Source organism: Nocardioides sp. JCM 18998 (genome assembly GCF_055391535.1).
Genome location: NZ_AP043886.1, coordinates 1,405,500 through 1,864,813 on the forward strand (window position 1 = coordinate 1,405,500; position 459,314 = coordinate 1,864,813).

394 protein-coding genes, 9 tRNA genes and 1 pseudogene (2 of these 404 cut by a window edge) are annotated in these 459,314 nt (G+C 71.0%); 232 read left to right on the plus strand and 172 right to left on the minus strand.

Annotated features, from left to right (window positions below; all coding sequences use genetic code 11):
- On the minus strand, positions 1–1,410 hold the 5' portion of the coding sequence (locus tag ACZ5L9_RS06710) for a transglycosylase domain-containing protein (RefSeq protein WP_464535359.1). The gene continues 855 nt to the left of window position 1, outside the view; 1,410 of the gene's 2,265 nt are visible here — the first part of the coding sequence; its start codon is at positions 1,408–1,410; its stop codon lies beyond the left edge, outside the window.
- A 155-nt stretch (positions 1,411–1,565) separates the two neighbouring features.
- Here ACZ5L9_RS06710 and ACZ5L9_RS06715 point away from each other — a divergent pair, with 155 nt between their 5' ends.
- Positions 1,566–2,162: a PadR family transcriptional regulator gene (locus ACZ5L9_RS06715; protein ID WP_464535363.1), complete on the plus strand. Its 597-nt coding sequence runs from the start codon at positions 1,566–1,568 to the stop codon at positions 2,160–2,162.
- The gene (locus ACZ5L9_RS06720; protein ID WP_464535366.1) at positions 2,162–3,244 is read left to right on the plus strand and encodes an inositol-3-phosphate synthase; all 1,083 of its coding nucleotides are present in this window, start codon (positions 2,162–2,164) and stop codon (positions 3,242–3,244) included. Before ACZ5L9_RS06715 ends, ACZ5L9_RS06720 begins: the two co-directional genes overlap by 1 nt.
- Positions 3,245–3,511: 267 nt before the next feature.
- Here the strand turns inward: ACZ5L9_RS06720 and ACZ5L9_RS06725 are convergent, their stop codons facing one another.
- Positions 3,512–4,495: a LacI family DNA-binding transcriptional regulator gene (locus ACZ5L9_RS06725; RefSeq protein WP_464535368.1), complete on the minus strand. Its 984-nt coding sequence runs from the start codon at positions 4,493–4,495 to the stop codon at positions 3,512–3,514.
- A 298-nt stretch (positions 4,496–4,793) separates the two neighbouring features.
- Positions 4,794–4,877 (minus strand) — tRNA-Leu (locus ACZ5L9_RS06730).
- 177 nt (positions 4,878–5,054) lie between these two features.
- Here ACZ5L9_RS06730 and ACZ5L9_RS06735 point away from each other — a divergent pair.
- From ACZ5L9_RS06735 to pknB, 7 genes are read left to right on the plus strand one after another with little or no spacing between them, the layout of a single operon-like run.
- Positions 5,055–5,744, plus strand: a complete 690-nt coding sequence (locus ACZ5L9_RS06735; RefSeq protein ID WP_464535372.1) for an FhaA domain-containing protein — start codon at positions 5,055–5,057, stop codon at positions 5,742–5,744.
- 9 nt (positions 5,745–5,753) lie between these two features.
- Positions 5,754–6,230: an FHA domain-containing protein FhaB/FipA gene (locus tag ACZ5L9_RS06740; protein ID WP_464535376.1), complete on the plus strand. Its 477-nt coding sequence runs from the start codon at positions 5,754–5,756 to the stop codon at positions 6,228–6,230.
- On the plus strand, positions 6,227–7,576 hold the full coding sequence (locus ACZ5L9_RS06745) for a PP2C family protein-serine/threonine phosphatase (protein WP_464535380.1): 1,350 nt from the start codon (positions 6,227–6,229) through the stop codon (positions 7,574–7,576). The genes ACZ5L9_RS06740 and ACZ5L9_RS06745 overlap by 4 nt, the downstream gene beginning before the upstream one ends.
- Positions 7,573–8,967 (plus strand): FtsW/RodA/SpoVE family cell cycle protein, encoded by a 1,395-nt coding sequence (locus ACZ5L9_RS06750; protein WP_464535384.1) that lies wholly within the window; start codon positions 7,573–7,575, stop codon positions 8,965–8,967. The genes ACZ5L9_RS06745 and ACZ5L9_RS06750 overlap by 4 nt, the downstream gene beginning before the upstream one ends.
- A gap of 8 nt (positions 8,968–8,975) precedes the next feature.
- On the plus strand, positions 8,976–10,436 hold the full coding sequence (locus ACZ5L9_RS06755) for a peptidoglycan D,D-transpeptidase FtsI family protein (RefSeq protein ID WP_464535387.1): 1,461 nt from the start codon (positions 8,976–8,978) through the stop codon (positions 10,434–10,436).
- Complete coding sequence (locus ACZ5L9_RS06760) at positions 10,433–11,974, plus strand: serine/threonine-protein kinase (protein WP_464535389.1); 1,542 nt, start codon at positions 10,433–10,435, stop codon at positions 11,972–11,974. Before ACZ5L9_RS06755 ends, ACZ5L9_RS06760 begins: the two co-directional genes overlap by 4 nt.
- Before the next feature lie 2 nt (positions 11,975–11,976).
- Positions 11,977–13,761 (plus strand): Stk1 family PASTA domain-containing Ser/Thr kinase, encoded by a 1,785-nt coding sequence (gene pknB, locus ACZ5L9_RS06765; protein WP_464535392.1) that lies wholly within the window; start codon positions 11,977–11,979, stop codon positions 13,759–13,761.
- Positions 13,762–13,843: 82 nt separating this feature from the next.
- Here pknB and ACZ5L9_RS06770 read toward each other — a convergent pair whose 3' ends face one another.
- Positions 13,844–14,656 (minus strand): DUF881 domain-containing protein, encoded by an 813-nt coding sequence (locus tag ACZ5L9_RS06770; RefSeq protein WP_464535394.1) that lies wholly within the window; start codon positions 14,654–14,656, stop codon positions 13,844–13,846.
- 69 nt (positions 14,657–14,725) lie between these two features.
- On the opposite strand from ACZ5L9_RS06770, the gene ACZ5L9_RS06775 reads away from it, so the two are divergent.
- Positions 14,726–15,178, plus strand: a complete 453-nt coding sequence (locus ACZ5L9_RS06775; RefSeq protein ID WP_464535397.1) for a cell division protein CrgA — start codon at positions 14,726–14,728, stop codon at positions 15,176–15,178.
- A 262-nt stretch (positions 15,179–15,440) separates the two neighbouring features.
- Here ACZ5L9_RS06775 and ACZ5L9_RS06780 read toward each other — a convergent pair whose 3' ends face one another.
- The 6 genes from ACZ5L9_RS06780 to ACZ5L9_RS06805 form a co-directional block, all read right to left on the minus strand.
- Complete coding sequence (locus ACZ5L9_RS06780) at positions 15,441–16,241, minus strand: rhomboid family intramembrane serine protease (RefSeq protein WP_464535401.1); 801 nt, start codon at positions 16,239–16,241, stop codon at positions 15,441–15,443.
- Positions 16,242–16,353: 112 nt separating this feature from the next.
- Positions 16,354–16,854: a peptidylprolyl isomerase gene (locus ACZ5L9_RS06785; RefSeq protein WP_464535404.1), complete on the minus strand. Its 501-nt coding sequence runs from the start codon at positions 16,852–16,854 to the stop codon at positions 16,354–16,356.
- 65 nt (positions 16,855–16,919) lie between these two features.
- Positions 16,920–17,279 carry a DUF3817 domain-containing protein gene (locus ACZ5L9_RS06790; RefSeq protein WP_464535406.1) on the minus strand — a complete coding sequence of 120 codons (360 nt, stop codon included), beginning with the start codon at positions 17,277–17,279 and terminating at the stop codon, positions 16,920–16,922.
- A complete protein-coding gene (locus ACZ5L9_RS06795; protein WP_464535410.1) occupies positions 17,276–18,097 on the minus strand; it encodes an SURF1 family protein in 822 nt (273 codons plus the stop codon). Before ACZ5L9_RS06795 ends, ACZ5L9_RS06790 begins: the two co-directional genes overlap by 4 nt.
- A gap of 54 nt (positions 18,098–18,151) precedes the next feature.
- Positions 18,152–19,030: a hypothetical protein gene (locus tag ACZ5L9_RS06800; protein WP_464535414.1), complete on the minus strand. Its 879-nt coding sequence runs from the start codon at positions 19,028–19,030 to the stop codon at positions 18,152–18,154.
- Between the two features lie 120 nt (positions 19,031–19,150).
- A complete protein-coding gene (locus tag ACZ5L9_RS06805; RefSeq protein WP_464535417.1) occupies positions 19,151–21,295 on the minus strand; it encodes a hypothetical protein in 2,145 nt (714 codons plus the stop codon).
- A 133-nt stretch (positions 21,296–21,428) separates the two neighbouring features.
- Between ACZ5L9_RS06805 and ACZ5L9_RS06810 the strand changes: the two genes are divergently transcribed.
- The 3 genes from ACZ5L9_RS06810 to ACZ5L9_RS06820 all read left to right on the plus strand — a co-directional run bounded on the left by ACZ5L9_RS06810 (position 21,429) and on the right by ACZ5L9_RS06820 (position 24,468).
- Entirely contained in the window at positions 21,429–23,867 is a 2,439-nt protein-coding gene (locus tag ACZ5L9_RS06810; RefSeq protein ID WP_464535421.1) for a bifunctional diguanylate cyclase/phosphodiesterase, read from the plus strand.
- Between the two features lie 111 nt (positions 23,868–23,978).
- Positions 23,979–24,113, plus strand: coding sequence for a hypothetical protein (locus tag ACZ5L9_RS06815; RefSeq protein ID WP_464535425.1), 135 nt, complete (start codon positions 23,979–23,981; stop codon positions 24,111–24,113).
- Between the two features lie 16 nt (positions 24,114–24,129).
- The gene (locus tag ACZ5L9_RS06820; RefSeq protein WP_464535428.1) at positions 24,130–24,468 is read left to right on the plus strand and encodes an antibiotic biosynthesis monooxygenase family protein; all 339 of its coding nucleotides are present in this window, start codon (positions 24,130–24,132) and stop codon (positions 24,466–24,468) included.
- Positions 24,469–24,483: 15 nt separating this feature from the next.
- Here ACZ5L9_RS06820 and ACZ5L9_RS06825 read toward each other — a convergent pair whose 3' ends face one another.
- Positions 24,484–24,903: a GNAT family N-acetyltransferase gene (locus tag ACZ5L9_RS06825; RefSeq protein ID WP_464535432.1), complete on the minus strand. Its 420-nt coding sequence runs from the start codon at positions 24,901–24,903 to the stop codon at positions 24,484–24,486.
- Positions 24,904–25,006: 103 nt separating this feature from the next.
- Here ACZ5L9_RS06825 and ACZ5L9_RS06830 point away from each other — a divergent pair, with 103 nt between their 5' ends.
- Positions 25,007–25,366, plus strand: a complete 360-nt coding sequence (locus tag ACZ5L9_RS06830) for a VOC family protein (RefSeq protein WP_464535434.1) — start codon at positions 25,007–25,009, stop codon at positions 25,364–25,366.
- Here the strand turns inward: ACZ5L9_RS06830 and ACZ5L9_RS06835 are convergent.
- The 3 genes from ACZ5L9_RS06835 to ACZ5L9_RS06845 form a co-directional block, all read right to left on the minus strand.
- Entirely contained in the window at positions 25,314–26,534 is a 1,221-nt protein-coding gene (locus ACZ5L9_RS06835) for an MFS transporter (protein WP_464535436.1), read from the minus strand. The two genes, ACZ5L9_RS06830 and ACZ5L9_RS06835, sit on opposite strands and share 53 nt — an antisense overlap.
- A gap of 92 nt (positions 26,535–26,626) precedes the next feature.
- On the minus strand, positions 26,627–26,950 hold the full coding sequence (locus ACZ5L9_RS06840; RefSeq protein ID WP_464535438.1) for a cupin domain-containing protein: 324 nt from the start codon (positions 26,948–26,950) through the stop codon (positions 26,627–26,629).
- Positions 26,951–27,001: 51 nt separating this feature from the next.
- Positions 27,002–28,618 carry a PucR family transcriptional regulator gene (locus ACZ5L9_RS06845; RefSeq protein WP_464535441.1) on the minus strand — a complete coding sequence of 539 codons (1,617 nt, stop codon included), beginning with the start codon at positions 28,616–28,618 and terminating at the stop codon, positions 27,002–27,004.
- Positions 28,619–28,723: 105 nt separating this feature from the next.
- On the opposite strand from ACZ5L9_RS06845, the gene ACZ5L9_RS06850 reads away from it, so the two are divergent.
- Positions 28,724–30,178: an NAD(P)/FAD-dependent oxidoreductase gene (locus ACZ5L9_RS06850; protein ID WP_464535443.1), complete on the plus strand. Its 1,455-nt coding sequence runs from the start codon at positions 28,724–28,726 to the stop codon at positions 30,176–30,178.
- 41 nt (positions 30,179–30,219) lie between these two features.
- Positions 30,220–31,665: an APC family permease gene (locus tag ACZ5L9_RS06855; RefSeq protein ID WP_464535445.1), complete on the plus strand. Its 1,446-nt coding sequence runs from the start codon at positions 30,220–30,222 to the stop codon at positions 31,663–31,665.
- A gap of 63 nt (positions 31,666–31,728) precedes the next feature.
- On the opposite strand, the gene ACZ5L9_RS06860 is transcribed toward ACZ5L9_RS06855, so the two are convergent.
- From ACZ5L9_RS06860 to ACZ5L9_RS06870, 3 genes are read right to left on the minus strand one after another with little or no spacing between them, the layout of a single operon-like run.
- Positions 31,729–33,099, minus strand: a complete 1,371-nt coding sequence (locus ACZ5L9_RS06860) for an NAD-dependent succinate-semialdehyde dehydrogenase (protein ID WP_464535448.1) — start codon at positions 33,097–33,099, stop codon at positions 31,729–31,731.
- 15 nt (positions 33,100–33,114) lie between these two features.
- Positions 33,115–34,530 (minus strand): aminotransferase class III-fold pyridoxal phosphate-dependent enzyme, encoded by a 1,416-nt coding sequence (locus ACZ5L9_RS06865; RefSeq protein WP_464535450.1) that lies wholly within the window; start codon positions 34,528–34,530, stop codon positions 33,115–33,117.
- Positions 34,523–36,046 carry a CoA-acylating methylmalonate-semialdehyde dehydrogenase gene (locus ACZ5L9_RS06870; protein ID WP_464535452.1) on the minus strand — a complete coding sequence of 508 codons (1,524 nt, stop codon included), beginning with the start codon at positions 36,044–36,046 and terminating at the stop codon, positions 34,523–34,525. The genes ACZ5L9_RS06865 and ACZ5L9_RS06870 overlap by 8 nt, the downstream gene beginning before the upstream one ends.
- A 251-nt stretch (positions 36,047–36,297) precedes the next feature.
- Here ACZ5L9_RS06870 and ACZ5L9_RS06875 point away from each other — a divergent pair, with 251 nt between their 5' ends.
- Positions 36,298–37,185 (plus strand): homocysteine S-methyltransferase family protein, encoded by an 888-nt coding sequence (locus tag ACZ5L9_RS06875; RefSeq protein WP_464535454.1) that lies wholly within the window; start codon positions 36,298–36,300, stop codon positions 37,183–37,185.
- A gap of 103 nt (positions 37,186–37,288) precedes the next feature.
- Here the strand turns inward: ACZ5L9_RS06875 and ACZ5L9_RS06880 are convergent.
- Positions 37,289–37,361 (minus strand) — tRNA-Ala (locus tag ACZ5L9_RS06880).
- A gap of 125 nt (positions 37,362–37,486) precedes the next feature.
- On the opposite strand from ACZ5L9_RS06880, the gene ACZ5L9_RS06885 reads away from it, so the two are divergent.
- The 7 genes from ACZ5L9_RS06885 (at position 37,487) to ACZ5L9_RS06915 (ending at position 48,550) form a co-directional block, all read left to right on the plus strand.
- Positions 37,487–38,686 (plus strand): tyrosine-type recombinase/integrase, encoded by a 1,200-nt coding sequence (locus ACZ5L9_RS06885; protein ID WP_464535457.1) that lies wholly within the window; start codon positions 37,487–37,489, stop codon positions 38,684–38,686.
- 103 nt (positions 38,687–38,789) lie between these two features.
- On the plus strand, positions 38,790–42,290 hold the full coding sequence (locus tag ACZ5L9_RS06890; protein WP_464535459.1) for an AAA domain-containing protein: 3,501 nt from the start codon (positions 38,790–38,792) through the stop codon (positions 42,288–42,290).
- Complete coding sequence (locus ACZ5L9_RS06895; RefSeq protein WP_464535461.1) at positions 42,290–43,753, plus strand: phospholipase D-like domain-containing protein; 1,464 nt, start codon at positions 42,290–42,292, stop codon at positions 43,751–43,753. Before ACZ5L9_RS06890 ends, ACZ5L9_RS06895 begins: the two co-directional genes overlap by 1 nt.
- 109 nt (positions 43,754–43,862) lie before the next feature.
- Positions 43,863–45,043, plus strand: a protein-coding gene (locus tag ACZ5L9_RS06900; RefSeq protein ID WP_464535463.1) for an IS3 family transposase whose coding sequence is annotated in 2 segments (ribosomal slippage) — positions 43,863–44,147 and positions 44,150–45,043 — 1,179 coding nt in all. Because the reading frame shifts where the segments join, the coding sequence is not laid out codon by codon here.
- A 238-nt stretch (positions 45,044–45,281) separates the two neighbouring features.
- The gene (locus ACZ5L9_RS06905) at positions 45,282–45,716 is read left to right on the plus strand and encodes a very short patch repair endonuclease (RefSeq protein WP_464535465.1); all 435 of its coding nucleotides are present in this window, start codon (positions 45,282–45,284) and stop codon (positions 45,714–45,716) included.
- A 186-nt stretch (positions 45,717–45,902) separates the two neighbouring features.
- Entirely contained in the window at positions 45,903–47,327 is a 1,425-nt protein-coding gene (locus tag ACZ5L9_RS06910; protein ID WP_464535467.1) for an AAA family ATPase, read from the plus strand.
- A gap of 323 nt (positions 47,328–47,650) precedes the next feature.
- Positions 47,651–48,550 (plus strand): hypothetical protein, encoded by a 900-nt coding sequence (locus tag ACZ5L9_RS06915; RefSeq protein WP_464535471.1) that lies wholly within the window; start codon positions 47,651–47,653, stop codon positions 48,548–48,550.
- On the opposite strand, the gene ACZ5L9_RS06920 is transcribed toward ACZ5L9_RS06915, so the two are convergent.
- From ACZ5L9_RS06920 to ACZ5L9_RS06980, 13 genes are all read right to left on the minus strand, one after another.
- Positions 48,531–49,706, minus strand: coding sequence for a DNA cytosine methyltransferase (locus ACZ5L9_RS06920; protein WP_464535475.1), 1,176 nt, complete (start codon positions 49,704–49,706; stop codon positions 48,531–48,533). The two genes, ACZ5L9_RS06915 and ACZ5L9_RS06920, sit on opposite strands and share 20 nt — an antisense overlap.
- A complete protein-coding gene (locus ACZ5L9_RS06925; protein WP_464535477.1) occupies positions 49,703–50,977 on the minus strand; it encodes a DNA cytosine methyltransferase in 1,275 nt (424 codons plus the stop codon). The genes ACZ5L9_RS06920 and ACZ5L9_RS06925 overlap by 4 nt, the downstream gene beginning before the upstream one ends.
- Before the next feature lie 188 nt (positions 50,978–51,165).
- Positions 51,166–51,238, minus strand: a tRNA-Ala gene (locus ACZ5L9_RS06930).
- Positions 51,239–51,245: 7 nt separating this feature from the next.
- Positions 51,246–51,374 carry a DLW-39 family protein gene (locus ACZ5L9_RS06935; protein ID WP_464535479.1) on the minus strand — a complete coding sequence of 43 codons (129 nt, stop codon included), beginning with the start codon at positions 51,372–51,374 and terminating at the stop codon, positions 51,246–51,248.
- Between the two features lie 52 nt (positions 51,375–51,426).
- Positions 51,427–51,500 (minus strand) — tRNA-Ile (locus tag ACZ5L9_RS06940).
- An 88-nt stretch (positions 51,501–51,588) separates the two neighbouring features.
- Positions 51,589–52,110, minus strand: coding sequence for a DUF3566 domain-containing protein (locus ACZ5L9_RS06945; protein ID WP_464535481.1), 522 nt, complete (start codon positions 52,108–52,110; stop codon positions 51,589–51,591).
- A complete protein-coding gene (gene gyrA / locus ACZ5L9_RS06950; RefSeq protein ID WP_464535483.1) occupies positions 52,110–54,752 on the minus strand; it encodes a DNA gyrase subunit A in 2,643 nt (880 codons plus the stop codon). Before gyrA ends, ACZ5L9_RS06945 begins: the two co-directional genes overlap by 1 nt.
- The gene (gene gyrB / locus ACZ5L9_RS06955; protein ID WP_464535485.1) at positions 54,752–56,851 is read right to left on the minus strand and encodes a DNA topoisomerase (ATP-hydrolyzing) subunit B; all 2,100 of its coding nucleotides are present in this window, start codon (positions 56,849–56,851) and stop codon (positions 54,752–54,754) included. The genes gyrA and gyrB overlap by 1 nt, the downstream gene beginning before the upstream one ends.
- 224 nt (positions 56,852–57,075) lie before the next feature.
- Positions 57,076–57,720 (minus strand): DciA family protein, encoded by a 645-nt coding sequence (locus tag ACZ5L9_RS06960; protein ID WP_464535487.1) that lies wholly within the window; start codon positions 57,718–57,720, stop codon positions 57,076–57,078.
- Entirely contained in the window at positions 57,710–58,888 is a 1,179-nt protein-coding gene (gene recF / locus ACZ5L9_RS06965) for a DNA replication/repair protein RecF (RefSeq protein WP_464535489.1), read from the minus strand. Before recF ends, ACZ5L9_RS06960 begins: the two co-directional genes overlap by 11 nt.
- 121 nt (positions 58,889–59,009) lie before the next feature.
- Positions 59,010–59,900, minus strand: coding sequence for a phosphogluconate dehydrogenase (NAD(+)-dependent, decarboxylating) (gene gnd, locus ACZ5L9_RS06970; RefSeq protein ID WP_464535491.1), 891 nt, complete (start codon positions 59,898–59,900; stop codon positions 59,010–59,012).
- A gap of 81 nt (positions 59,901–59,981) precedes the next feature.
- Positions 59,982–61,121 (minus strand): DNA polymerase III subunit beta, encoded by a 1,140-nt coding sequence (dnaN, locus tag ACZ5L9_RS06975; RefSeq protein WP_464535493.1) that lies wholly within the window; start codon positions 61,119–61,121, stop codon positions 59,982–59,984.
- 425 nt (positions 61,122–61,546) lie between these two features.
- Positions 61,547–61,966 (minus strand): organic hydroperoxide resistance protein, encoded by a 420-nt coding sequence (locus tag ACZ5L9_RS06980; RefSeq protein WP_464535495.1) that lies wholly within the window; start codon positions 61,964–61,966, stop codon positions 61,547–61,549.
- 56 nt (positions 61,967–62,022) lie between these two features.
- Here ACZ5L9_RS06980 and ACZ5L9_RS06985 point away from each other — a divergent pair, with 56 nt between their 5' ends.
- A complete protein-coding gene (locus tag ACZ5L9_RS06985; RefSeq protein ID WP_464535497.1) occupies positions 62,023–62,469 on the plus strand; it encodes a MarR family winged helix-turn-helix transcriptional regulator in 447 nt (148 codons plus the stop codon).
- Between the two features lie 18 nt (positions 62,470–62,487).
- Here ACZ5L9_RS06985 and dnaA read toward each other — a convergent pair whose 3' ends face one another.
- Positions 62,488–63,954: a chromosomal replication initiator protein DnaA gene (gene dnaA, locus ACZ5L9_RS06990; protein ID WP_464535499.1), complete on the minus strand. Its 1,467-nt coding sequence runs from the start codon at positions 63,952–63,954 to the stop codon at positions 62,488–62,490.
- Positions 63,955–64,387: 433 nt separating this feature from the next.
- Here dnaA and rpmH point away from each other — a divergent pair, with 433 nt between their 5' ends.
- The 8 genes from rpmH to ACZ5L9_RS07030 all read left to right on the plus strand — a co-directional run bounded on the left by rpmH (position 64,388) and on the right by ACZ5L9_RS07030 (position 69,530).
- Positions 64,388–64,525 carry a 50S ribosomal protein L34 gene (gene rpmH / locus ACZ5L9_RS06995; protein WP_225286692.1) on the plus strand — a complete coding sequence of 46 codons (138 nt, stop codon included), beginning with the start codon at positions 64,388–64,390 and terminating at the stop codon, positions 64,523–64,525.
- A 21-nt stretch (positions 64,526–64,546) separates the two neighbouring features.
- On the plus strand, positions 64,547–64,882 hold the full coding sequence (gene rnpA / locus ACZ5L9_RS07000; protein WP_464535502.1) for a ribonuclease P protein component: 336 nt from the start codon (positions 64,547–64,549) through the stop codon (positions 64,880–64,882).
- A complete protein-coding gene (gene yidD / locus ACZ5L9_RS07005; RefSeq protein WP_464535504.1) occupies positions 64,879–65,124 on the plus strand; it encodes a membrane protein insertion efficiency factor YidD in 246 nt (81 codons plus the stop codon). Before rnpA ends, yidD begins: the two co-directional genes overlap by 4 nt.
- A gap of 22 nt (positions 65,125–65,146) precedes the next feature.
- The gene (gene yidC, locus ACZ5L9_RS07010; protein WP_464535506.1) at positions 65,147–66,103 is read left to right on the plus strand and encodes a membrane protein insertase YidC; all 957 of its coding nucleotides are present in this window, start codon (positions 65,147–65,149) and stop codon (positions 66,101–66,103) included.
- 23 nt (positions 66,104–66,126) lie between these two features.
- Complete coding sequence (locus tag ACZ5L9_RS07015) at positions 66,127–66,633, plus strand: Jag family protein (protein ID WP_464535508.1); 507 nt, start codon at positions 66,127–66,129, stop codon at positions 66,631–66,633.
- Positions 66,634–66,637: 4 nt separating this feature from the next.
- Complete coding sequence (gene rsmG / locus ACZ5L9_RS07020) at positions 66,638–67,390, plus strand: 16S rRNA (guanine(527)-N(7))-methyltransferase RsmG (protein WP_464535510.1); 753 nt, start codon at positions 66,638–66,640, stop codon at positions 67,388–67,390.
- Positions 67,391–67,590: 200 nt separating this feature from the next.
- A complete protein-coding gene (locus ACZ5L9_RS07025) occupies positions 67,591–68,490 on the plus strand; it encodes a ParA family protein (protein WP_464535513.1) in 900 nt (299 codons plus the stop codon).
- On the plus strand, positions 68,487–69,530 hold the full coding sequence (locus tag ACZ5L9_RS07030; protein ID WP_464535515.1) for a ParB/RepB/Spo0J family partition protein: 1,044 nt from the start codon (positions 68,487–68,489) through the stop codon (positions 69,528–69,530). Before ACZ5L9_RS07025 ends, ACZ5L9_RS07030 begins: the two co-directional genes overlap by 4 nt.
- A 426-nt stretch (positions 69,531–69,956) precedes the next feature.
- On the opposite strand, the gene ACZ5L9_RS07035 is transcribed toward ACZ5L9_RS07030, so the two are convergent.
- Positions 69,957–71,276 (minus strand): aminotransferase-like domain-containing protein, encoded by a 1,320-nt coding sequence (locus tag ACZ5L9_RS07035; RefSeq protein WP_464535517.1) that lies wholly within the window; start codon positions 71,274–71,276, stop codon positions 69,957–69,959.
- An 86-nt stretch (positions 71,277–71,362) separates the two neighbouring features.
- On the opposite strand from ACZ5L9_RS07035, the gene ACZ5L9_RS07040 reads away from it, so the two are divergent.
- Positions 71,363–71,875, plus strand: a complete 513-nt coding sequence (locus ACZ5L9_RS07040; protein WP_464535519.1) for a hypothetical protein — start codon at positions 71,363–71,365, stop codon at positions 71,873–71,875.
- Between the two features lie 310 nt (positions 71,876–72,185).
- On the opposite strand, the gene trxA is transcribed toward ACZ5L9_RS07040, so the two are convergent.
- From trxA to ACZ5L9_RS07065, 5 genes are all read right to left on the minus strand, one after another.
- Entirely contained in the window at positions 72,186–72,515 is a 330-nt protein-coding gene (trxA, locus tag ACZ5L9_RS07045; protein WP_464535521.1) for a thioredoxin, read from the minus strand.
- Positions 72,516–72,596: 81 nt separating this feature from the next.
- Complete coding sequence (gene trxB, locus ACZ5L9_RS07050) at positions 72,597–73,595, minus strand: thioredoxin-disulfide reductase (RefSeq protein ID WP_464535524.1); 999 nt, start codon at positions 73,593–73,595, stop codon at positions 72,597–72,599.
- 72 nt (positions 73,596–73,667) lie between these two features.
- Positions 73,668–75,623 (minus strand): hypothetical protein, encoded by a 1,956-nt coding sequence (locus ACZ5L9_RS07055; protein WP_464535526.1) that lies wholly within the window; start codon positions 75,621–75,623, stop codon positions 73,668–73,670.
- Between the two features lie 36 nt (positions 75,624–75,659).
- Positions 75,660–77,312 carry a murein biosynthesis integral membrane protein MurJ gene (gene murJ / locus ACZ5L9_RS07060; protein WP_464535528.1) on the minus strand — a complete coding sequence of 551 codons (1,653 nt, stop codon included), beginning with the start codon at positions 77,310–77,312 and terminating at the stop codon, positions 75,660–75,662.
- Complete coding sequence (locus ACZ5L9_RS07065; protein WP_464535531.1) at positions 77,309–79,567, minus strand: DUF6049 family protein; 2,259 nt, start codon at positions 79,565–79,567, stop codon at positions 77,309–77,311. Before ACZ5L9_RS07065 ends, murJ begins: the two co-directional genes overlap by 4 nt.
- Positions 79,568–79,617: 50 nt before the next feature.
- Between ACZ5L9_RS07065 and ACZ5L9_RS07070 the strand changes: the two genes are divergently transcribed.
- The gene (locus ACZ5L9_RS07070) at positions 79,618–81,105 is read left to right on the plus strand and encodes a CCA tRNA nucleotidyltransferase (protein ID WP_464535533.1); all 1,488 of its coding nucleotides are present in this window, start codon (positions 79,618–79,620) and stop codon (positions 81,103–81,105) included.
- 3 nt (positions 81,106–81,108) lie between these two features.
- Here the strand turns inward: ACZ5L9_RS07070 and ACZ5L9_RS07075 are convergent, their stop codons facing one another.
- The gene (locus ACZ5L9_RS07075) at positions 81,109–82,086 is read right to left on the minus strand and encodes a hypothetical protein (protein WP_464535536.1); all 978 of its coding nucleotides are present in this window, start codon (positions 82,084–82,086) and stop codon (positions 81,109–81,111) included.
- A gap of 62 nt (positions 82,087–82,148) precedes the next feature.
- Between ACZ5L9_RS07075 and ACZ5L9_RS07080 the strand changes: the two genes are divergently transcribed.
- Positions 82,149–82,619: an SRPBCC family protein gene (locus tag ACZ5L9_RS07080; protein ID WP_464535538.1), complete on the plus strand. Its 471-nt coding sequence runs from the start codon at positions 82,149–82,151 to the stop codon at positions 82,617–82,619.
- A gap of 61 nt (positions 82,620–82,680) precedes the next feature.
- Positions 82,681–85,644: a DEAD/DEAH box helicase gene (locus tag ACZ5L9_RS07085; protein ID WP_464535541.1), complete on the plus strand. Its 2,964-nt coding sequence runs from the start codon at positions 82,681–82,683 to the stop codon at positions 85,642–85,644.
- A gap of 164 nt (positions 85,645–85,808) precedes the next feature.
- Here ACZ5L9_RS07085 and ACZ5L9_RS07090 read toward each other — a convergent pair whose 3' ends face one another.
- Entirely contained in the window at positions 85,809–87,566 is a 1,758-nt protein-coding gene (locus ACZ5L9_RS07090; RefSeq protein ID WP_464535543.1) for a phosphatidylglycerol lysyltransferase domain-containing protein, read from the minus strand.
- A gap of 399 nt (positions 87,567–87,965) precedes the next feature.
- Here ACZ5L9_RS07090 and ACZ5L9_RS07095 point away from each other — a divergent pair, with 399 nt between their 5' ends.
- Entirely contained in the window at positions 87,966–90,479 is a 2,514-nt protein-coding gene (locus ACZ5L9_RS07095; RefSeq protein WP_464535545.1) for a beta strand repeat-containing protein, read from the plus strand.
- A 342-nt stretch (positions 90,480–90,821) separates the two neighbouring features.
- On the opposite strand, the gene ACZ5L9_RS07100 is transcribed toward ACZ5L9_RS07095, so the two are convergent.
- From ACZ5L9_RS07100 to ppgK, 3 genes are all read right to left on the minus strand, one after another.
- Entirely contained in the window at positions 90,822–92,360 is a 1,539-nt protein-coding gene (locus ACZ5L9_RS07100; protein WP_464535549.1) for a hypothetical protein, read from the minus strand.
- Positions 92,361–92,374: 14 nt separating this feature from the next.
- Entirely contained in the window at positions 92,375–93,919 is a 1,545-nt protein-coding gene (locus ACZ5L9_RS07105; RefSeq protein WP_464535551.1) for a helix-turn-helix domain-containing protein, read from the minus strand.
- 182 nt (positions 93,920–94,101) lie between these two features.
- On the minus strand, positions 94,102–94,854 hold the full coding sequence (gene ppgK / locus ACZ5L9_RS07110; RefSeq protein WP_464535553.1) for a polyphosphate--glucose phosphotransferase: 753 nt from the start codon (positions 94,852–94,854) through the stop codon (positions 94,102–94,104).
- A 58-nt stretch (positions 94,855–94,912) separates the two neighbouring features.
- On the opposite strand from ppgK, the gene ACZ5L9_RS07115 reads away from it, so the two are divergent.
- Entirely contained in the window at positions 94,913–96,148 is a 1,236-nt protein-coding gene (locus ACZ5L9_RS07115) for a M15 family metallopeptidase (RefSeq protein ID WP_464535555.1), read from the plus strand.
- A 67-nt stretch (positions 96,149–96,215) separates the two neighbouring features.
- On the opposite strand, the gene ACZ5L9_RS07120 is transcribed toward ACZ5L9_RS07115, so the two are convergent.
- Positions 96,216–97,298 (minus strand): hypothetical protein, encoded by a 1,083-nt coding sequence (locus tag ACZ5L9_RS07120; RefSeq protein ID WP_464535557.1) that lies wholly within the window; start codon positions 97,296–97,298, stop codon positions 96,216–96,218.
- A 187-nt stretch (positions 97,299–97,485) separates the two neighbouring features.
- Here ACZ5L9_RS07120 and ACZ5L9_RS07125 point away from each other — a divergent pair, with 187 nt between their 5' ends.
- Complete coding sequence (locus tag ACZ5L9_RS07125) at positions 97,486–99,402, plus strand: M13 family metallopeptidase (RefSeq protein WP_464536818.1); 1,917 nt, start codon at positions 97,486–97,488, stop codon at positions 99,400–99,402.
- An 86-nt stretch (positions 99,403–99,488) separates the two neighbouring features.
- On the opposite strand, the gene ACZ5L9_RS07130 is transcribed toward ACZ5L9_RS07125, so the two are convergent.
- The 5 genes from ACZ5L9_RS07130 to ACZ5L9_RS07150 form a co-directional block, all read right to left on the minus strand.
- Positions 99,489–101,591 carry a RecQ family ATP-dependent DNA helicase gene (locus tag ACZ5L9_RS07130; protein ID WP_464535559.1) on the minus strand — a complete coding sequence of 701 codons (2,103 nt, stop codon included), beginning with the start codon at positions 101,589–101,591 and terminating at the stop codon, positions 99,489–99,491.
- A gap of 123 nt (positions 101,592–101,714) precedes the next feature.
- Entirely contained in the window at positions 101,715–103,307 is a 1,593-nt protein-coding gene (locus ACZ5L9_RS07135) for a DHA2 family efflux MFS transporter permease subunit (protein WP_464535561.1), read from the minus strand.
- 191 nt (positions 103,308–103,498) lie between these two features.
- On the minus strand, positions 103,499–105,502 hold the full coding sequence (locus ACZ5L9_RS07140) for an Ig-like domain-containing protein (RefSeq protein ID WP_464535563.1): 2,004 nt from the start codon (positions 105,500–105,502) through the stop codon (positions 103,499–103,501).
- Positions 105,503–105,632: 130 nt separating this feature from the next.
- Positions 105,633–107,279, minus strand: a complete 1,647-nt coding sequence (locus ACZ5L9_RS07145; RefSeq protein WP_464535565.1) for a S53 family peptidase — start codon at positions 107,277–107,279, stop codon at positions 105,633–105,635.
- Positions 107,280–107,312: 33 nt separating this feature from the next.
- Positions 107,313–107,798 (minus strand): glutathione peroxidase, encoded by a 486-nt coding sequence (locus ACZ5L9_RS07150; protein WP_464535567.1) that lies wholly within the window; start codon positions 107,796–107,798, stop codon positions 107,313–107,315.
- A gap of 58 nt (positions 107,799–107,856) precedes the next feature.
- Between ACZ5L9_RS07150 and ACZ5L9_RS07155 the strand changes: the two genes are divergently transcribed.
- Together ACZ5L9_RS07155 and ACZ5L9_RS07160 are read left to right on the plus strand one after the other, a co-directional pair.
- Entirely contained in the window at positions 107,857–110,601 is a 2,745-nt protein-coding gene (locus ACZ5L9_RS07155) for a DEAD/DEAH box helicase (RefSeq protein ID WP_464535569.1), read from the plus strand.
- Positions 110,598–111,275: an SWIM zinc finger family protein gene (locus tag ACZ5L9_RS07160; RefSeq protein WP_464535571.1), complete on the plus strand. Its 678-nt coding sequence runs from the start codon at positions 110,598–110,600 to the stop codon at positions 111,273–111,275. Before ACZ5L9_RS07155 ends, ACZ5L9_RS07160 begins: the two co-directional genes overlap by 4 nt.
- A gap of 15 nt (positions 111,276–111,290) precedes the next feature.
- Here ACZ5L9_RS07160 and ACZ5L9_RS07165 read toward each other — a convergent pair whose 3' ends face one another.
- Together ACZ5L9_RS07165 and ACZ5L9_RS07170 are read right to left on the minus strand one after the other, a co-directional pair.
- Positions 111,291–111,851 (minus strand): hypothetical protein, encoded by a 561-nt coding sequence (locus ACZ5L9_RS07165; protein ID WP_464535573.1) that lies wholly within the window; start codon positions 111,849–111,851, stop codon positions 111,291–111,293.
- A 17-nt stretch (positions 111,852–111,868) separates the two neighbouring features.
- On the minus strand, positions 111,869–112,666 hold the full coding sequence (locus tag ACZ5L9_RS07170) for an HAD family hydrolase (protein ID WP_464535575.1): 798 nt from the start codon (positions 112,664–112,666) through the stop codon (positions 111,869–111,871).
- Between the two features lie 19 nt (positions 112,667–112,685).
- Between ACZ5L9_RS07170 and ACZ5L9_RS07175 the strand changes: the two genes are divergently transcribed.
- Positions 112,686–113,672, plus strand: a complete 987-nt coding sequence (locus ACZ5L9_RS07175; RefSeq protein ID WP_464535578.1) for a GGDEF domain-containing protein — start codon at positions 112,686–112,688, stop codon at positions 113,670–113,672.
- 317 nt (positions 113,673–113,989) lie between these two features.
- On the opposite strand, the gene ACZ5L9_RS07180 is transcribed toward ACZ5L9_RS07175, so the two are convergent.
- The 3 genes from ACZ5L9_RS07180 to serS are packed head-to-tail and all read right to left on the minus strand — an operon-like array spanning position 113,990 to position 116,633.
- Entirely contained in the window at positions 113,990–114,478 is a 489-nt protein-coding gene (locus tag ACZ5L9_RS07180; protein ID WP_464535580.1) for a GNAT family N-acetyltransferase, read from the minus strand.
- A gap of 4 nt (positions 114,479–114,482) precedes the next feature.
- Positions 114,483–115,331, minus strand: coding sequence for an HAD family hydrolase (locus tag ACZ5L9_RS07185; RefSeq protein WP_464535582.1), 849 nt, complete (start codon positions 115,329–115,331; stop codon positions 114,483–114,485).
- Between the two features lie 12 nt (positions 115,332–115,343).
- A complete protein-coding gene (gene serS, locus ACZ5L9_RS07190) occupies positions 115,344–116,633 on the minus strand; it encodes a serine--tRNA ligase (RefSeq protein WP_464535584.1) in 1,290 nt (429 codons plus the stop codon).
- A 40-nt stretch (positions 116,634–116,673) separates the two neighbouring features.
- Between serS and ACZ5L9_RS07195 the strand changes: the two genes are divergently transcribed.
- Positions 116,674–118,242 carry a bifunctional phosphatase PAP2/diacylglycerol kinase family protein gene (locus ACZ5L9_RS07195; protein ID WP_464535586.1) on the plus strand — a complete coding sequence of 523 codons (1,569 nt, stop codon included), beginning with the start codon at positions 116,674–116,676 and terminating at the stop codon, positions 118,240–118,242.
- A gap of 87 nt (positions 118,243–118,329) precedes the next feature.
- Here the strand turns inward: ACZ5L9_RS07195 and ACZ5L9_RS07200 are convergent, their stop codons facing one another.
- Positions 118,330–118,716: a DUF4446 family protein gene (locus tag ACZ5L9_RS07200; RefSeq protein ID WP_464535588.1), complete on the minus strand. Its 387-nt coding sequence runs from the start codon at positions 118,714–118,716 to the stop codon at positions 118,330–118,332.
- A 36-nt stretch (positions 118,717–118,752) separates the two neighbouring features.
- Between ACZ5L9_RS07200 and ACZ5L9_RS07205 the strand changes: the two genes are divergently transcribed.
- Positions 118,753–119,607, plus strand: a complete 855-nt coding sequence (locus ACZ5L9_RS07205; protein WP_464535590.1) for a prephenate dehydratase — start codon at positions 118,753–118,755, stop codon at positions 119,605–119,607.
- Between the two features lie 34 nt (positions 119,608–119,641).
- On the opposite strand, the gene ACZ5L9_RS07210 is transcribed toward ACZ5L9_RS07205, so the two are convergent.
- Positions 119,642–120,436, minus strand: a complete 795-nt coding sequence (locus tag ACZ5L9_RS07210; RefSeq protein ID WP_464535592.1) for a VOC family protein — start codon at positions 120,434–120,436, stop codon at positions 119,642–119,644.
- A gap of 72 nt (positions 120,437–120,508) precedes the next feature.
- On the opposite strand from ACZ5L9_RS07210, the gene ACZ5L9_RS07215 reads away from it, so the two are divergent.
- From ACZ5L9_RS07215 to ACZ5L9_RS07230, 4 genes are all read left to right on the plus strand, one after another.
- Positions 120,509–121,105, plus strand: a complete 597-nt coding sequence (locus ACZ5L9_RS07215; RefSeq protein ID WP_464535594.1) for a TMEM165/GDT1 family protein — start codon at positions 120,509–120,511, stop codon at positions 121,103–121,105.
- Between the two features lie 73 nt (positions 121,106–121,178).
- Positions 121,179–121,556 carry a Crp/Fnr family transcriptional regulator gene (locus ACZ5L9_RS07220; RefSeq protein ID WP_464535596.1) on the plus strand — a complete coding sequence of 126 codons (378 nt, stop codon included), beginning with the start codon at positions 121,179–121,181 and terminating at the stop codon, positions 121,554–121,556.
- A 242-nt stretch (positions 121,557–121,798) separates the two neighbouring features.
- Positions 121,799–122,533, plus strand: a complete 735-nt coding sequence (locus tag ACZ5L9_RS07225; protein ID WP_464535598.1) for an adenylate/guanylate cyclase domain-containing protein — start codon at positions 121,799–121,801, stop codon at positions 122,531–122,533.
- A gap of 130 nt (positions 122,534–122,663) precedes the next feature.
- Positions 122,664–123,719, plus strand: coding sequence for a hypothetical protein (locus ACZ5L9_RS07230; protein WP_464535600.1), 1,056 nt, complete (start codon positions 122,664–122,666; stop codon positions 123,717–123,719).
- A 62-nt stretch (positions 123,720–123,781) separates the two neighbouring features.
- Here ACZ5L9_RS07230 and ACZ5L9_RS07235 read toward each other — a convergent pair whose 3' ends face one another.
- Positions 123,782–124,714 (minus strand): DUF5926 family protein, encoded by a 933-nt coding sequence (locus ACZ5L9_RS07235; protein ID WP_464535602.1) that lies wholly within the window; start codon positions 124,712–124,714, stop codon positions 123,782–123,784.
- A gap of 92 nt (positions 124,715–124,806) precedes the next feature.
- Between ACZ5L9_RS07235 and ACZ5L9_RS07240 the strand changes: the two genes are divergently transcribed.
- On the plus strand, positions 124,807–125,745 hold the full coding sequence (locus ACZ5L9_RS07240) for a TIGR03619 family F420-dependent LLM class oxidoreductase (RefSeq protein WP_464535604.1): 939 nt from the start codon (positions 124,807–124,809) through the stop codon (positions 125,743–125,745).
- 18 nt (positions 125,746–125,763) lie between these two features.
- Here ACZ5L9_RS07240 and ACZ5L9_RS07245 read toward each other — a convergent pair whose 3' ends face one another.
- Both ACZ5L9_RS07245 and ACZ5L9_RS07250 read right to left on the minus strand, forming a co-directional pair.
- Positions 125,764–126,543: a glycerophosphodiester phosphodiesterase gene (locus tag ACZ5L9_RS07245; protein ID WP_464535606.1), complete on the minus strand. Its 780-nt coding sequence runs from the start codon at positions 126,541–126,543 to the stop codon at positions 125,764–125,766.
- 32 nt (positions 126,544–126,575) lie between these two features.
- Positions 126,576–126,827, minus strand: a complete 252-nt coding sequence (locus ACZ5L9_RS07250) for a hypothetical protein (RefSeq protein WP_464535608.1) — start codon at positions 126,825–126,827, stop codon at positions 126,576–126,578.
- 24 nt (positions 126,828–126,851) lie between these two features.
- Between ACZ5L9_RS07250 and ACZ5L9_RS07255 the strand changes: the two genes are divergently transcribed.
- Positions 126,852–127,718: an Fpg/Nei family DNA glycosylase gene (locus ACZ5L9_RS07255; protein WP_464535610.1), complete on the plus strand. Its 867-nt coding sequence runs from the start codon at positions 126,852–126,854 to the stop codon at positions 127,716–127,718.
- Positions 127,719–127,727: 9 nt separating this feature from the next.
- A complete protein-coding gene (locus tag ACZ5L9_RS07260; protein WP_464535612.1) occupies positions 127,728–128,054 on the plus strand; it encodes a rhodanese-like domain-containing protein in 327 nt (108 codons plus the stop codon).
- Between the two features lie 113 nt (positions 128,055–128,167).
- On the opposite strand, the gene aat is transcribed toward ACZ5L9_RS07260, so the two are convergent.
- The gene (aat, locus tag ACZ5L9_RS07265; RefSeq protein ID WP_464535614.1) at positions 128,168–128,842 is read right to left on the minus strand and encodes a leucyl/phenylalanyl-tRNA--protein transferase; all 675 of its coding nucleotides are present in this window, start codon (positions 128,840–128,842) and stop codon (positions 128,168–128,170) included.
- 95 nt (positions 128,843–128,937) lie between these two features.
- Here aat and ACZ5L9_RS07270 point away from each other — a divergent pair, with 95 nt between their 5' ends.
- A complete protein-coding gene (locus tag ACZ5L9_RS07270; protein ID WP_464535616.1) occupies positions 128,938–129,627 on the plus strand; it encodes a hypothetical protein in 690 nt (229 codons plus the stop codon).
- Here ACZ5L9_RS07270 and ACZ5L9_RS07275 read toward each other — a convergent pair.
- Genes ACZ5L9_RS07275 through ACZ5L9_RS07290 form a run of 4 tightly spaced genes read right to left on the minus strand, consistent with a single transcriptional unit; the run spans position 129,591 to position 133,940 of the window.
- Positions 129,591–130,817, minus strand: a complete 1,227-nt coding sequence (locus ACZ5L9_RS07275) for a hypothetical protein (protein ID WP_464535618.1) — start codon at positions 130,815–130,817, stop codon at positions 129,591–129,593. The two genes, ACZ5L9_RS07270 and ACZ5L9_RS07275, sit on opposite strands and share 37 nt — an antisense overlap.
- A 1-nt stretch (position 130,818) precedes the next feature.
- Entirely contained in the window at positions 130,819–131,934 is a 1,116-nt protein-coding gene (locus ACZ5L9_RS07280; protein WP_464535620.1) for a hypothetical protein, read from the minus strand.
- Positions 131,931–133,034 carry a hypothetical protein gene (locus ACZ5L9_RS07285; RefSeq protein WP_464535622.1) on the minus strand — a complete coding sequence of 368 codons (1,104 nt, stop codon included), beginning with the start codon at positions 133,032–133,034 and terminating at the stop codon, positions 131,931–131,933. Before ACZ5L9_RS07285 ends, ACZ5L9_RS07280 begins: the two co-directional genes overlap by 4 nt.
- Before the next feature lie 12 nt (positions 133,035–133,046).
- The gene (locus tag ACZ5L9_RS07290) at positions 133,047–133,940 is read right to left on the minus strand and encodes a sterol desaturase family protein (RefSeq protein WP_464535624.1); all 894 of its coding nucleotides are present in this window, start codon (positions 133,938–133,940) and stop codon (positions 133,047–133,049) included.
- 74 nt (positions 133,941–134,014) lie between these two features.
- Between ACZ5L9_RS07290 and ACZ5L9_RS07295 the strand changes: the two genes are divergently transcribed.
- The 3 genes from ACZ5L9_RS07295 to ACZ5L9_RS07305 all read left to right on the plus strand — a co-directional run bounded on the left by ACZ5L9_RS07295 (position 134,015) and on the right by ACZ5L9_RS07305 (position 136,976).
- Positions 134,015–134,644, plus strand: a complete 630-nt coding sequence (locus ACZ5L9_RS07295; RefSeq protein ID WP_464535626.1) for a TetR/AcrR family transcriptional regulator — start codon at positions 134,015–134,017, stop codon at positions 134,642–134,644.
- A 49-nt stretch (positions 134,645–134,693) separates the two neighbouring features.
- Positions 134,694–135,959, plus strand: a complete 1,266-nt coding sequence (locus ACZ5L9_RS07300; RefSeq protein WP_464535628.1) for an alpha-hydroxy-acid oxidizing protein — start codon at positions 134,694–134,696, stop codon at positions 135,957–135,959.
- An 87-nt stretch (positions 135,960–136,046) separates the two neighbouring features.
- Entirely contained in the window at positions 136,047–136,976 is a 930-nt protein-coding gene (locus tag ACZ5L9_RS07305; protein WP_464535630.1) for a carbohydrate kinase family protein, read from the plus strand.
- A 100-nt stretch (positions 136,977–137,076) separates the two neighbouring features.
- Here the strand turns inward: ACZ5L9_RS07305 and ACZ5L9_RS07310 are convergent, their stop codons facing one another.
- Complete coding sequence (locus ACZ5L9_RS07310; RefSeq protein ID WP_464535632.1) at positions 137,077–138,492, minus strand: MFS transporter; 1,416 nt, start codon at positions 138,490–138,492, stop codon at positions 137,077–137,079.
- Between the two features lie 70 nt (positions 138,493–138,562).
- Between ACZ5L9_RS07310 and ACZ5L9_RS07315 the strand changes: the two genes are divergently transcribed.
- Positions 138,563–139,174, plus strand: a complete 612-nt coding sequence (locus ACZ5L9_RS07315) for a TetR/AcrR family transcriptional regulator (RefSeq protein ID WP_464535634.1) — start codon at positions 138,563–138,565, stop codon at positions 139,172–139,174.
- A 128-nt stretch (positions 139,175–139,302) separates the two neighbouring features.
- Here the strand turns inward: ACZ5L9_RS07315 and ACZ5L9_RS07320 are convergent, their stop codons facing one another.
- The 3 genes from ACZ5L9_RS07320 to ACZ5L9_RS07330 form a co-directional block, all read right to left on the minus strand.
- On the minus strand, positions 139,303–140,148 hold the full coding sequence (locus ACZ5L9_RS07320) for a sigma-70 family RNA polymerase sigma factor (protein ID WP_464535636.1): 846 nt from the start codon (positions 140,146–140,148) through the stop codon (positions 139,303–139,305).
- 81 nt (positions 140,149–140,229) lie between these two features.
- Positions 140,230–140,607: a DsrE family protein gene (locus tag ACZ5L9_RS07325; RefSeq protein ID WP_464535639.1), complete on the minus strand. Its 378-nt coding sequence runs from the start codon at positions 140,605–140,607 to the stop codon at positions 140,230–140,232.
- 112 nt (positions 140,608–140,719) lie between these two features.
- Complete coding sequence (locus ACZ5L9_RS07330; protein ID WP_464535641.1) at positions 140,720–141,709, minus strand: TIGR03557 family F420-dependent LLM class oxidoreductase; 990 nt, start codon at positions 141,707–141,709, stop codon at positions 140,720–140,722.
- 53 nt (positions 141,710–141,762) lie between these two features.
- Between ACZ5L9_RS07330 and ACZ5L9_RS07335 the strand changes: the two genes are divergently transcribed.
- The gene (locus ACZ5L9_RS07335) at positions 141,763–142,269 is read left to right on the plus strand and encodes a mycothiol transferase (RefSeq protein WP_464535643.1); all 507 of its coding nucleotides are present in this window, start codon (positions 141,763–141,765) and stop codon (positions 142,267–142,269) included.
- A 1-nt stretch (position 142,270) separates the two neighbouring features.
- Here ACZ5L9_RS07335 and ACZ5L9_RS07340 read toward each other — a convergent pair whose 3' ends face one another.
- A complete protein-coding gene (locus ACZ5L9_RS07340) occupies positions 142,271–143,563 on the minus strand; it encodes an MFS transporter (RefSeq protein ID WP_464535645.1) in 1,293 nt (430 codons plus the stop codon).
- A 137-nt stretch (positions 143,564–143,700) separates the two neighbouring features.
- Here ACZ5L9_RS07340 and ACZ5L9_RS07345 point away from each other — a divergent pair, with 137 nt between their 5' ends.
- Genes ACZ5L9_RS07345 through ACZ5L9_RS07355 form a run of 3 tightly spaced genes read left to right on the plus strand, consistent with a single transcriptional unit; the run spans position 143,701 to position 145,647 of the window.
- Complete coding sequence (locus ACZ5L9_RS07345; protein WP_464535647.1) at positions 143,701–144,072, plus strand: YciI family protein; 372 nt, start codon at positions 143,701–143,703, stop codon at positions 144,070–144,072.
- Positions 144,069–144,398: a YciI family protein gene (locus ACZ5L9_RS07350; RefSeq protein WP_464535649.1), complete on the plus strand. Its 330-nt coding sequence runs from the start codon at positions 144,069–144,071 to the stop codon at positions 144,396–144,398. Before ACZ5L9_RS07345 ends, ACZ5L9_RS07350 begins: the two co-directional genes overlap by 4 nt.
- Position 144,399: 1 nt before the next feature.
- A complete protein-coding gene (locus ACZ5L9_RS07355) occupies positions 144,400–145,647 on the plus strand; it encodes an RNA polymerase sigma factor (RefSeq protein WP_464535652.1) in 1,248 nt (415 codons plus the stop codon).
- Here ACZ5L9_RS07355 and ACZ5L9_RS07360 read toward each other — a convergent pair.
- From ACZ5L9_RS07360 to ACZ5L9_RS07380, 5 genes are all read right to left on the minus strand, one after another.
- Positions 145,610–147,523 (minus strand): M3 family metallopeptidase, encoded by a 1,914-nt coding sequence (locus ACZ5L9_RS07360; protein WP_464535654.1) that lies wholly within the window; start codon positions 147,521–147,523, stop codon positions 145,610–145,612. The two genes, ACZ5L9_RS07355 and ACZ5L9_RS07360, sit on opposite strands and share 38 nt — an antisense overlap.
- A 74-nt stretch (positions 147,524–147,597) precedes the next feature.
- Positions 147,598–149,211: a monocarboxylate uptake permease MctP gene (gene mctP / locus ACZ5L9_RS07365; RefSeq protein WP_464535656.1), complete on the minus strand. Its 1,614-nt coding sequence runs from the start codon at positions 149,209–149,211 to the stop codon at positions 147,598–147,600.
- Positions 149,208–149,459, minus strand: coding sequence for a DUF3311 domain-containing protein (locus ACZ5L9_RS07370; RefSeq protein WP_464535658.1), 252 nt, complete (start codon positions 149,457–149,459; stop codon positions 149,208–149,210). Before ACZ5L9_RS07370 ends, mctP begins: the two co-directional genes overlap by 4 nt.
- A 100-nt stretch (positions 149,460–149,559) precedes the next feature.
- On the minus strand, positions 149,560–150,156 hold the full coding sequence (locus tag ACZ5L9_RS07375) for a YceI family protein (RefSeq protein WP_464535660.1): 597 nt from the start codon (positions 150,154–150,156) through the stop codon (positions 149,560–149,562).
- Between the two features lie 191 nt (positions 150,157–150,347).
- Positions 150,348–150,476, minus strand: coding sequence for a hypothetical protein (locus ACZ5L9_RS07380; protein ID WP_464535662.1), 129 nt, complete (start codon positions 150,474–150,476; stop codon positions 150,348–150,350).
- A 129-nt stretch (positions 150,477–150,605) separates the two neighbouring features.
- Between ACZ5L9_RS07380 and ACZ5L9_RS07385 the strand changes: the two genes are divergently transcribed.
- The 3 genes from ACZ5L9_RS07385 to ACZ5L9_RS07395 all read left to right on the plus strand — a co-directional run bounded on the left by ACZ5L9_RS07385 (position 150,606) and on the right by ACZ5L9_RS07395 (position 156,000).
- Positions 150,606–152,435 (plus strand): DEAD/DEAH box helicase, encoded by a 1,830-nt coding sequence (locus ACZ5L9_RS07385; RefSeq protein WP_464535664.1) that lies wholly within the window; start codon positions 150,606–150,608, stop codon positions 152,433–152,435.
- Between the two features lie 80 nt (positions 152,436–152,515).
- The gene (locus tag ACZ5L9_RS07390; protein ID WP_464535666.1) at positions 152,516–154,387 is read left to right on the plus strand and encodes a penicillin-binding transpeptidase domain-containing protein; all 1,872 of its coding nucleotides are present in this window, start codon (positions 152,516–152,518) and stop codon (positions 154,385–154,387) included.
- Between the two features lie 155 nt (positions 154,388–154,542).
- Positions 154,543–156,000 (plus strand): NAD-dependent succinate-semialdehyde dehydrogenase, encoded by a 1,458-nt coding sequence (locus ACZ5L9_RS07395; protein WP_464535667.1) that lies wholly within the window; start codon positions 154,543–154,545, stop codon positions 155,998–156,000.
- Positions 156,001–156,023: 23 nt separating this feature from the next.
- Here the strand turns inward: ACZ5L9_RS07395 and ACZ5L9_RS07400 are convergent, their stop codons facing one another.
- Positions 156,024–157,034, minus strand: coding sequence for a helix-turn-helix transcriptional regulator (locus ACZ5L9_RS07400; RefSeq protein WP_464535669.1), 1,011 nt, complete (start codon positions 157,032–157,034; stop codon positions 156,024–156,026).
- Between the two features lie 112 nt (positions 157,035–157,146).
- A complete protein-coding gene (locus ACZ5L9_RS07405) occupies positions 157,147–157,797 on the minus strand; it encodes a pirin family protein (protein ID WP_464535671.1) in 651 nt (216 codons plus the stop codon).
- 52 nt (positions 157,798–157,849) lie between these two features.
- Here ACZ5L9_RS07405 and ACZ5L9_RS07410 point away from each other — a divergent pair, with 52 nt between their 5' ends.
- Complete coding sequence (locus tag ACZ5L9_RS07410; protein ID WP_464535675.1) at positions 157,850–159,226, plus strand: glycoside hydrolase family 1 protein; 1,377 nt, start codon at positions 157,850–157,852, stop codon at positions 159,224–159,226.
- Positions 159,227–159,232: 6 nt separating this feature from the next.
- On the opposite strand, the gene ACZ5L9_RS07415 is transcribed toward ACZ5L9_RS07410, so the two are convergent.
- Positions 159,233–159,643 (minus strand): HIT family protein, encoded by a 411-nt coding sequence (locus ACZ5L9_RS07415; RefSeq protein ID WP_464535677.1) that lies wholly within the window; start codon positions 159,641–159,643, stop codon positions 159,233–159,235.
- Positions 159,644–159,707: 64 nt separating this feature from the next.
- Positions 159,708–161,726 carry an FAD-dependent oxidoreductase gene (locus ACZ5L9_RS07420; protein ID WP_464535679.1) on the minus strand — a complete coding sequence of 673 codons (2,019 nt, stop codon included), beginning with the start codon at positions 161,724–161,726 and terminating at the stop codon, positions 159,708–159,710.
- A 125-nt stretch (positions 161,727–161,851) separates the two neighbouring features.
- Here ACZ5L9_RS07420 and ACZ5L9_RS07425 point away from each other — a divergent pair, with 125 nt between their 5' ends.
- The 3 genes from ACZ5L9_RS07425 to ACZ5L9_RS07435 are packed head-to-tail and all read left to right on the plus strand — an operon-like array spanning position 161,852 to position 164,348.
- A complete protein-coding gene (locus tag ACZ5L9_RS07425; protein WP_464535682.1) occupies positions 161,852–162,739 on the plus strand; it encodes an ABC transporter substrate-binding protein in 888 nt (295 codons plus the stop codon).
- Positions 162,736–163,602 carry an amino acid ABC transporter permease gene (locus ACZ5L9_RS07430; protein WP_464535686.1) on the plus strand — a complete coding sequence of 289 codons (867 nt, stop codon included), beginning with the start codon at positions 162,736–162,738 and terminating at the stop codon, positions 163,600–163,602. The genes ACZ5L9_RS07425 and ACZ5L9_RS07430 overlap by 4 nt, the downstream gene beginning before the upstream one ends.
- The gene (locus ACZ5L9_RS07435; protein ID WP_464535688.1) at positions 163,599–164,348 is read left to right on the plus strand and encodes an amino acid ABC transporter ATP-binding protein; all 750 of its coding nucleotides are present in this window, start codon (positions 163,599–163,601) and stop codon (positions 164,346–164,348) included. Before ACZ5L9_RS07430 ends, ACZ5L9_RS07435 begins: the two co-directional genes overlap by 4 nt.
- Positions 164,349–164,640: 292 nt before the next feature.
- Here the strand turns inward: ACZ5L9_RS07435 and ACZ5L9_RS07440 are convergent, their stop codons facing one another.
- Genes ACZ5L9_RS07440 through ACZ5L9_RS07450 form a run of 3 tightly spaced genes read right to left on the minus strand, consistent with a single transcriptional unit; the run spans position 164,641 to position 168,672 of the window.
- A complete protein-coding gene (locus tag ACZ5L9_RS07440; RefSeq protein ID WP_464535691.1) occupies positions 164,641–166,806 on the minus strand; it encodes a 3-hydroxyacyl-CoA dehydrogenase NAD-binding domain-containing protein in 2,166 nt (721 codons plus the stop codon).
- Positions 166,807–166,817: 11 nt separating this feature from the next.
- Complete coding sequence (locus tag ACZ5L9_RS07445; RefSeq protein WP_464535693.1) at positions 166,818–168,029, minus strand: acetyl-CoA C-acetyltransferase; 1,212 nt, start codon at positions 168,027–168,029, stop codon at positions 166,818–166,820.
- Positions 168,030–168,060: 31 nt separating this feature from the next.
- Positions 168,061–168,672 (minus strand): MerR family transcriptional regulator, encoded by a 612-nt coding sequence (locus tag ACZ5L9_RS07450; protein WP_464535695.1) that lies wholly within the window; start codon positions 168,670–168,672, stop codon positions 168,061–168,063.
- Positions 168,673–168,777: 105 nt separating this feature from the next.
- Between ACZ5L9_RS07450 and ACZ5L9_RS07455 the strand changes: the two genes are divergently transcribed.
- Positions 168,778–169,926, plus strand: coding sequence for an acyl-CoA dehydrogenase family protein (locus tag ACZ5L9_RS07455; protein WP_464535698.1), 1,149 nt, complete (start codon positions 168,778–168,780; stop codon positions 169,924–169,926).
- 17 nt (positions 169,927–169,943) lie between these two features.
- Here the strand turns inward: ACZ5L9_RS07455 and ACZ5L9_RS07460 are convergent, their stop codons facing one another.
- From ACZ5L9_RS07460 to ACZ5L9_RS07470, 3 genes are all read right to left on the minus strand, one after another.
- The gene (locus ACZ5L9_RS07460; RefSeq protein ID WP_464535700.1) at positions 169,944–170,594 is read right to left on the minus strand and encodes a TetR/AcrR family transcriptional regulator; all 651 of its coding nucleotides are present in this window, start codon (positions 170,592–170,594) and stop codon (positions 169,944–169,946) included.
- 95 nt (positions 170,595–170,689) lie between these two features.
- Positions 170,690–171,721 (minus strand): AurF N-oxygenase family protein, encoded by a 1,032-nt coding sequence (locus tag ACZ5L9_RS07465; protein ID WP_464535703.1) that lies wholly within the window; start codon positions 171,719–171,721, stop codon positions 170,690–170,692.
- Positions 171,722–171,760: 39 nt separating this feature from the next.
- Positions 171,761–173,284, minus strand: coding sequence for a flavin-containing monooxygenase (locus ACZ5L9_RS07470; RefSeq protein ID WP_464535705.1), 1,524 nt, complete (start codon positions 173,282–173,284; stop codon positions 171,761–171,763).
- Between the two features lie 117 nt (positions 173,285–173,401).
- On the opposite strand from ACZ5L9_RS07470, the gene ACZ5L9_RS07475 reads away from it, so the two are divergent.
- The 3 genes from ACZ5L9_RS07475 (at position 173,402) to ACZ5L9_RS07485 (ending at position 177,463) form a co-directional block, all read left to right on the plus strand.
- Complete coding sequence (locus tag ACZ5L9_RS07475) at positions 173,402–173,917, plus strand: PadR family transcriptional regulator (protein ID WP_464535707.1); 516 nt, start codon at positions 173,402–173,404, stop codon at positions 173,915–173,917.
- 154 nt (positions 173,918–174,071) lie between these two features.
- Positions 174,072–174,800, plus strand: coding sequence for an ABC transporter ATP-binding protein (locus ACZ5L9_RS07480; protein ID WP_464535709.1), 729 nt, complete (start codon positions 174,072–174,074; stop codon positions 174,798–174,800).
- The gene (locus ACZ5L9_RS07485) at positions 174,797–177,463 is read left to right on the plus strand and encodes an ABC transporter permease (protein WP_464535712.1); all 2,667 of its coding nucleotides are present in this window, start codon (positions 174,797–174,799) and stop codon (positions 177,461–177,463) included. Before ACZ5L9_RS07480 ends, ACZ5L9_RS07485 begins: the two co-directional genes overlap by 4 nt.
- Before the next feature lie 63 nt (positions 177,464–177,526).
- On the opposite strand, the gene ACZ5L9_RS07490 is transcribed toward ACZ5L9_RS07485, so the two are convergent.
- Positions 177,527–178,465 carry an NAD-dependent epimerase/dehydratase family protein gene (locus ACZ5L9_RS07490; protein WP_464535715.1) on the minus strand — a complete coding sequence of 313 codons (939 nt, stop codon included), beginning with the start codon at positions 178,463–178,465 and terminating at the stop codon, positions 177,527–177,529.
- A gap of 126 nt (positions 178,466–178,591) precedes the next feature.
- On the opposite strand from ACZ5L9_RS07490, the gene ACZ5L9_RS07495 reads away from it, so the two are divergent.
- The 9 genes from ACZ5L9_RS07495 (at position 178,592) to ACZ5L9_RS07535 (ending at position 189,042) form a co-directional block, all read left to right on the plus strand.
- Positions 178,592–179,296, plus strand: coding sequence for a TetR/AcrR family transcriptional regulator (locus tag ACZ5L9_RS07495; protein WP_464535718.1), 705 nt, complete (start codon positions 178,592–178,594; stop codon positions 179,294–179,296).
- A 45-nt stretch (positions 179,297–179,341) separates the two neighbouring features.
- Positions 179,342–179,941 carry a TetR/AcrR family transcriptional regulator gene (locus tag ACZ5L9_RS07500; protein ID WP_464535720.1) on the plus strand — a complete coding sequence of 200 codons (600 nt, stop codon included), beginning with the start codon at positions 179,342–179,344 and terminating at the stop codon, positions 179,939–179,941.
- A complete protein-coding gene (locus ACZ5L9_RS07505) occupies positions 179,938–180,741 on the plus strand; it encodes a TIGR03084 family metal-binding protein (RefSeq protein ID WP_464535722.1) in 804 nt (267 codons plus the stop codon). Before ACZ5L9_RS07500 ends, ACZ5L9_RS07505 begins: the two co-directional genes overlap by 4 nt.
- A complete protein-coding gene (locus ACZ5L9_RS07510) occupies positions 180,734–182,080 on the plus strand; it encodes an acyclic terpene utilization AtuA family protein (protein ID WP_464535724.1) in 1,347 nt (448 codons plus the stop codon). Before ACZ5L9_RS07505 ends, ACZ5L9_RS07510 begins: the two co-directional genes overlap by 8 nt.
- Entirely contained in the window at positions 182,077–182,427 is a 351-nt protein-coding gene (locus tag ACZ5L9_RS07515; protein WP_464535726.1) for an AtuA-related protein, read from the plus strand. The genes ACZ5L9_RS07510 and ACZ5L9_RS07515 overlap by 4 nt, the downstream gene beginning before the upstream one ends.
- On the plus strand, positions 182,424–183,611 hold the full coding sequence (locus ACZ5L9_RS07520) for an acyl-CoA dehydrogenase family protein (RefSeq protein WP_464535727.1): 1,188 nt from the start codon (positions 182,424–182,426) through the stop codon (positions 183,609–183,611). The genes ACZ5L9_RS07515 and ACZ5L9_RS07520 overlap by 4 nt, the downstream gene beginning before the upstream one ends.
- Complete coding sequence (locus tag ACZ5L9_RS07525; RefSeq protein ID WP_464535729.1) at positions 183,608–185,314, plus strand: acyl-CoA carboxylase subunit beta; 1,707 nt, start codon at positions 183,608–183,610, stop codon at positions 185,312–185,314. Before ACZ5L9_RS07520 ends, ACZ5L9_RS07525 begins: the two co-directional genes overlap by 4 nt.
- A gap of 337 nt (positions 185,315–185,651) precedes the next feature.
- Positions 185,652–187,796: an ATP-binding protein gene (locus ACZ5L9_RS07530; protein ID WP_464535732.1), complete on the plus strand. Its 2,145-nt coding sequence runs from the start codon at positions 185,652–185,654 to the stop codon at positions 187,794–187,796.
- Positions 187,797–187,872: 76 nt separating this feature from the next.
- Entirely contained in the window at positions 187,873–189,042 is a 1,170-nt protein-coding gene (locus ACZ5L9_RS07535) for an acyl-CoA dehydrogenase family protein (RefSeq protein WP_464535734.1), read from the plus strand.
- 87 nt (positions 189,043–189,129) lie between these two features.
- Here ACZ5L9_RS07535 and ACZ5L9_RS07540 read toward each other — a convergent pair whose 3' ends face one another.
- A complete protein-coding gene (locus tag ACZ5L9_RS07540; protein ID WP_464535737.1) occupies positions 189,130–189,669 on the minus strand; it encodes an RDD family protein in 540 nt (179 codons plus the stop codon).
- A gap of 124 nt (positions 189,670–189,793) precedes the next feature.
- Here ACZ5L9_RS07540 and ACZ5L9_RS07545 point away from each other — a divergent pair, with 124 nt between their 5' ends.
- From ACZ5L9_RS07545 to ACZ5L9_RS07565, 5 genes are all read left to right on the plus strand, one after another.
- Positions 189,794–190,882, plus strand: coding sequence for a YihY/virulence factor BrkB family protein (locus ACZ5L9_RS07545; RefSeq protein ID WP_464535739.1), 1,089 nt, complete (start codon positions 189,794–189,796; stop codon positions 190,880–190,882).
- Positions 190,875–191,636: an enoyl-CoA hydratase family protein gene (locus ACZ5L9_RS07550; RefSeq protein WP_464535742.1), complete on the plus strand. Its 762-nt coding sequence runs from the start codon at positions 190,875–190,877 to the stop codon at positions 191,634–191,636. The genes ACZ5L9_RS07545 and ACZ5L9_RS07550 overlap by 8 nt, the downstream gene beginning before the upstream one ends.
- A gap of 58 nt (positions 191,637–191,694) precedes the next feature.
- Positions 191,695–192,237, plus strand: a complete 543-nt coding sequence (locus ACZ5L9_RS07555; RefSeq protein WP_464535746.1) for a SigE family RNA polymerase sigma factor — start codon at positions 191,695–191,697, stop codon at positions 192,235–192,237.
- 2 nt (positions 192,238–192,239) lie between these two features.
- Positions 192,240–193,547: a hypothetical protein gene (locus ACZ5L9_RS07560; RefSeq protein ID WP_464535748.1), complete on the plus strand. Its 1,308-nt coding sequence runs from the start codon at positions 192,240–192,242 to the stop codon at positions 193,545–193,547.
- A gap of 190 nt (positions 193,548–193,737) precedes the next feature.
- Entirely contained in the window at positions 193,738–195,930 is a 2,193-nt protein-coding gene (locus ACZ5L9_RS07565) for a HelD family protein (RefSeq protein ID WP_464535750.1), read from the plus strand.
- 175 nt (positions 195,931–196,105) lie between these two features.
- Here ACZ5L9_RS07565 and ACZ5L9_RS07570 read toward each other — a convergent pair whose 3' ends face one another.
- Positions 196,106–196,624, minus strand: a complete 519-nt coding sequence (locus tag ACZ5L9_RS07570; protein WP_464535752.1) for a hypothetical protein — start codon at positions 196,622–196,624, stop codon at positions 196,106–196,108.
- A gap of 168 nt (positions 196,625–196,792) precedes the next feature.
- Here ACZ5L9_RS07570 and ACZ5L9_RS07575 point away from each other — a divergent pair, with 168 nt between their 5' ends.
- Genes ACZ5L9_RS07575 through zwf form a run of 4 tightly spaced genes read left to right on the plus strand, consistent with a single transcriptional unit; the run spans position 196,793 to position 200,949 of the window.
- The gene (locus tag ACZ5L9_RS07575; RefSeq protein WP_464535756.1) at positions 196,793–198,736 is read left to right on the plus strand and encodes a chorismate-binding protein; all 1,944 of its coding nucleotides are present in this window, start codon (positions 196,793–196,795) and stop codon (positions 198,734–198,736) included.
- A gap of 50 nt (positions 198,737–198,786) precedes the next feature.
- The gene (locus tag ACZ5L9_RS07580) at positions 198,787–199,266 is read left to right on the plus strand and encodes a DUF2975 domain-containing protein (RefSeq protein ID WP_464535758.1); all 480 of its coding nucleotides are present in this window, start codon (positions 198,787–198,789) and stop codon (positions 199,264–199,266) included.
- Positions 199,266–199,475: a helix-turn-helix domain-containing protein gene (locus ACZ5L9_RS07585; protein ID WP_464535760.1), complete on the plus strand. Its 210-nt coding sequence runs from the start codon at positions 199,266–199,268 to the stop codon at positions 199,473–199,475. The genes ACZ5L9_RS07580 and ACZ5L9_RS07585 overlap by 1 nt, the downstream gene beginning before the upstream one ends.
- A 46-nt stretch (positions 199,476–199,521) precedes the next feature.
- Positions 199,522–200,949 (plus strand): glucose-6-phosphate dehydrogenase, encoded by a 1,428-nt coding sequence (gene zwf, locus ACZ5L9_RS07590; RefSeq protein WP_464535762.1) that lies wholly within the window; start codon positions 199,522–199,524, stop codon positions 200,947–200,949.
- Between the two features lie 24 nt (positions 200,950–200,973).
- Here zwf and ACZ5L9_RS07595 read toward each other — a convergent pair whose 3' ends face one another.
- The 4 genes from ACZ5L9_RS07595 to ACZ5L9_RS07610 are packed head-to-tail and all read right to left on the minus strand — an operon-like array spanning position 200,974 to position 204,149.
- Positions 200,974–201,552, minus strand: a complete 579-nt coding sequence (locus tag ACZ5L9_RS07595) for a DUF3558 family protein (protein WP_464535764.1) — start codon at positions 201,550–201,552, stop codon at positions 200,974–200,976.
- 41 nt (positions 201,553–201,593) lie between these two features.
- Positions 201,594–203,030, minus strand: a complete 1,437-nt coding sequence (locus ACZ5L9_RS07600; protein ID WP_464535767.1) for a HAMP domain-containing sensor histidine kinase — start codon at positions 203,028–203,030, stop codon at positions 201,594–201,596.
- Positions 203,027–203,725 (minus strand): response regulator transcription factor, encoded by a 699-nt coding sequence (locus ACZ5L9_RS07605; protein ID WP_464535769.1) that lies wholly within the window; start codon positions 203,723–203,725, stop codon positions 203,027–203,029. The genes ACZ5L9_RS07600 and ACZ5L9_RS07605 overlap by 4 nt, the downstream gene beginning before the upstream one ends.
- 46 nt (positions 203,726–203,771) lie before the next feature.
- On the minus strand, positions 203,772–204,149 hold the full coding sequence (locus ACZ5L9_RS07610) for a hypothetical protein (RefSeq protein WP_464535772.1): 378 nt from the start codon (positions 204,147–204,149) through the stop codon (positions 203,772–203,774).
- A 24-nt stretch (positions 204,150–204,173) separates the two neighbouring features.
- Here ACZ5L9_RS07610 and ACZ5L9_RS07615 point away from each other — a divergent pair, with 24 nt between their 5' ends.
- The gene (locus tag ACZ5L9_RS07615) at positions 204,174–205,088 is read left to right on the plus strand and encodes an AAA family ATPase (protein ID WP_464535775.1); all 915 of its coding nucleotides are present in this window, start codon (positions 204,174–204,176) and stop codon (positions 205,086–205,088) included.
- Positions 205,089–205,101: 13 nt separating this feature from the next.
- The gene (locus ACZ5L9_RS07620; protein WP_464535777.1) at positions 205,102–206,511 is read left to right on the plus strand and encodes a vWA domain-containing protein; all 1,410 of its coding nucleotides are present in this window, start codon (positions 205,102–205,104) and stop codon (positions 206,509–206,511) included.
- On the opposite strand, the gene ACZ5L9_RS07625 is transcribed toward ACZ5L9_RS07620, so the two are convergent.
- The 4 genes from ACZ5L9_RS07625 to ACZ5L9_RS07640 all read right to left on the minus strand — a co-directional run bounded on the left by ACZ5L9_RS07625 (position 206,495) and on the right by ACZ5L9_RS07640 (position 211,049).
- Positions 206,495–207,994: an ArnT family glycosyltransferase gene (locus tag ACZ5L9_RS07625; RefSeq protein ID WP_464535779.1), complete on the minus strand. Its 1,500-nt coding sequence runs from the start codon at positions 207,992–207,994 to the stop codon at positions 206,495–206,497. The two genes, ACZ5L9_RS07620 and ACZ5L9_RS07625, sit on opposite strands and share 17 nt — an antisense overlap.
- A 116-nt stretch (positions 207,995–208,110) precedes the next feature.
- Complete coding sequence (locus ACZ5L9_RS07630) at positions 208,111–209,364, minus strand: lipase family protein (RefSeq protein ID WP_464535783.1); 1,254 nt, start codon at positions 209,362–209,364, stop codon at positions 208,111–208,113.
- Complete coding sequence (locus ACZ5L9_RS07635; protein ID WP_464535785.1) at positions 209,361–209,663, minus strand: putative T7SS-secreted protein; 303 nt, start codon at positions 209,661–209,663, stop codon at positions 209,361–209,363. Before ACZ5L9_RS07635 ends, ACZ5L9_RS07630 begins: the two co-directional genes overlap by 4 nt.
- Before the next feature lie 201 nt (positions 209,664–209,864).
- A complete protein-coding gene (locus ACZ5L9_RS07640) occupies positions 209,865–211,049 on the minus strand; it encodes an aminotransferase class I/II-fold pyridoxal phosphate-dependent enzyme (RefSeq protein ID WP_464535787.1) in 1,185 nt (394 codons plus the stop codon).
- Between the two features lie 82 nt (positions 211,050–211,131).
- On the opposite strand from ACZ5L9_RS07640, the gene ACZ5L9_RS07645 reads away from it, so the two are divergent.
- Complete coding sequence (locus ACZ5L9_RS07645) at positions 211,132–212,622, plus strand: potassium/proton antiporter (RefSeq protein WP_464535789.1); 1,491 nt, start codon at positions 211,132–211,134, stop codon at positions 212,620–212,622.
- An 18-nt stretch (positions 212,623–212,640) separates the two neighbouring features.
- Here ACZ5L9_RS07645 and ACZ5L9_RS07650 read toward each other — a convergent pair whose 3' ends face one another.
- From ACZ5L9_RS07650 to eccCa, 4 genes are all read right to left on the minus strand, one after another.
- Positions 212,641–213,144, minus strand: a complete 504-nt coding sequence (locus tag ACZ5L9_RS07650) for a LytR C-terminal domain-containing protein (protein ID WP_464535791.1) — start codon at positions 213,142–213,144, stop codon at positions 212,641–212,643.
- Entirely contained in the window at positions 213,145–213,468 is a 324-nt protein-coding gene (locus ACZ5L9_RS07655; RefSeq protein WP_464535794.1) for a type II toxin-antitoxin system VapB family antitoxin, read from the minus strand.
- A gap of 219 nt (positions 213,469–213,687) precedes the next feature.
- A complete protein-coding gene (locus ACZ5L9_RS07660; protein ID WP_464535797.1) occupies positions 213,688–213,864 on the minus strand; it encodes a hypothetical protein in 177 nt (58 codons plus the stop codon).
- Positions 213,865–213,970: 106 nt separating this feature from the next.
- Positions 213,971–217,606 carry a type VII secretion protein EccCa gene (eccCa, locus tag ACZ5L9_RS07665; RefSeq protein WP_464535800.1) on the minus strand — a complete coding sequence of 1,212 codons (3,636 nt, stop codon included), beginning with the start codon at positions 217,604–217,606 and terminating at the stop codon, positions 213,971–213,973.
- A 177-nt stretch (positions 217,607–217,783) separates the two neighbouring features.
- Here eccCa and ACZ5L9_RS07670 point away from each other — a divergent pair, with 177 nt between their 5' ends.
- The 4 genes from ACZ5L9_RS07670 to ACZ5L9_RS07685 are packed head-to-tail and all read left to right on the plus strand — an operon-like array spanning position 217,784 to position 220,101.
- Positions 217,784–218,113, plus strand: a complete 330-nt coding sequence (locus tag ACZ5L9_RS07670; protein WP_464535802.1) for a WXG100 family type VII secretion target — start codon at positions 217,784–217,786, stop codon at positions 218,111–218,113.
- A gap of 27 nt (positions 218,114–218,140) precedes the next feature.
- On the plus strand, positions 218,141–218,440 hold the full coding sequence (locus tag ACZ5L9_RS07675; RefSeq protein WP_464535804.1) for a WXG100 family type VII secretion target: 300 nt from the start codon (positions 218,141–218,143) through the stop codon (positions 218,438–218,440).
- Positions 218,433–219,383 (plus strand): EsaB/YukD family protein, encoded by a 951-nt coding sequence (locus ACZ5L9_RS07680; protein WP_464535806.1) that lies wholly within the window; start codon positions 218,433–218,435, stop codon positions 219,381–219,383. Before ACZ5L9_RS07675 ends, ACZ5L9_RS07680 begins: the two co-directional genes overlap by 8 nt.
- A gap of 7 nt (positions 219,384–219,390) precedes the next feature.
- Positions 219,391–220,101 carry a hypothetical protein gene (locus tag ACZ5L9_RS07685; RefSeq protein ID WP_464535808.1) on the plus strand — a complete coding sequence of 237 codons (711 nt, stop codon included), beginning with the start codon at positions 219,391–219,393 and terminating at the stop codon, positions 220,099–220,101.
- On the opposite strand, the gene ACZ5L9_RS07690 is transcribed toward ACZ5L9_RS07685, so the two are convergent.
- Entirely contained in the window at positions 220,102–221,088 is a 987-nt protein-coding gene (locus ACZ5L9_RS07690; RefSeq protein WP_464535810.1) for a family 43 glycosylhydrolase, read from the minus strand. It lies immediately after the preceding gene.
- Between the two features lie 222 nt (positions 221,089–221,310).
- On the opposite strand from ACZ5L9_RS07690, the gene pdhA reads away from it, so the two are divergent.
- Genes pdhA through ACZ5L9_RS07705 form a run of 3 tightly spaced genes read left to right on the plus strand, consistent with a single transcriptional unit; the run spans position 221,311 to position 224,662 of the window.
- Complete coding sequence (pdhA, locus tag ACZ5L9_RS07695; RefSeq protein ID WP_464535814.1) at positions 221,311–222,429, plus strand: pyruvate dehydrogenase (acetyl-transferring) E1 component subunit alpha; 1,119 nt, start codon at positions 221,311–221,313, stop codon at positions 222,427–222,429.
- Positions 222,426–223,403: an alpha-ketoacid dehydrogenase subunit beta gene (locus ACZ5L9_RS07700; RefSeq protein WP_464535816.1), complete on the plus strand. Its 978-nt coding sequence runs from the start codon at positions 222,426–222,428 to the stop codon at positions 223,401–223,403. Before pdhA ends, ACZ5L9_RS07700 begins: the two co-directional genes overlap by 4 nt.
- Entirely contained in the window at positions 223,397–224,662 is a 1,266-nt protein-coding gene (locus ACZ5L9_RS07705) for a dihydrolipoamide acetyltransferase family protein (protein WP_464535818.1), read from the plus strand. Before ACZ5L9_RS07700 ends, ACZ5L9_RS07705 begins: the two co-directional genes overlap by 7 nt.
- Positions 224,663–224,681: 19 nt before the next feature.
- On the opposite strand, the gene ACZ5L9_RS07710 is transcribed toward ACZ5L9_RS07705, so the two are convergent.
- The gene (locus ACZ5L9_RS07710) at positions 224,682–226,178 is read right to left on the minus strand and encodes a carboxyl transferase domain-containing protein (protein WP_464535820.1); all 1,497 of its coding nucleotides are present in this window, start codon (positions 226,176–226,178) and stop codon (positions 224,682–224,684) included.
- Positions 226,179–226,225: 47 nt separating this feature from the next.
- Here ACZ5L9_RS07710 and ACZ5L9_RS07715 point away from each other — a divergent pair, with 47 nt between their 5' ends.
- The gene (locus ACZ5L9_RS07715; RefSeq protein ID WP_464535823.1) at positions 226,226–227,860 is read left to right on the plus strand and encodes an ABC-F family ATP-binding cassette domain-containing protein; all 1,635 of its coding nucleotides are present in this window, start codon (positions 226,226–226,228) and stop codon (positions 227,858–227,860) included.
- 4 nt (positions 227,861–227,864) lie between these two features.
- Entirely contained in the window at positions 227,865–229,319 is a 1,455-nt protein-coding gene (locus tag ACZ5L9_RS07720; protein WP_464535827.1) for an amidohydrolase, read from the plus strand.
- 13 nt (positions 229,320–229,332) lie between these two features.
- Here the strand turns inward: ACZ5L9_RS07720 and ACZ5L9_RS07725 are convergent, their stop codons facing one another.
- Together ACZ5L9_RS07725 and ACZ5L9_RS07730 are read right to left on the minus strand one after the other, a co-directional pair.
- Positions 229,333–230,184, minus strand: coding sequence for an SGNH/GDSL hydrolase family protein (locus tag ACZ5L9_RS07725; protein ID WP_464535829.1), 852 nt, complete (start codon positions 230,182–230,184; stop codon positions 229,333–229,335).
- Positions 230,185–230,282: 98 nt separating this feature from the next.
- Entirely contained in the window at positions 230,283–231,428 is a 1,146-nt protein-coding gene (locus ACZ5L9_RS07730) for an RsbRD N-terminal domain-containing protein (protein WP_464535831.1), read from the minus strand.
- A gap of 86 nt (positions 231,429–231,514) precedes the next feature.
- On the opposite strand from ACZ5L9_RS07730, the gene ACZ5L9_RS07735 reads away from it, so the two are divergent.
- The 4 genes from ACZ5L9_RS07735 to ACZ5L9_RS07750 are packed head-to-tail and all read left to right on the plus strand — an operon-like array spanning position 231,515 to position 235,210.
- Positions 231,515–232,714, plus strand: coding sequence for a ferredoxin reductase (locus ACZ5L9_RS07735; RefSeq protein WP_464535833.1), 1,200 nt, complete (start codon positions 231,515–231,517; stop codon positions 232,712–232,714).
- On the plus strand, positions 232,711–233,937 hold the full coding sequence (locus ACZ5L9_RS07740; RefSeq protein WP_464535835.1) for a fatty acid desaturase family protein: 1,227 nt from the start codon (positions 232,711–232,713) through the stop codon (positions 233,935–233,937). The genes ACZ5L9_RS07735 and ACZ5L9_RS07740 overlap by 4 nt, the downstream gene beginning before the upstream one ends.
- Positions 233,938–233,974: 37 nt before the next feature.
- Positions 233,975–234,370 carry a hypothetical protein gene (locus ACZ5L9_RS07745; protein WP_464535837.1) on the plus strand — a complete coding sequence of 132 codons (396 nt, stop codon included), beginning with the start codon at positions 233,975–233,977 and terminating at the stop codon, positions 234,368–234,370.
- A gap of 45 nt (positions 234,371–234,415) precedes the next feature.
- Entirely contained in the window at positions 234,416–235,210 is a 795-nt protein-coding gene (locus tag ACZ5L9_RS07750; protein WP_464535839.1) for a crotonase/enoyl-CoA hydratase family protein, read from the plus strand.
- A 7-nt stretch (positions 235,211–235,217) separates the two neighbouring features.
- Here the strand turns inward: ACZ5L9_RS07750 and ACZ5L9_RS07755 are convergent, their stop codons facing one another.
- The 3 genes from ACZ5L9_RS07755 to ACZ5L9_RS07765 all read right to left on the minus strand — a co-directional run bounded on the left by ACZ5L9_RS07755 (position 235,218) and on the right by ACZ5L9_RS07765 (position 239,639).
- A complete protein-coding gene (locus ACZ5L9_RS07755; RefSeq protein WP_464535841.1) occupies positions 235,218–236,141 on the minus strand; it encodes an oxidoreductase in 924 nt (307 codons plus the stop codon).
- Between the two features lie 62 nt (positions 236,142–236,203).
- Positions 236,204–237,640: a family 43 glycosylhydrolase gene (locus tag ACZ5L9_RS07760; protein WP_464535843.1), complete on the minus strand. Its 1,437-nt coding sequence runs from the start codon at positions 237,638–237,640 to the stop codon at positions 236,204–236,206.
- Positions 237,641–237,779: 139 nt separating this feature from the next.
- The gene (locus ACZ5L9_RS07765) at positions 237,780–239,639 is read right to left on the minus strand and encodes an acyl-CoA dehydrogenase (protein WP_464535845.1); all 1,860 of its coding nucleotides are present in this window, start codon (positions 239,637–239,639) and stop codon (positions 237,780–237,782) included.
- 161 nt (positions 239,640–239,800) lie between these two features.
- Between ACZ5L9_RS07765 and ACZ5L9_RS07770 the strand changes: the two genes are divergently transcribed.
- Positions 239,801–240,268 (plus strand): nuclear transport factor 2 family protein, encoded by a 468-nt coding sequence (locus ACZ5L9_RS07770; protein ID WP_464535847.1) that lies wholly within the window; start codon positions 239,801–239,803, stop codon positions 240,266–240,268.
- A gap of 22 nt (positions 240,269–240,290) precedes the next feature.
- Here the strand turns inward: ACZ5L9_RS07770 and ACZ5L9_RS07775 are convergent, their stop codons facing one another.
- The 6 genes from ACZ5L9_RS07775 to ACZ5L9_RS07800 form a co-directional block, all read right to left on the minus strand.
- Positions 240,291–241,271, minus strand: coding sequence for a class I SAM-dependent methyltransferase (locus ACZ5L9_RS07775; protein WP_464535849.1), 981 nt, complete (start codon positions 241,269–241,271; stop codon positions 240,291–240,293).
- A gap of 182 nt (positions 241,272–241,453) precedes the next feature.
- Positions 241,454–242,086 carry a DUF2461 domain-containing protein gene (locus ACZ5L9_RS07780; protein WP_464535851.1) on the minus strand — a complete coding sequence of 211 codons (633 nt, stop codon included), beginning with the start codon at positions 242,084–242,086 and terminating at the stop codon, positions 241,454–241,456.
- 10 nt (positions 242,087–242,096) lie between these two features.
- Positions 242,097–243,263: a hypothetical protein gene (locus ACZ5L9_RS07785; protein ID WP_464535853.1), complete on the minus strand. Its 1,167-nt coding sequence runs from the start codon at positions 243,261–243,263 to the stop codon at positions 242,097–242,099.
- The gene (locus ACZ5L9_RS07790) at positions 243,260–244,660 is read right to left on the minus strand and encodes a C39 family peptidase (protein ID WP_464535855.1); all 1,401 of its coding nucleotides are present in this window, start codon (positions 244,658–244,660) and stop codon (positions 243,260–243,262) included. Before ACZ5L9_RS07790 ends, ACZ5L9_RS07785 begins: the two co-directional genes overlap by 4 nt.
- A 153-nt stretch (positions 244,661–244,813) precedes the next feature.
- Positions 244,814–244,889, minus strand: a tRNA-Gly gene (locus ACZ5L9_RS07795).
- Between the two features lie 31 nt (positions 244,890–244,920).
- The gene (locus tag ACZ5L9_RS07800) at positions 244,921–245,676 is read right to left on the minus strand and encodes an SGNH/GDSL hydrolase family protein (RefSeq protein WP_464535857.1); all 756 of its coding nucleotides are present in this window, start codon (positions 245,674–245,676) and stop codon (positions 244,921–244,923) included.
- A gap of 55 nt (positions 245,677–245,731) precedes the next feature.
- On the opposite strand from ACZ5L9_RS07800, the gene dcd reads away from it, so the two are divergent.
- From dcd to ACZ5L9_RS07840, 8 genes are all read left to right on the plus strand, one after another.
- Positions 245,732–246,307 (plus strand): dCTP deaminase, encoded by a 576-nt coding sequence (gene dcd, locus ACZ5L9_RS07805; protein WP_464535859.1) that lies wholly within the window; start codon positions 245,732–245,734, stop codon positions 246,305–246,307.
- Between the two features lie 115 nt (positions 246,308–246,422).
- Positions 246,423–247,478, plus strand: a complete 1,056-nt coding sequence (locus ACZ5L9_RS07810; protein ID WP_464535862.1) for an iron-siderophore ABC transporter substrate-binding protein — start codon at positions 246,423–246,425, stop codon at positions 247,476–247,478.
- Positions 247,475–248,557 (plus strand): FecCD family ABC transporter permease, encoded by a 1,083-nt coding sequence (locus ACZ5L9_RS07815; protein WP_464535864.1) that lies wholly within the window; start codon positions 247,475–247,477, stop codon positions 248,555–248,557. The genes ACZ5L9_RS07810 and ACZ5L9_RS07815 overlap by 4 nt, the downstream gene beginning before the upstream one ends.
- The gene (locus tag ACZ5L9_RS07820) at positions 248,554–249,612 is read left to right on the plus strand and encodes a FecCD family ABC transporter permease (RefSeq protein ID WP_464535866.1); all 1,059 of its coding nucleotides are present in this window, start codon (positions 248,554–248,556) and stop codon (positions 249,610–249,612) included. Before ACZ5L9_RS07815 ends, ACZ5L9_RS07820 begins: the two co-directional genes overlap by 4 nt.
- Entirely contained in the window at positions 249,609–250,472 is an 864-nt protein-coding gene (locus ACZ5L9_RS07825) for an ABC transporter ATP-binding protein (RefSeq protein ID WP_464535869.1), read from the plus strand. Before ACZ5L9_RS07820 ends, ACZ5L9_RS07825 begins: the two co-directional genes overlap by 4 nt.
- On the plus strand, positions 250,469–251,407 hold the full coding sequence (locus ACZ5L9_RS07830) for a siderophore-interacting protein (protein ID WP_464535871.1): 939 nt from the start codon (positions 250,469–250,471) through the stop codon (positions 251,405–251,407). The genes ACZ5L9_RS07825 and ACZ5L9_RS07830 overlap by 4 nt, the downstream gene beginning before the upstream one ends.
- Before the next feature lie 45 nt (positions 251,408–251,452).
- Positions 251,453–253,180: a sodium:solute symporter family protein gene (locus ACZ5L9_RS07835; protein ID WP_464535873.1), complete on the plus strand. Its 1,728-nt coding sequence runs from the start codon at positions 251,453–251,455 to the stop codon at positions 253,178–253,180.
- A gap of 10 nt (positions 253,181–253,190) precedes the next feature.
- Positions 253,191–253,445, plus strand: coding sequence for a hypothetical protein (locus ACZ5L9_RS07840; protein ID WP_464535875.1), 255 nt, complete (start codon positions 253,191–253,193; stop codon positions 253,443–253,445).
- Between the two features lie 39 nt (positions 253,446–253,484).
- Here ACZ5L9_RS07840 and ACZ5L9_RS07845 read toward each other — a convergent pair whose 3' ends face one another.
- Both ACZ5L9_RS07845 and ACZ5L9_RS07850 read right to left on the minus strand, forming a co-directional pair.
- The gene (locus tag ACZ5L9_RS07845) at positions 253,485–254,153 is read right to left on the minus strand and encodes a PASTA domain-containing protein (RefSeq protein WP_464535877.1); all 669 of its coding nucleotides are present in this window, start codon (positions 254,151–254,153) and stop codon (positions 253,485–253,487) included.
- A gap of 4 nt (positions 254,154–254,157) precedes the next feature.
- Complete coding sequence (locus tag ACZ5L9_RS07850; RefSeq protein ID WP_464535879.1) at positions 254,158–255,333, minus strand: benzoate/H(+) symporter BenE family transporter; 1,176 nt, start codon at positions 255,331–255,333, stop codon at positions 254,158–254,160.
- A gap of 27 nt (positions 255,334–255,360) precedes the next feature.
- Here ACZ5L9_RS07850 and ACZ5L9_RS07855 point away from each other — a divergent pair, with 27 nt between their 5' ends.
- On the plus strand, positions 255,361–255,885 hold the full coding sequence (locus ACZ5L9_RS07855; RefSeq protein ID WP_464535881.1) for a helix-turn-helix domain-containing protein: 525 nt from the start codon (positions 255,361–255,363) through the stop codon (positions 255,883–255,885).
- 89 nt (positions 255,886–255,974) lie between these two features.
- Here ACZ5L9_RS07855 and ACZ5L9_RS07860 read toward each other — a convergent pair whose 3' ends face one another.
- Both ACZ5L9_RS07860 and ACZ5L9_RS07865 read right to left on the minus strand, forming a co-directional pair.
- Positions 255,975–259,694, minus strand: coding sequence for a heterodisulfide reductase-related iron-sulfur binding cluster (locus tag ACZ5L9_RS07860; protein WP_464535883.1), 3,720 nt, complete (start codon positions 259,692–259,694; stop codon positions 255,975–255,977).
- A 127-nt stretch (positions 259,695–259,821) separates the two neighbouring features.
- Complete coding sequence (locus ACZ5L9_RS07865) at positions 259,822–260,769, minus strand: Lrp/AsnC family transcriptional regulator (RefSeq protein ID WP_464535885.1); 948 nt, start codon at positions 260,767–260,769, stop codon at positions 259,822–259,824.
- Positions 260,770–260,985: 216 nt separating this feature from the next.
- Here ACZ5L9_RS07865 and ACZ5L9_RS07870 point away from each other — a divergent pair, with 216 nt between their 5' ends.
- The 3 genes from ACZ5L9_RS07870 to speB are packed head-to-tail and all read left to right on the plus strand — an operon-like array spanning position 260,986 to position 263,926.
- Positions 260,986–261,384, plus strand: a complete 399-nt coding sequence (locus ACZ5L9_RS07870) for a YybH family protein (RefSeq protein ID WP_464535888.1) — start codon at positions 260,986–260,988, stop codon at positions 261,382–261,384.
- A gap of 9 nt (positions 261,385–261,393) precedes the next feature.
- Positions 261,394–262,947, plus strand: coding sequence for a purine-cytosine permease family protein (locus tag ACZ5L9_RS07875; RefSeq protein WP_464535891.1), 1,554 nt, complete (start codon positions 261,394–261,396; stop codon positions 262,945–262,947).
- 7 nt (positions 262,948–262,954) lie between these two features.
- On the plus strand, positions 262,955–263,926 hold the full coding sequence (speB, locus tag ACZ5L9_RS07880; RefSeq protein WP_464535894.1) for an agmatinase: 972 nt from the start codon (positions 262,955–262,957) through the stop codon (positions 263,924–263,926).
- Between the two features lie 206 nt (positions 263,927–264,132).
- On the opposite strand, the gene ACZ5L9_RS07885 is transcribed toward speB, so the two are convergent.
- From ACZ5L9_RS07885 to ACZ5L9_RS07900, 4 genes are all read right to left on the minus strand, one after another.
- The gene (locus ACZ5L9_RS07885; RefSeq protein WP_464535896.1) at positions 264,133–265,341 is read right to left on the minus strand and encodes an MFS transporter; all 1,209 of its coding nucleotides are present in this window, start codon (positions 265,339–265,341) and stop codon (positions 264,133–264,135) included.
- A gap of 70 nt (positions 265,342–265,411) precedes the next feature.
- The gene (locus ACZ5L9_RS07890) at positions 265,412–267,025 is read right to left on the minus strand and encodes a hypothetical protein (RefSeq protein ID WP_464535898.1); all 1,614 of its coding nucleotides are present in this window, start codon (positions 267,023–267,025) and stop codon (positions 265,412–265,414) included.
- Positions 267,026–267,225: 200 nt separating this feature from the next.
- A complete protein-coding gene (locus ACZ5L9_RS07895) occupies positions 267,226–268,104 on the minus strand; it encodes an HpcH/HpaI aldolase/citrate lyase family protein (RefSeq protein ID WP_464535900.1) in 879 nt (292 codons plus the stop codon).
- On the minus strand, positions 268,104–269,189 hold the full coding sequence (locus ACZ5L9_RS07900) for an HpcH/HpaI aldolase/citrate lyase family protein (RefSeq protein WP_464535902.1): 1,086 nt from the start codon (positions 269,187–269,189) through the stop codon (positions 268,104–268,106). The genes ACZ5L9_RS07895 and ACZ5L9_RS07900 overlap by 1 nt, the downstream gene beginning before the upstream one ends.
- A gap of 134 nt (positions 269,190–269,323) precedes the next feature.
- On the opposite strand from ACZ5L9_RS07900, the gene ACZ5L9_RS07905 reads away from it, so the two are divergent.
- Positions 269,324–269,845 (plus strand): DnaJ family domain-containing protein, encoded by a 522-nt coding sequence (locus ACZ5L9_RS07905; RefSeq protein ID WP_464535904.1) that lies wholly within the window; start codon positions 269,324–269,326, stop codon positions 269,843–269,845.
- A 119-nt stretch (positions 269,846–269,964) separates the two neighbouring features.
- Here the strand turns inward: ACZ5L9_RS07905 and ACZ5L9_RS07910 are convergent, their stop codons facing one another.
- Genes ACZ5L9_RS07910 through ACZ5L9_RS07920 form a run of 3 tightly spaced genes read right to left on the minus strand, consistent with a single transcriptional unit; the run spans position 269,965 to position 273,297 of the window.
- A complete protein-coding gene (locus ACZ5L9_RS07910) occupies positions 269,965–271,395 on the minus strand; it encodes an MFS transporter (protein WP_464535906.1) in 1,431 nt (476 codons plus the stop codon).
- On the minus strand, positions 271,392–272,702 hold the full coding sequence (locus ACZ5L9_RS07915) for a M20/M25/M40 family metallo-hydrolase (protein ID WP_464535909.1): 1,311 nt from the start codon (positions 272,700–272,702) through the stop codon (positions 271,392–271,394). Before ACZ5L9_RS07915 ends, ACZ5L9_RS07910 begins: the two co-directional genes overlap by 4 nt.
- Positions 272,689–273,297 (minus strand): nitroreductase family protein, encoded by a 609-nt coding sequence (locus ACZ5L9_RS07920; protein ID WP_464535911.1) that lies wholly within the window; start codon positions 273,295–273,297, stop codon positions 272,689–272,691. The genes ACZ5L9_RS07915 and ACZ5L9_RS07920 overlap by 14 nt, the downstream gene beginning before the upstream one ends.
- A gap of 146 nt (positions 273,298–273,443) precedes the next feature.
- On the opposite strand from ACZ5L9_RS07920, the gene ACZ5L9_RS07925 reads away from it, so the two are divergent.
- From ACZ5L9_RS07925 to ACZ5L9_RS07940, 4 genes are all read left to right on the plus strand, one after another.
- Complete coding sequence (locus ACZ5L9_RS07925; protein WP_464535913.1) at positions 273,444–273,686, plus strand: hypothetical protein; 243 nt, start codon at positions 273,444–273,446, stop codon at positions 273,684–273,686.
- Between the two features lie 296 nt (positions 273,687–273,982).
- Positions 273,983–274,819: a JmjC domain-containing protein gene (locus ACZ5L9_RS07930; RefSeq protein ID WP_464535915.1), complete on the plus strand. Its 837-nt coding sequence runs from the start codon at positions 273,983–273,985 to the stop codon at positions 274,817–274,819.
- 44 nt (positions 274,820–274,863) lie between these two features.
- Entirely contained in the window at positions 274,864–275,727 is an 864-nt protein-coding gene (locus ACZ5L9_RS07935) for a sucrase ferredoxin (protein WP_464536820.1), read from the plus strand.
- 76 nt (positions 275,728–275,803) lie between these two features.
- Positions 275,804–276,388: a hypothetical protein gene (locus tag ACZ5L9_RS07940; protein ID WP_464535917.1), complete on the plus strand. Its 585-nt coding sequence runs from the start codon at positions 275,804–275,806 to the stop codon at positions 276,386–276,388.
- A 66-nt stretch (positions 276,389–276,454) separates the two neighbouring features.
- On the opposite strand, the gene ACZ5L9_RS07945 is transcribed toward ACZ5L9_RS07940, so the two are convergent.
- Complete coding sequence (locus ACZ5L9_RS07945; RefSeq protein ID WP_464535919.1) at positions 276,455–277,300, minus strand: aldo/keto reductase; 846 nt, start codon at positions 277,298–277,300, stop codon at positions 276,455–276,457.
- 35 nt (positions 277,301–277,335) lie between these two features.
- Positions 277,336–277,974 (minus strand): LysE family translocator, encoded by a 639-nt coding sequence (locus tag ACZ5L9_RS07950; protein ID WP_464535921.1) that lies wholly within the window; start codon positions 277,972–277,974, stop codon positions 277,336–277,338.
- Between the two features lie 150 nt (positions 277,975–278,124).
- Here ACZ5L9_RS07950 and dnaK point away from each other — a divergent pair, with 150 nt between their 5' ends.
- From dnaK to ACZ5L9_RS07990, 8 genes are all read left to right on the plus strand, one after another.
- Positions 278,125–279,993 (plus strand): molecular chaperone DnaK, encoded by a 1,869-nt coding sequence (gene dnaK, locus ACZ5L9_RS07955; RefSeq protein ID WP_464535923.1) that lies wholly within the window; start codon positions 278,125–278,127, stop codon positions 279,991–279,993.
- Positions 279,990–280,559 carry a nucleotide exchange factor GrpE gene (gene grpE / locus ACZ5L9_RS07960; protein ID WP_464535925.1) on the plus strand — a complete coding sequence of 190 codons (570 nt, stop codon included), beginning with the start codon at positions 279,990–279,992 and terminating at the stop codon, positions 280,557–280,559. Before dnaK ends, grpE begins: the two co-directional genes overlap by 4 nt.
- Before the next feature lie 155 nt (positions 280,560–280,714).
- Entirely contained in the window at positions 280,715–281,932 is a 1,218-nt protein-coding gene (locus tag ACZ5L9_RS07965; RefSeq protein WP_464535927.1) for a DnaJ C-terminal domain-containing protein, read from the plus strand.
- 14 nt (positions 281,933–281,946) lie between these two features.
- Complete coding sequence (locus ACZ5L9_RS07970) at positions 281,947–282,411, plus strand: heat shock protein transcriptional repressor HspR (protein WP_464535929.1); 465 nt, start codon at positions 281,947–281,949, stop codon at positions 282,409–282,411.
- A 74-nt stretch (positions 282,412–282,485) separates the two neighbouring features.
- Complete coding sequence (locus tag ACZ5L9_RS07975) at positions 282,486–283,850, plus strand: hypothetical protein (protein ID WP_464536822.1); 1,365 nt, start codon at positions 282,486–282,488, stop codon at positions 283,848–283,850.
- Complete coding sequence (locus ACZ5L9_RS07980; RefSeq protein WP_464535931.1) at positions 283,847–284,731, plus strand: Abi-alpha family protein; 885 nt, start codon at positions 283,847–283,849, stop codon at positions 284,729–284,731. The genes ACZ5L9_RS07975 and ACZ5L9_RS07980 overlap by 4 nt, the downstream gene beginning before the upstream one ends.
- Positions 284,732–284,938: 207 nt before the next feature.
- Positions 284,939–285,226 (plus strand): type IV toxin-antitoxin system AbiEi family antitoxin domain-containing protein, encoded by a 288-nt coding sequence (locus tag ACZ5L9_RS07985; protein ID WP_464535933.1) that lies wholly within the window; start codon positions 284,939–284,941, stop codon positions 285,224–285,226.
- Between the two features lie 193 nt (positions 285,227–285,419).
- Positions 285,420–285,878 (plus strand): hypothetical protein, encoded by a 459-nt coding sequence (locus ACZ5L9_RS07990; protein ID WP_464535935.1) that lies wholly within the window; start codon positions 285,420–285,422, stop codon positions 285,876–285,878.
- Between the two features lie 110 nt (positions 285,879–285,988).
- On the opposite strand, the gene ACZ5L9_RS07995 is transcribed toward ACZ5L9_RS07990, so the two are convergent.
- Positions 285,989–286,657: a hypothetical protein gene (locus tag ACZ5L9_RS07995; RefSeq protein ID WP_464535937.1), complete on the minus strand. Its 669-nt coding sequence runs from the start codon at positions 286,655–286,657 to the stop codon at positions 285,989–285,991.
- Positions 286,658–286,865: 208 nt separating this feature from the next.
- On the opposite strand from ACZ5L9_RS07995, the gene clpB reads away from it, so the two are divergent.
- Positions 286,866–289,472: an ATP-dependent chaperone ClpB gene (gene clpB / locus ACZ5L9_RS08000; RefSeq protein WP_464535939.1), complete on the plus strand. Its 2,607-nt coding sequence runs from the start codon at positions 286,866–286,868 to the stop codon at positions 289,470–289,472.
- Positions 289,473–289,581: 109 nt separating this feature from the next.
- Here clpB and ACZ5L9_RS08005 read toward each other — a convergent pair whose 3' ends face one another.
- A complete protein-coding gene (locus tag ACZ5L9_RS08005; protein WP_464535941.1) occupies positions 289,582–290,085 on the minus strand; it encodes a hypothetical protein in 504 nt (167 codons plus the stop codon).
- A gap of 67 nt (positions 290,086–290,152) precedes the next feature.
- Between ACZ5L9_RS08005 and ACZ5L9_RS08010 the strand changes: the two genes are divergently transcribed.
- Complete coding sequence (locus ACZ5L9_RS08010; RefSeq protein WP_464535943.1) at positions 290,153–290,992, plus strand: aldo/keto reductase; 840 nt, start codon at positions 290,153–290,155, stop codon at positions 290,990–290,992.
- A gap of 2 nt (positions 290,993–290,994) precedes the next feature.
- Positions 290,995–292,098, plus strand: a complete 1,104-nt coding sequence (locus tag ACZ5L9_RS08015; RefSeq protein ID WP_464535945.1) for a hypothetical protein — start codon at positions 290,995–290,997, stop codon at positions 292,096–292,098.
- Positions 292,099–292,132: 34 nt separating this feature from the next.
- Here the strand turns inward: ACZ5L9_RS08015 and ACZ5L9_RS08020 are convergent, their stop codons facing one another.
- Positions 292,133–293,305, minus strand: a complete 1,173-nt coding sequence (locus tag ACZ5L9_RS08020) for a pyridoxal phosphate-dependent aminotransferase (protein WP_464535947.1) — start codon at positions 293,303–293,305, stop codon at positions 292,133–292,135.
- 18 nt (positions 293,306–293,323) lie between these two features.
- Here ACZ5L9_RS08020 and pyrE point away from each other — a divergent pair, with 18 nt between their 5' ends.
- Positions 293,324–293,854: an orotate phosphoribosyltransferase gene (gene pyrE, locus ACZ5L9_RS08025; protein ID WP_464535949.1), complete on the plus strand. Its 531-nt coding sequence runs from the start codon at positions 293,324–293,326 to the stop codon at positions 293,852–293,854.
- 67 nt (positions 293,855–293,921) lie between these two features.
- On the opposite strand, the gene ACZ5L9_RS08030 is transcribed toward pyrE, so the two are convergent.
- Positions 293,922–294,635: a DedA family protein gene (locus ACZ5L9_RS08030; protein ID WP_464535951.1), complete on the minus strand. Its 714-nt coding sequence runs from the start codon at positions 294,633–294,635 to the stop codon at positions 293,922–293,924.
- Positions 294,636–294,759: 124 nt separating this feature from the next.
- On the opposite strand from ACZ5L9_RS08030, the gene ACZ5L9_RS08035 reads away from it, so the two are divergent.
- Positions 294,760–295,404, plus strand: coding sequence for a TrmH family RNA methyltransferase (locus ACZ5L9_RS08035; protein ID WP_464536824.1), 645 nt, complete (start codon positions 294,760–294,762; stop codon positions 295,402–295,404).
- 4 nt (positions 295,405–295,408) lie between these two features.
- Here the strand turns inward: ACZ5L9_RS08035 and ACZ5L9_RS08040 are convergent, their stop codons facing one another.
- Positions 295,409–296,308, minus strand: a complete 900-nt coding sequence (locus ACZ5L9_RS08040) for a diacylglycerol/lipid kinase family protein (protein ID WP_464535953.1) — start codon at positions 296,306–296,308, stop codon at positions 295,409–295,411.
- Positions 296,309–296,474: 166 nt separating this feature from the next.
- On the opposite strand from ACZ5L9_RS08040, the gene fbaA reads away from it, so the two are divergent.
- The 7 genes from fbaA (at position 296,475) to ACZ5L9_RS08075 (ending at position 306,056) form a co-directional block, all read left to right on the plus strand.
- Positions 296,475–297,506 carry a class II fructose-bisphosphate aldolase gene (gene fbaA, locus ACZ5L9_RS08045; protein WP_464535955.1) on the plus strand — a complete coding sequence of 344 codons (1,032 nt, stop codon included), beginning with the start codon at positions 296,475–296,477 and terminating at the stop codon, positions 297,504–297,506.
- A 157-nt stretch (positions 297,507–297,663) separates the two neighbouring features.
- Positions 297,664–298,824, plus strand: a complete 1,161-nt coding sequence (locus ACZ5L9_RS08050) for an ROK family protein (protein ID WP_464535957.1) — start codon at positions 297,664–297,666, stop codon at positions 298,822–298,824.
- A gap of 219 nt (positions 298,825–299,043) precedes the next feature.
- On the plus strand, positions 299,044–300,375 hold the full coding sequence (locus ACZ5L9_RS08055; RefSeq protein ID WP_464535959.1) for an ABC transporter substrate-binding protein: 1,332 nt from the start codon (positions 299,044–299,046) through the stop codon (positions 300,373–300,375).
- Between the two features lie 210 nt (positions 300,376–300,585).
- Positions 300,586–301,449 carry a carbohydrate ABC transporter permease gene (locus ACZ5L9_RS08060; protein WP_464535961.1) on the plus strand — a complete coding sequence of 288 codons (864 nt, stop codon included), beginning with the start codon at positions 300,586–300,588 and terminating at the stop codon, positions 301,447–301,449.
- Positions 301,446–302,345 (plus strand): carbohydrate ABC transporter permease, encoded by a 900-nt coding sequence (locus ACZ5L9_RS08065; protein WP_464535964.1) that lies wholly within the window; start codon positions 301,446–301,448, stop codon positions 302,343–302,345. Before ACZ5L9_RS08060 ends, ACZ5L9_RS08065 begins: the two co-directional genes overlap by 4 nt.
- A gap of 28 nt (positions 302,346–302,373) precedes the next feature.
- Positions 302,374–304,656: an alpha-xylosidase gene (yicI, locus tag ACZ5L9_RS08070; RefSeq protein ID WP_464535966.1), complete on the plus strand. Its 2,283-nt coding sequence runs from the start codon at positions 302,374–302,376 to the stop codon at positions 304,654–304,656.
- Positions 304,657–304,664: 8 nt separating this feature from the next.
- Entirely contained in the window at positions 304,665–306,056 is a 1,392-nt protein-coding gene (locus tag ACZ5L9_RS08075; protein ID WP_464535968.1) for a GH1 family beta-glucosidase, read from the plus strand.
- Between the two features lie 98 nt (positions 306,057–306,154).
- On the opposite strand, the gene ACZ5L9_RS08080 is transcribed toward ACZ5L9_RS08075, so the two are convergent.
- A complete protein-coding gene (locus ACZ5L9_RS08080; RefSeq protein ID WP_464535970.1) occupies positions 306,155–307,660 on the minus strand; it encodes a DHA2 family efflux MFS transporter permease subunit in 1,506 nt (501 codons plus the stop codon).
- Positions 307,661–307,697: 37 nt separating this feature from the next.
- Between ACZ5L9_RS08080 and ACZ5L9_RS08085 the strand changes: the two genes are divergently transcribed.
- From ACZ5L9_RS08085 to purB, 7 genes are all read left to right on the plus strand, one after another.
- The gene (locus tag ACZ5L9_RS08085; protein WP_464535972.1) at positions 307,698–308,126 is read left to right on the plus strand and encodes a DUF3151 domain-containing protein; all 429 of its coding nucleotides are present in this window, start codon (positions 307,698–307,700) and stop codon (positions 308,124–308,126) included.
- Between the two features lie 67 nt (positions 308,127–308,193).
- Entirely contained in the window at positions 308,194–309,741 is a 1,548-nt protein-coding gene (gene lysS, locus ACZ5L9_RS08090; RefSeq protein WP_464535974.1) for a lysine--tRNA ligase, read from the plus strand.
- Between the two features lie 28 nt (positions 309,742–309,769).
- Entirely contained in the window at positions 309,770–310,762 is a 993-nt protein-coding gene (locus ACZ5L9_RS08095; RefSeq protein WP_464535976.1) for a helix-turn-helix domain-containing protein, read from the plus strand.
- 150 nt (positions 310,763–310,912) lie between these two features.
- Positions 310,913–312,211, plus strand: a complete 1,299-nt coding sequence (locus tag ACZ5L9_RS08100) for an adenylosuccinate synthase (RefSeq protein WP_464535978.1) — start codon at positions 310,913–310,915, stop codon at positions 312,209–312,211.
- Positions 312,212–312,325: 114 nt separating this feature from the next.
- Positions 312,326–314,317: a PAS domain S-box protein gene (locus tag ACZ5L9_RS08105; protein WP_464535980.1), complete on the plus strand. Its 1,992-nt coding sequence runs from the start codon at positions 312,326–312,328 to the stop codon at positions 314,315–314,317.
- Positions 314,318–314,392: 75 nt separating this feature from the next.
- Complete coding sequence (purD, locus tag ACZ5L9_RS08110; RefSeq protein ID WP_464535982.1) at positions 314,393–315,679, plus strand: phosphoribosylamine--glycine ligase; 1,287 nt, start codon at positions 314,393–314,395, stop codon at positions 315,677–315,679.
- A 90-nt stretch (positions 315,680–315,769) separates the two neighbouring features.
- A complete protein-coding gene (purB, locus tag ACZ5L9_RS08115; RefSeq protein ID WP_464535984.1) occupies positions 315,770–317,212 on the plus strand; it encodes an adenylosuccinate lyase in 1,443 nt (480 codons plus the stop codon).
- Positions 317,213–317,237: 25 nt separating this feature from the next.
- Here the strand turns inward: purB and ACZ5L9_RS08120 are convergent, their stop codons facing one another.
- The gene (locus ACZ5L9_RS08120; protein WP_464535986.1) at positions 317,238–319,982 is read right to left on the minus strand and encodes a putative bifunctional diguanylate cyclase/phosphodiesterase; all 2,745 of its coding nucleotides are present in this window, start codon (positions 319,980–319,982) and stop codon (positions 317,238–317,240) included.
- Between ACZ5L9_RS08120 and ACZ5L9_RS08125 the strand changes: the two genes are divergently transcribed.
- Entirely contained in the window at positions 319,981–320,403 is a 423-nt protein-coding gene (locus ACZ5L9_RS08125; RefSeq protein WP_464536826.1) for a pentapeptide repeat-containing protein, read from the plus strand. The genes ACZ5L9_RS08120 and ACZ5L9_RS08125 overlap by 2 nt on opposite strands.
- Here the strand turns inward: ACZ5L9_RS08125 and ACZ5L9_RS08130 are convergent.
- Positions 320,343–321,395, minus strand: a pseudogene (locus ACZ5L9_RS08130) (S8 family serine peptidase); the annotation flags it as partial. The gene ACZ5L9_RS08125 and the pseudogene ACZ5L9_RS08130 overlap by 61 nt on opposite strands.
- A gap of 220 nt (positions 321,396–321,615) precedes the next feature.
- Here ACZ5L9_RS08130 and ACZ5L9_RS08135 point away from each other — a divergent pair.
- A complete protein-coding gene (locus tag ACZ5L9_RS08135) occupies positions 321,616–322,512 on the plus strand; it encodes a hypothetical protein (protein ID WP_464535988.1) in 897 nt (298 codons plus the stop codon).
- 85 nt (positions 322,513–322,597) lie between these two features.
- Here ACZ5L9_RS08135 and ACZ5L9_RS08140 read toward each other — a convergent pair whose 3' ends face one another.
- Positions 322,598–323,569, minus strand: a complete 972-nt coding sequence (locus ACZ5L9_RS08140; RefSeq protein ID WP_464535990.1) for a sulfotransferase family protein — start codon at positions 323,567–323,569, stop codon at positions 322,598–322,600.
- Positions 323,570–323,657: 88 nt separating this feature from the next.
- On the opposite strand from ACZ5L9_RS08140, the gene ACZ5L9_RS08145 reads away from it, so the two are divergent.
- From ACZ5L9_RS08145 to ACZ5L9_RS08165, 5 genes are all read left to right on the plus strand, one after another.
- Positions 323,658–324,662, plus strand: coding sequence for a phosphoribosylaminoimidazolesuccinocarboxamide synthase (locus tag ACZ5L9_RS08145; RefSeq protein WP_464535992.1), 1,005 nt, complete (start codon positions 323,658–323,660; stop codon positions 324,660–324,662).
- A gap of 103 nt (positions 324,663–324,765) precedes the next feature.
- On the plus strand, positions 324,766–325,869 hold the full coding sequence (locus tag ACZ5L9_RS08150) for an oxygenase MpaB family protein (RefSeq protein WP_464535994.1): 1,104 nt from the start codon (positions 324,766–324,768) through the stop codon (positions 325,867–325,869).
- Positions 325,870–325,900: 31 nt separating this feature from the next.
- Complete coding sequence (locus tag ACZ5L9_RS08155; RefSeq protein ID WP_464535996.1) at positions 325,901–327,607, plus strand: aldehyde dehydrogenase family protein; 1,707 nt, start codon at positions 325,901–325,903, stop codon at positions 327,605–327,607.
- 3 nt (positions 327,608–327,610) lie between these two features.
- A complete protein-coding gene (locus ACZ5L9_RS08160) occupies positions 327,611–328,339 on the plus strand; it encodes a TetR/AcrR family transcriptional regulator (protein ID WP_464535998.1) in 729 nt (242 codons plus the stop codon).
- 46 nt (positions 328,340–328,385) lie between these two features.
- On the plus strand, positions 328,386–329,951 hold the full coding sequence (locus ACZ5L9_RS08165) for a long-chain-fatty-acid--CoA ligase (protein WP_464536000.1): 1,566 nt from the start codon (positions 328,386–328,388) through the stop codon (positions 329,949–329,951).
- 342 nt (positions 329,952–330,293) lie between these two features.
- On the opposite strand, the gene ACZ5L9_RS08170 is transcribed toward ACZ5L9_RS08165, so the two are convergent.
- The gene (locus tag ACZ5L9_RS08170; RefSeq protein ID WP_464536002.1) at positions 330,294–330,806 is read right to left on the minus strand and encodes a YflT domain-containing protein; all 513 of its coding nucleotides are present in this window, start codon (positions 330,804–330,806) and stop codon (positions 330,294–330,296) included.
- Between the two features lie 30 nt (positions 330,807–330,836).
- Between ACZ5L9_RS08170 and purS the strand changes: the two genes are divergently transcribed.
- A complete protein-coding gene (gene purS / locus ACZ5L9_RS08175; RefSeq protein ID WP_464536004.1) occupies positions 330,837–331,079 on the plus strand; it encodes a phosphoribosylformylglycinamidine synthase subunit PurS in 243 nt (80 codons plus the stop codon).
- Positions 331,076–331,744 carry a phosphoribosylformylglycinamidine synthase subunit PurQ gene (purQ, locus tag ACZ5L9_RS08180; protein WP_464536006.1) on the plus strand — a complete coding sequence of 223 codons (669 nt, stop codon included), beginning with the start codon at positions 331,076–331,078 and terminating at the stop codon, positions 331,742–331,744. Before purS ends, purQ begins: the two co-directional genes overlap by 4 nt.
- Positions 331,745–332,049: 305 nt before the next feature.
- Here purQ and ACZ5L9_RS08185 read toward each other — a convergent pair whose 3' ends face one another.
- A complete protein-coding gene (locus tag ACZ5L9_RS08185) occupies positions 332,050–333,519 on the minus strand; it encodes a glycoside hydrolase domain-containing protein (protein ID WP_464536008.1) in 1,470 nt (489 codons plus the stop codon).
- A gap of 222 nt (positions 333,520–333,741) precedes the next feature.
- A complete protein-coding gene (locus ACZ5L9_RS08190; RefSeq protein ID WP_464536010.1) occupies positions 333,742–335,190 on the minus strand; it encodes an MFS transporter in 1,449 nt (482 codons plus the stop codon).
- A gap of 181 nt (positions 335,191–335,371) precedes the next feature.
- Here ACZ5L9_RS08190 and ACZ5L9_RS08195 point away from each other — a divergent pair, with 181 nt between their 5' ends.
- Positions 335,372–335,914: a TetR/AcrR family transcriptional regulator gene (locus ACZ5L9_RS08195; RefSeq protein WP_464536012.1), complete on the plus strand. Its 543-nt coding sequence runs from the start codon at positions 335,372–335,374 to the stop codon at positions 335,912–335,914.
- A 63-nt stretch (positions 335,915–335,977) separates the two neighbouring features.
- Complete coding sequence (gene purL / locus ACZ5L9_RS08200) at positions 335,978–338,248, plus strand: phosphoribosylformylglycinamidine synthase subunit PurL (RefSeq protein ID WP_464536014.1); 2,271 nt, start codon at positions 335,978–335,980, stop codon at positions 338,246–338,248.
- An 86-nt stretch (positions 338,249–338,334) separates the two neighbouring features.
- Here purL and ACZ5L9_RS08205 read toward each other — a convergent pair whose 3' ends face one another.
- The gene (locus ACZ5L9_RS08205; protein ID WP_464536016.1) at positions 338,335–339,606 is read right to left on the minus strand and encodes an MFS transporter; all 1,272 of its coding nucleotides are present in this window, start codon (positions 339,604–339,606) and stop codon (positions 338,335–338,337) included.
- A 67-nt stretch (positions 339,607–339,673) separates the two neighbouring features.
- Here ACZ5L9_RS08205 and ACZ5L9_RS08210 point away from each other — a divergent pair, with 67 nt between their 5' ends.
- From ACZ5L9_RS08210 to ACZ5L9_RS08220, 3 genes are read left to right on the plus strand one after another with little or no spacing between them, the layout of a single operon-like run.
- Positions 339,674–340,315 (plus strand): winged helix-turn-helix domain-containing protein, encoded by a 642-nt coding sequence (locus ACZ5L9_RS08210; protein ID WP_464536018.1) that lies wholly within the window; start codon positions 339,674–339,676, stop codon positions 340,313–340,315.
- Complete coding sequence (locus ACZ5L9_RS08215; protein ID WP_464536020.1) at positions 340,315–340,704, plus strand: sterol carrier family protein; 390 nt, start codon at positions 340,315–340,317, stop codon at positions 340,702–340,704. Before ACZ5L9_RS08210 ends, ACZ5L9_RS08215 begins: the two co-directional genes overlap by 1 nt.
- The gene (locus ACZ5L9_RS08220) at positions 340,701–342,056 is read left to right on the plus strand and encodes a M20/M25/M40 family metallo-hydrolase (protein ID WP_464536022.1); all 1,356 of its coding nucleotides are present in this window, start codon (positions 340,701–340,703) and stop codon (positions 342,054–342,056) included. The genes ACZ5L9_RS08215 and ACZ5L9_RS08220 overlap by 4 nt, the downstream gene beginning before the upstream one ends.
- Positions 342,057–342,347: 291 nt before the next feature.
- Here ACZ5L9_RS08220 and ACZ5L9_RS08225 read toward each other — a convergent pair whose 3' ends face one another.
- Positions 342,348–344,117: a sensor histidine kinase gene (locus ACZ5L9_RS08225; RefSeq protein ID WP_464536024.1), complete on the minus strand. Its 1,770-nt coding sequence runs from the start codon at positions 344,115–344,117 to the stop codon at positions 342,348–342,350.
- Positions 344,114–345,907: a sensor histidine kinase gene (locus tag ACZ5L9_RS08230; RefSeq protein ID WP_464536026.1), complete on the minus strand. Its 1,794-nt coding sequence runs from the start codon at positions 345,905–345,907 to the stop codon at positions 344,114–344,116. Before ACZ5L9_RS08230 ends, ACZ5L9_RS08225 begins: the two co-directional genes overlap by 4 nt.
- Before the next feature lie 224 nt (positions 345,908–346,131).
- On the opposite strand from ACZ5L9_RS08230, the gene purF reads away from it, so the two are divergent.
- The 3 genes from purF (at position 346,132) to ACZ5L9_RS08245 (ending at position 349,061) form a co-directional block, all read left to right on the plus strand.
- Positions 346,132–347,622, plus strand: a complete 1,491-nt coding sequence (gene purF / locus ACZ5L9_RS08235) for an amidophosphoribosyltransferase (protein WP_464536828.1) — start codon at positions 346,132–346,134, stop codon at positions 347,620–347,622.
- Positions 347,623–347,635: 13 nt separating this feature from the next.
- Positions 347,636–348,697, plus strand: a complete 1,062-nt coding sequence (gene purM / locus ACZ5L9_RS08240) for a phosphoribosylformylglycinamidine cyclo-ligase (protein ID WP_464536028.1) — start codon at positions 347,636–347,638, stop codon at positions 348,695–348,697.
- A 178-nt stretch (positions 348,698–348,875) separates the two neighbouring features.
- Entirely contained in the window at positions 348,876–349,061 is a 186-nt protein-coding gene (locus tag ACZ5L9_RS08245) for a DUF3073 domain-containing protein (protein WP_464536030.1), read from the plus strand.
- A gap of 15 nt (positions 349,062–349,076) precedes the next feature.
- Here the strand turns inward: ACZ5L9_RS08245 and ACZ5L9_RS08250 are convergent, their stop codons facing one another.
- Positions 349,077–350,537 carry a hypothetical protein gene (locus ACZ5L9_RS08250; protein ID WP_464536032.1) on the minus strand — a complete coding sequence of 487 codons (1,461 nt, stop codon included), beginning with the start codon at positions 350,535–350,537 and terminating at the stop codon, positions 349,077–349,079.
- 65 nt (positions 350,538–350,602) lie between these two features.
- Positions 350,603–351,382: a lysophospholipid acyltransferase family protein gene (locus ACZ5L9_RS08255; protein WP_464536035.1), complete on the minus strand. Its 780-nt coding sequence runs from the start codon at positions 351,380–351,382 to the stop codon at positions 350,603–350,605.
- A gap of 184 nt (positions 351,383–351,566) precedes the next feature.
- Here ACZ5L9_RS08255 and ACZ5L9_RS08260 point away from each other — a divergent pair, with 184 nt between their 5' ends.
- Entirely contained in the window at positions 351,567–351,944 is a 378-nt protein-coding gene (locus ACZ5L9_RS08260; RefSeq protein WP_464536037.1) for a hypothetical protein, read from the plus strand.
- Between the two features lie 100 nt (positions 351,945–352,044).
- Positions 352,045–352,719 (plus strand): class I SAM-dependent methyltransferase, encoded by a 675-nt coding sequence (locus ACZ5L9_RS08265; RefSeq protein ID WP_464536039.1) that lies wholly within the window; start codon positions 352,045–352,047, stop codon positions 352,717–352,719.
- A gap of 80 nt (positions 352,720–352,799) precedes the next feature.
- Here the strand turns inward: ACZ5L9_RS08265 and ACZ5L9_RS08270 are convergent.
- The 6 genes from ACZ5L9_RS08270 to ACZ5L9_RS08295 form a co-directional block, all read right to left on the minus strand.
- Positions 352,800–352,876 (minus strand) — tRNA-Phe (locus ACZ5L9_RS08270).
- A 119-nt stretch (positions 352,877–352,995) separates the two neighbouring features.
- The gene (locus ACZ5L9_RS08275; protein WP_464536041.1) at positions 352,996–354,069 is read right to left on the minus strand and encodes a heme-dependent oxidative N-demethylase family protein; all 1,074 of its coding nucleotides are present in this window, start codon (positions 354,067–354,069) and stop codon (positions 352,996–352,998) included.
- Between the two features lie 10 nt (positions 354,070–354,079).
- On the minus strand, positions 354,080–355,051 hold the full coding sequence (locus ACZ5L9_RS08280) for a PDR/VanB family oxidoreductase (protein ID WP_464536043.1): 972 nt from the start codon (positions 355,049–355,051) through the stop codon (positions 354,080–354,082).
- Positions 355,048–355,653 carry a dimethylamine monooxygenase subunit DmmA family protein gene (locus ACZ5L9_RS08285; protein WP_464536046.1) on the minus strand — a complete coding sequence of 202 codons (606 nt, stop codon included), beginning with the start codon at positions 355,651–355,653 and terminating at the stop codon, positions 355,048–355,050. Before ACZ5L9_RS08285 ends, ACZ5L9_RS08280 begins: the two co-directional genes overlap by 4 nt.
- 72 nt (positions 355,654–355,725) lie before the next feature.
- The gene (locus tag ACZ5L9_RS08290) at positions 355,726–356,424 is read right to left on the minus strand and encodes a cache domain-containing protein (protein WP_464536048.1); all 699 of its coding nucleotides are present in this window, start codon (positions 356,422–356,424) and stop codon (positions 355,726–355,728) included.
- Positions 356,421–357,191 (minus strand): FadR/GntR family transcriptional regulator, encoded by a 771-nt coding sequence (locus ACZ5L9_RS08295; protein WP_464536830.1) that lies wholly within the window; start codon positions 357,189–357,191, stop codon positions 356,421–356,423. The genes ACZ5L9_RS08290 and ACZ5L9_RS08295 overlap by 4 nt, the downstream gene beginning before the upstream one ends.
- A gap of 114 nt (positions 357,192–357,305) precedes the next feature.
- On the opposite strand from ACZ5L9_RS08295, the gene ACZ5L9_RS08300 reads away from it, so the two are divergent.
- Positions 357,306–358,844: an APC family permease gene (locus ACZ5L9_RS08300; RefSeq protein WP_464536050.1), complete on the plus strand. Its 1,539-nt coding sequence runs from the start codon at positions 357,306–357,308 to the stop codon at positions 358,842–358,844.
- A 58-nt stretch (positions 358,845–358,902) separates the two neighbouring features.
- The gene (locus tag ACZ5L9_RS08305) at positions 358,903–359,661 is read left to right on the plus strand and encodes an alpha/beta hydrolase family protein (RefSeq protein WP_464536052.1); all 759 of its coding nucleotides are present in this window, start codon (positions 358,903–358,905) and stop codon (positions 359,659–359,661) included.
- A gap of 146 nt (positions 359,662–359,807) precedes the next feature.
- On the opposite strand, the gene ACZ5L9_RS08310 is transcribed toward ACZ5L9_RS08305, so the two are convergent.
- The gene (locus tag ACZ5L9_RS08310; protein WP_464536054.1) at positions 359,808–360,503 is read right to left on the minus strand and encodes a substrate-binding domain-containing protein; all 696 of its coding nucleotides are present in this window, start codon (positions 360,501–360,503) and stop codon (positions 359,808–359,810) included.
- Positions 360,504–360,522: 19 nt separating this feature from the next.
- Here ACZ5L9_RS08310 and ACZ5L9_RS08315 point away from each other — a divergent pair, with 19 nt between their 5' ends.
- From ACZ5L9_RS08315 to ACZ5L9_RS08350, 8 genes are all read left to right on the plus strand, one after another.
- Positions 360,523–361,320, plus strand: a complete 798-nt coding sequence (locus ACZ5L9_RS08315) for an IclR family transcriptional regulator (RefSeq protein WP_464536056.1) — start codon at positions 360,523–360,525, stop codon at positions 361,318–361,320.
- A gap of 94 nt (positions 361,321–361,414) precedes the next feature.
- A complete protein-coding gene (locus tag ACZ5L9_RS08320) occupies positions 361,415–362,455 on the plus strand; it encodes an amidohydrolase family protein (protein WP_464536058.1) in 1,041 nt (346 codons plus the stop codon).
- Between the two features lie 3 nt (positions 362,456–362,458).
- Complete coding sequence (gene ligK, locus ACZ5L9_RS08325) at positions 362,459–363,148, plus strand: 4-carboxy-4-hydroxy-2-oxoadipate aldolase/oxaloacetate decarboxylase (protein ID WP_464536060.1); 690 nt, start codon at positions 362,459–362,461, stop codon at positions 363,146–363,148.
- Positions 363,149–363,152: 4 nt separating this feature from the next.
- Positions 363,153–364,133, plus strand: a complete 981-nt coding sequence (locus ACZ5L9_RS08330) for an amidohydrolase family protein (protein WP_464536062.1) — start codon at positions 363,153–363,155, stop codon at positions 364,131–364,133.
- A gap of 99 nt (positions 364,134–364,232) precedes the next feature.
- Positions 364,233–365,216, plus strand: coding sequence for an ABC transporter substrate-binding protein (locus tag ACZ5L9_RS08335; RefSeq protein WP_464536064.1), 984 nt, complete (start codon positions 364,233–364,235; stop codon positions 365,214–365,216).
- On the plus strand, positions 365,213–366,001 hold the full coding sequence (locus ACZ5L9_RS08340) for an ABC transporter permease (RefSeq protein ID WP_464536066.1): 789 nt from the start codon (positions 365,213–365,215) through the stop codon (positions 365,999–366,001). The genes ACZ5L9_RS08335 and ACZ5L9_RS08340 overlap by 4 nt, the downstream gene beginning before the upstream one ends.
- Positions 366,001–366,786, plus strand: a complete 786-nt coding sequence (locus tag ACZ5L9_RS08345) for an ABC transporter permease (protein ID WP_464536068.1) — start codon at positions 366,001–366,003, stop codon at positions 366,784–366,786. The genes ACZ5L9_RS08340 and ACZ5L9_RS08345 overlap by 1 nt, the downstream gene beginning before the upstream one ends.
- Position 366,787: 1 nt before the next feature.
- Positions 366,788–367,648, plus strand: a complete 861-nt coding sequence (locus ACZ5L9_RS08350; protein WP_464536070.1) for an ABC transporter ATP-binding protein — start codon at positions 366,788–366,790, stop codon at positions 367,646–367,648.
- A gap of 14 nt (positions 367,649–367,662) precedes the next feature.
- Here ACZ5L9_RS08350 and ACZ5L9_RS08355 read toward each other — a convergent pair whose 3' ends face one another.
- Positions 367,663–368,319 carry a GntR family transcriptional regulator gene (locus ACZ5L9_RS08355; protein WP_464536072.1) on the minus strand — a complete coding sequence of 219 codons (657 nt, stop codon included), beginning with the start codon at positions 368,317–368,319 and terminating at the stop codon, positions 367,663–367,665.
- A 74-nt stretch (positions 368,320–368,393) separates the two neighbouring features.
- On the opposite strand from ACZ5L9_RS08355, the gene ACZ5L9_RS08360 reads away from it, so the two are divergent.
- On the plus strand, positions 368,394–369,347 hold the full coding sequence (locus ACZ5L9_RS08360; protein ID WP_464536074.1) for a VOC family protein: 954 nt from the start codon (positions 368,394–368,396) through the stop codon (positions 369,345–369,347).
- A 41-nt stretch (positions 369,348–369,388) separates the two neighbouring features.
- On the opposite strand, the gene ACZ5L9_RS08365 is transcribed toward ACZ5L9_RS08360, so the two are convergent.
- Positions 369,389–370,120 carry an IclR family transcriptional regulator gene (locus ACZ5L9_RS08365; RefSeq protein ID WP_464536076.1) on the minus strand — a complete coding sequence of 244 codons (732 nt, stop codon included), beginning with the start codon at positions 370,118–370,120 and terminating at the stop codon, positions 369,389–369,391.
- 67 nt (positions 370,121–370,187) lie between these two features.
- On the opposite strand from ACZ5L9_RS08365, the gene pcaH reads away from it, so the two are divergent.
- The 4 genes from pcaH to pcaDC are packed head-to-tail and all read left to right on the plus strand — an operon-like array spanning position 370,188 to position 373,822.
- On the plus strand, positions 370,188–370,964 hold the full coding sequence (gene pcaH / locus ACZ5L9_RS08370; protein ID WP_464536078.1) for a protocatechuate 3,4-dioxygenase subunit beta: 777 nt from the start codon (positions 370,188–370,190) through the stop codon (positions 370,962–370,964).
- Positions 370,961–371,524, plus strand: coding sequence for a protocatechuate 3,4-dioxygenase subunit alpha (pcaG, locus tag ACZ5L9_RS08375; RefSeq protein WP_464536080.1), 564 nt, complete (start codon positions 370,961–370,963; stop codon positions 371,522–371,524). The genes pcaH and pcaG overlap by 4 nt, the downstream gene beginning before the upstream one ends.
- On the plus strand, positions 371,517–372,695 hold the full coding sequence (locus ACZ5L9_RS08380; protein WP_464536082.1) for a lyase family protein: 1,179 nt from the start codon (positions 371,517–371,519) through the stop codon (positions 372,693–372,695). Before pcaG ends, ACZ5L9_RS08380 begins: the two co-directional genes overlap by 8 nt.
- The gene (gene pcaDC, locus ACZ5L9_RS08385) at positions 372,695–373,822 is read left to right on the plus strand and encodes a bifunctional 3-oxoadipate enol-lactonase/4-carboxymuconolactone decarboxylase PcaDC (protein ID WP_464536084.1); all 1,128 of its coding nucleotides are present in this window, start codon (positions 372,695–372,697) and stop codon (positions 373,820–373,822) included. The genes ACZ5L9_RS08380 and pcaDC overlap by 1 nt, the downstream gene beginning before the upstream one ends.
- A gap of 125 nt (positions 373,823–373,947) precedes the next feature.
- Here pcaDC and ACZ5L9_RS08390 read toward each other — a convergent pair whose 3' ends face one another.
- Positions 373,948–374,835, minus strand: a complete 888-nt coding sequence (locus ACZ5L9_RS08390; RefSeq protein WP_464536086.1) for a LysR substrate-binding domain-containing protein — start codon at positions 374,833–374,835, stop codon at positions 373,948–373,950.
- A gap of 70 nt (positions 374,836–374,905) precedes the next feature.
- On the opposite strand from ACZ5L9_RS08390, the gene ACZ5L9_RS08395 reads away from it, so the two are divergent.
- The 4 genes from ACZ5L9_RS08395 to ACZ5L9_RS08410 all read left to right on the plus strand — a co-directional run bounded on the left by ACZ5L9_RS08395 (position 374,906) and on the right by ACZ5L9_RS08410 (position 377,656).
- A complete protein-coding gene (locus ACZ5L9_RS08395) occupies positions 374,906–376,111 on the plus strand; it encodes a thiolase family protein (RefSeq protein WP_464536088.1) in 1,206 nt (401 codons plus the stop codon).
- Position 376,112: 1 nt separating this feature from the next.
- A complete protein-coding gene (locus ACZ5L9_RS08400; RefSeq protein WP_464536090.1) occupies positions 376,113–376,808 on the plus strand; it encodes a 3-oxoacid CoA-transferase subunit A in 696 nt (231 codons plus the stop codon).
- Positions 376,808–377,506, plus strand: coding sequence for a 3-oxoacid CoA-transferase subunit B (locus ACZ5L9_RS08405; RefSeq protein WP_464536092.1), 699 nt, complete (start codon positions 376,808–376,810; stop codon positions 377,504–377,506). The genes ACZ5L9_RS08400 and ACZ5L9_RS08405 overlap by 1 nt, the downstream gene beginning before the upstream one ends.
- A gap of 77 nt (positions 377,507–377,583) precedes the next feature.
- Positions 377,584–377,656 (plus strand) — tRNA-Glu (locus ACZ5L9_RS08410).
- A gap of 74 nt (positions 377,657–377,730) precedes the next feature.
- Here ACZ5L9_RS08410 and ACZ5L9_RS08415 read toward each other — a convergent pair.
- Positions 377,731–378,474 (minus strand): HAD family hydrolase, encoded by a 744-nt coding sequence (locus tag ACZ5L9_RS08415; protein WP_464536094.1) that lies wholly within the window; start codon positions 378,472–378,474, stop codon positions 377,731–377,733.
- Between the two features lie 122 nt (positions 378,475–378,596).
- Between ACZ5L9_RS08415 and ACZ5L9_RS08420 the strand changes: the two genes are divergently transcribed.
- The 20 genes from ACZ5L9_RS08420 (at position 378,597) to ACZ5L9_RS08515 (ending at position 408,029) form a co-directional block, all read left to right on the plus strand.
- The gene (locus ACZ5L9_RS08420; protein ID WP_464536096.1) at positions 378,597–379,544 is read left to right on the plus strand and encodes a TIGR03557 family F420-dependent LLM class oxidoreductase; all 948 of its coding nucleotides are present in this window, start codon (positions 378,597–378,599) and stop codon (positions 379,542–379,544) included.
- Between the two features lie 112 nt (positions 379,545–379,656).
- Positions 379,657–380,172, plus strand: a complete 516-nt coding sequence (locus ACZ5L9_RS08425) for a hemerythrin domain-containing protein (protein ID WP_464536098.1) — start codon at positions 379,657–379,659, stop codon at positions 380,170–380,172.
- Positions 380,173–380,476: 304 nt separating this feature from the next.
- Positions 380,477–381,838, plus strand: coding sequence for a guanine deaminase (gene guaD / locus ACZ5L9_RS08430; RefSeq protein WP_464536100.1), 1,362 nt, complete (start codon positions 380,477–380,479; stop codon positions 381,836–381,838).
- Entirely contained in the window at positions 381,838–383,193 is a 1,356-nt protein-coding gene (locus ACZ5L9_RS08435) for an MFS transporter (RefSeq protein WP_464536102.1), read from the plus strand. Before guaD ends, ACZ5L9_RS08435 begins: the two co-directional genes overlap by 1 nt.
- A gap of 153 nt (positions 383,194–383,346) precedes the next feature.
- A complete protein-coding gene (locus ACZ5L9_RS08440; RefSeq protein ID WP_464536104.1) occupies positions 383,347–387,153 on the plus strand; it encodes a DUF7507 domain-containing protein in 3,807 nt (1,268 codons plus the stop codon).
- Positions 387,154–387,306: 153 nt separating this feature from the next.
- Entirely contained in the window at positions 387,307–388,050 is a 744-nt protein-coding gene (gene aqpZ, locus ACZ5L9_RS08445) for an aquaporin Z (protein WP_464536106.1), read from the plus strand.
- Between the two features lie 133 nt (positions 388,051–388,183).
- The gene (locus ACZ5L9_RS08450; protein WP_464536108.1) at positions 388,184–395,365 is read left to right on the plus strand and encodes a DUF5979 domain-containing protein; all 7,182 of its coding nucleotides are present in this window, start codon (positions 388,184–388,186) and stop codon (positions 395,363–395,365) included.
- A 1-nt stretch (position 395,366) separates the two neighbouring features.
- Complete coding sequence (locus ACZ5L9_RS08455; protein ID WP_464536110.1) at positions 395,367–395,996, plus strand: hypothetical protein; 630 nt, start codon at positions 395,367–395,369, stop codon at positions 395,994–395,996.
- A 113-nt stretch (positions 395,997–396,109) separates the two neighbouring features.
- Complete coding sequence (locus ACZ5L9_RS08460; protein ID WP_464536112.1) at positions 396,110–397,123, plus strand: DUF389 domain-containing protein; 1,014 nt, start codon at positions 396,110–396,112, stop codon at positions 397,121–397,123.
- Between the two features lie 197 nt (positions 397,124–397,320).
- A complete protein-coding gene (locus ACZ5L9_RS08465) occupies positions 397,321–399,108 on the plus strand; it encodes an EAL domain-containing protein (RefSeq protein WP_464536114.1) in 1,788 nt (595 codons plus the stop codon).
- 42 nt (positions 399,109–399,150) lie between these two features.
- Positions 399,151–400,803, plus strand: a complete 1,653-nt coding sequence (locus ACZ5L9_RS08470; protein WP_464536116.1) for a substrate-binding domain-containing protein — start codon at positions 399,151–399,153, stop codon at positions 400,801–400,803.
- 53 nt (positions 400,804–400,856) lie between these two features.
- Positions 400,857–402,167 (plus strand): PKD domain-containing protein, encoded by a 1,311-nt coding sequence (locus tag ACZ5L9_RS08475; RefSeq protein WP_464536118.1) that lies wholly within the window; start codon positions 400,857–400,859, stop codon positions 402,165–402,167.
- 76 nt (positions 402,168–402,243) lie between these two features.
- Complete coding sequence (locus ACZ5L9_RS08480) at positions 402,244–402,891, plus strand: MotA/TolQ/ExbB proton channel family protein (protein ID WP_464536120.1); 648 nt, start codon at positions 402,244–402,246, stop codon at positions 402,889–402,891.
- Positions 402,888–403,301: a DUF2149 domain-containing protein gene (locus tag ACZ5L9_RS08485; RefSeq protein WP_464536122.1), complete on the plus strand. Its 414-nt coding sequence runs from the start codon at positions 402,888–402,890 to the stop codon at positions 403,299–403,301. Before ACZ5L9_RS08480 ends, ACZ5L9_RS08485 begins: the two co-directional genes overlap by 4 nt.
- Entirely contained in the window at positions 403,298–404,014 is a 717-nt protein-coding gene (locus ACZ5L9_RS08490) for an ABC transporter permease (RefSeq protein ID WP_464536124.1), read from the plus strand. Before ACZ5L9_RS08485 ends, ACZ5L9_RS08490 begins: the two co-directional genes overlap by 4 nt.
- Entirely contained in the window at positions 404,011–404,922 is a 912-nt protein-coding gene (locus tag ACZ5L9_RS08495) for an ABC transporter ATP-binding protein (RefSeq protein ID WP_464536126.1), read from the plus strand. Before ACZ5L9_RS08490 ends, ACZ5L9_RS08495 begins: the two co-directional genes overlap by 4 nt.
- A 29-nt stretch (positions 404,923–404,951) precedes the next feature.
- Complete coding sequence (locus ACZ5L9_RS08500) at positions 404,952–405,332, plus strand: TOBE domain-containing protein (RefSeq protein ID WP_464536128.1); 381 nt, start codon at positions 404,952–404,954, stop codon at positions 405,330–405,332.
- Positions 405,333–405,440: 108 nt separating this feature from the next.
- Positions 405,441–405,514: transfer RNA gene (locus tag ACZ5L9_RS08505), tRNA-Asp, on the plus strand.
- 162 nt (positions 405,515–405,676) lie between these two features.
- On the plus strand, positions 405,677–406,468 hold the full coding sequence (locus tag ACZ5L9_RS08510; RefSeq protein ID WP_464536130.1) for a COG4705 family protein: 792 nt from the start codon (positions 405,677–405,679) through the stop codon (positions 406,466–406,468).
- 13 nt (positions 406,469–406,481) lie between these two features.
- A complete protein-coding gene (locus tag ACZ5L9_RS08515; protein WP_464536132.1) occupies positions 406,482–408,029 on the plus strand; it encodes an ArnT family glycosyltransferase in 1,548 nt (515 codons plus the stop codon).
- Here ACZ5L9_RS08515 and ACZ5L9_RS08520 read toward each other — a convergent pair.
- Complete coding sequence (locus ACZ5L9_RS08520; RefSeq protein WP_464536134.1) at positions 408,014–409,438, minus strand: ATP-binding protein; 1,425 nt, start codon at positions 409,436–409,438, stop codon at positions 408,014–408,016. The genes ACZ5L9_RS08515 and ACZ5L9_RS08520 overlap by 16 nt on opposite strands.
- Positions 409,435–410,094: a response regulator transcription factor gene (locus ACZ5L9_RS08525; RefSeq protein WP_464536136.1), complete on the minus strand. Its 660-nt coding sequence runs from the start codon at positions 410,092–410,094 to the stop codon at positions 409,435–409,437. The genes ACZ5L9_RS08520 and ACZ5L9_RS08525 overlap by 4 nt, the downstream gene beginning before the upstream one ends.
- Before the next feature lie 88 nt (positions 410,095–410,182).
- Here ACZ5L9_RS08525 and ACZ5L9_RS08530 point away from each other — a divergent pair, with 88 nt between their 5' ends.
- Positions 410,183–410,527 (plus strand): metallopeptidase family protein, encoded by a 345-nt coding sequence (locus ACZ5L9_RS08530; protein WP_464536138.1) that lies wholly within the window; start codon positions 410,183–410,185, stop codon positions 410,525–410,527.
- 54 nt (positions 410,528–410,581) lie between these two features.
- On the opposite strand, the gene crcB is transcribed toward ACZ5L9_RS08530, so the two are convergent.
- The 5 genes from crcB to ACZ5L9_RS08555 all read right to left on the minus strand — a co-directional run bounded on the left by crcB (position 410,582) and on the right by ACZ5L9_RS08555 (position 413,927).
- Positions 410,582–410,947 carry a fluoride efflux transporter CrcB gene (gene crcB, locus ACZ5L9_RS08535; RefSeq protein ID WP_464536140.1) on the minus strand — a complete coding sequence of 122 codons (366 nt, stop codon included), beginning with the start codon at positions 410,945–410,947 and terminating at the stop codon, positions 410,582–410,584.
- Positions 410,944–411,453 (minus strand): fluoride efflux transporter FluC, encoded by a 510-nt coding sequence (locus ACZ5L9_RS08540; protein ID WP_464536142.1) that lies wholly within the window; start codon positions 411,451–411,453, stop codon positions 410,944–410,946. Before ACZ5L9_RS08540 ends, crcB begins: the two co-directional genes overlap by 4 nt.
- Before the next feature lie 100 nt (positions 411,454–411,553).
- Positions 411,554–412,075, minus strand: coding sequence for a nuclear transport factor 2 family protein (locus tag ACZ5L9_RS08545; RefSeq protein WP_464536144.1), 522 nt, complete (start codon positions 412,073–412,075; stop codon positions 411,554–411,556).
- A gap of 20 nt (positions 412,076–412,095) precedes the next feature.
- Positions 412,096–413,130 carry a zinc-binding dehydrogenase gene (locus tag ACZ5L9_RS08550; protein ID WP_464536146.1) on the minus strand — a complete coding sequence of 345 codons (1,035 nt, stop codon included), beginning with the start codon at positions 413,128–413,130 and terminating at the stop codon, positions 412,096–412,098.
- Positions 413,127–413,927, minus strand: coding sequence for an SDR family NAD(P)-dependent oxidoreductase (locus tag ACZ5L9_RS08555; RefSeq protein ID WP_464536148.1), 801 nt, complete (start codon positions 413,925–413,927; stop codon positions 413,127–413,129). The genes ACZ5L9_RS08550 and ACZ5L9_RS08555 overlap by 4 nt, the downstream gene beginning before the upstream one ends.
- Before the next feature lie 81 nt (positions 413,928–414,008).
- On the opposite strand from ACZ5L9_RS08555, the gene ACZ5L9_RS08560 reads away from it, so the two are divergent.
- Positions 414,009–414,608 carry a TetR/AcrR family transcriptional regulator gene (locus tag ACZ5L9_RS08560; protein ID WP_464536150.1) on the plus strand — a complete coding sequence of 200 codons (600 nt, stop codon included), beginning with the start codon at positions 414,009–414,011 and terminating at the stop codon, positions 414,606–414,608.
- Between the two features lie 36 nt (positions 414,609–414,644).
- On the opposite strand, the gene ACZ5L9_RS08565 is transcribed toward ACZ5L9_RS08560, so the two are convergent.
- Positions 414,645–415,580 (minus strand): ATP-binding protein, encoded by a 936-nt coding sequence (locus ACZ5L9_RS08565; RefSeq protein ID WP_464536152.1) that lies wholly within the window; start codon positions 415,578–415,580, stop codon positions 414,645–414,647.
- Positions 415,581–415,816: 236 nt separating this feature from the next.
- Between ACZ5L9_RS08565 and ACZ5L9_RS08570 the strand changes: the two genes are divergently transcribed.
- Positions 415,817–417,271 (plus strand): NAD(P)/FAD-dependent oxidoreductase, encoded by a 1,455-nt coding sequence (locus ACZ5L9_RS08570; protein WP_464536154.1) that lies wholly within the window; start codon positions 415,817–415,819, stop codon positions 417,269–417,271.
- 63 nt (positions 417,272–417,334) lie between these two features.
- On the opposite strand, the gene ACZ5L9_RS08575 is transcribed toward ACZ5L9_RS08570, so the two are convergent.
- Both ACZ5L9_RS08575 and ACZ5L9_RS08580 read right to left on the minus strand, forming a co-directional pair.
- A complete protein-coding gene (locus ACZ5L9_RS08575; protein WP_464536156.1) occupies positions 417,335–418,222 on the minus strand; it encodes a hypothetical protein in 888 nt (295 codons plus the stop codon).
- Between the two features lie 50 nt (positions 418,223–418,272).
- Positions 418,273–418,346: transfer RNA gene (locus ACZ5L9_RS08580), tRNA-Lys, on the minus strand.
- A gap of 182 nt (positions 418,347–418,528) precedes the next feature.
- Between ACZ5L9_RS08580 and ACZ5L9_RS08585 the strand changes: the two genes are divergently transcribed.
- The gene (locus ACZ5L9_RS08585; protein ID WP_464536158.1) at positions 418,529–419,182 is read left to right on the plus strand and encodes a hypothetical protein; all 654 of its coding nucleotides are present in this window, start codon (positions 418,529–418,531) and stop codon (positions 419,180–419,182) included.
- 132 nt (positions 419,183–419,314) lie between these two features.
- Here the strand turns inward: ACZ5L9_RS08585 and ACZ5L9_RS08590 are convergent, their stop codons facing one another.
- Both ACZ5L9_RS08590 and ACZ5L9_RS08595 read right to left on the minus strand, forming a co-directional pair.
- On the minus strand, positions 419,315–420,589 hold the full coding sequence (locus ACZ5L9_RS08590; RefSeq protein ID WP_464536160.1) for a Glu/Leu/Phe/Val dehydrogenase dimerization domain-containing protein: 1,275 nt from the start codon (positions 420,587–420,589) through the stop codon (positions 419,315–419,317).
- A gap of 115 nt (positions 420,590–420,704) precedes the next feature.
- Entirely contained in the window at positions 420,705–421,301 is a 597-nt protein-coding gene (locus tag ACZ5L9_RS08595; RefSeq protein WP_464536162.1) for a TetR/AcrR family transcriptional regulator, read from the minus strand.
- 153 nt (positions 421,302–421,454) lie between these two features.
- Here ACZ5L9_RS08595 and ACZ5L9_RS08600 point away from each other — a divergent pair, with 153 nt between their 5' ends.
- From ACZ5L9_RS08600 to ACZ5L9_RS08615, 4 genes are all read left to right on the plus strand, one after another.
- Positions 421,455–423,059 (plus strand): APC family permease, encoded by a 1,605-nt coding sequence (locus tag ACZ5L9_RS08600; protein ID WP_464536164.1) that lies wholly within the window; start codon positions 421,455–421,457, stop codon positions 423,057–423,059.
- 27 nt (positions 423,060–423,086) lie between these two features.
- Complete coding sequence (locus tag ACZ5L9_RS08605; protein ID WP_464536166.1) at positions 423,087–424,685, plus strand: thiamine pyrophosphate-binding protein; 1,599 nt, start codon at positions 423,087–423,089, stop codon at positions 424,683–424,685.
- Complete coding sequence (locus ACZ5L9_RS08610; RefSeq protein ID WP_464536168.1) at positions 424,682–425,641, plus strand: DMT family transporter; 960 nt, start codon at positions 424,682–424,684, stop codon at positions 425,639–425,641. The genes ACZ5L9_RS08605 and ACZ5L9_RS08610 overlap by 4 nt, the downstream gene beginning before the upstream one ends.
- A 64-nt stretch (positions 425,642–425,705) precedes the next feature.
- Entirely contained in the window at positions 425,706–426,689 is a 984-nt protein-coding gene (locus ACZ5L9_RS08615; protein ID WP_464536170.1) for an NAD(P)H-dependent flavin oxidoreductase, read from the plus strand.
- 70 nt (positions 426,690–426,759) lie between these two features.
- Here ACZ5L9_RS08615 and ACZ5L9_RS08620 read toward each other — a convergent pair whose 3' ends face one another.
- On the minus strand, positions 426,760–427,380 hold the full coding sequence (locus ACZ5L9_RS08620; protein ID WP_464536172.1) for a TetR/AcrR family transcriptional regulator: 621 nt from the start codon (positions 427,378–427,380) through the stop codon (positions 426,760–426,762).
- Positions 427,381–427,572: 192 nt separating this feature from the next.
- Here ACZ5L9_RS08620 and ACZ5L9_RS08625 point away from each other — a divergent pair, with 192 nt between their 5' ends.
- From ACZ5L9_RS08625 to ACZ5L9_RS08635, 3 genes are all read left to right on the plus strand, one after another.
- Entirely contained in the window at positions 427,573–429,033 is a 1,461-nt protein-coding gene (locus ACZ5L9_RS08625) for an APC family permease (RefSeq protein WP_464536174.1), read from the plus strand.
- Positions 429,034–429,096: 63 nt separating this feature from the next.
- Positions 429,097–430,275: an acyl-CoA dehydrogenase family protein gene (locus tag ACZ5L9_RS08630; protein WP_464536176.1), complete on the plus strand. Its 1,179-nt coding sequence runs from the start codon at positions 429,097–429,099 to the stop codon at positions 430,273–430,275.
- Entirely contained in the window at positions 430,272–432,359 is a 2,088-nt protein-coding gene (locus ACZ5L9_RS08635; RefSeq protein WP_464536178.1) for an acetate--CoA ligase family protein, read from the plus strand. The genes ACZ5L9_RS08630 and ACZ5L9_RS08635 overlap by 4 nt, the downstream gene beginning before the upstream one ends.
- A gap of 117 nt (positions 432,360–432,476) precedes the next feature.
- Here ACZ5L9_RS08635 and ACZ5L9_RS08640 read toward each other — a convergent pair whose 3' ends face one another.
- Positions 432,477–434,072, minus strand: coding sequence for an APC family permease (locus ACZ5L9_RS08640; RefSeq protein ID WP_464536180.1), 1,596 nt, complete (start codon positions 434,070–434,072; stop codon positions 432,477–432,479).
- A 168-nt stretch (positions 434,073–434,240) separates the two neighbouring features.
- Between ACZ5L9_RS08640 and ACZ5L9_RS08645 the strand changes: the two genes are divergently transcribed.
- The 4 genes from ACZ5L9_RS08645 (at position 434,241) to pntB (ending at position 439,754) form a co-directional block, all read left to right on the plus strand.
- Positions 434,241–435,638, plus strand: a complete 1,398-nt coding sequence (locus tag ACZ5L9_RS08645) for a flavin monoamine oxidase family protein (protein ID WP_464536182.1) — start codon at positions 434,241–434,243, stop codon at positions 435,636–435,638.
- A 63-nt stretch (positions 435,639–435,701) separates the two neighbouring features.
- Positions 435,702–436,574, plus strand: coding sequence for a TetR/AcrR family transcriptional regulator (locus ACZ5L9_RS08650; RefSeq protein ID WP_464536184.1), 873 nt, complete (start codon positions 435,702–435,704; stop codon positions 436,572–436,574).
- Positions 436,575–436,740: 166 nt separating this feature from the next.
- Complete coding sequence (locus ACZ5L9_RS08655) at positions 436,741–438,285, plus strand: Re/Si-specific NAD(P)(+) transhydrogenase subunit alpha (protein ID WP_464536186.1); 1,545 nt, start codon at positions 436,741–436,743, stop codon at positions 438,283–438,285.
- A gap of 2 nt (positions 438,286–438,287) precedes the next feature.
- On the plus strand, positions 438,288–439,754 hold the full coding sequence (gene pntB, locus ACZ5L9_RS08660; RefSeq protein ID WP_464536188.1) for a Re/Si-specific NAD(P)(+) transhydrogenase subunit beta: 1,467 nt from the start codon (positions 438,288–438,290) through the stop codon (positions 439,752–439,754).
- A gap of 176 nt (positions 439,755–439,930) precedes the next feature.
- On the opposite strand, the gene ACZ5L9_RS08665 is transcribed toward pntB, so the two are convergent.
- Both ACZ5L9_RS08665 and ACZ5L9_RS08670 read right to left on the minus strand, forming a co-directional pair.
- Entirely contained in the window at positions 439,931–441,697 is a 1,767-nt protein-coding gene (locus ACZ5L9_RS08665) for an MFS transporter (protein ID WP_464536190.1), read from the minus strand.
- The gene (locus ACZ5L9_RS08670) at positions 441,694–442,740 is read right to left on the minus strand and encodes a phosphatase PAP2 family protein (protein ID WP_464536192.1); all 1,047 of its coding nucleotides are present in this window, start codon (positions 442,738–442,740) and stop codon (positions 441,694–441,696) included. The genes ACZ5L9_RS08665 and ACZ5L9_RS08670 overlap by 4 nt, the downstream gene beginning before the upstream one ends.
- Positions 442,741–442,864: 124 nt before the next feature.
- On the opposite strand from ACZ5L9_RS08670, the gene ACZ5L9_RS08675 reads away from it, so the two are divergent.
- Positions 442,865–443,434 (plus strand): Pvc16 family protein, encoded by a 570-nt coding sequence (locus tag ACZ5L9_RS08675; protein WP_464536194.1) that lies wholly within the window; start codon positions 442,865–442,867, stop codon positions 443,432–443,434.
- A gap of 3 nt (positions 443,435–443,437) precedes the next feature.
- Here ACZ5L9_RS08675 and ACZ5L9_RS08680 read toward each other — a convergent pair whose 3' ends face one another.
- Genes ACZ5L9_RS08680 through ACZ5L9_RS08690 form a run of 3 tightly spaced genes read right to left on the minus strand, consistent with a single transcriptional unit; the run spans position 443,438 to position 454,790 of the window.
- Positions 443,438–449,584, minus strand: coding sequence for a carboxypeptidase regulatory-like domain-containing protein (locus tag ACZ5L9_RS08680; RefSeq protein ID WP_464536196.1), 6,147 nt, complete (start codon positions 449,582–449,584; stop codon positions 443,438–443,440).
- Positions 449,577–452,390, minus strand: a complete 2,814-nt coding sequence (locus ACZ5L9_RS08685; RefSeq protein ID WP_464536198.1) for a carboxypeptidase regulatory-like domain-containing protein — start codon at positions 452,388–452,390, stop codon at positions 449,577–449,579. Before ACZ5L9_RS08685 ends, ACZ5L9_RS08680 begins: the two co-directional genes overlap by 8 nt.
- Positions 452,391–452,393: 3 nt before the next feature.
- Positions 452,394–454,790 (minus strand): carboxypeptidase regulatory-like domain-containing protein, encoded by a 2,397-nt coding sequence (locus ACZ5L9_RS08690; protein ID WP_464536200.1) that lies wholly within the window; start codon positions 454,788–454,790, stop codon positions 452,394–452,396.
- Positions 454,791–454,968: 178 nt separating this feature from the next.
- On the opposite strand from ACZ5L9_RS08690, the gene ACZ5L9_RS08695 reads away from it, so the two are divergent.
- The 7 genes from ACZ5L9_RS08695 to ACZ5L9_RS08725 all read left to right on the plus strand — a co-directional run.
- A complete protein-coding gene (locus tag ACZ5L9_RS08695) occupies positions 454,969–455,484 on the plus strand; it encodes a septum formation family protein (RefSeq protein ID WP_464536202.1) in 516 nt (171 codons plus the stop codon).
- A gap of 31 nt (positions 455,485–455,515) precedes the next feature.
- Positions 455,516–455,908: a DUF4280 domain-containing protein gene (locus ACZ5L9_RS08700; RefSeq protein ID WP_464536204.1), complete on the plus strand. Its 393-nt coding sequence runs from the start codon at positions 455,516–455,518 to the stop codon at positions 455,906–455,908.
- Between the two features lie 119 nt (positions 455,909–456,027).
- Positions 456,028–457,599, plus strand: a complete 1,572-nt coding sequence (locus ACZ5L9_RS08705) for a phage tail sheath family protein (protein ID WP_464536206.1) — start codon at positions 456,028–456,030, stop codon at positions 457,597–457,599.
- Between the two features lie 51 nt (positions 457,600–457,650).
- The gene (locus ACZ5L9_RS08710) at positions 457,651–458,127 is read left to right on the plus strand and encodes a phage tail protein (protein ID WP_464536208.1); all 477 of its coding nucleotides are present in this window, start codon (positions 457,651–457,653) and stop codon (positions 458,125–458,127) included.
- A 7-nt stretch (positions 458,128–458,134) separates the two neighbouring features.
- Positions 458,135–458,623 carry a hypothetical protein gene (locus tag ACZ5L9_RS08715; RefSeq protein ID WP_464536210.1) on the plus strand — a complete coding sequence of 163 codons (489 nt, stop codon included), beginning with the start codon at positions 458,135–458,137 and terminating at the stop codon, positions 458,621–458,623.
- Between the two features lie 3 nt (positions 458,624–458,626).
- Positions 458,627–458,803, plus strand: coding sequence for a DUF6760 family protein (locus tag ACZ5L9_RS08720; RefSeq protein ID WP_464536212.1), 177 nt, complete (start codon positions 458,627–458,629; stop codon positions 458,801–458,803).
- An 89-nt stretch (positions 458,804–458,892) separates the two neighbouring features.
- On the plus strand, positions 458,893–459,314 hold the 5' portion of the coding sequence (locus ACZ5L9_RS08725) for a phage tail protein (RefSeq protein WP_464536214.1). The gene runs 73 nt beyond the window's last position; the window shows 422 of its 495 coding nt (coding positions 1–422); its start codon is at positions 458,893–458,895; the stop codon falls past the right edge of the window.

Here is a 459,314-nt window from a genome sequence, read left to right on the forward strand (position 1 = left end):
CATCTTGAGCGCGTTGTCGTAGATCTTCTTCGGCCCGTTGGGGATCGAGTCCGACATGTCGACGAACGCGGTGTTGATCGACTGCTCGAGCGCGTAGACGGCGTTGACCGAGGAGCCGTACGAGTGACCGTTGGCCTCGCCGGCCTGCTCGCCCTCGTTGTGCACCTCGAGGCCACCGGTGAAGGTGTACGGCGAGTTGCCGTCGAAGGTCGACTTCAGCGAGTAGCCCGCCTCCAGCGCGGTGGCCAGGGTGATCGGCTTCATCGTGGAGCCGGCCATGCCGCCCGAGGCGGCCCAGTTGATCTGCGACTTGAGGAAGTCCTGGCCGCCGTAGAAGCCGAGCAGCGCGCCGGTGCCGGGCTGCACGGTGGCGACGCCGATGTGCAGCTCCTTGTCGCCGAAGCCCTCGGGCTTGGCCTCCGCCACGCCGTCGGCGGCCGCGTTCATCGCCTTCTGGGTCAGCGTGGTGGTGACGCGCAGGCCACCGCCCTGGATCTGCTCGTCGGTGAAGCCGAGCTTGAGCAGCTGGCTCTTGATCAGGGTCAGGGCGTGACCCTTCTGCCCGCCGTAGGCGTTGGAGGTGTGCTGCTTCGGGAAGGCCGGCAGCTTGGAGGCGGCCTTGGTGGCCTCCTCCGGCGTGATCTTCCCCGCCTTGGCCATGCCCGACAGGACGTACGAGTAGCGGCCCTTGAGCGCGTCGCGGTTGTCCTTGCCGTTGGCCGGGTCGAACTGGGTCGGGTTGTTCAGCACGGAGGCGAGGACCGCGGACTGGCGCAGGTCGAGCTTGCTGGCCGGGACGTCGAAGTACGCCTCGGCGGCCGCCTGGATGCCGTACGCGCCGCGACCGAAGTAGATGGTGTTGAGGTAGCCCTCGAGGATCTGCTGCTTGCTCATCTGGCGCTGGATCTTCAGCGACAGGATCGCTTCCTTCGCCTTGCGGGAGTAGGTGCGCTCCTGGTTCAGGTACAGGATCTTCACGTACTGCTGCGTGATGGTGGAGGCGCCCTGGGTGGCGCCGCCCTTCGCGTTGCTGAAGGCGGCGCGCAGGATGCCCTTGGGGTCGATGCCGTGGTTGGTCCAGAACGTCCGGTCCTCGGCGGCGACGACCGCGTTCTTCACGTCCTCGGGCATCTCGTCGTAGGAGATCGAGTCACGGTTCTGCTCGGCGAACTGGCCGATCTTGTTCTTGCCGTCCGCGTAGTAGATGTAGGACGTCTGGGTCTTGAAGTCCGCGTTGGGGTCCGGGATGTCGGTCGTGTTGTAGGCGATCACGGCGAGCCCGGCGACGACCACGACGCCGGCCAGGCAGACCAGCAGGAACCACTTGAGGGCGCGCCGGACCTTCTGCTTGCGGGTCAGCGGTTTCTTGGGTGTCTTCTGCTTCGGCCGGGATGCGCGGGTACCACTCACGAGTCAACGTCTCCAGGATCTGGGGGTCAGGCGTCCCGACGAGGGTACGCAAGGCCTCCCGATATCACAGATTCACGAGCAGCAGGCGACCCGGTCACGACACTCCGATGTACCGGGGATTCGCAACACTCGGATATATCGCTACGATAGGTCGCATGACCCGTCGCGCCGAGACCATCGAGCTGGCAGTCCTCGGACTGCTGCACGAGGGCCCCATGCACGGGTACGAGCTGCGCAAGCGGCTCAATCTGATGCTCGGATGGGGTCGGGTGCTGTCGTACGGCTCGCTCTACCCCACGCTCAAGAAGATGCTCAGGGCACATCTCATCGAAGAGACAGCGACGGCTTTGACTCCCGTCACGCGTCGCCCGCGCATCGTCTACCAGGTGACCGAGGCCGGTCACCGTGAGTTCGAGCACCTCATGACGGAGGTCGGCCCCACCGCTTGGGAGGACGACAACTTCGACATCCGCTTCGCCTTCTTCGGTCGCACCGACATGGAGATCCGCCTACGCGTCCTCGAAGGGCGCCGCAGCCGACTCCAGGAGCGACTCGATCGCATCCAGCGAGAGCTCTCGCTGACGCAGAAGGAGGTCGACCAGTACGCCGGGGAGCTTCAGCGCCACGGTGTCGAGTCGGTCGAGCGCGAGGTTCGATGGCTCTCCGGACTCATCGACGCCGAGCGGAATCCCACCTCACCAGGCTTTGCAGGTGCGGAAGTCACCACCACCACTGAAAGGAAGGACCCCTGATGGGTTCGGTTCGTGTAGCAATTGTGGGTGTCGGCAACTGCGCCAGCTCCCTCGTCCAGGGCGTTGAGTACTACAAGGACGCCGACCCGTCGGGCACCGTCCCCGGTCTGATGCACGTCAAGTTCGGCGAGTACCACGTCGGTGACGTGGAGTTCGTCGCCGCGTTCGACGTCGACGACAAGAAGGTCGGCAAGGACCTCTCCGAGGCCATCAACGCCTCCGAGAACAACACCATCAAGATCACCGACGTCCCGTTCGCGAACGTCGAGGTCCAGCGCGGCCCGACGCTCGACGGTCTGGGCAAGTACTACCGCCAGACGATCGAGGAGTCGGCCGCCGAGGCCGTCGACGTCGTCCAGGTCCTCAAGGACAACCAGGTCGACGTGCTCGTCTCCTACCTCCCGGTGGGCTCGGAGGAGGCTGACAAGTTCTACGCGCAGTGCGCCATCGACGCGAAGGTCGCCTTCGTCAACGCGCTGCCCGTCTTCATCGCCTCCGACCCGGTGTGGGCCAAGAAGTTCGAGGACGCCGGCGTCCCGATCGTCGGCGACGACATCAAGTCGCAGGTCGGCGCGACCATCACCCACCGCGTGATGTCGAAGCTGTTCGAGGACCGCGGCGTCCGGCTGGACCGCACCTACCAGCTCAACGTCGGCGGCAACATGGACTTCAAGAACATGCTCGAGCGCGAGCGTCTCGAGTCCAAGAAGGTCTCCAAGACCCAGGCCGTCACGTCCAACCTGACCGGCCCGCTGGCCGGCCTCAAGGACGACCGCAACGTGCACATCGGTCCGTCGGACTACGTCGCGTGGCTCGACGACCGCAAGTGGGCCTACGTCCGCCTCGAGGGCACCACGTTCGGTGACGTCCCGCTGAACCTCGAGTACAAGCTCGAGGTCTGGGACTCCCCGAACTCCGCCGGCATCATCATCGACGCCTGCCGCGCCGCCAAGATCGCCAAGGACCGCGGCGTCGGCGGCCCGGTCATCGCCGCCTCGGCCTACCTCATGAAGAGCCCGCCGGTTCAGATCGAGGACACCGAGGGTCGCGCCCTGCTCGAGCAGTTCATCTCGGGCGAGTGATCCCCCGTCTCTGACGAGACATCTCGAAGGCCCCTGCTCCGTCCGGAGCGGGGGCCTTCGGCTCTCCGCCGACTCGGCCCTCCCGCACCACCGACTCGGCCCTCCCGCACCACCGACCGACCAGGGTCAGGCCTGATGGACGGTCTCGCCGCCGCCCACCGTGCGCACGCGCCGGGGGCTGGGTGTCGGCGGCCGCGGTGAAGGAGTGCCCGCTGTTGCCGATCGCGTGACCGCAGCGGTCGAGGTAGGGACGGCTCGCCGCGGCGATCAGGCTGTGAGGCGGAGGACCGGTTCGACGGCGAACAACCGTTCGTCGGCACCGCCGCCGGCCAGCAGGCGGGCCAGCGCGGCGGTTGCGATCTCCTCCACCGGGTGGGTGATGGAGGTGAGCCCGGCGTACGTCGCGAGCGGGATGTCGTCGAAGCCGGTGACGGCCACGTCGTCGGGCACGCGGCGACCGTGGCGGTTGAGCGACTCGATGACGCCCATGGCGGTGTCGTCGCAGCTGGCGATCACGGCGTCGGTGTCGGGCCACCTCCGCAGCATCGCCGCGCAGGCCGCGTGGCCACCGTCATGGGTGAACGGAGCCGGAAGGATCCGGAGCGGCAGCCCGGCAGCCTCCATCACCTCCGTGTAGCCCACGCGAGCCCGGGAGGTGCACGCGATGCGGGTCGGCCCGGAGATCAGGGTGATGCGTCGATGGCCGGAATCGAGCAGGCGCTTCGCCAGAGCAGCTGTGCTGGTCCGGTTGTCGACATCGATCAGGGGAACGCCGGGGACGCCGGCGCCGATCGAGACCGCACGTCCGGGTAGCCGCCGCGAGACCTGCTCCAGCAGTCGTGCATGCGCGTTGACGAGTACGACGCCGACGAGGTCGCGGTCGCGGGCGACCTGGTCGAGTGCCTTCTCGTCGTCGAGCGGGAGCGCTCGCAGGACGACGCTCAGCCCTTCCCGGGTGGCGAGCTCGGCGGTGGTGTGCACGACCCGGTCCAGGTACGGGCAGGGCGCGAGCGAGGCCACGCCGTGCGGTGTCACCGAGGCGATCAGGACTCTGCTGCCGCGGCCGGCCGCGAGCGCGCGGGCCGTGGCATGGACGACGTATCCCACCTCGTCGGCCGCGGCCAGCACGAGGTCGCGGGTCGCGGGCCGGACCCGGTCGGCACCTGCGAGCGCGCGTGCCGCGGTGGCTCGCGAGACGCCCGCGCATCGGGCGACGTCATCGACCGTCGGTCCTCGGCTCTCAAGCGGCACCTGCGCATCGTAAGCGCCGGCGTCAGCGCAGCGCGAGCGTGATTCGAACAGTGTCTTCTGGCCCCATCAGCGCGAGCAGCCAACGAGGGATCGGACTGCTTCTCCTCCGTGCCGGCTGCGATGAGCCGGTCGCGCGGCTGCCTGCGCAGCCCTCACTGCCAGCAGCGACTCGCTCGAGGTTCGAGTCCCCAGCAGTTCCCGCCGCATGACGAAGGGCTCCTGGTCCGCGTTTCCGCAGGCCAGGAGCCCTTCTTCATACCTAAACCGACTCAGGCGTCATACCTGAACCGGTCTGCTGTGCGCGCGGGGAGAGTTGAACTCCCACGTCCTTTCGGACACACGGACCTGAACCGTGCGCGTCTGCCTATTCCGCCACGCGCGCTTGAAGCAGACAGAACGTTATCCCACGGCGACCATCAGACCAAACCGGCGGCGCGTGCGGACGACCTCCTACCGCCGCACCGATACGATCGAGCGAACCCGGCGGGCCCGTCGGGCCTGCGTCGCGTGCCGGAGCATGGGGCGATGGACGAGTGATGCATGAGTGAGAGGAGCGCGCGTGGGCGGCTTGCAGCGGTTCGAGCAGCGCCTCGAGTCGGCGATCTCGGGTGCCTTCGCCCGGGCGTTCCGCAGCGCGGTCCAGCCGGTCGAGATCGCGGCCGCGCTCCAGCGCGAGTGCGACAACAACGCGCAGATCCTCAGCCGTGAGCGGCGCCTGGTCCCCAACGTGTTCCACGTCGAGCTCTCCGCGAGCGACATGGCCCGCCTCAGCCCGTACGACAACGCCCTCGCCAGCGAGCTCGGCGAGCAGTTGAACAACCACGCTGAGGCCCAGGCGTACGTCTTCCCGGGCCCCATCCGCGTCGACTTCGAGGAGGCGGCCGACCTCACCACCGGTCGCTTCCGGATCCGCAGCCAGGCCCAGGCGAGCGTCACCGGCAACGCCTCCCCCACCGAGATGCGCCGCGCCACCGCGCTCATCGAGGTCAACGGCTCGCGGCACCCGATCAACCTGGGTGGTCTCGTGGTCGGTCGCGGCACCGACGCCGACCTGCGGATCAACGACCCGGGCGTGAGCCGGCGCCACGTCGAGTTCCGCCAGACCGACCGTCACGTCGAGGTGCACGACCTCGGCTCCACCAACGGCATGCTCGTCAACGGCCAGCGGATGACCAGCTCGCTGCTCGACGACGGCTCCGTGGTGCGGATCGGCAGCACCGACCTGATCGTCCGGATCACGGAGAGCTGATCCTTCTCGATGTCCGAACTCACTCTCTTCCTGATCCGGGTCGCCTTCCTCGCGGTCCTGTGGATCTTCGTCCTCAGCGCCGTCGGCGTGGTCCGCTCCGATCTCTTCGGCGCCCGGGTCGACGCCCCTGCATCGGCCTCCACCGAGGCGCGCGGCAAGCGGAACCGGACGAAGCCGGCCAAGCCGCGCCGCGGAGCCCCGACGCACGTCCTCGTGGTCGAGGGCCGCAGCCAGGGTGAGCGCGCCGAGCTCAGCGAGGCGCCGATCCTGATCGGCCGCGGCGCCGACGCGGCGATCGTGCTCGACGACGACTACGTCTCCACCCGGCATGCCCGGATCGCCTCCAGCGGAGACCAGTGGTTCGTCGAGGACCTCGGCTCCACCAACGGCACCTATATCGGCAGCGTGCGGATCAGCCAGCCCACCGCGATCGCCGTCGGTACCCGCGTCCGGATCGGCAAGACCATCATGGAGCTGCGCAAGTGACGCTCCGACTGCGCTATGCAGCCGTCTCGGACGTGGGACGGGTGCGCAAGGACAACCAGGACTCGGGCTACGCCGGGCCGTGGCTGCTGAGCGTCTGCGACGGCGTCGGCGGCGCCGCCCGTGGCGACATCGCCAGCGCGACGGCGATCGGCCAGCTGCGCCGGCTCGACACGCCTCCGGTCCCCGAGCACACCGAGGAGGAGCAGCTCGGCCTGGTCTCCGGCGCCCTGCACCGCGCGCACGACCGGATCGGCGAGCTGGTCGACCACGACCCCGCCCTGGCCGGCACCAGCACCACCGCCACCCTCGCGCTCTTCGACGGCGAGATGATCGCCGTCGGCCACGTCGGCGACTCCCGCGGCTACCTCTTCCGCGACGGCCACATCAGCCAGATCACGCACGACCACACCTTCGTGCAGACCCTCATCGACGAGGGCCGGATCACCGAGGCCGAGGCGCGGGTCCACCCGCACCGCAACCTGATCCTGCAGGCGATCGACGGGGCCCGTGAGATCGAGCCCGACCTGTTCATCATCCGGCTCCAGGCCGGCGACCGGCTGATGCTCTGCAGCGACGGCATCACCGCATCCCTCGACGACGGCCGCCTCGCCGACATCCTCGCCACCGGCACGCCCGACTACGCCGCGGTCGAGCTCACCCGCGCCAGCCTCGAGGCCGGCACCACCGACAACGTGACCTGCATCGTGGCCGACGCCCTCGACGCCGAGCTGGCCGACGCCGAGGAGAAGGTGCCCACGCCCCTGCTCGTCGGCGCCGCAGCGGAGCTGCGCAAGCGTGCCCCGCTCACCGCCCGGGCCTCGCTCTTCCGCGGCCACCGCAACGGCGACACCGGCGAGCTCGAGCCGGTCACCGCCGACCTCCTCGACGAGTCGGAGCCCGGCGACGACACGGCCGTGGCCGTGGCCGGCGGCGAGGTGCCCGCCGAGGCGATCGCCAACGACCCGCTCGACGCCGAGCGCCGCCGCTACGCGCTGCAGCCGCATCGCGGTGGCGTCCGCTCCTGGATCCGCGGCCTGCTCGCCGTGCTGCTGCTGGCCGGGATCCTCTGGATCGGCGCCGCCGCTGCCTGGTCGTGGACCCAGAAGCAGTGGTACGTCGGCGAGCAGGATGGGAAGGTCACCATCTTCCGCGGCGTGCACACCACCGTGCTCGGCTTCGACCTCTCGACGGCCTACCAGACCAGCGACCTCGAGGTCAGCGACCTTCCCGACACCTACGCCGACCAGATCCGCGACGGCATCCACCGCGACTCCCTCGAGCAGGCCCAGACCAAGGTCCAGGAGCTGCTCTGCACGTCGGCGAGCCCGGGCAGCAGCTGCTCATGAGCGCGCAGACCTGGGCCCGCGAGTTCGTGCACCGGCGACGCCGGGGCGCGGAGCTCTTCCTGCTCCTCCTCAGCCTCGCCGTCGGGATCGGCGGCTACGCCGCCGTCGGGATCGGCGTCGAGCAGAAGGTCCCCGCCGACATCGTGGGCTACGGCGGCTGGCTCGCCGTCCTGATCATCGGTGCCCACGTGGTGGTGCGGTTGGTCGCCCCCTACGCCGATCCCGTGCTGCTGCCGCTGGTGGCGATGCTCAACGGCCTCGGCCTCGCGGTGATCCACCGCCTCGACCTGGCCGCCGGGGCCAGCGACGGCACCGGCTTCGCCCGCCAGCAGCTGATCTGGATGACCCTCGGCGTGATCCTCTTCGCCGCCACGCTGGTCGGCCTGCGCGACCACCGGGTCATGCAGCGCTTCACCTACACCTGCGGTCTGGGCGCGGTCGTGCTGCTGCTCCTCCCGATGCTCCCGGGCATCGGCAAGAGCATCAACGGCGCCCGCATCTGGATCCACGTCGGCCCGATGAGCTTCCAGCCGGGCGAGGTCGCCAAGGTGCTGCTCGTCATCACCTTCGCCGGCTACCTGGTCCTGCACCGCGACGCGCTCGCACTGGCCGGTCGGCGCGTCGCCGGCATCGACCTGCCGCGCGGGCGCGATCTCGGTCCGATCCTGGCGATGTGGCTGATCAGCCTCGCCATCCTGGTGCGCCAGAGCGACCTGGGCTCCAGCCTGCTCTTCTTCGGCCTGTTCGTGATCATGCTCTACGTCGCGACCGAGCGCCGGGGCTGGATCGTGGTCGGCGGCGGCCTGTTCCTCGGCGGCGCGCTCATCGCGGCCCGGTTCATCCCGCACGTCACCGCTCGCGTCGACATCTGGCTGCACCCGTTCGACCACTATCAGACGGCCACCGCCCCGCACTCCGACCAGCTGGTCGAGTCGATGTTCGGCATGGCCTGGGGCGGGCTGCTGGGCCGCGGCTTCGGCAACGGCTCCCCCTACCGGATCTCCTTCGCCAACTCCGACTTCATCATGGGGGCGATCGGCGAGGAGCTCGGCCTGACCGCGGTGCTGGCGATCATCCTCTGCTACGGCCTCATCGTGGAGCGCGGCCTCCGTACGGCCATCATCTGCCGGGACGACTTCGGCAAGCTCCTCAGCGTCGGCCTCGCGGCCTCGTTCGCGCTGCAGGTCTTCGTCGTCGTCGGCGGTGTGACCCGACTGATCCCGCTCACCGGCCTCACCACCCCGTTCCTCTCGTACGGTGGCTCGAGCCTCGTCGCCAACTGGGTGATCGTGGCGTTGCTGCTGCGCGTCTCCGACCACGCCCGGCGCCCGCTGCCGGACTTCTCCTACGACCCGGGCGACGCCGCCACGCAGATGGTGAGGCTCGGATGAACGGCGGCATGAACCGACCCGTCCGCACGCTGAGCGTGTTCTTCCTCGTGCTCTTCCTGGCGCTGATGGCCAACGCGACCTACCTGCAGTTCGTGAAGGCGAAGGGCCTCAACGACGACGCCCGCAACCGGCGCGTCGTCCAGGCGGCGTTCTCGCGGCAGCGCGGCGCGATCCTGGCCGGCAAGATCGCGGTGGCGCACAGCGTGCCGAGCGACGACCAGTTCAAGTTCCAGCGGGTCTACCCCAAGGGCGTCGAGTACGCACCGCTCACCGGCTACTTCTCCTACTACTCCCAGACCGGTCTCGAGCACAGCCAGAACCAGGTGCTCTCCGGGGACGACTCGCGCCTGTTCGTGCGGCGCCTGATCGACCTGGTGAACAACACCGACCCCAAGGGCGGCAACGTCGAGATGACGATCGACCCTGCCGTCCAGGACGCCGCCTACGACGGTTTCAAGAAGCTGGGCGACGACGTCGAGGGTGCGGCCGTCGCGATCGAGCCGAGCACCGGCCGGATCCTGGCGATGGTCTCCACGCCGAGCTTCGACCCCAACGTGCTGGCCGACCACGACGTGACCGCCTCCACCAAGGCGTACGAGCAGCTGCTCAAGGACCCGTCCCAGCCGCTGCTCAACCGGGCCATCCAGACCACGCTGCCGCCGGGCTCGACGTTCAAGCTGGTGACGTCCGCGGCCGCGATCGAGGACCTCGGCATGACCCCGGACAGCATGGTCGACGGCCGGTCCTCGCTGAAGCTGCCGCAGTCGACCCACGTCCTGCACAACGAGAACAACTTCTCCTGCGGCGGCACCAAGGTCACCCTGACCCGGGCGCTGGACCGCTCCTGCAACGTCGCCTTCGCCGGCATCGGCCTCAAGCTCACCGACGCCCAGCTGCGCAAGCAGGCCGAGAAGTTCGGCTTCGGCCAGACCTACCTCACCGACCTGGCCGGCCAGGCCACCAGCCGCTTCCCGGCCACCCTCACGCCGCCGCTGCGCGCCCAGTCCGCGATCGGCCAGTACGAGGTCGCCGCGACGCCGTTGCAGATGGCGATGGTCTCGGCCGGCATCGCCAACCACGGCGTCGTGATGAAGCCGTACGTCGTCGACCGGATCACCTCGAGCGACCTCGACGTCCTCGACCAGACCAGCCCGAGCAAGCTGTCGACGGCGGTCTCGCCGCGGACCGCCGGCCTGCTGACCCAGATGATGACGTCGGTGGTCGACGAGGGCACCGGCACCCCCGCCCAGATCCCCGGGGTCGAGGTCGCCGGCAAGACCGGCACCGCACAGTCCACGGCCGACCGGCCCCCGTACGCCTGGTTCACCGGGTTCGCGCCGGCCGACAACCCGAAGATCGCCGTCGCGGTCCTCGTGGAGTCCAGCAACACCAGCCGCGACGAGATCGCCGGCGGCGCTCTCGGCGGCCCGATCGCCAAGGCGATGATGGAAGCGGTGATCAACCCGTGACGACCAACCAGCCGAGCCCAGGGCGCTATGTCTTCGGCGAGCTGATCGCGACCGGTGGGATGGGCGAGGTCTACCGCGCGACCGACACCGCGCTCGACCGCCCGGTCGCGATCAAGCTGCTGAAGCCGGAGTACGCCGACGACCCGGTCAACCGGGCACGGTTCGACTCCGAGGCCCGGCACGCCGCGGCGCTGCACCACCCGCACGTGGCGGCGGTCTACGACGTCGGCGAGATGCCGACCGCGTCCGGCCTGATGCGGCCCTACCTCGTGATGGAGCTGGTCGACGGCCAGCCGCTCTCGGCGCTGCTGCGCGACGGCCAGCCGATGGACCCGGCCGTGGTACGCGACCTGCTCGGACAGGCGGGTGAGGCGCTCGCCGCCGCTCACCGGGCCGGCATCGTGCACCGCGACGTGAAGCCGGGCAACCTGCTCGTCACGCCGGACCGCGAGGTCAAGGTGACCGACTTCGGCATCGCCCGCGCCGCCTCCACCGCGGCGATCACCGGCACCGGCCAGGTGATGGGCACCCCGCAGTACCTCTCGCCCGAGCAGGCCCGCGGCGAGCAGGCCACCCCGGCCTCGGACGTCTACTCCCTCGGCGTCGTCGCCTTCGAGTGCCTCGCCGGGCACCGCCCGTTCCAGAAGGAGACGCCGGTCGCGACCGCGCTGGCGCACCTGCACGACCCGGTGCCACCGCTGCCCGACTCCGTGCCGCCGGACCTGGCCCGCGTGGTCGTCCAGGCCCTGGCAAAGAACCCGCGCGACCGCTTCCCCGACGCGGCCGCCTTCACCGCCGCTCTCCGCGGCCAGCCCGGCGGCCGTGCGGACACCCCGGCGACCGGCGTGATGGCGGCGGGCGCGATCGGCGCCATGGCCGCCACCGGCGCGATGACCGACGAGACCCAGGTCGCCGGCGCGGTGCCGGCGACGGGCCCGATCGCGACCCCCTACGACGAGGAGCAGGAGCCGGAGCACAACTGGCTCAACATCGCCCTCATGGTCTTCCTGATCCTGGCCCTGGCCGCCGTCGCGCTCGTGGCATGGCTGGTGCTGCGCGGCGGCTCCTCGAACTCCCCGACCGACCTGCCATCGGACACCCCCAGTCCGACCCGGACCAGCGCCACGACCAGTCCGTCGGCGACCCCGTCGGAGATCACGCTCGAGGAGTCGAGCTACGTCGGTCGCAACATCGACGACGTGCTCGCCGACCTGCGCGACCTCGGCCTGAACCCCCACCCGGAGCAGCAGCCCAACGACGGCTCCCACCCGGCCGACTCGGTCATCTCGGTCTCGCCGACGACCGGCCTGGTCGCGGGTGACCGCGTGCGGGTCGACTACTACGGCCCCAAGCCGGAGACGACCCCGACGCCGACCCCCACCCCGACGCTCGGCAAGACCGCGTCGAGCACACCCTCGCCCACCCCGACGCACTCGGCGACCCCCACCCCGACGCCGACACCGACGCCGACCGCGTCCGCCACCACCCCGGCGGCCGACACGTCCGCGCCCGAAACCCTGAACAGCCCGGGAGTCTGACCATGGTCCAGCCTGAGCCCACCATCGTCGGTGGCCGCTACGAGCTCGGCGAGCTCCTCGGCCGCGGCGGGATGGCGGAGGTCCGCAAGGGCACCGACACCCGCCTCGGCCGGATCGTCGCGGTGAAGCGGCTGCGCACCGACCTCGCCAGCGACGCCACGTTCCAGGCCCGCTTCCGGCGTGAGGCGCAGTCCTCGGCCAGCCTCAACCACCCGGCCATCGTCTCGGTCTACGACACCGGCGAGGAGCCGGCCCGCGACGGCAGCGGCGTCGCGCAGCCCTACATCGTGATGGAGTACGTCGCCGGCCGCACCCTGCGCGACATCCTGCGCGAGGGCCGCAAGATCCTTCCCGAGCGCGCGCTCGAGATCACCTCCGACGTGCTCGCCGCCCTCGACTACAGCCACCGCGCCGGGATCATCCACCGCGACATCAAGCCCGGCAACGTCATGCTCACCCCGAGCGGCGACGTGAAGGTGATGGACTTCGGCATCGCCCGCGCCGTCTCCGACGCTCAGTCGACGATGACCCAGACGGCGGCTGTCGTCGGCACCGCGCAGTACCTCTCCCCCGAGCAGGCCCGCGGCGAGACCGTGGACTCGCGCTCGGACGTCTACTCCGCCGGCTGCCTGCTCTACGAGCTGCTGACCGGCCGTCCGCCGTTCGTCGGAGACTCGCCGGTCGCGGTCGCCTACCAGCACGTGCGCGAGCAGGCCTCGCCGCCGTCGAACCACGACACCGCCCTGCCGGCGGCGATCGACGCGATCGTGATGAAGTCGCTGGCCAAGCGGGTCGAGGACCGCTACCAGTCGGCCGCGGCGATGCGCAACGACATCGAGCGCTACCTCGCCGGCCGCCCGGTCGAGGCCGTCGCCCCGGTGATGGCACCTGATCCGGGCCCGGTCACCGCCGCGACCCAGGTCGTCTCCCCCACCAACGTCGTGCCGCTGGCGCAGGTCGAGGACGAGGAGGAGCGCTCCGGCCCCCGTACGGGCCTCCTCATCGGTCTCGCGCTGCTGGTGCTCGCCATCATCGCGGCCGGCGCGTTCTTCCTGCCGCGGATGTTCAGTGACGGCAACGACCAGGTGGCGGTGCCGAACGTGGTCGGCAAGACGCAGGACCAGGCCCGCCAGGCGATCGCCGACGCGGGTCTCCAGGTCAACATCGAGGGCTACGAGCCCTCGGACACCGTCGCTGCGGACACCGTGCTCAAGCAGACGCCCGAGGGCGGTGTGGGGGCGTACGCGGACCCGAACACGACGGTCAGCCTCACCCTCTCCTCCGGCAAGCCGGACGTGACCATCCAGCAGGTCGCCGGCATGACGTTCTCCGACGCCAAGGATCTCCTCGAGAGCGCCGGGCTGACGGTACGCCGCAACGACGTCGAGTCCGACCAGCCGAAGGGCCAGGTCCTCTCCGCCAACCCGGCAGCCGGTACCACCGTCTCCAGCGGCACCACCGTCACCCTCGACGTCTCGCAGGGCCCGAAGGCCGTGCCGAACGTCGTCGGGATGACGCTCGACCAGGCCCAGCAGGCGATCCGGGCGGCGGGCTTCCAGCCGGTCCAGACCGACGACAACACCACCACCGAGGCCGCCGGCACCATCACCCGGCAGTCGCCGCAGCAGGGAACCACCCAGAAGCAGGGCTCGCAGGTCGTCATCTGGGTCTCGACCTACACCCCGACCCCGACCGCCCCGCCCACCCCGACGCTGACCTGCGACGCGCCGGTCACGGGCCCCGACGGGGCCCTGACCTGCCCCGACGACACCGGCCTCATCCCGTAACGACACCAACCCCGCCGCTGGTGGTCTCGATACGCGACCAACGGCGGCGGGGTGCGAGGAGCGCTCGCTTCGTTCGCTCGCGTCAGCCGGCGGCGGGCTTGGCGTACGTGAGGTCGAGCAGACCCTTGTACGCGGGCGCCTTCACGTCGGGCTCGGGACGCAGCGCCCAGCCGATCCCGATCGTCGGATCCGCGGCCTGCTGCTGGTAGGTCTGCAGGTAGCTGCTGTCCTGGATGGCTCCGAGCAGGGCGTTCTGGTCCCCGACCGCCTGGATCACGAACGGCTGCGGGTAGGGCACGCCCTGGAGCAGCACCGTGCTGCCGGAGCACTTGATGCCCGTGGTGGAGACGATCCGCTGACCCGCGACGGTGACAGCGGTCGCGCCGCCGGACCACAGCGCGTTGACGACCGCCTGGATGTCCTGCTGGTGGACCACCATCAGGTTGGGGTTGTGGGTGGTCTTCTCGATCAGCTCGTGCGGGGCGTCGGAGAGGGTGACGCTGACGCCCTCGCCGGTCACCGGGGTGAGGCCTGCGGGCAGTCGTAGCGCGTCGGCCTCGCCGCGCGCCTTACTGACGGTCGCGTCCGGCACGGCGTTGGTGAGGTCGGTGACCTGGCGCTGAAGAGCGGCCACCTGGCCCTCGAGCGCCTGGTAGTCGTGGCGCTCGCTGCCGGCCAGGGAGGCCAGGTCGGTGTAGCGGCCGGGGCGCAGGTCGGTGCCGTGGCTGTTGACCGCGCTGACCACGAACAGGCCGCCGCAGACCAGCACCACCAGCGGCGTGCCGACCCGCCAGAAAGACCAGCGCCGGCCGGATCCCGGGAGAGCGCGCAGCAGCCAGCGTCGAGGGCGCTGAACCGCCTCCGCGTCGGGGCTTGCGTGAGATCCGGGAGTCACGCCGACTAGGCTACGCGGGATCGTCCAGCCCGGACGAAGTGATGAAGCTGTCGAACAGGAGCAGTACCCGTGGCCAAGATCAAGCTGGGGAACCCGCTGGACGAGGATCGACCCAAGGTCTTCACGGTGCGGTTCCTGGTCGCACTCGCGGCGATCGCGCTCGGCATCGCGTGGATCCTCTACTACTACTTCGGTGCGCGGACGGGGCTCGACGGCAAGGAGCACGGCATCGGCTTCATCCGCGACCTGGGCGGCTGGAACTACGTCATCGGCTTCGTGCTGTTCTTCGGCGGCCTGATCATCGCCGCCCACCCGGACACCCCGCTCGGCCGCGGTCGCGGCGTCGTGGTCGGCATGCTCGGCTGCTTCATCGTCGGCCTGGTGTGGATCTGCGTCTACTACATCTGGTCCAACAACGGCATCGAGCACATCTGGGTCTTCAACGACCTCGGCCAGAAGAACCTCCTGGTCGGCATCGGCTTCATGGCGGTCGGCTTCGCCTACGCGACCCGCTGGGAGTGAGCCTCCCCCCTCGTACGACAGAGCCCCCGGCGTCCTGTGGACGCCGGGGGCTCTTCTGTTGACCGTCTATCCACAGCCTCGGATTTCCCCAGCCGGGGATAACCCTGTGGATGAATCACACGCCTGTGATTCCACGAGTTACATGCGTGTATTTCTCCACAGGATCCTCCACACCTGTGGATGTCGAGAGGTCACCTGTTGCGGGTCGAGCGGTCACCTCGAGACGCGACACGTGACCACTCGACCCGCGAGAGGTGACCTCTCAACGCAGCTGCATCGTGCGCACCACGACAGCGATCACGATCAGCACCGCGACGCCGGCGAGGCCGGTCCACTGCAGCCGCTGACGCCGCGGGCTCGAGGTGAGCGTGATGATCCCGCCGATCACGACGCCGCCGACGAATCCGCCGACGTGCGCCTGCCAGGAGATCCCGGAGGTGCTGAAGGTGAGGAAGAAGTTGAGCGCTGCGACGACGATCAGCTGCTGCACCGGCAGTCCACGGTGCAGGAAGAGCACGATGAGCGCCCCGAGCAGGCCGAAGATCGCCCCCGAGGCGCCGAGCGTCGGAGTGATCGGCGAGGCGGCCCAGTAGACCAACGCCGAGCCGGCGAGTCCGGAGAGCAGGTAGGTGGCCAGGTAGCGAGCCTTGCCGAGGCCCTGCTCCAGCAGCGGCCCGATCATCCACAGCGAGAACATGTTGAACCCGATGTGGAGCAGCTGCTGGTGGGTGAACACGCTGGTCAGCAGCAGCCAGTACCCGCCGTCGGCGACGCCGGGGGAGAAGGTGCCGCCGTGCGCGCTGCAGACGGCGTGATCTGCGATCACCGTGCCACCCGGGAACGTGCAGAAGCTCCGGGCGTGCAGCATCAGGTCGTAGAGCACCGCGTCGGAGGCGACCTGGACGAGCAGGAAGACGGCGACGTTGATCCCGATCAGGGTCCAGGTGACCGGGGAGCTACGGAACGTCGAGCGGGCGCCGTAGAACGGCTTCGGCTGTCGTGTCGTACGCCGGCCCTCGGCCACGCACTCGGGGCACTGGAAGCCGACCGAGGCCGGCGTCATGCAATCCGGGCAGATCGGCCGGTCGCAGCGCTGGCACCGGATGTGCGACTCGCGCCCGGGGTGCCGGTAGCAGACCGGCACCCCCGACGGCTCAGTCGCGTGCGACGGTTGTTCAGTCAACGATCTCGACGGTGTTGATCACGACGGCGTCCTTCGGACGGTCCATCGCACCGGTCGGCACCGTGCCGATGGCGTCGACGACGGCCTTCGACTCGTCGTCGGCCACCTCGCCGAAGATGGTGTGCTTGAAGTTCAGCCACGTGGTCGGCGCGGTGGTGATGAAGAACTGCGAGCCGTTGGTGCCCGGGCCGGCGTTGGCCATGGCGAGCAGGTACGGCTTGTCGAAGACCAGCTCGGGGTGCGGCTCGTCCTTGAAGGTGTAGCCCGGGCCGCCGGTGCCGGTGCCCTGCGGGCAGCCGCCCTGGATCATGAAGCCGTCGATGACGCGGTGGAAGACGAGACCGTCGTAGAACGGCTCGCCGGGCGCCTTCGCGGAGTTCGCCTTCTCGCCCTTGGCCAGGCCGACGAAGTTGGCGACCGTCTCCGGCGCGTGGTTCGGGAAGAGCTCGATGCGGATGTCGCCCTTGTTGGTGTGCAGGATCGCGGTAGTCACGCCGCGAGCCTATCCGAGGCGACGCGAGTGACGGCGGGCGTACGCCCGGCCAGGTGCGGGGCGGGCTACGCCGCCAGCGCCTCCGGGTGCTCACGACGGAAGCGCTGGGCCACGACATGCTCGACGAAGAACATCAGCACCGGGATGAGGCCGGCCAGCAGCATCACCAGGAAGTACTGCATCGACCAGCCCGCCCGCCGGCTCAGCAGGAAGGCCGTCACCAGGTAGGCGATGTAGAACCAGCCGTGCAGGATCCAGACCAGGCCCAGCGGGTGTCCGATCTTGTACGCCGTGGAGTCCTCGGAGACGTTGTAGAGCGTCCAGCTCTCGATCGAGCCGGTGAGCAGGACCGAGAGCACACCGATGAGCAGCAGGACACCGACCGTCATCGCGAGGATCCGGTAGGCGTTGAAGAGCTTCGTCACGAGCCCGAGGGTACGGGGTCTTCCTGAGCCTCGGACTCCGCCTCGGCGACGGCCTGCACGGATGTGGCCTCGCGCACGTAGCGCCACCAGATGTAGATCGCGAAGGCGGCGAAGACCCACCACTCGAGCGCGTAGAGCGCGTTGCGCAGCCCCGTGGTGAAGCTGGCCTGCGGCATCGAGTTGAGGGTGGCGGGCTCGAGGCCGGTGGAGCCGTCGTTGACCGCGGCGTCGGCGGCCGGCCAGCCGCCCTCACGGTCGGCCACGACGGCGTACCCGCTGTAGAGGTCCTGCTTCACGTGGCCCATCGCGTCGGCGATGTTGAGCTCGGGCAGCAGGGTGTCGCTCGGGTTGTCGTCGGTCAGCCCGCCGTCCTCGGGCGGTTGCAGCCAGCCGACGAGCCTGGCCTCGCCGGTGGGCGCGGCCGGCACGGAGTCGAGGGAGTCGGTCCAACCCCGGACGACGTAGATCGCGGCACCCTGGCCGGCACCGTCGATCAGGAGCGGCGTCGCGACCCAGTAGCCGTCCTGGTGGCCGCTGACGTAGACGGTGCTCGCCGGCAGCCAGGTCCCCTCGAGGACCGCCGGGCGGCCGGTCTCCTCACCGGGGAAGGCGTCGTTGTGGCCGAAGACGTCGTTGAGTGGGACCGGGGTCGCGTGCGCGAGCGCGGCGCTCTTGTCGTCCTTGTGGCCCTGCGACACGGTCCACTGCCACCAGCCGAGCAGGACGGTGACGACGACGACCAGGGTGCCGAGCGCGTGGAAGCCCCACAGACGGGTGCTCCACCACTTCACGGGCGTGGGCGCGGGGTCGGAGGACACCCCGTCAGGGTACGTCGGTCACGTCGGCTTGCGCGGATCGGCGCCCGCTGCGCGCTACGGGGCGCAGATCGCGAACGGCAGCTTGCTGCGCAGCGCCTGCTGGGCGGCGTCGACGGGGTCGGTCATGGTGAAGCCGATCCGGCCGGTGCCGGGGTCGGCTGCGCCGTGCACGAACGTCGCCTTGAAGGCGGGCACCTCGTCGCCGAGACGCATCCGTACGAACAGGTCGTCTCGGCCCGCGCCGAGGTAGGCGGTGGCCAGGTTCTCGCCGAAGCTCACCGCGTACGCGTCCAGCGGCTGCAGCCGCTGGCCCTCGGCGTCGCCGGACAGGCAGCCACGCGCGACGTAGGTCGACTCCGCCTCGGGACCGGTGACGAGCGTGGCCAGGTCGGTCCAGCGCGGATCGGTCGCGGGGAGGGCCTGGCTGGTCACGATCCGGTCGGTGGGGTCCACGGTGGCACCGGCGAGCGGTCCGATGCCCGCCGAGACCGCCTTCTGCACCGCGCCCATGTCGGTGCCGGCCCGGAAGCCGAGCACCCAGCCGGTCGCACCACCCGGACCGGAGTAGTGCGCCTCCCAGGCCACGTCGTCGGGGCCGAACCCGCTCAGCTGCCCGGCGTACGGGCGCAGCATGTCGGTGCTCAGCAGAGGGGAGCCCTGGGCGGCCTCCTTCCAGAGGCCGGGGTCTCCGGGGGAGGCGCCGTACTGCGCCCTGACCTGGTCGAAGTCGGTGAGGCTGAGCGTGGTGGCGTCGTGCGGGACCAGGGCGAGCACGGCTCGGGCGGGCGCCAGCGCGGGGTTGTAGGCGGCTACCGGGCTGCTCGACGGCGACTCCGACGGGCTCGGCGCCGCGACCGGGTGCCCGCCGCACGCGGCGAGCAAGGGGGTCAGCAGCCCCACCGCGACGAGCCCCACGCCCCACCGCTTGGTCATGCCCGCCACCTTAGGGGACCCGACGCGGCTCAGAGGTCGAGCTTGTCGAGACCGGCGGGGTCTCGACAAGCTCGACCTCCGGGTCAGCTCGACCTCCGGGACCTCCGAGTCACTGCGCGGTCAGAGCCCGTTGAGCCGCCGCACCTGACCGAAGAGATCGCCCTGGTCGTAGTTGTCGACGGCGACGAAGTTCGGCAGCATCCCGCGCTCCTGCTGGCACTCGGTCAGGCGTGCACCCAGCACCGCATCGCTGTTGGCCTGCCGCGAGGCGCTCACCCGCAACGGCCGGTTGAGCCAGTGGTTGACCAGGAAGAGCGGCGCGGTGGTGGAACCGCGGTTGAGCCGGCAGCTGAAGTCCGCCACCGTACGGGCGTCGAACGGGGTGTCCTGCACCTCCTCGAACGCCGGCAGCAGCCACGGGTAGCGGGTGCCGCCGCCCTGGTTCTCGGCCATCACGACGATGCGGTGCCCGGAGTCGATCATCTGCTCCAGCGTCGGCCAGGCACCGTCCGCGCCGGGTGTGTACACCTCGGGCAGCAGCCCGGAGGACGCGAAGACCTGGGCGGTCGTGGTGGGGGAGACCTCGTCCTGGAGGATGAAGGTGATCACCTCGCGCGGGTGCGCGTCGAGCCAGGTGTGGATCCGCGCCATCAGCGGCTCCCACGCCGTCGAGCCGAGGACGCAGAGCGCGTGGCACAGGTAGGCCGAGACGGGGCCTCGTGGCACCAGCCCGGCCGACTGGCGCAGCCGCAGGGCGCTCTCGACCACGGCGTCGCCCCACTCGGCCTTGGCCTGCGCGAGCGCCTTGGCGTAGGTGTCCTCGGTGTTGGCGATCACCCCTTCGCGCGAGGTCGGCTGTCCGTACCAGGTGTCGATGAGGAAGCTCCGGATCCCGGCGTCGAGCTGGTCGATGAGGCCGTTCGGCTGCTCGGCCAGGAACCAGCCGGGCTGATCGGCCGCCGCCATGGAGTTGTGGGTGGCGGGGAACGAGACCTCGTCGTAGCGGCGCGCGCAGAGCTCGGCCGAGCCGTTGCACGCGGTCGCCTTGTCCGCGCCCAGCAGGGTCGAGGCCGTGCTTCCCGTGCTGTTCCACACCACCAGCCCCACCAGCAGCGCCAGCGCCACCCCGATCGCGATGCCCGCGCCGATCCGCCGGGACTGCTCGGTCTCGATCGCCCCGCCGCCGGTCCGCTCGCCGTTCCCCGAGGCCGCCCGCTCTCGCCGCATCCGCATCTGGACGGACCCGGCCGCGACCGCCATCCGGGTCAGCGCCACCGCACCGTGCAGCGCCAGCACCAGTCCGGCGGCGATCGCCAGCACGACGAGCATCGCGCTCGGCTCCAGCACCAGCAGCACGCCCAGCACGGTCGCCGATCCCGCGACGGCGAGCCGCAGCCGCAGCGGCAGGTCGGCCCACCGCGTCGCGGCGAGCCACGTGCGCCACGCGCCCGGGCCTGCGCCGAGACCGGCGAGCACCGGCGTACGGGCGGCGACCGCGAGCAGGTAGCCCGCTCCGGCCGCGACCAGGGCGGCGTTGCGCAGGGGCGGGGCCAGCTGGTGCCAGCCGGCCTCGAGCAGGGCCCCGGTGAGGGTATCGGGCAGCAGGCGCGAGGCCAGGGTGATCACGACGCTGGCCAGGGCGAGCCCGAGCCCGCTGAGACCGATCGTCACGCCGACCTGGCCGAGGGCGATGCGTCGCCGCCCGCGGGAGGGAGCGACGACCCCGGCGAAGCAGAGCAGGCTGATCAGCGGCGCCAGCCAGCTGAGCAGGCGCACCGCCCGCAGCCCGGTGACGGCGTGGCGGCCGACGTCGCCCGAGCCGAGCCGGGCCAGCTGGACCTCGATCCCGGTCGGCACCCGCGCGGCCGCGGCTTGCGGCAGCACCGTCCGGGCCGCGACCACCAGCACGGCGCCGACGTCGGCCATCCGCAGCACCAGGGTCGAGGGCGCAGAGCCGGTGAGGGCCTGGTGCAGCGGCGCGACGGCGGCGCGGAAGATCGCACGGAACGCGGGACCGCGTACGGCCGACTGCAGGGCGCCCTCGAGCAGGGGCCTGAGCGCCACCAGGTCGGGCTGGTCGTGGATCAGTCGGTCGCTCAGCACGACCGCGACGTGCCGGGCGACGGCGGGGTCCTGGCGCACCCGGTCGGCGTGCTCCACGAAGCGGGCGGTGTTGAGCAGCTGCCGGTCGGCGACCCCCGCGAGCAGTCCGACGATCAGCGCTGCCGTACCGACGATGGCCAGGACGCGACGAAGGGCACGCACGTGCACATGATGCACCCCGCGCGGGCCACCACAGGCCGTACGCTGTGACCACCTTCACTCCCGGCCGCGCCCGCCGATAGGAAGTGTCGACCACGACCCGTCGGGCCAGGAGCCCGTGGACCCCGGAGAGCCCATGGTGCACCACGAGCTGTTCGACCCGCTCGTCCACGTCGCGGGCGAGGTCGTGTGGGAGTTCCGCGACGGCGATGTGCGCTGGCACGACTCGCCCTACCGCCGCTCGATGGGTCTCGAGGAGGTGTTCGCGACCAACTCCCTCGACATGTGGGGCTCGCGCCTGCACGCCGACGACGCCGAACGCGTGCTGAGCCGCCTGCGCACCGCGCTGCACACTGTCGGGGTGCCGTGGACCGACGAGTACCGCCTGCGTCGCGATGACGGCGAGTACGCGATCCTCGAGGTGCGCGGCTACACCCTCCCCAGCGATGACGACCACCCGAGCCTGACCGTCGGCACGGTGCGCGACGTGACCCAGGAGCGGGAGAACGAGCGCCGGCTCAAGGATGCCCTGACGTACGCCGACACCCTGATCCAGAGCATCCCCGGCGCGGTCTACCACGTCACCCACGACGATCTGGTGATGTTCCGCTGGAACGAGTGGTTCGCCAAGGTCAGCGGCTACACCGACGAGGAGCTCGCGGTGCTGCCGGCGATGCGGTTGTTCGCCGAGGACGAGCAGGGCAAGGTCGCCGAGGCGATCGCCGGAATCCTCAACCACGACGTCGGCGACGGCCAGATCACCGCCGACTTCGTCAGCAAGGACGGCACCCGCAGGCCGTACCTCTGGACCGGCCGGCGTCTCGTCCACGACGGCCAACTCGGCTTCATCGGCGTCGCGATCGACATGACCGAGCAGGAGGAGCTGCGCGCCAAGCTGCAGAGCGCCGCGGACTACGCCACCGCACTCATCGACTCCATTCCCGGCGCGTTCTACCACGTCACCCGCGACGACCTGCTGATGCAGCGCTGGAACGCCGCCTTCCGGGAGATCACCGGCTACACCGACGAGGAGCTGGCCACCATGACGGCCGGCGAGTTCTTCGGCGAGGACGAGCAGGAGAAGGTCGCCGCCGCCATCGATGACATCTTCACCACCGGGTACGGCCAGGTCTCGGCGGACTTCCTGTGCAAGGACGGCACCCGCAAGCCCTACTTCTTCACCGGCCGGCCGTTCCTGCACGAGGGCAGGCAGAGCTACGTCGGCGTGGCGCTCGCGATGGACGAGCAGGCCGCGCTGCAGGCACAGCTACGGCACGCCGCCACCCACGACGGCCTGACCGGGCTGGCCAACCGCAGCCTGCTGCAGGAGAAGCTCGAGCAGGCGATCGCCGCCGCGGAGTCCGGCCGGCACATGGTCGCCGTCCTCGATCTCGACCTCGACCGGTTCAAGGTGGTCAACGACGGCTTCGGACACCCCTTCGGCGACAAGGTGCTCCAGGCGGTCGCGCAGCGCCTGCGCACCCTGGTCTGCGCGGCGGACACCGTCGTCCGGATGGGTGGCGACGAGTTCGTCATCGTGGTGCCGTACGTCGAGCGCGTCGAGGACATCCACGAGATGGCGCAGCGGCTGGTCGACTCGTTCGCGGAGCCGTTCGTCGTCGAGGGCCGCCAGATCCACCTCACCGGCAGCATCGGCGTCGGCTTCTACCCGCGCGACGGCCAGCACGGCGCCGAGCTGATCGACAACGCCGACATGGCGATGTACTACGCGAAGGCGGCCGGTCGCAGCGCCTTCCGGGTCTTCGCGCCGGTGATGGCCGAGGAGGCCCTGCGGCGTACGGACATGGAGACGCACCTGCGCACCGCGGCGGTCGACGGTCAACTCTGGCTGGCCTTCCAGCCGAAGATCGACGTGGCCTCGGCCACCGTCACCGGCTGCGAGGCGCTGCTGCGCTGGAACCACCCCGAGCGCGGCCCGATCCCGCCGTCCGAGTTCATCCCGGTCGCCGAGGAGTCCGGGATGATCGTGCAGATCGGCGAGTGGGTGCTGGAGGAGGCGTGCCGGCAGGGCCGGGCATGGCTCGACGAGGGCATCGCGCCCATGACGATCGCCGTCAACCTCAGCGCCGCCCAGCTCCTGCAGCCGGATCCGGTGGGCTGGGTCACCTCGACCCTCGAGCGGACCGGCTTCCCGGCCGAGCTGCTCGAGCTCGAGCTGACCGAGTCGCAGCTCGCCCAGGACGTCGACACCACGATCGGGGTGATCCGGCGGCTGCGCGCCCTGGGCGTTCAGGTCGCGATCGACGACTTCGGCACCGGCTACTCCTCGCTGGAGTACCTGCGTCGCTTCGACGTCACCTCCCTCAAGATCGACCGCTCGTTCGTCGACGGGATGCTCACCGAGTCGAGCGATGCCGCGATCGTCCGGGCCGCGATCGCGCTCGGCGGTGCCTTCGGCATCTCCGTCACCGCCGAGGGCGTGGAGACCGAGGCGCAGCAGCGCTTCCTCTCCGAGCTGCGCTGCGACGAGATGCAGGGCTACCTGGTCAGCAAGCCGGTCGCGGCGGACGAGTTCAGCGCGCTGCTCGAACGATGGACGCCGCCCAGCGCCTGATCGGCCGACCGACGGCACCCGGCTGCGCCGGGGGATCCTGCGCGCCCCCGGATCCGTACTAATGCTCACCCCGGACTGAAGTCCGCTTGTGTGATGCCGAAGAATGGAGATGTGATCGAGTTCCTCGTCGGCCTTGTCCTCGTCCTGTTGCTTCTGGTCGTCCAGACCGTGGTGTGGGCCTTCCAGCTCTCGGTCGCGGTGATCCGGATGCCGTTCACGCTGGTGACCCGCGCGCTGCGCGCCTGATCCCTACGCTGATCGCATGACGATCGCCTCCACACCCGAGCCGCCGTACACCGCGGTGATCTTCACGTCGCTGCGCACCGAGGGCGAGAACGGGTACGCCGTGATGTCGGATCGGATGGAGGTGCTCGCGGCCGGGCAGCCGGGCTACCTCGGGATCGAGTCCGCCCGCGAGGGTCTCGGCATCACCGTCTCCTACTGGCGCGACGACGCCGCGGCGGCCGCCTGGAAGCAGGTCGCCGAGCACACCGTCGCCCAGGCCCGCGGCCGGGACGCCTGGTACGCCGACTACGAGGTCCGCGTCGCGACGGTCACCCGCTCGTACGGCCACCCGACCGGCTCGCGCGCCCACGCCTAGCGACGGGGCGAGCGCTCACAGGGCGAGCTCGTAGAAGCAGGAGTGGGGATCCTCGACGTAGCCGGCGAAGGGCCCACGAGCGGAGAAGCCGTTGCGCTCGTAGAGCCGCCGCGCGGGCGCGAAGAAGTCCTGCGAGCCCGTCTCGAGCAGCACGCGCGTGACACCGCGCCGTCGCGCCTCACCCAGGAGATGAGCGAGCATCGCGGACCCGACGCCCCTCCCGCGAGCGGCCGCGGTCGTCCGCATCGACTTCAGCTCGACCGCGTCCTCGGCGAGGGCCTTCAGGGCACCACAGCCGACGGCGGCCTCGCCGTCCCAGGCCGACCAGAACGCCAGTCCGGGCCCGCGCAGCGCGTCAAGGTCGAGCGCGTGGACCGACTCGGCGGGCGAGGTCGCGTGCATGTCGGTCATGTGCTCGACGAGGAGTGTCTGCACCCGCTGATCGTCCAGACCACCTGCTCGGATCGTGACCACGGCCGAACGCTACAACGCGCCGATGCTTGATCTGCACCGGGACTCGGTTCGTAGAGTGCCAGGCATGGCTATCGCACGCTTCCCGGTGGTCGTCCTCGACTGCCCCGACCCCCAGGTCCTCGCCACGTTCTACGGCGCCCTTCTCGACTGGCCGGTGCAGCAGAACGACGACGACTGGTGGTCCATCCGGGCCGAGTACGGCGACTCGATCATGTTCCAGCGCGTGGCGGGCTACACCGCCCCACAGTGGCCCGGCCAGGAGCATCCGCAACAGATGCACCTCGACGTCGATGTCGACGACCTCGACGAGGGGGAGGCGGCGGTGCTCGCGCTCGGGGCCCGCAAGCACGAGCACCAGCCGGGCACGACGTTCAGGGTCTTCCTCGACCCGGCAGGACATCCGTTCTGTCTGTGCTCGGGTTAGCCGGCGCCGGGAAGGCGGACCGGGCCGCCCACGCGAGCACGGCCGAGCACGCCACGATCGCCGCCGACGCGGCCGCGACGGCTGTCAGTCCCCCGTGGGCGATCAGCGTCGCACCCAGCGCCGCACCGCCCGCGATGCCGGCGTTGCTGCTGGCGTTGATCCACGCCCCAGCGGTCTCCGGCGTGCTCGCCGCGGTCCGGATCGAGGCCGATTGGTAGAGCGAGGCGGCCGGACCGAAGGCGGCCAGCCAGACCATGGCTCCCACCACCACGAACAGCAGGCTGGGGTAGGCAACGGCGAGGGCCGCGAGGCTCGCCGCCATCAGAGTCGGGACGAGGATCGCGCTCGAGCGTGGGCGGTGGTCGAGCTGGGCCGCGGCGGCCCGCAGGCCGATCAGTCCGCAGGCGCCGAAGAGCAGGAGGGCCGGGCCGACCCAGCGCTCACTGGCGCCGGAGTCGAGCAGCAGCACGCTGACATAGGTGTAGAGGACGTAGGTGCCGAGATAGGTCAGGCCGTTGGCGAGGACGACCGTCGCCAGATCGCGACGGCGACCCCGATGCCGCACGGCATCGCCGCCCGGACCATCGACCGGCGGCAGCACGACGGCTGCCAGCAGCAGGACCAGCCCGACCAGGACCGCGAGGCACCAGTACGCCGCCCGCCAGCCCACCGCGTTGCCCAGCGCGGTGGAGAGCGGCACGCCGAGGACCAGCCCGCCGGAGACACCGACCGAGGCCAGCGCCATCGCGCGGCCGGTCTGGCTCGGCGGCACCAGCCGCGCGGAGTAGCCGATGCAGACCGAGAAGAAGAGAGCATGCGTGATGCCGCCCACGACCCGGCCGGCGGCGAGCACGCCGAACGTCGGCGCCGCGGCCGCGATGAGGTTGCTGACGACGTACCCGCCGATCGTCACGAGCAGCACCGGCTTGCGCGGCAGGCCCCGCGTCACGTGCGCCAGCGGCACGGAGAGCACGGCGACCATCACGGCGTACGCCGTCACCAACAGCCCGGTCGTGCCGCTGTCCACCCCGAACGCGGCGCTGATCTGTGGGAGCAGCCCGACCGGCAACAGCTCGGTGGTGACGGCACCGAACACCGCGACCGCGAGGACGATCAGGCCCGTTCGGGCAGACCCCAGCCCGGCGTCGGCGGCAGATCCGGAGGTCACGGCGCCCACCCTCTCATCCGGGCGAAGCGCGCTCCGCGGACCCGCTCAGTCCGGCGTCGTGGGGCTGCGCTTCTTCTCCGCCGTCGTCTACGTCAGCTGACGTAGACCTTGCGCAGTGTCTCCGTGATGCGCCAGACGGTGGCCTCACCCGCGCGCAACCGCACCACCACCCCGGGCGTGAGGGCGATCGTCTCGCCGTCGTCGAACGTCACCTCACCTCTCCCGGCGAGCACGACGAAGCACTCGTCGGCCTCGACGTCGGTGGCGATGCCGGGCGTCATCTCCCAGACGCCCACCTCGACGGCATCCAGCACAGCCAAGGTCCGTGCGCCCGCGCGCGGCGCGCCCTCGACGACGGCGCTCGGGTCGATCGGCTCGGACTCGATCGGTCCCGAGGCATCAAGATGACGGTGCACCGTCCCATGATCTCCGGTCCGGTCGGCTCCTGGACCCGACGATCTGTCCTGCTATGCCCGCGGAAGGGGCAATTCGTCGGCCACCAACGCGAGGTGGAGCGACGTCCGGATCTCGGCGTCGTCGAGGCGCACCCCGAGCGTCTGCTCCAGCTTGCCCAGCCGGTCGTAGAAGGCGGCCCGCGAGAGGTGGAGCGAGACGGCGGCGTCGGTCTTGCTGTTCGGGTGCGTCAGCAACGCGCGCAGCACCTGGGTGAGCTCGTTGGCCTCGCGCTCCTCGGCGGTCCTCCCGAGAGGCAGGAGCTCGCGCTGGACGAACAGCTTGACCCGCTCGTCGTCCCCCAGGAGTGCGAGCAGACCGCGCAGGTGAAGGTGGTCGAGCCGGTGCACCACGGCGTCTCCACCATGGAGATGGCTCGGCGAGGCCGCGACGGCATCCATCACCTGGCGCGCCTCGCTCATCGTCTGGTCGATGTCCTCGGCGAGGCGGACCGGACGGCTGGCAGCGATGACGACGTCATACTGCGAGCGCAGCCGCCTCGCCAGTCGGTCGATCACCTGATCGGGATCGCTGGTGGCCGTGCACGAGAGCAGGACGCGGACCTCGCGCTCGACCTCGCAGATCAGCGCCGGGACCCGCGCAGCGTGTGTGGCCGCGACGGTCGCCGCAACCACGTCGTCCAGCACGACGTGATCACCTGCGGACCGACGGGGGAGCTCGCCCCGCCTGATCGTGAGCGCCGCGAAGAGACGTCGCCGGGTCGGGAAGCCGACGACCTCGCACCGCCGAAGCGTCTCCTCGCCGTCCGGATCGGCCCGTAGCCGGCTCATCACCTCCTGATGGGCCCGGCGGGTGACGTTGTCGCGGTTGCGATCGTGCAGCCGGTGCAGGGCCAGGGCCGCACCGGCCCGTTCGGCGATGGCGATCATCCGCTCCGAGGGCTGCGTCGGCGCCGCGATCACCAGGCGGCCCCAGTTCTGCTCGCTGGTGCCCAGCCGGGTCACCAGCCAGCCGCGCTGCTCGTCCCACCCGGTGCGACCGGTGATGCGGAGCTGTCCCGACCTCGCCTGCCAGTTCGCCAGGAAGTCGGTGCCGTCCCGGTCGCCCGCGAGGAAGTCCAGGGGCCGGTGATCGGAGCTCTCCAGCACGACGGGGCCGTGGGTGAGGCGGTGCACGGCATCCAGGATCTGCGCCGGCTCCGCCTGGCTGAAGCTGAGCTCGGTGAAGGTCTCGTGGACCCGCTGCGCTTCGCGGAGGTCCGCGAGCTGGCGGTCCACGATCTGCTCGCCGATGGCTTGGGTGATCGCGGCGAACCGGGTCTCGTGCGTGAGCGCCACCAGCGGCAGATCGAGCAGGTCACAGGATTCCCGTAGCGCCGCGGGGAGCTGGTCGGTCCATCGCCGCCCCAGCTCGACCACGAGTCCGACACAGCCGGCCTCTGCGAGGCTCCGGGCGAAGTCGGCAAGCTCCTGGTGGTCGTCGGAGGGAAGTCCGAGGCCGGTGGTCAGCACGAGATCGCCCGGGCGGAGCAGCTCGGCGATGTCGGGCAGCTCGGTGACATGGATCCATCGCATGGTCCGTTGGAGGCCGCCGGCGCCAGCGACGACGACGGGCTCCGCCTGCCGGAACACGGGGATCTCGAGCGCCTCTTGCAACGACAGACCGCTCACCGGCGCTCCCTCCCGTCGAACGATCTGACACTCTGTCGCAGCCAAGCATGGGATTCGACGATTCGTCAGGCCACTCGACCGGACGCGAAACGCACCATACTCGGCATGAGCACCTCCAGCGCAGCCGGCACGACCCGATCCGCCAGCCCTCGACGCAGGGGGCGGACGGCGTACGAGCGGAACGCCGCCGACCCTGCGCTGGTCCGGGCCTCGCTCGCCGGGAGCCGCAATAGCGTGTTCTGGCAGGAGGACGCCGGGGAGACGCGCACCTACCCCACGCTGACCGGCCACACGACGGCGGACCTGACCGTCGTCGGAGCCGGCTACCTCGGGTTGTGGACCGCCCTGCTGGCGAAGCGGCGCGAGCCGTCGCTGCGGGTCGTCGTCCTCGAGGCGGAGAGCATCGGCTGGGCCGCCTCGAGCCGCAACGGCGGCTTCTGCGACGCCTCGATCACCCACGGCGAGGAGAACGGCCGACAGCGTTGGCCCGGCGAGTACGACACCCTGGCTCGACTGGGAGAGGAGAACCTCGACGGGTTCGAGGACGACGTGCGCCGGTTCGAGCTCGACTGCCAGTGGGAACGTACCGGCTCGCTCGACGTGGCGGTCGAGGAGCACCAGCTGGCCTGGCTCGAGGGCCCCGACGTACTGGACCGGGCGGCGGTTCGTGCCGAGATCGACAGCCCGCTCTTCCTCGGCGGGGTGTGGGACAAGCGCCGCACCGCGCTCGTCCACCCCGCGCGGCTGGCCCACGAGCTCGCGCGGGCGGCGAGCGACCTCGGTGTCGAGATCTTCGAGCACTCCCCGGTCACCGCCCTCGACACCCCCCGTTCGGGACGCGCCACCGTGAGCACGCCCCGTGCTCGGGTCGCCACCGATCGGGTAGCGCTGGCGACCAACGTCTTCAAGCCGCTGCTGCGGCGCAACCACCTGATGACGGTGCCGGTCTACGACTACGTGCTCATGACCGAGCCGCTGAGCGATCAGCAGCTCGCATCCATCGGCTGGCGCAACCGGCAGGGCCTGGGCGACATGGCCAACCAGTTCCACTACTCCCGCCTGACGCAGGACAACCGCATCCTGTACGGCGGCTACGACGCCATCTATCCGCGTCGCGGACGGATGACCTTCGGTCTCGAGGACCGCCCGGAGACGTTCGAGCTGCTCGCGTCCCACTTCCTCGCGACGTTCCCCCAGCTCGAAGGCCTCCGGTTCACCCACCGATGGGCGGGGGCGATCGACACCTGCACGCGCTTCACCGCGTTCTACGGGCTCGCACGCCGCGGGCGGGTCGCCTACGCCAACGGCTTCACGGGCCTGGGCGTGGGCGCGACCCGCTTCGCCGGGGACGTGCTCCTCGACCTTCTCGGCGGCGAACAGACCGAGCGCACGGCCCTGGAGATGGTCCGGCACAAGCCGCTTCCCTTCCCGCCCGCGCCGGTCGCAGGGCTCGGCATCAACCTCGTCCGCCGCTCCCTCGACAGCGCAGACCACCACCGCGGCCGCCGCAACCTGTTCCTTCGCGGCCTCGACGCCGTCGGGCTCGGCTTCGACTCCTGATGCCCGTACGCGCTCCCTCGCCCTCCCACAAAGGCTGACTCTTGAGCAACGTCTCCCAGGCACGCGTCGCGCAGCAGGCTCCCACACCCGGCACGGTGATCCGACGCCAGCTGCGCACGCTGCCCCTGGTCGCGGTCATCTACTTCTCGGTGTCGGGCGGCCCGTACGGGCTGGAGGAGAGCATCTCCAGCTCGGGCCCCGGGATGGCCCTGCTGGCGCTGCTGGTGGTCCCGGTCATCTTCAGCATCCCGTGCGCCCTCATGGCGGCCGAGCTCGGCAGCGCGATCCCGGCCGAGGGCGGCTACTACTACTGGGTCAAGACCGCGATGGGCGGGATGGCGGCGTTCGTCGTCGGCATCTGGCAGTGGTTCAACTCGTTCCTGGACACCGCGTTGTACCCCGTCGTCTTCGCCGACTACTTCGCTCAGTGGGTGCCGTGGGGCGAGCGGGGGAGGCACGTCGGAGTCTCGCTCTTCGGTGGCGGGGTCAGCCTCGACACCCACTGGCTGATCGCCATCGCGTTCATGGTTCCGGTCGCCTACCTCAACGTCCGCGGCTCGCGCCTGGTCGGCGACACCGGTGTGATCCTGATGGCGCTCATCCTGCTTCCGTTCGTGGTGATGTCGGTGCTCGGCCTGGTGCACCTCTTCGCCCACGGAGGCGAGTCGACCCTGCAGCCGTTCACGTTGCCCCACGACAGCGCCTGGTCGGCCTTCGGCGCCGGGCTCGGCGTCATGATCTGGAACTACATCGGCTGGGACTCGCCCAGCACCGTGTTGGGCGAGGTCGCCGAGCCGCAGCGCACGTACACCCGGGCCCTGATGATCTCGGTGCCGCTGATCACGATCTCCTACCTGCTTCCCGTCATCGGCGCGCTGGGTTCCGGCCTGCACGCCGGCGATCCCGGGGCCTGGGAGGACGGCGACTTCGCCAACGTCGGCGCCCTGCTGGGCGGTCACTGGCTCAAGCTCGCCATCACCCTGGGGGCCGTCATCGCCCAGGTCGGCCTGTTCTCCTCCCTGCTGATGTCGGGATCGCGGGTGCCGCGCGTCCTCGCCGGGGACGGCTACCTACCGCGGGCACTGGCCCGGGACGGCCGGTACGGCACCCCCGTCACGGCGATCGTGGCCAGCTGCGCGATCTTCGCGGCCTTCTGCGCACTCGACTTCTCGACCCTGGTGGACGCCGACATCCTGACGAACCTCGCCGCCATCATGCTCGAGTTCGCCGCCTTCCTCGTCCTGCGCCACCGCCGGCGCGACCTGCCGCGACCCTTCCGGGTGCCCGGCGGCTGGCCGATGGCCGTCGGGATCACGCTGGGCCCGGCCGCCCTGACCGTCTACCTGGCGGTGAGCGCGTTGCACGAGGAGCCGGGCGCGTTCTGGATCGGGATCGCGCTGCTCGCCCTGGGGTTGGCGCTCTACCCGGCCTCCCGTCGGTGGATCAAGCGCGGTCGACCCGACGCGCCGATGGTCCTCGGCGGCTAGGACGAACGCATGACGAGCGGCCGGAAGGTCATCCTCCCGGCCGCTCGTCGTGGTGTGCTCGTCTCAGTGCCGCGCGTGGTTCGTACGGATGAGCTTCTTGTTGATGAACTCCTCGATGCCCAGTGCGCCCATCTCCCGGCCGAAGCCGGAGCGCTTGATCCCGCCGAACGGCAGCTCGGCGCCGTCGAGGAGCACGCCGTTGATGAAGACCATGCCGGCGTCGATCCGGTCGGCGACCCGCAGCGCCTGGTCGGGGTCGGTGGTGAAGACGTAGGAGCCCAGCCCGTACGGGGTGTCATTGGCCAGCTCGACCGCCTCCTCCTCCGATCCCACCCGGAAGATCATCGCGACCGGACCGAACAGCTCCTGGTGGAAGACCGCGTTGTCGCGGTCGACCCCGGTCAGCACGCCCACGGGCACGTGGGCACCGTCCCGCTCGCCGGCGCAGATGTACGACGCGCCGTCGGCCACGGCCTGCGCGATCTGGTCCTGCAGCCGGTCGGCGGCGGCGATCGAGGAGAGCGGGGTGAGCCCCTCGGCGTGGGCGAGCGCCGCGGCGGTGAACCGCTCCACGAACGGCTCGTAGAGGTCGTCGGCCACGATGAACCGCTTGGCGGCGTTGCAGGACTGGCCCGTGTTGTCCATCCGGGCGGCCAGCCCGCGCTCGACGGCCGCGTCGAGGTCGTCGGTGGACAGCAGGATGAACGGGTCCGAGCCGCCGAGCTCGAGGACGACCTTCTTCAGGTTGCGTCCCGCGATCTCGGCCACCGCCGCACCGGCCCGCTCCGAGCCGGTCAGCGAGACGCCCGCGATCCGCGGGTCGGCGATCATCGTGGCGACCTGCTCGTTGGTGGCATAGACGTTCACGTACGCACCGGCCGGCAGACCGGCGTCGTCGAAGATCCGCTGGATCGCCTCGGCCGACTCGGGGCACTGCGGGGCGTGCTTGAGCACGATCGTGTTCCCGACGCACAGGTTCGGGCCGGCGAACCGGGCGACCTGGTAGTAGGGGAAGTTCCACGGCATGATCCCCAGCAGCACGCCGAACGGGCTCTTGCGCACGAACGCGGTGCCGTCCCCGGCGAGCAGCTCGATCGGCTCATCGGCGAGCAGCTGTTCGGCGTGGTCGGCGTAGTAGCGGAAGATCGCGGCCGCGAAGTCGACCTCGCCGAGCGCATCCGCCAAGGGCTTGCCCATCTCGCGCACGATGATGGCGGCCAGCTCCGCCCGGCGCTCCTCGTGCAGGTCCGCGACGCGGGCCACCACGGCGGCCCGTTCGCTCACGCTGCTGGTGCGTGCCCAGCCTCGGCTCGCCGCCGCGGCTGCGCCGAGCGCGGCCTCGACGTCGCCCTCGGTGGCGGTCGGGTACCTCTTCACGACCTCGCCCGTCGCGGGGTCGGTCACGGCGTACTCGGTCACGAGTTCCTCGCTCATGTCACTCATCCTCGCTCACGCCCCGGCGCCGGCCGCGACGGCCTCGGCGATCGCCTCACCGACGATCGCCACGGCCTCCTCGACCTGCTCGGCCGTGCTGGTCAGCGGCGGCACGAGGTGGATGCGGTTGTAGTTCACGAAGACCAGCAGCCCGCGGCGACGACAGCCGGCGACGACGCGGGTCATCGCCTCGCTGCCTCCGCCGTAGGGCGCCAACGGCTCGCGGGTGTCCCGGTCCTTCACGAGCTCGATCGCCCAGAAGGCACCCGTGCCGCGGACCTCGCCGACCCACGCGTGTGCTGCGGCGAGCTCGGCCAGGCGGGGAGCGAAGACCTCGTCGCCGAGTGCCGCGGTGCGCTCGACGATGCGCTCGTCCTCCATCGCGCGGATGGTGGCGACGGCTGCGGCCGTGGCCAGCGGGTGCCCCGAGTAGGTCAGCCCACCGGGGTAGACCCGATCGGCGAAGGTCGCGGCGATCGCCTCGTTGATCGCGACGCCGCCCAGCGGCACGTAGCCGGAGTTGACACCCTTGGCGAAGGTGAGGAGATCGGGCACGACGCCCTCGGCGTGCTCGATCGCGAACCACCGGCCCGCGCGGCCGAACCCGGCCATCACCTCGTCGGCGATCAGGACGATGCCGTACGCGTCGCACAACGCCCGGACGCCGGCGAGGTAGCCGGGCGGCGGGATCATGATGCCGGCGGTCCCCGGGATCGACTCGAGCACGATGGCCGCGATCGTCGAGGCGCCCTCCAGGGCGATCACCTGCTCGAGGTGGGCGAGCGCTCGCTCGCACTCCTCCGCCTCGGTGGTGGCGTGGAACGGGCTGCGGTAGAGGAACGGGCCGAAGAAGTGCACGACGCCGGACGAGCCGTTGTCGCTGGGCCAGCGGCGCGGGTCGCCGGTGACGTTGACGGCCAGGTGGGTGCCACCGTGATAGGAGCGGTACGTCGACAGCACCTTGTGCCTGCCGGTGTGCAGCCGCGCCATCCGGATGGCGTGCTCGTTGGCGTCGGCGCCGCCGTTGGTGAAGAACACCTTGTCCAGCCCGGCCGGGGTATGGCTGGCGATCAGCCGCGCGGCCTCCGAGCGGGCCGCGTTCGCGTAGCCCGGCGCGACCGTGCACAGCTCGGCGGCCTGCTCCTGGATCGCACGGACGATCCGCGGGTGCTGGTGGCCCATGTTGGTGAACACCAACTGGGAGGTGAAGTCGAGCAGTCGGTTGCCCTCGCCGTCCCAGACGTACGAGCCCTGCGCGCGGGTGACCACCATCGGCGCGATCTGCGCCTGCGCGGACCACGAGTGGAAGACATGGGCACGGTCGAGCTCGTAGGTGCGCTCGGGCGAGGAGTCGACCAGCTCGCTCAGCGACGCGGTCGCCGAGCCTGTCGAGGGGCTCGTGCCCGTCGGGGCGGCGATCGTGTCAGTCATTGCGCGGGAACCCCAGCTCGAGCCCACCCTCGGGGCGGTTGGCCGGATCGATCCACCTGCTCGTGACCACCTTGCGGCGGGTGAAGAAGTGCACGCCCTCCGCGCCGTAGGCGTGGGTGTCGCCGAACAGCGAGCGCTTCCAGCCGCCGAAGGAGTAGTACGCCACGGGCACCGGGATCGGCACGTTCACCCCGATCATGCCGACCTCGACGTCGGCCTCGAAGCGCCGCGCGGCGCCACCGTCGTTGGTGAAGACGGCCGTGCCGTTGCCGTAGGGGTTCGCGTTGATCAGCTCGACCGCGTCGGCGTAGGTCTCCACCCTGACGACCGCGAGCACCGGGCCGAAGATCTCCTCGCGGTAGATCTCCATGTCGGCGGTGACGTGGTCGAAGAGCGTCGGGCCGAGCCAGAACCCGTCCTCGGCCCCGCGGGCGCGGACGTCGCGGCCGTCGACGACGACCTTCGCCCCGGCGCGCTCGCCGGAGTCGATGAACGACGCGACCTTGTCGCGGTGCGCCCGGGTCACCAGGGGGCCCATGTCGGCCTCGCGCTGGCCGGCGGTGGCCTCGAGCGACCCGTCGCCGATGAGCAGTGTGCGCGTCCGGTCGGCGATCCGGGCGACCAGCTCGTCGGCCACCGCGCCGACCGCGACCAGCACGCTGATCGCCATGCACCGCTCGCCCGCGCTGCCGTACCCGGCGTTGACCGCCGCGTCGGCCGCCAGATCGAGGTCGGCGTCGGGCAGGACCACCATGTGGTTCTTCGCACCGCCCAGGGCCTGCACCCGCTTGCCACTCTTCGAGGCGCGCTCGTAGACGTACTCCGCGATCGGGGTCGAGCCGACGAAGCTGATCGCCTGTACCGCCGGGCTGTCCAGGAGGGCGTCGACCGCGACCTTGTCTCCCTGCAGCACGTTGAAGACGCCGTCCGGGAGCCCGGCCTCGCTCCAGAGCGCGGCCAGCCACAGCGCTGCCGACGGGTCCTTCTCACTCGGCTTGAGCACGACGGTGTTGCCCGCGGCGATCGCGACCGGGAAGAACCACATCGGGACCATCGCGGGGAAGTTGAACGGACTGATGATGCCGACCACACCGAGCGGGTCGAGCTTGGAGTGGACGTCGACCCCGGTCGAGGCCTGCTCCGAGTGCCCGCCGCGCAGGAGGTGCCCGATGCCGCAGGCGAACTCCACGACCTCGAGGCCACGCGCGATCTCACCGAGGGCGTCGGAGTGCACCTTGCCGTGCTCGGCGGTGATGATCGCGGCCAGCTCGTCGCGGCGCGCGTGGAGCAGCTCGCGGAAGGCGAACAGCACCTGCGTACGGCGTGCCAGCGAGGTCCTGCCCCAGGTCGTGGCCGCCGTGGCAGCCACCTCGATCACGTGCTCCGCATCGGCCGGGGAGGCCAGGGCGACCTGTCCGGTCACGGCTCCGGTGGCGGGATTGGTGACCGGCGCGGTGCGTCCACTCCCGCCCTCGTACGTGCTGCCTGCGGCCCAGTGGCCGATCGTGCGCGACATCAGAGTCCTCTCGTTGTTGGGCATGCCAAGTGTCGAGCAGCCGGACGCGTCACGTGGGCGACGTTCCGTCAGATTCTGAGCGTCGATATGACGGAACGTCGGCCATGAGGGGTGTCGTCGCAGCGATGGGGCGTCGGGCTCGATCAGCCGCCATCGAGCGAGGCGCGGATGGAGGGTGAGGCCGATCCCATGGCTCCCTGCCACGTCGTCTGCTAGACCGGAACGTGAGGTCCGACGAGAGGGTGGTTGGCGTGGAGCTCGACGGCACGTTCGTGACCGACGGCGGTCTCGAGACCGACCTGATCTTCAACAAGGGGATCGACCTGCCGGAGTTCGCGACGTTCCCTCTCGTGGAGGACCCCACCGGTCGGCAGGTGCTGCGCGACTACTACGCCGAGTACGCGGAGATCGCCCAGGCCGCCGGCGTCGGCCTGCTGCTGGAGACGCCGACCTGGCGCGCCAATCGGGACTGGGGCCGCGCTGTCGGATACGACGACGGGGAGCTGGCCCGCGCCAACGCCCGGGCGGTCGCACTGGTCAGGGAGTGCATCGACCCCAGCGGACGGGTCTCCGGCGCGGTGGGTCCGCGGGGCGACGGTTACGTGGCGGGGGACGTGACTCCCGACGAGGCGGCGGACTATCACAGCGCGCAGGTACGAGCACTCGCCGAAGCGGGTGCGGACCTGGTCCACGCGATGACGATGACAGGGGCGGCCGAGGCGATCGGCGTGGTGCGGGCCGCTCGCGAGGTCGGCATCCCAGTGGCCGTGTCCTTCACCGTGGAGACCAGTGGGCGACTGCCCGACGGGAGCAGCCTCGCCCACACGCTGACAGCCGTCGCGGAAGCGGCTCCTGCCGACTGGTACGGCCTCAACTGCGCCCACCCCACCCACGTGGCCGCCGGCCTGGATCGCGGCGACTGGCAGCGACGGATCAGCTTCCTGCGACCCAACGCCTCCACCCTCTCCCACGCCGAGCTGGACCGGGCCGAGGCCTTGGACGCCGGCGATCTCGGCCTCCTCACCGCGAGCACGTCATCGCTGCGTGAGGAACTCCCCTGCGTCGCGGTCCTCGGCGGATGCTGCGGCACCGACAGCCGTCACGTCGCCGCGCTCTGGGGCGTCGCCTCGCCACGCTGAGGAGACCGGTCGTCGCTTACCCTCGCGTACCGCAACGGTCACGGTCGAGAGACCCGACCGGCAGGAAAGGGAAGAGACCCAGGCGGACCTGGGTCTCATCGAGTGGAGCGTAGGGGACTCGAACCCCTAACCCCCTGCTTGCAAAGCAGGTGCGCTACCAATTGCGCCAACGCGCCTTCGCTCAGTTCCACGCTCAGGAGCGGTCGTTTCTGGCCTCCGGTGGACATTCATTCCCCCACCAGCCCCCCACGGGAACGTATGCTCAAGTTGTGTGCTGATTCGTACGGGCGGTGGAGGAGCAGTGGCAAAGCGGGGCTTCGGCGAGATCGAGCGGCGCGTGAGCGCTGCCGGCGTCGCCACTCATCGCGCCCGCTACGCGATCGCCGACGGCACCCGCTACTCGCGGACCTTCTCGACGAAGATGGCCGCCGAAGCCTGGCTCACCTCTGAGCGGGCACTCATCGATCGCGATGAGTGGTCGCCACCCGCAGTGCGGGAAGAAGCGAAGCAGCGCCGGCAGAAGGAGGCCGCCGCCAACACCGTCCGGTCGTACGCCGAGCGCTACCTCGCTGATCGGCCGCTGCGGCCGAACACCGAGCACAACTACCGTGCGCTGCTGGCCTCACGGATCAACCCGCACCTGGGCGACCTGCCGTTGAAGTCGGTGACCGTCGCCGAGATCAAGGCCTGGCGCTCGGCGCTCGATCCCTCCACGGCGGCTGCCAACGCCGCCGCCTACCGACTGCTTCGCTCGATCCTCCAGGCAGCCGAGGAGCAGGAGCTGATCGACCGGGCGCCGCCGAAGATCCGAGGCGCCTCCGCGGCACCGGTCTCTCGTGCCGCCGTCCCGGCCACGTTGGACGAGATCGCCACCATCGTCGACGCGATGCCCGAGCGGCTGAAGCTGCCGATCGTGCTGGCGGCGTTCGTCGGTCTCCGCGAAGGCGAGCTCCTCGAGCTGCGCCGCTCCGACGTCGACGCCACGAGCGGTCGGATCAGCGTCAGCCGCAAGGTCGACAAGGACGCAGTCCCGGATGCCGTCGGTGCGTGCCCGGTCTGCGGCCGAGCGATCAGCGCCCCGAAGACCGCGTCGGGCGTGCGGACGGTGCACGTCCCGCCGCCCTTCCTGCCGATGTTGGAGACGCACCTGCGCGAGCACGCCGCGCCTGGGCCGTCGGGACTGCTCTTCCCCGGCGACCGTTCCGACCACATGAGCGTGCGTTACCTGATGGACCGCTACCGCCCGGCGCGGGAGAAGGCCGGCCGCCCGGATCTGACAATCCACCATCTTCGACACACGGCCCTCACGCTGGCCGGCCAGCACGGCGCGACGGCCGCCGAGCTTCAGGCCCGCGCCGGCCACGCGTCCCAGGCGGCCATGGCGATCTACCAGCACGCCACCCTCGACCGCGACGCCGCTCTCGCCGAGAAGATCGGCGAGACATACGAGACCTGGGCCGCGGGGCGCTCCACATCTCCCGCCCAGTACAGCCGGTCCTGACTTGGGCCAATTCCGCCGCATCCATGCAAGTAAAACCATAGGCTCGCCAAGGCCAACAGATCGGCTCACGGGGCCGATCGAGTAACAGCTCGGAGGGTGCCACATGTCGATGATTGGCGACTACCTGCTCTCAGGAGAGCCTCTGATCGGCGGGTACGCGCGCCTCTACCGCGCCGTGCATTCGGCGAACATCGATGAAGTCGTTGCCGTCAAGGTCTTCGATCCGCCCAGCCACGTCGAGAGCCGTGTGTTGAACGCCTCGTGGATGAACGAGTTGGAGACATACCAGCGACTCGGCGACAGTCCCCACCTCGCACGGCTTCTCGACTGGGGCCGGACCGAGGGCGATGCTCCATACCTCGTCTTCGAATGGCTCGAAGGCGACCTCATGGATCAGATCACGAAGAACCCCCCCGAAGGCTGGGATGACTTCTGGCCAATCGCGCGCGACGTTCTGACTGGCCTGGAACTGATTCACACCGCAGGATTCGTGCATCGCGACCTGAAGCCCGAGAACGTACTCCTCGGCAAAGATGGCCGCTTCAAAGTAGCCGACTTCGGAACAACACGGCTCGTGGAAGCCATGCGGGCGGGCATCACAATGGCACCACTGGGAACGCTTCCCTATGCGCCGCCTGAACGCGGAACTCCCGGGCCATCCGCGGCGTACGACCTGTACTCCTTCGCAGTGATGACGACCGTGTGTCTTCTAGGAGAGATCCCGACTGAAGAGGACATCCCACACCGGTTTTCGGCGCTCGACCTGCCATCTGACATCGGCGAGATTCTTGCAACATGCCTTGCCCGATCGGTCGACGACCGCCCGGAGAGTGCGAGCGTTCTACTCGCCCAACTGAGGACGGTCCAAGAGGCGCGCGAGCGGCGCCGCGCTCCGGTGACCGATATTCATCTCACTTGGCCTGCGCAGACTCTGAGGGCTGCGGCCACGTTGCTCCATGTATCGATCACGGAGATCGAGCAGGGACTTCTTGAGGATCTGAATGCCGTCTGCGCGTTCTCGTTCGACATCCGTGGTGAGCGCCCGGTCCTGCAGGCGTGCGGACAGACGCTTGTTTTTCGGCTTGAGCCTGCCCCGCAAAACCCATCCACCGTCCGCGTGGTCAGGGTATCGAAGGCTTCGAGCCAAACCTTAGACATAGCTCACGCCACGTGGCTTCGCGCCAACGTTCGAATTCGAACGACATTGCCCAGCAGCCCGGCCACCGCGCGTGCAGTTCTCGACGACTTCTGTGCACGGGTGTCAGAGCACGACGCGATGCGGGCTGCCGAGCAGGCCGCGAGTGTTGAGTCGACGGAGTTCGCAACATGGCGACAGATCCTGCGAGCCAAGTTCACCGTCGAGGACGAGCGCGGGGTCTCGATCAGGTATCGAGGGTGGACCCGACAAGGAGCGCGAGTGCGATTCGCGGTGGGCGATCTTCCGGACCTGGAGGTCGGAGAGAACAGGCTGGTCTCGAACGGACGGCGACGCGTCCTTTTTGGCGAGGTCGAGCAAGTCGACAACGGTGAACTCGTTCTCTACGTCACCAAGGGCGATCCGTCACAGCTGCCAAAGAGTGGGGCGTTGGACTTCGACGCCGAAGCTAGCAAGTCCAAGCTTCGGCGTGAACAGGCAGCGCTCGACCGCCTGTCCTCAGGAAAGGCCGTCCGCCCACACCTGAGGACCCTGCTGCTCGATCCGCGCAATGCAACTCCTCCGACGCCCGTCAGGGTCGACTCGTTCTTTACTCCGGGTCTGGACGGTCCCAAGCAGGAAGCAATCTCAGCCGCGCTTGGTTCTACTGACGCCCTTGTGGTCGAGGGTCCGCCTGGAACCGGCAAGACCACATTCATTGCCGAGCTGGTGGCACAAGAGCTATCACGCAACCCAGATGCCCGGATCCTGCTGACAGCTCAGACGCACGTTGCGGTCGATCATGCGCTCGCCGGGATTGCCAAGCTCAATCCGGATGCTTCAATCGTTAGGCTCGGCAGGCAGGACCAGATGGCCGAAGGCATCGAGGACCTCAGCCTGCCCGCCAGGCTGGAACAGGCCCGCGACACAGTCGTGGACGCCGGGCGTGCCTTCCTACGAGCTCTGGCAATTGAACTCGGTCTCGATGTCGATAACGCAGAAGTTGAGACGCTTGCGGCAGATCTCGAAGCGCGGCTCGCGCGCTTGGCAAATGTCAGATCTCGCCTTGCGCTTAGGCGTGACGAGCGGAAGGTTCTGTCGGAACAGGTAGCCGAACATCAGGAGCTCGCCTCCAGGGTTCTGGAAGTCGCCGCCTCCATTGAACGGGCCATGAGCGCTGGGTCGACCTCGGAACTGCTCGACGCGGGCAGGTTGTTCCTTGAAAGCGGAGTCGACCTGGCATCGTCGCTGGAGTCGGGCGGTTCCGTTGGCGAGAAATTGCTGGCCGTTGAGCAGGTGCTCAAAGAACTCAGCGGGCAACTCGCGACAGAGACCGAAGGCGAAGGCGCGACGCGAACCCGCCTGGCCGAACTCCTTGGAGCCAACCCGTCAAGCAAGGCTCAGGATCTCCTCGCGGAAGTCGGTGCGCGTTCGTCAACTGTCGACGATCCCAAATACAACAGACTCAGCGAGCTCGCCGCTGAGTGGGCGGAACGCTTCGGCAAGGGCTCGGAATTCAATGCAGTGATCATCGCTGGCGCCAGCGTGATTGGTGCGACTTGCGTTGGCCTGACGGGCGTTCGTGGCGCTGACTCGGTTGACTTCGACCTCTGCATTGTTGATGAAGCGTCAAAGGCGACAGCCACCGAGGCACTGGTACCACTCGTCCAGAGCCGCCGCTGGGTGCTGGTCGGTGACCAGAACCAGCTCCCACCCTTCGTCGAGCAATCGCTCCGTGAGCCGAAGTTCCTCGGCAGATTCGACCTCACAGCCCAGCAGATTGGGCAAACGCTCTTCTCAGAACTGGCCGACGGGTTGCCATCGGCTGCGGTCGTCTCTCTGACGCATCAACACAGAATGCACCCTGCAATCGGCGGGCTCATCAGCGACTGCTTCTACGGATCGCGACTGACCAGCGGAGAGCGCGAAGTAGACGACAGAGTCAAGCTCGCTCTCGGATCCCCAGTCACCTGGCTCGACACGAGCTCAAGGAACGATTGCCGGGAGGTAGTTAGTGGTACCTCCTATCTGAACCAGCGCGAGGTCCGCACGACCGGCGAAGTCCTCCGTCGACTCAACTTCGTGGCCGAGAAGTCCGGCCACATGAAGGTCGCGATCCTGACCGGATACGACCCGCAGCGCCGCGCGTTGCTCGACTTCGTCAACCGGAACGAGGCGGAACTATCAAGCCTTGATGTCCATGTCGCGAACGTGGATGCGTACCAGGGACAGGAAGCTGACGTGGCCATCTTCAATGTCACGCGCTCAAACGAGACCGGACAGTTGGGATTCCTGCAACATGAAGCACGCATCAACGTCGCCCTTTCACGAGCCCGCGACGGCTTGGTCATCATTGGAGACGCCTCATTCATTAGGGCGAGCAAGGCAGTCAGGAATCCCTTACGGGAGGTCCTGGACTATATCGAGTGCCACACCGACTGGTGCGGCCTGAGGGGCGTCGACGACTGATGAACGACATCGAACTGATCATTGACCGGCACTCGCGACGACCTGGCTACATTCTTCTCTCTTACCGCGAAGTCGCGTTGCCCTTCTGGAACGTCCCGCTCCGTTGCAGAGTGCTTAGTCGCAAGCCAATCCCGGCAATCGACGAGTTCGTTCTACGTGCGATCAGCGCCGGCCTCCGGACGGACACCGAAGTCTCAGACTTCCTCGGCCTTCCGGGCCGAGTTGTCGAAAGCACAATGGGCTCGCTTGTTTCGGCAGGTCACCTGTCGCCGACTCCTGTCGAGGCGGACGAATCCCTCGGATTCGCGCTCACGCTGCGCGGAAAGGCAGCGGTCAGCCAGTTGGTGGAACTGGTGCCGGAGGAGCGCACCCTTGAGCTGGCCTTCGACGGTCTGTCGCGAACGTTTGCGATTGTTGAACAGTCCGACCGCTGGCGGCCCCGCGATCTGCAGAAGGCGGGGCTCCTAGAGATTCCAGCCTTCCCGCCTGACCCTCCAGAAGTTGGTCCAGACGAAACCGCGGCCGTCGCCGGCACGATGCGAGATGTGTTGACTCAGTCGAACAGTGAACTTCTGGCGGTCCTGGGCCTAGCGGACAAGCGCGAGAAGTTCTTTGTCCGGGCGCTCGCGATGGTGTTTCAACCCGTGGGCCAGCCAGGCGATGCCACGGTGGCGTTCCTCGTCGATGGTCGTCCAAGCCCCGCTCATGACCAAGCGTTCGCCGCCGCTGAGGGACGTCGAAAGCTTGGCCTACTTACCACCCTTCACGAATCTGGTCTCCCCGCAACGCAGCGTGAGGTCAGCAGCCAGTTGCTTTCCGACCTTCCGAATCCCGAGGAAATCTCCAATCTCCGACGGATCACTTCAGTCCTGCGAGAGCGCCACGCGCGAATCGTGTCGGAAACCAGCGCCGATGGAGACCGCAAGTCTTCTGACCTCACGGAGGCCGAGGACGTCGCCACCCAGTTGGAAGAGGCTGAGACTGTCCTGGACCTTCTTCCTGTTCGAATCCTTGAAGTGCACGAGCACCCCGGGTACCTACGTGACGCGCTCGAGCAGGCCCGCGACCGGATCCTGATCGTGTCCCCGTGGATCCGAGCCAAGGTGGTGGATCGAGGCTTTCGTGCGCGCCTCGAACAGTTGCTCAAGGACGGCGTTCACGTTTGCATCGCCCACGGTATCGACGACGGCGCCAACGCACCCGAGTGGGACAGGAAGGCCGAGGACGCACTCGAACAGTTGGCTGCTGCGTACCCGAACTTAACCTTCAAACGGCTGGGCGACACGCACGCAAAGATCCTCGTTGTCGATGATCGCTTCGTGATCGTCACGAGCTTCAACTGGCTGTCATACAAGGGCGATCCGAATCTGCCGTTCCGTGATGAGCGCGGGACGTTGGTGACGGTCAAATCGGAGATTGATCGGATCTACGACGACTATTTCGGCCGCGCGCGCGGAATGTGAACAGTTCCTGGCTCAAACCTCTAGATGGCGCGCCCAGAACCCGGGGCTGATGAACGGATCTGTGACATCTGAGATCGCTTGACGAGTGTCAGGCTGGAAGGATGTTGCGGTGCCCAAGCCCTATCCCCGCGAGTTCCGTGAGGACGTCGTCCGGGTCGCCCGGAACCGTGGTCCTGGTGTGACGCTCGCGCAGATCGCCACCGACTTCGGGGTCCACGAGATGACCTTGTCGAAGTGGCTGCGTGCCGCTGATGTCGAGGACGGCGTGAAGCCCGGCGTCGCCACCGATGAGGCCCGTGAGATCCGCGAGCTGAAGCGTCGCAATCGGCTCCTGGAGCAGGAGAACGAGGTGCTGCGTCGGGCTGCGGCCTACCTGTCGCAGGCCCAGCTACCGGGAAAAGGCTCTACCCGCTCGTGAGAGAGCTCGCCGCGACCGGTGCCCCGATCCGGGTGCCGGTCGCGGTGGCGTGCCGGGTGCTCAAGCTCCACCGCCAGCACTACTACGCCTGGCTCGCCCAACCGGTCACCGACAGCGAGTACGAGCAGGCCTACCTGGCCAACGCGATCTTCGACGCTCACCGCGAGGACCCCGAGTTCGGCTACCGGCTGCTCTTCGACGAGGTCACCGATGCTGGGCACCTCGTGTCCGAGCGGACGGTGTGGAAGATCTGCTCGGCCAACGAGTGGTGGTGCGTGTTCGGCAAGAAGCGCCGCGGGAAGAAGGGCCTGCCCGGCGCGCCCGCGCACGACGATCTGGTCCGCAGGCAGTTCACCGCGGCCGGCCCGAACAAGCTCTGGCTCACCGACATCTCAGAACATCCGACCGCGGTCGGGAAGCTCTACATCTGCGCGGTCAAGGATGTGTGGTCCAACCGGATCGTCGGCTACTCCATCGACTCCCGGATGACCTCACAGCTTGCGGTCGACGCCCTCGAATCTGCCGTCGCCCGCCGTGGCGGCACCGTGGCCGGCTGCACGCTGCATTCGGACAGGGGCGGACAATTCAGGAGCAGGAAGCTTCAGCAAGCGCTGTGGCGTCACCAGATGGTCGGTTCGATGGGCCAGGTCGGTTCAGCCGGTGACAATGCCGCGATGGAGAGCTTCTTCAGCCTCCTGCAACGCAACGTCTTGGACCGGCGCAAGTGGACCGACCGCGAGGACCTCCGCATCGCGATCGTGACCTGGATCGAGCGGACCTACCACCGCCGCCGACGCCAAGCCCGACTCGGTCGATGGACCCCCATCGAGTACGAAGCCATCATGACGATGCTGGTCGATCAGGCCGCGTAACCGACTGTCACAGATCGGTGCAGCAGCCCCGGTCCCCGACAAGCCGCGATCGGTCGTTTTCGGAGTCGCACGTCCTGGCCGGCAACCTTTCGACGCAACCAAGCTCTATAGCTTCAGCCAGGTCACCCTCGTTCGGACTGTAGACGACCTCCAGTCCCGAGGCAATGAGGTCTACGTCGTCCCGATTGCAGACGCCTTGGACTAGGGCGGGGTTCCCTACGCCCGGCACTATGGAGCCATGGCCGCGTACGAGAGTTGGGCGAGCAGCCCGGAGGCTCGCAAGGTCATGCAGGGCAACAGGTCTCGCGACACCGCTCCGGAGTTAGCCGTACGCCGCCTGCTCCATGCCGCGGGCCTGAGGTACCGCGTTGGCCATCGGCCAGAGCGCTCCCTGAGACGAACAGCCGACATCGTCTTCACCAAGCAGCGCATCGCCGTCTTCATCGACGGCTGCTACTGGCACTCCTGCCCGGAGCACGGCACGACTGCCCGCGCCAACGCAAGCTATTGGTCCGAGAAGCTCGCCCAGAACGTCGCACGAGACGCCGACACCACGAGTCGACTTGAAGCAGTTGGCTGGGTGGTGATGCGGTTCTGGGAGCATGAGGATCCGACGCAGGTCGCGGCGGCGATCAGAGCGGTGCTTCGCAACTCTCCAACCAGTCGATCTTGAGCAGGTCGGCTGAGGCGACTTGTCGTCGTGCGAAATCAGATCCACGATGCGCCCGACACCCCAGCCAAGCCGCCGTTCTCAGGTCACTGCGATAGATCTCGCCGTAGGCTCCTTAACTTTCGCGATCGCGAGCCGACCCATCAGGTATGCCATTAGCGTGGCGCTGACACCCGCGAGAGGAACGAAATGCCGTCAGTGACCGAGGAGATACATCAACTCCTCCCGGTTGGTTTCGACCTGGCCAGCACAAGCACGACGAAGTTCGATCCACTTCGGGACCATCTCGCCACCGCTCTCCGTCTCGACCCGGACAGTGTCTACACGTCGGGCGCAAGCAGCCGCGCATCGAACATCCCGATCCGCCTGAACCAAGGAAAGGCGCAGTACACTCACTTTCGGCTCGGCGTCTTCGTGCTGGGCACCGACGAGTTGGCACTCGCGTCAAAGCACATCCGCGCTCAGGTTGAGAAGAACTTCGACGCAATCCTCCTGATCATGCGTGGGCCCGATGGCGTCTTCGACCCTGCTGCGTACGCCGTCCGCGAGGGCGATGTGCTCGAGAACCAGCTCAAGGAGCTGTTTCCGATGGCCCAAGCACATGTCCAGGTCGTAGACGCCGTTGCTGCTGAGCTGAGCGGGGATCTGACACCACCCGTCGAGGCTGACGCGTCGGTTCAACCTGTGGACCTCATGCAGCTCAGCGCATTGGAGGAAGCCTGCAACGAGGCCGGGCTCGAGGTTCCGCAGGCGGTTGTCATCTCCTGCCTAGCCGCTCTTCGTGCGGGCAAGCACCTGCTGCTGACCGGACCGCCCGGGACGGGCAAGACCAGTCTCGCCGCTGCGCTTGCTGACGCCGCGTACAAGCATGGAGTCAGTCGCGGCGTCGTCATGACAACGGCAACGTCCGACTGGACGTCCGTCGACACGGTCGGCGCATACCGCATGACACGGTCCAGCGCGCTGGAGTTCCAACCTGGACTGATTGTGGAGGCAATCAAGACCGGTAGGTGGGCGATCGTCGACGAGTTCAATCGGGCGGACATCGACAAGGCGATCGGTCAGCTCTTCACCCTGTTGTCCGGCTCTGAAGTGGTCCTTCCGCATGAGGTCGAGGTTGACGGGGACTTCAGGCGGCTGGTGCTCGTCCCTGAAGGCGTCTCCCTACCAGCGGACATGGAATGCGTCGTCGTCAACCGTTCTTGGCGCCTGCTCGCCACTATGAACGACTCTGACCTCGATCTTTTGTTTGATGTGTCGCAAGCACTCAAGCGGCGGTTCGCTGTTGTCAACGTTCCCCCCTTGCCGCCGGAGCGGCTCGCGGATCTCCTAGCGAAATTTCCCACCGGTAGCAGCTCATCGGACACCCTGCTCAAGTCAATGGCGAGAGCCGGCGTGATCCAACTGGGGCCAGCACTCTGGATCGACCTTGCCCGATACGTTGCCCAGCGCCTTGAGATCCATCAAGAGGAAGGGCTCTCCTTCGATGATGAGCTGGCGATTTCTGAGGGCGCGGCGTTGATCTTCGGGCCTCAAGGAGTCGCGGCGGAGGCCGTTGGAGCGGCACTCGTGGCGGCGCGTTCCGCTATCCCGACGGGCGATTCAGCCGAGTGAGCTCTCGGTGGAATCGCAGCGAAGCCATCACCGAGCTGCAGCGCGAACTCCATTGGTTTCTGTCCAGTGCCGCTGTGCATTCGCACTTGCCGACTCTCGTAGACGAGCTGTGGAGCCTGCCGCATGGTTTCCGGCAGCGCCTGCTCGCCGCTCATTTGCTCGCGCACGTGCGCACGAGGACCGCGCTTCGTGACGCGTCCGAGGCGCTACGACGGCTGCCTCCCAGGGCAATCCGCCGCGTTGAGGAAACTCGGGGCTACGTTGCCGGCCCGGTGCTGTGGGAGCGAACGGCCGTGCGCCGTCTCGCAACAGCAGATCCGACCATGTTTGTCAGCCAGCCGACGCGCCGTTCCTGGGATACGCCAGCTACAGCGCTGATCAAGACATGCCTTCTGCGCCTTCAATGGTTGCTCGCGCTCTACCCACCGGAAGGGAAGACCGGGATCTCTGTTGAGATCCGTGAAGTCTCCGCCCTTCTTCAAGCGCTGCAAGCAGACCGGAAACTGCGTGGGGCATCGCAGCATCCGCCGAATGCCGCCGTCCGCGAGGCGATCCTGAAACGTATGCCAGGCGTGACCGCCCTTGCAGAGATCAGCGACGCAGCGCAGGCCATCCTCAGTGGCGGAGAGCCCGACTGTCTTGCTGAGGCATTGATTGGGAATGTATTGGCCCCCGGTCGTGACGACCAGCTATTTGAACTCTGGACCGGACTGACCATCTTGAGTCGCTTGCGCGACCTCGGGGCCACGGTGATCACCGCACCCTGGGACGCGTCAGCGGGCGTGCACCAGTTCGCACGGATCGAGCTCGCAGGTCGGGTCCTCATAATGGAATGGCAGCGCAGCTACTGGTCGACGCCAGTGTTCACCGGCCCTGGCCGCTACGCCGTGTCCCTCGCGGCAGCTAGCCTCGACGCCGCCTCACTGCGTCCGGACTTCCTTATCTACGACCTGGACGGCACCCGAGCAGTCCTCATCGAAGTCAAGTTCTCAGCACGCGAAGAACACACTCCTGACCGTGCAGGCATCGTCGACTGCCTGGCCTACCAACACGACCTTGAGTCCGCGTCTGCGCGGCCTCCGACGGTGGTCGCACTTGTCATCGCAAGCGCCAGCGCAGCCGAGCCGGCGACCGGTGACATCTGCATCGCCGATCCCGGATCGCTTCGCGCCAGCGACGTGGTTCTAGAGCAGCTTCTGGGTGTCAGCTCGGACTCACACTGACCACATACTCACGAAGACTGTCGATGAAGCCATCCGCGAACCTCAGGTTTCCCCGCTCAGCGCGCGACAGGAATCCACTCGCCGCCCGATGCGACAGCGGCTTCAGAGGAAGATTCAAGAACTTCCTGATGTCGAAGGGCTCCGCGAATGGTTGGGTACTAACATTGGCACGCCAAGAGCGGCCAGCATGACCAAATGCGGCAATGGGCCAGCGTGGCCCCCTGAACTCCTCGCCCATCCGTTCCGAGTGGACTTCGCCCGGGTTGAGAAGCCGCCTTCCGACCCATGCGCTCATCGGCACGCATACCGCGTTGCCAACCTGCTTCCAGCGCTGCCCGGAAGCGTTGCCCGTACGCGCCGAACTCGCGGATCCCATGACAGTCCAGTCCGTGGGGAAGCCCTGCATGCGCTCAGCATCCTCGATCTGGGGAGTGCCAAACTCGCCAGTACTCGGGTACCAGATCGCAGGAGGCGACGGGATCCCTAGCCCAGACCCTCCCTTGATCGTCGGCACCGCGCGATGAGCCCATCCCAATCCGCGGAGGCCCTCGGTCCAATAGAACCCGTAGGCGTCGTCCCGGTCCACTGCTCCGACAGAGTCATCGAAGCCAGCTTCGGGACCTGCGTCATCAGCGAATAGCACCGTGCGTGGGTCATGGTTACGGCTCGCCAGGAAAACGATCCGTTGACGACGCTGCGGCAACCCGAATGCGCGAGCGTCGACGATGCGATATGCCCACCGGTACCCGCGGGCCTCCACCGACTCGATGAGGTGTTTGAGCCCGTTGCCGCGGTCGAGGGAGAGCAAGTAGCTCACATTCTCCAGCAGTAGCCACTCAGGGCACGACACAGCGGAATCGAGGAGGCGCCAGATCTCCGCGACTAGCCCGGACTGCTGCCCGTTGATGCCGGTCTTCCGGCCGGCCTGACTGATGTCAGTGCAGGGAAATCCTGCTGCGACTAGGTCTACGGACGGGAGTGAGTCGAGCTCACGGACGTCACCGACGACCTCGACACCAGAGAAGTGCGAACGCAGAACTCTCTGCGCAGCGGGATCCCACTCGCACAGCAGCTCGGCACGGTGACCCGCGTCGTGCAGACCCTTCTCGATGCCGCCAACCCCAGCAAACAGGCCGGCAACGCGGAGACCACTCATCGCAGAAGCCCCGCTACCGCTGCATAGGCGAGGCGCGAGGGAACGGCGTTCCCGATCATCTTCTGGAGCGCGCCACGCTTCGCCACGCTTCTGAAGGTGAACCAGTCGGGAAAGCCTTGGAGACGAGCTGCCTCATGAGGCGTCAGCGTTCGGCGCTCAAGGGGGTGAACGAATCTCCCTTGACCAGTGCTACCGAAGCCTGAGGTGATGGTAGGCGCGGGTCGATCGCCATGCATTCGGCCGTAGACGGAAACGTAGCTGTGAGGCTTCAAGCGGTGACAGTCAGGCCGCTCCTCATTCGGTAGGTCCCACAACTGGTTGTCGAAGAGGAAGTTAATGCGTCGTTCGTTGAGCTCCGAGTGCTGCGCCGCTGTGTCATAGATCCCTCCCCCGGGGCGGACGCCCAAGTCACCGATAGCGTCCATGACGGTGCGGACCGGACTACCGAAGTCGCTCTGCAGCTGAGCGAGAGTGGGGGCGCCAGCAGGCGACAAGGTCGCCAGCAGAAGGTGGCGACGGCGTGACTGAGCTGCACCAAAGTCCGTAGCAGTCAGAATGGCCGTCTCGACCGCGTATCCCGCAGCACGGAGCGATTCCGTAGTCCGTCGGACGACTCCGGTCTTGTCATGCGCTACTCCCGGTACGTTCTCGATCAAGACGTGTTGCGGGCGTACGACTTCGACAAATCGGGCCATGCGGAGATACAGCGCGTTACGCGGGTCGGCTCTCCGCGTGTGGTTGTTCAGGTCGCTGTGGCCCTGGCACGGCGGGCCGCCCATCACGACGTCGAGCCCCGCAAGCTGCTCCGCCAGCCTGCGTTCGTTGCGGGTGTAACTGGACCCGAGTTCGCCATCGACGAGTTCTTCGATGGGACCCGAGTGCAGCTTCGCTTCCGGAAAGTTGTCGCCGAATACGCCCAGCGCGTCTTCGTTGTTGTCCGCGGCAAGAACATGAACTGCTCTGTGACCGGTGGCGCGGGCTGCCTCATGCGCGCCAACTGACAGTCCGCCGCATCCGCTGAACAGGTCAGCAATCGTAAGTGGAGTTCCAGCCGCCTCGATGTTGCGCTTCCTCCTGAGCCACAGGTCGTTGAAGAGCGCCCCGAGATCGGCGCCAACGGGCAGTCGGTCAAGGCCCCGCGCCGGTTCAGCTGTCGTGACGCTAGTGCCCCCGCGCAAGATGAGGGAGCGTCGGACGGACTCCCCCGCGATCGAGAACTGCTCAGCCCGAAGCGGCGCCTCGTCGAGGTATTGAGACGCGACAGATGACATGGGTGTGATTCTAGATCGAACCGGTGACAGTTTCGAGTTGACGCACAACCTCGCTGCCGGCCTTGAGCCTCACGTACCGGCTCCGGTCGCGGACCCGTCCCCCACCAGTCCCCCATAGCCACGGACGACCGACGGCACGCCTGACCGGGAAATGAAAGAAACCCCAGGCTGACCTGGGGTTTCTCTAGTGGAGCGTAGGGGACTCGAACCCCTAACCCCCTGCTTGCAAAGCAGGTGCGCTACCAATTGCGCCAACGCCCCGGGTGGGTCAGGCCCTGCGGACCGGGTCCGTGACCGACGACCAGGCGGCCTGCTCGGCCTTGCTCTGGTCGAGCTTCCGCTTCGCGACGACGATGCCGGCAGCGGCCAGTGCGATCAGGATCAGCTTCTTCATCATCGTCCCTTCATGAAAAACCCCGGTCCGCGTGATCGCGTCCGGGGCCGTTCCGTGCGCCTAGGAGGACTTGAACCTCCGACCCCCACATTATCAGTGTGGTGCTCTAACCGTCTGAGCTATAGGCGCGAGTGGCCGGCCTCAGGGTGGAAGCCCCGTTGGCCGAACCGAGGTGAAACATTACCGGTCCCTCACCCCAACGAAGAAATCGCCGGGGTCAGTTGTCCTCGGCCAGGGTGACCTCGATGCCGCCGATGAGCGCCGCCGCCATGTTGTAGAGGAAAGCCCCCAGCGTGGCGACGGCAGTCAGCAGCACCACGTCGATGACCGAGACCACCATCGTGAAGCCCAGGACCCGCGACGTGCCGAGGTAATCCTTGACGTTGAACGAGCTGGACTCGCTGCCGACGATGTCCTGGACGGTGCGGTTGACCGAGTCCCAGACGCCGGCCGCCGACAGGACGCCCCAGACGATCGTGACGGACACGATCATCACGATGCCGAGCGCCACCGACAGCAGGAACGCCGTCTTCATCACCGACCACGGGTCGATCCGGGTCAGCCGGAGCCGTGCCCGACGCGGACCGCGCAGGGCCGCGTTCGGCGTCGCGGTGGTCGGGGCCGTCGCGCTGCGGCGGGCCTCGTCGGCCGCGGACGCCAGCTTCTCCTGGACGCGCTTGGTCAGCGGCCGTACGGCGGTGTCCTCACGACCCGTGTCGGTTCCGGGACGTTCCGTCATCAGCCGTCAGCTCCCTCGTTAGGCGACTCGTTCGCCTCGATTGTTGCATCCGGCTCAACCACAGCCTCACCGACGACGTCGGCGACGGGGGTCTGGCCGTCCACCTCGTCCTCGAGCTCGTCCTCGTCGCGTGCCTCCACGGAGCGGGCGACCACGGCGACCGCGTCGCCCTTCTTCGGGGCGACGAACTTCACGCCCTGGGTCGAGCGCCCGGTGGGCCGGAAGTCGGCGTTGATGGGCGAACGGACGACCTGTCCGGCCGTGGTGATCGACAGCACCTCGTCGCCGTCCCTGACGATGAAGGCACCGACCAGCCCACCGCGGTCCTCGTTGGCCAGGGCCATCGCCTTGATCCCCAGGCCGCTGCGGGACTGCAGTCGGTACTCGGAGATCCGGGTGCGCTTGGCGAAGCCGCCGTCGGTGATCGTGAAGACGTACTGGACGTCCTCGGCGCGCTCGTCCTCGGCATCCTCGTGGGCGACGTCCTCGGCGCGGATGACCGACATCGAGAGCAGCGAGTCGCCCTCACGGAACTTCATGCCGGTGACGCCGGAGGTGGCGCGGCCCATCGGTCGCAGCTGGTCGTTGCCGGCCGGGAAGCGGATCGCCTGACCCTTGCGGCTGACCAGGAGGATGTGGTCCTCGTCGTTGACCAGCTCGGCGCCGATCAGCTCGTCGTCCTCCTCGCGGAAGTTGATCGCGATGACGCCGGCCTGGCGCGGGCTGTTGTAGTCCGCGAGCCGCGTCTTCTTGACCAGGCCGGAGCGGGTCGCGAGGACGAGGTACGGGGCCTGGTCGTAGTCGCGGATCGCGAGCACCTGGGCGATGTTCTCGTCCGGCTGGAAGCTCAGCAGGCCGGCGACGTGACCACCCTTGGCGTCGCGGGACGCCTCGGGCAGGTTGTACGCCTTGGTCCGGTAGACCCGGCCGGCGGTGGTGAAGAAGAGCAGCCAGTGGTGGTTGGTCGTCGAGATGAAGTGCTCGACCACGTCGTCACCGCGCAGCGAGGCGCCGCGGACGCCCTTGCCGCCGCGCTTCTGCGTCCGGTACTGGTCCGAGCGGGTGCGCTTGGCGTAGCCACCGCGGGTGATCGAGACGACCAGGTCCTCATCGGGGATGAGGTCCTCCATGGAGAGGTCGCCCTCGGCCGCGATGATCTGCGAGCGGCGCTCGTCGCCGTACTTCTCGACGATGCCCTCGAGCTCCTCGATCACGATCGAGCGCTGGCGCTCGGGACGCGCGAGGATGTCGAGGTAGTCGGCGATCTCGAGCTCGATCTCGGCGAGCTGGTCGATGATCTTCTGACGCTCGAGGGCGGCCAGTCGACGCAGCTGCATGTCGAGGATCGCGTTGGCCTGGATCTCGTCGATCTCCAGGAGCGCGATGAGGCCCTGGCGGGCGTCGTCGACCTCGGGGGAGCGGCGGATGAGCGCGATGACCTCATCGAGGGCGTCGAGCGCCTTGACCAGGCCGCGGAAGATGTGGGCCCGCTCCTCGGCCTTGCGCAGTCGGAACTCCGTCCGGCGCCGGATGACGTCGATCTGGTGCGTCACCCAGTTGCTGATGAACTGGTCGATCGAGAGCGTGCGCGGCACCGAGTCGACCAGGGCCAGCATGTTGGCGCTGAAGTTGGTCTGCAGCTCGGTGTGCTTGAGCAGGTTGTTCAGGACGACGCGTGCGACGGCGTCCCTCTTCAGCACGATGACGATGCGCTGCCCGACGCGCGACGAGGTCTCGTTGCGGACCTCGGAGATGCCCTGGACGCGACCGCCGTCGGCGAGCTCGGCGATCTTCACGATCAGATTGTCCGGGTTGACCATGTACGGCAGCTCGGTGATGACGAGCATCGTGCGGCCGGACTTGTCCTCGTCGACCTCGATCACCGCGCGCTGGGTGATGGAGCCGCGGCCCGTACGGTAGGCCTGCTCGATGCCCGAGCGGCCGACGATGAGCGCGCCGTTGGGGAAGTCCGGGCCCTTGATCCGCTCGATGAGCGCGTCCTGGAGCTCCTCGCGGGTGGCGTCGGGGTGCTCCAGCGCCCACTTGGCGCCGTCGGCGACCTCCCGCAGGTTGTGCGGCGGGATGTTGGTCGCCATGCCGACCGCGATGCCCGCGGAGCCGTTGACCAGCAGGTTGGGGAAGCGCGCCGGCAGGATCGTCGGCTCCTGCGTCTTGCCGTCGTAGTTGGGCACCATGTCGACGGTGTCCTCGTCGATGTCGCGCACCATCTCCATGGCCAGCGGCGCCATCCGGCACTCGGTGTAACGCATGGCGGCCGCGGGGTCGTTGCCCGGCGAGCCGAAGTTGCCCTGGCCGGCGACCAGGGGGTTGCGCATCACCCACGGCTGGGCGAGGCGGACGAGGGTGTCGTAGATCGCCGAGTCGCCGTGCGGGTGGTAGTTACCCATCACGTCGCCGACGACGCGGGCGCACTTGTTGAAGCCGCGGTCGGGGCGGTAGCCGCCGTCGTACATCGCGTAGAGGACGCGGCGGTGCACCGGCTTGAGGCCGTCACGCACGTCGGGCAGCGCACGACCGACGATGACCGCCATCGCGTAGTCGATGTACGACTGCTGCATCGACGCCTGCAGCTCGATCGGCTGGATGCGACCGCCCGCGGCGGGAGTAGGAGTCTCAGTCATCAGATATCGAGGAACCTAACGTCCTTGGCGTTGCGCTGGATGAACGATCGGCGGAGGTCGACGTCCTCGCCCATCAGGATGGAGAAGATCTCGTCGGCCTGGGCGGCGTCCTCGAGGGTGACCTGCAGGAGCACCCGCTGGTCGGGGTCGAGGGTGGTCTCCCACAGCTCGTCGGCGTTCATCTCGCCGAGACCCTTGTAGCGCTGGATGGGCGCCTCGCGCGGGAGCTTCTTGCCCTGGGCGAGACCGTCGGCCATCACCGCGTCGCGCTCGGCGTCGGAGAAGACGTAGTCGTGCTCGTGCGGCTTGTTCCACTTGATCCGGTACAGCGGCGGCTGCGCGAGGTAGACGTGGCCCGCCTCGATCAGCGGCTTCATGAAGCGGAACAGCAGCGTCAGCAGCAGCGTGTTGATGTGGTGGCCGTCGACATCGGCGTCGGCCATCAGCACGATCTTGTGGTAGCGCAGCTTGGCGATGTCGAACTCGTCGTGCACGCCGGTGCCGAGCGCCGAGATGATCGCCTGCACCTCCTGGTTGGCCAGGACCTTGTCGATGCGCGCCTTCTCGACGTTGAGGATCTTTCCGCGGATCGGGAGGATCGCCTGGATGCGGTTCTCCCGGCCCATCACGGCCGAGCCGCCGGCGGAGTCACCCTCGACGATGAAGACCTCGCACTCCTCCGGGTTGCGCGAGGAGCAGTCCCGCAGCTTGCCGGGCAGCCCACCGCCGCCGAGCACGCCCTTGCGCGTACGGGCGAGGTCGCGGGCCTTGCGCGCCGCGATCCGGGCCGTGGCCGCGGCCATCGCCTTGCGGATGATCTCCTTGCCCTCGTTCGGGTTCTGCTCGAGCCAGGCACCGAGCTGGTCGTTGACGACCGACTGGGTGAAGCCCTTGGCCTCGGTGTTGCCGAGCTTGGCCTTGGTCTGGCCCTCGAACTGAGGCTCGCTGATCTTGAGGCTGATGATGGCGGTCAGGCCCTCACGGATGTCGTCACCGGTGAGCCTGTCCTCCTTCTTCTTGATCAGGCCCCACTCCTCGCCCCAGCGGTTGATCAGGCTGGTCAGCGCGGCTCGGAAGCCCTCCTCGTGCGTGCCGCCCTCGGGGGTGTTGATCAGGTTGGCGAAGGTGTGGACCGACTCGTTGTAGGAGGAGGCCTGCCACTGCATCGCGAGCTCGAGGCTCATCGCGTTGTTGGCCTCCGGACCGGTCTCGGCCTCGAAGGAGATGATCGGGGAGAGCGGCGTACGGCGCTTGTTGAGGTGATCGACGTAGTCGACCAGCCCGCGCTCGTAGTAGAAGACCTGCTCCAGGCCGGTGCCGCTGGCGTGGATCACGTCCTCGGCCGGGGTGGTCGCGTCGAGGTCGACGTCGAGGTCCGCGTCGACGGCGGCCGCGATCTCCTCGGCCTGCGGCCGGTTGTCTCGCAGCTCGATGCGCAGGCCCTTGTTGAGGAAGGCGCGCTCGCGGAAGCGCGTCGAGATCGTCTCGAGGCTGTAGTCGGTCGTCTCGAAGATGTCGGAGGAGGCCGACCAGGTGACCGTGGTGCCGGTCTGCTCGCCGTCCTCGAGCGGGCGGACCTGCCGCAGCGGGTAGTCCGGGACGCCGAGGCTGAACTCCTGCTCCCACAGGAAGCCGCGGTTCTTGATCTCCAGCTTGAGGTGCGTCGACAGCGCGTTCACCACGCTGGAGCCCACGCCGTGCAGACCGCCGGAGACCTTGTAGCCGCCGCCGCCGAACTTGCCGCCCGCGTGCAGCACGGTCAGGGCCAGCGTGGCTGCCGGCAGCTCCTGACCGGGCGCGGTGTCGGTCGGGATGCCTCGCCCGTTGTCGGAGACGCTGACCGAGTTGTCGGCGTTGAGGGTGACCTTGATGGTGTCGCAGTAGCCCGCGAGCGCCTCGTCGACGGAGTTGTCGACGATCTCCCAGATCAGGTGGTGCAGACCGCGTTCACCGGTGGATCCGATGTACATACCCGGCCGCTTGCGGACCGCCTCCAGGCCCTCGAGGACCTGGATCGCCGACGCGTCGTACTCGACGCCGTTGGGCGGGGTGGGGGCATCTTGGGACACGTTCACCTCTGGTGATGGAGTGCGGGGCATGCAACGGGTCGACCCAGCACCTTTGTCGGTGGTCGACCCAAGTCGTCAGTCTACCCGCCAGGGCCCTCTACGAAACGGTCGAGCAGCAGAGAACCGCCGAAGTGACGCGAAAAATGCCTCTGTACGCCGTTTCTTGGCACTTTCGCGGCCCTATTGGGGCATCGCCTGAGGCCCTATACCTCTCGACGGCCGTCAGATCGCCAGATCCGGACCGCTGACGGCCCTCACCCGTAGGTGTCGCGCGGGCCCCGTCCACCACGGACCGAGCGCGGGCCCTTCTTCCACGTCGGAACGTTCGGACCGAGCACCTCGATGACGGTGACGGTGCCGTGGCCGAGCTCCTCGTTGAGCCGCTTGACGAGGGTCGGGGCGAGCAGCCGCAGCTGCGTGGCCCATGCCGTGGAGTCGGTCCGGACGACCAGCCTGCCGTCCGCGAACGACTCGGGCTGGCAGTGCTGGGCGATCTCATCGCCGACGATCGCGGGCCAGCGCCCGAAGACCCCGTGCACGCGCAGCGACAGGTCCCAGCCGTGGTCGCCGACCAGCCGCTTCAGGGTCGCATCGAGCAGCTGCGGGTCGCGCTCGTCGGGGTGCGCGCCTGAGACCCGGCCCTTGCCGGTGCGCGGGCGCCACTTGCTGTCCGCACCGGTGGAGCGGCGACGGGCGGGCTTGCCGCCGATGCGGGCGACCGCCCGGGTGAAGGCGCGGGCCAGGTCGAGGCCGTCGGGGTCGTGCTCGGGCGCCTCCGGGGTCGGCCCAGAGGTGGGCCCAGAGGTGGGCCCAGAGGTGGACCCAGAGGTGGACCCGGAGGTCGAGCCTGTCGAGACCGGCGCGGCCTCGCGCTCCGGCTCTGCGTCGTCACTGCTCACGGGTCACCTCGCCCCCGGCGACCCGGTAGCGGGCGCCCTCCAGCGCCTTCGGCACGTCCTCGGCCACCGCCGCGGTGACCAGCACCTGCTCGGCGCCGGCGACGAGGGAGGCCAGCTGCTCGCGGCGCTCGGCATCGAGCTCGGCGAACACGTCGTCGAGGATGAGGATCGGGTCGTCGCCGTCGGCGCGCAGCAGGTCGTACGAGGCCAGTCGCATCGCGAGCGCGAACGACCAGGACTCGCCGTGGGAGGCGTACCCCTTGACCGGCAACGGCTCCCCGCCGGCGTGCCCACCACCATGGCTCAGGGTGCAGAGCAGGTCGTCGCGGTGCGGGCCGACCAGCGAGACGCCGCGATCGAGCTCGTCGCGCTGGCGCCGGGCCAGCTCACCGAGCAGCGCCCTCTCCAGTCCCTCGGACGTCACCGCCCGCACTCCGGTCTCCGGGTCGAGGAGCTCGAAGCTCGGGCGGTACTCGATCCGCGCGTCCTCGCGGGTGGCACCGCGTGCGACGGTCTCGTACGCCTTGCCCAGGTAGGGGCGCAGCGCCTCCACCAGAGCCAGCCGTTCGGCGAGGATCTCCGCGCCGGTCCGGGCAAGGTGGTCGTCCCAGACGGCAAGGGTGGAGAGCACGTAGTCGTCGGGGGCGCGGCGTCCGCCCGATCGCCCGGACTTCAGCAGCGAGTTGCGCTGCTTGAGCACCCGGTCGTAGTCGGCGCGCACGCCGGCGAGCCTGGGGGAGCGGAGCACCAGCAGGTCGTCGAGGAAGCGGCGCCGGTCGGACGGATCGCCCTTGACCAGGGACAGGTCGTCGGGGGCGAAAACGACGGTGCGGACGATGCCGACCAGCTCACGCGTACGGGGGAGCGGCGAGCGGTTGATCCGGGCCTTGTTGGCGCGACCGGGGTTGATCTCGATCTCGAGTGTGGCGGTGCGGCCGTCGCGGACCACCGCGGCCCGTACCACCGCCTGATCGGCGCCCGCGCGCACCAGCGGCGCGTCCGAGGCGACTCGGTGCGACTGCAGTCGTGACAGGTAGTCGATCGCCTCGATGAGGTTGGTCTTGCCCTGGCCGTTGCGTCCCACGAACGCGGTCACGCCCGCCTCGAGCGGGACCTCGACGCCCGGGTAGGAGCGGAAGTCGTGCAGGGAGAGGTGCGAGACGTACACCCGGCCCCTCCTCCTCGCCTGTCCCGGCGACCGCCGGCACCAGAGAACCTTATGGTGCCGCGCGGCCGACGTCGTCCCCGCGACCCCGATCAGGCCGGGGTCGCGCGGACGTGGCGGACGATCAGGCCTCGGACTCCGAGATGACGGCGTGGCCGCCGAAGCCGTTGCGCATCGCCGCGATCGCCTTCATCGCCGGGCTGTCGTCCTGGCGGGAGACGAAGCGGGCGAACAGGGACGCAGAGATGGCCGGCATGGGGACGGCGTTGTTGATGGCGGCCTCGACGGTCCAGCGGCCCTCGCCGCTGTCCTCGGCGTAGCCGCGGATCTTGTCCAGGTGCTCGTCGGCGCGGATGCCGTCGACCAGCAGGTCGAGCAGCCACGAGCGGACGACCGTGCCGGTGCGCCACGAGGCGAAGATCTCCGGGACGTTGTCCACGATGTCGACCTTGTCGAGCAGCTCCCAGCCCTCGGCATAGGCCTGCATCATCGCGTACTCGATGCCGTTGTGGACCATCTTGGCGAAGTGGCCCGCGCCGGGCGTCTCGCCGCAGTGGACCAGGCCGTCCTCGGTGCCCTCGGGCTTCAGCGCCTGCAGGGCCGGCATGACCTTCTCGGCGTCGGTGGACTTGCCGCCGTACATCAGGGCGTAGCCGTTCTGCAGGCCCCAGACGCCGCCGGAGACGCCGCAGTCGACGAATCCGATGCCCTTCTCGGCCAGCGAGGCGGCGTTGGCCGCGTCATCGGTGTACTTGGAGTTGCCGCCGTCGACGACGAGGTCGCCCTCGCTGAGGAGCTCCTTGAGCTCGGCGATCGTGGAGTGGGTCGGGTCGCCGGCCGGGACCATCACCCAGACCACCTTGGGCGAGGGCAGCGCCTCGACCATCTCGGCGAGCGAGGCCACGTCGGAGATCTCCTGGTTGCGGTCGTAGCCGACGACCGTGTGGCCGGCGTTGCGCAGGCGGGTGCGCATGTTGCCGCCCATCTTGCCCAGGCCGATGAGTCCGATGTCCATGGAACTTTTCCTCTCGAGAGTCGGGGAGCGCTCTTCCCCCAGCAAACCAGGGAGGCGGGTGGCTGGGGAAACAGCCGCGGGTCAGGAAAGCAGGCGGCGCGGCATCAGCAGGTAGCGGAAGCCGAGTGCGGTGGATTCCTCGTCGCGACCGCTGATCACCACGGGCTTGGAGGCCTGGGTGAACGCGAGCTCGACGGTGTCCTGCTCGAGGGCGGTCAGGCCGTCGAGCAGGAACTGCGGGTTGAAGCCGGTCGTGAGGTCGTCGCCGTTGACGGCGGCCTCGATGGCCTCGGAGGCCTGTGCCTCGTCGCCCGAGCCGGCGTCGAGGGTGAGCTGGCCGTCGGCGAAGGCCATCTGGACGGCGGTGTTGCGCTCGGCGACCAGCGCCACGCGCTTGACGGAGTCGATCAGCTCCTTGCGGTCGACGACCGCCGTGGTGAGGTGCTCGTTCGGGAAGAGGCTGCGCACCTTCGGGAACTCGCCGTCGAGAAGACGCGTGGTCGTACGGCGCACGCCGCCGGCGGCCGCGCCCTCGAAGCCGATGATGCCCTCGCCGGTGCCGGAGGAGGAGAGCGCGATCGAGACCTCGGAGCCGCTGGTCAGCGATTTGGCGGTCTCGGCGAGCACCTTCGCCGGCACCAGGGCCGCGACGGTCTCGTCGGGCGTACGCGGGTTCCAGGACAGCTCGCGCAGCGAGAGTCGGAAGCGGTCCGTGGCCAGGAGCGAGATCGTGGAGCCCTCGATCTCGATCCGGACGCCGGTCAGCACGGGCAGCATGTCGTCCTTGCCGGCGGCGGTGACGGCCTGCGTGACCGCCTTGGCGAACTCGGCGCTGTCGACGGTGCCGGTCGCCGTCGGCATCTCGGGCAGCGTCGGGTACTCGTCGACCGGCATGGTCTGCAGGGTGAAGCGGGCGGAGCCGCACGTCAGCGAGACGCGGGCACCGTCGATGGCGAAGTCGATCTGCTTGCCGGAGGGCAGGGCACGACTGATGTCGGCGAGCATCCGGCCGCTGACGAGCGTCTTGCCGTCCTCGACGACGTCGGCGCTGAGCGTGGCGCGGGCCGAGGTCTCGTAGTCGAAGGTCGAGAGCATGAGCCCCTCGCTGCTCGCCTCGATGAGAAGGCCGGAGAGAACGGGGCTGCTGGGCCGGACCGGAAGGCTGCGGGCAGCCCAGGCGACGGCATCCGCGAACACGTCGCGGTCGACGCGGAACTTCACTTCTGACCAGTCCTTGCGAGGTTGGCTTGCTTGGGAACTGCATCCTGCCATGCCGGGGGTGAGCGCGTCAGGGCCGGGGATCCCGCCCGCTCGCCGGGTGAGGCGTGATCCACAGGTCGGGGCCCAGGAGGGGTTCGACGAGTGATCGGCATGTCTGTAGTTCCGAGTGAGTAATAGCGTCGGTGGAAACTGTGGAGGAACGGCGTTTCCGCAGGTCGCGCGGAGCAATCACAACTCACAGGGGTTGTGCAGTCGGCTGGGGAGACACGAGGTCGGCTGTGGGGGAACACAAGTTGTTGTGGTGCGGCCCGCGGCCGCCCCGCATCTCACCACGGTGTAATTCATTTGTTCGACGGGTGGTTGTCCACAGGCTCCGGGCCGCGGATCCTGTCGTACGCCGGTGCACGGATCCCGTCGAACGCACCTCACGCGAGGGTGAGCGTGACCTCGATGTTGCCGCGGGTCGCGTTGGAGTACGGGCACACCTGGTGGGCCTGCTCGGCCAGCTCCTGGGCGGTCGCGGCGTCCACGTTAGGGAGGCTGATCTCGAGCTGCACGGAGAGGCCGAAGCCACCCTGGCCGTTGTCCCCGATCGAGACGTCGGCGACGACCTCGGAGTCGGTGGTGTCGGCCTGGGCCCGGCCGGCGACCATCTTGAGGGCGGAGTGGAAGCAGGCGGCGTACCCGGCGGCGAAGAGCTGCTCGGGGTTGGTCGCGCCGCCGGCGCCACCCATCTCCTTCGGCATGCGGACGTCGAGGTCCAGGAGTCCGTCGGTGGACTGGACGTGGCCGTTGCGGGCGTCTCCGGTCGAGGCGGCCGATGCGGTGTACATGGGAGTTGTCATGTCCACGACCATATTGCGCGCAATCTAATAACGCAAGAGGTAGGATCGGCGTCGTTATGACCGGCTATCCGCAGCTCAAGCTCGACGCCCAGCTCTGCTTCCCGCTCTACGCCGCCACCAGGGCGGTCACCAGGAGGTATGCCGAGCTGCTCGAGGGCACCGGGCTGACCTATCCCCAGTACCTCGTGGTGCTCGTGCTGATGGAGCGCGAGCAGCCGACGTCGGTGGGCGACCTGGGCGCCGAGTTGCGACTCGACTCCGGAACGCTGACGCCCTTGCTCAAGCGGCTCGAGACGGCCGGTCTCGTACGTCGCGAGCGCGACCCCGAGGACGAGCGCCGCGTGCTGATCGAGCTGAGCGATGCCGGCTGGGCCCTGGAGCAGCGGCTCGCCGAGATCCCGGAGCGGCTCCTGGCCGCGATGAAGGTCAGCGTCCCCGAGGCGATCGGCCTGCGCGATCAGCTCAACGCGCTGATCACCAACCTCGACCAGACCGGCGACTGACGCCACCGGGCGCCTCGCTCAGCCCTGGCGGGCCTGCATCTTCACGCGGTTGGTCAGCTCGGACACCTGGTTGAAGACCGCACGCCGCTCCTTGAGCAGCTGGTTGATCTTGCGCTCGGCGTACATCACCGTGGTGTGGTCGCGACCACCGAAGTGCTTGCCGATCTTCGGCAGCGAGTCGTCGGTCAGCTCACGGCACAGGTACATCGCGATCTGACGCGCCATCACGAGGTGCCGGCCTCGGGACGGGCCGGTGAGCTCGCCGATGTCGAGGCCGAAGTAGGCAGCGGTCTGCCCGATAATGAGGGCCGCGGTGATCTCCGGGTCGCCGCCCTCGGGGATGAGGTCCTTCAGCACGATCTCGGCCAGGGTCATGTCGACCTCCTGGCGATTGAGGTTGGCGAAGGCCGTCACCCGGATCAGCGCGCCCTCGAGCTCGCGGATGTTCGTCTGGATCTTGCTGGCGATGAACTCCAGCACGTCGGCCGGCGCCTTGAGCCGCTCCATCGCCGCCTTCTTGCGGAGGATGGCGATGCGGGTCTCGATGTCCGGCGGCTGCACGTCGGTGATGAGGCCCCACTCGAACCGGTTGCGCAGCCGGTCCTCGAGAGCCTCGAGCCGCTTGGGCGCGCGGTCGGAGGTCAGCACGATCTGCTTGTTCGCGTTGTGCAGCGTGTTGAACGTGTGGAAGAACTCCTCCTGGGTCTGGGTCTTGCCCTCCAGGAACTGGATGTCGTCGATCAGCAGCACGTCGATGTCGCGGTACTTCCGCTTGAACCGGTCCTGCCGGTCATCGCGGATCGCGTTGATGAACTCGTTGGTGAACTCCTCCGAGCTCACGTAGCGGACCTTCGCGCCGTTGTAGAGGCTGCGGACGTAGTGGCCGATCGCATGCAGCAGGTGCGTCTTGCCCAGACCGGATTCGCCGTAGACGAGCAGCGGGTTGTACGCCCGCCCGGGTGCCTCGGCCACGGCGACGGCGGCCGCGTGCGGGAAGCGGTTGGACGATCCGATGACGAACGTCTCGAACGTGTACTTCGGGTTGAGTCGGCTCTCTCCGGTGGCGCGCTCGGGTGCGGACGGCGCCTCGTGCCGCGGCGGCGGGAGCGTCACTCCCCCGCTGTTTGTCGACATATCGATATGTGTATTGATCTGCTTTTCGACGACCACGGGGGTCGGCTCGACCGCCGGCGCTGCCGCCGGCTCGGGGGGAAGGTCCTCGAGTTCCGGCTTCACGATCGCGGCGATCCGCATCTCCTGGGCGAAGGCGTTCGACAGCGCGTCCTCGAGCTCGGGCCGCAATCGGCCCTCGAGCTGGTTGCGGGTGAAGTCGTTCGGCACGGCGACCAGCACGGTGGTGCCGTGCATCGCCTCCGGGACACAGGCCGAGAGCCAGGCGCGCTGGCTCGGCTGCAGATCGGCGACGATGCGCTTCCACGCCAGGTTCAGCTCGTCCTGCTGTCCTGCGTCGGAGGGCGTCTCCACTGCTGTCCACCTTCCGCGTGAGTGCTCTCACTCGTCGTCTGTTGTCGTCCGTCCACAGCTCTATCCACAAGTTGTGAACCGTGGTCTGGTCCTGTGGAAAAAGCCCACCAAGACACGTCGCCGCGACTGTCTTTCGACCTGTTTCAGCAGGTCATGAGAGGTGATTGGCAGAAATCGTCTGCCGCAACCATCCCCCAAGACGTGGTCGCCGGCCGTTGGCGGGGAACCTCGGTAGACGCCGAACCTAACGCCGGGCGTCGCGCAGGGGCAACCCGTCATCCACAGGTCCGGGCTAACCACATCGATGTGGTTTCGGGTAGAAGTCGCGCGGGTTTGACCCTGCTTCTCGCCAACGCGTACCGTTAACCGGTCGCTCGCACAAGCCTTTGTGCTGTGCGAAGGCCCTGATACCTAAGCGAAAGAGACTGAGCTCGTGAGCAAGCGTACGTACCAGCCGAACAACCGTCGTCGCGCCAAGACGCACGGCTTCCGCCTGCGCATGCGCACCCGCGCTGGCCGCGCGATCCTGAACGCGCGTCGCCGCAAGGGCCGCAAGGAACTCGCGGTCTGAGGTCGGCCCGGCTGACCAGCCGTGCTGTCCCGCGCGCACCGATTGACCGACCCGGACTCGTTCCGGGTCGCGGTGCGTCAGGGGCGCCGAGCCGGAACGTCCCGTCTGGTCGTGCACCTGTGGCACGACGGCGGGCCGGATCCGGCTCGTGTCGGTTTCGTGGTCAGCAAGGCCGTCGGCCCGGCTGTGATCCGCAACCGCGTGAAGCGACGCCTCCGGCACATCGCCCGGGAGATCATCACCGACCTCCCGGGCTCTGCTGTGCTCGTCGTACGCGCGAATCCTGCGGCCGCTGAGGCCACCTTCGAGGAACTGAGCGCCGATCTCGGCCGTTGTGTGCAACGGGTGATGTCGTGAAGCTCGTTCTGATCGGTCTGTTGAAGGCCTACCGGCTGCTGATCAGCCCGCTCTACGGGCAGGTGTGCCGGTATCACCCGTCGTGCTCGGCGTACGCGCTGCAGGCGGTCGAGCGCCATGGCGCCCTGCGCGGCTCCTGGCTCGCTGCGCGCCGGCTCGGCCGCTGCCACCCCTGGGCGGCCGGCGGCTACGACCCGGTGCCGGAGCGCACCACCCCTTCTTCCCGCCACTTCGCGGGCTAACTCGATACAAGGAGCCTGATCCGTGGGCGATTTCCTCGGCACCATCGCAACACCGCTGTACTGGGTGATCTCCGCCATCCTGCTGTTCTGGCACCGAGCCATCACCCTGGTCCTCTCCCCCGACAACGGGTGGTCCTGGGTGCTGGCGATCGTCGGCCTCACCGTCACCATCCGCGCGCTGCTGATCCCGCTCTTCGTGAAGCAGATCAAGTCGTCGCGCAACATGCAGCTGATCCAGCCCAAGGTGAAGGAGCTGCAGAAGAAGTACGGGCACGACCGCGAGCGTCTCGCCCAGGAGACGATGAAGCTCTACAAGGACACGGGCACGAACCCGTTCGCGTCCTGCCTGCCGCTGCTCATCCAGATGCCGATCTTCCTGGTGCTCTTCCGGATCGTGAACAAGGCGGCCCACGACGAGGCGAGCGGTGTGCTCTCCGCCTCGGACGTCCACAGCTTCGCCAACGCCAAGATCTTCGGCGCCCGCCTGGCCGACACGTTCAACGGCACCGACGACATCTCCGTCCGCATCCTGGCGGCCGTCCTCGTCATCGCGATGTGTGCGACCACCTTCTTCACGCAGCGCCAGCTGATGGCGAAGAACATGCCCGCCGAGGCGATGCAGGGCCAGTACGCCCAGCAGCAGAAGATCCTGCTCTACGTCCTCCCCTTCGTCTTCGCGATCTCCGGTATCGCCTTCCCGATCGCGGCGATGCTCTACTGGACGACCTCGAACCTGTGGACCATGGGCCAGCAGTTCTACGTGATCCGCAACAGCCCGGCTCCCGGCACGCCGGCGGAGAAGGCGAAGATCGAGCGCGATCGCGAGAAGGCCGCCCGCAAGGCCGCCCGCCACGGTGGCGTGGTGCCCCCTGTCGAGACGACGGAGGCGGCCCCGACGACCGCCCCTGAGGCCGACCGGCGCCCGGCTGCCCGCCAGCAGCCGAAGAAGCAGACCCGCAGCCAGCGCAAGAGCAAGTAGTGCTGACCGACCCCCGAGAAGGGATGCATGGAGTGACCGAGGAGACCAAGGTGGCCCCCAACGAGGCCGACCGGATCAAGCAGCTCGAGCGTGAGGGCGACATCGCCGCCGATTACCTCGAGGAGCTGCTGGACATCGCCGATCTCGACGGCGACCTGGACATGGACGTGGAGGGCGACCGTGCGGCGGTCTCCATCGTCGGTGCCGACCTGGCCCAGCTGGTGGGGCAGCATGGCGAGGTGCTCGACGCTCTGCAGGAGCTGACCCGCCTCGCGGTCTATCGCGAGACCGGCGAGCGCTCTCGGCTGATGCTCGACGTGTCGGGCTTCCGCGCGAACCGTCGCTCGACGCTCGAGGCGCTCGCCGCCGAGACCGTCGCGCAGGTGAAGGAGTCCGGTGCCTCGGTCTCCCTCAAGCCGATGTCGCCGTTCGAGCGGAAGGTCGTCCACGACGCCGTCGCCGCCGCCGGCCTCACCTCGGAGTCCGAGGGCGCCGAGCCCCGGCGCTACGTCGTGGTGCTTCCGGCCTGATTCGATGAACGACGTTTCACGTGAAACACCCTCCGTGCCCGCCGTGGCGCGGAGGGTGTTTCGTTCTGACCGACTCCCCCTCGCCGAGGCGTACGCCGAGCTACTCGCGACGGCTGGCGTCGACCGCGGGCTGATCGGTCCCCGCGAGGCGCCCCGCCTGTGGGATCGCCATCTGCTCAACTGCGCCGTCCTGGGCGACCTGCTCCCCGAGGGCTCGGCCGTCGCCGACATCGGGTCCGGTGCCGGCCTGCCCGGCCTGATGCTGGCGATCCATCGGCCTGACCTGCGGATGACCCTGATCGAGCCGCTGCTGCGCAGGACGACCTTCCTCAGTGAGGTGGTCGCGCAGCTGGATCTCGACAACGTCGAGGTCGTCCGCGGTCGCGCCGATCTCCTGCACGGGAAGCGCACCTTCGATGTCGTCACCTCCCGCGCGGTCGCCCCGTTGGGGCGGTTGCTGCAGTGGTCCATGCCGCTGGTAGATGCACAGGGTGCGTTGGTCGCGATGAAGGGCTCCTCGATCGCCACGGAGATCGATGAGGCGCGCGATGTACTCTCCGAATTCGGCTGCGCCGAGCCCACCGTGAGCACCCTCGGCGAAGGACTGCTCGATGAGACGACGCTGGCCGTGCGAGTGGCGTGGGCTGATCCCACCACGGTAGGTTCGACGTCTCTGCCTGTCGCGGCACGGCGCCGTCAAGGAGCCAGTCAGAGCGGCAGCAAGAAGGCCCGTACGAAGCGGAGGAAGAACACGTGACCGAGGGCATCAGCAACGACGAGTCGGAGCGTGCAGTGTCGGCGTCCCCAGAGTTTTCCACCGGGTCTGACCAGGTGTCTGAGCGTGACAATCCACAGAACGACCCCGGTTCTCCACAGGGCGACAGCGATGTTTCACGTGAAACCGGAGCCGGTGGATATCGCGTCCGAACCGCGGCGGACCTCGCCGATTTCGCCGAGGTGATCGCCGACGACGAGACCCCGCTGGCCCGGGCCACCGAGAACACCATCCTCGCGCGGCAGCAGTCGCAGGCACGGCCGCCGATGCCACGGCCGACGTCGACGCGCGTCATGGTGGTGGCCAATCAGAAGGGCGGCGTCGGCAAGACCACCTCCACGGTCAACCTCGCCGCCGGTCTCGCCCAGCTCGGGCAGCGCGTCCTGGTGGTCGACCTCGACCCGCAGGGCAACGCCTCCACGGCGCTGTCCGTGGACCACTTCCAGGGCACTCCTGGCACGTACGAGCTGTTGGTCGACGACGTCGCGCTCAACGACGTCGTCCGGGCATGCCCGGAGCTCCCAACCGTCGAGGTCGTCCCGGCGACGATCGACCTCGCCGGTGCCGAGATCGAGCTGGTCAGCGTGGTGGCACGTGAGGGTCGGCTGAAGAAGGCGCTGATCGGCAGCGGTCGCGTCGGCGATGCGTCGGTCGGGGAGGAGCGGTGGGACTACGTCCTCATCGACTGCCCGCCGTCGCTGGGTCTGCTCACCCTGAACGCGTTGGTCGCGGGTGCGGAGATGCTGATCCCGATCCAGGCGGAGTACTACGCCCTCGAGGGTCTCGGCCAGCTCCTCAAGACCGTCGACATGGTGCGCGCTCACCTCAACCCCGAGCTCGCCGTCTCCACGATCCTCATCACCATGTACGACGCTCGTACGCGCCTCGCCGCCGGTGTCGCGGACGAGGTCCGCGGACACTTCGGCGACCAGGTGCTGAAGACGTTCATCCCGCGCTCGGTGCGCGTCTCGGAGGCGCCGTCGTACGGCCAGACGGTGATGACCTACGACCCGGGCTCGCCGGGTGCGTTGAGCTACCTCGAGGCGGCTCGTGAGATCGCAGGGAAGGGAATCGAGGCGTGAGCAAGCCGGCACCGAAGCGAGGTCTGGGACGCGGACTGGGCTCGCTGATTCCGACCGCTCCGCCCGTCGCCGTCGCGGATCGGGAAGCGGATGCTCAGCGCAACCCCGATGTCCGGGATGCGGACTTTGCCCCAGGATCGACGAACGGAACGTCGCCGGACCTGGGCCCCGCCGAGGTCGCCCGAGGCGCTCAGATCGAAGATTCGGGTCTGAGGCCGGTCGAGGGCGCCTACTTCGCCGAGCTGCCGCTCACGTCGATCCGGCCCAACCACGTCCAGCCCCGCAGCGTCTTCGACGAGGAGGCGATGGACGAGCTGGTCCATTCCGTGCGGGAGATCGGCGTCCTGCAGCCCGTCGTCGTCCGCCAGGTCGGTGACGAGTTCGAGCTGGTCATGGGTGAGCGGCGCTTCCGCGCCAGCCAGCGCGCCGGACTCTCGACGATCCCCGCGATCGTCCGGGAGACCGAGGACACCGACATGCTCCGGGACGCACTCCTGGAGAACCTGCACCGCTCGCAGCTGAACCCGCTCGAGGAGGCGGCCGCCTACCAGCAGCTGCTGGAGGACTTCGGCTGCACCCATGACGAGCTGGCCACGCGCATCGGCCGCTCCCGCCCGCAGATCAGCAACACCCTGCGCCTGCTCAAGCTGAGCCCGGCCGTCCAGCGTCGTGTCGCCGCCGGCGTGCTGTCGGCCGGTCACGCCCGATCGCTGCTCGGCGTCGGCGACGCCGCGACGCAGGACCAGCTGGCGCAGCGGGTGGTCGCCGAGGGGATCAGCGTGCGCGGCCTGGAGGAGATCGTCGCCCTGCGCGAGATCGACGGCGAGCAGCAGCCCAAGCGTCGCTCCGCCCGCCTCAAGGGCCCGGCCCCTGAGCTCAACGTCTTCGCCGATCGCCTGGCCGATCGCCTGGAGACGAGCGTGAAGGTCGACATGGGCCGCGCGAAGGGCAAGATCACCGTCGAGTTCGCGACTCTCGAGGACCTGCAGCGGATCGTCGAGATCATGGACCCGCGCAATCGGAACGATAAAGTGATCTAGAGATAAAGCGATAAGTCGACAATTGACCGGGTCGCCCGAGGTTCAAGCGCCACGAGCATGGCAGCCCCGCGGGCCGCGAGGCTCGCGGCAAGCCGGTCGCTCGGGCCGGAGGTTGCGAGGGTCCGTCGCCGGCGCTCCTCGCGCTTCAGCCCCGGCGCTGGTTGAGGCGTGAGCAGCGAGTCTCGAAGCCGTTCGGAGCGCGAAGTGCGCAGTGGGTGGTCGCGGGGAAGTCCACACTTCGGCTGGCGCCCGGTGTTTCACGGGAAACGTCGCTTCAGAAGTTCTGTGAGAGCGATTCTGAGCGAGGTGCCGAAATCGCGAAAGGGCCCCGATTCCTCAGAATCGGGGCCCTTTCGGCGCCTTAAGGACCTCGGAACGTCATACGTTCCGCTCCGCCGGTGGGCTCGGAGCGTATGACGTACGGCGTCACTGGGTGTCGGTGCTCGGCGTCTCGTTGCCGCCCATCGGCAGGGTGTCGAGGGGAGTGGTGGCGCCGAACGTGTTGCGCAGCTCCATCTCCTCCTCGATGACACCGGCCAGGCGGCGTACGCCCTCGCGGATCCGCTCGGGCGTCGGGTAGCAGAACGAGAGCCGCATCGAGGAAGAGCCGAAGCCGTCGGCGAAGAATGCCGTGCCCGGGACGTAGGCGACCCGGGCGGTCACGGCGCGCGGCAGCATCGCCTTGGCGTTGACGCCCTGGGGGAGTGTCATCCAGACGTAGAAGCCGCCGGCGGGGACGTTCCAGTGACAGCCCGCGGGCATCATGTCGTTGAGCGCACTGATCATCGCATCGCGGCGCTCGCGGTACATCTCGCGGAAGCTCTTGATCTGGCCCTGCCAGTCGCTCTGCGCGAGATAGGCGGCGATCGCCATCTGGCTGAACTGTGGCGGGCACAGCGTCGCGCTCTCTTGGGCGAGCACCAGCTTCTCGCGGACGGTGTGCGGCGCGAGGGCCCAGCCCACCCGGAAGCCCGGCGCGAAGGTCTTGGAGAACGAGCCCAGGTAGATGATGTTGTCGCTGCTGATCGAGCGCAGCGCCGGCATCGGGTCGCCGTCGAAGCCGAGCAGGCCGTACGGGTTGTCCTCGAGGATGAGGACGCCCTCCTCCTCGCAGATCCGGACGATCTCGTGACGGCGCTCCAGCGACATCGTCACGCCGGCCGGGTTGTGGAAGTTGGGGATCGTGTAGAGGAACTTGATCTTCTTGCCGGCCGCGCGCGTCGCCGCGATCGCGGCACGGAGGGCGTCGGGGATCAGGCCGTCGGCGTCCATCTCGGCGTGCACGACGTCGCACTGGTAGGACTTGAAGACACCGAGAGCACCGACGTACGAGGGCGCCTCGCAGATGATGACGTCGCCCGGGTCGCAGAAGATGCGGGTCACCAGGTCGACGGCCTGCTGCGAGCCGACCGTGACGACGACATCGTCGGGATGGGCCTCGATGCCCTCGAGCCGCATCACGTCGGTGATCTGCTCGCGCAGCTCGATCATGCCCTGGCCCGAGCCGTACTGCATCGCGACGGTGCCATGGTCGCGGACGACGCTGTCGATGGCGCCTCCGACGACGTCGAGGGGCAGGCCGGAGATGTTCGGCATGCCGCCGGCGAGCGACACGACCTCAGGACGGGACGCCACGGCGAAGAGTGCTCGGATCTCGGACTGCGTCATCCCAGCCGTGCGCGCGGCATAGCGGTCGACGTAGGGATCGAGGCGGTTGCTGCTGCGCGTGGTGGGGGAAGTGTCCATGATCGTTCTAGCATGAAGGATGTCACACGCCTTCGCATCACCGGAGTCCGCCCTCGCGGAGTGAGATGTCACGCAAAGTCGTCCCCTTGACACTGGATCGGCTCGCCGAGCTGGCCGCTCCGTGCCGCTCCTGCCTGTTCTGGGAGCTCGATCCGGTCCGTCGTGAGCGGGTCCCGGCGGACGAGCGGACGGCCGTGAAGGAGGCCTGGCTCAGCGAGGTGCTGCGCGAGTGGGGCTCCTGCGGACGGGTCGCGGTGGTCGACGACCGCGTGGTCGGCTACCTGATCTACGTTCCGGAGCGCTTCGTCCCCGGCTCCTCCGCGTTCCCCACCGCCCATCGAGGCCTTCGGCGACGTCGGCCCGCTGAGCGGGCTCACCGGGCCGCGCTGTGCGGCGCCGGCGGAGTTCCTGGCGCGGGTGGGCTTCAAGACGCATCGCGCGCACGCCACCGCGCCGCGGCTGCGGATGGATCTGTCGAGCGCGATCACCTGGCGGGATGTGGCATGGGAGCGGGTGATGGGCGTCGTACGGCCGCGGCGTCCCGAGCCGACGCCTGCTCCGGTGCGGCGTGCTCCCTGAGTCCGCGCCACGAGGGGTAACACGATGTCCACTGAGGTAGCAGCGCGACGCAACAGGCTGCTACCCCCACCGAACATCGTGTTACCCCCCCGGCCGGGGAGGGAGCCGACGCCTGCTCCGGTACGGCGTGCTCCCTGAGTCGCGCCGCGGCGCCGCCCGGACACGAGCACGAATGGGACACGCTCCAGTCGACGTGACGGCTCGTTCCTCACCGCCCCGTCGCCCTGCGGGGAGCCCCACCGCGCTCGCCCCGTTCGGCGTCGCGTCACGCCGAGATGCACGAACGGCCCGCACCGAGGTGCGGGCCGCTCGTTGGTCGAGCTGGGCTGATCAGCCGATGAAGGCGGCGAGCTCGTTGAGCAGGGCGGCCTTCGGCTTCGCGCCGACGATCGACTTCACGACCTCACCGTTCTGGTAGACGTTGATGGTCGGGATGCCGGTCACGCGGTAGTTCGACGGGGTCACCGGGTTCTCGTCGACGTTCATCTTGAGGAAGGTGACCTTGTCACCGTGCTCGCCGGCGATCTCGTCGAGGATCGGGGCGACCTGGCGGCACGGACCGCACCACTCGGCCCAGAAGTCCACCAGGACGGGCTTGTCGGACTTGAGGACCGTGGCGTCGAACTCGGCGTCGGTCACAGCGGAGATGTTGTCAGCCATGGGCTCACCCTTCGTTGAGATGTTGCGATGAAGTCTGAGGGAAGAACAGGGAGCGTGCGGAATCTGTTCCCGCACCGCCCATCAGGCGCCGGCGAGGGCCGCGGCGTGGTGCTCGATGTCGGCCAGGAAGCGCTCGGCGTCGAGGGCGGCGGCGCAGCCGGAGCCCGCGGCGGTGATCGCCTGGCGGTACGTGTGGTCGACCAGGTCGCCGCACGCGAAGACACCCGAGATGTTGGTCGCCGTACCGGCCACAGCGCCGCCGGTGGCCGTGGTCACCTGGTGACCCGTGACGACGTAGCCCTCGGCGTCGAGCTCGACCTGGCCCTTGACGACCTCGGAGCGCGGGTCGTGGCCGATCGCGATGAAGACGCCGGAGGCCTCGAGGTCGCTCTTCTCGCCGGTGACCGTGTCGACGATCGTGAGCGACTCGACCGAGTCGGCCCCGTTGAACGACTCGATCGCGGAGTTCCACTTGATCTCGAGCTTGGGGTCGTTGAAGGCGCGCTCCTGCATGATCTTGGAGGCACGCAGCTCGTCGCGGCGCACCAGCAGGGTCACCTTCGAGCCGAAGCGGGTGAGGAAGGTGGCTTCCTCGACGGCGGAGTCGCCGCCGCCGACGACCACGATCGGCTTCTGGCGGAAGAAGAAGCCGTCGCAGGTGGCGCACCACGAGACGCCGCGCCCCGACAGCTCCTCCTCGCGGGGCAGACCGAGCTTGCGGTAGCCCGAGCCCATCGCGAGGATCACGGCCTTGGCGTAGTGCGTCTCGGTGGCGGTCTTCACGACCTTCACCTCACCGGAGAGGTCGACCTCGACGATGTCGTCGGGGATGAGCTCGGCGCCGAAGCGCTCGGCCTGCGCGCGCATGTTGTCCATCAGCTCCGGACCCATGATGCCGTCGCGGAAGCCAGGGAAGTTCTCCACCTCGGTGGTGTTCATCAGCGCGCCGCCGGCGGTCACCGAGCCCTCGAAGATGAGCGGCTTGAGCTCGGCGCGCGCGGCGTAGACGGCGGCGGTGTAGCCCGCCGGGCCGGAGCCGATGATGATGACGTTGCGGGGCTCGGTCGGCGAGCTGGTCATGGATGGACTCCCTGGATCGGTGACGCTTCGAGAACCGATCGTAGGCGACAAAGATTCCCTGCCCGTACGTCGTCAGCCCACGTGGGCGCCGGTGAGGCCGACCTCCGCCACGGCGCCGCGGTAGCCACCGTCGGTGTGGGGCAGCGAGGTGAGCCAGACGACGACGTAGCGGCCGCGTGCGTTCTTCAGCGAGACCTTCTGCGCGGGCGAGGTGATGGTGGCGCGGGCGACCGGCGTGAGGCCGTTCGGCGATGCAGGCTTCGTGTCGGTGACGTAGAAGGAGACGCCGGTGTCGCCGCCGGCGACCGTGATGGTCGCGGTGTCCACGGCATAGGTGCGCTTGAGGTCGAGGACCAGGCCGACACCGCTCTTGAGCGCCGGCGGCGCGTCGCCGAGCTGAGCGTTGTACGTGTTGGTCTGCCACACCGTGGAGGCCTTGCCGTCGACGGCGTTCTTCGCCTGCTCGGGGTTCTCGGTCTGCGGGTCGCCGAAGGGGTCGTAGTCGGTGGCGGTGACGCCGGTGATCGGGTTGACGGGGGTCGCGGTGCGGGTGGCGCTGCCGGAGGCCGTGGGCTGCTCGGGGTTGTCGCCGGTCGCCTCGTGCACGATCAGCGCTACGGCGACGACGAGCAGCAGTACCACCAGGCCGACGGCGAAGGGGAGCCATCGGCTGGGCGGCGGCCCGTCGTCCTCCGGGGGCGGGACCCGGTGGGCGCCGGTGCGGGGAGCGTCGTCGAGCCACGGCCAGTAGCCGGCGGGGTCGCTCGGTGTCGCGGGCGAGGAGGCCGGAGTGGCGCGCGGGACGCGGTCCTCGTCGGCGAACAGCGGCTTCGGGGCCGGCGGCTCCAGCGGCGGCGGAGGCGGGGCGGGGACGTCACGGGGCCGGTGCCAGCTGTCGTCGTCCTCGAAGGACGGGATGCCGTGCTGGGTCGCGTCCCCATCGTCGGCACCGTCGTCGGCCCCGTCGTCGGCCCCGTCGTCGGCCCCGTCGTCCGTCCCGCTGTCGCCCCGGGGTGCGGCGATCGGTGAGATCTGGGTCTGCTGGCCGGTCGCCAGATCGGTGCCCGGCCGGACCGGGCCGGTGTGGCCCGGAGTCTGGCCCGGAGTCTGGCCCGGCGTGGGACCCGGAGTCTGGCCCGGAGTCTGGCCCGGCGCGGGAGCGATGCTCGTCGCGTCGGGCCCGTTCGGGTAGTCCATGGTCGCCAGGGGGCCGGTGTCGGCCCGGATCCGGCCGCCGTTCTCGTCGGGCAGCTCGCTGAGGTCCGGCGGCTCGCCGACGAACTCCATCAGCCGGTCGTGCAGGTAGCGCGCGTCGACCTCCGGCGAGGAGTGCCGGCCGCGGGCGCCGGCGTTGAGGCCGGCGTCGCAGAGGTCGTCGAGCAGCCGCGGGACGCCCGCCCGGACCTGCCGCGGGCGCATCGGGTGACTGCCGTCGAGCGGCGTCGCGGGTACGGCCGACGGCGTGGCGCCCGGCCAGGTGCCGGTGAGCCCGGCCATCAGGATCCCCGCCAGGGCGGTGTCGTCGTCGGCCGCGGATCCCGGCGCCTCGCCGTAGAGAGCGGCGTCGACGGCGAAGCCGACGATCCGCACCCCACCGCCCTCGTCGATGAGGACGCTCTCCGGGGTGAGTCGCCCGTGGGCGTACCCGTAGCCGTGGGCCCGCGCGAGCGCGGCGGCGACCTGCGCCGTCACCCAGGCGGCGTGGGTGGCGGCGAGCGGGCCGGAGCGGGCGAGCAGGATGTCGAGGGAGGTGCCGCGGCCCCACTCGCTGACGACGTACGAGATGCCCTCGCGGGACTCGGCGTCCAAGACGCGCAGCAGGCGCTGGTCGGCGATGGAGGCCGAGGCGCGGGCGGCGGTCATCAGCCGCGGAGCGCGCGGGTCGTCGGCGTCGAGGACGTGGACAGCGACCGGGCGACCGAGGATGCTGTCGTGCGCGAGCCAGAAGCGGCCGTGGTCGGACTCGCTGAGCAGGTCGGCCAGCCGATAGCGCCCCGCGAGGACGTCACCTGGCCGATGCATACTCATGACCTGAGACTAGCGAGGCCGGGTGTCGCGGGCGTGTCACGAGCGGCGCAGGCGCGCGGCCAGTGCCGACACGAACCCGGTCAGCTCGGTGATCCGCAGCAGCCGGGCGCCGAGGAAGATCAGGCCCAGGTCGAGTCCGCCGACGACGGCGGTCTTGATCGCGGCCATCAGCCACGTCCGGTCGGGCCACACCTGGTCGAAGCCGCGTCCGACCAGCCAGGCCACCGTGGTCGCGACGGCGGTGAGCAGCAGCATCCGGATCAGGAACCGGACCAGCAGATCGGTGCGCAGCGGCCCGATGCGCCGGTTGAGGCGGGTGTAGGCGTTGATCGAGCCGACGAAGTACGCCAGGCCCCAGGCGGCGGCGAGCGCCGGCGCGGTGTGCTCGGGGGAGACGTTCTTGACCAGCAGGATCGCGGCCACGACGTTGACCGCCGCCACCAGGCACTGCATCCAGAAGACGGTCTTGTTGCGCTCGAGGGCGTAGAAGCCGCGCAGCAGGACGTACTGCAAGGTGAAGAAGACCAGGCCGGGCCCGAAGACCGCGATCGTGGGGCCGTACTTCGTGTACTGGTCCACCGAGGCGCCGAAGCCGAAGAGCATGTGGGCCAGGTCGGTGGAGAGCACCGGGAGCAGGGCGGCGAAGGGGAGCACGATCGCGATCGAGGAGCGCAGCGTGCGCGCGACGCCGTACGCGAAGCCTCGCGGGTCGAGCGCGACCACCCGGGCCGACAGCGTCGGCAGGACCGCGGTGGCCAGCGAGACGGTGACGATCGAGTGCGGCACCTGGGTGAGCAGGAAGGCGTTGGAGTAGATCGTGTAGCCGGAGCCGTTGCGGCCGGATCCGGTGGTGGCGAGGCCCGTCACGACGATGTACGCGGCCTGGTTGACGATCACGAACAGGACGGTCCAGATGCCCAGGCTGAGGGTGTGGCTCAGGCCGGTGTTGCGGAAGTCGAAGCGTGGCCGGAACCGGAAGCCGATCGCCCGCAGGTACGGCACCAGCACCAGGAACTGCAGCGCGATGCCGGCCGTCGAGCCGAGGCCGAGCAGCAGCTCCTCGCCGCGGCTGTAGTCGCCCGTGCCGGCGGTGCCGAAGTAGGCGATGTAGAAGACCAGCACGGCGACGGAGACGACGTTGTTGGCGATCGGCGCCCACATCATCGGGCCGAAGCTGCGGTGCGCGTTGAGCACCTGCCCGAGCAGCACGAACATGCCGTAGAAGAAGACCTGCGGCAGGCAGTAGCGCGCGAACGTGATCGCGCTCTGGGTCTCGGCCTCGGTGTGGTGGTGGAAGTAGAGCCGGATCAGCAGCGGCGCCGCGGCCACCAGCACCACCGTGACGGCGGCGAGGAAGATGGTCGCGAGCGTGACGATGCGCTGGGTGTACGCCTGCCCGCCGTCCGGGTCCTGCTTGATCGCGCGGACCAGCTGCGGGACGAGCACGGCGTTGAAGACGCCGCCGGCCAGCAGGATGTAGAGCATGTTGGGGATCGTGTTGGCGACGTTGAAGACGTCGGCCCGGCCGATCGATCCGATCGCGGCGGCGAGCAGTGCCGCGCGCACGAAGCCGCTGAGGCGGGAGAAGAGCGTGCCGACCGCCATCACGGCGCTGGCGCTGGCCAGCGATCCGCTCCGGGAGCGCCGTGCCGCTCGGCGGGCCGGCACGGCCGCGCGCTTGCCGCTCACGGGCCCTCCACCGCCTCCACCGTCTCGGCGCCGACGGCGCGGTTGCGGATCCGGCGGACCAGCCGCACCACGATCGCGGCGAAGAGCAGTCCGAGCCCCCCGCCGATGAAGAGCCAGATGATCCGGCTGACCTCGGCGGTACGGATCGGGAAGGTGACCTCCGAGCCGAGCGGCTTGCCGTCCAGCGTGTTGAGCTGGAGCGCGACGTTGTGGACGCCGTTGGTGTGCGCGTGCGCGGTGAGGAGTACGCCGGTGTGGCCGTTGGCGGGGATCACCAGGCGGTTGGGGCCGGAGATGGTGAGGTCGCCGTCGGAGACCGCCTTGACCCGCACCTGGACGGGCTGGTCGAGGCCGTTGATGACGGTGGCGTTGAACTTGCCCTGATCGCTGGAGAGCGTCACCGACGGCGGGCCCTCGACCGTGATCGAGCGGAGCTGGGCGTCGATCGCGTCACGGCTGCGGTCGGCGGCGGTGCCCGCGGCACCAGCGGCGCCCCGCGCGGTGTAGGAGGCGCTGGTCAGGGCGTCGTCGAGCACGTCGGTGGCCACCTGGTCGTTGTGCGGGAGCACGCTCTGCAGCTTCTCGCCCGAGGCCTGCAGCGCCGTGACCGCCCCGAAGACCTCGGCCGGGAGCTCGGCCTCCTTCTCGGCGTCGGGGTAGTGCAGCCGGCTGGTGTCGACGTCCTGCGCGACCGCGGTGGAGACGGCACCCGACACGGTGGTCAGGTCGAGCCACGGCTGGTCGAGGCCGGTGAAGAAGCCGGCGCCGTCGGTTCCCGACACCCAGTCCGCGGGCAGCACCGCCAGGATCGGCTCGTCGGTCGCGATCCGCATCGAGGCCTGGGCGAGCAGCTCCTGGCGCACCGCGATCGGGCTGCGCTGGTGACCGGGCGGCGGGCCGCCGGCGGCGACGAGCGAGGAGGTCGTGAAGACCGTACGGCCCTCGATGGTGGCGGCCGGCGGGACGGTGCCGCTCAGCGCTCGGTCGCTCAGCAGGAGCGGTGTGGTGGAGGCGCCGAGCCGGAGCGCATCGGGCTGGAGGTAGCCGCTGGTCGGGACGTCGAGCGGCAGCGCGCTGATGCCCAGGGCGGCGAGGACCGCCTGGCCGCGCTCGCGGGCGACGGCGTAGAGGTCGGCGTCGTGGCGAGCGGTCGCGGAGAGGTCGAGGTCGCCGTACGGGAGCGTGTAGACCGCCGGGCTCTGGTTGAGCGTCGGCAGCAGATGCGCCAGCCAGGCCTTCGCCGGCTCGGTCGCCGCGGCCGGGTCGGCGGTCTCGGTGGTGCCGCTCGGCGTGCTGGTCGCGACCCGCTGCGACAGTGCGAGCGCCGGCGCGGTGGCGCTGGTGCCGGAGGCGGCCGGCGACGGGGTCTGCCCGTCGCCGCTGTCGTCACCGTCGGAGCCGGTGCCGTCGGTGGGGGCGATGCTGCGGGCCGGGTTGCCGGCCGCGAGCTGCTCCACCGCATCGATGAGCGCCGGGTCGACCAGCCAGGAGACCTGCCGGCCGCCGGCGAAGTCGAGGAGGTCCCAGAGCCGCCCGCCGGGCGAGAGCTGGCGGGCCCAGCGGGCGACGGCGGCGATGCTGCCATCGGGCTGGCGCAGCACCCGCTGGCGCAGCGGCACCACCAGCGCGGCGGGCACCGGCGTGACGTGCGTGGGCCGGGCGACGAGCGGCAGGAAGGTGCGCGCGCGCCCGTCGGCGTACTCGTCGCGGGCGCCGTCGGCGCTGGTGCCGAGCACCTGTACGCCGAACCAGTAGACGCCGGGCTCGGTGACCGGTCCGAAGCTGTCGCCGTGCAGGTCGGCGCGCGGGATCGCCAGCTCGAAGGAGGCGCTGGCGCCGGGCGCGAGGTCGGGCAGGGTGGCGAACTCGCCGAAGGTGGTGATCCGCTCGCCCACCTGCGCGGTGGGATCGGAGATCGATGCCTCGGTCAGCTCGGTCTCGGTGGTCAGGGGCGTGCTGCCGATGAACGCGTAGACGTTGAGCGCCTGCCAGGCCTGGTCGTCGTCGTTGGTGACGGTGCCCGCCACCCGTACCGTGCCGTGCTCGGTGTCGCTCTTCAGGGTCGAGGGCGTGAGGCTGTCGATCGTGACGCTGAGCGGGTCCGTGTCGCTCGTCGCCTGGGTGTCGCCGGCCCGGTGCATCGTGGCGGAGGCTGGGCTCATCGGGAGCGCGACGAGGGCGCTCAACGCACCCAGGAGAAGGGCCAGTGCGGTCGTCGCCGACGCCCACGCAGGGACGGTACGGCGAGAAGGCATGCGGCTGAGGATATCGGCCGTCCTGTGAGGGACACCTAAACTGTGGCCCCATGTCCGACAGCTCCTTCGTCCCGCTCTCCATCGTCGAGGTGCAGCGCCGGGTCGACGCCGAGCTGGACCGGCTCGCCCCCGTGCTGGTGCCGCTGAGCGAGCTCTTCGCGAGCGCCGGCCACGAGCTGGCCCTGGTCGGCGGCCCGGTGCGCGACGCGATGCTCGGCCGACCGGTCAACGACCTCGACTTCACCACCTCCGCGCGCCCCGACGAGACCGAGCGGCTGCTCAAGACCTGGTCGAGGGCGACGTGGGACATGGGCCGCGAGTTCGGCACGATCGGCGCCCGGGCACCCAAGGACCAGGGTGGCTGGGACGTCGAGATCACCACCTACCGCTCCGAGGCCTACGACCCCGACTCGCGCAAGCCGATCGTCGAGTACGGCGACAACCTCGCCGGCGACCTCGGGCGACGCGACTTCACCGTCAACGCGATGGCCGTACGCCTGGCCGGGCCCGGTGGCGTGGAGCGCCAGGTCGAGGACCCGTACGGCGGTGTCGTCGACCTCGCGCACGGCGTGCTGCGCACACCGGGTGCCCCGGAGATGTCCTTCTCCGACGACCCGCTGCGGATGATGCGGGCCGCGCGGTTCGCCGCCCAGCTCGGCTTCTCGGTCGACCCGACGGTCGTGGCCGCGATGACGGACATGGCCGCGCGGATCTCGATCATCTCCGCCGAGCGGGTGCGCGACGAGCTGGTGAAGCTGGTCTGCGCGCCGTCGCCGCGGCTCGGACTGGTGCTCCTGGTGGAGACCGGGATCGCTGACATCGTGCTGCCCGAGCTGCCCGCGCTGAAGCTGGAGAGCGACGAGCACCACCGGCACAAGGACGTCTTCGAGCACAGCCTCACCGTGCTGGAGCAGGCGATCGACCTGGAGCCGCGGCTGTCCGCCGGTGTCTCCGAGGGCCCGGACTTCGTCAGCCGCTTCGCGGCGCTGATGCACGACGTGGGCAAGCCGCGCACGCGCCGCTTCGTCGAGGGCGGCGTGGTCACGTTCCACCACCACGACGTGGTCGGCGCCAAGATCGCGCGCAAGCGGATGAAGGAGCTGCGCTTCTCCAACGACGAGATCGACGCGGTCTGCCAGCTCATCGAGCTGCACCTGCGGTTCCACGGCTACGGCACCGGTGAGTGGACCGATGCCGCCGTACGCCGCTACGTCCGCGACGCCGGCGACCAGCTCGAGCGGCTGCACATCCTCACCCGCGCGGACTGCACCACCCGCAACCGCAAGAAGGCCGAGCGGCTCGCCCGTACCTACGACGCGCTCGAGGAGCGGATCGCCCGGCTGGCCGAGGAGGAGGAGCTCTCGGCCATGCGCCCGGCGCTCAACGGCGACCAGATCATGGCGCTGCTGGGGCTGAACCCGGGGCGCGAGGTCGGCGAGGCGTACAGGTTCCTGCTCGAGCTGCGGATGGACGAGGGTGTGCTCTCCGAGGAGGACGCGACGACGCGCCTGCGGGCCTGGTGGGCCGCGCGCGGCTGATCCTCATCCGACCGACGGGCGCGGCAGCCGGATCGCTCCCTCGGCTCCCGGGATGCGCTGACAGGTGCCGCTCGGCACCTCGCACGTGATCGGGTTCGCGGCGCGGTGGCCCCGGCCCGCGGGCGACCGCTCCTCGTCGTACGCGTAGCCCAGGACGGTGTCGTCGTCGACCCATCGCTCCAGGGTCCAGGAGGGCGCCTCGACCCTCGGCGTGACGTCGGGGCCGTGGGCGGGGTGCAGGAGGTCGCCGGTCTTCGCGTCGGCATCGATCGCCCAGGTGCGATCGAGGTTCCAGGTGCCGTGCGGCCCGCTGCCGTAGCGGAAGACCCAGGGCCGCCGCTTCGACCACTGGTCGACGCCGTCGTAGACGTCGGTCTGCTCGCCCTCGGGCAGCGCGTAGGTCCGGATCCCGTCCGGGCCGGCCACCCAGACCTGCGTGTCGGTGATGCCCGCGATCGTGGGCGGGGTGGCGTCCTCGTAGAGATCGGCGAGGTCGTCGCTCCCGGTGTCGCCCATCCCGGCGTACGTGTGCACCGCCTCGCGGCCGGTGGTGGTGTCGACGACGATCGCGGCGGCCAGGTGGGTGCCGAACTCGTCGGTGGGTCCGGTGCTGCGGTCGATGTAGGCCAGGTAGCGGCCGCTCGGGGATGCCCGCAGCTCCCCCCACCCGCTGATCTCGACACCGGTGTCCGCGACGCCCTCGGCGGTGGCGTGCCGCAGACGCGGCGTGGCGCTGCTCGGGTGCTCGCGCTCGACGAAGTAGATCCCGTCGCCGGCGACGACGTACTCGTCCATCCGCGGGCTCGTGCGGATGGTGCCCGCGGCTCCGAGGTGGACCACGCCGCGCTGGGCCCACACCGGCCCGTCGGGCTCGATCGGCTGCTCGGCGCGACCCCAGGCGGTCTGTCGCAGGGTGCCGGCATCCGCGCCGCAACCGGTCGCGAGCAGGGCGAGCGTCAGGAGAAGAACCGCCGTCCGCACGCTCGACCTCTACCCGCGGAACACCTACCGCAACCGTGTTACCGATGGGTAGGTTGGCGGCCATGACTGCTTCCAGCTCTCCCGATCTGACCGCCGAGACCACGATCGCCGCGCCGCCGGAGAAGGTCTGGTCCCTGGTCAGCGACCCCGCCCAGATGCCCAAGTGGTCGCCCCAGGTCGTCCGTACGGTCGTCCTGCCGGCACCGGCCCGGCTGGGCAGCCGGATGCTCAACCTCAACAAGCAGGGCCGCAAGCGCTGGCCGACCTCCGGCAAGATCGTGCGCTTCACCTCGGACAAGGAGATCGCCTTCCGGATCACCGAGAACCGGACGGTCTGGTCCTTCCGGCTCGAGCCCACCGCCGACGGCGGCACCCGGGTCACGCACCGCCGCGAGGTGCCGCACGGCATCTCGATGCTGTCGAAGGTCCTGACCAAGGTCGCGCTCGGCGGACAGGAGCCGTTCGTGGCCGAGCTGCGCTCCGGGATGTCGCAGACGCTGTCGCGGATCAAGGCCGAGGCCGAGGCCCGCTGAGGGCCACCCGACCCCGCGCGAAGCGGGTCTCCTGCACCCCGTCGCCTAGGGTTGCCTGGATATGGATCAGGAGCCGGAGGAGACGTGGGCGCGCGATCTGGGCACTCTGCTCGGTGACCTGGAGGAGCGCTCCGCGCGGACAGGGGCCGCGGCGACGCCGCTGGCGCTCGAGATCGAGTACAAGGCCGTGGACAGCCGGTGGTCGACGACCTCCGGCATCCTGCTGATCCGTCCGCTGATGTGGCGCGGCCGGAGCTGGGTGAAGGCCGGCATCGGCTGGAACGACCTGCCGTCCTCGGTGCGTGCCAGCGGACTCGACCTCGACAGCGCGCAGGTCGCCGTCCTGGCCGACCTGGCCTCCACCTTCGTACGCGGGTACGGCCAGCAGAACCCCAACCTGCTCAGCCTGGGCCCCTCGGTGTGGTCGCTGCTGCGCCGGATGCAGGAGACCGGCATCGCGCTGGTCCCCGGCCCCGGGCTGGGCGAGATCGTGGTCAGCGACGAACCGCTGGCGATCCAGGCCGACGTCTCCGTCGAGGACGACGGCGCGGGTGACCTGGCCGTACGCCTCGGGATCTCGTACGACGGCCTGTGGTGGCCGGGCATCGGACGCGAGGTCGCCGCGATCGGCGAGCCCGCCCACGGCGTGGCGCTGCTGCACCGCCCCGACGACGTCGGCCTGGCCACCGGCCGCACGCTCGTCCTCGCCCCGCTGAGCGACGCGCTGCCGCTGTCGATGCAGCGCCGGCTCAACGCCGCACCGGTCACGGTGCCGGCCGGGCAGCGCGCACAGTTCGAGTCCACCTACCTCCCGCGGCTGCGCCGCCAGCTCTCGACCGCGTCCAGCGACGGCTCGTTCGAGCTGCCCGAGGTCACCCCGCCGCGGCTGGTGCTGACGGTCGCCTGGACCGGCACCCGCGCGGACACCTCCTGGGCCTGGGCGTACGGGTCCGGCAGCGGCGAGACCGCCTACGGGATCGACTCCCGCGACGGGCTCGGGTCGGTCCGCGAGGCCGATGCCGAGGCCGACGTGCTGGCCGGCCTGAGCCTGCCCGCCGTCGCCGACGGTCTGCTGCGCGACGAGGGCGGCGCCCTGCTGCCGGTCCGGACCTGGACCGACCGCGACCTGGTCCGCTTCGTCGAGGAGATCCTCCCGCCCCTGCAGGAGGCTGCCTCGGCCGGCGCGTTCGAGCTCGACGAGAGCGGTGAGCGGCTCGACTTCCGGGCGGCGCTGAGCGCGCCCGAGGTGCGCTTCGAGCAGGCCGACGACGAGCACGCCCGCAACGATCGCGACTGGCTCGACCTGACCATCACGATCAGCGTCGACGGGGAGCCGGTCGCGCTCAAGGACGTCCTCACCGCGCTGACCACCGGCGCCGACATGGTCTTCACCGCGTCGGGCCGGCACATGGCCGCGGCTCACCCGGCGTTCGCCCAGCTCGCCGAGCTGGTCGCCGACGCCGGCCAGCTCGTCGACCAGCCCGTGGACGGGCTCCGGGTGGGGCGCTACGACCTGGCGATGTGGGCCGAGCTCGAGACCCTCGGCGTGGTGGACGAGCAGGTCAGCGCCTGGGCGCGGACGGCGCGCGCGCTGCGCGACTTCGAGGGCCTGCCCGAGGTGCCGCTGGACGGGCTCGCTTCGATCCCGCGGCCCTACCAGGCCGACGGCATCCGCTGGCTGGCCTACCTGTGGGAGAGCGGGCTTGGCGGGATCCTGGCCGACGACATGGGCCTGGGCAAGACCCTGCAGACCCTCTCCCTCATCGCGCACACGCGCACGCGAGGCGGCGGTCCGTTCCTGGTGGTCGCGCCGACCAGCGTGCTGAGCACGTGGGTCTCCGAGGCGGCCCGACACACCCCGGGGCTGACCGCCCGGGCGGTGCTCTCCTCCGCGGCCCGCCGCGAGCAGACGCTCGCCGAGATCTACGACGGCGCCGACATCGTCGTCACCTCGTACACGCTCTTCCGGCTCGAGGCGGAGGCCTATCGCGAGCTGTCGTGGGGCGGGCTGGTCCTCGACGAGGCGCACACTGTCAAGAACCACCAGGGCAAGACCTATCAGGAGGTACGCCGCCTCGACGTGCCGTTCCGGCTGGCGCTGACCGGCACGCCGTTCGAGAACCGGCTGATGGAGCTGTGGTCGCTGCTCTCCATCGTCGCGCCGGGACTCTACGCCTCCCCGAAGCGGTTCACCCAGCAGGTGGTGAAGCCGGTCGAGCAGCTGGGCGACGAGCGCTCGCTGGCCAGGTTCCGGCGCCGGATCCGGCCGTTCCTGCTGCGCCGCACCAAGGAGCTGGTGGCCGACGACCTGCCGCCGAAGCAGGAGCAGGTCCTTGAAATCGAACTGGGTCGAGCTCATCGGAAGATCTACGACACCCAGCTCCAGCGCGAGCGCCAGACCGTGCTGGGCCTGGTCGACGACTTCGGGCGCAACCGGATCGCCATCTTCGGGGCGCTCACCCGGCTGCGCCAGCTCAGCCTCGACCCCGCGCTCGTCGACAAGACGCACGAGGACGTGGGCTCGGCCAAGCTGGACGTGCTCGTCGAGCACCTCCAGGAGCTGGCCGACGAGGGCCATCGAGCGCTGGTATTCAGCACCTTCACCACGTACCTGAAGCGGGTCCAGGCGCGGCTGGAGGCCGAGGGGATCGAGACCGCCTACCTGGACGGACGCACCCGCAACCGCCCCGAGGTGATCGACTCGTTCAAGAACGGCACCCAGCCGGCGTTCCTGATCAGCCTCAAGGCCGGCGGCTCCGGCCTCACCCTGACCGAGGCCGACTACGTCTTCGTCCTCGACCCCTGGTGGAACCCGGCCGCCGAGGCCCAGGCGATCGACCGCGCCCACCGGATCGGCCAGAAGAACCACGTGATGGCCTACCGCCTGGTCGCCTCCGGCACGATCGAGGAGAAGGTGATGGCGCTCAAGGAGGCGAAGGCCGAGCTCTTCACCCAGGTCCTCGACGGCGACGGCGCGATGGCCACCGCGATCGACGCCGAGGACGTCCGCGCCCTCTTCGACTGACGCCAGTCGATTCCCGGAGGTCGAGCTTGTCGAGACCGAGCCCCGGAGGTCGAGCTTGTCGAGACCCGAGCCCCGGTGGTCGAGCTTGTCGAGACCCGAGCCCCGGAGGTCGAGCTTGTCGAGACCGAGCCCCGGAGGTCGAGCTTGTCGAGACCCAGGGACGCTCAGCGGCCGACGACCTCGGGCTCCTCCTCGACCGCGACCGCCACACCCGTCGGCGCTTCACCAACGGCCCCCGCGCCGCGGCGCCCCAGGGTCGGCACACACAGGAACGCCTCGGCGCGCAGCGCCGCGGTCGCGACCCGCGGCAGGTCGCCGGCGTTGCGGAAGACGATGAACCGCGGCACCCACTCGGGCTGGTACTTCGCGTTGGCGCGATAGAGCGACTCGATCTGCCAGAACCGCGAGGCCCACAGCAGCACCCCGCGCCACAGCCGCTGGACCGGCCCGGCGCCGAGCCGCTCGCCGCGCGCGAAGACCGTGCGGAAGACGGCGAAGTTGAGCGAGACCCGCTCGACGCCGAGGCCGGGCGCGGCCGCCATCAGGCCGGCGACCATCGTCTCGATGACGCCGTTCTCGGTGCCGCGGCTGCGGCGCATCAGGTCCAGCGAGAGGCCGTCGGTGCCCCAGGGCACGAGGTGCAGGAGCCCGACCACGCCAGTGGGCCCGCTCGCGGTGACCAGGACCGACTCGGCGTCGCTCGGATCGCCGAAGCGGCCCAGCGCCATCGAGAAGCCGCGCTCCACCGCGCCGTCACGCCACGCGTCGGCGAGGGTGCGGAGCTCCTCGACCCGCTCCGGCGACAGGTCGCGCATCCGGTCGACCGTGATCGTCACCCCGGCGCGCTCGCAGCGGGCGACCGCCTGGCGTACGCCCCGCATCGACCGACCGCTCAGGGTGAACCCGTCGGCGCGCACGATCGCCTCGTCGCCGAGCTCGAGGCACTCCAACCCGGCCCGGTGGAAGGCGGTGGCGCCGCGCTCGCTGGAGCCCAGGGCGGCCGGCGTCCAGCCGTACGCCTTGGCCTCGTCGAGCCAGGCGGCGATGGCGTCGCCCCAGGCGGTGGGATCGCCGACCGGGTCGCCGCCGGCGAGGCTGACGCCACCGATCACGCGGTAGCTGATCGCCGCGCGCCCGCGGGGCTCGAAGATAACCGAGCGGTCGTCGCGCAGGGCGAAGTAGCCCAGCGAGTCGAGCCAGCCCCACGAGGCCAGCAGTCCCCGGAGCCGGTCGCCCTCGCCGGTGGAGAGGCGGTGGGGGCCGCCGGCGGGACGGAGCGCGGCCAGGGTGGCGACGAGCAGGACGGACGCGCCGAGCACCAGCAGCGCCACCGCCGCCTGCTCGTACTGGCCGCCGCTGACGAAGCCGACCGGTCCGGGGATGCCGATCAGGCCGAGGAACGACTGGGCGAGGCGGTCGCCGGTGGTCGTACCGGCTGCCTGGCCGCCGTCGCGGACCGTCAGCCAGGCGAAGCCGAGCGCACCGGCCACCAGTGGGCCGAGGGTGAGGACGACGACGACCCGGGTCAGGGAGCGCGGATCGGGGCGCGCGGTGAACTCCGGGCGGGCGCGGACGAGGAGCGCGGTCAGGCCGACGCACATCAGCGCCTCCTCGACGTCGAGCCCCTTGAGCAGGTGCAGCACCGAGGCGAGCGCGGCCAGGACCGTGGCGAGCAGCCAGGCGCGGAACTTGCCGCGACGCAGGCCACCGCTCAGCGCGATCAGGATCGTGCCGATCGCCGCGGCGCCGGTGGTGGCCGCCGCGGGGAAGACGTCGGGGATCATCTCCTGGACCAGGTGCAGACGCCCGTGGAACGCCGGCAGCAGCGCGGAGGCGACGGAGACGGCACCCACGATCAGGACGAGCCTGCTGATCCACAGGCGTGTGCTCAGAGCGGTGAGAAGACGTCGTACCCAGGTCACCGCGAGGACCCTACCGACGCCGTCGCACCACAGCCTGATCACGAACCTGTGCGCACGCTGGCGATCCACGCTCGTGGGACATGTGTGACGCCTGTGAAGGTGAAGATTCATGCGTTTTGGGTACGTCGGCTGCAAAAACTCCTCAGATCCGCGCGTACCGTGCCACCTTCACCCCTACTACCGCCGACACGGCGTAACTCCTGGGTGACGGTCCCGTTAAGTGGCCGCGACCGGAGTCGACTCGGTCTTTTTTGCGTTCTCTCAGGAACGCGTGCAAGAAGGCAACGCGCTTCGTCGCGAGTCCCTAACTTTCGTGGCAATGAGGTTTCCCCTTTGCTTTCGGCCACTGCTGTGTCCGTACGCCGGGGACCCTCTTCACAACCCGGAAGGATTCCAAGCATGACTCGCAGCGGCATCAACAAGGGCCTGGCGGCTTCCGCCGTCGCCGCCCTTGGCATCGTCGGCCTCCCGGCCGCCGCCCACGCGGCGCCGGTCAACTCGACCGACGTCAGCACCATCACGCTCTCCCCGTCGAAGGCTTCGGTCTCGACCAGCGAGGCGACCACCTACACGATCACCGCCAAGAAGGCCGACGGCACGGCCGCGACCGGCAGCGTTCACATCCTCGTGACCGTTCCGGGCACCCCGGTCTCCCCGGCGACCACCGTCGCCGGCAGCAAGATCACGCTCGGCGCTGACACCGACGCCTCCACGGTGGCCGACACCGACACTGCCACGGGCTGGACCCAGGCTGTCGACGTCCCGCTGACCAACGGCGCCGCGACCCTCAAGGTTGCCTCCGACGCGGCCGGCGCCGTCAAGGTTGCCGCCAGCAGCGACGCCGTTGCCGGTGCCGCCGCCAACTCGACCTTCACGGTCGGTGGCGGCCTGTCGGGCAACGCGAACGTCAAGAACGTCGCCCTCGGCGCCTCCTCCGTCAGCGCGTACGTCGGCGAGGCCGCCGGCACGTCTGTCTCCCTGACCGACGCCAGCGGCTTCGGCGTCAGCGGCGCGGACTTCAACTACCAGATCGACGGCACCGGCACGGTGTACTCCGGCAGCATCGCGGGCAACGGCTCCTACAAGACCGACGTGACGCTCCCGGCCCTCGCGGCTGGCGCCCACACCGTCAAGTTCTGGGTCAACCAGACCGGTGGCGCTTCGTCGACGCCGGCGGCTGACGCCGGTGAGCCCACCAGCACCCTGTCGGTGTCGGTCGTCGCCGCTCCCGCCGTGTCCAGCTCGACCCTCGTGGGCGTCGGCGGCATCGTCGACGGCGGTAACAACAACGCTTACCCGTCGTACCAGGGCGCCACCGTTGGCGCGAAGGTCACGCTGAAGGACTCCTCCTCGAAGCCGGTCGCGGGCGTGAAGGTCCGCTTCGACGTCTACGCGGGCGCCGTTGCTCCGAGCCAGTTCCAGGTCTCGCTGTACGGCACCACCGACGCCAACGGCGTTGCGAGCCTCTCCGCTCCGATCTCGGCCGACCAGGCCAAGGCTCTCGCGGGCTCCGGCATCGTCGTCGACTCCTACGTCTCGCAGAGCACGGTTGCGGGCCAGGGCCTCTCGGTGGGTCACTCGACCGCCGCGGTCGCCGAGTTCGAGAACGCTGTCAACACCATCACCCTGGTGGGCAACCCCGACGGTGAGGTCATCACCGCCGCCAAGGGCTCGCAGGTGAGCGTCAACCTGCTCGTCGCGGACCAGTTCGGCAAGCCGGCCGTGGGCCACGTGCTCGAGGTCCAGGACGACATGGTTAACGCCAACCCGGTCGTCACGGCGACCAACCACCTCGCGGCCACCAACGCCCAGGGCCAGACCACCTACACCTACACCGACACCAAGAAGGACGCCACGAAGGACGACGCGTTCGACTTCGTCGACCTGGGTGGTGCGGGCATCGACGCTTCGACGCTCGCGTCGGACGGCTACGCCTACGTCGACTTCGTCAACTCGGTGACCGCCGCTTCGGTCAACATCGACAGTGGCTTCCCGGTCGCGGGCGCGGTTCCCGGCGGCGTTGCTGCTGGCGCCAGCGAGTACTACAGCGTTCGCGTTCTTAACGCCGACGGCGACGCTCTCGCCCACCACAGCGTGACCTTCTCGGTCGACAACGGCTTCGTCGCTGCCAAGTCCGGCGACAAGGGCACCGCGAAGTCGCTGACCGTGACCACCGACGACGGCGGCTACGCTGAGGTCTACGCTGGTTCGAAGCAGGCCGGCAACCAGACCGTCACCGTTACCTCGGACGCCGCTCCGGCGCTCAAGGGCAACGTGCGTTCCTACGCCGCTGACGCCTTCTACAACCTGAGCGTCACGCCGTCGGGCGACATCACCACCGGCTCCACGGGCAAGTTCACCGCCACGGCCAGCGATGAGTTCGGCAACCCGGTTGCCCTCCCGTCCCTGACCGTCGCTCAGAGCGGCGCCGGCGCGCTGCCGAACGGCACGTCGGTCCAGGCGCTGGCCATCCCGGCCTCCGGCAGCATCTCGTTCACCGTCAACGGCGGTGCCACCGCTGGCACCGGCTCGCTGGTGCTCGACGCTGGCGTTGCGGCCCCGACCGCTGACGCGGACGCGACCCTCGCGGCCTACACCGGCGCGCAGACCGTGAAGTACAACGTCGTTGCCCCGGTCAAGCCGCCGGTCGTCACCCCGCCGGTTGTTGTCAAGCACCCGGTCGCGATCAGCAAGGTCGCCGGCAAGAGCCAGGGCAAGAAGGACGTCCTGACCGTCAAGGTTGCCAACGCCAACGGCAAGAAGGCCGTCGTCAAGGTCAACGGCAAGAAGGTCGGCACGGGCGTCGTCAAGAACGGCGTCGTGAAGATCAAGGTCGCCGACAAGAACGGCAACAAGAAGACCGCCTACTCCGTCATCATCGGCGGCGTGAAGAAGGCGCTCAAGCTCAAGTGAGCTCCGTCTGACTGAGTGAGCCCTGGGGCCGCGCCGAGCGCGTGGCCCCAGCGGCTCGCCAGATCAGACAACTTCCCATACACGGGACCACAGACGCGGTCCGGAGCGTGTGTGTGCTGCCGCTGCGGCACACACGCTCCGGACCGCCTGGGCCATTCTGCGGTATGCAGGGTGGTCTCTTTGGCATTTCCGCCGCACCTGAGCGTGCGCGATTGGTGTGCCAAGCCGTCGGGAGGCGGCCGCTGGGCCGGTTTCCTGGGCGCTGTGGGGCTGAGGAGTTCCGGGTCTCGACAGACTCGACCACCGGGCTCGACCACCGGGCCTGGCCTCCGGGGCGCGGGGTCAGGATTCGACGCGGGCGCCGTTGACGCGCCACCAGGAGGCCATCGTCTCCGCGCGCTGGTCGAGGGCCTGCTTGCCCGTCGGGCGCAGGCTGTCGAGCTGGCCGAGCATGCCCAGCGTGTGCACCGCGGCGTCGACCATCTCGGGTGAGTCCTCGAGGGCGCCGAGGCGAGTCAGCTGTGCGCCGAGGAGCGGGTCCGGCTGGCCGGAGAGCGCGGCGGTGAGCTCGGCGCGACGGCGGACGTCGCGCGCCGACTCGGCGAGGTGGAGCATCCGCTCGCCGTCCTCGGCCCGCAGGAAGTGCGCCATCCGGGCGGCTGCGCGACCGGAGGGATCGACCGCGGCGAGGTTGCGGCCCGCGAGGTCCAGCGAGGCGGCCGCGAGCGTGCTCCGGTAGGGCGAGGCGAGCAGGACGCCGTACGCGGCGCGCACCCGCCTCGTGGCCGGGTGGAAGAGCGCGTCGGCGGTGAGCGAGGCGAGCATCGGGTCGGGTTCGCCGTCCCAGCCGCGATGGCCCTGGAGTGCCCCCTGGGCGCCCTGGGCGACACCGGCCGCGACGGTGCGCTCGGCCGTGCTGATCGTCACCGGCTCGGCCGTGCCGAGCGCGGCGACGAGCGCCTTGAACTGCGGGGAAGTCTCCTGCAGCCGCGCTGCGAGCGCCAGCAGCGTGCGGTCGCCGGGCAGCTCCTCGAGCAGCTGGGCGAGCGCCTTCTCCAGGGTCACCAGCTCCTGGGGGGTGCGGGGCTCGTCGCCGGCGTGCCGGATCGCGATCTCGATGGCGCCGAGCCGCACCGGGAGCGCGCCGGTGGTGCACAGCCGCAGCATCAGCGCCCAGGTCCGCTGCCCCGGCACGGCGGCGAGCAGCCGGACGGTGCCCTCCCGGCGGCGTACGCGCTCGTCGAGCACCAGGGCGCCCACCGACCGGACGAAGTGCGGCTGCGCGGCCGGGTGCGCGGCGAGCCGGGTCGCGGCGACGGTGCGCGAGACGTACGCGGTCCCGATCGCCCGCGCCTGCTCCGAGAGCAGCTGTGAGGTGAGCTGTGCCCAATCGGCGGAACGCAGGTAGACGTCGCGACCCGACAGGAGCTCGTCGGTGAGCTCCATCCAGTCCTGGCCGGTGGCGTTGCCGTCGAGCACGTCGGTGATGAGCCGGTCGATCTCCTCGGGCGGGTGCGACCGGGCACGTCGCAGCGGCTCGGGGTCGACCTCGAACCCGATCGCGCCGCGCAACGAGTGCGGGTCGAGGCCGAGGATCTCCTCGTACGCCAGGACGGCGTCGTCCGGCACGGCCACGGCGCCCGACTCCCACCGGGAGAGCTTCGACTCGTCGCAGGAGATGCCCTGCGCGGCGAGCGCGGCGAGGAAGTCACGCCGGTGGGCGTAGGCGCCCTCCTCGCGCAGCATCCGGTTGACGCCGAGCAGCCACGCCAGCCGCGGTCGCTGCTCGGGTACGGAGGAGGCCGGCGCCGTCAGGTCGGTGGGCGCGCGATAGGGCCGCCCGGTCTTGCGCTGGGCGCCCGTGTCCCTCGTCGATGCCATGCCCGGTGGGTCGCTCAGCGCCCGACGCGCGCGCCGGTCCGACGCCACCAGTTGGCGCCGGAGGCGACGTGCGCCGGCACGTCCTCGGTGCGGAGGCGGTCGGTGAGGCCGTGCATGCCGAGCACGTAGAGGGCGGCGTCGGCGTGCTGCTCGTCGGACCACGGGGAGTGCCGCAGCACCTCGTCGACCTGGCTCTCGGACAGCTCCGAGACGTGGCCGAGCGACGAGAGAGCGGCCGCCTGGACCTCCCCGGTACGCGGGACCGGCACGGTCAGCACCTGCTCGACCTCCGCCGGCGTGATCGTGAAGCGGAGCAGGTCGGCTGCACGGCGCGCGATCAGCGGGTCGTCCGCGTTGAGCAGGCCGGCCGTCGCGGCGCCGACGCCGGCGGCGTAGGGGCTGGCGGCCAGGAGCGTCGCGGACCGGTGCCGGCGCTCGGCGTGGGCGTGGAAGAGCGCCTCGCGGACCAGCCGCTCGAGCATCGGGTCGGGGGCGTCGCCCACCATCGGTGCGCTCTCCTGCGCCGACGCCGCGACCTGGGCGGCGATCAGGGTGGCGCTCGCCGGTGAGATCAGGGTGGCGTGGTCGAGCAGGAACTGATGGTGCAGCGGCGAGCCGACGGCACCGATGACGCGCGTACGGGCGTCCGGACCGAAGTAGCGCAGCAGATCCGCGTGGCCGCTGGCCTGGGTCTCGGTCTCCGCGCCGAGCAGCTTGACCACGCCGTCCTCGAGGGAGGCGTCCAGTCCGTCGTTCCAGGTGTGGGTCGCCTGCATGGCGGCGATCGCGCGGGCGGCACCGTCCTGGAGCTCGGGGTCGCCGCTGGCGAGGAGGCCGAGCGCGAGGGAGCGGGCGCTCGCGCTCGGCGCCTGGGCGAGGGCCGCGATGACGTCGTCGACGCGCACGGCGTGCGGGTCGGTGACGTACTGCCCGATCGCAGCGACCACGTCGTGGTGCGCCATCGGGTGCGCGATGAGCTGGTGCAGCGCCGCGAGACGGGCGGTGTAGGCGACGCCGACGGAGCGGGAGAGCTCGCTGACCAGCTGCGTCGCGAGCGCGTGCCACAGCGTCGAGCGCAGGTAGATCGCCGGGTGGGCGGCGAGCTCGCCGGTGAGCCGCACCCAGCAGTCGCCGTCGTACGCATCGCCACCGAGGACGCGCTCGATGAGCCCGTCGAGCGTCCGCTCCCCGCCGGCGGAGTCCTCGGCCGGAGTGGGGGTGGCCGACGAGCCGGTCAGCAGGCTGACGGTCGAGCGGAGCTGCTGCGGGGGCAGGCCGAGGATCTCCTCGTACGCCTGCACCACCTGCGGGGAGATCGGGCCGGTGCCCGACTCCCAGCGTGAGAGCTTGGTGTTGTCGACGCGGATGCCGCGCTCGAGCAGCAGCGGCAGGAGCTCCTGGCGGTTGGCGAAGGCGCCGCCGGCATGCAGCATCCGGGAGGTCCCGAGGAGCCAGGCCGTACGTGCACCGGTGCCACCGGTGACGCTGGCCCACGGCGAGCTGTCGAGGGGTGGACGGTACGGGCGACCACGGCCGCGCGACATCGACGCCCGCTCCACTTGCCCTGCCTTCGCCACAGACTGCACTACCTCTTAACGGTGGCGGGTGCCCGTGGGTCACTCCCCCTTCTTGCAGGAGCACGTGACAATACGCAAAAAAGTTAAGGATGGTGGCGAAACGGTAAAAGTCCGCCGCCATGACTAGACCAGTGGCGGTGGGCGGGTTCAGAAGGCGGGCCGCGTTAGCGGCTGCGCTCCATCGCGTAGAGCGCGGCGCCCACCGCGCCGGCGTTGTTGCGCAGCTCCGCCGGCACGATCTTGGTGCGCAGCCGCAGCAGCGGGAGGAAATCGTTCGCCTGCTTGGAGACGCCGCCCCCGACCACGATGAGGTCCGGGGAGAAGAGCTTCTCGACGGCCGAGTAGTAGCGCTGCAGCCGGTGCGCCCAGTGCTTCCAGGAGAGCTCGTCGCGCTCGCGCGCCGAGTTGGCGGCGCGCGTCTCCGCGTCGTGCCCGTCGATCTCCAGGTGGCCGAGCTCGGAGTTGGGGATGAGGACGCCGTCGTGCACCAGGGCCGAGCCGATGCCGGTGCCGAGGGTGGTGACGATGACCAGCCCCTTGACGCCGCGGGCGGCCCCGTAACGCACCTCGGCCAGGCCGGCGGCGTCCGCGTCGTTGACGGCGTGCACCTCCCGACCGGTGGCCTTGGTGAACAGCGTGTCGGCGTCGGTGCCGATCCAGTCCCGGTCGATGTTGGCGGCGGTCTGGACGACACCGTGGCTGACCACGCCGGGGACGGTGACGCCGATCGGACCGGTCGACTCCGGGAACTGGGCGAGGAGGTCCACGAAGACCTCCGCGACGTTCTTCGGGGTCGACTTGTCGGGGGTCTTGATCCGCACCCTCTCTTGGGCGAAGCGGCCGATCTCGAGGTCCACCGGGGCACCCTTGATGCCCGTGCCGCCGAAGTCGATGCCGAAGCCGTTGGTCGTCGTCATACGCCCATCCTGCCCCGTTTCACCCTCCCGTACCCTGGTCGCCAGGAGGGGTGAGGCGATGACGCGGCGGCTCGGCGGGCTCGGTGCTGCGCTCACGGCTGTCCTCGTCACGGCCGCCGGATGCGGCGCCACCACCTCGTCTGGCACGGCGGGTCCGCCGTCGCCGTCGACGTCCGTCAGCGCCTCCGGTACGGCTTCGGGGACCGCCTCGGGGTCCGCCTCGCCGGTCGTCCCGGTGGCCGATCCGTCCCATGCCGTACCGGCGCCCGGTCCGCGCACCGGCGAGCTGCACTCCGCCGACATCCTGGTCCGCGCGAAGACCTCGCTCACCGCTGCGCAGGTGGACGCCATCCGCGCCGTGCACGGCGTCACCGGCATCGAGCAGCTCTCCATCGGCGAGGTGTCGATCGAGGACCGGCTGCTCAACATCGTCGCGGTCGACCCCGCGACCTACCGCAACTACACGCCGCTGGAGTCGGCGGACGCCGGCCAGGTGTGGGACCGGGTGGCGGGCGGGGAGCTGGCCGTGAACCGCACGCTGAAGCGACAGCTCCCGCCGGATGCCGCGGGCTACTGGCGGATGGGCTCGGCCTCGGATGCCCCCACGATCCACGTCGGCGCCTGGGCGCCGCAGATCCCCGGCCTGGTCGACGCGGTGGTCAACACGTCGTGGGGCGCGGCGCTGGGGATGACGCCCGACAACGCGGTGATCATCTCCACGGCGATCACCTCGCCCGAGCGGGTGGTGAAGCCGCTCAAGGCGCTCCTCGGCAAGGCCGCCTCGATCCAGCGCCTCGATGTGGTGGCGCGCGAGGGCCTCGACCCGGATGCGCCGCAGTTCGCCAACGTGGTCGGCACGGTCGCCGAGGCGGTCGGCCACTACGCCTACCGAGTGCTCGGCGGCGGGATGATCTCGCCCGATCCGTCGTGGGTGTCCTCCCACATCGTCACCGACACGGTGCCGATCCTGGGTCAGGTGACCTGCAACCGGATGCTGTTCCCGCAGCTCAAGGCGGCGCTCGCCGAGGTCCAGGCCCGGGGTCTGGCCGGCACGATCCACTCCACCGCCGGCTGCTACTACCCGCGGTTCATCGCCGGTACGTCATCGCTGTCCAACCACGCCTTCGGCCTCGCGATCGACATCAACGCCCCCGAGAACGCCCGCGGCACCGCCGGGCAGATGGATCGCTCGGTGGTGCAGATCTTCGAGAAGTGGGGATTCACCTGGGGCGGGGTCTGGCACTACACGGACCCGATGCACTTCGAGATGAACCGGATCGTCAACCCGGGCTGACGCCGCCCGCACCTCGACCACCGGGGGCGATGGTCGAGGTGCGAGCGGCGAGCCTAGAAGCCCGGGATCAGCTGAACGACGAGGTCGGGATGCAGACCGCGGTGACGACGAGGCGGGTCTGGTTGCTTCCGTTGTCGTACGTCACGACCCAGCCCGTACGGGTGGTCGGGTCGACGGTCGATCCGGTCACCTTGCCCGCGAACGACTGCCCCACGTAGAAGCCGAGCGGCCCCGACGCCTTGAAGGCGCCGCTGCTGTCGGTGAGGTAGTAGCCGCCGCTGATCGCGGTGTAGTTCGCCGCACATGACACGGTGGCCGTGCCGCCCGAGGACGAAGTGACAGTGGACGCGGAGACGTACTTGGCGCCGACGACACCCGCGGGGCCGGTGGCGCCCGTCGCACCCGTCGCACCGGTCGCGCCGGTCGGGCCCGCGGGGCCGGCAGGACCGGTTGCGCCGTCCTTCCCGTCCGCGCCCGGGGCGCCCGGGGCGCCGTCAGCGCCGTGGAGGGACGCCAGCCATTGGGTGAGGTCGCCGGTGAATCCGTCGTCGGTGGCGAGGTCGAAGGCGGACTCACCGTCGGTTCCGTTGGTGCCGTCAGCGCCGGGCAGGCCGTCCTTGCCGTCGGTGCCGTTCGTACCGTCGGTTCCGTTGGTGCCATCGGCGCCGGGCAGGCCGTCCTTGCCGTCGGTGCCGTTCGTGCCGTCGGCGCCGTCCTTGCCGGGAAGGCCGTTGCTTCCGTTCGAGCCGGCGGCCCCGGTCGCACCGGGAGCTCCGGTGGCGCCCGCCGCGCCGCGCAGCGAGAGCAGCCAGTCGGCGAGGGTGCCGCTGAAGCCGTCGTCGACGGCGAGCTGGTAGGCGGACTCGCCGGACGGACCCTGGGGGCCGGCCTGGGCGAGCGGGCTCGTTGTCGACGAGCCGGACTTCAGCGAGCCGATCGTCTTGGAGCTGAGGTCCTTGAGCTGGATCGTGCCGTCCTTGATGCTGCGGCTCTTGACCGCGCTGTCGGCGAGGTTCTTGCTGGTGATGGAGTGGCTCTTGATGTCGTGGCCGGTGAGCTGGCCGGCGGCGTAGGCGCCGGCGCCGCCGGTGACGAGGGTGGCGGCCGCGACAGCGGCGACCGTGGGCGTGATGCTGCGGATGAATTTCATGATGAGGGCTCCACGGAGGATGAGGATCCCGAGACAGGTCGGGTCTCCAACGAGCCTCTGGGAGCCTGGTCACACGGGCAGGAGCATCGGTCTAGACGCCACCGCGAGAGTTCGGGTGGACGGCTGCGCTGCCCCGTGTTTGTCACGTACCGTCGGAGGCTTTGGCTAATGTCGTCGCGTGAGCACTCTGGATGACGCCCGCGAGGGCATGGACCTGGCGGTCCGACCGCAGGACGACCTCTTCGGCCATGTCAACGGCACCTGGCTGCGCGAGTACGAGATCCCCGCCGACAAGGCCAGCGCCGGCGCCTTCACGGTGCTCGTCGACGAGGCCGAGGCCCAGGTGCGCGAGATCATCGAGGGCGCGCCCGCGGGCTCGCGGATCGGCGATCTCTACGCCTCCTTCATGGACACCGCCGCGGTCGACGTGGCCGGCACCGAGCCGATCAAGCCGCTGGTCGCCGCGGTCGAGGCGCTGCGCGACGTGGCCGACCTGGCCGCGTTCCTGGGCGAGTTCGAGCGGATCGGCGGGCACGGCCTCTTCGGGGGCTACGTCAACACCGACGACAAGGACTCCTCGCGCTACATCTTCAACCTGCTCCAGGGCGGCCTCGGGCTGCCCGACGAGTCCTACTACCGCGATGAGAAGTTCGCCGAGATCCGGACGAAGTACGTCGCCTATCTGACCCGGCTGTTCACCCTCGGCGGTGTCGCCGACGCGGCCGCTGCCGCGGAGACGGTGCTGGCGATCGACACCAAGATCGCGGCCGGCCACTGGCAGCGCGCCGAGACCCGCGACCGGCAGAAGACGTACAACCTGATGACCCTCGCCGAGCTACGCGAGCTGGCGCCGGGCTTCGACTGGGACGCCTACGTCACCAACCTCGCCGGCGCGAAGCTGTCGGGCGATGCGGTGCTGGGCGAGGTCATCGTGCGCCAGCCGTCATTCTTCTCCCACCTCTCCTCGGTGCTGAGCGAGACGTCGGTGGAGGAGTGGCGCTCCTGGCTGCTCGCGCACGTGCTCCGCTGGGCCGCCGCCTACCTCACCGACGACTTCGTCGAGACCAACTTCGACTTCTACGGCCGCACCCTGAACGGCACGCCCGAGCTGCGCGAGCGCTGGAAGCGTGGCGTCGCGCTCGTCGAGGGCGTCGTCGGCGAGGAGGTCGGCGAGGAGTACGTCGCGCGGCACTTCCCGCCCGCCTCCAAGGCGATGATGGACGACCTGGTGGCCAACCTGCTCGCCGCGTACCGCGTCTCGATCGAGGCGCTCGACTGGATGAGCGAGGAGACCAAGCAGCGGGCGTTCACCAAGCTGGAGAAGTTCACCCCCAAGATCGGCTACCCGAAGACCTTCCGCGACTACTCCGCGCTCACCGTGGTGCGCGGCGACCTGCTCGCCAACGTGCAGGCCGCATCGGTCTTCGAGACCGACCGCCAGCTCGACAAGCTCGGCGGCCCGGTCGACCGCGACGAGTGGCACATGCTGCCGCAGACGGTCAACGCCTACTACAACCCCGGCACCAACGAGATCTGCTTCCCCGCGGGCATCCTGCAGAAGCCGTTCTTCAGCCCCGAGGCGACCCTCGCGGAGAACTACGGGGGCATCGGCGCCGTCATCGGCCACGAGATCGGCCACGGCTTCGACGACCAGGGCTCGCAGTACGACGGCGACGGCAACATGGAGAACTGGTGGACCGACGCCGACCGCGCCGCGTTCGAGGTGAAGACCAAGGCCCTGATCGAGCAGTACGACGGCTTCGAGCTGCGCGACCTGCCCGGCGAGAAGGTCAACGGTCAGCTCACCGTCGGCGAGAACATCGGCGACCTCGGTGGCCTGACCATCGCGTACAAGGCCTTCCTCATCGCGCACCCCGAGGCGACCGACGACGAGAAGCGCTCGCTGTTCCTCAACTGGTCCTACGTCTGGCGCGGCAAGCGTCGCCCCGAACAGCTCCAGCAGCTGCTCGCCGTCGACCCGCACTCGCCGGCCGAGTTCCGGGCCAACATCGTGCGCAACCTGCACGAGTTCCACGAGCTCTTCGCCACCTCGGAGAGCGACGCGCTGTGGCTCGCGCCGGAGGCCCGCGTCGGCATCTGGTGACCCCGAGTTTGCACGTATGACCGTCGAGTCTGCACCTGCGGCCGGGCCGCAAGTGCAGACTCGACGGTCGCAGCTGCAAAGTCGGGCTAGGTGGTCGTCGCCAGGGTGAGCGGGAAGACCGCCGCCGCCCCGGCCTGACGCAGGGCGCGGGCGGCCAGCGTCGTGGTCCACCCCGTGGCGACCTGGTCGTCCACCAGCAGCACCTGGGCGCCGGGGGCGATCTCGGCGTGCAGGGCCGAGCGGCGCGAGACCGCCGCGACCCGCTGGGCGGAGTTGGCCGCACCGGCACCCGGCGGGACCGACGGGTCGACGAGCGCGTACGTGCCGACGATCGGCCGCTGCAGGTAGCGGGAGAGGCCGTTGGCCAGGTCGGCCACCAGCGCCCCGCGCGTCGCCGACTCGACCAGCACGATCGCGTCGACCGGCGGGCGCCAGTCGCCGAGGATCTCGATGACGGCGCGGGCCAGGTTGACCGGCACGGTCTCGGGCGCCGGGTCCGAGACCCGGAAGAGCTCGCGCAGCGCCTGCCCGTGACCGAGGTCGGTCAGCCGGGCGATCGCCCGGCCCGGCTCGGCCGCGTCGGCGATCTTGCCGCGCAGGTCGATGCCGAGGTTGGGCAGCGCCTGCGGCCACATCTTGCGCGGCTCGAGGACCACGCCGGGGCGCGCGAGCCGGGCGCCGGCCTCCTCGATCGCCGCCTCGGAGACGCTGGTGTTGAGCTGCAGCCCGCCGCAGTTGTCGCAGCGGCCGCAGTCGACCGCCTCGGGGTCGTCGAGCTGCTCGCGCAGGTAGCGCATCCGGCACTCGTCGGTGGTGAGGTAGGTGAGCATCGCCTGCTGCTCGCTGGCGCGCGCCTCGGCCACCCGGGCGTACCGCTCGGCGTCGTAGGACCACGGCTGGCCGGTCGACTCCCAGCCGCCCTGGACCCGGCGCACAGCTCCGTCGACGTCGAGCACCTTGAGCATCGTCTCGAGCCGGGAGCGGCCCAGCTCGACGTAGGACTCCAGGGTCGGCGTCGACATCGGGCGCCCCGCCTCGGCGAGCACCTCCAAGGTCCGCCGTACGAGCTCCTCGCGCGGGAACGCCAGCGAGGCGAAGTAGGCCCAGATGTCGCGGTCCTCGGCGCCCGGCAGCAGGACCACGGAGGCGTCGGCGATCGTGCCGCGACCGGCACGGCCGACCTGCTGGTAGTACGCCACCGGGGAGGAGGGCGCGCCGAGATTGACCACGAAGCCGAGCGCCGCGTCGAAGCCCATCCCGAGCGCGCTGGTCGCGATCAGGGCCTTGATCCGGCCGGCGGCGAGGTCGGCCTCGAGCGCCTGCCGCTCGGTGGTCTCGGTCTGGCCGGAGTAGGCGGCCACATGGTGGCCGCGCGAGCGCAGGTAGTCGGCGACCTCCTGGGTGGCCGCCACGGTCAGGCAGTAGACGATGCCGGAGCCGGGCTGCTCGTTGAGGTGGTCCGCCAACCACGCGAGCCGCTGCTCGATCGTCGGGAGCCGGACCACGCCGAGTCGCAGCGACTCGCGGTCGAGTGAGCCGCGCAGCACCAGGACTCCGCTGAGCGCATCGGCCGCATCCTGCGTGGCGAGCTGCTCGGCCACGTCGTTGGTGACGCGTGCGTTGGCGGTCGCGGTGGTGGCCAGCACCGGGATGCCGACGGGCAGCTCGTGCAGCAGGGTGCGGATCCGCCGGTAGTCGGGCCGGAAGTCGTGGCCCCAGTCGGAGATGCAGTGCGCCTCGTCGATCACCAGCAGGCCGCAGGTGGCCGCGAGCCGCGGCAGGACCGCATCACGGAAGCCGGGGTTGTTGAGCCGCTCGGGCGAGACCAGGAGGACATCGATCTCGCCCCCGTGGACGGCCTGCTCGATCGCTGACCAGTCCTCGATGTTGGTGGAGTTGATCGTCGCGGCTCGGATGCCGGCCCGCTCCGCGGCCTCGATCTGGTTGCGCATCAGCGCGAGCAGCGGGGAGATGATCACCGTCGGGCCGGCACCCTGCGAGCGCAGCAGCAGGGTGGCCACGAAGTAGACCGCCGACTTGCCCCAGCCGGTCTTCTGCACCACCAGCGCCCGGCGCCGCTCCTCGACGAGCGCCGAGATCGCCGACCACTGGTCCTCGCGCAGGACCGCGTCGTCGCGGCCCACCAGGGCCTTGAGGTGTCCTTCGGCGGCGAGTCGAACAGCAGTCATGGCGCCTGTCTATCAGCCGCCTACGACAGCCGAGCAACGCGCCACCGAATCAGCAGGAAGGACCGCCGAGTTTGCACCTACAGGTGCAAACTCGACGGTCCTACGTGCAAATTCGGCGGTGGGTCAGTGCATGACGACCGGCTTGGTGGTGCCGAGCTCCTCGTCCTTGCTGCGGGGCAGGAAGAACGCGGGGATGAGGCAGCAGCCGACCAGGATCGCGGCGACGAGGTAGACGCCGGCGAAGGCGTCGCCCATGTCGAGGTTGGCCCGGGAGAACAGGTCGCCGAGGCTCGACGGGTCGATGCCGACCTTCTGCGCCGCCGCGGCCAGGATGTTGGGGTCCTGGCTCCCGCCGGCGGCGGCCGTCACCTTGCTGGCGTCGGTGATGGCGTCGCTGCGGTTGAACGCGGCGGTGAGCAGCACCGAGAACAGGGCGGTGCCGGCCGAGGCGGCGACCTGCTGGGTGATGTTCATCAGCGTGGAGCCGCGAGCGATGTTCTGGTCGCTCAGGGTGGCGAGGGCCGCAGAGAAGACCGGCATCATGGTCGCGCCCATGCCGAAGCCCATCACCACGAAGGCGACGAGGAAGACCCAGTACGAGGAGTCGGCCGAGGTGAAGGCGAGCATGCCCATGCCGACCGTGTCGAGGACCAGACCCGTGAGGACGACCTTGCCCGGACCCATCTTGTCGGCCAGCACGCCGGCGATCGGCATGGTGATCATCGCGCCGAAGCCCTGCGGCGCGATCGCCCAGCCGGACTTGACCGGGGAGTAGCCGCGCACCTCCTGGAAGTACAGCGTGAACAGCAGCGAGGCGCCGAAGAACGCCATCGCGAAGAGCGCCATCGTGATGACGGCGATCGTCATGTGGCTGTCCTTGAAGAGGCGCAGCTCGACCAGCGGGTGGATGTTCTTCTTGCGCAGCGCCCACGGGACGAACGCGGCGACCAGGACGATGCCGACGAGCGTGGTCGCGACCACCTGTGCGGTCCAGATCGTGCCGTGCTCCTCCTTGGCGGCCGGGATCGAGGAGATGCCGTAGAGCAGCGAGGCCAGGCCCGGCGAGAGCAGCAGCATGCCGACGAAGTCGAAGCGCTCCGAGGGGGAGACGTCGTCGCGGGGCAGCGCGAACCAGGCGTACGTCAGCGCGGCGATGCCGATCGGCAGATTGATCAGGAAGATCCAGTGCCACGAGGCGATGTCGATCAGCCAGCCGCCGAGGATCGGGCCGAAGATCGGGCCGAGCAGCATCGGGATGCCGAGGACGGCCATCACGCGGCCGACGCGCTCCTGGCCCGCGGCGCGGGTCAGGATGGTCATGCCGAGCGGCATCAGCATGCCGCCGCCGAGACCCTGAAGGACCCGATAGGTCACCAGCAGCTCGAGCGAGCTCGCCGTCGAGCACAGCACCGAGCCGAGGACGAAGAGCAGGATCGCCAGCATGTAGAGCCGCTTGGTGCCGAAGCGGTCGGCCGCCCAGCCGGTCAGCGGGATCACCGCCGCCAGCGCCAGCGTGTAGCCCGTCATCGTCCACGCGACCTGCGCGGTGGTGGCGTCGAACTCCTGCTGGAAGGTCCGCAGCGCGACGCCGACGACGGTGATGTCCAGGATCGACATGATCGATCCGAGGACGACGACACCCGCGATGATGAAGACGCGCGCGTCGAGCTTCTCCGAGGCGCCCGACGGGGCCTCCGGGGCAAGATCTGTGGTCACCGGAAGAGCCTAGGTGCGAGGACCGACAGTCTTCGATTCGTTAAACATCAACCACCGGTGACAGCGCTCACAGAGAACGGTCGGGTCCGTCGACACCGAGTCCGCAGAGGGTCTCGACAGGCTCGACCGCCGAGGGCCGGCCCGGCGGACGCGAGCGTCCGCCGGGCCGGCGGGGTGGGAGCGATCGACCGTCACTCCGGTGCGCTGGTGACGAGGAACGGCACCGTCGCACTGGCGTCGCCGGTGCTCTCGCCGTCGACGGTCTGGGTCGCGGTGACGGTGTGCGGACCGACGGCGAGGGAGTGGTCGAGGGTGATCGTCCACGTGCCTCCGTTCTGGACCACGGCCGTCGGGCTGGCGGACTGGCCGTCGACGATCAGGGTGATCGTGGCGCCCTCCTCACCTGCGCCGCTGAAGGTGGGGTGGACGTCGACGTACGCGCCGGTCGGCTGATCGACGGTCGGCGTCGCGACGGCGTCGATGGTGAGCGGGACCGGGTCGGAGGCGTCGCTGGTGTTGCCGGCGACGTCGGTCTGGGTGGCGGTGAGGGTGTACTCCCCGTTCGCCAGGGCGCTCGCCTCGTCGACCGTGATGCTCCACCCGCCGCTCTGGCCGACCTCGTCCGTGCCCAGCTCGATGGCGTCGGTGTCACGGCCCGCGCCGGCGTCACCGCCCGTGCTGACCGGTGTCGCGAGGAGGGTGACCTTCGCACCCTTCTCCCCGGTGCCGGTCACGGTGGGGGTGCTGTCCGTGGACGTCGGGTCCTGGGGCGGCGTGATCACGGGTGCGTCGGGCACGGTCGCGTCGATGGTGAGGGTCACCGGGTCCGAGGCCTCGCTGGCGTTGCCGGCGGGGTCGGTCTGGGTGGCGGTGAGGGTGTACGCGCCGTCGGTCAGGGCGTGCGTCTCGTCGGGCGTGATGCTCCACGTACCGTCCTCGACGGTGTCCGTGCCGAGCGTGATGGCGCCGCCGTCCGTCGACGTGGTGGCGACGCCGGCTCCGGAGTCCCCGCCCGGGATGGTGTCGCCCGGGATGGTGCTGCCGCCGTCCGTGCTGACCGGCGTCGCGGTGAGCGTGACGGTCGCGCCGTCCTCGCCGGTGCCGGTGACCGTCGGAGTGTTGTCCTTGGCGCTGGTGTCGCTCTCCGGCGAGGTGATCGCGGGCGCCTCCGGCGTGGTGGCGTCGACGGTGAAGGTCACGGGCGCGGACGCGGCGCTCTGGTTGTTGCTGGCGTCGGACTGGACGGCCGTGACCGTGTAGCCGCCCTCCGGCAGGTCGGTCGTCGGCGTGACGCTCCAGCTGCCGTCCACGACGGTGACCGGGCCGAGCGTCGTCGGTGCGTTCGTCGGCGCGGATCCGGCGGCCAGCGGGTTCTCGACGGTCCCGCCGGTGCCGCCACCCGTCCCGGACCCGGCGCTCTCGGTGGCGCTGGCGCTCGCGGTGGGCGACGGTTCCGTGGGCGTGACGGTGACGGTGACCGAGTCGCCGCTCACGCCGGTGCCGCTGATGGTGGGCCGGGCGCGGGTCGCGGCCCCGTCGCTCGGACCCGTGATGACCGGGGTCGCGACGGAGGTGCCGGTGCCGCCCCCGGTGTCGGGCGGCGGGGTCTGGGTGGGCGGGGTCTGGGTGGGCGGCGTCTGGGTCGTCGGTGCCGTCGGATCGGTGCCGGCGGTGACCTCGGCGCCGTCCGGCGTGCCGTCGCCGTCCGTGTCACCCTTCGTCGGGTCGGTCTTGTACTTGTGGACCTCGTCGCCGTCCTTCAGGCCGTCGTGATCGCTGTCCGCCGACCGAGGGTTGGTCTTGAGCCTCACCTCGAGGCCGTCCTTGAGCCCGTCGTGATCGGAGTCGGCGGCCTTCGGGTCGGTGCCCAGCCGTACCTCGCGACCGTCCTTGAGCCCGTCGTGATCGGAGTCGCCGACCTTGGGGTTGAGCCCCAGCCGGAACTCCCGGCGGTTGCTCAGGCCGTCGTGGTCACTGTCGGCCCGCCCGTTGGCACGGTTCGGGTTGAGCCCGTGCCGACGCTCCCAGCGGTTGGGCATTCCGTCGTGGTCGCGATCGGCCCCGGCACGCGGTCGGGCGTGCGCCGGTGGCGTGTCGGCGTGCGCGGCCGCGGCGACCAGCGGTCCGGCCGAGGTGATGGCGAGCGCCGAGACCGAGATCAGGGCGCGCAGCGAGCGTGAAGAAGAGGAGTGCATCGGGTGTCTACCTCCGAGAAGGGTTGACGGACCCGCGTGCGAGCAGGAGACCGTGAATGCCCCCATGGCATGCATCGCGGTTTCTTTACTCGTCTCCCGTACCCGATCGTCGAGCGACTACCCGGGTCGATCAGCGCTTGATCCGGACCACCGGCGAGGTCAGCGACAGCGGCGTGTGGCCGCTCGCGGTGGCCGTGACGACGTACCGGATCCGGTGGTGGCGCCACCCGCGCTTCACCCGCAGCCTCGTGCCCGATGCCACCGGCTTCCCGTTCACGAGCCACGTCACGGTCACCCTCGCGCTCGGTGAGAAGGTCCCGTACGCCGCCCTCAGCGTGCGCCGGGTCCGCGCCTTCCCGCGCACCGCGAGCGTCCCTGCGTGGGTGATCGCGGGGACCTTCGTGGTGGTGCTCATGCGCGGCACGTACGGCTTCAGGCTGGCCAGCCCGAGAGGGGTGCCGAGGCCGGTCGGGCCGTCCCAGCCGGTGCCCGCGCTGCACAGGTGCAGCGTGTCGCTGGCGCTGGTACAGCCGCGGGTGGCGCCGCTGGTCACGTCGGCGAAGGCCGCCGGCTGCGCGGCCGCTCGTGCATAGATGTCGAACGGCTTGGTGTGGTTGCCGGCCTGGGCGTACATCGCGGCGATCAGCGGCGCGGAGAGCGAGGTCCCGCCCATCACCCACCAGTTCTGGCTGGGATCCGCGTGGTAGACCGCGAAGTCGTCGGCGATCGCCGAGATGTCGGTGCTGGCGCGCGCGGTGCCGCAGGCCGCGACCGCGTGCACATTCAGTTTCTGTGCGCTGGGCATGTCCGAGACGTAGGAGCACCCGGAGGAGGCTCCGCCGCCGTTCGGGTCCGTGCTCTCGGTCGGGTGCCAGGTCGACTGTGTCCAGGACCCGGTCGCGGTCGACCACGAAGCGACCGTGCCGCCAGCGGCGACGACGTGAGGGGAGCTCGCCGGGTATTCGACGCAGTTCCTGCTTACGACCCTTCGGCTGATCCGGACGTTGCCTCCACAGACCACGTCGTCGTCGGGGTCGTTGGTCGCATATCCGAAGTCACCGGCCGAAGCGACGAACGTGACCTCCGGGTGATCGGCGAAGATCCCTTCAGGCGTCTCCACGTCGTCATCCGTGAATCCCGCGTCGGGGGAGCCGAAGGACATCGAGACGTACGACGCGTTGCCCGCGGCGATCGCGGTCGCGGCATCCATGTCGTCGGATTCTGTGCTGTCGGCCTGGACCACCACGATCTTGCAGGTGGGGCAGGCCGCCGAGACGGCCTCGGCGTCGAGCGCCGTCTCGAAGTCCCAGCCGTCGATGACGTCCGGCAGGCTGGCGCTGCTGCCGCGCTGGTTGACGATGGTGAGACAGCCGCTCGCCACCGTGCACGCGCCCAGGCCGAACTGCTCGCGGTAGGCGGCCAGGTCGGCCTCGAGGGTCGGCGTGCCGCCCGCGTCGACCACGGCCACCGTCGGCCCGGTCCCGGTGGCGACGGTGGCCGGGATGGTGGGCAGCTGGTAGATCGAGGCGATGTCCTGCGGGGAGAGCCCGGCGGGCGCCGTCGTCGTACTGGTGTCGTCGGCGGCGCTCGCCTCGGGATCGAGCGTGCTGAAGCAGCGCACCTCACCCGGCGCGACATCGAGGTCCGCGCACGTCACCGGCGTGGCGTCGGCGTCGCTGCTGTTGTCGGCGGCGAGCACCGGCGCAGGCGCCAGCAGCGCCACACCGAGCGCGAGCGCGCCGACCCAGAGGACGTGCGTACGAGATGCGGTGCGCATGGTGGGGTCGTCCTCCGGGGGTGCGGTCTGGCGTCAGCCGAGCAGGGCGCTGATCGCCTCGAGGACCCGCGGGTCCTCGGGCTCGGTGCGCGGACCGAACCGCTGCACCACCGTGCCGTCGGCGGAGACGAGGAACTTCTCGAAGTTCCAGGTGATGTCGCCGGACTCGCCACTCTCGGCCTCCGGGGCCTGGGTGAGCTCGGCGTAGATCGGGTGACGGCCCTCGCCGTTGACCTCGATCTTCTCGCTGAGCGGGAAGGTCACGCCGTAGGTCGCGGAGCAGAACTCCGCGATCTCGTCGGCCGTACCGGGCTCCTGGCCCATGAACTGGTTGCACGGGAAGCCGACGACGGCGAGCCCGGGCTGGGACTCGGCGATCCGCTCGAGGCCGGCGTACTGCGGCGTCAGACCGCACTTCGAGGCGACATTGACCAGCAGGGCGGGGCGGCCGCCGGTCAGCTCGCCCAGCGTCGAGGCGGTGCCGTCGAGGCGGGCGATCGGGGCGTCAAGGATGCTCACAACCGGCAGGGTAATCACCAATCCTGAGAGTGTCGGGGCCTGGCGTTAAGTTCTCGGCATGAGCTCGCTCTACTCCCTCACCGACGCCGCGGTCTTCCGACCGGCGACGCCGGCGCGGGAGAGCGTGGTCGAGCTCGGTGGGCGAGCCACTGTCGCGCTGCCGATCACGGCGGCGATCCCGGTGCTCAGCAAGGCCCACCGCCGCGAGGACCTGCATCCCTCGGTGGCGCTCCTCGTCGGTGCGGTGGTGCTCGGGCTGCGACTGGTCGCGGCGGGCCGGATCGAGCCGGGCGACGGCGAGATCCCGGGCTGGCGCGCGGTGGTCGAGGGTGACGACGAGGACCGGGTGGCGATGCTGGCCCGCTCGCGGGCGTACGACGAGGTGGACGCCGACGCTGCCGAGGCGATCGTGCGCGGCGTGCTCGACGCGGTCGCCGACGCGATGCCGCGCGGCGCTCCGGTCGCCCGGCGGGCGCGCGCTGTCGTCACCAAGCCCGCTGTCGCGCTGGAGACCCCGTTCCAGGAGCGGCTCAAGGCCCGCCTCGCCCGGCACGTGACCGCACCGGCCGGCGCGAAGCTGCCGCAGCGGGTGAGCATCTCGCTGCGGGTCGAAGCCGACGAGGAGGAGCTGGTCGGCGGCTCGATCCGGCTGGTTCCCCAGGCGCACGACCTGGCCGATCCACTGCACGTGGTGGACGCGGCCCGGCTGTGGCGGGAGACCTGGGAGGAGCACGGCTTCGGCGACCGGGCGCGCACGCACGCGAACGTCGCGCTGCGGACCGCGGCCGAGGCGTGGCCGGTGCTCTGGCGCCTGGTCGACCTGCCGGTGCCCGACGAGATCACCCTCGACGGCGACGAGCTCGCCGGCCTGCTCGAGGACGGGGTCGCGGCGCTGCGCGAGCACGGCATCGACGTCCTGTGGCCGCGCTCGCTCTCCGCGGAGCTGACCGCGCGGGTCGTCGTGGACCGGTCCACCGGGGCACCGCACGAGGACCTCATGCAGGACAGCCCCTTCGGGGCCGAGCTGATGTGCGCCTTCCAATGGCGGGTCGCGCTCGACGGCTCGGAGCTCACCGAGGACGAGATGGAGGAGCTCGCCGCGGCCGCCGCGCCGGTGCTCAAGCTGCGCGGCGCCTGGACCGTCGTCCACCCCAGCGTGACGAGGAAGGCGCGCAAGCGGCTGCTCAAGAAGGTCACCGGGACCGAAGCGCTGGCCACCGCGCTGACCGGCCTGCTGCCCGAGGCGGTCGCGGCGCGGATCGAGGAGGACGCGCCGGGCGAGGACGTCATCGTCGGTGCCTCCATCGGGCGGCTGCGCGACCGGGTGGAGGGCGTGGTGGACGCGCCGTTGATCGAGGTGCCGCCCGCGCTGCAGGCATCGCTGCGTGACTACCAGCGCCGCGGCCTGACCTGGCTGGCCGCGCTCACCGATCTCGGGCTCGGCGGCTGTCTGGCCGACGACATGGGGCTCGGCAAGACCATCACCCTGATCGCGCTGCACCTGCACCGCGTCTCGACGAGCTCGACGACCGCGGGGCCGACGCTCGTCGTCTGTCCGGCCAGCCTCCTCGGCAACTGGGAGGCCGAGATCGCCCGGTTCGCGCCGGGGACCCCCGTGCGTCGGTTCCACGGTGCCGAGCGTGACCTGGCGGGTCTCGACAGCCTCGACCACCGGGGCGCCGGGTTCGTGCTCACCACGTACGGGACCATGCGCCGCGACGCCGCGACGCTCGCCACGGTGCCGTGGGACCTCGTCGTCGCCGACGAGGCCCAGCACCTCAAGAACGCCGCCTCCGCGACAGCGAAGGCGATCCGTACCATCGGCTCGACCGCGCGGGTGGCACTGACCGGCACCCCGGTCGAGAACAACCTGACCGAGCTCTGGGCGATCCTCGACTGGTGCGTCCCGGGCCTGTTGGGCAGCCGGCTCGCCTTCCGCCGGGCGTGGGCCAGCCAGATCGAGGCGAATGTCGACCCGGCGATGACGGCCCGCTTCGCGGCGCTGATCGCCCCGTTCCTGCTGCGCCGCCGCAAGGCCGACCCGGGGATCGCACCCGAGCTGCCGCCCAAGACCGAGACCGACCACATCCTCGCCCTGACCCGCGAGCAGACCGTCCTCTACGAGGCGTACGTGCGCGACACGATGGAGCGGATCGAGCGCGCCGACCCGATCATGCGCCGGGGCCTGGTGCTGATGCTGCTGACCGGGCTCAAGCAGATCTGCAACCACCCCGCCCAGTTCCTCAAGCAGCAGAGCGGCAAGATCGCGGGGCGCAGCCAGAAGATCGACCTGCTCGACGAGGTGCTGGAGACGGTGATCGCCGAGGACGGTGCCGTCCTGGTCTTCACCCAGTACGTCGCGATGGCCCGCCTCCTGGAGGCGCACTGGACGGCGACCGGGGTGAGCCATCAGTTCCTGCACGGCGGTACGCCCGTACGCGAGCGCGAGCGGATGGTCGCCCGCTTCCAGGCGGGTCCGGAGGCGGGCGGCGTGCCGGTCTTCCTGCTGTCGCTGCAGGCCGGTGGCGTCGGGCTCAACCTCACCCGCGCCGACCACGTCGTCCACGTCGACCGCTGGTGGAACCCCGCGGTCGAGGACCAGGCCACCGACCGCGCCTACCGGATCGGGCAGACCAAGCCCGTCCAGGTGCACCGCCTGGTCACCCGGGGCACGGTCGAGGAGAAGGTCGCCGAGCTGCTCACCCGCAAGCGGGCCCTGGCCGACGCGGTCCTGGGCCAGGGCGAGGCGGCCCTGACCGAGCTGACCGACACGGAGCTGCGCGACCTGGTGAGCCTGCGATGAGCTCCCTGATCTACCCGGCCGAGCCGCACAAGCGGGTGCTCCGCAAGCTCAAGAGCTGGTGGGGCCGCGGCTTCTGGAACGCCGTCGAGGAGCTCGCCGACGACGAGCAGCAGGTCGTCCAGGCGCGCGCCGTGGCCCGTTCGGGGCGGATCGGCGGGCTGGTCGTCGATGCCGGCCGGGTCGCCGCCGGCGTCGCCGAGGAGGCGGGCATCTGGACGGTCACCGTCACCGTGCCGGTCTGGGACGCCGACGAGCGGGCTGCCTTCGTCGTGGTGGCCAGCGGCCGGGTCGCGGCGATCCTCGCCGGCCGGCTCTCCGATGACCTGGTCGAGCACGCCGAGGAGGCGGGCGTCGCCCTCGTACCGGACAGCGGCGAGCTGGTCGCCACCTGCACCTGCCCGCACTGGCAGCGGATGAGTCGCACCGGCCGGATCTGCGAGCACGCGCTCGGCGTCCTGGTGCAGGTCAGCGACCTGCTCGACCACGATCCGCTGGTCCTGCTCCACCTGCGCGGCGTCCCCCGGGAGGACCTCGAGTCGCTGCGCACGCCGGCGGCGCCCGAGCCCGTACGGGAGGCTGTGCTCGATCAAGCGGGGCACGTCGACGAGATCGATCTCGCGCTCGAGGCCGCCGTCCGTGCCGCCCAGCTGCTCGAGGACGCCGAGCTCGACTGAGGGCGCCGGCCGCTCTCAGGCCTGCGAGCGCGGCGAGCGGCGGACGAAGAGCAGGCCGAGCAGCCCGATGATCACCAGCGCGACCCCGGGGGCCGCGACGCGGCGCAGCGGGGCCGGCTCGCCGGCGAGCGGTGCGCTGAAGGTGACGACCGGCGGAGCGACGGCCGCCTCGACCTGCGGCTGCAGCATCGCGACGTTGCTCGAGGAGGGCAGGTTCGCGGGCGCGAACCAGTCGTGCTGGCGCTTGTGCAGGAAGAGCATGTACGTGGTGCCGACGGTGAGCGTGGAGAGGTTGCAGCTGGTCGCCTCGGGGACGACCGGGACGCTGCCGCTCGCGCTGCCCTTGAAGGAGGCCGTCACCTGGGCGAGGTAGTGCACGTGGCCGCCCTGGCCACTCGGCGCGACCCGCTTGGTCACCTTCGCGGTGACGACGGCATCGGCCATGTCGACGGCGTCCGGGACCGACCCCGAGGGCTGCACGCACTGGGCCGCGGACGCCGGGCCCGCGGAGCCGACCGCGAGCAGCGCGAAGGCGCCCAGCAGCACGGCGAGCAGGCTCGGGATCAGGCGACGCATGCCCCCATCGAACCAGATCACAGCGAGAACACCTCGGCGAGCACGCGTGCGACACCATCCTCCTCGTGCGACGGCGCGACGTCCCCGGCGGCCTCGCGCGCCTCCGGATGGGCGTCGGCCATCGCGAAGGAGCGCCCCGCCCACTGCAGCATGGCGATGTCGTTGGGCATGTCGCCGAACGCGATGACGTCCTCGGCGTCGACCCCGAGCGAGCCGGCGACGGAGGCCAGCGTCGAGGCCTTGGTGACGCCGTACGCGCTGATCTCCAGCAGCGCGAACGACGAGGAGTGGGTGACCGTCGCCAGCTCGCCGACCGCCGCGATGGCCTGCTTCCAGTACGCATCGGGGTCGAAGGAGGGGTGCAGCGCGAGCAGCTTCAGCATGGGGGAGCCGACCAGCTCCTCGAGCGGGACCCGGGGCATCTGCTCGCGTCCCGGCGCGTCCGGGAAGGCCGGCTCGATGGCGAAGCCCGACTCACGCTCCGCCCCGAAGACCGATCCCGGCAGGGCCTCGCGCAGCAGCGAGACCACCTCGGCGGACTCGGTGGCGCCGAGCGCCTGCGACATCCGGGACACCTGGGCGGCGACGTCCCACACCATCGCGCCGTTGGAGACGATCGCCAGTCCGTGCGACCCGACGTGCTCGAAGAGCGGCATCGTCCAGCGCAACGGCCGTCCCGTCACGAAGATCACCGGCACGCCGCGCTCCTCGAGCGCGGCCAGCACCGAGCGGGTGTACGGGGAGACGGTGCCGTCCTTGCGGACGAGCGTTCCGTCGAGGTCGGTGGCGACGAGCTTCGGGATCACGGTCTCCATTCTGTCTATCCTGTGCGTGATGATCTCCGGCAACCTGCCCGTGAAGGGTGTCGACCGGCTCCTGGTCGCGGTCCAAGAGCTCTCGATCGCGCGCACCCTGGAGGACGTGATCGAGATCGTGCGGCACGCCGCACGAGACCTCTCCGGCGCCGACGGCGCGACCTTCATCCTGCGTGACGACGGAAAGTGCTACTACGTCGACGAGGATGCGATCGAGCCGCTGTGGAGCGGCCTTCGGTTCCCGATGGAGCGCTGCATCAGCGGCTGGGCGATGCTCAACAAGCAGCCGGCCCTGATCCGCGACATCTATCAGGACAACCGTATCCCGCACGAGGCGTACCGCCCGACGTTCGTGAAGTCGCTGGCGATGGTGCCGATCCGCTCGATGGACCCGATCGGCGCGATCGGCAACTACTGGGCGGAGGAGCACCAGCCGACCGACGAGGAGGTCCGCCTCCTGCAGGCGCTGGCCGACTCGACGTCGGTCGCGATGGAGAACGTCGCGATCTTCACCGAGCTCGCCGCCTCCGAGGCGCGCGCCACCACCGACCCGCTCACCGGCCTGCTCAACCGACGCGGCTTCGACCTCTCCGCCCAGGCCTCGCTCGACGCCGCGCACACGGCGGGCGCGCCCGCGGTCCTGCTCTATCTCGACCTCAACGGCCTCAAGCGGGTCAACGACAGGGAGGGCCACGAGGCTGGCGACGCCTACATCAGGGCGGCGGGAGAGGTGCTCGCGGAGCTGTCGAGCCGGCGCGAGGGCAACCTGGTCGCCCGGCTGGGCGGCGACGAGTTCTGCGCGCTCACGGTCGGCTCACGCCTCTCGGGCCCCGAGATCAAGGAGCGCGTCGAGGAGGCCCTCGCGGAACGCGGCGTCTCGGCCGCCGTCGGCTACGTCGAGGTCGGTCCCACCTCGGAGCTCAGCCTGGTCCAGCTGGTAGCGGTCGCGGACGAGCGGATGTACCTCGCCAAGGCGGGCGCCGACCGGCGCCGCGTCGCCCGCTGACTCCCGGCCGCGTCGGCGACGATACGGGTCTCGATACGGGTCTCGATACGCTCGCTGGCGCTCGCTACTCGACCTCCGAGATCGCTGGCGCTCGCTACTCGACCTCCGAGATCGCTGGCGCTCGCTACTCGACCTCCGAGATCGCTGGCGCTCGCTACTCGACCTCCGAGATCGCCGGCACTCGTACTCGACCTCCGAGATCGCTGGCGCTCGCTACTCGACCTCCGAGATCGCTGGCGCTCGCTACTCGACCCCCGACATCGCTGGTCGAGTAGGCCGAGCCGCTAGGCGAGGCCGTATCGAGACCACGACCGACCTCAACCGGCCGGGCGGACCATCACGAGCTCGCCGTCTGGGGTGGCGCCGCGCAGCTGGGTGAAGCCGCACTTCGCCGCCACCCGCAGCGAGCTCTTGTTCTCGGGTCGGATCGACGCCCGTACGGCCTGCTCCGGGCCGACCTGCGCGAGCAGGCCCTGCAACGCCTCGGTCGCGAACCCCCAGCCCCGGGCATCCGACACCAGGCCGTAGCCGACCTCGAGCTCGCCGTCCTCGTCGGGCGGACCGAAGAAGCCGATCGAGCCGAGCACCGTCACCCCGCGCACGACCGAGCGCGGCCCGTACGGGTCGCCGTCGCGCCACAGCGTGGCGGCGTCCTGGTCGTCGCGGCGCGGGAACTCCGGGTGCCACTCGCCGAGCGCCCCGTCGCCGGGCGTGCGCCGGCCCAGCCGGATCGCCGCCACGTCGGGCGCCGTCCACAGCGGAAGCACCAGGCGCTCGGTGCGGATCGGTGTCGTGCTCAGTGCCACGTGTTCAGTACCACCGGGCGATCTCTGCGGCCGCGCCGTCCTCGTCGACCGAGAGCGTGACCGCGTCGGCCGCCTCCAGCACCTCGGGGATGGCCTGACCCATGGCGACCGAGCGCCCGACCCAGTCGAACATCTCCAGGTCGTTGCGCCCGTCGCCGATCGCGAGGCAGTCCGAGGGCTCCAGGCCGAGCTGGGTCACCACGTGCGAGAGCCCGGACGCCTTCGAGACGCCGATCGGGGTCAGGTCGAGCCAGGCGGTCCACCCGACGACGTACGAGATGCCCTGCAGGCCCAGCCGGCGGCCCATCGCCAGGAACTCCTCGGCGCTCGCCGCGGGGTTGCGGATGATGACACGCGAGACCGGCTCGCGGATCAGGTCCTCCACGGCGGCGAGCGTCATGGTGCCGGTGAGCTCACCGGGCGGGAAGTGGTCGTTGAGCTTGTAGCCGACGCCGCGCTCCTCGACCGCGACCAGCGCGGAGGGCTGCTCGGCCATGATCGCGCGCACCGCGGGACCGGCGTCGAAGAGCTCCTCGTGGACGACGTCCATCGGCGGATAGCGCAGGATCACCGCGCCGTTGGAGGCGACGATCCACAGCCGCTCGTCACCCTCGCGCGGCAGACCGAGCATGTCGGCGATCTTGGTCATGCCGTGCGGGCTGCGCCCGGAGGCCAGGACGATGTGCGCGCCGGCGTCGTACGCGCGGCCCACCGCCTCGATGACCGCCGGCGACATCTCCTCGGAGGACGCGCCCGTGCCCTCGGTCCATCGGAGGAGGGTGCCGTCGATGTCGAGCGCGATCACCTTCGGCATCCACCCGGTGTCGGGCGTGCGCTGAGCGTTGGGGGCCATGCGCTGTGTCTATCAGGCGATGGGGGTGAGGACCTCGCGACCGAGCCACTTCTGCAGCGCCTTCGGGACGCGCACCGAGCCGTCGGCCTGCTGGTGGGTCTCGAGCACCGCGACGATGGCGCGGGTGATCGCGGTCAGCGTCCCGTTGAGGGTCGCGACCGGGCGGTTGGCCTCGCCCTCGGCGCCGCGCTGGCGGATGTTGAGCCGGCGGGCCTGGAAGTCGGTGCAGTTCGAGGCGGAGGTGAGCTCGCGGTACTTGCCCTGGGTCGGGATCCAGGCCTCGCAGTCGAACTTCCGGATCGCCGAGGGGCCGAGGTCGCCGGCGGCGACGTCGATCACCTGGTAGGCCAGCTCGAGCTTGTCGAGGAAGTCCTTCTCCCACTGCAGCAGGCGCTGGTGCTCGGCGGCGGCGTCCTCCAGCGAGGTGTAGACGAACATCTCCACCTTCTCGAACTGGTGGACCCGGATGATGCCGAGCGTGTCCTTGCCCGCCGAGCCGGCCTCCTTGCGGAAGCAGGACGAGTAGCCGGCGTAGCGGCGCGGGAGGATCGAGGCGTCGAGGATCTCGTCGGAGTGGTACGCGGCGAGCGGCACCTCCGAGGTGCCGACGAGGTAGAGGTCGTCGCCCTCGATCTTGTAGACGCCGTCCTCGACCTGGTCGAGGAAGCCCGTACCGGCCATCGCCTCGGGGCGGGCGAGCGCGGGGGCGATCACGGGGATGAAGCCGGCCTCACGGGCCTGCTCCATCGCGAGGTTGATCAGGGCGAACTCCAGCTCGGCGCCGACGCCGGTGAGGAAGTAGAAGCGCGAGCCGGCGACCTTGGCGCCGCGCTCGAGGTCGATCGCGCCGAGCAGCTTGCCGAGCTCGACGTGGTCGCGGGGCTCGAAGCCCTCGGCCACGAAGTCGCGGGGGGTGCCGACGGTCTCGAGGACGACGAAGTCGTCCTCCCCGCCGGCCGGGGTCTCCTCGGCGGTCAGGTTGGCGATCCGCTTCAGGGCGGCGTTCCAGGCCTCCTCGGCCTCGCGCTGCGCGGCCTCGGCCTCCTTCACCTGAGCCGCGACCGCCTTCGTACGGGCAAGAAGCTCAGCCTTCACGGCAGCAGCGTCGGGGCCCTTGGCCTGGGCGACCTGCTTGCCGAGCACCTTCTGCTCCGCACGCAGGTCCTCGAAGGTCTGGATGGACGTCCGGCGGGCCTGGTCGGCGGCCAGCGCGTCATCGACGACGGACTCGCTCGCGCCACGCTTGCGCTGCGAGGCGCGGACTCGGTCGGGTTCGTCACGGAGGATGCGCGGGTCGATCACGAGACGAAGCCTAACGGCCGTCGGCCGTATCCTGTCGCCCGTGCTCGACCGCCGTCTCCACGTCACCAAAGTCCTCACCGCCGGGCTGGTCTGCCTGGCCCTCGGCGTGGTGCTGGCGATCCTGGTTGCCGCCGGGGCGACGGACGGCTTCGACCGTGCCGTCGGCAAGCCCCTGGTCGTGGACAGCGGCTGGCTCTACCACCTCGCGCGCGGGATCGAGCAGGCCTTCGAGTTCTGGCCGTTCGTGGTCTACAACCTCGTCCTGGCGATCGCGCTGTGGGTGAAGGGCTACCGGCGGGCCGCCGGCTGGGCGCTCGGCGTCAACATCGCATCGCTGCTGGTCAACCAGGGGATGAAGCACCTCGTCGACCGGCCGCGGCCGGAGTGGCAGGTCGGCGCGCACCCGTACGTCGGGCTCTCCTACCCCAGCGGCCACGCCCTGCACGCCGCCTCGTTCTTCGGCGTCCTGATCGTGCTGGCGGTCGTCTTCATCCGCAAGGCGCCGCTGCGCCGGCTCGCGATCACCGCGTGCGTCGTGGCGACCGGGGTGATCGCGCTGGACCGGCTGCTGTTGGGTCGCCACCACGTCACCGACGTCCTCGGCGGCCCGCTGTTCGGGGCCGGCCTGGTGCTCGTCGGCTTCGCGCTCTACTCCCCGGTGCCGGTCTCGCACGCGATCCACTTCGTCCCGCTGGTGCAGACGGTCCCGACGGGCCGCAAGCTGCACGTCGTGCTCAACCCGATCAAGGTCGAGTCGGTCGGCCAGTTCCAGGCGATCGTGACCACGATGGCGGTCGAGGCGGGCTGGAACGAGCCGGTCTGGCACATGACCGAGGTCGACGACTCCGGTACGGGCATGGCGGCCGCGGCCTCGGTCGCGGGCGCGGACCTGGTGATGGTCTGCGGCGGCGACGGCACGGTCCGCGAGGTCTGCGCCGAGCTCGCCGGCACCGGTATCCCGGTCGGCATCATCCCGGCCGGCACGGGCAACCTGCTCGCCCGCAACCTGGCGATCCCGCTCTACCTGCGCGCCGCCATCGACGTCGCCCTGACCGGTCAGGACCGCGCCGTGGACCTGGTCGAGGTCTCCGGGGACGGGATGGAGGACACCCACTTCCTGGTGATGGCCGGGATGGGCTTCGACGCGGCGATCATGGACGGCGTCAACGAGGACCTGAAGAAGCGGGTCGGCTGGATCGCGTACGTCCTGTCCGCTCTCAAGGCGCTGATGTTCCCGGCGGTCAAGGTCGCGATCTCGGTCGACGGCGGGGAGTTCACCAAGCACCGGGCCCGGACCATCGTGGTCGGCAACGTCGGCACCCTGACCGCCGGCATGCCGCTCATCCCGGACGCGCAGATCGACGACGGCCTGCTCGACGTGGTGCTGCTCTACCCCCAGCGGTTCTGGTCGTGGCTGCCGCTCGCCTTCCGGGTGCTCACCAAGCGCCCCGAGACCGACGACCTGGTCAACCGGATGCGCGGGCAGGAGATCGTCGTACGCGCCGACCGCGACACCCCGCGCCAGCTCGACGGCGACACCGTCGGCGAGGGCCGCGAGCTGCGGATGACGTGCCTCCACGCCCGGCTGCTGGTCCGCGTCCCCCGCTGACTACGGTCGCCGAGCCCGTCGAGGCGCCTCGACAAGCTCGGCGACCCTGTCGAGGCGCCTCGACAAGCTCGGCGACCCCGGGGGCGGTCACTTCCGCAGCTGGCCGAGCGCCTGCTCCTCCTCCGGCGACAGCTGGGTGTCGCAGCGCCAGGCGGCGATCGTCTTGGCGTACGAGCGTGCGTCGTTGCGCCCGTGGATGCTGGTGAGCAGGACGCCGTCGCCGGCGTCGTCCGCGAGCGCGAGCGACCAGGACAGGTGGCCGCCCATGTCGCCGAAGGCGTCGTAGCGCACGATCGCGAGGTGTCGCAGCGCCTGCGCGCTCTCCAGGCGCAGCGCGGCGACCTCCTGGCGCAGACCGAGCACGTCCTCGGGGAGCGGTGTCGCAGTCGAGGTCAGCCGCACGCGCGTGTCGTGCCGCTCCTTCCACAGCAGGCCCGCGAGAGCGAGGGCGGCGAGGGCGACGACGAGACTCACAGCAGCCAGCACAAGGCCCGACTCTAAACTCAGGCTGTGACCCAGCCTCGACGCATCGCCTATCAGGGCGAGCCCGGTTCCAACTCCCACATGGTCTGCCAGCGGGAGTACCCCGAGCTGGAGTCGGTGCCGTGCGCCTCCTTCGAGGACGTCTTCGCCGCCGTCGAGGGGATCGACGGCGCCGAGCCGACCGCCGACCTGGCGATGATCCCGATCGACAACTCGCTCGCCGGCCGGGTCGCCGACATCCACCACTTCCTGCCGTCCTCGAGCCTGCACATCATCGCCGAGCACTTCCTGCGGATCCGGTTCCACCTGATGGCGCTCCCGGGCGTCTCCCTCGCGGACGTACGGACCGTGCACAGTCACGTCCACGCGCTCGGCCAGTGCCGCAAGGTCATCCGGGAGCACGGCCTCACGCCGGTCATCTCGGGCGACACCGCCGGTGCGGCCCGCGAGATCGCCGAGGCGGGTGACCCCTCGATGGCGGCGATCAGCCCGCCGATGGCCGCCGAGATCTACGGCCTCAACGTGCTCGCCGAGGACGTCGAGGACGAGGACCACAACACCACCCGCTTCGTGGTGCTCTCCCGCGACCTCATCCAGGCACCCGCCGGCAACGGCCCCGTGGTCACGAGCTTCATCTTCAACGTGCGCAACATCCCCGCCGCGCTCTACAAGGCGCTCGGCGGCTTCGCCACCAACGGCGTCAACATGACCAAGCTCGAGTCCTACATGGTCGACGGCCACTTCACCGCGACCCAGTTCCTCGCCGAGGTCGACGGCCACCCCGACGACGTCGGCCTCAAGCACGCGCTCGAGGAGCTGGCCTTCTTCACCACGGACGTGAAGATCCTCGGGGTCTACCCGGCCAGCCCCCAGCGCGCCTGATCCCGATCAGCCGCGCCCGATCAGCCGCACCCGGTCAGGCGGCGTCCGGCGACGGACCCATCAGCCAGAAGACCCCGCCCTGGGGATCGGTGAGCCCGGCGAGACGCCCCACCTCCGGTACGTCGAAGGCCGGGGCAAGCACCTGGCCGCCGAGCGACTCCACCTTCGCGATGCTCGCCGCGACGTCGGAGACGTTGAAGTAGACGTTCCAGTGCGGCGGGATGCCCTCCATCATGGGCGGCATCGCGCCGGCAACGGCCCGGCCCTCGACGTTGAGCGTCTTGTAGGACTGGATGCCGGAGTCCTCCGGCATCGGGGAGTCCTCCCAGGTCACGCCCAGGATCGTCGCGTAGAACGCGGTGGCCGTCGCGAGGTCCGGTGACACCAGCTCGTTCCAGATCGGCGTGCCGGGCTCGTTGGCCCGCTCGGTGCCGACGGCGCTCTTGGCCTGCCACAGGTTGACGCGGGCGCCGCTCGGATCCTGGATCGAGGCCATCCGGCCCAGCTCCATCACGTCGAACGGGCCGGCCTCGACCGTGCCGCCGGCGGCCTCGACCGCTCCGGCCACGGCGTCGACGTCGCCCGCGGCCAGGTACACGCCCCAGAACGCGGGGTGCCCGGCCAGCTCGGGCATCTGGCCGGCCAGGCCGGCGACGACGGCCTCCTCGAGCGAGGCGGTCGCGTAGGTCTCACCGTTCTCGCCGACCGGCATCTCGGCCATCGACCAGCCGAACAGGTCGCGGTAGAAGGCCTGGGCGGCGCCCTGATCGGGCGTCATGAGCTCGACGTAGCAGGGCGTTCCCTGTGCGTAGGAGTCGAAGGTGGGCATGGCCTCAGTCCACACCCCTGCGCGCGCGGCGACAATGGGGCCACGGTGAAGAACACCCCGTACGGTTTGCACGTGGATATCGGTCTGGTCGCGCTCGCGTTCGTCTCGATCTTCGTCGTCGAGCTCCCCGACAAGACCTTCCTGGCGACCCTCGTCCTGGCCACGAAGTACCGACCGCTCTTCGTATGGATCGGCGTCGGTCTCGCCTTCGCGGTCCAGACGATCATCGCCGTCGCCGTCGGACGGGTCGCCACCCTGCTGCCGACCGACCTGGTCCACACCATCGCCGGCCTGATGTTCCTCGCCGGCGCGGTGATCCTCTTCCGCGAGGGCCGCAGCCACCAGAACGCGGACGAGGACGGTGACGAGTTCGCCGAGAAGGCCAAGCCCGCCGCCGGCCTGCGTCAGATCTTCGCGTCCTTCATGGTGCTCTTCGCCGCCGAGTGGGGCGACCTGTCGCAGCTGCTGACCATCTCGCTGGTCGCCAAGAACCACCACCCGGTCTCGATCTTCATCGGTGCGCTCGGCGCCCTGCTCGTGGTCAGCGGCCTCGCCGTCGTCGTCGGCAAGCAGCTGCTGCGCTGGATCTCGCTGCACGTGCTGCACTTCGCCGGAGCCGCGATCTGCCTGGTGCTCGGCATCTTCACCCTGGTCGAGGTCATCGCCTGAGCCTCGTAGCCCGCTGACGGGTGCATCGTTGGAGCAGCTGAAACCGGTTTCTCCCACCCCGAAGGGGCCATTCGTGAGCGACACCTTCTTCTCCATGTTCACCCCGGCGCAGATCGCCAAGATCAGCGGCTCCGGCACGGTGGTCAACCTGCCCGCCGGCTGGGCGCCGATCTCGAAGGACACCCCGCCGGACAAGGCGTACATCATCCTCGACGGCACCGTGAGCGTCCGACGCGACGGCGAGGAGATCGCGCAGGCCGGCCCCGGCGACATCATCGGGGAGGCAGCGATCCTCAACCAGAAGCTGCGCAACGCCTCGATCATCGCGCTCACGCCGCTCGAGCTGATCCACCTCACCCCGGAGGCGCTGCGGCGCCTGGAGGTCGAGATGCCCGCCTTCCACGACGCCCTGGAGAAGGTCGCCGCCGATCGCTTCGGCGGTCGGTCCTGAGCGATCCGGATGCCGCTCGGGAGGCGGAGGCGGAGCTGGTCGAGCTCGTCGAGGGCTACATCCTCGGTGAGGCTCCGAGCCTGACCCAGGGCGCCGTCGCCGAGGCGGCCGGGCTCTCGGTCGAGCACGCCAACGAGCTGTGGCGCCTGCTCGGCTTCCCGCTGCCGGCCGCCGACGACATCGCCTTCACCTCGGCCGACCAGGAGGCCCTGCGCCTGACCCAGGACCTGATCTCGCTCGGGGTGCTCAACGAGGAGCGCCAGGCCGCCCTCGTCCGCACCCTGGGACGCTCCTTCGCCCGCCTCGCCGAATGGCAGACGGCGCTGCTCGCCGATGTCGCGGCCGACCGTGGCGCGGGCCCGGAGGAGGCGGCCACCCTCGCCGCCGAGGTGCTGCCGCGGGTCGAGTACCTCCAGACCTACATCTGGCGTCGCCACCTCGCCTCGGTCATCAGCCGCGGCCTGATGTCCCTCGACGGCGCGACCACGGCGCTGGCGGTCGGCTTCGTCGACATCGTCGGCTACACCTCGCGCAGCAAGTCGCTGAGCCAGGAGGAGCTGGTGGCGTGGCTCGAGGGGTTCGAGGACGTCTGCACCGGGCTGGTCGTCGAGCGCGGCGGACGGGTGATCAAGACCCTGGGCGACGCCGTCCTCTACGTCGCCGAGAGCGCCGAGGGGGCCACCCGGATCGCGCTTGCCATGACGGCCCTCGGCGCGGACGAGGAGAGCTCGTTCCCGCAGGTCCGGGCCGGGATCGCATACGGCGAGGTGGTCAGTCGCCTCGGCGACGTCTTCGGCCCGACCGTCAACATCGCCTCGCGCCTGACCACGATCGCACGCCCCGACGCGGTGCTCGTCGACCAGGGCGCGGCCGACGCGCTGCGCGAGGTGGCGGACCTCACGGTGCGCAGCCTGCGGCGTACGTCGGTGAAGGGCTACGCGCGGCTGCAGCCGTACCTCGTGCGCACGACCGGATAGTCCGGGACGTTCTGGCTGTCTGGCGGGGGTCCGAACCAGCCAGACAGCCAGAACGTCCCGGACTATCGGCGTGAACGGAACCTGTGGAGAGAGCGCGCGAGGAATCCGGGTTCTGCGCGACCCTCGAGACGTGACCTCGGAGACGTACGACCCGCTGCGCGGTCTCGCGCGCCCGGGCGTCGAGAGGCCGGTGCCGATCGATCCGACCGGATCGAACGGGCCGACCCGCGCGCAGGCACGCTCCCCGCGATGGCGGCGCTGCCGTCGTGGCCTGTACGTCCCCGCCCGGGAGTACGACGACCCGGTGGCCCAGCGGATCGTGGAGGCGGCCGCGGTGCTCCCGCCGTTCGCCGGGGTCACCGGCTGGGCTGCTCTTCACTGGGCAGGCGCGGACTACGTCGACGGCTCGGCACCCCGAGGACAGCTGCTCGACGTGCCGCTGGCGGTGTCGAACCACGCCGTGCGCCCGCAGAACGGGCTGAGGATCTCGGCCGAGCGGCTGGCTCCGCGCGACCTGATCTCCCTCGACGGCATGCCGCTCACGAGGCACGTCCGCTCGGTCGGCTTCGAGATCCGCCATGCGCGCGGCTTGGCGGCTGCCGTACGGGTGCTCGACATGGCCGCGGCGGCGGACCTGGTCAGCATCGCCGAGCTGGCGGCCTACGCCGCCGACGAGCTGCGTGGGTGGACCGGCGTCGAGCAGATGCGTCGGGCGATCGGGTGGGCTGACGAGAACAGCTGGTCACCGATGGAGTCCGAGATGAGGCTTCTCTGGACCGCTCACCTCCGGCTGCCGAGGGTGGTGAGCAATCGCCCGGTCTTCGATCGCGACGGACGGTTCGTCGTGACGCCGGATCTGCTCGATGTGGAGGCGGGCCTGTACGGCGAGTACGACGGCGACGTGCACCTGGATCGCGACCGGCGCTCGAGCGACATCGAGCGGGAGGCGGCGCTGCGCAGGCTGGGGCTCGAGGGGGTGACCATGACGGCGACCGATCGCCGCGATCCCGGTCCGTACCTGCAGCGGGTGCGCGAGGCGCGATCGCGCTCCCGGTTCCTGCCGCCGGAGAGGCGGGCATGGACGATCGAGCCGCCGCCGTGGTGGACGCCGACGGTCACCGTCGAGCAGCGGCGCCGGCTCGACGGCTGGCAGAAGGCGCGCCTCCTGCGGCGTAGAGCCGGATAGTCCGGGACGTTCTGGCTGTCCGGGTGAGCCTTCACCCCACCAAACGTCCCGGACTAACCCGATCAGCGGATGGCGACCTGCCGCCCGGCGAGTCCGTTGCGGGCCGAGCGGACCTCGTCGGTGAGGGCCGAGGTGTCCGCGAGCGCGGCGTCGAGCGCCTTCTTGAAGGCGACGGCCGGCTCCTCGAGCGCCTCGGCGCCGGTGCCGATCGGGAGGTCCCAGACCGGGGCGAGCAGGCCGTGGGCGCGGAACATGCCGATGAAGCGCGAGCCGGGGACGATCACGTCGGCACCGGAGACGTGCAGGCGGGCGAGTGCGGTGAGGAGAGCGTCCTCGTTCTCCGGCATCACCCAGCGCAGGTGCTCCTTGGAGCCGGTGGAGGTCCAGTACGCCGCGTCGACCGAGGTCAGACGGGCGGTCGGGAGCGCGGCGGAGTTCGCCTGCTGGAGCGCGCCCTCGAGGCCCTCCTGGTCCTCGACGTCGGCGATCCACCACTCGAAGCCGTCGTGCACGGTGACGGTGAGCGCCGTGTCGGTGATGAGGTCCTGCAGGCGCGGGCCCTCGCCCGGGTTCTCGGTGAGGCCGTGGATCCCGGACTCGTCGGCCTCGAGAGCCTTGAGCAGCGCGGCAGCGACCTCACGGGAGACGTCGCCGAAGTTGTGCTGGACCTGGAGGCCGGCCCAGACCTGGCCGCTGTCGCGACGCATCGCCGGGGCGGCGAGCGGGAGCAGCGTGCCCAGCTGGACGGGAGTGTCCTCGTACCCCTTGATCGTCACCGCGATGGTGGCCGACGGGACCAGCTCGCGCATCGCGACCAGGTCCGCCTCGTTCGGCAGCCCCTGGAACGGGCGGGCGACGAAGACGCCGGCGCCACCGGGCGCACCGTGGCACGCCTTGTAGCGCTTGCCGGAGCCGCAGGGGCAGGGCGCGTTCTTGCTGATGCCGCCCTCGGCCGGAGCGGACGGGACGTTGCGGGAGCGGTTCTTCTTGGACACGAGCAGCAAGCCTATGCGGTCGGGACGGCCGAACGGTTGTGGCCGCGGACATGGCCTCCTATTGTTCGTATCCAAACGATAGGAGGCGTCCGATGCCCGCCACTCCCCGGATGCTGCTGATCCTCAGCGAGAACTGGACCCTCGCCGACGGCCGCGACCTGCCCGCCCTGGTGCGCTGGTCGCGCGAGGCGGAGGACGCCGGCTTCGACTCGGTGATGCTGAGCGAGCACGTCGTGCTCGGCCCCGACGCCGGCGCCCTGGGCGTGATGGCCAATCCGCGGGCGTACGCCGCCCCCGGCAACCAGGACCCGGCGACGCCGTGGCCCAGCTCGCTCCTGCTGCTGAGCGCGATCGCCGCGGCCACCTCGCGGATCCGGCTGGTCGCGAGCGCCGTGCTTGCGCCGCTGCGCCACCCGTTGCTGCTGGCTCGCGAGCTCGGCACCCTCGACCTGCTCTCCGAGGGCCGCCTCGTGGTGCAGCCGGGCGTGAGCTGGAGCCGTGACGAGTACGCCGCCCTCGGGGTGCCGTTCGGGCGACGCGGACGCATCCTCGACGAGCAGCTGGAGATCCTCGACCTGCTGTGGCGCGAGACCCCGGCGAGCTTCCACGGCGAGTTCTTCGACTTCACCGACGTCTACCTCGAGCCGAAGGCGTACCGGCCCGAGGGCCCGCGGCTGTGGTTCGGCGGGCAGCACGTGCATGGCCCGGTCCTCGAGCGGCTGGTCCGCTACGGACACGGCTTCCACCCGTTCGGCACTCCGACCGCGGACGACCTCGCGATGCTCCGCACCGCGATGACCGACGCCGGCCGAGACGCCTCGCAGATCGAGATGGTCGGCGGGACGCGCGCGACCTTCCCCGACGACGACACCTGCGCCGACCTCGGCGCGGCGATGGCGCCGATCGCCGAGCAGATCGAGCAGGGGTTCACCACGTTCTGCGTGAAGCCCTCGCAGTTCATCGACGACCCGGCCGAGCTGCCGTCGTTCCTGCGCGAGGTGATGCGGCGCGCGGAGGGCTTCGCCCGCTGACGCCCGCCGCGAGGCAGCTCAGGAGAGCCGGGTGAGCCGTTCGAGCATGTAGGCCGGCCGGTCGGTGATGACCGCCTCGACGCCGAGATCGAGGCAGAGCTCGAGGTCGTCGTCGGTGTTGACCGTCCACACGTGCAGCCGCTTGTCGTCGAGCAGCAGCCGGCGCGCGAACCGCGGGTGCTCACGCAGCTCGTCGATGCCCGGCCCGATGATCCACTCCGGCGAGACGATCTGGCGCAGCGTCGGCCAGTACTGGGCACGGTCGACCAACTGGACCAGCTGCACCCGGGGCGTCAACCGCTCCATCCGCTGCAGCGCGGCATAGCTGAACGACATCACCCGTACGGGCGCACCGGGCTCGTCCCAGCCGAACGCGCGCAGCATCTCGGCGAGCTTGCGCTCGGTCAGGCCGCCGTACCGGGTGGGGTGCTTGGCCTCGATCGCGATCTCGACCCGGCGGTCGTAGTCGCGGATCGTCTCGAGCAGGCTCCGCAGGGTGAGCACCCGATCGAGCCGCACGTCGCGGTCCGGCTCCTCGGTGCCGCCCTCGGCCTTCTTCCAGGCCGCGAAGTCGAACTGCTCGAGCTCGGCCAACGTCATCTCGGAGACGAGTCCCTGGGCCTGCGCGGTGCGCTTCAGGTGACGGTCGTGGACCAGGACGAGGTGGCCGTCGGCGGTCAGCCGGACGTCGCACTCGAGGGCCTCGGCGCCGACGTCGAGCGCCTCGACGTACGCGCCCAGGGTGTGCTCGGCGAGCTCGTGGCTGGCGCCGCGGTGCGCGACGACCTGGGGCCTCATGACAGCCATGGTGGTCCGTTCGCCCGGCGAAGTCAGCGAACCCCGCCGGTCACGTTGCTGACCAGGAGGAAGAGGGCGAGCAGGACCGCGCCGCCGGCGCAGCCGACGCAGGCGAAGGTGAGCGCCGTCCACTGCCGGCGCCGGGCCCGTACGGCCAACGTCACCAGCGCGGCGACCGCGACCACCGCGACGACCGGCCACAGGAAGACCCCCACGAGGAAGGTCAGGAACGCGATCGGGATCGCCGGCGCCCACTCGACACGGCTCTCGTCCTGCTGATTCACGGTCGTGATCATAAAGTGGGGCGCATGCCGGAGCTGCCCGAGGTGGAAGCGCTCGCCGCCGACCTGCGTGGTCGGCTGAAGGATCGGGCGATCACGAAGGTCCACATCGCGCAGTTCAGCGCGCTCAAGACGTTCGACCCGCCCCTGTCCGCACTCGAGGGGACGCTGGTCGACGACGTCACCCGGCACGGGAAGTTCCTCGACATCGAGGCCTCGGGGATCCACCTCGTCCTGCACCTCGCCCGGGCCGGCTGGGTGCGGTGGCGCGACGAGGTGCCGTCGATCCCGCCGAAGCCCTCGCCGAAGTCGACCCTGGCCGCTCGCGTGGTGCTCGACTCCGAGGAGGGGCTGGACATCACCGAGGCCGGCACCAAGAAGTCGCTGGCGCTCTACGTCGTCCACGACCCGCTCGACGTGCCCGGGATCGCGTCGCTCGGCCCCGAGCCGATGAGCGACGACTTCACCATCGACGTCCTCGCCGCGATCCTGAAGGAGGCGGGGCGCAAGCAGCTCAAGGGGGTGCTGCGTCATCAGGGCACCATCGCCGGGATCGGCAACGCCTACTCCGACGAGATCCTGCACGCGGCGCGGATGTCGCCGTACAAGCCCTCCGACTCGCTCACCGACGACGAGCTCTCGACCCTGTACGCCGCCCTGCGGGACACCCTCGCCGACGCTGTCGCCCGCTCGACGGGGCTGGCGGCGAGCGAGCTGAAGGGCGAGAAGAAATCGCACCTCGCCGTGCACGGGCAGACCGGCAAGCCCTGCCCGGTCTGCGGCGACATCGTCCGTGAGGTGAGCTTCGCGGACTCGTCGTTGCAGTATTGCCCGACCTGCCAGACCGGCGGGAAGCCGCTGGCCGACCGTCGCATGTCCAAGCTGCTGAAGTAGGAGTCACCCATGAGCATCCCCACCGTCGAGGTCGCCGGCGTCCCCGACCCGTGCCCCGTCCCCGTCCTCGACGTCCGGGAGGACTTCGAGTGGCAGGCAGGCCACATCGAGGGCGCGATCCACATCCCGCTCTCGGTGCTGCCGGTCCGGGTCGGCGAGCTGCCCGAGGGCCAGCTGCTGGTGACCTGCAGGGTCGGCGGCCGCTCCGCGCAGGCCGTCGCCTGGCTCAACCAGAACGGCCACGACGCGGTCAACCTCGCCGGCGGGATGCTCGACTGGGAGGCCGCCGGCCGCCCCATGGTCAGCGAGACGGGCGAGACCCCGAGCGTCGCGTGAGGGGGTGCGCGGTCGGCGACCGCGCGGGTAACACGGTGTCGGGGTGGGGTAACACGATGTTCACGGAGGTAGCAGCGCGTTGCAGCACGCTGCTACCCCACCCGAACATCGTGTTACCCCTCCAGCGCCGGCGGGGACGCAAGCGCCTCGTCGAGCAGCTCCAGGTAGTCGGAGCGCGCCACCTCGACCACGCCGAGCGTCGCGAGGTGGTCCGTACGCCACTGCACGTCCAGCACCCGCGCTCCGGGGGCGGCGCGCAGCCGCTCCACGAGTCCCACGAGCGCCACCTTCGAGGCGTCCCGGGCGCGGTGGAACATCGACTCCCCGGCGAAGAGCCCGCCGATCTCGAGGCCGTACAGCCCGCCGACCAGCTCGCCGTCCCGCCAGGCCTCGACCGAGTGCGCCCAGCCGAGCCGGTGCAGCTCCACGTACGCCTCGATGAACTCCGCGTCGATCCAGCCGCCGTCGCGGGCCGGGTCGGCGCAGGCCGTCATCACCTCGCGGAACGCCGTGTCGACCCGGATCTCGAAGTGCTTCATCGACTTGCGCAGCGAGGACGTCACCCGCAGCCCGTCCAGCGGAAGAACGCCGCGGAAGACCGGCGAGAACCACAGGATCTCGCCCGGCTCGTCACCGGGCATCGGGAAGAGCCCGAGCCGGTACGCCGCCAGCAGGGTGCCCGGCGCCAGATCGGCGCCGATCGCCACCATGTCGTCGAGCTGCGCATCGAGCCGGGGCAGGCGGAGGTCGGGCAGCATCCAGGGGGAGGCGGCGGGCTCGATCGGCACGGCCCGAACCTACAGCGGGACGTCGTGGCCCCCTCCGCGGCTCGCTCCGCTCGCACCTCGACGGCCGGTTGTTACTCCTCCGTAGACTTGGTGGCATGCCCGCTGCCAAGAAGGTCGCCCTGAGTGTCGGCACCGCCCTCGCTCCCAAGGTGGTCGAGCTCGCGCCCGGCGTGACCGGCAGCTTCGTCCAGATCGCCCTCACCCGCGCGATCGTCGGCGCGGGCCCGATCCCGGGCGCGGCGGCCGCGGCCGAGAAGCAGCTCGAGGAGCAGGACGGCAGCGTCCCCAAGGCGATCCGCGAGCTGATCGAGAACCATGTCGCCTACGCCGCGGCCGGCGGGTTCGCCACCAACCTCGGCGGCATCGTGACCGCGCCGGTCACCATCCCGGTCAATCTGACCGAGCTGACCATGATCCAGGCGCGCCTCGTGGCCGGCATCGCGCACCTGCGCGGCTACGGCCTGGAGGACCCGCGGGTCCGCAACGCCATCCTGCTCTCGCTGCTCGGCACGGACCGGGTCGACCGGCTGGTCAAGCAGGGGCGCCTCCCGGCCCCGCCGATGGCGACCGCGACGGCCCCGGTGCACGACCCGATGCTGACCAAGCAGATCACCTCGATGGTCGCCACGGAGCTGATCGCCCGGGTCACCGGCAAGCGGCTCGCCCTGGCCGCCGGCCGCAAGGTACCGCTGGTCGGCGGCGTCGTCGCCGGCAGCACCGACGCGTTCTTCACCTGGCAGATCGGCCGTTACGCCAAGCGGGAGCTGCTGCCCCGCGCCCGGTGATAGGCGCCGATCACCTTGCGACCGAGCCAGCTGCGGGTGAGGAGGCGGAAGGTCGCCTCCTTCGCCTTCAGGTACGGGGTGCGGCGGGCCTCGGCCAGCTGACGCTGCAGCTCGTCGATCTCATCGCGCAGGTGCGCCTCGTTGGTGCGCCACCGCCCGACGTCCAGGACCAGCGCCACGATCGAGGTCGCCGCGGCGTCGACGACCTGGGCCAGGTCCGGGGCGTCCGGATCGGAGTACGACGCCGGCTGGGCGCCGGTCAGCTCGTCCAGGGACCCGACCACGTCGTACCCCTGGCGACCCAGCTCCTGCGCCCAGGCCGACGTCAGGGACGCCGCCCACGGATAGACCTCCGGCGGCAGCCCGAGTCGCGGTGAGTCGGTGCGCGCCGACAGCGTGCGGTGGGCGAGCAGCTCGCGCACCAGCCCGCGGTAGTCGGCCGGCTCGACCTGGTCGTTGGCCAGCACGTTGACCTGGCGCAGCAGGTAGGTCTCCGGCACGCCGAGCGAGATGTTGGCACGATCGGTGCCCAGGTCCAGCGGGACCTCGCTCAGCCCGAAGGCGGCCACGAAGCGCTCCCACAGCAGGTCGCGAGGCGAGCCGGGCGGCGGCACGGTCACCAGGTGCACCCGCTCCGGCGGCAGGCCGATCTCACCCGCGCCGGCGCGCCACCGGTCGAGGATGTCGGGCAGCTCCTGCACCGCCCAGAACCACGGCGCGATCGAGCCGTTGCGGCTCGGCTCACCCAGCTCGGCGAGGAAGTCGCCGTAGGAGGTGACGGTGCGGTGCTTGACGTTCTCCTGCCACTCGGCCGGGATCTGGCGGACCAGGTCGCGCGCGGACAGCAGCAGGTGGATCTCGGTCCCGGAGCCGAGGCCGAGCGACTCCAGCGCGCGCTGGGTCTGCGCCGCGGTCGCCCGGGCGAGGATCTCGTGGCTGACGATCGCGGTTCCGTCGAACGCCCGTACCTCCGCGGCGAGCCGGTCCCAGGCACCGACGGCCTGACGCTCGAGGCCGCCCCACGGCAGCCGCATCAGGTCCAGCGCGGCGAGGAAGTGAGCGTCGAAGCGGTCGGCGGGATAGAGGATGCCGTGCTCGCGCAGCAGGTCGCGGTTGCGGAAGCAGACGTCCTGCAGGAACGTCGTTCCGGTCTTGGGCGTGCCGACGTGCAGCAGGACGCGACTGGCCATGTCAGGCTCCTTCCACCCGCGAGTCGGGGTCGTTCTCCAGCAGGGTCCGGAGGGCGAGGGCGAGGACCGCGGACTCCGTGGGTACCCCGCCTGATCGTGCTGGCCCGGTCCCCGTGGTGGCCGAGGGGGCGAGGATCAGGTCGGGATCGCCGAGCACAGCGTAGTGGCCGCCGGTCAGCTCCTGGTGCGCGAGCCGGGCCTGCTCGGCCACCCACCCCTGCCAACGCTCCGGTACGGCCAACGGGGCGCCCGGCGAGGAGGCGAGCCGCGGTGCCAGACCGTGCACGATCAGGTCCGGGCGGGCGTCGCCGGCATCGAGGCTCACCACCGGCGCCACCAGCCGGGCCAGCTCGACCGCGTCCGCGGAGAGCGAGAGCGGCGGCGCGACGTCGTCGACGCGGAAGATCTGCGGCAGCAGGGTGGGATCGGTCACGATCCGTACGTTGTGCCCGCCGACGTGCCTGGCCCACCAGCGAGCCTGGCGGGCGAGGTCGGCCCGGGCGGGCAGGCGCCCGGCCCGCTGGATCTTGTTGAGCCAGACCTCCCAGCCGGGGGTGCCGTTGACCAGCGAGCGCCACGTCCACGCGTCGGCGAGCATCGTCGGCATGTCGCGGCCGACCAGGAACGTGATCGCGCGACCGCCGCCCTGCGGGTAGCCGCGCCGGATCAGGTCCTCACGCGCGGGCACCGCGATGAGCGGGTCGCCGCTGAGGCGGTAGCGGACCCGCCGCAGGCGTGGCCTCCTGGTGGGGCGCGGCGTCGGCACGCCGGCCGCGACGACGTCCTGGGCGATCAGGCCGATCGCGACCCGCAGCAGCTCGCGGTGCGACAGCTCGGCGGGGTCGACCGGAGGGGTCCCAAAGCGGTGCCCCGCGCTGCTGTCGTCCTCGGTCAGCCGCAGCAGGCCGTGGCCACGCCCGGCGAGATCGGCGCGCAGCACCCGCTCGGCGAGAACCGGCGAGACGGTGCCCATCGTGTTGAGCCGGCGCAGCACCTCGAGCTGCTGGGCACCCGTCGGGACCGGGTGCCGGAACGGTGCGTCGCCGCCCTCGTACGCCGCCCAGGGCGTCCGTCCGCCGGCTCGCAGGTGCGCGAGCCAGCTGGCCGAGGACCTCACGGGCGGACCAGCCGGTCACGGGCTCGCTTCACCTTGGCGCCCAGGGTCGCGCCAGGGTCGCCGCGGCGGGCGGCCTCGTCGGTCATCGCGGCGAGGGCGTCGAGGGCGGCGTTGAGCTGGGCACGGGGGCGGACCTTGTCGGGGTCGCGCCAGACCAGGTCGGGGTCGGGGGCGGGCACTCGCAGGTCGTCGAGGGTGCCGATCACGTCGACGCCGCTCTGCTCGGCCCACTCGATCCAGCGCTCGGTGCGCTCGTCGAGCCACGGATGCAGCGCCGGGGGCACCCGGACGCGCTCGCTCTCCCGCTCGACCAGCACCGACTCGGCGAGCATCATCCGGATGAGGCCGTCGTACTCGCCCCCGGGACGCTGGGAGCGCTCGAGCCGCCGGTTGAGCCGGCGGATCAGCTGGGTCTCGGCCATGCCGAGCGAGCGGTTGGAGCGCGGTCCCTCGTGGGTGCCCCACGCCGGGTCGAAGTCGCACGCGGCGGCGAAGCGGCGCCACAGCTCGTCGCTCGGGACGCCGGCGCCCTCGGGCGGAACGGTGACGAGGTGGAGGTTCTCCGGGGGCAGGTCGGCACCCCAGGTGGTCAGCACCGATGGGAAGTCGAAGACCTTGTAGAACCAGAGCCTCTCGGCCTGGAACCGCTCCAGGAAGCTGGCGAAGGTCCAGCGCTGACCCTGCTTGATGCCCTCCTGCCACGCCGCCGGCAGCTGGCGGGCCAGGTCGCGGGCGGTGTAGACGACGTGCAGCTCGGTCCCGCGACCGACCTCGAGGTCGCTCCACAGTCGGGCCACGTGCTTGGGCTTGGCGCCGGCGAGGATCTCGTGGCTGAGGATGACGGTCCCGGAGTGGCGCCGGACCCGCTTCGCCATCGCGTCCCAGGCGCCGTCGGACTTGGCGATCGGGCCCTTCCAGTCGGTGCGGCCGAGCAGGTCGAGCGAGGCGCGGAACTGGAACAGGTTGGGGGTGAGCAGCGGCTTCGTCGCGTAGTGGACGTCGTGCTGCGCGAGGTCGCCGAGGCTGGCGGTCAGCCGGTTCTGGAGGTATGTCGTGCCCGTCTTGGGCGCCCCCACGTGGACATAGACCCGCCGCTTCATGGCGTCAGTCTGTCAGGCGTGGTGTTGCCCCGTGCCCACCGTCACCCGCGCCGCCCGGGGCGTGGGCTCCCAGCCCGGCGGCATGAGGAGATAGCCGAGCCTGACCCGCCACGAGGTGGCGTTGCGGACGTCACGGAAGAGGTCGGCGTAGTGCCCGTACTCGAGCTTGATCAGGTTGTAGGTCTCCACCTTGTAGGTGAGGCCGTACGTGGGGCGGTGCAGCTCGGGCTGGAAGGTGCCGAACATCCGGTCCCAGATGATCAGGATCCCGGCGTAGTTCCGGTCCAGGTAGATCGGGTCCGAGCCGTGGTGGACGCGGTGGTGCGAGGGCGTGTTGAAGACGTACTCGATCGGTCGGGGCAGGCGGTCGATCATCTCGGTGTGCACGAAGAACTGGTAGACGAGGCTGATGCCGAGGCCGAGGTACATCCACCCCGGTGACATGCCCAGCAGCGGGAGCGGCACCAGGAAGAGCACGTCGAACCAGGGGTTCCACTTCTGCCGCAGCGCGGTGGCGAAATTCATGTACTCGCTGGAGTGATGCGCCTGGTGCGCCGCCCAGCCGACCCGTACGCGGTGCACGAAGCGGTGCTGCCAGTAGTACGACAGGTCGACCGCCAGGACGGTGATCAGGAACGCCCACCACGTGTTGGGCAGCCGGTAGGGCGCCGCGTGCTCGTAGAGCACGACGAAGAGCCAGAAGAACGCCAGCTTGAAGAGCGTCGAGGTGACCAGCGAGCCGAGCCCCATGAAGATGGACGTACGTGCGTCCTTGAAGGCGTAGCCGGTGACGTTGTCGTCGTGGTCGAGCCACTTCAGCGCACCAAGCTCGAGTGCGATCGTGAGCAGGAAGAACGGGATCGCGAAGCCCACCGGGTTCTGGGTGGGATCGAAGAAGTCGTGCACGGCGGTCTCCTCCTCGGCGATATGACCTTGGGGTAACTTACCCCCGGGTCACATGCTCTGGCTAGGCTCTCTCCATGCCTCGACCCAATGCCGGCACCAAGGGCGTCCCGCGCGCCGATCGCGAGGAGCAGATCCTGGCCGCGGCCACCCGGATCTTCGGCACCGTCGGCTACGCGGCGACGTCGGTCGCCGCCGTCGCGGAGCAGGCCGGGATCTCCAAGCCCCTGGTCTACTCCTACTTCGGCTCCAAGGAGGGGCTCTTCACCGAGACGCTGCGGCGCACGGGCGAGCAGCTCGCCGGCGAGATGGAGCGGATCGCGCGCACCGGGGTGGTCGGCCTCGAGCGCGGCCTGAGGACGCTGGAGGGTCTCTTCGTGCTGCTCGAGCCGCAGCCCTGGGTCTGGCCGCTGATCTTCGACCCGACCGCGCCCGACACCGGTGAGGTCGCGGCCGTACGCGCCTCCTACACCGCGCGCATCACCGCGCTGGCCGACGAAGGCGTCTCCGAGCTCGCCGTCCTGGTCGGGGTGAGCGACCCGCTCGACGTGTCGGCCGGTGTCGCGGTCTGGATGAGCATGGTCGATGCCATCGTCGGCTGGTGGATCGACCACCCGGACCAGACCGCCGCCGCGATGACCCAGCGCTGCACCCGGATGTTCGCCGCGCTGACCGGCGCCGAGCTCGGCGGTGCCCTGGCTCGGTAGCGGTGGCACCGCGTCACGGCCGGCCGGCCGGTGCGGCAGAGTGGCGCTCGTGAGCATCGGACGCGACATCCAGGGGCGCATCTACCGCGCCGGCCTCTTCGGCGGCAGGCCCGTCGTGCCAACCTCGTGCGACGCGCTCGAGGCCGCCGCCGAGAAGGCGATGCGCCCCGAGGCGTGGTCGTACGTCCATGGCGGCGCGGGCAACCAGGCGACCGTGCGCGCCAACCGGGAGGCGCTCGACCGGGTCCGGCTGGTGCCGCGCTACCTAGTCGACGTCGAGGAGCGCGACCTCTCCGTCGAGCTGCTCGGCCGCACCCTGCCCTCGCCGCTGCTGCTCGCCCCGATCGGCGTCCTCGAGATGGCGCACCCCGAGGCCGAGCACGCGGTCGCCCGGGCCGCGGCCGCCTGCGAGGTGCCGATGGTGATCTCGACGCAGGGCAGCGTGCCGATGGAGGAGACCGCCGTCGCGCTCGGGCGTACGCCGCGGCTCTTCCAGCTCTACTGGAGCCGCGAGGAGCGCGTCGTCGAGTCGTTCGTGAGTCGGGCGGAGTCGATCGGCGCCGATGCCGTCGTGGTCACCCTCGACACCCACGTGCTGGGCTGGCGCACCCACGATCTCGACCTGGGCTACCTACCCTTCGCCCGCGGTCAGGGGATCGCGCAGTACACCTCCGACACAGCCTTCCGGGCACTGGTCGAGGAGCGGGTGGCCGCGCCGGCGGCGGGTGGGACCCCGCGTCCCGGCCTGACCCAGATCCCGGCCGCGATCGCCGCACTGCGCTCGATTCGTCGGCATTGGCCGGATGCGGCCGGGCTCACCGATCCGCGCCCGCGCGCCGCGGTGGAGACCTTCCTCGACGTCTTCTCCCGCTCGGACCTGACCTGGCCCGATCTCGCCCGGCTGCGTGCGATGACGCGGCTGCCGATCCTGGTGAAGGGCATCCAGCACCGCGACGACGCGCGGCTGGCCCTCGAGCACGGCGTCGACGGCATCGTCGTCAGCAACCACGGCGGGCGTCAGGTCGACGGCGCCATCGGCTCGCTCGACGCGCTCCCGGGTGTCGTCGCAGAGGTCGACGGCGCGGTGCCGGTGCTCTTCGACAGCGGCGTACGCGGCGGCGCCGACGTGGTCAAGGCACTCGCGCTCGGTGCCCGCGCGGTCCTGCTCGGCCGGCCCTGGGTCTACGGCCTCGCGCTCGCCGGTGAGGCGGGCGTACGGGCCGTCCTCGAGCACGTCGTCGCCGAGGTCGACCTGACCCTCGGCCTGGTCGGCGCCCGGTCGATCGGCGACCTCGGCCCGGACCTGCTCGCGTAAAAAGTTGTCCGAGATGCGGTGGTCGTTTGCAGCCAAACGGCAGGTGCCCGTCATGCTTGTCGGCGTGAATCTCCTGGGGGTCGGCCGTTGAGTGAGCCGTACGTCGTCGTCATCGGCGCGGCGAACATGGACCTCCATGCCATCGCTGTCTCCACCCCGATCCCCGGCACCAGCAACATCGGCTCCTCCGAGCTGTCCCCCGGCGGTGTCGGTCGTAACATCGCCGAGGTCATCGCCCGCCTCGGCACACGGGTCCACCTCGTCTCCGTCGTCGGCGACGACCCGCTCGGAGCCGAGCTGCTGCACCACACCGCCGAGGCCGGCGTCGACGTCAGCCTGGTGCGCGAGCGCGAGGTCCGCACCGGCACGTACGCGGCGATCGTCGCACCCGACGGCCAGCTGGTGGTCGGCGTCTCGGACATGGCGGCCGCCGACCTGATCTCCCCGCTGATGGTCGAGGCCGCGGCGAGCCTGATCCGCGGTGCGCTCCTGCTCGTCCTCGACGGCAACCTGCTGCCGGCGACGGTCGAGCAGGCGCTCGCCATCGCCGAGAGCTGCGACGTCCGGGTGGTGCTCGCGCCGGTGAGCGTCCCCAAGCTGCAGCGCCTGCGCGGGGTCCTCGGGCCGCGGATCGACCTCATCCATCCGAACGGTGCGGAGCTGGCCGCCGTGACCGGGATGCCGACCGGAACCAAGGAGGAGGTCGAGGCGGCGGTCGACCGGCTCCTCGATACCGGCGTGCAGGCGGTCTGGGTGCGACTCGGGCCGGAGCGCGAGTCGTTCCTGGTCTCGCCGGGTGGCCGCTGGTGGGTCCCGCCGCCGCGGATCGAGGCCGACCACGTCGACATGGCCGGCACCGGCGACACCATGCTCGGGGCCTTCGCGCATGCGCGCATCCACGGTGAGGACACGCTCGCCGCCGTCCACTACGGGCTTGCCGCCGCCGGGCTCACCCTGACCTCGCGCTTCACCATCCGCACAGACCTCAACGACGCGCTGATCCGCTCGGCCCTCTGAGGCGCGCAGCGGAGGAGGCGGCGGGGACGTCGATGCGTCGCCCACCGCCCCGTCCGGGTCGTCGGTCGGGTCGTCGTCCGGATCGTCGTCCGGGGCCCGGCTAGCTGCGCCGAGGAGCGAAGAGCGCGGCGAGGAAGGCGAGCGCGACTGCTCCGGCGCCGGTCAGCAGTGCGGGACCGATCGCTCCGGCGTAGCCGTCGGGGGCGATGTGGCCGCCGTTGCCGAGGAAGACCGCCGTGAGCAGCGCGATGCCGAGGGCGACGCCGAACTCCCGGATCGTCGAGTTGGCCGAGCTGGCGATCGCGAAGTCCGTGTCCGGCAGCCCGTCGAGCACGGACGTCGAGATCGTCGGGAAGACCAGGCCCATGCCGATGCCGGCCATCGCCAGCGCCGGCACGAAGGCGGCGTACGAGGAGCCGTGCTCGGTCAGCCACGCGAACCACGCCAGCGACCCCGCCTGGAGGGCGAGCCCGACCAGCATCAGCGGACGAGCGCCGATCCGCCCGGTCAGGGCCCCGGCGATGGGGGCGACCACCATCGGAGCCGCGGTCCACGGCAGGGTCCGCACACCCGCGCCGAGCGGGGTGTAGCCCTGCACGACCTGGAGGTACTGCGAGAGCAGGAAGACAGCGCCGAACATCCCGACCGTGAAGCCCAGGGAGACCAGGTTGGCGACCGAGAAGCTGCGCGAGCGGTAGAGCCGCAGCGGCAGCACCGCGTCGGTGCGGCGGGCCGCCCACAGGACGTACGCCGGGACGAGCAGCGCGGCGATGATCAGCGGGACGAGGACCTGGGGCGAGCCCCAGCCGTCGTCGTTGCCGTGCACGATGCCCCAGATGCCGCCGAAGACGGAGCCACCCAGCAGCAGGGTGCCGATCGGGTCGAGTCGCTGCCAGGATCCGCGGGACTCGTTGACCGCGGCGATGACCAGCGGCAGTGCGAGGATCGCGACCGGGACGTTGAGCCAGAAGATCGCCTGCCAGCTGATGCCCTGGACGACGGCGCCGCCGACCACCGGGCCGAGCGCGACGCCGAGGCCGGAGACCCCGCCCCAGATGCCGATCGCAGCCGGGCGCAGCCGGTCCGGCACGTTGGCGGCGAGCAGGGTGAGCGAGAGCGGCATGATCGCCGCCGCGCCGAAGCCCTGGACCGCCCGGGCGGCGATCAGCGTGCCCGAGGAGTCGGAGAGGGCCGAGCCGATCGAGGCGAGGGTGAACACGACGATGCCGGCGACCATCACCCGGCGTCGTCCGATCCGGTCCCCGAGGGTCGCGGCCGGGAGCATGAACGTGGCGAACGCGAGGGTGTACGCGTTCATGAACCAGGACAGATCGCTGACGCTGGCGTGGAGGTCCTGCTGGATGACCGGGAGCGCGCTGGTCATGACCAGGTTGTCCAGGGTCGCCATGAACATCGGCAGGCTGACCGCGGCGATCGTCAGCCACAGCGGCGCGCGGCGGGCTGCGCCGGCGAGACGGCCGGAGCCGCCGGCGGGCGCTTCGGTGAGCGTGCTCATCGGTTCTCCTCAGTTGTTGGCATCGGATGATTACTTAGACCTCGACCACCGTAAGTAATCGACTGATAACATGTCAACCATGAACACCCGGATGCCTGCCGAGGAGCGCCGCGCGCTGATCCTGGCCGCCGCGACCAGGGCGTTCGCCGAGAGCGGCTACGCCGGGACCAGCACCGACGCCGTCGCCAAGGAGGCAGGCGTCAGCCAGCCCTACGTCGTGCGGATGTTCGGCACCAAGCTCGAGCTCTTCCTCGCCGTCTACACGCACGCCTGCGACCGGATCCAGGCCGCGTTCCGCGCCGTGCTGGACGAGCGGGCCTTCGACCCGGACAGCGAGGACGACAAGGAGCGGATGGCGCAGGCCTACACCGAGCTGCTCGCCGACAGCGACTTCCTGCACGTCCTGATGCACGGCTTCTCCGCGAGTGCGGTGCCGGAGATCGGGGTCGCCTCCCGTGACGGGATGGGCCGGATCTTCGCGACCCTGCGGGACACGGGCTGGAGCGATGAGCAGGTCCGTGACTTCGTCGCGTACGGGATGCTGCTCAACGTGCTGCTCTCGATCGGCGCGTTCGGCACTGAGCTGGACGGCCCAGCGGGTGCTCAGCTCGGGCCGTTGGCGGATCTGGTGCGGGCGTGCGTTCCGGTGAATGAGTCGGCGGGACCTGAGTCCGCGACCTGAGGTCCGCGACCGCCGCCGGGCACACGCCTTGGGGCAGGCGTCGCCCCGCGCAGCGGACTTCGTCCGGCGCGTTGCTTACGCAGCGCCCCTGCGGCGGCGCCGTTCGTCGGTCGCGGCCGCAGGCTTCTTCAGGGTTGGTGGTGGGGGTTGCTGGTGCCGCTGATCTCCATCAGGGCCAGTGAGGTCTCGTCGGCGACCATGTCGACGTCGGTGATGCGGCCGTCGGCGACGGTGAAGAGGAACGCGACCTTCACGTCGCGGTGATGGATCCAGGCGGCGTTGGCCCAGCCGTCGACGGTGACGTTCATGGCGCCGCGGGCGCCGTTGAACCGGTCGGCGACAGCAGCCGCGCCGGTTCGGGTCTCGGCGCCCATCGCGGCCCCGGCGGGGTCGGCGTGCAACACGGCGTCGGGAGCCAGCAGCTCGACCAGGCGCGGCAGGTCGCCGCCGCGGGCGGCCTCGAGGAACGCATCGACCACGACACGGTGCTCGCTGCGCTCGGCCTCGACGTCCGCGCCCCGGAGACGGCGGCGGGCCCGCGAGGCGAGCTGGCGTACGGCGGCGGGCGATCGGCCGAGGGTGGCCGCGACGTCCTCGAACGGCACCCCGAAGAGGTCATGCAGCACGAACGCCACCCGCTCGATCGGCGACAGGGTGTGGAGCACGACCAGCATCGCCGCATCGACCCGATCGGCGAGGACCGCGTCGGCCTCGGGACCGTCCACGGGATCGACGGTCTCCAGGATCTCGGGCAGCTCGTCGGTGGGGAAGGCATGCCGCCGGGTGCGCAGCTGGTCGAGACACAGCCGGGTGGTCACCGTCGTCAGCCAGGCGGCGACGTTGTCGGGCGCGGGATCCGCCCCGGCGAGCCGCAGCCAGGCCTCCTGAACCACGTCCTCCGCGCCGCTCGGACCGCCCAGGATCCGTGCCGCGATCGCCAGCAGACGCGGCCGCTCGGCCTCGAAGTCACTCACCAGATGATCCACGCTCACATCCTGTCTGACGCGCACGTTGGACGAGTTGTGACATCGGCGCGTCGGCTCAGGAGGTGTCGCTCAGAAGGTGATGACGGTGGCGCCTTCCAGGGTGAATCGGAGGAACTCGTCGCGCGCGACCTGCAGATCGAGCCCGCGCTCGCGGAGCGCCTCCTCGGATCCGTCGGCGCGGGCGGCGTTGACGCAGGCGCTCACGCGCACGCCGGCGGCGATCAGCTCGTCGACCTGCCGGTTGAAGGTGGCGCCGGCATCGGAGGCCGCATCCACCGCGTCGATGCCGGCGGAGCCGAGGCGGCGCTGGGCCGGGCCGAAGCAGAAGAGCTCGACCTCGACCCCCTGCTCGGCGGCGATCTCGAGCATGCGCTGCGCGACCCGGCTGCCGGTGGCGACGGAGTCGTCATCGTCGTGGAAGAGGTGGATGACTGACTTCTTGGGCACGGCAGGTCCTCGGGGCTCGGGGCGACACTGCGGACGCTAGGGCATCGAGCGGATGCCGGCGGGCGCCTGTCCAGCTGACGTCATCTGAGACGGCACGCCCGGTCGCCGCGGCTCAGGACGGGGCGGCGGCACGCAGCTTCTCCAGCAGCGGGCCGGCGGCCTCGGCGAGGAACCGCTCCTGACCCTCGTCACCCACCTGGACCAGTCCGACGTCGGTGAAGCCGGCCTCCCAGAACTTCGAGACCGCCTCCACGATCCGGTCCAGATCGGGCCCGCACGGGATCGACTCGGCGACGTCGTCCGGCCGCACGAACTGGCTCGCCGCCGAGAAGCCGGCCGTGGTGGGCAGGTCGGCGTTGACGTCCCACCCGCCGCCGAACCACTTGAACTCACGGTGCGCCCGCTCGATCGCCGCCTCCTGCGACGGGTCCCAGCAGATCGGGATCTGGCCGATGGCCCGTGCCCCCGCGCCGATCTCGAGAGCGTCCGGCTGGGCGTTCCAGCGCGGCACCAGCGTGTCGTCGGGCGCGACCGCGATGAGGTCGTCGCTGTACGGGGCGAGCGCCTCCAGCGCGCGCTCGCCGGCACACGCCACCGCGATCCGTACGGTTTCCTCGGGCAGGTCCCACAGCCGCGCCGAGTCGACGTCGAAGTACTCACCGCGATAGGTGACCAGGTCGCCGGCGAAGAGCGCGCGGATGATCTCGATCGCCTCGGTCAGCATGTCCTGCCGGGTCTCGAGCGCCGGCCAGCCCTTGCCGACGGTGTGCTCGTTGAGGCTCTCGCCGCTGCCCAGCCCGAGCGTGAAGCGCCCCTCGCTCAGCAGTGCGAGGGTCGCCGCCTTCTGTGCCACCACCGCCGGGTGGTAGCGGATCGTGGGGCAGGTCACATAGGTCATCAGCCCGATCCGGGAGGTCGCCTGGGCGACGGCACCCAGCACCGCCCAGGCGTACGGCGCGTGCCCCTGCGTGGTCAGCCACGGCGAGTAGTGGTCGCTGCTCTGCAGGAAGTCGAAGCCGATCTCCTCGGCCCGCTGGGCGTAGCGGACCAGCTCGCGCGGCCCGCTCTGCTCGGTCATCAGGGTGTAGCCGAAGTTCGTCATGGCGGGCCGGTACCCGCTAGCCAGCCGACCGGTGCACACGTACCGTCGCAGGCATGAGCCCCGCAGCACTGCTCCAGGACGCCTTCGGGCGCATCGTCGAGGGTGGGACCGCCGTCGTGGACGGTCTCACCGATGACCAGCTCACCTCCCGGGTCGCTCCGGAGGCGAACACCATCGCCTGGCTGGTCTGGCATCTCGCCCGTGTGCAGGACGCCCAGGTGGCGGACGTGGCCGGGCACGGGCAGGTCTGGACGGCGCAGGGGTACGCCGAGCGGTTCGGCCTGCCGTTCGACGTGGCCGCGACCGGGTACGGGCAGAGCGCCGAGGAGGTCGGGCAGGTGCGGGTGAGCGCAGAGCTGCTCGCCGACTACCTGCGCGCCACCCACCAGGCCACGCATCGATGGCTGGCACTGGTCACCGCCAGCGAGCTGGAGAAGGTGGTCGACGAGCGCTGGGACCCGCCGGTGACGCTCGGCGCGCGGCTGGTCTCGATCCTCGAGGACGACGCCCAGCACCTCGGCCAGGCCAGATACGCCCGCGGGATCCTCGAGCGCGCCTGAGTCAGACGGTGACCGGCTCGGCGGCCTTGACGCGGTAGCGGACGAACGCCGGGGCGAGCACAGCGCACGCCGCGATGCCGACGATCACCAGGACGCCGCCGCCGGTGGTGGCCGCGGCCGTGCCGACGACCGCGGCTGCCCCGCCGTGCGCCACGTCCGCGATCCGCGGACCACCCGCGACCACGACGGTGAAGACGCCCTGCAGGCGTCCGCGCACGTTGTCGTCGGCCGAGGACTGCAGGATCGCGCTGCGGATCGCCGCCGAGGCGACGTCGGCCGCGCCCGCGACCATCTGGAAGAAGAGACCGAGCACCAGCATCGGCAGCCGCAGGTTCGGGGTCACCCACAGGGTGGCGCCGAAGAGCGCGATGCCGATGCCCCACACCGCGACGCACCACAGCACGATCAGGCCCTGCCGCTCGACGCGCGACATCCAGCCCGACAGGACGCCACCGATGACCGAGCCGGCCGGGATCGCGGCGAAGAGCAGCGCGAAGACGATGCCGCCGTCGGCCGGGCCGAGGAACGACTCGTGCGCGATCTGCGGGTACAGCGCCCGTGGCATGCCGAAGATCATCGCGATCAGGTCGACCACGAAGCTCATCAGGAGCACCGGCTGGGTGCGCAGGTAGACCAGCCCGTCGAGCACCGAGCGCAGCCCCGGTGGCTTGGCACCCGCGCCCTCGACCGGCGCAGCCGGCAACAGCACGACCGCGTACAGGGTGGCGAACAGGGTGATGGTGTCGATCAGGTACAGGTAGGTGTAGCCGGTGATCGGGATCAGCACGCCCGCGACCAGCGGGCCGGCGATCGCACCGGCCTGGAAGACCGTCATCGTCAGCGAGTTCGCGGCCGGCAGCAGCTCCGCGGGGAGCAGCTTCGGCAGCAGCGCCTGCCGGGTGGGCGAGTTGATCGCGAAGAACGCTTGCTGCAGCGAGAACAGGCCGAGCAGCACCCAGACGTTCTCGAGGCCGAGCGCGGCCTGGAGCCAGAACAGGGCGCTGGTGAGGATCAGGCCGGCCGTCGAGACCAGCATCAGCAGGCGCCGGTCGAAGTGGTCGGCGAGCGCTCCGCCGTACAGGCCGAAGATCACCAGCGGGACCAGGCCGAAGAGGCCGGTCAGACCGACGTACGCCGAGGAGCCGGTGTCGGCGTAGATCTGCGCGGGGACGGCGACGACGGTGAGCTGCGCGCCCACCATCGTGACGATCATGGCGATCCAGAGCCGACGGAAGTGCGGGACCTTCAGGGGTCGCGTGTCGGCCAGGATGCTGCGCAGGTTGAAGGACGACACAGTTAGCAAAGGTAATCGTTTGCGTCGTTCTTCCGGGAATCGAGAAATTCTTTCCGCGGGGTGTCGGATCCGCTGGCCCCCGTTCGTGGGATGGGTGGAAGGTGGCCATCGGGGCCCCTCAAGGCAAGGAGAACGACATGGCTCAGTACCTGATGGCGGTCTACGGACCGCTCGAGCGCAACGAGTTCGGCGACTACGGCTCGCGGGAGGAGATGGAGCAGGCGTTCGCCGACACGGGAGCCTTCAACCAGCGGCTCATCGACGAGGGCCACTTCGTCTACGCCAACGGCCTCGCGGAGGCCACCACGGCCACGGTGGTCGACGGGCGGGGCGAGAAGCCGGTCCTCACCGACGGGCCCTACCAGGAGACCAAGGAGTACCTCGGCGGCTTCTGGGTCATCGAGGCCACGGACCTCGACGTGGCGCTCCGGCTCGCGGCGGAGGGCTCGAAGGCGTGCCGCGGTAAGGTCGAGGTGCGGCCCTTCCAGGGCGCGGACGGCCAGTCGTGAAGTACCTGATGCTGGTCGTGCGCGACCCCGCCATCGAGGTGACCCCCGAGGTCCTGGAGAAGGCCGGCCCGATCGAGGACTGGCTCGCCTACGCCGGCGCGCGCCGGGTGACCGGGTCGCCGATCGAGGAGCCGGACGCGGGCCGCACGGCGCGGGTGCGCGACGGCGCGGTCGTGGTCACCGACGGACCGTACGCGGAGACCAAGGAGTACCTCGCCGGCTTCGACCTGCTGGAGTGCGACTCCCTCGAGGACGCGATCGACATCGCCGGGCGTCACCCGGTCGCGCACTTCGGCTCGATCGAGGTCCGCGCCTTCGCGGGTTGAGATGGCCACGCTCGAAGGTGCCTTCCAGGAGGCCTGGCCCGCGATGATCGCCACGCTCGTCCGCCGCTTCGGTGACCTCGATGTCGCCGAGGAGGCGGCGGGCGAGGCGGTCGCCGCGGCCGTCTCCACGTGGGGGGAGGGCACGCCACCCAACCCGGTGGGATGGCTGATGACGACGGCGAACCGCAAGGCGATCGATCGGCTGCGCCGGGAGTCGCAGCGTGACGCGAAGCACGCCGAGGCCGCGCGCCTCTCCGTCCCGCCGGAGCCGACCGGGCCGGTGGCCGACGACCAGCTGCGGCTGATCCTGATGACCTGCCACCCGGCGCTCGCGCCCGAGGCGCGGGTCGCCCTGACGCTGCGGATGGTGGCCGGCCTGACGATGGCCGAGATCGCCCGGGCGTTCCTGGTGCCGGAGACGACGATGGCCCAGCGGCTGACCCGGGCGAAGAAGAAGATCCGGGCGGCCCGGATCCCGTTCCACACCCCCGGGCGCGAGGAGCTGGAAGCGCGCCGCGACACGGTGCTCGCGGTGATCTACCTGGTCTTCAACGAGGGCTATCTCGCCGGCGAGGGCGAGGAGGCGTTCCGCACGGAGCTGACCGGGGAGGCCATCCGGCTCGCGCGACTCCTGCACGAGCTGATGCCGTCCGACGGCGAGGTGGCCGGCATGCTGGCGCTGATGCTGCTCACCGAGTCGCGACGTGCCGCTCGGGTCAGCGCCGACGGCGAGCTGGTGATGCTCGACGAGCAGGACCGCGGTGGTTGGGATCGGGCACTGATCGCGGAGGGGCACGCACTGGTCCGGGAACGGATCGCGACCGGCGAGGCGCCCGGGCGCTATCAGCTGCAGGCGGCGATCGGCGCGGTGCACTGCGCGGCCCCGGAGTTCCGTGCCACCGACTGGAGCCAGATCGTCCAGCTCTACGGCCAGCTCGCGGTACTCGACCCGTCCCCGGTCGTGCTGCTCAACCAGGCAGTCGCCATCGGCGAGATCGACGGCCCCGGCGTGGCGCTCGCCCGGGTGGACCGGCTGCCCCTGGAGGGCTATCACGCGTGGCACGCCACCCGCGCCGAGCTCCTCCGCCGGCTCGGCCGGTCGGCGGACTCGGCGGCGGAGTACGACGCCGCCATCGCGGCGACCCACAACGCCGCCCAGCAGCGGTATCTGCGGCGCCGCCGAAGCCAGCTCTCCGGGGTCGTGCAGCTCGTCAGCGGGCGAGCCAGTCCGCGTACGCGTCGAACGTGAACGGCCGCCCGAGGAAGTCCTCGACCAGGTCGGCGGCGTCCTTCGAGCCGCCGGGCGCGAGGATCCGGTCGCGGTAGCGACCGGCGACCTCGGTGTCGAAGAGATCGTCCCGGTCGAAGGCGCTGAAGAGGTCCTTCGCGATCACCAGCGACCACTGGTACGTGTAGTAGGCCGACGAGTACCCGCCGAGGTGGCCGAAGCTCGCCCAGAAGTGGGTGTCCTCGAGGTAGGGGAACGGGCCGTAGCGCTCCATCAGCTCCACCATCCGACCCGTCAGGTCCGCGGGGCGCTCGTGGTGGAAGACGTAGGAGACGGCGGCGTAGAAGGTCTGCGTCTGGGTGAGATAGCCCTTGCCGAACTCCTCGGCGGCGCGCATCTTCGCGACCAGCTCTGCGGGGATCGGCGCGCCGGCCTCATCGGTGGCGAAGGTCGCCAGCACCGCCGGGTCCCAGGCCCACTCCTCGAGCATCTGCGAAGGCGCCTCGACGAAGTCCCACTCGGTCGCGACGCCCGCGAAGCGGGTCCAGGCGCCCTGGCCGCCGAGCACGTGGTGGACCAGGTGGCCGAACTCGTGGAAGAGGGTCACGACGTGGTCGTGCTCCATCAGGCCGCGGCTGAAGTTGCAGACCAGCACGCCCTCGGCGAGCGACTTGCCGGCGACGCCCGGCGCGAGGTCGAACTGAGCGGCGTGCTTGTACTTCCCCTCGCGCGGGTGCAGATCCAGGTGGATCCGTCCGAGGCGGGCGCCGTCGGAGAGCCGGACCACGTCGTAGGAGGTGACGTCCTCGTGCCATGTCGGCGCCTCGACCTCGTCGTAGCGCACGCCGAAGAGCCGTCCGGTGACGTCGAGCAGCCCGGCGCGCACCTTCGCGAAGTCGAAGTAGGTCCGCACCAGCTGGGTGTCGAGGTCGAACCGCTCCGCGAAGACCAGGTTGCGGTAGTACGCGGCGTCGGCGAGCGCCACCCGCGTCGCGTCCGGGACGTCGCGGCGGTACCGATCGAGCAGGATCGCGAGGTCGCGTGCGCCCGGCTCGCGTGCGGTGTCGGCGATCGTGTCGATGAAGGCCGGGATCGCCTCGCCGGAGCCGATCATCTTCACCTCGGCGTCGTAGGACGCCCAGTCGGCGTAGCCGAGTGTGGTGGCGTACTCGTGGCGCAGGTCGAGCATCTCGTGCAGCACCGGCTCGGCGGCGGGATAGCCGCGGTTGAGCGAGGCCCGGCGCAGCTCGAGCCGCAGCTCGGCGTCGTGGGCGTAGTCGAAGACGGGCACCGAGTCGGGGTAGTCGGTGGTGACGGTGACCAGGCCGTCCTCGCCGACGGGGTGGGACGCGACGAAGTCCGCCGGGAGCCCGTCGAGCCGCTCCGGGGCCACCCGGACCGTACGGACGTCGTCGCGGGCGATCCGGGAGAACTCCTGCCCGAGCTCGAGGAGCCGCTCGTCGATCTCCTGGAGCCGTGCCCGGGTGGCGTCGTCGCGGTCGACGCCGGCCCGCCGGAAGTCGCGCAGGATCTTCGCGTGGAACCGCGCCGCCAGCACGTCGAGGCCCTCGACCGCGAGACCGTCGAAGACCGCGTACAGGGCGGCGTCCTGGGCGAGCTCGGTGGCGAGCCTCTGGGTGGCGAGCTCGGCCGACTCGGCGGCCGTCCGCACTCCCTCGACGGGGTGGACGTTGGCCAGCAGGCTGGCCAGGCCGGAGGTGCCGTGCAGCGCGAGGCTGACGTCGTCCCACACCTGCAGCGTCGCCAGCGCGGTGGCGGGTGCCGCCGTCCTCAGCCCGTCCGCGAGCTCGCGGGCCCGTGACAGCGCGGCGGCGGCGCGCTCGTTGATCCAGGACTCGGCGGAGGCGGCGTCGGGCAGCTCGAGGGGCTCGGTCATGTCCTCCACCCTGTCACGACGCCGTCCGGTCGCCGAGCCCGTCGAGGCGTCTCGACGGGCTCGGCGACCGCGGCTCAGTGCAGTGGGTCGAGCTCCGCCTCGACGCCGGCGTCGCCGAGGTCGGCGACGTAGTCGCCGGAGACCGTGCTGTCGACCCCGGCGGGCGCCTTGATCGCGCGCAGCACGACCGTCCCCACCACGGCCACGACCACGTTGAGCAGGAACGCAGTCACCGCGATGTAGATGCCGGTCTGGGTCCCGGGGAAGTTGTGCACCGAGCCGCCGAAGTGCTTCGAGGCGGCGCCCGGTGTCCGGTACGCCACGATCGTCCCGTAGATCATGCCGGCGGCCCAGCCGAGCAGCAGCGCCCATCGGTGGAACCACCTCGTGTAGAGGCCGGCCACGATCGCCGGAAACGTCTGCAGGATCCAGACGCCGCCGAGCAGCTGCAGGTTGATCGCGAAGGTCTTGTCCATCGCCAGCACGAAGACCAGCGCACCGACCTTGACCACCAGCGAGACGAGCTTGGCGACCTTCGCCTCCTCCGCCGCGTCGGCCGCCGGGCGGATGAACGCCTTGTAGACGTTGCGGGTGAACAGGTTGGCCGCGGCGATCGACATGATCGCGGCCGGCACCAGCGCGCCGATCACGATCGCCGCATACGCGACACCCGCGAACCACGGCGGGAACTCGTTCTCCATCAGCTGCGGGATCGCGAGCTGGGCGTTGCCGCCGAGCTGGTCCATCTTGATGCCGGCCGCCACGGCGACGAAGCCGAGCAGGGCGAGCAGACCCAGGAGGAAGGAGTACGCCGGCAGCAGCGCCGCGTTGCGCCGGATGACGCTGCGGTCCTTGCTGGCCAGCACGCCGGTGATCGAGTGCGGGTACATGAACAGCGCCAGTGCGGAGCCGAGCGCGAGCGACGCGTACGCCCACTGGCTGACCCCGGTGGACGGGTAGATGCCCTTGGGTGGGACCGCGCCGGCCGTGTTGGCGTCGTCGAAGCTCTGCTTGGTCACCTGGAAGACGTGCCCCCAGCCGCCGAGGTGATGGGGGATGTAGATGACCGCGACGATGATGACGAGGTAGATCAGCGTGTCCTTGACGAACGCGATCAGCGCCGGCGCCCGCAGGCCCGAGGAGTAGGTGTAGGCGGCGAGGACCACGAAGGCCACGAAGAGCGGCAGGTCCTTGAGGAACCAGTTGTCGCTGTCCGGCTTCAGGCCCATCACGTCGAGCACGACCTGCATGCCGACCAGCTGGAGCGCGATGTACGGCATGGTGGCGACGATGCCGGTCAGCGCGATCGCCAGGCTGAGTCCCTTGGAGCCGTACCGGCCCTCGACGAAGTCGGCGGGTGTGACGTACCCGTGCCGGTGGGAGACCGACCAGAGCCGCGGCAGGAAGACGAAGATCAGCGGGTAGATCACGATCGTGTACGGCACGGCGAAGAAGCCGGTGACCGAGCCGGCGAACAGCGTCGCAGGCACCGCGATGAACGTGTACGCGGTGTAGATGTCGCCGCCGATGAGGAACCAGGAGACGAACGTGCCGAAGCCGCGTCCGCCGAGACCCCACTCGTCGAGGTTGGCCATCGACTTCGCCTTGCGCCAACGGGCGGCTGCGAAGCCCAGTACCGTGACGACGAGGAACAGGAACAGGAAGACGCTGAACGCGACACCGCTCATCGCTGGCCGCCCCTCGCCTCGGCGCGGGCGGCGCGGTCACGCCGCAACGCCTCCTTCGCGATGAGGTAGGCGATGCTGGTCATGATCGCCGCCCAGATCACCAGCAGGAACTGGAACCAGAAGAAGAACGGGAAGCCCCACAGCTCCGGCGTCAGCCGGGCGTATGCCGGCACCACCAGCGGCGGGACCGCCGCGAGCACCACCAGGATCCCCACACCGACCCACAGGGCCGTGCTCCGAGAAGACATGCTCACCTCCGAGTTAAGAGCAATGACGGGTGTGACCGTAGTCACACCCGCCATCGTCTGTCACGGGGGTCGCCGGGATCTCTCCCGGTCGCGGGACCGATCAGGCGGTCTTGATCGCCGAGATGTCGAAGTCGAGCTTGATCTTCTCGGAGACCAGGACGCCACCGGTCTCGAGCGCGGCGTTGAAGGTCAGGCCCCAGTCGGAGCGGGCGATCGTGGTCGCGCCCTCGAAGCCGACGCGGGTGTTGCCGAACGGGTCCTGGGCCGAGCCGGTGATCTCGAACGGGATGGTGACCGAGTGCGAGACGCCCTTGATCGTGAGGTCGCCGGTGACGTCCCACGTCTCGCCGTCGAAGGCGACAGCGGTGGACTCGAAGGTGATGTAGGGGTGGGCGGCCGTCTCGAAGAAGTCGCCGGAGAGCAGGTGGCCGTCGCGGTCGGCGCTGCCGGTGGAGACCGTGGACGCGTCGATCTTGACCGAGACCTTGGAGTTGGCCGGGTTCGCGGTGTCGACGTGGGCGGTGCCCTCGAAGCCGGTGAACGAGCCGCGGACGGTGGTCACCATCGCGTGGCGGGCGCTGAAGCCGAGGTGGGTGTGGGAGGCGTCGAGCGCGTAGTCGCCCGAGATGTCGGCGACGGCGGAGGTCGGCGCGTCGAAGACCTCGGTGGTCGCGCTCTTCTTGCTGAAGATGCCCATTGTCTGCTCCTAGAGTCTGTTTGTTGAAACTTTGACTACCTTAGCGGCCTCGGGCCACGTTTCATTCCCGGTGCCCGGAAATTCTTCGTGAAATCAGCAGAGCCGCGACTCCGATGGGAGTCGCGGCTCTGGGAAACGCGTGCGGACGGGTTCCCGCGCTCAGGCCCGGGGGACCCGGGCTCGATGCACGGTCAGGCGGCGTGAGCGGTGTGCACCACGGCGTCGGTCGTCCAGACCGCCTCCATGTGCGTACGCCCCTGAGCATCCACGACCGGGACCCAGTGCAGGGTGAGCTTCTTCGACACCTTGGATTCCTTCATGAGACACCTCCTGTTCACCGTCTGTTCACCTAAGGTAGCGCCTCGTGTTTCGAAAACGCAAGCCGCTGTGACCCGGCGCACCGCGCTCAGGAATGACACCCCCCTTCCCCCACGCTCTACCGTGGTGTGGTGAGCAACACCGACGAGACCACCGCGCCCGCACCTACGTTTGCTGAGCTCGGCCTCGCCGACGCCGTTCTCGACGCCGTCACGACCGCCGGCTACGAGACCCCTTCGGCCATCCAGGCCGCCACCATCCCGGTCCTGCTGGCGGGCCGCGACGTGGTCGGCCTCGCCCAGACCGGCACCGGCAAGACCGCGGCCTTCGCGCTGCCGGTCCTGTCCAACCTCGACCCCAAGGACGTCTCGGCGCCGCAGGCGCTCGTCCTCGCCCCCACCCGTGAGCTCGCGCTCCAGGTGTGCGAGGCGTTCGAGCGCTACGCGTCCAAGATGCCCAGCATCCGCGTCCTCCCGGTCTACGGCGGCCAGGGCTACGGCCCGCAGCTGACCGCCCTGCGCCGCGGCGTCCACGTCGTCGTCGGTACGCCCGGCCGCATCATGGACCACCTCGACAAGGGCACGCTCGACCTGTCGAAGCTGCGCTTCCTGGTCCTCGACGAGGCCGACGAGATGCTCAACATGGGCTTCGCGGAGGACGTCGAGACGATCCTCGCGGACACGCCGGAGACCAAGCAGGTCGCGCTCTTCTCCGCGACGATGCCGCCGCAGATCCGCCGGCTGTCGAAGAAGTACCTCAATGATCCGGAAGAGATCCAGATCAAGTCGGCGACGAAGACGAACGTCAACATCACCCAGCGCTACCTGATGGTGTCGTACCCGCAGAAGGTCGACGCGCTGACCCGCATCCTCGAGGTCGAGAACTTCGAGGCCATGATCGTGTTCACCCGCACCAAGGGCGAGACCGAGACCCTGGCCGAGAAGCTCCGCGCCCGCGGCTTCAACGCCGCCGCGATCAACGGCGACGTCACGCAGAACGTCCGCGAGCGGCTCGTCAGCCAGCTCAAGGACGGCTCGCTCGACATCCTGGTCGCCACCGACGTCGCCGCTCGCGGTCTCGACGTCGAGCGGATCAGCCACGTCGTCAACTACGACCTCCCGACCGACCTCGAGGCGTACGTCCACCGCATCGGTCGCACCGGCCGCGCCGGCCGCAAGGGCGACGCGATCTCGTTCGTCACCCCGCGCGAGCGCTACCTGCTCAAGGCGATCGAGAAGCACACCAAGGCCACGCCGACCGAGATGAAGATGCCGAGCGCGGACGAGGTCAACGCGACCCGCCTCTCGCGCTTCGACGACCAGATCACCGCCGCGCTCAACGAGGCGGAGAAGGTCGAGTTCTTCCGTGACGTCGTGCGGCACTACGTCGAGGAGTTCAACGTGCCCGAGGTCGACGTCGCCGCCGCCCTCGCCGTGGTCCTCCAGGGGGACGTGCCGCTGCTCCTCGAGGACCAGCCCGAGCCCGTACGCCGCGAGCGCCCGGACCGCGGTGACCGCCCGGACCGCGACCGTGGTGACCGTCCGGGTCGTGGTGACCGCAACGACCGTGGTCCCCGGGAGAGCTCGCGCTCACGCGGCAACGGCCAGCCGCTGGCCGTCTACCGGATCAACGTCGGCAAGCGTCACCGTGTCGAGCCCCGCCAGATCGTCGGCGCCATCGCCAACGAGGGCGGCCTGCGCCGTGGCGACTTCGGCAACATCACGATCCGCCCGGACTTCTCGCTCGTCGAGCTGCCCGCCGACCTCGCGCCGGAGACCTACCGCGCGCTGGAGAGCACCCGGATCAGCGGCAAGCTGATCGAGCTGCGTCCCGACGAGGCCGGCTCCGCGGGCGCTCGCTCGTACGGCGGCTCGAAGGGTGGCCGGGGCTCCTCGGAGCACCAGGACGTCGACGGCGGCTGGTCGGACCAGGCGCGCAAGAAGCCGCGGCGCAAGGACTGAGCGTCAGCATGATCGGAAGGGTCGGGGCCACGGGTCCCGGCCCTTCCGTCGTTGTCGGCCCCGACTGGTAGAACCGTCCCATGCGACGGATCAGTCTCGGGGTCGTGGCCCTCGCTCTCGGCTTCGCGCTCACCGGCTGCGGCGGCGGAGGCGGCGACGCCGACGTGAAGCATCCGGACGAGCCGGACGCGGCCAGCAACGTCGCGCTCCTCGCGGGTGCGCTGAGCGGGCGCAACTCGTTCGACGAGGTCACGTTCAGCGGCGGCACCGCGGCGGCGGCGAAGGCCGACTTCGAGCGCATCACCTCCGGCATGAGCGACACCGAGCCGAAGGTGACTGCGAGCGGCACCACGCTGACCTGGCGGTGGCCGCTGCGCGGCGGCGCCTGGACCTACAGCACCACCGCCACGGCGAAGGGCAGCGACGGCCCGATCGCGTGGAGCCCGGCGATCGTGTACGACGCGCTGAGCGACCCGAAGGCCACCCTCGAGACGGTGGCCGTGCAGCCGCAGCGCGGCCAGATCATGGGTGCCGGCGGCCGCGTCCTCGTCACCGAGCGCCCGGTCGTCGTCTACGGCCTCGACAAGTCGCGGGTGGCCTCGCCGGCGCAGGCGGCGCGCGCCGCTGAGCGGCTCGCGCAGCGGGTCGGGGTCGACGCCGCCGACTTCGTGAAGCAGGTGAAGGCCGCCGGGTCGCAGCAGTTCGTCGCCGCGATCACCTACCGCGCCGACGAGGCGCCGCTGACCCAGGCCCAGCTCGACGCGATCCCCGGCGCCGTCGCCCAGCACACCAGCGCCTCACTGGCGCCGACCAAGGAGTTCGCGGCGCCGATCCTGGGCCGGGTCGGCGAGGTGACCGCCGAGATGGTGCAGAAGGATCCGCAGACCTACCGGGCCGGCGACACCGCGGGCACCAGCGGCCTCGAGGCCCGCTACGACTCCCAGCTGCGCGGCACGCCCGGCACCGTCGTCGACCTGACGGCCGGTGACGGCACCGTGACCCAGGTTTTCAACGCGCCGGCGGTCGACGGGAAGCCGCTGGTCACCACCCTCGACGAGCGGCTGCAGACCCTCGCCGAGAGCCTGCTGGCGGACGTGAAGCCGGCGAGTGCCCTGGTCGCGCTGCGCCCCAGCACCGGCGCGATCCTCGCCGCGGCCAACGGGCCCGGCAACGGCGGGCTCAACCTCGCCACGTACGGCCAGATGCCGCCGGGTTCGACCTTCAAGACCGTCGGCTCGCTCGCCCTGCTGCGCGAGGGCCGCACCCCCGACTCGACCGTTTCCTGCACCCCGTCGATCACGGTGGACGGCAAGACGTTCACCAACGACTCCGACTACCCGGCCAGCGGGCTCGGCCAGGTCTCCCTGACCACCGCCGTCGCCGACTCCTGCAACACCGCGATGATCAGCCAGCGCGACGTGGTCAGCCACACCGACCTGGCCGGGGCGGCCGCCTCGCTCGGCTTCGGCGTCGACCACGACACCGGCTTCCCCGCCTACTTCGGCCAGGTCCCCGCCCCCGCCAGCGAGACCGAGCGGGCCGCCGACATGATCGGGCAGGGCAAGGTGCTCGCCTCCCCGATGGTGATGGCGAGCGTGATCGGCGCGATCCAGACCGGCCGCTCGACGGTCCCGATGCTGATCGCCGGCACCCCGGTCGCGGCATCCGGCGACCCGATCAGCGCGCAGGAGAAGACCCAGTTGCACGAGATCTTCCGGGCCGTGGTCCAGCGGGGCACCGGTGCTGGGTTGGCCGACATCCCGGGCCAGCCCGTCATCGCCAAGACCGGCACCGCAGAGTTCGACCGCGACGGCAAGCGACTCACCCACGCCTGGATGATCGCCGCCCAGGGCGACCTGGCCGTCGCCGTCTACGTCGACGAGGGCGTCACCGGCGCGCAGACCGCGGGCCCGATCGTCGAGGGGTTCCTCCGCGGCGCGGCCCACCACTGATCCGGCGCGGAAAGGCGAAGAGGCCCTCAACTGCATGGGGTCAGGAGGGCCTCTTCTTCGAATACCGGAGTGCTCCCTCCTCATTCGATGAACCCATGATGCATCGCGGTGCGTCGCCCTGTCGAATGGTTGGGTGGAGATGTCAGTCTGGGCTCATGACGGCAAGGGAGCTGGTTCCGGAGCAGCAGCGCGGCCTTCTCATCGGTGGGTCCTGGCGGGAGGCCGAGGGTGGTGAGGACTTCGCCGTCCACGATCCCGCGGACGGGTCCGTGCTGGCCCGCGTCGCGGACGCCTCGGTCAACGACGCGATCGAGGCGCTCGACGCCGCGGTCGCCGTCCAGGAGGAGTGGGCCCGTACCGCTCCTCGTACGCGCGGTGAGATCCTCCGTGGCGCCTTCGAGCTGATCAACCAGCGCGCCGACGACTTCGCCGAGCTGATGAGCCTCGAGATGGGCAAGACCGTCGCCGAGGCGAAGGGCGAGGTCGCCTACGGCAACGAGTTCTTCCGCTGGTTCTCGGAGGAGGCCGTCCGGATCCACGGCCGCTGGATGCAGGCCCCGGCCGGCGGCAGCCGGCTGCTGACGATCAAGAAGCCGGTCGGCCCGTGCCTCTTCGTCACGCCGTGGAACTTCCCGCTCGCGATGGGCACCCGCAAGATCGGCCCGGCGATCGCCGCCGGCTGCACGATGGTGGTCAAGCCCGCCGAGCTCACCCCCCTCACCATGCTGGCGCTCGGGTCGGTGCTGCAGGAGGCCGGCCTGCCCGACGGCGTCCTCAACATCATCCCGTCCACCCGCGCCGCCGACATCAGCAGCGCCCTGATGGACGACGACAGGCTGCGCAAGGTCTCCTTCACCGGCTCCACCCCCGTCGGCAAGATCCTGGTCCGCCAGTCGGCCGACAACCTCCAGCGGATCTCGATGGAGCTGGGTGGCAACGCGCCGTTCCTGGTCTTCGAGGACGCCGACCTCGACGCGGCCGTCGACGGCGCGATGATCGCCAAGATGCGCAACATGGGCGAGGCCTGCACCGCCGCCAACCGGTTCCTGGTCCACCAGGACGTGGCCCAGGAGTTCGCGGAGAAGCTCGCCGCACGGATGAGCGGGCTCACCGTCGGTCGCGGTCAGGACAAGGGGGTCGACGTCGGTCCGCTCATCGAGGAGAAGGCCGTGGAGTCGGTGCACCAGCTCGTCACGGATGCCATCCACGATGGCGCCACCCTCGTCACCGGCGGCTCCGCGCCCGAGGGGCCGGGCTACTTCTACAGCCCCACGGTGCTGGTCGACGTCCACCCCGAGTCGGAGATCAACAGCAACGAGATCTTCGGCCCGGTCGCGCCGATCACCACGTTCGCCACCGAGGAGGAGGCGCTCGCGCGGGCCAACGGCACCGAGTACGGCCTCGCGTCCTACGCGTACACCCGCGACCTGGCCCGGACCATCCGGCTGGCGGAGTCGCTCGACTACGGAATGGTCGGCATCAACAGCGGCCTCATCTCCAACCCGGCCGCTCCGTTCGGTGGGGTGAAGTCGTCGGGGTTCGGCCGTGAGGGTGGGTTCGAGGGGATCGAGGAGTATCTCGACACGACCTACGTGGCGTTGCCTGCGGGCTGATCCGTGACCGATGGTGTGGTGCGTCAGCCGGCGGGCGGCGGGTCGAGGAGCTGGATCAGGCTCTGGCGTGAGGTGATGTCGAGCTTGCGGTAGATCCGGGAGAGGTGCCACTCGATCGCCTTGATGCTCACGCCGAGCTCGGTGGCGATCTCGCGGTTGCTCATCGACCGCCCGGCCAGGCGCGCGACCCGCTGCTCGGCCTCGGTGAGCGCATCCAGTGCCAGGCCGACCAGCGGCTGGGCCTGCTCGCCGGCCCGGGCCAGCAGTCCGACGACCCGGTTGTGCAGCGGCCACAGACCCTCCTCGGCGGCGTATGCCTCGGCCGCCCGCAGGGTCGCCGCCACCTCCGGGCCCGGGTGGCCCGGTGCGAGGATGCTCATCGCGGCGATGTCGGTGTCGAGCTGGACCGCGAGCCGCCTGCTGCCAGCCACCACAGCGAGGTCGCGTGCCCGGGTGAGCAGGGCGAGCGGACCGTGACCGGTGTCGGAGGTGGCCAGGGCGCGCAGCCCGTTCGCGAGGGCGTACGGATCGCCCGCGGTCTCAGCGGCCGCCACCTGCGCCCGGGCGAGCGCGGCCCCGTCGCTGCGGCGTCCGGTGCGGACGAGGGCGAGCACCGCGCCGACCCACCAGGGCCGGACCAGCACCTCGTCGGCCCCGGGCAGCTCGCCGGCGGCGAGGAAGTGGTCGCGGGCCGCGGCATGGTCGCCGTACGCCGCCGCGGTCTCGCCGCCGGCGAGCGCCCCGGCGAGCGCTGCCACCGGGCCGTCGAGCTCGGCGATCCGGCCGGCATGACCGGTCGCGTGGCCGAGCTCGCCGCCGGCCAGGTCGACCTCGACCTGGAGGAGCAGGGCGAGTGCGTGCTGGTCCGCGGAGAGCGTCGTGGCGCTCTCAGGGCGCAGCAGGCGGGTGAGCTCGTTGTCCGCCGACCGGATCCGCCCGGCTCGCACGGACGTCCAGGCCACGGCGACGGGTCCGGCGAACGAGGGGGCCATGACCGGGGACGGGGTCGCCGACGGTGCGGGCGGCTCGGTCATGGGCACACTCTCAAGGTTCCCACGTGGGCTGGCGCCCGCGCCGGAGATTGCGCCGATCGACCGCTCGCCGTGCTCGACGCCGTCGGGGGCCGGGAGGGGCGCATCGCCGGGCTCAGCCGAGCTGCCAGACGAGTAGCTCGGTGTCGACCGCCGCGGTCAGCGTGATCTCGTGGCCGTCGACGGCACCGTTGCCCTCGTCCGCGGTGAGGACGAACGCATCGCCCTGGGTCAGGGGCTCGGCCAGCGAGGAGCGCAGCAGCGCGCCGGCGGCGACGTACACGTGCCGCAGCGGCGCCGCCGGGACGGTGACGCTCGCGCCGGCAACGACGCGCGCGACCGAGAAGACGGAGGTCGCGGTGGGGCGGAGCACCTCGACCAGTCCGCCTCCCGTGAGATCGACCTCCCGGGAGGAGTAGACCGGCGTCAGGCCGGGCTCGTCCGGCGCGATCCAGACCTGGACGAAGCGGGTCTGCGGTGCCGCCGCGATCTCGCTGTGGGTGACGCCGTCGCCCGCGCGGAGGTGGCCGACGCTGCCCGGGGTGAGGGTCGCCTCGGAGCCGAGCGAGTCGACATGCGTGACCGCTCCGCTGACCACCCAGCTGACGATCTCGAGCTCGTCGTGACGATGGGTCTCGAAGCCCCTGCCCTCCCCGAGCAGGTGCTCGTCGTGGCAGAGCATCGGCCCGATCCGCAGCCGGTCGGGGTCGTAGTGCTCACCGAACGAGAGGCTGTGCCACGTCGCTCGGCCAGGACCTCGGTCCATGAATCGGGTGGTTCCTCGGCGGATCTCGACCGTCACGAGGAAGATTGTGCCTGTGCTTGATCCCCGGCTCCCACCTGGCTTCCGTTTCGGGACCGTCACGGCCGCCTACCAGGTCGAGGGCGCGACCGAGGAGGACGGGCGCGGGGCGAGCATCTGGGAGCGCTTCGTCCGGCGTCCGGGCGCGATCCACGACGGCAGCGACGCCTCGATCGCGTGCGACAGCTACCACCGTTACCCCGAGGACATCGAGCTGCTGCGCCGCCTCGGCGTGGACGGCCACCGGTTCTCGTTCGCGTGGCCGCGGCTGCAGCCGACCGGCCGGGGTCCGCTCAACCCGAAGGCGGTCGACCACTACGACCGCTACGTCGACGCCCTGCTCGAGGCCGGGATCGATCCGACGGCCACGCTCTACTGCTTCGACCTGCCGCTGGCGCTGGAGGCGGACGGCGGCTGGCTGAACCGCGCCACCGTCGAGGCGTTCGCCGAGTACGCGCGGCTGGTCGCCGAGCGCTTCGCCGACCGGATCTCATCCTGGGTGCCGATCCAGGACCCCAACGTCCAGGCCTTCCTCGGCTACGGCATCGGCCGGTGGGCTCCGGGACGCGACCTGATCTTCGGCTCCCTCCCGGCCGCGCACCACATGCTCCTCGCGCACGGGCGTGCGGTGATCGAGCTGCGCAACGCCGGCGTCACCACCGTCGGCTGTGCCAACAACCACTCGCCGATGTGGCCGGCGACCGAGGATCCCGCGGACGTCGGCGCCACCAAGCTCTTCGACTCGCTGTGGAACGGGCTCTTCCTCGAGACGATGCTGCTCGGCCGCTACCCGGTCGACCTGCTGCCGCTGGCCGAGGAGGTCATGCTGGAGGGCGACCTGGCCACCATCCGCCAGCCGCTCGACTTCTACGGCGTGAACTTCTACCACCCGCGCCGGATCGCGGCGACGCCCGAGCCGCTCGAGGGCGAGGACGACGACGGGGACCTCCCGTTCGTGATGGCTCCCCTGCTCGGCTATCCCGTCACCGACATGGAGTGGCCGGTCGTGCCGTCCTCGCTGCGCGAGTGGCTGATCCTGACCCGCGCCCGGTTCCGGGCAGCCCTGCCGCCGTTCGTGATCACCGAGAACGGCGCCGCGTACGGGATGGTGCCGGACGCCTCCGGCGTGGTCGACGACCAGCCGCGCATCGACTACCTCGCCGGTCACCTGGGTGCGATCGCCGAGGCGTGCGAGCGGGGCGTGGACGTGCAGGGCTACTACGTCGGCCACCTGCTCGACGGCTGGGACTGGGACAAGGGCTTCAGCCAGCGCTTCGGGCTGGTCCACGTCGACCACGCCACCGGCTCGCGCACCCCGAAGCGATCCTTCGACTGGTATGCGGGCTTCATCGCCGCCCAGCAGGGCGAGCGGCCCGAGTCGCTGCGCGGCTGAGGTCGACTAGAGCGCCAGCCGGTCGCCGGTCGCCCGGATCGCGTCGAGGTCGCCGGGGGTCGGGACCCAAGGCAGCTGCAGGGAGTCGCGGGACTTGTCCGCGTACCGCGGGATGACGTGCAGGTGGAAGTGGAACACCGTCTGCCAGGCGTGCTCGCCGCGGTTGTTGAGCAGGTTGACCCCGTCCGCGCCGAGCACCTCGGTCACCCGGGCGGCCATCCGCTGACCGGTCCGCGCGACGGCGGCCAGATCCTCCGGCGCGATCTCGAGGATGTCCCGCGAGTGCTGCTTCGGCACCACGATCAGGTGGCCCTCGGAGGCAGGTGAGATGTCCATGAAGGCGTAGGTGAGGTCGTCCTCGTACACCTTCGTCGAGGGGATGTCGCCGGCCACGATCGCGCAGAAGAGGCAGTCCACGACTCCGAGGGTAGCCATCACGTCGGCCGACCCCGTCGAGGCGTCTCGTCGGGCTCGGCGAGCGTCAGAGCGCGGCGGCGACCTCCGTGCCCTGCCGGATCGCGCGCTTGGCGTCCAGCTCGGCGGCGACGTCGGCGCCTCCGATGAGGTGCCAGCCCGATCCATGCTCCGACCCGTCCTGCGGCCACAGGTCGCGGACCGACTCCTGGCCCGCGCACACGACGACGGTGTCGACCGCCACCGAGGCGGGAGCGCCGGCGACCGTGTAGCGCAGCACCAGCCCGCCGTCGGGGTCGCTCTCGATGGCGTCGTACGTGACGCCGCTGACCAGCGTGACGCCCTCCTGCTTGAGCCGGGCGCGGTGGGCCCAGCCCGACGTCTTCCCCAGCCCCGCGCCGATCGGGGTGCTCTTGCGCTGCAGCAGGGTGACCTGGCGCGTCGGCACCCGCGGCGTCGGCTCGGCAAGCCCGCCACGGTGATCGGCGGGGTCGCCGACGCCCCAGTGCGCCCGCCACTCGGCCAGCGTCTCGGGAGCGTGGGTGAGCGCTGTGGAGACGTCGACGCCGATCCCGCCGGCGCCGATCACCGCCACCCGGCGGCCGGCCTCGGCACGGCCGGAGAGCAGGTCGGCGTACGAGACGACGCCGGGCAGCTCCGCGCCCGGCAGCGAGAGCACGCGCGGCACGACGCCGGTGGCGACGACCACGTCGTCGAAGGTCTGGAGGTCCGTGAGGGTCGCCTCGGTCTTGAGCCGTACGTCGACGCCGAGCACCTCCAGCCGGCGGCCGAAGTAGCGCAGCGTGTCGGCGAAGTCCTCCTTCCCGGGGACCGCCATCGCCAGCCGGAACTGGCCGCCGATCTCCTCGCCGCGCTCGAAGAGCGTGACGCCGAGGCCGCGCTCGGCGGCGGAGACGGCGGCCGAGAGCCCGGCCGGGCCGGCGCCGACGACCGCGACCGTCCGGGTCCGGCGCGTCGGGGTGAGGACCAGCTCGGTCTCGCGGGCGGCGCGCGGGTTGACCAGGCAGGAGGCCCGCTTGTTCTCGAAGGCGTGATCGAGGCAGGCCTGGTTGCAGGCGATGCAGGTGTTGATCTCGTCGGCCCGTCCGGCAGCCGCCTTGTTGGCGAACTCCGGATCGGCGAGCAGCGGTCGCGCCATCGAGACCAGGTCGGCCTGGCCGGCCGCGATCGCCTGCTCGGCGAGCTCGGGGGTGTTGATCCGGTTGGACGCGCAGACCGGGATCGCGACCTCGGCCCTGAGCCGTCCGGTGTACTCCAGCCAGGCACCGCGCGGGACCTGCGTGATGATCGTGGGCACGCGCGCCTCGTGCCAGCCGATGCCGGTGTTGAGGACGGAGGCGCCCGCGTCCTGGAGGGCGTACGCCAGGTCGATCGTCTCCTCCCACGTCTGGCCACCCTCGACCAGGTCGATCAGGGAGATCCGGAAGATGATCGGGAAGCCGTCGCCGAGCAGCTCGCGGGTGCGGCGGACGATCTCGACCGGGAAGCGGTGCCGGTTGGCGACGGAGCCGCCCCACCGGTCGGTGCGCTGGTTGGTGCGCTCGGCGAGGAACTGGTTGATCAGGTAGCCCTCGGAGCCCATGATCTCGACCGCGTCGTAGCCCGCCTTCCGGGCCAGCGCCGCGCTCCGGGCGAAGTCGCTCGCGGTCTCCTCGACCTGCCTGCTCGACATCGCGGAGGGCTTGAACGGGTTGATCGGAGCCTTGATCGCACTCGCCGACTGCGACCACGGGACGTAGGCGTACCGGCCGGCGTGGAGCACCTGCAACGCGATCGCGCCACCGTGCTCGTGCACCGCTCCGGTCACCTCGCGATGGCGCATCGCCTGCAGGCGCGAGGTCATGTCGGCGGCGAACGGCTTGAGCCAGCCGCGCCGGTTCGGGGCGTAGCCGCCGGTGACGATCAGCCCGGTGCCGCCACGGGCCCGCTCCCCGAAGTACGCGGCCAGCTTGGGGATGTCCCAGACGTGGTCCTCCAGACCCGTGTGCATCGAGCCCATCACGATCCGGTTGCGCAGCGTCAGGTCGCCGATGGTCAGCGGCGAGAGCAGGTGGTCGTACGGCATGGGCCGAAGGCTACTCACTGGTAACCACTGCCGCCAGCCGATGTGACAGGGGTGTAGCAAGGCCGGATGGCGCCGGATGGCGCATCGATCGGGTGTCGGAAAGTTCGTCCCCGTACGATGCGGCCATGCGTTTGCGTACCCCTGCCGTCGCCGCCGTCGTGTTGATGACCGCCGCGAGCCTCGCTGCCTGCTCCGCGAAGAACGACTCCGCGAACGACACCGCGAACGACGCCGGGGGAGCCGCCTCCACGAGCACCAGCGGCGCGGCAGCGTCCTGCGCACCCGCCGACCTGCATCTCTACAGCGCCGGCAAGCTGACGGTCGCGACCGATTCGCCCGCCTACGCGCCGTGGTTCAAGAAGAACGACCCGAGCAACGGCCAGGGCTTCGAGTCGGCCGTCGCCTACGCGGTGGCCAAGCAGCTCGGCTTCACCGCCGACCAGGTGACCTGGGTGAAGCAGGCGTTCAACACGTCCTACACGCCCGGCGACAAGAAGTTCGACTTCGACATCAACCAGATCTCGATCACCCCCGAGCGGGCCAAGGTCGCCACCTTCTCCGACGGCTACTACAGCGCCAACCAGGCCGTCATCACGCTGGACGCGAACAAGGACAAGGCCTCGACGCTGGCCGGCCTCAAAGACCTGAAGCTCGGTGCCGAGACGGCGACCACCAGCCTCACCGCCATCCGTGACGACGTGCAGCCCAGCAGCCAGCCGCTGGTCTTCGACACCGACGACCAGGCCAAGCAGGCGCTCCTGCACGGCCAGATCGACGGCCTGGTCACCGACCTGCCGAGCGCCGGCTACATCTCCAGCGAGATCAAGGGCAGCGTCGTCGCCGGCCAGTTCGCGAACAGCGAGCCCGAGGAGTTCGGCCTGCTCTTCCAGCAGGGCAACCCGCTGGTGACCTGCGTGAACACCGCGCTGGCCACGCTCAAGAGCGACGGCACCCTCGATCAGCTCCAGCAGCAGTGGCTCTCCGGCATGGAGAACGTGCCGGTGCTGCAGTGAGCGACGCCGCCACCGGCACCGCCCAGGACTGGGCGCCCAGCCCGCACCAGGTCGAGCGGGCGCGCGTCGCGCGCGCGATGGGCGTACGCCGTGCCGTGATCGCGACGGTCGTCACGGTCGTCGTGCTCGGCGCGGTGCTGGCCGTGTTCCTGACGTCACCCGGCTGGCCGGCGTTCCGCAGCTACTTCCTGTCCTGGTCGGACTTCACCGGCGCCTTCCCCTCGGTCAGCCGGGGCTTCTGGCTCAACATCCGGGTCTTCCTCGTCGCCGAGCCCTGCGTGCTGGTGCTGGGGGCGCTGGTCGCGGTCTGTCGGCAGTCACGCTCGCCGTGGCTGGCCCCGTTGCGGATCGTGTCGGTGGTCTACACCGACCTGTTCCGTGGCGTGCCGAGCATCCTGGTGATCTATCTGATCGGCGTCGGGCTCCCGGCGCTGGAGCTCAACGGCGTGCCCACCTCGCTCTTCTGGCTGGGCACGAGCGCGCTGGTGCTGTGCTACGGCGCCTATGTGGGCGAGGTGCTGCGAGCGGGGATCCTCTCGGTCCACCCCACCCAATGGTCCTCGGCTGAGGCGCTGGGCCTCTCGCGTACCCAGGCGATGTGGCGCGTCGTCTTCCCGCAGGCGGTGCGGCGGGCCGTCCCGCCGCTGATGAACGACCTCGTCTCGCTGCAGAAGGACACCGCATTGCTCTCGGTGCTCGGCGTGTGGGATGCGATGCGCGCCGCCAACGACTGGCAGGGCTATCACTTCAACGGCACCGCGCTGTTGGTCGCCGGTCTGTACTTCCTCGTCATCGCCGTGCCGCTGACCCGGCTCACCGACTGGCTGATGCTGCGCCAGATCCGACGGGAGCAGGGCCGATGAGCGAGCTGGAGCACAAGCCGGTGCTGCTGGAGGTCGACGGCCTACGCAAGGCCTATGGCGAGCGGGTCGTGCTGCAGGAGATCTCGCTCACCGTCGCACCGCACGACGTGGTCTGCCTGATCGGCGCGTCCGGCTCGGGCAAGTCGACGCTGCTGCGCTGCCTCAACCTGCTCGAGGACATCCAGGACGGCGTCATCAGGTTCGACGGCAGGGAGATCTCCGACCCGCGCGTCGACCCCCGCAGCGTGCGGCGCGACGTCGGGATGGTCTTCCAGGCCTACAACCTGTTCCCGCACCTGAGCGTGCTCGACAACTGCACCCTCGCGCAGTCGCTCGTGCACAGGGTGTCGAAGGCCGAGGCGCGATCGCGCGCGGTGGAGCTGCTGGAGCGCTTCGGGCTGGCGGACAAGGCGTCGGCCTACCCCGACGCCCTCTCCGGCGGTCAGCAGCAGCGCGTCGCGCTCGTCCGGGCGCTGTGCACCCGGCCGCGGCTGCTGCTGCTCGACGAGATCACCGCCGCCCTCGACCCGGAGCTGGTCGGTGAGGTGCTGGAGATCGTGCGCGCCGAGGCGGCCGCCGGGATGACGATGATCCTGGCGACCCACGAGATGGCGTTCGCCCGCGAGGTCGCGACCAGCGTCTGCTTCCTCGACCAGGGCCGGATCCTCGAGCAGGGCACGCCGGACCAGATCTTCGGCGACCCGCGCCAGGAGCGCACGCGGGAGTTCCTGGCCCGAGTGCTCTAGGGGCGAGGCGAGCGCCAGGCGGGTTGGTCTCGATACGCCCTCGCCTAGCGGCTCGGGCTACTCGACCAGCGACACAGCGGCTCGGGTACTCGACCAGCGACGCAGCGGCTCGGGCTACTCGACCAGCGACGCAGCGGCTCGGGCTACTCGACCAGCGACACAGCGGCTCGGGTACTCGACCAACGGTGCAGCGGCTCGACCAGCGACGGGCCTGGACGATGCTGGCCCCGCGACCGAGGTCGCGGGGCCAGCATCGAGCGACGACAACGCCGCGGACGTTCCGCCCGGGGCGTCAGGCGGGGAAGGACTCGCCGTTCTTCGCCATCTCCCGCAGATACGGCGTCGGCTGGAACCGCTCGCCGTACTTCGCGGCCAGCTCGTCGGCGCGCGCGAGGAACGCGTCGATGCCGATCGAGCCGTCGGCCGCCTCGTACCCGGTGATGAACTGGGCCGCACCGCCGGTCGCCGGCGGGAAGCCGATGCCGAAGATGGAGCCGATGTTCGCGTGCGCGGCCGAGGTGACCACGCCCTCCTCGAAGCACTTGGCCGTCTCGAGGGCCTCGGCGAAGAGCATCCGGTCCTTGATGTCGGCCAGCGGGATCTGCTCCTCGGCGACGGGGAACAGGTCGGCGAGGCCGGCCCAGATCGAGCCGCGCTTGCCGTCCTCGTAGTCGTAGAAGCCGGCACCGCGCAGCTTGCCCGCGCGGCCCGCCGCCAGCATCCGCGTGACGACCTGACCGCCCGGGTGCGGCACGAACGTGGTATCGCCCTCGGCCGACTTGGCGATCTTGGCCATCAGCTCGAGGTTGAGCTCGTCGGAGAGCTGGAGCACCGGAGCCGGGTAGCCGGCCTGGGTGGTGGCCCGCTCGATCGAGTACGGCGCGACGCCCTCGGCGAGCATCTGCATGCCCTCGTTGACCATGTAGCCGATGACGCGCGAGGTGTAGAAGCCACGCGAGTCGTGCGCGATCATCGGCGTCTTCTTGATGCCGAGGGTGATGTCGTACGCCTGGGCGAGGGTCTCGTCGGACGTCTCAGCGCCCTTGATGATCTCGACCAGCGGCATCTTGTCGACCGGGCTGAAGAAGTGCAGGCCGATGAAGCGCGAGGCGTCTGCGTCGATGCCCTTGGCCAGTTCGGTGATCGGCAGGGTGGAGGTGTTCGAGCAGAGCAGCGCGCCCTCGGCGAGGAACGGGAGGACCTCGTTGAAGACCTTCTGCTTGAGCTCGACGTTCTCGAAGACGGCCTCGACGACGCAGTCGGCGCCCTGGGCGTCGGCCGGGTCGATCGTCGGGGTGATCCGGGCGAGCAGCTCGTCGGACTTCTCCTGCGTGAGCTTGCCGCGGGAGACGGCCTTCTCGTTGATGCCGGCGGAGTAGGCCTTGCCCTTCTCGGCGGCCTCGATCGTGACGTCCTTCAGGACGACCTCGACGCCCGCCCGGGCCAGGACGTACGCGATGCCGGCGCCCATCATGCCGGCGCCGAGGACGACGGCCTTGGTGGGCATGTATTTCTCGACGCCCTGCGGGCGCAGCGCGCCGGAGTTGATCGAGCCGAGGTCGAAGAAGAACGCCTGGATCATGTTCTTCGCCTGCTGGCTGGTGACCAGCGAGGTGAAGTAGCGCGACTCGATCCGCGAGGCGGTGTCGAAGTCGACCTGGGCGCCCTCGACGGCGGCCGAGAGGATCGCCTTCGGGGCGCGCATGTCGCTCTGCTTGAGCTGGCGACGCAGGATCGGCGCGAGCGCCGGGAGGAAACCGGCCAGCGACGGGCTCGACGGCGTGCCGCCGGGGAGCTTGAAGCCGGGCTGGTCCCACGGCTGGGCGCCCGCCTCGGGGTTGGCCTTGATCCACGCCTTCGCGGCCGGGATCAGCTCCTCCTGGGTCGCGACCAGGTCGTTGACCAGGCCCTTGCCCTGAGCGGCGGCCGGCTTGAAGCGGGCGCCGGTGCCGAGGATCTCGGTGAGCGCGGTGATGATGCCGAACATCCGGACCGTACGGGTGACGCCGCCGCCGCCCGGGAGCAGGCCGAGGGAGACCTCCGGCAGGCCGATCTCGTAGCGGCCGTCCACGGCGATGCGGTGGTTGGTGGCCAGCGCGATCTCGAGACCGCCGCCGAGGGCGGCGCCGTTGATCGCGGCGACGACCGGCTTGGGCAGGAGCTCGAGCTTGCGCAGGGTCGCCTTGACGCTCTCCACCTCCTCGAAGACGAGGTGGGCGTCCTCGCGACGGATCTGCATCATGTTCTTCAGGTCGCCACCGGCGAAGAACGTCTTCTTCGCCGATGCGATCACGACGCCGGAGATGCTCTCCTGCTCGGCGTAGAGACGATCGACGGCGGCCTCCATGGAGCTCTTGTAGAGCTCGTTCATGGTGTTGGCCGACTGGTTCGGATCGTCCAGGGTCAGGGTGACGATGCCGTCGGCATCGACGTCGTACTTCACGGCGGACTCGGTCATGTCTTTTCCTCTCAGACCATCTCGACGATGGTGGCGATGCCCATGCCGCCGCCGACGCAGAGCGTGGCGAGGCCGCGCTTCTTGCCGCGGGCCTGGAGCTCGTCGACGAGCGTGCCGAGGATGATCGCGCCGGTGGCACCCAGCGGGTGCCCCATCGCGATGGCGCCGCCGTTGACGTTGGTGATGTCGTGGCTGATCCCCATGTCGCGCATGAAGCGCATGGCGACGGCGGCGAACGCCTCGTTGATCTCCCACAGGTCGATGTCGTCGACGGTCAGGCCGGCCCTCGCCAGCGCCTTGCGCGCCGCCGGCGCGGGGCCGGTGAGCATGATCGTCGGGTCGGCGCCGGAGACGGCTGCCGAGATGATCTTCGCGCGCGGGGTGAGGCCGAGCTCCTTGCCGATCTCCTCCGTGCCGACGAGCAGCAGGGCCGAGCCGTCGACGATGCCGGAGCTGTTGCCGGCGTGGTGGACGTGGTCGACCTTCTCCAGCCAGTGGTACTTCGAGAGCGCGACGTCGTCGAAGCCGGCCTCCTGGCCGTGCTGGAGGAAGGACGGCTTGAGGCCGGCCAGGCTCTCCGGGGTGGTGTCGGGACGGACCAGCTCGTCGTGGTCGAGCACGATCTGGCCGTTGCGGTCGACGACCGGGATGACGGCGTCCTTGAACTTGCCGGCCTCCCAGGCGGCCGCGGCGCGCTTGTGCGACTCGGCGGCGTACGCGTCGACGTCGGCGCGGCTCCAGCCCTCGACCGTGGCGATCAGGTCGGCGCCGATGCCCTGCGGGATGAAGTCGGTGGCGAGCGCGGTGTCGGGGTCCATCGCCCAGGCACCGCCGTCGGAGCCCATCGGCACCCGGCTCATCGCCTCGACGCCGCCGGCGATGAACAGGTCCTCGAAGCCGCCGCGGACGCGGGACGCGGCCTGGTTGACCGCCTCGAGGCCGGAGGCGCAGAAGCGATTGAGCTGGACGCCGGCGGTGGTCTCGGGGAGACCCGCCTTGAGCGCGGCGGTCTTGGCGATGTCGCCACCTTGATCGCCGAGGGGGCTGACGACTCCGAGCACGACGTCGTCGATGCGCTCGGTGTCCAGCGTGGGGTTGCGCTTGCGCAGCTCGTCGATGAGGCCGACCACGAGGTCGACCGGCTTGACCTCGTGCAGGGCGCCGGTCTTCTTGCCGCGACCACGGGGCGTGCGCACGTGGTCGTAGATGAATGCTTCTGCCATGGTGTCGATTCTGACACCAAAACTGTCAGGGTCAAGCGTCCCGGCGAAGGCTCTTGCCGATCACCCGGTTGATGGCGCTCTGGAACGAGATCATCACCGACTGGACGACCAGGCCCCGCAGGCGCGGCAGCGCCCCCTCGAGCGCGGCCAGCTCGTCGGCCGAGTGGTGCGTACGGCGCCACGGGTCGAGCAGGGTGTCGTCGAGCAGGTCGCGCAGATCGGTCGCGAGCGCGTCGAGATGCGTCTCGACCAGCTCGTGCGCTGCGCTGAGCGCGTCGCGGGACAGGCCCAGGTCGCGCAGCTCGCGGACGATGCGGCGCTGGACCTCCTCGGCGTCGGGAGTGGTCCAGGAGGTGATCATCGCCCGCTGCATGGCGATGTCCTCGATGGTGATCTCCTCGGGCATGCGCGCGAGGTAGCGCTCGATCGCCTGCAGGGTGAAGCCGTGCTCCTGGAGCGCGGTCGTCAGGTCGAGGAGCGCGCGGTGCCGTACGCCGTAGTACGCCACCCGGCCGCGCCGCTCCGGGGCCGGAAGGAGGCCGAGGGTGGCGTAGTAGCGGATGTTGCGCACCGTGACGCCGGTGACCTCGGCCAGCTCGTCGACGGTCAGGGCGCTCGCCTGTGCATCCGGGGCCTGCGTCATGGCGCGGGACATTACCGCGATCTCTTGAAACATGACAGTTCTGCTGTAACGATTCTCGATGTTCCCGGGACGTCATGTCCGCCGTACTCCCTGCAGGAGAGCCCGATGCCGACCAAGCCGACGATCTACGAGGCCGAGCACGAGGACTTCCGCGCCACCGCGCGCGCCTTCATGGAGAGGGAGGTCGCCCCGCACCACGCGCAGTGGGAGAAGGACGGCATCGTGCCGCGCGAGCTGTGGACCAAGGCCGGGGATGCAGGGCTGCTCTGCTTCGACGTGCCGGAGGAGTTCGGCGGGCCGGGCATCGACGACTTCCGGTTCAACGCCGTGCTCATCGAGGAGCTGGCCCGGGTCGGCGCCAGCGGCCCCGGCTTCACGCTGCACAACGACATCGTGGTGCCGTACCTGCTCCACCTCGGCACCGACGAGCAGAAGCGTCGCTGGCTGCCCGGCTGCGTCAGCGGCGAGCTCATCACGGCGATCGCGATGACCGAGCCCGGAGCCGGCTCCGACCTCCAGGGCATCCGGACCAGCGCGGTGGACAAGGGCGACCACTTCGTCCTCAACGGCTCCAAGATCTTCATCACCAACGGCATCAACGCCGACCTGGTCGTCGTGGTCGCCAAGACCGACGCCGAGAAGGGCGCCCACGGCATCTCGCTGCTCGTCGTCGAGCGCGGCATGGAGGGCTTCGGCCGCGGCCGCAACCTCGACAAGATGGGGATGAAGGCCCAGGACACCGCCGAGCTGGTCTTCGACAACGTGATCGTGCCGAAGGAGAACCTCCTCGGTGAGGTCGATCAGGGCTTCATCCACCTCATGACCGAGCTGCCGCGCGAGCGGGTCTCGGTCGCCACGATCGCCGTCGCCGCGGTCGAGCGGGTGCTGGAGCTGTGCCTCGACTACGCCACCACCCGCGAGGCGTTCGGCCGGCCGATCGGCACGTTCCAGAACACCCGCTTCGTGCTGGCCGAGATGGCCACGGAGGCGCACATCGCCCGGGTCTTCATCAACGACTGCATCACCCGGCTGAACGCGGGTGAGGTCGACACCTCGCTCGCCTCGATGGCCAAGTGGTGGACCACCGAGCTGCAGAAGCGGGTGGTGGACGCGGGCGTCCAGATCCACGGCGGGTACGGCTACATGAACGAGTACCCGATCGCGAAGGCGTACGTCGACAGCCGCATCCAGACGATCTACGGCGGCACGACCGAGATCCAGAAGGAGATCATCGGGCGCTTCCTGGGGGTCTGACCCGGCGCTCCGCTGGATCAGCCGACGGGCGCGTCCGGGTCCGCGGCGATGCCGTAGGACCGGGCGCGCGCGTCGATCATCGCCCAGACCATCTCGGTCATCAGGTCGACCAGGAGGCCCGCCTTCGGCACGCCGCAGCCCTGGTCGACCCAGCGGCGCACGGTCGCGTGCACCATGCCGATCACGCCGTGGGTCAGGGGATCGGTGGCGGCCACGTCGGCCTCGGAGACCTCGGCACCCAGGGCGCGGAACCAGGTGACCGTGAGCTCGCCGACGGCCGTCGAGATCTGGTCCAGGCCGTGCTGGAGCGGGCCGGTCTCGTCGAGGTCGAGGTCGACCAGGTGATGCAGACGAGGGTGCGACGCCGCCCAGTCGACGTACACCTCGAGACCCGCGCGCAGGGTGGCGCGCGGCGTCCCTGCGAAGGTGATGTGCGGGGCGAGCATCGCCCAGAGCTGGGCGAGCACCTCGCTGCGCACGGCCCGGTCGAGGTCGCGGCGGTCCTCGAACTGGCGGTAGATGACCGAGCGGGCCAGACCGGCCTGCGCACCGACCTCCTGCAGGGACGGCGCGGCGTAGCCGGCGTCGTACAGGGCGATGGCGGCCGCCACGATGCGCTCACGCTGGGCGTCGTTGTGGGCTGCCCACCGGGTCGCGCGTCCGTCCATGACCGCTGAGGTTAGCGGAGCAGGTCTCGACGGGCCCGACCTCCGGGCGGCGGTCCGCCGGAAGGGTCTCGACAGGCTCGACCGCCGGGCATCGGTCAGGCGGCGGCGCTGGCGGGCTCGGAGCGGAAGCGCGAGGGCCGGCCGTCGACGCCCCAGAGCTTCCACGCCCAGCGGGTCCAGGGCGTGCGTACGCCCAGGTCGTCGGCGAGCATCCGGATGTCGGAGAACAGGTCGCGGCGGAACTTGCGCGCCTGCGCGGTGTCACCCCACACCTCGCGTGCGACCTCGTCGGGGATGCCCATGAGGTCGCGATCGGCCCTGCTGGGCACCAGGATCGCATCGGCGCCCAGGCGCAGGGACATCGGCCACATGATGCCGAGCCACGTCCGGGCCAGGGGGCCGCGGTTCGGCACGTGCTGGCTCAACCAGGCGTGGGCGAAGCCGATGTGGCGGGCCTCCTCGGCGATGTGGATCTGCATGATCCGGTTGATCAGCGGGTGCCCGCCGCCGCGGCGCATGAGGTCCTTCTGCACGTGGTCGATCGGCTCCTCGCCGGCGAGGATGATCGTGAAGAACATGGTGGGACTCATCCACCCCAGCTGCGCCACCGCGGGGATCGCGTTGAGCAGCCATCGCGGCGCTCCGGTCACCTCCGGGCACACCCGGTTGGTGAACTCCTGGAACATCTGGATGTGGTGGGTCTCCTCGGTGAGCTCGTGCATGAAGTAGCGGAACTCGGGATTGCCGTTGGGCGTGCGCAGCAGGAACCCGGAGCCGCCCTGGAGGAGGAGCTGCTCGAACTGGGAGCCGATCTTGGTGACCAGCGCCAGCCGGTGCCGGCCGATCTCGATCTGCCGCGCCCGCGGCAGATCCCGGTACCACCGGTGCGCGCCGAGCGGATCCACGGCGGGCAGGATCCAGCGCTCGTCGTCCTCGACGAGGGCGAGCTCCGCGTCGTCCCAGTCGATGTCCTTGAACGCGTTGAAGCACTGCTCGACCGATGCCTCGGAGAGGGTCCGCAGCGTCTCCGCGTACGGCTGCCTCCCCTGGGTCCGGAACGGGACGGCGCCGGCGGCGGTGCGTGCGCCACCACCGACGATGCGCTTGGCGAGGGTCACGGGAGCCATGCCCGGCACACTACCCGAGACACGGTGTCGCTGATAGATCTAGGTGAAGCTGATGACGCCGTCCTCGATGTCGCCGCGCATCACCTTCATGTCGACCAGGTAGTTCTGCTTGAGCATCCACGGTGCCCGATCGCCCTGGCGCGGCATCGACGCGGCGGCGCGCTGGATGTAGCCCGAGGCGAGGTCCATCAGCGGACGCGCGCCGATCGCGGGGTCGCGCTCGACCCGTGCCTCGGTGAAGCGGTGATCGCGCATGTGGCGCAGCAGGTTGACCACGAAGTCGCTGACCAGGTCGGCCTTGAGGGTCCAGGAGGCGTTCGTGTAGCCGATCGTGAACGCGAAGTTCGGCAGCCCGCTCAGCATCGCGGCCTTGTAGGACATCGTCTCGGCCAGGTCGACCGCCTCGCCGTCGACGGTCATCCGCACGCCGCCGAACAGCTTGATCCTGAGCCCGGTCGCGCTGATCACGATGTCGGCCTCGAGGGTCTCGCCGGACTCCAGCTCGATCCCCTTGGCGGTGAACGTCTTGATCCGGTCGGTGGCGATGTCGGCCCTGCCGGAGCGGATCGCGCGGAACAGGTCGCCGTTCGGCACGACGCACAGGCGCTGGTCCCACGGGTCGTACGGCGGCGTGAAGTGCTTCTGCGCGTATGCCTCCGCCTCGGCGGGGGTCATGCCCGGCTGCCCGGGGCGCGCGGTGAGGTGCTCGACGACGCCCTTGAGCACCATCCGCTTCACCATCTCGGGCCTGCGGCGGGAGAGCTGGTAGGAGCCGATCAGGATGGCGATGTTGGCCCAGCGGATCGCCTCGTAGCCGAGCTTCTCCCGGGTCCTGCGGAACGGCACCGCGCCCGGGACCTTCCCCAGCACGCCGTTGAGGCCGCGCGCGAGCGGGTCCTTCGCCGGCCGGGACATGATGTAGGTCGGGGTGCGCTGCAGCATCGTGATCTTCTCGACCACCTCGCCGGGATCGCCGAGCGACATGGCCGGGACGAGCGTGACGGCGGTGGCGCCGGAGCCGATCACGACGACCTTCTTGCCGGCGTGGTCGAGGTCGGCCGGCCAGTGCTGCGGGTGGATGAAGGCGCCCTCGAAGTCCTGGACGCCGGGGAACTCCGGCTGGTGACCCTCGGCGTAGTCGTAGTAGCCCGAGCAGGCCCACAGGAAGTTGGCCGTGAACCCCTTCTCGCCGTCGGGCGTGGAGGTGGTGACGCTCCACTGCCGGGCGGTGGAGTCCCAATCGGCCGCAGTGACCGTGTGCTGGTAGCGGATGAGCTCGTCGACGCCGTACTCGCGCTGGATGGTGCGCAGGTAGTCGAGGATCATGTGGCCGTCGGCCAGCGACTGGTTGCTGGGCCACGGATGCCACTTGAACCCGAAGGTGAACATGTCGGAGTCCGAGCGGATGCCGGGGTAGCGGAACAGGTCCCAGGTGCCGCCACTGGCCTCGCGGCTCTCCAGAACGGCGACGCTCAGGTCGGGCAGGTGCTGGCGCAGCTGCGCGGCAGCGCCGATGCCCGACAGGCCGGCTCCGACGACGAGGACGTCCACGTGCTCACTCATGTCTCGACGGTAGATCCGTTATTGAACGTTCGTCAATAGGGGATCGATCGGTGTCGCGCTTGCGGTGCATACCGAGTATGTGCATACTCGGTATGCACGGACTGGAAAGGGTGACGGATGTCGGTCAAGCACGCGCTGCTCGCGCTCCTGGAGCCGGGGCCGATGTACGGCTACCAGCTCCGGTCCGCCTTCGAGGAGCGCACGGCCGAGCTCTGGCCGCTCAACATCGGGCAGGTCTACACGACCCTCTCCCGGCTCGAGCGCGACGGCCTGGTCGAGGGCGGCGAGAGCAACGCGGAGGGCCAGCAGCTGTATCGGCTGACCCCGGCGGGCGCCGCCGAGCTGACGGACTGGTTCACCTCGGCGGTGCCCCGCACCCAGCCGCCCCGCGAGGAGCTCGCGATCAAGATCGCGCTCGCGGTCGGCACCTCCGGGCTGGACGTCGCCGCCGTCATCCAGCGGCAGCGCAGCGCCACCATGACGGCGCTGCAGGGCTACACCAAGGCCAAGCGGGCCAGCACGGAGCTCGCCCACGGCCTCGTCCTGGACTCTCTCATCTTCGACGCCGAGGCCGAGATCCGCTGGCTCGACCACTGCGACGCCCGGTTGAGGCAGCAGGTGGGAGCCCGATGAGCATCCACCTCGACCCGCGCGAGGCCGATCGCCTGCGCCGCGCCGAGAGCCGATGGCTCGAACAGGCCCGCGAGCGCCTCCGTCATCCGGCCGGGCGCCATCCCCAGACCCCTTCTCCCCTTCCCCAGGCAGACCGATCCGAGGAGACCGACCGATGACTGCTGCTCCGTCCCAGACCCCCGTGCTGCGGCTCGACCGCGTGACCCGCGTCCACGGGACCGGCGAGCTGGCGGTGCACGCGCTGCGGGAGGTCTCCTTCGAGGCCTACGCCGGAGAGCTGGTCGCCGTGATGGGTCCGTCCGGCTCGGGGAAGTCGACGCTGCTGACGATCGCCGGCGGGCTCGACGAGCCCAACGCGGGCGGGGTGCTGGTCGAGGGCTCCGACCTGATGGCCGCCGGTCAGGTCGGCCGCGCCAAGCTGCGCCGCACCTCGATCGGGTACGTCTTCCAGGACTTCAACCTCATCCCGGCGCTGACCGCGGCCGAGAACGTCAGCCTGCCGCTGGAGCTCGACGGTGCGCCGGCCAGGACGGCCCGCGCAGCGGCCGTGGCCGCCCTGGAGGAGGTCGGCGTCGCCGATCTCGCCGACCGGTTCCCCGACGAGATGTCCGGCGGCCAGCAGCAGCGGGTCGCGATCGCGCGTGCCGTGGTCGGTGAACGACGGCTGATCCTGGCCGACGAGCCGACGGGTGCGCTCGACTCGGTGACCGGCGAGGAGATCCTGCGCCTGCTGCGGGCGCGCTGCGACGCCGGCGCCGCCGGCGTGCTCGTCACCCACGAGCCGCGGCACGCGGCCTGGGCCGACCGGGTCGTCTACCTGCGCGACGGCCTCGTCGTCGACGAGTCGGGTGCGGCGATCGGCTCCGCGGAGGTGACCGCATGACGTGGTGGACATCGTGGCGCCTCGCGCTGCGGCTGGCCCGGCGCGACCTGCTCAAGCACAAGGCGCGCGCGATCATCGCCCTGGCGATGGTGACGCTCCCGGTCCTCGGCGTCGTCGCCGCCGACGTCCTGATCCAGACCGCGCAGGTCTCCGCGAGCGAGGGCATCGACCGCCGGCTCGGGACGGTCGCCACCGCCGAGCTCCGAGTCGATTCCAGCGGACAGCCGGTCCTCCAGGGTGCCGACCCGGACCAGAACACCGGCTTCACCGGCGGCAAGCTGGCGCGTCCGACCACGGTCGCCGACATCGAGTCGGTGATCGGTCGGCACACGATGGTGGCGGCGCCGCAACAGATGGAGGTCCTGGTCACCACCTCGCACGGCCGCGAGAGCGTCCGCGCGAGCGAGGTCGACGTGAACGACCGGCTCACCTCAGGGCTCTTCCGTCTGGTCAGCGGTCGCTGGCCGACATCGCCGGGTGAGGTCGTCGTCAACCAGCCGCTGCGCGACCGTGGCCTCGGCGACGACGGGTCGACCCTGACGGTCGTCGACCGGAACCGCGCCGAGAAGGGCCACCCGATCGTCGGCACCGTCGTCGACGCGACCACCCGGACCATGCCGATCGCTGTGGGCCTGCCGGGGACGTTCTCGACGACCGAGGCGTCCGCCTGGGACGAGGGGGCACGCGACTGGCTGGTGGACGGCGCGCCGATCACCTGGCACCAGGTCGAGCAGCTCAACAAGCTCGGCGTACTCGTCCTCGACCGCCACATCGTCACCCATCCCGGCGACTACCCCGACCCGTTCCCGTCCTCCGACATCGACGACACCACCGTCCAGGTCGCCGCGCTGATCATCGTGATGGCGCTCATCGAGGTCGTGCTGCTCGCCGGCCCGGCCTTCGCCGTCGGCGCCCGCAAGCAGCAGCGCTCGCTCGCCCTGCTGGTCTCCTCCGGCGGGACTCCGCAGCAGGCCCGGCGCGTGATCATCGGAGGTGGGCTGCTCCTCGGGGTGAGCGCCGGCGTGATCGGCGTCGTGGGCGGGATCCTGGCCGGCCGGCTGCTGATGCCCGTCGCACAGCGGCTCAACGGCGACTGGCTCGGCCCCTTCGACATCGACTGGCTGCACGTGGCGGCGGTGGCCGCGTTCGGCCTGGTCAGTGCCGTGATCGCCTGCCTCGTACCGGCGTGGATCGCCTCGCGGCAGAACGTCGTCGCGGTCCTCGCCGGGCGGCGCGGCGACGCCAAGCCCGTACGGGCCTTCCCCTGGATCGGGCTGGGCCTCTTCGGGATCGGCGTCCTGGTGGCGATCGCCGGTGCGCGGCCCGGGGGCGGCGAGCTGACGGTCGCGTGGGCGGCAGTGATCTGCGTGCTCGGCATGGTGCTGCTCGTGCCGACGGTGGTCTCGTGGGTGGCCCGTGTCGCGGGTCGCTTCCCGCTGCCGGCGCGGTTCGCGGCCCGCGACGCCGTCCGGCACCGCACCCGGACGACCCCGGCGGTGGCCGCGGTCGCGGCGACCGTGGCCGGCGTGGTCGCCCTCGGCATCGCCCAGGCCAGCGACGAGAAGCAGAACCGCGAGACGTACGTGCCGTCGCTCGTCATCGGCAACGCCGCGGTGACCACGTCGTACGACTTCGCCGACTCGGACCCGGCGAAGACCGACTGGACCACGGTGGCGGCGACCGTGAACCAGCACGTGCCCGGCGTGCGGATGGCGACCGTGCGCGGGCTGCAGGAGTCCTTCGCCGGCGGCGGCTACGACGAGATCGAGTTCCTCGAGCCGGGTACGTCGAACTGGATCACGCCCGGCCAGATGCGCGCCGGCCTCGGTGGCGGCATCATCGTCAGCGACGGCACGGACCTGCCCCCGACGGCGAAGGCCTCGCTGCCGGCCGGGGACGAGGTGTCGTCGGCACTGGCGAGCGGTCAGGCCGTCGTCTTCACCGACGACCAGGGTCAGGCGATGCTGCACGACGTCCAGATCCAGGTGACCCGGTATCCGGGCCAGGGAGAGCCGGTCCAGGGCGCGCCGATCAGCGTTCCCGCGCATCTCGTGGATCTGGGCGACAGGCCCGCCCCCGCCTCGGCGATCCTGCCGCCCTCGGTCGCCGAGCAGACCGGGCTGAAGACGGTCACCATGGGCCTCGAGCTGGATCAGCCGGAGCTCTCCTCCGGCGAGGCCAAGGACCTCGACGCGGCACTCGAGGCACTCCCCACACCGGCGATGCTCCAGGTCGAGCGCGGCTACCAGGCAGACGCCTACACCAAGATCGTGCAGTGGGTGCTCGCCCTGCTCGGCGCGATCCTGATGATGGGCGGCACCCTGACCGCGATGTTCCTGGCGCTCTCGGACGCCCGTCCTGACCTGGCCACGCTGGCGGCGGTCGGCGCCGAGGCCCGGGTGCGGCGCAAGGTCGCCGTGGCCTACACCTTCGTGGTGGGCTTCGTCGGGGCCGTGCTGGGGATGCTCGTCGGCTTCGTCCCGGGGCTCGCGATCACCCGGCCGCTGACCAGGTCCTACGCGATGGACTCCAGCAGCTCGTACTTCGTCGAGGTGCCGTGGCTGATGATCGCGGTGGTGGTGATCGGGCTGCCGCTGCTGACCGCCGCGATCGTCGGGCTGTGCGTTCGCTCGAAGCTGCCGATGGTCTCGCGACTGAGCTGACGCGCCTCGACAGGCTCGGCGAGCGTGGCGGCGCCTCGACAGGCTCGGCGACCGTCCGGGTGCTCACCGGGCGCCGTCGCGCCACCAGGCGACGGTCGCCCCGATGCCCTCGGCCAGGGGCGTCGGGGCGAGTCCGAGCCGGGCCTCGCTGGCGCTGGAGTCCAGCACGAACGGCCGGGTGAACTGGTAGGTCATCTCGGCCAGCTCCCGGGTGTCGCGGTGCACGGTCCCGATCGCCCGCAACAGGCCGGACGGGATGGCGGCGACCTTCGGGGCGCTCACCCCGGCGGCCTCGGCGTAGCGGGCGACGAGCTGGCGCTGGCTGAGCGGCTCGGCGGTCGGCGCGTGCAGGAAGGTGTTCCACAGCGCGGTGTCGTCGGCGGCGCGGATCATCGCCGCGGCCAGGTCGGGGACGTAGGTCCAGGAATGCGGCGCGTCGGGGTCACCGAGGACCCGCATCGTGCGCCCGGCCAGCACGGTCGGGACCATCCGCTCGCCGGCGTGGGCGTTGCGGACCAGGGGGCCGTAGAAGTCCGAGGCCGCGACGCTGACCGTCGGGGTCGCGGAGCGCTCACGGGCCCGGAGCAGCACCACCCGGACCGCCGGCTTGCCGAAGTCGGCGTCGCGCGGCGTGGACTCGGTCATGGGCTCGGACACGTGCCCGTAGGAGTAGAGACTCTCCGGGAAGACCACCACCGCGCCGACGTGGCCCGCCGCCTCCAGTACGGCCGCCTCGGCTCGGGGGAGCTCGGCCTGCCAGACGTCGGCGCGGTAGGCGGAGCCGTGCATGCAGTCGAAAACGGCCGTCGCGCCGGCGAAGGCCTCGGCGAGCGCGGCGCCGTCGCTGGCGTCGACCCGCCGACGCTCGATCAACGGGTGCTCGGGGCCGCTCCCGGACCGGGTCAGCAGGGTGACCGGGCGACCGGCGCCGGCGAGCTGCAGGGCGATGGTGGCTCCGACCGGACCGGCGCCGATGACGACGGTAGGTGTGGGGGTGCTCATGGGGTTCTCCTTCTCGAGTGAAAACGAGAGCACTGCTCTCTATTTCGATCATGGAGTCTTCTCGCAGTAAATGCAAGAGCACTGCTCACATTTGTCTCTGGCGCTCTCGGCAGGCACGATGGGGGCATGGACGGCACCCCACGCGACCGCGCTCGGACCCGCACGATGGCCGAGATCGTCCGGATCGGGCGCGAGCAGCTCGCCAGCGACGGGGCGGCCGCGCTCTCGCTGCGCGCGGTGGCGCGAGAGCTCGGCGTGGTCTCCTCGGCCGTCTACCGCTACGTCGGCAGCCGCGACGAGCTGCTCACCCTGCTGGTCGTCGCCGGGTACGACGAGCTCGGCGACGCCGTGGACGCGGCCCTCGCCGAGGTGGTCCCCAGCGATCATCGTGGTCGGCTGGTCGCGATCGGCACCGCCGTCCGGGCTTGGGCGGTGCGGGAGCCGGCGACGTACGCGCTGCTCTTCGGCAGCCCGGTGCCCGGCTATCACGCGCCGGCGGAGCAGACCACCGGGCCGGGGACGCGGGTGGTCCGCGCGCTGGTGGAAGTGTGGGCGCAGGCGTACGCCGCCGGAGGGCTGCACCTGTCGGAGGCATCCCCGGTGCCGGCCCCCTTGTCCGCCTCCTTCGCGGAGGTGCGCGCCGAGCTGGGGCTCGACCTCCCGGACGCGCTGCTCGCCCGCGGCGTGCTGGCCTGGGCGGCGCTCTTCGGCTGCGTCAGCTTCGAGGTCTTCGGGCAGTACGGCGCCGGCACCTTCGGCGAGCCGGGCGCTCTCTTCGCGCACCAGCTTCAGCTGCTGGCCGACGTGGTCGGAATGGGGCCCAGCGCATAAAAAGTCAGTCTTGACTGTTTGTTAGTCGCGCGGGAGGGTGGTGGGGTGACCGCCACCGCCGCCCGCGTGCCGCAGGAGGAGCGCACCCGCCTGATGCGGGCGCGGCTCCTCGACGCCACGGTCGAGCTGTTGGTGGAGCGCGGCTTCGCCGGCACCACGACCACGCTCGTCTCCGAGCGGGCGGGCGTCAGCCGGGGCGCCCAGCTGCACCACTTCCCGACCAAGAACGCCCTGGTCGTGGCCGCCGTCGAGCACGTGATGATGGGTCGCGACGAGGCGCTGCGGGCGGCCGTCGCCGGCCATCAGGGCGCCAAGGTCCGCGCGATCCTCCAGATGCTGGCCGACCACTTCACCTCGCCCGGCTTCAAGGCCGCGCTGGAGCTCTGGGTCGCGGCCCGTACCGACCCCGACCTGCTCGCCGCCGTCGGGCCGCTGGAGCGCCGACTCGGCCGCGAAACCCACCGGATCACCGTCGAGCTGCTCGGCGTCGACGAGTCCCGCCCGGGAACCCGTGAGCTGATCCAGGCGACCCTCGACCTCTGCCGTGGCCTCGGCCTGGCCGACACCCTCTCCGACGACGCCAGGCGGCGCGGCCGGATCCTCGACGAGTGGGCCACGGTCCTCGAGAAGGAGATCGCGCAATGACCGATCTGTTGGATGCGCTCCTGCGTGACCTGGCCGCGGAGAGCGATGCGCTCCGGGCCGTCGTCGCCGACCTGAGCGACGAGCAGTGGCGTACGGCCACGCCAGCGGAGGGCTGGGACGTCGCCACCTCGATCGCGCACCTCGCCTGGACCGACGAGGCCGCCGTCGCCGCCGCGCATGCCGCGGCCGGGGACAAGGACACCTGGGACGCGGTGGTGCTCGAGGCCCTCGCCGACATGAACGGCGTCGTCGACAAGGCGGCACTCGCCGGTGGCGCGGTGGCCCCCGCCGAGCTGCTCGCCCGCTGGGACGCCGGCCGGGTGGCGCTCGATGGAGCGCTGCGCGGCAACCAGGAGCGGGGCGAGGGCAAGATGCCGTGGTTCGGCCCGCCGATGTCGCCGGCGTCGATGGCGACCGCACGCTTCATGGAGACCTGGGCCCACGGACTCGACGTCCGCGACGGCCTCGGCATCGCCGAGAGCCCGACCGACCGGGTGAAGCACATCTGCCACCTCGGCATCCGTACCCGTGGCTACGTCTACTCCCTCCACGAGCTGGAGGCGCCGACGTCCGAGGTGCGGCTCGACCTGACCGCTCCCAGCGGCGGGGTCTGGACGTGGGGGGCGGACGACGCCGAGCAGAGCATCACGGGCTCGGCCTGGGACTTCGCCCGACTGGCCACCCGCCGCATCCACCGCGACGACACCGATCTCGTGGCGATCGGGCCCGACGCTGACCGGTGGCTCGACATCGTGCAGGCCTTCGCGGGCCCCTCAGGGAAGGGGCGCGAGCGTGCCTGAGACCAAGCCCCCGGTCAGGATCGGGAACTGCTCCGGCTTCTACGGCGACCGGATCAGCGCGATGCGGGAGATGCTCGACCCGGCGACGGGCTCGGGGGCCGAGAAGCTGGACGTGCTCACCGGTGACTACCTGGCCGAGCTGACCATGCTGATCCTCGGCAAGGACACCATCCGCGACCCGTCGCTCGGCTACGCGAAGACCTTCCTGGCCCAGGCGGAGGACTGCCTCGCGCTGGCGCTGGAGAAGGGCGTCAAGCTGGTCAGCAACGCGGGCGGCCTCAACCCGAGGGGGCTCGCCGAGGCGCTCGCCTCCATCGACACCGGCACCGGTCGCACGCCGCGGATCGCGTACGTCGACGGCGACGACCTGCGGGAGCGGATCGCCGACGTCGCGCCCGACCTCGCCGGCGCGCTCACCGCCAACGCGTACCTCGGCGCCTTCGGCATCGCCCGAGCGCTCGCCCACGGCGCCGACGTCGTCGTCACCGGCCGCGTCACCGACGCAGCGGTCGTGATGGGCCCGGCGATCTGGTGGCACGACTGGTCGCCCACCGACTACGACGAGCTCGCCGGGTCGGTGGTCGCCGGCCACGTCATCGAGTGCGGCACGCAGGCCACGGGCGGCAACTTCGCCGGCCTCTTCGACGCCATCGACGCCGGCCTCGTCGAGGACCCGCTGCAGCCGTTCGGCTTCCCGATCGCGGAGATCGCCGCCGACGGCACCGTGGTGATCACCAAGCACGCGGGCACGGGCGGCCTGGTGACCGTCGACACCGTCACCGCCCAGCTCTTCTACGAGATCCAAGGCGCGGACTACCTCAACCCCGACGTCACCACCGACCTCACGTCGATCTCGCTGCGCCAGCTCGACCGGGACCGGGTCGAGATCTCCGGCACGAAGGGCTCCGAGCCGCCGGCCCGGCTCAAGGTCGCCGCCAACCAGCTCGGTGGCTGGCGCAACCAGGTGGAGTTCGTCCTCACCGGGCTCGACCTCGAGCGCAAGAGCGACCTGCTGCGTGCCCAGGTCGAGGCCGTGCTGCCGGCCGACCTGCAGCGCTCGTGGTCGACGTGGCGCGTCCCCGCTCCGGACTCGCCGACGGAGGAGGGCGCCGCGGTGCTGCAGCGCCTGGTCGTCTGGTCGCACGACCAGGACGCCGTCGGGCGCGCCTTCACCGGCCCGGCGATCGAGCTGGTGCTCGCGTCGTACGCCGGCTTCCACGTCACCGCTCCGCCCGGGAAGCCGAGTGCGTATGGCGTCTACACGCCCACCTATGTCGACCGCGACCAGGTGACGCACACCGTCCACCACCACGACGGCACCTCCGAGGTGATCGCATGAGCGTCTCCACGCTGCGCCCGCTCGGCGACCTGGTCTACGCGCGCTCAGGCGACAAGGGCGGCGACGCCAACATCGGCCTGTGGGTGCCGGCGGGCCGCTCGGATGCGGCTGTCGCATGGCTGCTGCAGACAGTGACGGTGGAGTGGCTCCGCGAGCTCCTGCCCGAGGCGCACGACCTCGAGATCGACCTCGTACCGCTGCCCAACCTGCGCGGCGTCAACATCGTCATCCACGGCATCCTCGGCGCGGGGGTGGCCGAGGGCGTGCGCTTCGACCCCCAGGCCAAGGCGCTCGGCGAGTGGATCCGCAGCCGCCACGTCGCCATCCCGGACCGGATCCTGGCGTGAGCGCGGTCTTCGAGCTCGGCGCCGCGTTCGCCCGACGCGAGGTCTTCGGTTCGCTCCAGGAGTGGGAGGACGCCGGCGAGGTCCCGCGGGCGCTCCATCTCGCCGCGGCGAAGCAGGGCCTGCTCGGGATGGGCTTCCGCGAGGAGGTGGGGGGCGTGGGCGGCAACCTCGCCGACGTCACAGCGCTGCAGGAGGGGATGCTCTCCGAGGGCGCCTCCAGCGGCCTGCTGGCGGCGCTCTTCACGAACGGCATCGCGCTGCCGCACATCGCGCGGCACGGCTCGCCGGAGCTGATCGACCGCTACGTCCGGCCGACGCTGGCCGGCGAGAGGATCGGCGCCCTGGCCATCACCGAGCCGGGCGGCGGCTCCGACGTCGCGCACCTGACGACGCGCGCGGTGCGGGTCTCGGCAGGCTCGACCACCGACGACCACTACGTCGTCAACGGCGCCAAGACCTTCATCACCAGCGGCGTCCGCGCCGACTTCCTCACCGTCGCCGTCCGGGTCTCGACCCTTCGACAGGCTCAGGACGGCGCAGGCTCGACCACTCTGGCCGGCGCGCAGGGCATCAGCCTGCTCGTCATCGACAAGGACACCCCCGGGGTGACCGTCGATCGCCGGCTGCAGAAGATGGGCTGGCACTGCTCCGACACCGCCGAGCTCGGCTTCGCCGACGTGCGCGTCCCGGCGAGCAACCTGGTGGGTGCGGAGAACGCCGCGTTCGGCTACATCGCCGAGGCGTTCGTGACCGAGCGGATCGCGCTCGCCGTGCACGCGTACGGCATCGCAGCCCGATCGCTCGCGCTGACGGCGGCGTACGCCCGCGAGCGCTCGACGTTCGGTGAGCCGCTGATCAGCCGACAGGTCGTACGGCATCGGCTCGTCGAGATGCACCGCCGCGTCGAGTCGGCCAGGGCCTACACCCATGCCGTCGTGCGCGAGTACGACGCCGACGGCACGACGCCGGCCACGATCGCGGGGGCCGCGCTGGCCAAGCAGACCGCCGTCGAGGCGAGTCAGTGGGTCTGCAACGAGGCCGTGCAGCTGCACGGCGGCACCGGCTACATGCACGGCACGGAGGTGGAGCGGCACTACCGCGACACCCGGATCCTGCCCATCGGAGGAGGAGCAACCGAAGTGATGACCGACCTGGCCGCGAAGATGTTGGGGTATGCCTCATGAGCGGGGTCGCGACAAGCTCGCCCACCGCGACCGACGAGCGCCGAGCGGCCATGCTCGCCAAGCTCGCCGACCTCGACGCCGAGCACCAGAAGGCCGTCATGGCCGGCGGGAAGTACATCGAGCGGCATCACGCCCGGGGCAAGCTCACCGCCCGAGAGCGGATCGAGCTGCTCCTCGACGAGGGTGCGCCGTTCCTCGAGCTGATGACGCTGGCCGGCTGGGGCACCGAGTTCACCATCGGCGGCTCGACCGTCACCGGCATCGGCGTCGTCTCCGGCACCGAGTGCATGATCATCGCGCACGACCCCACGGTGAAGGGCGGGTCGATCAACCCGATCTCGATGAAGAAGACCGGCCGGGCGATGCAGATCGCGGAGGAGAACCACCTCCCGTGCGTCACCCTCGTCGAGTCCGGTGGCGCCGACCTCCCGCACCAGAAGGACATCTTCCTGCCGGCCGGGCGCGGCTTCCGCGACATCACCCGTGCCAGTGCCCGCAAGCAGCCGACCGTCGCCATCGTCTTCGGCAACTCCACCGCCGGTGGCGCGTACATCCCCGGCATGAGCGACTACATCGTGATGGTCGACGGCGGCGCGAAGGTCTTCCTCGGCGGCCCGCCGCTGGTGAAGATGGCGACCGGTGAGGTCTCCGGCGACGAGGAGCTCGGCGGGGCGCGGATGCACGCCACGACGTCGGGACTGGCCGACTTCCTCGCCGTCGACGAGCGCGACGCGATCCGGCTCGGCCGGCGCATCGTCGCCCGGCTCAACGTGGAGAAGAAGGGCCGGCGGATCTCGACAGGCTCGATCTCCGAGACAGGCTCGATCTCCGATCTCGGTGGTCGAGTAGCCGTCGCGAGGGACGAGCGAGGGCGTATCGAGACCCGTCGCAACTCGATGTCCGACTATGCCGAGCCGCTGCTCGACCCGGAGGGCCTGCTCGACATCATCCCGACCGACCTCAAGGAGCCGTTCGACCCGCGCGAGGTGATCCTGCGCCTGGTTGACGGCCCGAGCGAGTCGAACGAGGTCCCGTTCGACGAGTTCAAGCCGCTCTACGGCGCCTCGCTGGTGACCGGCTGGGCCCGGCTCCACGGTCGCCCGATCGGCATCGTCGCCAACGCCCAGGGGATCCTGTTCAGCAAGGAGGCGCAGAAGGCGACGCAGTTCATCCAGCTCTGCAACGCCTCCGACACGCCGCTGCTCTTCCTGCACAACACCACCGGCTACATGGTCGGCAAGGAGTACGAGCAGGGCGGGATCATCAAGCACGGCGCGATGATGGTCAACGCGGTCTCCAACTCGACCGTGCCGGCCATCTCGATCCTGATCGGCGCCTCGTACGGTGCCGGCAACTACGGCATGAACGGGCGTGCGTACGACCCGCGCTTCCTCTTCACCTGGCCCAACGCCAAGTGCGCCGTGATGGGCCCGCAGCAGCTCGCCGGCGTGATGGAGATCGTCGCCCGCGGTGCCGCGGAGTCCAAGGGCGTCGCCTACGACGAGGAGGCCGGCGCGGCCACCAAGGCGTTCGTCGAGGAGATGATCGAGCAGCAGTCGCTGCCGTACTTCCTCTCCGGGATGGTCTACGACGACGGGGTCATCGACCCCCGCGACACCCGCTCCATCCTCGGCATCTGCCTGTCCGTCATCGAGAACAAGCCGATCGAGGGCAACCTCAACTTCGGCGTCTTCAGGATGTGAGCGGCGCAGTGACACGCGACGAAGGAGCGTGGCGCGTGGGCGCCGCCAGGTCGAGCAAGCCCTGCGACCGACGCAGGAGGTCGGAACGGGCGGGTCGAGACAGTGAGAACGCAGTGACACGCGACGAAGGAGCGTGGCGCGTGGGCGCCGCCAGGTCGAGCAAGCCCTGCGATCGACGCAGGAGGTCGGAACGGGCGGGTCGAGACAGTGAGAACGCAGTGACACGCGACGAAGGAGCGTGGCGCGTGGGCGCCGCCAGGTCGAGCAAGCCCTGCGATCGACGCAGGAGGTCGGAACGGGCGGGTCGAGACAGTGAGTACGCGGAAGGAACAGCACGATGATCAACAGGCTCCTTGTCGCTAACCGGGGCGAGATCGCCCGCCGCGTCTTCGCCTCCTGCCGCAGGCTGGGGATCGCGACGGTGGCCGTGCACTCCGACGCCGACGCCTCGGCGCCCTTCGTGGCCGATGCTGACGCCGCCGTACGCCTCCCGGGGAACACACCCGCCGAGACGTACCTGCGCGGCGACCTGATCATCGCCGCCGCGAAGGCCGCGGGCGCGGACGCGATCCACCCCGGCTACGGCTTCCTGTCGGAGAACGCCGACTTCGCCCGCGCCGTCATCGACGCCGGGCTGACGTGGGTCGGACCCTCGCCGGACTCGATCGAGTCGATGGGCTCCAAGGTCGAGTCGAAGAAGCTGATGGCTGCCGCCGGTGTCCCTGTCCTGGGCGACCTCACCCCCGAGACCGCCACCGAGGCGGACCTCCCGCTCCTGGTGAAGGCGTCGGCCGGCGGTGGTGGGCGCGGCATGCGGATCGTGCGCGAGCTCGCCGCATTGCCCGGCGAGATCGCGAAGGCGCAGGCCGAGGCCGAGTCGGCGTTCGGGGACGGCACCGTCTTCGTGGAGCCGTTCATCGAGAGCGGACGCCACGTCGAGGTCCAGGTCGTCGGGGACGGCAACGGGCAGGTGCTCGTCTTCGGCGAGCGCGACTGCTCGGTGCAGCGTCGCCACCAGAAGGTGATCGAGGAGGCGCCCGCACCGGGGCTCCCGGCCACCACCCGCGAGGCGCTGCACACCGCTGCCCGTCTCGCCGGCGCAGCGATCTCCTACCGCGGGGCCGGCACGGTCGAGTTCCTCTACGACCCGGCCCGCGACCGGTTCTTCTTCCTGGAGATGAACACCCGCCTGCAGGTCGAGCACCCGGTCACCGAGGAGGTCTTCGGCGTCGACCTGGTGGAGCTGCAGATCGCTGTCGCCGAGGGGCGGGGTCTCGATACGGCCTCGCCTAGCGGCTCGGCCTACTCGACCAGCGATATCGGCGGTCGAGTAGCGAGCGCCAGCGATGTCGGCGGTCGAGTAGCGAGCGCCAGCGAGGGTATCGAGACCCCGATCGAGACCTCGCCACGCGGGCATGCGGTCGAGGTGCGCCTGTACGCCGAGGACCCGGCCGCGGGCTTCGCGCCGCAGACCGGCCTGCTGACGGCCCTCGACATCCCAGGGGTGGTCGCGGAGTTCGAGCGGGTCTCGACAGGCTCGAGCCCCGGGGTGCGGCTCGACTCGGGCGTGGTGGCCGGCAACGAGATCGGCACCTTCTACGACGCGATGATCGCCAAGGTGATCTGCTGGGCGCCGACCCGCGAGCAGGCGGCCCGCCGGCTCGCCGGCGCCCTGGCCGCGGCGAGGATCCACGGTGTGCGGACCAACCGCGACCTGCTGGTGGGGCTGCTGCGCAGCGACGTCTTCCTCGAGGGTCGGATGCACACCACCTGGCTCGACGCCCCGGCGGTCGCTCGAGAGCTGAGCGCCCCGGCCGAGGGCATCGTCGAGCTCTCCGCCTTCGCGGCTGCGCTCGCCCTGGCGGAGCGGGCCCGTGCCGGCTCGGCGCACCACGCACGGATCCCTGCCGGCTGGCGCAACGTGCCCTCGCAGCCGCAGTCGACCGTCTTCGGGGTCTCGACAGGCTCGACCTCCGGGCACTCGATCTCCGGGAGCTCGACCTCCGGGGACGCCGAGATCGACGTGCGGTGGTTCGGCGGCCGCACGCCGCGGCACGCGGAGCGTACGGACGTCGTCGTCCTCAGCGTCGGCACCGAGGCGGTCACGCTCTCGATCGGAGGCGTCGCCACCACGTACGCGGTCAGTGTCAGCGGGCACCTGGGCAGCCTGGTCGACGTCGACAGCCCGGCCGGCCACGTCGCGCTGCGCCGTACGCCCCGCTTCACCGATCCCGCCGACCGCGTCGCCGAGGGCAGCCTGCTGGCCCCGATGCCCGGCACCGTCGTCGCGGTGCACGCCGGGGTCGGGGACGCCGTCGCGGAGGGCCAGCCGCTGCTGGTCCTGGAGGCGATGAAGATGCAGCACACCATCAACGCCCCGCATGCGGGCACCGTCATCGAGCTCGACGTCGCCGTCGGCCACCAGGTCGACGGCGGGGCCGTCCTCGCCGTCGTGGACATCCCCGAGGAGAACGCAGAATGAGCGAGCGCCAGCGAGCGAACAATTCAACACAGCGCGCGGAGATCTCATGCGCGCACGGAGCGAAGCGAGTACGTGCATGAGCAGTTTCGTCGAGTCCGAGGAGCGCCAGGAGCTGCGCAAGCAGGTCCACCGGCTCGCGTCCAAATACGGCCAGGAGTACTTCCTGAAGAAGGCCCGAGCCGGGGAGAAGACCACCGAGCTCTGGCTGGAGCTGGGCAAGAACGGCTACCTCGGGGTCAACCTCCCCGAGGAGTACGGCGGGGGCGGCGGTGGCCTCGGTGACGTCGCGGCGGTCCTCGAGGAGGTCGGCGCGGCCGGCTGTCCGCTGCTGCTGATGGTCGTCAGCCCGGCGATCTGCGGCACGGTGATCAACAGGTACGGCACCGACGAGCAGAAGCAGCGCTGGCTGCCCGGCATCGCGGACGGCACCGAGACGATGGCCTTCGCCATCACCGAGCCCGATGCGGGCACCAACTCGCACAACATCATCACGACGGCACGCCGCGACGGCGACGAATGGGTGCTCAACGGTCGCAAGATCTACATCTCCGGCCTCGACGAGTCCAAGAACGTCCTGGTCGTGGCGCGCGCCGAGGACGCGAAGACGGGCAAGCTCAAGCCCTGCCTCTTCGTGGTGCCGACCGACGCCGCTGGGTTCGAGTTCACCCCGATCCCGATGGAGTTCGTCTCCCCGGAGCTGCAGTTCCAGGTGTTCATCGACGACGTCCGGCTGCCCGCCGACGCGCTGATCGGCGACCAGAGCGGCACCGGCGGCGGCCTCGAGATGCTGTTCGCCGGGCTCAACCCCGAGCGCGTGATGGCGGCATCCTTCGCCACCGGCCTGGCCCGCTTCGCGCTGACCAGGGCCTCCGCGTACGCCAAGGAGCGCTCGGTCTTCGACGCCCCGATCGGCAGCCACCAGGCGATCGCCCACCCGCTCGCGCAGGCCCACATCCAGGTCGAGCTGGCTCGGCTGATGACGCAGAAGGCGGCCGCGCTGGTCGACGAGGGCAAGGACCTCGAGGCCGGCGAGGCGGCCAACATGGCGAAGTACGCCGCGGCCGAGGCCTCCTGCTTCGCCGTCGACACCTCCGTGCACACGTTCGGCGGCAACGGCCTCACCCAGGAGTACGGCATGGGCGCGCTCGTCGCCGCGTCGCGGGTCATGCGGATCGCGCCGGTGTCGAAGGAGATGATCCTCAACTTCGTCGCGATGCACTCGCTGGGACTGCCGAAGTCCTACTGACCCCCGAATTTGCACCTGCGACCGTCGAGTCTGCACGTGGCGCCGCCCGTACCTGCAAATTCGACGGTTACAGGTGCAGACTCGGCGTCACTCGGGGCGCTGGACGATGACGACCGTCTCGACGATCTTGTCGGCGAAGGTCTGGCGCTTGCGGTCCCACAGCGGCCAGAGCCAGCCGAGGTAGAGCAGGGCGCTGTCGAGGGTGTGCAGGATCTCGCGGAGGAACGCCCAGCCGCCGCAGATGGGTGCTCCGGTGGAGATCTTGATCAGCTTGATGCCGACGACGCTCTTGCCGAGGGTGTAGCCGGTCGAGCCCTGGCGGACGAAGACGTTCCAGATCCAGAAGGCGAGCGCGAGCAGGAAGCCGAAGGCGATCAGGATGCCCCCGATGGTGGCACCGGCGTCGTTCATGTGGATGTCGGTCGAGCCGTCCGGCCGGTCGACGTAGTCGGCCGTGGCGAACATGACGATGAAGCCGATGAAGACCGGCAGCGTCGCGAGGAACTCGAACAGCGCGTCCAGGAGACGCCCGGCGACCCGCCTGCCCCAGCGGGCGTACGGGATCGGGACGACCGGCGGGGGATGGGCGGGCTGCTCGTAGGGACTCGGCGCTGCTTCGTAGCTCATGCACGTACTCGCTTCGCTCCGCGCGCGCATGAGGCACATGCCGCGCAGTACCGGATGGTGTGCTCACTCCGTTCGCCCACTTCGCGATCCCCGTCGTCGATGCCTGTACGGATACCCTGCTCCCGTGGCGGGGGTCGTGCAAGCGCTGGACCGCGGGCAGCGGCAGTTCACACCGGTCGCCTTCCCGCTCGGCGTGATCTACAAGTTCTTCGACGACCAGGGCAACTACCTGGCCGCGATCGTGACCTACTACGCCTTCATCGCGATCTTCCCGCTGCTACTGCTCGGCTCCTCGATCCTCGGGTTCCTGCTCCAGGCGCACCCCCAGCTGCAGGAGGAGGTGCTGAACTCGGCGCTGCGCCAGTTCCCGATCATCGGCGACGAGCTGGGCCGCAAGGAGCTGCACGGCTCGACCGGCGGCATCGTGATCGGCGCCCTCACCGCCACGTACGGCGCGATGGGCCTCGGGCAGGCGATCCAGAACACCGTCAACATCGCCTGGTCGGTGCCACGCAACAGCCGCCCGAACCCGATCCTGCTGCGGCTGCGCTCGCTGGTCCTGCTCGCCACCGCCGGCGTCGCGGTGATCGGCGTCTCCGTCCTCGCCACCGTCGGCGCGCACACCGATGTGATCGGGCGCGGGAGCGGCTGGATGGGCTGGCTGATCCAGATCGGCTCGTTCCTGATCATCGGCTGCATGCTCACCCTCCTGTTCCGGCTGGCCACCACCCGCGACCACCCGCTGCGCAACGCCGTGCCGGGCGCGTTCACCCTCGCGCTGATGTGGCAGAGCCTGCAGTGGATCGGCGCGATCTACGTCCGCAACGTCATCCAGGCCACCTCGGGCATGAACCAGACCTTCGCCCTGGTCCTCGGCCTCATCGGCCTGATCTACATCGCCTCGGTGATGGGCGTGCTGGGCATCGAGGTCAACGTCGTCCTCGCCCGCCGACTGTGGCCGCGCGCGCTGCTCACGCCGTTCACCGACCGCGTCGACCTCACCGAGGCCGACCGGCGCGCGTACGCCGGCTATGCGCTGATGCAGCGGCACAAGGGGTTCCAGACCGTCGCGGTGACGTTCGACGGCCGCGACGGGCACACCCACGAGATCGTGATGGATCCGTCCTGGCTGGCCAAGACGCGCAAGCTCAAGGTGAGCAACGACGAGCTGGCCCCGCAACCCGAGCCGCCCCTGGAGGAGAGCGATGACTGAGCAGGCCCACCCCGAGCTGGTCCACTACGAGATCGCGGACGGGATCGCCACGATCACCCTCGACTCCCCGCGCAACCGCAACGCCCTCTCCGCCCAGCTCATCACCGAGCTCTTCGAACGGCTCGAGCGGGCCGAGAACGACGATGCCGTACGGGTCGTCGTGCTGGCCGCCACCGGCACCGTCTTCTGCTCCGGCGCCGACCTCTCGGAGGCGTCGTCGGACAGCTTCGAGGACGGGCCGCGTGCGATCGCCCGGCTGCAGCGGGTGATCGTGGGCCACTCCAAGCCGGTCGTGTGCCGCCTCCAGGGCGCTGTCCGTGCCGGCGGGATCGGGCTGGTCGCCGCCTGCGACATCGCCGTCGCGGCCGACGCGGCCTCCTTCGCGCTCACCGAGGTGAAGCTCGGACTGGCTCCCGCCGCGATCTCGCTGACGGTCCTGCCGCGGATGACGAGCCGTGCGGCCGCGTACGCCTGCCTCACGGGTGCGAGGTTCACCGCCGCCGAGGCGGTCGCGATGGGCCTGGTCACCCGCTCGGTCCCCGGCGAGGAGCTGGACGCCGAGGTCGCCCGGGTCGCGGCCGAGCTGGCCACCGGTGCGCCCCAGGGCTTGCGCGAGACCAAGCGCCTGCTCAACGCCGGGCTGATCGCCAGCATCGACGAGCGCGCCGACGACGTCGCCCGGCTCTCGGCGCGCCTGTTCGGCTCCGACGAGGCGAAGGCCGCGATGCTCGCCTTCCTGTCGCGGGGGAAGTGACCGGACCGACTCACATCGTTGGGCAACCATTCGGGATGCCCAGCGGGTCCGTTGAGGCATGAGCATCAACGCCCTGGCGAGCGGCGGACGCCGTACGCCCCTCTCGGGAGGTGACGTGGACGCGGTCGGCTTCGACGAGTTCGTCGCGCTGCGATCGCCGGCGCTGCTGCGTACCGCGTACCTGCTCACCCGCGACCACGCGCTCGCCGAGGACCTGCTGCAGACGGCGCTGACCAAGGCCTGGTTCTCGTGGAGCCGCGTCGACGGCAGCCACGAGCCGTACGTCCGCAGGATCCTGGTCAACACCTATGCCTCCTGGTGGCGGCGCAAGTGGAACGGCGAGCAGGCGACCGAGGAGCTCCCCGAGCGGGCCACGACGCCGACCGACGAGGCCGCCGCCACCGACCTGTGGACGGCGCTCGGCAACCTCCCGCGAAGGATGCGCGCGGTGGTCGTGCTGCGCTACTTCGATGACCTCACCGAGGCCGAGACCGCCGACCTCCTGGGCGTCAGCGTCGGCACGGTGAAGTCCCAGACCGCGAAGGCCTTCGCGAAGCTGCGGATCGACCCCGCGCTGACCACCTCGGGAGATGGACGATGACGATGAGCACCCACGGGGTCGACGAGCTGCGTGCCAGCCTCACCGCCCACGCCGACGCGGCGATCCAGGCGGCTCCCGACGCGCATGCCGCTCGCGGTGCCGAGCTGCGGACCCGCATCCGTCGCGCCCGCAACCGGCGTCGAGGCGGGATCGCCGGCGGCATCGCGGCCGCTCTCGTGATCGCCGGTGGCGTCGTCGCCGCCACCGCGCTGCCGGACAGGCACGCTGCGGGACCCGAGATCGCCGGGCACGTGGTGGAGCAGGCGGTGACGGTGAGCGACTTCCGCTACCGGCTCGTCCGGACAGGTGAGAGCACGCCCGGCGAGCAGCGATTCACGCTCCACCTTCCGCGCACCGGACCGGACCGGGTCGTGGAGCTGGTCGGCACCGGCCTGGGTGGTGGTACGGCGACACTGCGCGACCGGGACACCGATCTTGCGCGGGTCGACGGCGGCACGGACCTCGCCGCACCGGTCCCGGTCGGCTCCGACGAGCACGACGTGACGGTTCTGCTGCGTGGCACCGGCCAGGACGCGCAGGTCGGGCTCGCGGTCTACGAGCGCGACCACAGCCTGCCGACAGGCGTCAGCGACGGGACGGCGGTGTTCCGCTCTCAGGTGGGCGCGGCATCGTTGCTGGGCGGCGCCTGGGGACGGCCCGGGCAGACCACGCTGCGCTTCACCGTCGAGGGCCCGGTGAAGACGTGGTCGATGGCCGGCGCGTGCGCGGTGTCGACCAGCAAGCCGTGGCGAGCGATGGCCGACTACACCGTGGACGGGAAGTCGTTCGCCGCCGTGGGCTGCGACGGCCTCGAGGATCGCATCGACGACCCGGGTCCCGGCTTCAGCCAGCCGGAGCGGTGGGCCCTGGGGGCCGGCCCGCACACCGTCACGGTGCGGCTGCAGGACCGGGCGGAGAACCCGCTCTCGGACCCCGCCGTCGTGCTGGGCGGGGCGGTCTACGCGAGGGGCGGGCAGACCGTGATCGAGGGCATGCAGGTCGACCATGTGATCGAGGCCGATGGCCGTGACTGGGCGCTCGACCAGATCATCGAGGCGAACCACGCGCGGATCGCCGGTCCGGCGTACGTGAAGGTCATCGTCCCGGCCGGGTCGTGGCGGCCGACCGCCCGGCACCTGACCGCCGGCGACCGCGACCGGGAGCTCAGCTGGTACGACTCCTCCGCCGGAGTCGGCATGCCGAGTCTCGGCGAGGTCCTGGCCGGCTCGGAGTACGACTTCCGGATCGCCGGGCACCCGCAGGCGCCGAACCCGTCGATCCGCATCCTGGTCTACCGCCCCGCGTCCTGACCGGGACCGCCTGACGTCTGTTCGTCGAGGTATGCCGCCGAACCCGCAGTTCCCGTGCGGAATTCCGCACGGGAAGCGTCGGTTGAACTGCATACCTTGATGAACCGACACACCGCAACAGCCGGTAGAGTTCTCTGCTTGCCGCCCGCACTCGGACGGCGTACGGCGCGAGACGTGGGGAAGCACAGCGTTGAGTGAAGATCTGATCCAGCAGGAGATCGGTCGCGAGCAGGAGTTCGTGGACCGGGTCTACGTCCAGCTGGAGGAGTCGGCGAAGGCTGCCCAGGAGCTGGCCAAGGAGGGCCGCGCACGCGGCAACCTCGGGCACGAGGGCGGGCTCGTCGAGCGCGACGCGATGCTCTTCCAGGCCGCGCGCCGCATCGCCCAGCTCGACGCCGCTCACGAGGGCCTGGTCTTCGGTCGCCTCGACATGCTCCCCGAGCTGGACCCCGAGCCGCGCTACATCGGCCGGATCGGCCTGCGCGACGCGAACCGGGACTCCCTGCTGATCGACTGGCGCGCCCCCGCCGCCGCGGTCTTCTACCAGGCGACCGCGGCGGAGCCGCAGCGCGTCGTCCGGCGCCGGGTGCTGCGCAACGACGGCCGTACGGTCGTCGGCGTCGAGGACGAGCTGCTCGACGCGGAGGCCAACACCGACCTGCCGATCGTCGGCGAGGGCGCGCTGATGGCGCAGCTCTCCCGCGCCCGCGACCGCACCATGCACTCCATCGTCGCCACCATCCAGGCCGAGCAGGACAAGGCGATCCGTGCGCCCGCCAAGGGTGTCGTCGCGATCTCCGGCGGCCCGGGCGTCGGCAAGACGGTGGTGGCGCTGCACCGCGCGGCCTACCTGCTCTACAGCGACCGCCGGAAGTACGAGGCCGGTGGCGTGCTGATCGTCGGGCCGTCAGGCGTCTTCATGAACTACATCGCCCGCGTCCTGCCCTCGCTCGGTGAGACGGCCGTCGCGCTCCGCTCCCTCGGCGAGGTCGTCGACGGGGTCCGCGCGACCCGGCACGACGACCCCGCCGCCGCCGCGGTGAAGGGCTCGGCACGGATGGCCGAGGTGCTCCGGCGTACGGCCCGCCAGCAGGTGCCGGGCTCGCCGGGCGAGTTCAAGTTCTTCTACCGCGACGACGTGCTGCGCCTCGACCGCGGCAAGCTCGGCCAGCTGCGCCGCCAGCTGATGGGCGGCGGCCGGCGCAACCAGCAGATCCGCCGGGTGCCGCAGGCGCTGCTCGACGCGCTGTGGCGCCAGGTCCGCGGCGAGCGTGGCCGTGAGCGCGGCAAGGAGGCGTTCGAGGACGAGCTGCTCGACAACCCGCAGTTCCTCGACTTCGTGCACGCCTGGTGGCCGCCGCTGGACGCCTCGACGGTGCTCGGCTGGCTGCGCGAGCCCGAGATGCTCGCCCGGGTCTCCGACGGCATCCTGAGCCAGGACGAGCAGCGCCTCCTGCTCAAGTCGTGGTCGGGGGTCCCGACGGTCTCGACGAGCTCGACCTCCGATCTGAGCATCGACGACATCCCGCTCCTCGACGAGCTGCGCTACGCGATCGGCGACGTGCCCGAGGCGCCCGCCGACGAGCGCGACTTCGACCCGGAGCTCGGCATCAACGTGCAGGAGCTGATGACCGCCTCGGACCGCGAGTTCGCGACCGGGCCGGGCTGGAAGCCGCCGTCGTACCGGATCGACGACGACCCCTACGCGCACGTCCTCATCGACGAGGCGCAGGACCTGACCCCGATGCAGTGGCGGATGGTCGGCCGGCGCGGTCGCACGGCCTCGTGGACGATCGTCGGCGACCCGGCGCAGTCCTCGTGGCCGATCCCGGCCGAGTCCGCGGCGGCCCGGGCGGAGGCGCTCGAGGGCAAGGCGATTCACGCCTTCCGGCTCGCCACCAACTACCGCAACAGCTCCGAGATCTACGCCTACGCCGCCGCGTACGCCGAGCGGGTCGGCCTCGACGCCGACCTGCCCACGGCGGTCCGCTCCACCGGGGTCGACCCCGTGGTGGTGGAGGGTGCCAGCGACCTGGAGGCCGCGGTCCGCGCCGAGGTCGTACGGCTGGCCGGCGAGGTCTCCGGCACCGTCGGCATCGTGGTGCCGGTGGCCCGGCGCGCCGAGGTCAACGGCTGGCTGGCCTCCTGGCCCGAGGTCGCCGACCAGGCGCCGGCGGCCGTGGCCGCAGCGAGGGACGCCGACGCGGTGCCCAGCGGGGAGGACCGGATCGTGGTCCTCACCGGTCTCGACACCAAGGGCCTCGAGTTCGACGCGATCGCCGTGGTGCGACCGCAGGAGATCGAGGACGAGTCCCCGACCGGTCGCGCGACGCTCTACGTCGTGCTGACCCGTGCGACCCAGCTGCTGAGCACGATCAGCTGACCCCCTCGGCGCCGGCACGTACCGGTGCTGAGGGACGCACGTCCGCTGCCGGTGCGCCCCTCAGCAATGACTACATGTCGCGAAGGGCCCGAAACGTTACACACGAACGCCGATCGCCCCGTCTCCCGCTCGATGAAGCGGGAGACGGGGCGCTGACTCGTCGGAGCGGGAGGGGTCAGGAGGCGGCCGACGTGCTGGCGCTGGCCGAGGTTGAGGCGCTGGCCGAGGTGGAGGCGCTGGTCGACGCAGACGTCGACGGGGTGATCGAGGTCGACGGCGTGCTGGACGCCGGCCCGCTCGGGGTCGCGCTGGCGCTGGCCTCGCACTTCTCCAGGCGGGCGGTGGCGTGGGCCAGGCGCTGGACCTGGGCCTTCTTCAGGTCGCGGACGTGCTCCCTCTTCGCCCACGCGAAGGCCAGTGCCCGGGTGGCGCGCGCCCGGTGGGTGCCGTGGGTCGCGGCCACCAGCTCCTTGTCGGCCTTGACCACGGCCTTCGCAGCGGCGAACCGCGCGGTCAGGGCGTCGAGCTTGGCCTGAGCCCTGTCGACCTGGGCCTGCTGGATCGCGCAGGGCGCCTTCACCGGGTGGGTGCTGTCGTGTGAGCCGTGGGTCGCGGCGGCCGCGGCGCCGATGCCGGTCGCGGAGATGGCGGCGGTGGCGGCGACGACGCCGAGACCCGTACGAAGGTTCGTCATGTGGTGCTCCTCAACTGCTGGGTGCCGGGTTCTTCCGGCCTCTGCACCTCCTTCCTGTCGCCACGGGCGTGATTCGATACATCCCGCCGGCGGATCGATCGCGCGGGCCCCGGCCAGCGGGTGAAACCCGCGCGCGCCCGCCCGACGCACCCAACTAGGCTTCCGGCCATGACGAACCATGCCGTTGATGCCAGGACCGCGATCGAGGCGATCACGGGGCACGAGGCGTGGGCGATCATCCGGCGCTCCACCCGCGCGGGGGACCGCGACACGGTCGGCATCATCGGCGGCACCCGCTCGGAGGCCGGCTCGATCCTCGACATCCCGCTCGAGACCGGGATCCCACAGGACGGCCACGTCGCCGACCGCCTGGTCGCCGTGCCGTTCCGTCAGGTCGCCGAGCGCGGCTTCGAGGCGCACGACGACGGCACCCCGCTGGTCGTGGTCGACATCGCCGAGGAGCACGAGTTCTCGACTCGACAGGTGATCGAGGCGATCGACGAGCAGGAGGTCATGTTCACCGACCGCGGCGGCTTCGAGACCTCCGACGAGGAGTACGAGCAGATCGTCCGTCAGATCATCGAGGGGGAGATCGGGCAGGGCGAGGGCGCCAACCTGGTCATCTCGCGGCACTACCGTGCGGCGATCGATGGCTGGGACACCGCGAAGGCGCTGGCCGTCTTCCGTCGTCTCCTCGAGCGCGAGCGCGGTGCGTACTGGACCTTCGTCTTCTTCACCGGCGACCGCTTCCTGATCGGCGCCTCCCCGGAGCGACACGTCAGCGTGGTCGGCGGCGACGTCCGGATGAACCCGATCTCCGGCACCTTCCGGTTGCCGGCGAGCGCGACGAGTGCCACCGGGCTCAAGCCGCAGCTCCTCGACTTCCTGCGTGACGAGAAGGAGATCTACGAGCTCTTCATGGTCGTCGACGAGGAGCTCAAGATGATGTGCGACATCTGCACCGAGGGCGGCCAGGTGCTCGGTCCGTTCCTCAAGCCCATGTCGCGGCTGATCCACACCGAGTATCTCCTCGCCGGCCGCTCCAACCGCGACCCGCGCGAGATCCTGCGCGACACCATGTACGCCGCGACCGTCACCGGATCGCCGGTGGAGAACGCGTGCCGGCTGATCAAGGAGTACGAGCCGGAGGGCCGTGGCTACTACGGCGCAGCGCTCGCGATCTTCGGGCGTGACGAGGCCGGCGAGCCGGTCGTCGACAGCCCGATCGTGATCCGTACGGCCGACGTCTCGCTCGAGGGCAAGCTGAAGGTGACCGCCGGTGCGACGCTGGTGCGCGACTCGGACCCGGCGTACGAGGTCGCGGAGACCCACGCCAAGGCCGGCGGCATCCTCGGCGCGTTCGGGCTGGTCCCGCCCGCCCCGACGCTGGCGATCAACCCGGCCGAGCTGGTCGTCGACGAGGACGTCCTGATCGAGCTCAACAGCCGCAACTGCCGCCTGTCCGGCTTCTGGCTCGCGAACCAGTCCGGCTCCCCGGTCGATCATCGGCTGATCGGCAAGAACGCGATCATCCTCGACGGCGAGGACGACTTCGTGAACATGCTGCGGCACATGCTGCTGCGGATGGGGATCACCTCCAGCGTGATCCGGCACGAGGACTACGCCCACGGCGCCTTCCGCGGCGCCGACCTGGTCATCGTCGGCCCCGGTCCCGGCGACCCGCGCGACGACGCCGACCCGAAGATGGCGCAGCTGCGAGCGGCGGTCTCCGAGCTGCTGGAGACCGGTCAGCCCTTCCTCTCGGTCTGCCTCGGCCACCAGGCGCTGTGCCACCAGCTCGGCCTGGGCCTGCACTACAAGGACATCGTCTTCCAGGGCACCCAGTCGGCCGTCGAGCTCAGCACCGGGGCCGCGGGGAGCCGCACCGAGCGGGTCGGCTTCTACAACACGTTCGTCGGCCGGGTCGGTGACGCCGTCCTGCCCGAGGGCGTCACCGTCGACGCGGACCCCGAGACCGGCGACATCCACGCGGTCACCGGCCCCCACTACCGGGGCATCCAGTTCCACGCCGAGTCGATCCTGACCGAGCGTGGCTTCGACATCGTGCACGACCTGGTGCGGGGTGTCGTTCTCGGCGACGCTGCGCTCTGATCCACGATCGATCGATTGAAAATCGATAGATAATGGTCGATCATCGATGTATGAAACTCGTCGATCGCGCCGTTCTGCCGCTGCGAGTGCTGCTTGCGGCGACCTTCTGCATCCTGGTCGTCTTCCAGCTGCTCTCGATGCCGGGACAGTTCGCCCACCTGGCACGGGACTATCCAGACCAGTCCGCCTGGCGCTGGCCGCTGACGATCTGGGCGGGCGTCGAGATCCTCTGCGTGCAGCTCGTGATCGTCTGCACCTGGCGTCTGCTCAGCCTCGTCCGAGCGGACCAGATCTTCACCGAGCGGGCATTGCGCTGGGTCGACGTCATCACCGGAGCGATCGGCGTGGGCTGGGTGCTGCTCGCGGTGGTGTGGGTGGCGGTCGGCCTCCATGCCGACGACCCGGGTGAGCCGATGCTGCTGACGCTCCTGGTGCTCATCGGCGGGGTCATCGGCCTGCTCATGGTCGTGATGCGCGAGCTGTTGCGACAGGCCACGAGCCTGCGCACCGATCTGGACGCGGTCATCTGATGCCGATCGTCGTACGCATCGACGTGGCCCTCGCTCGGCGCAAGATGAGCGTGGGCGACTTCGCCGAGCGGATCGGCCTGACGCCTGCCAACGTGGCGGTGCTGAAGAACGGCCGAGCCAAGGCCGTGCGCTTCTCCACCCTCGAAGCGATGTGCCGGGTGCTCGAATGCCAGCCGGGCGACTTGTTGGAGTGGGTCCCCGAGGCGTAACGCGACGGCCATCCGGCGCTCTACTAAAGTGAGTACCGTGGAAGACATGGAGCAGCCGCACGTCATCGTGCTCTTCGGTGCGACCGGAGACCTCGCCAAGCGCAAGCTCCTCCCGGGGCTCCTCCGCCTCTTCGAGGCGGGGTTGCTGAAGGACGCCATGATCGTCGGCACCTCGCTGGAGGACATCGACTCCGAGCAGTGGGCCAAGATCGCGCGTCAGGCCTGCGAGGAGTTCGGCAAGGGCGAGCTCGACGACAAGCGCTGGGCGCCGTTCGAGAAGATGCTCGCCTACGTCCCGACCGGCAAGGGCCCGCACGCGCTGGCCGACCAGGTCCGCGAGGCCGAGCGTCAGCTCGAGCCGCTCGGCCGTACGATCGGCCGGCTGCACTACCTCTCCGTGCCGCCGAAGGCTGCCCTCGACGTCATCCGGCAGCTCGAGGAGGCCGGCCTGGTGGAGCGGGCTCGGATCATCATGGAGAAGCCGTTCGGCACCGACCTCGCCTCGGCGAAGGTGCTCAACGCCAAGATCCACGAGGTCTTCGCCGAGCAGCAGATCTTCCGGATCGACCACTTCCTCGGCAAGGAGGCGGCGCAGAACATCCTCGCCTTCCGCTTCGCCAACGGTCTCTTCGAGCCGATCTGGAACCGCAACTTCATCGACCACGTCCAGATCGACGTGCCGGAGACGCTCGGCCTCGAAGGCCGGACGGCCTTCTACGAGGGCACCGGCGCCTACCGCGACATGGTCGTCACCCACCTCATGCAGATCCTCGCCTTCATGGCGATGGAGCCGCCGACGTCGCTGGCACCGGGCCCGATCTCGGACGAGAAGAACAAGGTCTTCCGCTCGATCCGCCCCCTCGACCCGAAGAACGTCGTACGCGGTCAGTACACCGGCTACCGCGGCAAGAACGAGGTCGCCGACGACTCCGATACCGAGACCTTCGTGGCGCTCAAGGTCGAGATCGACAACTGGCGCTGGGCAGGCGTCCCGTTCTTCCTCCGGACGGGAAAGAAGCTCGCCGAGGGCGCGCGCATCATCTCCATCGCGTTCAAGGAGCCCCCGCTCACGATGTTCCCGGCGGGCTCCAACGCTGGCACCCAGGGACCCGACCACCTGACCTTCGACCTGGCCGACCAGTCGAAGATGTCGCTGTCGTTCTACGGCAAGCGGCCGGGCCCGGGCATGAAGCTGGAGAAGCTCTCCATGCAGTTCGACACCTCCGAGACCTCGTCCTCCACGGGCGTCCTCGAGGCGTACGAGCGGCTCATCCACGACGCGATGCGCGGCGACCACACGCTCTTCACCACCGCCGAGGGCATCGAGACGCTCTGGGAGGTCTCCCAGCCGCTGCTCGACAGCCCGCCGCCGGTCCGGCTCTACTCGCCCGGCTCCTGGGGTCCGAACGCGATCCACCAGCTCATCGCGCCGCACGCGTGGCGGCTGCCGTTCGAGCGGGAGTGGCGCGCGTAGCCTGCGCGAACTGCTGACAGGCGGCTAGCTCTGCGGAGCCGCCGCGGAGAGCTGGGTCAGGATCGCCGTGGTGGCGCGCTCCATCGCGGGCGCGTCGTACGGCGGCAGGGCCACGCCGTTGAGGGACTGGATCAGGTCGCCGTTCTGCATGAACGCCGACACGACGTAGCCGTTCTTCTTGCGCTGCACGATCAGCTTCGTCGCGTCAGCGCCCTTGATCGTCGGCTCGGTGATGGTGCCGGCCGGCTTGTCGGTGATCGTCTTCCACGCCTCGTCGAGGCCGCCGTCGAACCACAGGTACGACACGTCGAAGGTCGGGCCGCCCTTCTTCTTGGGCAGCAGCGCGCAGCGCGGGTCGCTGGCGGTACCGGTGGCGACCTTCAGCGGGGAGCCCAGCGTCTTTGAGATCGCGGCCACGTCGAGGCCGTCGCAGGGGTTGAACGTCGTCCCGGCCGCTCCGGAGGTGGAGGCGGTCGCCGCCGCCGTCGGTGACCCCGCGGCGCTGGCCGTCGTCGGCGCGGCCGACGACATGGTGGCGTCGGCGCCGTCGTGCTCGTCGGAGGACGAGCCGCAGGCGGCCAGCGCGAGCGCGAGGGGTGTCACGAGCAGGAGTGCAGCAGGCCGCAGCGCAGTGGCCTTCAGGTTCACGAGTTGATCTCCACGGGTTGCGTACGGGGCATCGGCGCCGGCGAGCCGGGCAGGCGCAGCTCGAGGCGCGCGCCACCGTACGGCGAACGCGAGGCCGTCACCGAACCGCCGTGGCGCTCGGCGGCCTGGCGCACGATGGACAGACCGAGGCCGGAGCCGGGCAGGGCACGGGACTCCGCGGCTCGGTAGAAGCGGTCGAAGATGTGCGGCAGGTCGGCCTCGGGGATGCCGGGGCCCTCATCGTCGACGGTGAGCACGCCACCGTGCAGGCGGACGTGGACGGTGGTGCCGTCGGGGGAGAACTTCGCGGCGTTGTCGAGCAGGTTGGTCACCGCCCGCTCGAGGCCGGGGGCCTCGCCGACCACCCACCACGGGTCGGCCTCGACGGACCACTGCAGCGACGGCGCGCGGCGGCGGACTCGGGCGACGGCGTGCTCGAGCACCTCGGGCAGCTCGACCGTCTCGACGACCGGCGGCAGCGGCTCGTCGCGGGCCAGCTCGACCAGGTCGCCGATGAGGGTGGTGAGCTCCTCCATCTGGGCGCGGACGTCGTCGAGCAGCTCCTCGCGCTGGTCCTCGGTCAGGGAGAGGCCGGCCTGGGTGAGCAGGTCGATGTTGGTCCGCATGGAGGTGAGCGGGGTGCGCAGCTCGTGGCCGGCGTCGGCGACGAGCTGCTTCTGCCGGTCGCGGGAGGCGGCCAGGGCGATCAGCATCTCGTTGAACGACGTCGCGAGCCGGGCGATCTCGTCGTGGCCCTCGACCGGGATGGGCGTGAGGTCCTCGGTCCGCGCGATCCGCTCGACGTCGTCCGTCAGGCGGCGCACCGGGCGCAGGCCGCCGCTGGCCACGCCCCAGCCGGCGAAGCCGGCGGCGATCACCCCGGCCAGGCCCAGGATGAGCATCAGCGCACCGAGCTTGGCCAGGACCTGGTCCTGGGAGGACAGCGACTGGGCGACCACGAGCGCCTCGCCGCGTCCGAGCGGTACCGCCGCGACCCGGTAGGACGTGTCGCCCGCGGAGATGGTGCGCAGGCTCGAGGACGTGGTGCCATGCGCGACGGCCGCCTCGGGAGCGCCGAGGCTCTTGGCGAAGTCGGCGGCGTCGTCGCCGTCGTGCGGCGGGACGGGCACCCAGACGCCGTTGCTGGCACCGGACTCGTAGACGACCGCGATCCGGACGTCGCCCGCACCGAGCACCCACGGGGGCACGCCCTGACCCGACGGCGTCGCGTAGGTCGCTGCGGCCGTGTGGGCGCGCTGGAGCAGCGCCTGGTCGGTGGTCGACTGCAGCTGCATGCGGACGGTGAAGTAGCCGACGATCGCGATCAGGGCGACCACGAGACCGACGGCGAGGGTGGTGAGCAGGGTGACGCGGCTGGCGAGCGAACGCCGCTTCCAGGCGAGTGCGGCACGCTGGGTGAACGGCACGGTCATACCTTCAGCACGTACCCCACGCCACGAACGGTGTGCAGCAGTCGGTCCTCGCCCTCGGCCTCGGTCTTGCGGCGCAGGTAGCCCACGTAGACCTCCAGGGAGTTGGCGGTGGTCGGGAAGTCGTAGCCCCAGACCTCCTCGAGGATGAAGGAGCGCTCGAGCACGCGCTTGGGCCGGCGCAGGAACATCTCGAGCAGCGCGAACTCGGTGCGGGTCAGCTCGATCGCGCGGCCTGCGCGGGTGACCTCGCGCGAGGCGATGTTCATCGTCAGGTCGGCGTAGGAGAGCACCTCGTCGGCGGAGCCGTCCTCGCTGGGGACGGCGCGGCGCAGCAGCGCCCGCATCCGGGCGAGCAGCTCCTGCAGGGCGAACGGCTTGGTGAGGTAGTCGTCGGCGCCGGCGTCGAGACCGTCGACCCGGTCGCCGACCGCGTCACGCGCGGTCAGGACGATGATCGGGAGGTCGTTTCCGGCCTGGCGCAGCGCCTTGGTGGTCTCGATGCCGTCGAGGCGCGGCATCATCACGTCCATCACCACGATGTCGGGCGAGGCTGCGGAGATGCCGGCCAGCGCCTCCGCGCCGTCGGAGGCCAGGACCACGTCGTACCCGTTGAACTCCAGGGAGCGGCGCAGGGACTCGCGGACGGCCTTGTCGTCGTCGACGACCAGGGCGCGCGGCTTGTTCTGTGTGCTCACGGTGACACTGTGCCACCGCTGGCTGAGTCACGCCTGAGATGGGGACTCACGAACCCTGAGGTGTCGCGCCCTGCGAGGTCGTGGCCGGGGCGGTGCCGCACAGGGCGATGAACGTGCCCGGGGCCTTGTGCTGGTAGGTCCGCAGGCCGCGGGCGAGGCTGACGTGGCGGATCCGGCCGTGCGTACGGATGAGTGCTCCGTCGTCGCCGTGGCAGCGCTGCGAGACCTGCGCCGCGGGGACGGTGATGTTGCGGGCGATCGCGGCGGTCACCGAGCCGTGCGGCGTGTCTCCGTCGGCCGAGCTCACCACCGCCCTGGTCACCGGGATGACGACGAGGGCCGTCAGTGCCAGGCCCGTGACGCTCCCGAGAAGCTGGCGGTACGGAGGCACGGTGGACCAACGACGCTTCGCCCGGGACGTCATGGCCTCGTAGGGCAGGATGCCTGCATGAGCTGGTTCACCTCGCCCGCCGACGCCCTGGCCCGGCTCGGCGCCACCGGGTACCTCGCCGACGAGGCGACCGCGACGGTCGCCTTCCTCGCCGGAGCGCTGGAGAAGCCGGTGCTGATCGAGGGACCGGCCGGCGTCGGCAAGACCGAGCTGGCCAAGGCCGTCGCCCGGGCGACGGACGCCGAGCTGGTCCGGCTGCAGTGCTACGAGGGGCTGGACGAGGCCCGTGCCCTCTACGAATGGAACTACAAGAAGCAGCTGCTCCGGATCCAGGCAGCCGGCGTCGAGGGCACCGGGTCGCAGAGCTGGGCGGAGGCTCACGACGAGATCTTCGGGGAGGAGTTCCTGCTCGCGCGCCCGCTGCTGACGGCGATCCGGCGCGAGCAGCCGACGGTGCTGCTGATCGACGAGGTGGACAAGACCGACGTCGAGGTCGAGGGCCTCCTGCTGGAGGTGCTCTCCGACTTCCAGGTCACGATCCCCGAGCTCGGCACGATCGAGGCCGTACGGCGTCCGTTCGTGGTCCTCACCTCCAACGCGGCCCGGGAGCTGTCCGAGGCGGTCAAGCGTCGCTGTCTCTACCTGCACCTCGACTATCCCGCGGCCGCGCGCGAGCGGGAGATCGTCACCCGGCACGTACCCGATCTTGACGAGGGCGTCGTGGCGCAGCTGGTCGACGTGGTCGCCCGGCTGCGCGAGCTCGAGCTGAAGAAGGCCCCCTCGATCGCGGAGTCAGTCGACTGGGCGCGCACCCTGATCGCCCTGCAGGCCGGAACCCTGGACGCGGCGACCATCGACGCGACGCTCGGGGTGGTGCTCAAGCACGTCTCCGACCAGGAGCGGGCGCGCCGCGCCCTGCGAGACGCCTCGTTCCTCGGCCGCACCACGACCTCGACCCACCCGTTCCGCTGACCGGCCCGCTCCGATGAGCCTGCTCGACCGCCACATCGCCTTCCTCGAGGCCCTTCGGGGCGCGGGGCTGCCGGTGTCGCTCTCGGAGGACCTCGACGCCGTCACCGCGCTCGGCGCGGTCGGCTGGTCCTCGCGGACGACCGTGCGCGACGTGTACGCCGCCACGGTGGTGAAACGGCAGGGTCAGCGCTCGACCTTCGACCAGCTCTTCGAGCTCTACTTCCCGCGGCTGGTCGGCGACGGAGTCTCGGCGGGGGTCTCGACAAGCTCGACCTCCGACGCCTTGACCTCCCCGGACGTCGAGCCTGTCGAGACGCCAACATCGCTCGACAACGCCGAGGCACTGGCCCAGCTGCAGGAGTCGATCCTCGAGGCGCTCGCCGCCGACGACGTGGACCGGCTGCGGGAGTTGGCGGCCGAGGCGGTCGGACGGTTCGGGTCGATGCCCGGTCGTGGGCCGGGGCTCTCGTCGTGGTCGTCCTACACCGCGCTGCGTCGGCTCTCCACCGACGAGATCACCTCCCGCCTCATCGACGCACTCCGCAACCGCGGCTGGACCGACGAGGAGGCTGAGCGGGTCGCCGGGCGCCGGACCGGCTCGTACGTCGCGATGGTCGAGGCGGACGCCCGCCGCCGGATCGCGGAGGAGAAGGGGCCGCAGCACATCGCGCAGGTGACCGTACGGCCGACGATCGACCGGCTCGACTTCCTGCACATGCGCCGTGCGGACGTCGAGGAGCTGCGTCGCGAGCTCTACCCGCTCGCCCGCCGGCTCGCGACCCGGCTGGCGCGCGAGCAGCGGTCCCGACGCCGCGGACCACTCGACTTCCGGCGTACGGTCCGCGCCTCGATGGCGTCCGGCGGCGTCCCGATCACGACGCACCACCGGCCGCGGCGCCCGCACCGCAGCGAGCTGGTGGTGCTGTGCGACGTCAGCGGCTCGGTCGCCAACTTCGCCACCTTCACCCTGATGCTGGTGTTCGCGCTGCGCGAGGTCTTCACCAAGGTCCGGGCCTTCACCTTCGTCGACGACATCGTCGAGGTCACCGACCAGTTCCGTCCGGGCGCGGACCTGGTGGACGTGATGACCGGGCTGGTCGAGTCCTCGGCGCACGCGGCCCGGATGGGACGGACCAACTACGGCCGGGCCTTCAGCCGCTTCGTCGAGCTGCACAGCGACGCCCTCACTCCGAAGAGCTCGGTGCTGATCCTCGGCGACGCACGCTCCAACTACGCCGACCTCGCGATGCCGGCGCTGCACGAGATGGTCGGGCGCAGCCGGCACCAGTGGTGGCTCAACCCCGAGGCGCGCCGGCAGTGGGACACCGGCGACTCGGTCGCCTCGCGCTACGCCGCGCTGGTGCCGATGGCCGAGTGCCGCAACCTGGTCCAGCTGCAGGCGTTCATCAAGGACCTCGCCTAGCTCCCTTGCGGCGGGGCTCCATCTGGGACGGGAGCGCTGCCGGACCGCCCGGCTGCTCGGCGTGGGTCGGGATGATCACCGTGATCCGGTCGTCCTCGTAGACCCGCTCCCCGAGGTGGCGCAGCTCGGGACCGTAGAAGCCGTCCGCGACGGGACGCTGCAGGATCGTCGCGGATCCGGAGGCGAGGTACTGCCCGAGCCAGTCGATGTAGGACAGGTTGTCGTGCCGGTTGCGCTCCGAGGTGCCCCGGCTCGCGCCGGTGACGTCGACAGCGACCGGGCACCCGGCGCGCAGATTGCTGCTGAGCCGGTCCACGATGGCCAGGATCCCGGGGCTGTCGGTGGTGATGCAGCCCGGAGGCAGCACGGCGCGCAGCGAGCTCGTCGGGTACGTCGGGCCCATCGGCCGGGTGGCGGCCAGGACGCCACCGACGCCGAGCGTGGCGATCGCGACGGCCGCCAGCCCGACGCGGAGAGGACGGGCACGCAGCAGGCGCGGCCCGAGGGTCGCCCAGCCGACGGCGACGGCGATGCCGACCGGCGCCGCGCTCAACGAGCCGTAGTAGTGGAAGCCGGTCGGGGTGTTGACCAGCAGGGCGACGTTGGCGATCGCGACCGCTGCCGCGATCCGAGCCTGCCGCTCCCAGCGCAGGCACGCCAGCGCACCGACCAGCGCGACGGCGGTCGCGACCGCCGCCACGACGGAGCCGACGGTGGTGGAGAGCCCGAGGTAGCGCCCGGCGACCGCCACGCCCAGCCGGTCCAGCGGCGTCGACTGGCCGACGGTCGGGCGGGTGATCTGGTCGTACACCACCATGTGCCACATCTCGTGCGGGGCGTGGAGGAAGAACGGCAGCAGGATCGCGGCCGCGACCACCCCGGCCACGACGCCGGCCCGCAGCACGCTGCGCCACCGGCCGTGCAGCAGCATCACCACCAGGATCGTGCCGACCGGGACGACGTACCAGATCTTGCCGGTGAGCGCGATGCCGAGCAGGAGCCCGGCGACAAGCTCGTGGCGAGGCCGCTCGCGGTCGCAGCTCAGCAGCACGATCGCCCCGAGCAGGGCGAGGTCCGCGACCGGCTCGATGTAGGTGGTCTGTGAGGCGTACATGCTCGCCGTCGAGCAGGCCACCCACAGGCCGGCCGTCAGCGCCGGGAGGGTGCCCCAACGGCCGGCGAACCGGGCGGCCAGCACCGCGATGGCGGTGCCGAGCAGCATCCACACGATCCGCGCGGTGACCAGGCCGACCGGGTCGCTGGTCAGCCGTCCGAGCAGCGCGAAGGGGGTCAGCGCCAGCATGATCAGCGGCGGGTGGAGCAGCACGAAGTCGCGGTAGGGCAGCCGGCCGTCGAGCAGCGAGGCCGCTGCGGTGTAGTAGACGCCGTCGTCGTAGCGGTCCCAGCTGAGCAGCCCCGGACCCGCGAGCAGCGGCACCAGCCTGACGGCGAGCGCCACCACGCCGACAAGAGGGGCGACCACGGGAAGAACGACACGACGCACGCTGGGAAGGATGACACCGCGACGGCGTCCGTACGAGGAACCGGGAGGTGATGATCAGGTGACCTCGTGCCGTCAGTCAGGAAGGTCGGACCCCCTCACCGCGTCCGGGTGATCTGGAAGGCCTGCGAGGACGTGTGCTGTCCGGGCGCGAGGAAGTTGCCGAGGCCGGCGACGCCGGCGCGGACCGTGGGGTCGGACGATCCGTCGACCATCGCGGCGCCGGCGGCGTAGTGGCCGTAGGAGTGGTTCTCGACGAGCCCGTCCTGGCCGTCGTCGAAGCGGACGGTGATCTGGTCGGGGCCGCCCGCGGGCGCGGCGCCGGCGAGCGCGGGCACGACGTCGCCGGTGTGCTCGAGCGAGAGCACCTGCAGGCCTGCCGGGTAGTGCGCGATCTGCGCGGTCGGGCTGCCGAGGGTGACCACGTCGGTCACGTCGTACGGCGTGCCGTGGGCGGCCAGGGCCACAGCCTGCATCCCGCCCTGGCTGTGTCCGACCAGCAGGACCGGGTCGCCGGGGCGTACGCCCGCCTGCGTCATCGCCGTCAGCACACCCGTGCCGTAGGCCGTCGGCTGAGCGCCGATCAGCCGGACGTTCTCCGTCATGTCACGGACCTGGGAGTCATGGCTGAGCGGGTTCATGTCGTCGGTGCCGGGCAGGTAGACGACGTGGCGCACGCTGCCGTCGACGGCCGTCAGGGTCTGCACCTCGACGGTCCCGTCGGCCGCGTCGGCGACGACGTGGAGGTGACGGACCAGGTCGGCGACGTCGTGTGGAGCAGCCGCCGGGCCGTAGGTGGGGGCCACCGCCTGCGTGGCGACCGATGTCTCCGAGGCCTCGAGGTGACGCGACGCCCACGCGGCCGCGGAGCCGAGGGAGCGCGGCCCGGTCGCCGCGGTCAGCAGGCCGACGCCACCCCCGATCCCGAGCGTCGCCCGATCCAGCGGGTCATCGCCCGGCGCGGCGAGCAGGAGCACCTGCCTGGTGTCGGTCCACAGCCGCTGCACCTCGCCGCGGTCGACCTCCTCGATGGCCAGGCGCGCCGAGATCACGCCGAGCGACAGCTCCGCCCACGACGCCGCGGCGGCGGGCAGCGAGTCGGGCCCGAGCAGGACGCGCCCGAGGTGCATCTCGACCTGTGTGAGGCTGAGCGGCGCGAGCACTCCGGAGGCGAGCAGGTCCGGGTCCACCACTGTCGCCGCCGGAAGGGCCATCCACTCCAGGAGCCCCAGCCCGGAGTGTGCGTAGACCCGGGCGAGTCGCTCCAGCTCGTGGTACTCGGCCGCGAGCACCGGCCCGCCGCTCGCCCCTGTGATGCCGGCGCTCACGTCGGCGCTCACGTCGGGGCTCACGTCAGCGCCCCGAGCGCGTGCTTGAGCGCGTGCACCGCCCGCTCGATCGCCGCGGCGACCGCGGCGACGTGGTCGGCATGACGCTCGAGCGCGTCGGCAGCGTCGTCGTGCAGGTCGGCCGTGCGCCGCAGGCCGCCCGACGAGTGACGTACGGCGCCGCGCATCGCGTCCGCCGCCAGCCCCTCCCACGTGGCGGCCTGCGCCTGCACCACCAGCCGCTCGCTCAGATCGCGGATCTCGTCGGCGCGGTGGCGCAGGGGACGGGCAAGGGCGCGGATCGCCGCGGGGTCTCCGATCATCGTTCCTCCTCGGGTCGTGCCGTCCCATCTAGGACGCTGCCCGGGGAGGAGTCCGCGAAACGTCAGCCGCACGGGCTGTGGATAACCGGCCGAGAGGCGTGGCTGCCGGAGAGTCCACCGAAGTGGGTCGATCGGCGGGGTGCCCCGCGCATGTTCCATGTCGCGGGGCGACTTCGGTGTACTCCGCGGCAGCGCCGTCGGTCAGCGCACGGCGCCGGCGAGCCGATCGAGGGCGCGGCCGATGTCCATGCCGTCGCCGGCGAAGCTGAACCGGACGAACCGGTGCCCGGCCTCGGTGTCGAAGTCCGCGCCCGGGGCCAGCGCGACGCCGTGGGTGGCCAGCAGCCACTTCGACCAGGCCATGGTGTCGTCGGTGAGGTGGCTGACGTCGGCGTAGACGTAGAACGCGCCATCGGCGGGGGCCATCTTGTCGATGCCGAGCCCGCGCAACCCGTCGAGCAGGAGCGTGCGGTTGCTGGCGTAGCGGGCCACGTGGCCGTCGAGCTCCGCGTACGACTCCTCGCTGAAGGCGGCGATCGCCGCGTGCTGTGCCAGCGCGGGCGGGCAGATGGTGAAGTTGCCGGTCAGCACGTCGACCGCGCGGCGCAGCCGCGCCGGCACCAGCATCCAGCCGATCCGCCAGCCGGTCATGGAGAAGTACTTCGAGAAGCTGGCGAAGACGACCGCCTCGCGGCTGGTCTCCCAGGCGCTGGTGGTCCCGACCGGTGGTCGAGCCTGTCGAGACCCGCCGTACTCGATGCCGTGGTAGATCTCGTCGGAGATCAGCTGGACGCCGTGGGCCTCGCACCACGTCGCGATCGTGGCGAGCTCCTCGGGCAGCATGATCGTGCCGGTCGGGTTGGCGGGGCTCGCCACCACGACGCCCTTGAGGTCCGGCACGGCGGCGAGCTGCTCCAGCGTCGGCTGGAAGCGCGTCTCGGGTCCGCTCTCCAGCTCGACGACCTCACAGCCGAGGGCGGTCAGCACGTTGCGGTAGCAGGGGTAGTTGGGCCGCGCCATCGCCACCCGGTCACCCGCCTCGAAGGCGGCCAGGAACGCCAGCAGGAAGCCGCCGCTGGCGCCGGTCGTCACCACCACGTCCGCGGGATCGACCGCGATCCCGCGGGTACGGAGGTGGTGGCCCGCGATCGCCTCGCGCAGCTCGAGGATGCCGGTGGCCGGCGTGTAACCCAGTGGATCGCCGCTGCTCAGCAGCCGGATCGCCTCCGCCGTCACAGCGCCGGGCGCGCCGGTGAGCGGCTGCCCGGCGAGCAGGCTGAGCACGTCGCCATGCTCACGCTGGCGCCGCGCGGCGGCCTCGATCATGTCCATCACGTAGAACGGCGGGACGTTCGCGCGCTGGGCCACACCGAGACGGGAATCCATGTGCCGAGACTAAGGGCCGGGCGCTCCTGTCGATCGGTAGGCTGGCACCTCGCCGCCCCAGCTGAGAAGAGCGAGGTGACACGTGAGCATCCACGAGCTCGACCTGTTCCTGCTCGTGGGCTCTGCAGTCACCCTGTGCGCGATCCTCGCGGTCCGGCTCACCTCGGTCGCGGGGCTGCCCTCGCTGCTGGTCTACCTGCTGATGGGCGTCGCCCTCGGCGAGTCCGGGTTCGGGATCCACTTCGACAACGCCGAGCTGGCGCACTCGCTCGGCTTCGCCGCGCTCGCGCTGATCCTGGCCGAGGGCGGCGTCACCACGCCGTGGCGTGTGCTGAGACCGTCGATGCGGCTCGGGCTCTCGCTGGCGACGATCGGCGTCGCCGTGTCGGTCGGCGTGATGGCGCTCGGCGCGCACTACCTCCTGGGGCTGCCGTGGGAGCTCGCGGTGCTGCTCGGTGCGGTGACCTCGCCGACGGATGCAGCGGCGGTGTTCTCGGTGCTCAGGGTGGTGCCGCTTCCGCGGCGGCTGACCGGTGCGCTGGAGGCCGAGTCCGGGCTCAACGACGCGCCCACCGTCGTCCTGGTCACGCTGATCTCCTCGGGCACCGTGCACGAGCATCCGTGGTGGGTGGTGCTGCTGATCGTGGTCGGGGAACTGGCTCTCGGCCTGGTGGCCGGTGTGCTGGTCGGTGCTGGCGGCGCCTGGATCCTGCGGCGCGTCTCGCTGCCCTCCTCCGGCCTCTACTCGCTCAGCGTGCTGGCGCTCTGCTTCCTCGCCGACGCCGGCGCGTCGGTGCTGCACGGCAGCGGCTTCGCGGCGATCTACGTCGCCGCGCTCGTCCTCGGCAACGCGGACCTGCCGCACCGCCAGGTGACCCGCGGCTTCGCCGAGGGCGTCGCGTGGCTGGCCCAGATCGGCCTGTTCGTCATGCTCGGCCTCCTGCTCTCGCCCGAGACCCTGTCCTGGTCGATCGTGGGCAAGGCCCTGATCGCGGGGCTGGTGCTCACGTTCGCCGCCCGTCCGCTGGCCGTGCTGATCGCGATGGTGGTGCAGCCGCTCGGCGCCCGGGACGGCGCGTTCCTCTCCTGGGCCGGCCTGCGCGGCGCGGTCCCGGTCGTGCTGATGACGATCCCGCTGGCCGACGGCGTACCCGGGGCGCTGCAGCTCTTCGACCTGGTCTTCGTGCTGGTCGTGGTCTACACGCTCATCACCGCGCCCACGCTGCCGTGGATCGCCAAGATGCTCGGCCTGGTGCAGCCACGCGACGCCCGTGCCTTCGAGCTCGAGGTAGCCGTGCTGGAACGCGTCGCGGCCGACCTGCTGCAGATCACGATCACCGAGCGCTCGCGGCTGCACGGCGTCGAGGTCGGGGAGCTGCGGCTGCCGCACGGCGCCTCGGTCTCGCTGGTGATCCGGGACGGCGAGAGCATCCCGGCCGAGCCCCGTACCGTCCTGCGCCGCGGGGACGACATCCTCGTCGTCGCTCCGCGTGCGCTCCGGGAGCGGACCGAGCGACGGCTGCGGCAGGTCTCCCGGAACGGGCGGCTGGCGGGCTGGGTCGGCGGGATCTGAACCAGCGCCGCCGGCGCCTCAGGTGAGCGTCGGGCTGCAGATCGTCGCGTCGGTCTTCGCGGTGATCGACTTCGGCCCGTTGCCGGCCCCGCCGAACTTGTCGCCGACCACCACCACGACGCCGGGCTCGGTCGTCGTCTTGCGGACCACCTTCGCGCCCGGGAGCCAGGCCGCGACGAGCCGTACGGCGGGGCTGTCGGGCGTGTCGGTCCAGATCTGGACCGTGCTGACGCCGGCGCCCTTGGTGGCGTTGTCGGACTTCCCCTGCGCGAAGCCGCCCTCGATCAGCGACGCCATCGTGCGGCCCGCGAGTCCCTCGCGCTTGGAGGCGTTGAGGACGCTGACCGTCACCTGGGCGGTGAAGACGTGGTCGCCGGCGTGCACGTCGATGTCGCTGCAGACCGGCGCGTCGGCCTTCTGCGGGAAGGGCTCGGTGAGCATCGCCCAGCCCCACCCTCCGACCACGACCACGAGCAGTGCCAGCACCACGAGCGAGAGGACGGTACGGGCACTGGTGAGCACTCAGGCCTCCTGGCTGGGGGTCGCGACAGCGTCGGTGAGGGTGTGGACGCGCGCGTGCAGCACGTGCCGCTGCTGCAGGGCGGCGCGCAGCGCGCGATGCAGGCCGTCCTCGAGGTAGTACTCGCCGTGCCACTCGACCACGTGCGCGAAGAGGTCGCCGTAGAACGTCGAGTCCTCGTCCAGCAGCGAGCTGAGCTGCAGGGTGTCCTTGGTCGTGATCAGCTCGTCGAGCCGCAGCTGACGCGGCGGCAGCGCCGCCCACTCGCGGGCGGTCAAGCCGTGATCAGGGTAGGGGCGGTCCGAGCCGACGCGCTTGAAGATCACCCCGCGACCCTATCGCCATCGTCTGTGAAGCAGATTCAGGCTTCCACGCACGCCGATGACCCGAGGGGAGTCCACGAATCCGATCGTCGTGGCCGTCGCGCCGGGCTACGTGCTCGACGGTACGGACGTTACAAGGCCGGGCCCTGTGCGTAACGGGGCCCGGCCTGAGGCGTCAGTAACCCACTGACGCGATGGCTAAACAGATCTTCTCGACGCGTCTCAGGCTGACCAGCGCAGTGAGTCGTCGACCATGTCGGCGAATGCGTACGCGCCGCGAAGGTCGTTGCGATCCTCCATCAGCTTGGCCAGGGCGCTGGCGTGGCGGTCGCGAAGGCTGGACGGCTGCAGGGTGGTGCGGTCCAGGGCGATCGGCTCGATCGGGGTGGTGTTCTCCATGTCGGCCCCTCCTTCCGAGGTGTCGGTTGGTTCGTGAGAGGCAAGCGTTGCCCGGCAAGATCGCCGCGACGTTGTCGCGAGGTAACGATCTGATGAACTAGCCAGCCTAAGTCGCGTGGTTTACATCACTTACAGTAGGCCGCCCCGTTGGATCGATCCAGGCGGTCTGGACCACGAGGGTCTCGTCGCGGGTGACGAGCCGGGCCCGGCCGGCCGGCGAGCGGACGGCCCGGGTGGTGCCCAGCAGGGGGCCCTCGGCCGGATCGCCGGACAGGATCAGACCGGGCGCGGCCAGCTCGCGCAGCGTCTGGACGACCGGCTCGTAGAGTGCGCGGGACGCGCCGCCGGTGCGGCGCGCGAGGACCAGGTGGAGGCCGACGTCGCTCGCCTGGGCGAGCAGCGGCTGCAGCGCGAGCAGCGGCGAGCCCTGGGTCGTCGCGACCAGGTCGTAGTCGTCGACCAGGACGAAGACCTCGGCGCCGTGCCACCACGACCTGGCGCGCAGTTGCGCCGGGGTGACGTCGGGGCCGGGAAGCCTGGTGGTGAGGTACGCGGCCAGCTCCTCGAGCACCGGGGCGGCCTGCGCGGAGGAGGTCAGGTGGTGCAGCACGTGGGCGTCGGCGAGCTCGCCGAGCAGGGCGCGGCGGTAGTCGACCACGACCAGCTGGGCCTCCGCGGGCGGCCGGGTGCGGATCACCTCCTGGGCGTAGGTCCGCAGCAGCGCGCTCTTGCCGGAACGCCCCTCGCCGAGGACCAGCAGATGCGGGTCGACGTCCGGGTCGAGGGTGACCGGGGCGAGCTCGCGCTCGTCGAGGCCGATCAGGAGCCGTCGGCCCGGCGCGCCGGAGACGAGGCCGGTGGCGAGGTGGAGCTCGTCGAGGTCGATCCGCTCGGGCAGCAGCCGGAGCCGAGGGGCGGCGACACCCGGCCATGCGGCCCGGGTCCGCGCGATCAGGGTCGCCTCCTCGACGGGCTCAGCGGCGAGGAAGTGCCGTCCCTCCGGGGTGAGGCCGCGACCCGGTCGGCCCTGCGGCACGGCCGCGGCCAGGCGGCGGTCGACCTCGGAGTCGGAGGGCTCGCCCAGCCGCAGCTCCAGTCGGGTGCCGAGCAGATCACGCAACGCGGGCCGGAAGTCGGCCCAACGGGCCGCTGAGGCGAGCAGGTGCACGCCGTACGCGAGACCGCGCTGGGCCACCTGCTGGAGCTCGATCTCCATCTCCTCGTACTCGGCGCGCAGACCCGCCCAGCCGTCGACCACCAGGAAGACGTCGCTGCCCCGCGCGGCACGGCCCGCGGCGGCGCGCTCGCGCCGGTCGAGGAGCGAGCGGATCTCGGCGACCATCCGCCGGATGACGTCGGGCTCGCCCCGGGTCGCGACGCCGGCGACGTGGGGGAGCTCCCCGAGGCGCGAGAACGACCCACCGCCGAGGTCGATCACGTAGATCTGCGCCGCCAGCGGCGAGACGGACAGCGCGAGCGAGGAGACGAGGGTCCGCAGCAGTGCCGACTTGCCCGACCGCGGGCCGCCGACCACGGCGACGTGCCCGGTGGCGCCCCGCAGGTCGACGGCGAGCGGGTCGCGGCGCTGCTCCCGCGGCCGGTCGACGAGGCCGATGGGCACCATCAGGTCGGCGTGGTCGCCGAGCAGCGAGTCGAGGCGCGGCGACCGGTCCAGCGGCGGGAGCCAGACCCGGTGCGCCGCGGTGCCGTGTCCGGTCAGCCGGGCGACGGCGATCTCCAGCACCGACCCGGCAGGGGGCCGGTCGCGGATCACCGTCGGCGCCGAGGAGCCCTCGACGACGCCGACCCCGAACGGCAGGATCCGCCGATCGCCGCCCGGCGTCCGTACGGGAGCGGGCGCGCTGGCCGGCCCCGAGACGTAGGCCGACCGGAACCGCACGATCGCGCCCGGGCCGCTGCGGAGGTACCCGACGCCGGGGTCCGGCGGCAGCTCGTAGGCGTCGGCCACGCCGAGCACCGCGCGCGACTCGTGCGCGGAGAAGGTGCGCAGCCCGATCCGATAGGAAAGATGCGACTCGAGTCCGCGCAGCCGGCCCTCCTCGAGCCGCTGGGAGGCGAGCAGCAGGTGTAGGCCGAGGGAGCGGCCCAGCCGACCGATCGCCACGAACAGGTCGGTCAGGTCGGGCCGGGCGGAGAGCAGTTCGGAGAACTCGTCGACCACGACGAGGAGCGACGGCAGCGCGGCCAGCCCGGGATCGGCCCTCCGCGCCCGTACGTGGTCGGCGAGGGAGCCCAGGTTGCCGGCGGCGCGCAGCAGCTCCTGGCGTCGGACCATCTCCCCGGCGAGCGCGTCGTGCATCCGGTCCACCAGGGACAGGTCGTCGGCGAGGTTGGTGATCACCGCCGAGACGTGCGGCAGCCCGGCCAGCCCGGCGAAGGTCGCGCCGCCCTTGAAGTCGATCAGCACGAGGTTGAGCTCATCGGGCGGGTGCGTCGCCGCCAGGCCGAGCACCAGCGTGCGCAGCAGCTCCGACTTGCCCGACCCGGTCGCGCCGACGACCAGGCCGTGCGGACCCATCCCCTGCTGCGCCGACTCCTTCAGGTCGAGATGGACCGGCTCGCCGGCCTCGTCGGTCCCGATCGGCACCCGCAGCCGGTCGCGTTCGGACCGAGGGCGCCAGGACGTGGCCGGCTCCAGCACCTGTACGTCGCCCAGCCCCAGCAGCGTCGGCAGGTCGCGCGGACCACTGCCGCGCACGGCCGCCGCGTGGTGCGGCGCCGTCCGCCGGGCGTACGCCTCCGCGGTGACCAGGTCGAGACGGTCGGTTCCGGCAGCCGAGGCGTCGAGGTCGTGCTCGCCCCCGGCCGCCGCCTCGATCACGGTCAGCCTCGCGCCCACCTCCCGAGGCGGGGCGGCCCCGTCCACGACCAGCAGGACGTGCTGTCCCTCGAGCGGCAGCATCGCCGCGAGGTCGGAGGCGGAGGTGGCGACCATCCGGCGCGGACCGACGGCGTCGCTGAGCCGGGGGCTGAGCGCGTGTGGCAGCCACTTCACCCACTCCCAGCGCCGACGACCGGCCGGCGTCGTCAGCACGGCGACCACGAGCTCCGACGGCGGGTGGAGAGCTGTCGCGGAGCAGACCAGCGCCCGCGCCGACCCCCGCCGGTCCTCCTCGCCGCCGGCCAGCCGCAGACGGCGCCGGTCGCGCAGATCGATCGTGGCCGGAACGTCCTCGACCTCGCGGTGGACCGCGACCAGTCGCTCGAGCGCCCGGGCGCACACCGGATCGGGCCGACCGCCGGGGGAGCCCGGATCCGGCAGCACCAGGTCGACGTCGAGCGGCCCCGTACGGAGGCCGTACCTCACCTCGAGGAACCGGCCGTCCCCCGCGCCGCGCTCGCCGAGCCGCGAGCCCTCCGCGGCCAGCGCCGGCAGCGCCGCGGGCGACGGATGATCCCGCAGCAGCACCTCGCGCTGCTCGCCCGCGGCCGCACGGAGCTGGGCGCGGACCGAGGCGAGGTAGCGCAGGTAGTCGCCGCGCTGGCCGTCCAGCCGCGCACGCCGCTGCCGTCGCCGGCCGAGGACCTGGCCGACGACGAAGCCGAGGCTCGCCATTAGGCACAGCCCCGCGGCGAGATAGGTGAGCGCACCGTGCGCGCCCATCGTCGCGATCAGCGCGATCGAGCCGACGCTGCCGAGCATCGGGATCGCGGCCATCAGCACGCCACCGGATTCGGCCCGGTCCGGCACCGGTGGCGGCTGCAGCGCGAGGGTCCTCATGACGGTGCCCTTCCCGCGCCGGGAGGCTCGAAACGGCGCCGCGAGTTATCCACAGACGGTTATCCACAGCCTCGTCCCGGTGCGTTTCCGGGCCTCGGCACCGGGAAGGTCCAGGAGGTCCGGACGCATCGGGATCCGGCACCGAGCGGCGGCACGGCCGCCAGGAGAGGAGGGGCCATGACAGGTCCCACGGGAGCGAGCGGCGTCATCGACCAGGGCGCCGGCGTCCTCGAGCAGGCGGCCCGCGCGGTCGCCGCGGCGAAGGACGACCTCGACCGGATCGCCCGCCAGCTCGCTGCGCAGGTCGAGCCGATGGCCGCGAGCTGGCGCGGCGCCGGGGCGGGAGCGTTCTTCGGATTCCACCAGGCCTGGCAGGCCCGCGAGCAGCGGATCGTGGCGATCCTGACCGACTTCGCCGAGGCGATCGACGCCACCCACACGACGACGACCCAGGTCGACGCCACCGAGTCCAGCACCTACCGCGCGATCGCCGGCCGGCTCGGCTGACGTGCGTCCGACGAGAGGAGTACGACCATGACCGACGGGACCATCCGCGTCGCCGGCGCCGATCTGGAGCAGATGGCGGGCGACCTGGGCGCGGCCAACACGGCGCTGCAGGCCAGCCTGGACGAGCTCGCCGCCACCCTGCGCCGGATCTTCGGCGCAGGGTGGGAGGGCCGCTCCCGCGAGGCGTTTGACCTGGCCCACGCCCGGTGGAGCGCCCAGATCGGGCAGATGCAGCAGATCATCGCCGAGGCCCGCACGGGCGTGCTCACCTCGCGCGACAACTACGCGGCCGGCGACCGCAGGGCCGCGGGCTACTTCGGTGGCTGACGTCCTCGAGGTCACCCTCGTCCGGGTCACGGTGGTCGCGGGCACCCGCCGGGTCGACCTGGCCCTGCCCGGGGCGGTGCCGGTGGCCGAGCTGGTGCCGGAGGTGGCCGGCGGCGTCGGACTGCTCGAGCCGGCGACCGCCCACCGTGGCTTTGCGCTGCTCGGGGTGGACGGGCGGCGCCTCGCGCCCTCGATCGGGCTCCGCGCCCAGGGCGTCGTGGACGGGGCGGTCCTGGTGGTGGCCGTCGGTGTCGATGCCGGCCCGCGACGGCGGTACGACGACGCTTCCGAGGCGCTGTCCGACGCCGTCGAGCGGGAGATCCTCGCAGGGAGCGCGGAGCTGCTCCAGGGGATCGGCGCGACCACCGGCGGCTGCCTGGGCGGGTACGCGGTGGGACTCGCGCTGCCCGAAGTCGAGCGTGGTGTCGTGGTGTCGCTGGCCATGCTCCTCGTCGGGTCCGTCCTGGCCACCGGGCTCCTCCCGCGGATCGCGCTGGCGACGAGCGGCTCGGGGGCGGTCGACGCCCGGCGCGCGCACCGGATCCTGACCGGCCTGACCGTCGCGGCCGGGCTCCTGCTCCTCGCCGTCGCGCCGCTCGCCGTCACCCTCGGACCGTGGGGCATCGGTCTCGCCGTGAGCGCCTGCCTGGCGGTGCTGCTGGGGCTGATCCGACCCCGCGCGAAGGCACAGGTGCTCGCCGCAGCCACCCTCGGCATCGCGGGGCTGAGCGCCACCGTCGCCTCCGTCCAGCGCTTCCACCCCGCGTGGCGGGGCGGGGTCGCGGCCGGGATCGTGCTGCTCGCCGTCCTGCTCCCGGTCGTGGACCGGCTGCGGCGGACGCGTGCGGAGCGGCCGGTCGACCTCGTCGAGGCCCTGGTGCTGACCGCGCTGCTGCCGCTCCTGCTGCTGGCGAGCGGTCTGCTCGACCGGCTCCCGCGCTGAGCCTGCGATGCTGACGCGGAGCGAGCAGGCCGAGACCGACGCGTACGAGCGCCGGCGTCTGATCGACGCCCTGGTCGCCGAGCCCGGCGAGTCACACCGCCCGCACGGCGCTCCCGTGCTCGCCGGGCTCGTGCTGGCCGTGCTGCTCCTGGCGGGCCACGCCGTCAGAGGGATGCTCGCGCCGGGTCCGCCGACCACCTGGAGCGCCTGCACCGCCGACGGGGCCGGCATCGCGTTCGCAATCCCGAGCACCGCGCACGTGGCGGCGACCGCCGACCGCGGCGCCGTGGTCACCGACGGCACCGCGACATGGCTGGTCGCCGCCGACGCCGGGCAGCACGCGGCGCGCTACCGGGTGCCTGCTTCACCCGCGGCCGACGCGCTTCTCGCCACCGCGGGGCTGCCGCCGGTCGACCAGGCCGTCCGGGTCCCGCCCGGATGGCTCACGCTCTTCCCGGAGGGTGGCACGCTCGCGCCCGACACGTGGGTGCGGGCGCACTGGTCGACGGCCACCCTGCAGCCGCTCGCCGCGCTCGTCTGCGCGGAGCTGGTCACCGATCGGGCGGCGCCGTACGTCCGGCTGGCGACACTCCCACCCGAAGCTGCCTGGAGTGCGCCGCCGCCGGGCGAGGTGACGCGCGCCGTCAGCGCCAGCCCCGACCTCCGTGCCGAGCAGGGGGTCCCACCCCCGTGGCTCACCCTGCTCGGCAGGAGGTGATCAGCCCCGCAGCACCTGCACGTGCGGTCGCCCGTGGCGCCAGAGCAGCCGTCCGGCGTACATCGTGCGACGGGCGCCGTAGCGGCGTGCTCCGAGGTCGCGGCCGCGCAGGCAGGGCTGCTCGCCCTGGCACACCCAGCCGTGGAAGAAGACCATCTGGCCCGCCACGTCGAGACCGCCGGGTCCGCAGACCCGCGCCTGCCGATCGCTGAGGAGCCGGTGGCCGCGGGTCGGGAAGTGCAGCAGCGAGCGCGAGGAGCGCCACGACGTCCGGTAGGCGCAGCTGCCGTAGTAGCCCTCGGAGGTGAAGAGCACGAACCGGTGGTCGTGCCGGACGAGGACCGGGTTCTCGGTGATCTGGCGGGTCCGGAGGATCTGGTGGCTGCGGTGCGCAGCACGCAGACCGCCGTGGTTGAGCCGCACGATCCGGATGGTGGCGGGGGTGCGCTGGGTCCGGTAGAGCAGGTAGCCCTTGGAGCCGAGGCGGAAGTACGACGGGTCGATCACGCCCGCCCGCGGCCGGGAGCGGCCCCGGAGCCGGTCGTCGGCGCGCTTGGCGCGGTGCGCGCCGGCGGGGCAGACCAGGGGCTTGCGCCCGCTGGCGTCGAAGCCGCGGGTGGGGTCGTGGGAGACCGCGACGCCGATGCACCGCGCGTTGCGCGCGAGGCGGCGGACCGGCGCGGAGTAGTACATCACCCAGCGCCGGCCGACGTGCGCCGCGTCGGCGGCCCAGATCGAGCCGTGCCCGACCCAGCGCGGCAGCCCGTGCAGCAGCGGTCCGGTCGACCTCCACTGACCCGACGCGGTCGGGGAGACCGCTCCCGGGGCGCGATCGCCGGTGCTGATCGCCAGGAATCCGGCGGCGTACGGGACGACGGACGGATCCGCGATCGCCTGGATCGCGACCGGCCTCGGGGCCTGATGGCGGGCGTCCGCCGGACCGGCGGTGAGGGTGGCGAGAGTGCCAAGGAGGAGGACGACGGCCATGCCCGCCGTGAACCGATGCTTCAACTGCTGCTCCAGAACCAAGATGCGACGCGGTCCTATCGGCAGGTCGAGCCCACTCGCGAGTAACTTTCCGGCGCGCTACCTTGGGGTGCAACGGGTGACCCGGACCACAGGCGCGCCACCCCTGCGGCTGTGGTCGGTGATCCCTCGGCAACGGCCGTGCGGCGATCCCACGCGAGCCGATGGACGAAGGAGCGCAGGATGACTGGGTTCGATGAGGATGGTTTCGTTCAGCTGCTCACCCCCACGGGTGAGCGCGTCGAGCATCCCGAGTACGACTTCCGCGGAGGAGCCGACCAGATCCGGTCGCTCTACCGCGACATGGCCCTGGTCCGGCGCTTCGACCTGGAGGCGACCGCGCTGCAGCGCCACGGCGAGCTCGGCCTGTGGGCGCCGCTCGCCGGCCAGGAGGCCGCGCAGGTCGGCGCGGGCCGCGCGCTCCGCGCCCAGGACCACGTCTTCCCGACCTACCGCGAGCACGGCGTCGCATGGTGCCGGGGCATCGACCCGCTCCAGGTCCTCAGCCTCTTCCGGGGCGTCGACTACGGCTCCTGGGACCCGATCGAGACCGGGTTCCAGCTGTACACGCTGGTGATCGGCGCGCAGGCGCTGCACGCCGTCGGGTACGCGCTGGGCGTCCAGCGCGATCACGCCATCGGCACCGGCGACGCGGCGCGCGACACCGCCGTCGTGGCCCACTTCGGCGACGGCGCCACCTCGCAGGGTGACGTCAACGAGGCCTTCGTCTTCGCCGCCTCCTACCAGGCTCCGGTCGTCTTCTTCTGCCAGAACAACCAGTGGGCCATCTCCGAGCCGCTCGAGCGGCAGACCCGCATCCCGCTGTACCGCCGGGCGGACGGCTTCGGCTTCCCCGGTGTCCGGGTCGACGGCAACGACGTCCTCGCGGTGCGTGCGGTGACGGAGGCCGCGCTGCAGCGGGCCCGGGACGGCGGCGGGCCGACCCTGATCGAGGCGTACACCTATCGGATGGGCGCCCACACCACCACCGACGACCCGACCCGCTACCGGATCGCCGACGAGGTCGAGCAGTGGCGCCGGCGTGACCCGCTCACCCGGGTGGAGGCCCACCTGAGGGCCGAGGGCCTCGCCGACCAGTCCTTCTTCGACGAGCTGGCCGCCGAGGCCGACGCGCTCGGCGAGCGGCTCCGCGCCGGAGTCAAGGCGATGGCGGAGCCGAGCGCGCACGACCTGTTCGACCGGGTCAACGCCGAGATCAGCGAGGAGCTCGCCGCGCAGCGTGATGCGTACGACTCCTACCTCGCCACGTTCGCCGTCGAGTCGGAAGGAGCAGTCCGATGATCACGCTCGCCAAGGCGCTCAACGCCGGTCTCCGCAAGGCGATGGAGGCCGACCCCAAGGTTGTCCTGCTGGGTGAGGACATCGGCCGTCTGGGCGGCGTCTTCCGGATCACCGACGGCCTGCAGAAGGACTTCGGCGAGGATCGCGTCGTCGACACGCCGCTGGCCGAGTCGGGCATCGTCGGCTCAGCCGTCGGGCTCGCCCTGCGCGGCTACCGACCCGTGGTCGAGATCCAGTTCGACGGGTTCGTCTACCCGGCCTACGACCAGATCGTCAGTCAGGTCGCCAAGATGCACTTCCGTACGGGCGGCAGGGTGACCATGCCGATGGTCATCCGGATCCCGTTCGCGGGCGGCATCGGCGCGGTCGAGCACCACAGCGAGTCGCCGGAGGCGCAGTTCTGCCACACCCCCGGCCTCAAGGTGGTGGCCTGCTCCAACCCGGTCGACGCCTACTGGATGATCCAGCAGGCGATCGCCTCTCCCGACCCGGTCGTCTTCCTCGAGCCGAAGCGGCTCTACCACTCCGACAAGGCCGAGCTGGACCTCGCCGTGCCGCCACTCCCGCTCTGGTCCTCGCGCATCGCGCGCCAGGGCAACGACGTCACCGTGCTGGCCTACGGGCCGACGGTGAAGACCGCGTTGGCCGCCGCGGACGCCGAGGCGGCGACACCCGGGGGCCGATCGCTCGAGGTGATCGACCTGCGCACGCTCTCGCCGCTCGATCTCGCGCCGGTCTATGAGTCGGTACGCCGTACGGGTCGCGCGATCGTCGTCCACGAGGCGCACCTCTCCTTCGGCGTCGGCGCCGAGGTGGCCGCGCGGATCACCGAGGAGTGCTTCCACTCGCTCGAGGCGCCGGTGCTGCGCGTCGGTGGCTTCGACACCCCCTATCCGCCGGCGCGGGCCGAGGAGCACTTCCTCCCCGATCTCGACAAGCTGCTCGACGCCGTGGACCGGAGCACGGCGTGGTGAACGAGTTCAAGCTCCCCGACGTGGGCGAGGGGCTGACCGAGGCCGAGCTCGTCAGCTGGCATGTGAAGGTCGGCGACGAGATCAAGGTCAACGACGTCGTCTGCGACATCGAGACCGCGAAGTCGGTCGTCGAGCTGCCCTCCCCGTTCGCGGGCGTCGTGCAGGCGCTGCTGGTGTCGGAGGGGGAGACCGTCGAGGTCGGCACGCCGATCATCCGCGTCGGCTCGGAGGTCCCACAGGTGGAGCCCTCGGAGGCCGAGCGTGTCGAGACCACCGCCCCGGAGGCCGAGCGTTCGGTGGTCGAGCGCTCGGAGGTCGAGACCACCGCCGAGCAGCCACTCACGCTGGTCGGCTCCGGCCCGAAGCAGGCTGCGGTGAGTCGGCGTCCGCGAACGAGCACGCGCGTGCTCGCGAAGCCGACCGCCCGGGCCGCCGCGCGCGAGCGGGGGATCGACCTCGGCACGGTCGCCCCGGCCCGTACGGACGGCGTGATCACCACCGCCGACGTCGGACGTCATGCGTCGCCCTCCGCAGCTGGGCACCGCTCGTACGACGTCCCGTCGCCGGTCCTCACCGGCCGGACGACCCGCGAGCCGATCAAGGGCGTGCGGAAGATGATGGGCCAGGCGATGACGGCCAGCGCCTTCACCGTCCCGCACGTCACCGTGTGGACCACCGTCGACGTGACTGCCACGGTGCGGCGCGTGGAGGCGCTCAAGCAGGACCCGGCCTACGACGGCGTCAAGGTCAGCCCGCTGCTGGTGCTCGCCCAGGCCTGCGTCGCGGCCCTGCACCGCCATCCGCTGCTCAACGCGCTGTGGGACGACGCCGCCCAGGAGGTGGTGCTGCGGCACTACGTCAACCTCGGCATCGCCGCCGCCACGCCGCGTGGCCTCATCGTGCCGAACATCAAGGACGCCGACCTGCTGAACACCCCGGCGCTCGGCCAGGCGATCACCGATCTCGTCGGCGTCGCCCGTGACGGGCGCACCCAGCCGGCCGAGCAGCAGGGTGGCACCTTCACCATCACCAACGTCGGCCCGTTCGGGATGGAGGGCGGCACCCCGATCATCAACCCCGGTGAGTCCGCGATCCTCTGCTTCGGCGCGATCACCAAGCGGCCGTGGGTGGTCTCCGCCGACGGTGAGGACCGGCTCGCCGTACGCGATGTCTGCACGCTGAGCCTCAGCTTCGATCACCGCCACATCGACGGGGCGGCCGGCTCCGCCTTCCTCGCCGACGTGGCGGGTCAGCTCTAGCCCGCCGCTCAGAAGCCGCTCAGAAGGCGTACCGCGCCGCGCGGGCCTCGGCCGCTCCGGGCCCCGCGGCGAGCAGCCCGGTCAGCTCCTCCTGCAGCACCGCCCCGACCCGGCGACAGAACTCCTCGGGCTCGTCGGCCGCGTCCGGGTGCTCCGGGACGATCCGGTCCACCACGCCGAGGTCGGCCAGCTCTGCGGCCAGCACCCGCTGCCTGGCCGCCATCTCGGCCGCGTGCGTCGCATCGCCGTACACGATCGCCGACGCGCCCTCGGGCGGGAGCGGGGAGAGCCAGGCGTGCTGAGCCGCGATCACGCGGTCCGCCGGCAGGAAGGCCAGTGCACCGCCGCCGTTGCCCTCCCCGAGCATCAGGCACAGCGTCGGGGCGCGCACCGTCACCAGCGCCGCGAGGCAGCGCGCGATCTCGCCGGCCAGCCCGCCGTTCTCGGCCTCCGGCGACAGCGCCGCGCCGCGGGTGTCGATGACGGTGAGCACCGGCAGCCCGAGCTCGGCCGCCAGCCGCAGGCCGCGCTGCGCCTCCCGCAGGCCCTCGGGCCCGAACGGCTGCACCGCCTGCTCGCGCCGGTCCTGTGCCAGCACCAGGCACGGCGCGTCGCCGAAGCGCGCCAGCGCCGTCATCACGCCCGGGTCGCGCTCGCCCTGACCGGTCCCGTTGAGCGGTACGACGTCGGTCGCGGCCAGCCGCAGCAGTGCGCGTACACCCGGGCGGTCGGCGCGACGGGAGCGGGTGATCGCGTCCCAGGTGCCGCCCTCGTCCGCCGAGCGTGTCGAGGTGTCGATCGAGCGGGGCGCCTCGACAAGCTCGGCGGACGCGGCCGTGGGGCGCGAGGTCAGGATCGTGAGGGCGCGGTCGAGCAGGTGCGCGATCTCCTCCGGCGGCACGACCCCGTCGACGATCCCGTGGGCGTAGAGGTTCTCCGCGTTCTGAACGCCGTCGGGGAAGGGCCGGCCCTGCAGCACCTCGTAGACCCTCGGGCCGAGGAAGCCGAGCAGCGCGCCCGGCTCGGCGACGGTCACGTGACCGAGCGATCCCCAGGAGGCCATCACCCCGCCGGTGGTGGGGTGGCGCAGGTAGACCAGGTAGGGCAGGCCGGCGGCGCGGTGGGCCGCGACCGCCTCGCCGATCCGCACCATCTGCACGAACGCGGGCGTGCCCTCCTGCATCCGGGTGCCGCCCGACGCTGGCGCCGCCAGCAGGGGAAGCCCCTCGGACGTGGCCCGCTGGATCGCCGCGATCAGCCGTTCGGCGGTCGCTCGCCCGATCGACCCGGCCAGGAACCGGAACTCCGAGGCGACGACGGCGACGCGTCGCCCGTGCATCGTGCCCGCGCCGGTGATCACGGCCTCGTCGGCTCCCGACCGCTCGCGCGCCGAGGCGAGGTCCGCCCGATACCCCGCGGAGATCTCCCCGTAGACGGGGGCGACGTCCCACGACTCCCACGAGCCGTCGTCGAGGACCAGGTCGATCAGCTCGGTGGCGCTCGGTCGCTTGCCCATGACCGCCAGACTAAATTACCGACGAGTAGCCGACTACCGTGACGCCCATGAGCGCCACGTTGCAGGTCCGGGATCTCTCCAGCGGGTACGGCGCCAAGGCCCTCTTCGATGCCCTCGACCTGGTCGTCGCGCCGGGGGACGTGGTCGGCCTGGTCGGCCCGAACGGCGCCGGCAAGTCGACCCTCCTGCGGACGATCGCCGGCGAGCTCGCCCCGGAGTCCGGCTCGGTCACGACCAGCCCGCCGGCCGCCACCATCGGCTATCTCTCGCAGGAGCCCGAGCGCCGCCCCGACGAGACGGTGGCGCAGTTCCTCGCCCGCCGTACGGGCGTCGCCGCCGCCCAGGCGCGCTACGACGCCGCCACCGAGAACTACGATGCGGACCCCGACGAATATGCCGAGGCCCTCGACCGGTGGCTCACCCTCGGCGGCGCCGACCTGGAGGAGCGCGCCGAGGAGGTGCTCGCCGACGTCGGGCTGACCGTCGGCACCGACGCCCTGATGACCTCGCTCAGCGGGGGCCAGGCGGCCCGTGCCAACCTGGCCTCGCTGCTCCTGTCCCGCTACGACCTGTTCCTGCTCGACGAGCCGACCAACGACCTCGACCTCGACGGCCTCGACCGGCTGGAGCGCTTCGTCACCAGCCTGCGCGCGGGCGCCATCGTGGTCAGCCACGATCGCGAGTTCCTGGCGCGCACCGTCACCCGGGTCCTGGAGCTCGACCTCCACCAGCGCCAGGTCAACCTCTACGGCGGCGGCTACGACGCCTACCTGCGCGAGCGCGAGATCGCCCGCCAGCACGCCCGTGAGGAGTACGAGGAGTACGCCGGCAAGCTCGGTGCGCTCGGCGACCGGATGGTCACCCAGCGCAACTGGATGGCGCAGGGGGTCCGCAACGCGATGCGCAAGCAGGGCAGCGAGCCGGACAAGTCGCTGCGCAACCGCCAGGCCGATCGCTCGGAGAAGCAGGCCGCGAAGGTCCGCCAGTCGGAGAAGGCGATCGAGCGACTGGAGAAGAACGCCGTCGAGGAGCCTCGCAAGGAGTGGGAGCTGCGGATGGAGATCGCCGCCGCGCCCCGCTCCGGCGCCGTCACCGCCGCGCTCACCAAGGCCGTCGTCCGCCGCGGCACGTTCACGCTCGGCCCGGTCGACCTCGAGATCGGCTGGGCGGAGAAGGTCGCGATCACCGGCCCCAACGGGGCGGGCAAGTCGACCCTGCTGGCGGCCCTCCTCGGCCGGATCCCGGTCGACGAGGGCACCGCCTACCTCGGTCCCGGCGTCATCGTCGGCGAGGTCGACCAGGCCCGCCGCCTCTTCGAGGGCGACACCGTCCTGGTGGATGCGTTCCAGGGCCACGTCCAGGACCAGAGCCCCGAGGAGGTCCGTACGCTCCTCGCCAAGTACGGCCTCAAGGCCGACCATGTCACCCGGCCGGCCGCCAGCCTCAGCCCCGGAGAGCGGACCCGCGCCGCGCTGGCCCTCCTGCAGGCGAGGGGCGTCAACCTGCTCGTCCTCGACGAACCGACCAACCACCTCGACCTGCCCGCCATCGAGCAGCTCGAGCAGGCCCTCGACACCTACCCGGGGACGCTCCTGCTGGTCACCCACGACCGCCGGATGCTGGCTGCGGTCCACACCACCCGGCAGCTGCGGGTCGAGGACGGCACCGTCACCGAATGCTGATCCCGTGCTGATCAGGAACGCCCGGATCGTCCCCCTATCGACCGGCCTCGCGGTGCCCGCCGAGCCGGTGGACGTGCTCGTCCGCGACGGCCGGGTGACGGCGCTCGGCGAGCGCCTCGACGCCGCGGGCGAGGAGCAGTACGACGCCGCCGGCCGCTGGCTCATCCCGGGACTGTGGGACCAGCACGTGCATGCCGGCCAGTGGGCGCGCGCCGCCGCACGACTCGACCTGAGCGCCGCGCAGTCGCCGGCCGGGGCGCTCGCCGCCGTCGCGTCCCGGCTCCGCACCCACCCCGGCGCACCGGTGGTCGGGACCGGCCATCGTGCCGGCACCTGGTCGCGCCCGGTCACCGTGGCCGAGCTGGACGCGGTCGCCGGGATGACACCCGTGGTGCTGATCAACTCCGACTTCCACCACGCCTGGTTGTCGAGCGCCGCCCTCGATGCCCTCGGGCTGTCCCGCCGCGACAGCGTCGTCGCCGAGACGGAGTGGTACGCGGCGAGTCCCCGCCTGGCGGCACTCGAGGCCGACGCCGCCGTGCCGGCGGCCTACGCCCGGATGCTGCGATCCGCGGCGGCGATGGGCGTGACCGGGATCGTCGACTTCGAGTTCGGCGTGCACCACGACGAGTGGGCGCAGCGCTGGGATCGGGGCTGCGACCTGCTGCGGGTGCGCTGCGCGACCTACGACCTGGACGGGTTCGCCGGGCGCTGTACCGGGGAGGCGATCCGACCCGGGCTGACGCTCGGCTCGCTGAAGATCATCAGCGACGGCTCGCTCGGCACCCGTACGGCCTGGTGCTGCCACCCCTATGCCGACACCGGCGCCCACGGCGCCCCCAACCTCTCCGCCGCCGAGCTCGAGGAGCAGATGGCCCGCGCCCGGGCCCGGGGCGTCACGGTGGCGACGCATGCGATCGGCGACCGTGCCGTCGGCGTCGCGCTGGAGGCCTACGCCCGCACCGGCGCGCGCGGCAGCGTCGAGCACGCCCAGCTGATCCGGCGCGAGCACGCCGCCCGGATGGCCGAGCTGGGGCTGGTCGCCAGTGTCCAGCCGGCGCATCTTCTCGACGACCGCGACGTCGCCGAGCGGGTGTGGCCCGGTCAGGGGGAGCGCAGCTTCGCGTTCGGCTGGCTGCGCGACGCCGGCGTCACCCTGGCCCTGGGCAGCGACGCCCCGGTCGCGCCGCTCGATCCGTGGCTCGCGATCGCGGCGGCGGTCCATCGCAGCGCCGACGAGCGGGAGCCGTGGAGCCCGGGCCAGGCGCTGACCGTACGCGAGGCGCTCGCCGCCAGCGTGGACGGCCAGCCGACCGTGGGCGTGGGCAGCACGGCGGACCTGGCACTCCTCGACCGGGACCCGCTCGCCGCCGCGCCTGCCGAGCTGCGGACGATGCCGGCCGCCGCGCTCACGATCGTCGCGGGCCGGCCGGTCGCGGGCACGCTCCGGACGGGGTAGGGCGGGCGAGCGGCTAGGAGCCCGCGAGCGCCTTGCCGACGAGGGTGGCGGCGGCCTGCTGCTCCGGCTCGTACGGGTGCCAGGCGATCGCCTGGTCGTTGTCGATGGGGCCGTTGAACCACGGCTGCTGGGCGCACAGGTCGTGGCCCCGCGCGACGCCCCAGAGATCGACGTACGTGTCGCCCGCGACGCGCGCGGCCCGTTCCATCTGGTGGACCAGCGCGCCCCAGGCCCCGCGGGCGTAGGCGATCGCGCCCGGATCGGCGTGCAGCAGCGGGCAGCTGTCGGTCGTCGGCAGCATCAGCGGATAGCCGACGACCACGACCTTCGCCTGCGGCGCCAGCTGGTGCACGCCGCGCAGCACCCGGTCGAGGTGCCGTCCGATCGTGGCGGCCTGGTCCGTGGCGTCCCCGTCGAAGCGCTGCTCGCAGCCACCGCGGGTCAGGCACTCCAGCATGTGCTGGAAGTAGTGCAGGTCGTTGCCGCCGATGCTGACCGAGACATAGCGCGTGGCGGAGGTGAGGGCGTCGAACTGCGGAGCCTCGCTCAGCCCCTTCGCGGGGTCGGTCTGCTGCCGCGAGGTCATGTCGTCCGTCGATGCGCCCGAGCACGTCCGGTCGACCAGCTCCAGGCCAGGCACGGCCGCCGCGATGAGGTGCGGGTAGTTGTGCGTCGAGCGGTAGCAGCTCGTCGTCACATCGTCCTCCGGCACGCCCGGTGCGGCCGAGTAGGAGTCGCCGAGCGCGACGTAGCGACCCAGCCCACCGGCCGGCGCACTCGCGCCGTTCGTGGTGGCGCCGTTCGTGGTGGCGCCGCACCCGGCGAGTAGCACGAGGGCGAGGACGAGGCCCGCGGCGCGACGCATGTCCACACCGTACGGGCTTTCCGTGGGCGCGTCCGGCCAACCCGGGCGATCAGCCGGGCGATCAGCCGGGCGGTCGACCCGCGTTCAGCCCAGGACGATCAACCCAGGGCGACCGTCAGGGCGAGCAGCCAGCGCGGGTCCTCGAGACGATCGCCGTACACCTCACGCAGCTGGCCGATGCGATAGCGCACGGTCTGCGGGTGGACGAAGAGCTCGGCGGCGATCTCCTCGCGTCGTCCCTGGTGCAGCAGCCAGGAGCGCAGCGTCTCGGTGAGCTTCTCCGCCGTCGTCGGGCGCAGGTCGGCGAGCGGTGCCAGCACCACCGCGCGCAGGTCGGCCCGGGCCTCGGCGTCGGCGTCGAGCACGAGGGCGACCAGCGTCTGGTCGGTGTCGAGGCCGAGCCCGGCCTCGCGCGCCCGCATCGCCCGCTCGTAGGAGACCCGGGCGTCGCGCCACGGCTTCGAGGGGCCGCAGACCGCGTCGCGCCCCTCGAGCACCCGCAGCAGGGCGCCGCGTGCGCGGCCGTGCACGTCGGGCACGAGCAGCAGGGTGACCTCGTCGAGCTCGCCCAGCTCGGAGAGCACCAGCGTCGCCTGGGAGACCATCGCGAGCACCGGCCCGACCTGCGCGGCAGGCACCAGGGCGGCGGTCAGCGTGGTCGGCCGCTCCCAGTTGGCCCGCTCGGCGGCGGCGTCGAGGGCGTCGGGCGCGTCGCCGCGCAGGATCATCCGGCCCAGCCGGGACATCAGCTGCTGGCGGACCCGGCCGGCGGTGGCCAGCTCGTCGCCGTGTCCGGCGACGGAGGCGTCGGAGACCTCGTCGATCCAGGCGAACACCAGCGCCGCCAGCTCGACCAGCGTCTCGGACGGCATGCCCGCCGCGACGGCGGCCGTGGAGATCTCGCGCCACGCGACGCGCGCCCCGATCCGGTACGCCGCGAGCAGCGCCTCGGTGGTGCGGCCGCTGCGCGCCTCGCCGCGGCCGAGCTCGTACGCCCCCTTCACCGCCGGTGGCGTCGCCTGGCCCGCGTCGGTCATCTCGCCGGAGGCGACGGAGAGGAAGCCGCCGAGCGCGACGTTGACCGCGCCCTGGATCGTCCGGCTCATCTGGTCGGACCACGCTCCGTGGTACGCGGGGACCTCGCTGATCACCGCGGCGACCACCTGCTCGCCGACGCGCGGCAGGATCGGGCGGAGCGCCTCGACGACCTCGGGCGGCAGCAGCAGTTCCGGCGGGCGGGCCATTCTTTGTCTCCTGCGAACAATTACGACACGTAGATTCGCGTCGTGACCACAAGAGTTTAACCCCTTGTGGCAGGCACTCTGATGTCATGAGCAGTGCATCCACCGCCGTGAAGCCCCGATCGGGTACCTTCCGGCGTGCGATCGGCGAGCGGCTCCACCAGGTCGCCTCCGCTGCGGTCACCCCGCTGCAGCCCGCCGACGTCCTCGACCTCTTCAGCCCGCTGCGCCGCAGCGCCGAGCTCCGCGCCCGGATCGTCGCGGTGCGCGCGGAGACCGACGACGCGGCCACGATCGAGCTCAAGCCGGGCAAGGGCTGGGCCGGGCACGTGCCCGGCCAGTACATCCGGATCGGCATCGACGTCGACGGCCGCCGACACTGGCGCGCCTACTCGTTGACCCACGGTCCGCGGGCTGATCGCCACATCTCCATCACGGTCAAGGCGGTCCCGGACGGCGTGGTCTCGCCCTTCCTCGTGCACGAGGCCAAGCCAGGCACGATGGTCCACCTGGAGCAGGCGGCCGGCGAGTTCGTCCTGGACGAGGCCCACCGCAAGCTGCTCTTCGTCACCGCCGGCTCCGGCATCACCCCGGTCATCGGGATGCTGCGCAACCTCTACCCCGTCACCGACAGCGGCCTGCTGACCAGGGGCCGAGGGGCGAGCGCTGCAGACACATCCCGGCTCGACATCACCGTCGTGCACCTCGCCCCGAGCGAGCCCCAGACGATCTTCCGCGAGAACCTCGCCGAGCTCGGGGCCGCCGGCGTCATCCGGCTGATCCCCCGCTACGACGACCAGCACGGCCTCTTCTCTGTCGACGACCTCGCGGCCCTGGTGCCCGACCTGGCCGAGCGCGTCACGTACGCCTGCGGGCCGCACGGACTGCTCGACGCGCTGCAGGAGCACCACGACGCCCAGGGCCTGGAGCTGTTCACCGAGCAGTTCCGCCTCGGCACGGTCGAGCCGGGCAGCGGCGGCACCCTCGCCATCGCCGGCCACACGCTCGAGGCCGATGGCGCCACCCCGCTCCTCGACGTCGCCGAGGAGGCCGGCGTCCTGATGCCCAGCGGCTGCCGGATGGGCATCTGCATGGGCTGCATCCTGCCGCTCAAGGAGGGCGCGGTCCGCGACCTCCGTACCGGCGACGTGACCGTCGCCGTCCCCGGGGAGACGCCGGAGGGCGGCCTCCCGATCCAGACCTGCATCAACGCCGCCGCCGGTGCGTGCTCCATCACGCACCCCACCGACACCTCCACCACCGCCGATCTCGAGGAGCGATTCCGATGACCGTCATGACCAAGAAGCCGCAGTCGGCTGTCGACCACCTGACGCCCGAGGACATCGAGGAGCTCGGCCGCGAGCTCGACGCGATCCGCCAGTCCGTGATGGCGAGCCGGGGGGAGAAGGACGCCGCGTACATCCGCCGCGTCATCAAGACCCAGCGCTACCTCGAGCTCGGCTCCCGCGCGGTCCTGCTCGGCAGCGCGTTCCCGCCCGCCTTCGTGCTCGGCACGATCGGACTCTCGATCGCCAAGATCCTCGACAACATGGAGATCGGGCACAACATCATGCACGGCCAGTGGGACTGGATGCGTGACCCGAAGATCCACTCCAGCGTCTGGGAGTGGGACAACGCCTCCACCGCCGAGGGCTGGAAGCACAGCCACAACGAGCTGCACCACACGTACACGAACATCGTCGGCAAGGACAACGACCTCGGCTGGGGCATCATGCGCGTCGACGAGGACCAGCGCTGGACCCCGGCGATGCTCTTCCAGCCGGCCTTCAACTTCACCAACATGCTCGTCTTCGAGTACGGCATCGCCGCCTACGACCTTGAGCTGGGCCGCAACCTGCGCCTGCCGAAGGAGAAGCGCCCGGCCGAGTTCAACCGCGCCGTCAAGGGCACGCTGAAGAAGATCCGCAAGCAGGCGACCAAGGACTACCTGGTCCACCCGCTCATCGCGCTCCCGTTCGGCGCCGCGATCCCGACCCTGATCGCCAACGTCACGGCCAACGTCGTGCGCAACGTCTGGTCGCACTCGGTGATCATGTGCGGCCACTTCCCCGAGGGCGTCGAGACGTACGAGAAGTCGTCGATCGACCCCGACGAGACCCGCGGCCAGTGGTACGTGCGACAGATGCTCGGCTCCGCCAACATCACCGGCTCCAAGGCGCTGCACATGATGACCGGCAACCTGTCGCACCAGATCGAGCACCACATCTGGCCGGACCTGCCGTCCAACCGCTACGCGGAGGTCGCCCCGCAGGTGCAGGCCCTCTTCGAGAAGTACGGCCTGCGGTATCACACCGCCTCGATGCCGGCCCAGGTCTACAGCGCCTGGCACAAGGTCGTGCGGCTGTCGTTCCCGAACAACTGGCTCGCCACCACCAAGCCGAGCAACCTGCCCAAGCAGGTCAAGGTGCTGTGGAAGATGAGCCGCGGCTCCCGCGCCCAGCGCCGCAAGCTCCAGGAGCAGCTCGACCTCGAGGCCGCCTACCAGGCCTGACGGCGCTCCTTCTCGGTGCGCTTGGCATGCTGTGCGCATGAGGCTCACCGAGAAGGAGATGACCGCGGCCCTGACGGGCGTCGCCAAGCAGGTGACGGCCGCGCAGGACAAGAACGTACGCAAGGGCAGGATCGACGCCGACGAGCTGTGGGAGTCGATGAGCCGCTACCAGCGGTACGTCGTCCTCAACGGCCTCGGTGACCAGGTCCTCCCGGTGCTGGTCGCGCTCCCGGACGTCGAGGTGGCGCTCGGTGAGCGACCGGTCTTCACCGACGAGCAGATCACCCAGGCCGTCGAGGCCCAGCTCGGTGACGAGGGTCGGCTGCGTCGCAAGGTGCTCCTCGCCGCCCGGGTCGCGCTGGTCAAGCTCGCCATCGAGTCGATCCCGCCGAAGGCCGACCCGGACGCGTTCGTGGTGCCCGACCACCTCTGAGCCCTTGGTTACTCATCGGTAGCGCCCTGCTCGTAGGCTGGCGCCATGGCTCTCGTCACCACCACGATCAGCGACGGCATCGCCCAGGTCCGGCTCAACCGGCCGGACAAGCTCAACGCGCTCACGCTCGACCTGCTCGGCGAGCTGGTCACCACCGCGCACGCCCTGAGCAGGGACAAGAGCCTGCGCGCCGTCGTCCTCTCCGGCGAGGGCGACTCGTTCTGCGCCGGCCTCGACTTCGCCTCCGTGCTCAAGGAGCCGCGCAAGATGTGGGGCAGCTTCACGCCGCGCCCGTGGCGTGGCACGAACACGTTCCAGGAGGCCGCGTGGGCGTGGCGCCGGGTGCCGGTGCCGGTGATCGCCGCGGTCGAGGGCCACTGCCTCGGCGGTGGCGTGCAGATCGCCCTCGGCGCCGACTTCCGCTTCACCACCCCCGACTCGACCTGGTCGGTGCTCGAGGGCAAGTGGGGGATCATCCCCGACATGAGCGGCATCCGCTCGCTGGCCGAGGTCGTCGGCATCGACACCGCCAAGCGGCTCACCATGACCGCGCAGATGCTCACCGGTGAGGAGGCCCACCGCCTGGGGCTGGTCAGCGAGCTCGCCGCGGACCCGGTGGCCGCCGCGACCGCGTTCGCCCGCCAGCTCTCCGAGCGCTCCCCGGACGCGCTCGCCGCGGCCAAGCGGCTGTTCAACGACACCTGGAACGCCTCGCCCCGTCGAACCTTCGCCCGTGAGCGGATCGAGCAGCTCCGCCTGCTTCTGGGCGCCAACACCAAGATCGCGCAGAAGGCCGCCTTCAAGAAGGAGAAGCCGACCTACAAGCCCCGCGCCCGGTAGCTCGGCGTCAGGGGTAGGTGACACCGGTGGTCTGCTCGGAGACCTCCCACAGCCGGCGCTGCGCGATCCGGTCGTGGGAGAGCCGGCTCGACCGCACCGTCCGCGGCGTGCCCTGCATCTCGGCCGGCCCGGAGGGACCGACGTACGTCCCGCCGGGGAGGTCGGCGGTGGCGGCCATCAGGGACGGCCACGCGCCCTGGGCCGGCTTCTGGGAGACCAGCGGGTAGGCCGCGTCGGCGATCCGCGACAGCGGACCGAACGACGACCCGTTGCTGATCAGCCGGCTGCTGACGAAGCCGGGATGCGCTGCCAGGGCCCGCACCGGCAGCCCGACGGCGCGCAGCCGCCGATCGAGCTCGTAGGTGAACAGCAGGTTGGCGAGCTTGGTCTGGAAGTACGTCGGCCAGCGCAGGTAGCGGCCCTCGACCCTTGGGTCGCTCAACGGCGCCTTCGGGGCGAGCTTGTGACCGAGGCTCGCCACCGTGACCACCCGGCCGCCGTGCGACGTCGCGCCGGCCTCGACCAGCGCGGGCAGCAGCAGCCCCGTCAGCAGGAACGGGCCGAAGTGGTTGGTCGCCAGCTGTTGCTCCAGGCCGTCGCCGGTGCGGGCGTACGGGGTGGCCATGATCCCGGCATTGTTGATCAGCCGGTGGATCGGGCCGAGCACCGTGATCCGCTCCGCCGCATGGCGCACCGAGGCGAGGTCGCTGAGGTCGAGGACGACCTGCTCGAGCGCCGCGCCCGGCACCGCGCGACGGATCTCGTCGTCGGCCTCGGCCAGCTTGTCGGTCGAGCGCCCGGCGAGCACCACCCGGGCGCCGTGCCGGGCCAGCTCGAGCGCGGTGTCGTACCCGATCCCGCCGATCGACGGGCCGGTCACCACGGCCGTCATCCCGTCGAGCTCGCCGATGTCCTCGGTCGTCCAGGTCATGACCCTCAACCTAGGGGACGGAGCCGGCGGCGCGCAGCGCTAGCGGGAGCGGATGGTCCGGGTCAGTGCTTGGAGCCCCGGACGTACCGCTTCACGTACGGCGCACCCGCGCTGTTGAAGCCGAGCTTGACCGCGTAGAGCGCGCGGACCGGGTGCTGGCGCTGCCACGTGGCGCTGTAGGACCAGAACGAGCGGCCACAGGGCTGCCAGCTGCGCTTGCAGGTCCACGCCTCGAAGTACATCAGCGGCCCGGTGGGCGTGTTGAGCACGTCCGCCCCGCCGGGACCGCACAGCCCGTGCGTCTTGCGCCGGTTGAGCAGCACGTGGGATCCCGAGGCGTGCCAGTCGAGCAGCGAGGTCGAGGTGCGCCACACCGTGGCGTAGTCGCAGCGCGCGTAGTCGTTGTAGGAGTTGAACAGGTAGTAGCGCCCGCCGCGGCGGAGCATGACCGGGTTCTCCAGCACACCCGCGTTGTTGACCAGCTCCTGGCTGTAGGCGCCCGCGAGCGGGTGCAGGCCGTCGGGGGTCAGGGCCAGGATCCGGATCGAGGAAGGTCGTCCGTCGGTCTTGTAGAGCAGGTACGGGGCACCGTTGGCGTCGGCGAAGAACGACGGGTCGATCGCGCCGATCACCTGCGGAGCGGTGGCCGGCTTGGGGGCGAACGGCGGCAGGACGCACGGCTCGAAGACCGGCACGGTCGGCCCGAAGGTCGGCGTCGGGACCTGGCTCTGGGAGGGCTGCGCGGTGGGAGATGCGCTCACCGAGGTGCTCGCGGACACGGAGGCGGACGCGGTCGTCGTCGGGCTGCCCGAAGGCGTCGGAGTCGTCGTGGGCGTCGGGGTGGTCGACGGGTGGGCGGAGGCCCAGGCGCTCGCCGCGGCGGCGTTGCTGCTCGCCACCGCGATCGCACTGGCACTCGCGCTGGCGCACTGCCGGCGCTTGACCACCCGCTTCTGCTGGGCGGCGGCCGAGGCCGAGGGATAGGCGTCGATGACGGACTTGTCGATGATCCGGTCCTGCGCCGGCGAGGTGGTGAACCACGACGGGCAGACCAGCGGCGGTCCCGCGACGGGGACGAAGGTGCCGGTCGCGGACTTCGAGGTCGCGGCCCCGATGCAGCGGCTGCTGCCCGTCCGGCCCTTGATCGGCGCCGAGAAGTAGAGGACGTACTGCGCGCCGACCTTCTCCATGTCGGCGGCCCAGATGTCGCCACCGTTCGGCTTGGCCCAGGTCGGCAGCGCGCCGAGCGCCGAGGAGCGCCACTTCCAGACCTTGCCGTTCTTCGACAGCGCCCGGTTCACCTTCGCGCCGGTCGCGATGACGACGTAGTCGGTGGTGGTCTTCACGATGCTCGGGTCGCCGACCGTGTGCTTCCAGTCGAGCGGTACGGGCTTGATCGCGACCGCCGCCGGAACGACCAGGCCGAGGAGCGCGAGGACCGTGACGACGAGGCGTTGGGAGAACCGGCGGGCCGGGGGGCGAGAGGGCACGAGGCGCATGGGCAGGCTCCGAGAGTGACGAAAGTGACGAGTGAGGTTAACCCGTGGACGCCGGAAATGCCCTTTGAAACGACTGTGGAGTCCGGCTTGCACCGGACTCCACAGTCGTTGACCCAGGAAGGAGGTCAGCCTCGATCGATCAGAAGGCGCTCTCGTCGAGCTCCATGATCGAGTTGTCGATCGCCTCGGCGATGGCGCGCTCGGCGGTCAGCTTGGGCAGGTTGTAGGCGGCGAAGAACTTCGCGGCCGCGACCTTGCCGGTGTAGAAGTCCTTGTCCTTGCCGGCGTCTCCGGCCAGCGCGGTGAGCGCGATCTCGGCCTGGCGCAGCAGCAGCCAGGCGCAGACCACATCGCCGACGGCCATCAGCAGGCGGCTGGTGTTCTGCGCCACCTTGTAGATGTTCGAGATCTCCTCCTGCGCGGACATGAGGTCGTTGAACATGTGGCCGGCGATCGCGTTGACGTCCTCGAGCGCGGTGGCGAGCAGGGCGCGGCTCTCCTTGAGCTCGGCGTTGCCCTCGGCCTCGAGGAACGCCTTGATCTCGCCCGCGATGTGACCCAGTGCCTGGCCCTGGTTCTTCACGATCTTGCGGAAGAAGAAGTCCTGGCCCTGGATGGCGGTCGTGCCCTCGTAGATCGAGTCGATCTTCGCGTCGCGGACGTACTGCTCCTGCGGGTAGTCCTGGAGGAAGCCGGAGCCGCCGTACGTCTGCAGGCACTCGGTGCCGAGCAGGGTCCAGGAGCGCTCGGAGCCGTAGCCCTTCACGATCGGCAGGAGCAGGTCGTTGACGGTCTCGGCGAGCTTGTTCTCCTCGCCGGTGGCCTTCGCGATCAGGATGTCGTCCTGGAACGTGGTCGTGTAGACGACCAGCGCGCGCATCGCCTCGGAGAACGACTTCTGCACCATCAGGGAGCGACGCACGTCCGGGTGGTGGGTGATCGTGACGCGCGGAGCGTCCTTGGCCGAGTTGGTCAGGTCGGCGCCCTGGACGCGGCTCTTGGCGTACTCGAGCGCGTTGAGGTAGCCGGTCGACAGGGTGGCGATCGCCTTGGTGCCGACCATCATGCGGGCGTTCTCGATGACGTCGAACATCTGGCGGATGCCGTCGTGGACCTCGCCGAGCAGCCAGCCGCGGGCGGGCTCGCCGCCGCCGACCTGCGGGTCGCCGAAGGTGACCTCGCAGGTGTTGGAGGACTTGATGCCCATCTTGTGCTCGACGTTGGTGACGTACGCGCCGTTGCGCTCGCCGGTGAGCTCGCCGGTCTCGACGTCGAAGTGCAGCTTGGGGACCAGGAAGAGCGAGAGGCCCTTGGTGCCGGGGCCGCCGACGCCGTCCACGCCACGGGGACGCGCCAGCACCAGGTGCATGATGTTCTCCTGGAGGTCGGACTCGGCGCTGGTGATGAAGCGCTTCACGCCCGAGATGTTCCAGGTGCCGTCGCCGTTGTCGGTGGCGAAGGTCTTGCCGGCGCCCACGTCGGAGCCCGCGTCGGGCTCGGTCAGCACCATGGTGGCGCCCCAGAGGCGGTCGACCATGTGCTGGGCGATCTTGACGTCGCGCTCGACGCCGTTGGCGTTCTTGTAGACGACCGAGGCGAAGAACGGGCCGGCGCCGTACATCCAGATCGGAGCGTTGGCGCCCACGATGAATTCGGCGGTGGCCCACACGAGGCTGGCGGGCGCGTCCTGGCCGCCGATGGCGGCGGGGGTCTGGATGGCCCACATGCCCGACTCCATCCACGCGTCGTACGACTTCTTGAACGACGCGGGGACCGGGGCGGTGTGGGTCTTCGGGTCGAAGACCGGCGGGTTGCGGTCGCTGTCCTCGTACGAGGCGGCGAGCTCGTTGGTGGAGATCCGCTCGATCCCGGCCAGGAGCTCCTTGGCCGTGTCGACGTCGATCTCGGCGAACGGGCCCTGGCCGTAGACCTTGTCGCGGCCGAACACCTCGAAGAGGTTGAACTCGACGTCGCGCAGGTTGCTCTTGTAGTGGCTCACTGCTTGCACCTTCTGGCTCGGGGATCGCCCGGCTACTGGCCGGTAACTTCAAGCATAAGCAGGGCGCTTGCGACAGGCAACACCGGGGTGATGTGGCAGCGATCTCGGTCGGGGGAGCGCTCCAGGTGCGGTCATGTAGAACGTGTTCTAATATGATCGGCATGACGACCGGTGCTATCAGCTCAGACGCGATCACCTGGAACGCCGCCGACGACCCGCATCCCGCGCGGACCGCCTCGCAACGCTCCTACTCCGCGGTCGCCAAACGCGACCTCGCCGAGTGGCTCACCGTCTATGCCGAGGACGCCATCATCGAGGATCCGGTCGGACCCTCGATGTTCGACCCGGACGGTCGCGGTCACCACGGACACGCCGGCATCACCGCGTTCTGGGAGAAGGCGATCGCGCCCATCGGCGACTTCGCCTTCGAGATCAACGACTCGTTCGCGAACCCCGGCTCCGACACCTGCGCGAACGTCGGCCGGATCCGGACGACCTTCCCCGACGGCTCGTACACGACGACCGACCTGATCATGGTCTACGTCGTCAACGACGAGGGCCGGGTGACGTCGATGAAGGCGTATTGGGAGCCCGAGCGCTCGATGGCGAGCTTCACGCCTGCCCCGTAGGTGGCTCAGGCCGCTCGCCGGGTCACGTCAGCTCACACGTGATGAGCCGCAGGCCGACATCGAGCTCTGATCGCTGGCGAAGCGAGCCATGCTGCTCGTCCCACGCCCCGCTGCGCAGATCGGCGGCCAGCCGGTCGACAGCCGCTTGCTCGGTCTCGTCGTCCAGCCAGCGGAAGCCGCTCGTGGCGGCGCGGGCGCCGGGATCGAGCACGGCTTCGGGACGGCCCCACCACGCGAGGCCGAAGCCGTCATGGCAGTCCCGCGGCACCGGTAGACGCTCCACCCGGGCCTTCGATCCCAGCGCGTCCACGATGGCGTCGATCTCGGGGAACACCTCCCGGTCATGCGCCGCGATCTGAGGGACGTAGTCGGCGAAGAGCCACATCTGCGCCTGGACCGAGGCGTCGATCGTCATGAGCACGACGCGGCGCCGGGCGACGCGCGCCATCTCGGCCAACCCACGCCGAAGGTCGGTCCAGTGGTGCATCGTCAGGGTGGCCATGGCTGCGTCGGCGGTGCCGTCGGCCATCGGCAGGCTCTCGGCGACCCCGAGAACAGCCGGTGGCAGCGTGGAGGGGCGCTGCAGCGCCATCGTGGTCGAGGGCTCGACCGGGATCACCGGCCTGTCGGTGGGCTCGTACAGACCCGTGCCGGCACCGACGTTCACCACCGTCCACGCGTCGCCGAGCGCGGTGAGGATCGCCTGGGAGAAGCGCGGCTCGGCCCGCCGGTACTGCGCATACCGGTCGCCGACGGCGTCGTACGGGACTCCACCCGCCGCCATCCGCGTCACCAGGGTCCGCAGCTGCGACCAGGATGCGAACCCGTGCTCGCGCGCGATGACGAGCTGGGCCGTGCTCAGCGTCGGCGGCAGGTCCGGGGCATGACCTCGCGCGCGAGACAGGGCGGTGGTCTTGTGTGACCTGAGGTCCTCGTGGAGGCGCTTCGCCTCGCGGCGCAGGTGCTCCAGGCTGGGTCGTACGGGGAGGGAGTGGGTGCTCATGGTGCGGCTTCCTGTGCCCGACATGCCCGCTTGGGTGTCGAGCGCGCGATCGGGAGTCGACCGACTGTTCGTGAGGTGGGCGTGGCGCCCTTTCCGCGGACCAGAGGCGGCCTCAACCGCGCATCAGGAACCTACCGGTGCGGCGGCCTCCCGGGGCGTGACATTCGGACGATCTGTCGGAGTCAGGCGCCGGCGTTGCGGACCAGCCAGTCCACGACGGGCCGGAACGCGCGCCAGTCGTCACGGACCAGGTCGAGCAGGTCTGCGGTGTGGATCACCGGCTCGAACCCGAAACTGCGGCCGAGGGTGAGCGACTTGTGCCGCAGCAGGCCGATCCGCGGATGCTCCTTGTCGAAGCCGCGCGGCGCTGTCTTGAGCTGCTCGCCGCCGGTCTCGTAGCCCGCCTTCTCGGTCGCCGCGACCAGCCGCTCGAGCTCGACGCCGTACGTGTCGTGCACGACCGCCGCGCGGAAGGCGGCCAGCCGGGCGGGCTGGAAGTAGTAGCACCCGCCGCCGGTCCGCACGCCCTGCGGAGAGACCTCGACGTAGAAACCGGTCTCGGGGGCGACCGCCACGAACGCACCCTGGTGGGTCTTGTACGGCGTCTTGTCGGCCGCGAAGCGCACGTCGCGATAGGGGCGGAAGATCTTGGCCTTGCCGAACTCCGGCTCCAGCGCGCCGGTCAGCTCCTTCATCGGCGCCAGCACCGACTCCTGGTAGACCGCCTTGTGGGCCTCCCAGAACGACTTGGTGTTGTCGACCTCGAGGTCGTCGTAGAAGTCCAGGGCGGCGGTCGGGAAGCCTGCGAAGGTCACGGCGAACAGCCTACGAAACGGTGGCGCTGAGCTGACGGTCGCCGGAGTCGCCGGACTCGACGATGCTCAGCACGTGGCCGGCGCACAGCGGCTGGCCGAGGAAGCCCTTCCCCTCGAACGCCGTGGTCAGCGTGGAGCCGTCCCAGCGCATCACCGCGGGCGCCGTGGAGCCGGTGGCGTCCTTCGCCCAGTAGGCCGCGTCACCGCAGACGGTCATGGTGCCGTTCACGCCCGCGCCCAGGTCGACCGTGGCGCCGGACGACGCGAGGCCGTACACCTCCACCTGCTGGTAGCGGTGCTCGTTGGGGACCATCGACCAGACCGTCGAGCCGTCGTGGAGGACGGCGGCCTGGATGCCCTTGCACGCCGGCACGCCCGGGACCGGCGTCGTCCGCGTGCCGTCCACCGTCACGAGGGTGCGGCACGACGTCGGGCGGGCGTCGTCGAAGGTCATCATCGCGACCCGGCCGCCGGAGGACAGGATGTTGGTGAAGCCGTCGTGCTCCCCCGCGCACCAGCCTCGGGTGGAGGTCATGGTGGTGAGGTCGGTCGAGACGAGACAGTACGGCGACGAGCCGTCGCCGCCGGTCGCATGCCACAGCGTCGAGCCGTCGAGCGACCACGAGCCGTCGGAGGCCGGCGGCAGGTCGCTGGAGCCGTCGATCGTCGCCTGCTCGCCGCTCGCCAGCGTGGTGACGACGGCGGTCTGCGGCGTCCGGCCCGACTGGGTGCCGTAGACCACGACCGCGTAGTCGTCGTCGAGGCCGGCCTTCATGACGCGTTGGCCCTGCGGCACCGACCGGCCGGAGCCGGAGCCGCCGCCCTTGTTCGCGAGGCTCCACGAGCGCCCGCTCGGCGTGATCGTGAGCGTCCAGGTGCCGTTGGTGCTGATCGTCGCCGACGGGTTGCCCGGCAGCGTCTTCCAGTCCAGCAGGGCGGTCGCCGGCGTCGCGGTGGTCGTACCGGTGGCGCTCGGGGGTGCCGAGGTGTCGGCGGAGGGGGAGTCGGACGGCGACGCCGGGCTGGCGGGGGCCGTCGCGACGGACGGCTCCTGGCCGGGCGTGGCGGCGTCCTGGGGCTGGTCGTCGGCGTTCGTGCAGCCGGTGACGAGCGCCAGCGCGAGGGCGGCCAGGGCGGCCGCACCCGCGCGGCGCGCGCGAGGCATCGAGGCGATCACAGGCCGATGTTATGCAGCGAGTTCGCCTTGTTCGCGGCCAGCATCTTGTCGGCGGGCAGCCACTGGACGCGCGCGACGTACGGCACCGACGGGTGGAAGCGCTGCGGGTTCCACGGCTCGAAGTAGCCGATCTCCTGCACGCCGTCCGCCGTGGTCTTGTAGGCCCGGCCGACCTGGTAGTGCCCCGAACCGCTGTAGGGCAGGTAGGGGAAGTAGCGCGTCGAGAGCAGCGGGTGCAGGATCACCGGCGCGCGGTACTGCGCGATGTGCTTCTGCATCAGCGTGAAGAACTGCGAGGTGGTCCAGCCGCGCAGGTCGAGCACGACGTACTTGCCGGCGTGGTCGGCCCGGTCCCAGCCGGTCGAGCGGTTGACCACCCGGACCATGTCGGTGATGGCCGTGCCGCCGGTGGTGGTGTGCAGGTGGTTGGCCCAGTGCTGCGCACCGAGGTCCTTGTTCTTCCAGCCCCAGGTGATCATCTGCATCGAGGTCGGTCCGCACCAGTACGTCCGGACCTGCTCGGCCGTCTGGCGGGCCTTGAGGATCTTCACCTTGACCGGATAGGTCACCGGCACCGAGGCGGCGACGGTCGGGGCGCTGCTGGCGGTCGCGCTCGCCGACGTCGACGCGGCGGCGATGGGGCTCGCCGTGCCGGTGCGGGCGACGGTGGCCGCGGCGCTGCTCTTGGCCGGGCTGGGCACGGCCGTGGGCGACTTGCTCGCCGCGGCGGTCGCCTTCGCGGCCGTGGTGGTGACGGCCGCGCGGGCGGCGACGTTGGTGACGGCGGCGGTGCTGACCCGAGCCTCCGGGTGGGCGGCGAGGAAGCCGTCGGGCAGCGGCACGCCCTGGATCTCGTGGCGCAGCATCCATACCTTCGCCACGGAGCGGGCGGCGTCGGTCAGCTCCTCGCGGGCGGCGGCGGCGCGCTGCTTCGGTGTCATCGCGGCGAGGCGGGCGGCCTCGCCCTGCGCAGAGAGGTCGCCGGTGTTGACAAGGTGCTGCTTGCGGGTCGTCCTCCGGGCGGCGGGTGAGGCGGCCGCAGCGACCCGCGCACGGACGGCCGTCGGGCTGTCCTCGGTGAAGCCCAGGCCGAGGCAGTAGCGCTGGCCGTCGAGGTCGGCGCACTGGGTCATCGCGGAGGCGGCGCCGGGCGTGAGCCGGCCGTGTACCTGCGGCAGCGCGGCCGTCGCGGTGGCGACGCGGTCGATCTCGCTGCGCATCGCCGGGGTGATCCGGGTCGTGCCGACGGCGGTGGACTCGCGCGGCAGGAACGTCGGGCGGTCGCTCGACGGCGCGATGCTGCCGTGGTCGTCCTGGCCGCGGGGGATGAAGGGCGCGGCGGCGAGCAGCAGGACCAGTGCGCCGGCGGCGACGGTACGGGGGCGGGGGCGGTGCATGGCGTACTCCGAGAGGGCTGGGGGAAGGTGCCTATCGTCGCTCCACTATCGGCCGGAATCCCAGATGTCGCAACAATCCCACCAGTCACACAGGTCTCTGCCAGGAAAACGACATCGGCCGCCGCCCTCCGGGGCAGCGGCCGATGTCGGTCGTGGAGCGGATGACGAGACTCGAACTCGCGACATCGACCTTGGGAAGGTCGCGCTCTACCAACTGAGCTACATCCGCAACACCTGGGCCAGCCAGGCTGTGACGAACCCTATCCGATGACCTCGGGGGTCGGATAACGCGGGCTCAGGCCGTCACCCGACGAGGTGCCTGTCAGCCGGCGCTTCACCCACGGTCCGAGGTGCTCGCGCGTCCACGCCCAGTTGGCCGCGCGCTGCTCGGCCGTGGAGAGGACCGGGCGGCGCAGCGGCTCGGGGGTCGGCAGGTCGTGGTCGAGGCCGAGCGCGTCGAGCACCTTGGTCGCCATCAGCTGGTGGCCGGGCGCGGCCATGTGCAGCCGGTCGACGTCCCAGTAGCCCCAGTCGTCGTACTCGCTCATCCGCCAGTAGTCGACGACGGTCGCGCCGTGCCGGTCGGCGATCTCGCGCACGTCCTCGTTGTAGAGGGCGAAGCGGCCCCGCAGCGGCTTGAAGAGAGACGACTTGCGGGCGGCGAACGCGGTCCAGACGAGGACCTGTGCGCCGTTGGCGCGCAGGGCGCCGATCGCCTCCTCGTACCGGCCCATCAGGGCGTCGAAGTCGACGCTCGGGCGCAGGATGTCGTTGCCACCGGCGTAGATGGTGACCAGGTCGGGTGCCAGGGCGAGCGCGGGTTCGAGCTGCTCGTCGAGGACCTGGCCCATCTTGCGGCCGCGGATCGCGAGGTTGACGTACTCGGTGCTCCAGCAGCCGCCGAGCACCTCGGCGACGCGGTCCGCCCAGCCGCGCACGCCGTTGGGGCGGGTGGGGTCCGGGTCGCCGACGCCTTCGGTGAAGGAGTCTCCGAGTGCCACGTACCGCTTGATCATGTCCAGCATTGTCGCTGGCCGATGTGCTAAGGGCCGCATTGGGTAGGTTGACCCCGTGCTGCTGAGTGACCGGGATATCAAGACCGAGCTGGACAACGGGCGGATCGCGCTCGAGCCCTACGACGAGGCGATGCTGCAGCCGTCCTCGATCGACGTCCGGCTGGACCGCTTCTTCCGGGTCTTCGACAATCACAAGTACGCCGCGATCGACCCGGCGGCCGATCAGTCCGACCTCACCCGGATGGTCGAGACGGAGGGCGACGAGCCGTTCATCCTGCATCCGGGCGAGTTCGTCCTCGGCTCGACGTACGAGACCGTCACCCTCCCCGACGACATCGCCGCGCGCGTCGAGGGCAAGTCCTCCCTGGGCCGCCTCGGGCTGCTCACCCACGCGACCGCCGGCTTCGTCGACCCGGGCTTCTCCGGCCACGTCACGCTCGAGCTGGCCAACGTGGCGACCCTTCCGATCCGGCTCTACCCGGGCATGAAGATCGGGCAGTTCTGCTTCTTCAAGCTGACCTCGCCCAGCGACCACCCGTACGGCTCGGAGAAGTACGGCAGCCGTTACCAGGGCCAGCGCGGCCCGACGGCCTCGCGCAGCTTCCAGAACTTCCACCGCACCCCGATCTGACCAACTGCGGACGGCGATGTGACCGGAGCCACATCGCCTGGGGTCTTGCTTAGGATTGCCTAAGTAGGGTTAGGCTGGCCTCACTAAGGCACTCCTAACCAAGATAGGGCTCCCCGTGCTCCGTCGTATCCTCGGCATCGCCGCCGCCTCCGCGCTGGCCGCTGTCGCCCTCACCTCCTGCTCGAGCGACTCGAACGACTCCGGCTCCACCGCCGGCGACGGATCGAGCGTCGCCGCCGACAGCAGCAGCGCCTTCCCCGTGACGATCAAGAACGTCTTCGGCGAGACCACCATCGAGAAGAAGCCGGTGCGGGTCGCGACCGTCGCCTGGGCCAACCAGGAGGTGCCGCTGGCCCTGGGCATCGTCCCGGTCGGGATGGCCAAGGTGACCTGGGGCGATGACGACCACGACGGCGTGCTGCCGTGGGTCGAGGACAAGATCAAGGAGCTCGGCGGCACCACGCCGACCCTGTGGGACGAGACCGAGGGCATCGACTTCGAGGCCGTCGCCGACTCGCACCCCGACGTCATCCTCGCGGCGTACTCCGGCCTGACCAAGGAGGACTACGAGACGCTCTCCAAGATCGCGCCCGTCGTCGCCGAGCCCGGTCTCGCCTGGGGCACCTCGATGGACGACATGATCCGGCTGGACTCCGAGGCGCTCGGCCTCAAGTCCGAGGGTGAGGCGCTGATCAGCAGCCTCGACCAGAAGGTCAAGACCTCGCTCGCCGCGCATCCCTCGCTGGAGGGCAAGAAGATCATGTTCAGCTACATCGACCCGAAGGACATGAGCAAGATCGGGTTCTACACGACCCACGACACCCGCCCCGGCTTCCTGGCCGACCAGGGCCTGCCGATGCCCGACGAGGTCGTCGCCAAGTCCGCGAAGTCGGACACCTTCTACGAGACGGTGAGCTCGGAGGAGGCGCAGAAGTTCGACGACGTCGACGTCATGGTCGGGTACGGCGACGCCGGCGACGACGCCGCGACGATCGCCGGGCTGCAGAAGGACCCGCTGATCGGCAAGATCCCCGCGGTGAAGAAGGGTGCCGTCGCGATCCTCGAGAACGACACCCCGCTGGCGGCCTCGGCGAACCCGTCCCCGCTGTCGATCCCGTGGGGCATCGACAAGTACTTCGACCTGCTGGCCGCCGCCGCCGACAAGGCGTGAGTCCGGCTCCCGGTCTGCCGGAGGCAGCCACCCGCACACTCGAGGCGCCACCCGCTGCCGACGCCACACGGCAGCGGGGGGCGCGTCGCCCCACCGCCCGGGCCGCCTGGCTCATCGCGGCGCTGGTCCTGCTCGCCCTCGCGGTGATCGCCTCGGTCGCCGTCGGGGTGCGGGCCACCGGCTGGCACGACATCGTCCGCGGGCTCACCGGTGACGACAGCACCATCGGCTCCGCCGCCGTGCACCAGCGCATCCCCCGTACCGCCCTGGCGCTCATCGTCGGCGGATCGCTCGGCCTCGCCGGTGCCGTCATGCAGGGAGTCACCCGCAACCCGCTCGCCGACCCGGCGATGCTCGGCGTCACGACCGGCGCCTCGCTGTGGGTCGTGGTGGGCATCGCCTATCTCGGCCTGAGCGCCCCGTCGTCGTACATCTGGGTGGCGATCGGCGGCGCCGCGGTCTCCGCCCTCGTCGTCTACACCATCGGCTCGCTCGGGCGCGGCGGTGCCACCCCGCTCAAGCTCGCCCTGGCCGGCGCTGCGACGTCGGCGGCCTTCACCTCGCTGGTGAGCGCCATCCTGCTCCCGCGCGTCGACGTGATGGACAAGTTCCGGTTCTGGCAGATCGGCGGGGTCGGCGGCGCCGACTGGGACCGGATCCGCCAGGTGCTGCCGTTCCTCGTCCTCGGCGCGCTCATCTCGCTGCTGTCCGCCCGCGGCCTCAACTCGCTCGCGCTGGGCGACGACGTCGCCGCCGGCCTCGGGCAGAAGGTCGGCCGTACCCGCCTGCTCGCGGGCGCCGGCGCGATCCTGCTCTGCGGCGCCGCGACGGCGGTCGCCGGCCCGATCGGCTTCGTCGGCCTCGTCGTACCCCATGTCTGCCGCCTCGTCGTCGGCGTCGACCACCGCTGGATGCTGCCGGCCTCGATCGTCGTCGGCGCCACGCTGCTGACCTGGGCCGACGTGCTCGGGCGCCTCATCGCCCGTCCGGCCGAGGTCGACGTGGGCATCGTGACCGCGCTGCTCGGCGCTCCGTTCTTCATCTGGCTGGTCCGCCGTACCAAGGTGCGTGCCCTGTGACCGCCGTGCTCCCGTCCCCGCTCGACACCGACCTGGCCCGCTCGCTCGCGGCCGGTCGCCGCGCGCGCGGGCGTCGACGCACCCTCGTCCTGACGGTCCTGGTCGCGCTCGTGGTGGTGGCGTTCCTCGCCTCCCTGATGATCGGCCACACCTTCTACACGCCCTCCGAGGTGCTTCGGGTCGTCCTCGGCCAGACCGTGCCCGGCGCCTCGTTCACCGTCGGCGACCTTCGGCTGCCACGAGCCTGTCTCGCGGTCCTGACCGGCCTCGCGTTCGGCATGGGCGGCATCACCTTCCAGACCATGCTGCGCAACCCGCTGGCGGCACCCGACGTGATCGGCATCAGCTCCGGCGCCTCGGCGGCCGGCGTCTTCGCGATCGTCGTCCTCGGGCTCTCTGGCGGCGCCGTCTCCATCATCGCCGTGGTCGCGGCACTCGTCACGGCCCTGGCGATCTACCTGCTCGCGTGGAAGGACGGCGTCGTCGGGACCCGGCTCATCCTGGTCGGCATCGGCGTGGCCGCGATGCTGGACAGCGTGGTCTCGTGGGTGCTGATGCGGGCCGCCTCCTGGGATCTGCAGACCGCCATGCGGTGGCTCACCGGCTCGCTCAACAACGCGTCCTGGAGCGAGGTCGTCCCGCTGCTCGTCGTCGTGGCGCTGGTCGCTCCGGGGCTGGTCTGGCTGGGTCGTGACCTCGATCTGCTGCACCACGGCGACGACACCGCCGCCGCGCTGGGCGTGCCGGTCGAGCGGATCCGCGTGCTCTCCATCGTGGCCGCCGTCCTGCTGATCGCCTGCGCCACCGCGGCCGCCGGCCCGATCGCCTTCGTGGCCTTCCTCGCCGGCCCCATCGCCGCTCGCCTGATCGGCCCCGGCGTCTCCCTGCTGGTCCCGTCCGGGCTCGTCGGCGCGCTGATCGTGCTGGTCGGGGACCAGGTCGGCCAGTGGGCGTTCGGCACCCGCTACCCGGTCGGCGTCGTCACCGGCGCCCTCGGTGCCCCCTTCCTCGTCTACCTGTTGATCCGCGCCAATCGATCCGGAGGGTCGCTATGACCAGCCCTCACGTCAGCCAGCACCGCTTGAGCATCGAGGGGGTCTCCCTCCGGTACGGCGAGCGCCACGTCATCGAGGACCTCTCGCTGACGCTGCCCGACGGCGAGATCACCGTGATCGTCGGCCCGAACGCGTGCGGCAAGTCGACGCTGCTGCGGGCGATGTCGCGGCTGCTGCGGCCGACCGACGGCCGGATCGTGCTCGACGGCTCCGACATCCACCACCTCCCGACCCGCAAGGTCGCCCAGGTGCTCGGGCTGCTGCCGCAGTCCCCGATCGCGCCCGAGGGGATCGTCGTCGCCGACCTGGTGGCCCGGGGCCGCCACCCGCACCAGCGGGCCTTCACGCGGTGGTCGCGCGCCGACGAGGAGGCGGTGCTGGAGGCGCTGAGCGTGACCGGCGTCGCCGACCTCGCCGAGCGGTCGGTCGACGAGCTGTCCGGCGGTCAGCGCCAGCGGGTGTGGATCGCGATGGCCCTGGCGCAGCAGACCGATCTGCTCCTCCTCGACGAGCCGACGACCTTCCTCGACGTCACCCACCAGGTCGAGGTCCTCGACCTGCTCACCGACCTGAATCGCTCGCGGGGTACGACCGTCGCGATGGTGCTGCACGACCTCAATCTCGCGGCCCGCTACGCCGATCACCTGGTCGCCATGCGCGAGGGCACGGTGGTCGCCACCGGTGCCCCGCGTGACGTCGTGACGCCGGAGCTGGTGAGCAGCGTCTTCGCGCTGGAGTCGGTCGTCATCCCTGACCCCGTCTCCGGCACCCCCCTCGTCGTGCCGCGCGGCCGGCACCACGCCGCCGCCGCGAACGTGCCCACCCTCGACCCCGCCACGGTGGGAGGAGAGCTCCGATGATGCTCGCTCGTCTGCAGGTGGCCGCGATCGCGCGGCCCTCGCCCTCGTTCATCCGGCTGGAGCTGGCCGGTCCCGACCTGGCCGACTTCGGCGTCGACGGTCCGCTCTTCGACCAGCGGTTCAAGCTCGTCCTGCCCGGACCGGCCGGCCTGCCGACGCTCCGTGCGGAGTCGTGGTGGACCGACTTCACCGCGCTGCCCGAGGAGACGCGCGGCGTGATCCGGACGTACACGGTCGCCGACGTCGTCGGCAGCGGTGAGGACACCCGGCTCGTCGTCGACGTGGTGCTGCACCCGGGTGCACACGGTCCCGGGTCGGCGTGGGCGACGGCGGCCGAGATCGGGGACGAGGTCCTCGGCGTGCTGCCCAAGCGCGGCATGGAGAGCGGCGGTATCGAGTTCGAGCCCGGCGACGCCGAGCGACTGCTGCTGGTCGGCGACGAGACAGCGCTGCCGGCCATCCACCAGATCCTGCGCGAGCTGCCGCCGCGCGAGGGTCGTACGGGCACGGTCCTGCTCGAGGTCCCGTGCGCCGAGGACATCTGCGACCTCCCCGCCGTCGACGGTGTCGAGGTGACCTGGCTCCCGCGCGGCCAGCGGGCGATCGGCGAGCCGATGATCGAGGCGGTCTCGGCGCATCTCGGGCTGGCCCGAGAAGCGGCTGCGGCGGCCCCCGCCGCGCTGCCGGTCGCGGCCCCGGTGCCCGTCGCAGGCGGTTCCGAGGACGACATGCCCTGGGAGACGCCGACGTACTCCGCCCTCGGGGAGACGGCCGAGGCGGTCGCTCCGCCCGTGGACGGCCGGTACGCGTGGATCGCCGGGGAGGCCGGCATGGTGACCACCCTGCGTCGTCATCTGGTCGGCCAGCTCGGCATGCCCCGCCGCCAGGTCGCCTTCATGGGCTACTGGCGTCAGGGCGTCGCGATGCGATCGTGACGAGGTCATAGGTTTGAGAACGCTCCCAGTGGTTCACTGAGGAGCGTGTACAGCCTGACTCTGATCCAGGCATCCTGGATCGACTACCTCATCATCGCTCTGTACTTCGCGTTCGTCCTAGGCATCGGCATCCTTGCCAGCCGGGGCGTCTCGGACTCGGTCGACTTCTTCCTGTCCGGGCGCTCGCTGCCCGCCTGGGTCACCGGTCTGGCGTTCATCTCCGCCAACCTCGGCGCCGTCGAGATCATGGGGATGAGCGCCAACGGCGCACAGTACGGTCTGCCGAGCGTCCATTACTTCTGGATCGGCGCCATCCCCGCCATGCTCTTCCTCGGCGTGGTGATGATGCCGTTCTACTACGGCTCCAAGGTGCGTTCGGTGCCGGAGTTCATGCTCCGCCGTTTCGGTCCCGGAGCCCACCTGGTCAACTCGATCTCGTTCGCTGTCGCGCAGCTGCTGATCGCCGGCATCAACCTCTACCTGCTCGGCTCGATCGTGCACGCGCTGCTCGGCTGGCCGCTGTGGGTCGCGCTGATCGTGGCCGCCCTGATCGTGCTGTCGTACATCACCCTCGGCGGTCTCAAGGCGGCGATCTACAACGAGGTGCTGCAGTTCTTCGTGATCGTCGCGGCGCTGACGCCACTCACCGTGATCGGCCTGCACCGCGTCGGCGGCTGGTCGGGACTGACGGACAAGATCACCGCCGCGGCCACCGCGAACCCGGCCGGCCCGACCGCCTCGCAGCAGCTCAACTCGTGGCCCGGCACCGACCTGACCGGCTTCTCCTCCGACTTCCTGTCGGTCATCGGGATCGTCTTCGGCCTCGGCTTCGTGCTGTCCTTCGGCTACTGGACGACCAACTTCGTCGAGGTGCAGCGCGCGATGGCCTCGAAGTCGATCACCGCCGCCCGTACGACCCCGATCATCGGCGCCTTCCCGAAGATCCTGATCCCGTTCATCACGATCCTGCCCGGCATGATCGCGGCGGTCCTCGTCACCGAGATCGCCAAGGTGAAGGCCGGCGGAACAGTGCCAGGGGGCTCGTCGGGAGACGGCGTGACGTTCAACGACTCGCTGATCTACATGATGCGTGACCTGCTGCCCAACGGCCTGCTGGGGATCGCGATCACGGGTCTGCTGGCGGCGTTCATGGCCGGCATGGCGGCGAACATCTCGGCGTTCAACACCGTGCTCTCCTACGACCTGTGGGAGCGCTACATCGTCAAGGACCGCACCGACGACTACTACCTGCGGATCGGTCGCCTGGCGACGGTCGCGGCGACAGTGATCGCGATCTTCACCGCGTCGCTGGCGTCGAACTTCTCCAACATCATGAACTACCTGCAGACGCTCTTCGGGTTCTTCAACGCACCGCTGTTCGCGACCTTCATCCTCGGTATGTTCTGGAAGCGGATGACCTCGACCGCCGGCTGGGCCGGCCTGGTCAGCGGAACGCTGTCGGCGATCGTCGTCGCCTTCCTCTCGGAGGACGCGTTCGGGAGTTGGTCGACCGGCACCCTGAACCTGTCAGGTCAGGGAGCGTCCTTCGTCGCTGCCGGCGCGGCCTTCGTCGTCGACATCCTGGTGTCGGTGATCGTCTCTCTGTCGACCCAGCCGAAACCCGCCCGCGAGCTGGTCGGCCTGGTCTACTCCGAGACGCCGAAGGAGTCGCTGGTCGACGCCGAGGCCGCGGACTTCCCGTGGTACCGCCGACCCGTACCCCTCGCCGGGTGCGCGCTCGTCATCGTCATCGTCCTCAACGTGATCTTCTAGGAGCTTCGCCATGACTGATCAGAACGGCGTGGAGAAGAAGACCGCTGGGGCCTTCGACATCCGCAACGTCATCGGCGCCCTGCTGGCGCTCTACGGGGTGATCCTGCTGCTCACCGCCGCCTTCCGCGGCAGCGCGCCGGCGGGGACCAACAACAACGACAACTGGTGGGGCGGCATCGCCCTGCTGGTCGTGGGGGTCATCTTCCTGGCCTGGGTCAGGCTGCGCCCGATCGTGGTCGCCGAGCAGCCGAAGAAGGACGGCTGAGGGTCGACCCACACCCCTCGTCGGGCGGGCCGGGCGCAGTCAGCGCCCGGCCCGCTCTGCCGTTCCGGTGCTCTCGAGGCGGAAGCCGGAGATCCTGCCGCCGGTGAGCGGGAGGGTGATCTCGGCATACGGGTGCCCGGCGAGGCTGAGTGTCACGTCGACCCACTGCGACGTGCTGCAGTCGGCGAGTGGCGGGCAGTCCTTGTACGTCGCCCTCAGCCTCGGCTGGGCGGTGCTGCCGTCCCCGGTCGGCACCAGGCTGAAGGCCGCGCGGGCGATCTCGGCTGCGCGGCGCCGCTGCGCGGGCGGCTGGGCGAGCTTCGCGAGGTCGGGGGCGAGGAAAGAGGGCTGCACAGGCTCCCTCCCGCTCGCCCAGCCGAGGAACTCCCACGCGCGCTCCTCGGCGGTGTAGGCGCAGCTCGCGCCCGGCAGCGCGTCGCTGTAGGTCAGCGTGACCGTGCTGCCGTCGGCGATCGGCGTGCCGGGGGCCGGCGTGGTGTCCTCCACGCGTTGTGCGAGGAGGCAGTCGAGTCGCTGCTCCTCCCGGACCGCGAAACCGGAGCTCTCGAGGAGCTGGCGCGCCTGGCCCAGGGAGAGACCGATCGCCGCGGGGACGGGCGTGCCGCCCTCCACGACCACAGGAACAGCGGTCCCGCAGGCGCTCAGGGTGATCGCGCCGATCGCCGCGGCGAGCGCCTGACTCCTCATGACCCTAGGATGCCGCTGCCGCTGCGATCGGTTCCCGCGGTGTCACGGTGAGGTGCACCGCGAGACCGGCGAGCAGTGCCCAGAACGCTGCTCCGATCCCGAGCGCGGTGATCCCGCTGGCCGCGACGACGAAGGTCACCACGGCCGCCGTCCGGTCCCGCTCGGCGGCGAGGGCCGCGTGCAGCGAGGCCCCGAGGGTGCCGAGCAGCGCCAGGCCGGCGACCCCCGCCGCCACGCCCTCCGGTGCGGTGGTGACGGCCGCGGTCAGCGCCGCCGAGCCCAGGGCGAGCACCAGGTACGTGGCTCCGGCCGCCGCGGCCACCCGGTAGCGCTGGCGGCGGTCGGGGTGTGCCTCGGGCGACGCGGCCAGCGCTGCGGTGATGGCGGCGAGGTTGACCGCGTGGCCGCCGGCGAACGCGCCGAGGACGGTGCCCGCGCCGGTGACGGCCATCGCCGGCCGCCACGGCGTCTCGTACCCGTAGGAGGCGAGCACCGCGACGCCCGGTACGTTCTGCGAGGCCATCGTGACGACGTACAGCGGCAGCGCGACGCTCAGCAGGGCACCCGCCGACAGGGTCGGAGCGGTCAGCTCGACGTGGGGGAGCAGCGGGCCCTGCGGCCCGCCGTGGCGAGCGAGCCAGAGCGCGAGAACGCCGATCGCGACCACGAACGCGGCCGGCACGGCCCAGCGCGGCGCCAGCCGCAGCAACGCGAGCCAGACCAGCACGGGCGGGACCAGCATGGCGGGGTGGTCGAGCACGCCGTGCACCGGAGCGAGGCACAGCTCGAGCAGCACGCCGGCGAGCATCGCCTGGGCCAGGGCGGGTGGGATCGCCGCGATCAGCCGGCCGAGGCGCGGCCACAGGCCGGTGAGGAGGATCAGCAGGCCGACGACCACGAACGCGCCGACAGCGGCCGGCCACCCGCCGTGGACGTGGCCGGTCGAGGCGAGCAGTGCCGCGCCCGGCGTGGACCAGGCGAGCAGCACCGGGGTGCGGTAGCGCCGGCTCAGCCAGAGCGTGCCGACACCTTGGATCACGCTGAGCGCGAGCAGCCCGGAGGCGGCCTGGGTGGTGCTGGCGCCGACCGCGCGCAGGCCGGCGATCACCACCAGGGCCGAGCTCGCGAAGCCGACCAGCGCGGTGATGGCGCCGTTCGTGGCGATGTGCCAGCGTTCCATAAACAGAACACTACTAGAGTCGGTGGCGTGGATCCCGAGGTCGCGGCGGCAATCGGTGCCCGGGTGCGCGCGGCCCGGCGGCAGACGGGCCGGTCCGTGGGCGCGCTCGCCGAGCAGGCCGGGATCGGCAAGGGATCGCTCTCCGAGCTCGAGAACGGCACCCGCAACCCGACCCTGTCGACGCTCTACGCGGTCGCAGGTGCCCTCGCGGTGCCGCTGGCTGATCTGGTCGTCGAGCCGGGCTCGCAGGTCACCTCGCCGGGCATCGCCGCCCGGCTGCTCGACGCACGTCGTCACGACGACGGAACCACCGTGGAGGTGTACCTCCTGCATCTCGAGCCCGGCCACGCCCACCGCTCCGTCGCCCACGGCCCGGGCGTCACCGAGCACCTGCTCGTCACCCACGGCCGTGCGCTGGCCGGTGCGATCGGGCGCGAGCAGTCGGTGGGTGTCGGCGAGACAGCGGTCTGGGTCAGCGACGCCGAGCACGGGTACGAGGCGCTCGACGGGGCCGCCGTGGAGGCGGTTCTGACGATCCGCACTCCGGCGTAGTCGTCGGTCCGGAGCGGCTCGACTCGCCCGTTGCTCGGAAACGGCCGAGGCCCCGACAGCTGACGCTGCCGGGGCCTCGGATGGCGGCCTCAGAGATCGAAGAGCGAGCTCGCGCCGTGGATGTCGGCGTCCGTACGCGGCGTGTGGGCCGCGCCCGAGCTGGTCGGGGCAGCGGGCGTCGCCGGTGCCTCGGCCGCCGGAGCGGGCTCCGGCTCGGTCTCGACGGCAGACTCCTCGGCGACCGGCTCGGCCGAGGCATCCTCGGCGGGGGTCTCCGCGGTGGGAGCCTCGGTGGGCTGGACCGGCTCCGCGGCAGCGGCAGCAGGAGCCGGCGGGGCGGCCACGATCGGCGCGGGAGCCTCGATGTCGAAGAGCGACCCGACGCTGTGGACGTCGACGTCCGTACGCGGCGTGTGCGCCGCACCCGAGCTGACGACCGGCGTGGCCGGAGCGGCTGCCGGGGCAGCAGCAGGGGCGGCCTCGGCGGCCGGGGCCTCGTCCGGGACGGGTTGCGACACGGCAGGCACCTCGGCCTCGGCGTGTCCGGTGCCGTCCGTGTCACTCTCCGCGGTCGCCTCGTCGGCGACGATCGACTCGGTCGGGACTGCCTCGACGGGGGCCGGCGCAGCGATCGATGCCACTGCCGCGACCTGCCCGGACGGTGCCTCGATGTCGAACAGCGAGGCGACCTCGTCGATCGCCACGTCGGTCCGCGGAGCCGACGCGGTGCCCGAGGAGGCCGGAGCCGCCGAAGCGGTCGCGGCCGCCGCCGCTGCCGGAGCAACCTCGGCGGGAGCTGCTGCGGACTCGACCGGAGCCGCCGCAGCGACAGCCGGGGCAGCCGGAGCGGGCGTGGACGGGATGTCGAAGAGCGAGCCGCCCGCGTTGAGGTCGACCGCCGGGGCGGCCTCGGTGGCGGGAGCGGCCGGCTCGGCCGGCGCTGCCGGAGCCTCAGCTGCCGGGGCAGCCGGAGCCGGGGTGGACGGGACGTCGAAGAGCGAGCCACCGGCGTTGAGGTCGACTGCGGGAGCCGCCTCGGCCTTCGGGGTCTCCGCCGGAGTGGCCGGGGCAGCGGCCGGGGCCTCGGTCGCAGGAACGTCGAAGAGCGAGCCACCGGCGTTGAGGTCGACTGCGGGAGCCGCCTCGGCCTTCGGGGTCTCCGCCGGAGTGGCCGGGGCAGCGGCCGGGGCCTCGGTCGCGGGAACGTCGAACAGCGAGCCGCCGGTACCCAGGTCGGTGGCCGGAGCGGCCTTCGGGGCCTCTGCAGCGGCCGAGGTCTCCTGGGCGGGAGTCTCGTGGGCCGGTGTGTCGAACAGCGACGACGAGTCGTCGAAGAGCGACCCGCCCGCGGCGGCCGGCGCGGCCGGGGCAGCGGGGGTGGTCGGCTCGGCCGACTCGGCGGGGGTGTCGAAGAGCGACGAGGCAGCGGAACCCGCGGCGGCACCTGCGGCCACAGCACCCGCGGCTGCCGGGGCAGCCGTGCCGGGAGCTGCGGGCGCCGACTTCGCAGCCGGAGCAGCGGCCGGCGCGTCGGTCGTCTCACCCGGCAGCAGCTTGGTCGCCTGCTCGCCCTTGACCGATGCGAGCAGCATCTGGGCGACGTCGAGGACCTCGACCGACTCACGCGCGGTGCCGTCGGCCTGGGAGGCGGTCAGGCCGTCGGAGATCATCACGCGGCAGAACGGGCAGCCGACGGCGATCTGGTCGGCGCCGGTGGCGACGGCCTCGTCCGTACGGTTGCGGTTGATCCGCGAGCCGATCTTCTCCTCCATCCACATCCGGGCACCACCGGCGCCACAACAGAAGGAGCGCTCGGCGTTGCGGGGCATCTCGACGAAGTCCGCACCCGGCAGGATCTCGAGGAGCTCGCGCGGCGGCGTGTAGACGCCGTTGTGGCGGCCGAGGTAGCAGGGGTCGTGGTAGGTGATGGAGCGCTTGTGCGCACCCGCGCCCTGCGCGACCGGGGTCAGCTTGCCCTCGCGCACCAGCCGGTTGAGCAGCTGGGTGTGGTGGACGACCTCGAGCTCGATGCCGAACTGCTTGTACTCGTTCTTCAGCGTGTTGAAGCAGTGCGCGCAGGTCGTGACGGCCTTCTTGACCTTGAACTCCTTGAACGTCTCGACGTTCTGCTGAGCCAGGCCCTGGAAGACGAACTCGTTGCCGGCGCGGCGGGCCGGGTCGCCGGTGCAGGTCTCGCCGTTGCCGAGCACACCGAAGGTGATGCCGGCCATGTCGAGCAGCTCTGCGACGGCGCGGGTGGTCTTCTTGGCACGGTCCTCATACGCGCCGGCGCAGCCGACCCAGAAGAGCCAGTCGACCGACTCCAGGGACTCCAAAGCATCGGGGCCCTCGCCGCCCACAACCTTCACGTCGAAGGGCAGGTCCTTGGCCCAGTCCATGCGCGCGTTCTGCGACATGTTCCAGGGGTTGCCCTTGTTCTCCAGGCCCTTGAAGAGGCCGTTGAGCTCGGAGGGGAAGTTCGACTCGACGAGCACCTGGTAGCGGCGCATGTCCATGATGTGGTCGACATGCTCGATGTCGACGGGGCACTGCTGGACGCAGGCGCCGCACGAGGTGCAGGACCAGAGCACGTCCTCGTCGATGACGAAGGCGGGCCCGTCCGAGGGGTCCGGGTTGTAGAACCAGTCGAGGACCTCCTCGCCCTCGCCCACCGACTGCTCGGCCGAGGTCTTGCCGACGAGCGGGAGCTCGCGGCGCTCGCTGCTGCCCTCGAGGTACGGGGCGGAGGCGTACGCATGCTCGCGCAGGCCCATCACCAGGGCCTTCGGGGAGAGCGGCTTCTCGGTGTTCCAAGCGGGGCACTGCGACTGGCAGCGCCCGCACTCGGTGCACGTGGTGAAGTCGAGGATGCCCTTCCAGGAGAAGTCCGCGATGGTGCCGGCGCCGAGCCTCGCGTCCTCGTCGAGGTCGTCGATGTCGTCGAGCGTGATGACCTTGCCGGCGGAGACCAGCGGCTTCATCGCGCCGAGCGCGAGGGTCTTGCCGTCGGTGTCGCGGCCGAGCGACTCACGCTTGTAGAAGATGTTGAACCAGGCGGTGAAGCGGTGCCACGCGACGCCCATCGTCAGGTTGGTCGAGATGACGATCAGCCAGATCATCGCGGAGATGATCTTGAAGGCGGCGATGGCGAAGACGATGTTCTCGAGCGTGCCGATGTTGTCCGGGGTGCCCGCCGGGTAGAGGTGGCTGAACAGCTGCGAGATCGGGAAGTGGAACGAGGTGGCGTGCTCGGCGTGCTCGCCGCCGTGGGCCAGCGAGAGGCTCTTCTCGGCGCCGCGGATGAAGAGGATGGCGCAGGACTCGAGCAGCACCATCGCCTCGACGAAGAACGCCTGCCACATGGTCGAGCCGAAGAAGCGGGTCTTGCGGCCCTGGTCCTTCGGCAGGTGCGTGAGGCGGTAGACGAAGAGCGGGATGATGCCGAGCGTGCCGAGCAGGCCGAGGCCCTCGGCCAGCCACTCGTAGACGAACCACTTGCCGACGATCGGGATCGTCCACAGTGGGTCGAAGAGCTGGATGAAGGCCGAGCCGACCGCCGTGGAGAGCATGATGAACGCCGCGAACGCGAACCAGTGCAGGATGCCGACCCACGTCCACTGCAGCATGCGGGTGTGGAGCACGGTCTCCTTGAGCATGGTGCCCAAGCGGCGGCCCGCGTTGTCGGTACGACCCGGTGCGGGCTGCCCGACCCGGAGCACCCCCAGCATCCGTCGTACGGCGATGACCGTCAGCGTGATCGCGACGACGCTCAGGGCGTACGAGACGATGATGGCGATGGTCTGCAACATCCGGCAGGCCTCCTTGGCTCTACAGTCCTGCTGATCAGGCGGGCACCCGCGGCTAAGACGGGCTAGGCGAGCCTAGGGGAGGCCCTCCGGGGTGTGAAGCGCGGAAATCTCACACCCCGCGGTGAGTCTACTTGCGGGTAACTTTCCCTCGTCGGGTTAGGTCTGCCTCACCTCGCGCCCGCTCCGGCGGGGCGAGCCCCTCGAACGCGTACGTCTCCTTGACGACCTGCAGGTGCATCCAGGACGCGGTCTCGTTGACCCCCGGCAGCCCGCGGACCTGCTCCAGTCCGGCGAGGAGCTCGCCCAGGTCGTAGGAGCGCAGGGTGAGGATGAGGTCGTAGCGCCCGAGGGTCCGGGCCAGGAAGCTCGCCTGGGGCAGCTCGTGCAGCCGGTCGAGCAGGTCCTGCGGGTCGCCGCTGACCCGCAGCCCGATCCCCATCGCCGCCTGCCCGTCGCGGCCGGGCTGGCGGACCAGCGCCCCGATCCGCACGACGCCGGAGTCCATCAGCCTGATCACCCGGCGCCGGACCCCTGCGGGCGTCAGCTGCACGTGCTCGGCGAGATCCACGTACGACGCGCGACCGTCGCTCTGCAGCACGCGCAGCAGCGCAGCATCGATCTCGTCGATCTGGTGGTCGGTGTCGCCGACCGGGCCGACGACGTCGCGCATCACCTCGATGTAGGAGAGCGTGTCGACGCCCTGGACGCCGGGCAGGGAGCGCAGCGCCGTGAGGGCACGGTCGAGCTCGTCGGCGGACGAGGTGCGCAGCTCGGCGACGATGCTGTGCGCGCCTGAGGTGAGCGAGACGAACGGGCAGTCCTCGCGCTCGGCCACCAGGTGGGCCACCGGCTCCGCGGGGCCCCGAACCACCAGGCCGACGTGCGCCAGTGAGCCGCGCCCGAGGACGGCGGGGTGGACGACACCGTGGACCACGACCTGGCCCGTCTCGATCAGCCGGTGGAGCCGGCCCGCGGCAGCAGAGCGCGACAGGCCGATCGCCTCCGCGACCTCGCGGTGACCGAGTCGCCCGTCGGCCTGCAGCAGTCGGATGATCGCCTGATCGGTCTCGTCCACGCCGTTCCTCCGCAGATCTGTCGCGATGAATTTTGCGCTGTGTCGCCCATCACTCCGTGATGTCGCAACGGTCGCGGCAGGATGATTCTACGCCGGATGAGAGTCGTGAGTGACGGATCGTGATTCTGCTCCCCTGGGAGCGTCAGGAACTGCTTGCCAGACGCAACTTGATTTCTTAGATTTTCTCGGCCATAGACAACCGAGAAGGAGCTGGCGATGCCGGACCTGACCATCGACGAGGTGCTCGAGGCGACGGACCGTCTGGTCGCCGCCTTCGCCGCCACTGACACCGACGCCTACTTCGCCTGCTTCGCCCCCTCGGCGAGCTTCGTCTTCCACCCGGAGGCGCACCGCCTGGACGACCGGGCGGCCTACGAGGCGCTGTGGGCGAGCTGGATCGCGGACGGCTGGCGGGTCGAGGAGTGCGAGAGCACCGAGCGGCTGGTCCAGGTCCACGGTGACACCGGGATCCTCAGCCACAGCGTCCGTACCGTCACCTCGGTCGGCGGCGAGCGCACCACGACGTTCGAGCGCGAGTCGATCATCTTCGTCCGCGACGGCGACGGCCTGATCGCCGTCCACGAGCACCTCTCCCCGGCTCCGGCCGCCGACTGAAGGAACCCGATGTCCACCATCAACGAGAGCGTCGGCGCTGCCAGCACCGTCGCGGCACCGAAGGCGACCGAGGTCGAGTCGCACGGCGTCGAGCCGATCCCGGCAGCCGAGCGGACGGCCGGGCCACTCGACCTCTTCCGCCTCATCTTCGGTGGCGCGAACACCTTCGCGACCGTGGTGCTGGGCAGCTTCCCCATCATCTTCGGGCTCAGCTTCTGGCAGGGCGCCGCGGCGACCGTCCTCGGCGTCGTCGTGGGTGCGCTCGTGCTCGCCCCGATGGCGATCTTCGGCCCGCGCAACGGCACCAACAACGCCGTCTCCTCCTCGGCGCACCTGGGCGTGCACGGCCGGGTGGTCGGCTCGTTCCTCTCGCTGCTGACGGCCTTCGCGTTCTTCTCGATCTCGGTCTGGTCCTCCGGTGACGCGCTCGTCGGCGCCGCCCACCGAGCCGTGCACCTGCCGAGCAACGACGGCACCCTCGCGATCGCGTACGGCATCTTCGCGGTGCTCGTGCTGACGGTCTGCATCTACGGCTTCCGCTTCATGCTGCTCGTGAACAAGGTCGCCGTCATCGCGGCCACCCTGCTCTTCGTGCTCGGCGCGTTCGCCTTCTTCGGGCCGTTCGACGCCTCGTACGCCGGCATCTACGGCGCCGGCGCCGACGCCGACGCCGCCACCAAGGCGATGTACTGGCCGTCCTTCTTCGGCGCCGCGCTGATCGCGATGTCCAACCCGGTCTCCTTCGGCGCCTTCCTCGGCGACTGGTCGCGCTACATCCCGGAGAACACGCCGAAGCGGCGCCTGATGGCGGCCGCGTTCATGGCGCAGATCGCCACCCTGGTGCCGTTCTTCTTCGGCCTGGTCACCGCCACGGTCATCGCGCTCAAGGCGCCCGACTTCATCAGCAGCGGCGACTACGTCGGCGGCCTGCTCGCGGTCTCGCCAGGCTGGTACTTCCTCCCGGTCTGCCTGATCGCCCTCATCGGCGGTATGTCCACCGGCACCACCGCCCTGTACGGCACCGGCCTGGACTTCTCCAGCGTCTTCCCGAAGTTCAACCGGGTGCAGGCGACGATGTTCATCGGCGTCATCGCGATCGCGTTCATCTTCGTCGGCCGCTTCGCGTTCAACGTCGTGCAGAGCATCTCGACCTTCTCGGTCCTGATCATCAGCTGCACGGCCCCGTGGATGGTGGTGATGATGATCGGCTGGATCGTGCGCCGCGGCTGGTACGACTCCGACTCGCTGCAGGTGTTCAACCGCCGCCAGCGCGGTGGCCGCTACTGGTTCGCCCACGGCTGGAACTGGCGCGGCCTGCTCGGCTGGCTGGTCCCGGCCGGCCTGGCGATCTGCTTCGTCAACCTGCCGGGCCAGTTCGTCGGCCCGCTCGCGCTGAGCAACGGCATCGACCTGAGCATCCCGATCGGCATCGGCCTGGCGGCCGTGCTCTACCCGGCCCTGCTCTTCATCTTCCCGGAGCCGCGGGACGCCTTCGGTCCCGAGGGTCCGCGGCTCGTCCCGGCCGGCGCCGAGTCCGGCAACCAGATCGTCTCGGAAGGCTGATCCACCCATGGCTGAACCCATCTCTCGGGGCCCCCTCGGACCCACCGACAGCTCCCGGATCCCGCGGTTCGCGGGCCCGGCCACCTTCGCGCGGCTGCCGCGCCTCGACGAGGTCGACAAGGCCGACATCGTCGTGGCCGGCGTGCCGTTCGACGCGGGTGTCTCGTACCGGCCCGGCGCCCGCTTCGCGCCGGCCCACGTGCGGGAGTCCTCCCGCCTGCTGCGGCCGTACCACCCCGGCCTCGACGTCTCGCCGTTCGAGGTGGCCCAGGTCGCCGACGCCGGCGACATCGCGGTCAACCCGTTCGACATCAACGAGGCCCTCGAGACCATCGAGGCCTCGGCGCTGGACCTCACCGCCGACGGCACCCGCCTGCTGACCGTCGGTGGCGACCACACCATCACGCTGCCGCTGCTGCGGGCGGCGAAGGCGCGGCACGGCGAGATCGCCCTGCTCCACTTCGACGCCCACCTCGACACGTGGGACACCTACTTCGGTGCCGACTACACCCACGGCACGCCGTTCCGCCGCGCGGTGGAGGAGGGCCTGCTCGACACCGAGGCGATCTCCCACCTCGGCACCCGTGGTCCGCTGTACGGCAAGAAGGACCTCGAGGACGACCGCCGCTTCGGCTTCGGCATCATCACCGCCGCCGACGTCTACCACCAGGGCGTCGTCGAGGTGATCGACCGGGTCCGCCAGCGGATCGGCGACCGCCCGCTCTACGTCTCGATCGACATCGACGTCCTCGACCCGGCGCACGCGCCGGGCACCGGCACCCCCGAGGCCGGCGGCATGACGTCGCGGGAGCTGCTCGAGATCCTGCGCGGTCTCGACGGGCTCAACCTGATCGGTGCCGACGTCGTGGAGGTCTCCCCGCCGTACGACCACGCGGAGATCACCGGCATCGCGGCCTCGCACGTCGCCTACGACCTGGTCTCGCTGCTCGCCAAGCGGCACGAGGCCGGCCAGGCATGAGCCTGCAGGCCGTCACCGACGCCGCCTGCGGCGAGTCGTGAGGAGGGCTTCGGACGCGAGGTCGGTCGCTTCGGCACCGACGAGTTCGTCAGCACGAAGCTGATCCGCTCCCTCACCTGAGCGCCTCCGCCTTCCCCCACGAACCGATCGGCCGGCCCGCTCCCACACAGCGGGCCGGCCGATTCGCCGTAGGTAGGTGGGACGCCTCAGTCGTCCCGGCGCTCGCCGCGCACCGGGACCAGCCCGATCGCGAGCATCGGCAGGAGGCCGGTGATCACGTAGGTCCAGGCGTAGCCGAGGTGGGTGATCGCGACCCCGCCGATCGGTCCCACCACCGCAGCGGTCAGGAACTGCGCGGTGTTCTGCAGGCCCAGGGCGCGGCCTGACCAGAACGGGCCGGCGCGCTCGGCCACCGCGGTGAAGGCGAGCCCGTTGTCGGCGACGGTCAGCACCGAGGCCAGCACGATCAGCGGCACCGCGACGAACAGGTCGAGGCCGGCGCTGATGCCGAGCAGGATCATCACCGCGCAGGCCGCGATCGCGACCCACTGCAGCGGCTTCATCCGGCTGCCGACCAGGTCGGAGAGGTGCCCGACGGCGATCCTGCCGAAGGCGCCCAGGATGTTCGCGACGGCGACCAGCGCGCCCGCCGCGCCGGTCGACCAGCCGCGCGCGTCGGTCAGCCACAGCAGCATGAACGTGCCAATCACGAACTGCGGCACCACCAGCAGCACCGAGACGCCGTGGATGCGGGCGAGGAAGCGATCCTGCCGGTACGGGTTGGGGGCGGAGCCGGTCCTCTTCGGCGGTCGCGGCGGATCGATCACGACCGCTGCGACGACGGCGGCGGCCACCAGGGTGGCGATGGCCGGCACCCACAACGCTGCGTGGACGCCGTGGTGGGCGGCGACCAGCGCGATCGCGACGGCGGCGATCGCCATCCCCATCGGCTGGCCCATCTGCCGGATCCCCATCGCCAGTCCGCGTCGGTGCGGCGGGAACCAGCCGACCACGACCCGGCCCGAGGCCGAGTTGGCCGCCGCCGAGCCGGCGCCGGCCAGGAAGAGCATCACCCACAGGAGCGCCGTGCTGTGGGTCTGCGTCGCGACCGCGGAGAACAGCGCGGTGGTGCCCAGGCCGGCGAGCAGGACGATCCGCTCGCCACGGTGATCGGCGAGCCAGCCCCAGGCGACCAGGGCGGCCATCACGCCGAAGGACGGCGCCGCGACGATGGCGCCGGCGGTGGCGAGGGAGTAGCCGTCGTGCCGGTGGAGGGCGGGCACGAGGTAGGCGGTGCCGTTGTTCGCGACCACGGCCGCCGCCTGGGCGAAGGTGCTTGCGGCGAGCATTCCCCAACGGCGGGCCTCGCTGATCGAGCTGGTGCTGGGCGTCGAAGACCGTACCGGCGTGCTCATGCACCCAGTTTGCGCCTGAGATCCCGATAAATGAGACGCAAATCTTGATATGTGAGATGAGTGTGATGCGTCAGACGATCGGCTTCGGCGGCCTCCCGTGGGCCGTGGCGCCACCGGACGGGACGCTCGCGGTGGCAGCGGCAGCGGCCGCGGCCTTCGCGGCATCGACTCCCTGGGTGATCGCGGCGCGCACCGTGCCCGGGCTGCCGAGAGCTCCGACCGCGCGCTTGTAGGACGGCCACTCCGTCATCGCGCCCATCACGCACGCTCGCCTCGTCGGATCGCAGTCCGAGGCGTCCAGGGCCATCTCCTCACCCGCGACGGCGGCGGCCCGCCCGCGGGCGACCAGGTCGGCCACGGTCTCCTGGGCGCCGGCCATGCCGGTCGGCGGACGCAGCCCCGCCACGGTCGCGGTGAGGCCGTCGAAGAGCCGGCTCACCGCGTGGAACCGGGTGGCGAGGTCGAACGACGGCTGCTGACCGGGCGCGACCAGCGGCAGGGCCGCGATCGCCTGGGCGTACCGGGCGACGAGGTCGTCGGCGCGACTCGCGTAGCTCTGGGCCGCCTCCACGGCGGCGTGTGCAGCCCGCTCCTGGGCCCGCTCCTGGGCCGGCGTCTGGCTGGCGGGCGTGGCGGAGCCGAGCGGGACGGCCTCCCCGCTCTTCGCGGCCCATGCGTCCATCTTCCTCTGGGCCGCGCTCACCATGGCGGCGACGGCGTGGACGTCGTCGCTCGCGCCGGAGACCCCCGCAGCGCTCAACCCCTCCTGGAGCGGTCCCGCCAGGCTCGCCCACGAGGTCAGGTGGTCACCGTCGATGACCTGCAGCGCGGCGAGGGCGCGCAGTGCGCGGGCGTACGCATCCGCCCGCGCCGCGGTACTCGGGTCGGTGATCGTCGCCGCCGCGCTGGTGGCCGCCGGGACGAGGGCCTGCGCCTGGGCCGCGGCGATGCGCAGCTGAGCCGTCAGATCCGCGTCGGCGGTGGCATCCGCGAGCCGGCCGAGCCGCGTGCCGAGGCCGTCGACGACGGCGGCGCCGGAGAGGGCGACGACGTTGCCGGTCGCCACCGACGGATCCGGGACGTCCTCGCGTCCCCCGGCCGCCTTCGCGACCGCCGCCGAGCTGCTGGTCGCGGCCTTCGCGAGGCGGGCGTACGAGGTCAGGCCGTCGGTGGTTCCGCTGTCGAGGGTGGAGAGGGCGACCAGGGCGTCGAGGTGCGCGGCCTCGGCCCGGGCGAGGGGGCCCGTCGCGGCGTGCAGCTCGGCCGTGCGTGCGCCGAGGCGGCGCGCCGCGGTGGCGAGGTCGTCCGCGCCCTGTACGGCGGTGAGCTGGTCGAGTGCGCGGCTGTACTCCTGGGTCACCGACGCGGCTGCCCGCGACACCCCCTGGGCCGGGCTCGCGCCCGTGCCCGGCAGCGTCGCAGTCGTCGCCGGGGTGCTCGGCGAGGAGGCGTCGGACGAGACGGCCCGGTCGGCGTGCCGGTCGTCGTGCCGGTCGTCGTGCCGGTGGATCACCGCGACCGTCGCGCCGCCGGCCAGCGCGAGGAGGGCGACCGGGAGCAGCATCGCCGCCCGACGGCTCCGGCTCGGAAGCTGCGTGGCGACCGTCGGCGTACGGGGCCTCCGGGGCACGGACGGCGCCGGCTTGGTGGCAGGCGTGGGGGCGGTGACGGGTGTGACCGTCACACCGGCCTGCGCCGCGTCGGGGACCGGAGCCGCGGCAGGCGCGGCAGGCTCAGCATCGGCCTCGCGGAAGAGGTCGATGATATCGGCGTACGGATGAGGCTCGCCTCCGGTGGGCTCAGGCACGACTCGTCAACGAGCGTGCCCCACGACCGTCACGATGAGGCGGTGCGGACTGGTCCAGACCAGTCCGCACCGGAGCCTCAGCCGAGCGCCGCGATGGCGTCCGCGATCGAGAGCGTGCGGCGGGCCGACTCGACGTGGAGGTTCTCGACCATCCTGCCGTTGTAGGTGACGACGCCTCCGGTCGAGGCCTCCCAGGTCTCGATGAGACCGCGGGCGTTCTCGATCGCCTCGGCGCTCGGCGCGAAGCCCTCATTGGCGCCCTCGATCTGGCCGGGGTGGATCAGGGTCTTGCCGTCGAAGCCGAAGTCGCGGCCCTGCGCGACCTCGCCCAGGTAGCCCTCGGTGTTCCTCACGTCGTTGTAGACGCCGTCGAGGATGGAGGTGCCGGTGGCCCGAGCGGCCAGGACGGCCAGCTGCAGGCCGGTGACCAGGTTGGTGCGGCCGGGAACGTGCTCGACGAAGAGCTCCTTGACCAGGTCGTTCGTGCCGAGCACCGCGACGGTCAGGCGCTCCGAGGCGCCGAGGATCTCGCGTGCGTCGAGGATCGCCTCGGGCGTCTCGAGCATCGCCCAGAGCTTGGTGTGCGCCGGGGCGCCGGCCCACTCCAACGCGGTGACCAGGCCACGCACCTGCTCGGCGGTATTCACCTTCGGCACGACGATCGCGTCGGGGCCGGCGGCGGCGGCCGCGACGAGATCGGCGGCGTGCCACTCGGTGCCGACGCCGTTGATCCGGATGGTGAGCTCCTTCGCGCCGTACTCCCCGCTCGTGACGGCGTGGACGGCGTTGTTCCGCGCCTCCGCCTTGGCGTCGGGGGCGACGGCGTCCTCGAGGTCGAGGATGAGGGCGTCGGCCGCGAGCGTCTTGGCCTTCTCCAGCGCCCGCTCGTTGGAGCTGGGCATGTAGAGGACGGAGCGGCGGGCGCGGAACGCACCGGTCGAGGTCGTCGAGGTCATCAGGCGTCTCCCTCGATCGAGGCGTAGAGCTCCTTGAGCTGCGGGTCGATCGCGGCGAGCTCCTCGGCGAGGCTGACCAGGACGAGGCACTGCTTGAGCGAGGCGTCGTCCTCCATCTTGCCGTCGAGCATGACAGCGCCGGTGCCGTCGCCCATCGCGGCGACCACGCGGCGGGCGTGGCGGATGTCTTCGACGCTCGGGGAGAAGACCCGGTTGGCGATCTCGATCTGCTTGGGATGCAGCGACCAGGTGCCGACGCAGCCGAGCAGGAACGCGTTGCGGAACTGGTCCTCGGCCGCGACCACGTCGGTGATGTCGCCGAAGGGGCCGTAGTACGGGTAGATCCCGGCCTCGGCGCACGCGTCGACCATCTTCGCGATCGTGTAGTGCCACAGATCCTGCTGGAAGACGGTACGCGGGCCGTTGATGTCGACGGTCCCGTCGTCGCCGCGCGGCGGATCCTGGCGGACGAGGTAGCCGGGGTGGCCGCCGCCGACGCGAGTGGTCTTCATCTTGCGGTCCGCGGCGAGGTCGGCCGGGCCGAGCGAGATGCCCTGCATGCGGGGAGAGGCGAGCGCGATCGACTCGACGTTCGCCACGCCCCGGGCGGTCTCGAGGATCGCGTGCACCTGGAGCGGGCGGGTGAGGCCGGCGCGGGCCTCGAGCTGGGCGAGGAGCCGGTCGACGTAGTGGATGTCCTCGGGGCCCTGCACCTTCGGCACCATGATGACGTCGAGCTTGTCGCCGATCTCGGTGACCAGGGTGATCAGGTCGTCGAGCACCCACGGGGAGTCGAGCGAGTTGATCCGGGTCCAGAGCTGGGTGGGTCCGAAGTCCGTGCTCTTCGCGATCGTGACCAGGCCCTCGCGGGCGGCGACCTTGTTGTCGGCCTTGACCGCGTCCTCGAGGTTGCCCAGCAGCACATCGACCGTGCCGACCATCTGCGGGATCTTGTCGACCATCTTCGGGTTGCTCGGGTCGAAGAAGTGGATCGCGCGAGTGGGCCGGGCCGGGATCTCGCGCAGCGGCGCGGGCGCCCCGACCGCCAGCGGCGCGAAGAAGTCCTTGGGTGACTTGTGGCTCATGCGGGCGAGCCTAGCGAGGGCTGGTTACCCGTGGGTAAGGGAAATGTCACACGCCGACTCGGCCCTCCGGCACCGCCGACTCGGCCCTCCGGCACCGCCGACTCGGCCCTCCCGTCCGCTCGTACGCTGGAGGCATGGCGGAGGAGGAGTTCGACGAGATCCAACTCGAGCCGCTCAGCGATGCCGCGTCCAAGGCCGAGGCGGCTCAGCGACAGCGACAGATCCACACCTGGGTCGATCACCAGATCCAGGAGGCCATCGACCGCGGTGACTTCGACGATCTGCCCGGATCGGGCAGGCCGATCGAGGGACTCGGCGAGGAGCACGACCCCGACTGGTGGCTCAAGCAGCTGGTCGAGCGCGAGCAGCTCGTCGTCCTCCCGCCGAGCATCCAGCTGCGCAAGGACGACGCCGGCCTCGACGACCTGCTCGACCGCCAGACGAACGAGCGTGGCGCGCGCGAGGTGGTCGAACAGTTCAACGCCCGGGTGCTGTGGGCGCGCTACCAGACCCCGGTCGGCCCGCCGTTCGTGACGCAGCCGCGCGATGTCGAGGAGACGTTGGCGCGATGGCGCGAGCGCCGTGCGGCACGGCTGGCCGCCCAGCCCGCCCCGACCGCGGCACCGCGCCGTCGCCGTTGGTGGCAGCGCCGCTGACCGATGCAGGCAGCGGCGTCCGAGGGCCGAGTCGGTGGTGCGGGAGGGCCGAGTCGGTGGTGAGGGAGGGCCGAGTCGGTGGTGCGGGAGGGCCGAGTCGGTGGTGCGGGAGGGCCGAGTCAGCTGTGTCCGAGGGCCGAGTCGCGGGGGCGGATCAGGAGCAGCAGGGCCGCGGCGACCAGGGCAGCGCCCGAGCAGACCGACCAGACCGTGAGGTAGCCGGAGAGCGGGGCATGCCCCTTGGCCGGGTCCGCGATCGAGCCGGTGGCCGCGAGGGCGATCGCGAAGACCGCCGAGGCGACGGCGCCGCCGAGCGTCTTGATCGCGTTGGTCAGGCCGGTGGCCATGCCCGCCTCGGCGGGCGGAGCCGCGGCGGCGGCGGCGGCCGGGATCGCCGCGACGAGCGCGCCGGAGCCCAGTCCGGCGACGATCATGTTGGTCAGCGCCTGCGCGGTGGTGGCGTGCCACGGCAGCCACATCGCGTACCCGATCGCGACCAGCAGCGCGGCGAGCGCCATCGCGACCGGCGTGGAGGTGGCCCGGGCCAGGCGCGGGTACGAGAGCGCGCCGACCACCATCGAGAAGACGTAGGCCACGATCAGCACCGAGACGAAGCCGGCGCCCTTGCCGAGACCGTAGCCGGCGATCGCGGGATCGGTGCGCGCGAAGGTCGAGAGCGGGATCTGCGCGCCCAGCACCGACATGCCGGAGAGCGCGGCGGTGAGCTGGATCGGGATCTGGGCGCGGGAGCCGAGCAGGCGGATGTCGACCAGGGGCGAGGACGTCCGCAGCTCGGCGCGGGCGAACGGGACGACCGCGAGCAGGCCGAGCAGGACCAGGCCCCAGGCGACGAGCGAGCCCGGGCCGGAGACGCGGACCACGACCAGGCCGCCCATCACCAGGGCGATCACAGCGGTGAGCAGGGTGAGGCCGGTCCAGTCGAACGAGCCACCGCTCGGCTGGGCCGTCTCGGGCAGCCACCGCCAGATCACGGCGAGCACGCCGGTGACCACGATCGCCGGCACCGCGAGCACGACCAGCATCGGCAGCGGGCCGACCACAGCACCGGAGACGCCGGCACCGACGATCACGGAGAACTCCAGGGTCGCGACCAGCAGCGCGGCCCCGCGCCGGGTCAGCTGCTCGTCGCCGCGCGCCCGCAGGTGCACGATCGCGATCTCGAGCGGCAGCCACACGACGTACACACCGGTGATCGCCCAGGCCACCAGGAAGACCCCGAACGACGGGGCGAGCGCGGTGGCCCAGGTGCCCAGCGCCGTGACGGCGCTGGCGATCACCAGGATCCGCTTGTGACCGATCTGGTCGCCCAGCCGGGCCAGCGGCGGCACCGCGATCGCCGACACGATCAGCTGCGAGGCCTCGAACCAGTTGACGTCCGCGTCCTTGATGTCGAGGTGGCGCGCGATGTCGGTGTAGATGGGCGTGTAGTAGCCCTGGAGGATGCCGCTGGCGATCTCCAGGCAGACGAGGAGCCCGACGACGGACCACACCGTGGTCCGTACGGTCGGGGCGGTGGCCGTGTCGGTCATGCCGGAAGACTCTCGATCAGCCGGCGGTACCAGTCGATGCCGCGCCGGTAGTCCTCGACACCGATCCGCTCGTCGGCCGCATGGATGGTGGCCCGCTGGGCCTTGCTCATCCGGAACGGCGTGAAGCGGAAGACCCGCTCGCAGATGCCGGTGAGGAAGCGGGAGTCGGTCGCCGCCATCATCACGTACGGCGACACGATCGCCTCCGGGAACAGCTCCTCCACGCACGACTCGATCAGCTCGAAGGCGTCGTCCATCGGGCTCACCGGGCTCGGCTCGCTGGCCTCGACCACGTCGACGACCACGCGGTCGTCGCGGATCACCTTGCGCACCGCGGTGACCACGTCGTCGACGCTGTCGCCGACCATCACGCGCACGTTGACGCCAGCGCGGGCGGTCGAGGCGATCACGTTGGCGGCGGGACTGCCCTCGAGGGTGGTGATGGCGAAGGTGGTGCGGATCATCGCCGCCGCCTCGGCGCCGGCCAGCGGCAGCAGGCGGGTGGCGGCGGGGGCGATCTTGTCGATGTTCGCCGTGATGGGGCGCACCGGCGCCGGCAGATACGGCGAGATCCGGCGCAGCAGCTCCACGGTCGGCTGGGGCAGGTGGGCCGGCATCGCGAGGGTGTCGAGTCGGGTCAGGGCCTTGGCCAGCCGCACCGTCGGGCCGTTGCGGGTCGGCACCGAGGCGTGCCCGCCCTCGCCGGTGACGGTCAGCGACAGGGTGGTGGCGCCCTTCTCGGTCAGGCCCACGACGGCGATGGCAGGGGTGACTCCCGGGAAGGCCTGCTCGGCGACAGCGCCGCCCTCGTCCAGCACGAACCACGGCCGTACGCCGCGGCGGGTCAGCTCGGCGGCGGCCGACGGGGCGGACTCGCCGGAGACCTCCTCGTCGCAGCCGAAGTGCAGCCACACATCCTGAGCCGGCACGAAGCCGTCGGCGATGGCGCCCTCGACGGCCTCGCAGATCGCGGCCACGCTGCCCTTGTCGTCGAGGGTGCCCCGGCCCCAGACCTCGCCGTCGATCACCTCGGCGGCGAACGGCGGGACGCTCCACTCGCCCACGGCGGGCACCACGTCGAGGTGGGCCATCAGCACGACCGGTCGCGCGGTGGAGGCACCCGGCCAGTGGATGAGCACGCCCTGGCGACCGATCCGGATGCTCTCCAGCGCGTGCACGCGCGGGAAGAGACCGTGCATCGTCTCGAGCAGTTCGTCGAACACGGCCGGGTCGGCGTCGCTGACGGTCGGGATCCGGATCAGCGCCTGCAGGCGCTCGATGGTCGGGTCGATGTCACCAGCGGCCACGGTGGACCACCTCCTTCATGGGCTTGCGGGTGCGATGCGCGGGCGAGCCCGTCGCGCCACCAGTGTCCGGGTGGCCGATCGCGACCACGCCGATGGGGCTCCAGGCGTCGGGGATGCCGAACGCCTCGCGCAGCGGCCCCTCCCTCGCCGGCGGGATGCCGAAGTAGCAGCCGCCCAGGCCCTCGTCGACCACGGTCTGCAGGATCAGCAGGGTCGCCATCGCGGTGTCCATGTGCCAGTACGGCATCGGCCAGCGCTCGGCGACAGCGGCCGCCGAGAGGTCCGAGCCGCTCTTGTCCCGCTCCGCGTACCGCGCGAGATAGGCCGTTCGCGACGAGCACGGGATCACCAGCACCGGGGCCGTGCGCATGCCCGCGAGCCAGGCGTCGGGCTCGCCCTCGCCGGCGCAGACCTCCCAGAACCGCTCGACGTCGCCGGCGGCGTCGAGGACGAGGAACGACCAGCCCTGCGAGAACCCCGCGTTGGGGGCCCGGACGGCGTTGCGCAGCGCCCGGTCCACCGTCTCTGCCGCGACCGGCTCGCCGGTGTAGCGCCGCACCATCCGGCGCCGGCGAACGACCTCCTGGAACTCCATGCGCCGCAGCATGCCGCATCCGCTGTGGGGACGTGTGCCACAGGTGGGTGCCGGGGTGTGCGCCGGGGGTGTGCGCCGGAGGTGTGCGCGATGCCCGGGTGGGTACTGCGCAAGGGCCCGATCCCATCCCGCTCTGGAGGTTTCCCATGACCGACCTGTCTGACGGCACGCTCACCGACGAGGACATCACCACCACCTACGCCAGCCCGGCCGACGCGCCCCAGGCCTCGGAGCCGAGCGTCGACGGCGACGGCACCGACGGCAAGGACGGCGACGGTACGGACGGCACCGACGGCGACGGTACGGACGGCACCGACGGCGACGGCACGGACGGCACCGACGGCGACGGGACCGACGGCACCGACGGCGCGGCCGGGGGCATGTCCTGAGCGCGCTCGACCTGCTGAGTGGGGACGCCCGGCTCTTCACCGAGAAGATCTGGGCGTCCCACACCCATCTGCACCGCACCGACCCCGACCGGCTGGCCGGGCTGTTCTCGCTGGAGGACGCCGACCGGCTGCTGACCGGGTCGGCGCTGCGTACGCCCGCCCTCCGCATCGCCCAGGACGGCTCGGTCCTTCCCGAGCGGCGTTTCACCCGGCACGCCACCATCGCGGGCCAGCAGCTCAGCGGGCTCGTCGATCCGGCCAAGGCGCTCGAGCTCTTCCGGGGCGGCGCCACGATCGTGTTCCAGGGCCTGCACCGCTACCACCAGCCGCTGGCCGACCTGGTCGCCGAGCTCGAGCTCGAGCTCGGCCATCCGTGCCAGGCCAACGCCTACCTCACGCCGCCGGGATCGCAGGGCTTCGCCGTGCACAGCGACTCGCACGACGTCTTCGTGTTCCAGACCGCCGGCGCGAAGGACTGGGAGGTCATCGCCGCCCGGGAGACCGAGCACACCGTCGAGGCGATCACGATGGAGCCCGGCCTCTCCCTCTACCTCCCGACCGGCACGCCGCACGCGGCCCGCGCCCAGCAGAGCGTGTCCCTGCACGTCACGATCGGGATCAACCAGCTGACCTGGCGCGGCCTGCTCCGGCGTACGGTCGAGGGCCTCCTCCCGCCCGACGACCACCTGCCCGCCGGCTATCTCGACGACCCCGGTGCGCTCCGGGCCGACCTGGCGCACCGCCTCCAGGAGCTCGCCGACGCGATCGCCGGTGTGGACGCCGAGGCGGCCGCCGAGGCGGAGGTACGCCGCTTCCTGACCGCCCGACCGGTGCGGCTGAGTGGCGGCCTGCTCGATGCCGTCGCCGAGATCGGCGACGACACCGTGCTGCGTCGCCGCCCGGGTCGCCCGTGCGTGCTGCGACCGCACGGCGACGCGACCGGGACGCAGCCGCAGCTCGACGTGCTGCTCGGCGACCGGGTGCTGACCCTGCCCGCCTGGCTGCAGCCGGTGCTGGAGGAGATCCGGGCGACCGACGCCTTCGCGCCCGGCGACCTGGAGCTCAACGAGCAGAGCCGGCTGGTGCTGTGCCGGCGACTGGTGCGTGAGGGGATGCTCGAGGTGGCCCGCTGAGCGAGTTCCGGTGCTCGGTCGCGAGCGCGGCCCGGGCGGAGGATCTGGCGGGCAGCGCCTCGACCGTGCCCGCCTTCCTCCTGCTGGAGCACCCGGGGCCGTGGGGCGTCGACGCGCTCCGGGACGCCCGCTTCCCCGACGGGGTCGCGGACGAGCTGCGGGCGCATGCGCACGCCGCCGGGGTACGACTGCTGCTGATGCGTCGCCCCGGACGCTCCGCCGCCGAGGGCACACGGCGGCTCTTCGCGGTGCACGCCCGCGCGCCGTACGCCTGGGTGGAGACCGCCGCGCTCGACGACGTACGGGCCGTGCTGGACCTCGATCTGACAGCGCTGCGCGCTGGCCGCTCGCTCGGGCTGGACGCGCACGAGGAGCCGCTCTTCGCGGTGTGCACCCACGGCCGGCACGACGCCTGCTGCGCCGAGCAGGGCCGACCGGTCGCCGCCGCGCTCGCCTCCGTCCTGCCGGATCACACGTGGGAGGTCTCGCATCTGGGCGGCGATCGCTTCGCGGCCAACATGCTGGTCGCACCGGACGGGCTCTACTACGGACGTCTCACGCCCGAGGACGCGGTGGCCGTCGCGCGGGCACGCCTCGACGGTGAGGTCGAGCTGGATCACCTGCGGGGGCGCACCAGCTTCCCGATGCCGGTCCAGGCGGCCGAGATCGCGCTGCGCCGCCGGCTCGGGATCACCGGCCTCGGCGGGCTGCGGCTCCTGGCCCGCTCGCAGAGCGGAGCACCCGGCGACGGCGGCCTGGTGACGGACGCGTCCTTCAGCCACGAGGGGCAGGCATACGCCGTCCGCGTGCGCAGCACCCACACCGCGAAGGTGACGCTCACCTGCCGCGCGGTCCGCGACCAGGTGGCCCTCCAGCACGAGATCGTCGCGATCGACCCGTCCGTGTGACCCGTGCGCGAGCGGGTTCGTCGTCGGTTGGCCCGGCCTGCGAGGATGGGCGGGACCGGCTCGAGGAAGGACATCCGTGCAGTTGCCCCGCCAGGATGAGAAGCATCCGATTCTCGCCGGCCTGATCGCGCTGGTCTCGGTGACCCTCGCGGTGGGTCTGGTGCTCGGCATCGTCGCGATCGTGGCGACCCGCGTCTTCGGTGTCGGTGGCGACGACAACGGCACGGCCTCGTCCGCGCAGACGCTCTACCTGCCGACGCCGTCGCCCACGCCGACTCCGAGCGACCCGCTGGTCACGCTGGCCCCGTCGACGACGAGCGCCGAGCCGTCCGAGGAGCCGAGCCAGACGACGTCGGCCTCGCCGAGCACGAGCGCGAGTGCCCCGGCCAAGCAGATCACCCTCTCGGCCGGCGAGACCTCGGTCGCGCCGATGCAGCAGATCGACCTGACCGGCGTCTACCCCGGCGGCGAGGGCGCGATCCTGCAGGTGCAGCGCCAGCTCGACGGCAAGTGGCAGGACTTCCTGTCGGTCAACGCGGCCGTCTCGGGCGGCCAGTTCGCGACGTACGTGCAGACCGGGCAGCTCGGCGTGCAGAAGTTCCGGATGCGCGACACCACCTCCGGCACGACCTCGAACGTCGTCCGGGTCACCGTCGGATAGGTCTCGACAGGCTCGACCTCCGGACATGGTGGTCGAGCCTGTCGAGATAGGCCCGTCGAGACCGGCCTACGCGGGAATCCAGTCGAAGGTGTCCGGGTGCGGGCCCGTACGGCCGTCCTCGCCCTTGTCGAGGGCGTTGAGGGAGGTCACCTCGTCGGCGGTCAGCGCGAAGTCGAAGACGTCGATGTTCTCCGCGAGGCGCTCGCGATGGGTCGACTTCGGGAAGACGATGTCGCCGCGGTCGAGGTGCCAGCGCAGGATCACCTGGGCGGCGGACTTGCCGTAGCGCTCGGCCAGCGCCGTGATCACGGGGTCGTCGAGCTCGCCGCCGCCCTGGCCGAGCGGTGACCACGCCTCGACCGTCGCGCCGTGGCGCAGGGTGTCCTGGCGGGCGACATTGTCGAAGTACGGATGCACCTCGATCTGGTTGACCGCCGGGACCACGCCGGTGGCGGCGACGATGGTGTCGAGGTGGGCACCCTGGAAGTTCGAGACGCCGATGGAGCGGGTCAGGCCCTCATCGCGCAGCTCGATCAGCGCCTCCCAGGTGCGGGTGAAGTCGCCGTCGTACTCGGTGGGGAGCGGCCAGTGGATGAGGAACAGGTCGACCCGGTCGAGCCTGAGCCGCTCGAGGGACTCCGCCAGCGACTCCTTCGCGCGGGCCGGCTCGTGGAATCCGTTGTTGAGCTTGGTGGTGACGTAGACATCGTCGCGGGTGAGACCGGAGGCGGCGATGGCGGCGCCGACGCCCTGCTCGTTGCCGTACATCTGGGCGGTGTCGACGTGGCGGTAGCCGAGCTCAAGGGCCTCGGACACCACGCGCTGGGACTCGTCGGCGGGCACCTGCCACACGCCGACGCCGAACTGGGGGATGGTCGTCTGGTCGTTGAGGGTCAAGGAGGGAACGCTCATGCCTCGACGATAGACACGCGGCCCAGGGCCCTCGCTCAGCTGCCGTTGCCGGCGGTGAGGAGCACGCCACCGAGCCCGATCATCATCACGCCTCCGGTGGCGCCGAGGCGGTCCATCCGCTTCGGCTCACGGGCGAACCACGACTTGGCGCGGCTCGCGGCGAGCACCCAGCAGGCGTCCGAGGCGACCGCCAGTACCGCGAAGATCAGGCCGAGCAGGAGCAGCTGCGGGGCCGCCGGATGCGAGCGCTCCACGAACTGCGGCAGGAACGCGACGAAGAAGACCACCGTCTTGGGATTGGTCATCCCCACCAGCAGACCGGTCCGCAGCGCGCGGATCCCGTCGAGCGGCTCGGTGGCAGGGGCCTCCAGCGCCGCACGCGCGTCGCGACGGTGCCGGATCGACTGCACGCCGAGATAGGCGACGTAGAGGCCGCCGACGATCTTGAGCACGGTGAAGGCCGTCGCGGAGGCCGCCACCACGGCGCCCAGCCCGATCGCCACCGCCGCCACCTGGACCAGCAGGCCGAGCGCGTTGCCGAGCACCGAGAGCAGCGCCTCGCGACGTCCGACGGTGAGGGCGCGGCCGAGCGCGAAGAGCAGGCTCGGGCCGGGGATCTCGATCAACACGATCGACGCGAGGCAGAAGGCGAGGAGCGCGTGCAGCGGCGGCATCACAGCAGTATGACGGAATGTTCCGCCAGCCGTGTGCGTTCGACCCAGTGAACAAAGTTGAGTTGATCAGACTCAACTTATTTGGCAGACTGGCTTCGCGGCGGCAGGATGGCCGCAGAGCCACACACCCATTCTTCGGAGGTAACACCCATGGCACGTGCGGTCGGTATCGACCTCGGCACCACGAACAGCGTGGTGTCGGTCCTGGAGGGCGGCGAGCCCACCGTCATCGCGAACGCGGAGGGCGCCCGTACGACCCCCTCCGTCGTCGCCTTCGCCAAGTCCGGCGAGGTCCTCGTCGGCGAGGTCGCCAAGCGTCAGGCGGTCACCAACGTCGACCGCACCATCCGCTCGGTGAAGCGCCACATGGGCACCGACTGGACGATCGAGGTCGACGACAAGAAGTTCACGCCCCAGCAGATCAGCGCCTTCGTGCTGCAGAAGCTGAAGCGCGACGCCGAGGCCTACCTCGGTGAGACCGTCACCGACGCCGTCATCACCGTGCCCGCGTACTTCAACGACGCGCAGCGCCAGGCCACCAAGGAGGCCGGCGAGATCGCGGGCCTCAACGTCGCCCGCATCGTCAACGAGCCCACCGCGGCCGCGCTCGCGTACGGCCTCGACAAGGGCGAGGACCAGACCATCCTGGTCTTCGACCTCGGTGGCGGCACGTTCGACGTCTCCCTGCTCGAGATCGGCGAGGGCGTCGTCGAGGTCAAGGCGACCTCCGGCGACAACCACCTCGGTGGCGACGACTGGGACAACCGCGTCGTCGAGTGGATGGTCGGCAAGTTCAAGAACGCCAACGGCGTCGACCTGAGCGCCGACAAGATCGCCACCCAGCGCCTCCAGGAGGCCGCGGAGAAGGCGAAGATCGAGCTCTCCTCCTCGCAGAACACCACGATCCACCTGCCGTACATCACGCACGGCGAGTCGGGCCCGCTCCACTTCGAGGAGACGCTGACCCGCGCGGAGTTCCAGAAGATCACGTCCGACCTGCTCGAGCGCACCAAGGTGCCGTTCCAGAACGTCCTCAAGGACGCCGGGATCGCGCTCTCCGAGATCGACCACGTGGTCCTCGTCGGCGGCTCGACCCGCATGCCGGCCGTGACCGAGGTCGTCAAGGAGCTGCTCGGCGGCAAGGAGCCCAACAAGGGCGTCAACCCCGACGAGGTCGTCGCCGTCGGCGCTGCCCTGCAGGCTGGCGTCCTCAAGGGCGAGGTCAAGGACGTGCTGCTCCTCGACGTCACCCCGCTGTCGCTCGGCATCGAGACCAAGGGCGGTGTCTTCACCACCCTGATCGAGCGCAACACGACGATCCCGACCAAGCGCTCCGAGATCTTCACGACCGCTGACGACAACCAGCCGTCGGTCGAGATCAAGGTCGCCCAGGGCGAGCGTGCGATCTGGGCCCAGAACCAGGCGCTCGGGAACTTCGAGCTGACCGGCCTCCCGCCGGCGCCGCGCGGCATCCCGAAGATCGAGGTCACCTTCGACATCGACGCCAACGGCATCGTCCACGTCTCCGCCAAGGACCAGGCTTCCGGCCGCGAGCAGTCGATGACGATCTCCGGCGGCTCCGCCCTCGGCAAGGACGAGATCGACCGCATGGTGCGCGAGGCCGAGCAGTACGCGGAAGAGGACGCTCGCCGGCGTGAGTCGGTGGAGGTCCGCAACCAGGGCGACTCGCTGGTCTACTCGACCGAGAAGTTCCTCGCCGACAACGCGGAGAAGGTCCCGGAGGACGTCAAGACCGAGGTCCAGGCCGACGTCGACGCCCTCAAGGCCGTCCTCGAGACAGCATCGGACGCTGGGGCTGAGGCGGACAAGGACGTCATCCAGGCCGCCATCAGCAAGCTCGGTGAGTCGAGCCAGAAGATGGGCGCCGCGATGTACGCCGCTGCCGAGGCCGAGCAGGCCGCCGCCGGTGGCGCTGCCGGAGCCGGCGGCGCGACGGGTGAGGGCGACGACGACGTCGTCGACGCCGAGATCGTCGACGAGCCGGGCGAGGACAAGTGACCGAGGCCAACGGCCAGGACGCCGTCCAGCCGACGGAGCCCGACACGGGCTCCGTCGGCGGCGACGAGGTCGAGGAGTCTCTCGGCGATGCGGCCCCGGCCGCGGACGCGGTCGAGGACGCCGTCGGGCAGCCCGAGCCGGACGGCCTGACCGCCAAGATCGACGAGCTGACCACGGACCTGCAGCGTCTCCAGGCCGAGTACGTCAACTACCGCAAGCGCGTCGAGCGCGACCGGGAGCTGGTGGCCGAGAACGCGACGTACAAGGTGCTGGCGCCGATCGTCGAGGTGCTCGACACGATCGACCGGGCCCGCGAACACGGCGAGCTCTCGGCCGACCTCAAGCAGGTCGCCGACCAGCTCGAGCGGGTCGTCACGGCCCAGGGTCTGAGCAGGTTCGGCGAGGCCGGCGAGGCGTTCGACCCGCAGTTCCACGAGGCGCTCTCGCACCTCGGCGCGGACGCCTCGGTCGAGGTGACCACCGTCAAGGTGCTCGCCAAGGCCGGCTACCGGATCGGTGACCGCGTCGTGCGTGCCGCTCAGGTGCTGGTCGTCGATCCCGAGTGATCGGTCGGTCGGGCTTGTCGGGACGGGGTCTCGACAAGCTCGACCACCGGGTTCGGGTTCGACTACCGGGCTCGACCACTGGGCTCGACCACTGGGCTCGACCACTGGGCTCAACCACCGGGTTCGGCCCGTAACAACGTAGGAAAGGAGGAGGGGTGGCGGACGAGTCTGTCCGGTCCGACTGGGCCACCAAGGACTTCTACAAGGAGCTGGGCGTCGCCAAGGACGCCAGCGCCGACGACATCAAGAAGGCCTACCGCAAGCTGGCGCGGGAGAACCACCCCGACTCCAACCCCGATGACACCGCCAAGCACGAGCGGTTCAAGCGGGTCGCGGAGGCGTACGACGTCGTCGGTGACGTCGAGAAGCGCAAGAAGTACGACGAGATGCGCTCGCTCTACGGCGGCGGCTTCGGCTTCGGCGGCCAGGGCGGCGGCTTCCCGGGCGGGAGCGGTGCCGGTCGCGGCTACAACTTCGAGGACCTCTTCGGCGATCGCGGCCAGGCCGGCGGCGCCGGCGGTGGCGGCTTCGGCGACATGTTCGGCGACCTCTTCGGCACCGCGACCACCGGCGGCGGCTTCGGCACCCGGCGGGGCCGCGCCCGGGCGACCAAGGGTCAGGACGTCGAGTCGACCGCGACGATCGGCTTCAACGAGTCCCTCGAGGGCGTCACCATCTCGCTGCGGATGTCGTCCGACGCCCCCTGCCCGGACTGCTCGGGGACCGGCGGCAAGCCCGGCACCAAGCCGAAGGTCTGCCCCGAGTGCGACGGAGCCGGCTACATCGTCAACGGCGTCGGCGGCGCCTTCTCCCTCAACGAGACCTGCCCCCGCTGCGGCGGTCGGCAGCTGATCTACGACGAGCCCTGCCCGACCTGCCACGGCAGCGGTCGCGGCACCTCGGCGCGCACCATCCAGGCCCGCATCCCGGCCGGGGTGAAGGACGGCCAGCGGATCCGGCTGCGCGGCAAGGGCGGCGCCGGTGAGAACGGCGGCCCCGCCGGCGATCTCTACGTCACCGTGCGGGTCACCGGCCACCGCGTCTTCGGTCGCAAGGGCGACAACCTCACCATCGACGTGCCGGTCTCCTTCGACGAGGCCGCGCTGGGCGCCGACATCAAGATCCCGACCCTCGCCGGTGGCGCCGTCACGCTCAAGATCCCGGCCGGGACGCCCACCGGGCGTACGTTCCGGGTCCGCGGCAAGGGCGCGCGCAAGACCGACGGCACCATGGGTGACCTGCTGGCCACTGTCGAGGTGCAGGTGCCCGCGGTCCTCGACCCGGCGACCCGTGCGGCCGTCGAGGCCTACCGCGACGCCACCGCGCACAAGCCGCTGCGCAGCAAGCTCTTCGACGACCCGGCGCAGGCGTAGCCGTGGCCGGCCGTGTGCCTGAGCAGTCGGGGCGGCCGGCGGTGCCGGGTGCGCCCGGCGCCGCCGGGCCCGATCCCGGGCAGGCCGTCTACGTCATCTCGGTCGCGGCCGAGCTGACCGGGCTGCACCCGCAGACCCTGCGCACGTACGAGCGGATGGGGTTGATCACCCCCGGCCGGACCGGGGGAGGCGGCCGCCGCTACTCCCACCGCGACCTCGAGCTGCTGCGCACGATCGCGGACCTGACCGCGTCGGGGATCGGCATCGAGGGCGTGCGCCGCATCCTCGAGCTGGAGAACCGGGTCGACGCGCTCACCGCGCGCAACGAGGAGCTCCTCGCCGAGCTCGCCACGGCCCGCGAGCTGCTCCGCGACGCGCTCGCAACCCGCCGCACGAGCTCGGCCGTCACCTCCCGCGTACCGGCGATCCGGCCGCCCGACCCCGGGCAGTCCGTCGTCGTGTGGCGGCGCGGCCGCTGACCGGCCGCGAGTAACCCGCGCGGGTTCGCTACGTTATCCGCGGGGCGGGGGTGCATGGGGCATCGCTGCCCGTGATGGAGGCGGTGAGCGCGACGTTCGAGCAGATCGAGGACTACCTGAGCAACGTCGACTGGACGCTGAGCAACCTCGACTCGGTCCACGACTGGATCGCGTTCCTCTCGATCCCGCTCTTCACCGGCGCCGTCGGCTGGCTGATCAACTGGACCGGCCTGATCATGCTCTTCTACCCGATCCACTTCCACGGCGTGCGGATCAAGGGGATGGCCGCGCTCGCCCGCGTGCTGCCGCGCAAGATCCAGGAGGTCCCGGGGATCCTCCAGGGCGGTCTCGGCTGGCAGGGCATCGTGCCCGCCCGTGCCGCCAAGATGGGCTCGATCGCCGTCGACAAGGCGATCGCCAAGCTCGGCACGCCGGCGGAGTTCTACCAACAGCTCGAGCCGGAGAAGATCGGCGAGCACATCGTCACGATGTTCGCCCCGGAGATCCCGCAGCTGGTCGACGACGTGATGCGGCAGGCCTCGCCGGCCGCGTGGCGCGACCTGCCCCTGCCCGCCAAGCGCGCCGTCGTGGCCCGGGTCCAGGCCCAGCTGCCCGCCGTCGTGCACACCATCACCCGCGAGATCGGTGAGCACATCGATCAGCTGCTCGACCCGAAGATCATGGTGATCGAGCACTTCCGCGCCAACCCCGAGCTCGTCGTCCGGGTCTTCAAGGACATCGGCCAGAAGGAGCTGAACACGATGGTCAACATCGGGTTCGTCTTCGGCTTCCTCTTCGGCATCCCGGTCGCGTTCCTGGACCACTGGTTCCACCAGTGGTGGCTGCTGCCCATCCTCGGCATCGGCGTCGGCTGGGCGACCAACCTGCTGGGCATGTGGCTGATCTTCGAGCCCGTCGAGCCGACCCGCTACTTCGGGGTCCGCTTCCACGGCCTCTTCCTGCGCCGGCAGGACGAGGCGGCGGAGGTGTACGCCAAGATCATCGCCGACGACGTCATCACCCTCGAGCGGATCGGCGACTTCCTGGTCGACGGACCGCGCGGTGACCGGACCCGCGCGATGCTGATGGCGGCGCTCGGCCCGGCCATCGACCGGGCCGCCGGCCTGGCCCGTGGCGCTGCTCGGATCGCGCTCGGCGCGCGTTCGTACGAGGCGATCAAGCGGGGCTTCGCGGTCGAGGCCGTCGACCGCACGCTGCTGCCGTTCCGCGACGAGGAGTTCAGCCGGCAGCAGTCCGGCAAGATCCGAGCCCTGGTCGCCGAGCGGACCAAGGAGCTGCCTCCGCGTGACTTCGTCGAGATGATGCGCTCGGCCATCCGGGAGGACGAGTGGATGCTCTATGCCCATGGCGCGATCATGGGCGTGGTGGGTGGCTTCATCCACCTCTCGATCTTCGGCGTCGGAGGAGGCGGACGATGACCCCTGACCAGGTTCCCGAGGTGCGCCGCAACGGCGCCGTCCAGGCGATCCCGGGCGTGGCGCGGCTGGCGGCGACGTCCTGGCTGCGGACCGCCCAGTGGGGAGTCGTCGCGGGGATGCGTACGGGCCGCCGGGTCGCCGGGGTGGTCGCGAACCCGCGTGCCGCCATCGACGTGGCGGCCGGCGTCGCCGCGGCCTCCGGGGTGGTGGCCGACGTGGCCAAGGGACTCGGCTCCGGCATGACGCTCGGCGAGGCCGTCGTCCAGGTCGGCCAGGCGCTCACGCCCGCCAACGGCCGCTCAGCCGCCTCCGTGCATGCACCGGGCCGGAGCGGGGCCGGGACGCCCCGGACGCTGCGTGAGCAGGGCGAGGCGCTGCTTGCCCGGTCGCGGGACGTCTGGGACGACGACGGTGCCCACCCCGCGTACGTGCACATCCTCAGCGAGCTCGCGCCGGACGAGGCCCGGATCCTGGTGCTGCTGGTCGAGGGCGGCCCACAGCCGTCGGTCGACGTACGGACCGGGTCGCTCGCCGGCTCGCACCTGATCGCCGCGCAGCTCAACATGATCGGCGCCCGCGCCGGCCTGCGCCACGTCGACCAGGTCCCCGCCTACCTCAACAACCTCTTCCGGCTCGGCCTGATCTGGTTCTCCCGCGAGCAGCTCAAGGATCCGCTCGAGTACCAGGTCGTCGAAGCCCAGCCCGACGTGCTCGCCGCGCTGCACGCGGCCCGGGCGACCAAGGTCGTACGTCGCTCGGTGCAGCTCACGCCGTTCGGCACGGGCTTCTGCAAGGCGTGCCTGGTCGACGACGCCCACGCGACCTTCCCCGAGCACGCCGCTCCGCTCGCTGCCGACGCCTCGGAGGCGCCGCGGGGCTGAGGCTGCTGGTTCGTCGAGGTATGCAGCCGAACCGACGCTTCCCACGGTGAGTTCCGCGCGGGAAGTGCGGGTTCGGCTGCATACCTTGATCGACCTGCACCGGCCTGTATGTCCAGAAGACGTCCACAGGTAGGCGCACCGGCATCTGTTTCCACAGCAGATTGGTTGGCCGCCGCACGCTCCAGCGGATCGGCTGAGGCTGGAGCGATGGACCCCCTGCGCATCCTGACCGCCGAGCACGGCTTCTTCACCCGTGCCGAGGCCCGTGGAGCCGGCTACGACGACCGCGCGGTGACCCGGATGGTGCGTCAGCGCATCTGGATGCGGCTGCGCCGCGGGGCGTACGTCTTCGTGGACGAATGGGAGCCGCTCAAGCCCGTCGCGCGGCATCGGATCCGCTCGGGCGCCGTGATGCGATCGCTCGGCGACGTCGTCGCGCTCAGCCATGTCTCCGGCGTGATCGCGCACGGCATCGACGTCTGGGGTACGACCTGACGCGCGTGCACGTCACCCGGCTCGACGGCGGAGCAGGGCGGCTCGAAGGCGATGTGGTCCACCACGAGGTTTCTGCCTCGATGACGACGTCACCTGCGCCGGTGGGCTGCCGGTCCTGCGCGCCGAGCGCTGCGTACTCGAGGCGGCCTCGCGCGGCGGCGACGAGGAGGCTCTCTGCCTGCTCGACTCCGGGTTGCGCTCGTCGACCTTCGATCGCGAGGCGCTGGAGGCGTCATACGACCTGCTCCAGCAGTGGCCCTTCATGCGCCACCTGGGGCACGTGGTCCCGATGGCGGACGGCCGCTCGGGATCGGTCGGAGAGTCGCGCGGTCGCTGGCTCTTCCACGTCGGTCGCATCCCGCCACCGGTGCTGCAGTTCAGGGTCGTGCGCGCCGACGGCACCACCGCCGCGATCACCGACTGGGCGTGGCCCGAACGCCGGGAGTACGGCGAGTTCGACGGAGCCGTCAAGTACGGCCGGCTGCTCAGGCCCGAGCAGACCCCCGGCGATGTCGTCTTCGAGGAGAAGCGCCGCGAGGACGAGATCCGCGAGCTCACGGCGGGCCGGATGTTCCGGCTCGTCTGGGATGACTTCCGACTCCCGCAGCAGACCCTCGCCCGGGTGCGGCGGGCCCTCCGGATCGCCTCGTAGCTCGTTCGCGGCGGCTGGTCCGTCAAGGTATGCAGCCGAACCGACACTTCCCACGGTGAGTTCCACACGGGAAGCGCGGGTTCGTCTGCATACCTCGACGAACCGACCGGTCAGCTGCCCCCGAGCAGGCCGCCGACCGCGCCGAGCACGCCGCCGACGACCTCGCCCACGCCGGTGAGGACGTCGGGCTGCTGGGTGGCGCTCGCGCTGGGGGTGGAGGCGGCCGAGGCGGAGGTGGTATCGCTCGATCCCGTGCTCGATCCCGCGATCGATCCCGGGCTCGACGTGTCGGCGCCCGGCTGCGCGACGCTGGCGGCCTCGGTCGCCGGCGAGGCGGCGTGCTTCGGGGCGGCGTGCTTCGGGGTCGAGGTGGCTGCAGCGGTCGGCGTGCCGGCGGCCGTGTCTGCGCGGTGCCTGCCGCCGGTGACGGCGGCGACGGACGAGGACGTGCCGTCGGCCGGGTCCTGGGCGACGTGCCGGCCGGCGTCGCGGGAGATGACGTACGCGGTGCGGTTGACCTGCGTCGCGGACGATGAGGCCTCGGGGTTCGGGATCGTGCCGGGGAAGTGCAGGGCGGCGCCGTGGCCGGCGTCGGCCACCGCCGAGGTTCCGCCGAGCATCGGGCTGACGGCGACACCGGCCGAGGAGGCGGCGACCAGGAGCCCGACCGGGATCAGCTGGCGCAGGCGCGCGGCGGCGGGGGCGACCGGTGCCACGGGCGGCACCGCGCGGTCGACGTGACGACCGCCCGGGGGAAGGTCGCGGGTCAGGAACGGCATGGGGAGACTCCTTGCGCCGAAAGCATGAGTAGTCACTGATGACTACGGAAAGGTAGTCCCACCAGACCAGATGCCGCCGGGGGTATCAAATTCAAAGTTGAGTGGAACAGACTCAACTTGTGGTGCGTTGTCGGGTATGAGCAGCAGAATTGCGAAGGAGATCGCTGCTCGCCATGACCACCTCGACGCAGGAGAGCAAGAGAAGAAGATGAGCCAGTTCGGGATCGACAAGTTCACCACCAAGAGCCGTGAGGCGCTCGAGGCCTGTCAGTTGGCGGCAACGACGGCAGGAAATTCGACGATCGAGCCCATCCACCTGCTCGTCGCCCTGCTCCTGCAGGAGGACGGAAGCGCGGCCAACCTGGTCGCCAAGGCCGGCGCCGACGCACCCGCCCTCGTCCGCGCCGCTGCCGCGCAGCGCGACGGGCTGCCCAAGGTCAGCGGCGAGACCGTCGGCCAGCCGAGCTTCGGCGCCGCCGTCTCCCGCGTGCTCGCCGGTGCGCTCGAGCTCGCCCAGTCGATGAAGGACGAGTACGTCGCGACCGAGCACCTGCTCATCAGCCTCGCCACGGTCGAGTCGAGCGCCAAGCGCGTCCTCACCGAGGCGGGCCTGAGCGCCGACGGCCTGCGCGAGTCGCTGACGGCGATCCGCGGCTCGCGCCGTGTCACCAGCCAGGACGCCGAGTCGACGTACGAGGCCCTGGAGAAGTACTCCGTCGACCTCACCCAGGCCGCCGAAGAGGGCCGCCTGGACCCGGTCATCGGCCGTGACCAGGAGATCCGGCGCGTCGTCCAGGTCCTCTCCCGTCGTACGAAGAACAACCCGGTCCTGATCGGCGAGCCCGGCGTCGGCAAGACCGCCGTCGTCGAGGGGCTGGCGCAGCGCGTCGTCGCCGGTGACGTGCCGGACTCGCTCAAGGGCCGCCGCGTGCTCTCGCTGGACCTGATGGGCATGGTCGCGGGCGCCAAGTTCCGCGGCGAGTTCGAGGAGCGGCTCAAGGCGGTCCTCGAGGAGATCAAGCAGGCCGAGGGCCAGATCATCACCTTCATCGACGAGCTGCACACCGTGGTCGGCGCGGGCGCCGGCGGTGACAGCCAGATGGACGCCGGCAACATGCTCAAGCCGATGCTGGCCCGCGGCGAGCTCCACATGATCGGCGCGACCACGCTCGACGAGTACCGCGAGTCCATCGAGAAGGACCCGGCCCTCGAGCGCCGCTTCCAGCAGGTCTACGTCGGCGAGCCGTCGGTCGAGGACACCATCCAGATCCTGCGCGGCATCCAGGAGAAGTACGAGGCCCACCACGGCGTCCGGATCACCGACGCGGCGCTCATCGCCGCTGCGACCCTGTCCGACCGCTACATCACCGGCCGCCAGCTCCCCGACAAGGCCATCGACCTCATCGACGAGGCCGCCTCGCGCCTGCGCATGGAGATCGAGTCCAGCCCGGAGGAGATCGACCAGCTTCGCCGCCAGGTCGACCGGCTCAAGATGGAGGAGTTCGCGCTCGCCAAGGAGTCCGACGACGCCTCCGTCGACCGGCTCGCCACGCTGCGCGCCGACCTCGCCGACAAGGAGGAGGAGCTGCGCGGCCTCGAGATCCGCTGGGAGCGGGAGAAGGCCTCCCTCGAGGGGGAGGGCGACCTGCGCCGTCAGCTCGACCAGCTCCGGATGGAGGCCGAGCGGCTGCAGCGCGAGGGCGACCTCGGCGGCGCCTCGGAGATCCTGTACGGCCGCATCCCGGTCCTCGAGCAGCAGATCGCCCAGGCCACCGCCACGGACGCGGGGAAGGCGCTCCCCGGCGGCGAGGCACTCCCGCCGCTCGTGGGCGAGGAGGTCGGACCCGAGCAGATCGCCGACGTCGTGGAGGCCTGGACCGGCATCCCGACAGGGCGCATGCTCCAGGGCGAGACCGCCAAGCTGCTCGAGATGGAGCAGGAGATCGGCAAGCGGCTGATCGGCCAGCGTGCGGCCGTCTCGGCGGTCGCCGACGCCGTACGGCGCAGCCGGGCCGGCATCGCCGACCCCAACCGCCCCACCGGCTCGTTCCTCTTCCTCGGCCCGACCGGCACCGGCAAGACCGAGCTCGCCAAGTCGCTCGCCGACTTCCTCTTCGACGACGAGCGCGCGATCGTGCGCATCGACATGAGCGAGTACTCCGAGAAGCACTCGGTCTCGCGGCTCGTCGGTGCCCCTCCGGGCTACGTCGGCTACGACGAGGGCGGCCAGCTGACCGAGGCGGTCCGGCGTCGGCCGTATTCCGTGGTGCTCCTCGACGAGGTCGAGAAGGCCCACCCCGAGGTCTTCGACATCCTGCTCCAGGTGCTCGACGACGGCCGGCTCACCGACGGCCAGGGCCGGACCGTGGACTTCCGCAACACGATCCTGATCCTGACCTCCAACCTCGGCTCGCAGTTCCTCGTGGACCCGACGCTCGACCCGGAGAAGCAGCGCGAGTCGGTGATGGCGATGGTGCGGGCGAGCTTCAAGCCCGAGTTCCTCAACCGGCTCGACGAGATCGTGACCTTCGAGGCGCTGAGCAAGGAGCAGCTCACCTACATCGTCGATCTGCAGCTCGCCTCCCTGGAGAAGCGGCTCGCGGTCCGGCGGATCACGATCGAGGTCACCGACGCCGCGAAGCAGTGGCTGGCCGAGGTCGGCTACGACCCGGCGTACGGCGCCCGTCCGCTGCGCCGCCTGGTGCAGTCGGCGATCGGCGACAACCTGGCCAAGCTGCTTATCGGCGGCCAGGTCGGCGACGGGGGCCACGTCACGGTCGATCGCGGCGAGGACGGGCTGATGCTGAGCGTCTGAGCGGCGCGCCGGTTCATCAAGGTATGCCGGTCAACCAGCGCTTCCCGTGCGGAGCTCCGCACGGGAAGCGCTGGTTCGGCTGCATACCTCGACGAGCCGACCCGGCCCGTCAGTGCCCCGCCAGGTGGTTCTTCACCAGCGCGATCGCGAGCGCCACCAGCAGCACGACGGCGCCGTAGAGCATCGCCACCAGCCGGCGGGCGCCAGCGCCGCGGGCCACGTCGTACCCGGCCGTCGCGATCAGCAGCGCCATCACCACCTCGACCCAGACGACCTCGCGGGAGTCCGGCAGCAGGATCACCGGGATGGTGGCGAGCAGCGCCGCGGCGGCCGCACCGACGAGCTGGGCGGCGGCGAGGCGGAGGTCGGCGGCCCGCACCCGGCCGTCGCCGACGACCCGGGTCGAGACCTGGAACGCGAACAGGTGCGCCAGCACCAGCCCGAGCGAGATGCCCCACACGATGCCGAGTGCGTGCGCGTGCTCGGTGTCGTCCGGCACCGCGATCATCGAGGCCAGCAGGCAGACGGCCACGTAGAGGGCCATCGTGAGCGCCTCGCGGCGCAGGTGCGGGTCCGCCTGCTCGGCGGGTGACGTGTCCTCCGGCTCCGTCATGACGTGATCGTGCCACGGCTGACGGCGTGAGGGAGGTCGATGCCCGCCCGTTGCTTAGGATCGAGTCGTGAGCGACGTACCGACCTACACCCTGCACGACGGCACCACCCTGCCCGCGATCGGCTTCGGCACCTATCCGCTCAAGGGCGCCGAGGGCGTCCAGGCGATCGGCAGCGCCCTCGACAACGGCTACCGACTGCTCGACACGGCGGTCAACTACGAGAACGAGGCCGAGGTCGGCCAGGCGCTGCGCGAGAGCGGCGTCGCGCGCGACCAGGTCCAGGTGTGCAGCAAGATCCCCGGCCGCCACCACGCGTACGACGAGGCGATCGCCTCCACCAAGGAGTCGTTGCACCGTCTCGGTCTGGACCACCTCGACCTCCACCTCATCCACTGGCCCAACCCGAGCCGCGACCTCTACGTCGAGGCGTGGCAGGCCCTGATCGAGCTGCAGAAGCAGGGCCTGGTCAAGGCGATCGGCGTCTCCAACTTCACCGAGGCGCACCTGCGCCGGATCATCGCCGAGACCGGCGTGACGCCGGTGGTGAACCAGATCGAGCTGCACCCGCTCTTCCCGCAGGCCGAGATGCGCGCGGTGCACGCCGAGCTGGGCATCCGCACCGAGGCGTGGAGCCCGATGGGCAAGCGCCAGGGCCAGTACGACGCCCCTCCGGTCGTCGCGGCCTCGCAGCGTCTCGGGGTCACCCCGGGCCAGGTCATCCTGCGCTGGCACGTCGAGCTCGGCTCGATCCCGATCCCGAAGTCCGCTACCCCGTCGCGCCAGGTCGAGAACCGCTCGCTCTTCGACTTCGAGCTCACCGCCGCCGAGGTCGACGCGATCACCGCGCTCGGCCGCCCCGACGGCCGTCTCTTCGGGGGCGATCCCGACACCCACGAGGAGATGTGAGCGTGCCCGACGAGAAGGGACCGGTGCGCCCACAGCAGGTCACCTTCGCGGGCCTGGCGGTGATCGGCGGCTCGCTGGTGCTGCTGGTCGCCGCCTTCGACCAGATCTCCTCGTTGCACAGCCTCGACACCCGCACCGCCGTCGAGCGGTTGATCGGCGACGAGCCCACCGGGCTCGGCATCACGGTCGAGGGCTGGCTGCGGGTCCTCAAGGTGGTCGGCATGGTGACCGGCGCCTGCGCGGCCGCCTCCGTGATCCTGGGCTGGCAGGCGCTGCAGCGCTCCCGGGCGGCCCGGATCGTGCTCGCGATCGTCGCGGGCCCGATGGTGATCGCGGGCCTGGCGATCGAGCCGCTCTTCGCGATCCTGGTCGCCGTCGCGGTGGTCGTCCTGTGGCTGCCGACGGCGAGCGCCTGGTTCGATCCTCAGGCGCGCCTGGCCGCTCCGTCCGAGAGCGGACCGCCGCCCACCGAGCCGCCCACGGGGCCCCCCACCGGGCCGCCCGCGCCGGCCGACGGAAAGCCCCAGGCGCCTCCGCCGTACGCGCCGCCTCCCGGGCGGACCAGCCCGTACGCGAGCCCGGACCTCTCCTCGTACCCGCCGCCGCAGGCGGCCTCTCCCTACCCGGCCGCCGCGTCCCCCGCCAGCACCGGCACCGGAACCGGCCCAGCGTCCGCCGCCGGCCGGCGACCGGGCCCGGTGACCGCTGCCGCGGTCATCACCTTCGTCCTCTCCGGCCTCAGCGCCGCCCTCGGCGTGCTGCTCGCGATCGTCGGCGGCACGATGGCACAGGACATGCTCGATGAGCTCGACAAGCACGGGTACGACACCGGCGGCTTCAGCGCGCACGAGCTGGGGATCGGCCTGGCCGTGCTCGGCGTGATCGTCGTCGTCGCGGCGATCGTCGCGATCGTCGCCGCCGCGTTCGTGCTGCGCCGCTCGGCGGGTGCTCGGGTCGTGCTCACCGTGATGTCCGGCCTGTGCATCGTGCTCAGCGTCCTCGCCGTCACCTCGGTGGTCTCGCTCGTCACGTTGGCCGGCGCGGTCGCCGTCATCGTGATGCTCCACCGCCGCCCGGCCAACGACTGGTTCACCGGACGCGCTTGATCTCGGATCGGGGCGGCCGCCCACGGGGACTGGTCTAGGCGGTGAGGTCGGCGCGGCCGAGCCGCTCCAACGCGTCGGAGAGCACCGCGGGCCGCTTGCAGAACGCCCACCGCACCAGCTGCCGCCCGGGGTTCGCCTCGCCGGGCCGGTCGGGGTCGTAGAAGCCCTGCACCGGGATCGCCACCACGCCCGCCCGCGTCGGCAGGGCACGGCAGAAGGCGTTGCCGTCGGCCCAGCCGAGCGCGCCGATGTCGGAGGTGGCGAAGTAGGTGCCCTGAGGCGTCGTCGTCGGCAGCCCGATGGCGCGCAGGCCGGAGCAGAGCAGGTCGCGCCGCTCCTCCAGCGAGGCGCGCAGCATGCCCGGCCAGGCCGGCTCCTCGTCCAGCGCGTACGCCGCCGCCACCTGCAGCGGCGAGCCCGAGGTGAAGGTCAGCCACTGCTTGGCGCTCAGCACCGCCCCGACCAGCCGCTCGGGTCCGACCGCCCAGCCGACCTTCCATCCGGTGAACGAGTACGACTTGCCCAGGCTCGACAGCGTCAGCGTGCGCTCCCGCATCCCCGGCAGGGACGCCAGCGGGACGTGCTCGGCGCCCGAGAAGACCAGGTGCTCGTACACCTCGTCGGTGACCACGACGAGGTCGTGCTCGATCGCCACGTCGGCGACGGCCTGCAGCTCCTCGCGGCTCAGCACGGTGCCGGTGGGGTTGTGTGGGGTGTTGAGCAGGATCATCCGCGTCCGGGGGCCGACGGCGGCCCGCAACTCGTCGACGTCGAGCCGGAAGTCGGGCGCCCGCAGGGTCACCGGTCGCCGTACGCCACCCGCCATCCGGATCATCGCCAGGTAGGAGTCGTAGTAGGGCTCGAGCAGCACCACCTCATCCCCGGGCTCCACCAGCCCGAGGATCGCGCTCGCGATCGCCTCGGTCGCGCCGGTCGTCACGACGACCTCGGACGCGGGGTCGAACGACAGCCCGTAGCGCCGCTCCTGGTGTCGCGCGATCGCCTCGCGCAGCACGGGCACGCCCGGGCCGGGGGCGTACTGGTTGGCGCCCTCCCGCAGGGCCGCAGCGGCCCGTTCGAGCACGGAGGCCGGCCCGTCGACGTCCGGGAAGCCCTGCCCCAGGTTGACCGCGCCGGTCGACACCGCGAGGGCTGACATCTCGGTGAAGATCGTCGGGGGAATGCCGCGAAGGCGGGAGACGGTCACGCCGCCTAGGCTATTCGCGTGACCACGGATCCCACGCTCGCCGCCGACATCGACGCCACCTGCCGCCTGCACGGCAGCTTCACCCTGCGCTCCGGACAGGTGAGCGACACCTACTTCGACAAGTACCTCTTCGAGGCCCAGCCGGCGCTCCTGGAGCGCGTCGCCACGCAGATGGTCGACATGCTGCCGGAGGGCACCGAGCTGCTCGGCGGCCTGGAGATGGGCGGCATCCCGATCGCCACCATGGTCAGCGCGAAGACGGGCATCCCGGTCATCTTCATCCGCAAGAAGGCCAAGGAGTACGGCACCGCCAAGCTTGCCGAGGGCCCGGACTTCGACGGCCGGCGCGTCACCCTCATCGAGGACGTCATCACCTCGGGCGGGGCGGTTCGCGACGCCGTCAACGCCCTGCGTCCCGCGGGCGCGATCGTCGACACCGTCATCTGCGCGATCGACCGCTCGCCGGAGCCCGGCGAGTCCCTGCGCGACGTCGACCTCGCGATCCGCTCGGTGCTGACCCGCGCCGAGCTGGACGCGGTCCAGGGCTGAGCAGACGATCCGCGAACGCAGACGGCCGGGCGGAGGCTGACCCTCCGCCCGGCCCGTCTGTCAGGAGCTACTTGCTCGAGGGCGCGCTCTCGCTGCCCGCCTTGGCCTTCACCGACGCCTCGCGGCGCTTGCGCAGCCACTCGACGCCGATGACGACGACTGTCACGGCGAGCAGGCCGTAGGTGACCAGGTCGATGTACTTGCCCAGCGCCGGGAAGCTCTTGCCCAGGATGAACCCGATCAGGGTCAGCAGGCAGACCCAGCCGATGGCGCCGATGGCGCTCCACACGAAGAACGCGCGCTTCTCCATCCGGGTCACGCCGGCGACCAGCGTGATGTACGTACGGACGAACGGGACGAACCGGCCGGCGACCAGCGCGGTGTGACCGTGCTTGTCGAAGAACTCCGAGGTCTGGTCGATGTACTGGCGCTTGATGATCGCGCCGTCGCGCTCATAGATCGCGGGCCCGATCTTCTCCCCGATGTAATAGCCCGTGACGTTGCCCGCGAACGCCGCGGCGGTGTAGACCGCGAGCACGAAGAACAGGTCGGCGACGTGGCCACCGGGCAGGATGCTGACCTTGCCCTCGGCGATGAACAGGCCCATCGCGAAGAGCAGGGTGTCGCCCGGGAGGAACGGGAAGAACAGGCCGCACTCGATGAAGAGCACGATGATGCCGACCCAGAACAGGGCCGCGCCGAACTTGTGAAGCAGGAAGTCCGGGCTCAGCCACTGGGTGAAGTCATGGAGGCTGATGGCCTGGACGAGAAGATCGTGCACACCCGAACCCTAGACGGCGATACCTGATCATGAGATGGCGGCGGTGCAACTGATGGACGAAGAACCACGTACGCCTGGTGCCGCGGGCGTCCCCGACGAGCCCGCTCGGTCCCCGTACGACCCCATGCCGCACGGGCAGCCCGAGGTGGGCGTCGGGCCGTGGGCAGGGGAGTGGCCGACGGGCGAGCAGTACGATCCCGAGCTGCTGGAGCACGGCGATCGGCGCAGCGTCGTCGACCGCTACCGCTACTGGTCCCTTGAGGCGATCCGCGCCGATCTCGACACCCGACGGCACTCCTTCCACGTCGCCATCGAGAACTGGCAGCACGACTTCAACATCGGCACGATCGTGCGCTCCGCCAACGCGTTCCTGGCCGCCGAGGTGCACATCGTCGGCAACCGCCGCTGGAACCGCCGCGGAGCGATGGTGACCGACCGCTACCAGCACATCAGGCACCACGCGACCGTCCCGGACCTCGCGGCCTACCTGCGCGAGCGCACCCCCGCCGTGTCGCTGCTGGGCATCGACAACCTGCCCGGCTCGCTCCACCTCGAGACGATGGAGCTGCCGAAGGACGTGTGCTTCCTCTTCGGCCAGGAGGGACCCGGGCTCTCCGAGCAGGCCCGGGAGTCCTGCGACGGCACGTTCTCGATCGCCCAGTTCGGCTCGACCCGCTCGATCAACGCGTCCTCGGCCGCCGCGATCGCGATGCACTCCTGGGTGGTGCGGCACGCCGACCTCGGCGCCGAGGAGGCCTGGCGCGGCTGAGCGGTCACGCCTCGGGCACGATCATCGAGTAGGCGGCCGGCAGGACGCACCAGACCCGGCGCCGGTAGGGCCCGGTCAGCTCGCCGTCGGCGCTGCACCAGAACTCCTCGCCGCTGACCTCGACGCGCTGCCCGCGCCGGCAGGTCACGTCGCCGCTGCGCGGGTGGCGACCGACCACCACGCCGGCGGCGTAGGCGATCCGCCCACGGAGCGAGCGGGTCGCGGCGATCAGGACGTCGAGCTGCCCGTCGTCGGGTCGGGCGTCGGGCGTCAGCGGAGCACCGCCGCCCACGTACGGGCCGTTGCCGATCGCCACCTGGAGAACGGGCCGCGCGTCGGTGCTGACCGTCTCGCCGTCGACGTGGACGCTGACCCGAACGTCCTCGGGCGCGACGATCGTGGTGATCGCACCGAGGGCGTACCCGATCCGGCCCCAGCGCTCCTTCCAGGTGCGCCCGGCGCGGGCGGCGTCGGCACCGGCGCCGGCGTGGACGCTGTTCACCACCACGCTGTCGGCCTCCTCGTCGAGGAGCAGGTCGAGGGGGCGCGCGTGCCCGGTGAGGATCACGGCGGCTGCCTCGGCCGGGCCGCGCGGCCCGATCGGCAGTCCCAGGCCACGCGCGAAGTCGTTGCCGGTGCCGAGCGGGAGCAACCCCAGGGGGCCGTGGTCCAGCTCGCCGCGGTGGTGCAGTCGGTCGAGGACGGCGTGCAGGCTGCCGTCGCCGCCGGCGATCACCACGGTGCGGTCGTCACGTCGGTCGAGCGCGGCGTCCAGCTCCTCGGGGCTGCTCGTCTCGACGACCTCGACCGGGCCGGCCCCGCGCAGCACCTCGAGGGCGTCCTCGATCGTCTGGTCGTCGGTGTTCCCGGCCGCGGGAGAGGTCAGGACGAGGTAGGAGTTCATGCCACGCACGGTAGCCAGAAGGGCCAGTGGCGGACTTCACACTCCTTGGATCGTGCCAACGGAGACGTTGGATCGGTCCAATGGTTCCGGGCGCTTACCGGGTACCGGAACCGGCCCTAGATTGAGGCGGAGCCGAGCCTGTTTGCCCGTTGAGGAGTCCTCTGTCATGCCGATTGCCAGCCCCGAGAAGTACGCCGAGATGATCGCGACCGCGAAGTCGCAGGGCTTCGCCTTCCCGGCGATCAACGTGTCGTCCTCGCAGACGCTCAACGCTGCGCTGGCGGGCTTCGCCGAGGCCGGCTCGGACGGCATCGTCCAGATCTCGACCGGCGGCGCGGAGTACCTCTCGGGCCCGACCGTGAAGAACATGGTCCACGGCTCGCTCGCGTTCGCGGCGTACGCCACCGAGGTGGCCAAGCAGTACGACGTGAACATCGCGCTGCACACCGACCACTGCCCGCAGGACAAGCTCGACGGGTTCGTGCGACCGCTGCTCGAGATCTCGGCCGAGCGGGTCGCCCGCGGCGAGGCGCCGCTGTTCCAGAGCCACATGTGGGACGGCTCGGCCGTACCCCTCGGCGAGAACCTCACGATCGCCGAGGAGCTCCTCGCGAAGGCGCAGGCCGCGCACGTCATCCTCGAGATCGAGGTCGGCGTGGTCGGCGGCGAGGAGGACGGCGTCCACGGCGATATCGACGAGAAGCTCTACACCACGCCCGGCGACGCGATCGAGATGGTCGAGGCGCTCGGCCTCGGTGAGCGGGGCGAATACCTCGCCGCGCTCACCTTCGGCAACGTGCACGGCGTCTACAAGCCGGGCAACGTGAAGCTCCGTCCCGAGATCCTCAAGGACGCTCAGGCCGCGATCGTGGCGAAGTTCGGCGACGCCCTCGGCGCCAAGCCGCTCAACCTGGTCTTCCACGGCGGCTCGGGCTCCACGGAGCAGGACATCTGCGACGCGGTCTCCTACGGCGTGGTGAAGATGAACGTCGACACCGACACCCAGTACGCCTACACCCGCGCCACCGCGGGGCACATGTTCGCCCACTACGACGGCGTGCTGAAGATCGACGGCGAGGTCGGCGAGAAGAAGGTCTACGACCCGCGCGCCTGGGGCAAGGTCGCCGAGGCCGGCATGTCGGCCCGTGTCGTCGAGGCCTGCCGACACCTCAGCTCCGCGGGCCGCACCATCGGCTGATCCGCCGACTCGGCCCTCGGGCACAGCCGACTCGGCCCTCGGTCACAGTGGTGGCCTCGAGGCTCGCTGCGCTCGCCTCCACCACCGGCCGAGCGGCCTGCGGCCCGGTTTGTTGTACTAGGGAACAAACTGCCCTCCCGATGCTAGGGTTCCGGTCATGGTCAAGGGGGGTACGACGGAGCAGCTGCGCCGGGCGAACCTGTCCCGCGTCCTGGAGCTGCTCCATCAGCGCGGACCGATGTCGCGTGCCGACCTGACCCGCGAGGTCGGGTTGAGCCGATCGACGATGGCCGGGGTGGTGACCGAGCTCGAGGAGCTCGGCCTGGCCACCGAGAGCCTGCCGGCGCAGACCGGCGGTGCCGGGCGTCCCAGCGGCGTGGTCGCCGTGGCCGACGATGTCGTCGCCGTGACCGTCAACCCGGAGGTCGACGCCGTGCACGTCGGGCTGGTCGGGCTCGGCGGCCGGGTGATCAAGCACGCCCGGATCGAGCTGCCCGATCGGAATCTGAGCACTGTCGTCTCGCTCGCCGCCGCGACCATCCACGGGATGCTCGCCGACGACCCGCCGCGCTATCGGGTGCTGGGCATCGGCCTTGCCGTTCCCGGGCAGGTCCGGATCTCCGACGGCGTGGTGCGCCAGGCGACGCACCTCGGCTGGACCGATCAGCCGATCGTCGACCTCTTCCGCGATGCCACCGGACTGCCCGCCTGGGCGGCGAACGCGGCCACCCTCGCGATGCGCGCCGAGAGCCGCTTCGGAGCCGGGAAAGACGTCGCTGACCTGGTCTATTTCATCGGCGGCGCCAGTGGTGTCGGCGGCGGCGCGATCATGGACGGGCGGCTCCTGACCGGCACCGCCGGCTATGCCGGCGAGTTCGGGCACACCGTCGTACGGCCCGGTGGGCAGGCGTGCCACTGCGGCGGCCTGGGCTGCCTGGAGGCCGAGGTCGACCAGGCCACGCTGCTCGCCGCGGTCGGGCTGGAGTCGGCCGAGGCGGGCCGGCTCGCGGAGCGCCTGATCGCCAGCACGGACCCCGAGGTCGCGGCGCTGGTCGCGAGCAGCTCCGCGCTCCTCGCGATCGCGGTGCGCAACGTGCTCAACGTCTTCAACCCGGAGGTCATCGTGCTCTCCGGGTTCCTCGGTGCGCTGCACGAGGCCTCGGCGCTGGACCTGGTCGCCGAGGGTGTGGCGTCCAGTCGCGAGAGCGTCGCCATCCGCAGTGCCGCCCTGGGCGACGAGCAGCTGATGATCGGCGCCGCCGAGCTGGTCTGGAGCGAGCTGCTGGCCGATCCGGCCGGTCTCGTCTCCGCGCGCTGACTCTTTCGCAGCGGACGGGCGGCCACCACGTCGGGCGGCCCCGTGCCGGCGTCGGGGTCGCGCGCTCCGCCGACCCCTGCCATCGGACAAAACCGCGCCGTGCCGCCGAGATTGATGCCCGTTATGGCTTGCGTCACACGCCCGATCGGCATATGTTCTCGTCCAGAACAAAAAGGAAGCGGTGTCCCGAGTACCCGCTCCGTATCGAGGAGGATCGCCATGCGTAGCAAGCGTCTCGCGCTCGGTGCTGTCGCTGCCGCCACCGCCATGGTGCTGTCGGCCTGCAGCAGCTCCGGCGACAGCAGCAGTGCTGACGGAGGCAAGGTCAGCACCACCGTGGACGGCAAGGGCCGCACGCTGACCCTGTGGGACTACGAGGACGACAAGTCCGCGATGGGCGTCGCGTGGAACGCGGCGATCAAGAAGTTCGAGGAGGAGACCGGCGCGAAGGTCAAGTTCGAGAACAAGGCGTTCGAGCAGATCCGTACGACCGCCAGCCAGGTCCTCAACTCCGACGAGGCACCGGACATCCTCGAGTACAACAAGGGCAACGCGACCGCAGGCCTGCTGGCCAGCCAGGGCCTGCTCAGCAACCTCGACGAGGCCGTGAAGGCCTACGGCTGGGACAAGAAGCTCGCGCCGAGCCTGCAGACCACCGCCAAGTACGACGACAAGGGCGTGATGGGCTCGGGCGACTGGTACGGCATCCCGAACTACGGCGAGTACGTCGAGTTCTACTACAACAAGGACCTCTTCGATAAGTACGGCATCAAGGTGCCGACGACCGAGGCCGAGCTCGAGCAGGCGATGGCCGCGTTCAAGGCGAAGGGCATCACGCCGCTCGCCGAGTCCGCCGCCGAGTACCCGCTCGGCCAGCTCTGGTACCAGCTCGCCCTCTCCAAGGCGAACCGCGACTGGGTCAACGCCTACCAGACCTACACCGACAAGGTGGACTTCACCGGTCCGGAGATCACCTACGCCACCCAGACCATCAAGGACTGGGAGGACAAGGGCTACATCTCGAAGGACGCGACCGGCATGAAGGCCGAGGACGCCGGCGTCAGCTTCATCAACGGCAAGTCGCCGATCTTCTTCTCCGGCAGCTGGTGGTACGGCCGGATGACCGACGAGGCCAAGTTCAACTGGACCACCGGCCTCTACCCGGACACCACCATGTCGCCCGGCTCGTCCGGCAACATCTGGGTCGTCCCGAGCAAGGCCAAGAACAAGGACCTCGCGTACAAGTTCATCGACATCACGATGAGCCCCGAGATCCAGAACCTGATGGGCAACAACGGCGGCGTGCCGGTGGCTGCCGACGCCGCGTCGATCACCGACGCGAAGAGCAAGGCGCTCATCGCCAACTTCAACACCCTGACGGGCCAGGACGGCATCGGCTTCTACCCCGACTGGCCGACCCCGACCTTCTACGACCAGCTCAACGCCGGTCTGCAGGAGCTGCTCAACGGCACCAAGTCCGTCGCGGACGTCAACAAGGAGCTCGGCTCGGAGTACCAGGACGGCGTCGACCAGATCACCGGCGGCTTCTGATCCAGCAGGACGGGCGGGGCTGGGTTCGTCTCGGATCCAGCCCCGCACCCGAAGTGCCTGATCTCGGGCACCCGCAGTGCTCGAACTCGGCCGGGCCGACGAGCACCCAGCACGTGAAACAGCAGCATGAAAGAAGGGACCGCGATGCCCAGGGGCCGCAGTCGTAGCTCGTCTCCGCTCACCGGAGGCGCCGGATACTGGTGGTACCTCGTGCCCGGGTTCGTCCTGGTCACGGCGGTGATCCTGGTTCCGCTCGCGCAGAACGTCTACTACAGCTTCACCTACTACCGGGGCATCAAGCCGCCGCAGTGGATCGGGCTGCAGAACTGGCAGCACCTGCTGCACGACGACAAGTTCTGGAAGTCGTTCGAGAACAGCATCGCGATGATCGTCGCGATGGTGATCGTCCCCACCCTGCTCGGCCTGCTGATCGCCTCGGTCCTCTTCGACCTGGTCGGCAAGAAGTTCGGCGGCAAGGTCGCCAGCTTCCTGCGCGCCACCTACTACATCCCCCAGATCATCCCGGTCGTCGTCGCGGCGATCGTGATCGGCTGGATCGCCCGGCCCGACGACGGCGCCGCGAACCAGCTCCTCGGTGCGATCGGCCTCGACGGGGCCCAGCAGAACTGGCTCGGCGACCCGAAGTGGGCGCTGCCGACCATCATGCTGGTCCTGATCTGGGTCCAGCTCGGCTACCCGGTCGTCGTCTTCATGGCGGCCCTGCAGCGGGTCGACCCGGAGCTCTACGAGGCCGCCGAGCTCGACGGCGCCAACTGGTGGCACCGCTTCCGGGCCATCACCGTCGCGGTGATCCGCCCCGAGATCTTCGTCGTCACGCTGACATGCACGATCGCCGCCCTCAAGGTGTTCGCCCCGGTCTACGCCCTGACCCGCGGCGGCCCGGGCACCTCGACCATCGTGCCCAGCTACTACTCCTACTCGGAGTTCTTCCAGTCCCAGCAGGTGGGGTACGGCGCGACGATCGCCACCGCGCTGACCGTCGTCATCGTCCTCGTCGCCACTGTCTTCCTGGTCGCTCAGCGCCGGGCCGAGCGAGCGGAGGAGGCCCGATGAGCACTCTCGCTGAGGCGCCCTCGACGGCGCCCGAGAACGACACCAAGCCGACCAAGGCCCCGGTCTCGCGGCCGCACCGAACGGTCCTGGACTGGGTCTTCCTGGTCCTCGCGATCGTCGGCGCGCTGATCGTGATCTTCCCGCTGCTGCTGATCCTGCTGAACTCGTTCAAGTCCCCCGACGACTACAACAACGGCGGCCCGCTGCACCTGCCGAGCCATCTCTACTTCGGCGGCATCAGCCGCTTCTGGCACGGCGTGAACTTCCCGCAGAAGCTGTGGAACAGCATCTTCATCTCCGGGATGGTCGCCATCCTCGGCGTGATCGTGTCGCTGTTCAACGCCTACGCCCTCGGCGTCGGCCGCGTCCGCGGCCGGCTGCCGCTGCTGGTGGTCTTCCTGCTCGCCAACATGCTGCCCCAGGAGGCCCTGCTCTACCCGCTCTACAACGAGTTCAAGAGCCTCGGGCTGTACGACAGCAAGTGGGCGGTGATCATCATCTTCACCGTCATCCAGAGCGCGTTCGGCACGTACCTGCTCTCCAGCGTCTACAGCACCTTCCCCAAGGAGCTGCTCGAGGCGGCCGCGATGGACGGCGCCGGCCGCTGGCGGACGCTGTGGCAGGTCGTGGTGCCGGTCTCCAAGCAGACCCTGTCGGTGCTGCTGATCTTCTTCTTCATCTGGACCTGGAACGAGTTCCTCATCCCGGTCACCTTCCTGGTCAGCAACGACAACCAGACCATCCCGCTCGCGGTCAGCAGCCTGCAGGGCGAGCACATGTCGGACATCACCACCACCAGCGCCTCCGCGCTGCTGGGCCTGCTGCCGACGCTGATCTTCTTCCTCATCTTCCAGCGCACCCTGACCCGCGGCGTCACCGCCGGCGCGGTCAAGTGACGCGCCCGCTCCTCCGAAAGGCCCATCCGTGAAGTTCACCGACGGCTTCTGGCAGCTCCAGCCCGACACCACCGTCCTGTATGCCCAGGAGGCGTACGACATCGAGGCCGTGCAGTCGGGCGACGACGCCGCCCTGATCGTCACCGCCCCGACCAAGGTGATCACCAGCCGGGGCGACACCCTCAACCGAGCCACCTTCACGATCACGCTGACCTCCCCCCTCCCGGGCGTGATCGGAGTCCGGATCGAGCACCTTCGCGGTGCTCGCCGGCCGCTCGGCTTCGACCTCGTCGGCGCCTCCTCCGTCGCCGGCGAGGTCGAGGTCGCGGCCGATGGCACCGGCGGCGTGCTGCGCAGCGGCGGTCTCTCCGCCGTCGTCTCGCCCGGTGCCCCGTACTCGCTGCGCTTCGAGGCCGACGGCCGGGTGCTCACCAGCAGCGGCCACAAGGCGGTCGGCTACGCCACGACCCCGGACGGCGCGTTCGTGCACGAGCAGCTCTCGCTCGGCGTCGGCGAGCTCGTCTACGGCCTCGGCGAGCGGTTCGGGCCGCTGGTGAAGAACGGCCAGACCGTCGACATCTGGAACGCCGACGGCGGGACCTCCAGCGAGCAGGCCTACAAGAACGTCCCGTTCTACCTGACCAACCGCGGCTACGGCGTCCTGGTGAACCACGCCGGCGCGGTCTCCTACGAGGTCGGCAGCGAGGCCGTCGAGCGGGTGCAGTTCTCGGTCCCCGGCGAGAGCCTCGAGTACTACGTCATCCTCGGCCCGACCCCCGCCGAGATCCTCGACCGCTACACCCAGCTCGTCGGGCGACCGGCCGCGGTGCCGGCGTGGAGCTACGGCCTGTGGCTCTCGACCTCCTTCACCACCCAGTACGACGAGGGCACCGTCACCGGCTTCATCGAGGCGATGGCCGAGCGGAAGCTGCCGCTGTCGGTCTTCCACTTCGACTGCTTCTGGATGCGCGAGTTCAACTGGTGCGACTTCGAGTGGGACCCGCGGGTGTTCCCCGACCCGGAGGGCATGCTCAAGCGGCTGCACGAGGAGCAGGACGTCCACGTCTGCGTCTGGATCAACCCGTACATCGCGCAGCGCTCGCCGCTGTTCGACGAGGCCGCCGCCCAGGGCTTCCTGGTCAAGCGCGCCGACGGCGCCGTGTGGCAGTGGGACAAGTGGCAGGCCGGCATGGGCCTGGTCGACTTCACCAACCCGGCCGCGACCGCGTGGTACCAGGAGAAGCTGCGCCGCCTGATCGGACAGGGCGTGGACTGCTTCAAGACCGACTTCGGCGAGCGGATCCCGACCGACGTCGTGTGGCACGACGGCTCGAACCCGGCCGAGATGCACAACTGGTACACCCAGCTCTACAACCAGGCCGTCCACGACGTCCTGGTCGCCGAGCGCGGTACGGACGAGGCGGTGCTCTTCGCGCGGTCCGCGACCGTCGGCGGACAGCGGCTCCCCGTGCACTGGGGCGGCGACTCGACCTCCACCTACGAGTCGATGGCCGAGACCCTGCGCGGCGGCCTGTCGCTGGCGCTGAGCGGCTTCGGCTTCTGGAGCCACGACATCGGCGGCTTCGAGGGCACGCCGGACGCCGGCGTCTTCAAGCGCTGGACCGCCTTCGGCCTGCTGTCCAGCCACTCCCGCTTCCACGGCAGCGACAGCTACCGGGTGCCGTGGACGTTCGACACCGACCCGGAGACGGGCGCGGTCGACGAGGGCCCGCAGAGCGCGGTCGCGGTGACCCGCCGCTTCACCGAGCTCAAGCTCTCGTTGATGCCCTACCTCTACGCGGCCGGCCAGACGGCGACGCAGCACGGCCTGCCGCTGATGCGCCCGATGGCGCTCGCCTTCCCCGACGACCTGGGCGCCGCCTACCTCGACCGCCAGTACATGCTCGGCGACGACCTCCTGGTCGCCCCGGTCTTCAGCGCCGAGGGCGAGGTCGACTTCTACCTGCCGGCCGGCACCTGGACCTCCTGGTGGACCGGCGAGACCGTGGTCGGTGGCGGCTGGCGCCGCGAGCAGCACGGTTTCGACAGCCTGCCGCTCTACATCCGCGAGGGCGCGGTCCTGCCGGTCGGCGCCCGTACGGACCGGCCCGACTACGACTACCGCGAGGGCCTCGAGCTGCGCGTCTTCCCGGGCCTGGTCGCCGGTGCGGAGAAGATCGTCGAGGTCGTCACGCCGACCGGCGAGGTCGCCACGTACCGCATCTCGATCGGTGCCGACGGCGCCGCCGCTGTGTCGACCGACGCGACCGGCTGGTCGCTGCGCGACCTCGGGGCGGAGGCCGGCCGATGACGGGTCCCGTGACCCTCCGTCTGCCGGAGGGCTTCGTCTTCGGCGCGGCCACCGCGGCCTACCAGATCGAGGGCGCGGTGGCCGAGGACGGCCGCGGCCCCAGCATCTGGGACACGTTCAGCCACACACCGGGGAAGACCGCCAACGGCGACACCGGCGACGTCGCGGCGGACCACTACCACCGGCTCGAGTCGGACCTCGACATCATTGCGGGGCTGGGCCTGGACGCCTACCGGTTCTCGATCGCCTGGCCGCGGATCCTGCCCGCCGGGGTGGGCGCGGTCAACGAGAAGGGGCTCGACTTCTATGAGCGGCTCGTCGACGGGCTGCTCGCCCGGGGCGTGGAGCCCGTCGCGACCCTCTACCACTGGGATCTCCCGCAGGCCCTCGAGGACCGCGGCGGCTGGACGTCGCGGGCCACCAGCGAGGCGTTCGGCCCGTACGCCGCGGCGGTCGGGCGCCGGCTCGGCGACCGGGTGAAGATGTGGACCACGCTCAACGAGCCGTTCTGCTCCGCCTACGTCGGCTACGCCGAGGGCCGGCACGCTCCCGGCATCGTCAGCGAGGAGGCGTCGCTGCAGGCGGTGCACCACCTGAACCTCGCGCACGGTCACGGCATCGCGGCGCTGCGCTCGGTGGTCACCCGGCCCGACGTCTCGTACTCGGTGACGCACAACCTCGCGGCGCTGTACCCGGCCGACGCGTCGAACTCCGAGGACCTCGACGCGGTACGACAGATCGAGGCGCTGCAGAACCGCGCCTTCACCGAGCCACAGCTGCGTGGCCTGTTGCCCGAGGACCTGGTCAAGGACACCGCGCACCTCACCGACTGGTCCTTCGTGCAGGAGGGGGACCTGGAGCAGATCCACCAGCCGATCGACGTGCTCGGGATCAACTACTACACGACCGGGATCATCGCCCGCGGACCCGAGCGTGAGTCGGCCGGCACGGTCTACCCCGGCGCCCGGTTCGTCCGCGAGGTCCCGCAGCCGGGACCACACACCGAGATGGGCTGGCACCTGGCCCCGTGGGGCATCTACGACATGCTCGCCTGGGCGCACGAGCGCTACCCCGAGCTCGACCTGATGATCACGGAGAACGGCGCCGCCTTCCCGGACGAGGTCGTCGTCGGCGCGGACGGCGAGCGGCGTGTGCACGACCAGGCGAGACTCGACTACCTGCGCAGCCACATCGGCGAGGCGCTGCGCGCTCAGGCCGACGGCATCCCGCTGACCGGCTACTTCGTGTGGTCCCTGATGGACAACTACGAGTGGGCGCGCGGCTACGACAAGCGGTTCGGGGTCGTGCACGTCGACTTCGAGACCCAGGAGCGCATCCTCAAGGACAGCGGCCGTTGGGTCGCCGAGCTCGCTACCGACCGAGCGCTCACGGTCGGCTAGCCCGCGGACGGCTGAGTCAGGCCTCCGTCCGCAGATGAGTCGAGCCTCCGTCCCGTTGGGGACGGAGGCTCGACTCGTTCTGCTGTGGGGCCCGTGGCTCAGTCGGCGTGCGCGTCCGCCGGGATCACACCGGGAGCGGCGGCCGGTGCGGCCGCGAAGCCGGTGTGCTGGGGGCGCTCGTAGAACATCACCACGATGAACCCGACCACGAACAGCACGACCGGCAGGTAGACCGCGTCGGACATGGCCGTGGAGAACGGTGCCCGCAGCGCCTGCGGAAGCTGCGTGGCGCCGCCCTCGCCGTGGGCTCCACCCAGGCCCTCCGCGGCGAGGCGCGAGTCCATGATCACGGCGATGGCGGCCGAGCCCATCACCGAGCCGAACTGGCGCGACGCGTTGTAGACGCCCGAGCCCGCGCCGGCGAGCTGCATCGGCAGGTTGCGGGTCGCGGTCGCGGCGGTCGGCGCCCAGATGAAGGCGTTGCCGACACCGATGATGACCATCGAGACGCACAGCAGCCAGATGTTGGCGTCCGGCTTGAGCTGCAGCGCGAGGGTCAGCATGCCGACGAAGCTGGCGGCGAAGCCGAAGCCCATGATCTGGCGCGGGTGCAGCCGGTCGGTCAGGGTGCCGACCTGCTTGGCCAGGACGATCGACATGATCGCCATCGGCACCATCAGCAGGGCCGCCTGGGTCGGGCTGTAGCCCCGGACCGCCTGGGCCCAAAGCATCAGCGGATAGCCCATCGAGGCGCCGACCGCGCCCATCGTGGTGATGGCGGCGTTGGAGACCGAGAAGTTGCGGTCCTTGAACAGACCCAGCGGCACCAGCGGCTCGTTCCTGTTGCGGGCCTGCCAGAGCACGAAGAGCACCAGCATCGCGACGCCACCCACGATCATCGCGATGATCCAGCCGGCCCAGTGGTGCGCGTGGCCCTCCTGGATGCCGAAGGCGAGCAGGAACAGGCCGATGCCGGAGAGCGCGACGCCGAGCCAGTCGAACTTGTGCTCGTGGGTCGGCAGGGCCGGCACCAGGCGCACCGCCATGACGAAGGCGAGGATGCCGACGGGGACGTTGACGAAGAAGATCCACTCCCAACCGAGGCCGTCGGTGAGGATGCCGCCCGCGATCGGGCCCACGACCATCGCGACACCGGCGGTGGCGCCCCAGACGGCCATCGCCTTGCCGCGGTCGGCCGGCGGGAAAATCCGGGTGATGATCGCCATCGTCTGCGGCGTCATCAGGGACGCGCCGACACCCTGGACGACACGCGCGAGGATCAGCATCTCGATGGTGCCGGTCAGGCCGCACCACAGCGATGCGAGCGTGAAGACGGTCAGGCCGATGAGGTAGAGGTACTTCGAGCCGAACCGGTCACCCAGCCGACCGGTGATCAGGATCGGCACGGCGTAGGCGAGCATGTAGGCGCTGGAGACCCAGACGACCTGGTTGACGCTCGCGTCGAGCTTGTCGATCAGCGTGGGCGTCGCCACGGTCACGATGGTCAGGTCGACCAGGATCATGAAGAAGCCGATGACGAGCGCGAAGAGCGCCGGCCACGGCTTGACGTCTTCCGGGGTCTGCGGCGAGGCGGTTTGGGTCACGAACCCAAGTCAACACCCGAGGGCTGACAATATTCCCATGACTTTCAACCAGGACCTGCTCGCCGGCCCTCCGCCGACCCTGCTTCCCGAGGACCCGGCCGCCGCCGAGCTCGCCACGATCAAGGACCCGGCGCAGGTCGCGGACGTCGTCCGGCGCCATCCGGCCTCCCCGATCGCGTGGGCGACCCTCGGTGCGCTGGCGACCGAGCACGGTGCCGACCCGGTCACCGTCTACGCGTACGCCCGTACCGGCTACCACCGCAGCCTCGACACCCTGCGCCGCAACGGCTGGAAGGGCAACGGCCCGGTGCCGTGGTCGCACGAGCCCAACCGCGGCTTCCTCAGCTGCCTGGCCCTGCTGGCCACCAGCGCCCGGACGATCGGCGAGACGGACGAGTGGGAGCGGTGCAGCGCCTTCCTGCGTGACAGCAGCCCGGAGGCGTACGAGGCCCTCATGCACGAGTGAACGACCGCGCGGGCGTCGGGCGATTACGGTTCGGCCCGCGGGCCGAACCGCCGATACCCTTGCGCCCGTGACCGACGAGCAGACCGCGCAGAGCAACGCAGCACCCGAGCCCGATCTGAACGAGCAGATGATCGTGCGCCGCGACAAGCGCTCGCGGCTGCTCGCCGAGGGCCGCGAGGCCTACCCGACGAACGTCAAGCAGACCCACTCCCTGGAGCAGGTCCGCGACGGCTGGGCGCAGCTCGAGGCCGGCGAGGAGACCCAGGACGTCGTCTCGGTCACGGGCCGCGTGATCTTCGTGCGCAACACCGGCAAGCTCTGCTTCGCGACCCTCCAGGACGGCATCGGCACCCGCCTCCAGGTCATGCTCAGCCTCGCCGAGGTGGGCGAGGAGTCCCTGACCGACTGGAAGGGCACCATCGACCTCGGCGACCACGTCTCGGTCACCGGCCGGGTCATCTGCTCGCGCCGCGGCGAGCTCTCCATCATGGCCACCGAGTGGCAGCTCGCGGCCAAGGCGCTGCGCCCGCTCCCGGTCTTCCACAAGGAGCTCTCCGAGGAGACCCGCGTCCGGCAGCGGTACGCCGACCTGATCGTGCGCCAGGAGGCGCGCGACATGGTCCGTACCCGCTCCCTCATCACCCGCAGCGTGCGCCGCACCCTCGAGGACGCCGGCTTCCTCGAGATCGAGACGCCGATCCTGCAGCTCATCCACGGCGGTGCGCACGCCCGGCCGTTCAAGACCCACCTCAACGCCTTCGACCAGGAGATGACGCTCCGCATCGCGCTCGAGCTCAACCTCAAGAAGTCGGTCGTCGGCGGCGTCGAGAAGGTCTTCGAGATCGGCCGCATCTTCCGCAACGAGGGCATCGACTCCACCCACAGCCCCGAGTTCACGATGGTCGAGGGCTACGAGGCGTACGGCGACCAGTTCACGATGGCCGAGCTGATGCGACGGATGTACCTCGCCGCCGCCGACGCCGTCGGCTCGCGCCAGATCGTGGTCTCGACAGGCTCGACCTCCGACTCGGACGTCGAGCCTGTCGAGACGGTCATCGACCTCGACGCCGAGTGGCGCTGGCTCCCGGTGTACGAGGGCGTCTCGCAGGCCGTCGGCGTCGAGATCACCCCGGACACCCCGCTCGCCGAGCTGACCGCGCTCGCCGCGAAGCACGAGGTCGAGATCGATGCCGCGTGGTCCGCCGGCAAGGTCGTCATGGAGCTGTGCGGCGAGCTGGTCGAGCCCGGCCTGATCCAGCCGACCTTCCTCTGCGACTTCCCGGCCGAGGCCCAGCCGCTGGCCCGGCTCAACTCCGAGGATCCGCGCTTGGTCCTCGCCTGGGACCTCATCATCGGCGGCGTCGAGCGGGGCACCGCCTTCACCGAGCTGGTCGACCCGGTCATCCAGCGCGACGTGCTCACCGCCCAGTCCCTCAAGGCCGCCGGCGGCGACCCCGAGGCGATGCAGCTGGACGAGGACTTCCTGCGCGCGCTCGAGTACGGCGCCCCGCCGATGGGCGGCTTCGGCCTCGGCCTGGACCGGATGATCATGCTGTTCACCGGGTCGGGCATCCGCGAGACCATCCTCTTCCCACTGCTGAAGCCGGAGGCGTGAGCACCGTCCCCCGCTAGTGTCAGCAGGCATGGAGGCGCTCGGGACGGACAAGCTGGTCGCGGCGCTCGGCTTCGCGCCGGAGGTCGCACGGCTCTACCTGCGCATCCTGCCGCTGTCCGGACGCAGGGTGTCGGACATGCACGTGGCGCTCGGCATCGGACGCGCGGAGTTCGACGTCCTCATCGCCGACCTCGTCGCGTCGGGCACGGTCGTGATCTCGGACGAGACGGTCGAGGTCCTGGCCCCGTCGCAGGCGCTCTCGGAGATCATCGAGACCGCAGCCGATCGGGCCCGCCGCGCCTACGAGCAGCTGCTCAACGTCAGCCGGGCCGTGCCCCACCTGGTCGCCGACAGCACCCGCGACCCGCAGGCGGACGGGGACGCGATCGAGCCGATCGACGGCGAGGTCGTGCTGGCGGGGACGACCGGCGAGACCCTCAGCGCGCTGATCCAGCGGACCACCGGCGACCTCCTGTGGCTGCGTCCGTACCAGTGGAACATGCCCTGGGAGGAGGAGATGCACCGTCTGATCGCCGAGGGCGTCGCCGCCGGCCGGCGGGTACGGGGCATCTACCCGGTCCGAGCGCTCACCGACGCTCCCGCCGTGCTGCAGTCCCGCGTCGAGATCGGCGAGGAGATCCGGCTGCTGCCGCACGTCCCGACCCGTCTGCTGGTCATCGGCGCCAGCCACGCGATCCTGCCCGACCCGCTCGGCAGCCCCGAGCCCACGCTGCGGGTCGTGGTCCGCCAGCGGGGGATCGTGGAGGGCTTCGCGCTCTACTTCGAGCAGCTGTGGGAGCAGGCCTCGCGGGCCGAGGCCTACGAGAGCGGCGCCGGCACCGAGGAGCGCCGACAGCTCCTGCTCCAGCTCTCCGCGGGCTCCCAGGACGAGCAGATCGCCCGCCGTCTCGGGCTGAGCCTGCGGACCGTGCGCCGGCGGGTGGCCGAGCTGCTCGAGGAGCTCGGCGCCGAGTCCCGCTTCCAGGCCGGGGTGGAGGCGGCCAAGCGCGGCTGGCTCTGATCCGGGCGCGATTGGTAACGTACGGCTGCAAGAGCCCCGGCCCGACCCCAGCGTCTTGCACGGGGCTCGATGCATTTCGGACCCAATCCAGGTGCGTTGAGCAGCCGTCCTCCGGACGGAGGGACTCCGTCCGACGTGAAGGAGCAAGACATGCCCGCGATCGCGATCATCGGTGCCCAGTGGGGCGACGAAGGCAAGGGCAAGGCGACCGACCTGCTCGGCAGCGACGTCGACTACGTGGTGAAGTTCAACGGCGGCAACAACGCCGGCCACACCGTCGTCATCCCGCAGCCGGACGGAACCAGCGAGAAGTACGCGCTGCACCTGCTGCCCAGCGGCATCCTCACCCCCGGCGTCACGCCGGTGATCGGCAACGGCGTGGTCATCGACCTCGATGTGCTGTTCCACGAGATCGACGACCTCAACTCGCGCGGCGTCGACACCTCGCTGCTCAAGGTCTCGGCCAACGCGCACGTCATCGCGAGCTACAACCGCGAGCTCGACAAGGTCACCGAGCGCTTCCTCGGCTCCCGCAAGATCGGCACGACCGGTCGCGGCATCGGCCCGACGTACGCCGACAAGATGAACCGCATCGGCATCCGCATCCAGGACCTCTTCGACGAGAAGATCCTGCGCGCCAAGGTCGAGGGCGCGCTCGAGCTGAAGAACCATATCCTCACCAAGGTCTACAACCGTCGCGCCGCATCCGTCGACGCGGTCGTGACCGAGCTGCTGGCCCACGCGGAGCGGCTCAAGCCGATGGTCTGCGACACGATGCTGCTGCTCAGCGAGGCGCTGGACGAGGGCAAGACCGTCCTGCTCGAGGCCGGACAGGCCACCCAGCTCGACGTCGACCACGGCAACTACCCGTTCGTCACGTCCTCCTCGGCGACCGCCGGCGGCGCCTGCACCGGCTCGGGTATCCCGCCGACCCGGCTGACCCGGATCGTCGCGATCGCCAAGGCGTACACCACCCGCGTCGGCGAGGGCCCGTACCCGACCGAGCTCTTCGACGAGTCCGGTGACTTCCTGCGCAACACCGGTGGCGAGTTCGGCACCACCACCGGCCGGCCGCGCCGCACCGGCTGGTACGACGCGGTCATCTCCCGCTACGCCGCCCGGGTCAACGGCGTCACCGACTTCGTGCTCACCAAGCTCGACGTCCTCACCGGCATCGAGCAGATCCCGGTCTGCGTCGCGTACGACGTCGACGGCGTGCGCCACGACGAGATGCCGGTCAACCAGTCCGACTTCCACCACGCCAAGCCGATCTACGAGTACCTCCCCGGCTGGACCGAGGACATCTCCGGCTGCCGCACCCTCGAGGACCTGCCGGCCAACGCGCAGGCGTACGTGAAGTACGTCGAGGAGGTCTCCGGAGCGCGGATGTCGGTCATCGGCGTCGGCCCGGGCCGCCACGAGTCGATCGTGGTGCACCCGCTCGCCTGAGCCTGTCTGAGGGTCTCCGGACCCGGTGCGGGCGGGGGCGCGGGGCGCCCGGTTGTCTAGTCCGCGCCGGGCCGGGTGCATCCTCGGAACTCGGTTCGGGTACACCTTGGCGTCATGGGAAGCGAGCGACTGCCGACCGTCGTCCTGGTGGACGACTCCGCAGAGGTGCGCACACTGGTCCGCACACGGCTCGAGCTCACCGGACGGTTCGAGGTCGTCGGCGAGGGCGGTGACGGGGCGGATGCGATCGGGCTCGCCTACCGGCACGAGCCCGATCTGCTGCTGCTCGACACCTCGATGCCGACGATGGACGGCCTCGAGGCGCTCCCGGCGATCCTGGCGCTGGCACCCGCCACGGCAGTGGTGATGTTCACCGGGTTCGAGGAGCACGGGCTGGCCGATGCCGCCCGCGAGCTCGGCGCCGCCGACTTCATCGAGAAGTCGATCCGGATGGAGATGCTGCCCGACCGCCTGCTCGGCGTGCTCGGCATGGCGCCGGGTCGGGCGAGCGACCAGCCCCACAGCGCCCGCGGACGACTGCGGGTGGTGGGCCGCGGCGAGGCCGGAGACGACGCCGGCGGGGGCGACCCGCCGCCGGAGCAGGCGATCCTCGACGAGCACCTCGAACGCTTCCGCGAGCTCTTCGAGCGGGCCGCGATCGGGATGGCGACCCTGACGCTCAACGGGTCCGTCGTCCGCGCCAACGCCGCCCTCGCCGAGCTGATGGGGAGCTCTGCCGACGAGCTGGTCGGCGTCGACTACGGCCGGCTCACGGAGGGTCAGGGCGAGGCACTCGACGCGGCGCTCGCGACGATCAACGAGACCGGGGCCACCACACCCGCCGGCACCGCGATGGTGGTCTTCGAGCACCCCCTCCCCGGTGGCGGGGAGCGTACGGCCCGGGCCACGCTCGCGCCGGTCCGCGACTCGCACGGCGCTCCGCTCTACGTCTTCGCCCAGGTCCAGGACATCACCGCCCAGCGTCGGGCCGAGGACGAGCTGCTGCGCAGCGAGGAGCGCTTCCGGATGCTGGTGACGGCGGTGCGCGACTACGCCATCTACATGCTCGACCCCGACGGCAACGTCGCCAGCTGGAACGTCGGAGCACAACGCATCAAGGGGTACGGCGCCGACGAGATCATCGGCCAGAACTTCCGCGTCTTCTACCCGGTGGAGGAGCAGGAGGCCGGGCATCCCGAGCACAACCTCGACCTGGCGCTGCGCGACGGCGCGTACGCCGAGGAGGGCTGGCGGGTGCGCAAGGACGGCACCCGTTTCTGGGCCAGCGTGGTCATCACCGCGGTGCACGACGAGGAGGGACGGCACGTCGGGTTCGCCAAGGTCACCCGCGACCAGACCGAGGCGCGCCGCTACGCCGACGAGCGTCAGGAGGCGGTGGCGCAGCAGACCCACCTGCTCGCGGTGACGGCGCACGAGCTGCGCAACCCCGCCGCCGTCATCGAGGGCTCGTCCGCGCTCCTGCAGGAGCAGTGGGAGCACCTCGCCGACAGCGACCGGGCGCAGCTGCTCTCCGCGATCGACACCAGCGCGCACCGGCTCCAGCGACTCGTCACCGACCTCGCGGCCGCCTCGCGGCTACAGGGTGACGCCTTGGTGCTGCGTCCCTCCGACGTCTCGATGGAGGACCTGCTCACCACCGCGGTGGAGCGGACCCGGGCGGCCAACAGCGGCGTCACCATCGAGGTCTCCCTCGACGAGGACACCATCATCTGCGCCGACGGCGGCCGGCTCGCCCAGGCGGTGGACAACCTGCTCGACAACGCGATCCGGCACGGCCACTCGCCCATCCTGCTGACCGGTCGGGTGACGGACGACGGCGTCGAGATCCAGGTGGCGGACTCCGGGCCGGGCGTCCCGGAGGGGCTGGTGCCGCAGCTGTTCGAGCGCTTCGCGGTGGGCGGCGCGACCGGCGGCACCGGGCTCGGGCTTTACCTCGTCCGAGAGATCGCGCGCGGCCACGGCGGCGACGCGACCTACCAGCCTCGGGTGGACGATCGGCCCGGCACCTTCACGCTCGCGGTTCCGCGTGAGCCGACGGTCGTGGGCCCGCCGAGCGCGATGGGGTACAGCGCGGCTGCTCGTTGACGCCGCAGCCCCGGTCTTGGTGCGGTCCCGGTGACGGTGCCGCGATCTGATCGTCGGTGTCCTAGCCTGTGGCCCGTGAAGACCCTCGTCATCGGCACCGGCGGTCGCGAGCATGCGCTCGCTCTGGCACTCGCGAAGGACAGCGAGGTGCACGCCGCCCCGGGCAACCCGGGCATCGGCGCGATCGCGACGCTGCACGAGGTCGACATCAACGACGGCCCGGCGATCGCCGCGCTGGCCGCCGAGATCGACGCCGACCTGGTCATCGTCGGTCCGGAGGCCCCGCTGGTCGCGGGCGTCGCGGACGACGTACGGGCGGCGGGCATCCCGGTGTTCGGGCCGTCGAAGGCCGGCGCCCAGCTCGAGGGATCCAAGGCGTTCTCCAAGGCCGTGATGGCGGCGGCGGGCGTCCCGACCGCCGGGTCGCGGGTGTGCACCACCGCGGAGGAGGCTGCCGCGGCGCTCGACGCGTTCGGTGCGCCGTACGTCGTCAAGGACGATGCCCTCGCCGCCGGCAAGGGCGTCGTGGTGACCAACGACCGCGCCGAGGCCCTGGCGCACGCCGAGGCCTGCGACCGGGTCGTGATCGAGGAGTTCCTCAAGGGCCCCGAGGTCTCGCTCTTCGCGGTCTGCGACGGCACCACCGCCCGGCCGCTGCAGCCGGCGCAGGACTTCAAGCGGATCTTCGACGGGGGCAAGGGTCCCAACACCGGCGGGATGGGCTCCTACAGCCCGCTCCCGTGGGCGCCGAGCGACCTGCGCGAGACGGTGATGCGCGAGGTCGTACAGCCGACGCTCGACGAGATGAACCGCCGCGGCACCCCGTTCGTCGGCTGCCTCTACGTCGGCCTGGCGCTGACCGAGGCCGGCCCGCGGGTCATCGAGTTCAACTGCCGCTTCGGCGACCCGGACATCCAGCCGGTGCTGGCGCTGCTCGACTCCTCGCTCTCCGAGCTGCTGCTCGCCGCCGCGCGAGGCGAGCTGGCCTCCGTACCAGCTCCGGTCTTCTCCGACGGTGCCTCCGTCACGGTCGTGCTGGCCTCGGCCGGCTACCCGGAGACGTCGTCGCGGGGCGACGTCATCCGCGGCACCGGCAACGCCAACGGGGTCAACGACGTCGACGTCATCCACGCCGGCACGGCGATCGTCGCGGCGCCGGAGGAGAACGACCCGGAGCACAAGCACCTCGTCACCGCCGGCGGCCGGGTGCTCGCCGTGCGGGCCAAGGGCTACGACATCGAGGACGCCAGGAGCCGCGCCTACGCGGCCGCGGACCTGATCGCCTTCGCGGGCCTCCAGCGCCGCAGCGACATCGCCGCCGAGCCGCTCGGCGTCATCGAGGGCGCCGCCGTCCTGGACTAGGGCGGCGAGCAACCCTGCGTCCACAGTCCGGCGTCCACCGTCCCTCGCCACGATGCCGGGTGCTCGGTGGCCGTGGGAGAATGACTCCTCGTGACCGTCCCGAACGTGCTTGCCACCCGCTACGCCGCCGACGACCTCGCCCGGATCTGGAGCCCCGAGCACAAGATCGTGCTCGAGCGGCAGCTCTGGATCGCGGTGCTCAAGGCGCAGAAGGACCTCGGGATCGAGGTCCCCGACGGCGTCGTCGAGGCATACGAGAAGGTCGTCGACCAGGTCGATCTCGACTCGATCGCCACCCGGGAGCGGATCACCCGTCACGACGTGAAGGCGCGGATCGAGGAGTTCAACGCCCTCGCCGACTCTGCCGTGTGGGGGGAGCACATCCACAAGGGCATGACCTCGCGCGACCTCACCGAGAACGTCGAGCAGCTCCAGGTGCTCAGCTCGCTGCGGATCATCCGGGACCGTGCGGTCGCCGCGCTGGCCCGCCTCGGGCGCCTCGCCGCCGAGCACGAGACCACCGTGATGGCCGGTCGCAGCCACAACGTCGCCGCGCAGGCGACCACCCTCGGCAAGCGGTTCGCGACCGTCGCCGACGAGATGCTGGTCGCCCTCGACCGCCTCGAGCACCTCATCTCCCGCTACCCGCTGCGCGGGATCAAGGGCCCGATGGGCACCGCCCAGGACATGCTGGACCTGTTGGGCGGCGACACTGACGAGGCCCATGCCAAGCTCGAGCAGCTCGAGACCCGCGTCGCCCAGCACCTCGGCTTCGAGCACGTCTTCACCTCGGTGGGCCAGGTCTACCCGCGCTCGCTGGACTTCGACACCGTCTCCTCGCTGGTCCAGCTGGTCTCGGGTCCGTCCAACCTGACCACCACGATCCGCCTCATGGCCGGCAACGAGCTGGTCACCGAGGGCTTCAAGGAGGGCCAGGTCGGCTCCTCCGCGATGCCGCACAAGATGAACTCCCGCTCCTCCGAGCGGGTCAACGGCCTCGCGGTCATCCTCCGCGGGCACCTGTCGATGATCGGCGAGCTCGCCGGCGACCAGTGGAACGAGGGCGACGTCTCCGACTCCGTCGTGCGCCGCGTCGCCCTGCCCGACGCGTTCTTCGCCGCCGACGGCCTGTTCCAGACCTTCCTGACCGTGCTCGACGAGTTCGGCGCCTTCCCGGCGGTCATCCAGCGCGAGCTCGACCGCTACCTGCCGTTCCTCTCCACCACCAAGGTGCTGATGGCCGCCGTCCGCAACGGCGTCGGTCGGGAGGCCGCCCACGAGGCGATCAAGGAGGCGGCGGTCGGCACCGCCCTGTCGATGCGCCAGGGCCAGGCCGAGAACGACGTCTTCGCCAAGCTCGGGGCCGACCCGCGCCTGGGACTCACCTCCGAGCAGCTCGCCTCGCTGGTCGCGGCGCCGATCGAGTTCACCGGCGCCGCGGTCGCGCAGGTCCAGACGGTCGTACGCCGCATCGAGGCCGTCGCGGTCGCGCACCCCGAGGCCGCCGCGTACGTCCCCGGCGCCATCCTCTGAGGGCGCCGGCCTCTGATCCCTCCGCTCAGGCGGTGACGCCGGCGTCGCTCGATCGCGGCGCCGGCAGCAGCGGTGAGGTGTGCTGGGTCCAGAACTCGAAGAACGCCGGCGCCTGGACCGGCCGGCTGATCAGGTAGCCCTGGATCAGCGGGCAGCCCATCTCGTCGAGCATCGCGCGGACCTCCTCGGTCTCGACGCCCTCGGCGAGCGCCGTCATGCCACAGGCTGCCGCGAGGCGGATCACGGCGGTGACGATCTCGGTGTCGACGGCGCTCTCGCCCAGGCCGACGAGGAAGCTGCGGTCGATCTTGACCACGTCCACCGGGAACTGCTTGAGGTAGGACAGGGACGAGTAGCCGGTCCCGAAGTCGTCGATCGCCAGCTGCACCCCGAGCTCCTTGAGCCGCTGCAGCGTGACGATCGAGGCGGCGGTGTCGCGCATGATGACCGTCTCGGTGATCTCGAGGCAGAGCTGCTCGGGGCGCAGGCCCGTACGGCGCAGCACGTCGGCGACCTCCTCGACGAACGTCGGCCGGGAGAGCTGGTGGGCGGAGAGGTTGACTCCGATCTCCATCGGCGGCAGCTCGGGGCGGGCGAGCGTCCACTCGTGCGCCTGCCGGCAGGCCTCCTCCAGCACCCAGGCGCCGAGCGGCACGATCAGCCCGGTCTCCTCGGCCAGCGGGATGAACCGGTACGGCGCGACCAGGCCGTCGGGCGAGTTCCACCGTACGAGCGCCTCGGCCCCGACCGCCTCGCCGGTGGTGGTGTCGACCAGGGGCTGGTAGTAGACCTCGAACTCGTCGTTCTCCAGGGCCCGGCGCAGCGCCTGCTCGAGCTCGAGCACGGCGCGCGGATTCTCGGCGGTCTCCGGGGTGTAGAGCTGGTGGCGCCCCTTGCCGGCGTCCTTCGCGAGGTAGGCGGCGGCGTCGGCCGCCGCGATCAGCCCGTCGCGGGTGCGGGCCTGGTCGGAGGTGGCGATGCCGATGGAGGCGCTGACGAACACCTCGTGACCGTCCACCGTGCTGCCCTGGGCCAATGCGTCGAGGATGCGCTGCGCGACCTCGACGGGGTACTCGATCTGCGGGATGTCCTCCAGCAGGATCGCGAACTCGTCGCCGCCGATCCGGGCGCAGGTGTCCTCGCGGCGCAACGATCGGCGCAGCTGGTTGGCGACGTTGATGAGCAGTGCGTCGCCGGCCGGGTGGCCGTAGGAGTCGTTCACCAGCTTGAAGCGGTCCAGGTCGATCATCAGCAGCGCGTGTCGGGTCGAGCTCCGCTCGGCCCGGGCCAGGGCGTGGTCGAGCCGGTCCTCGAAGAGCCGGCGGTTCGGCAGGTAGGTCAGCGGGTCGTGGAAGGCCAGGTAGGTCAGCTTCTCCTCGAACGCCTTGCGCTCGGTGATGTCGTGGACGACCAGGACGACCCCGGTCTGCGGGGCGCTGAGGGTGGTCGCGGTGAAGGCGACCGGGATGCGGTCGATGTCGGCCACCAGTGCGGCGTCGTCGTCGATGAGGCCCCGCCCCGAACGGGCCAGCGCGGCGAGGTCGACGGGGCCCTCGTTCCGGACGAGGCCGAACACCTCGGCCGCCGGCATGCCCAGGGGCTCCTCGCACCGGATGAGCCGGCGCGCCGCCGGGTTGGCGAAGGAGATGACACCGGCGGCGTCGAGGGTGAGGACGCCCTCGCGCTGGCTGTCGGTGATCGCGGAGAGGTGGGTGAGGAGTCGAGCGTTGTGCAGGGCGGCGGACGCGACGGTGGCGAGCGTGTCGAGCGCTGAGCGCTCCGTCTCGTGCCAGTGATCGCCCCCGATGCGTCCGCTCACCTCGAGTTCGGTGTCGTCGCTGATCGTGGCGCGCAGCGCGTTGGGTAGCGCCGGGGCGTCCGTGTCGACGATCCGAGCCGCGCGAGCCGGCAGGATGCGGGGCGCGGCAGCGAGAACCTGGGTGCGGATGTCGTCCTGATCCGTGGAGTTGCGGATGGCAACGACGACGTCCTGCAAGGTCTCTGCAGCGAAGCGCGCGTGCCGTTGGATCGTGATCGTGACGTACGCGCGTTCGGCCATGAGGCCGACCGCGATGGCCGGGATGGCCGTCATCGGGTGCGCCCGCACCGCGACGCCCACGATGACACCGAGCAGCAGCGCACCGAAGGAGTTGATGCCGCGTGCGCGCCAGTGTCCGATGACCTCTCGCATGATCGGCCGGCCGGTCGCGAGACGGACGATGGCGGCGACCGCCAGGTTGGAGGTGGCGGAGACGACCACACCACCCGCGGTGGCCGACGTCAGGGCCAGTGCCGTGAGCGGTTCGTCCAGACCGGCGCCGCCGAGCCGTGCGACGCCGTACCCGGCGAGGAAGGACAGCACCGTCTGGCCGACGTTGAACATGACCTTCGTCGGAGCGCGCTTCGCGACGAGGTTGCCGACCGTCGAGGCGATCACTGCGGCGATCGCGATCTCCACCGGGCCGAGCATGAGGACCATCGGGATGAAGAGCGCCTCGTCCAGATGGGTCGCGACGACCTGGCGCTTGTACACGACCCGCGTCGCCCGGACATGGGTGTACGTCAGCAGGATCGTGAGGCAGAGCAACGTGAACGGATCGCCGGACAGGCCGGCGTGCTCGTCGCGTTCGACAGCGATCGCGACGACTACGGCGATGGCGGCGACGGCGACGGAGAAGCAGACGGTCCTGACACCGGCCGGTGTCAGGACTCTGCCTGCGTGGGAGGGCGCGTTCGCAGCGGAAGGAACGCTGCCCTCAACGGTGCTCATGGTGTGTGTCCCTCTGCGGTGCGGGGGCTCTCGCAGCGATGAGCCAGGAGAGCCCCCGCTCGCGGATCAGTTCCAATCGTCGCTGTCCCACGCGAACGTGTCCCAGGCGAACGTGTCCCACGCGAAGGTGTCCCACGCAAAGGTGTCCCACGCGAACGTGTCCCAGGCGAACGTGTCCCAGGCGAACGTGTCCCAGGCGAACGTGTCCCACGCGAAGGTGTGGTGGGTGATGAGCTGGATGAGCGCGAGGGGCGTCACCGGCACCGTGCCGGTGGTCTTCGAGACCTTGATGCCGGTGTTGGCCGGCTGTCCCGGGCTGGCGGCGAGCAGTGCCGCGATGTCGAGCTCGCCGGCGCCCTGCGCACGGGTCGAGACGCCCGCGATGGCACTGGCCGTCCGGACGAGCATGCCCTTGACCTGATCGTTGCTGAGGCTCGGGCGCTGCTGGAGGAGCAGGGCGGCGGCGGCCGCCACCTGCGGGGCCGCGAACGAGGTGCCCGAGCCGCGGAAGTAGCGCGACGCGACCCGGGCCTCGGGGTGCGCCTTGTCCACGGTCGAGCCGATCGCACGGGTCGACACCAGGTGACTACCGGGCGCGACCAGGTCGGGCTTGGCGACGCCGTCGAGCGTCGGCCCGGTGGCGGAGTACGACGCGACGGTGTCGTCGCTCTTCGCCACCGTGGTGCCGTCGTCGGTCGCGCCGACGGTGATGACGTACGGGTCGTCGGCCGGCGTCGAGATTCCGGCGGCGCCGTTGTTGCCGGCGGCGACGACGACCACGAGGCCCGCGCGCCAGGCCTGCTCGACCGCCGCGTCGAGCGCGGCGTTCGCCCAGCTCTTCGCCGCGTCGGTGCCGAGCGACAGGTTGAGCACGCCGATCTTGTCGGCCTTGGCGTGCGCGATCGCCCACTTGATGGCGAGGATGACCCGCACGACATTGGTCTTGCCGTCCGCGCCGGCGACCTTCAGCGAGACCAGGTCGGCGCCCGGCGCGACGCCCCTGATCGCGCCGCTCGAGGCGGCGCCGGAGCCCGCGATCGTGCCGGCGACGAAGGTGCCGTGGCCGTAGCTGTCCTTGGTGTAGTCGCCTTCGCCCGTGAAGTCGAAGCCGTCGATGACCTTGCCGGCGAGGTCGTCGGTGTCGTCGATGCCCGTGTCGACGACGGCGACGCTCACGCCGCGCCCGTCGAGTCCGGCCTTCCACGCGCTCGGCGCGCCGTCCACCTGCGGGTAGATCGCCGAGGCATCGTGGGTGTTGGCGCCCCAGTCGGCGCCGCCGACCTGGACCGGGGCACTGGTCGGCTGCTTGGCCGCGAGGGCCGCGGACGCCGCAGGCGTCGCCGCCCCGAACGCCAGCGCTGCGGCGGCGATCAACGGAACTGCGTGACGGAGCCGGGGGAGACGAGGAAGCATGGCGGCCTCTCTGGTGCGTGCGACGACGTCGCCGACGGGCACGGTGGCGGGGAAGGTCTACGCGTGTGATCGGCTGGCAGATCCCTTGCGCAAGTAAATTCTAGGGTGGAGTTCGAGGCCCAGGGAGGTCCCAAAACCTGGGCCGGAGGTCCCAAGACCGGGCCACGGGAGGCAGTCTCCACGCTCAATGTCGAGTTTCGGAGTCGACTATGGTGGAGGCATGTCGATGACCGCGCTGCCCACGCTGCCCTCGTACGACGGTGCCGAGGTCGTGGTGGAGGCGCCCGGGGCCGGCCCCGGCAACTGGGCGGGCGCGGCGAGCGCTGTGCTCGTCGATGGGGTCTACTGGCTGACCTGGCGCAACCGCCGCCCGCTCGCCGAGGGTCGTGGGGTGACCGTCGACGTCGCGCGCTCGAGCGACGGAGTGCGCTTCGAGACCGTCGCCGAGGTCAGTCGGGACATCTTCGGCTGCGAGTCGCTGGAGCGGCCCGTCCTCGTCCCGATCCCGCAGGCTCAGGGTGGTGGCTGGCGGCTCTACCTCTCCTGTGCGACCTGGGACTCCAAGCACTGGTGGGTCGACAGCCTCACCGCCGCCACGCCCGAGGAGCTGCCCTCGGGCGGTCGCCGGGTCGTGCTTCCGGGAGACGACGCGATGGCGGTCAAGGACCCGGTCGTCACCGTCTCTGAAACGGGTGGGTGGGAGATGTGGCTGTGCTGCCACCCGCTCACCGAGCCGGGACACGAGGACCGGATGACCTCCCGCAGGCTCACCTCCGCCGACGGCCTGGACTGGACCGACCACGGTGTCGTCCTCGCCGGCAGGGAGGGAGAGTGGGACGAGCGTGGCGCCCGGGTCACGACCCCGATCGGCGACGGGCTCTTCCTCTACGACGGCCGCGCCGACGCGGCCTCCAACTGGTATGAGACCACCGGCCTCGCCCGCTGGGACGGCAGCCGCCTGGTCGCCGACGCGGACGTCCCGACGATCACCTCGCCGCACTCCGACGGCGCGTTCCGCTACGCCTCGGCCGTCATCCTCCCCGACGGCCGGATCCGGTACTACGTCGAGGCCGCCCGCCCCGACGGGGCGCACGACCTGATCACCGTGGTGCGGTAGGTCTCGATACGCCCTCGCCTGGCGGCTCGGGCTACTCGACCACCGGGGTCGTGGGGTCGGGCTACTCGACCACCGATGGTGCTGGTCACGCCGTCGCGCGCTGGCGGAACGACCCTCTGCTCTCCGGGGAGAGCCACTGCGAGAAGTCCTGACCGGTGACCTCCGTGAGCAACGCGATGTCCTCGGCGAAGACGTCGATGAGAGCCGCCCGCTGCTCGGGCGCCAGCAGCGGGCGGTGGGTCTCGCCCGAGCCGCGCAGCTGACGGATCAGCGTCGGTGCGGCGCGACGCCACACATGCGGCGGTGCGAACTGGCCGAGCCACGCCCCGCCGCGCACCACCGGGCCCACCGCACGCGTACGCCAGCCCGGCTCGACGTATGTCCGGCCGTTGTCGCTCGGGATCTCGGTCACGACGCCCGTGCGGAGCTCGAGGAACGCGCAGGCGCGGTCGACCGCCGCGGCCGGGTCGTCGATCAGCTCGCGGTAGCGCATCACGAGCACCCGCTCGGGAGCCACGTACTCGTACAGGTGCTGCAGCTGCGCGCCGTAGAGGCCGAGCTCGCGGTAGCGCCAGAACGGTGCGTATCCGCCCTCGATCCGCGCGTGCTCCATCCCGAAGGCTGTGGCGAAGTCCGAGACCGGCTCGAGGCCGTCGGACCACAGGTGCATCCAGTTGGAGTACGCCCGGTCGATCGGGTCGCGCACCACCGCGATCAGCCGGACGTCGGGCAGTGCGGCGGCGATCCGTCGGTGGGCGCCCCTGCTCCACAGGTAGAACGGCGTCGACTCGCCGCGCACGGCGTGCTCCGGTGCCGGGGCGAAGAGCGCGTCGTACTCGGCGCGACGCCAGATCCACTCCTGCTGCGAGTGCTGGTCGCCCGGGCCGCGCCAGTGCGGTGGCGGAGCATCGTCGCAGAGGAAGTACTTCGCCTCCTTGGGCGAGCTCATGAAGACGTCCGGGTGCCGCGCGAGGGCACCGTGCAGGGCGGTGGTGCCGGCTTTCGGAGCGCCGACGACGAGGAAGTCTGGGCGCGGTGGGCGGGTACTGATGCTCAAGGGAGGCCCCCTCAGAGTTAAGTAGTGTGAATCAGTCTACTAACTTCGATGCGAAGAGGAACAGTGTCGATCTCCTAGGCTGTGCCTCGTGGCTGAGCTGAACATTCCCCCCGCCCCGGCGATCGAGGGTGCCCAGCACCTCCACAGCGGAAAGGTCCGTGACCTCTACGAGATCACCGAGGGCCAGTACGCCGGCCAGCTCCTCATGGTGGCCAGTGACCGGATCAGCGCGTTCGACTACGTCCTGGACACCACCATCCCCGACAAGGGCGAGATCCTCACCCGGATGTCGTCGTGGTGGTTCGACCAGCTCGCGTCGGTGGTGCCCAACCACGTCCTCTCGACGGACGTCCCCGAGGCGGTCAGGGGGCGCGCGGTGATCTGCGAGCGGCTGGCGATGTTCCCGGTCGAGTGCGTCGCGCGCGGCTACCTCACCGGCTCGGGCCTGCTCGACTACCACGCCACTGCCGGCAGCGCGGACGGACCCAGCGTGTGCGGCATCGCGCTCCCGGCCGGGTTGGTCGACGGCGACCGCCTGCCGCAGCCGATCTTCACCCCGGCCGCGAAGGCTGCGGTCGGCGACCACGACGAGAACGTCAGCTATGACCAGGTCGTCGGCGTCGTCGGCGCCGAGGACGCGGAGGCGCTGCGTGCCCTGACGCTGGACATCTACGGTCGCGCCGACGAGATCGCCCGCGGTGTCGGGCTGATGCTGGCCGACACGAAGTTTGAGTTCGGTGCGCGGGTCTCGACAGGCTCGACCACCGGAGGCACAGGCTCGACCACCGGAGGCACAGGCTCGACCACCGGAGGCACAGGCTCGACCACCGGGGGGACGACCCGCACGATCGTGCTCGCCGACGAGGTCCTCACGCCCGACTCCTCCCGCTTCTGGGCGCTGGACGCCTGGAAGCCGGGCAAGGCCCAGCCGTCGTACGACAAGCAGATCGTGCGCAACTGGCTGCTCTCGCCCGAGTCCGGCTGGGACAAGAGCTCCGGCGAGCGGCCGCCCGCCCTGCCGCAGGAGATCGTCGAGCGCACCCGCGCCCGCTACATCGAGGCGTACGAGCGCCTCACCGGCACCACCTTCTGAGCCGCCTTCACATTCTCAGGGTATGCAGGGCGCGATGTAGCGCTTACTGTTGTTACCGGTGCGCCGAGCACCGGTAACAACAGCCGCGTCGCAGGAGGCCCCGATGTCCGCGTCCCACCAGCCGTACGCCGCCGGCGTCGTCGATGACCGCGAGGCGATCGCGCCGATGCGCGACCACGGCTTCTTCGCCCCGGACTCGGTCGCGCGCCGCGTGTGGGCCTACCCGAGCTCGGCGCTGCTGGGCTTCCCGCGCGCGGTCACGATCGAGCACCTCGACCCCGATCTCGCGGCCGCGGTCCGCGCGACCGGCCAGGTCAAGCAGCGCACCCCGCTGCGCTACGACCGCACGATGCAGTACTTCGCGACGATCCTCTACGGCGACGCGCAGTCCGTGCTCAGCTCCTCCGACATCCTGATGAGGATCCATCGGCGCTCGGTCGGCACCGACCCGGACACCGGTCGTACGTTCGCCGCGAACGACCCCGAGTCGCAGAAGTGGATCCATCTGACCGCCTGGCACTCGATCCTCATCTGCTACGAGATCTTCGGCCCCGGCAAGCTCGGCGCCGAGGACGAGGCGGAGTACTGGCGCGAGTGCACGGTCGCCGCGCAGTTCCAGACGATCGACGTCGACGACCTGCCCCGCACCCGTGCCGACGTCGCCGCCTACTTCGACGAGTTCCGCCCGAGGATGCTGGCCTCGGACACGATGCTCGACATGTTCGACTTCCTCACGAACATGCACCGCTCCTCGATGCCGGCCTCGATCCCGGCGGCGATCCGCCTCCCGCTCAACCAGCTCCTGCGCCGGGCGGTGATCGCGACGTTCCCGCGCTGGATGCGAGAGCTCGGGGGCGTGCCCCAGCGCCGGGCTACCGACCTGGCGGCGATCGCGGTGCTCCGGCCGGTCCTGATGGCACTCGCGACGTCGCCGGCCCTGGTCCTGCCGATCCTCCGGCACACGACGCCGCGCACCTACCCGGTGCTCGCGCCATACTTCAAGAGGATCCCGCCGCTCAGCGACAAGGTGTGGGAGGTCGCCGAGGCCCGTACGGCGTTCGGCTTCCCCGACACGCCGCGCGAGCTCTGGATCGAGCAGCAGAGCGCCCGCGCCGCGGGCAGGATCAAGGCTTACGAGCAGAACCACCGCGACGAGATCCTCGCCTTCGACACCGCGGGCGAGCACGGCGGCGTCCTCGCCAACTGACACCACTGACCGACAGCAGAGGGAAGCACCGATGACGACGCTGGACATGAGCACGCCGACGAACGCCGAGCTCGACACGATGGTCGACGAGCTGGCCGCGGGCGCGAAGACGTGGGCGGGTTTCGACCTGCACGAGCGCGCCGACCTGCTGCGCCGCACGCAGGCGACCGTCGCTGCCGAGTCCGGCGTCTGGGCGGGCGCCGCGATCGCCGCCAAGCAGGTCCCGTCGGGCCACCTCGAGGGCGAGGAGTGGATGAGCGGCCCGGCCGCCACCGCACCGATGCTGGCCGAGTACGCCGACACCCTCCACCTGCTCGCCCATGGCGAGTCGGCGCTGGCGGGCCGCCGGCTCGGCACCGCGCCGGGCGGTCGCATCACGGTCAACATCCTTCCGGGCGACCGCAAGGACCTCCTGCTCTTCAACGGCTTCTCGGGGGAGGTCTGGCTGGCTCCGGGCATCACCCGCGAGCAAGCGCTCGCCGACGCCGGGCTGGGTGCCACCGAGGTGGGCGTCGTCGGCGATGTCGGCCTGGTGCTCGGTGCCGGCAACATCTCGGCGATCGGCCCGCTCGACATCGCCTACGAGCTTGTCGCCCACAACCGGGTCAGCATCCTCAAGCTCAATCCGACGTTCCAGCACCTCCTGCCGGTCTATGAGCGCGCCCTGGCGCCGCTCATCGAGGCGGACCTGCTGCGGATCGTCAACGGCGGCCCGGAGGTCGGCGGCTACCTCGCCGACCACCCCGGCATCGGCCACGTCCACATCACCGGCTCCGGCCGTACGCACGACGCGATCGTGTGGGGCGTGGGCGAGGAGGCCGCGGCGAACCGCGCGGCCGCCACCCCCAAGCTCACCAAGGAGATGACCTCCGAGCTCGGCGGCGTCTCGCCGATCATCGTCGTCCCCGGCGCCTGGTCGAAGGGCGACCTGCGGTTCCAGGCCGAGCACGTCGTCACCCAGCGGATGCACAACGGCGGCCACAACTGCATCGGCGGCCAGGCGCTGATCCTGTCGGGGGACTGGTCGCAGAAGGACGCGTTCCTCGCCGAGATCCGCACCGTCCTGGAGGAGATCACGCCGCGCGCCCCGTGGTATCCGCATGGCCAGGCCAGCATCGACCGTGCCAAGGCGACCTACCCCGCCGCCGAGCAGGTCGGCAGCGCGGTGCTCGTCCCGATGAGCGACGACGTGCCGAGCGACCTGTACGACGCCGAGTACTTCGCCGGCGTCCTCGGCATCACCGAGCTCCCGGGCAGCGGAGAGGCCTTCCTGGCCGCCGCCGTCGACTTCGCCAACACCCGCCTCGACGGCACGCTCGGCGGCTCGGTCATCGCCCACCCCAAGGACATCAAGGCGATGGGCCCGCGCTTCGAGGAGCTCATCGCCGCGCTCGAGTACGGCACGGTCGGCATCAACGTGTGGAGCGGCGTCGGCTTCCTGCTCGGCGGTGCGACCTGGGGCGCCTACCCCGGCAACACGCTCGACGCGGTCGGCTCGGGCATCGGGATCGTGCACAACACCCACCTGATCGCGCACGCCGAGAGGACCGTGATCCGCGGCCCCTTCCACGCCTTCCCGGCATCGGTGCTGAGCGGCGAGATGACGCTGGCCCCGCGCCCGCCCTGGTTCGTCACCGCGAAGACCTCGCACAGCGTCGGCAAGGCGCTGGCCGGCCTCGCGGGCAAGCGCACCTGGCTCGGCACGCTCAAGGTCGTGCCGCCCGCGATGCTCGGCTGAGCCATGCCGGAGGTGGAGCGCGACGGACGACATGCCCGGTGGGACGACCACCGGGAGCAGCGCCGTCGGCTGATCCTTGACGCGGCGATCGCCGTCGTCGAGGACGCGCCCCCGGGCGCCGAGCTGCATCTCCAGGACGTCGCCACCCGTGCTGGCCTGGTCCGTACGGTCGTGCAGCGTCACTTCGGCGGCCAGGTCGGCCTGCTCCGCGCTGTCCAGGCGGACGTGCTGGCGACGGCCTTCGCCCTGATCGGCGAGCCGCTCGATCTGACCGCGAGCCTGCACGAGGTGGCGGCGCGGATGGTCGGCACCACCATCGCCTGGGTCGACGGGCACCCGGCGCTGCACGCCTTGGTCGAGCGCGAGGTCGGCGACGGGGAGCCGAGCGAGCTGGCCACCGCGATCTCGTCGTACGCGGTCTTCCTCTCCGGTCTCGTCGAGCAGGTCACCGCCCTGGCCGGCGTGGCGATCACGCCGGTGCAGTCCGAGGAGATCCGGCTGCTCTCGGTCGGCGTCATCGGCCAGGTCCGGGTCGCGGTGACCGACTGGCGCGAGGGCGAGTACCGCGAGGTGGACGCCGGTCGCCTGCAGGGGCTGCTGGCCGGCTCGATCGCCGCGCAGATCGTGCTGCAGGCGGGGCGGCTCGGGCTGCCGCTCGACCCGGAGGTGCCGCTCGCGGAGGCGGCCGCCGATTTGATGGGCGACCTACTGGCCGATGTGACCGGCCAGTAGGTTGCTGTCTGAACCGCAACTGTTCGACCAAGTGATGGAGGCGACCGTGGCGTCGTACAACCTGTCTTCCCTGCTGGAGAGCGGCGCCGCCGCCCACCCCGATCGCGACGCGATCGTCATCGGCGATACCCGGCTGAACTACGGCACCGTCGACGCCCTGGCGAACCAGGTTGCCAACACCCTGGTCGCGCGCGGCATCAAGCCGGGCGACAAGGTCGCGCTGACCTGCCCCAACACCCCCTACTTCACGATCGTGTTCTTCGGCATCCTCAAGGCCGGCGCCGCCGTCGTCCCGCTCAACGTCCTGCTCAAGGGACGTGAGGTCGCCTACCACCTCGGCGACTCGGACGCGAAGGCGTACTTCTGCTTCGAGGGCACCGGCGACCTCCCGACGGGCGCCGAGGGCTGGGCCGGCTTCCAGGAGGCGGACGGCTGCGAGAGCTTCTTCGTCATCACCGCCGATCCGTTCGCCTCCTCGCCGATCGAGGGCGCCGAGACCCTGTTCGGTGCGATCGGCGCACAGCCGCAGACGTTCGACACCTCCCCGACGGACGAGGACGACACCGCTGTCGTGCTCTACACCTCCGGAACCACCGGCCAGCCCAAGGGCGCCGAGCTGCGCCACCGCAACCTGCGCGACAACGCCCTGCTCGGGGAGTCCTCCTTCGCCGCCAGCGGCGACCGTCCCGACACCGCCCTGGTGGTGCTGCCGCTCTTCCACGTCTTCGGCCTGACGGTGATGCAGAACGGCATCCTGGCCTATGGCGGCACCATGGTGATGCTGCCGCGCTTCGACGCCGCCGCCGCGCTCCAGCTCATGCTCAAGGAGAAGGTCACCTTCTTCGGGGGCGTCCCGACGATGTACTGGGGCCTGCTCGGGGCGCTCGACGACACCATCGACGTGGCCACCCTCAAGGCCAACCTGCGCGCCGCCGTCTCCGGCGGCTCGGCCCTCCCGGTCGAGATCCACAAGGAGTTCGAGGCCCGCTTCGGCGTCACCATCCTCGAGGGCTACGGCCTCTCGGAGACCTCGCCGGTCGCCGCGTTCTCGGTCTGGGGCGAGCCGGCCCGGCCGGGCTCGATCGGCGTGCCGGTCCAGGGCGTCGAGCTCGAGCTGATCAACCCCGACAGCTGGGAGCCGATCACGTGGGACGAGCACGCGGTCGGCGAGATCGCAATCCGCGGTCACAACGTGATGAAGGGCTACTACAAGCGCCCTGAGGCCACCGCCGCGGCGATCAGCCCGGAGGGCTGGTTCCGCACCGGCGACCTCGCCCGCCGCGACGCCGACGGCTGGTACTACATCGTCGACCGCACCAAGGACCTCATCATCCGGGGCGGCTACAACGTCTACCCGCGGGAGATCGAGGAGGTGCTGCTGACCCACCCGGCGGTCTCGCTGGCCGCGGTCATCGGCGTCCCGCACGAGGTCCACGGCGAGGAGATCAAGGCGTACGTCATCCTCAAGCCGGGCGCCACCGCCACCGAGGACGACATCATCACCTGGTCCAAGACCACCATGGCGAACTACAAGTATCCGCGGGTGGTGGCGATCGTGCCGTCGCTGCCGATGACGGCCACCGGCAAGATCCTCAAGCGGGAGCTCAGCTAGGTCTCGATACGCCGCCTCGTTCCTCGGCGGCTACTCGACCAGCGAAGCTCGCTGGTCACGGACGCCGAGCCACGGACGCCGAGCCACGGACGCCGAGCCACGGACGCCGAGCCACGGACGCCGAGCCACGGACGCCGAGCCACGGACGGCGAGCCACGGACGGCGAGCCACGGACGGCGAGCCACGGACGGCGAGCCACGGACGGCGAGCCACGGACGGCGAGCCACGGACGGCGAGCCACGGACGCCGAGCCACGGACGCCGAGCCTGTCGAGGCGCCTCGACAGGCTCGGCGACCGCAGTCGACTTCTGCAGCCAACTGGTTTTCGACACGCGATCACGGTCAGGCGAAGGGGTTGGGCAGGGCGCCGGGGAGCTTGGCGAGGAGCTCGCGGGCCTGGGCGGCGACCTTGTGCTCGACCAGGACCTCGTACTTGGTGGCGACGACCTGGGTGACCGAGGAGAAGTCCCGCTGGCCGCGCTGCATAGCGAAGCCGAGCAGCGACCAGATCACGCCGAAGACCAGGCCGAGCAGCATGGTCGAGATGATCTGCGCCAGGACGTTGTCGTCGTTGCCGAAGAACGAGAAGATCAGGCCGACGAAGAGACCGAGCCAGAGGCCGGAGAGCGCGCCGTTGAGGGCGACCCGTCCGGTGGTGAGCCGCCCGGTGATCCGCTCCATCTGCTTGAGGTCGGTGCCGACGATCATGCAGTTCTGAACGGGGAAGCCCTCGTCCGAGAGGAAGTCGACGGTCTTCTGGGCGGTCGCGTAGTCGTCGTACGTCGCGAGCGACTGCGGGAACTGGAGCCGGAACTGCGCGGCGGCCAGCGCTGACGGAACGGCAGGATTGCTCATGGCTGCCAGTCTGCCCGATAGAATCCCGCCATGCCTCGAGTCGTCGTCGACGTCATGCCCAAGCCCGAGATCCTGGACCCGCAGGGGAAGGCCGTCCTCGGCGCCCTCCCGCGGCTGGGCCTGAGCGGCATCAGCGATGTGCGTCAGGGCAAGCGCTTCGAGCTCGAGGTCGACGAGGTGACCGACGCGATCCTCGCCGAGATCGAGAAGATCGCCGACTCCTTCCTGGCCAACACGGTCATCGAGAACTACGTCGTGCGGGTCGAGCAGTGAAGGTCGGGGTCGTCACCTTCCCCGGCACCCTCGACGACGTCGACGCCGCCCGCGCCGTCCGTATCGGTGGCAACGAGTCCGTCGCGCTGTGGCACGGCGATCACGACCTCAAGGGCGTGGACGCGGTCATCCTCCCCGGCGGCTTCTCGTACGGCGACTACCTGCGCTGCGGCGCCATCTCCCGCTTCTCCCCGGTCATGGCCGAGGTGATCGAGGCGGCGCGCGCCGGGCTCCCGGTGCTGGGTATCTGCAACGGCTTCCAGATCCTCGTCGAGTCGCACCTGCTGCCGGGCGGCCTGCTGCGCAACGACCACCTCAAGTTCGTCTGCCGTGACCAGCGGCTGCGGATCGAGAACGCATCGACCCCGTGGACCTCGGCCTACGACGAAGGCCAGGAGATCGTCGTCCCGCTGAAGAACGGCGAGGGCCAGTACGTCGCCGACGCCGAGACGATCGCGCGACTCGAGGGCGAGGGCCGTGTCGTGGCCCGCTACCTCGAGGTCAACCCCAACGGGTCGGTCAACGACATCGCCGGCATCTGCAACGAGCGCGGCAACGTCGTCGGCCTCATGCCGCACCCCGAGCACGGCGTCGAGGCGCTCACCGGCTCGGGCACCGAGGGTCTCGGCTTCTTCACGTCGCTGGTCGAGCAGGCCTTCGCCTGATAGATCGCTAGTCGAGCAGGCCGTTTCCGGAGGTCGAGCCTGTCGAGACCCGGTGGTCTCGATACGCCCTCGCCTAGCGGCTCGGGCTACTCGACCAACGCCGATTCCGGAGGTCGAGCCTGTCGAGACCCGGTCTCGGGCTACTCGACCAACGCCCTTTCCGGTCGAGCTTGTCGAGACCCGGTCTCGGGCTACTCGACCAACGGCCTTTCCGGAGGTCGAGCTTGTCGAGACCCGGTGGTCTCGATACGCCCTCGCCTAGCGGCTCGGGCTACTCGACCAACGGCCGTTTCTCCGGCGGGGGCTCAGCGGCGGCCGGCGGCGAGGGCGGCCCAGGTGGCGGTGCCGTCGACGCCGCGGTATGCGATCTTGCGCTTCTGCTGGTAGGCGACCAGCGCCGTCTGCGTGGCGGCGTCGAAGACGCCCGTGATGGCCGGCTTCGGCTGCTGGGTGGTGGTGAGCAGCGCACGCTGGAGGTCGCGCACGGCCGGTCCGACGGATCCGTACTTGATCGTCGGGTGGGTGTTGGTCGCGAACAGGGTCAGCCAGAGCCGCTTGTTCCAGGTGGTGTTGGTGCTGCTCTGGCCGTGGGTGCCGCTCCAGGCGGCGACGGCGTTGACCAGGGCCTTGTTGAACCGCGGCGTGGTGCGTCCCTTGAAGCCGCCGCGCTCCTTGAGCAGGCACTTCAGCGCCTTCACGTACGGCTTGAGGGTCGGGTCGAGCGTGCTGCCGGCGGCAGGGAGAGCCAGGTTGGGGTAGGTGGTGAAGTCGACGGGCACCTGGCGACAGTGCGTCTCGGCGGTCGCGACGCTGCCCTGGCCGACATCGAGGAAGTTGCGGTCGATGTTGATCGTGACGCCGCCCCAGGTCTCGTCGTGGCCGCCCTGGTACTGGTGCACGCGCTGGTGCGATGCCCAGCCGTACGACGAGAGGTAGGTGGTGCCGGTGGTGGCCTTGCCGTTCCAGTCGGCGATCCAGATCTGGTCGGGGAAGGCGTACGAGGTCGGCGTGCTGATCCGGGCCTGGTCGAGGGCCCAGAGTCCGGAGCCGGCGCTGGAGTAGACGCCGGAGAGGTAGCGGTGCGCCTTGATCTCCTTGGTCCACGCCGAGAGGAAGGCGAGAGCGGAGCCCTTGCACGCCGCGTTCGCGGTGTTGTACGCCTCCAGGTCGTAGAAGAGCGTGCTGCCCGGGACGATGCCCAGGCCGGCGGCGGCCGCCAGCGCCCGGTCGGCCTCGAGGGTGCCCTGTGCGATCGCGGCGGCGTACACCCCGCCGGTCTTCGCGGCGCTGATGACCGGATCGATCTTCGGTCCGTAGCGCGGGAAGCGGGTGCTGCAGCTGGCCTGCGGGCCGAGCGTGATCGGCAGCAGGTGCCAGCCCCTTGCGAGCTGGGTGGCGACCCAGGTCGGCGTGAGGTTGCTCTGCGTCTTGCACGCCCGGGAGTTGCCGGAGATGTAGATGCCCGCCGCGAGGAACGGGCTGGTGCGCATCCAGGCGTCCATCGCGCTCTGGCTCGGTGCGTTGCACTGGTCGAACCCGTAGCCGGTGAGGCTGCCCGGCGTCGCCGGGTTGCCCGGGTTGACGACGACCGGTGCGGGTGTGGTCGTCGTCGTGCTCGTCGTGCTCGTCGGGCTGGAGCCGGCGGACGGGCTCGGCGTTCCGGTCGGCGTGGCGTGCGCGGCCTCCGGGGCGGCGAGGGCGCCGAGCAGGAGCGCGACGGCGGCGAGCGCGGCGCCGAGCCGGCGGGTCGTGGCGGGGTGCAGTGAGGCAGGCATGGCCCGAGCACTGTAAGCCACATCCGTCACATCCGTAACAGGAAGCGGGTGGAACGCTCGAGGCGTATACGGAGGGATACATCGCCCGCGAGCAGATGTAGCCCTCCTTATAGAGGCCTATAAGGAGGGCTACACGGGGCGTGCGGGCTGGCTCGGTCTTGCCGTACGCATCAAGACGAGCCCGGTCGAGGGATCGCCCCGCCGCGCTCGTCTTGATGGCGATCAGTCGGTGACGAGCTGACCGGCGGCCGGGCGTCGGCGGACGAGCTGCGACAGCGCCGCGATCAGGGCCACCGCTGCCAGGACGGCGGCGGCGACGAAGCCGTAGTGCGCGCCGTGCAGGAAGTCGCCCGCGACCTGGTGGGCGGCGTAGACCGAGGCCACCACCGCGAGCCCGACCGAGCCGCCGAGCTGCTGCATGGTCTGCAGCAGGCCCGAGGCCGAGCCGGCGTGCTCGGGCTCCACGCCGCCGAGCACGATCACCGAGATCGGCATGAAGGCGAGGCCCATCGACAGGCCGATCGCGAACATCGCCGGCACGGCCCAGCCGTAGCCGTCGCCGCCGGAGAGCTGCGAGAGCCAGGTCATCGCCGCGGTGACGCCGACCGTGCCTGCGATGACGAGCGGGGCCGGGCCGAAGCGACGGACCAGACGCGGCGTGAGCCGCGACATGGTGAAGACCGACAGCGGCATCGGCAGGAACGCCAGGCCGGCGGTCAGCGGGCTGAAGCCGAGGTCGTCCTCGAGGAACTGCACGAGCAGGAAGAACGTGGCGAGCATGCCGCCGTAGAGAGCGGCCATCGTGACGAGTGCGGCGACGCGGCGACGGTCCTGGAGGAGCGCGGGACGCAGCAGCGGGTGGCTGTGGTGCGTCTCGGCCCAGGCGAGCAGCGCCAGGAACGCGGCAGCCGCGACGAAGCCGGTGACGGTCTGGACCGAGCCCCAGCCGTAGTCGGGGGCCTTGAGCAGGGTCCACACCACCGAGACGGCGGTGCCGGTGGCAGCGATCGCGCCGACCACGTCGAAGCGGCCGTGGCGACGCTCGGTCTCGCCGACGAAGCGCGGGATGAGCGCGATCACCGCGATGCCGATCGGGACGTTGATGAACATCGTCCAGCGCCAGTCGAGCAGGTCGGTGAGGATGCCGCCGAGGATGAGACCGATGGCGGCGCCGCCGGAGGAGACGGCGGTGAAGGCTGCCAGGCCGCGGTTGCGGGCCGCCTCGTCAGGGGCGGTCGTGGTGATCAGGGCGAGCACGCTCGGCGCGGCGAGCGCGGCGCCGATGCCCTGGAGGGCGCGGGCGGCGATCAGCATCTCGGGGCCCATCGCCAGGCCGCCCGCGAGCGAGCTGGCCACGAAGATGCCGAGACCGATCATGAAGAAGCGGCGGCGGCCGAAGACGTCGCCGAGCCGGCCGCCGAGGAGCAGCAGACCGCCGAAGGCGAGGGTGTAGCCGCTGAGCACCCAGGAGAGGCCGGCGGCGGTGAAGTTCAGCTCGACGGCGATGTCGGGCAGGGCGACGTTCACCACGGTGGCGTCGAGGGTGAGCATGAGCTGGGCGAGCAGGATGAGGAAGAGCGCGATGGCACGGCTGCGCGGAGCCGGGGTCACCGGCTCGGGTGCGGTGCCCGGCGCCGGGTTCTGGGCGCGCTGAAGCGTCTGGGAAGACATGGGTGGTTGGTCCTGTTCTGGTCTAGGGAGACCGAGTTAGACTCAATGCGGAGGGTTACTCCGGTTACAGCTTCGACAATACGGAGAATGTCTCCGCTTTGCAAGGTGTAGCGTGCGAGCACCTCGGTCCATTCCCCGATGGACGGCAAAGATTCGACGCTGGAGAGAGGCGATGAGGGCCATGCGCGCAGATGCGCAGCGCAACCGCGACAAGCTCGTTGAGGTGGCGCGCCAGGTCTTCCGCGAGAAGGGGTACGACGCTCCCCTCGACGAGATCGCCAAGCGTGCCGGCGTGGGCGCCGGCACCCTCTACCGCCACTTCCCCACTCGCGACGCGCTGCACGACGCCGTGATGCAGGCCTGGGCGGACAACGTGATGGTGGCCGCCGAGAAGGCGCTGGCCCACGAGGGCACCGACCGCGAGGTCCTGCTCGACTGGTTCAAGACGTACGTCGGTCTGGTCAGCTCCTACAAGGGCTCCCCGGCGAAGATCACCTCCGCTCTGGGCGACCCGGAGTCACCGATCCTGACCAAGTGCCAGGTCCTCACCGGCGCCAACGCCCGGGTCATCGATCGGCTTGGCGACTCACTCAAGCCCGGCGTCGAGCCGATCCAGATGGCTCGCCTGGTCGGAGGCGTCGCCGCCGTCGCGGACATGGGCGAGCTCGACCCGGATGCCGTCCGCCCGCTGCTCGAGGTCGTCGCCGACGGCCTGCTGGCCTGAGCCGATCCCGGCCCGGCTTCGCCGAGTCGGTCCCCGGGCCTCCGGGCAGATAGATTTGGGCGCGTGACCGCCCCCGTGCAGCCCGTCCTCGACACCGTCACCAACGCCTCCACCGATCCGGACCGCGCCCAGCCGTGGGCCGAGCTGGGTCTGAAGGAGGACGAGTACCAGGAGATCAAGCGCATCCTCGGGCGTCGCCCGACCGGCGCCGAGCTCGCGATGTACTCCGTGATGTGGAGCGAGCACTGCTCCTACAAGTCCTCCAAGGTGCACCTGCGCCAGTTCGGTGAGATCCCGCAGGAGACCCCGGCCGGCAAGATGCTCGCCGGCATCGGCGAGAACGCCGGCGTCATCGACATCGGCGACGGTTACGCGGTCACGTTCAAGGTCGAGTCGCACAACCACCCGTCGTACGTCGAGCCCCACCAGGGCGCCGCGACCGGCGTGGGCGGCATCGTCCGCGACATCCTCGCGATGGGAGCCCGCCCGGTTGCCGTGATGGACCCGCTGCGCTTCGGGCCGCTCGCCGAGCACGACACCAAGCGGGTGCTGCCGGGCATCGTCTCCGGCATCGGCCACTACGGCAACTGCCTCGGCCTGCCGAATATCGGCGGCGAGGCCGTCTTCGACGCCTCCTACCTCGGCAACCCCCTCGTCAACGCGCTGGCGGTCGGCGTCCTCAAGCACGAGGACCTCCACCTCGCCAAGGCCTCCGGCGCGGGCAACCTCGTCATCATGTACGGCGCCCGTACGGGTGGCGATGGCATCGGCGGCGCCTCCATCCTCGCCTCGGTCGAGTTCGACGAGGACGGCCCGGCCAAGCGCCCCTCGGTGCAGGTCGGCGACCCGTTCATGGAGAAGCTCCTGATCGAGTGCACCCTCGAGCTCTTCGCCTCCGGCATCGTCCGCGGCATCCAGGACTTCGGCGCGGCCGGCATCTCCTGCGCCACCAGCGAGCTGGCCGCGGCCGGCGACGGCGGCATGTACGTCGAGCTGACCAAGGTCCCGCTGCGCGACTCCACGCTCGCTCCCGAGGAGATCCTCATGAGCGAGTCGCAGGAGCGGATGATGGCCGTCATCGCCCCCGAGGACGAGGCCACGTTCTACACCATCTGCAAGAAGTGGGACGTCGAGGCCGCCACCATCGGCACCGTCACCGGCAACGGCCGCCTGGTCATCGAGTGGAACGGCGAGACCATCGTCGACGTAGACCCGCGCACGGTCGCCCACGACGGCCCGGTCTACGAGCGCCCGTACGCCCGCCCGTCGTGGCAGGACGCCCTCCAGGCCGACGGCGCCGAGAAGCTGGCCCGTCCGGTCACCGCCGCCGACATCCAGGCCCAGATCTTCCAGCTGGTCTCCTCGGACAACCTCTGCGACAAGTCCTGGATCACCGACCAGTACGACCGCTACGTCCGCGGCAACACGGTCCTGTCCCAGCCGTCCGACTCGGGCATGATCCGCGTCTCGGAGGACAGCAACGTCGGCGTCGCGCTGTCCACCGACGCCAACGGCCGCTTCGCCAAGCTCGACCCGTACGCGGGCGCCCAGCTCGCGCTGGCCGAGTCGTACCGCAACGTCGCGATCGGCGGCGCGACCCCGCTGGCGATCTCCGACTGCCTCAACTTCGGCTCTCCCGAGGACCCGGACGTGATGTGGCAGTTCGCCGAGGCGACCCGCGGCCTCAAGGACGCCTGTCTCGAGCTCGGCATCCCGGTCACCGGCGGCAACGTGTCCCTCTACAACCAGACCGGCGACGTCGCGATCAACCCGACCCCGGTCGTCGCGGTGCTCGGCCTCATCGAGGACGTCACCCGACGCACGCCGTCGCGGTTCCAGGCCGCCGGCGAGCGGATCTTCCTGCTCGGCGAGACCCGCGAGGAGCTCTCCGGCTCGGAGTGGGCCCACGTCGTCCACGGCCACCTCGGCGGCCTGCCGCCGAAGGTCGACCTGGCCGCCGAGGCGAACCTGGCCAAGGTGCTCAAGGACCTGGTCGGCGTCGTCTCCTCGGCGCACGACCTCTCCGACGGCGGCCTGATGCACGCCCTGGCCGAGCCTGCGATGGTCTCCGGCATCGGGGTCGACGTGACCGTTCCCGGCGACGCGTTCGTGGGGCTGTTCTCCGAGTCCGTCGCGCGGGCGATCGTCACCGTCTCGGACGAGAACGTCGCCGCGCTGGTCGTGGCGGCGGACGAGTACGGCATCGCGCTCACCGACCTCGGCACCACCGGCGGCGACGCGTACGCCCTCTCCACCTCGGTCGGCGACCTCTCGATCCCGCTCGCCGAGCTCGGCGTGGCCTGGAAGTCCCCGATCCCGGCCGCGATGGCCTGAGCACGCACCGCCCCAGAGTGTCACCGTGACAGTTCGAAACTGTCACGGTGACACTCTGCGTTTCGGGGTGAGCCTTCGCCCTCTCTTCAGGCGGCAGAGCGCAGCGTGACAGCCCGGGCGGCCTCCGCGGTGTCCCAGTCCGCAGGCCGCGGGATGGAGCGCACCGAGCGCGAGAGCGTCGGGATCAGCGCGAGCAGCGCCGTCAGCGCGGCGAGCAGGAGGATCGCGTCGCGCGCGCCGAGGGTGCCGAGCAGCGCCCCGGCCAGCACAGGCGCGAGCGGCATCGGCAGCATCGAGCTGAACTGCATCGCCGACTGCACCCGGCCGATCAGCGGTGCCGGGGTGATCGCCATCCGGTAGGAGCTGGCGCCGGCGTTGCCGGCCGGGTTGACCAGCAGGATGGCGCCCAGGGCGGCGGCGATGACCAGCGGCGTTCCCCACAGCGCCATCGGCACCATCAGCGGCAGCATGGTCCACGCCAGCGTGATGGTCAGGCGCCCGGTGGGCAGCCGCTCGATGAGCCACGGAGCCAGCGCCGCTCCGGCGATGCCGCAGAGGCCGCCGACCACCTCCACCAGGGCGATCGCCGTCGGGGCGGTGCCGCGCTGGATCAGTCGCAGGATGGCGACCAGGAACAGGGCGTTGGTGGTGAGGTTCACCAGCGGCGACCAGGTCAGCAGCACCCGGAGGAAGGGCTGTGACCAGGTGAAGTGCAGGCCCTCGTGCAGGTCGCGCAGCGGGCGGGCGCTCACCCGGTCGGGGTGGGCTCGACGCGCGGACAGGTCGGCGCGGATGCGGCCGAGCATGACCCAGGCGACGGCGTAGGACGCCGCGTCGAAGACGAACGGCAACCACCGGGCCACGCCGAAGAGCAGCCCGCCCAGCGGTGCGCCGACCAGGCCGGAGACGTGCTGGCGCGCCTGCTGTTGCGCCATCGCTGTCGGCATCTGCTCGGGCGCGACGACCGTACGGATCGCCGACATCTCCGCGGGGGAGAACAGCCCCGCGGCGACACCGGTCAACAGCGCCACCGCGAGCAGGTGAGCGATGGTGAGCGCGCCGGCGATCCCGGCGGCCACGAGCGACCCGTAGAGCAGCACGCCGAGCGCCGAGGAGACCCGCATGATGCGCAGCCGGTGGCACCGGTCCGCCAGCAGGCCCGCGGGGATGAGCATGCCGACCATGCCGAGGAGGTAGGTCGCCTCGACCGAGGCGGCCCACATCGCCGAACCGGTCAGGGCGAAGCCGACCAGAGGGTAGGCGAAGGCGCTCACCCGCGACCCCAGATCGGAGATCGTCTGCCCCAGCCACAAGGCGGTGAAGTCGCGGTTGCGGGCGAGGTCGCGGAAGCCGGTCATATCCGCACCATAGGTTGCGCAAGTAATAGTGCGCAATAGGTGGTGCGGAATTGGGTAGGGTGGGAGCATGGCCCAGTACGACGACCCGCGGATCCTGCGCGCGATCGCCCACCCGGCGCGCCGCCGGATCCTCTCGGAGCTGTACGCCGGCGGCCCGCTGCGCGCCGCCGACGTCGCCCGTGCCCTCGACATACCGGCCAACCAGGCCAGCTTCCACCTACGCCAGCTGGCCAAGTACGGCCTCGTGGAGGAGGCCCCCGAGGAGGCCCGCGACAAGCGCGACCGGGTCTGGCGGATGGCCGCGGAGGACGGCATCTCGTTCCGCAGCGAGGACATGCTCGCCCGGGAGGGTGGGGACGCGGCCATGGAGGTCTACCAGCGCAGCGCACGCGCCTGGGGCCACCTCCTCGTCGACCGCTCGACCGAACCCGACGAGCCCGGGGCCGAGAAGTGGCTCTTCAACGCCTCGCTGCGCTTCTCCCAGGAGGAGCTGGCGGAGTTCGCCCACGAGGTCAGCGAGCTGCACCGACGCTGGCGCACGCGCACCGCGGGCCACGACGACGGGCGACAGACCTACTCGGTCTACCAGCTGCTCCAGCCCTACCCCGAGGTCTCCTCCGACGTCGTGGATCCTGTCCGCGACGACTTCCGGGTCGCCGGCTTCGCCACTCCGACTGCCGCGTCCGACGAGCCCGGATCGGGGGACTGATGCCCGCCCGCCTGAGGCCCGCCTCCCGCGATGAGGTCGCCGCCGCCCGTACGCGCGTCTTTGCCGGCACCGCCGAGAAGGCCGACCTCAAGCTGCTGACCAAGCACTACCTGGCCCTGATGGAGGCCAAGGCGCCCGGCAGGAGCGTGGAGATCCGGGTGCCGCCGTACGCGGCGATCCAGTGCATCGAAGGTGTGCGCCACACCCGCGGTACACCGCCCGCCGTCATCGAGACCGACGCGGCGACCTGGATCGCGCTCGCCACCGGCGAGCTCAGCTGGACCGACGCCCTCGACGGCACCTCGGTGCGCGCCAGCGGCGAGCGCACGGATCTCGCGCCCTACCTGCCGCTGTCGACCGGCGACGGACTGCCTACAGTGGCTCCATGAGTGACCTCAAGGCGACCGTCCACGACCTCATGCCCGCCCTGCTGGAGGACCTGAAGGACCTGGTCCGTATCCAGTCGGTGAGCGCCGACCCCGCGCGGCACGCGGAGGTCGAGCGCAGCGCCGAGCGCACCCGCGACCTCTTCGCCGCGGAGGGTTTCGCCGCCGAGATCGTGCGGGCGTACGACGGCGCCCCGCCCGCCGTCGTGGGCGAGCTGAAGGGCCCTGAGGGCGCCCCCACCGTCCTGCTCTACGCCCACCACGACGTCCAGCCCGAGAACGACCCGGCCGACTGGGACTCCGCTCCGTTCGAGCCCACCGCTCGCGAGGATGCGCACGGCGGTCTCCGTCTCTACGGCCGCGGCGCGGCCGACGACAAGGCCGGCATCGCGATGCACCTCGGGGCCGTTCGCGCGCTCAAGGCCGCCACCGGCTCCGTCCCGGTGACCCTGCGCCTCTTCATCGAGGGCGAGGAGGAGGTCGCCTCCGCAACGCTTCCCGAGCTCCTCGCGAAGCACCAGGAGCAGTTGCGCGCGGACGTGATCATCATCGGCGACTCCGGCAACTGGGACATCGGCGTGCCGGCCCTGACCACGAGCCTGCGGGGCCTGATCCGCGTCGACGTCGAGGTCCGCACCCTGACGCACGCGGTCCACTCCGGCATGTGGGGCGGCCTCGTGCCCGACGCGCTGATGGCCCTGACCCGCCTGCTCGACAGTCTCTGGACCGAGGACGGCTCCTGTGCCGTCGAGGGCCTGGCCAGCGGCCCCGCCGCCGACGTGGACTACCCCGAGGAGCGTCTGCGCGCGGAGTCCGGCGCGGCCGCGAGCACCCACTGGGTCGGCAACGGCTCGGCCGTCGAGCGCCTCTGGACCAAGCCCGCCGTGACGGTCACCGGCATCGACGCCCCGCGGGTCGACGGTGCTTCCAACACCCTCACGCCGGCCGCGCGCGCGAAGGTCACGATCCGCCTCGCACCCGGCGACAGCGGCGACAACGCCGTGCGGCGTCTGCAGGAGCACCTCGAGAAGCACGTTCCGTGGGGTGCCCAGCTCAGCACCACGGTCGTCGACACCGGCGAGCCGACGGTGCTCGAGGCCACGGGCCCGGCGTACGACGCGGCTCGCGCCGCCTTCACCGAGGCGTGGGACGGCACCGCGCCGATCGACATGGGCGTGGGCGGCTCGATCCCGTTCATCGCGGAGTTCAAGGAGGCGTTCCCGCAGGCCAGCGTGCTGGTCACCGGCGTCGAGGACCCCGACACGCGGGCGCACGGCCCCAACGAGGGCCTTCACCTGGCCGAGTTCGAGCGGGTCGTGCTGGGCGAGACGCTGCTGCTGCGCAACCTCGGCTAGCGGACGGACCAGCCAGCCGGCACACGCCAGCCGGCACACGCCTGGGAGCAGGCGTCGGCCCGCGCGACGGCTCGTCCCGCGCCGGCGCGTTCCTTACGCAGCGCCCCTGCGGCGGCGCCGTCCGTCGGTCCCGTCCGCCCTACCCGATGACGGGGTAACACGCTGTCCACGCGGCTGGCAGCACGACGCAACGTGCTGCTACCCCTCCTGAACGACGTGTTACCCCTCACGGAGCCGGGGTTTCGAGGCTCGCTTCGCTCGCACCTCAACCACCGGGGCGCGGAGGCCGCTTCAGGCAGTCGTGCGCGGCAGCACCACGCGGAAGGTGCTGCCGGCGCCGAGGGTCGACTCGACCCGGATCCGGCCCTGATGGCGCTGCACGAGCCGGTCGACGATCGCCAGGCCGAGGCCGGTGCCGGGGCGGCGGCGGGCCTGCGGGTTCGGCGAGCGGAAGAACTCGTTGAAGATCAGCTCCTGCTCCTCCAGCGCGATGCCGAGGCCGTGATCGGTGACGCTGAGCTCGACGCCGTCGTCGCGGGGATGCAGCGCGACCGAGACGACCCCGTCCTCGTCGCCGTACTTGAGCGCGTTGGTCACCAGGTTCATCACCACCGTCTGCAGGCCCTGCCGGTTGCCGGTGAGCAGCACCTCGTTCGTCGGCAGGTCCAGCCGGACCCGCTCGGCGGCCTGGTGGGCCTGCTCGACGGCCTCGCGTACGACGGCGACGATGTCGAGCTCGTCGAGCGGGAAGTTGGCCGGGTCGGCGGCCGCGGAGAGCTGGAGCAGCTCCTCGATGAGGAGGGTGGCCCGGGTGGCGCCGCGGCCGATCGCCGCCAGCGACCGGCTCGAGGCGGCGAGGGGGGAGCTGAGCATCTCCTCCTCGAGGTTGGCCCGGATGATCGAGATCGGGTTCTTCAGCTCGTGGGCGACGGTCGCGATCAGCTGGCTCTTGTACGCGTCGATGGCGCGCAGCCCCTCGACCGCCGCGCGCTCCAGCTCGAGGGCACGGGCGTTGCTGAGGATCCGGCCGAGGTCGCGGCCGATCTCCTGGGCGATGACGCGCTCGGAGGTGCTCCAGCCCGGCAGGTCGGGGCGCCGGTAGAGGCTCAGCGAGCCGAGGACCGTCGAGCCCGAGCCGAGCGGGGTGATCAGGATCGAGCTGATGTCGTACTGCTCGAAGAGCTCCTGCAGGAAGGCGTCGTCGCCCTCGCCCTCGGGGTAGTCCCGCTGGTCGTCGGCGGTGAGGATCGCGACGGTCTGGTGCTCCCACGCGTGGCGGGCGACCCGCAGCCGCATCTCCACCAGGCGGGGATCGCCGTCGCTGACCACGCTCCCCGAGACGCCGAGGGTGCGCGCGTCGTTCCCGTCGAAGAGGGCCGCACGCAAGCCGACCAGACCGAAGCCGGTGGTCAGGTCGTCGGCGATCGCGTCGAGCACCTCCTCGGGGGAGCTGCCGGTGGTCGCGCGGGCCATCACCTGCCGGGCGGTCTCGGCGAGCCGGAGCTTGTCGGCGTACTCCTCGCGCTCCAGCGCGGTCAGCAGCATCCGCGCGGCCTGGCCGGCGTACTGGTTCAGGCGTACGCGTGCGTCGTCATTGGGGATCCGGCCGTCGATCGGCCCGTCGAGCCGGATCACCCCGAGCAGCCGATCGGACGCGTCGCGCACCGGGACCACGAGCAGGTCGTCGCTGTGCCACTCGGCGCCGGTGAAGTCGTGGTCGACCCGCCAGGCGCGGCGACCCCGGCCCTGTTCGTGCGACAGGAAGTGCAGCGCGCCCCAGCTCTCGCATGCCGCGAGCTGGGTCTCGATGGCCTCGAGGGGGTACGTCGCCTCCAGGAACGTCTCCAGGGCGACCGGCCGCTCACCGGGCGCGAGCATCGTCGCGGTGCCGGCGACGGCGACGTTGCGGATCACCTCGTCGCGGATGACGGCGATCGAGGCCACCAGGAAGCCACCGAAGACGCACATGCTCTCGGCCGCCATCGACAGCGACGGCGCCAGCACCGGATCGGACCAGTTGGTCGCGCTGACCGGCCGCTCCTGTCCCTCCAGGAACCTCATGCCTGCACCGGTTGCTCGGCGGCGGGCAGGGTGACCCGGAACGTGCTGCCCTGCCCGAGGACGGACTTCATCTCGAGGCGGCCGCCGTGGCGTCGCACGATCTGGTCGACGATGGCCAGGCCGAGGCCGGTGCCGACCTGTGCGGTCACCTGCGGGTCGGTGCTGCGGAAGAACTCTTCGAAGATCTGGGCCTGGTCCTCCTCGGAGATGCCGATCCCCTCGTCGGTGACCGAGAGCTCCACCTCCGCATCGACGCGCCGCAGCCCGATCGTCACCGAGCGGCCGTCCGGCGTGTACTTCAGGGCGTTGCTGACCAGGTTGACCACCACCCGGTCGAGCTGGGTCGCGTCCCCGCGCACCGTCATCGGGCCGTGCGGCGAGATCCGTACGCGTACGTCCAGGTCGTGCTGGGCGGCGCTGGTCTCGGTGAGCTCGCAGACGTCGCGGATCACGTCCGCGAGGTCGATCAGCTCCATGTCGAGAGGGTGCTCCGGGTCGGCGGCGCGGGCCAGGAGCAGCAGGTCGTCGACCAGGCGGGTCATCCGCCGAGCGGCGCGGTTCACGCTGCCGACCGCACGCTGGGCGGTCGGGTCGCCGACGGTGACCTCGCCGAGCAGCTCCAGGTTGGCCAGGATCGCTGTCAGGGGGTTCTTCAGCTCGTGGGAGACCATCGCCACGAAGCGGCTGCGGTAGGCATCCAGCTCCTGGAGCCTGCGCACCGTCGCGTGCTCGCGCTCGAAGGCCTGGGCGACGCGGATGACCTGTCCGAGGTCGCGGCCGATCTCGGCGGCCGCGGCGATCTCGGTCTCGTCCCACCGCGGCGCGCCGCCCGGGCGGACCAGGGAGAGTGAGCCGACGCACTGGTCGCCGAAGCCGAGCGGTACCAGCGTCAACGAGGAGAAGCCGGTCTCGCGGTACCACGACTGCACGGCCCGGCTGTCCGCGTCGTCCGGCAGGTCGACGAGGGTGCCGTCGGCGTAGAGGATCCCGATCCGCTGCTGGTGCCACAGCGCCGTCGCCTTGGTCTGCGGGGCGCCGATGCGGGTCTCCTGGGGCGGCGGGAAGAAGTCGTCGCGGTTCGCGATCCACATCGTCTCTGCGGAGGTGGTGGTGGCGAAGATCCGGGCCCAGGCGTTGCCGAGGCCGAAGCAGTCGAGCAGGTCGTCGGAGATCCGGCTGAGGATGGTCTCGAGGTCGAGCTCCTGGCTCGCCGATCGGATCACCGAGCGGGTCGCCTCGGCCAGCTCCAGGCGGCGGGCCACCCGGTCGCGCAGGGCCGCGGCCAGGACCGCCTTGCCGGTGATGCCCGCGAAGCGGTCGAGCGCCGCACGCTCGGCGGGGCCGGGGAGCCGGCCGGTGGCGGGCCGGTCGACGAAGAGGATGCCGATCAGCTCGCCGTCGTCGTCGTGGAACGGCGCGAAGATCAGGCTCAGCGGCCCCCACGCGTCCGGGTCGAGGGGTGACGACGGGGGCTCGCCGGCGTCGTCGACCCAGGACAGCTCGTCGCGGTGCTTGGCGACCACCTCGTGGGCGACGTAGACGCACGATCCCCAGCTCTCGCCCCAGGCGCGGAGCTTCTCGACATCGGCCGCGGGCACGTCGGCCTCGATCTGCCAGCTCGCCTGCGTCTCTCGTCCGGTCGCGACCACGGCCTGTAGCCAGCCGTTGCGCACCAGCGAGACGGCCGCGACGGTGAAGCCCGTCGTGCCGCTCAGGCTGTCGAGCGCCACCTGGAAGGACGACAGAGCGAACTCGTCCGGCCAGCTCTGGCTCGCGGTGGGGGCCGTCATCGGGTCGCCTCTGCGGTCAAGGGGTCTGGGAGCTGCTGCGTCCCGAGAAGCTCTTAAGTAAAGAAGAGCGGACTGAGGAAGCGTACGACGTTCTGACGTGCTACGTCCTGCGACCTCGAGGAATCGGCGTACGTGTTTGTGGACCGTAGACTGCCGGCGTGCCGTTTGTGAGCCTTGACGGAGTGGTCGACACCGGACGACGAGCCGGCGATGGCCGCCTCACGATGGCGCTGGATCCACAGGACCAGGGTCCCCAGGACCAGTGCGGGGTCTTCGGCGTCTGGGCGCCGGGCGAGGACGTCGCCAAGCTGACCTACTTCGGGCTCTACGCGCTGCAGCACCGCGGCCAGGAGTCGGCCGGCATCGCCGTCTCGAACGGGCGCCAGATCCTGGTCTACAAGGACATGGGCCTGGTCTCGCAGGTCTTCGACGAGACGACCCTCGACTCGCTGAAGGGCCACCTCGCGGTCGGACACGCCCGCTACTCCACCACCGGCGCCTCCACCTGGGAGAACGCACAGCCGACCTTCCGGCCCACCCAGGACGGCTCGATCGCGCTCGGCCACAACGGCAACCTGATCAACACCCACGACCTGCGCGACATGGTCGCGGCGCTGCCCGGGCACGCCACGGACCCCGTCCGCGCGGCCGAGCCGGTGTCCACCAACGACACCTCGCTGCTCACCGAGCTGCTCGCGCACCACCCCGACACCACCGTCGAGGAGCGTGCGCTGGAGCTGCTGCCGAAGATCAAGGGCGCGTTCTGCCTGGTGTGGATGAACGAGAACACCCTCTACGCCGCGCGTGACCCGCAGGGCATCCGCCCGCTGATGCTGGGCCGCCTCGAGCGGGGCTGGGTCGTCGCCTCCGAGGACTCCGCGCTCGCGACCGTCGGTGCGAGCGTCGTGCGCGAGGTCGAGCCGGGGGAGATGGTGGTCATCGACGCCGACGGCCTGCGCTCGCACCGCTTCGTCGAGCCCGAGCGCAAGGGCTGCGTCTTCGAGTACGTCTACCTCGCCCGCCCCGACGCGAACATCGCCGGGCGCAACGTGCACGAGGCCCGCGTCGAGATGGGCCGCCAGCTCGCTCGCGAGTTCCCCGTCGACGCCGACGTCGTGATCGGCGTGCCGGAGTCGGGCATCCCGGCCGCGACCGGCTACGCCGAGCAGTCGGGGGTCCCCTACGCCCAGGGCTTCGTCAAGAACTCCTACGTCGGCCGCACCTTCATCCAGCCGTCGCAGACCCTGCGCCAGCTCGGCATCCGGCTCAAGCTCAACGCGCTCGAGCACGTCATCAAGGGCAAGCGGGTCGTCGTGATCGACGATTCGATCGTGCGTGGCAACACGCAGAAGGCCCAGATCCGGATGCTGCGCGAGGCCGGCGCCACCGAGGTGCATGTGCGCATCTCCTCGCCGCCGGTGAAGTGGCCGTGCTTCTACGGCATCGACTTCGCGACCCGTGCGGAGCTGATCGCCAACGGCCTCGACGTCAACGAGATCGCCGCCTCGATCGGCGCCGACTCGCTGGGCTACATCTCGCTCGACGGCATGATCGACTCGACCCGGCAGCCGGCGGAGCAGCTGTGCACCGCCTGCTTCACCGGCGAGTACCCGGTCGCCCTGCCCGACGAGAGCCTGCTCGGCAAGCATCTCCTCGAGGTCTCGATCAATACGTCGACCGCTCCCCCAGGCCTCCCGGTCCTCAACAACCCCTGATCAAGGAGTTCTCATGACGAACGCGTACGCCCAGGCTGGCGTCGACATCCACGCCGCGGACGCCGCCATCGAGATGTTCAAGGGAGCGGTCGCCAAGACGAAGCGGCCCGAGGTCATCGGCGGGCTCGGCGGCTTCGCGGGCCTGTTCGACGCCAGCGCGCTGAAGAACTTCGACCGGCCGATCCTGGCCACCTCCACCGACGGCGTGGGCACCAAGGTCGCCATCGCCCAGGCGATGGACATCCACGACACGATCGGGTTCGACCTGGTCGGCATGGTCGTCGACGACCTGGTCGTGTGCGGCGCCGAGCCGCTCTTCATGACCGACTACATCGCGACCGGCAAGGTCGTGCCCGAGGTCATCACCGCCATCGTCACCGGCATCGCGAACGCGTGCGCCGAAGCCGGCGTTGCTCTCGTCGGCGGCGAGATCGCCGAGCACCCGGGCCTGCTCAAGCCGGGCGAGTACGACGTCGCGGGCGCCACCACCGGCGTCGTCGAGGCGGCCGGCATGCTCGGCTCCGACAAGGTCGTGGCGGGTGACGTCGTCATCGCGATGGCCTCCAGTGGCCTTCACTCCAACGGCTACTCCCTGGTACGCCATGTCCTGCTCAACACCGCGAACATCGCGCTGGACAGGCACATCGACGAGCTCGGCAAGACCCTGGGCGAGGAGCTGCTCGTCCCCACCCGGCTCTACACCAAGCCCTCGCTGCGGCTGGCCCGTGAGACGGCCACGCACGCGATGTCGCACGTCACCGGCGGTGGCCTGGCCAACAACCTCGAGCGCGTCCTGCCCGCCTCCGTCGCCGTCACCATCGACCGCTCGACCTGGACCCCGGGTGCGATCTTCGACCTGGTCAAGAGGACCGGCGACGTCTCGCAGCCCGACATCGAGGCCACCCTCAACATGGGCGTCGGCATGGTCGCCCTGACTGCGCCCGATGCCGTCGACGCCGCCCTCGCGGTCCTCGCCGAGAGCGGCGTCGAGGCGTGGGTCGCCGGCGAGGTGGTCGCGGCAGGCGCCGAGAACGCCGGTCGCGTCGAGCTCACCGGGCAGCACCCGGGCTGGTGATCGGGCGTCCGAAAGAGTGACGTTCGCGACGTCGGAGGGGGATGTTCGCAGGGCGCGAACATCTTTTCGACTCGTGGGTGTGCGTTCACCGCCATCGAGCAGGTAGCGTTGGGCCCACGACAAGTTTTGAGGCAGTCCGGGAGCGATCCCGGCCAAGTGTGCGAGGGGGCTGGACCCTATGGGGCGCGGCCGAGCGAAAGCCAAGCAGACCAAGGTCGCTCGCGACCTGAAGTACCGCACTCACGACACCGACTTCGGTGCTCTTGCTCGTGAGCTGCACGGTGGCGAAGGCGAGTCGGATGACATCGATGCCGCTGACGATTCCGATCAGTGGTCTGACTACCGAGGTCCCTCGCGCGATTGACGTGGCAGTCCCGGCTCACCGGCCGGGACTGACGCTCTTCGCGATCACCACGGCTCCGTGGGTGCCGTAGCCGAGCAGGCTGCCACCCCACGGTCGACCGTTGAAGCCGATCATCAGCAACTCGTCGTCCTCGGAGGTCGAGTCTGCTGGGATCGGTAGCAGCGTGGGCCAGGGGATGTTCGTCGGGTACGGCGCGTCCAGGGTGCCGATCTCCTGCATCGACAGGTCGAAGATCGGGTAGCGCTCGCGCTCACCCCGACGCCCGTCCCGGCCGTCGCTGGCCAGGATGACCCAGTCCTGGTCGGCGGGCGGCTTCGAGGCGCGAGCCGCGAAGCGACCCGCCGGGAACAGCGTGGTGCCCTCGGTGGCGCGCCGCTGCGGGTCGACGCCGCGCACCTCGAGCCGGTCCAGGCTCGGGCCGCTCGCGACGACCGGGTGGAAGTGCCAGAACCGCTGCGCGCTGACATAGCCGACGAGCCACTCGGTGCTCGAGCCTGTCGAGACCCGGATCAGGTGCGGGTCCCACACCCCGACCGACGTGAACCCCGTCGTCGGCAGTTCCAGCGGCTCGGTGTCGAGGACGTGCTCGCCGGTGAGCAGGTCCGCCTCGGTGCGGGCGAGCGTCACGGCGACGGCAGGGCCGGTGCCGGAGGTGCGCCGAGCGGAGCCCGCGGGCTGCTCGAAGTCACCCCAGGTGCTCGTCGCCACCAGCCAGTGCGCCGCGGTGTCCGCGTCGGCCGGGACCCGGACCAGGTGGCTGGCGTGGTCGCCGAAGACGCCCGGCTTGTCGGAGCGCCGGAAGTAGAGATCGCTGAGGTGCTCCAGCGCCGGGCCAGCCGGGTCGAGCGCCCAGAGCGACAGGTGCGCGGTGTCGAAGAAGCCCGGTCCCGCGCTGGAGGCGGCCAGCACCGCCCGGCCGTCGTCGAGTCGGTACGGCGTCCCGTCGGGATGGGTCGTGACCCGCAGGTCCCGTAGGCCGAGCTGGCCGAAGCCGCCTGCCTCGAGCGTGTCCAGGGCACCCTCGTGGGAGACCGTGAGCGCGGCGAGCCAGTCCTCGTCGCGGGTGTCGACCCGCTCGCCGAGGTCGACGCGGGCCCTCGCCTCCCAGGGCGTCCCCGCGTGCCGGGTCAGCACCGTCAGGTGCGTCCCGGTCAGGGTCAGGGCGACGTCGTCGGCAGGCTGGGCGAGGCGTCCGTGCCGGCGGCTGACGTGGGTCGTCGTGCCCCCGGCCGTCGTGACGCGCAGGCGCGCGCGACCGCGGGCGTACTCCGCCTCGAGGACGTCGTCCCCGGAGCGCCAGGACAGCGTCAGCCTGGCCGTGACGTCGTGGGAGACCCCCGAGGCGATGGCGGTGGCGTACGGAGCCGGTCGGGGGCACGGCGTCGCCGAGCTCCCACCGGCCGCTCGCACCTGGACGTCCTGCAGCAGTGCCACCGGCCGGAGCCGGGCGACGTGCTCGAAGCGGGGGAATCGCACGAGGCGATCATGACTCGTGGGTCGAGGCGCGGGCGTAGCAGGTCTGCACGCAGTGGCCTCCGGACCTACTTCCCGGCCTTCTTCTTGCGCTTCTCCGCCTTGCGCAGCGCGCGTTGGCGGCGCTCCTCGGCGTACATCGCCTCGGCCTCCTCCAGGTCCGGCGCGGCGCCGCCGTACGCCTTGGGCAGCCACCAGGCGCCCGGCTCCTTGCCGGGGTAGTCGCTGATCAGCTTGTCGAGCATCTCGTCCATGCGGCGCTTGAGCTCGGTGGTGTCGGCGACCGGGTCGCCGGTGAGCGGCATCGGCTCGCCGACCGCGATCGAGACCGGGCGGTGGCGGCTGAGGTCGAGCTTGCGGCCCTTGGTCAGGATCCGCTGGGTGCCGAAGAGCACGACCGGGATCAGCGGCACGCCGGCGTCGTGCGCGATCCGGACCGCGCCGGTCTTGAGCTCCTTGACCAGGAAGCTGCGCGAGATGGTCGCCTCCGGGAAGATCCCGACGACCTCGCCCTCGCGGAGCTTGCGGGCAGCCACCATCATGCCCTCGGCGCCGGCTGCACGATCGACGCTGATGTGGTGGAACGAGCGCATCACCGGACCGCCGACCGGGTGGTCGAACACCTCGCGCTTGGCCATGAAGCGGGTCAGGCGACCGCGCTCGGCGGCCGGGTATCCGGCCATGATGTAGTCGACGAACGACAGGTGGTTGACCGCGAGCAGGGCACCGCCCTCGGTCGGGATGTGCTCCTGACCGGTCATCGTGATCTGGACGTCGCCGAGCTTGAACCACGTACGGGCGGCGGCGATGACGGTGGGATAGCTGATGTCGACCATGGTGGGAGACATAGTTGTCCGGATCGTCGGCGGAAACCAGTGGCAGGCGCAGGGAAGATGTCGGTGGGATTGTTCGGCGCGAACAAATGAGTAAAGTTCTGGTGACGCGCACCCGGTGAGCCGCGAAAGGCCCACGGACGGCGGCTCCCGCCTGATGTACTGCCCGCACGATCAAGCGGCGCAGGGAGGCGGGCTGATGTCGAGTTCGGTGGAGACGAACGTACGGGCGCTGGCCGCCGAGCCATGGGACGAGCTGAAGCGCCAGGCCACGACCACCGACGGCGTGGTGCTCGACGTCCACGTCCACCGGCGCAGCGCGGAGTGGATGCGCGAGCCCGAGTCGCTCCCGGCACTCCTCGCGGCCCTGGTCCTCTACCCGGTCCTCCTGCTGTGGCACACCGTGACCAGCAGCGGGGGCTGGCTGATCACCGTCCGCTCGCCCGGTGAGACGGCGGTGCTGGCGGAGCTGGCGCCGCGAGGCCGGCGGGACACGCTCCTCGCGGTGGTGGCGCTGCTCGAGCGGATCTCCCGCTCCTCGATCACCGAGCTTCTCGACGGCTGGGGTCACCCCTGACGGTGCGGCATGGAGCTCGAGCCTGTCGCCGGACGGAGGTCGAGCCTGTCGAGACCCCACGCACCCCGCCGGCACTCGCCGGGTCGTCTAGCGTGGGCCCATGGTGCTGGGTGCATTCCGGTGGGGCCGCGGTCGCGACGTGAGCGACACGTGGCGGCTCGATCATCCGTGGGCGAGCATCTACTCCTTCGGCATGGGTCACCGCCCGATCGCCCGTACGGCCGGGGTGCTCGGCTTCGGCACCGACTTCGGCGCGATGTACGACGCGATCGACGCGCTCCGTGACCTCCCGGCCGGCGCCACCGTCCTCGACGTCCCGTGCGGCGGCGGCGTCGCCGTGAGCGGCCTGGCGGGAGCGCAGCGGGTCCGCTACCTCGCCGCCGACATCTCGGTCGCCATGCTCGCCCGTACGCAGCGTGCCGCCCGTGCGGTGGGCGTCGACGTGGAGCTGCTCGAGGCGGATGTCGCCGAGCTGCCGCTGGGGGACCGTGCCGTCGACCTGACGCTCAGCCTCACCGGCCTGCACTGCTTCCCCGATCCGCAGGCGGCGCTGCGCGAGATCGCCCGTGTCACCCGCGACCGGATCGAGCTGAGCTGGCTGCGCTCGGACGTCGGGCTGCGCTTCAAGCCGATCCTGATCGCCGGGCGCGCCGGTGGCCTGGTGGGCCGGTCCGCGACCGCCGACGACGTCGGGCTGTGGCTCGCCGAGTGTGGCTTCGACGCCGACATCCGGATCGAGGGCGCCTTCGCGTACGCCTCCGCGCGCCGGGGGTAGCCCGCCGCGGACCGCCGGCCGGCGGACGGGGCACGAGGACGAAGCAGAAGGCCCCCGACAGTGTCGGGGGCCTTCTGTGGTGGTGGCCAGAGGCGGGGTCGAACCGCCGACCTATCGATTTTCAGTCGATCGCTCGTACCAACTGAGCTATCTGGCCAAGCCGGGCGAAACGTTACCGGATGGGCCGCCGGTGGCCCAATCGGCCGCTTCCTGTGGAGCCGGTGGGACCCGCGTCGGGGCGGGGGAGGGGGAGCGGGTCCCACCGGAGTCGGGGTGTCAGGCGCCGGGCTGGATGCCGCCCGGGTACCACGGGTAGCCGGACGGCAGCGGAGCCCCGTCGTCGTGCTGGGCGAGCCACTCGACGGCGGCCGCGTGGTAGCGGCCGAAGCCCTTGTAGTCGACCAGCTCCGGGTCGAGCGAGGCCAGGGCCCGATGCATCCGCTTGGCCCAGTCGGGGGCGTGGTCGACCAGCTCCTGCAGCGAGACCAGGTAGGTGCGGACCGGGAAGACGATCGCGTTCGAGCGGGGCAGGCGGTGCAGCGGCTGGAGCTCGATGCGCAGGTTGACCAGCTCGCCGGCGTTCTCGGCGGTCACGGTGGCGCGGTCCGGCGCCCAGTCGGGCAGGGTCTCTACCGAGGTCTCCAAGCGCGGGTTCACCGTGAGCGACCAGTTCACCCGGCGCACCGGGTGGCCCGGCTTCATCCGGAGCAGGAACTTCAGCGCGCGATCGAGGATGCCCATGGCATGCAGCTTGGGGACGGGGCCGTGGAACTCGGTGAAGTTCATCCCGATGTTGAACCGCAGCGAGTAGTCCGCCCGCTGGGTCGTCATGCCGGCGCCGATGACGAGGGTGCCGTCCTTCTCCTCCAGCACGACGAACTCGCCCTGCGCCTGCCGGGTGGCGTACTCGAGCGGCTCGTACGGGAGCGTCGTCGGGTCACCGAAGGTGAACGTGTCGTCGATGTCGAGCAGCCGGTTGCGCCAGTGCCACTCGTTGCCGTTCTTGGTGAGCGAGAAGTGCTCGGGGTAGTCCCGGGCGTAGGACTCGAAGATCAGCTCGAGCATGTCCCACTGCGCCTCCATCATGTGGGGCAGCGCCAGGTAGTGCACGCCGGGTGCCGCGTCGATCATGGCGGCTCGGTGGTGGCACTCGGAGACGTAGTGCTCGTCGATGTCGAGGTTCGCCCGCAGGGCACCCTCGCCTGCGGAGACGTGCGGCTCCAGGTTCATCGAGTACATGTACTCGTCGTCGGGGAAGGGGAACGGCAGGCGGCGTACGGCCTCCGGCGAGTTCCGATAGGTGTAGCCGCCCTCGGGGGTGTAGGTCTCTTCGTTCTTGAACGTGGTCATGGCCGTCTCCTCAGGCGTTGATGACGAGCTTGGTGCAGGTCGCCCGCGAGACGCAGGGCATGATCAGCTTGTTGGCGTTGCGGTCGGTCTCCGAGAGCCAGTCGTCGCGGTGGTCGATGGTGCCGTCGAGCTCGACGACCTCCGTCTCGCACTCGCCGCAGGCCCCGCCGCGGCACAGATAGGGCAGCGTGTAGCCGGCGTCCTCCACCGCCTCCAGGAGCGACTGCTCGGGCGAGACGGCCACCTCGACGCCGGACCGGGCCAGCGTCACGGTGAACGGCTCGCCGCTCGAGCCGAGGTCGTCGAACCGCTCGTAGTGGATGTGCGAGTCGGTCCAGCCGAGCTCGTGCGCGGTGCCGAGCACCGCCTCGATCATGCCGGCGGGACCGCAGACGTAGACGTGCGTGCCGAGCGGCCGGTCGGCGAGCACGTCGCCGATCGAGAGGCGTACGTCGGAGGTGTCCTCGTACACGGTGACGGCGTCGCCGTACGTGTCCGCGAGCTCGGCGCCGAGCGCGCGGTGCTCGGGGCCGCGGACCGCAAGGTGCAGCTCGAACGAGCCGCCCTTCATCGCCAGCTCCTCGAGCTGGGCGAAGACCGGCGTGATGCCCACGCCGCCGGCGATGAAGACGTGGTGGCGGGCGTGCTTGGCGAGCGGGAAGAGATTGGCCGGGAGGGTGATGTCGAGCAGGTCGCCCTCCGCGGTGCCGTCGTGCAGGGCGCGCGAGCCGCCCTTGCCGTCCGCGACGCGACGGACCGCGATCTGATACCTGCCGGCGTCGTACGGCGAGCTCATCAGCGAGTACGCGTTGCGGCGGGTCTCCTCGCCGTCCGCGATGAGCACGGTGACGTGCGATCCGCCGGAGAACGGCGGCAGCCAGGCGCCGTCGGCCGCGCAGAGCGTGTAGCGGTTGATCTCGGGGGTGACCGGCTCGATCCGGTCGACGCGGACCTTCAGGGTTCCGCGATGCGCGGTGCTCACGTGTCCAGCTCCTCTGCGTCGGGCAGCTCTCCGGGAACCTCGCCGTCGGCCTTGACGCCCTGGAAGGCGGCCAGCCGGCGCGAGTAGTGGTCGCGGACGATCAGGTTGAGATGACAGCCGGGGCACTCGAAGACCCGGTGGGTGACGTTCTCGGTGTAGGTGTCGCAGTGCGCGCACCACACCCGGCGGGTCAGCGAGCCGGCGTGCTCGCGCAGCACCTCGTCGCGGTCGAGGTCGTAGGACTGGGCGACCTGCATGGCCGTGCCGATGAAGCTCTCCGATCCGGAGAGGTACAGCCGGGTGCCCATGGTGGCCGAGGAGAGCAGCTCGTCCAGGCCGGCGACCGTCTCGGCGCCGGTGGCGTGGACGAGCAGCTCGCCGGGCGCGGCGCCGCGCAGGTCGTCGAGGTGGTTGTTGCCGGTGAAGGACTCGGTCGCGTAGAGCACGGTGGTGGCGGTGCGTTGCTGGGGGCTCATCTCGCCGAGCAGACGCACGAGCGGGGCACCGCCACTGCCCTGGCCCGCGAGCACATGGCGCAGGGCGCCAGGCATCGGGATCAGGACGTCGTAGACGGGCCGGCTCTTGATGCCGGTGATCATCATGCGAATTACTCTAGAACTAGAGTTTTTATTTGGGAAGGGGTCTTCCGCAAAGGATCTCGGTGGCTGTCGGACTCAGAAGGCGGGGCCGGCGGCGATGGTCCAGCCGGTCCAGTCGCCGATCGGGGCGACCGCGGCCCACTGCTCGACGGTGGGGCGAGCGGCCAGTCGCTCGCCGGGCAGCCAGCGCGCGCCGGTGGCGGCGATCACCACGCGGTCGCGGGTGACGACCAGCGCATCGCCGGGGATGCTGCGCAGGAGTCGGGACAGCTGCTCCTCGACGGTGTCGGCCAGCAGGTCGCCGCCGGCGACCCCCACGAACGTGTCGCCGCTGATGATCGGCACCGCGGCCGTGTGGATCAGCATGCTCGCGCCGGAGTAGTCGAGGTAGGGGCCGTACATCGACGGCATGCGCAGCGTCTGTGCCCCGGTGAACCATTCCGAGCCGTGGTAGTCGTACCGGTCCGGGTCGCCGGGCTGGAGGTTGAGTGCCAGCCGGCGTACGCCCTGAGCGGTCTTCAGCAGCCAGAAGAGGTAGTTCTCGGTCCCGGCCATCGCGCCGTGCCCGGCCGCGAAGCCGAGCCCGACCAGCGCCTCGGTGGCCTCGAGCTCGTCGCCGAGCTCGGCGACCCGGTCCACGATGTCGGCGTCGCCGAGGTGGCCGATCCGGTCGGGCGAGATCGACTCCTCATAGGCGTGGGCCAGTGCCATCACGGGGGCGAGCTCGTGTTCGACCAGGGCGGCGATCTGCTGCCGGACGTCCTCGAAGGTCATGCCGGGCTCCCTTCTGCCTCGACCAGCGCCTGGCGGGCGGCCGCCAGGCGTCGTAGGTTCTCCCGGGCGTGGTGGATGGCGGCGGCGTGGGCGGCCTCGCCCGACTCGGTGCGGATCGCCTCGACGATCTGGCGGTGCTCGGCGGCGGTCGCCTCCACCATCGCGGTGTCGAGCGCCGCGTCGGTGTGCGGCAGCCAGAGCATGCCGGCGGACTCGGCCTGCAGGGCGACCTCGCGGCGGAGCAGTCGCTCGGACCGGGTCGCGATCGCCATCTCGACGTGGAAGCGGCTGTCGGACTTGATCCGGGCGCCCCGGGTGGTGGTCGCCTCGAGCTGGCCGGCGAGCATCTCGATCCGGCGTACGTCGTGCGCGGTGGCCCGCTCGGCCGCCAGTCGGGCCGTCATCGCGGAGATCGCGATCTGCTCGTCGGCCAGGTCGCGCAGCGCGCCGACCGACATCGCCCGCAGGCGGGCGGCGTCGGGCTCCGTGGGCGGCTCGAGGTTGCGGTGCACGAACGTGCCGCCGTTGCGCCCGCGCCGGGTCTCCACGAGGCCCTGCTCGCGCAGCAGCGCGATCGACTCGCGCAGCGTCATCGGCGCGACGCCGAGGCTCTGCGCGAACTCGACCTCGGGGGGCAGCCGCTCGCCGTCGGTCAGCAGCCCGAGGTGGATCGCCTCGGTGATCCGGTCGGCGATCTCGGCGGCGCGACTCGGGCCGCGCAGCGGGGCGATCAGGCTGGACGTGTCGATGGTCGCTCCCTCGTCGATGCGCGCTGGAGCCGGGCTCCCTCCGCAAATTTTCCGGGTGTGACCCTAGCCACGAAAACTCTAGAACTGTAGGTTTTCGCTTTGTTGTCCACTCCCGACCCGCGAAGGCCCACTATGCATCACTCCGACGACGAGCATCTCGCAGCCCTGGGCTACGAATCCGAGTTCCGCCGCGACATGAGTCCCTGGGCGAACTTCTCGCTCGGCTTCACCTATCTCTCCCCCGTCGTCGGCATCTACACCGTCTTCGCCCTCTCGATCGCCCTCGCCGGGCCGCCGATGATCTGGTCTCTGGTGCTCGTGGGCATCGGCCAGTTCCTGGTCGCCCTGGTGTTCAGCGAGATCGTCGCGCAGTTCCCGGTCGCGGGCGGCGTCTATCCCTGGGCCCGCCGGCTGTGGGGCAAGAAGTACGCGTGGATGACCGGCTGGGTCTACATGATCGCGCTGTTCACCACGATCGCCTCGGTCACCTACACCGCCGGCTTCTACGTCGCACCGGTGCTCGGCATCGAGGCCACCACCAACACCGTGGTGCTGTGCGGCATCGCGACCATCGTGCTCGCCACGATGATCAACTTCCTCGGCACGCGGGTCCTGGCGATCTGCGCGATCATCGGCTTCAGCGCCGAGCTGCTCGGGGCCTTGGCGGTCGGCTTCTGGCTGATCTTCACCCACCGGTACCACGGCATCGGCGTCATCTTCCACAGCTACGGCGCCGGCCACGGCCACTACGTCTCGGCCTTCCTCGCCGCCAGCCTGATCGGCATCTTCCAGTACTACGGCTTCGAGGCCTGCGGCGATGTGGCCGAGGAGGTGCCCAACCCGGGCAAGCTGATCCCCAAGGCCATGCGCCGCACGATCTACATCGGCGGTGCCGCCGCGATCTTCGTCTGCCTCGCGCTCACCATGTCGGTGGCCGACATCCCCGCGGTGATCAGCGGCAAGGACGCCGACCCGATCAACACCGTCCTCACCGACGCGTTCGGCGCGGTAGGGGCGCGGATCGTGCTGTGCGTCGTGCTGATCTCGTTCCTGTCCTGCGCGATGTCGCTGCAGGCCGCAGCCAGCCGGCTGACCTACGCCTACGGCCGCGACGACATGATCGTCGGCTCGAAGCTGTTCCGTAGGTTCGACGCCAAGCGCGCGGTCCCGCCGTACTCGCTGATCCTGGCCGCCGTGGTCCCGACCCTCATCATCCTGCTCTCCGAGGTCAGCGCCGACGCCGTCACCAAGATCGTCAGCTTCGCCGGCTTCGGCATCTACCTGGGCTTCCAGATGGTCGTCTTCGCCGCGCTCCGCGCGCGGATCAAGGGCTGGAAGCCGTCCGGCGCCTACCAGCTGGGGAAGTGGGGTCTGCCGGTGAACGCGGCCGCCCTGGTGTACGGCGTCGGCGCGATGATCAACATGGCGTGGCCGCGCACCCCCGATGCCAGCTGGTACGACAACTACCTCGTGCTGCTCAGCGCGGTCGTGGTGGTCGTCCTCGGTCTGGTCTACATGGCACTGCACCGCAGCTATGGCCGCAGCGACGCGCCGTACGACGACGCCATCCCGAAGGCCGCCCACCGCGACCCGGCCGGTGTGTCGGCCGGGGAGTCGGCAGGGGACTCGGCCGGTGACGCGCTCGGCGACCCGGTGGGGGAGTCGGTCTGAGCGCTCGGGCGCGCGAGGGATTTCCCGCCGGGCGCGACGTGCGGGACGATCTGGTCTCGTGGCTGAACGCGTGCACTTCCGCAGCTCCACCGGTCCCATGCTGACCGGCCTCATCGATCTCCCGCAGGGCGACGTCCGCGGCTGGGGAGTGTTCGCCCATGGCTTCACGCTGGGCAAGGACTCCCCGGCCGCCGCCCGGATCTGCCGGCAGCTCGCCAGCGAGGGCATCGGGATGCTCCGCTTCGACAACCTGGGCCTGGGCGACTCCGAGGGCGACTGGGGTGACGGCTCGTTCACGGTGAAGGTGGCCGACACCGTGCGGGCCCTCATGTTCATGGCCGAGCGCGGCACGCCGGCCCGCCTGGTCGTCGGGCACTCGTGGGGTGGCTGCGCCGTGCTCGCCGCGGCCGGCGAGGTCTCGAGCGTGGCCGCGGTGGCGACCGTCGGGGCGCCGTCTGACCCGAGTCACGCCGAGCACCAGTACGACGCGGTGATCGACCGCGTGCTCGCCGATGGCGAGGCCCAGTGGCTGGCGGGTGGGTCCAAGGCGCTCACCCTCAAGCGGGCCTTCGTCGAGGACGTCCGTCGCGCTCAGCTGCACGACGTGATTCCGAAGCTGCACCGCCCGCTGCTCGTGATGCACTCGCCGACCGATGTGACGGTGGGCATCGACAACGCCAGCGAGATCTTCAACCTGGCCCGCCACCCGCGCAGCTTCGTGTCGCTGGAGGGCTCGGACCACCTGCTCACCGCACCGGGACAGGCGCAGCGCGCCGCCCGGATCGTCAGCGCCTGGGCCGACCCCTACCTCGACTGATCACGGCCGGAGGTCGAGCTCGTCGAGACCCGCGGGAGGTCGAGCGTGTCGAGACCGGATCTCGACAGGCTCGATCCCCGCGCGACCGACGGCCGGAGGTCGACAGGCTCGATCCCTGAACGCTTACCGCGGGGCCGGCGGCCGGATCAGCGGGGCTGCTGCATGCCGTGCCGCACGACGAGCGCGGTGGCGCCCGTACCGGCGAGAAGATCGAGGACGCGCGCGGCCGCTCCGGGGTCCGACGCCGAGGCGAGCACGCCGCCGGTGAAGGTCGAGGTGATCGCGGCGCCGCCGGGCAGCGGCCCGAGCACCGTGACGCCGGCCATGCCGAGCAGCTCGCTGCGCTGCTGGAACGCCAGATCCGCGTCGCCGGAGACGAGCATCGTGCCGACCGGGACGCCGGCGGGCGCCTGGGCGAGCTTCGGCTCGACCGACTCGGCCAGGCCCCAGGATCGGATCAGCGCGACCAGGGCGGTGCCGCTCGGGCCGGTGGAGTAGCCGATCCGCGACGCACCGAGCAGCAGGGCGCGCAGGTCCTCCTCGGTCGCGAGGGCCGGGCCGCCCGCAGCGCCTGGAGACGCGGGGACCGCCGCAACGACCTGGGAGACGAGGAGCGGGCGCAGCGAGCCCGCGACGACGTACCCCTCCTCCGCGAGCGCCGCCATCGCGTCGTCGGCGAGGACCAGCACGTCCGCGGCCTCGCCCGCGCGCACCCGTCCGGCGACCGCGACACCCCCGCCCGCCTCGAAGGCGATCTCGATCCCGGCGGGGGAGAGGACCTGCTCGACCATGTCGGCGAGCAGCAGTCGGGTGGCCATCGAGGAGAGTCCGAGGAGCGTCACGGCTGAGAGACTAGCCACCGTGAGCACCTCCCCCGGCGAACGGCCGACAGCGGCCGGCAAGCTCCTGGCGGTGCTGTCGGCCTTCGACCGCGAGCGTCAGGAGCTCACCCTCTCCGAGATCGCGGCGAGCGCCGGACTCGCGTTGAGCACGGCCCACCGGCTGGTCGCCGAGCTCGCCCGGTGGGGTGCGCTGGAGCGCGGCGAGGATGGCCGGTGGCACGTCGGGCTGCGGCTGTGGGAGATCGCCTCGGGTGCTCCGCGCACCCAGATCCTGCGGGACGTCGCCCTGCCGTTCATGCAGGACCTCTACGAGGGCACCCACGAGAACATCCAGCTCGCGGTGCGCGAGGGCACCGAGCTGGTCTTCGTCGAGCGGATCGCCGGCCACCGCTCGGTCGACCTCGTCACGATGGTCGGCTCACGCTTCCCGCTGACCGCCACGGCGATGGGCCGGGTGCTGCTCGCGCACGCGTCGGCCGAGATCCAGGAGGCGGTGCTGGAGGCTCCGCTGCACGCCTGGACCCAGCACAGCGTGACCGACCCGAAGGTGCTGCGCGAGCAGCTCGCCGGGATCCGCCGCGAGCAGGTCATGGTGAGCGATCGCCAGCTCTCCGAGAAGACGGTCGCCGTCGCCGCACCGGTCCGCATCGGGCGTACGGGCCCGGTCACCGCCGCGCTCGGCATCGTGGTCGCCGCCCGGGGCGCGGGCCGTACCCGGACGCTGCACGAGCCGCTGCTCAACGCGGTCTTCGGGATCTCCGAGGAGCTCGGCCGGCGAGCCCATGCCCGCGAGGACGAGTCCGTGACCAAAGCGTGACTTCCGCCAGGCGGAAGTGCCGCTGACGAGGCGGAGGTCACAGTGCGAGCGTGAGGGCTCCTTCGTCCGGGTCACCCACAGGAGCCTCCGCCGCATGATCATCGACTGCCACGGCCACTTCACCACGGCGCCTGCCGCCCTCGGGGTGTGGCGCGAGCGGCAGGTCGCCGCCGTCGGTGACGCGGCGGCAGCGCCGAGCCCCGACGAGCTGCGGATCACCGACGACGACCTGCGCGAGGCGATCGAGGGCAACCAGCTCCGGCTGATGGACGAGCGCGGCAGCGACCTGACGATCTTCTCCCCGCGAGCCAGCTTCATGGCCCACCACATCGGCGACCTCGAGGTCTCCTCGACCTGGGCTCGGATCTGCAACGACCTGGTCCACCGGGTCTCGGCCCTCTATCCCGACCGGTTCGCGCCGGGCGCGATGCTGCCGCAGTCCCCGGGCGTCGATCCCGCCACCTGCCTGCCCGAGCTGCGTCGGAGCGTCGAGGAGCTCGGCGCCGTCACGATCAACCTCAACCCCGACCCGTCGGGCGGACGGTGGAGCGCGCCGCCGCTCACCGACCGCAGCTGGTACCCGATCTACGAGGCGATGGTCGAATACGACCTCCCGGCGATGATCCACGTCTCGACCTCGTGCAACCCCGCCTTCCACACCACCGGGGCGCACTACCTCAACGCCGACACCACCGCGTTCATGCAGCTGGTCCAGGGCGGCGATGTCCTGTTCGCGGACTTCCCGACACTCCGGTTCGTGATCCCGCACGGTGGCGGCGCGGTGCCGTACCACTGGGGCCGCTTCCGTGGGCTCGCGATGGCGCTCGGGAAGCCCGAGCCCGAGGAGCTGCTGCGCAACGTCTCCTTCGACACCTGCGTCTACCACCAGCCCGGGATCGACCTGCTCACCCGCGTCATCCCCAGCGAAGCGATCCTCTTTGCCAGCGAGATGATCGGCGCCGTGCGCGACGTCGACCCGCGGACGGGGCACCACTTCGACGACACGTTGCGGTACGTCGACGCCACCCCGAACCTGTCCCCGGCCCAGCGCGAGGCGGTCTACGCCGGCAACGCGCTGCGCGTCTACCCGCGCCTCGCCGCGCGGCTGGAAGCCCGTACGAGCAAGGAGAGCTGACCTGTGGAGCACACCGAGCTGGGCGTCGTGCACACCGCGATCACCCGCGCCGACCCGGCCGCCGTGGCGGCGCTCTCGGGCTTCGGCGTCGCGACCGTCCACGAGGCGCTGGGCCGGGTCGGTCTGATGCGCCCGTACGTCCGGCCCGCCTGGACGGGCGCGCGGCTGTGCGGCACCGCCGTCACCGTCCTGCTCCAGCCGGGCGACAACTGGATGCTCCACGTCGCGGCCGAGCAGGTCCGGGAGGGCGACGTCGTCGTCGCCGCCTGCACGACGCAGAGCGAGGACGGCTTCTTCGGCGACCTGCTCGCCACCTCGTTCCGCGCCCGGGGCGCCCGCGGCCTGGTCATCGACGGCGGCGTGCGCGACGTCGCGGACCTGGAGCGGATGGGCTTCCCGGTCTTCGCCCGCGCGATCAGCGCCAAGGGCACCGTCAAGGCCACCCTCGGCTCGGTCAACGTCCCTGTCGTGTGCGCCAACGCGCTGGTCCGTCCCGGCGACGTCGTGGTCGCGGACGTCGACGGCGTCGTCGTCGTACCCCGCGAACGGGCGGCCGAGGTCGCCGAGGCGGCGGCGCGACGGGAGGCCAACGAGGGCGCCAAGCGCGACCGCTTCGAGGCCGGCGAGCTCGGGCTCGACCTCTACGACATGCGCGGCTCGCTGGCCGAGCTCGGCCTGCGGTACGTGGACTGACCCCGTGACCGCCTACGAGAAGACCCCCGGCTGGCTGGACTGGTGCGCCGACCCGAGCCTGCCGCGCCTCGTGCTGCCGGCGGGCGCGGTCGACGCCCACTGCCACGTCTTCGGCCCCGGGGCGGTGTTCCCCTTCGCGCCGGAGCGGAGGTACACCCCGTGCGACGCCTCCAAGGAGCAGCTCTTCGCCCTGCGGGACCACCTCGGCCTCGACCGCAACGTCATCGTGCAGGCCACCTGCCACGGCACGGACAACAGCGCCATGCTCGACGCCCTGCTGGCCTCGGGCGGCCGCGCTCGCGGCGTCGCCGCGGTCGGCGCCGACGTCACCGACGAGACGCTGCGCGAGCTGCACGAGGCCGGGGTGCGGGGCGTTCGCTTCAGCTTCGTCCGGCGCCTGGTCGACGTCGCGCCGGTCGAGGAGCTGCGCGCGATCGCGGAGCGGATCGCGCCGCTGGGCTGGCACGTCGTCCTCTACTTCGAGGCCGCCGACCTGCCCCGGCTGCGGGACTTCTTCCTCACCCTCCCCGTGCCGCTGGTGATCGACCACCTGGGCAGGCCCGACGTGGCCGAGGGCGCCGACGGCCCCGCGTTCGCGGCGTTCCTCGAGCTCCTGCGCGCCCGCGACGACATCTGGTGCAAGGTGTCGTGCCCGGAGCGGCTCTCGGTCTCCGGCCCGCCGGCGCTCGACGGCGAGCAGCATGCGTACGCCGACGTGGTGCCGTTCGCGCGCCGCGTGGTCGAGGAGTTCGGCGACCGGGTGCTGTGGGGCACCGACTGGCCGCACCCCAACCTCACGGGCCACATGCCCGACGACGGGCTCCTCGTCGACTTCGTCGCGCGGATCGCGCCGACCGCGCAGGCGCAACAGCGCCTCTTGGTCGACAACCCGCGGCGGCTCTACTGGCCCGAGGAGAGCCTCCCGACCACGCCCGCGATCCGGGCCGACGACCGGGGACAGCGCGAGTCCGTGATGCAGCGATAACTGTTCGACAACATCGTCACGAAGATTGTTGACAATCGTCTGTGACGGCGACCACACTGATGGCGCCCGCCTGGGCGACCCGACTTAGAGGAGTCTCCGATGTACCGGTCCCTGCGCCGCCCGCTGGCCACCTTCGCCGCGCTCGCGCTGCCGCTCGCGCTCGCCACCGCCTGTGGCAGCAGCGATGACAACTCCACCGACAACGCCGGCTCGGGCGGCGGCAAGACCACGATCACCGTCGGCGTCATCCCGATCGTCGACGTCGCCCCGATCTACCTGGGCATCAAGCAGGGCTTCTTCTCCGACGAGGGCCTGGACGTCAAGCTCGCGACCGCTCAGGGCGGCGCCGCGATCACCCCGGCCGTGGTGGCCGGGCAGTACCAGTTCGGCTTCAGCAACCTGACCTCGCTGCTGCTCGGATCCTCCACCGGTCTCGACCTCAAGGTCGTGGCGGCGGGCAACGCCACCACCGGGGATGTGGCCAAGGACTTCGGCGGCGTCGTGGTCCCGGCCGGCAGCCCGATCAAGTCCCCGAAGGACCTGGCCGGCAAGAAGATCGCGGTCAACACGCTCAATAACATCAACACGACCACGATCAACGAGATGGTCCGCAAGGACGGCGGCGACCCGTCGGGCATCCAGTACGTCGAGCTCGGCTTCCCCGACATCGAGCCGGCCGTCGAGAAGGGCGACGTCGACGCCGGCCAGCTCGTCGAGCCCTTCCTGACCCAGGCCGTCGCGGCCGGCGACACCAACCTCGGCTCCAACTACGCCGCCACCGACCCGAGCCTCGAGATCGGCGCCTACTTCACCTCCGGCGACTACGCCTCGAAGAACCCCGACGTGGTCAAGGAGTTCACCGACGCGATGAACAAGTCGCTGGAGTACGCCGCTGCGCACGAGGACGAGACCCGCGACATCCTCACCACGTACACCGACATCGACGCGGCCACCCTCGCCAAGATCACGCTGCCGAAGTTCCCCACCACGATCGATCGCGACGCGGTGCAGAAGCTCTCGGACCTGGCCGTCCAGGACGGCCTGTACAAGACCGCTCCCGACCTGGACAAGCTGCTTCCGTGACCGTTCGCCTCAACGCCACGGCCCGTGACGCCCTCCTGGGCGTCGCGGGTCTCGCGGCCGCCGCGTTGGTGTGGGAGATCCTCCCCGCGACCGGGGTGGTCAACAAGCGCTACCTCCCGCCGTTCCACCAGGTGATGCGCGCCTTCGGGGAGCTGCTCGGGCGCAGCGCCTTCTGGACCGCCCTCGCCGACACCGCCCGCGGCTGGGCCCTGGGCCTGGCGATCGCGATGGTCGCGGGGCTCGTGGCGGGCATCATCCTCGGCTCGGTCCCGGTGCTGCGCACCCTGACCGCCTCGACCATCGAGTTCCTGCGCCCGATCCCGTCGGTCGCGCTGATCCCGCTGGTCGTGCTGCTCTACGGCAGCAAGATCCAGTCCGGCCTGATCCTGGTCGTCTACGCCGCCTTCTGGCAGGTGCTGGTCCAGGTGATGTACGGCGTCGCCGACGTCGACCCGGTCGTGCGCGACACCGCGCGCTCCTACCGCTTCTCGCGACGGGCGGTGCTGCGCACCGTGGTGTGGCCGACGGCGCTGCCGTACGTGATGACCGGCTTCCGCCTCGCCGCCGCGGTCGCGCTCATCCTCGAGATCACCGCCGAGCTGCTCGTCGGCGTCCCCGGCCTGGGCAGCCTCATCACCCGTGCGCAGCAGTCCGGCGCCCACGCCGGCATGTACGCGCTGATCATCGTGGTCGGCCTGCTCGGTGTGGTGGTCAACCTCGGCGCCCGGCGACTCGAGCGTCACCTGCTGCGCTGGCACCCCTCGATCCGTAAGGACATCGCCTGATGCGCGCCGTCTTCTACCTCAAGCAGGTCGTGCTCGCGATCGCCCTGCCGGTCGTGCTGCTCGCCATCTGGTGGGTCGCCTCCGACGGCTCCACCAGCTTCTACTGGCCGTCGCTGCGCCACATCCTGCAGGCGTTCCCCGACGCCTGGCCGCGCTCGTCGTGGTGGCACGACGTCCTCCCCTCTATCCTGCGGCTGCTGATCGGGTATGCCCTCGCGCTCCTCTTCGGTGTCGTGATCGGCATCGCGCTCGGCCTGGTGCCGTGGCTGCGGGCGCTGTGCGAGCCGCTGCTGGAGTTCTTCCGCGCCATCCCGCCGCCGGTGCTGGTGCCGGTCGTGGCCCTCTTCACCGGGTACACCGGCTGGGCCCCGAAGATCATCACCATCGCGCTCGGCTCGGTCTGGCCGATCCTGCTCAACACCGTCGAGGGCGTCCGCGGCCTCGATGAGGTCCAGCTCGACACGGCCCGCTCGTACCGCGTGCGGACGCACACCCGGTTGCTGCGCATCGTGCTCCCCGGCGCGAGCCCGCAGATCGCCGCCGGTGCCCGCCAGGCGCTCTCGGTCGGCGTGATCCTGATGGTCATCAGCGAGCTCTTCGGGGCCAGCTCCGGCCTCGGCTCGCGCTTCGTGAACTTCCAGCGGGCGTTCGCCATCCCGCAGATGTGGACCGGCATCATCCTGCTCGGCCTCATCGGCGTCGCCCTGTCCATCGCCTTCCAGATCGTGGAGCACTACGCACTGGCGTGGTACCGCGGCCTGCGGCAGGCCGACCGAGGAGCCTGACATGGCCGACTACCTGACTCAGACCCCCACCCAGCACAGCGACAGCAGCGCAGGAGAAGCCGTGACCGACGTCTTGGAGGTCAAGGGCCTCAAGAAGATCTACGCCAGCCGCGATCGACAGGTCGAGGCGGTCCGTAACCTCACCTTCACGGTCGGTCGGGGGCAGCTGGTCTGCATCGTCGGCCCGTCCGGTGCCGGCAAGACGACCCTGCTGCGCTGCATCTCCGGCCTCCTCGACACCACCGCGGGCGAGGTGGTCCTCGACGGGTCGATCGTGAAGGGCCCGCCTGCGGGCATGGCCGTCGTCTTCCAGGAGTACGGTCGCTCGCTCTTCCCGTGGATGACCGTCCGGCAGAACGTCGAGCTCCCGCTCAAGGAGAAGGGCCTCGGCAAGGTAGAGCGTCGGCAGAAGGTCGACGCCGCGCTGGAGGCGGTCGGGCTGTCCGACATGGACGATGCGCACCCCTGGCAGCTCTCCGGCGGCATGCAGCAGCGGGTGGCGATCGCCCGCGCGGTCGCCTACGAGCCGTCGGTCCTGCTGATGGACGAGCCGTTCGCGGCCGTCGACGCCCAGACCCGTGCGGACCTGGAGGACCTGGTCCGCGAGCTGTGGCGCCGTCTCGGCGTCACCGTCCTCTTCGTCACCCACGACATCGAGGAGGCCGTCTACCTGGGGCAGCGCGTCCTGGTGCTGAGCAACCGGCCGACGGTGATCCTCGAGGACGTCCACATCGACCTGCCGGACGAGCGCGATCAGCTCAACACCCGCTCCTCGGCCCGCTTCGGCGAGCTGCGGGCGCACGTCTACGAGCTCATCCAGAGTGCGAAGGCGGGCAAGCGCCCCGAGGGCGAGGAGGCCTGAGAGCGGGTCCGGTGTCAGGCGAGGTGCGTGTCGTGCGACTCCCGCAGCGCGTCCATGACGCTGCCCAGGTGAGCCTGGACGGCCGCCTCCGCCGCGTCGGGGTCGCGGCGGCAGACCGCGTCGATGATGGCGAGGTGCTGCGGCAGCGAGACCTGGGGGCGTCCGGGCCGGTAGGCGAGCCGGAACTGGTGCCGGACGTTGCGCGCGCGCAGCCGGCCGAGCAGCTCGGCCGCCACCGGCTGGTCGGCCAGCGCGATCACGCGCTCGTGCAGCCGCTGGTTCAGCGCCGAGTAGGTCGACACGTCGCCGCTCTCGACCGCGGCGACCATCTCCTCGCCCAGGCCGCGCAGCTCCGCGACCTCCTCGTCGCCGACCTGCTCGGCGGCCCGGCGACCGCACAGCCCCTCGATCGCCATCCGGACCTCGGTGATCTGCAGCGCCTCCTCGACGCTGACCACCCGCACCCGGGCGCCACGGTTGGCGATCCGCTCGACCAGGCCCTCGTGGGTCAGGTCGAACAGCGCGCCACGCACCGCACCGCGGGCGGCACCGTACGTCTCCGACAGCTCCGCCTCGACGAGGCGCTGGCCGGGGACGAGGTCGCCGGCCAGGATCGAGCGCCGTACGGCGGCGACGACGTCGGCCTGGGTGACCACGGGGACGGTGCGCATGCCGGAAATGTTAACAGAATTGTTGACATTCAGCCGGTGGGAACAAGACCAGTTGACAACGCAAGGAGTACCAGATGAACACCGCCCCGTTGCACGACATCGCCCACCTGGGTCACGTCGAGCTGCTCACCCCCGACCTCGCGGGCAGCACCTGGTTCTTCACCCAGATCCTCGGCCTCACCGAGTGCGGCCGCGACGGCGACTCGGTCCTGCTGCGCACCTTCGACGACTACGAGCAGACCAGCCTGATCCTGACGCCGCACGAGACGACCGGCGTGCGCCGGACGGCGCTGCGCGCGGCCAGCCCGGAGGCCCTGCAGCGCCGCGTCGAGGCGATCGAGGCTGCCGGTGGACACGGCGAATGGGTCGACGGGCGGGCCGGGACCGGACGCACCTACCTCACCCGCGACCCGGACGGCCACGAGTTCGCGCTCTACTACGAGACACGGTGGTACCAGGCGCCGGAGGCGCTGCGCCCCGGGCTGAAGAACCAGCCACAGGCCAAGCCGATCCAGGGCGTCGGCGTCCGCCGCCTCGACCACGTCAACTTCCTCGGCTCGGACGTCGAGGCCAACTCCGACTGGATCCAGCACCGGCTCGGCGGGCGTCCGACCGAGCAGATCAGGCTCGACACCGGCCGGGTCGCCGCGCGCTGGCTGACCTTCAACAACAAGTCGTACGACGTGGTCTACACCGAGGACTGGACCGGATCCAGCGGTCGCCTGCACCACATCGCGTTCGCCACCGACAGCCGCGAGGACATCCTGCGCGCGGCGGACCTGTGCCTCGACAACGGCGTGAAGATCGAGACCGGCCCGCACAAGCACGCGATCCAGCAGACGTTCTTCCTCTACGTCTACGAGCCCGGCGGCAACCGCATCGAGCTCTGCAACCCGCTCACCCGCCTGGTGCTGGCGCCGGACTGGCCGCTGATCACCTGGACCGAGGAGGAGCGCAAGAAGGGCCAGGCCTGGGGCCTGAAGACGATCGAGACCTTCCACACCGTGGGCATGCCGCCGGTCGACTGACGCCGGTCGACTGACGCCGGTCGACTGACGCGGTCGACTGATCACGCCAGGCTGCGCGCGATGCCCTGCGCCGCCACCTGGAGCGCGGCGACCAGCCGTGGGCGGGTCCGGCGCAGGTCGGGGACGACGAAGCCGACCGCCGCGACGACGGTCCCCTCGAGCGTGACCGGCACCGCGACCGAGCAGGCGCCGGCGCTCATCTCCTCGACGGTGGTGGCGTAGCCGTCGGCGCGGACGCGATCCAGCTCGCGTGCCAGCCGTGTCGGCGAGGTCACCGTGTACGAGGTGAACCTCCTCAACGGGGCGTCGAGGACGGCCTGTCGGACCTCGTCCGGGGCGTGGGCCAGCAGCACCTTCCCCACCCCGACCGCGTGCAGCGGCAGACGGCTGCCGATCGTGCTGAGGATCGGCACCGAGCGATGACCGGCGAGCCGCTCGACGTACAGCGCCTCACGGCCGTCGCGCACGGCCAGGTTGACGGTCTCCAGGGTCGCGCCGTACAGGTCGTGCAGGAACGGGGAGGCCGCCTCGCGCAGCCCGGTCTGGACGGGGGCGAGCATCCCGAGGTCCCACAGTCGGCGGCCGATGACGTACGAGCCGGACGGCAGCCGCCGCAGGGCGCCCCAGGCGGTCAGCTCGGCGAGCAGCCGGTGCGTGGTCGACAGCGGCAGCGACGCCCGCTCCGCGACCTGGCTCAGGGTGAGCTCGCGGTGTCGCGCGTCGAACGCCCCGAGCGCCGCCAGCGCGCGGGAGGTGACCGAGGGCCCGGACATGCGCGTCCTTCCGATGAGTGGAAGTCCAGCCTGCCATGGCGCGGTGGCCGGGTCCTACTGTCGGCGGGTGACCAGCACCCAACAGGAGATCTCCGCCGAGATCGCCGACATCGCCGCGCAGGCGAGCCCGGGGCAGGGCCCGCAGCCGCGGGTCGACTACCCGCCGTACCGCTCGAGCGTCCTGCGCCACCCCACCAAGGACCCGCGCCACGCCGATCCGGAGACGATCGAGCGGGTCGCCCCGTGCTTCGGGCAGCGCGACGTCCACCCGCTCGAGGCGGACCTGACGATCGGTGCCCACGCCGGCACCAACTCCCAGGTCTTCGGCGAGCCGCTCGGCGAGCGGATCACCGTCACCGGCCGCATCGTCGACGGCGACGGACGCCCGGTCGCGGGCCAGCTCGTCGAGATCTGGCAGGCCAACGCCGCCGGTCGCTACGTCCACAAGAACGAGCAGCACCCGGCGCCCCTCGACCCGAACTTCACCGGCGTGGGCCGCTGCCTGACCGGCCCGAACGGCGAGTACTGGTTCCGGACCATCAAGCCCGGTCCGTACCCGTGGGGCAACCACCGCAACGCCTGGCGGCCCGCGCACATCCACTTCTCGCTGTTCGGAAGCCAGTTCACCGAGCGGCTCATCACCCAGATGTACTTCCCGGGCGACCCGCTGTTCGCGCTCGACCCCATCTACCAGGCGATCACCGACCAGCGGGCGCGCGAGGCGCTCCTGGCGACGTACGACCACGACCTGACCGTGCCCGACCACAGCATGGGCTACCGCTGGGACATCGTCCTGTCCGGAAGCGGCCGCACCTGGATGGAGCCCGAGGAGGCCCACGCATGAGCACCGCACGCGTCACCACCCCGGTCATTACTCCGGGCCAGACGATCGGTCCCTTCTACGGCCAGGCGCTGCCGTACGCCGGCGACAACGAGCTCGTGCCCGCCGGCTCGGTGGGCGCCATCCGGCTGCACGGCGACGTCCTCGACGGCGCCGGCGCACCGATCCCCGACGCCCTGATCGAGATCTGGCAGGCCGATCCCGACGGTCGGGTCCCGCGGGCCGCCGGCTCGATCGGCCGCGACGGCTGGACGTTCACCGGCTTCGGGCGCTGCTCGACGGACGCGACCGGACACTACTCGTTCTCCACGCTGCTGCCCGGCGCGACCGAGGACGGCCGTGCCCCCTTCTTCGCCGTCGCCGTCTTCGCCCGCGGCCTGCTGGACCGGCTGCTCACCCGGATCTACCTGCCCGACCACCCGGCGAACGGCGCGGACCCGCTGCTGTCCTCGCTCTCGCAGGAGGAGCGTGGCACGCTGATCGCCGTGGCCGACACCCAGGGACTCCGGTTCGACATCCACCTGCAGGGCGAGCGCGAGACCGTCTTCCTCACCCATGGCTGACCTGCTGTGGCCGGGTGACGCGCGGGCCGGCGACCTCGGCACCGACGAGGCGTTCCTCGCCGCGATGGTCCGGGTCGAGCAGGCCTGGCTCGACGGCCTCGCCGCCGCCGGGCTGGCCGCCGGCACCGTCCGGCTCGTGGTGCCGCCGATCGCGGAGATCGCCGCCGGTACGGAGTCCGGCGGCAACCCGGTGATCCCGCTGGTCGCGGCGTTGCGCGCCCAGAGCCCCGACGTACATCGCGGCCTGACCTCGCAGGACGTCGTCGACACCGCGCTCGTGCTGTGCCTGCGCGACGCCGTCGACCGGGTCCTCGCCGACACCGAGCAGGCCGCGCGCGCCCTGGCGCGACTGGCCCGCGATCACCGCGGCTCGGTGATGGCCGGCCGCACCCTGACCCAGTACGCGGTCCCGATCACCTTCGGGCTCAAGTCCGCCCAGTGGCTCGCCGGGCTCTCGGAGGCCGCCGCCGGTCTGCGCCGGGTCCGAGAGGAGCTGCCGGTCCAGATCGGGGGAGCCGCGGGCACGCTCGCGGCCGTGGTCGAGCTGGCGCGCGAGCAGGACGACCCGATCGGGACGGCCGCGTCCCTCGTACGCACTGTCGCACGGGACCTCGACCTCCAGGGCGGGACGCCCTGGCACACCCGGGGCCGCAACCCGCTCGCCGCGACCGCCGACGCGCTGGTCGCGCTCTCCGACGCCTGGGGACACATGGCGGGGGACATCGCGCTGCTCTCGCGCCCCGAGATCGCCGAGCTGCGCGAGGGCGCCGGCGGCGGCTCCTCGACGATGCCGGGCAAGGCCAATCCGGTGCTGTCGATCCTGCTGCGCCGGCACGCCCTGGCCGCCCCGGGGCTGGCCGCGACGCTGCACACCGCCGCCGCCTCCTACGTCGACGAGCGTCCCGACGGCGGCTGGCACGCGGAGTGGGAGACCGTCGCGACGCTCGCCCGGCGCAGCGTCGTCGCCGCCGCGCAGGCGGTGGACCTGCTCGCGGGTCTGGTCGTCGACGTCGACCGGATGGCCGCTCGCGCCGGCGCGGCCGAGGGCACCCTGCGCGCCGAGCAGCGCAGCATGTCCGGCGGCGGCACCGAGGGCGCGTACCTGGGCCTCAACGACCCCTACATCGACGACATCCTCGAGCGCGCCGCTCGGGTCTGGAGTGACCTCTGATGGAGCTTTCCCTCGTCCACCTCGCCGGCGAGGAGGGGCGTCCGCTCCTGGTCGTCGGTCCCTCGCTCGGCACCTCGGTGACCGCCCTGTGGGGACAGGCCGCCGCGCTGCTGGGCGAGCGACACCACGTCGTCGGCTGGGAGCTTCCCGGCCACGGCCACGGTGCCCCGACGACGGAGCCGTTCACCATCGCCGACCTCGCCGCCGGCGTGGTCGGCGCGGTGGAGCGGACCCTCGGAGGCGCTGTCTTCGGCTACGCGGGTGACTCGGTCGGCGGCGCGGTCGGGCTGCAGCTGGCCCTCGACGCGCCGGAGCGGCTGAGCGGTGTCGCGGTGCTCTGCACCGGTGCCCGGATCGGCACCCCCGAGTCCTGGGCGGAGCGCGCCGCCACCGTGCGCGCCTCCGGAACGCCCGCGGTGGTCGAGGCGTCGGCGAAGCGCTGGTTCGGCGCCGGCTTCCTCGAGCGCAGCCCCGAGATCGGCACGGCGCTGCTGCAGTCGCTGCAGCACGCGGACGCGGAGAGCTATGCCCTGGTCTGCGAGGCGCTGGGCGGCTTCGACCTCATCGACCGGCTCGGCGGGATCGACCTGCCGGTGCTCGCCGTCGGCGGCGCCGAGGACCAGCCCACGCCCGCCGCCACGCTGCGGGAGCACGCGGCCCGGATCCGCGGGGCCCGCTTCGTCGAGCTCGACGCGGTGGCACACCTCGCGCCGGCCGAGGCGCCGCGGACGGTGGCCAGCCTCATCGAGGCCCATCTCGCGCACGACCGGGTGCCGGCCGGGATGACCGTACGCCGGCAGGTACTCGGCGACGCCCACGTCGACCGGGCGATCGCGGGCACGACCGGGATCACCCGTGACTTCCAGGACTTCATCAGCCGCTATGCCTGGGGCGAGATCTGGACCCGGCCGGGGCTGGCCCGACGGGACCGGTCCATCGCCGTGCTGACCGCGTTGGTCGCCGGACGCCACTTCGACGAGCTCGAGTTCCACCTCCGCGCCGCCCTGCGCAACGGGCTGAGTCGCGAGGAGATCATCGAGGTGCTGCTGCAGTCGGCGGTCTACGTCGGCGTGCCGGCGGCGAACAGCGCCTTCGCCGTCGCCAAGCAGGTGCTCGGCGAGGGGTAGGTGCGGATGCCGCAACTGTCACGGTGACAGTTCCAAACTGTCACCGTGACACTTCGCGGCATCGGTGACAGTTGCGTTCTGTCACTTCTGCCCGTAAGTGTCTCGGTGACACTTTGCGCGACGCCCTACCCGCTCACCAGGGCGCGGATGATCTCCACCGTCCGCTGGAGATGGGGCTCCGAGCGGTCCGTCCGGTACGCCACGGCGAGGTCGACGCCGGCGGTCGGCTGCACGAGCGGCCGGAACGCCACGCCCTCCAGGGCGAGCGCCATCACCGGCTCCGGCACGATCGCGGCACCGAGCCCGCCGGCGACCAGGGTGAGCAGGGTCGAGGTCTCGCCGACCTCGTGCCGGATGCGGGGCTCGACCCCGGCGTCGTGCAGCAGCCGCAGCACGACCCCGTACATCACCGCGCGTCGCTCGGCCGAGTGCACGATCAGGTCGACGCCGGCGAGGTCGCGCGCCGCCACCTGCTTGCGTGCGGAGAGCGCGTGGTCCCCGGGCAGCGCCACCATCAGCCGGTCACGACGCAGCGTCTCGACCGTGAGGGACGGGTCTGTCACCGGCGGTCGCAGCAGCGCCACGTCGATCGCTCCGTCGTGCAGCGCCGTCACCTGGTCGGGCGCGAGCATCTCGCCGCGGAAGGAGAAGTCGACGCCCGGCAGCTCGGCGGCCAGTCGCCGGGAGAGCGCCGGCAGCACGCTGTACGTCGCCGTGCCGACGCAGCCGACGGTGAGGTGGCCCACCGATCCGGCCGCGACCCGGCGGGCCAGGTCGGCCGACTGCTCGACGTCGCCGAGGATGCCGCGCACCCGCTCGAGGTAGACCCGGCCGGCCTCGGTCAGGTCGACGCGGCGGGTGGTGCGCGTCAGCAGGGTGACCCCGAGCTCGGCCTCGAGCTGTCGGATCGCCTGGGACAGCGGCGGCTGGGCCATGTGCAGGCGCTCGGCCGCACGCCCGAAGTGGCGCTCCTCGGCGACGGCGACGAAGTAGCGCAGCTGCCGCAGATCCATACGTCCAGCATACTAATCGAGCGGGATATTGATACTTCAGCCTATGGGAGACAGCGCCTAGGGTCGAGACATGACTGCTTTCGTCTACGCCGCGTCGCGTACGCCCTTCGGCAGGTTCGGCGGTGCGCTCGCCGAGACCCGTACCGACGACCTGGCAGCGGCCGCGATCACCGGCCTGCTCGCGCGGGTGCCGGGCCTGGAGGCCGCCGCGATCGACGAGGTCGTCTGGGGCAACGCCAACGGCGCTGGCGAGGACAACCGCAACGTCGGGAGGATGGCGGGCCTGCTCGCCGGCCTGCCGACGAGCATCCCGGCGACGACGGTCAACCGGCTGTGCGGATCGGGCCTGGACGCGGCGATGATCGGCTCGCGCCAGATCGAGACCGGCGACGCGGACGTCGTCCTGGCCGGGGGCGTCGAGTCGATGACGCGTGCCCCCTGGGTGCTGCCGAAGCCCTCGCGCGCCTTCCCGGCCGGCGACGTCACGGCGGTCTCGACCACGCTCGGCTGGCGATTGGTCAACCCGGCGATGCCGCCGGAGTGGACCGTCTCCCTGGGCGAGTGCAATGAGCAGCTGCAGGAGCGGTTCGGCGTGAGCCGGGAGCGGCAGGACGCGTTCGCCGCGCGCTCGCACCACCTCGCCGCACGGGCGTGGGAGGACGGCTTCTTCGACCAGCTCGTGACGCCGGTTCCCGGCGCCGACCTGAGCCGCGACGAGGGCATCCGCCCCGACACGACGACGGAGCGGCTCGCCGGGCTCAAGGCGTCCTTCCGCAAGGACGGCACCATCACCGCGGGCAACGCCTCGCCGCTCTCGGACGGCGCCTCCGCCGTGCTGCTGGGCAGCGAGGACGCCGCCGAGGTCATCGGCGCAGACCCGATCGCCCGGGTCGCGGGTCGCGGCGCGTTCGCGCTCGACCCGCAGGCGTTCGGCTACGCGCCGGTCGAGGCCGCGAATCGCGCGCTGGCGCGGGCCGGGATCACCTGGGACCAGGTCGGCGCTGTCGAGCTCAACGAGGCCTTCGCGGTCCAGTCGCTGGTCTGCGTCGATGCCTGGCTCGCGCTGGGTCTGGAGGACAGCGAGCTGGTCAACCAGAAGGGAGGGGCGATCGCCCTCGGTCATCCTCTCGGGGCCTCGGGCGGACGCATCCTCGGCACGCTCGCCGCCGTCCTGCGCGAGCGCAGGCAGCGCTATGGCGTGGCGGCCATCTGCATCGGCGTCGGCCAGGGCCTCGCCGTCGTGCTGGAGAACCTCGACGCGATCGGAGCGGCCTGAGATGGCGAAGACCTCCTTCACCGAGACCGCCGACGAGGCCGTCGCCGGCATCGAGGACGGCGCCACCGTCCTGGTCGGCGGGTTCGGCCTGGCCGGGATGCCGTTCGACCTCATCGATGCCCTCATCCGCCAGGGCGCGAAGGACCTCACCGTCGTGGCCAACAACGCCGGCAACGGCGAGGTCGGCCTGGCCGCACTGCTCCAGGCCGGCCGGGTCCGCAAGGTGCTCTGCTCGTTCCCACGCCAGGCCGACTCCTACGTCTTCGACGAGCTCTACCGCGCGGGCAGGATCGAGCTCGAGGTGGTCCCGCAGGGAAACCTCGCCGAGCGGATGCGCGCGGCCGGCGCCGGCATCGGCGCGTTCTTCTGCCCGACGGCCGTCGGCACCCCGCTGGCGGAGGGCAAGGAGACCCGCACCATCGACGGGCGCGACTACGTCCTCGAGTACCCGATCAAGGGCGACTACGCGCTGATCTCCGCGTCCACCGCCGATCGGGTCGGCAACCTCGTCTACCGCAAGACGGCGCGCAACTTCGGACCGGTGATGGCCACCGCCGCGAGCACCACCATCGTCCAGGTCAACGACGTCGTCGAGGCCGGTGCGCTCGACCCGGAGGCCGTCGTCACCCCCTCCATCTACGTCGACCGCGTCGTCCGGGTCGAGGCCCGCCACTACACCGTGCAGGGAGCCCGCTGATGCCGGACAACACCCACGCCGAGTCTGCAGAGCAGGTCGCCGAGCTCGGCGAGGCGCCGATGCTGTCCGACAAGCCCCTCTCGATGGACGAGCTCGCCGCCGTCATCGCGGCCGACATCCCGCAGGGGTCGTTCGTGAACCTCGGCATCGGGCAGCCCACCAAGATCGCCGACCACCTCTCGGCCGATCAGGGAGTCGTGCTCCACACCGAGAACGGGATGCTCGGCATGGGCAGGGCGGCCGTCGGCGACGAGGTGGACGCCGACCTCACCAACGCCGGCAAGGTGCCGGTGATCGAGACGCCCGGCTGCTCGTACTTCCACCACGCCGACTCCTTCGCGATGATGCGCGGCGGCCACCTCGACGTGTGCGTCCTGGGCGCGTTCCAGGTCAGCCACGAGGGCGACCTCGCCAACTGGAGCACCGGCCGGCCGGGCGACATCCCGGCCGTGGGCGGCGCGATGGATCTCGCGATCGGGGCGAAGGACGTCTTCGTGATGATGTCGCTGTTCGCCAAGGACGGCTCCTCGAAACTCGTCGAGGCCTGCACGATGCCGCTCACCGGCGTCGGCTGCGTCTCGCGCGTCTACACCGATCACGCCGTGATCGACGTGGGCCCCGAGGGGGCGCGGGTCCGCGAGACGTACGGCATCTCGCTGTCCGACCTGCGCGAGCGTGTCGCGGTCGAGCTGCACTGACCGGGGCCGACCTGGACACGAGTCTGGTACTGAATTGGGAGCCTCGCGCAGCGCGCCTTATGCTGAGCGACGCTCACGCCCCGTTCGTCTAGCGGCCCAGGACCCCGCCCTTTCACGGCGGTAGCGCCGGTTCGAATCCGGTACGGGGTACGAAAAGAGAAGACCCCCTGACCTGCGGAAACGCCGATCAGGGGGGCTTCTGCATCAGGGACCCACCGAATCGCTCAGCGACGGACGCAGGACAGGTGGTCCTCCCACTGCAGGTCGATCAGGTCCTGGAGCGAGTCGACCACGAGCGCGGCGCCTGCGTCGAGAAGCTCGGCGGTGCTGATGCCCCCCGAGCGAACTCCGATGCAGGACAAGCCTGCACGCGCGGCCGACTGCACGTCGTAGACGGTGTCGCCGACGAGGGCGGCGTGCTCGACGCCCGGGAGACGATCCAAGGTCGTGCCGAGGAGGTCGGGCTCCGGCTTGGACTCCTCGACGTCCGCGGCGGTCGTGAGCGCCTCGATGTCGTCGGCGACGCCGAGTAGCTGGATCGCCTCCCGGGAGAACTCCGGGTCGCCGGAGGAGGCGACGGCAACGCGGTAGCCCTCCGCGCGAAGCCGGAGGATCACCTCTCGTGCGCCGGGAAGGGGCCCGACCTCGTGCCGCAGCGGCAGGTACTCGGCTCGCCAGGCTTCACGCAGGGCGTCACCGAGCCGTTCCTCGGTCGCATCCCCTGTCACGTGCGCGACCAGCCGGTCACCGCCCATGCCGATCGCGCGATGGATCCGCCACATCGGTACGACCAGATCGTGTCGCGCGAAGGCGCGCTGCCAGGCGAGGGCGTGGTGGTAGGTCGAGTCGAGGAGGGTGCCGTCGATGTCGAAGAGCACCGCCGAGGCCGAGGGGGACATCACGCCTCCCGCGCCCGGAGCCGCTCCGGCGCCGGTCCGCTCGGGCTCATCTTCAGCGTGCAGCCGCATCCAGTCATGCAGGACTGGTACCCGCTGACGCACCACGCGGTCAGCTCCGGGGGAGGCCGACGCGTTCGCTGTGCCGGATGTGGTTACCCGACCCTGACCGCTCACCTTTGCGAGGAGGCATCATGCGTATCGGCTACTTCCTGTCCACCGAGGAGTACTCACCGGCTGAGCTGGTGGCCCAAGCCGCTGCCGCCGAGAAGGCAGGCTTCTCGGGCCTGTGGATCAGCGACCACTTCCACCCCTGGAACAACGAGCAGGGCAACAGTCCCCTGGTGTGGAGCGTCATCGGCGCCATCAGTCAGGTGTGCGATCTCCACGTCACGACGGCGGTGACCTGCCCGACGACGCGCGTCCACCCGGCGATCGTCGCTCAGGCGGCCGGCACCTGCGCGGAGATGCTCGAGGGGCGGTTCACCCTCGGGGTCGGCACCGGCGAGGCCCTCAACGAGAGCATCCTGGGTGGCGCCTGGCCGTCGGCCGAGGTACGACTCGAGATGCTGGAGGAGGCGGTCGGGCTCATCCGTGAGCTCTGGACCGGCGAGGTCGTGACGACCCGCGGGCGCCACTACACGGTCGACCATGCCCGGATCTACAACGTCCCGGACACGCCGCCGGAGATCTTCGTGTCGGCGTTCGGACCGATGGCGGTGGACGTGGCGGCCCGTATCGGCGACGGCTACATCGGCACCGCCCCCGACGCCGACCTCGTGGCCCGGTTCAAGAACGCGTCCGGCGGAAAGCCGGCCCAGGCGGGAGCCAAGGTCGCCTTCGCCCCGACCCAGGAGGAGGGCTGGCAGCACGCACATCGGCTGTGGCCGAACGCGGGCCTCCCCGGGGAGCTCGCCCAGGTGCTCCCCACCCCGGAGCACTTCGAGCAGGCCACCCAGTTGGTGACGATGGACTCGACACGTGACTCCGTCGTCGCGGGGCCAGACGTCGAGCAACACCTCCAGCAGATCAGGGAGTACGCCGAGGCGGGCTACGACGAGCTCTATCTCGCCAACATGGGCCCGCACTTCCTGGAGATGATCGACTTCTACGGCCGCGAGGTCCTGCCCCAGGTGCGGTGACGACCCGGCCCTGACGCCTGGCGGCCGGAACCGGCCGGAGCCGGCCGGAACCGGATGGTATGACTGAACAGTCAGACGAGGCCCAGGGCGGCCCGACCGGCCAGGAGGAATCGTGGACATCACCGAGCTGATCCTGTTCCAGCACCAGGAGCAGCGCCGCCAGTTCGCCGTACTCGACGAGATCCCGCGCGAGGACACCGAGACCCTCGGCGTGCTGTGGCGCCGGTTGGCGGCGTTCCTCGAGGTGCATGCCGAGGCCGAGGAGCTCTACTTCTACCCCGAGGTCCTGCGACTGGGACACGGTGCGCCGGGCACCGACGACGGGCCGGTGCCGGAGACCGAGGACGCGATCAAGGACCACAACGAGATCCGCGACGGGATCCGCAAGGCCGCCGCCAACCCCGTGGGCAGCGACGCCTGGTGGGAGGGCGTCCGCGAAGCCCGCGAGGCCAACGACGAGCACATGGGCGAGGAGGAGCGCGAAGACCTCGCCGACTTCCGGATGCACGCCGACCTGCAGACCCGTCACGAGATCGCGATCAAGTTCGCCACGTACGAGGCCCGGCACTGGGCCGGGGTCGAGCCGGTCGACAAGGACCCCGAGCAGTACGTCGAACAGCACACCTGAGCACGGCCAGGCCGCCGACGTCGCCGGGCACGAGGGCTCGACCGTCGTGGTTGGGCCAACGGCCGATGCCTGTCCCAAGGTCGGCAATGGGCCGCGTCGGCGCGCGCCAGATCCGACGGCGTCCGCCGGACGCGTCCGACAGCCTGTGTCGAACCCCGCCGGACTTCACCCGTTCCTCGTGAGGCCCGCGAGGGAGGAGTCCCTCAAGCATCGAAGAGAGCGAGCGCCACGTCGAGGGAGGGCCATGACGGCGGCGACCACGGTCTGACATCGATGCCGTTTCGCGGCGGACAGGGAGATGAGCATGCCCGAACTCTCAGGGGCCACCTCGAGGACGACCGCGGTTCGTGGCCACGCGATCAGCTTCACCGGGGATCCGTTCTTCGACGACGACGTCTTCGTCGACATCCCGGATGCCCTGATCGTGTGCGAGGACGGCGTGATCACGGCCTTCGCGCCGTACGCCGAGATCGCCGACCGGGTGCCGCCGGGCGTCGAGGTCATGCACTACCCGGGCGCGCTGATCTGTGCGGGGTTCATCGACACCCACATCCACTACGTGCAGACCGGCATCATCGGCGCGTTCGGCTCACAGCTGATCGACTGGCTCAACCATTACACGTTCATCGAGGAGCAGCGCTTCGCCGATCCCGCACACGCGGCCGACGTGGCCGCGACCTACTTCGATGAGCTGCTGCGCAACGGCACGACCACCGCGCTGACGTTCTGCGCGATGTACCCCAGCAGCGTGGACGCCTTCTTCGAGGAGTCCGTACGCCGCGGCACCCGCATGATCGGGGGCAAGGTGATGATGGACCGCAATGCGCCCGATGCGCTGCTGGACACCGCGCAGAGCTCGTACGACGACTCGAAGGCGCTGATCGAGCGCTGGCACGACCACGGGCGCAACCAGTACGCGATCACGCCGCGGTTCGCACCGACCAGCACGCCCGATCAGCTGCGGGCGGCGGGCACGCTCTGGTCGGAGCATCCCGGAACGTTCGTGCACACCCACGTCTCGGAGAACGTCGGCGAGATCCAGTGGGTCCGCTCGCTCTTCCCCGAGCGCAGCGGCTACCTCGACGTGTACGACCACTACGGGCTGCTGGGACGGCGCAGCGTGCTGGCGCACGGCGTGCACCTGACCGCCCGCGAGCGCCGACGCGTGCACGAGACCGGATCTGCTGTCTCGCACTGCCCCACCTCGAACCTGTTCCTGGGCAGCGGCCTCTTCCACGTGCACGACGCGAAGGACCCCAAGCACCCGATGTATGTGGGGCTGGGCACCGACATCGGCGCCGGCACCAGCTTCTCGATCCTGCAGACGATGAACGAGGCGTACAAGGTGGCCGAGCTCAACGTGTACCCGATGAACGCGATCAAGACCTTCTATCTCGCCACCCTCGGCGGAGCCGACGCGCTCGACCTCGCCGACCGGATCGGCTCCCTCGAGGTCGGCAAGGAGGCCGACTTCGTCGTGCTCGACCCGAAGGCCACGCCTCTGCTCGACTACCGGTCTTCGCGTGCCGAGAGCACCGAGGAGCTGATGTTCGTGCTGTCGATCATGGCCGACGACCGAGCGGTCGCTGCCACCTACGTCGCCGGTGCGCCGGCGTACCAGCGAGATGCCGAGGAGCCCTTCGCCCGGGCCGGAGAGGACGCCTGATGTCGACCGGACACGCCGCTTACCACCACGCCACCGTACGGATGTTCCATCGCGGCGAGAGCACGGGAGGCGAGCACCTCGACACCGCACCGGCCCGGATCGGCGGACCCGAGGCCTGGACCATCTGGGTGCTGGCGACCCTGTTCGTGGTCTGGCTCTTCGCCATCCAGACCGGGTACGGCATCGTCTCGCCCGACATCCAGAAGGACGCCGACCTCACCCTGACCCAGGTCAGCCTCGCCGCCTCCATCTACACCTGGGCGTTCGCGATCAGCCAGTTCTTCTCCGGCTCGCTGCTCGACCGGTACGGCACCCGCCCGCTGATGACGATCGCCGTCGCACTGGTGACCGCCGGGGCGTTCCTCTACGCCGCCACGAGCAACTTCGGCACGCTGGTGGCCGCACAGGTCGTGCTGGCGATCGGCTCCTCGTTCGGCTTCGTCGGCGCCGGCTACATCGGCGGCAAGTGGTTCGACGGCGCCAAGTACGGGCTGATGTTCGGCCTCGTGCAGATGTTCGCCTCGCTCGGCTCCGCGGTCAGCCAGCCCGCCATCTCGGCGATGCTCCATCACATGGACTGGGAGCAGCTTCTCGCCGGGTTCGGAGCGTTCGGCGTCCTGCTGGTCGTCGGCTTCCTGTTCATCGTCCGCAACCCCGTGGCCACGCCCGAGCAGGCTGCCGCCGCGCGCGCCGAGCATGCCGGGACGAGCGTGTTCGGCGAGATCTTCCACGACCTCGGCGCCTGTTTCGCCAACCGCCAGGTCGTCCTCTCGGCCCTGTTCGCGGGAGCGTCGTTCGGCACGATGCTCGCCGTCGGCGTGCTGTGGGGGCCACGGGTCCAGGAGGCGCGGGGCGCCTCCGACGGCTTCGCCGCGGTCCTCTCCGCGCTCGCCTGGCTCGGCCTCGCGGTCGGGGCGCCGCTGGTCAACGTGGTCTCCAACCGCTGGCACTCCCGCAAGTGGCCGGCGGTCGTCGGCATGCTGCTGCAGACCGTCGCCGTCGCGCTGTTCATCTACGGCCCGGCCGACGGCACCGGCGCGAGCGCCGTCGTCATGCTCGCGGTCGGCGTCTTCGCGGGCACCCACATGCTCGGATTCACCGTCGCCGGGGAGTCCGTGACGCCGAGCCTGATCGGCTCGGCCTCCGCGATCGTGAACGGTATCTGCTTCATCGTCGGCGGTATCCTCGAGGCCGTCCCGGGCAAGCTGCTACCAGCCTCCCCGGATCTCGACGACTACCGCGGAGCGCTGTGGATCATGCCCGTCGTCCTGCTGGTAGGCGCGGTCTGCGCGCTGCTGCTGAGCGAGCGGAGTGCCGAGCCAGCGCCGCTGGCCGCCGAGGCGACGGCTCGCTAGCAGGGAGGGCCGCGACGTCGGGGCCGCCTGACTGACACATGGTCACCCGATCCGGGTGACCCACGCCCAGGCAAGCCGTTCGACGCTCGCAACTTGGGTTGACTCATACGGGTAGGGAGCCTCGTCATGGTCACGCAAGTCTCGGATCGCCTGGTGTCACGGCGAGGGTGGAAGAGCCGGCTGCTGCGCTGGGTGGTGGCGATGGCCCTGGCCCTCACCGGCCTGGCCGTCGTGGAGGTCGCGGTGTCGCCGCCGGCCACCGCGGCGGATGTGCCCTGGAGCTGCACGCCGACGGCATACCTGTTCCAGGCGCCGAGCGGCACGCCGACCAACGTCTACGCGGTGAACCTGGTGACCGGCGCGAACACCCAGGTCGGCAGCATCGCGGGGAACTACGTCAACGCCGTCGGCTTCAACGCCGTCGACGACTACATGTACGGCTGGAACCAGACCACCGATCAGCTGGTCCGCATCAACGCCGACTTCACCCTGACCTCCCTGGGCGTGCCGCGCAACGGCTCCACGGTGATGGACCGGACGGCCGACTGGACGACCGGCGAGGTGACCGACCAGGGGATCATGTGGCTCCTCGTGGGCGGCACCGGCAAGTGGGCGCAGGTCGACCTCACCGGCGCCACCCCGGCGCTGATCGCCACCGGGACGGCGACCGGGCCGGCGAACACGGCGCTGCCCGCGGACTGGGCGATGGTGAACGGCACCCTGTACGGCGTCGTGAAGGGCACCGGCTCGAACAACACGAACACCGCCTACCTGGTCTCCTTCGTCCCGTCGACCAAGCGGTTCACCAACCTCGGGGCACTGAGCGGCGTGACGGGTGGCGGCCCGTCGTTCGGGGCTGTCTACAGCGACGGCACCTACATCTATGCCGGCAACAACCAGAGCGGAACGATCTACCGGATCAACCCGACGACGCGCGCCGTGATCAACCTGGCGCAGGGTCCCGTCTCCCAGATGAACGACGGCTCGATGTGCCACACCCCGGTGCCGACCGTGACGCTGGTGAAGCGGGTCGGCGGCCGGCTGGTGCCCGACGACCAGTTCGAGGTCTCCCTGCTCGATCCGTCGGGAGCGACGGTCGGCTCGGCGACCACGACCGGCACGGCGACGACGGCGGAGACCACGGACGAGCCCGTCGTCGCCGGGGGCACGTACACCATCCTCGACCGGCTCGCGCCGGGCTCGACCTCCTCGGCCGACGACTACACCGCCACGATCGCGTGCGTCACGAGCGGCGGGGTGGGCGTGGGGGCGGCCTCGCCGGTCATCGGCACCTGGACCCTGATGCCCGAGGGGGCCAACCAGTACGTCTGCACCGTGACCAACACCCCCGACCCACGGGTGCCCGGCCTGCACCTGGTCAAGTCGGTGAGTCCGCAGGGGGCCGGTGCGCTCACGGTGGGCAACGTCCTGACCTACCGGTACGTCGCGACGAACACGGGCAACGTCCCCCTGGCCGACGTCCGCGTCACGGAGACCGCCTTCTCCGGCACGGGCACGCCCCCGTCCCTGTCGGGGTGCACCGTCGCGTCGCTGGCCCCGGGCGAGGACTTCACCTGCACCGCGACCTACACGGTGACCCAGGCCGACGTCGATGCCGGGGCCCTGACCAACACTGCGACGGCGAACGGGACCGGCCCGAACGGGAACGTCCCCTCGAACAACTCGAGCACCGACCTGACGGAGCCGCCGCGCCCCGCGATCTCCCTGATCAAGACCGCGCTCCCGGTCTCGGTGGAGAAGGCCGGCACGACGGTCACCTACACCTTCGACATCACCAACGTCGGCAACGTGACGGTGTCGGGCCTCGCGATCCGCGAGGACGTGTTCACCGGCGCCGGTCCGATCGGCGCGGCCACCTGCGACGCGACCTCGCTCATCCCCGGTGCGCAGACCGTCTGCATGGCGACCTACACGGTGTCGCAGGACGACATCGATCGGGGCGTGCCGCTGAGCAACACCGCCACCGCGACCGGGACGGGGCCCGGCGGCACCCCCGTCTCGGCGAGCGACGACTTCACCGTCGACATCCTGCAGAACCCGATGCTCACGGTGGTGAAGACCGCCGCGCCGACCACCGTGGACGCGGCAGGCGACACCGTCACGTACACGTTCGCGGTCACCAACGGTGGCAACGCCACCATCACCGACCTGTCCATCGTGGAGGACACGTTCTCCGGTACGGCGACTCCGCCCGTCCTCGTCTGTGCGGCGACCACGCTCGCGCCGCAGGCGAGGACCACCTGCCGCGGCACCTACACGGCCACGCAGGCCGATATCGACGCGGGCCGGATCACCAACTCCGGTCATGCGCACGGGACCACGGCGGACGGTGGTGGGGTCGACAGCACGATCGACGACGCCGTGGTCGGCGTCATCGCGATCCGGGGCTTGAGCCTGGTCAAGACGGCGACCCCGGCCAGCGTCTCCGCGCCCGGTCAGGTGATCAGCTACAGCTACCGCGTCACCAACACCGGGAACCAGCCGGTGACCGGACTGGCGATCGCGGAGATCTTCGGTGGTGCTGGGTCCGCACCCACGGCGACGTGTCCGACGACGACCCTCGCCGCCGGGGCGTCCACGACCTGCACGGCGAGCTACCCGGTCACCCAGGCCGACATCGACGCCGGAACCGTCACGAACTCCGCACACGCGACCGGGACGAATCCGGTGGGGAACGACGTGATCTCCAACGACGACGAGGCAGACGTGCCGGCGGTACGGCACCCGGCGCTCAGCATCGTGAAGACGGCCACCCCCGACTCCGTGTCGAGCGCCGGCGAGACGATCACCTACAGCTACCGGATCACCAACACCGGGAACGTGACGGAGACGTCCGTCGGGGTGATCGAGGATCACTTCACGGGCGCGGGTCGGGCTCCGCGTCCGACCTGCCCCGTAGGCGCCGCGAGCCTGGCGCCGGGCGCCTCCGTGACGTGCACCGCGACGTACACGGTCGTGGTGGCGGATCTCGACGGCGCGATCGACAACGTCGCCCACGCCCGGGGCACCGTGCCCAACGGGGGCGGCGCCACCCGGTCGGCGACCGACGAGGCCGTGGTCTTCTCGCCGGGCTCGGATCGTGTCGCGCCCACCGTCCGGACGACGAGCTCCCAGCCGCGGGTACGGCCGGGCCAGCGCTTCTTCGACCACGTCCGGGTGCGCGGCGTGGCGGGACGCGGCGGCGTGAGCGCCACCGCGCGCCTGTACGGGCCGTTCTCGAGTCGCGCGGCCGCCTCGTGCCGGCCCGCGCATCTCGCCCGCTCGGTGACGTTCCACGTCCGCAACGGGCTCAATCGGACGCCTCGGGTGAGCGTGCCGGCCCCGGGTGTCTACACCTGGAAGGTCACGACCCACGGCAACGCGTCCAACCTGGCCGGCAGTCACCGGTGCGGACTCGCGTCCGAGACGACGACGGTCGCCAAGCCGAGCTATCCCGCCCCGATGATCAACGGCGGCTTCTCGGGCACGATCCTGCTGCCGGACGCCCCGAGGTTCGCACAGGTCACCGTGAGCATGCCGGGCATCGGCCTCCACGCCCCCGTCGCCGCCGAGGCCGTGGAGGGCGACCAGATGAGCCTGCCGGACGACGTCGGCTCGGTCGGCTGGCTGCGCGACTCCGCCGCAGTGGCCGACAGGATCGGCACCACCATCATCGCGGGACACGTCTCCGATCGGCACGACCGTCCGGGCGCGATGTACCGCCTGGACCGGGCGGTCCGCGGGCAGACGATCACCATCACGGCCGGGGGTGCGCGGTCCCGCTTCCGGGTCACCGGCACCGCGACGTACGAGCGGGAGACCCGGCTACCGCAGGCGTACTTCGCCACCACCGGCCCGCACCGCCTGGTGCTGGTGAGCTGCACCGACCGGGTGCTCTACGCCAACGGGCACTTCCACTACACGCGCTACCAGGTCGTGATCGCCAAGCAGGTCGGTTGAGTCGCATCGGACGCGGGTGCTTCACCTGACTCGGGTGAGCACGACGGCAGTGCCCACGAGGTTCGGTGAAGGAGTCCGAACCTCAGGAAGAGCCCGTCCGCCGGGATCGAGCGTGCCGGCCCCGAGCTCTCCGATCAGCCTCCAGGAGCAGCCATGGCAGCCACGCCGAGCATGAGCAAACGTCTCGCCGCAGAGTTCCTCGGCACCTTCGTCCTCGTCTTCGGAGGATGCGGCACAGCGGTCCTCGCGACCACCAACAAGGATGTCGGCGTCGGGTGGCTCGGCGTCGCCCTCGCCTTCGGCCTCACCGTCCTGACGATGGCGTACGCCGTCGGGCACATCTCCGGTGGGCACTTCAACCCCGCCGTCACCCTCGGCGCGGCCGCCGGCGGCCGGATCGCGTGGAAGGACACTCCCGGCTACATCGTCACCCAGCTGGTCGCCGGGATCGCCGCCGGCGCCGTGCTGCTCGTCGTGGCCAACGGCCTGGACGGGTTCTCCGCCAAGGACAGCGGTTTCGCCTCCAACGGGTACGGGGACCGCTCGCCGATGGGGTATGACCTGTTCGCCTGCCTGGTCATCGAGGTGCTCCTCACCGCCGTCTTCCTGTGGGTGATCCTCGGCGCCACCGACAGCCGCGCGCCCAAGGGTCTCGCGCCGCTGGCCATCGGGCTGGCGCTGACCCTGATCCACCTGATCAGCATCCCGGTGACGAACACGTCGGTGAACCCCGCGCGCTCGATCGGGGTCGGGCTCTTCGCCGGCGGCGACGCGATCGGGCAGCTGTGGCTGTTCATCGTCGCGCCGATCGCCGGTGCGCTCATCGCGGGCTACAGCTACGCCGCCCTGCTCGGCGACGAGGAGACGGCCTCGATCCCGGAGGCGATGGAGACCTGATGGGTCCCGGTTTCGGACTACGTCGTCCCTTATGGGTGAGGCGGGACCCCGGTCCCAGGGGCATCGTGGAGAGCATGATCCGTAGCGGGTGGGCACTCAGCGGCACAGGGGTGGCTCGGGGAGAGCGGCTCTGATGCGGGGAGGGCTGCGGCGGGTCGTCACCCTGCTGGTCGTGCTGTTGCTGGCGACGCTGGCGCTGCCCGCCAACGCCGACGTCCTGCCCAACCCGGCGCCCGCAGACGTCACCGCCCAGCTCTCCGTCACCAAGTCGGCCGCGCCCACCGAGGTGGGGCCGGGCGACACGATCGTCTACACGATCAACGTGGGGTGCTCGGCGATCAGCGACATCGGCTGTCGCGGAGCGATCACGACCGACACCGTGCCTGCCCCGTTGCAGGTGGTGAGCGCCAACACCGCAGGGCCCAACAGTGCCGCCACGCCGGTCATCAACGGCCAGGACGTCACGGTGACCTGGACCCAGGACATCGACGGCACGTCCGGCACCGCGATCGGGATGGCCGACAACACCACCAGCACGATCTCGATCACCGCGCGGGTGCCCAACGACATCTCCTACGACTACAACGATCAGACCCTGACCAACACCGCCACGGCCGAGGCGACCAACGCCGTCGACGCCAGCGGCACCGCGCCGGTCCACGTCACCGTTCCTTTCCTCCCGGCGACCACCGCCGGCAAGACCATCACCCCCGCGACGGGACTGGCCGCAGCCGGCACACCCGTCCAGGCGGCACTCACCGGGAGCAACGACTCGAACGGCACGGTGGACAGCCTGGTCATCCAGGACCCGAGCGACCCCACGGCGACGCCCAACCCGTTCACCTACCTGGGATTCACCGGCTTCGGCGACGTCACCCCGCCGGCCGGCACCACCAGCACCGGCTACGAGCTGTACGTGGGCGGCACCTGGATCGGGTGCCCGGGTTGCCCCAACACGCTGCCAGCAGGCGTGACGCCGGACGAGGTGCTCGGCACCCGGGTGACGTTCACGGGCGCCATCCCGGCCGGGGCGACCGGGTCGGTCGACCTCGACCTCGCGACCACCGACCTCGCCGCGGGCGTCACGGCCGACACCACCGTCACCGACGACGCGTCGTCCCAGGTGGCCCTCGACGGGCAGACCGCCTCCGACACCGCCTCCGACACCTACGTCATCCAGGCCAACGACGTCACGGTCTCGGCCTCCAAGAGCTTCGATCCGACGCTGGTCATCGCCGGCCAGCCCAGCACGGTGACGATCGGCGGCACGAATCAGAGCCCCTTCCCGATCGATTCGATGACCGTGAGCGAGCCTGCCAGCGGCTCCTTCCCCGACGACTACACCTTCGCCGGCTTCGCCGGCGGCATCGACTACCCGGACGGCGCCACCGGTGGGACGGTGACGTACCAGCCGTCGGGCGAGGAGGTCGCGTTCGACGACGGTGCCACGCCCGCGCCCCCGAGCGGCGGCAACGCCTCGGTGACCTCGTTCACCGTCACGTTCACCGGGTCCATCGCGACCGGTGGCGAGACCTCGATCCCGTTCACCGTCGACACCGATCCTGATGCGACCGGCCTGCCGAACACGGTGCACAACGACGTCGGCGTGCAGGGGGAGAACAACGGTGCGACGGGCCACGACACGGCCGGCGCCGACCTCTACATCTACAACGAACGCGTCGAGCCCTACGTCGACAAGCGCATCCGGCCCAGCCAGATCATCGCCAACCCCGGCGAGGTCGTCACCGTCTCGCTCACCGGCGGCACCACCGAGCTGCCGAACCCGCCGGCCACCCCCGATGGCACCACCGGCGACGCCGACCGGATCGTCATCCAGGACCCGCTCGACCCCGTCGCGCCCAATGACTGGTGGAACGCGTTCGACCTGACCGCGATCACCCAGACGCCGATCCCGGCCGACGCCTCACTGACGGTCTACTACTACGACACCACCGACGACACCTGGAAGGTGCTGACCGGCCCGGTCCCGGGGCCCGAGGCGAGCTTCAACTACACGGTGCCGGCCGACATCTCGGCGGTCGCCGGCGGGGTCCGCTTCGAGTACGACTACACCGGATCGGGCGACGGGTTCGCCCCCGGCACCGACCTGGCGCCCAACTTCACCAGCTCGCTGCGGGCGGACGGCCGCTACGACGGGGCCACCCCGCCGTACAACACCGACCCGGACAACCCCGACACGGTCATCTCGAACTGCGCGCAGTCCACCGCCTCCAGCCCGACCGACGGCGTGCCCGACGGGAATGCCGCGATGAACCCCGCCGACTGCCCGACGATCGACATCCTTCCGCCCAACGGCCAAGGGGTCGGCGACCTGATCAGCAAGCGGTTCGGCACGTCCAGCTCGGGTGGGGTCAAGAGCGTGATCGCCCGCTCCGGCGACACCATCCCCTCGACCCTGTCGTGGTCGACCGGCGGCTACTCCAACCTGCAGACCGTGGACGTCACCGACGTCGCCCATCCCGAGACCACGGCGGTGGCCGACAGCGTCTTCGACGCCTTCGACCTGACCCGCGTGCAGCCGATCAGCGCGACGTCCGACCCCCACCTGACATACGACCGGATCACCGAGGTCCAGCTGTGGAACGGCACCGCCTGGGTCGACGCCACCAACGACCCCTGCCCGGCGGCATGCGACGGCACCTTTCCCGGGATGGACCTCACCAGCGCCGAGCAGGCGTCCACGCTCGGGGTACGGCTGACCTTCGCCGAGAGTGACACCCACCGCACCACGCCGGCGGATCCGCCGGTCGGATCCGGAGTCGCCCGCTCGATCGGCGACGACCGCGACATCACCCTGGTGTGGCAGGTCCGAGACACCAAGCGCTCCGACGGCTCCCCGGCGCTCGCCGAGGACACGTACAACCTCGCCCCGCAGACCGGCATCGTGCGCAACACCGCCAACGCGACCGGCTACCCGGCCGGTGGCGGCACGCCGGTGTCGACCGACGACGCCGACGACGTGACGCTCATCGACGTACCGATCACCATGACCACCTCGAAGTCGTGGGCGGGTGGCCCTCTCGCCGTTCCGGCGCCCGGGACCCCGGCGAACGAGTACCCGCTCAGCCAGGTGTCGGTGACCGCGACCAACACCACACCGGCCCGCGTCGACCAGATGCAGATCACCGATCCGGCACCGGGATCCACGACGCCGCCGGCGACCGACCCGTTCGACTACTTCCGGCTCAACAACTTCGCCGCCATCGTGGTCCCGAGCGGCGCCACCACCACGACGGTCACGCTGACCTGCCCCGACGCCAGCACCCACGACTACGACCGCACCCAGGCGCTGGCACTGACCCCCGCGACGATGCCGTGCGACGTCGTGGGCGTGCGGGTGCTCTTCGACGGCCGGATCGTCAGCGCGGGCCGGGGCGTCGTACGGATGGACATGCGACTGCGCGCCCAGAACCGGAGCACCGGGGAGCAGATCACGGCGGACGACTCGCCGATCGGCGACGTCGCCCAGGGCATCGTCGCCGACGTCGACGCGATCCAGTCCTGCCCGCCCGCCGCCGGAGCGCGCTACGCCTGCGCGCAGAGCAACGCGGCCATCACGCTGGCGCAGCCGACGTACGGCGTCGAGGCGACCAAGTCGATCGCCCCCGCCACACAGAAGGAGGGCGACGACTCCCCGGTGGTCGTCACGATGACGGGGCAGAACACCGGCACCGCGCGCTCCTACATGGTGCGGCTGACCGACGACGACCCGACCTTCTGGAACGCGATGGACCTGGTCGGCATGGACCCGTCCTGGTCGCTGCCCACACCGGTCCAGTTCGTCCAGGCCTGCTACAAGACCGGCGGGACGTTCACCGATGCCACCGTGGCCGCCGACGACCCCGCCACCGTCGGGGGCGACTGGACCTGCGAGCCGCTGCCCGGCGGCGGACCGCCGTTCCAGACCGGAGACCTGACCCTGCAACAGGCGATCGACTTCATCGACGCCGCCGCAGGCCCGGACGTGCACGGCGTCAGGTTCAGCTTCATGGCCAACAACGAGATCGGCTGGCAGAACCCGGCGAACCCGCTGATCACGGTCCCGTTCCAGGTGCAGCGACGTACGGACCTGCGCACCGGCGGACCGGTCCCGACCACCCGCTCGGACCAGGTCGCGGCACCGGGTGAGACCGACGCCGGCGTGTTCGGCGACACCGCCGTCGCGGACGGCGAGTCGGTGCTCATCGGACCCGACGACCGGCTCACCGACGAGGACTCCGACGACGCCACCTACACCTACGTGCACGACACGGTGAGCGCGTCGGTGAACAAGTCGCCGGAGGGTGAGGTCCAGCCGGGGCAGGTCATCCCCTTCACGCTGACGTTCACCAACACCGGCGAGGCGCCGATCACCGATCCGGTCTTCACCGACCAGCTGCCCACCGACGCCGAGGGGCCCCTCCTGATCTTCGACCCGGACAGCGACCCCGCCATCACCTCGCCGTACTCCTTCGCGCTGTCGGGTGACGCACCCGACCCGCCGAACGGCGACCCGTTGCCGACCGACCAGGACGACATCACGATCACCCAGACCGGCCAGGCGATCACCTTCGCGATGCCACCCGGGACGGTGCTCGAGCCCGGGCAGACCTACACGATCACCATCGACATGATGCTGCGTCCCGGCCTGACCCCCGGCGACCAGGTCACGAACACGGCCACCATCAAGGGCGACGAGCCGTTCGACAGCTGCTCGCCGAACGAGAACGCCGACGGTGCCTGCTGGGACGACGACACCGTCTCGCCGATCCGGGTCGCCGCACTGAGCACCGTCAAGAAGGTCAAGGCCGACGTTCCGGTCGACGAGCCCGGCATCCCGGAGGTCTGGCTGGACCGTGACGTGATCCCTAGTGGAGCCGACGTCCCCGACGACTATTGCGACTCGGCGGCCGACGCCGATGGGTTCTACCGCTCCCCGTGCGTGCCGGTGACCTACCCCGGCGACACCGAGACCTGGCGCATGACGATCACCAACTCCGGGACGCTGCCCATCAGCCAACTGGTCGAGATGGACAACCTGCCCACCCCCGGCGACACGGGTGTGATCGTCAACCTCCCCCGTGGCTCGGAGTGGTCGCCGACCTACGCCGACAGCCTCGAGCTCATCGCCCCGGGACACCCGCTGGCGACGATGACCACCTACTACTCGACCTCGTCGCATCCGTGCACGGCGGACCTGGACCCGCTCGGCACCCCCTGCCCGGCCGGCGACTGGATCCCGATCTCGCAGGCGCCCTCGAACGCGAGCGTCGCGGCGGTGAAGTTCGTCGTGGACTTCCCCGCGGGCAACCCGTTCGCGCCGGGGCAACAGGTCATGATCCAGGGCAAGACCCGGACCACGCCCTCCGAGGCGGCCGACTCGACGTTCCCGGTCGCCTGGAACACCGCCGCCACCGGAGGGGTCGCCTCCGACGCCGGCTCGCCGGTGAGCATCCCCGCCACCGAGGGACGCAAGGTCGGCGTGACCTACCCGACCGGCCCGATCCGGCTGCAGAAGGTCGTCACCGGCGATGGGGCCCCGCACGCCCCGGACTCCTTCCGGGTCCAGCTGGCCTGCACGATGCCGGCGGTGGGCGGGCAGCCGGCGTACGACCTGACCGGTCTGCCCGAGGTGACGCTCGTCCCGGGCGATCCGCCGGTGCAGGTGGACAACCTGCCGTGGGGTGCCCAGTGCACCGCGACCGAGGCCGATCAGGGGCAGACCTCGCAGACGATCGGCACCGCGACCGTCGGTGGCCCCGACGACCCCATCGGGCTGATCACCGTCACCAACGAATTCGACACCGGCGCCATGACCGTCACGAAGGCGGTCGACTCCGACGCCGTGGACCAGGACGGCAACCCGATCGCGTACGGGCCGTTCACACTCCGCGAGAGCTGCACCTTCCTCGGCGATCCGGTGTGGGCCACCGGCTACAGCCTGATCCACCCGATGGTCACGACGCTCGCCGGCGGCGCGACGTGGACGCTCACCGGGCTCCCGGTCGGAGCGACCTGCACGACCACCGAGCCCGGCGATGCCGGCGCGGCGAGCACTACGATCGCACCTGCCACGGTGACCATCGGCGGTGCCGACCGTGACCCGGCCGCCGTGCAGGCGGTCACCGTGACCAACCACTACGACGTGGGATCGCTACGGCTGCGCAAGTTCGTCCCCGAGGAGGCCGAGCCGTACGCGATCAGCCAGGGTCCGTTCACGCTGCACGTCACGTGCGTCCTCACCGATCCCTCACGCCCCGACGGCGCGGTGGTCTACGACGACGACGTGGTCCTCCAGGGACCCCAGCCCCTCGAGACACAGATCGACGACCTGCCCACCGGCGCGGTCTGCACGGTGACCGAGCCCGACCCGGGGGCGGCGACCGCGCACACGGTCGTGCCCTCGTCGGTCACGATCGGGGACGACACGACGGTGCGGGTGGTCGTCTCCAACCTCTTCGGCGCCGGCTCATTGACGATCGACAAGTCGATCGCCGGTCCGGGGGCGGACCTCTATGGGGCGGGGCCGTTCGAGGTCAGCGTGACCTGCACCTACACCGACGTCAACGGCGCCCAGGTGCCGCTGGCGACACCGGGCGGCGCCACCCGGGAGCTCAGCGCCGACAACGACTACACGGTCACCTATCAGCCCCTGCTGCTCGGCTCGACCTGCCACGTCGCGGAGACGAGGACGGGTGGGGCCACCGACACCGTGATCACCGACGCCGACGGCAACGAGGTCTCGGAGGTGACGATCGACAGCCTCACCGAGGCACTGACGCTGGGGATCACCAACACCTTCGACGTCGGGTCGGTCCGGGTGCACAAGGTGGTCAAGGGCGACGGCTCCGGCCCGTTCACGGTGCGGTTGGCCTGCACGTACGACGTCGACGGGACGCCCACGCCTGTGGACATCCCCGGCGGCGCCGACCGCGTCCTGACCGACGGCAACGACCTCACGACCGTGTACGACGACCTGCCCACCGGGGCGTCCTGCACGCTCACCGAGACGAAGAACGGCGGAGCCAACGCGACCACGATCACCCCGAACGCCGGGGACCCGTCGACCGGCACCGTCACCGTCGGCGACAGCACGACCGTCGGCCTGCGGGTGGTCAACCGCTTCGTCAACCCGGGTCCCGACCAGGGGCCGAGCTCCGGGAGCCTCGGCCCCGGATCGTCGGGGGCGGCCCTCCCGGACACGGGCGCGAACCGCTGGACCACGTACGCCCTGCTGGGCGGTGGACTCGCCCTGGTGCTCGGGCTGAGCCTCCTGCTGGCCGGTGTGCGGCGCGGCTCGTCCCGGCGGCGCTGACGTGGCAGCGGGCGACGAGGCGACCGACTGGCGTGAGCTGATCGCGATCGTGTTGCTCTCGGTGACGGCGATCCTGACCGCCTGGACCGGCTTCCAGGCCAGCAAGTGGGGCGGCGCGATGTCGATCTCGTTCTCGCAGGCGTCCTCGGGGCGGATCGCCGCCGCTCGCCTGGAGAACGTCGCCAACCGCAAGCAGACGATCCAGGTGTCGCTGTTCACCCAGTGGCTGCAGGCGTACCAGAACCACGACACCGAGCTCACCGACTTCCTGCAGAAGCGCTTCCCCGAGCCGCTGGCCACCGCCTTCCCGCTGTGGCTGGCGGCCCATCCGCTGAAGAATCCTGACGCACCGGCGACGCCGTTCGAGATGGCCGAGTACGCGATCCCCGAGGAGGCCCAGGCCGAGGACGCCGACCACCGGGCGGACGCGCGGTTCGCACTGGCGCTGCGCAACAACCAGCGCGGCGACAACTACACGGTGCTCACCATCGGATTCGCCACCGTGCTGTTCTTCGCCGCGCTCTCGGGGCGGATGCGGCGGGTGGGCGCCCAGTGGGCGCTGCTCGCCGTCGGAGGCGTGGGGTTCGTCGTGCTCGCCGCCTTGTTGCTGTCCCTGCCGAAGATGGTCTGACCGCGATCCCCGCTCACCCGTGGCGGGTGAGGCGCAGGACCCGAGGTGGGCGCAGCCTCGGATGCGCGAGCGTTCCGGCTCGATCGAGGCCGAGCAGCGATGGGCGATGAGCGATGAGGGACGGTGGTGACGTGCTGAGCAGGCTGCGCGCGCTGCTGCTGCCGGCCAGCCAGCGGCGCACCCTCGAGGAGCTCGGCCTCGAGCTCGCGCCGGACACCGGCGACGTCGAGGCGAAGCGCTCGGCGTTCTCGGCCATGCTGGTGCTCTCGGCCGTCATCGCCGCGTGCGGCGTGCTGTCCGACTCGACCGCGACCGTGATCGGGGCGATGATCATCGCCCCGCTCTCCACCCCGATCATGGGCACCGCGCTGGAGATCGTGACGCGGCGCCGCGCGGGTGCGTTCGTCCGGGTGCTGCTCGGCGCCGGCACCGTGGTGGGCATCGGGCTGCTCTTCGCCGCGGTGCTGCCGGGCACCTACGACCTGCACACGAACGGCCAGATCACCGGCCGTACCTCGCCCGGCCTGCTGGACCTGCTCGGTGCCCTCGCGACCGGCCTCGCGGGCGCGACGGCGCTGGCGCGTCGCGATGTGGCGGCGGTCCTGCCGGGCGTGGCGATCGCGATCTCGCTGGTGCCGCCGCTCGCGGTGGTCGGCGTCTGCCTCGGTCAGGGGGCCGTGGCGATGGCGGTCGGAGCACTGGTGCTCTTCATCTCGAACCTGCTGTCCCTGATGATCGCCGGCACCTTCGTCTTCGCCGTCCTCGGCTACTCCGCCGCGGTCGAGGAGTCGGACCGCAGACGCCGCCGAACGCGGCTGTTGCTGGGCTCGCTCCTGGCCGCCGTCGCGATCCCGCTCGTCGCCAACACCGTCTTCACCGTCCTCACCTCAGTCTGGACCTCGCGGGCGACCGACGCCGCCCGGACCTGGATCGCGTCGGTCCCCGGGGCGGAGGTGACCGGCGTCGACCGGCAGGCGACGACGCTGTACATCCACGTCCGCACGCCGGGTGAGGTCCCGTCACCGGAGAAGCTGATGACGGCACTGGCCTCGCGCCTACCAGCGGGACTGGGCGTGGTCATCGAGACGACCGCGGGGCGCCGCATCGAGGCTGGCGACACCGGCTGAGCAGGGCTCGGGGCAGGCTTAGGTCGAGCCCGCTGGAGCCACTGGTCTGGACGTCATCGACCGTTCGCAGCTCTGGACGAGTGGTGTGCTCAGGTCCGGGCCAGCCCACCCGATAGCCGGGCGTGTCGGTCGAGACCACGCAAGCCTCCGTGCCGCAGCCCCGACGAGCGCCTGCGCTCGAGGCTGAGGACGCCCCCGTGCCCCTCGACCCGGCCGCCGAGCTCGCCTTCCAGCGCGAGGTGATCGACCAGGTCATCGGCGACGCGTCGGTCGACGAGGTGCTGCGCGCGATCTGCCACCACCTCGAGGAGGCACTGCCCGACACCCGCGCGAACGTCGTCACCGTCGACGCCGTCACCGGCCGGATGAGCCACGCGGCGGCGCCCTCGCTCTCCGAGCACTACATCGAGTCGAGCGACCGGCGCGCCCTCCAGCACGGCCTCGGGCTCTCGGCCGCCGCCGCCCGGCGTGGCGTCGACCTCGCCGTCGCCGACGTGCATGCCGAGCCCTCGCTGGCCCAGTTCCTGACGGACCTCGACGCCGAGGGCATCCGCGCCGTCCTCGCCCACCCGCTCGCCCAGTCGGACGGCAGCGTGTTCGGCACCCTGACCGTCTACTGGTCCGAGGTGCACCACCCGACCCGCGACGAGATCATCGCTGTGCAGCAGACCGGCCGGCTGGTGTGCCTCGCGCTCGCGCTCGCGGCCCGCCCCGATGCGGCCTCGATCCCGGCGCACCTGCACGGCCGCGCCCGCTTCCTCCAGCTGCTCAACACCCGGATGCTGCGCCCGGGGCAGCCGATCGCCGTGCTCGTCCTCCAGCTCGGCGGCCTGGAGCTGCTCGACCTCGAGCTCGACAGCGCCGTCCGCGCGGAGCTGCTCCGCCTGATCGCGGACCGGATCCACGCCGAGGCGGGGGAGTCGGCGCTGGTCGGCCTGCTCGACAACGCCAAGGCCGTGGTGGCGATCGACGCCGCCACCCCGCCGGTCCGCGAGCGGATCGCGGCCAACCTCCTCGCGGCGCTCAGCGAGCCGTTCGCCGTCGACGGCGGCGAGTTCGCGCTCGCGCCGTCCATCGGGGTCGCTGTCGGACCGCGTGACGACGACGCGTACGAGGTCGTCAAGAACGCCCTGGTCGCGGTCAACGCCGCCCGGGTCACCGGCCAGGGCCGGGTCCGGAGCTACGACCGCGAGCTGCGGGTGGCCGCCGCCGATCGACTCGCCCGCCACGCCGCGCTGCGCCGGGCCATCCGCAACCACGAGGTCAGCCTGGTCTTCCAGCCCGCCGTCGAGCTGGCCACCAACGCGTTCACCCGTGTCGAGGCACTCGCCCGCTGGCAGCTGCCCGGCGGCGGTCGCGTCTCGCCGGGCGAGTTCATCCCGCTCGCGGAGGCGACCGGTCTGATCGTGCCGCTCGGCGCGCAGATCCTGGACCTGGCGATCGCCCAGGCGAAGGAGTGGACCACGACGGCGCCGCACACCCGTACGTCCATCAACCTCTCCGGCGTCCAGCTGAGCATGCCCGGCTTCGCCGAGCGGCTCATCGAGCGTGTCGAGCAGGCCGGGCTCGGCACCTGGCCGGTGGTCTTCGAGATCACCGAGACGGCGCTGATGGAGAACCTCGAGGTGGGCCGCCAGGGCCTCCAGCTGCTCCAGGACTCCGGCTACCGGGTCGTCATCGACGACTTCGGCACCGGGCACTCCTCGCTGGCCCTGCTCGACGAGCTGCCGGTGGCCGGGCTCAAGCTGGACAAGAAGTTCATCCAGCGGCTGGCCGAGGACCCCACCGCCCGCACGGTCGTCGGCGCGATCGTGTCGGTCGCCGGGGCGTACGACCTGCTCACCACCGCCGAGGGGATCGAGGACGGCGAGACCCTCCAGATCGTGCGCGACCTCGGCATCGACTACGGCCAGGGCTTCTACATGTGCATGCCGGCGCCGGCCGAGGGCATGGCCGAGCTCCTCAATCGTGGGTTCATGGTCTGATACCTAGGTTCTCTTTAGGTATTTTGCTGATATACACGGAGCGTGCGCACTTCTCTCACCCGGCGCCTGCTCGCCGTCGCGACCTCGCTGACGGCCTCGGCCGCTCTTGCGACGCTGGTCCCCGCACCGGCCCACGCCGACGACAGCACCACGCTGGCGATCGTCGGCACCAGTGACGTCTCCGACTCCAACCTGTTCGCGGCGGTCCTCAAGCCGGGCTTCGAGGCGGCCTACCCGCAGTACAAGGTGACCTATCAGGGCAGCGCGACCCAGGTGGCGATCAACAACGCCAAGACCGGGCAGTTCGGCGCGCTGATCGTGCACGCACCCAGCCTGGAGAACCAGTTCGTCAAGGACGGCTACTCCACCGAGCCGTACGGCCGGGCGATCTTCTGGGGCGACTTCGTCCTGCTCGGACCCGCCAGCGACCCGGCCGGGATCATGAGCAACGGCGCCGTGGAGACCGACCCGGCCGCCGCCTTCGCCAAGCTCGCCAAGGCGGGCGAGGACGGCAAGGCCAGCTTCGTCGCGCGTGAGACCGGATCCGGCACCGACGTCGCCTCGCACGCGATCTGGTCGGCTGCGGCAGCGGCTGACAACGACCTCAGCACCTGCACCGTCTCGGCGGCCAACGGTGGCGGCTCGATGCCGTCGACCGCCGGCGGCGCCTGCAACACGACCACGCCGGCCTACCCGTCCTGGTACCACGTGACCGGGAGCAAGCAGGGCGACAACGTCGTCCAGGCTGACGTCTGCGCCTCGTCGGTCAGCGCCAACGGCAACGACTGCTACGTCTTCACCGACCGCGGCACCTACCAGTACCTCGCCTCGACCAACAAGATCAGCAACCTCCAGATCGTCGTCCGTGGCTCCTCGCAGCTGCTGGTCAACTCGTTCCACGCCTACGCGATCAACCCCGCCGCGATCGCCGGCGGCGGCGCCAACATCAACACCGCGGCCGCCAAGGCGTTCCTGGACTGGGTCACCTCCCCGTCCGGCCAGCAGCAGGTCGGTGCCTACCTGAACGAGGCCAAGGACGCGCCGTTCCTGCCGGACGCCGCCCCGGTGCTCAAGACGACCACGTCCCTGCCGTCCCGCGTCGCCGCCGGGAAGTCGTTCACCGTGAAGGGCTCGCTGACCAACGTCGTCCCGGGGATGCCGGCCCTGGCGAACCAGCACGTCCTGCTGCGCTCGGTGCCGACCAGCGACCCCACCGCGGCGCCGACCACCGTCGCGACCGGCACGACAGATGCCACCGGGCACTTCTCGATCAGCTACAAGCCCACCGTGACCGCGGCGTACGCCCTCACCACCGGGACGATCACCCAGATCGAGAACGCCAGCCTCGACCCGAAGTTCGGCGACATCCTGCAGCCCGCAGCGCTCCCGCTCACCGGTCGGGTGGAGGTCCGCGGCGCGGTGACCCTGAGCAAGGCCACCGTCCAGCGTCGCAAGGTCACGCTGAGCGGCAGGATCGCGCCGCGTGCCGCCGCCGGCGCCCACGTCGTCGTCTACGCCGGTCACCCGGGCCGCAAGCTCCGGCCGGTGAAGACCGCCACGGTGGCGGTGCACGCCGCGGCCTTCCACCTCGCCACCCATCTCAAGCGCGGCATCTGGCGGGTCAAGGTCTCCTATGCCAACGGCCAGAGCTCGAGCGCGGCCACATCGAAGACCAAGAAGGTGACGGTGCGCTGATCAGGCGTCTGGCTTCCGCTGCTGCCGCAGCGCTCCTCGCGGCCGGGCTGGTGATGACCACCGGCCCGGCCGCGACGGCTGCCGGGGGCTGCGGCGGCGCGTCCGCCTGCGTCGTCGTCGACGTGGTCGGCACGACCACCACCTCGGCCGTCTTCACCCCCGACGACCTCGATCGGCTGCACGACGTCGTCAACACCGGCTACACCCTCCAGTCGCGGCCCGACGACCCCTCGCCGCAGAGCACCACCGTCGCGCAGGCGACCTCGCTGCGCGCCCTCGTCGCCGCGATCCCGCAGCCCGGGCACCCCGGCTCCACCCTCGACCCGGACGCCGTCACCTACACCGAGGTCGACGACGCCCAGGGCCGGTCCCACCCGATCCCGCAGGGCGCACTGGGCCCTGCCGGCGCGACCGGCTACGAGCACGGCCTGATGCCCGCCGTCTACGCGCTCGACCAGGACACCATCGGCTATCTCCGCCCGCTGCGTGACAGCAGCGACGTCAACGTCTCGGCCGACGCCAACATCGGCGGCTACTTCCTCAGCGGCTCCGACGGCGTGCTGCGCGTCGTCGTCCACACCTCCGGTCAGCTGCTCGCCCCGGTCATCCACGCCGCGGCCAGTACCGCCGACGTCGGCAAGGGCGTCGGCTTCACCGCGACGCTCTCCGGCCAGCCCGGCGGGACGCTCACCTACGCCTGGAGCTTCGGCGACGGCGCCACCGCCACTTCCGCGGCGCCGACCCACGCCTGGACCCGTGCCGGCACGTACGACGTCGGCCTGACCGTCTCCTCGCCCGACGGCTCCACCGGGCGGGCCGAGAGCGTCGTGGTCGACGTCGCGGCCACGCCGAAGGCGGGCCCGTCGACCGGACCGGGCACGGGCAAGAACCACGACAAGCACGCGCCGGTCACCGGTCCCACCAGCGGCACGGGCGACCACAAGGGTGGCGCGGTCGAGACCACCCCGGGGTCGGGCCCGGTCGTGTCGGGTGGCTCCACCGCGGGCGCCGCGCCGACCGCCCCGCCGACCTCCGCGCCGGGGGCCGCCTCGGAGAGCCAGGTGCAGCCGCCGCCGGACCTGCCCAGCATCCCGGTCGTGAAGCCTGCCAAGCCGCTTCCCGTACGGGCGGCGGAGGGCGACGGCACGCGTGTCTCCGGCATCGTGCTGTCCGCCGCCGAGGTCCCGCTGCCGGCCGCCGCGGAGCAGACGACGACCGCCGACGCGGCCCGGCACACCTCCTCCGATACTCCCTTCTCGCTGCCCGGCTGGGTGCTGCCGACGATCCTGGTGCTCGCGCTGTTCGGCGCGGGCGTGGCGCGTGAGTCGCGGCGGGCCCGCGGGCGCGGCAGGATGCGCCCGTGAGGGCGCGAAGCGGCCTCGCCATCCACCCCAGTGCGTGCGGTGCCTCGTGCGCGCACGGAGCGAAGCGAGAACGTGCATGAGCGATCACATCTACGACGCCGTCTTCAAGGTCGCCGCGAGCCTCGAGCTGCCCGTCGTGATCCTCGCGCTCGTCGCCCTCGCGGTGGTGGTCTACGAGACCGGGGCCTTCGCGGTCGAGGCCGCGCAGCGCAGCCGGCGACGCTTCCCGCGGCTCGCCGCGGCCGCGGCCACCGCCCGGCAGCGGATCGACGCGGGTGACGTCGAGGGCGCCCAGCAGGCGCTCGCCCCGGTCGCCTGGAGCGGCGCGATGGGCGACGCCCTGCGTCACCTGGTCACCGACAGCGGCCTGCCCAACCCCGAGCCGCACCTCGCCAAGCGGCTCGCCGACTTCGACTTCGTCTGCCAGAGCCGCCTGACGCTGACCCGGCTGCTGGTCCGCTTCGGCCCCGCGCTGGGCCTGATGGGCACCCTCATCCCGCTCTCCCCGGCTCTCGAGGGCCTCGCCAACGGCGAGGTCACCGAGCTCACCGACAACCTCCGAATCGCCTTCAGCATCACCGTCCTCGGCCTGCTCGTCGGTGCACTGGCCTTCGCCCTGTCGCTGCTGCGCGACCGGCTCTACGGACAGGACTACTCCGACCTGGAGTACGTCGCCGCCATCCTCAGCGAGCCCGCCGAGGCGGTCGAGGCCGCGGCGCCGTGATCAAGGTCAGCCGCCGCGCCCACCGGTACGAGGACCGGGCCGGTGACCCACTGGACGGGCTGGTCAACCTGTTCGACCTCGGCATCGTCCTCTCGCTCGCCTTCCTGCTGGCCGCGCTCGCCTCGCTCCACCTCGACTCGGCCGTCACCCGCACCGGGCTGACCAAGCCGGTCCCGTCCGACGCGGTCACGCTCAAGCCGGGCGAGACCAGCGGGCCGGTCCCGTCCGGCGGCCCCAGCGTCATCGGCACCGGCACCCGGGTCGGCGAGGTCTACCGCCTCGCGGACGGCACCCTGGTCTACGTCGTGCCGACCACCGGCGCGGCCGCCACGTCCCAGCCGACCTCCCAGCCGACCTCCCAGCCGACCTCCCAGCCGACCTCCCAGCCCACCGCAGGTCCCACCCCGTGAGCTTCCTGTGGCAGGGCCTGCGCGAGGCGTGGCACCTGATCGTCACCCACGACCCGTACCTCTGGGGGCTGGTCGACGTCACCCTGCGCGTCTGTGCCCTGTCCACCGCCATCGCGGTGGTCGTGGGCCTGCCGATCGGGCTGGCGATCGGGCTGGGCCGGTTCCGCGGGCGGGGCATCCTGGTGGCCCTGGCCAACGCGGGTCTGGGCCTGCCGCCGGTGATCGTCGGCGTCATCCTCGCGGTGCTGATGTTCCCGCAGGCGCCGCTGGGCCGGTTCCACCTGATCTTCACGCTCCGGGCGGTCTACATCGCCCAGACGATCCTGGCGCTGCCGATCATCATCGCGCTGACGATCTCGGCCATCTCCGACATCGCTCCCGGTCTGATCGCCCAGGCCCGAGCCTTCGGCGCGCGGCGCCACCGGATCGCGCTGCTGGCGCTGCGCGAGGCCCGGGTGGGGGTGATGGCCGCGATCATCGCGGCGGTCGGCTCCGGGCTCTCCGAGGTCGGCGCGGTCGCGATCGTGGGCGGCAACGCGGAGTACGCCACCCAGACGCTCGCCTCCGCGGCACTCGACCGGGTCGGCGCCGGACGCTACGCCGACGGCATCGCGATCGGCATCCTGCTGCTCGGCCTCATCCTGATCATCACCGCGATCCTCACCGTCATCCAGTACACCGGTGGGCAGCGCCGGATCGGACGCTCGTCGTGAGCGCGGTGCTGGAGGTCGCCGACCTGGAGGTGCGTCGCGGCGGGCGGTGCGTCCTCGACGGGATCGGCTTCACCGCCGAGCGCGGCGAGGTGATCGCCGTCCTCGGCCCCAACGGCGCCGGCAAGAGCACCCTGCTCGAGACGATCGGAGGCATCCTGCCCGCGGCCTCGGGCAGCGCCCGCGTCGAGGGCCGGGTCGCCACCGTGCTGCAGACTCCAGGGCTCGCCTCGCGCTCGGTGCGGGCGAACGTGGACCTGGCGCAGGCGTGGTTCGGCGTGCCGCGGGCGCAGCGCCGCGAGCGCACGGAGGCCGCGCTGCGCGGGATGCGCGCCGACCACCTCGCCACGCGTCCCGCGATCGCCCTCTCGGGCGGCGAGCGACGCCGGGTCCACCTCGCCCGCGGGGTCGCGGTGGGCGCCGACCTGTTGCTGCTCGACGAGCCGTTCGCCGGTCTCGACGCCGAGACCCAGCGCGCCCTGGTCGCCGACACCGCAGCCACCCTGCGCTCGGCCGCGGGGGCGGTGATTGTGGTGCTGCACGACCGCGCCGACGCGTGGGCGCTGGCCGACCGGGTGCTGGTGATGATGGATGGCCGGATCGTCGCCGACGCGCCGCCCGACGCCCTGATGCAGTCCCCGCCGACGCCGCAGGTGGCCCGCTTCCTGGGCTACGACGGCCAGGTCGAGATCGCCGGGGAGCTGGTGCTGACCCGTCCCGTCCACGTGCGGCTCGACCCGTCCGGCGACCTCGAGGGGACCGTACGTCGTGTCGTCCGGCTCGAGGACGGTGCGCGCGTCGAGGTGGCGACATCGGGCGGCACGCTCTTCGCGCTCCACCCCTCCGTCGACCTGGTGGCGGGCGACTCCGTGCGGATCGCGCTGGCCGGCGGGGCACGCTTCCCGGCCTGAGTGCCCGCGGAGGCGGTAGCCTCCGAGTCATGCCGAAGTACCTGCGCATCGGTGAGGTCGCCCAGGCCCTCGGGGTCAGCCCGGACACGCTGCGCCGCTGGGAGGGCGAGGGGCGCATCGCGTTCGAGCGCCGCGGCAACCAGCGCGTCCTCGATGCCGATCGCCTGCCCGAGCTGCGTGCTGCCAACCGCGGCCGCGAGCGCACCTCCAGCGCCCGCAACCGGCTGACCGGCGTCGTCACTGCTGTCGTACGAGATGGCGTGATGGCCCAGGTCGAGCTCGCCTGCGGCGACTTCCGGGTGGTCTCGCTGATGAGCCGCGAGGCCGCCGACGAGCTCGGCCTCGAGCCCGGCGTCACCGCTGCCGCGGTGGTGAAGTCGACCAACGTGATCGTCGAGCGGGAGCGCTGAGATGCCCGTTCGGCGGGGTGGGTGCCGCCCCGATTAGGCGTCCTCGCGCACCCTCGTATAAGTTTCTACTCGTTCCCGCCGCGAAGGCCTCGCGGTGAGGAGCGCCAAGGCCCCGTAGCGCAGTTGGTTAGCGCGCCGCCCTGTCACGGCGGAGGCCGCGGGTTCAAGTCCCGTCGGGGTCGCAAGATCGAGGAAGCCGCATCCATCAGGATGCGGCTTCGTCGCATTTCTGCCGTCACCGCAGAAGATGCTGCAACACCGCGTTACAAGCGATAGCCGAGCACCCCGAGAGCTGCCGTCAGCGGTCAGGCGGGTGGCACAGAGCGCGCTCGATCGTTGATCGCATGACACAGCTGACCGCACCGGGCGCTCGTGCGACCATGCTCAACAAGGTCCCCGAGATCACCGTCTACTTCTGGATCATCAAGATCCTGTGCACCAGCGTGGGCGAGAGCTTCGCCGACTACGTCAACGAGACGCTCGGGTTCGGCCTGGTCAACACGACCGTGCTGTTCGGCGTCGCGCTGGTCGCCGCGCTGGCGGTCCAGCTCCGCGCCCGCCGCTACACGCCGTGGATCTACTGGCTCACCGTCGTGCTGGTCAGCGTCGAGGGCACCCTGCTGACCGACAACCTGACGGACGGCCACAACGTGCCGTTGTGGGTCAGCAGCACCGTCTTCTCGGCCCTCCTCCTGGCCGTGTTCGCCGGCTGGTACGCCCGCGAGCGCACCCTGTCGATCCATACCGTCGACACCGGCTCGCGCGAGGGCTGGTACTGGCTCACCGTGCTGGTCACCTTCGCACTGGGCACCGCGCTCGGCGACTGGACCGTCGAGCTGACCGGCTGGGGCCCGGGCGCCTCGATCCTGCTCCCGCTGGGCCTGATCGCGCTCATCCTCGTCGCCTGGAGGGCGGGCGTGAACGCGGTCCTGACCTTCTGGATCGCGTTCATCCTCACCCGCCCGTTGGGTGCGAACATCGGCGACTTCCTGGCCTCCGACACCTCCGAAGGCGGGCTCGGCTGGGGCACCCTCTGGCCGAGCCTGGCGTTCCTGGCCGCGATCCTCGCCGTGGTCATCTACCTCACCGCGACCAGGGTCGACCGGATCGGGAAGAGTCCGTACGCCGAGGCGTGAGGACGAGGCGGGCATGGCCACGGGGTCGCGGGGCGCGGGCGGGGTGGCCGTCGTGCCAGCCGTCCACGAGCTCCCGGCCCGTGCTGCCGCGGATCCACCGTGGAGCGGGGCGCTCGCCGAGCGGTGGGATCGCGTCGTGCTCCTCGTCGCGGTGGGTGCGGCGTTGTCCCGGCTGCTGTTCGTCGCCGCGCCGCTCTCGCCCGACGAGGGCGGCTTCCTGCTGGTCGCCGAGCACTGGAGCCGCGGCGCGTCGACCTACGGCGGGTTCTTCGTCGACCGGCCGCCCCTGCTCATCGCGACGTACGGGCTGGTCCACCTGCTCGGCGGGCGGGTCGCGCTGCGCCTGCTCGGCATGCTCGCGGTCCTCGCGACGGTCCTGATCGCGGGCCGCCTCGGCGGGAGGTACGGCGATCGGCGGGTCGGGCGCTGGGCGGCGTCGAGCGCGGCGATCTTCCTCGCGACCCCGTCGTTCGGGGTGACCAACGTCGACGGCGAGCTGCTCGCGATGCCCTTCGTCCTCGGCGGGCTGGCAGCCCTGATCGCTGCGGTGGAGCCCCGCGCCACCGACCGATCGCGGGCGCGCGCGGCGGTCCTCGCGGGCGTCCTCGGTGCGGCGGCGCTGCTGATCAAGCAGAACCTGGTCGACGTCTTCGTCGCCCTCCTCGCGGCCGGGATCGTCCTCGCCGTGAGGGGTCGGGTCCGATCAGCTGTGTGCCTCCTGGCCGCGGCGTCGATCGGGGCCGGCAGCACGCTGGTGGCCGGAGCCGGCCTGGCCGCCTCGCGCGGCACCACCCCCGACCGGCTGTGGGACTCGCTCATCGTGTTCCGCGCCGAGGCCGGCCGGCTGATCGGCGCCCATGCCGGCGGTGGCACGACGCTGCGGTTGCACGCGATGCTCTCCGCCGGCGTCGTGTCGGCCGCACCGCTGATGGTGATCGCATCGCTCGTCGTGGCGCGCCGTCCGTCGGCTGCGCTCGCCGGTCGCGTCGATCTGCGCTGGGTGGCGCTGCCGATGCTGGCGTGGGCGAGCGTGGCCGCGCTCCTCGGCGGCAGCTACTGGCTCCACTACCTGATCGAGCTCGTCCCGGGGCTCGTGCTGCTCGTGGTGGCTGCCGCCGGTACGAGCCGAGGGATGCTGAGCCGTCGACTCCTCGCAGGCGCCCTCGCGGCGGCCCTGGCGAGCACGTCGGTCGCGCTGGTGCACGTCGTGCAGCACCCGTCGCGGATGTCCGACGACCGGGCGGTCGCGACATACCTGGACGACCACCGGCGCCTCGGCGACACCGCGGTGGTGGCCTTCGGCCACCCGGACATCCTCGCCGACGCCGGGATGACGTCGCCGTACCCGTACCTGTGGAGCCTGCCGGCCCGGGTGCAGGACCCCCGCCTGGCGACGCTGAGCACCGTGCTCGAGCGGTCGAGCGGGCCGCGGTGGGTGGTGGTGGCGGGCTCGAGCCTCGCCACGTGGGGCATCGACGCGACCTCCGGCCAGCAGGTGCTGGATGACCGCTACCGCTGGGTGAGCACCGACGGGACGTGGCGGATCTACGAGCGCGACTGAGGCGATCCCTCCGCGGCGGGGAGGCGGATCACGAAGGCGGCGCCAGGTCCGGGGTACGCAGCGTCGAGGCGGAGGTCGCCGCCGACGCTGCGGGCGATGCGGCGCGCGAGCGCTAGGCCCAGGCCGCTGCCACCACCGGTGGAATAGCCGGGTACGAACACCTCCTCGGCCCGATCCGCCCGGATGCCGGGGCCGTCGTCGGTCACGTGGAGTTCGATCCATCCACCGTCGTCGAGTCGTCCGGCACCGCCGGTGCTGCCGGCGATCGTGACGCGCTCGGCCCACCTCAGGCCGTTCTCGACGACCGGCGCGACGATGCGTGCCGTGAGGGCCGCGGAGACTCCGGCCTCGGTGTCGGCCGCCACCTCGACGCGCACCCGGCCGTCCGGGTCGATGTCGCGCAACAGCCTCGTCACGACCTCGCGCGGCCGCGACCGATCGGGGCGTCCGCTCTCGGTCTGGGAACGGGCCAGGTCCAGCAGGCTGGTGATCGTCGCGGCCATGTCGCGGCAGGTCTGCGCGATGTCGGCGAGATCCTGGCGCAGCTCGTCGTCGAGGTCGTCGCGATTCGAGATGACCTCGACGACGGCCAACACGACGGTCAGCGGCGTCCGCAGCTCGTGGGCCAGCTCGGAGGTGAGGCGCTGCTCGTCCAGGATGGCGCGCTGAACCCGCTCGAGCAGCCCATCCAGGGTCCGGCCGAGCGCCCGGATCTCGTTGGTCGGTGGCCCGAGATCGAAGCGGCGCTCCAGGTCGGAGTGGCTCCACGCGTCGGCCGTCCGGGCCATCTGCGAGACCGGCTCGAGCGCCCGCCGGCTGGCCCATGCGGTGAGACAGGTCGCGAGCAGGACGATCACCGCCCCGGCGCCGAGCGAGATCTCCAGGGCGTCGTGGATCAGGTCCTGGTAGGTGTCGAGGCGCTCCGAGATCACCACCACGCCGCGGGCGCCGGAGTCGGTCTCGAACGGACGGGCCAACAGCTCGAAGGCGTCGCCGAGCCGCTCGGTGCGCTCGGTCGTCGCGGTGGAGAGCATGGCGAAGCGGTCGGCCTGCGAGGGCGGCACCACGCCACCGACGAGCTCGCCGTCGGCGCCGTAGACCGCGACCCCGGGATCGAGGTGCGCGGTCGGCACCTGGAGGGTCTGGTCGGTCGAGGTGGCGTCGGCCGAGCTGATCACCGCGTCGGCACGATTGGAGAGCACCGCGTCGACGGCGCTGTTGGAGGACTGCGAGAGCGCGACCTGGAAGATCACGACGAGCACCACCACGACGCCGGTCGCGAAGACGGCGGTCAGGGTGATCAGGCGACGCCGGTAGGAGTCGGCGTCGCCGCCGACCCCGATCAGCGTGCCGACGCGCGACGCGACGGATCGTGGCTCACCGGCGGCGGTCGGACCAGGAGCTGTCACCCGAACGTGAACCCGCTGCCTCGTACGGTCTGGATCGTGGCCGCCGAGCCGACCGACTCGATCTTGAGACGGAGCCTGCGGATCAGGGAGTCGACGGTGTTGGCGGCGACATCGGCGTCGGGCCAGGCAGCGGCGACGGCGGTGCGTCGCGAGACGACCTTGCCGCGGCCCTCCATGATGGCGGCCAGGAGGGCGAACTCGGTCGGGGTCAGCGCCACGTCGCCGGTCCGGGTCCGCAGCGAGTGCGACAGCCGGTCGAGCACGACCTCGACCTCGGGTGCGGGGCGCTTCATCGAGCGCCACACCAGCGCATCGAGGCGGACGAGCACCTCCTTGATCTCGAACGGCTTCACGACGTAGTCGTCACCGCCGGACTCGAAGCCTTGGACCAGGTCGTCGGTGGAGTCGAGCGCGGTCAGGAAGAGCACGGGGGCGTGCTGGCCGACCGCCTTGAGCGCCTGAACGACGTCCCGTCCGTCGGCATCGGGCAGGCCGATGTCCATCACGAGGGCGTCCACGTCGCTGTCCGGTCCCATGAACCGCAGCGCCTCGGCTCCGGTCGCGGCCTGTACGACGTCGTGTCCTGCGGCGCGCAGTCCTCTCGCCAGCGCGCCGCGGATGACGTGCTGGTCCTCGCAGATCCCGATCGTCGCCATGGCCACCTCCGCTCCGTCCTGCCACGAGCCTAGGAAGCCGAGCCTGCCGAGAACCTGACGGTGGCCGGCGCTTGGATAGGTTGCACGCATGGTCGAGGTCAGCCGCGAGCGGTTCGAGGAGCTGGTCGACGACGCCCTCGACACCATCCCGCCCGAGCTGGCCGCGATGGTGCACAACCTCGTCGTGCTGGTCGAGGAGGAGCCGCCGGTGGGGGAGCCGGACGACCTGCTGGGGCTCTACGAGGGCAGCACGCTCGGCCTCGATGCGGCGGGCTACCTGCCCGATCAGGTCTTCCTCTTCCGCGGGCCGCTGATGGACCTCTGCGCCGACGAGGCGGAGCTCGTCAGGGAGATCCGGGTGACCGTCGTCCACGAGGTCGGGCACCACTTCGGCATCGACGACGCCCGGCTGCACGACCTCGGCTGGGCGTGACGTCATCCGCTCCGAGCGCCGCTGCGGAGCGAGACGTATGACGTCCCGGCACGGTCAGAGGGTGCCGAGCTCCCAGCCGATCGCGACGGCGATCAGGCCGAGCACCAGCGAGACCACCACGTTCGCGATCGCGGCGCCCCAGCGCTGCGCTCCGGCCAGCCGGACCGTCTCGTACGAGAACGTCGAGAACGTCGTCAGCGCGCCGCAGAAGCCGGTGCCGACCAACGTCAGCACCCAGGCCGGCGCATCCGAGACCGACGTCAGGCCCGCGACCAGGCCGAGCACGAACGAGCCGGCGATGTTGATCGAGATCGTGCCCCACGGCAGCACCGAGTCGTGCCGGGACTGCACGACCACGTCGGTGAGGTAGCGCGTCGGCGCGCCGATCGCGCCGCCGAGCAGCACCAGCAGCGCGGTCACCGCGCGGCCTCCGTCTCCGTCGTGGTCGCCCGGACCCGCTGCACGATCGCGGTCCCGACGGCCAGGCCCACGAGTACGGCGACCAGGCCGAGCGCGACGCTCGTGCCCACGTAGGCCAGCGCCTCGGCGGGATGGCCGGCGGCGATCAGCCCGCGCGTGTCGAGCTCCGCGGTCGAGAAGGTGGTGAAGCCGCCCAGTACGCCCACGCCCAGCAGCGGGCGGACGTAGCGGGTGTGCGACCAGATCGTCAGCATCAGGGCCATCAGCAGGCCGAGCAGGAACGCGCCCGCCAGGTTGGCCCACAGCGTCGCCCACGCCCAGGTGCCGGTCGGATGCGGCAGGGCCTGTGCCAGGCCCCAGCGGGCGAGCGAGCCGAGCGCGCCGCCGACGGCGATCACCGGGACGAGGTGCGCGTGCTCGCGCAGCACCAGCCACGGGTGTGGCGCCGGTCGTACGGCAAGCTCGACATCGGGATCGGTCTCCGCGCGCGGCTCGGGCGTGGTCATGGGCGCACTCCTCCTACCTGGGTGTGGATCATCAGGTAGGGACTGTTGGCGACCTCGCGGTCACGGTTGTCGGCGAGCCCCACCGCCATCGCACGCCACTCTAGACGATGCCGTGAGGTGCGCTGCTCGACCGGGACGCGAGCACCTCGTAGGAGACATCGCCGACGTCGCGCGTCCCTCCCGTGGGGAAGGCGGGCGGGTCGACGACGCGGGTGCTGTCGGTGCCATGGAGGTAGCGGCGTCCGCGGATGAGCCAGCGTCCGTCGTGCCACTCCCACTGATCGACGAATCGGCCGCAGGAGCTCATCTCGACGGTGGTGCCGTCGTGCGCCATCCGGAAGCGTGCGTCGACATAGCTCTCGGTTCCGGCGGCTTCTCCTGTGACATGGACGCTCACGTTCGTGATGCGGTGAGCGTGCGTCTCCATGTGCTGGTGGCCGGAGAGGGCGAACCGCACGAAGCCCGCGCCCGAGCCTTGGAACATCGGGCCGTAGTCGACCTCCGAATCGGGGTGGAACACGGCGGTGCCGAGCTCGGCATCGCAGCGGTCCATCGCGCGGCAGTAGTTGTTCAGCTGCTGGCGGATCTCGCGCTCGGCGAGAAGGACCGACAGATCGTCCATGATCGTGACTCCTTGCTGTGTCAGAGGCGGCGTGGATCGAGCACGGTGCGCACCGGGGCGCCGGGGCTACGCATGTCGAGGAGTGAGGTCGAGACCTCCGAGAGCCCGATCCGGGCCCCGATCCAGGCGCCCATGTCGAGCCTCCCCTCGCCGATGCACGCCAGCGCGAGCTCCATGTCCTGGGGCTCCTCGCCGGCCGCGAACAGGATCTTCAGACGCTTCGACTGGCCGTTCGGGATGTAGATCTGCTCCGGTTCGAGGCCGAACCCGCCGACGACGATCCGTGCCCGCCAGCCCGCCGACCGCATGATCTGCGCGAGCATGCCCGGGGCGCCGACGCACTCGTAGATCAGCGTCGGCGCCTGACTGCTGACCGTGCCGATCGGCTCGTACGGCGACTGCTCCCGCGGATCGATCGCCGCGTCCGCCCCCATCGAGAGGGCGATCGCCCGGCGCGCCGGGTCCAGGTCACTGGCGATGATCGGGCCGAGTCCCTGGTGCCTGAGCCCGGCGATCACGCCGAGCCCGATCGCGCCACACCCCACCACCAGGATCGTGTCGTCGGGCATCGGCTCGCCCGACCGGGCGTGCTCCAGGCCGACGGCGAGCGGCTCGGTCAGGGCAGCGAGGTCATCGTCGAGACCTGCCGGCACCGCCATCATGAAGTTCTCGTCGACCAGCAGGTACTCGCCGAACCCGCCGGGGAGCTCAGGTGCCTGGCCGATCACGCGATGCCCGGCCTCGCCCAGCACGACGGGGATCGAGGTGATCCTCGTCCCGATCGGGAGCGGCTCGCGGCTGCCGCGACCGTAGGCCACGATCTCGCCGGTGAACTCGTGCCCCATCACGATCGGTCGGTCGAGGTCCACGTCGGCGTACAGCCCGCCGTAGCGCCGGGAGCTCTCGATGATCTTCGAGCCGAGGTGCAGCCAGTGGGCATCGGCGGCGCACAGGCCGCACGCGTGCGTACGCACGAGTGCCTGGCCGCGGCTGGGAACGGGATCCGGGTGCTCGCCGACCTCGATCTTGCCGTCGAGGAAGATGGCCGCCCTCATGCGTGTGTGGCCTCCATGGCCTGGCTGATGGCGAGCACGGCGTCGCGGCGGTCGAGAGTGGCCAGCATCGACGGGCCCCCGACGTTCTCCTGGCCCCACGTGTAGGTCGGTCCCTGGGGGAGGTGCTCGAGCGCGACCTCGGCCACGTCGGCGGGATCCGCTGCATCGCCGTACGACGCGCCTCCCTGCGCCTCGATGTTGCGACGCAGGGAAGGGGTGTCCGTGACCGACAGGACCAGCCCGAGCACATCGACGCCCTCGCCGCGCCACTCGGCCCACAGCGCTTCGGCCAGGATCAGGTCGAACGCCTTCGTGGCGCCGTAGGTCGCGAGGTAGGAAGCCCCGACCCAGGCCGCGCCCGAGGTCACCAGGATGACCCCGCCCCGGCCGCGCTCGACCATCGGCTTGCCGAACGCGTACGACGTGGCGAGCACGGCGGCGCAGTTGCGCTGCACCATCGACAGGTGTGCGTCGAGGTCCTTGTCGAGGAACTTGAGGCTCGCCGGGTCGGCGCCCGCGTTGTAGACGTAGAGACCCACCTCGAGGTCGGACGTGGCTGAGGCGATGGCCTCGGCAGCGTCGCCGGCGGCGAGATCCTGCACGATGGTCCGGACCTCGACCCCGAACGCGGCGCGGATCTCCTCGGCGGTCTCGTCCAGCACGTCGTGTCGGCGGGCGATCAGGACGACGTTGACGCCGCGGCGCGCGATGCTGCGCGCGAAGGCCGACCCCGTCCCGTCGGATCCTCCGGCGATGACGGCCCACGGCCCGTACTTCTCGTTGAACTCCACAGCCATCCCTCGTCTCTCGTATCGCCGGGAAAAGTAGCACCGTTCGCCGATATATAGAAGACCATCTCCTGTAATTATGATGGGGAGGTGCCCGAGTCTCAGCCGCAGCCCCGACGCGGGCGACCGATCGATCTGCGGATCAACGAGCGTGCCCTGGCCGCGACGCGGGAGCTCTTGGTCGAGGTCGGCTTCGAGGCGACGACCATCCAGGCGGTCGCCGCGCGGGCGAACATCCACGCGTCGGCGATCTATCGCCGCTGGTCCTCGCGGGTCGAGCTCATCGAGGAGGCGGTCTTTCCCGGGCTGCGGGCTCCCCAGGTGCAGCCGACGGGCGACCTGAGGGCCGACCTCCTCAGCTTCATCCAGGAGTACGACGCCGTCCTGAACGCACCGGCGGCGCGTGCCGCAGCGAGTGGCCTCATGGGTCACCGTCAACGCGCGGCGCTGACCCAGCCGCCGGAGGTCTACCTCCGGACCTCGGCCCGGCCGCACTTCCGCGCGATCCTCGAGGCCGCGTCGGCCGGGTCGGTGGATACCGGAGTCGACGCCGACGATGCCTTCGACATGCTGCTCGGCGCGGTCACGATTCGCGGGCATCTCGCGATGGTCGCGGTGCGCCGGATCTCCTTGGAGGGCATCCTCGAGATGATGCTTCGCATCCTGCGGCCGGGAGGAGAGGGCGCCTGATCGCCCGTCATCTGCGGCGGCGTACGGCGCGGCTGGCTAGCGGACGGCGCGCAGCGTCGCGGGCGCCGCGGGCGGCTCCGCCCACGGCGTCGGATCCGCGTCGGCGGCCTGTCGGACGTACTCGCCGAGGAACCAGCGCTGGAACTCGCGCTGATCGTCGGTACGTGCCAGTGCGAGCAGACGCTCCTGGCGGCAGAACTCGTCGGCGACGTCGAGCAGGTCGACGAAGCGGCGCAGCGTGACGGCGGCCTCGCGCGGCATCCTCACGGACAGGTCCGCGACGTCGGCGTTCTGCGCCAGCGCTCCCTCCATGTCGCTCAGCCCGATCCCGTCGCGGAGCTGGCGCTCGAGGGTGCCGAACAGGTCCGAGAGCGTCTTGGCGAGGGGGTAGTCGGCCTCGTGGGCGACGGCGAGCAGGCGGACCTCGCGGCGCAGCTCGCGGAAGTGGGTCTGGAAGCCGACGTAGTGGCGCAGCGGGACACCGAGGATCCGGACGTCCACCGGGTCGTCGATCTCCTCCTCCTCGGCGGCGTCGGGGCCGTGGATGATGCCCTCGACCCCTTCGTCCTCGGAGAGCTCGCTCGCCGGCGCGAACCAGACCACCTTGCCGTCGGACTCGATCTCCGCGCCCCACGCGTCCGAGCTGCGGGCCACGATCGAGAGGCCGCGGCCGAAGGTGAGCAGCAGGTCGTCGTCGGGGTCCAGGCCGAGCGGCCCGGGAAGGATCGGACCCTCGACGGAGGCATCGCGCACCTCGACGCGGGGGTGCTCGCGGGTGCCGCGGACCCGGACCTGGATCGGGTCCGCGCCGTGCAGGACGGCGTTGGTGACCAGCTCGGAGACGCCGAGCTCGGCGCACTCGATCAGGTCCGGCCGGCCGATGTCCTCGCAGGTCTGCACCACCCAGCGCCGCGCGTCCTGGACGCCGCGGGGACCGCGGGCCAGGGTCAGGGCGGGGCGGGTAAGAGGCACGCTTGCATTCTCCTGCGTGACGGCCGAGACGTTGGCGAGGCGATGGCGGAACGGTAGCGCGACAGTGAGCAGTCTGTCTTGGGCCCTCATACCCGTGTGAAAGCCACCCCAAACGAGTGATTTATTCCGCTCGCTGGTGTGACCATCGAGATGGGTACCCCGAAGTGGCATAGCAGGCATCGCCGCGCGAGAATAGGTGTTGAACGATCCAAGGGATCACTGAGAGAGGGATTGGCATGGCCGCCAGCCAGGCAGGTAAGCACAAGGTCGTCGTCATCGGTTCGGGCTTCGGAGGCCTCTTCGGCACCAAGTCGCTCCGGCACGCCGACGTCGAGGTGACGATGATCGCCAAGACGACGCACCACCTGTTCCAGCCGCTGCTGTACCAGGTCGCGACCGGCATCCTCTCCCAGGGCGAGATCGCCCCGGCGACCCGCGACGTCCTGCACAAGCAGAAGAACGCGAGCGTCCTGCTCGGCGACGTCACCGGCATCGACCTCACCAACAAGACCGTCACCAGTGAGCTGCTGGGCCGCGTCTCGGTCACCCCGTACGACTCGCTGATCGTCGCCGCCGGGGCCGGCCAGTCCTACTTCGGCAACGACCACTTCGCCGAGTTCGCCCCGGGCATGAAGTCGATCGACGACGCCCTGGAGCTGCGCGGTCGCATCTTCGGCGCCTTCGAGCTCGCCGAGCTCGGCGCCGCCCGCGGCGAGAACGTCGACGACCTGCTGACCTTCGTCGTCGTCGGCGCCGGCCCGACCGGTGTCGAGATGGCCGGCCAGATCGCCGAGCTCGCCCGCCGTACGCTCAAGCAGGACTTCCGCCACATCAGCTCCCGTACGGCCCGCGTCGTGCTGGTCGACGCCGCGCCGCAGGTGCTCCCGCCGTTCGGCGAGAAGCTCGGCGAGTACAGCAAGAAGGCGCTCGAGAAGGCCGGCGTCGAGGTGGTCCTCGGCGGCATGGTGACCGCCGTCGACGAGCGCGGTCTCGAGGTCAAGTTCAAGGACGGCAGCACCCGCCGCATCGACGCGGTCGCCAAGATCTGGGCCGCGGGCGTGCAGGCCTCGCCGCTGGGCAAGACGCTGGCGGAGCAGACCGGCGCCGAGCTCGACCGTGCCGGCCGGATCTCCGTCAACGACGACCTGACGCTCCCGGGCCACCCGGAGGTCTTCGTGGTCGGCGACATGATCAGCCTCAAGAACCTCCCCGGTGTCGCGCAGGTCGCGATGCAGGGCGGCAAGTTCGCCGCCAAGGCGATCCAGGCCGACCTCGCCGGCAAGCCGCGCCCGACCGAGTTCAAGTACTTCGACAAGGGCTCGATGGCCACCATCAGCCGCGGCAAGGCCGTCACCACGGTCGGCAAGCTGCGCTTCACCGGCCTGATCGCCTGGCTGATGTGGCTGGTCGTCCACCTCGCCTACCTGACCGGCTTCAAGAACCGGGTCACCGCGGTGCTGCGCTGGTCGATCTCGTTCCTCGGCCGCGACCGCAGCGAGCGCACCACCACGCTGCAGCAGGTCTTCGCCCGTCAGGCGCTCGAACAGGTCGACGGCGGTGCCGCGGGCCTGGTCTCCGAGCCGGGCGAGACCGAGCGCCTGCAGGAGGCGCGCCGCACCGAGCTCGAGGAGCAGGCCGCCGAGGAGGCCCGGCTCACCGACGCCGGCGAGCGCGGCGTCGCCGCCCACTGACCGTCAGCAGTACGTGCGAGCGCCCCGGCCGATCGGCCGGGGCGCTCGCACGTTCGGGGTGCCTCAGACCTCCGGGTGGAAGAAGCGCAGCACGTAGGTGAACTCGCGCGCGTCGACCATCGAGGAGTCGATGACGTAGGGGCCCATCGAGCGGCGCAGGAGCAGCACCCGCCACCCGCGGGCACCCGGCCGCCCCCTGACCTCGACCTGGGTATGGGCCAGGTCGAAGAGAGCGCGACTACCGCCACGGACGATCTCCAGCTCGCTGCCGTGCAGCGTGAGGTGCGTCGGCGTCGCGCTGGTCCGGGTGGCCCAGACGATGGCGGTGGTGAGCGCGACGATCGCGGCGATCGCGACGCTGATCGCGCCGCGGTCCTGCCACGCCCACCAGGCCGCGCCCGCGGTCAGCGCCAGCAGGACGAGCAGCAGCAGGCCGAGGATCCGCTGGGTGTCGGCACGCGGCTTGAAGAAGATGGTCTGCGGGAGCGCCTTCGCCGGATGGGGCGCGGGCGTCGCGGGCCCGGCCGGGGTGACGACGGCCTCGTGCGCGGCGCGTACGGGCGTCGGCTGTGCGACCTCGGCGATCGGCTCCGCCTCCGCCTCGGCTGCTGCGACGGTGCTCGGCTCCGGCTCGGTGGCCTGCTCGTCGGCGTGCAGGGCCGCCAGGACCCGGGCGGCGGCCACGTTGTGATCGCCGGACGGCTGGTCGTCCAGTACAGGCCCAGGTACAGACTCAGGCCGAGGTACGGGCTCGGGCTCGGGCTGGGACTCCGCGTCCAGCATGGTCACGTCGGCATCGGTGCCGTCGACCACCGGCCCGCTCGTACGGTGCTCGTCGACCGCCTGCTCCTCGGCAGGCTCGGCCGGAGCTCCCTCGGGGCGGCCCTCGTGATGGGCCAGCCACTGGTCGAAGAGGTCGGCCGGCCGTCCAGCGCCGTCCATGTCACTCATGTCTCGAAGCGTAGGCGCGCGACCGCACGCCCGACGGCATGTTGCGGAAGTACCCCGTGTCGGGCTCGAACCGACGACCCGCGGATTAAAAGTCCGCTGCTCTAACCAGCTGAGCTAACGGGGCGGCGCAACTCTACCGAGCACCCGCAGCCGTCCGCCGACCCGGTGGCGCAGCGTCGACCGGCGAGCTGCCCGAGGCCCCGCGTGGACGGTTCACCCATTCTGGCCATGCGCCCGCGGTGGCCCGGGCGAAGACTGGCAGGCGGTGGGCGAGTGCCGTCCACGGCGGGAGACCTCGGAGGGCCCATGCGCAAGATCGTCTACATCGTCGTCGGTGCACTCGTCGGACTGATCCTGTCGGGCGGGCTCGCTGCCGCAGGTGGCTTGATCCACGGGAAGGACCTGGCCAAGGGCACGATCACGAGTCGTGAGCTCGGGTCGGGGAGCGTGACCACTGCCAAGCTGGCGAAGGACGTGAAGAAGAAGCTCGGCCATGCCGGCTCGACCGGGCCACGAGGTCCGGCCGGCCGGTTCAACTTCGTCGACCAGAACGGCACGGTCATCGGCGAGTCGGTCGGGTTCTACAGCGGCGTCTACCCGATGGTGCGGATGGGCGACGGCACGATCCTGCTATACGACAACGACCCGACCACCGCCAACGCGATCGCGCTGATCACGTCGATCTACTACCCGCAGGCGGGCTGCGCCGGCACCGGGTACGCGTACACCGCGGGGTCGGCCCCCTTCCAGGCGGCCATCATCACGGCGAACCCGGCCATCCCCGGCTCGCAGATCTACAAGCAGGTCCCGGGCACTCCACAGAACTTCACGGCCGCTTCGGTGAAGTCGAGCACGGGCTGCTCGGCGAGCACGACCGCCGTGACCAAGGCGTTCGCCGTGACACCGGCGGGGAAGGTCCCGGCCGCGGCGAAGCCGCTCGTCATGAAGCCCGCGAGCTGAGGGACCGATCGCCGAGCCTCAGCCCGGCTCAGCACCCCGGCTCGGGCCGTCCGACGGCGGCGCCTCCCATGCCGGGCCATGTCACTCAGGACGACATGACCCGGCCGATGGGCCAGCCGGCGACCGGCCGGGTCAGCGCGCGTTGGAGGAGGACGCGCCGCCGCGTTCGACGTCCTGCGCGGCGGTGCCGTAGCTGCGCTCGATCGCGCGGAGGTTGGCGTCCACGATGGCCTGCGCCGCCTGGCGCGGGCTGATCGCCGCGGCGTCGGCATCGGTCAGGATCCGCTCGACCAGCTCCTCCATCGAGCCGCGGATCTTCCGCTCGGCCTGGGCCGCGTCGGCGCCGATGTCTCCGAAGAGGGTCCACCACCACCAGGCGTTGGTCGCGGAGTTCGCGACGAAGTCCGGGACGATCCGTACGCCGCGCCCCTGCAGCAACGCCTCGGCAGTGGGCACCACCGGCATGTTCGCCGCCTCGGCGATGATCCGGGCGCGGACCTCGCGTGCCTCCGTCTCGGTGATGCAGTAGGAGACGGCCGCCGGCACGAGGACCTCACAGTCCAGCGACCACCAGTCGCCGTCGGCGACGTCGCGATCGCCCACACCGAGCTGCGATCGGTCGAGCTCGCCCAACGGGCTGCGGGTGGCGAGGTAGCGCTCGACGTCGAGGCCGTTCTCATTCACGATCGTGCCGCGTGCGTCCACCAGGCCGACGATGCTGACGCCGGCGCGTGCGAGGTAGCGTGCCGTGGCGCCGCCCATCGAGCCGAAGCCCTGGATCACCGCGCGCGCTCGGCGGGGGTCGATGCCGTCGTGGGCGAGGGCGGTCAGCGCCGATTGCGCGACGCCGAGACCGCCGACCAGCTCGGGGAGCGCGACGCCGTCCACGTCGATCGCGAAGGCGTCGGCCAGTCGCTGCTGGGCCTCCTCGGTGTCGGCCAGCAGCGGGTAGACGGCCTGGATCGAGCTGGTGAGCCCGATCCGGGTGCACACCTCGTCGATGGTGTCCTGGCGTACGCCGAGGTCCTCGCCGGTGGTCCAGTGCTGCTCGACGATGCACCGTACGGCGGTCAGGAAGCGCTCGAGCATGCCCTCGGCACCCGGGTCGTCGGGGCTGCAGTCGATCCCGCCCTTCGCCCCGCCCAGCGGGATGTAGCGCGCTGCGGGCTGGTAGTGCAGCGCCTCCTTGCGGGTCATGCCCTGCGCGAGCCCACGCACCTCCTCCAGGGTGCAGCCCTGGCGGATCCGCAGGCCGCCGCTGCTGACGCCACGGAACAGCCGGTCGATCACGACGTAGCCGTGCCGGCCACTGACCGGGTCGGTCCAGGTGATCTCCAGGTGGGAGCCTCGCCTCGAGGTGACCTCGATCTGGTCATCGGAGGCGGGAGCAAGCTCAACAGTGGTCATCGCGGCCATCCTTGTCATTCCATCGGTTACTGAATGACGATGCAGTAACGAGGGTAGACGTGTCAACGGTCGATCCGGGTGCGTCGGCGCCCGGTGTCAGACCTCGAATGCGGCGTCAGAGCCTGGCGCCGAGCTCGCGCTCGACGAAGTCGCGCACCCAGGTGGCGCACTGTTCCCGGTTCTGCAGTCCGCGGTGCACGATCGACTGGACGGCGAGGCCGTCCATCAGCGCGGTGATGCGCCATGCCGCGGCGCGAGGGTCCGCCACGGTGAACTCGCCGGACTCCGCGCCGTCACGGATCACCGTCGTGAGGGCCTCCTTCCAGCGCAGGTCGAGCTCGTGGCCCACCTGGCGCAGTGCCGGATCGGTCAGTGCCGCCGCCCAGCCGTGGATCCACAGCTCCCAACCCTTGGCCTCGCCCGTGGGCGCGTACCACTCGATGACGACCCGAAGGCGCTCCAACGCGCTCGAGCGACGGCCGGTGAGCTCGTCGAGGCGGACGAGATCCTCCTGGGCAGCCCAGCGGAAGGTCGCGTCGATGAGGTGGTCCTTGGTGCCGAAGTGATAGACCACCAGCGCGGTGCTGACCTCGAGGACGCTGGCCACGTCGGCCATGCGGACGGCGTGGACTCCTCGGCTGCGGACCAGCTCGGCGGTCGCGCGCAGGATCTCCTCGCGGCGGAGGTCGGGGTCCTTCCGGCTGCGGGGCACGTGGTGAGGGTAGGGGACGTGGTGGCGTCCGGCGTCGAGAACCACCGCCGCGGACGCTGACCCATTGACAGGAGATGTGACCCACGGCACTCTGGGCGCTCCGTAACTGTATGGCAAGTCAGTAGAGCGAACCGTTCACGTCCTGGAGGCGTCATGACCGATACGACGGGCCGCGTGCCCGCGCCCGCCCCGCACGCCCCGCATGCCGCGGGCCACGCCCCGCGGGCCTCGGGCGCCGCGGAGGGCCCGGAGTCGCTGTCGGGGGAGTGGGAGCAGCAGCGCGGCCTGCTGCGTCGCAGCCTCGGGCGCACCGACGTGGTGCTGTTCCTGGTCTGCACCCTGGTCGGTCTCGACACCATCGGGTCGGTCGCCTCCAGCGGCCTGCAGGGCCTGACCTGGCTCGTGGTCCTGGGGATCGTCTTCTTCGTCCCCTACGGCCTGCTGGTGGCCGAGCTCGGATCGGCGTATCCGCTCGAGGGCGGCCCGTACGTGTGGACCCGGCTCGCCTTCGGCCGCGCGGTGGCCTCGGTCAACCAGGTGCTCTACTGGGTCTCCAACCCGCTGTGGGTCGGCGGCACCCTGTGCGTCCTGTCGCTGCAGACGTTCCAGCAGTTCTTCGCGCCGCTGCCCGGCGCCTGGCTCTACGTCGCGGGCCTGGTCTTCATCTGGACGGGCACGCTGGCCGTGCTGCTGTCGCTCGACATCGGCAAGTGGATCCCCACGATCGGGGCCCTGGCCAGGATCGTGCTGCTGACGTTCTTCACGATCTCGGTGGTCCTCTACGCGATCAAGCACGGCGTCGCGCACGTGCACGGACACGACGCGGTCCCCACGTACACCGGGTTCATCGCCCTGGTGCCGTTCCTGATCTTCAACTACGTGGGCTTCGAGCTGCCGACCGCGGCCGCCGAGGAGATGGAGAACCCCGTCCGTGACATCCCGCTCTCGGTGCTGCGCTCGGGCATCGCGACGGTCTTCCTCTACGGTGCACCGATCCTCGGCATCCTGCTGGTGCTCCCGGCCGGGGAGATCAGCAACCTCGGCGGCTTCATCGACGCCTGCAAGGCCGTCTTCACGATCTACGGCGGCCACGTGCAGTCCGACGGAACGGTCATCCTGACCGGCGCCGGCGCCTTCTTCGGCAAGGTGGCTGCACTCGGACTGATCATCGCGCTGCTCACCAGCGGCATCACCTGGGCGATGGGTGGTGACCGCGGCCAGGCCGTCGCCTGTGCGGACGGCGGCGGCCCGGCGTACCTCGGCAAGATCTCGGCGCGCTTCGGCACGCCGGTCCGGGTCAACGTGCTGTCGGGGATCATCGCCAGCATCATCCTGGTGGTCTCGCTGCGGCTGACGAGCGGCGACCTGAGCAAGTACTTCACCGCGAGCCTGGGTCTGGCGATCTCGACGACGTTCATCTCCTACGCGGTCACCTTCCCCGCCCTGGCCGTGCTGCGCCGGCGTGACCCCGACACGGCACGTCCCTACCGGGTGCCCGGCGGTCTGTGGGGCGTGCGCCTGGTCGCGGGCGTGACGACGGCACTGGTCGTCTTCACCGTCGTGGTGCTCGTCTGGCCCGGCTTCGGCATCGGCTGGTTCGGCACCGGCGGCTCCTCGGCAGACGGGCTGCCGGACGGGTTCGCCCACGACCGGCTCGGCTACACCCTGAGCCAGGTGGTGCCGCTGCTGCTGTTCATCGCGGTCGGCGCCTGCTTCGCCGCGATCGGCAGCAGCCGCCTGCGCCGAACCGCCGCCTGACGACCCCGACCATCCAAGGAACAGTACGTGCAGTCACTCATGACCGGCGGTCGCGCCCTGGTCGCGGCCCTCGCCGCGCACGGTGTCGACACCGTCTTCGGCATCCCCGGCACCCACAACCTCGCGATCTACGCGGCCCTGCACGAGCTCGGCATCCGGCACGTCTCGCCGCGGCACGAGCAGGGCGCGGGATACGCCGCCGACGGCTACGCCCGCTCGACCGGACGCCCGGGCGTGGTCGTGACCACCACCGGGCCGGCCATCCTCAACGCCGCCACCGCGGCAGCGCAGGCGTACTCCGACTCCGTGCCGGTGCTGTTCATCTCCCCGGGGATGCCCACTCGCCACCCCGGCCGCGGCAACGGGCTGCTGCACGAGATCCGGAACCAGAGCCTGGCGATGGAGGCGATCCTGGGCGAGAGCATCCGTGTCTCCACCGTCGAGGAGATCCCGCTGGCGACCCAGCAGGCGTTCGCGCTGATGCTGAGCGGCCGGCCGCGGCCGGTGCACCTCGAGATCCCGCTCGACCTGCTCGATGCCGTGGCGGAGGCCGAGGTCGTCCCGCCGGTCGCGCAGCCGGTCGTCGCGGCGCGCGCCGAGGTGATCGCCGAGGTGGCCGCGGCGCTGGCGGCTGCCGATCGGGTGGTGGTCGTCGCCGGCGGCGGTGCCGCGTCGGCAGCCGCGCCGCTGCGCGCCCTGGTGGAGCGCCTGGACGCGGCGGTGCTCACCACCACGAACGGGAAGGGCGTCCTGGCCGAGGACCACCCGAGTGCCGTCGGCGCCGGGCTCCAGCACCGCGCGGCGATCGAGCTCTGCGAGTCCGCGGACCTGGTGCTCGCGGTGGGCACCGAGCTCGCCTCGACGGACTGGTGGAGCGGTCTGCCCGACGTCGCCGCGAAGACCGTGCGCATCGACATCGACGCCACCTCGATCGCGACCAACCTCGCACCGCGCTGGGCGGTCGTCGCCGATGCCGGCGCCGCGCTCGAGGCACTGGTGGCCGCGGCTCGCGCTCGGCCCGCGACCGGTTGGGTGGAGGCGTGGCGCGAGCGGCTCCTGGCCGATGCGGCGGTCGAGGGCGCGGCGTGGACCGATCTGGTCGACGCCGTCGCCGGCGTCCTGCCTCGGGACGCCGTGCTCGCCGTCGACAACGCGATGGCCGGCTACTACGGCTTCCTCTCCAACGCGCGGCTGCACCGACCCCGATCGTTCCTGTTCCCGACCGGCGCCGGGACGCTCGGCTACGCCCTCCCGGCGGGCATCGGCGCGAAGGTCGCCGACCCGAGCGCAGCCGTGGTGGTGGTGCAGGGAGACGGTGGACTGATGTTCTCGGTCGCCGAGCTGGCCACGGCAGCGGAGCTCGGCATCGCCCTGCCCGTCATCGTCGTCGACAACGGCGGGTACGGCGAGATCCACAACGAGATGGTCGACCGGGACGAGCCCGTCCACGCGGTGCGGCTGGGTCACCCGGACTTCGTCGCGCTCGCCGAGTCGCTCGGGTGCCTCGGGGTCAGGGCCGACGAGCCGGAGCGGGTGGCGCTCGCGGTCAAGACCGCGCTCGACGCCGATCGGCCCACCCTGATCCACGTGCGGGAGAGCGGTCGAGCGTTCGACGGCCTCAGGTGAGCGAACCCGGGCGCCCGGCGGTCGCGGGGCGGGTGACCGCGGCCGCGGCGCTGGTGGCGATGAGCATGATCTGGGGGTCGAGCTTCACCGTCACCCAGCACCTCCTCACCCGGGTCCCGGTCACCGACTACCTCGCGGTGCGGTTCCTGCTCGCAGGCGTCGTGCTGGGAATCCTGCGGCCCCGGGCCGTGCGGGCGGCCGATCGCCGTACCGTCCGGGCCGGCGTGGCGCTCGGCGTGCTGTACGGCGCCGCGCAGTGGCTCCAGTTCGTGGGGCTGGTCGGCTCGAGCCCGACGGTGACCGCCTTCCTGGTGTCCCTCTATGTCGTGGCGGTGCCGCTCCTCGCCGCCCTGGTGCTGGGCATCCCGCTGACCCCGCGACTGGGCGGTGCCGCCCTCGCGGCCGTGGCCGGCGTCGCCGCCCTCGCCCTGCGCGGCTGGTCGTTCGGAGCCTCGGAGGGGCTGGTCGTGGCGGCGGCGATGATCTACGCGGTCTACGTCCTGGTGCTCGGTCGGGTGGCGCGGCCGGGACAGTCCTATCCGCTGGCGGTGATCCAGCTGCTCGCGATCGGGATCCTGATGCTGATCCCCGCGGCGCGCGGCGGCGTCGTCCTGCCGAGTCGGCCCTCCGACGTCGCGGCACTGCTCTACCTGTCGATCCTGGCCGGTGGGCTGACGATCCTGGTGCAGTCCTGGGCCCAGACCCGCCTGTCCGCGTCCCAGACGGCGATCATCATGGTGACGGAGCCGGTGTGGGCGGCGGTGGTGGCGATCGCGGCCGGACGGGACGTGCTGAGCTGGCGGGTCGTCGTCGGCGCGGTGCTGATCCTCGCGGCGGCGCTCAGTGCCGTGCGCGAGCGGTTGCCGGCGGGGCGTGGCACGCCCGGGGGAGAGCCCTGCGCGAACCCGGTGGAGCTGGCGGCGTCGTCGGCCGAACCGGCGCGGCGTACTCCTTGACCCGAGGTGCGTCCGCGACCATCATGCCTATATAACTGACGCGCCAATTAAGAAACGGGACGGCATGACCTTCGACAACGAGTTCACCCGCACGTTCGGGATCGAGCACCCCATCGTCTGCGGCGGCATGCTCGCCGTCGGCACGGCGGACCTGATCGCGGCGGTGGCGAACGCGGGCGCGCTCGGCTTCCTGAGCGCGCTGACCCAGCCCACGCCGGAGGCGCTCGGCCGGGAGATCGCCCGCTGCCGGGAGCTGACCGACAAGCCGTTCGGCGTGAACCTGACCATCCTGCCCACCATCGACCCGGTGCCGTACGACGAGTACCGCGACGTGATCGTGGAGTCGGGCATCACGATCGTCGAGACCGCCGGCAGCAACCCCGCCCCGCACCTGCCGGCGTTCCGCGCGGCCGGCGTGAAGGTCATCCACAAGGCCGTGGCCGTGCGGCACGCGCTCAAGGCCCAGGCGCTCGGGGTCGACGCGGTCAGCATCGACGGCTTCGAATGCGCGGGCCACCCGGGCGGCGATGACGTGCCCGGGCTCGTCCTGATCCCGGCCGCGGCTCGGGCGCTCGACATCCCGATCATCGCCTCGGGCGGCTTCGCCACCGGCAGCGGGCTCGTCGCGGCCCTGGCCCTCGGGGCGTGCGCGATCAACATGGGCACCCGGTTCGAGGCCACCCTCGAGGCCCCGATCCACGAGAACGTGAAGGCGCAGATCGTGGCCAACGACGAGCGCTCGACCGAGATCGTCTTCCGCGAGTTCGGCAACACCGCGCGGGTGGCCCGCAACAGCGTCTCGGAGGAGATCGCCCGGCTGGGTGCCGAGCCCGGAGCGACGTTCGCCGACGTCGCGCATCTCGCCTCGGGGGCGCGTGGTCGCGAGCGCGTGCTGGCGCAGGGCGACGTCGACGGTGGGATGTGGTGGGCGGGGCAGGCGCAGGGGCTGATCTCCAGCGTCGACTCGTGCGCCGACGTGGTGGCGTCGATCATCGCCGAAGCCGAGGAGATCATCGCCAAGCGTCTCCCGGCCGAGCTCAAGGGCTGATCCGCGGGCTCGTCCGGCCGACCCCACTCCGGTCGGACGAGTCGCGCCCGTCGTACGCCCGGCGCCCCGCTCAGCGCCGCTCGGACGCCCCCGACACGACCCCGGCCGCGCACAGCTCCAGGAACGAGCGCAGGGTGTCGTGCATCGCGGCGATCGACATGCGGGAGGACTGTGCGAGGACCTGGATGGCGAGGCCGTCCACCATGCCGACGAACATGTTCGCCAGCTGGAGCGGATCGCCGGCGCGGACGGTGCCGTCCTGCTGGGCGCGGGCGATGATCTCCGCGACGAGGTGGCGCCAGTCCTCGTAGAGCCGCTCGTTGATCTCCTGGAACTCGCGGTCGCGCATCGCCTCGGCCCACAGCTCGGCCCAGACCTTCCAGGCCACCAGGGTCTCCTGCTCGCGCGGCAGGTAGGAGCCGATCAGCTCCTCGAGGAGGGCGAGCGGCGGCTGGTCGGCCTCCAGCAGGGACCGCCGCCGCGTCAGCGAGCGGTCGAAGTTGTACTCGAAGGCGGCCACGAGCAGCGATCGCTTGTTGTCGAAGTAGTAGTGCACCGTGCCGGAGCTGACGCCGGCCCGCTTCGCCACGTCGGAGAGCCGCATCTCGTGCATGCCCAGCTCGCCGATCACCTCGCAGGTGGCCTGCAGGATCTGCTCGCGCCTCTCGGCTTCCACGCTCGGGCGGGGCATGTCCACTTCCTCTCTCGATCGCCGTGCGACCTCGCATCGCTCGCGGCGACGACTCCCGCAGCCTAGGGCAACGGCAGGGTGCCGATCGGGCGATGTCTTCGTCGCGATCCCCTTGACGCGTCGTGACGCGGGCCACATCATGGTGACGATACATAACTGACGCGCCAGTCAAGTTACCGTCGAGGGAGAGCCATGACCAGCCCCACCGAATCCACGCCGAGGACCGCGATGTCCGGCGGTGCCCTCGCCGGCTCCACCGACATCGAGCCGCAGCTCAAGAAGGGCGTGACCCCCACCTGGGCGGTGTTCGGTGTCGCGCTCGGCGTGCTCGCCCCGGCGTCGACACTCGGCCTGGCCCTGGGCACGGTCGCCGCGACGGCCGGTTCGATGAGCTGGGTGACCTGGCTCCTGACCTCGGTCCTCGTGCTCGGCTTCGGCGGTGGCATCGCCTGGCTGGCGCGCCGCTTCACCACGACCGGCGGGACGTACGGCCTGACCGCGCAGACCGGCAACAGGCCGCTGGCCTTCCTCGTGCTCGTCGCCCAGGTCATCGCGATCGTCATCTCCGGGCCGGCGTGCGTCATCGGCAGCGCGATCTACCTGCAGTCGTGGCTGGAGCGGATCGGCGTCCACGGCGGCCGCACCCCGATCCTGATCGTGGCCACCGTCGTGCTGACGCTGGTCATCGCGACGATGTGCCTGCGCGAGGTGAAGGTGTCCGCCAAGGCCCTGCTCGCGATCGAGTTCCTCACCGTCGGCGTGATCTGTCTGCTCTTCGTCGTCGTGCTGCTCAAGGCGCCCGGCGGCGTGATCGACCACAGCCAGTTCCACTTCCACGGCGTCTCGCTCACCACGATCCTGGCCACCACGGCGTTCTCGATCTACTCGATGGCGGGCTTCGACCACGCGGCCACCCTCGGCCGCGAGGCACGTGACCCGAAGCGCGCGATCTCGGTCTCGATGATCGGCTCGATCGTCACCGTCGGCGTCCTCTACGTCGTCGGCAGCTACGTCTTCGTGCTGGGCTTCAAGGGCCTGGACCTGTCCTCGACCGCGGCCCCGCTGGACCTCCTGGCCGACCACAACGGCGTCGGCTGGCTCGGCTACATCATCGACCTCGGCGTCGCCATCAGCTTCTTCGGCTCCGCGCTGGGCATCATGGCCGGCACCAGCCGGGTCGTCTTCACGATCGCCAAGGACGGGCTCCTCCCGCGGGGCCTCGCCCGGGTCAGCACCGTGCACCAGGCTCCGATCGCCGCCGTGTTCGCGCTCACCGCGCTCTACCTCGTCATCGGCGTCGGCGGCTGCCTGCTCACCGACGCCGACACCAGCTACGGCGTGCTCGGCACCTTCGCCGGCTACTGGCTGGTCACCGCGTACGGCCTGTGCGCCATCGCCGCCGGCGTCTACGCCTTCCGCAAGCGCACCCTCGGCGCGACGGTGCTCGCCTCCGCCCTCCTGGGGATGGCGGCCCTGGTGCTCGTCTTCTACTACAGCTTCCACCCGTTCCCCGAGGGCACGTACGGGGTCGTCGCATGGGTCTTCATCGCGGCCATCGCGCTCACCCTCGCGGCTCTCGTCGTCATGCTCGCCACCCGCTCCCGCACGCTCGACCGGATCGGCTCGGCGGACCGCGCCGACCTGCTCGCGTGAGAGCACCCGTGCCCCCTGCTCGACCCGCACCGTCATCCGACCGACAGAACTGAGGAACCCACCATGACCCGCCCCATCCGCGACGCCCGCCAGCTCACCGACGAGCAGCGCGAGATCATCCGCCTGGCGCGCGACTTCGCCGCCCGCGAGATCCGCCCGCGTGCCGAGGCCGTCTCGGAAGCCGACATCGAGTCGCCCCTCGACCTGTGGAAGTCCGCCTCGGCGATCGGGCTGACACACCTCATGCTGCCGACGGAGTACGGCGGCGGTGGCATCACCGACCTGACCACCCAGGCGCTGGTCCAGCAGGAGCTGGCGTACGGCGACATCAGCATCGGGGCCTTCCTGACCTCCAACGGCTTCTTCGCCGGCCCGATCGAGGCACTCGGCACGCCGGAGCAGAAGGAGAAGTGGCTGAGCCTGCTCTGCTCCGACCTGCCGCCGGTGACGGCGCTGGCGACCACCGAGCCCGGCGTCGGCTCCGATGCCGCCGCGATCCAGACCCGGGCCCGGCGTGAGGGCGACGAATACGTCCTCAACGGCCAGAAGACGTGGATCTCGAACGCGCCGTACGCCGAGTACTTCATCGTCTTCGCCACCGTGGACCCGGCGCTGCGCTCCCGTGGTGTGACCGCGTTCATCGTGCCGCGCGACACCGAGGGCCTCCACGTCGGCCAGCCGATGCGCAAGCTCGGCCAGCGTGCGATCGTCAACGCCGAGGTCTTCCTCTCCGACGTCCGGGTGCCGCTCGAGAACCGGATCGGCGAGGAGGGCCAGGGCTTCTACGGCCTCATGCGCACCTTCGACGCCTCGCGCATCCTGATCGGCTCCTCGGCCACCGGTCTGGCACGTGCCGCGCTGGACGTGAGCCTCGACTACGCCCGGGAGCGCGAGCAGTTCGGCAAGCCGATCATCGAGCACCAGGCCGTCTCCTTCCGGCTGGCCGACATGGCCGCCCGGGTCGACACCTCGCACCTGCTCACCATGCGCGCCGCGGCGCTGTACGACGCGGGCGAGTCCGCGTCCGAGGAGGCCGCGATGGCGAAGCTGGTCGCCTCCGAGAACGCCTCCTGGGTCACCAACGCGGCCATCGCCACCCACGGCGGTTGGGGCTACAGCCGCGAGTTCCCCGTCGCCCGGTGGATGAACGACGCCAAGCTCGAGGAGCTCGAGGAGGGCACCTCCGACATCCAGCGCCTGATCATCTCGCGCAGCCTCGCGAAGCCGAAGAGCGGCCGGTGAGCCTCACGGAGTTCCGCGACCCCGCGGTCGTCACCGTCGTCGGGGCGTCCACCGATCCCTCCAAGTGGGGCCACTGGCTCGCTCGGGGAGCCCTGCGAGGCGAACACCGTCGTACGGTCCACCTGGTCAACGCCCGTGGCGGCGCGATCGAGGGGCGTGCGGCGGTCGCCTCGCTGGACGAGATCGAGGGCGACCTCGGACTGGTCGTGCTGTGCGTCCCCGCCCCGGCGGTGCCCGGCACCGTCCGGGCCGCGCTCGCCCGCGGCGCGAAGGCCTTCCTGTGCATCACCGCCGGCCTGGGCCGCGCGCTCGGGCCCGGCGGCGAGCGCGAGCTGGCCGAGGAGGTACGCCGGGCCGGCGCGCGCATGGTCGGCCCCAACTGCCTCGGCATCTACGACGCCGAGACCGATCTGCAGCTGGCGTGGGGCGAGTTCACCGCGGGTCGACTGGGGATCGTGTCCCAGAGCGGGCAGCTCGGCTCGGAGATCGCCGACCTGGCCGCCGATCGCGGACTCGGCGTCTCGCGGTTCGTGTCGGTCGGCAACCAGGTCGACGTGACGGCCGCCGAGGCACTGGCGGACCTGGCGAGCCATGAGGCCACCTCAGCGGTGGCCCTCTACGTCGAGAGCTTCGCCGACGGCCCGCGCCTCGTCGAGACGATGCGCCGGCTGCGGCGGGCCGGGAAGCCGGTCCTGCTGCTCACCGTGGGAGCCAGCACCGCCAGCCAGCAGGCGGCGGTGTCGCACACCGGGTCGCTCACGTCCAGCACCGACGTCGTCGAGGCCGCCTGCCGGGCGGCCGGAGCGCTGCTCGTGCGTACGCCGGCCGAGCTGGTCGACGTCGCCCGGCTGCTCACGCTGGCGCCGATGCCGGCCGGTCCGCGGGTCGCCGTGGTCGGCGACAGCGGTGGGCAGGGTGCGCTCGGCGTCGACGTGATGGCGGCCGCCGCCCTGCAGACGCCCGTCCTGCCCGAGGCCACCCAGCGCGCGCTGCGTGACTTCCTGCCCGAGGAGGCGGCCGTGGGCAACCCGGTCGACCTGGCCGGTGCGGGCGAGGCGGACCTCGACGCCTATGCGCGAGCGGTGGCGGTGGCCGCGGAGGCGGCCGAGGTCGACGCCGTCGTCCTGACCGGCTACTTCGGCAGCTACGGCCGGCACAACCCTGCCCTCCAGGACGCCGAGGAGGCGGTCGCGCGCCACATCGCCGCGGTCGCCGAGCGGGTGGGCAAGCCCGTGCTGGTCCACGCGATGAGCGCCCGATCCCGCACGCTCGACCTCTTGGGCAGCCTCGGCGTGCCGACGCACCACACCGTCGAGGACGCCGCGCGGGCGCTGTCCGGAGCGGTTCGACTGGCGGCACAGCCCGGTCGCGTGCAGGCGGAGGGGGACGGCCTGGCGGGTCCGGTGGCGCTGCCGGAGGCCGGCTACCTCGGTGCCCGCGACCTCCTGCAACGTGCCGGGGTCCGGTTCCCGGCAGCCTCGCCGGTGCACAGCCGGGACGACGTCCGCACCGCTGCGGTGGAGCTGCGGGCGCCGTACGTGCTCAAGGCCGACTGGATCGCGCACAAGACCGAGCACGCCGCGGTGGCGGTCGGCCTGTGTGACGCTGCGGCCGCCGAGGCGGCGTACGTCGAGATGGCCGGCCGGCTGGGGGAGGGGACCTACGTCCTCGAGGAGATGGACACCCGTCCCGAGGTGGTCGAGATGATCATCGGCGCGCGGCGCGACCCGATGCTCGGGCCGATCGTGATGGTGGGCATGGGCGGTGTCCAGGCCGAGCTGTGGCGCGACACGGCCCTCGAGCTGGCGCCGATCGACCGGGCGGCCGCGCTCGAGATGATCGGCGGCCTGCGCGGACACGCGCTCCTCGCCGGCTGGCGAGGTCGTCCGGCCGCCGACCTGGAGCAGCTCGCGGACCTGGTGGTCGCCGTCTCCGACCTCATCGCCGCCGTGCCCGAGGACTGCCTCGAGATCGAGCTGAATCCGGTCCGGACCGGTCCGACCGGCGCCCTGGCAGTCGACGCCCTGGTGCACGTCGAGCTCGAGAGCGCGCACCTCGAGGAGCCGGTGGCCGAGATGGCCTAGCCCGGTCGCACTCCGTGCGACAGGAACACAGCGGCGCCGCAGGCCCATGGCCTGCGGCGCCGCTGTTCGTGTCCAGCATGTTCAGGCCAGCATGTTCAGGCCAGCGTGCCCCTGGTTTCAGTGCACGGGTTCGGCTGCACCCTGCGGGGCGAGCGGCTCCAGGCTGATCTCGAGGGGAGCAGGCGGGTTGCGGAAGAAGCGCGGTGCCACGCGGGACCAGATCAGCATCAGCACCACGCCGAGCAGCAGCGAGAGCACGCCGATGATGAAGACGCCGCCGATCTGCCAACGCGGGCCGAAGGGGAGCGTCCACGTGGTGTAGCTCGAGGCGGGACTCCAGTCGTTGTAGAGGCTCCAGAGCCCCGCGGCGATCAGCCCGAGGCCACCGACGGCGGGCAGCAGGCAGCGCATCCAGAGCTCACGGCGCCGCTTCGCCCCGCGGTACGCCCAGGCGGCGGTGACGCCGGTCAGGCCGTAGTAGAGGGCGATCATCAGGCCGCACGAGGAGACCGCGTCGCCGATCACCTGGCCGTCGGCGAGGAAGTTCATCACGACGTAGAACGCCGCGCCGGCCAGGCCGGTCGCGATCGTGCCGATGGTGGGGACCAGGTAGCGGCCGTGCACCCGTGCGAAGGGCTTCGGCAGCGCGCCGAAGCTGGACATCGACAGCATCGTGCGGCCCAGCGTCAGGATCGTGGTCTCGGTCGAGGCGGCGGCCGAGGAGAGCACCATCAGCACCAGGAGGTGGAAGCCGATCGAGCCGAGACCCGTCGTACCGAAGACGGCGCCACCGACCGCGGAGAAGACGTCCCCGGCGTGGTCGGGGTTCGTCAGCCCGACGCCGGTCGAGCCGATGCCGGCGAAGGCGAGGATCGCGATGGTCGCGCCGAGGTAGAGCGCGAGCAGCAGCACCGTCGACATGGTCGCGGCACGGCCGGGGATCCGGCGAGCGTCGGTGGTCTCCTCGGTCACCGTCATCGCCGTCTCCCAGCCCCAGTAGATGAACAGCATCAGCACCAGGGCGCTGACGAAGGAGTTGGCCGAGTCGATCGCGAACGGGTTGAACCAGGACCAGCTCGGGTGCGCCGAGCCGGCGGCGCCGTGGCCGGTGTAGGTCTTCACCAGCGCGACCACGGAGAAGACCAGCAGCATGGCGAACTCGACGAAGAGCAGCATGCGCTGGACCAGGGCGGCCACCTCGATCCCGCGGTAGCAGACGGCGGTCATCAGCGCGATCCAGGCGAGACCGACCAGCAGGACCCAGGGGCTGGCCGGGTCCGAGCCGATCCGGTCGGCGCCGAAGAGCAGGAAGACGTACTGGCCGGCGACCTGCGCGAGGCTGCCCATCACCAGCACGAACGAGGCGATGATCGCCCAGCCGCCCATGAAGCCGATGCGCGGCCCCAGCACGCGGCTCGCCCACACGAAGATCGTCCCGCAGTCCGGATCGGCACGGTTGAGCGCGGCGTAGCCGAAGGAGACGAACAGGATCGGGACGAAGGCGAGGACGACGATCACCGGAGCCTGGAACCCGACGTAGGCGACGATGAAGGTCAAGGTGGCGGCGAGGCTGTAGGCCGGCGCGGCCGAGGCGGTCGCGAGGATGACGCTCGTCGCCATCCCCAGGGCGCCGGTGCGCAGCCCCTTGGTGCCCGCCTCGGGCACGGTCGGTGTTCCTGTCCCCGCCCGCGGGTGCTCTGTCGTGTCGGTCATGACGATCGTGGTGACCCCTCTGTGCGTCACGGCGCAGCGCGGTGTGTGATTCGCGCAACATTGAATGATTGCTCAATCTTGCTTTCTCGGAGACGGGTGTCAAGGGGGCGCGGCTACTTTTCCGCAACGATTGACTCACTGACCAATATTGCGATAGAGGTAGGTCGCATGACGCAGATCAGAACCGATGCCGACCCTCGACACCCGTTGCCCCGGCGAGTGAGCGCCGTGGTCGTGGGAGGCGGGTACGCCGGCTTGGCGGCGGCACTGCGGCTGCAGGATCTCGGCGTCGACGTCGCCGTCCTGGAAGCCTCCGACCGGATCGGAGGCCGGGTCCTGACCGAGGCCCGCGACGGCCTGGCCATCGACCACGGCGGCCAGTGGGTGGGGCCGACCCAGAAGCGGCTGCTCGCCTGGGCGACGCGCTTCGGGTGTGAGACGTTCCCGACCTGGGAGGCCGGCCACAACGTGGAGATCTGGCGGGACGGCAGCCGGGTGGAGTACGTCGGAGCCGCGCCCGAGACCGGCCCGGGGATCGAGGACTACGAGCGGATCACCGCCGAGCTGGACGATCTCGCGCGGACCGTCGACCTGGCCCAGCCGTGGCTGACCCGCGACTTCGAGCGGCTGGACGCCCAGAGCGCGGGCGAGTGGTTCCGCAGCCGTACCGAGGACGAGGACGCGCTGGCCCGGCTGGCCCTCGTGATCCAGGGTGTGTGGTGCACCGAGCCGGACGAGATCTCGCTGCTCCACGTGCTGTTCTACGTCCGCTCGGCCGGCGGCTACACCCAGCTGATGGAGACCTCCGACTGTGCCCAGGACAGCCGCTTCGTCGGCGGCGCGCTCGCTCCGGCTCGCGCGGTCGCCGCCGTCCTCGGCGAGCGCGTGCATCGGGACACCCCGGTGACCGGCATCGAGCAGGGCCCCGACGGGGTGACGGTCCGTACCCGCGCGGGCGAGATCCGGACGGACCGGGTCATCGTCGCGATGCCCCCGCACGCCGTGTCCGGCATCGAGGTCGCTCCGCCGCTGCCCGCGGCGCACCGGGGCTGGCGGGATGCGGCCCGGATGGGTCGGGTGGCGAAGGTGCACGCGGTCTACGACCGCCCGTTCTGGCGCGGAGCCGGTCACTCCGGCATCTCGACGCTCTACCACGACGGTGCACTGGGGGTCGTCTTCGACAACTCCCCGGCCGACGCCGCCCGCGGCGTGCTCGTCGGCTTCGTGTACGGCGAGCGTCACGACGCGTGGCGTCGCCTCGACCCGCAACAGCGGCGTACGGCCGTGCTCGCCGATCTCGTGCGGGTTGCCGGTGAGGATGCGGCCGACCCGCTGGACTACACCGAGCGGATCTGGGTCGAGGACGAGTTCGCGCGCGGCGGCTACGAGGCCTACCTCCGGCCGGGCGGTTGGACCCGGCACGGCGAGGACGGCTGGCGCGCCCCCGCGGGACGCATCCACTTCGCCGGCACGGAGACGGCCGAGGAGTGGAACGGCTACATCGACGGTGCGATCGCCTCGGGGGAGCGGGCGGCGGAGGAGGTCGCGGCGGCGCTGTTGCCGTAGCGGAGATCGGCCGAGTGGACCGTCGCCGCCCCGGTGGCACGGCGATAGCGCAGAATGCGGGCCATGCCAACGAATCCCCCGCAGGACGGCGTCGCCGACCGTGCTCGTCGCGCGGTGCGTGCCTCGGGTCTGAGCCAGCGGGTGTTCGCCGATCGGATCGGGCTCGACCCGACGGCGCTCTCGAAGGCGCTGCGGGGGAGCCGGCGACTCAGCGATGCCGAGCTCCGGGGGATCGCGCGAGTGAGCAAGGTGCCCGCGCGGTTCCTCAAGACCGGGGAGGGCGACGTACCGGAGGTCCTGCGCCAGGCCGAGGCGCGCCCCGCGCGAGTGCGCGCCGACCCGATGGACACCGAGGTCCGGCGCGAGCAGTTCCTGGAGGCGACGGCCCGCCTGATCGCTCGCAAGGGGTTCCACAACGTGCGGGTCGCCGACATCGCGCGGGCGTGCAACACCAGCCCCGGCACGCTGCACTATCACTTCAGCTCGAAGGACGACGCGCTGCGCAGCGCGCTCTTCTACTACGCGGACCGGCTGCACCGCCGGCTCGCCGATGAGTTCGCCACTACCCGGGACCCGCTGGAGAAGCTGCGGCGCCTGATCGACGTCCAGCTGCTCACCTCCGCCGAGGACGTCGAGGAGTGGTCGATCTGGATGCAGTCCTGGAACGCGGCGATCTTCGAGCCCGACCTGCGCGAGCCCCAGCGGGAGGCGTACGCGCGCTGGAGGAACGTCGTCCTCGACCTGATCCGTGAGTGTCAGCAGCAGGGCTACGGCGTCGACGCCGACGCGGTGGCGCTGGCCAGTCGCTTCACCGCGATGGTCGACGGGCTGGCGATCCAGGTCCTCGCGACGACCGGCGACATGACGTCCGAGCGGATGCGTGAGCTGCTCCTGGACGCCTTCGAGCCGCACTTCTCCCTGCGGGCCCCGGGCTAGCTCCTGCGTCGGGGGCTGCGCGGGCTGTGAGCGGTGTCACGGCGACGACGTCTCAGGCTTGATCGATCCATATGACGACGGTCACATCGATGGGACGCTGTTTGCGGCATAGTCCGGGCCACGCGCGCGGACCGAACCCGGCCGTGACCACGACGAAGGAGCCTCGATGTTGATCGGAGTGACCCGGGAGACCCGTCCCGGTGAGACGCGGGTGGCTGCGACGCCGGCGACGGTCGCGCAGCTGATCAAGCTCGGGTACGACGTGGTGGTCGAGTCGGGTGCGGGCGTGCTGTCGTCGTTCGCCGATGAGGCTTATGTCGCGGCGGGTGCCCGGATCGGGTCGGCCGAGGACGCGTGGGATGCCGAGGTGGTGTTCCGGGTCAACGGCCCGAGCGTCGAGGAGGTGTCTCGGCTGCGTCGTGGCGCGTACGTGGCGGGTCTGATGGCGCCGGCTCAGAGCCCGGAGCTGCTCGAGGCGTTGGCGGCGCAGGGTGTGACGGCGTTGGCGATGGACGCGGTGCCGCGGATCAGCCGTGCGCAGTCGCTGGATGTGCTCTCGAGCATGGCGAACATCGCGGGCTATCGTGCGGTGATCGAGGCGGCGCACCACTTCGGCCGGTTCTTCACCGGCCAGGTCACCGCCGCAGGCAAGGTCCCGCCGGCCAAGGTGTTGATCGCCGGTGCCGGTGTCGCGGGTCTGGCGGCGATCGGTGCCGCCTCATCGCTGGGCGCGATCGTGCGCGCCACCGACCCGCGACCCGAGGTCGCCGACCAGGTGAAGTCGCTGGGCGGGGAGTACCTGCCGGTCGTCGTGGAAGAGGTCCAGGAGCAGTCCGGCACGGGCTATGCCACCGCGACCTCGGAGGCCTACAACGATGCTGCTGCACGCCTGTACTCCGACCAGGCGGCGGATGTCGACATCATCGTGACCACCGCCCTGATCCCGGGGCGCCCGGCGCCGCGGCTGATCACCGCTGCGGACGTGGCCGCGATGAAGCCCGGCTCGGTGATCGTGGACATGGCTGCCGCCCAGGGCGGCAACGTGGAGGGCACCGTGCCCGGCGAGGTGATCACCACCGCGCACGGTGTGACGATCATCGGCTACACCGACCTCGCCGGACGCCTCCCGGCGCAGGCCAGCCAGTTGTACGGCACCAACCTGGTCAACCTGGCCAAGCTGCTCACCCCGGGCAAGGACGGCGAGCTGGCGCTGGACTTCGAGGACGTCGTCCAGCGCGGCCTGACCGTCACCCACGACTCCAGCGTGTTGTGGCCCCCGCCCCCGGTCCAGGTCTCCGCCGCACCGGCGGCCCCCGCGGGCGTAGCGAGCGCTGGCGAGCGTCTCGAGGCCAAGACCCCGATGACCGCTGCTGCAAGGCTGGGTTGGTCGCTGGTGGCGATGGCGGTGTTCGGTCTGATCGTGGCGTGGGCGCCGCAGCCGCTGCCGCAGCACTTCACGGTGCTGATGCTCTCGGTGGTGATCGGCTACTACGTGATCGGGAAGGTCGCGCACGCGCTGCACACCCCGCTGATGTCGGTGACGAACGCGATCTCGGGGGTGATCGTGGTCGGTGCGCTGGTACAGCTCGCGATCGGTGATCACACCATCCAGTTCCTGGCCGCGGCCGCGGTGCTGCTGGCCTCGATCAACGTCTTCGGCGGCTTCGCCGTCACCCGCCGCATGCTGGCGATGTTCTCGAAGGGCAACTGATCATGACCGTCAACGCGATCGCGACCGCTGCCTACATCGTCGCGGCCCTGTGCTTCATCCTGTCCCTGGCCGGCCTGTCGCGACACGAGTCCGCGAAGCAGGGCTGGACCTACGGTGTCATCGGCATGGCGATCGCGATCATCGCGACCGGTGCTGTGGTCATCCATGACACCACCATGGACAACGTCGTCTCGGGTGGTGGGTTGTCGATCACCTTGATGTTGATCGCCGTGATCGTCGGTGCGGTGATCGGGTTGTGGCGTGCCCGGATCGTGCAGATGACCGGCATGCCCGAGCTGATCGCGATGCTGCACTCCTTCGTCGGCCTGGCCGCGGTCCTGATCGGCTGGGCCGGACACCGCGAGGGCCAATGGGTCGAGGGACTCACCGGTGGCGCCACCATCGACGGCGGCAGTCTGTGGAACATCCACAACGCCGAGATCGCGATCGGGATCTTCATCGGTGCCGTCACGTTCACCGGCTCGATCGTGGCCAACCTCAAGCTGAGTGCCCGGATCAAGTCGGCTCCGTTGATGCTGCCGGGCAAGAACGCCATCAACATCGGTGCCCTGGTCGTGTTCGCGGCCCTGACAGCCGTCTACGTCGCCGTGGATGACGACGGGACCACGGGTGGTGGGACCGTGACGCTGGCACTGTTGACCCTGGTGGCGTTGTTCCTGGGGTGGCACCTGGTGATGTCCATCGGCGGCGGCGACATGCCGGTCGTGGTCTCGATGCTCAACTCCTACTCCGGCTGGGCCGCGGCCGCATCGGGGTTCCTGCTCGACAACGACCTGTTGATCGTGACCGGTGCCCTGGTCGGCTCCTCGGGTGCCTACCTGTCGTACATCATGTGCCAGGCGATGAACCGCTCCTTCATCTCCGTGATCGCGGGCGGCTTCGGGATCGAGGCCCCCTCCACCGAGGCCAAGGACTACGGGGAGCATCGCGAGGTCCAGGCCGAGGCCGCCGCCGAGCTGCTGGCGTCCGCGTCGAGTGTGGTGATCACGCCGGGCTATGGGATGGCGACCGCGCAGGCCCAACACGCCGTGGCCCAGTTGACCAGTCTGTTGAAGGGCAAGGGGGTGGAGGTCCGGTTCGGGGTCCACCCGGTCGCGGGGCGTCTGCCGGGGCACATGAACGTGCTGCTCGCGGAGGCCAAGGTCGCCTACGACATCGTCCTGGAGATGGACGAGATCAACGACGACCTCGCGTCCACCGACGTGGTCCTGGTCATCGGCGCCAACGACACCGTCAACCCCGCCGCGGCCGAGGACCCGACCTCCCCCATCGCCGGCATGCCGGTGCTGCGGGTGTGGGAGGCCAAGGACGTGATCGTGTTCAAGCGCTCCATGGCCACCGGCTATGCGGGCGTGCAGAACCCACTGTTCTTCCGCGACAACACCCAGATGCTGTTCGGCGACGCCAAGACCAAGGTCGAGGAGATCATCACCGCCCTCGGCCGCTAACCCCGCCCCGCCGACTCGGCCCTCAAGCACGCCCGACTCGGCCCCTAGGCAAGGTCGACTCGGCCCTGAGGCAAGGTCGACTCGGCCCTAGACATCGCTGACGTGGCCCTCCTACACCGGCGAGACCCTCGCCGATGCGGGAGGGCCGAGTCGGTGGTGCGGGAGGGCCGAGTCGGCTAGGGGTTGGAGAGCTCGTCGGGGCAGGGCGTTCCACGCGGGATGGTGTACGGCGCACCGATCCGGTAGGTGCCCGCCGACGGCGCGTGCAGCACGATCCAGGTGTCCTCGGGCTGCCCCTCGACGGTCGGCTCGCTCTGCGTGGTGAGGCAGCCGTAGATGTTGAACGCGGGCTCGCCCTCGACGCTGCTGGTCGGCGCCGGGAGTGCGCGGCCCTGGGCATCCACGACCGCCAGCCACGGCGAGGCGGGGACGCGTACCAGCACGTTCGCCTTGCTCGGCACCTTCACCGTCACCTGGGTCGCGGTGAAGGACTCGACCGTGCCCGGCGGATCGACCAGCGGGGTCGGGTCGACGACGGCGAACAGCTGCCAGTCGGAGTTGCTCCACACCGGGGTGAGGAACGGCAGCCCCGAGCGGATCAGCTCCGCCTCGGCGTTGCCGGCGCCGTCGATGTCGCCGGGCGGGAGCACGACGTAGTGGACCGCCCAGCGGTTCAGCCAGGCGTGGTACGCGTCGGCGGTCAGCGGCGTCGAGGAGTCGTAGAAGAGCGGGTTGCGCTCGAGGTCGGCCTGGCGGTTCCAGCCGCGGGCCAGGTTGACGTACGGCGCCAGCGCCGAGGACTCGCGGTGCGAGCGCGACGGGACGACCTCGACCCGGCCGAGCTGGGTGTCGCGGATCGCGAGCTGATGCAGCAGCGCGTTGATGTCGTAGCGCCAGGCCGCGTTGGGCCGCTCGTGGATGTAGTCGAGCGAGGCCACGGCCGCCTGCCAGGAGAAGCTCGTGATCAACGCCAGCACGATGAAGAGACGGGCGGGCAGCACCGTGAGGAACCCGAACCGCCACGGGTTGACGTCCTTGCCCGAGCAGAGCGCGGCCAGCAGCACCACCGGCGCGAAGATCAGCGCGAGGCGGACGACGTTGGTGCCGATCGGCGTCGGCACGAGCCAGGAGAAGAGCACCGCCACGACGTAGATCAGCGCGGTCAGCCGCACCACCCGCCAGGTCGTCGGGCAGACCAGCCAGACCGCGATCGCGAGGATGATCGGCAGGATCGCGGAGTACCAGTGCATCGGCTGACGCCCGCCGAACGGGAACCAGATCGCGCTGTTGATCACGACAAGCACCGGCGGGACGCCGAGCACGTACGCCGCGGCCCGGCGCCGGCACAGCCACAGCGCCGCCGCGATCAGGCCGAGGAAGAAGCCCGCGACCGGGCTGCCGAAGGTGGCCAGGGTCGCCATCACGATCGCCGCGAGGCCCTGGACCTGGCGACGGCGGCGGTGGGCGAGCTGCCACGACGCCGGCCAGGCGACGACGGCGCCGAGCGCGGCCAGTGCGAACATCATGCCGAGGGCGAACGTGACCCGGCCCGAGACCGCGTTGCCGCCGACCGCGACGACCGCCGCCAGCGACGGCCACAGCGGCCGCTTGATCGCGGGAAGCTGGACGATCAGGAGCGACGTCAGGGTGGCGAGCCCGATGCTCGACAGCAGCAGCGTGGTGCGGACGCCGACGCGCGCCATGATCGCCGGGGAGACGACGCTGTACGAGACCGGGTGCATCCCGCCGTACCAGCTGAAGTTGTACGCGCTGCCCGGGTGGAGCCGCACGAACTCGGCCCAGGCGTCCTGGGCGGCGATGTCGCCGCCGGTGGTGGAGAAGACGTATCGCCAGATCAGCATCACCAGCGTCGAGGCGACGAAGGTGATCAGGACGGTCCGGGAGCGGTCATCGCGCCACAGCCGCCCGACGGCACCGCTCACGCCCGCCGTCGCAGGCGCCGGTAGACCGTCAGGTGCCCGATCGTGACCGACATCGCCGCGAGCACGGCGCCGCCGAGCAGATCGGGGATGAAGTGCCAGCCGAAGTAGACCGTCGCGATCACCACGGGGATCAGGTAGAGCCCGGTGATCCAGGTCAGCACCGGCTTGCGCAGGTAGGCCATCATCAGCACCACGGTGGTGGTGAAGCCGACGTGCAGGCTGGCGAAGGCGGCGACGCCGACGAAGGCGCCCGGCGCCTGCGGGTCGGCCAGGAACTCGGCGTGGTCGGCGATGTTGCCGGTGACCATGTCGGTCACGGCGGTGTGCGGCAGGGTCGCGAACTCCTGCGGCATCGAGAACACCGGCCCCATCGTGGGGATCAGGTAGTACGACGCGGTGCCGAGGATCCAGGTCCACATGCCGGCGATCACCATGACGTACGCCCGGCGGATGTCGTCGAGGAAGGCCAGGCAGCCGACCACCGCGGCGGTGCAGACGTAGGTGAAGATCGCGTAGAAGAACGACAGCGGATGCGCCATCAGGTCGGTGCCGAGCAGGTCGTGCAGCACCGTGGCCGGGTTGTGGCCGAAGAAGAGGTCGCGGTCCAGCTGGAGCATCCGGTCGTCGTGGATCGGCCGGAACGCCAGCCACGACTTGAGGTTGCGGTAGCAGATGTAGACGAGGTGGTAGGCCAGCAGCCCGGCGCCGACGAGGGCCAGCCGCGAGGGCGCCCACCGCGCCCGTACGACCGCCCGCGCGACCGTGCGGAGGTCGCCCGCGCCTCTGCGCCACGACCGCCACGAGCGGATCGCCACGTCGACCACCGAGAGCGCGACGAACACCCAGACGGCGCCCAGCAGCTTGCGGGCGAACATCTTGCCGTGCGGGTCGCGGAACGGGACGTCGACCTGGTGCGAGCGCAGCAGCGCGATCAGCCCGAAGACGACCACGGTGCCCGTCATGATGGCGAGCGTCGGCCCGATCCGAGGTCCGTTGTCGGACTCCGTGATCGACGGACGAGTCTCGACACTGGTGGCACCCACGGAGGGCATCGTACGGGGAGGATGGCTCAGGACCCGGATCACGAGGGGTCCTCGGCGGTCCCAAACCACCCGATTGCGCGACGCCCGGCGCCGCCCGCCCCTAGGCTCTGCGCGGGAGGTGGTCATGTTCATCAGCGAGGTGGATCAGGGCTTCGAGCGTCTCCTTCGCGAGGGACTCTCCTTCTCGGAGCAGATGGGCGACATCAGCTTTGAGACCCCGAACGAGACCTGGGCGGCCTCGCTCTCCCGGCTGACCGTCAACGTCTTCCTCTACCAGGTCGAGCGCAGCGATCAGCCGAGCCGTTCGCCGGTGGTGCGGGCCGGGGAGAACGGCCTGGGGATGCGCCGCCGCCCGCAGCCGATGATCGAGCTCGGGTACATGATCAGCGCCTGGGCCGGCAGCCCGCGTGACGAGCACCAGCTGCTCAGCGACGTGGTCAGCCTGTTGGCCGGCACCCAGACCTTCTCCGAGCAGATCGCGCCAGCCGGGCTCAGCTCGTCGGTGAGCATCGCACTCGGCGGCCAGCTCAGCCCGCGCGACATCTGGCAGGGCATCGGCGGCAAGCTGCGCCCCAGCCTGCTGCTCACCGTCACCGTCGCGGCCGACACCTGGGACTGGGAGCTGCAGGCCCCGGCCGTCGAGCGGCTCGAGGTGCTCAGCAACCCCACCCCGATCCCGCCGGTACGGGTCTGATCCTCAGTTCGTCGGGCTGGCGCCGGCCGTCGGGCTGGCGCTGGTGCCCGCGGACGCGCTCGGCGAGGCGCTGGCCGACGGTGACGTCGAAGGCGTCGGGTCGGGCGTCTTGGTCAGGGTGAGGCCGAAGGAGCCCGCACCGGGTGCGGCGGTGTTGTCCCAGTCGGTGTACTCGGCGTCGTCGTAGCCGCTTCGCTTGGCGGTGACGTCCCAGACGCCCGGCGGCAGCAGGAGGGTGAACTTCGTCTTGTCGGTGGAGTCCTGGGTCCCGCTCACCGTGGCGCCGCCGGCGCTCAGCGCGGTGAGCGTGGTGCTGCCGTTGGCGTTCGTGACCGTGACGACCACCGTCTGCAGGCGCCGGGTCAGGGTCGGCGCCGCGGCGGAGCCGGAGTCGGCGGACGCAGCGCCGGGGGCCCACCAGGCCTGCATCGCGGCGGACTCGCTGGTGGCGACGCCGGCGTTGGCCGTCCATCCGGCGCCGGGGACCCAGTACGTGTAGCCGGTGTTGATCGCGACGGTGTGCGCGGGCGTCGTGGTGGTGCCGTTGGTCAAGGAGACGGTGGCGTTGCTCGGCGCGCCCGAGGTCGGGCTGACGGCCGGCGTCACGACGACCTTGTGCTCGGTCACCTGCGTCGTCGCCGATGCGTCATGGGTGCCCGAGTTGCCGGAGACCAGGATGGTTCCGGCGCCGCAGCTCAGGTCGGGGCTCGTGGCCGGTCCCTCGGTCGCGGCGGCCGTCTGGGACAGGGTGCCGAAGTGGTCGCTCGGCAGCGTCCACGCGATCGTCCAGCAGCCGAACGGCACCTGGCTGAAGGCGGCCGCCAGGCTGGTCGTCCCGGTGGGCAGCGACGGGGTCTTGTGGACGCCCGCGTTGCGGGAGTCGGCGCCGACGAGCTCGACCGTGGAGCCGCTCAGGTTGTCGTTCGCGGAGGCCGACGCGTTGGTCAGGGTCAGCGTGACGTTCTGGCTCACCACCGGGAGCTGCACCGGCACGCTCCAGGCCGCGTTGCGGAAGTCGACCGAGAAGACCTTGGTGCCGTCGGGGTTGGTCGCCGCGGTCGGGAGGAAGCCGTACGCGGAGAACCACAGCGTGTACAGCCCGTTGGGCACGTTCTGCAGCGCGTAGCGGCCGTCGGCGCCGCTCGTGGTGCTGATCGCGTTGCCGTCGGTGCCCTTCACGGCCGTCGCGCACATCGTCGTCGTCGCGGTGGACGGGCACAGCCGCACCACCGCGTTCGCCACGGTCTTGGCGGTCGGGGTGCTGTCGTCGCTGACGATCCCGCTCATCGAGCTGGCGCCCGGGACCACCAGGACGGTGAAGCTCTGGGTGTCGTACGCCGGCTTGGTGTCCCGGACGACCTCTGGCAGGTCGTCGAGGACGTCGTGGATCGTCTTGCCGACCACCTGGATCTGGTAGGTGTCGGGCATCAGGTCGGTGAACGTGTAGGTCGAGCCGACGTTCGCGGCGGTGAGGTGGCCGGCCACCGCCTTGTTGCCGTCCAGGAGGGTCACGTCCGCGTCGGTGATGGTGGTGCCCGCGGCCTGGGCCGAGAGCGTCACCTTGACGGTGACCGTCTTGAGCCGCAGCGTCAGGGCCGCGCTGCCCGTGACGGTGCCGTCGGCGGCGATGGTCACGTACGCGGTGCCGCTGCCGCTCTCGGCCTGCCAGCCGCTGCCGCTGACGCTGACCTGGTAGATGCCGGGCTTGAGCTCGTCGGTCGCGGTGCCGGTGATGGCGAACCGGCCGTCGCCTCCGACGGTGCCGCTGAACGTCGTGGCGCCGTCGCATGTGCTGGGGTCCGCAGCGGTGCACGTGAGGGCGGTGACGGTCAGGTCCGTGAGCGGCTCGGAGGTGACCGGGGTGGCGCCCGCCTTCGAGGTGTAGCCGTTGGCGGTCCCGGTGATCGTCGGTGCGGCGACGAGGCTCGCGGCGCAGCTCGCGGAGGCACCGGCGCCCAGGATGATCTCGGTGGCGCTCGCGCCGCCACAGGCCAGGGCGAGGTCACCGCTCGTGCCGGCCGTGCCGAAGTGGTAGCCGGCGGCCCGGATCGTGACCGTGTAGCGGGTGCCCGCCGCGTTCGGGGCGAGGTCGGTGAACGTCACCGTGCCGGTGCCGCTGGTGTCGCTCTTGGCGAGGGTGGTGCCCTGCGCGTCGTGGAGGACGTACGTCGCGCCCGTGACCGGCGTCGTCCCGTCGACGGCACCGATGGTCAGGCTGGCCCGCTTCTGCAGCGTCAGCGGGGTGGTCCACTGGCAGTCGGTGGAGGCGTTGGTGCCGTTGTCGATGTCGCAGCGCAGCGTGCCGGTGTTGCTGTCGAAGCCGGTGGCGTCGGCGGTGATCGTGTAGGTGCCCGGCCGGGCCATGTTGATCGGCGCCGCGGCGCCGCCGACGGCGAGGGAGGTGTCGGTCCAGGTGAGCGCCGCCGTGCCGGGCGTCGTCTGGGTCGCCGAGATCGTGATCCCGCCGGTGCTGAGGGCCGCGGAGGTGACGTGGAACGTCGCCGTCGTCCACGGGTTCTCGCTCGCCGGGTCGACGGTCGCCACCACGCCGGCGAAGCGCACCGACGAGGGGTCGAGGAGGAAGTCGTTGCTCGAGGTGGTGGAGAGGTCGTAGTCGGTCAGCGTCTTGGTCTGGTAGCCGGGCTTGCTGATCGTGATGTCGGCCGAGGAGGAGAGGAACGTCTTCGACGTCAGCGCGCCGGCGGACCAGGTGGTCTCGCAGGAGCCGGGCGGGGTCGGCGTGACCGACGTCGCCGGCGCTGCCGGGACGTACTGGACGCCGAAGCAGCCCTTCGTGCTGGTGACCGGTGAGGTGTCGCCCGAGATCGCGGTGTTCCCGCTGTACGCGATCGGGGCGCTGATCTTCACGGTCGCGCCGTCGACCGGCTTCGTCTGGGTGTCGAAGGTGGTGCTGACCGTGCCGACGATGGAGCCGACCGGGTTGGTCAGCGACAGCGTCACCGCGGTCTCGTTGTTGAGCGAGACAGTGGTGTCGATCGAGCCCTTGTACTGCGGGTCGACGGCGTCACCGTTGTCCGCGCTCAGCCGGTACGAGCCCGCGGCGAGCGAGGTGAGCTGGATCTGGCCGGTGTCGTCGACCCTCGTGGTCACGGCCGGCCTGGTGGTGTCGATCGTGCCGCTGGACGTCAGCGGAGAGACGGTGACCACGGTGTTCTTCGCGGCGGCGACCAGGTTGCCCTTGCTGCTGCCGTTGGGCTTCAGCACGATCGCGTGCAGCCGGCCGAGCCGGCTGAGGTGCGGGTCGTAGACCTGGGTCGCACCGGCATCGAGGTTGAAGGTCGCCGAGGTCGGCAGGAACTCCCCGTCGCTGGGGACGACCCGGATCGTGTAGGTGCCGTGCTTCGGCAGCTGGAGGCTGTACTCGCCGGCGCCGTCGACGTACGCACAGAGCGCACCGCTGGCATCGCCCGTCCCGTTGTACGTGACGGGGCTCGCCTGACAGCCGCTGGGGGTGGGGGTCCCACACGTCTGGCTCGCCGTCGAGTTCTCGGGGACCGCGATGACGCAGGTCGGGCCCTTCGGGGTGCTGTCTGCGTTGGAGGTGATCGTGCCCTGGACGGTGGGCGCGCGCAGGAGCGAGGCGACCGGCGCGGTGACCGAGGCCCCGAGCGGCACCTGGACGTCGACGGTGGCGGACTCGTACCCCGGCGCGCTGACCTTCACCGTGTAGAGACCCGGGCGCAGGCCGAGGGCGGCACCGCCGGGTGCGGTGCCGGGCAGCTTGTACTGCTCGGCGGCGCCGAACGGCACCACGTACGTCGCGGTGCCGGCCGGCTGGTCGGCCGCCGAGTCCTCGGTGACGCTCGCGGTGAGGCAGCGGCCCGGATCGGTCGAGGTGGTCACGGTGGTGGTGTCGCTGCCGGAGGTCGTGGTGGTCGTGCTGCTGGTCGCGGTGCCCGACGGCGCCGCCGTGGGGCAGGTGCTGATCGCCTTGCCGGTGGTGGCGTCGATCGCGGAGCCGAGGATGACGGCGGTCGCGGGCAGGACGCCGCCTGCCTGCTTGACCAGCTGCGGCTGCTCGGTGACGACCCCGCCGGTCGTGACGTCGACCGTCAGGGTGCTGCCGGTGTAGGCGAAGAGCTGCGTGGTCAGGGTGTAGGTGCCGGGCGTGACGCCGGTGATCTGGAACGAGCCGGCGTCGTCGTCGGTGGTGCCGCCGGTGCTGGTCGTCTTGTAGGTGTGGTCGGCGTTGGAGAGCACCAGGCCGGCGCCGCTCAGGCCGGTGCCGGTGTCGTCGACGACGGTGCCCTGCACGATGCCGGACGACGAGGCGAGCGTCGCGTTGAGCGTGGCCGAGCCCTGGCCGCGGCCGAGCTGGAGCCGGCTGGTCTCGGTCTGCAGCCCGTCGCCGCTCATCGTGACGGTGTAGCTGCCCGGCACCGGCAGCGCCGGCACGTGGTAGGTGCCGGCGATCTGGTCCTGGGTGACGGTGGTGGCCGTACGGGTGGTCCCGGCGCCGTCGGTGACCGTGACGGTGGCGCCGCCGAAGCCCTTGACCACGCCGCTGGCGCCGGTCGTGGAGACGACCCCGCTGAGGGTGGCGACGCCGGCCCGCAGCCGCAGGTCGGCGGTGCCGCTGGCGCCGGCCGCGAGGGTGACGTCGCGGGCCTCGGTGCTGGTGCCGTCGGCGGAGGCGGAGACGACGTAGCTGGCAGGGGAGGAGAGACCGCTCACCGACCAGGTGCCCACCTTGCCGGTGGTGTTGCTACTGGCGGTGATGGTGCTGGTGCCGTCGCTGATCGTGATCGCCGCGCCACCGAGGGGCTTGCCGTCAGGCCCGGTGATCAGGCCGGAGAGGCTGCCGTCTCCGGGCTGCAGGTCGACCTCGAGGGGGTCCTGGGCGGTGGCCGCGGACGAGTCGACCACGTAGCTCTGGCTCTGGTAGCCGGGCTTGCTGAAGACGAGCAGGTAATAGCCGGGCGCGGTGACGCCGGGGAAGGACCAGATCCCGTCGGTGCTGGTGACGGTCGCGCGTTGCTGCGGGGTGGTCGCGGCCGATCGCAGCATGATCGTCTCGGAGGAGACCTTGCCGACCGAGGCCATCAGCGCAACCGGCACCCCGACGGTCCTCACGTCGCCGAGCTCGGCGTCCTCGTCGACCAACGAGGTCGGGCGCATCGAGACGTGCACCCCCGAGGGGTCGGCGGCCTTGATCGTGCCGTTGAGCTGGACCCCCGAGCCGGCCGGTGCCCGGCCGCCGGTGGCCGTGCCCCCGCCTCCCGTGCCTGCGCCACCGGCCGCTCCCGAGCCGCTCCCGGAGCCGCCGGATCCCCCCGACCCAGAGCCGGACCCGTCCCCGGAGCCGTCGCCGGTGTCGCCCTTGCCGCCGGCCTGGATCGTCACCACGTCGGAGCCGGAGCCGAACTGGTCGGCCAGCTTGGGCAGGAAGGTGATGCCCGCCGCGATCCAGATCGACAGGATGCCGACGACGGCGATCAGCTTGAGCCAGAACGGCGGCACCAGCGGCCGCTGGGTGAGCTCGCCCTCGGCGTACCGGGCGGCCTCGGTGCCGGTGGCGCCGACGCGGAGCACGTGCCGCATCCGCATGCCGAGGAGCTGGGGGTGCCGGGCCGTGGCGCGGCCGCGGACCCGCAGCACCGCGCCGGCCGGGACGGTGACGTCCTGTTCGCGCAGCCGGATCCGGACCGACCCGGTCGTCTGGGGCGTCAGCCGGACCTGGGCCGGGGCGCCGCCGGTGTTGCGCAGCACCACGGAGAAGCCGCGGCTGAGCCACGCGGTGAGCTGCGGCGGGTCCATCTCGAGGGCGAGCTGGGCGCGCGGGTTGACCACCAGCACGGTGTCGGCGATCCCGACCGGTGCGCCGCTCGCGACGCCGGCGGCGTCGAGGGCCTGCACGCTGATCGCGAGGGGGTACTGCGCCGGCAGGGTGCCGGCGCTCGGGGTGAGGGTCAGGCCCACGACGTACGACGCGCCGGGAGCCAGCAGCGGCGTCGTCGCCGGTGCCGGCAGCCAGGCCGGGTCCACGCCGATCGGCAGGACGGTCAGCACGCGGGCCCGAGCGGAGGTGTTGACCACCGTCACCTCGACGGTGACCGGCACCCCGGCGCCGGTCCGTACGAGCGTGGCGACCGCGACGCCGGGGGCGACGTCCTGCTGCGGCTCAGCCATGGGTCTTCACCTTCACCGTGGAGGCCTGGCTCGCGGAGAGCTGCAGCGTGGTGGTGCCGGTCGGGGCGCTGCCCGAGGTCGGCCGGACCTGGACGACGTAGGTCTGCGGGGCGTCCACGTTGGTGAAGGTGAACGTGCCGGCCGCGGTCGTGGTCGTGGTGCGGTAGACCAGCTGCGGGTACGCGTCGGCCTGGTAGAGCTCGACGACGTAGCCCGGTCCGAGCGGGTGGTTGTTGGCGTCGACCACGGTGCCGGAGATCGACGCGGCGGGCTCCAGCTTCGGGTTGAACGCGGTCACGTCGCCGGCCGCCAACGTGACGATCGTCGAGGTCGGGGTGACGCCGCCCAGGCTCACGCTGGCGGTGTAGGTGCCCGGCGGGATGCCCTCGATCCGGTACGCCCCGACGGCGTCGGTGGGCACCGACGCGGTGGTCACGGTGTAGGTGGACGTGCCGGACGAGAGCTGCACGGTGGCCTCGCCGATCGGCGAGGCGCCGGAGGTCGTGCCCCCTGATGCGCGCAGCTGCTTGACCACGCCGTACAGGACGGCCGTCGAGGGGTGCAGCGACACCGAGATCCCGGCGCTGGTGATGCCGGGGCCGATCGAGGACGGCGTGATCCGCCCGTCGGAGTCGAGCGAGACCGAGACGGAGTGGCTGGCCAGGTCGTTGCGCGCGAAGGTCACGGTGTAGGTGCCGGGCAGCGCCAGGCCGTCGACCCGCCACGAGCCGACCGCCTCACCCGAGGACTGGGTCGCGGTCTGGATGGTCTGGCTGCCGTCGGTCACGGTGACGCCGACGCCGCCGGCCGGGTCGCCGCCCGGGCTGAGGGCGACCGAGCCGGAGAGCGCGCCCGAGGAGCGGCCGAGCGTGAGCGAGACGCCGGTCAGCCGCTGGCCGGCGGCCAGGCTGAAGCTCATCGTCTGCGAGGCGTAGCCGTCGGCCGAGGCGACGATGGTGAACTGCGCCGGCGTCGGCAGGCTGCGCAGCACGAAGCTGCCCTTGGCCAGGCTGTCGTCGGCCTTGTCCAGCGAGATCGTGGTGACGGTGGTCTGGCCCGACGTCGCGGTCAGGGTGACGTCGCCGAGCGGTCCGGCGGTGGAGTTGACGGTGCCGGAGATCAGGCCGTCGCCCTTGCGCAGCGTGATGTCGAGGTCGCTGCGGGCCTCACCGGCGGAGACGTCGATCAGCTGGGTGGACGTCGCGTACCCCGGCTTGCTGACCTCGACCTCGTACACGCTCGGTGAGGGGATGTCCTGGAGGGTGAACGAGCCGTCGGCGCCGATCGGCACCGTCGTGACGATGGCGCCGGCGCTGCCGGTCCCGCTCGCCGGGGCGACCGGATCGACCCCGCTGTCGGCGGTGTCGCTGCTGTCGGCGGCCGGGACGACCGTACGGGCGGCGACGCCACCGCTGACGCCGCCGCTGACGACGTCGCCGGCGGCCGCGACCGGCGGGGTGGAGGATGCCGGCGGGCCGCCGACCGCGCCGCCCGGGGTGCGCAGGGTGAGGGTCGCGTTGGCGACGTCCTCGCCCTTGATCGTGCCGGAGATGGTGGCGGGCACGCCCCCGAGGGAGACGTCGAGGCCGGCGTGCTGCTGGTTCGCGGTCAGGGTGACGGTGGTGGCGTTCGAGGCCTCGAGGGCCTGCGGATACCACAGCTGGACGAAGCCGGCGCCGCGGAAGGTGAGCTTGTAGTCGCCGGCCGGAAGCTCGCCGACGCGGTAGCTGCCGTCGTCACCGGTGGCGGTGGTGGCGAGCGCGGTGTCGGTGTTGGCGGCGCTGTAGACGGTCACGGCGACACCCGGCACCGGGGTGCCGGAGGTCAGCAGCCGTACGGTCCCGCCGAGCCCGGAGGTGCCGGCGGTCCCGGCGCCGTCGCCGGCGGAGGCGATCTGCAGCGCCAGGTCCCGGTCGGCGGCCGACTGGCCGACGATCTTGGACAGCGCCAGCGTGATCACGACGGCGAAGACGGTGACGGCGACCAGCAGGCCGAGCAGCGACATCGACCCGCGGCTGATCACCGGGCGCTGGATGAGGGTGGCGTTGGCCAGCGCGGGAGCATCACGCTCCGGGGTGACCTTGAGCTGCTTCCTGCGCCGGCTCCGGCCGCGCTTGCGCTTGCCGGCCTCGCTCGCGGGCGCGGCGCCCGCCGGGCCGCCGGACTGCTGGGGGACCGCCTTGGCGAGCGGGGCGGGGACGACCACGACCCGGGTGCCCTCGACCGGGTCGAGGAAGAACGAGAGCGTGCGGACCGCAGGGGAGCCCAGCAGCGGCCGGCGCGCCCTGACCTTGAGGTCGACGACGGCGTGCTCGCCCGGGGCGAGGGTCAGGCCGGCGGGGGAGAAGGCGTACGTGACCCTGCCCTCGGCGTCCGCGCCGGCGAGCCGGCCGCGGACCAGCGTGTTGCCGGTGTTGTCGACCAGCAGGCTGAACCGGCCGGAGCGGCCGGTCTGCTGTGCCATCGGGTCGGCGCGGACCTGGAGCGCGGGTGCTTCGGGGACGACGAGGACGACCTCGTCGATCGTGCTCTCCTCCGGCGGGGTGAGCTCGCGCAGCTGGATCGCGATCCGCCGCTCACCGGCCGGGATCCCCTGCGGGACGGTCAGCGCGATCTCGATCGTCCGCGACTCCTCGGGGAAGAGCGAGAACGTCTGGTCGGTGGTCCGGACCCAGCCGGGGTCGGCGCCGAGGACGCGCAACGTGTAGCCGCCGATCACCTCACCGGTGTTGGTGACGGTGACCAGGAGCTCCTGCGGTGTCCCGGGGGTGACCGGGAGCCGGCGCGGCGCGATGTCGACGATCACGGCTCAGCCACCGGCCTGGAGGGAGAGGTCGCGGCGCACGGAGCCGGTGGAGAGGGTGACCTGGGCGGTCTGCTGGCCGTAGCCCGGCGCACTCACCGTCACGCTGTAGGTGCCCGGCTCGAGGCCGGTGAAGAGGTAGCCGCCGTCGGGCAGCGCGGCGTCGGGCTGGCTGGAGGCGGTGGTGGACGCGTGCGCACCGTCGGTGACGACCACGCTCGCGCCGGCGAGGCTCTTGCCGTTCGGCGTGGTGACAGTGCCCCACAGCCGCACCAGCTGGGTCTTGAGCTGCGCGGTCACTGCGGCCGGCGGCTTGTCGGCCGAGAGCGTCACCGGCACGGTCTCGGGGCGGTAGCCGCCGATCGAGAACGTCAGGGTGTAGGAGCCGGGCGCGGCCAGACCGCTCAGCGTGAACGCACCGACCGTGCCGCTGGTCAGGGTCGTCGTCGCAGGTGCGACCGCGGCACCGGAGGCCGCGCTGGTGCCGCCCACGGTGACGGTGGCGCCCCCGACGCCCTTCCCATCGGGGCCGAGGAGGGTGCCGCTGATCGAGCCGGTGCCGGCGGTGAGGGCGACGTTGCCGACGCCGTTCTCGCCCGCGCCGAGGTCGAAGATCCGGGTGGCGGTGCCGTGGCCGGGGGCTGCGAAGGTGAGGACGTAGGTGCCGGGCGTCGGCAGGTTGTCGAAGCTGTAGGAGCCGACAGTCCCGACGGTCGGGGTGATCACGGAGACCTCCTGGCCGTCCACGGTCGTGCTGACGGTGACGCCGCCGAGGCCCTGCTTGGTGTCGCCGCCGGTGACCAGGCCGGTGAGCTGGCCGGTGTGCGCGCTGAGCAGCACCGTCGGCTCGAGCCGCTGCTCGCCGCCGGTGACGGTCTCGGTCTGGGTGGTGACCTGGTAGCCGGGGGTGGTGAAGCTCAGCTCGTACGTGCCGGGTGCCTTCAGCCCGGGCAGCGAGTACGCCCCGCTGGCGTCGGTGACGTCGGTGATGGCCTTCCCGCTCGCCTGCCCGGTGGCCTGGCCGCCGTCGAGCATCCGCGCGGTCACCGTGGTCGCCACCGAGGTGAGCGCGTCGCCCTGGTCGACGGAGCCGGAGATCTGCGCGCTCTGCCCGTGGACGACCGCGTTGGCGCCGTCGACCTTGCCCTGCGCCGTGACCTGGATCCCCGCGACCCCGGCGGTGAGCGCGACCTGGTCGCCCGCGCCCCCGTCCCCGTCCCCGTCCCCGTCCCCACTCAGGCTCGCCACCGCGTTGCTCGTCGCGCCCGCCCCGGGTGCGGAGGGCACCCACTGGGTCGCGTAGCCGTCGGCGCTGAGCTTGAGCCAGTACGTCGTCGGGAAGAGCCCGGCCAGCGTGTACGACCCGTCGCTCTGGGTGGCGGCCGAGCTGACCAGCACCGGGCCGGTGCGGCCCATCCGGTAGGCCTGCACCAGGATCCGGCCCACCGGCGAGCTGTTGCTGTGCGCGGTGACGGTGCCGGAGATGGTGCCGCCGACGCCGGGGGAGACCACGCCGGTCTTCGGGGTGGCGCCGGCCGGCGCGTCGGCAGCGGCGTCTGCGGAGCCGTCGGCCGATCCGCCCGTCGCGGCGGAGACCGGGAAGAACGAGGCCGGCGCGCTCTTGGTGAGCGGGTCGCCGGAGAAGACCTGGGTGAGGCCGAAGAGGAAGACGCCGGCCCACAGCGCGATGATGGCGAGCAGGATCAGCGCGGTGAGCAGGCCGCGGCTGATCAGCGGCCGCTGCTTGAGCGTGACCGAGGTCTGGTCGGTCAGCTCCGGCTCGGTCTCGGTCTCCTCCATCGCCGGGATGGTGTCGGCGCGACGCCCGACCAGGTCGACGGTGACGATCCGGTCGACCTCGCTGCCGGTCAGCATCCGCGGGCCCTTGACCCCGAGCATCACCGGCGTGATCGAGCCCGGCGCGGTCCGCAGGGTGGCGGGGTTGAACCGGGTGGCGCAGCGGTCGGGGGAGCTGGCCGCGAGCATCACGTCGAGCGTGACGTTGCCGGTGTTCTCCACGACGAGCACGTAGCGGGCGCTGCGGCGCGCACGGATCGTCTCGGGCTGGCGGGAGAGGCGTACGCCGGGCTGGGCGCCGACCGAGAGCTCGACGTCGAGGTGCTGGCGGGTGGTGCCGGAGACGTGGGAGACGACCTCGACGCTGACCGGGTGCAGGCCCGCGGGCTGGCTGGCGGGGACCTCGATGGTCAGGGTGATCTGCCCGCTCGCGCCGGGGAAGAGCGGCAACACCTCCGGCGAGGCGCGCACGGTCGCGGACTCGAGGCCGACCAGGCGGGCGGTGACGCCGTCGATGAGGTCGCTGGTGTTCACCACGTCGACGACGACGTCGACGCTCGCACCGGGGTCCGCAACCAGCGTGCGGTGCTCGGTGGCTACGCGCATGCGGGCGCTCGGAACACGACGGACCTCCCGTGACCGGTCCCTCAACCGATCGACATCCGCGGGAAGCGTAACGGAGCGTCGCGTCGCCCCTATCCGAAATGACCCAACTCATGCGTCTTGACACTCGTATAGTTCCGTTCCGCTTCTCGACCCCCCTTTTCGGGGGCATGATTCGCCTGTGTTCTTGAGGGAGGGCCGAGGGTGGGTGACGCATGCCGGCACCCACCGAGCGAAGGTGGCGTGCGCCGTCACCTCCCTGTTGCTGTCCCCTCTGCTGGCCGCCTGCAGCTTCACCGGCGGTGACGGGGCCTCGGTCTTCGAGGTCGAGCCGGGGCAGTGCTTCGCCTCTCCCTCCGAGGTCAAGGCCGAGGTCAGCTCGCTCGACGAGGTCTCCTGCGCCAAGCCTCACGGCAAGGAGGCGTACGCCCGTGCCGTCTACGTGCCGGCCGACGGCGCCGACGGCAAGCCGAGTAGCGGGTTCCCCGGCAACGACGTCCTGGCCGCCTTCGCCCAGGGGGCGTGCGCGCAACGCTTCACCGACTACGTCGGCGTGAGCTACCTCGACTCCTCGCTCTTCTTCACCTATCTGGCGCCGTCGGCGCGCAGCTGGCAGGACGACGACCGTACGGTCATCTGCTTCGTCACCACCGCGGGCCGGCCCCTCACCGGCACCGTCAAGGGGAGCAAGAAGTGACAGCGCCGCGCCCGGGCGGGGGCCGGTCCTGATGGGCAAGCCGAACGTCGCCATGGGCGCGCAGCTGACCTGCAGCTGGGGCGCCGCGCCCTCCAGCCTGATCGTCCTGCAGAACCAGACGGTGCTGATCGAGAACATGCCCGCCGCCACCATCATGGAGAACGTCCCGATGGCCGGCATCCCGCCGTTCGGGATGTGCTCGAGCCTGTCGAACCCGGCCGTTGCGGGCGCTACCGCGGCCGCGCTCGGCGTCCTGACGCCGATGCCCTGCACGCCGGTCGTCCCGGCGCCGTGGACGCCCGGTTCCACCACGACCTTCATCGGCGGGAAGCCCGCACTCACCGTTCCCGCGACCTGCAACTGTGCCTTCGGTGGCGTCATCACCATCACCAGGCCGGGGACGGTGAAGACCATGACGGGCTGAGCCATCCCGGGCTCGGCCAACTCGGGAGGCCGCAGCGCCGTCGCACGTACGACCCTGCCTGCATCACCCCCACCTGAACATCCAGTCAACGGATCCATCACTGCCCTCAGGGAGCTCCTGTGCCTACCTACACCGCGCCCGGCGTCTATGTCGAGGAGGTCACCTCCTCGCAGAAGGTGCTGACCGCCGCCCCGACCGCGATCGCCGCCTTCGTCGGCTTCACCGCGACCGCCCCGACCGACGACCCGAACGACCCGCAGGGCCTGGCCCCGCGCCTGGTCACCAGCTGGAGCCAGTTCGAGGCCCTCTACGGCGGCTTCGCCGAGGGCTGCATGCTGCCGCTCTCCGTCTACGGCTACTTCGCCAACGGCGGCTCGATCGCGTACATCTGCCGCGTCCCGAACACCGAGCCTGCCGGCGCCCCGGCCACGCTCGCGCTGCCGGCCTCCGACCGAGCGCTCGGCCTGCCGGTCAAGGTCGAGAGCCTCGAGCCCGACGCCGACATCGCGCTCTCGGTCCTGACCGAGGATGCCGGCGACGACGAGGACGCCCCGGCGTCCTTCACCCTCGTCGTGCTCGAGGGCGGCGAGGCCGTGGAGAGCTTCGAGGGCCTCACCTTCTCCGCCGGCGCCTCCAACGTCGCCACCAAGGTCAACGCCACCTCGACCAAGATCAAGATCGACCTCGACCTCGCCGAGGACGCCGACACCGCCGGCCAGCTCGAGCTGGTCAAGCCGGGCGTCTACGCGCTGCAGAAGGCCGAGCCCGTCGCCGTCCCGGTGACCGGCCGCAAGTTCGCCGGGTCCGAGTCCTCGCGCAGCGGCATCGGCGGCCTCGCGGTCGCCGAGGACGTCACCATGGTGATCGTCCCCGACCTGGTCACCGCCGCCACGCGTGAGGACGGCAGCATCGACCTGGGCCTGTGGAAGGCCGTCCAGACGGCGCTGATCAGCCACTGCGAGCAGAACGGCAACCGGATGGCGGTCCTCGACGCTCCTCCGGGCATGAACCCGCAGCAGGTCAAGGAGTGGCGCTCGGAGATCGCGATGTACGACTCCGCGTACGCCGCCCTCTACTACCCGTGGATCAAGGTCGAGAACCCGACCGGGACCAACGGCGACAGCGAGATCGTGATCCCCCCGTCGGGCCACATCGCCGGCGTCTGGGCCCGTACGGACGACACCCGCGGCGTCTGGAAGGCCCCGGCCAACGACACCATCCGCGGCGTGCTCGACCTCGAGCGCAACGTCACCCAGAACGAGCAGTCCCTGCTCAACCCGATCGGGATCAACTGCATCCGCCCGTTCGGCACCCGCGGCATCCGGGTCTGGGGCGCGCGCACCCTCGCATCGGACACCGACTGGACCTACATCAACGTCCGTCGCCTGTTCAACATGATCGAGACCGCGATCCTCACCGGCACCCAGTTCGCCGTCTTCGAGCCCAACGACGTCACCCTGTGGGAGGGCGTGAAGCGGACCGTGAGCGGCTTCCTCCGTGGCCTGTGGACCGCCGGCGCCCTCTTCGGTGCCAGCGCCGACGAGGCGTTCTACGTGAAGTGCGACGCCGAGACGAACCCGCCGGAGGCGATCGACGCCGGTCTCCTCGTCGTCGAGGTCGGCATCGCGCCGGTCAAGCCGGCCGAGTTCGTCGTCTTCCGCATCAGCCAGAAGAAGCAGAGCGCCGCCTGAGCGGCGTGAGCTTCCCCCCACCAGGCATCTCAGACAGCAAGGGAGCGCACCATGCCCAACGACCTCATCAGCCAGGACCCGATCGTCGCCCAGAACTTCTACCTGGAGCTCGACGGCGTCTCGATCGTCCTCTCCAGCGTCGGCGGCCTCGACCTCGAGTTCGACATCGTCACCATCGCTCAGGCCGGCCCCAAGGGCGTCAAGCAGCAGGTCAAGACCCGCGGCTCGATCCTCAAGGTCTCCGACCTCTCGGTCACCCGGATGGCGCCGAAGGACGCGATGAACGACCCGATCTGGAAGTGGTTCCACGCGATCAACGACAAGGGCTTCATCATCGGCGACCGCACCAACAACCGTAAGAACGGCTCGGTCGTCATGTACGACTCGTCGGGCGCGGAGGTCGGTCGGTACAACTTCTTCAACGGCTGGCCGTCGAAGATCTCCACCGACCAGATGAGCTCCGACTCCAACGAGCCGGTCAAGGAGACGATCACGATCGTCATCGAGCGTCTCCAGCGGGTCAAGTGAGCCTCGCGTGACACTGCGTACGTCCTACGAGTTCACGCTTCCGCGGGGGTACGTCGACGGGAGTGGCCAGCTGCATCGTCAAGGCACGATGCGGCTGGCCACCGCCCGCGACGAGCTGGAGCCGCTGCGTGACCCGATGGTCAGCGGGCCGGACGACCCGCGGCTGACGATCCTCGTGCTGACGCGCGTGATCGAGCGGCTCGGGACCCTCGAGCTGATCACCACGCACGACATCGAGGGGCTCTTCGCCGTCGACCTGGCCTTCCTCCAGGACTTCTACGGCGTGATCAACTTCGGCAACCAGGCCGAGTACGACGCGCTGATGCGCGCCCAGGAGGAGTCCGACCTCCTCGGTGCGAGCACCCCGACGGCTCCGGTCGCCGCGGCCGGCGAGGCGTCGCCGGAGCCGGTCGACGAGGCCGGCATCGTGCCGTCCCGTACGGGTGGCGCCGGCGTGCGCAGCGCGGTCGAGCACCTCCCCAGGCGGACGCAGTAGGTCATGCTCCGCTACCCCACCGAGGCGCTGTGGCAGGAGATCGCCTTCCTCGCCTACCACCTGCACTGGTCCATGGACGACCTGCTCGACCTCGAGCACATGGACCGGGTGCGGATGGTGCGCGCCGTGGTGAACCTCAACGAGCGGGCCTGGCAGTCGGTCCGTGAGCTCGGAGCCTGAGGAGAACCGATGAGTGAGCGAAGCGAGCGAATGATCCGACACAGCGCATCCTGTGCCTCATCGGCGCACGGAGCGAAGCGAGCACGTCGATGAGCACCATCCCCGCGCCGCCGGCGTCCCAGAACCTGCTGGGCTCCGACATCCCGACGGCCAGCCGCTTCCTGTTCGAGCTCGACGGCGTCGAGATCGGCGTCTTCAGCGCCGTCTCCGGGCTGGAGATGTCGGTGGAGACGTACGAGATCGCCGAGGGCGGTCAGAACGGCTTCAGCCACAAGCTGCCCGGCCGGGTCAGCTGGCCCAACATCGTCTTCCGCCGCGGCATCACCGACAGCGACGCGCTCTTCGAGTGGATGCAGAAGAGCTCGGGCGAGGGCTTCGCCGCCGCCGGCAGCAAGCTGGTCAAGTCGACCGGCGCGGTCACCGCGATCGGGCTGGACGGCACCCGGCTGCGCTCGTGGAACCTCACCGACGTGTGGCCGGTGCGCTGGAAGGGCCCGGACTTCGACGTCAA

What these genes read in the sequence shown, in the direction of transcription:
- ACZ5L9_RS06715 (WP_464535363.1), top strand. Translation starts at nt 1,566, where the DNA reads ATGACCCGTCGCGCCGAGACCATCGAGCTGGCAGTCCTCGGACTGCTG.
- ACZ5L9_RS06720 (WP_464535366.1), top strand. Translation starts at nt 2,162, where the DNA reads ATGGGTTCGGTTCGTGTAGCAATTGTGGGTGTCGGCAACTGCGCCAGC.
- ACZ5L9_RS06740 (WP_464535376.1), top strand. Translation starts at nt 5,754, where the DNA reads ATGTCCGAACTCACTCTCTTCCTGATCCGGGTCGCCTTCCTCGCGGTC.
- ACZ5L9_RS06750 (WP_464535384.1), top strand. Translation starts at nt 7,573, where the DNA reads ATGAGCGCGCAGACCTGGGCCCGCGAGTTCGTGCACCGGCGACGCCGG.
- ACZ5L9_RS06755 (WP_464535387.1), top strand. Translation starts at nt 8,976, where the DNA reads ATGAACCGACCCGTCCGCACGCTGAGCGTGTTCTTCCTCGTGCTCTTC.
- pknB (WP_464535392.1), top strand. Translation starts at nt 11,977, where the DNA reads ATGGTCCAGCCTGAGCCCACCATCGTCGGTGGCCGCTACGAGCTCGGC.
- ACZ5L9_RS06780 (WP_464535401.1), bottom strand. Translation starts at nt 16,241, where the DNA reads ATGACGCCGGCCTCGGTCGGCTTCCAGTGCCCCGAGTGCGTGGCCGAG.
- ACZ5L9_RS06800 (WP_464535414.1), bottom strand. Translation starts at nt 19,030, where the DNA reads ATGACCAAGCGGTGGGGCGTGGGGCTCGTCGCGGTGGGGCTGCTGACC.
- ACZ5L9_RS06810 (WP_464535421.1), top strand. Translation starts at nt 21,429, where the DNA reads ATGGTGCACCACGAGCTGTTCGACCCGCTCGTCCACGTCGCGGGCGAG.
- ACZ5L9_RS06820 (WP_464535428.1), top strand. Translation starts at nt 24,130, where the DNA reads ATGACGATCGCCTCCACACCCGAGCCGCCGTACACCGCGGTGATCTTC.
- ACZ5L9_RS06830 (WP_464535434.1), top strand. Translation starts at nt 25,007, where the DNA reads ATGGCTATCGCACGCTTCCCGGTGGTCGTCCTCGACTGCCCCGACCCC.
- ACZ5L9_RS06850 (WP_464535443.1), top strand. Translation starts at nt 28,724, where the DNA reads ATGAGCACCTCCAGCGCAGCCGGCACGACCCGATCCGCCAGCCCTCGA.
- ACZ5L9_RS06860 (WP_464535448.1), bottom strand. Translation starts at nt 33,099, where the DNA reads ATGAGCGAGGAACTCGTGACCGAGTACGCCGTGACCGACCCCGCGACG.
- ACZ5L9_RS06865 (WP_464535450.1), bottom strand. Translation starts at nt 34,530, where the DNA reads ATGACTGACACGATCGCCGCCCCGACGGGCACGAGCCCCTCGACAGGC.
- ACZ5L9_RS06870 (WP_464535452.1), bottom strand. Translation starts at nt 36,046, where the DNA reads ATGTCGCGCACGATCGGCCACTGGGCCGCAGGCAGCACGTACGAGGGC.
- ACZ5L9_RS06890 (WP_464535459.1), top strand. Translation starts at nt 38,790, where the DNA reads ATGTCGATGATTGGCGACTACCTGCTCTCAGGAGAGCCTCTGATCGGC.
- ACZ5L9_RS06895 (WP_464535461.1), top strand. Translation starts at nt 42,290, where the DNA reads ATGAACGACATCGAACTGATCATTGACCGGCACTCGCGACGACCTGGC.
- ACZ5L9_RS06905 (WP_464535465.1), top strand. Translation starts at nt 45,282, where the DNA reads ATGGCCGCGTACGAGAGTTGGGCGAGCAGCCCGGAGGCTCGCAAGGTC.
- ACZ5L9_RS06910 (WP_464535467.1), top strand. Translation starts at nt 45,903, where the DNA reads ATGCCGTCAGTGACCGAGGAGATACATCAACTCCTCCCGGTTGGTTTC.
- ACZ5L9_RS06915 (WP_464535471.1), top strand. Translation starts at nt 47,651, where the DNA reads ATGTTTGTCAGCCAGCCGACGCGCCGTTCCTGGGATACGCCAGCTACA.
- ACZ5L9_RS06920 (WP_464535475.1), bottom strand. Translation starts at nt 49,706, where the DNA reads ATGAGTGGTCTCCGCGTTGCCGGCCTGTTTGCTGGGGTTGGCGGCATC.
- ACZ5L9_RS06925 (WP_464535477.1), bottom strand. Translation starts at nt 50,977, where the DNA reads ATGTCATCTGTCGCGTCTCAATACCTCGACGAGGCGCCGCTTCGGGCT.
- ACZ5L9_RS06935 (WP_464535479.1), bottom strand. Translation starts at nt 51,374, where the DNA reads ATGATGAAGAAGCTGATCCTGATCGCACTGGCCGCTGCCGGCATCGTC.
- ACZ5L9_RS06945 (WP_464535481.1), bottom strand. Translation starts at nt 52,110, where the DNA reads ATGACGGAACGTCCCGGAACCGACACGGGTCGTGAGGACACCGCCGTA.
- gyrA (WP_464535483.1), bottom strand. Translation starts at nt 54,752, where the DNA reads ATGACTGAGACTCCTACTCCCGCCGCGGGCGGTCGCATCCAGCCGATC.
- gyrB (WP_464535485.1), bottom strand. Translation starts at nt 56,851, where the DNA reads ATGCCCCGCACTCCATCACCAGAGGTGAACGTGTCCCAAGATGCCCCC.
- gnd (WP_464535491.1), bottom strand. Translation starts at nt 59,900, where the DNA reads ATGGACATCGGACTCATCGGCCTGGGCAAGATGGGCGGCAACATGCGC.
- ACZ5L9_RS06980 (WP_464535495.1), bottom strand. Translation starts at nt 61,966, where the DNA reads ATGACAACTCCCATGTACACCGCATCGGCCGCCTCGACCGGAGACGCC.
- ACZ5L9_RS06985 (WP_464535497.1), top strand. Translation starts at nt 62,023, where the DNA reads ATGACCGGCTATCCGCAGCTCAAGCTCGACGCCCAGCTCTGCTTCCCG.
- ACZ5L9_RS07015 (WP_464535508.1), top strand. Translation starts at nt 66,127, where the DNA reads ATGCATGGAGTGACCGAGGAGACCAAGGTGGCCCCCAACGAGGCCGAC.
- rsmG (WP_464535510.1), top strand. Translation starts at nt 66,638, where the DNA reads ATGAACGACGTTTCACGTGAAACACCCTCCGTGCCCGCCGTGGCGCGG.
- ACZ5L9_RS07035 (WP_464535517.1), bottom strand. Translation starts at nt 71,276, where the DNA reads ATGGACACTTCCCCCACCACGCGCAGCAGCAACCGCCTCGATCCCTAC.
- trxA (WP_464535521.1), bottom strand. Translation starts at nt 72,515, where the DNA reads ATGGCTGACAACATCTCCGCTGTGACCGACGCCGAGTTCGACGCCACG.
- trxB (WP_464535524.1), bottom strand. Translation starts at nt 73,595, where the DNA reads ATGACCAGCTCGCCGACCGAGCCCCGCAACGTCATCATCATCGGCTCC.
- ACZ5L9_RS07055 (WP_464535526.1), bottom strand. Translation starts at nt 75,623, where the DNA reads ATGAGTATGCATCGGCCAGGTGACGTCCTCGCGGGGCGCTATCGGCTG.
- ACZ5L9_RS07065 (WP_464535531.1), bottom strand. Translation starts at nt 79,567, where the DNA reads ATGCCTTCTCGCCGTACCGTCCCTGCGTGGGCGTCGGCGACGACCGCA.
- ACZ5L9_RS07070 (WP_464535533.1), top strand. Translation starts at nt 79,618, where the DNA reads ATGTCCGACAGCTCCTTCGTCCCGCTCTCCATCGTCGAGGTGCAGCGC.
- ACZ5L9_RS07080 (WP_464535538.1), top strand. Translation starts at nt 82,149, where the DNA reads ATGACTGCTTCCAGCTCTCCCGATCTGACCGCCGAGACCACGATCGCC.
- ACZ5L9_RS07085 (WP_464535541.1), top strand. Translation starts at nt 82,681, where the DNA reads ATGGATCAGGAGCCGGAGGAGACGTGGGCGCGCGATCTGGGCACTCTG.
- ACZ5L9_RS07095 (WP_464535545.1), top strand. Translation starts at nt 87,966, where the DNA reads ATGACTCGCAGCGGCATCAACAAGGGCCTGGCGGCTTCCGCCGTCGCC.
- ACZ5L9_RS07100 (WP_464535549.1), bottom strand. Translation starts at nt 92,360, where the DNA reads ATGGCATCGACGAGGGACACGGGCGCCCAGCGCAAGACCGGGCGGCCC.
- ppgK (WP_464535553.1), bottom strand. Translation starts at nt 94,854, where the DNA reads ATGACGACGACCAACGGCTTCGGCATCGACTTCGGCGGCACGGGCATC.
- ACZ5L9_RS07115 (WP_464535555.1), top strand. Translation starts at nt 94,913, where the DNA reads ATGACGCGGCGGCTCGGCGGGCTCGGTGCTGCGCTCACGGCTGTCCTC.
- ACZ5L9_RS07120 (WP_464535557.1), bottom strand. Translation starts at nt 97,298, where the DNA reads ATGAAATTCATCCGCAGCATCACGCCCACGGTCGCCGCTGTCGCGGCC.
- ACZ5L9_RS07130 (WP_464535559.1), bottom strand. Translation starts at nt 101,591, where the DNA reads ATGACTGCTGTTCGACTCGCCGCCGAAGGACACCTCAAGGCCCTGGTG.
- ACZ5L9_RS07140 (WP_464535563.1), bottom strand. Translation starts at nt 105,502, where the DNA reads ATGCACTCCTCTTCTTCACGCTCGCTGCGCGCCCTGATCTCGGTCTCG.
- ACZ5L9_RS07145 (WP_464535565.1), bottom strand. Translation starts at nt 107,279, where the DNA reads ATGCGCACCGCATCTCGTACGCACGTCCTCTGGGTCGGCGCGCTCGCG.
- ACZ5L9_RS07155 (WP_464535569.1), top strand. Translation starts at nt 107,857, where the DNA reads ATGAGCTCGCTCTACTCCCTCACCGACGCCGCGGTCTTCCGACCGGCG.
- ACZ5L9_RS07160 (WP_464535571.1), top strand. Translation starts at nt 110,598, where the DNA reads ATGAGCTCCCTGATCTACCCGGCCGAGCCGCACAAGCGGGTGCTCCGC.
- ACZ5L9_RS07165 (WP_464535573.1), bottom strand. Translation starts at nt 111,851, where the DNA reads ATGCGTCGCCTGATCCCGAGCCTGCTCGCCGTGCTGCTGGGCGCCTTC.
- ACZ5L9_RS07170 (WP_464535575.1), bottom strand. Translation starts at nt 112,666, where the DNA reads ATGGAGACCGTGATCCCGAAGCTCGTCGCCACCGACCTCGACGGAACG.
- ACZ5L9_RS07175 (WP_464535578.1), top strand. Translation starts at nt 112,686, where the DNA reads ATGATCTCCGGCAACCTGCCCGTGAAGGGTGTCGACCGGCTCCTGGTC.
- ACZ5L9_RS07185 (WP_464535582.1), bottom strand. Translation starts at nt 115,331, where the DNA reads ATGGCCCCCAACGCTCAGCGCACGCCCGACACCGGGTGGATGCCGAAG.
- ACZ5L9_RS07210 (WP_464535592.1), bottom strand. Translation starts at nt 120,436, where the DNA reads ATGCCCACCTTCGACTCCTACGCACAGGGAACGCCCTGCTACGTCGAG.
- ACZ5L9_RS07240 (WP_464535604.1), top strand. Translation starts at nt 124,807, where the DNA reads ATGCCCGCCACTCCCCGGATGCTGCTGATCCTCAGCGAGAACTGGACC.
- ACZ5L9_RS07245 (WP_464535606.1), bottom strand. Translation starts at nt 126,543, where the DNA reads ATGAGGCCCCAGGTCGTCGCGCACCGCGGCGCCAGCCACGAGCTCGCC.
- ACZ5L9_RS07255 (WP_464535610.1), top strand. Translation starts at nt 126,852, where the DNA reads ATGCCGGAGCTGCCCGAGGTGGAAGCGCTCGCCGCCGACCTGCGTGGT.
- ACZ5L9_RS07260 (WP_464535612.1), top strand. Translation starts at nt 127,728, where the DNA reads ATGAGCATCCCCACCGTCGAGGTCGCCGGCGTCCCCGACCCGTGCCCC.
- ACZ5L9_RS07270 (WP_464535616.1), top strand. Translation starts at nt 128,938, where the DNA reads ATGCCCGCTGCCAAGAAGGTCGCCCTGAGTGTCGGCACCGCCCTCGCT.
- ACZ5L9_RS07275 (WP_464535618.1), bottom strand. Translation starts at nt 130,817, where the DNA reads ATGGCCAGTCGCGTCCTGCTGCACGTCGGCACGCCCAAGACCGGAACG.
- ACZ5L9_RS07285 (WP_464535622.1), bottom strand. Translation starts at nt 133,034, where the DNA reads ATGAAGCGGCGGGTCTATGTCCACGTGGGGGCGCCCAAGACGGGCACG.
- ACZ5L9_RS07295 (WP_464535626.1), top strand. Translation starts at nt 134,015, where the DNA reads ATGCCTCGACCCAATGCCGGCACCAAGGGCGTCCCGCGCGCCGATCGC.
- ACZ5L9_RS07310 (WP_464535632.1), bottom strand. Translation starts at nt 138,492, where the DNA reads ATGAGCACGCTCACCGAAGCGCCCGCCGGCGGCTCCGGCCGTCTCGCC.
- ACZ5L9_RS07315 (WP_464535634.1), top strand. Translation starts at nt 138,563, where the DNA reads ATGTCAACCATGAACACCCGGATGCCTGCCGAGGAGCGCCGCGCGCTG.
- ACZ5L9_RS07330 (WP_464535641.1), bottom strand. Translation starts at nt 141,709, where the DNA reads ATGACGAACTTCGGCTACACCCTGATGACCGAGCAGAGCGGGCCGCGC.
- ACZ5L9_RS07335 (WP_464535643.1), top strand. Translation starts at nt 141,763, where the DNA reads ATGAGCCCCGCAGCACTGCTCCAGGACGCCTTCGGGCGCATCGTCGAG.
- ACZ5L9_RS07345 (WP_464535647.1), top strand. Translation starts at nt 143,701, where the DNA reads ATGGCTCAGTACCTGATGGCGGTCTACGGACCGCTCGAGCGCAACGAG.
- ACZ5L9_RS07355 (WP_464535652.1), top strand. Translation starts at nt 144,400, where the DNA reads ATGGCCACGCTCGAAGGTGCCTTCCAGGAGGCCTGGCCCGCGATGATC.
- ACZ5L9_RS07360 (WP_464535654.1), bottom strand. Translation starts at nt 147,523, where the DNA reads ATGACCGAGCCCCTCGAGCTGCCCGACGCCGCCTCCGCCGAGTCCTGG.
- mctP (WP_464535656.1), bottom strand. Translation starts at nt 149,211, where the DNA reads ATGAGCGGTGTCGCGTTCAGCGTCTTCCTGTTCCTGTTCCTCGTCGTC.
- ACZ5L9_RS07370 (WP_464535658.1), bottom strand. Translation starts at nt 149,459, where the DNA reads ATGTCTTCTCGGAGCACGGCCCTGTGGGTCGGTGTGGGGATCCTGGTG.
- ACZ5L9_RS07375 (WP_464535660.1), bottom strand. Translation starts at nt 150,156, where the DNA reads ATGGGCATCTTCAGCAAGAAGAGCGCGACCACCGAGGTCTTCGACGCG.
- ACZ5L9_RS07380 (WP_464535662.1), bottom strand. Translation starts at nt 150,476, where the DNA reads ATGAAGGAATCCAAGGTGTCGAAGAAGCTCACCCTGCACTGGGTCCCG.
- ACZ5L9_RS07390 (WP_464535666.1), top strand. Translation starts at nt 152,516, where the DNA reads ATGCGACGGATCAGTCTCGGGGTCGTGGCCCTCGCTCTCGGCTTCGCG.
- ACZ5L9_RS07395 (WP_464535667.1), top strand. Translation starts at nt 154,543, where the DNA reads ATGACGGCAAGGGAGCTGGTTCCGGAGCAGCAGCGCGGCCTTCTCATC.
- ACZ5L9_RS07400 (WP_464535669.1), bottom strand. Translation starts at nt 157,034, where the DNA reads ATGACCGAGCCGCCCGCACCGTCGGCGACCCCGTCCCCGGTCATGGCC.
- ACZ5L9_RS07405 (WP_464535671.1), bottom strand. Translation starts at nt 157,797, where the DNA reads ATGGACCGAGGTCCTGGCCGAGCGACGTGGCACAGCCTCTCGTTCGGT.
- ACZ5L9_RS07420 (WP_464535679.1), bottom strand. Translation starts at nt 161,726, where the DNA reads ATGCCGTACGACCACCTGCTCTCGCCGCTGACCATCGGCGACCTGACG.
- ACZ5L9_RS07425 (WP_464535682.1), top strand. Translation starts at nt 161,852, where the DNA reads ATGCGTTTGCGTACCCCTGCCGTCGCCGCCGTCGTGTTGATGACCGCC.
- ACZ5L9_RS07435 (WP_464535688.1), top strand. Translation starts at nt 163,599, where the DNA reads ATGAGCGAGCTGGAGCACAAGCCGGTGCTGCTGGAGGTCGACGGCCTA.
- ACZ5L9_RS07440 (WP_464535691.1), bottom strand. Translation starts at nt 166,806, where the DNA reads ATGACCGAGTCCGCCGTGAAGTACGACGTCGATGCCGACGGCATCGTC.
- ACZ5L9_RS07445 (WP_464535693.1), bottom strand. Translation starts at nt 168,029, where the DNA reads ATGGCAGAAGCATTCATCTACGACCACGTGCGCACGCCCCGTGGTCGC.
- ACZ5L9_RS07450 (WP_464535695.1), bottom strand. Translation starts at nt 168,672, where the DNA reads ATGACGCAGGCCCCGGATGCACAGGCGAGCGCCCTGACCGTCGACGAG.
- ACZ5L9_RS07455 (WP_464535698.1), top strand. Translation starts at nt 168,778, where the DNA reads ATGCCGACCAAGCCGACGATCTACGAGGCCGAGCACGAGGACTTCCGC.
- ACZ5L9_RS07460 (WP_464535700.1), bottom strand. Translation starts at nt 170,594, where the DNA reads ATGGACGGACGCGCGACCCGGTGGGCAGCCCACAACGACGCCCAGCGT.
- ACZ5L9_RS07465 (WP_464535703.1), bottom strand. Translation starts at nt 171,721, where the DNA reads ATGGCTCCCGTGACCCTCGCCAAGCGCATCGTCGGTGGTGGCGCACGC.
- ACZ5L9_RS07470 (WP_464535705.1), bottom strand. Translation starts at nt 173,284, where the DNA reads ATGAGTGAGCACGTGGACGTCCTCGTCGTCGGAGCCGGCCTGTCGGGC.
- ACZ5L9_RS07475 (WP_464535707.1), top strand. Translation starts at nt 173,402, where the DNA reads ATGTCGGTCAAGCACGCGCTGCTCGCGCTCCTGGAGCCGGGGCCGATG.
- ACZ5L9_RS07480 (WP_464535709.1), top strand. Translation starts at nt 174,072, where the DNA reads ATGACTGCTGCTCCGTCCCAGACCCCCGTGCTGCGGCTCGACCGCGTG.
- ACZ5L9_RS07485 (WP_464535712.1), top strand. Translation starts at nt 174,797, where the DNA reads ATGACGTGGTGGACATCGTGGCGCCTCGCGCTGCGGCTGGCCCGGCGC.
- ACZ5L9_RS07490 (WP_464535715.1), bottom strand. Translation starts at nt 178,465, where the DNA reads ATGAGCACCCCCACACCTACCGTCGTCATCGGCGCCGGTCCGGTCGGA.
- ACZ5L9_RS07495 (WP_464535718.1), top strand. Translation starts at nt 178,592, where the DNA reads ATGGACGGCACCCCACGCGACCGCGCTCGGACCCGCACGATGGCCGAG.
- ACZ5L9_RS07505 (WP_464535722.1), top strand. Translation starts at nt 179,938, where the DNA reads ATGACCGATCTGTTGGATGCGCTCCTGCGTGACCTGGCCGCGGAGAGC.
- ACZ5L9_RS07515 (WP_464535726.1), top strand. Translation starts at nt 182,077, where the DNA reads ATGAGCGTCTCCACGCTGCGCCCGCTCGGCGACCTGGTCTACGCGCGC.
- ACZ5L9_RS07525 (WP_464535729.1), top strand. Translation starts at nt 183,608, where the DNA reads ATGAGCGGGGTCGCGACAAGCTCGCCCACCGCGACCGACGAGCGCCGA.
- ACZ5L9_RS07530 (WP_464535732.1), top strand. Translation starts at nt 185,652, where the DNA reads ATGATCAACAGGCTCCTTGTCGCTAACCGGGGCGAGATCGCCCGCCGC.
- ACZ5L9_RS07535 (WP_464535734.1), top strand. Translation starts at nt 187,873, where the DNA reads ATGAGCAGTTTCGTCGAGTCCGAGGAGCGCCAGGAGCTGCGCAAGCAG.
- ACZ5L9_RS07540 (WP_464535737.1), bottom strand. Translation starts at nt 189,669, where the DNA reads ATGAGCTACGAAGCAGCGCCGAGTCCCTACGAGCAGCCCGCCCATCCC.
- ACZ5L9_RS07550 (WP_464535742.1), top strand. Translation starts at nt 190,875, where the DNA reads ATGACTGAGCAGGCCCACCCCGAGCTGGTCCACTACGAGATCGCGGAC.
- ACZ5L9_RS07555 (WP_464535746.1), top strand. Translation starts at nt 191,695, where the DNA reads ATGAGCATCAACGCCCTGGCGAGCGGCGGACGCCGTACGCCCCTCTCG.
- ACZ5L9_RS07560 (WP_464535748.1), top strand. Translation starts at nt 192,240, where the DNA reads ATGAGCACCCACGGGGTCGACGAGCTGCGTGCCAGCCTCACCGCCCAC.
- ACZ5L9_RS07570 (WP_464535752.1), bottom strand. Translation starts at nt 196,624, where the DNA reads ATGACGAACCTTCGTACGGGTCTCGGCGTCGTCGCCGCCACCGCCGCC.
- ACZ5L9_RS07575 (WP_464535756.1), top strand. Translation starts at nt 196,793, where the DNA reads ATGACGAACCATGCCGTTGATGCCAGGACCGCGATCGAGGCGATCACG.
- ACZ5L9_RS07580 (WP_464535758.1), top strand. Translation starts at nt 198,787, where the DNA reads ATGAAACTCGTCGATCGCGCCGTTCTGCCGCTGCGAGTGCTGCTTGCG.
- ACZ5L9_RS07585 (WP_464535760.1), top strand. Translation starts at nt 199,266, where the DNA reads ATGCCGATCGTCGTACGCATCGACGTGGCCCTCGCTCGGCGCAAGATG.
- zwf (WP_464535762.1), top strand. Translation starts at nt 199,522, where the DNA reads ATGGAGCAGCCGCACGTCATCGTGCTCTTCGGTGCGACCGGAGACCTC.
- ACZ5L9_RS07600 (WP_464535767.1), bottom strand. Translation starts at nt 203,030, where the DNA reads ATGACCGTGCCGTTCACCCAGCGTGCCGCACTCGCCTGGAAGCGGCGT.
- ACZ5L9_RS07610 (WP_464535772.1), bottom strand. Translation starts at nt 204,149, where the DNA reads ATGACGTCCCGGGCGAAGCGTCGTTGGTCCACCGTGCCTCCGTACCGC.
- ACZ5L9_RS07615 (WP_464535775.1), top strand. Translation starts at nt 204,174, where the DNA reads ATGAGCTGGTTCACCTCGCCCGCCGACGCCCTGGCCCGGCTCGGCGCC.
- ACZ5L9_RS07620 (WP_464535777.1), top strand. Translation starts at nt 205,102, where the DNA reads ATGAGCCTGCTCGACCGCCACATCGCCTTCCTCGAGGCCCTTCGGGGC.
- ACZ5L9_RS07635 (WP_464535785.1), bottom strand. Translation starts at nt 209,663, where the DNA reads ATGATCGGAGACCCCGCGGCGATCCGCGCCCTTGCCCGTCCCCTGCGC.
- ACZ5L9_RS07640 (WP_464535787.1), bottom strand. Translation starts at nt 211,049, where the DNA reads ATGGATTCCCGTCTCGGTGTGGCCCAGCGCGCGAACGTCCCGCCGTTC.
- ACZ5L9_RS07660 (WP_464535797.1), bottom strand. Translation starts at nt 213,864, where the DNA reads ATGGAGAACACCACCCCGATCGAGCCGATCGCCCTGGACCGCACCACC.
- eccCa (WP_464535800.1), bottom strand. Translation starts at nt 217,606, where the DNA reads ATGAGGACCCTCGCGCTGCAGCCGCCACCGGTGCCGGACCGGGCCGAA.
- ACZ5L9_RS07670 (WP_464535802.1), top strand. Translation starts at nt 217,784, where the DNA reads ATGACAGGTCCCACGGGAGCGAGCGGCGTCATCGACCAGGGCGCCGGC.
- ACZ5L9_RS07675 (WP_464535804.1), top strand. Translation starts at nt 218,141, where the DNA reads ATGACCGACGGGACCATCCGCGTCGCCGGCGCCGATCTGGAGCAGATG.
- ACZ5L9_RS07685 (WP_464535808.1), top strand. Translation starts at nt 219,391, where the DNA reads ATGCTGACGCGGAGCGAGCAGGCCGAGACCGACGCGTACGAGCGCCGG.
- ACZ5L9_RS07690 (WP_464535810.1), bottom strand. Translation starts at nt 221,088, where the DNA reads ATGGCCGTCGTCCTCCTCCTTGGCACTCTCGCCACCCTCACCGCCGGT.
- pdhA (WP_464535814.1), top strand. Translation starts at nt 221,311, where the DNA reads ATGACTGGGTTCGATGAGGATGGTTTCGTTCAGCTGCTCACCCCCACG.
- ACZ5L9_RS07700 (WP_464535816.1), top strand. Translation starts at nt 222,426, where the DNA reads ATGATCACGCTCGCCAAGGCGCTCAACGCCGGTCTCCGCAAGGCGATG.
- ACZ5L9_RS07710 (WP_464535820.1), bottom strand. Translation starts at nt 226,178, where the DNA reads ATGGGCAAGCGACCGAGCGCCACCGAGCTGATCGACCTGGTCCTCGAC.
- ACZ5L9_RS07715 (WP_464535823.1), top strand. Translation starts at nt 226,226, where the DNA reads ATGAGCGCCACGTTGCAGGTCCGGGATCTCTCCAGCGGGTACGGCGCC.
- ACZ5L9_RS07725 (WP_464535829.1), bottom strand. Translation starts at nt 230,184, where the DNA reads ATGCGTCGCGCCGCGGGCCTCGTCCTCGCCCTCGTGCTACTCGCCGGG.
- ACZ5L9_RS07730 (WP_464535831.1), bottom strand. Translation starts at nt 231,428, where the DNA reads ATGGCCCGCCCGCCGGAACTGCTGCTGCCGCCCGAGGTCGTCGAGGCG.
- ACZ5L9_RS07735 (WP_464535833.1), top strand. Translation starts at nt 231,515, where the DNA reads ATGAGCAGTGCATCCACCGCCGTGAAGCCCCGATCGGGTACCTTCCGG.
- ACZ5L9_RS07740 (WP_464535835.1), top strand. Translation starts at nt 232,711, where the DNA reads ATGACCGTCATGACCAAGAAGCCGCAGTCGGCTGTCGACCACCTGACG.
- ACZ5L9_RS07745 (WP_464535837.1), top strand. Translation starts at nt 233,975, where the DNA reads ATGAGGCTCACCGAGAAGGAGATGACCGCGGCCCTGACGGGCGTCGCC.
- ACZ5L9_RS07750 (WP_464535839.1), top strand. Translation starts at nt 234,416, where the DNA reads ATGGCTCTCGTCACCACCACGATCAGCGACGGCATCGCCCAGGTCCGG.
- ACZ5L9_RS07755 (WP_464535841.1), bottom strand. Translation starts at nt 236,141, where the DNA reads ATGACCTGGACGACCGAGGACATCGGCGAGCTCGACGGGATGACGGCC.
- ACZ5L9_RS07760 (WP_464535843.1), bottom strand. Translation starts at nt 237,640, where the DNA reads ATGCGCCTCGTGCCCTCTCGCCCCCCGGCCCGCCGGTTCTCCCAACGC.
- ACZ5L9_RS07770 (WP_464535847.1), top strand. Translation starts at nt 239,801, where the DNA reads ATGACGACCGGTGCTATCAGCTCAGACGCGATCACCTGGAACGCCGCC.
- ACZ5L9_RS07775 (WP_464535849.1), bottom strand. Translation starts at nt 241,271, where the DNA reads ATGAGCACCCACTCCCTCCCCGTACGACCCAGCCTGGAGCACCTGCGC.
- ACZ5L9_RS07790 (WP_464535855.1), bottom strand. Translation starts at nt 244,660, where the DNA reads ATGCACCGCCCCCGCCCCCGTACCGTCGCCGCCGGCGCACTGGTCCTG.
- ACZ5L9_RS07800 (WP_464535857.1), bottom strand. Translation starts at nt 245,676, where the DNA reads ATGATCAAGCGGTACGTGGCACTCGGAGACTCCTTCACCGAAGGCGTC.
- ACZ5L9_RS07825 (WP_464535869.1), top strand. Translation starts at nt 249,609, where the DNA reads ATGACCAGCCCTCACGTCAGCCAGCACCGCTTGAGCATCGAGGGGGTC.
- ACZ5L9_RS07830 (WP_464535871.1), top strand. Translation starts at nt 250,469, where the DNA reads ATGATGCTCGCTCGTCTGCAGGTGGCCGCGATCGCGCGGCCCTCGCCC.
- ACZ5L9_RS07840 (WP_464535875.1), top strand. Translation starts at nt 253,191, where the DNA reads ATGACTGATCAGAACGGCGTGGAGAAGAAGACCGCTGGGGCCTTCGAC.
- ACZ5L9_RS07845 (WP_464535877.1), bottom strand. Translation starts at nt 254,153, where the DNA reads ATGAGGAGTCAGGCGCTCGCCGCGGCGATCGGCGCGATCACCCTGAGC.
- ACZ5L9_RS07850 (WP_464535879.1), bottom strand. Translation starts at nt 255,333, where the DNA reads ATGGAACGCTGGCACATCGCCACGAACGGCGCCATCACCGCGCTGGTC.
- ACZ5L9_RS07860 (WP_464535883.1), bottom strand. Translation starts at nt 259,694, where the DNA reads ATGTTGCAGACCATCGCCATCATCGTCTCGTACGCCCTGAGCGTCGTC.
- ACZ5L9_RS07870 (WP_464535888.1), top strand. Translation starts at nt 260,986, where the DNA reads ATGCCGGACCTGACCATCGACGAGGTGCTCGAGGCGACGGACCGTCTG.
- ACZ5L9_RS07875 (WP_464535891.1), top strand. Translation starts at nt 261,394, where the DNA reads ATGTCCACCATCAACGAGAGCGTCGGCGCTGCCAGCACCGTCGCGGCA.
- speB (WP_464535894.1), top strand. Translation starts at nt 262,955, where the DNA reads ATGGCTGAACCCATCTCTCGGGGCCCCCTCGGACCCACCGACAGCTCC.
- ACZ5L9_RS07885 (WP_464535896.1), bottom strand. Translation starts at nt 265,341, where the DNA reads ATGAGCACGCCGGTACGGTCTTCGACGCCCAGCACCAGCTCGATCAGC.
- ACZ5L9_RS07895 (WP_464535900.1), bottom strand. Translation starts at nt 268,104, where the DNA reads ATGACCTCGACGACCTCGACCGGTGCGTTCCGCGCCCGCCGCTCCGTC.
- ACZ5L9_RS07900 (WP_464535902.1), bottom strand. Translation starts at nt 269,189, where the DNA reads ATGAGCCACAAGTCACCCAAGGACTTCTTCGCGCCGCTGGCGGTCGGG.
- ACZ5L9_RS07905 (WP_464535904.1), top strand. Translation starts at nt 269,324, where the DNA reads ATGGCGGAGGAGGAGTTCGACGAGATCCAACTCGAGCCGCTCAGCGAT.
- ACZ5L9_RS07910 (WP_464535906.1), bottom strand. Translation starts at nt 271,395, where the DNA reads ATGACCGACACGGCCACCGCCCCGACCGTACGGACCACGGTGTGGTCC.
- ACZ5L9_RS07920 (WP_464535911.1), bottom strand. Translation starts at nt 273,297, where the DNA reads ATGGAGTTCCAGGAGGTCGTTCGCCGGCGCCGGATGGTGCGGCGCTAC.
- ACZ5L9_RS07925 (WP_464535913.1), top strand. Translation starts at nt 273,444, where the DNA reads ATGACCGACCTGTCTGACGGCACGCTCACCGACGAGGACATCACCACC.
- ACZ5L9_RS07945 (WP_464535919.1), bottom strand. Translation starts at nt 277,300, where the DNA reads ATGAGCGTTCCCTCCTTGACCCTCAACGACCAGACGACCATCCCCCAG.
- ACZ5L9_RS07950 (WP_464535921.1), bottom strand. Translation starts at nt 277,974, where the DNA reads ATGCCGCCGCTGCACGCGCTCCTCGCCTTCTGCCTCGCGTCGATCGTG.
- dnaK (WP_464535923.1), top strand. Translation starts at nt 278,125, where the DNA reads ATGGCACGTGCGGTCGGTATCGACCTCGGCACCACGAACAGCGTGGTG.
- ACZ5L9_RS07975 (WP_464536822.1), top strand. Translation starts at nt 282,486, where the DNA reads ATGGAGGCGGTGAGCGCGACGTTCGAGCAGATCGAGGACTACCTGAGC.
- ACZ5L9_RS07980 (WP_464535931.1), top strand. Translation starts at nt 283,847, where the DNA reads ATGACCCCTGACCAGGTTCCCGAGGTGCGCCGCAACGGCGCCGTCCAG.
- ACZ5L9_RS07985 (WP_464535933.1), top strand. Translation starts at nt 284,939, where the DNA reads ATGGACCCCCTGCGCATCCTGACCGCCGAGCACGGCTTCTTCACCCGT.
- ACZ5L9_RS07995 (WP_464535937.1), bottom strand. Translation starts at nt 286,657, where the DNA reads ATGCCGTTCCTGACCCGCGACCTTCCCCCGGGCGGTCGTCACGTCGAC.
- clpB (WP_464535939.1), top strand. Translation starts at nt 286,866, where the DNA reads ATGAGCCAGTTCGGGATCGACAAGTTCACCACCAAGAGCCGTGAGGCG.
- ACZ5L9_RS08005 (WP_464535941.1), bottom strand. Translation starts at nt 290,085, where the DNA reads ATGACGGAGCCGGAGGACACGTCACCCGCCGAGCAGGCGGACCCGCAC.
- ACZ5L9_RS08035 (WP_464536824.1), top strand. Translation starts at nt 294,760, where the DNA reads ATGCCGCACGGGCAGCCCGAGGTGGGCGTCGGGCCGTGGGCAGGGGAG.
- ACZ5L9_RS08040 (WP_464535953.1), bottom strand. Translation starts at nt 296,308, where the DNA reads ATGAACTCCTACCTCGTCCTGACCTCTCCCGCGGCCGGGAACACCGAC.
- fbaA (WP_464535955.1), top strand. Translation starts at nt 296,475, where the DNA reads ATGCCGATTGCCAGCCCCGAGAAGTACGCCGAGATGATCGCGACCGCG.
- ACZ5L9_RS08050 (WP_464535957.1), top strand. Translation starts at nt 297,664, where the DNA reads ATGGTCAAGGGGGGTACGACGGAGCAGCTGCGCCGGGCGAACCTGTCC.
- ACZ5L9_RS08055 (WP_464535959.1), top strand. Translation starts at nt 299,044, where the DNA reads ATGCGTAGCAAGCGTCTCGCGCTCGGTGCTGTCGCTGCCGCCACCGCC.
- ACZ5L9_RS08065 (WP_464535964.1), top strand. Translation starts at nt 301,446, where the DNA reads ATGAGCACTCTCGCTGAGGCGCCCTCGACGGCGCCCGAGAACGACACC.
- ACZ5L9_RS08085 (WP_464535972.1), top strand. Translation starts at nt 307,698, where the DNA reads ATGACTTTCAACCAGGACCTGCTCGCCGGCCCTCCGCCGACCCTGCTT.
- ACZ5L9_RS08095 (WP_464535976.1), top strand. Translation starts at nt 309,770, where the DNA reads ATGGAGGCGCTCGGGACGGACAAGCTGGTCGCGGCGCTCGGCTTCGCG.
- ACZ5L9_RS08100 (WP_464535978.1), top strand. Translation starts at nt 310,913, where the DNA reads ATGCCCGCGATCGCGATCATCGGTGCCCAGTGGGGCGACGAAGGCAAG.
- ACZ5L9_RS08105 (WP_464535980.1), top strand. Translation starts at nt 312,326, where the DNA reads ATGGGAAGCGAGCGACTGCCGACCGTCGTCCTGGTGGACGACTCCGCA.
- ACZ5L9_RS08125 (WP_464536826.1), top strand. Translation starts at nt 319,981, where the DNA reads ATGGTGTGTGTCCCTCTGCGGTGCGGGGGCTCTCGCAGCGATGAGCCA.
- ACZ5L9_RS08120 (WP_464535986.1), bottom strand. Translation starts at nt 319,982, where the DNA reads ATGAGCACCGTTGAGGGCAGCGTTCCTTCCGCTGCGAACGCGCCCTCC.
- ACZ5L9_RS08135 (WP_464535988.1), top strand. Translation starts at nt 321,616, where the DNA reads ATGTCGATGACCGCGCTGCCCACGCTGCCCTCGTACGACGGTGCCGAG.
- ACZ5L9_RS08150 (WP_464535994.1), top strand. Translation starts at nt 324,766, where the DNA reads ATGTCCGCGTCCCACCAGCCGTACGCCGCCGGCGTCGTCGATGACCGC.
- ACZ5L9_RS08155 (WP_464535996.1), top strand. Translation starts at nt 325,901, where the DNA reads ATGACGACGCTGGACATGAGCACGCCGACGAACGCCGAGCTCGACACG.
- ACZ5L9_RS08160 (WP_464535998.1), top strand. Translation starts at nt 327,611, where the DNA reads ATGCCGGAGGTGGAGCGCGACGGACGACATGCCCGGTGGGACGACCAC.
- ACZ5L9_RS08170 (WP_464536002.1), bottom strand. Translation starts at nt 330,806, where the DNA reads ATGAGCAATCCTGCCGTTCCGTCAGCGCTGGCCGCCGCGCAGTTCCGG.
- purS (WP_464536004.1), top strand. Translation starts at nt 330,837, where the DNA reads ATGCCTCGAGTCGTCGTCGACGTCATGCCCAAGCCCGAGATCCTGGAC.
- ACZ5L9_RS08185 (WP_464536008.1), bottom strand. Translation starts at nt 333,519, where the DNA reads ATGCCTGCCTCACTGCACCCCGCCACGACCCGCCGGCTCGGCGCCGCG.
- ACZ5L9_RS08190 (WP_464536010.1), bottom strand. Translation starts at nt 335,190, where the DNA reads ATGTCTTCCCAGACGCTTCAGCGCGCCCAGAACCCGGCGCCGGGCACC.
- ACZ5L9_RS08195 (WP_464536012.1), top strand. Translation starts at nt 335,372, where the DNA reads ATGCGCGCAGATGCGCAGCGCAACCGCGACAAGCTCGTTGAGGTGGCG.
- ACZ5L9_RS08205 (WP_464536016.1), bottom strand. Translation starts at nt 339,606, where the DNA reads ATGACCGGCTTCCGCGACCTCGCCCGCAACCGCGACTTCACCGCCTTG.
- ACZ5L9_RS08210 (WP_464536018.1), top strand. Translation starts at nt 339,674, where the DNA reads ATGGCCCAGTACGACGACCCGCGGATCCTGCGCGCGATCGCCCACCCG.
- ACZ5L9_RS08215 (WP_464536020.1), top strand. Translation starts at nt 340,315, where the DNA reads ATGCCCGCCCGCCTGAGGCCCGCCTCCCGCGATGAGGTCGCCGCCGCC.
- ACZ5L9_RS08220 (WP_464536022.1), top strand. Translation starts at nt 340,701, where the DNA reads ATGAGTGACCTCAAGGCGACCGTCCACGACCTCATGCCCGCCCTGCTG.
- ACZ5L9_RS08225 (WP_464536024.1), bottom strand. Translation starts at nt 344,117, where the DNA reads ATGAGGTTCCTGGAGGGACAGGAGCGGCCGGTCAGCGCGACCAACTGG.
- ACZ5L9_RS08230 (WP_464536026.1), bottom strand. Translation starts at nt 345,907, where the DNA reads ATGACGGCCCCCACCGCGAGCCAGAGCTGGCCGGACGAGTTCGCTCTG.
- purF (WP_464536828.1), top strand. Translation starts at nt 346,132, where the DNA reads ATGGCGCTGGATCCACAGGACCAGGGTCCCCAGGACCAGTGCGGGGTC.
- purM (WP_464536028.1), top strand. Translation starts at nt 347,636, where the DNA reads ATGACGAACGCGTACGCCCAGGCTGGCGTCGACATCCACGCCGCGGAC.
- ACZ5L9_RS08245 (WP_464536030.1), top strand. Translation starts at nt 348,876, where the DNA reads ATGGGGCGCGGCCGAGCGAAAGCCAAGCAGACCAAGGTCGCTCGCGAC.
- ACZ5L9_RS08255 (WP_464536035.1), bottom strand. Translation starts at nt 351,382, where the DNA reads ATGTCTCCCACCATGGTCGACATCAGCTATCCCACCGTCATCGCCGCC.
- ACZ5L9_RS08260 (WP_464536037.1), top strand. Translation starts at nt 351,567, where the DNA reads ATGTCGAGTTCGGTGGAGACGAACGTACGGGCGCTGGCCGCCGAGCCA.
- ACZ5L9_RS08265 (WP_464536039.1), top strand. Translation starts at nt 352,045, where the DNA reads ATGGTGCTGGGTGCATTCCGGTGGGGCCGCGGTCGCGACGTGAGCGAC.
- ACZ5L9_RS08275 (WP_464536041.1), bottom strand. Translation starts at nt 354,069, where the DNA reads ATGACCACGTTCAAGAACGAAGAGACCTACACCCCCGAGGGCGGCTAC.
- ACZ5L9_RS08285 (WP_464536046.1), bottom strand. Translation starts at nt 355,653, where the DNA reads ATGATGATCACCGGCATCAAGAGCCGGCCCGTCTACGACGTCCTGATC.
- ACZ5L9_RS08290 (WP_464536048.1), bottom strand. Translation starts at nt 356,424, where the DNA reads ATGACCTTCGAGGACGTCCGGCAGCAGATCGCCGCCCTGGTCGAACAC.
- ACZ5L9_RS08300 (WP_464536050.1), top strand. Translation starts at nt 357,306, where the DNA reads ATGCATCACTCCGACGACGAGCATCTCGCAGCCCTGGGCTACGAATCC.
- ACZ5L9_RS08320 (WP_464536058.1), top strand. Translation starts at nt 361,415, where the DNA reads ATGATCATCGACTGCCACGGCCACTTCACCACGGCGCCTGCCGCCCTC.
- ACZ5L9_RS08335 (WP_464536064.1), top strand. Translation starts at nt 364,233, where the DNA reads ATGTACCGGTCCCTGCGCCGCCCGCTGGCCACCTTCGCCGCGCTCGCG.
- ACZ5L9_RS08345 (WP_464536068.1), top strand. Translation starts at nt 366,001, where the DNA reads ATGCGCGCCGTCTTCTACCTCAAGCAGGTCGTGCTCGCGATCGCCCTG.
- ACZ5L9_RS08350 (WP_464536070.1), top strand. Translation starts at nt 366,788, where the DNA reads ATGGCCGACTACCTGACTCAGACCCCCACCCAGCACAGCGACAGCAGC.
- ACZ5L9_RS08355 (WP_464536072.1), bottom strand. Translation starts at nt 368,319, where the DNA reads ATGCGCACCGTCCCCGTGGTCACCCAGGCCGACGTCGTCGCCGCCGTA.
- ACZ5L9_RS08360 (WP_464536074.1), top strand. Translation starts at nt 368,394, where the DNA reads ATGAACACCGCCCCGTTGCACGACATCGCCCACCTGGGTCACGTCGAG.
- ACZ5L9_RS08365 (WP_464536076.1), bottom strand. Translation starts at nt 370,120, where the DNA reads ATGTCCGGGCCCTCGGTCACCTCCCGCGCGCTGGCGGCGCTCGGGGCG.
- pcaG (WP_464536080.1), top strand. Translation starts at nt 370,961, where the DNA reads ATGAGCACCGCACGCGTCACCACCCCGGTCATTACTCCGGGCCAGACG.
- ACZ5L9_RS08380 (WP_464536082.1), top strand. Translation starts at nt 371,517, where the DNA reads ATGGCTGACCTGCTGTGGCCGGGTGACGCGCGGGCCGGCGACCTCGGC.
- pcaDC (WP_464536084.1), top strand. Translation starts at nt 372,695, where the DNA reads ATGGAGCTTTCCCTCGTCCACCTCGCCGGCGAGGAGGGGCGTCCGCTC.
- ACZ5L9_RS08390 (WP_464536086.1), bottom strand. Translation starts at nt 374,835, where the DNA reads ATGGATCTGCGGCAGCTGCGCTACTTCGTCGCCGTCGCCGAGGAGCGC.
- ACZ5L9_RS08395 (WP_464536088.1), top strand. Translation starts at nt 374,906, where the DNA reads ATGACTGCTTTCGTCTACGCCGCGTCGCGTACGCCCTTCGGCAGGTTC.
- ACZ5L9_RS08400 (WP_464536090.1), top strand. Translation starts at nt 376,113, where the DNA reads ATGGCGAAGACCTCCTTCACCGAGACCGCCGACGAGGCCGTCGCCGGC.
- ACZ5L9_RS08405 (WP_464536092.1), top strand. Translation starts at nt 376,808, where the DNA reads ATGCCGGACAACACCCACGCCGAGTCTGCAGAGCAGGTCGCCGAGCTC.
- ACZ5L9_RS08415 (WP_464536094.1), bottom strand. Translation starts at nt 378,474, where the DNA reads ATGCGGCTGCACGCTGAAGATGAGCCCGAGCGGACCGGCGCCGGAGCG.
- ACZ5L9_RS08420 (WP_464536096.1), top strand. Translation starts at nt 378,597, where the DNA reads ATGCGTATCGGCTACTTCCTGTCCACCGAGGAGTACTCACCGGCTGAG.
- guaD (WP_464536100.1), top strand. Translation starts at nt 380,477, where the DNA reads ATGCCCGAACTCTCAGGGGCCACCTCGAGGACGACCGCGGTTCGTGGC.
- ACZ5L9_RS08435 (WP_464536102.1), top strand. Translation starts at nt 381,838, where the DNA reads ATGTCGACCGGACACGCCGCTTACCACCACGCCACCGTACGGATGTTC.
- aqpZ (WP_464536106.1), top strand. Translation starts at nt 387,307, where the DNA reads ATGGCAGCCACGCCGAGCATGAGCAAACGTCTCGCCGCAGAGTTCCTC.
- ACZ5L9_RS08450 (WP_464536108.1), top strand. Translation starts at nt 388,184, where the DNA reads ATGCGGGGAGGGCTGCGGCGGGTCGTCACCCTGCTGGTCGTGCTGTTG.
- ACZ5L9_RS08460 (WP_464536112.1), top strand. Translation starts at nt 396,110, where the DNA reads ATGAGGGACGGTGGTGACGTGCTGAGCAGGCTGCGCGCGCTGCTGCTG.
- ACZ5L9_RS08475 (WP_464536118.1), top strand. Translation starts at nt 400,857, where the DNA reads ATGACCACCGGCCCGGCCGCGACGGCTGCCGGGGGCTGCGGCGGCGCG.
- ACZ5L9_RS08480 (WP_464536120.1), top strand. Translation starts at nt 402,244, where the DNA reads ATGAGCGATCACATCTACGACGCCGTCTTCAAGGTCGCCGCGAGCCTC.
- ACZ5L9_RS08500 (WP_464536128.1), top strand. Translation starts at nt 404,952, where the DNA reads ATGCCGAAGTACCTGCGCATCGGTGAGGTCGCCCAGGCCCTCGGGGTC.
- ACZ5L9_RS08510 (WP_464536130.1), top strand. Translation starts at nt 405,677, where the DNA reads ATGACACAGCTGACCGCACCGGGCGCTCGTGCGACCATGCTCAACAAG.
- ACZ5L9_RS08515 (WP_464536132.1), top strand. Translation starts at nt 406,482, where the DNA reads ATGGCCACGGGGTCGCGGGGCGCGGGCGGGGTGGCCGTCGTGCCAGCC.
- ACZ5L9_RS08525 (WP_464536136.1), bottom strand. Translation starts at nt 410,094, where the DNA reads ATGGCGACGATCGGGATCTGCGAGGACCAGCACGTCATCCGCGGCGCG.
- ACZ5L9_RS08530 (WP_464536138.1), top strand. Translation starts at nt 410,183, where the DNA reads ATGGTCGAGGTCAGCCGCGAGCGGTTCGAGGAGCTGGTCGACGACGCC.
- ACZ5L9_RS08540 (WP_464536142.1), bottom strand. Translation starts at nt 411,453, where the DNA reads ATGACCACGCCCGAGCCGCGCGCGGAGACCGATCCCGATGTCGAGCTT.
- ACZ5L9_RS08545 (WP_464536144.1), bottom strand. Translation starts at nt 412,075, where the DNA reads ATGGACGATCTGTCGGTCCTTCTCGCCGAGCGCGAGATCCGCCAGCAG.
- ACZ5L9_RS08550 (WP_464536146.1), bottom strand. Translation starts at nt 413,130, where the DNA reads ATGAGGGCGGCCATCTTCCTCGACGGCAAGATCGAGGTCGGCGAGCAC.
- ACZ5L9_RS08555 (WP_464536148.1), bottom strand. Translation starts at nt 413,927, where the DNA reads ATGGCTGTGGAGTTCAACGAGAAGTACGGGCCGTGGGCCGTCATCGCC.
- ACZ5L9_RS08570 (WP_464536154.1), top strand. Translation starts at nt 415,817, where the DNA reads ATGGCCGCCAGCCAGGCAGGTAAGCACAAGGTCGTCGTCATCGGTTCG.
- ACZ5L9_RS08575 (WP_464536156.1), bottom strand. Translation starts at nt 418,222, where the DNA reads ATGAGTGACATGGACGGCGCTGGACGGCCGGCCGACCTCTTCGACCAG.
- ACZ5L9_RS08585 (WP_464536158.1), top strand. Translation starts at nt 418,529, where the DNA reads ATGCGCAAGATCGTCTACATCGTCGTCGGTGCACTCGTCGGACTGATC.
- ACZ5L9_RS08590 (WP_464536160.1), bottom strand. Translation starts at nt 420,589, where the DNA reads ATGACCACTGTTGAGCTTGCTCCCGCCTCCGATGACCAGATCGAGGTC.
- ACZ5L9_RS08600 (WP_464536164.1), top strand. Translation starts at nt 421,455, where the DNA reads ATGACCGATACGACGGGCCGCGTGCCCGCGCCCGCCCCGCACGCCCCG.
- ACZ5L9_RS08615 (WP_464536170.1), top strand. Translation starts at nt 425,706, where the DNA reads ATGACCTTCGACAACGAGTTCACCCGCACGTTCGGGATCGAGCACCCC.
- ACZ5L9_RS08620 (WP_464536172.1), bottom strand. Translation starts at nt 427,380, where the DNA reads ATGCCCCGCCCGAGCGTGGAAGCCGAGAGGCGCGAGCAGATCCTGCAG.
- ACZ5L9_RS08625 (WP_464536174.1), top strand. Translation starts at nt 427,573, where the DNA reads ATGACCAGCCCCACCGAATCCACGCCGAGGACCGCGATGTCCGGCGGT.
- ACZ5L9_RS08630 (WP_464536176.1), top strand. Translation starts at nt 429,097, where the DNA reads ATGACCCGCCCCATCCGCGACGCCCGCCAGCTCACCGACGAGCAGCGC.
- ACZ5L9_RS08640 (WP_464536180.1), bottom strand. Translation starts at nt 434,072, where the DNA reads ATGACCGACACGACAGAGCACCCGCGGGCGGGGACAGGAACACCGACC.
- ACZ5L9_RS08645 (WP_464536182.1), top strand. Translation starts at nt 434,241, where the DNA reads ATGACGCAGATCAGAACCGATGCCGACCCTCGACACCCGTTGCCCCGG.
- ACZ5L9_RS08650 (WP_464536184.1), top strand. Translation starts at nt 435,702, where the DNA reads ATGCCAACGAATCCCCCGCAGGACGGCGTCGCCGACCGTGCTCGTCGC.
- ACZ5L9_RS08655 (WP_464536186.1), top strand. Translation starts at nt 436,741, where the DNA reads ATGTTGATCGGAGTGACCCGGGAGACCCGTCCCGGTGAGACGCGGGTG.
- pntB (WP_464536188.1), top strand. Translation starts at nt 438,288, where the DNA reads ATGACCGTCAACGCGATCGCGACCGCTGCCTACATCGTCGCGGCCCTG.
- ACZ5L9_RS08675 (WP_464536194.1), top strand. Translation starts at nt 442,865, where the DNA reads ATGTTCATCAGCGAGGTGGATCAGGGCTTCGAGCGTCTCCTTCGCGAG.
- ACZ5L9_RS08680 (WP_464536196.1), bottom strand. Translation starts at nt 449,584, where the DNA reads ATGGCTGAGCCGCAGCAGGACGTCGCCCCCGGCGTCGCGGTCGCCACG.
- ACZ5L9_RS08690 (WP_464536200.1), bottom strand. Translation starts at nt 454,790, where the DNA reads ATGCGCGTAGCCACCGAGCACCGCACGCTGGTTGCGGACCCCGGTGCG.
- ACZ5L9_RS08700 (WP_464536204.1), top strand. Translation starts at nt 455,516, where the DNA reads ATGGGCAAGCCGAACGTCGCCATGGGCGCGCAGCTGACCTGCAGCTGG.
- ACZ5L9_RS08710 (WP_464536208.1), top strand. Translation starts at nt 457,651, where the DNA reads ATGCCCAACGACCTCATCAGCCAGGACCCGATCGTCGCCCAGAACTTC.
- ACZ5L9_RS08720 (WP_464536212.1), top strand. Translation starts at nt 458,627, where the DNA reads ATGCTCCGCTACCCCACCGAGGCGCTGTGGCAGGAGATCGCCTTCCTC.